A 461,373-nucleotide genomic window follows, 5' to 3' on the forward strand; every position below is an offset into this window, starting at 1 on the left:
TGGACCAGCCCTACCCGGGCACCATCCGGATGAAGATCGATGCCTCCGACACGGCCCGCAACATCTTCCGCATCCATGAAACCATTCCCGTCAAACCCGGCAAGCTGACCCTGCTGTACCCGCAATGGGTCACGGCCCAGCACGGCCCGACGGGCGCGCTGCACCAGCTGGCCGGGCTGAAGGTATCGGCCAACGGCAAGCCGGTGGCATGGAAACGCGATCCGCTCAACGTGTATGCATTCCAGGTCGAGGTGCCGAAGGATGCGCAGGCGCTCGAAGTGGAATACCAGCACCTGTCGCCTACCGAGAGCAGCCAGGGCCGCATCGCCGTAACGCCGGACATTCTCGGCATCCAGTGGCAGTCGATGACGATGTACCCGGCCGGCTACCACACGCGCCGCATCCCGATCCAGACCACGCTGACCCTGCCGGCCGGCTGGCAGTACGGCACGGCGCTGGAAACGGCGCAGCGCACGGGCGACGAGATCCAGTTCAAGACGACCGACCTGGAAACCTTCATCGACTCGCCCCTGTTTGCGGGGCGCTACTTCAAGCGGTTCGACCTCGACCCTGGCGCGAAAGTTCCCGTCCGCCTGAACATCGTGGCCGACACCGCCGAGGCGCTGGAAGCGAAGCCGGAACAGATCGAGCTGCACCGCGCGCTGGTGAAGCAGGCCTACAAGCTGTTCGACTCGCAGCACTACACGCACTACGATTTCCTGTTCGCGCTGTCGGAGGAGTTCGGTGGCGTGGGCCGCGAGCACCACCAGTCCAGCGAGAACGGCGTCAAGAGCAATTACTTCACCGAGTGGAGCAAGACCGAGGCCGTGCGCACCCTGCTGCCGCACGAGTTCACGCACTCGTGGAACGGCAAGTTCCGCCGGCCCAAAGGCCAGGACGTGCCTAATTTCAACACACCGCTGGAAAACAGCCTGCTGTGGGTGTACGAGGGCCAGACCCAGTATTGGGGCCAGGTGCTGGCGGCCCGCTCCGGGCTGGTCAAGGCGTCCAGCGTGCGCGACATGATCGCCGCGACCGCCGCCACCTATGCCAACGTGCAGGGCCGCACGTGGCGCCCTGTCGTCGACACGACCAACGACCCCATCATCAGCCAGCGCCGCCCGCAGGTCTGGCCGAACTGGCAGCGCAGCGAGGATTATTACTCGGAAGGCGCGTTGATCTGGCTGGACGTGGATACGAAGATCCGCGAGCTGTCCGGCGACAAGCGCTCGCTGGACGACTTCGCGCGCGGCTTCTTCGGCGTCGACAACGGCGTCAACGTGGCCAAGCACTACACGTTCGACGATGTCGTCAAGGCGCTGAACGCCGTGCAGGCGTTCGACTGGGCGCCGTTCCTGAAAAAGAAGGTCGAGGAAACCGGTCCGGCGCCGCTCGACGGCCTGGCGCGCGCCGGCTGGAAGCTGGTCTACACAGACACGCAGACGGAGTTCCTCAAGGGTGTCGAGGAGCAGAGCAAGGCGGCCAATTTCCAGTTCTCGCTGGGCTTCTCCGTGACCAGCGAAGGCAAGATCACCAGCATCGTGTGGGACAGCCTGGGTTTCCAGGCCGGCCTGTCCGGCAACACGACGCTGCTGGCCGTCAACGGCCGCGCCTACAAGGCCGAGGCGCTGCGCGCGGCCATCACGGCGGCGGCGAAGGACAAGAAACCGATCGACCTGCTGGTCAAGCGCGGCAACGATTACCGTACCGTCTCCCTGCCTTATTACGGCGGTCTCAAGTATCCGCGTCTGGAGCGGATCGAAGGCACGCGCGACCGGCTGGAAGCCATCCTGCAGCCGGTCAAGTAACGCCGCAAAACACGCCGCAAGTAAGGCCGGCTTCGCGGCGGGACGAACGGGCGCATGCTTCCGATGGGGCGTGCGCCCGTTTTGCGTTCCGTTCGGTAGAGTTGCTTTACGCAACCACGGAGAAGCCGATGATCACGCTGCACACCTGGACCACGCCGAACGGCCGCAAGCCCATCATCCTGCTCGAAGAACTGGGCACCCCCTACGACATCGTTCCTGTCGACCTGGGCAAGCGCCAGCAGTTCGAGCCGGCCTTCCTGGCCATTTCCCCCAACAACAAGATTCCCGCGCTGGTGGACGACGACGCGGCAGGCGGCCCGCTGACGATGTTCGAAAGCGGCGCCATCCTGACCTATCTGGCGGAGAAGCACGGCCAATTCCTGCCGGCGGCCGGCTTGGCCCGCTACCGCGTGCTGACGTGGCTGCACTGGCAGATCGGCGGCGTGGGACCGATGTTCGGCCAGCTGGGCTTTTTCTCGCGCCAGGACAATGCCGACGCCACCGGGCATTTCGTCGAGGAGGCCGAACGCCTGCTGGGCGTGCTGGACAAGCAGCTGTCCAAGGGTGCATACCTGGCCGGCGACGAGTATTCGATTGCCGACATCGCCGTCTACCCGTGGATCATGGCCGCGACGGAGCGGCTTGGATCGCAGCTGGGCGCGACACTGGAAAGCAAGGCCTCGCTGCAGCGCTGGCTGGGGCTGGTCGGCGGTCGGCCGGCGGTGCGCAAGGCAATGGCTTGGGCACCGGGCTGACGTGCGCTACGCTGCCCGCGCTGGCGGCGCCGCGCCAAGGCCGCCGGCGCACGGGCGCTCCAATACGTACTCCAGGTCACGCCCGCCCGTGCACTCGCTGCGCCGCCAGCCCTGCGCGGCATAAAAGCGGTCGGCGCGGGTACCGGCCCCGGTCGACAGGCAGATGCGCTCGTGGCCTTGGGCGAACAGCCAATCCGTTGCCAGCCCCAGCAAGTGCGTAGCCAGCCCCCTGCCCTCGCAGCCGGGCTGGACGAACAGCGCCCAGATCGAGCCGTCGCGGTCGGCGTAGCAGAATGCGGCGACCGTGCCGTCCAGCTCGGCCACCCAGCCACGTCCGGTTCGGTCCAGGTAATCCTCGTACATCGCCAACGTCACCCGGCTGGGGTCGGACAGCACGTTTTCCGTTACCGCCAGGCGGATCGCCGACATGGCCGGGATGTCGGCCGCCGTCGCCCGCCGGTACAGCGCCGCAGGGGTCGTCATGCGCTCTCCGCCGTGGCGGGCAGGTAGCGCGCGCTCCAGGCGGCGATCAGGTCGGCCACGTAGATGGCGTCCTCACGCCGCGTCAGCAAGTGGTCGGCACTGTCCAGGCTGATGTAGCTTTTCGGGTGTTTCGCGGCCGCGAAAATGTGCAGCGCATTGTCGATGCCGACCGTCGTGTCGCCCGGTGCGTGCATCACCAGCAGGGCCTTGCGCAGGGCCGCGATCTTCGGCTGCAGCGCGTGTTGTGCCACGTCGTCCAGGAACTGCTTCGTGATGCGGAAGGGCCGCCCGGCCAGTTGCACCTGGGCTTCGCCGTCGGCGGTGATCGCGTCCAGCTGGCTGGCGAACAGGTGGGTGACGTGCGACGGATCGCTGGGCGCGGCGATCGTGACGACGGCACGCGCTTCCGGAATGCTGGCGGCCACGGCCAAGGTGGCCGCGCCGCCCAGGCTGTGGCCGATCAGCAGTTGCGGTGCCGCGCGCGTGCTGCGCAGGTAGTCGGCGGCGGCGGCCAGGTCGGCGATATTCGAGGAAAAATTCGTGTTGGCGAAATCGCCCTCGCTGGCGCCCAGGCCCGTGAAGTCGAAGCGCAGCACGGCGATGCCGTGCGCCGTCAGCGCCTGGGCGATGCGGCTGGCCGCGAACACGTCCTTGCCGCACGTGAAGCAGTGGGCGAACAGCGCATAGGCCCGGATGGGACCGTCCGGTGCGTCCAGGCGCGCCGCCAGCATGGTGCCCCCGGCACCGGGAAAGTCGAGTCGTTGCGCTTGCATCGCTGGTCGTTGGCTCGTTGAGATAGCCGTACTGTGCACGGGAATCGCCCCGGCGGCAAGGGCTCCGCCCCATCAGCCGAACAGCCCGTGCAGGTACCAGCGCGGCTCCGCATCCTCGTCGGTGCCCGTCAGCCGTTCCCGGTAGACCCAGTAGTGGGCGTTGTCCTCGCCCTGCGCGATGAAGTAGTCGCGCGTCTGCGTTTCGCCCCACCAGCCTGCCTCGATCCGTTCTGCCGACGACACCATGCGCAGCGGCGAGCAATAGAACGGCCGGTGGTCGCGCACCAGCAACGGGATCGGCTTCGCCAGCAGCCAGGCGGGCCGGGGCAGGCTGCCGGGCGGCAGCGCCGCCGCCACGTTGGCCGGTTTGTCCTGCACCGGCGCCCAGCCGTTCGCATATTCGGGACGATGGTCGGCCCGCGGCGCCGCCTGCAGCACGTTGTCCGCCCCCAGCCGGGCCACCAGCAGTTCGAACAGGCGCAGGCGGTCGGCCTTGCTGCCGCCCGGCTCGGGAAACAGCGAGTCGCTGAGCGGTGCCATCGGCTTGACCTGCGGCGCTTCCAGGCACAGGCCGATGACGGGCGCTTCCAGCGCCAGCTTGGCCAGCCGTTCCTTCAGCAGGCGCACCAGGTGCTCGTCGCGCCAGACCGCTTCGGCCAGCAAAATGTCGATCGCCGTGGGCGGCCGCGCCACCCTGCCCCGTTCGTGTTCCAGCAGCAGGCTGATGCGCTCGACGGCGAACTGGCGCGCGCACAGCCAGCCCGTCAGCTGTTGCAGCAGGCGGCGCGCGCCGGCCAGCAACAGGTCGGTATTCTCGATGCGGTCGAACAGTTCCAGCTTGGCGCGAAAGGTGGGCGGCGCCTCGATCCAGCGGAACATCTCGGCCGTGTGCCCGCGCGCGGCATCGAGCACGTCCAGCAGCGCTCGGCCGCAGCGCCGTTGCAGGCCGGGCCGGGGCAGGCGCATCAGCTCCCCTACCGTCAGGCAGCCGATGCCCTCCAGCCAGGCCAGGTACGGCCGCGCCGGCGGCAGCAGGCTGACCGGCAAGGCCTGCAACCGGCGCTCCATTCGCTCGATTGTTAAAGAACGTCCCGCGCCGCTGCGTGCCAGCAGCCAGGCGCCACGCGCCGTGGGCGCCACGCCCAGCACCGCCGTGAATCCCAATGCATCGAGGCTGTCGCGCACCAGCGCGCACAGCCGGCGGATGCCGCCGAACAGGCGCAGGCTGGCGCCCACGTCCAGCAGCAGCGTCGCCTCTTCCCCTTCCGTCACCTGCGGCGTATAGCGCAGCAGGGCCAGCGCCACCGCGTGCAGGGCCTCGGCCTCCTGCGCGGGTGCGCGTTCGTGCAGCGCGATCTCCGGTGCCAGCATCAACGCGCCGCCACGGCGCATGCCCGGACGCACGCCGGCCTGGTGCGCCAGCCTTGATACGGCCAGCACCACCTCGTGTTCCAGCACGGCCGCGCCCGTGTCAGCCGACCAGCGCGGGCTGAACACTTCGAGCGGGAGCCGGGGCAGGTGCAGGCCGATCCAGAGTCGCATGTCGTTGCAGTAAAGACGGGGTCAACGGAAGGAACAGCGGCGCCTCCCGCTGCGGCCCGCGCCGCTTGATAAAACCGATTTCCATGCCGCCCGCGGCCGGCCGCAGCGACAGGCGCAACGGCGCGGGTGACGCATCCTGCGCGGCCGCCAGCGGCCGCAGCAGGCAGAACAGGGTATCGCCGCTTTGCGCCGCCAGATGCAGCCGACGCAATGCCTCGCCCCGCACATGCTGCTGCCACAGCAGCAGCGCGCCGCAGCAGCCGCTGCGCAGGATCTGCTCGGCCGCCCATAGCGCGTCCGTGCTCTTGCCCGTGTTGCGGATCCAGATCAGCTGCGACGGCGCGATGCCCAATGCCGCCAGCGCCAGGGCCTGCGGCGCATGGGGCGGCTGCAACAACACGATGGAACGCTGCGCCGCCGCCAGCGCCGCCAGCGCCGGCCGCAGCAGGCGGATTTCGCCCACGCCCGGCTGCGGCAACAGCAGTTCGAACAAGGTGCCCGTCGGCCAGCCACCGCCCGGCAACTGGGCCGACAGGGCCGGATGGCCGGTGTCGACACAGCGCTCGGTCGATTGCGCCAGTTGCGATGCAAGCCACAGCGAAGGATGCACGGCTTCCGGCGCGGTGATCGCATCCGGGCGTGCATCCCGGCGCACATCAATGCGCGCGTCAGGACGCGGTTGCAGGCAGGCAATTGACATGGCAAATATTCATATACTGTATATGCATACAGTACTCGCTGAACCGGGGTTTGACAAGGACTTTCTTGTCAGAGTGTCTAAACCATCGCTTTAAAATGAACGAGTTAAGCTATTGAATAAAAAGCGAAAACGGCCAAATCAAAAAAGTCTGAAATGAGACAGTTGCCCAACGGTATCGTGCGCGGGGTCGGCCCGGCGGGTCAGCGCCTGTGCTTGGCAAAGAACGCCAGCATCATCCGGCTCGAATCCGGCCCCGCCTTGGCATGGAATGCCAAACGCGGGTCGCCGCCGCTCCAGGCATGCTCCAGCAGATCGATATGGGCGGCGCGCACCACCAGCTTGCGCCCCTGGTGGTAATCGCGCACCTCGTGGCCGTTGCGCGCGCCGCGCCGGGCCGCCGGTTCGATCTTGATGCGCGGCGGCGTGTCGGCCGGCAAGCCGTTGAGCAACAGCGCCTGGCGCACCAGCTGATCCTGGTTGACCGAGCGCACCACCGTGTCGCCCGCGCCCTGGATGACGATCGTCGGCATGCCGGGGAAATCGGGCCGGCGCGCCAGCACCTCCGTCACTGCCGCGTCCGCGCGGTTGCCGCCGCCATGGCGCATGATGCCCAGGGCACCGAGCGCGCCATTGCCGGCCCCGAACACAGGACCGGAATGCAGGCCCACGGCGGCGAACAGGTCGGGAAAATTGAGCGCCAGGATGTGCGCCATGCCGGCACCGGCCGAAATGCCGCAGGCGTAGATGCGGCGCCGATCGATCCGGTAGCGCTCCAGTACCCGTGCCAGCACGGCCGCGACCGGTTGCACGTCGCCGCCGCCCTGCTGGGTGGCCCGGTCGAACCAGCGCCAGCAGCGCTGCGCGTGCACGCTGGTCGACTGCTGCGGATACAGCACCGCGTAGCCTTGCTTTTCCGCCAGCAGGTTCATGCGCGTGCCCTGGGCAAACTCGGTGGCGCTCTGGTGGCAGCCGTGCAGCATCAGCACCAGCGGCAGGCCCTCGTCGAGCGCCTGCTGCGGCACCACGTGCGGCAGGTACAGCCAGTAGCGCATCCGCCGGGGCGGCAGCCCCGGCACGGCCACCACTTCCTGGCTGGCCAGCCATTTCCCCGGCGCCACCGCCGGCGCCCGGGGCGCGGCCCGCTTGCGCGCCACCTTGCGGACCGGTGGCGCGGTAACCACTGGTAACGACAACAGCCCCGCCATGACCTTCCCGGCCGCCCTCTGCTGGGTTCGTCCAAGTTTTGCCAGGCTGCGCAACAATGCCGCACCGCCACCTGTCCTGCCGCCTCGTCTTGCCATGCCGACGCTCCCGTGTGGGCTCACACTATTGACTATTGGTAAGGGCACAAAAAATCCGCTTGCGCTATTCTGGCATGCACACCGCCGGGCTATGCGGCGGCTTTTTCACCACTGGATTCACAGGAGACCATAATGAGCTATCTCGACCGAGACCCGTTTGGCATTTACCGTGACCGTACCAACGACGGCCCTGGCCCGCGCCTGATGGGCGCCGACACGCTGATGGGCGAGGACGTCTACAACCGCCAAGAAGAAGACCTGGGCGACATCAAGGAAATCATGATCGACATGCAGAGCGGCCAGATCGCCTACGCCGTGCTGTCCTTCGGCGGCATCCTGGGCATGGGCGACAAGCTGTTCGCCGTGCCATGGCAGGCCCTGCAACTCGACACCGTCAACAAGCGCTTCATCCTGGACGTGTCGAAGGAGCGCCTGGAAAGCGCCCCGGGCTTCGACAAGGACCGCTGGCCCGACATGGCCAGCGCCGAGTTCGGCAGCCAGATCCACGGCTTCTACGGCACCCAGCAGGCGATGCCGGGGCAGATGACGTCGACCGGCAGCGTGATGGGCAGCGGCACCAGCACGATGCAGAGCGGCAGCAGCTATGGCCAGAGCGGCAGCCTGTCCGGCTCGTCGGGCAGCCTGTCCGGCAGCCAGAGCGGCAACCTGGGCAGCGGCAGCGGCCTGTCCAGCCAGAGCGGCAGCCTGGGCAGCGCCAGCGGCTCGAACCTGGGCAGCAGCAGCCTGGACCTGGGCAATGAATCGGACCTGACCGACCGCAACGTCAACCAGGTGGGCGGACTGTCGAACCAGAACAGCAGCCTCGATCCGAACAAGAAGTATTGATGTAACGGCCCGGCATGGGGTCGGTCCCTGCAAGGGACCGACCCCGAAGTTACTCCACCGGGACAGGCACCTGTCTCAGGGCCGTCAAGGCCCTGAGACAGGTGCCTGTCCCCATGGGTCCTGGCTGCACCGCCTTTACCGCTGCATCGACTCCCACACCTTGAACAGCCGCTTGACCGACACCGGCATCGGCGTGCGCAACTCCTGCGCGAACAGCGACACGCGCAATTCCTCCAGCAGCCAGCGATACTCCACCAGCTTCGGATCGGTGTTCTTGCCGGCCGACTTGTCACGCGCCACGCGCAGGTAGGGCTGGGCGGCCTGGTGCCACTCGGCCATCGCCTTGGCGTCGCGGGCCGGGTCGGCGCGCAGCTTCTCCAGGCGCACGTTCATCGCCTTGAGGTAGCGCGGGAAGTGCGCCAGCTGGGCAAATTCCGTATCGAGCAGGAAGCGCTTGTGCACCAGGCCCTTCAACTGCTCCTGCATGTCGGCGGCGGCCTGCGGGTTGATGCCCTGCAGGCGCTTGGGCAGGCCGTGGAACTCCGTCAGCACCTGCGACACCAGGCGCGCGATCTCGTTCACCAGCAGCACCAGGCGCGACTTGCCTTCGTCCTTGCGCTTGTTGAACGAGGCCGCGTCCGTCGGCAGCGGATCCTGCAGGCAGGCGATGTCGATCGCCTTGGCGATGATCTGGTCGCGCAGCTCTTCCTGCGTGCCCATGCTCATGAACTGCATGCCCATCTGCTGCAGGTTCGGGATGCTCTTCTCGACGAACTTGATCTGGTCCTTCATCTGCAGCGCGAACAGGCGGCGCAGGCCGATGCGGTGCGTGCGCGCCGCCACGTTCGGGTCGTCGAACACCTCCAGATCACAGTGCGTGCCTTTGTCCACCAGGGCCGGGAAGCCGATCAGGGTCAGCTTGCCCTGCACGATCTCCAGCAGCTCCGGCAGCTCGCCGAAGGTCCACGCCGTGATGTTGGTGTGCGCGGCGGCCGGTGCCGGCGGCGCGGCCGGCGTGGGCGGCGGCGCGCTGCCCGGCTTGCCGCCTGCTTTCACCTCGCCGGCGATGCCGCCGTGCGCGGCGCCTTTCGCCGCGCCTTTCGTCGATTCTGCGCCACCGTTCAGGCGCGCCAGCGAACTGGCGGACGCCGGCGGCGCGCTCTCCGCCATCTTCTGGAAGCTCTGGCGCGCCTGCGCGCCGTATTCCGCCTGCAAGGTGGCCAGGTTGCGGCCCATGTCCAGCTGGCGCCCGTGCTCGTCGATCACCTTGAAGTTCATGAAGTGGTGCGCGGGCAGCTGCTCCGGCTTGAAGTCCGACGTCAGCACGGTGATCGTCACCTGCTCGCGGATGTCGGCGATGATGGCGTCGATCAGATCGCCGCGCCCGAACGCGTTACTGGCCGCGATGCGTTCGCAGAACCTGGCCGCGTACTCCGGCAGCGGCACCATGTGGCGGCGCTGCTTCTGCGGCAGGGATTTCAGCAGCAGGTGCACCTTCTCCTTCAGCATGCCCGGCACCAGCCATTCGCAGCGCTCGCGCGAGAGCTGGTTGAGCGCATACAGCGGCACGTGCAGGGTGACGCCGTCGCGCACCGTGCCCGGCTCGAAGTGATACGTCAGGCTCATCTCGACGCCCGCCGCCAGCATCTTCTTCGGGAACAGCTCCGTCGTCACGCCCGCCGCCTCGTGCCGCATCAGGTCTTCCTTGACGAGGTACAAGAGCTTCGGGTCGGCCTGCGTGGCCTTCTTGTGCCAGGCCTCGAAGCCGGCGCCGTTGACGACGTCGTGCGGAATCAGCTTGTCGTAGAACGCCTCGATCAGCTGCTCGTCCACCAGCACGTCCTGGCGGCGCGATTTATGTTCCAGCGTCTCGATTTCCTTCACCAGCTTGTGATTGTGGATGAAGAACGGCGCGCGCGTGTCGTAGTCGCCCGCCACCAGCGCGTCGCGAATGAAGATCTCGCGTGCCTCGGCCGGGTTGTGCAGCGCGTAATTGATGCGGCGCTGGCTGTACACGGTCAGGCCATACAAGGTCGCCTTCTCGGCCGCCGTCACCTGGGCGGGGCGCTTTTCCCAGCGCGGCTCGCCCCAGGATTTCTTCAGCAGGTGCGCGCCGACCTTCTCCAGCCATTCCGGCTCGATCTTCGCGATGGTGCGCGCGTACAGCCGCGTGGTCTCGACCAGTTCGGCCGCCATCACCCACTTGCCGGCCTTCTTGCCCAGCGCGGAGCCGGGCCAGATGTGGAACTTGATGCCGCGCGCGCCCAGGTAGCCCGGGTCGTCCTCCATCTTGAAGCCGACGTTACCCAGGAGGCCCGTCAGCAGCGCCATGTGCAGCTGCTCGTACGTGGCAGGCGCCTCGTTCAGGCGCCAGCCCTGCTCCTTCACGAGCGTCAGCAGCTGCGAGTGGACGTCGCGCCACTCGCGCAGGCGCAGCTGCGACAGGAAGTTGCTGCGGCAGTTGTCCTGCAGCTGGCGGTTGGTTTTCTTGTGCTCGATCGCATCCGCGAACCAGTGCCAGATCTTCAGGTAGGACAGGAACTCGGACTTGTCGTCGTTGAACTTGGCGTGCGCCTGGTCGGCCGCCTGCTGGTGCTCGATCGGACGGTCGCGCGGGTCCTGCACCGACAGCGCGGAGGCAACGATGAGCACCTCGGTCAGGCAGGCGCTTTCCTGGCCGGCCAGGATCATGCGACCTACGCGCGGGTCCAGCGGCAGCTTGGCCAGCTTGCGGCCCAGGCTCGTCAGGCGATTGTCCTCGTCCACCGCGCCCAGTTCCTGCAGCAGCTGGTAGCCGTCCGCGATCGCGCGCGCCAGCGGCGGCTCGATGAAGGGGAAGGTCTCCACGTCCGTCAGGTGCAGGGACTTCATGCGCAGGATGACGGCCGCCAGCGACGAGCGCAGGATCTCCGGATCGGTGAACTTGGGTCGCTGGTTGAAGTCTTCCTCGTCGTACAGGCGGATGCAGACGCCGTCGGCCACGCGGCCGCAGCGGCCGGCGCGCTGGTTGGCGGCCGACTGCGCGACCGGTTCAATCTGCAGCTGTTCGACCTTGTTGCGGTAGCTGTAGCGTTTTACGCGCGCGGTACCGGCATCGACGACGTAGCGGATGCCCGGCACCGTCAGCGACGTTTCCGCCACGTTGGTGGCCAGCACGATGCGACGCGCATTGGTCGTGCGGAACACGCGGTCCTGCTCCTCGACGGACAGGCGCGCGAACAGCGGCAGGATCTCCACGTGCGGCGGATGGTGCTTGCGCAGTGCCTCGGCGGCGTCGCGGATCTCGCGCTCGCCCGGCAGGAACACCAGCACGTCGCCGGGGCCGATGCGACAGACCTCGTCGACGCCGTCGACGATGGCGTCCATCAGGTCGCGCTTGTCCTTCGCGGCGGCGGACGTGCGCAGCTGCGGCTTGGCCGCGTTGGCGCCCGGCGGCAGCGCGATGGCTTCGCGCTCGACGGGGCGGTAGCGGATCTCCACCGCATACAGGCGGCCGGATACCTCGATGACCGGCACCGCCGGCTTGCCTTCCTGCGAGAAGTGCCGGGCGAAGCGCTCGGCGTCGATCGTCGCGGACGTGATGATGATCTTCAGGTCCGGCCGGCGCGGCAGCAGCTGCTTCAGGTAGCCCAGCAGGAAGTCGATGTTCAGGCTGCGCTCGTGCGCCTCGTCGATGATGATCGTGTCGTAGGCCTTGAGCAGCGGGTCCGTTTGCGTTTCGGCCAGCAGGATACCGTCCGTCATCAGTTTGACCCAGGCGCCCTTGTGCAGGGTGTCGTTGAAGCGCACCTTGTAGCCCACGTGTTCGCCCAGCGGCGTGCCCAGTTCCTGGGCGATGCGCTTGGCGGTCGACGAAGCGGCGATACGGCGCGGCTGGGTGTGGCCGATCAGGCCATTCTGGCCGCGACCCAGCTCCAGGCAGATCTTCGGCAGCTGGGTGGTCTTGCCCGAACCGGTCTCGCCGGAGACGATCACCACCTGGTGCTGGCGCAGCGCCGCGGCGATCTCCTCGCGCCGGCCCGAAACGGGCAGGTCTTCCGGGAAGCGGATCGGGGGCAGCGGGTTGCGGAAGGCCCGCTCCGCCTCGCGCTCGGCGCGCTGGGCTTCACGGGCCGCACGCGCGGCCGCCTGCTCCGGCGTTTCGGGACGGCGCTGGGCCGGCTCGCCACGGCGGCCGTCGCCGCGCGGGCGGCGCGGTTGGCCGGACGTCTCCGCGGGAGTTGCAAAAGAGGGGGAACGAGACTGCTTGCTGGCTTCTGACATTGTTTTTTTACATGGATTTGCGGCGCAAACCGCGCAGCGAATTATAATGCGGCCAATGGAAAACCCTACCGAATTCGTCCACTGGCTGCGCTCTGTCGCGCCGTATATCCACGCCTTTCGCGGCAAGACCTTCGTGATCGCCTTCCCGGGCGAACTGGTGGCGGCCGGCGCCCTGCCCGTGCTGGCCCACGACCTGTCGCTGCTGCACGCGCTGGGCATCAAGGTCGTCGTCGTGTACGGCTCGCGCCCGCAGGTCGCCGAACAACTGGCACTGCGTAACGTCGAAGGCCGTTTCCACAACGGCATCCGCATCACCGACACCGCCGCGATGGAATGCGCCAAGGAAGCGGCCGGCGAACTGCGCCTCGATATCGAAGCCGCGTTCAGCCAGGGCCTGCCGAACACGCCGATGTCGAACGCGGCGATACGCATCATCTCCGGCAACTTCGTCACGGCGCGCCCGCTGGGCGTGATCGACGGCGTCGACCTGGAACTGACCGGCGTCACCAGGAAGGTCGATGCCGAGACGATCCACTCGATCCTCGGCACCGGTGGCCTGATCCTGTTGTCGCCGCTGGGCTTCTCGCCCACCGGCGAGGCGTTCAACCTGACGATGGAAGACGTGGCCGTCTCCGCCGCCGTGGCGCTGCACGCCGATAAGCTCATCTTCATCACGGAGACCGAGATGATGCGCGACGCGGCCGGCACCGATATCCGCGAGCTGTCCTCGCACCAGGCCGAAGCCGTGCTGCAGGCCGGCTTCCTGGCGCCCGAGACGGCGTTCTACCTGCAGCATGCGGTGAAAGCCTGCAACAGCGGCGTGGAGCGCTCGCACATCGTGCCGTTCGCGATGGACGGTTCGGCCATGCTGGAACTGTTCACCCACGACGGCGTGGGCACGATGATCAGCCACGAGAACCTGGAAAGCCTGCGACCTGCCACAATTGAGGACGTCGGCGGGATTATCAAGCTGATCGAGCCGCTGGAAGCGGACGGCACCCTGGTCAAGCGCGGCCGCGAGCTGATCGAACGGGAAATCAATTACTTCTCCGTCATCGAGCACGACGGCGTGATCTTCGGCTGCGCCGCGCTGTATCCGTTCCCGGAAGAGAAAATGGCGGAAATGGCATGCCTGACCGTCAACCCCGAAGTGCAGGCCCAGGGCGACGGCGAACGCATCCTGAAGCACCTGGAGAACCGCGCGCGCGCCTCCGGCATCACCAAGCTGTTCGTGCTGACGACGCGCACGGCGCACTGGTTCATCAAGCGCGGCTTCGTGCCCGCCACCGTGGACGCGCTGCCGAAGGACCGCCAGCGCATGTACAACTGGCAGCGCAAGTCCCAGGTGCTGGTGAAAACCTTATAATTCCCTTTTTGCGACAATCACAGGAGCACCCGCGATGGCCCGTACCGTCCACTGCATCAAACTGAACAAGGAAGCCGAAGGCCTGGACTTCCCACCGTACCCGGGTGAGCTGGGCAAGAAGATCTACGAATCCGTGTCCAAGGAAGCCTGGGCCGCGTGGCTCAAGCACCAGACGATGCTGGTCAACGAGAACCGCCTGAACCTGGCGGACGTGCGCGCCCGCAAATACCTGGCCGCGCAGATGGAAAAGCATTTCTTCGGCGAAGGCGCCGACCAGGCGATGGGCTACGTGCCGCCACCGGCCTGAGCTTGACTGCTTTGCAATAAAAAAACGGCGCCGCGGCGCCGTTTTTTATTGCCTGAAAAATGGGGTCTGTCCCCAATTTATTTGGCGGCGTTGACGATGGCGTTGCTGACGTCCGGATAGACCAGCGCGCCGGTGGCGCGGTTGAACAGGCCTGACTGGTGGTTCTCCAGCGAGCCGTTGTCCCAGTACATCGGCACCAGGCCGTGCGTGAAGGCGGAGCGGGTGATGTACTGGTCCCAGTACTTGCGGTAGGTGCCGGCCGCGTCGTATTCGGTGCGCAGCATCGCCGCGTATTCGCCCAGCAGTACGGGAATGCCCTTATCGATGAAGCGCTGCTTCATCTTCTGGAACTGGGCGTCCGTGTACGACTCGTTGGCCCAGCCGCCCGGATTGGCGGCCTGGCCCCACTTCCAGCTGCCCGAGTTGGCGTCCAGGGTGAAGTCGTACGGATCGTAGTAATGCACTTCCATCATCAGGCGGCCCGCCACCGGATCGGTCGGCGGCGTGGCGTTGCAGTTGTTGGCGTAGTCGATATTGGTGTTGAAGCCCTGGACCACCAGGTGGCGCCTGGCGTTGTTGCCGCCGCTGGCCCGCACCGTGTCGACGAAGAGCTGATTGAAGCCGCGCTGCACGTCGCAATATTCGACCGTCGGCGCGTTGTAGTCGCCGTCCACCATCACCTCGTTGGTGCCGGCGAACAGCAGCGTGTCGTCGTGGTTGCGGAAGTTGTTGGCGATCTGCGTCCAGAACTTCGCCAGGCGCGCGTTGGCTTCCCTCTGGCGGGCATAGGTCGGCTGCAGCCAGCCGCCGTCCCAGTGCACGTTGATCATGGCGACCAGCCCGGCGGCATGGGCGTAGTTGACGACCTCCGTCACCCGCGTCATCCACTGCGGGCTGATATTGTCGTTGGCGTCGGCATACTGCTTCCACGAGACCGGAATGCGCACGCTCTTGTAGCCCGCCGCCTTGATGCCGTTGAACAGTGCCTGCGTGGCCGGCGCGTTGCCCCAGGCCGCCTCGTTGAAATTCGTGCTGCCCCACACGTAGGTACCGCCGATCGCCTCCAGCGCATTGCCCAGGTTCCAGCCGGGCGCCATCGTCGCCGCCAGCTGCGGGCTGGCGAGGTTGCGCATGACGCCCACCCGCACGGCCCTGGCGACGCCGGAATTGAAGCTGCCGCCGCCTGTCGTGAACTTGATCCAGTACCAGTAGGCCCGGCCGGGGACGGCGCCGCTGTCCGTGTAGCCGCTGGCGCTGCCGGCCAGCTGGGCGATGCGGGTGCGGCCAGCCACGTCGCTGTCGGTGTCGCGGTAGACCTGGACGGCGCTGACCGTGCCGTTGGTGGTCCAGCTGAGCTGGACGGCGCTGCCGCTGCCGCTGGCGGACAGGCACACGGTGGCGCCGCCGCCGCTGCCGCAGCTCTGGGCAAAAGCCGCTGGCGTGGCGCCGACCGCCAGCGCCATCAAGGTCCTGGATAGCAATGCACTCATCTTGTTTTGCCTTTCATGAAGGGCCCGGCACGGTGTCTCCTGGCGCACTCGGGCGTTGGGGAAGCGCTGCGGCTATTCTGGAAGGGCGTGCCGGGGCCGGCAATTGCGAAAATCGCTGATGGGGGGTATCAAATTGCGGGGTTGGGGTCGCAGGTGAAAACCGGGGACAGTCCCCTTTGGGGACAGTCCCCAACTTCCAGGGCTAACGGGGCATCGGCACGCACTGCCGCAACTCGCAGCGCGCCAGGAACGTGCGCCCGTCGTCGCAGCGCAGCCGGTAGACCTCGACCGGGCCCGGCTCGGAGACGAGCCCGGCACCCTGGCTGCCCGTGCAGCCGGCCTGGCGCGCCAGGCGCTCGACGGTGGCGGACGAGACGCCCGAGCGGAACGGCACCGTCTCGATCGGCGTGCCGTCGTGCGTGGGACCGACCACGACCGGCGTGGCCGGCGCCATCACCACCGGCGCCGGCGCCTTGCCGGCGCAGGCGGCCAGCAGCAGCACCAGAGAGCACGCCAGGCGCCGCATGATCAGTACTGCAGCTTGCGCACGCCGTCCGCCGTGCCGAGCAGGCAGACGTCGGCGCCACGCGCGGCGAACAGGCCGACGGCGACGACGCCGACGATCTGGTTGATCTGCGTTTCCAGCGCCACCGGATCGGTGATCGACAGGCCGGCCACGTCGATGATGTTGCCGCCGTTGTCCGTGACGAACGCTTCGTCCGAGCCGGCCTTGGTGCGCACCTTCGGCTGGCCGCCCAGCGCGGCCAGGCGGCGCATGACCGCGTTGCGCGCCATCGGCAGCACTTCCACCGGCAGCGCGAACTTGCCCAGCGTCTCGACCAGCTTGGAGCCGTCGGCGATGCAGACGAACTGCTTCGACACGGAAGCGACGATCTTCTCGCGCGTCAGCGCGGCGCCGCCGCCCTTGATCATCGCGCCCTGGGCGTTGATCTCGTCGGCGCCGTCGATATAGACGGCGATCGATTCGACCTCGTTCAGGTCGAACACGGGGATGCCGTGGCCGGCCAGGCGCGCGGCCGTCGCTTCCGACGACGCCACGGTGCCCTTGATGCGGTCCTTGATCCTGGCCAGCTCGTCGATGAAGAAGTTGGCGGTCGAGCCGGTGCCGACACCGATGATCTCGCCGTCGACGACGTAGTCGATGGCGGCGCGGGCGGTGGCTTGTTTCAGTTCGTCTTGAGTCATAATTGCAATAAAAGGTAGGGGAGACAGGGATTGCCGCCATTTTACCAGCGCCTCCCCTGCCCTTCCCCGTGCGCCGAGGCGCCGGACGGGCGACCGTTGTGCGAAAATGGCGCCAGACCAGCCATTCGAAGAAGCTTATGCCGAACACCACCGTATTGATCGTCGACGACAGCCGTGTTTCCCGCCTGGTCACGCGGCAGCATATCCTGGCGCGCCACGCCGACTGGACTATTGCCGAGGCCGCCAATGGCGAGGATGCCCTGGCGCAGGCGCCGGCGCTGCAGCCGCAACTGGTGCTGCTGGACGTGAACATGCCGGGCATGGGCGGCGTGGCGGCGGCCGAGCAGCTGCGCAAGCTGCTGCCGCAGGCGCACATCTCGCTGCTGACGGCCAACGTGCAGGATGCCACCCGCCAGCGCGCCCAGGACCTGGGCATCGGCTTCATGGAAAAGCCCATCACCGAAGAGCGCATCGCCCGCCTGATCGCGCCGCTGGAAGCCTGACATGGTCGAACTGTCCGAACTGGAACACGACGCCCTCGTCGAGATCTTCAATATCGGCGTCGGCCAGGCCGCGGCCGCGATGAGCGGCATCGTCGGCGAGGAAGTGACGATGTCGGTGCCCTCGATCACCTTCCTGTCGCGCAGCGAGGCGGCCCAGCTGCTGGAGCAGGCGCACCGCAGGAACGGCACGGCCGAGGCGCGCGACGACGCGCGCATCTGCGGCGTCAGCCAGCACTACGAGGGCGCCTTCCAGACCGAAGCCATCCTGATGTTCCCGGAAGATAAAAGCCTGGAGATCGTGCGCCTGATGGTGGGCGAGAGCGTGCCGCTGGACGAGCTGACGGAGATGGAACAGGAGGCGATGAGCGAGATCGGCAACATCATCCTGAATTCCTGCGTCGGCACGCTGGCCAACCTGTTCCAGCACGAGCTGCACGGTTCCCTGCCCGTCTACCAGGTGGGCAGCGGCGACGAGATCCTGGATGCCACCGGCGCCCGCGCCGAAACGGTGGTCATGATGCTGCACATCGACTTCATCCTGGAAAAGCACCAGATCCATGGCTACGTGGCGTTCATCCTCGACGTGACCGCGCTGCACGACCTGAAGGAACAGATCGACCGCTACCTGGCCCGCGCGATGGGGCAGCACTGACAGCATGGCCGATTCCGTTCGTCTCGAGTTGCTGGAAAGCGTGCTGGAAGCGGTCAGCGTCGGCGCGATCGTGCTCGATGCCGGCCGCCGCGTCGTCTTGTGGAACAAGTGGATGAGCCGGCATTCCGGCTGCGCCGCGCACGAAGCCCTGGGCAGCGACCTGTTCGAGCTGCTGCCGGAACTGCGCGGCACCCGCGTGCAGGCTGCCGTCACGCAGGCACTGCAGAACAATTTCTCGTCGCTGCTGTCGCAGACCTTGAACCGCTCGCCCTTCCCCCTGTATTCGAATCCGGCCGCGCAGGCGCGCGGCGAACGGATGCAGCAGGCTGTCGCCGTCACGCCGCTGACCGTCGCCGGCGCGCGCCATTGCCTGATCCAGCTGTCCGACGTCAGCCTCGCGGCGGGGCGCGAGAAACTGCTGCGCGAACAGACCGAGCTGCTGCGCATGCAGACATTCTCGGACGGCCTGACCGGCATCGCCAACCGGCGCGCCTTCGACGTGGCGATCGACCGCGAAGTGCGCCGCGCCAAGCGCGGCGGCGGCAAGGTGTCGCTCCTGATGATCGACATCGACTACTTCAAGCCCTACAACGACCATTACGGCCATCAGCAGGGCGACCAGTGCCTGATCCAGGTTTCCAGCGCACTGCAGGCGCTGCTGCAGCGCTCCGTCGACATGCTGGCGCGCTACGGCGGCGAGGAATTCGCCGTGATCCTGCCGGACAACGACGCCCAGCAGGCCATGCAGATGGCGCGCACCCTGCACCAGCGCGTACTGAGCCTGGCGCTGCCGCACGAGTACGCGGGCGGTCCGGACAAGCAGGTCACCGTCAGCATCGGCATCGCCACCCTGGCGGCGGACCGCCAGGCCGAGGTGCCGGCCCTGATCGGCGCGGCCGACCATGCGCTGTACGACGCCAAGCGCCAGGGCCGCAACCGCATCGTGGCGGCACCGCCGGAGCTGCTGTAACCCTCAGCTGGGCGCCGGTCATTTCCGGTAAGTGCTAGGCTGTCGTCAACACGAAGCGCGCCATGCGCTGTCCGGCCGCGCCGCCTGCGCGCGGCTTCAGTCCAATCCCATGCAACGATCATGGCGGCGCAGCTGCCGACAGCCGCGCGCCGCCGACCGGAAAGGAACCGACGATGCTGACCAAGACCGATTTGCCCGTGAAAGCCGAACCCGTGCGCCTGCGACGGGACATGACCCTGGAAGACGCCTACCGCCGCATCGGCCTGAACTGCCTGCGCCAGATCCGTGCCAACCAGGCCGGCGCGCAACGCCGTTCGATCGAAAGCCTGCACCAGATGCGCGTGGGGCTGCGGCGCCTGCGCGCCGCGCTCGACCTGTTCGACAACCTGGTCGCGCTGCCCGCGCGCCAGCGCGAAGGCCTGGACGCGCTGGCGCAGCAGCTGGGCGCCACGCGCGACTGGGACGTGCTGGCCACCAGCACGCTGGCCGGTTTCGATGCCGAGGGCGCCGCCGCCGCGCAGATCGCGCCGCTGCAGGCGGCCGCGCAGGAACGCTCGGCACGCAGCCACACGGCGCTGGGCGCCGCGCTGGAAGCCCCGGTGCATGACCAGTTGCTGGCGGAAGTGGAGGACTGGTTCGAGCAGCGCCGCTGGCGCGACGAGCCCGATTTCGAGGCCGGGGCGCTGGAACAGAAGGCCAAACGGGGCGCCGTGCCGTTGCTGGCCCATGCGCAGCGCCGCTTGCGCAAGCGTGCCAGGGGATTGGGGCTGGAGCGCGCGCCGCACGCGCAAGCACCGACCGGCGACTCGGAACATGTCGATGCGACCAATGCGGATGCGGCCCATGCGCGCCATCGCGTGCGCATCGCGGCCAAGAAGGCACGCTATGCGGCGGAATTCTTCCAGTCGGTGCTGCCGGGCCGGCAGACGAAACGCTACATCGCCAGCCTGTCGTCACTGCAGGACCGGCTGGGGGAGCTGAACGACCTGGCGGTGGCGGAGGGCCTGCTGGCGCAGCTGGGCGAGCACCCGGGCCGCAACGGCATCGCGCGCGAGCACATCATGTTCGCCCGCGGCTTCGCCGCCGCGCGCACCGCCGCCGGGGTGCAGGCGCTGCGCAAGCCGCTCAAGCGGCTGGTCAGGCAGAAGCCGGTGAAGTAAGCAAAGTTGCCGGCCGTATGAAACCCACAGGTGTCAGGCACCGATCTTCGAGTCTGCGACTCGAAGATCGGTGCCTGACACCTAGGGTGTGTGATGACCTCGGGTCGGCGCTCAGCGCCCCAGTTGCGCCAGGATCTCCCGGTCGATCGCCTTCAACGCCACCGTCTTCTCCACCCCGCCGCGCTTGACCGCCTCCTTCGGCATGCCATACACGACGCAGCTCTCTTCATCCTGCGCGATGGTGCGCGCGCCGGCCTTGCGCATCTCCAGCAGGCCGGCGGCGCCATCGTCGCCCATGCCCGTCATGATGACGCCCAGCGCGTTGGCGCCGGCGTTGCGGGCCACGGAGCGGAACAGCACGTCCACCGACGGCCGGTGCCGGTTCACCAGCGGGCCGTCGATCACCTCGACGAAATACTGCGCGCCGTCACGGCGCAGCAGCATGTGCCGCCCGCCTGGCGCGATCAAGGCGTGGCCCGGCAGCACGCGGTCGTTGTGGCGCGCTTCCGCCACCCGGATCTGGCATACCTGGTCGAGCCGCTCGGCGAACGCCGCCGTGAATTTTTCCGGCATGTGCTGCACGATGACGATGCCGGGCGTGACGCGCGGCAGCGCCGTCAGCACCTCTTCCAGCGCCTGCGTGCCGCCGGTCGAGGTGCCGATGGCCACGATGCGCTCGGTCGTCTGCAACGGCGCGCGCGAGTCGCTCGCGGCCGGCAGGATCGCGTCCGCCGTCAGCTTGACGGGTGCGTGCGGCGCCGCCACGGCCACGGAGGCGCGCGCGGCCAGGCGCTTGACGTTGGCCTGCGCGGCGGCGCGCACCGCGGCCACCAGCTCGTCGCCGCTGTCGACCAGGAATTCCTTCAGGCCCAGGCGCGGCTTGGCGATGACGGACACCGCCCCGGCGGCCATCGCCGCCACGGTCGTCTCGGCGCCGCGCTCGGTCTGGGTCGAGCAGATCACCACGGGTGTCGGCCGCTCGGCCATGATCTTGCGCAGGAAGGTGATGCCGTCCATGCGCGGCATTTCCACGTCCAGCACGATGACGTCCGGCCAGTGGTGCTTCATGCGTTCGATCGCCAGCAGCGGATCGGCGACCGCGTGCAGCAGGTGGATGCCGGGCGCCGCCTGCAGCAGCGCGCCGACCACCTTGCGCACCACCGCCGAATCGTCCACCACCAGCACGCCGATACTGTTCTGCATCGCCGTCACGCCGCCTTGCGATACACGGACGGGATCACGGGACGCACCGCGTCGCTGATTTCGTTCAGCGTTTCGGAATGGCCGATGATGAAATGGCCGCCCGGCTTCAACTGCGACGTCACGCGTGCGACAACCTGGCGCTTGGTGTCGCCATTAAAGTAGATCATCACGTTGCGCAGGAAGATCACGTCGAACTGGCCCAGGTCGGGCAGGCTCGTGTTCAGGTTGACGTGGCGGTACTGCACCCGGCTGCGCAGCGCGCGTTCGACCAGCATCGTGCCCTGCTGCTCGGCGATGCCCTTCAGGCAGAAGCGGCGCAGGTAATCCGGCGGCACGTGCGACGCGCGCTCCATCGGATAGTGGCCCGTGCGGGCCCGGTCCAGCACGCGCGTGCTGATGTCCGATCCCAGCACTTCCCACGGCGCATTGCCCAGCGTGTCGGCCAGCACCATCGCGATGCTGTACGGCTCCTCGCCGGACGAGCAGGCGGCGCTCCACACGCGGAACGGCGCGTTGGCGCGCAGGTTCGGCCGGGCCGCCTCGGCGGCCGACTTGAGCAGCTCGAAGTGACGCGCCTCGCGGAAGAAATAGGTCTCGTTCGTCGTCAGGAGGTCGACGGCGATCTGCACCTCTTCCTTGTGGCGGCCACTCGACAGCATGCCGAAGTAGGCTTCATAGCTGGCCATGCCGTGATGCGCCAGCCGCTTGGCCAGGCGGCCACTGACCAGCGCCTTCTTCGCGTCGGACATCGTAATGCCGGCGATGTCGAAGATGAAGCGCTGGAACTGGGCGAACTCGCGTTCGCTGATCGGGTAGGCGCTCATGGCGTATCAGGCGGCCGGTGCTTCCGCGCTCGCCAGTTCGGGCAGCGTGGCCAGCGCGTCCAGCGCCAGCACCTGGTCGACGTTGAGCAGGATGACGAACTTGCCGTTCAACTTGCCCATGCCGGCGATGAAATCGCCGCGGATGCGGGTGCCGAAGCTGGGCGCCGGCTCGATCTCGCTGGCCGCGATGTCCAGCACCGCGCTGACGGCATCGACGACGACACCCGTCACCTGCCGTTCGCCGTCGGTCTCCGTTTCGACGATGACGATGCAGGTGCGCTTGCCCGGCACGGCCAGCGGCCGGCCGAAGCGCGCCGCCAGGTCCATCACGGGCACGACGGCGCCGCGCAGGTTGATGACGCCGCGGATACAGTCCGGCATCATCGGCACTTCGGTGATGCCGGCGAACTCGATGATTTCCTTGACGGCCATGATGCCGATGGCGAAGGCTTCGCCGCCCAGCATGAACGTCAGGTATTGGGCGCTCTCGGCCAGCGCCGGGGCTTGCGTTTGCGTGTGCTTCATGTGCGTGAATCCGCTCAGAATTTCGTGAAGTTTGCTTCGTCCGGCTCGCCGTGCAGCGCGAAGCCGTCGGCCAGCTTCAGCGCGGTGCGGCGCGGCGCGCCACGGCCCGGCTGCATGCGGCGGGCCGCCACGGCCAGGCCGGTACGCGGGCCATCGAGGTGGAAGAAGCCGATCGCCTGCTGCAGTTGCTCGGCCTGGCTGCTCATCTCTTCCGCCGTCGCCGCCAGTTCTTCCGAGCTGGAGGCGTTCTGCTGCGTGCCCTGGCTCATCTGGCCGACGGCCGCGTTGATCTGGCCGACGCCGGCCGACTGCTCTTCCGACGCGGCCGTGATTTCCTGCACCAGGTCGGAGGTCCTGCGGATGTTCGGCACCATCTCGTCCAGCAGCGCGCCGGCCCGTTCGGCCAGTTGCACGCTGTTGCTGGCGACTTCGCCGATCTCTTGCGCCGCCACCTGGCTGCGTTCGGCCAGCTTGCGCACTTCCGCCGCCACCACCGCAAAGCCCTTGCCGTGTTCGCCGGCACGGGCCGCCTCGATGGCCGCGTTCAGCGCCAACAGGTTGGTCTGGTAGGCGATGTCGTCGATGATGCCGATCTGCTTGGCGATCTGCTTCATCGCCGTCACGGTGGCCTTGACCGCTTCGCCGCCCTCGGCCGCTTCCCTGGCCGCCTTGGACGCCATGCCGTCGGTGACGCGGGCGTTCTCGGTGTTCTGCGAGATCGAGGCCGTCATCTGTTCCAGCGACGCGCTGGTTTCCTCGACGCTGGCGGCCTGCTCGGAAGCGGCCTGCGACAGCGCCTGCGCCGTGGCGCTGACCTCTTCCGACGCCGATGCGAGCGAGACGGCGCTGGCGTTGACGTCGCCAACGACCGCGGCCAGCTTGTCCATCGTGCCGTTCGAGTAATCCTTGAGCTGGCCGAACGCGCCGTCGTAGTGCTTGTCGATGCGCTTGGTCAGGTCGCCCTCGGCCAGCGCCGCCATCACGCGCACCACGTCGGCGATGCTGGCGCCAGTGGTGGCGACCAGCTGGTTCAGGCCATCGCCCATCTCCTTCTGGAAGCCCTGCATGCCCGCCGTGTCGACGCGCTGCTCGAAGTTGCCGTGGTTGGCGGCATCGACGACGGCGCGCTGGCCGGCGATCACGGTGCGCAGCTTGCCCACCATTTCGTTGACCGCGTACAGCATGCTGGAACGGTCGCCACGGCGCAGGTGCGCCTCGGCCGACAGGTCGCCCGCCGAGATGCGCTTGACCAGTTGGGCCGCATAGGCCGGTTCGCCGCCGATCAGGCGCGTGACGGCATACATGATCCACGTGCCCATCGCGATGCCCATCAGGACGGCGATCGTGCCCAAGGTGATCTGCTGGGTGCGCGCGGTGGCATAGGCCTCCTCGGCCTCCTTGCCGGACTGCGCCATCGCCTGGTCCTGGTGCACGATCATCTTGGCGATCGCCTCCATGTACGCGGACTGCATGCCTTCCATCTGGTTGACGAGCAGCGCGCGCGCTTCATCGCGCTTGCCTTCGCCGACCAGGCGCAGGAACTGCTCCTGCACGACCTTGTAGCGTTCGCGATGTTCCTGCGCCACGCGCAGCGCCTCGCGGCCCTTGGCCGAAGCGACCAGCTGCTCGAGCCGGTTGAAGTTGGCGCGCAGCTCGACGCGATTGGCCTCGATGGTGGCCAGCTCGCGGCGCGTCTTCTCGGCGTCCTCGAAGATGACGAGGTTGCGCATGGCAATCGCCACCTCGTGGATATTGCCGATCAGTGCGTAGCTGTGGACCACTTTCGGGTATTTGTCGGTGACCAGCTCTTCCACGTTCTGGCTGACGCTGCCGATACTGCGCAGCCCCAGCAGGACCATCCCGATCAGCAGCAGGCTCACGGTGCCGAAGGCGATCGCCAGGCGCACGCTTAGTTTGAGGTTACGGAACATCACATTCTCCAGGCGGCTCGGCCGCCATTGGGTTGGTCAAATCAGAAGCGCGTGAAGCTGGCTTCGTCGGGCGCCCCTTCGGCGGCGAATACGGGCTTGCTCAATGCCAGGCCAGGACGCTTCTTCGACGCCGCGGCACGGGCCGGAGCGGCCGGCGTGGCGCTCTTGCGCGGTGCGCTGCCGTCGCCGTGCAGGCGGAAGAACGCCATGGCCTGCTGCAGTTGCTCGGCCTGGCTGCTCATCTCTTCCGCCGTCGCCGCCAGCTCTTCCGAGCTGGAAGCGTTCTGCTGCGTGGTCTGGCTCATCTGGCCGACGGCCGCGTTGATCTGGCCGACGCCGGCCGACTGCTCTTCCGACGCGGCCGTGATTTCCTGCACCAGGTCGGAGGTCTTGCGGATGTTCGGCACCATCTCGTCCAGCAGCGCGCCGGCCCGTTCGGCCAGTTCCACGCTGGACGTGGCCACTTCGCCGATTTCCTGTGCCGCCACCTGGCTGCGCTCGGCCAGCTTGCGCACTTCCGCCGCCACCACGGCAAAGCCCTTGCCATGCTCGCCGGCCCGTGCCGCTTCGATAGCCGCGTTCAGCGCCAACAGGTTGGTCTGGTAGGCGATGTCGTCGATGATGCCGATCTGCTTGGCGATCTGCTTCATCGCCGTCACGGTGGCCTTGACGGCCTCGCCGCCCTCGGCCGCCTCGTTGGCGGCCTTGCCGGCCATGCCGTCGGTGACGCGGGCGTTCTCGGTGTTCTGCGAGATCGAGGCCGTCATCTGCTCCAGCGAGGCGCTGGTCTCTTCGACACCGGCGGCCTGCTCGGACGCGGCTTGCGACAGCGCCTGCGCGGTGGCGCTGACCTCTTCGGAAGCCGAGGCCAGCGACTGCGCGCTGCCGTTGACTTCACCGACCACCTGCGTCAGGCGGCCGATCATGTTGCGCATCGCGTCCAGCAGCTGGCCAGCCTCGTCGCGCGACTGGCCGGTGACGGCGACCGTCAGGTCGCCGGCGGCCAGGCTGTCGGCCACCTGCACGGCCTGGCGCAGCGGCCGCGTGATCGACAGCGTGATGGACACCGCCACCAGCGTGGCCAGCAGCAGCGCGCCAGCCGTGATCGACAGCACCAGCGTGCGCGTTTCGTGGTACGTGGTGCTGGCATGTTCCGCCGCATCCTTCATGCGGTCGGCCTGGAACTGGGTCAGGTCGTCGAACGCCTTGATCAGCTCGCGGTTGGCCGGCGCGTAGTCGGCCACGATGAACGCGGCGGCGGCCTGGCGGTCGCTGCGCGCCAACGCATAGAACTTGTCGTACTTCGATTCCAGTACCGCGCGCTTGTCGTGGATGACCTTCAGCAGTTGGACGCCGCGTTCCAGCACGATCACCTTGTCCAGCTGGGCGATGTTGCGCGCGCTCTCCGCGCGCAGGTCCTCGACGGCCTTGCGGAAGCGCTCCACTTCCGTTTCGTTATTGGACAGCAGCATGCTGCGCATCTGGCGGCCGATGTCGATCGAATCGCGCACGGTCTCCTGCACGAGCACCACTTTCGGATAGGCGTTGGCGGTAATCGTGGTCGTCAACTCGTCCATGGTTGCCATGCGCGTCACGGCCAGCAAGGCCACGCCCAGCAACAGCAGCAATACGGCACCGAAGGCAAGTGCCAGCCTGATACCAATTTTCAGATTCTTAAGCACGATGGCTCCCTGCGTAAATAAAGATAGAAAAGATGACTAAACCAGCACTACACCGCCACGCCGGTCTCGTGCTCGACGCCGCTCATCAGCGCCGCCATGTCGAGAATCAGCGCCACGTCGCCGTTACCGAGGATCGACGAGCCGCTCAGGAAGCGCACGCCGCTAAATACTTTGCCCAGCGGCTTGATCACCGTCTGGAATTCGCCCAGCAGGCTGTCCACCACCAGCCCTGCCTTGCGCCCGCCGTAGCGCACCACGACGATGCTCTGACGCCGCGCCGGTGCGCCGTCCACGGCGAATCTCTCGCGCAGCCGCACGAACGGCAGCGCCTGGCCGCGCAGGTCGATGTAGTCGCGCGTCGGATCGTCGCGGAACTCGACGCACTCCTCGACCATGTCCATCGGGATGACGAACACGGACTTGCCGAGGCCCACCTGGAAGCCATTGATGATCGCCAGGGTCAGCGGCAGGCGCACCGTCACCGTGGTGCCGACGCCTTCCGTGCTGGCGATTTCCACGCTGCCGCGCAGCGCCACGATGTTGCGCTTGACGACATCCATGCCGACGCCGCGGCCGGACAGGTTGGTCACCTGTTCCGCCGTGGAGAAGCCCGGCTCGAAGATCAGGCCGAAGATTTCCTTGTCCGACAGCACCCGGCCCGGCTCCACCAGGCCGCGCTCGATGGCCTTGGCCAGGATGCGGTCCTTTTTCAGGCCGCCGCCATCGTCGCTCACTTCGATGACGATGCTGCCCGAGTCGTGATAGGCGTTCAGCGCCACGCAGCCCTGGGCCGGCTTGCCGCGCGCGGCACGCACGTCGGCCGGCTCGATGCCGTGGTCCATCGCGTTGCGCACCAGGTGCGTCAGCGGGTCGCCGATCTTCTCGACCACCGTCTTGTCCAGCTCCGCGTCCTCGCCGGACAGTTCCAGCCGAATGTCCTTGCCGATCTCGCGCGACAGGTCGTGCACGACGCGCTGGAAGCGGTTGAAGGTGGCGCCGATCTTCACCATGCGCAACTGCAGGGCGCTGTCGCGTACTTCCTCGACCAGGCCGGACAGCGTGGAGGTGCATTCCAGGAGTTCCGGAATCTGGGTACGCCGTGCGATCAGGTTGGCGCCGGCGCCGGCGATGATCAGCTCACCCACCAGGTTGATCAGGCGATCAAGCTTGTCCGCGTCCACGCGCACCGAGCGGTTTTCCTGGCGCGGTTCATTGGCCTGCTTCTGCTTCGACAGCGCCGCCTCCAGCACCGGGGCGCGCACGGCGCCCTGCTCCACCAGGATCTTGCCCAGCGGCGCCGCCTGCGCGCCGCCGGCGCTCTGCACCGCCAGTGCCTGTTCCAGTTCGTGCGCGGTGATGCTGCCGCTGCGCACCAGCATCTCGCCCAAGAGGCTGCGCTGCTCGGGCAGGTCGTCGATCAGCTGCACGTATTCCGACACCTTGGTGCGCGGCGGCAGGATGCGGATCTGGCAGTCGTCGCGCACGAAGTCGAACACCTCGTCGATGGCCGCCTTGTCGGCGGTCGTCAACAGGCCGATCTCGAAGCCCAGGTAGCAGGACTCGGCATCGAATTCCTCCACGGCCGGCAAGCCCTCGTCCAGCAGCACGATGTCCGTGATCTCGCCCATCTGGCCCAGGTAGCGCACGAACGACAGCGGGTCCATGCCGTTGCGCAGCACGTCGCGGCCGAAGCGCAGCGAGATGTGCCACTGCTCCGCCGCGGCGGGCAGCGCGCTGGCGCTGTCCTGGCGCTCCTTGCGCGCGGCGCTGGCGCCGTCGCCCAGGTAGGCCTGCAACCGGGCCGACAGCGGCGCCCCCTGCTGCTGCAATTCCTCGTTGCCTTCCAGGGCGCCCGCCTCGACCGCGTCCACCAGCGCGCCGATATGGTCGCAGCAGGCCAGCAGCAGCGCGACCAGGTCATCCGTCACCGGCACCGTGCCGGCGCGCACCTTATCGAGCACGCTCTCGGCCACGTGGGTGAAATCGACCACGGCGTCCAGGCCGAACATGCCGGCCGAGCCCTTGATCGTGTGCGCCGCGCGGAACACGGCGTTGACCGCTTCGTCGCCTTCGTCCGCAACGTGCAGCAGGCCATGTTCCATCGCCTCCAGCAGGTCGCGGCTCTCGGCGATGAAGGTCTGGATCAATTGGTCGAGGTTCATGCGTTGACTCCTTCCTGCGTACGGCCGATGCGCGACGCCAGTCCCGTCAGGTCCAGCACTTCGCGCACGGCCGGGCTGTAGGCCACGAGGCGCAGGGCCTGCCCTTGGCGCTCGGCCTCGCGCCGCGCCAGCAACAGCAGCTGCACGCCCGCGCTGTCGAACTCCGTCACCAGCGACAGGTCGAGCGCCAGCGCGCGCGCCTCGCTTGCGGCCTGCCGCAGCGCATCGGACAGCACGTCCTTCAGCTCCGCGGCGCGGTAAATCGTCATCTCGCCTTCGATGCGCAGGGCAGCAGCGGTCCCTTGGCTTGGCGCGCCAATATCGCCTGTCGTCATGGTTACTCCCCGGCCCAAGGCCGGTCAATGAATGGGATTGTGCGGTGGCCGCGTTACGGCATCACCAGTTTCTGCACGGCCGCCAGCAGGGTCTCTGGCTTGAACGGCTTGACCATCCAGGCGCGCGCGCCGGCGGCCTGGCCCTGGGCCTTCTTCTCTTCCTGCGACTCGGTGGTCAGCATCAGCACCGGCGTGAACTTGTAGGCCGGGCGCGTCTTGAGCTCCTTGACGAACGTGATGCCGTCCATGTTCGGCATGTTGACGTCGCTGATGATCAGGTTGACCTTCTGCCCGGTCAGCTTCTTCAGCGCGTCGGCGCCGTCGACGCCTTCGATGACGTCATAGCCGGCCTGCTTCAATGCGATGCCGACGACCTGGCGGATCGACAGCGAGTCGTCCACGACCATGATGGTTTTTGCCATGTGAGTTCCTAGAAAAATGTGAGTTCTTCGGCCTGCTGGGGAGCAGGCTGCGCCTTGACCTGGTGCATGGCGCGTTCTTCGGCCATGGCGTAGGTGCTTTCCAGTTCGGCCAGCAGCGCGCGCGCATCGAGCGCCGGGACCGTGTCGCCCGCCACCCGGGCGCGATGCTCGGCCAGGTGGTCCGGCAGCCGCGCGACGTTCTGCTGCACGTGGGCCAGGATCTGGCTGACGCGGTCCTGGAACTGCAGCTGCACCAGGGCCTCGGACACTTCGCCCTGGATGCCGGCGCTTTCCCGCGCCAGCAGCTCGGACGAGTGCACCAGCGCATCGGTCACGCCGCGCAGGTCCGCCAGTACCTTGTTGATCGTCTGGCCCGAGGCCTGCACCGCGCGCTCTTCCTCGCGCATCGACTCGCCCGCGGCCTGGCAGGTAGCGGCGATCGCGCTGCTGATCTGGCCCACCTGCTGGGCGATGTGCCTGCCCGCATCCGCGGAGCGGTTCGACAGCATGCGCACCTCGTTGGCGACGACGGCAAAGCCGCGCCCCGCCTCGCCGGCGCGGGCCGCCTCGATGGCCGCGTTCAGCGCCAGCAGGTTGGTCTGCCAGGCGATGCTGGCCACGTCGCCGGCCATCTTTTGCAATTGCGCAGTGATCTCCTGCAGGCCCTGGATCTTCTCCAGCATGGCGGACTTGCTGGCCGCGGCGCCCGACAGCATGTCGAGCAGCGAGCGCAGCTCCCGTTCGCTGTCGGCAAAGACTTCGACGATGCCGCCGCCGTTACCGTGGTTGCGCGCCTCGCCGGAAGCCGACAGGGCTTGCTCGAGCTTCGTGACGATGCCGGAAAAACGTTCGACCAGGGCCACGATGGCCGTTTCCATCTGCTCGCGCGAAGCGCCGATGTGCGAGGCCCAGACGCTGGACACTTCGTCGCCGAAGCGCTGGCGGCTGGCCAGGTAGGCGTCCAGGGCATCCCCACCTTGAGCCTGGGCGACGCCGCCATGCAGGCTGGCGCCAATGCCGGCGGCCAGGAGCAGCACGGCGATCAGCCAGCCATGCCACTGCCAGCCGGCCAGCGGCACGATCGCCAGCGCCGCCGCGACGGCGATGACGGCGGGATAAAACATCGACAATTTGCGTGATTGCATCGAACGCACTGCTGAAACTCCACGGCGGTATAAGAATAGTTATCACGAACGGTTATCTGCGCACGGATATTCGAAAAATTCCTGGCGATAACGTCGCGGCACGGGTCGGATGCGTGATCGCGTGGCGCGTGCTGCATGGAATGATTGCAGAGGACATTGCCGCAGCGCAAGCATTGGCGCGGCTTTTCGACAGGAAGGTAGCGCAAAACAGACAGCGCTTATTTGAATGAAAAGAGAATATGGGTGGAGCGTACTGGAATGCTATTCGTTTTCGACAAGTAAATATCAGCGCGACTTGGTTTAAATGAATGTATTAAATGTATCGCGGCTGGCAATAAGATCGGCACAGCGCATAAAAAGGCGCTGTTCGCGTTAGCTGGTGGTTCCCACGGGTCACGGAACTATCCGAGCACGCCCATGTCACTAACGGCCTGTGCCGTACCGGGCCGCCGCCACCCCGATGCGCAGCCAGTCCGATGGCGTTGCCGGTGCTCCGGCATCGAGCACCCGTCGCCAGCCGGTGTAGTTGGCCAGGTAGCGGCTGGCGACACCGTGGAACCGCTGCAGCCATCCCTTGAACCGGCTGTGCCAGCCGTTCACGTTCTGGAGATGAATGGCGCCCCGTGCCCTGATCCCGGCCCGCACGTTGACAGCCTCGTGCGTGATGCCCGCTTCCCGCGCGAACGCCTGATAGGCCTTGGCCGCGTCGCTGATCAACAAGATGTCTGGCCGCAGCACCGGCAGCAGATGCGCTGCCAATTGCGCGGCACTGACCGGTCCACGCCCGGTGACGAAGTCATGCGTGAGCCGGTTGCGGTCGCGGGCGACAAGGATGCAATCGAATTCCCGACTCAAGCCGCGCCGGCTGGCCTTACCGCCGCGCCGTCGGGCCGGCCGTACAGCGATAGCGCTGAAGACCATTGGCCGCGCCGCTGCGATGACAGCGGCTACCTGCGCAACGGGGACAAGGCGGCCTGCCGGCAGCCGCCGCGATCAAGGCGAAGCATTCGCCGCCGGGCGTGACGGTTGCCAACAGGGCCTGTAAGGCGGCCACCTCGTCGCACGTCAGCCGACACTGGCCCAGCGCCTGCAAGATTGCCTGGAACTCCCTCGCACCCATTGCCGGCCTCCTGATCTGCATGAGATATCTCAACAGATGATCAGACAGCCCGGCTGGACGCAAGTTCCACTACCTAACGCGAACAGCGCCAAAAAAAAAGCCGGCATGAGCCGGCTTTTCAAGGCGCAATGCTTATCAGGCGCGACGGCGGCGGGCGGCGAAGCCCAGGATGCCCAGGCCGGCGGCCAGCATGCCGTACGTCGCCGGCTCCGGTACCGCCGACACGGTCAGTGCCGTCTGCGTGACCGTGGCGTTGCCGACGCTGTCGAACCACAGGCCCGTGGAGAACGCGATCGGGCTGGCCGGGTTGATGCCCGCATCCACCTCGATGCCGGTGACGCGGAACTTGTCGACCGACTTGCCGAACTCGAAGTGCTCGCCACCGGCCACATTGGCCGCGAACAGTTTCCACTGGCCGTCTTCCATCAGCCAGATGTCGTAGCGGCCGTCGCCGACGCCCGGCAGCAGCGTGACGCCGTTGACCCGTGGGCCATTGCTGATCGTGTAATCGTAACCGGTGGCGACGACCGGGTCGATCCAGATCGGCGTGCCGGTGCCGACTGGCATGTTCTCGAACACCCAGCCGGCGCTGCCGTCGTCGATGTTGCCCGGCAGGACCGGGTTGTAGGGCGCGCTGCCCGGCAGTTCCTCGCTGCGCACGTGGAAGCGCCACACACCGTCGGCGCCAACGTTGCTGTCGCTCGCCAGGCCCAGCACGTTTTGCGTGCCCGAGCCCACCAGGGAGTAGGAATTGGTCTCGGCACCGGCGTTCCAGCCAGCGACGGCGGCACGGCCGCCCAGGCCGCCAGCGCCGCCGCTGGCATCGCCCGTCGTCCACTGCAGCTGGCCGTAGCGGAATTCCATGTCGAAGTCACCCGCGTGGCCCGTGGCCGACGACTGGTCCTTCAGCACCAGCTGGAAAGTGTTCTGCTTGTCGTTGTGCTGGTTGTAGTAGCCGACCGTATCCCAGGTGACGACCAGCGTCTGGCTGTCCGGATTGGCCAGGTATACGTTGTTGGCGAACGGGCTGGGCATGTTGCTAGTCTGGTTGCGCGTGTCGACGTCGGCCCAGAACGGCGCGATCATCGCCGCGCTCGAGATCGGGAACAGCGACGGCGAATAGGTCGACATCGCGCCGGAGAACGAGATATTGCCGTTGTTGTTGACCCAGTAGTTCGAATAGGCGTTGCCGAAGAAGTTGATTCGGAACGGCAGCGTCAGCTGTGCGGAAGAGCCGTCGTCGTTTGGCGCCATGATGCGGTCGCCGAAGCCGCGGTCGCCGCCGAAGCCGGTCAGCAGCGGGTCGGCGCCGGCCGAAGCGCTGGCAAAGGCAGCCAGCAGGGAAAGAGCGATACAGGAACGTTTCATGATTACCCTGGTGTGATGTTGGACTAGAAAACGCGCCAGGCCAGCGCGCAGCCCATCATTGTCGCGGAGCGGCAATGCGGTGTGTATCACATACAAGGAGGGTTGTACTTATCTAAAAGTTATGTTAATTTCATATGTTCTTTTTCCCAAATGACACGGTTTTCCACCGTACAGAGAACAGGCGCGGGCAGATGCAACTGGAAATTTTCGAGGCAGCACTGTTCGGCACCGAGGCCGAGTTCCTCGAGCGCGCGCTGGCGTGGCTTGGGCGCGATATCCCGTTCGACGGGCTGCTGTGGGCCACCGGCGCGCCACGCAGCTGGAATGACATGCGCGTTCACGGCCGGCCAGCCGAGATGGCGCGCGACTACCTGGGCATCGCGGCCATCGATCCGGTGTGCGGCCGGGCGGAGGCGCTGCCGGAGCGGGTGCACACGCTGACTACCGCCAGGATCTGCGCGGCGCAGCCACCCGCGCTTGCGTTCTGGCAGGGCTACGACGGGCGTCACGTGATGATCTATGCGAAGCGGGACGGCGCGGGCCAGCCCGTAGCCTGGCTGAACCTGCTGCGCGCCGACGGCACGCCGTTCAGCGCGCGCGAGCAGCAGGCGATGGGCTACGTGGCCCCGGCCGTACTGACGGCGCAGCAGGTACGCAGCGCCAAGGCCGCGCGCGCGCAGGCGACGCAGGCGGCCGCCCCGGCACCGGCCGTGCCGCTGACATGCCGCGAGCTGGCAGTAGCCCATGCGTACGCGGACGGCCGCCCTGTCAAGGAAGTGGCGCGGCTGATGGGCGTTTCGACGTCGACCGTGCAATGCCACCTGGCGCGCATCTACCGCAAGCTGGGCGTGCACAGCAAGATCGCGCTGCGCAAGGCGCTGCAGGACCGGCGCGCCCGGCCGCGGCACGGCTGACCAATGAAAACGGCGCCCGCGGGCGCCGTTTCATCAACAGGCCAAACCTCAGCCGCGCAGTGCGCTGGCCGCCTTCGCCAACGCGGTGATGTGCTCCCAGTCACCTGCCTTCATCGCGTCCTTCGGCGTCAGCCACGAACCGCCCACGCAGGCCACGTTCTTCAGCGCCAGGAACGCCGGCGCGGTTTCCTGCGAGATGCCGCCGGTGGGGCAGAACGTGATGTCCGACAGGGGACCGGCAATCGCATTGAGCATGCCGACGCCGCCGGCAGGCACGGCCGGGAACAGCTTGAGCTGCTTGAAGCCCTGTTCGCGCGCCTTCATTACTTCCGATGGCGTCATCACGCCCGGCAGCAGCGGCAGGCCGGACGACTTCTGCGCCGCGATCAGCGCGTCGGTCAGGCCCGGCGAGACGCCGAACACGGCGCCCGCATCGCGCGCGGCGGCGAATTCCTCCGGCTGCGTCAGCGTGCCCACGCCGACGATGGCGCCTTCGACTGCGCTCATGGCGCGGATCGCGCCCACGCCGTGCGGCGTGCGCAGCGTGACTTCCAGCACGCGGATGCCGCCGGCGACCAGGGCCTTGGCCAGTGGGACGGCATGATCGGGATCGTCGATCGCGATCACGGGGATCACGGCCGAGGTACGCATAATGTCGAGCAGGTTCATGTTTTACGCTTTCTTGGCAAGGAAATCTTCATCGGAACCGGGCACCGTGTTGCCCACGTTGTCGCCACCGTGCAGTTCGACGGTGGTGTCGCGCGCGGACGGCAGGCCGAACGTCGTCGCGCCCTGCTCCGCCGCCGAGACGCTGTGGCGGAACATGCCGAACAGTTCGCGCCCCATGCCGACATGGCTCGGCGTCAGGTCCGCCTGCGCCTGGGCGCGGGCATGCCACACCTTCGACTCGACCTTCGCCTCCAGCACGCCGGTGGCGGCGTCCAGGTGGATGATGTCACCGTCGCGCACCAGGCCCAGCGGACCGCCGGCCAGGATTTCCGGCGACACGTGGATCGCGGCAGGCACCTTGCCCGAAGCGCCCGACATGCGGCCGTCCGTGACCAGCGCCACCTTGCGGCCGGCATCCTGCAGGTTGGCCAGCGCCGGCGTCAGCGCATGCAGCTCCGGCATGCCGTTGGCGCGCGGGCCCTGGAAGCGGATCACGGCGACGAAGTCGCGGTCCAGCTGGCCGGCTTTATACGCGGCCATGAAATCCTCCTGCGAATTGAACACCAGCGCAGGTGCCTCGACCGCGCGGTGTTCCGGCTTGACGGCCGAGACCTTCATGATGGCGCGGCCCAGGTTGCCGTCCACCAGCACCATGCCGCCATCCTTCGAGAACGGCTCGGCCGCGGTGCGCACCACGTTGGTGTCGCCCGACACGGGCGGCGAATCCTTGAAGACCACGCCCTTGTCGCCTTCGCCCAGGAACGGCTCCTTGCAGTGGTTGCGCAGGCCCTTGCCCAGCACCGTCGTGACGTCGTCGTGCAGCAGGCCCGCGTCCAGCAGTTCGCGGATCACGAAACCGGTACCGCCGGCGGCGTGGAAGTGGTTCACGTCCGCATCGCCGTTCGGGTAGATGCGCGCCAGCAGCGGCACCACGGCCGACAGGTCGTTGAAGTCGTCCCAGTCGATCACGATGCCGGCCGCCTTGGCGATGGCCGGCAGGTGCAGCGTGTGGTTGGTGGAACCGCCCGTCGCCAGCAGCGCGACGATGGCGTTGACGATCGATTTCTCGTCGACCACGTGGCCGACCGGGATGTATTCGTTGCCCTGCTCCGTGATCAGCGCGGCGCGGCGGGCCGCGGCGGCCGTCAGCTCGTCGCGCAGCGCCGTGCCCGGCGTGATGAAGGCGGCGCCCGGCAGGTGCAGGCCCATCACTTCCATCAACATCTGGTTGCTGTTGGCGGTGCCGTAGAACGTGCAGGTGCCGGCGCCGTGGTAGGACTGCGCCTCGCCTTCCAGCAGTTCCTCACGGGTGGCCTTGCCCTGCGCGTAGCGCTGGCGGATCGCGGCCTTTTCCTTGTTCGACAGGCCCGACGTCATCGGCCCGGCCGGTACGAACACGGCCGGCAGGTGGCCGAAGTGCAGCGCGCCGATCAACAGGCCCGGCACGATCTTGTCGCACACGCCCAGGTACAACACCGAGTCGAACATATTGTGCGACAGCGCGACGGCCGTGCTCATCGCGATCGTATCGCGCGAGAACAGCGACAGTTCCATGCCTGGCTGGCCCTGGGTGACGCCGTCGCACATGGCGGGCACGCCGCCGGCGAACTGCGCCACCGCGCCCACTTCGCGCACGGCTTCCTTGATCACTTTCGGGAAGTATTCGAACGGCTGGTGTGCCGACAGCATGTCGTTGTAGGCCGAGACGATGGCGACGGAAGGCTTCTTCACTTCCTTCAGCAGCAGCTTGTCGTTGGCGGGGAACGCGGCGAAGCCGTGCGCGAGGTTGGTGCAGGACAGCGTGCCGCGCTGCGGGCCCTTGACGCGGGCCGCTTCGAGATGCGCCAGGTAGGCGCCGCGCGACGGACGGCTGCGCGCAACGATGCGCGCAGTGACTTTTTCGAGGACTGGGTGCAAGGCCATTATGCTTCCTTATCGATGAATTCCCGAAATTTTACTACAATGCGCGGCGACGTGCATTTTTCGACCATTTCTGAGTGCGGTTACGGCTCAGCTGATAGCGTGAACATCGGTCGGGGATGAAATTTTTCGCGCCGTCACGGCGACTGGCGTAGTGAATTTACCCGATTTTCCTGTATAGTTAGCCAATATTCCCAACTGACTCATCATTCCATGCGCCAGCCTGCACTCACGACCACCGTCAGCTACCAAGCCCTGCAATCCCACGCCGCCGAAGCGCGCGACTGGCAGATGCGCCAGCTGTTCGCCGCCGATCCCCAGCGCTTCCCCGCGCTGACCGTCGACGCGGCCGGCCTGTTCCTGGACTATTCGAAAAACCGCCTGGACGCCCGCACCATCGAGCTGCTGGTGGACCTGGCGCGCGAACGCGGCGTCGAGGCGCAGCGCGACGCCATGTTTGCCGGCGACAAAATTAATCTTACCGAACATCGCAGCGTGCTGCACACGGCCCTGCGTATGCCGCGCGGCAAGCAGCTGGTCGTCGACGGCCAGGACGTGGGCGCCGACGTACACGCCGTGCTCGACCGCGTAAAGACCTTTACCGACAAGGTGCGCAACGGCACCTGGCTGGGCTACAGCGGCAAGCCCATCACCGACATCATCAACATCGGCATCGGCGGCTCCGACCTGGGTCCGAAGATGGCCGTGCTGGCGCTGCGCTCGTACGCCCATCCGCGCCTGAAGATGCACTTCGTCTCCAACGTGGACGGGCACGACATGGATGCCGTGCTGGCCCAGGTCAACCACGAGACGACCTTGTTCATCGTCGCGTCGAAAACCTTCACCACGGCCGAGACCATGCTGAACGCGCAGACGGCGCGGCGCTGGTTCCTGTGCGAAGGCCGCGAGGAAGACCTGGCGCGCCACTTCGTCGCGGTCTCAACCAACACGGAAGCGGTCAGCAAGTTCGGCATCGATACGGACAACATGTTCCCGTTCTGGGACTGGGTCGGCGGCCGTTACTCGGTCTGGTCGGCCATCGGCCTGTCGGTCGCGCTGGCGGTGGGCTTCGGCTACTTCCAGACGATGCTGGAAGGCGCCCATGCGATGGACGAGCACTTCCGCACGGCGCCGCTGGCGCAGAACATGCCGGTGCTGCTGGCCCTGGTCGGCTTCTGGAACCGCCAGTTCCTCGGTGCCACCTCGCTGTCGATCGCGCCCTACCACCAGGACCTGAACCGCTTCCCTGCCTACCTGCAGCAGCTCGACATGGAAAGCAACGGCAAGCGCGTCACCAAGGGAGGCCAGCCGGTCGACACGCCGACCTGCCCGATCGTCTGGGGCGAATGCGGCACCAACGCGCAGCACGCCTACTTCCAGCTGCTGCACCAGGGCACGGACGTGGTGCCGATCGACTTCATCGCCGCGCTGCGCGCCACGCACGACCTGGAAGGCCACCACGACGCGCTGCTGGCCAACTGCTTCGCCCAGTCGGAAGCGTTCATGAAGGGCAAGTCGGCCGACGAGGTGCGCGCCGAGCTGCAGGCGCAGGGGCTTACCGAAGCGAAGATCGACGAGCTGGTGCCGCACAAGACCTTCCCCGGCAACCGCCCGTCGAACACGATCCTGATGGACCAGCTGACGCCGGCCACCCTGGGCGCACTGATCGCGCTGTACGAGCACAAGACCTTCGTGCAAGGCGTGATCTGGGACATCGCCAGCTTCGACCAGTGGGGCGTGGAACTGGGCAAGGTGCTGGCCAAGAAAATCCAGGCCGAGCTGGAAGGCGACGTCGATCCTGGCGCGCACGACAGCTCCACCAATGGCCTGATCGTCATGGCGAAAGGCGCGAAAGTCCCATGAGCGAGATCACCGTCGTCTGGCAGGACCGCATGCAGGTGGGCGAGGGCCCGCTGTGGGAACCGCGCGAGCAGGCGCTGTACTGGGTCGACATCGACGGCTTCGCGGTGCATCGCCTGGCCGCCGCGACCGGCCGCCATGACGCTTGGCCGATGACGGCCGAGCCGTCGGCGCTGGCGCGCCACGCGGACGGCGGCGTGGTTGTCGCCACCCGCGCCGGCTTCGTCCATCTCGACCCGACCAGTGGCACCGTCACGCCGATCGCGCCGGCGCCCTTCGACCAGTCCAAGGCCCGCTTCAACGACGGCAAGGTGGACCCGGCCGGCCGCTTCTGGGTCGGCACCATCTACGAGCCGCGCGACCAGCCGGCCGCCGAGATGTACGTGCTGGAAAAGGGCCAGGTCCGGCTGGCCTGGGCCGGCGGCATGACCAACTCGAACGGCCTGGGCTTCAGCCCGGACGGCACGACGATGTACCACGCCGACACCACGTCGCACACCGTGCGCGCATTCGACTTCGACGCGGCCACGGGCAGCGCGAGCAAGCTGCGCACCCTGGTCGAGTTCTCGCAGGACAAGGCCAACAACTACGGCGGCCGGCCGGACGGCGCGGCTGTCGACAGCGAGGGCAACTACTGGGTCGCCATGTTCGAGGGCGGCCGCATCGTCAAGCTGGCACCCGATGGCACCCAGCTCGACGAGATCGCATTACCCGTGCGCTGCCCCACGATGGTGGCCTTCGGCGGGCCCGACCTGCGTACCTTGTACGTGACGAGCGCCGGCAAGCGGCCGCAGGCGGAACTGGAGCGGTACCCGCTGTCCGGCACGGTGCTGGCGCTGCGTGTGCCCGTTGCCGGTCTCGAACAACCGGCGTATGTTGGCTGAGGCGGCGACGGCTTAGCAAACGACGTTATCTGTAGTATATTTTCACAGGAACGCGGATTTCCGGTAGTAATTTTCCACAGCATTCAACCTCTACATACTATGGCTCTCACCGATTTTGACCTGGTTCTGTTTGGCGGCAGCGGCGACCTCGCGATGCGCAAGCTGCTCCCCGCGATGTTCTCGCGCGACGTGTGCGGCGACCTGCCGCCGACCGCGCGCATCATCTGCGTCGGCCGCCACGACAACACCACGGAAGAATTTATCGAGACGGTCAACTCGACGTCGCGGCCCCATATCAAGAACCCGAAGGTGACGCCGGAAGCGTGGGCCCGCTTCACCAGCCGTATCGTCTACGTATCCGTCGATGCCGCCGATGCCGGCTCGTACCAGGGACTGGCCCAGGCGCTGCGCGACCAGGCGGGCCTGACGCGGGTGTACTACCTGGCCACGCCGCCGGCGCTGTTCGCGCAGATCTGCGACAACCTGAAGGAAAACGGCCTGGTCACGCCGGAATCGCGCGTGGTGCTGGAAAAGCCGCTGGGCCGCGACCTGGCCTCGGCCAAGCAGATCAACCGCGAAGTGGGCGAGGTATTCGAGGAATCGCAGATCTACCGGATCGACCACTACCTGGGCAAGGAAACGGTGCAGAACCTCTTGGCTCTGCGCTTCGGCAACATCCTGTTCGAGCCGCTGTGGCGCCGCGAATGGATCTCGGACGTGCAGATCACCATCGCCGAGAAGCTCGGCGTGGGCAACCGCATCGGCTATTACGACACCTCGGGCGCGCTGCGCGACATGCTGCAGAATCACCTGCTGCAACTCTTGTGCATCGTGGCGATGGAGCCGCCCGCCTCGACCGCGCCGGACGCGGTGCGCGACGCCAAGCTGCAGGTACTGCGCTCGCTGAAGCGCTTCACGCCGACCACGCTGGCGCAGAACATCGTGCGCGGCCAGTACCGCGCCGGCCACGTCGATGGCCAGCCGGTGCCGAGCTACCGCGACGAGCCGGAAGCGCCGCAGAACTCGCGCACCGAGACTTTTGTTGCGATGAAGGCGGAGATCGACACGTGGCGCTGGGCCGGCGTGCCGTTCTACCTGCGCACCGGCAAACGGATGGCCGACGGCCTGGCCGAAATCGTGGTGCGCTTCAAGCAGATTCCGCATTCGATCTTCCAGCAGCCGACGTCGTCGTTCCAGCCGAACTCCCTCGTCATCCGCCTGCAGCCGGACGAAGGCCTGCGCATGAACCTGATGGCCAAGACGCCGGGCGAAGGCATGCGCCTGAAGCCGGCCGAGCTGGAACTGGACTTCCGTGAAACGTTCAAGACGCCGCGCATGGATGCCTACGAGCGCCTGCTGCTCGACGTGCTGCGCGGCCAGCTGACCCTGTTCATGCGTGGCGACGAGCTGGAAGCGGCCTGGGAATGGGTCGAGCCGATCCTGAACAACTGGGAGCAGGACGACACGGCACCGCTGCCCTACACGTCCGGCACGTGGGGCCCGGCCGCCGCCAGCGCGCTGATCGGCCGCGACGGCCTGCAGTGGCGCGAGGAAGCGCTGCCGGAGGACTGAGCGGCTTGACCTCACTACCCTTATCGACGTCGCCACTGACTCCGCTGATGCTACTGGACTCCATCCGCACCCAGCTCGACTCGCTGTCCAAATCGGAACGCAAGGTCGCGCTGGCCGTGCTCGACAACCCATCGCGCACGGTGAGCTCGAACATCACGGCGCTGGCCAAGAGCGCCCAGGTGTCCGAGCCGACCGTGGTGCGCTTCTGCCGCACCCTGGGCTACGACGGCTGGCACGAGTTCAAGCTGAAGCTGGCGCAGGGCCTGGCCCTGGCGCTGCCCGGCCTGAACGAGGCGCCGTCGCAGGACGACCTGGCCTCGGACCTGGTCAACAAGATCTGCAGCCGCTCGATCAACACACTGCTGGACCTGCGCAACAACCTGCACCACGAACCAGTGCAGGCGGCGCTCGACATCCTGTCGCGCGCCAAGAAGATCGAGTTCTACGGCCAGGGCACGTCCGGCATCGTGGCGGCGGACGCGCAGCACAAGTTCTTCCGCTCCGGCGTGCCGACGGTGGCCTATTCCGACCCGGCCATCCACAGCATCGCCGCGGCGCTCTTGAAGAAGGGTGACTGCGTGGTGGCGATCTCCCAGCGCGGCAACAGCCCGGCACTGGTGCGCTCGGTGCACCTGGCCAGGGACGGCGGCGCGGACGTGATCGTGCTGGCCCCTTCCGGCACGCCGCTGGCCGACCTGGCGACGGTATTGATCCCGATCGACCTGATCTTCAATACCGACCCATACACGCCGATCTCGGCGCGCCTGGCCTACCTGGTCGTCATCGACGTGCTGGCCGTCGGCCTGGCGCTGCAGCGGGGACCGGAATTCCGCCGCCAGATGCAGAACGCGCAGAAGGCATTGCAGGAATTCGAGGTGCAGTTCGATTCCTTCATCGGCTAAGCGTGCAAACGAAGACCATCGGCCTCTTGGGCGGCATTGGCTGGGCCTCCACCGCCGAGTACTACCGCATCATCAATGAATTGATCGTGGCGTGCGAGGGCGACGGGCACAGCGCCCGCATCGTCCTGCACAGCATGGACCAGCACGATTTCACATCGCGCGCCGGCGACCCGCAGGCCATCGTGCCCTTCCTGGCCGCCCAGGTCGCGCGGCTGAAGGAGGGCGGCGCCGACTTCTTTCTGTTCTGTGCCAATGGCGCGCACCGCTTCGTGCCCGCGTTGCTGCCGCTGATCGACCTGCCTTTTCTGAGCATCGTCGATGCGACGGCGGCGCGGGTGCAGGCGTCGGGCCTGCGCAAGGTCGGGTTGTTGGGTGTAAGGCAGACGATGGCGGGCAGCTTCTATCACGAGCGGCTCGCCGCGCTCGGCATCGAAACGCTCACCCCGTCGGCGGCCGAGCAGGACGAGGTGCACGACATCATTTACCGCGAGCTGGTGCACAACCGGATCACCGACGCGAGCCGCCGCCGTTTCGTCGACATCATCGGCCGGCTGGCGCGCGAGGGCGCCGGGGGATGCATCCTGGGCTGCACCGAGATCCCGCTGCTGGTCGGCCAGGCCGACGTGGCCATCCCGGTCTTCGATACCACGCGCATCCATTGCGAGGCGGCAGTGGCGCTGGCGCTGGATAAACACCGGTGACAGGCACCTTTCTGCGGCCCGGAGAGCCGCGGAAAGGTACCTGTCACCACGGCTTGCCTTTGCGTTTCCAGCCGCTCAGAACACCCACAGCTTCTCGGCCGGCATCTGCAGCCAGTAGGTGCCCTCCGCCAGCCGCGCGCGCGCATAAGCCCGCACGCTGATGTCGCCCGCCTTGAACAGGCACTCCCAGCGATCGCCCAGGTACATGCAGGTCGCCAGCGGCAGCGCCAGCGCATTCTCGACAGCGCTGCTGGAGACGCGCACCTCCTCCACCCGCACCATCGGCGTGACCTGCTCACCCGGATTGCCGCGCGCGACGCCGAGCAGCCGCGTGCCCGCCACGTCGATGACGACGCGCTCCCCGTCGCGCTGCACCAAGGTGCCGGGCAGGCGGTTGTTACTGCCCATGAACTCCGCCGTGAACAGCGTGTCCGGCGTTTCGTACATCGATTGGGGCGTGCCCTGCTGCTCGATCTTGCCGTTATTGAGCAGCAGGATGCGGTCGGAAATCGCCATCGCCTCGGCCTGGTCGTGCGTGACCATCAGTGCCGAGAGGCCCAGGCGCACGATCAGCTCGCGCAGGAAGGCGCGCGCTTCCTCGCGCAGCTTGGCGTCCAGGTTGGACAGCGGCTCGTCCAGCAGGATCACCGGCGGGTTGTACACCAGCGCACGCGCGATCGCCACGCGCTGCTGCTGGCCGCCGGAGAGCTGGTGCGGGAAGCGTTCGGCCAGGTGGCCCAGGCCCAGCTGGGCCAGCACTTCCATGACGCGAGTCCTGATCTCCGGCTTGGCCATGCGGCGCAGTGCCAGGCCGTAGCCGACGTTGTCGAACACGGTCTTGTGCGGCCACAGCGCATACGACTGGAATACCAGGCCCAGGTTGCGCTCCTCGGCGGGCATCTCGAAGCCCTTGGCGCCGTCGAACACGCGACGCGTGCCGATGTCGATGCTGCCCTGGCGCGGGCTTTCCAGCCCCGCCACCGCGCGCAGCAGCGTGGTCTTGCCGCTGCCCGAAGGCCCCAGCAAGGCCACTACTTCGCCTTTTTGCAGGTGCATCGAGACGCCCTTCAGGATCGGGTTGGCGTGGGCGCCGCTGCCATAGTCCAGGTGCAGTTCGTCGACGGTCAGTTCGTTCATGTTCAGGTCCCGTTTCATGTGATGCTCCTTAGTCGTGCAGCTTGACGCCGAAGCGCAGCGCGATGCCGAGGCCGATGGCCACCAGCGTGATGTTGATGAAGGACAGCGCGGCCACCAGCTCGGTCGAACCGCCCGCCCACAGCGAGACCAGCATGGCGCCGATCACCTCGGTGCCGGGCGACAGGAGGTAGACGCCGGTGGAATACTCGCGCTCGAAGATCAGGAAGATCATCAGCCAGCTGCCCAGCAGGCCATAGCGCACCAGCGGCAGCGTGACGTCGCGCACCACCTGGCCACGGCGGGCGCCGACGGCGCGCGCCGCTTCTTCCAGCTCCGGCCCCACCTGCAGCAGCGCGGTGGAGATCAGGCGCATGCCGTAGGCCATCCACACCACCGAATAGGCCAGCCAGACGGCGAAGATGGTGGTGCGCAGCTCGCGCAGCACGGGAATCGCGTGCGCCGACAGCCAGGCCGCGACGGCGTTGTCGCTGCGCGCCAGCAGGCCGTCCAGCCAGCTCGGCACGAACAGGAACACCCACAGGAAGGCCAGGCCAGCCAGCAGGCCGGGGATGGCGCGCGGCACCAGCACGCTGTAGTCGAGGAAGCGGGCCACGCCGTCATGGCGGCGGTGCATCGCCAGCGCGATGAAGCTGTAGCACACCATCGCCAGGCCGCCGCCGACCACGCCGATCAGCACCGTGTTGACGATGGCGCGCATCAGGGCCGGCTGCTCGAAGATGTCGCGGAAGTGCTGCAAGGTCAGCACGTTGGCCAGGCTGACGCCCTCGCCCCAGTACTCGACGAAGGAACGCAGCGCGATGCCGGTCAGCGGCATGACGATCGTCAGCAACAGCCAGGCGCCCAGCAGCGCGAAGGCCAGCCACTTCCAGCGCCCCAGCGGCAGCGCCTTGCAGCGCGCGCCCTTGCCCTTGATCGACACGTATTTGTTCGCGCTGCGCAGCAGCCAGCGCTGCAGCATCACCAGCGGCATCGTCACCATCACCAGGCAGACCGCGACAGCGGCCATCAAATGGTAGGACGGCGTACCCAGCTTGTTGGTCAGTTTATAGAGGTAGGTCGGCAGCACCAGGTGCCCTTCCGGGTCACCCAGCACGAGAACCAGGCCGAACACCTCGAAGCCGAGGAAGAACACCAGCACGCCCGCATACGCCAGCGCCGGCATGATCATCGGCAGCGACACCGTCAGCATCACCCGCAGCGGCGAGGCGCCGGCCACGCGGGCCGCTTCCTCCACGTCCGAACCGAGGCTGCGCAGCGCCGACGAGGCATACAGGTAGACGTGCGGCACGTGCGTCAGCCCGGCGATGACGACGATGCTGGTGAACGAATACACGTTCCAGGGAATGAAGCCGACCAGGTCCTTGACCCAGGTCGAGTAGAAGCCGACGGGCCCCATCGCCACGACATAGCCGAAGCCCATCACCATCGGCGAGACGAAGATCGGCACCAACAGCAGCGGCGCGATCCAGCTGCGCCCCGGCAGGTCGGTACGCACCATCAGGAACGCCAGCATGCCGCCCAGCGGCACGGCGATGGCCGCCAGCCCGGCGGCCAGCATCAGGCCGTTCTTGAAGGCCATGCCGAAATCCGGATCGTCGACGATGAAGCGGTAGGCGTCGAGGCCGAGGGCCGCGTCGGGCATGAAAAACGGCGCCGACAGGAAGCTCTGGTAGAAGATCAGGCACAGGGGCAGGAAGATCGCCAGTGCCGTCAGCACGACGACGAGGCCGCGCGGCCAATTCAGGCGCGGGCCGCGCCGGGCCGCTAGGGCCGGAACGGTGGCGCCGTTGGTACCGATTGCGCCGGTGAGGGTGGCATTGTGCATGTTGTGCCCCTTACTTCTTGCCCGCGGTCTCTTTCCAGCCCTTCAGGAACGCCATCCGCTTGGCCGGCGCCAGGTAGTCCAGCACACTGGGGTTGACGGGAATCGGCTTGACGTTGGCCTGGCCGATCGCCTTGACCAGGTCCGCGCTGGTGGTTTCCCCGGTCACGTCGGCGCGGATCGCGTACAGCTTCGACTCGTTGGCGATGATGGTCTGGCCGCGCTTGGACAGCATGTAGTCCAGCCACAGCTTGGCGGCGTTGACGTTCCTGGCCGCCTTGTTGATGAACACGACGCGCGACATGATCTGCGTGTAGTCCTTCGGCAGCACCACGCCGATGGACGGATCGGTCTTGGCGCGCACCAGCGCATACGAGCCCAGCACGTTGTAGCCGATCAGGTTCTCGCCCGACGAGATGCGTTCCATCATCGTGCCGGTGGACGATTGCACCCGCACCTTGGCCACGCCGAAGGCCTTCTGCAGCTCGGCGAATTTCGGGTAGGCGGCCGCATCGCGCGTCATGAACATGAAGCCCACGCCGGATTTCTCGATGTCGTAGGTCGTCACCTTGTCGCGGAACTTCGGCTGCTGGATCAGGCGCACGAAGTCGTCATGCGTCTGCGGCACCTCGCCCGCGGCCAGCAGGCGCTTGTTGTAGACGATGGCGGCCGGCTCGAAGGTGGTGCCGTAGGCCTTGTGTTCCCAGATCGCCCACGCCGGCAACTGCGCCGCCTCGACCGACTTGTACTGCAGCGCGCTGCCCTCGGCGGCCAGTTTCAGTTGCAGGTCCATCGACGAGGACCACATCACGTCGGCCGTGTTGCCGCCGGCAGCGCGCTCGGAGATGAAGCGGTTGTACACCTCGGTCGAGTTCATGTCGTTGTATTCGACCGTGATGCCGGGGTACAGCGCCGAGAAATCGCGGATCAGCGGCTGGGTGGCCTTGCTGTCGGTGGCACCGTACACCACCAGCTTGCCCTCCTTCTTCGCCGCGTCGACCAGCTTCTGGTAGTCGGCCGGATAGCCTTGCGGTACCTGGGCCAGTGCGCTGCCGGCCGCCAGGGCCAGCAGGATCGCCGTCGTCAGTTTCTTGATCATGTTCGTCTCCGTCTGTTGTGAGGGTTCAGCGCACCAGGCCAAGCTGGCTGGCGCGTTTGCCGTAGTCATCCACGGCTTTTTGTACGTAATCGGTCAGCGCCGGCCCGGTCAGGGTCAGCGGGTACAGCCCGGCGGCCGTGCGCAGCCGGGCAAATCCGGGGGTGGCCGCCATGCGCTCGAACGTGCGCACCCAGCGCTGGTAATCAGCATCGGACGTCTGCGGTCCCATCCACACGCCGCGGATGGTCGGCCAGACCACGTCGTAGCCCTGCTCGCGCGCGGTCGGCACCAATGCCAGTTCGCCCGGCAGGCGCTGCTCGGACAGCACCGCCAGCACGCGCACCTTGCCGTTGGCCGCCATCAGGTGCGCTTCGGATGCGTCGCCCGAGACCACCTGCACGTAGTTGGCCTGCATCGCGGTGAAGGCCTCGCCGCCGCCCTCCAGCGCGACGAAGCGCAGCACTTTCGGATCGATACCGGCCTTGCGCACCAGCAGGGCCATCTTCAGCCAGTCCTGGCTGCCGATGGTGCCGGACACGCCGATCAGCACCTTGGCCGGGTCGCGCTTGAGCGCTGCGACCAGGTCCGCCAGCGTGCGGTAGGGCGAATCGCCGCGCACGGCGATCATGCCGTAATCGGCGCCCAGCGCGGCGACCCAGCGCACGTCGGCGGGCTTGGCCTTGCCGAACTTGCCCTGTGCAAGGTTGAGCAGGGAGCCGCCGGAGAAAGCCACCAGCGTGTCGCCGTCGCCGCGCCGGCCCGACACCAGCGAGTGCCAGGCCACGGCGCCAATCCCGCCCGGGGCATAGCTCAGGCGCATCGGGGTTTGCGCCGTATCGGGCAGTTGGCGCAGGCCGTCGCGCACCAGCTTGCAGGTCAGGTCCATCGCGCCGCCCGGTTTCGACGGCACGATGCATTCGGCGGCGCCGGCGGTGCTGGCGACGCAGATTGCGACGAGGAAGGCGGCACGCATGTCAGAAGCGGTGCTGGATGCCGACCATGGCGCCACGCTGGGTGTCGCCGAAGCCGGGATCGTCGCGCGACAGGCCGACCAGCTGGTCGTGCTTCGCTTTCGCATAGGCGACGGTGGCATACAGGTCGGTGCGCTTGGACAGCGCATGGCGGTAGCGCGCCACGAACATCAGCGGGTCGGCATCCTTGCCGGCTGCGGTGTTCTTGACGTCCATGTAGTAGACCGCGCCCGTCAGCGTCACGTTCGGCACCGGCTTGTAGGCCACGCCGGTCCAGTAGGTATTGGCCTTGACGTCGGCCGCGATCGCGCCGGGCTCGAGGCGGTAGTTGCGGCCGGCGGCCCAGAACTTCAGGTCGCCGGCGGCGTAGTAGGCGCCCAGGTGCGCCACGCGGGCGGCGTCGCGCCGGCCCGTCAGCGCCACCGTGTTGCCGTTGACGCGCTCCCACGTCGCCATCAGGCCCAGGCCATCGCTCTCGTAGCTGACGGCGGCCGCGTACTTGGCGCTGTCGCCGCCATTGCTCGCCTGCTCGCCCATGCCGTACGACAGGCCATACTTGAAGTCGCCCGTGCTGCCGGAGTACTTGACCAGGTTGTCGAAGCCGGTCGTCATGCCGTATTTGCTGGGGCCCGTCGCGTTGCCGGTCGTGGCCCATGAGTAGAACGGCGCGAAGCCCATCGGGTCGAAGCGGATCACAGTGTCGTACACGCTGGTAAAGGAGCGGCCCAGCACCAGGCGGCCGTACCTGCCATCCAGGCCGACGTTGGCCTGGCGGCGGAACAGCTGGCCATCGATGCCGCCGGTGTCCATCAGGATGCCGCCTTCCAGCTGATAGACGGCTTTCAAGCCGTCGCCGAGGTCCTCGCTGCCCTTGATGCCCCAGCGCGAAGTGTTCATGCCGCCGGAGCTGACGCGGGTGACGGCATGGCCGTTGGCGGCCGCGTTGGAGGCATAATCGATGCCCGTATCGAGCAGGCCGTACAAAGTGACGGCGGACTGGGCGTGGACGCCGGCGGCGGCCAGGCAGGCCACGGCGGCCAGCGCGCCGGTGGCGATGGTGGTTCTTTTCACAGATTGTCTCCTGGGTTTATAGTGATGCTGCCTGCCCTCGTGGCGGGGCATGGTTCCACTATAAATTCGTCAACCTTTCAAAATGCTTTCAAGCTCCGCACGATGCGCATACTGCTGGTAGAAGACCACACCGAACTGCAACACTGGCTGGCGAAAGCGCTGCGCGACGCACACCTGACGGTGGAGTGCGCGAACAACGGCGCCGATGCCGATGCGCTGCTGCACACGCAGGAGTATGCACTGGTCATCCTCGACCTGACCTTGCCGAAGATGGACGGGCTGGAGGTGCTCAAGCGCCTGCGCGCCCGCGGCGCCAAGACGCCGGTACTGATCCTGACGGCGCGCGGCGGCCTGGAGGACCGCGTGCAGGGCCTGAACCTGGGCGCGGACGACTACCTGGCCAAGCCGTTCGAGCTGGTCGAACTGGAAGCGCGGGTCAAGGCGCTGCTGCGCCGCGGCCTGGGCAACGAGGCCCTGGTGTACCGCTGCGGCGCGCTGGCGTTCGATACCGTCAGCCGCATGTTCACCTACTATGACCAAAGCCTGGCGCTGACGCCGCGCGAGCACGCCGTGCTGGAAGCCTTGATCACGAAGAGCGGCCGCGCGGTGGCCAAGGAAAAGCTGTTCGACGAGGTGTTCGCGCTGGCGGACGACGCCAACCTCGATGCGATCGAACTGTACATCCATCGCGTGCGCAAGAAGCTGGAAAGCAGCCAGCCTGGCGCCGCCGCCATCACCACCTTGCGCGGTATCGGCTACGTGCTGCAGCCGCGCGATCCGGCCTGAAATGACCGCACCGGTCGAGCCCCCGATCGGGGCGGCGACGCTCGGCAGCCTGCGCGGCCAGCTGCTGCGCTGGTTGCTGCTGCCCCTGGTCGTGCTGGAGGTATTCAATACCGTTTCGGCCTACCACAACGCGCTGGACGCGGCCGACATCGCCTACGACCGCTCGCTGCTGGCCTCCACGCGGGCGCTGGCCGAGCGGGTGTCGATCAGCGGCGGCAAGGTGGTGGCCGACGTGCCCTATGTGGCGCTGGACAGCTTCGAGACCGACACGCTTGGCCGCATCTACTACAAGGTGACGGGCCTGAAGGGCGAGACGGTATCCGGCTACGACGACCTGCCGCCGGTGCCGGAGCACGTGCCGCGCTCGGAAAGCTACCCGGCGCTGGTGCGCTTCTACCACGCGCAGTACAACGGCCAGCCGATCCGCATCGCCGCCCTGCTGCAACCGGTGTACGACGACTCGATGCGCGGCATCGCGCTGATCCAGGTGGGTGAAACGCTGGACGCGCGGCGCGGCCTGACCAACAAGATCCTGCTCGACACGGTGCTGTGGCAGGCTGGCCTGGTGGCCGCGGCCGCGCTCTTGATCTGGTTTGCGGTGCGGCTCGTGCTGCAGCCGTTGATGCGCCTGAAGCGCGAGGTGGAAAGCCGCAGCGTCTCGGACCTGTCCGACCTCGATCCGGCGCTGGTGCACCGCGAGGTGCGGCCGCTGGTGGAAGCGATGAACGCGTCGATGTCGCGCATCGCTGGCCTGATCAACAGCCAGCGCCGCTTTATCGCCGACGCCTCGCACCAGCTGCGCACGCCGCTCACCGTGCTGCGCACGCAAACCGAGATGGCGCAGCGCGAGGCCGAGCGCCATGGCGCGCCGGCGGCCGTCAGCGAGGTGCTGGCCGGCATCGCCGCGACCAGCGACTCCGCCGTCCACCTGGCCAACCGCCTGCTGACCCTGGCCCGCATCGAACACAGCAAGGGCGGCCTGGCCGAGCCGGTGGCATTGCGTGCGCTGGTCCAGCAGGTCGCGCTGGAGCTGGCGCCGAACGCCGTGCGCGCGCGCATCGACCTGGCGCTGGAGGCGCCGGCTGAAGTGATGGTGACGGGACAGGAACTGCTGCTGCACGAGCTGGTGGCCAACCTGGTCGACAACGCGCTGCGCTACACGCCGGCCGGCGGCGCCGTCGTGCTGCGCGTGCGCGCGGACGGTGATCGGGCCGTGCTGGAAGTGGAGGATGGCGGGCCCGGCATCCCGGCGGCGGAGCGCGAACGGGTGTTCGCGCCGTTCTACCGGGCGGCCTCCTCGATGCAGGTCAACCCGGGTGGCGCCGGGCTGGGGCTGGCCATCGTCGGCGACATCGCCGCGCTGCATGGGGCCAGCCTGAACCTGGACGACGGCGCCGGCGGCAAGGGCCTGCTGGTGCGGGTGACGCTGCCGGGCGCCATGCGGCCCTGAGCGCTTACGCCAGCCGCAATTGCGTGCCAGCCTGGCGCGGCGTGCGCGGAGCGTGGCGTGGCGCGGCGTCACGCGGCACCAGCTGGAATACCGCCACCGCGGCGGCCAGGCTGGCGGCCTGCTCGCGCATCGTTTCGGAGGCGGCGGCCGACTGCTCCACCAGCGCGGCATTCTGCTGCGTGACCGCGTCCATCTGGCCGACCGCCTCGTTGATCTGCTCGATGCCGGCGGTCTGCTCGATCGCGGCCGTCGTGATCTCGCCCATGATGCCGGTGACGCGCTCGACGCCGGCCACGATCTGCGTCATCGTCGCCCCGGCCTGCGCCACCAGCGCGGCGCCGTCCGCGACCTTGGCGCTGGAGTCGCCGATCAGCTGCTTGATTTCCTTCGCGGCCGCGGCCGAGCGCTGCGCCAGGTTGCGCACTTCGCTGGCGACGACGGCGAAGCCGCGCCCCTGCTCGCCGGCACGCGCGGCCTCCACCGCGGCGTTGAGCGCCAGGATATTGGTCTGGAACGCGATGCTGTCGATGACGTTGGTGATGTCGCCGATCTTGTCGGCCGAGGCGCGGATGGCATCCATCGTGCCGACCACCTGGCCGATCACGTCGCCGCCCTGGCGCGCGATGCTCGAGGCGGACAGCGCCAGCTCGTTGGCCTGGCGCGCATTGTCGGCGCTCTGGCGCACGGTCGACGTCAGTTCCTCCATCGACGACGCGGTTTCCTCCAGCGAGCCGGCCTGCTGCTCGGTGCGCGACGACAGGTCCTGGCTGCCGGCGGCCACCTCGGTGGCGGCCACCATGATGGTCTCCGTGCCGGTGCGCACGGCGCCGACGGTGCGGGCCAGGCTTTCGTTCATCGTCTTCAGGGCGGCCAGCAGCTGGCCGGTTTCGTCGGCCGAGCGCACGTCGATGGTGCTGGTCAAGTCGCCGGCCGCCACCGTGCGCGCCACTTCCAGGGCGCGCCGCACCGGCACGACGATGGAGATGGTGATCAGCCAGGCCGTGGCGCCGGCCAGCAGCAGCGCGACGGCGCCGATCGACCACGCCACCAGGCGCGACTGGCTGTAGGTCGCCGTGGCCGCGTCGGAGGCCTGGCCGGTCAGCTCCTTCTGGAACGCGATCAGGTCGCGCGCCGCCTGCTTCAGGCGCTGCAGGATCGGCCGCAGTTCGCTGGTCAGCAGCGCGCTGGCACCGGCCGCGTCGCCGCTCCTGGCCAGCGCGATCAGCTTGTCCTGCCCGGCCGCATACAGCTCGCTTTCGCGCTGCATCTGGGCCAGCAGCTGGCGGCCGCGTGGCCGGTCCAGCACGCGGTCGAAATACTGCAGCGTCTTGCCCAGCGCGGCGCGGGAAGCCAGCACCTCGCCGGCTTGCCGGTCGCGGTCGGCGTCGTCGTGGGCAAGGATCACGTTGCGCAGGGCGATAGCGGTATCATTCACGTGCGACAGGACCTCCTGCGCGGCCTCGATGCGCGGCATGCGCTCGACCACCAGGGTGTCCGTATTGCGCTTCATGCGATCCAGCGCCGCACTGCTGATGACGACCAGCACCACCAGCAGCAGGCTGACCAGTCCAAAGCCCATGGCAAGGCGCTTGCCGATGGAAATATCCGTTAATTTCATTGTTGTGTACTCTCGGTTGATGGTGCGCTAGTGGCGTTCCTTGCTCGAGAGGACAGACTGGGCGCACCGGCGCAGTGGCGGTCCGCGTACGCGGCGGACTCTCTCGCAGCAGCAGGCAAGTGTAGCCAGCGGGGGCGAGGGTCCGACCTGATCTAGATCAAATTTCCGTGTGGAAATTAAAAAATGTGGCGTGCGCGTGACGGCATGCCGGCATCATGCCGCCAGCGCCGCCCGGCGCCGCCCCGTCGCCGGTTCCACCGCCTCGTACACCTCGTGCGCCACCATCTCCGCCGTCGCGGCGGCAAGCGTCCAGCCCAGGTGACCATGTCCCGTGTTATAGAACACGAACGGCGTACGCCCCCGCCCCACGCGCGGCATCGTGTCCGGCATCATCGGCCGCAGGCCGGCCCACGGCACCACGCTTTTCGTCGAGACACCGGGGAAGCAGCGCTCCACCCACTCCACCAGCGGGCGAATCCGGTCGGCGCGGATATCCTTGTCGTAGCCCGCGAATTCCGCCGTGCCCGCGACGCGCAGCCGGTCCTGGCCGAAGCGGCTGGCCACCAGCTTGGTCGCGTCGTACAACTCCGGGATCCGTACAACTCCGGGGTCAGGTCTGTCATTTGGACATTTGTGCGAATGACAGACATGGTCCCGTGTGCCTTTGTCCGAATGACAGACCTGACCCCGGTACGGACCCCGGTACGTAGCGCGAGGTGGAGCGCCACAGTGCACCGCCAGCCGTCACCGATGTCCTGGCCGGAATCGCCGCCACCACCGACTCCGCCGTGCACCTGGCCAATCGCCTGCTGACCCCGGCCCGCATCGAGCACAGCAAGGGTAGCCTGGCCGCGCCGGTGGCGCTGCGCGCGCTGGTACAGCAGGTGGCGCTGGAACTCGCGCCGAACGCCGTGCGGGCGCGCATCGACCTGGCGCTGGAGGCGCCGCAGGAAGTCACGGTGACGGGACAGGAGCTATTGCTGCATGAACTGGTGGCCAACCTGGTCGATAACGCGCTGCGCTACACGCCGGCTGGCGGGGCCGTCGTGCTGCGGGTGCGTTCGGACGGCGGCCAGGCCGTATTGGAAGTGGAAGACGGTGGCCCTGGCATCCCGGCGGCCGAGCGCGAGCGGGTTTTTGCGCCGTTCTACCGGGCGGCTTCCTCGATGCAGGTCAATCCTGGCGGGGCCGGATTGGGGTTGGCCATCGTCAGCGATATCGCCGCGCTGCATGGGGCGACCTTGGAGCTGTTGGACGGCGCCAATGGCAGTGGCTTGCTGGTGAGAGTATCGCTGCCCGCTGCGTAAAAACGATAAATTACGCTAGCCATTCCATAGTCACGAGCAGCCCATCGAGTTACAGCGCATCAGTGCTTTGCCTTCACATAGCTAAAATTAAAGGCTTTCGCGGATTCGTCAACAGGAACAATTACACCATCCTGCCTCAATCGTTGCAATGCCTTCTTCACCTTTTGCATATCTTCCTCACCGCTTAGCTGCCTCACCAGCCTATTAGTTATAATCGACTCAGGATTATCTTTGATATGTTTGATGACAACATCCTCGACAGACGCGATCTTTTGATGTTTAACTGTGACGATGAACGAATTTTCCGCCTCCTCAAATGAAGGTGGAATAAGGCCAGCCTTACGCAGTTCATTCTTCGCATGATCTAACCCTTCGCCGATATCGTGGTTAACGGGGTTCGGTAGATTATGCAGCATACGAACAATATTCGGGTTTCTTGAAAAACGATCCTCATACAAATTATCGACCGTCATGTAACCTGCCAACTTCCCAGGACTACGTATCTCTATACGATTATCGAAAATACGTACATGTATGTCATCATTCAGGCTGTAGTCGCGATGAATTACGGCGTTAACCAATATCTCCTTCAACGCTTCCGCCGGATAAGCAAGCTTCACTAACTTATCGCCATCCTTAAAGGACGCCCCATGAACGTATTCAGCAACTTTTTCAATGGTTTTTTGTATTAAAACCTCTATAGGGCCGTTAATAGTGGCAGGCATCTCAGCTAATTGCTCACGCTTATAATCCTGGTCGGAGGTCCTGAGGCGATACACTTTAACCGCACATCGAGTCTGCAAAGTCGCTTGGGGATCTTCATCGAAAAGTAGAACACATGCAACATTGGGAATTCTCTCCTCTCCACTTTTCGTCAACAGTCGTTGCTTGCGGAGAAAGCTAACGGGATCAATATTGGAATCCACACGTTCCATATAATCCTTTAAGAATGGGCTTTCGGCCATATCTTCCACTTCGACATCGTCAACAGCTTTGCGCTCGTATATCTCTGACCCTTTAGAATACGCGAGTTGAGTGATCCGCTCACCCTTGATTTTCTTCGTTGCCGCGTTTACACGGATATAACAATCTCCGGATGCCGTATAATGAACCTTCGGACTTTTTGGAATCGCAAAATGCAGCACCAGCCCTTTGGAAGAAACTTGGATAAATTCGACAAAAACGCTCTCTACAGCTGGCTTTGTTTCCTCAAGCAGCGTCGAAATAATTGCATTTGCATCTTCGGCTTCGGCGAAGCCAATTATCCGCTCAGTGGTAACTTTCCGGTCCTCGATACCAATATAAAGATCACCTCCGTCAGAATTCGCGAATGCTACGAAGGTTTCTTGGAGCTTTGCAGGCGCAATCCGCGCACTCTTTACATCGTTAAAGTGATCTTCTTTAACGGAAAGAAGGATCTTCACATCATCAGACGACGCAGAAACAGTTTTCATAAAGGCTCATTTTCTTAACGCAAATTGACGGAAACCTTCAAGTTAATCAAATCAAAAAAACTCGAACCGACCTTCTATAAGAGCAGCTCATTCGTCGAAAAATTTCAATAGCTGATGGGTCGTTCACGTTTGGCCGATCGTGACCCGTTGGAACGGCTTAGTCTACTGACTTGTTGTTTCACGCACAAGAGCAAAGGGCGGTGAGCTTATACATCACCCTATATCGAAATGCTATAGCAATTGTTTAATTCTACTGGCTTGTGGCTGACTTTTTGTTGTGCGAACTCGCCACTGTCCAGCGCCCTTTACGCCGCCAGCGCCGCCAGCCGCCGCCCCGCCGCCGGCTCCACGGCCGCATACACCTCGTGCGCCACCATCTCCGCCGTCGCGGCGGCAAGCGTCCAGCCCAGGTGACCATGTCCCGTGTTATAGAACACGAACGGCGTACGCCCCCGCCCCACGCGCGGCATCGTGTCCGGCATCATCGGCCGCAGGCCGGCCCACGGCACCACGCTTTTCGTCGAGACACCGGGGAAGCAGCGCTCCACCCACTCCACCAGCGGGCGAATCCGGTCGGCGCGGATATCCTTGTCGTAGCCCGCGAATTCCGCCGTGCCCGCGACGCGCAGGCGGTCCTGGCCGAAGCGGCTGGCCACCAGCTTGGTGGCGTCGTCGAGCAGGCTGACGGTGGGCGCCGCGGCCTGGCTGGCGCCGTCCGGCAGGTTGACGGTGATGGAATAGCCCTTGACCGGATAGACGTTGACGCGGTCGCCCACCATCGCGGCCAGCGCCCGGCTGGCGGTGCCGGCGCAGACGACGACGGCGTCGAAGTCGCAGGTGTCCTGCACATCGCCATGGCGCACCGTGATGCTGGCGCCGCGCTCGTCCACCGCCAGCGCCAGTACGTCGCGCTGGCACAGCAGCGCCACGCCGCGGCGCTCGCAGGCACGGGCCAGGCCGGTGGTGAACTTGTGGATGTCGCCGCTGCTGTCGCTTTCCGTATAAAAGCCGCCATAGTAGTCGCCCGCCAGCGTGGGTTCGATGGCGCGCATCTCCTGCGGCGTCACGCCGCGGCGCGGCAGCCCGCCCTGCGCCAGCAGCTTGGTCACCTGGGCGGCGTGGTCGAAGCCGGCCTTGTCGCGGTAGATGTGCAGGATGCCCTGGCGCCGCTGGTCGAACGCGATGCCTTCCTGCGCGGCCCAGGCGTACAGGTGCTCGCGCGCGGCCACCGCCATGCGCGCGGTGGCCACCGTGTTGTCGCGGTAGCGCGGCACGGCCGCCAGGAACTCGGCGAACCAGGACAGCTTGTGCCAGGTGGGGTGCGGGCGCACCAGCAGCGGCGCGTCGCGCCGCAGCATCCAGCCGACGCCTTTCCTGACCGTGCTCCAGTGGTTCCACACTTCCGCGTTGGACGCCGACAGCTGGCCGCCGTTGGCATACGACGTCTCCATGGCCGGATAGCGGTGCTTCTCGAACAAGGTGACGGCCAGCCCGCGCTGGGCCAGCGCATACGCGGTGGTGACACCGGTGATGCCGCCGCCGATGACTGCGATGGTTTTCATGTGATCCTGTCAGCGCAAAAGGATGGAGGCGGCGCACGCGCGCCGCGACACCCCCTCTGTTCGGGACCTGAGAGATTCACGCGGCGGGCGATCGGCCGGCCGGCGCTTGCTCCTTCGGTGCGCCGCGCGCGCCCTGCGCCGGCAACTCTTCAGAGTTCGATCGTGCGGTACCGGTCCCTTGTACCTGAGAGATTGACGGGGCGGTTGCTCCTTCGGCGCTGGCGGGGCCAGACTCTCCCGATACCGCGTTACTGTTGGCTTTTAGCCAAGTGCGGCAAGGATACCGTACCTGGGCGGCATTGCAATAGGCTGGGCAAAAAGACAACAGCACGGCACCGCCGCGAAAACCTGGCGCCCCGAGGCAGTTTCGGTACAATAGTCTTTTGCCCTCACCACTTTCGGCCCTGTCATGAATCAACTCGAACAACTGAAGAAGTACACCAAGGTCGTCGCCGACACCGGCGATTTCCAGTCGATCAAGGCCTACACGCCGCGCGACGCCACCACCAATCCGTCGCTGATCCTGAAGGCGGTGCAGAAGGACGAATACAAGCCGCTGCTGGAAAAGGCCGTGCGCGACAACCCGCACGCCTCCACCGGCGAAGTGATCGACAAGCTGCTGATCGCCTTCGGCGGCGAGATCCTGAAGGTGGTGTCGGGCCGCGTCTCGACCGAGATCGATGCGCGCCTGTCGTTCGACGTCGAGGCCAACGTGGCCAAGGGCCGCGAGCTGATCGACCTGTACGAGCGCGCCGGCTTCGACCGCGAGCGCGTGCTGATCAAGATCGCCTCGACCTGGGAAGGCATCAAGGCCGCCGAGATCCTCGAGAAGGAAATGATCCACTGTAACCTGACCTTGCTGTTCTCGCTGCCGCAGGCGATCGCCTGCGCCGAGGCGGGCGTGCAGCTGATCTCGCCGTTCGTGGGCCGCATCTACGACTGGTACAAGAAGCAGACCGGCATCGACTACGTGGGCGCGGAAGACCCGGGCGTGCAGTCGGTCAAGCGCATCTACAACTACTACCGCAAGTTCGGCTACGAGACCGAAGTGATGGGCGCTTCCTTCCGCAACACCAGCCAGATCCTGGAACTGGCCGGTTGCGACCTGCTGACGATCAGCCCCGACCTGCTGCAGAAGCTGGCCGACAGCGAAGGCCCGGTCGAGCGCAAGCTGTCGGCCGAGACGGCCACCGGTGCGGCAGCCAAGATGACGCTGGACGAGAAGACCTTCCGCTTCATGCTCAACGAGGATGCGATGGCGACCGAGAAGCTGGCCGAAGGCATCCGCGCCTTCTGCGCCGATTCCGGCAAGCTGAAACAGATCATTTCCGGCATGCGCTGATCGGCCGGATCGTCCCGCCAGGATGAGCAAAAAGGGAGCTTCGGCTCCCTTTGTTTTGTGCGCAACATGTACAAAACGTTACATTTGACAGTGATATACAATGTTTCTCTTCCCTTCCACCCTGCAAGGGAAGGCGCTGGTCTTTGTTCATCCTTCACGAGATATCCATGAGATCTGTCCCTCGCCGTATCCCCTTCGCCACCGTCGTCGCCACGCTGTCCCTGCTGGCCGCCTGCGGCAAGAAAGACACCGCCCCTCCCGCCCCGCCCCCGCCCACCGTCTCCGTCATCACCGTCGCCCCGGCCGCCGTCGCCGTCACCGACGAGCTGCCCGGCCGCGTGGAGGCGTCGCGCATCGCGCAGGTGCGGGCGCGCACGCCGGGCATCGTGTTGAAGCGGGTGTTCCAGGAGGGCGGCGACGTCAAGGCGGGCGACGTGCTGTTTCGCATCGATCCGGCCGAGTTCCAGGCCAACTATGCCAGCGCGCAGGCGGCCGTCGCCAAGGCCGAGGCCAACCTGGCGCAGGCCGACCTGAAAGTGAAGCGCTACAAGCCGCTGCTGGCCGCGCAGGCCGTCAGCCAGCAGGAATACGACGACGCCGTGACGGCGCAGAAGCAGGCCGCAGCCGACCTGGCTACCGCCCGCGCGGCGCGCCAGACCGCCAGCCTGACCCTGGGTTACGCCACCGTGACGGCGCCGATCTCGGGCCGGGTGGGCCGCGCCCTCGTCACCGAAGGCGCGCTGGTGGGCCAGGGCGAGGCGACGCCGATGGCGACCGTGCAGCAGCTCGACCCGATCTACGTAACGATCACGCAGTCCTCCACCGAGCTGGCGCAGCTGCGCCAGGCGCTGGCCAGCGGCCGCCTGAAAAGCGCGGGCCGCGACCAGGCCCGTGTCACGCTGCTGACCGAGAACGGCGACGAATACGGCCAGCCCGGCAAGCTGCTGTTCTCGGATGTGTCGGTGGACGAGACCACCGGCTCGGTCTCGATGCGGGCCGAGTTTCCCAATCCGAAACGCACGCTGCTGCCGGGGATGTACGTGCGCGCCCGCCTGGAACAAGGCGTCAACGAGGCCGCCATCACCGTGCCGCAGCAGGCCGTCGTGCGCGGCGCCGAAGGCTCGTCCGTCATGGTCGTCGGCGGCGACAACAAGGTGCTCGCCCGTCCCGTCAAGGCCGAGGCATCGAGCGGCGACAAATGGATCGTCAGCGATGGCCTGAAGGGCGGAGAGCGCATCATCGTCGAGGGCTTCCAGAAGGCCAAGCCGGGTGCATTGGTGACGCCGCAGCCCTGGCAGCCGGCCGCGCCCGCGAACGGTCCTGCCGCCCCCGCAGCCGCGAAATAAGCGGGAGCCGCGATGCCAAAATTCTTCATCGACCGCCCCGTGTTCGCATGGGTGATCGCCCTCTTCATCCTGCTGGGTGGGGCGCTGGCGATCACCGTGCTGCCGGTGGCGCAGTATCCAACTATCGCGCCGCCGTCGATCGTCGTCACGGCCAACTATCCGGGCGCCACCGCGCAGGTGCTGGACGATGCCGTCACCAGCGTCATCGAACAGGAAATGAACGGCGCCGACGGCCTGCAGTACGTCGAGTCGCAGAGCGATGCCAGCGGCGGCGTGACGATCACCGTCACCTTCCAGCCCGGCACCAATCCGGACCTGGCCGCGGTGGACGTGCAGAACCGCATCAAGCGGGTCGAATCACGCCTGCCGCAGGCCGTCACGCAGCAGGGCGTGCAGGTCAACAAGGCGCGTTCGAACATCCTGATGTTCGTCGGCTTGTATTCCACCGACGGCCGCATGGACCCGACGGCGATCGGCGACTACATGGCGCGCAACGTGGTCAACGAGATCAAGCGCATTCCCGGCGTCGGCCAGGCGCAGTTGTTCGGCACCGAGCGCGCGCTGCGCGTGTGGGTCGATCCGGACAAGCTGACGGGCCTGAAGCTGAACATGAGCGACGTCACCGCCGCGATCCGCGCCCAGAATGCGCAGGTCACGTCCGGCACCATTGGCGACCTGCCCAATCCGCGCTCGCAGGCGTACGCCGCGCCGGTCGTGGTGACGGGCCAGCTGACCTCCGTCGAACAATTCCGCAAGGTGGTCCTGCGTGCCAATCCGGATGGCTCGACGGTTCGCCTGGGCGACGTGGCGCGCCTGGAGATGGGCGGCGCCAGCTACAACATCAGCGCGCGCCTGTCCGGCCAGCCCTTCGTGGCGATCGCCGTGCAGCAGTCGCTGACCGGTAACGCGCTGGCCACGGCCAACCTGGTCAAGGACAAGATGGAGGAGCTGTCGAAGTTCTTCCCGCCCGGCCTGAAGTACACGGTGCCGTACGATACCTCCACCTTCGTCAAGATCTCGATCGAGGAAGTGGTCAAGACGCTGCTGGAAGCGGTGGTGCTGGTGTTTATCGTCATGTACGTGTTCCTGCAGAACTTGCGCTACACGATCATCCCGACCATCGTCGTGCCGATCGCGCTGATGGGCACCTTCGCGGCGATGCAGCTGTTCGGCTATTCGATCAACGTGCTGACGATGTTCGGCATGGTGCTGGCCATCGGCATCCTGGTCGACGACGCCATCGTGGTCGTGGAAAACGTCGAGCGCATCATGAGCGAGGAAGGCCTGTCGCCGCGCGAGGCGACGAAGAAGGCGATGTCGCAGATCACCGGCGCCATCGTCGGCATCACGCTGGTGCTGATCGCCGTGTTCGTGCCGATGGCGTTCTTCGGTGGCGCCGTGGGCGCGATCTACCGCCAGTTCTCGCTGTCGATGGTGGCGGCCATGGCCTTCTCGGCGCTGATGGCGCTGACCCTGACGCCGGCGCTGTGCGCGACGATGTTGAAACCCGTCGAGGCCGGCCACCACATCGAAAAGCGCGGCTTCTTCGGCTGGTTCAACCGCGGCTTCGCGAAGACGGCGACGGGCTACCAGGGCGTGATCGCGCGCATCCTGACGCGCACCGGCCGCTTCATGCTGATCTTCGTCGCGCTGCTGGCGATCGTGGCGTGGCTGTACGCGAAGCTGCCGTCGTCGTTCCTGCCCAACGAGGACCAGGGCTACATCATCACCAACGTGCAGTTGCCGCCGGGGGCTTCGCGGCCGCGCGCGGAAGCGGTGCTGGCCAAGGTGGACGCCTACTTCCGCCAGCAGCCGGAAGTGGCGCGCACCATCGCGGTGGCAGGCTTCTCGTTCTCCGGCAACGGCCAGAACGCCGGCCTGGTGTTCGTGCCGCTGAAGGACTGGGACGAGCGCGGCAAGGGCCATTCCGCCGACGACCTGGCCAAGCGGGCGATGGGCGCGCTGTCCGGCATTCCGGACGCGATCGTGTTCCCGCTGTCGCCGCCGCCGATCCGCGAGCTGGGCAACGCCACCGGCATCACGGCGCGCCTGCAGGACCGCAGCGCGCAGGGCCACGAGGCGCTGGTCGCCGCACGCAACCAGCTGCTCGGCATGGCCGCGAAAAGCGAGATCCTGCGCGGCCTGCGGCCGGAAGGCATGGAGGACGCGCCGCAGCTGCAGGTCGACATCGACCGCGAGAAGGCCAACGCGCTGGGCGTGACGTTTGCGGACATCAACAGCACCCTGTCGGCCGGCCTGGGCTCGTCCTACGTGAACGACTTCAACGCGGCCAACCGCCAGCAGCGCGTGATCGTGCAGGCCGACCAGCGCCACCGCATGCAGCCGGCGGACATCCTGCGCCTGAACGTGCGCAGCAGTGGCGGCGGCATGGTGCCGTTCGCGTCGTTCGCCACCACCAAATGGATCAACGGTCCCGTGCAGCTGGTGCGCTACAACGGCTACCCCGCCATCAAGCTGACCGGCGACGCGGCACCGGGCCGCAGCACCGGCGAGGCGATGGAGGAACTGGAACGGCTGGCCGCCCAGCTGCCGCCGGGGTTCGGCATCGAGTGGACCGGCCAGTCGCTAGAGGAGCGCACGTCCGGCTCGCAGGCCCCGGCCCTGTTCGCGCTGTCGCTGCTGGCCGCCTTCCTGGTGCTGGCGGCGCTGTACGAAAGCGAATCGATTCCGATCGCGGTACTGCTGGTGGTGCCGCTGGGCGTATTGGGCGCGCTGCTGGGCGCGCACCTGCGCGACCTGCCGAACGACGTCTATTTCAAGGTGGGCCTGATCGCCATCATCGGCCTGTCGGCCAAGAACGCGATCCTGATCATCGAGTTCGCCAAGGACCTGCAGGCGCAGGGCATGGGTCTGATCGAGGCGACGCTGGAGGCGGTGCACCTGCGCTTCCGCCCCATCATCATGACATCGCTGGCGTTCATCCTGGGCGTGCTGCCGCTGGTGATCGCGACCGGTGCCGGCTCGGCCAGCCAGCGCGCCATCGGCACGGGCGTGATGGGCGGGATGATCACGGCCACCGTGCTGGCGGTATTCCTGGTGCCCGTGTTCTTCGTCGTGATCCGCCGGATCTTCAAGGGCAGCGAGCGCCAGCGTCGCCTGGCCGCACATCAACTGGATATGCCGGAGACCAAAGCATGAAGACACCTCTGTTGACCGTACTGGCCGCCGCGCTGCTGTCGGCCTGCTCGCTGGCGCCAAGCTACCAGCGCCCCGCCGCGCCGATGGCCGAGGCCTTCCCGGACAACGCGCCCGGCGCCGGCGCGACCGCGCCCCCGGCCGCGGACGGCAAGGCGGCCATCGATACCGGCTGGCGCGACTTCTTCGCCGACGAGCGCCTGCGCCAGCTGATCGCCAGCGCGCTGGACAACAACCGCGACCTGCGCACGGCCGCTCTGCGCATCGAGGAAGCGCGCGCCGCCTACAACATCACCCGCGCCGACCGGCTGCCGAACCTGAACGGCGCGCTGACGGGCACGCGGGCGCGCACGCCGGCGTGGCAGGATCCGGCCGGCGGTGCCGGCGTGGGCGAGCGCTACGACGTCGGCATCTCCAGCGCGTTCGAACTGGACTTCTTCGGCCGCGTGCGCAGCCTGTCCGACGCGGCCCTGGCCTCGTACCTCGCAACCGACGAAGCGCGGCGCGCGGCGCAGATCAGCCTCGTGGCGGAAGTGGCGAAAGCCTACTTCACCGAACGGGCCTATGCCGAGCAGCTGGCGCTGGCGCAAAGCACCTATGACGCGCGCCGGCGCACCTATGAGCTGACGCGCCAGCGCATGGACGTGGGCGCCTCCTCCTTGCTGGACCTGCGCCTGAACGAGACGCTGATGGAAACGGCGCGCGCGCAGGCGCTGGCGACGGCGCGGCAGCGTGCCCAGGCCGAGAACGCGTTGACCCTGCTGGTGGGCGCGCCGCCGGCGCAGGCGGCTACCGGCGCGATGGCGGACGACCGCCAGATCGACGCGATGAGTGCCGTGCCGGCCGGGCTGCCGTCCGACCTCCTGACGCGCCGTCCGGATATCCGCGCGGCCGAGCAGCGCCTGCGCGCCGCCAACGCCAACATCGGCGCGGCGCGCGCCGCCTTCTTCCCGCGCATCTCGCTGACGGCGGCGCTGGGCAGCAGCAGCCCGGAGTTCTCCGGGCTGTTCGACAGCGGCACCAGGACGTGGTCGTTCGTGCCGCAGCTGACGGTGCCGATCTTCGACGCCGGCCGCAACCGCGCCAACCTGGGCCTGGCCGAGGTACGCAAGGACATCGCCGTGGCCGACTACGAAAAGACGATCCAGGTGGCGTTCCGCGAAGTGGCGGACGCGCTGGCGGCGCGCACGTATCTGGCCGACCAGGTGGCGGCGCAACGCGCGATCCAGGAAGCGCAGGCCGAGCGCCTGCGCCTCTTGCAACTGCGCTTCGAGAACGGCGTGGCCAGCACCCTGGACGTGCTCGATGCGCAGCGCGAGCTGTTCGACGCCCAGCAGCAGCTGGTGCAGGCCCGCCTGCTGCGCACCACCAGCGCGATCGACCTGTACCGGGCCTTGGGAGGCGGGCTGCAATAATGGATGCACCGATCACCATCCGCCTGGGCGCACGGGCGCGCCAGCGCATCGCCCGCGAGGGCCTGCAGGCGGCCGACGTTGCCATCGTCCCCGCCGCGGCGGGCGGGCCGAAAGGCCTGATCCTGCACGGCATCGACACGTGGCTGTTCGGCGAATGGCTGGCCAACGCGCCGCGCGAACGCCGGCTGATCGGCGCGTCGATCGGTGCCTGGCGCATGGCTGCCAGCGCGCTGGCCGATCCGGTCGCCGCGCACCGGCGCCTGGCCCATCACTACACGCACCAGACCTATCCGGCCAAGGTCGACGCGGCCTACGTGACCCGCAACGTACGCGGGATACTGGACGAGGCGCTCGGCGGGCATGGCGGGGAGGCGCTGAGTAATCCCTGGTACCGGCTGTCCGTCATCACGGCGCGCGGTATCGGCCCGCTGGCACAGACGCGCGGCGTGCGCTGGCGCGAGATGGCCGGCTTCCTGCTGGCGGCGGCCGGCAATGCCGTCGCGCGCGCGCGGCTGGCGCGGGCGATGGAGCGGGTGGTGTTTCATGACGCGCGCGACGACAGCGCCTGGCTGCGCGAACGCTTCGATCCCTTCGGCACGCAGTTCGCCGCGCTGTCCGAAGAGAACCTGCGCGTGGCGCTGCTGGCATCGGGCTCGATCCCGCTGCTGCTGGAAGCGGTGACGGACATTCCCGGCGCGCCGGCCGGCACCTACTGGGACGGCGGCCTGATCGACTACCACCTGCACCTGCCCTACCAGCGCGACGCCGGCCTGGTGCTGTATCCGCACTTCAGCGACCACATCGTGCCGGGTTGGCTGGACAAGTCGATGCCATGGCGCCGGGCGCGCGACGCGGCGCTGGACAACGTGGTGCTGGTGGCGCCGTCGCCATCGTTCCTGGCGCGGCTGCCGAATCGCAAGATGCCGGACCGGGGCGACTTCAAGCATTACGGTCAGGACCACGCCAGCCGCATCCGCGACTGGTCGTTTGCCATCGGCGAAAGCGAGCGGCTGGCGGAGGCGTTGGCGCAGTGGGTGGAGAAGCCGGATTTGAAGCAAGCCGGCGACTTTTAAGGCGTATGCGAGCCTGAGAGATTTTGCACCCAAAGGCAGAGAGCCGGGGTCGGACCCGGCGGGTCTGACCCCGGTTTTTGGTCTCGGGGTGGAACGCCGCCGCGCCCCGATCAGAGCAGGAACATCTCCTGCAAGTCGTTGAGGAAGCGCTGGCCCAGTTCCGTCGGCCGGATCACGGTATGGTCGCGGTACAGCAGGCCCTTGGCCTCGGCCGCGTTGAGCTGCTTCTCGATGCCGTTCAAAGCCAGCCCGGTGCGCTCGGCGTACAGGTTGGGCGCGAAGCCTTCCTGCAGGCGCAGCGCGTTCAGCATGAACTCGAAGCCCATCTCGTCGCGCCCGATCTCGCGCTCTTCCTGCACCGGCGTGCCGGCCGCGACCTGCTCCATGTACGACTTCGGCTGCTTGTAGCGGGCCTGGCGCAGCACGCGGTGCGGGAACGACAGCTTCGAGTGCGCGCCGGCGCCGATGCCCAGGTAGTCGCCGAACTGCCAGTAGTTCAGGTTGTGGCGGGCGCGGTGGCCCGGCTTCGCGTACGCCGAGACTTCGTAGTGGCCGTAGCCCGCGTTTGCCGTCATCTGGGCGATCAGGTCCTGCATGTCGGCGCTGGTATCGTCGTCCGGCAGCTGCGGCGGGTACTTGGCGAAGACCGTGTTCGGCTCCATCGTCAGGTGGTACAGCGACAGGTGCGGCGGCTGGTACGACAGCGCCGTCTCCAGGTCCGCGCGCGCCTCGGCCAGGGTCTGGCCCGGCAGCGCGTACATCAGGTCGAGGTTGAAGTTGTCGAAGTTGGCCTGCGCGATCTCGACGGCACGACGTGCCTCGCCCGCATCGTGGATGCGGCCCAGCGCCTGCAGGTGGTGCGAATTGAAGCTCTGGATGCCGATCGACAGGCGGTTGATGCCGCTGGCGCGGTAGCTGCGGAACTTCTCCGCTTCGAAGGTGCCGGGATTGGCTTCCATCGTGATCTCGGCCGCACCGTCCAGCGGCAGCAAGGTGCGCAGGTCCGACATCAGGCGGTCCAGCCCCGCCGCCGACATCAGGCTGGGCGTGCCGCCACCGATGAACACCGTGTAGATCTTCCTGCCCCAGATCAACGGCAGCGCCATCTCCAGGTCGGCGCGCAGCGCGTCCAGGTACTGCCGCTCGGGCACCTCGCCCTTCGCCTCGTGCGAATTGAAGTCGCAGTAAGGGCATTTGCGCACGCACCACGGCCAGTGGATGTACAACGACAGCGGCGGCAGCGCGGCCAGGTTCAGCGCGCCCGGCTGCAGGTATTGGGCGGCGACGCCGGCAGCGGCATCGATGGTGCGGGTCGGCGCCGTCTTCACGCCGACCGGTTTGATGGGGATCATTTCAGTTTCTCTACCAGGGCCCGCAGGGCCTGGCCGCGATGGGACAGGCGATTCTTCTGTTCCGGCGCCAGTTCGGCCGTGCACTTGCCCAGTTCCGGGATGTAGAAGTGCGGGTCGTAGCCGAAGCCGCCCTCGCCGCGCGCTTCCGGCACGATGATGCCGTTCCAACGGCCGTCGGCGATGACCGGTTGCGGGTCGTCCGCGTGGCGCACGAACACCAGCACGCAGTAGTAGTACGCGGACATGTCGTCATGCGCGGCCAGGTCGGCGATCAGCTTGGCGCTGTTGCGCGCGTCCGACTTTGGCTCGCCCGCATAGCGTGCCGAGAACACGCCGGGCGCACCGCCCAGTGCATTGACGCAGACGCCGGAGTCATCCGCCAGCGCCGGCAGGCCGGTCAGGCGCGACGCGTGACGCGCCTTGGCGAGCGCGTTTTCGACGAAGGTGAAGAACGGCTCTTCCGCCTCCGGCACGCCGTACTCGCCCTGGGCGCGCACGTCGAAACCGACGGTGGCCAGCAGTTCGTTGAATTCCTTCAGTTTGCCCGCGTTGTTCGAGGCGAGGATCAGTTTTTGGGTCATGGTTGCTTCAGAAATGGGGACAGACCCCATTTTTAGGGAAATATTGCTCAGAAAATGGGGTCTGTCCCCATTTTTTGGGCAAGTATTTTACCTCGCCAGCCCCAGCGCCTGCTTCTGCAGCGCGATCAGGTCGCGGATGCCGCCCTCGGCCAGGTCGAGCAGGCGGTTCATCGCGGCGCGGTCGAACGCGGCGCCTTCGGCCGTGCCCTGCACTTCCACGAAGTGGCCCGCTTCCGTCATGATCACGTTCATGTCCGTGTCGCAGGCCGAGTCCTCGACGTAGTCCAGGTCCAGCACCGGCATGCCCTGGTAGACGCCGACGGAGATCGCGGCGACGAAATGGCGCACCGGCACGGCCGGCAGCAGGCCGCGCTCGACCAGCTTGGAGAACGCGTCGTATGCCGCCACCATGGCGCCGGTGATCGAGGCGGTGCGGGTACCGCCGTCGGCCTGGATCACGTCGCAGTCCAGGTGCAGGGTGCGCTCGCCGAAGGCCTGCAGGTCGAAGGCGGCGCGCAGCGAGCGGCCGATCAGGCGCTGGATCTCCTGGGTGCGGCCGCTCTGCTTGCCCTTGGCGGCTTCACGGTCCATGCGCGAGTGGGTCGAGCGGGGCAGCATGCCGTATTCGGCCGTCATCCAGCCCTGCCCCTTCCCCTTCAGGAAGCCCGGCACTTTCTCTTCGATGCTGGCGGTGCAGATCACTTTCGTGTCGCCGCATTCGATCAGCACGGAGCCTTCCGCGTGCTTGGTGTAGTGACGGGTCAGGCGCAGCGCGCGCAGTTGGTCGACGGCGCGGCCGCTGGGGCGGGTTTCAAATGTCATGTGATTCCTGTCTATTTCAGTAGCTGGGATGATTTTTCGATGGCCCCGCGGATCTCGGCGATGGCCTTCTCGATCTGTTCCTCGTCGAACGGATCGATGCCTGGATCGGGCGAGCGGCCCGCGATCGTCGAGCCGTGCAGGTCCTGCGGCAGCGCCTCGGTCGTGATCGTCGTCGACATCACTTCCGTCGGCACGTCGTCGAGGCCCGGCCCGCCCTGCCACGTGATGGCCAGGCCTGTCACGTTGTCGCTGCTGGCGCCACCCTGGCGCAGCGCGGCCTGCAACAGCTCGGGCACGGCGCGCACGACCGGGCGGGTGGACAGCGTGTCGAGCAGCTCCGCCTCGTCCAGCACGGCCCACAGGCCGTCCGAGCATAATAGCATCGTGTCGCCGGCCTGCAGGCTGGCGCGGCGCGACAGCTCCACCTTCGGCGCGCTGGCCGCGCCCAGGCAGTTGTACAATTTGTTACGGTCAGGGTGCGTGGCCCGTGCCGACGGCGGCACCTTGCCCTTCTCGATCAGGCTTTCGATGTGCGAGTGGTCGCGCGTGCGCGCCAGCAGGCGGCCGTCACGCAGCCAGTACAGGCGCGAATCGCCGCAGTGCGCCCAGGTGGCCGTGTTGTGCTGGATCAGGCAGACGACGACGGTGGTGCGCGGCGTCTCGGGCATCCGGTGCAGCGCCGCGTAGCGGTGGATCTCGCGGTGCGCCGCCATGCAGGCCTCCTCCAGGAAGCGTTCCGCTCCCTTTACGTAAGGCGTGGCCTGCTGCTGGAACACGGCGGAAATCGTCTGCAACGCCACGGTGGCCGCGGCCTCGCCGCGCAGGTGGCCGCCCATGCCGTCGGCCAGCACCAGCAGCAGCGCATCGCGCGTGAAGCTGTAGCCCATGCGGTCCTGGTTGACCTTGCGCGCGCCGACGTGGCTTTCCTGGTACACGGAAAATTGCATGGTGTCTCCTACGATTGCAGCGTGTCCGGTGCGGACGCGGGACGGCCGAAGCGGGCCGCCAGCCGGCGCGCGAACCCGGCCAGTCCACCTGCCGGCGGCGCGGCGGGCGTTTGGGCGGGCACGGCTTCCTGCAGCGCCTTCTGCAGCGCGAACACGCTTTGCGGCCGCGCCAGCGGGTCGACCTGCAACGCCCAGCGCACCAGGCGCACCAGCTGCGGCGAGCAGCTTGCGTCGAGCCGGGCGAAATGCGCTTCCATGCGGTCGTCCTTCCTGCGCTGGTCGGCCGGCTGCGGCGGCGCCCCGGCCATGCAGGCGAACATCGACGCGCCGATGCTGTAGATGTCGGTCCACGGCCCCAGCGTTTCGCCGCGCACGTACAGTTCGGGCGCGGCGAAGCCGGGCGTGTACATGGGCTGCAGGGTGGGCACGTCGGTATTGACGGTCTGGCGCGCGGCACCGAAGTCGAGCAGCATCGGCGTGCCGTCGGTGCGCAGGTAGATGTTGGCCGGTTTCAGGTCCAGGTGCAGCAGCTGGTTGGCATGCACCTCGCGCAGCCCTTTCAGTACCTGGGTAAAGATCTGGCGGATGAAGGCCTCGCCGATCGGGCGGCCCCTGGCGCGCTGGCGACCGATGTGTTCCTGCAACGAATGACCCGATTCGTAGGCCATGACCATGTAAACCGTGTCATTGGCGCGGAAGAAATTCAACACTCTTACAACATTCGGATGGGCGATGCGGGCCAGTGCGCGGCCCTCTTCGAAGAAGCATTTCAGGCCGATGCGGAACACCGGCAGGTTCGATTTCGACACGGCCGGCGCCAGTTCCCCCTCTTGACGCAGCGCGAGGGCGCTTGGTAAATACTCCTTGATGGCGACCGCATTGCCGTCCCCGTCATAGGCGAGATAAACAATACTGAACCCGCCTGACGCAATTTTCTTTACAATGCGGTATCCAGCTAAAGCCATCCCATCCGGCAATGGGGCGTTGTTTTGTGCAGCCATAGGTTTCCTCGCCTCAACACCCGGATTGTGTGGACAAAACCAACTAATGTAAAGCTAAAATCGGGGATATCCATTGAGCATTTCCAGCATGACGGGCTACGCGGTTGCCACCAGCGAAAGCGCGGCGGGAACTCTGACAATCGAGATCAAGAGTGTCAATTCCCGTTTTCTTGACCTCCAGTTTCGCATCAACGACGACCTGCGTGCCCTCGAACCCGACCTGCGTTCCGCCATCATGGCGGCCATCACCCGTGGCAAGGTCGAGATTCGTCTGAGTTTCGGCCGCAAGGCTGCCGGTGCCGGCACCCAGGCGCTCAATGTCCCCCTGCTTAATGAACTGGCGCGCCTGCAGGGCGAGGTCAGCAAGCACTTCGCCGGCGCCCAGGCGATGTCGGTGGCCGAATTGCTGCGCTGGCCCGGTGTCGTCGAGGAAGCGCAGATCGGCCAGGAGTCGCTGCAGGCCGACGTGGCCGCGCTGATGAACCGCACCGTGCAGGCCTTCGTCACCAGCCGCCAGCGCGAAGGGGCGGCACTGGAAGCCATGCTGATCTCCCGTATCGAGGCGATGGAAGGCATCGTCAAGCGCATCACCCCGCTGATCCCGCAGGTGGTGGCGGCGTTCCAGCAGAAGGCGATCGAGCGCATGCAGGAAGCGCTGGGGCTGGCGTCGCAGGGCTCGAACAGCAGCCTGTCGCGCCAGGACGCGATGGAGCGCATCCGCCAGGAAGTCATCCTGTACGGCATCCGCATCGACGTGGCCGAGGAGCTGGGCCGGCTGTCGGCGCACCTGTCGGAAACCCGTCACATCCTCAAGAAGGGCGGCCAGGTCGGCAAGCGGCTGGACTTCATGATGCAGGAACTGAACCGCGAAGCGAACACGCTGGGCGCCAAGGCCTCCGTCAAGGAACTGGCGGACGCGTCGATGGAGCTGAAGCTCTTGATCGAGCAGATGCGCGAGCAGGTGCAGAACCTGGAATAACGTTTCCTCAAAACCCGGGTCTGTCCCGGGTTTTTTGTTGCCTGAAAAATGGGGTCTGTCCCCATTTTTCAGGCAACTTTCCCCTGCAGGCTGTCGAACCAGGCCAGCGCGCCATCCCACAGCGGCTGGGCTTGCTGGCGGAAGTAGCCCATGTGTCCTACCTTGCCGAGGCTGGCGGCGTCGACGTCGACAGCGCGCCAGGGGGCGTTGCGGTAGCCCGCCATGAAGGCGTCGCGCGAGGCCGGCGGGGCCCAGGTGTCGTCGCTGGCGTTGACGGCCACGATCGGCGCGCGCACCTGGGCGAAGCCGTCGGCCACGGCGGCCATTTTCGGATCGTCGAAGAAGTAGCGCGGGAAGCGGCACCAGTGGCGCCACTGTTCGTACACGCCCAGCGGGATGTCCTCGCCCATGCCCAGCCGGCTCCAGGCCAGGTAGCCGTGTTTCCTCGTCAGCAGCGGCCCGGCGATGCGCCACATGAACAGCACCTTCATCCGTTCGACGAACGGCATCCAGCCATGCCAGCCGGCGCCGGTGCCAAAGACGTACATGCCGTCCACCTTGGCGTGGTTGGGCAGCAGGCCGAAGGCGTGGCCGCCGTACGAGTGCCCGACCAGCAGCAGCGGCACACCGGGCTGGGCGGTTGCGTCCACGACGGCGGCCAGGTCCAGGCGCGACCAGTCGAGGAAGTCGCCGGCGAAGCCGTCCAGCGTGGCCGGTTTCGAAAGGCCAATGCCGCGGTAGTCGAACGTCGTCACCGTGTAGCCGTGCGCGGCCGCGTATTCGGCGAAGCGGCGGTAGAAGCCCTGCGGCACACCGGTGGCGGCGGCGACGATCAGGCGCGCCTTTTCCACGCCCTGGGCTGGATAGCGCAGCGCGCCCAGCGGGTAGCCGTCGCGGGCCGGGATCGTCAGCGGTACGGATGTAACGGTCGTCATCGGGTCTCCTTTATCGTTATGCGTCGTACTCTAGCGGCCGCGGGAGAGCGCCTCAAGCGATCGATTCGAGGGGTTCCTCAAGAAGTTCGCCGCAAGTTCGGTTGCTCTTGGTAAAATAGATCTTTGGGCGAGGCCCACCAGATTCGAGATTGCAAATGAGCCAACACTTCTCCGGCAGCCTGTTCATGGTTGCGGCGCCGTCCGGCGCGGGCAAGTCCACTTTGGTCAATGCCCTGCTGGCGCAGGAACCCACCATCAAGCTGTCGATTTCGACGACCACCCGTCCACCCCGTCCGGGCGAGGAGCATGGCCGCGAATACTTCTTCACGACCACCGAGGACTTCGTCAAGCGCGCCGCCGCGGGCGAGTTCCTGGAGTGGGCCGAAGTGCACGGCAATTACTATGGCACGTCGCGCATCTTCGTCGAAGAACAGATGAAGGCCGGCACCGACATCCTGCTGGAGATCGACTGGCAGGGCGCGCGCCAGGTCAAGAAGCAGTTCCCGCAGGCGGCCGGCATCTTCATCCTGCCGCCGTCGATCGCGGCGCTGGAGGAGCGGCTGCACAAGCGCGGCCAGGACGAGCCGCACGTGATCACGCGGCGCCTGCTGGCGGCCGGGGGCGAAATCGCACACGCCCCGGAGTTCGAATATGCTATTATCAATGAAGAGTTTCCGGTCGCCTTGTCCGAGTTGAGCGCGATCGTCCGGTCGGCCCGTTGCCGGTTTGCGCAACAGGCGGCCCGCAATGCATCGCTGTTTGCCCAGCTGGGCATCCACGCCGAGCACGCCGAGTAGACCGTCCGCGCTGTTCCGCGCATTGTTCAGATTCCGTCATTTAGTTCAGATAACAAGTTTAGGAGTTACACCATGGCCCGTATCACCATCGAAGATTGCCTGCAGAATGTGCCGAACCGCTTCCAGCTGACCCTGGCAGCCACGTATCGCGCCCGCCAGCTGCTGCAAGGCCATACGCCGAAGGTCGAAGCCAAGGACAAGCCGACCGTGCTGGCCCTGCGTGAGATCGCCGCCGGCAAGGTCGGCCTGGAAATGCTGAAAAAGGTCCCAATGTAATTTTGGAACCTGCGTTCCTCCCGTACTACCCAGGTTCTCCCAGTTGAATTGACCGCACGTCGAGCACCTATGAACCTGACCTCCGCCGAGTCCGGCACCAGCACTGCCACGGAACGGCCCGCCACGCGGGCCCGGCGTCCGGCCCGGTCGCGGCCGGACGGCGACCAGCCTCCCGTCATCTCCACGTCTCCCCTCGCCGCTCCGCTGACGCCCGCCGGCGTGGCCACCATCAGCCACCTGACGGAAAAGCTGGCCGAGTACATGAACGAGGCCGACCTGAAGAAGGTCAAGGAAGCCTACCGCTTCTCCGACGAGATGCACCTGGGCCAGGTGCGCAAGTCCGGCGAGCCGTACATCTCGCATCCGATCGCGGTGGCCGAGATCTGCGCCGACTGGAAGCTCGATGCACAGGCGATCATGGCCGCGCTGCTGCACGACGTGATGGAAGACCAGGACGTCAAGAAGGAAGAGCTGATCGAGCGCTTCGGCGCGCCCGTCGCGCACTTGGTCGATGGCCTGTCCAAGCTGGAGAAGATCGAATTCCAGAGCCAGATCGAGGCGCAGGCGGAGAACTTCCGCAAGATGCTGCTGGCGATGGCGTCGGACGTGCGCGTCATCCTGATCAAGCTGGCCGACCGGCTGCACAATATGCGCACGCTGGACGTGATGGCGCCGGCCAAGAAGCAGCGCATCGCCGGCGAGACGATGGAAGTGTACGTGCCGATCGCGCACCGCCTCGGCCTGAACAACATCTACCGCGAGCTGCAGGACCTGGCGTTCTCGCACCTGCATCCGATGCGCTACACCGTGCTGGCCAAGGCCGTGCGGGCCGCGCGCGGCAACCGGCGCGAGGTCGTCGGCAAGATCCTCGATTCCGTCAAGAATACGCTGGCGATGGCCGGCATCGAGGCCGAGGTGTATGGCCGCGAAAAAACGCTGTACGGCATCTACAAGAAGATGCGCTCGAAGCACCTGACGTTCTCGCAAGTGCTGGACGTGTACGGCTTCCGCGTCGTCGTCGACAGCTTCCCCAACTGCTACGTGGCGCTGGGCACCCTGCACTCGCTGTACAAGCCGATGCCGGGCAAGTTCAAGGACTACATCGCCATCCGCAAGCTGAACGGCTATCAGTCGCTGCACACCACGCTGATCGGCCCGTACGGCACGCCGGTGGAGTTCCAGATCCGCACGCAGGAGATGCACCGCACGGCCGAATCGGGCGTGGCGGCACACTGGCTGTACAAGAACAGCGACGCCAACATGACGGACATGCAGCAGCGCACCCACGCGTGGCTGCAATCGCTGCTGGACATCCAGCAGCAGACCGGCGACTCGGCCGAGTTCCTGGAGCATGTCAAGGTCGACCTGTTCCCGGATTCCGTCTACGTGTTCACGCCGAAGTCGAAGATCATCGCGATGCCGCGCGGCGCCACGCCGATCGATTTCGCCTACGCCATCCATACGGGCATCGGCGACCATACGGTATCCGTCACCATCAACGGCGAGCCGGCGCCGCTGCGCACGGAGCTGCGCAACGGCGACATCGTCGAGGTGGTGACCGATCCGGATTCGCGCCCGAGCCCGAGCTGGCTGAGCTTTGTCCGCACGGGCAAGGCGCGCTCGGCGATCCGCCATCACCTGCGCACGATCAACCTGCCGGAGTCGATCAACCTGGGTCGCCAGCTGCTGCGCCAGGCGTTGGCGGCGATCAGCCTGGCGCCGGACCTGCCGGAGCCATTGATCGAGCGCCTGCTGAACGAGTCGTCGGCCAAGTCGCTGGACGAGCTGTATGCCGACATCGGCATCGGCAAGCGCATGGCCGCGCTGGTGGCGCGCCACATCTTTGGCCTCTTGGGCGGCGAATCGGCCAGCGTGCCGGTCGACCACAACAGCGCATCGGACCTCGACCCGGTGACGATCTACGGCAGCGAAGGCGTCTCCGTCCAGCTTGCCCCCTGCTGCCTGCCGATCCCGGGCGACCAGATCGTCGGCCAGCTGCGCCGCGACCAGGGCCTGCAGGTGCACACAGGCGACTGCACGGTGGCCAAGCGCCAGCGCCAGAAGGAGCCGGACCGCTGGATCGCAGTGAAATGGGGCACGGAGCTGAACCGCCGCTTCGACAGCCGCATCCGCCTGCTGATCAACAATGAAAAAGGCATCCTGGCGCGCGTGGCGGCCGAGATCGGCGAATCGGACGGCAACATCACGTTCGTCGGCATGGACGAGGACAAGGAACACGTGCTGCACCAGCTGCGCTTCACGATCCAGGTCAAGGACCGCGTCCACCTGGCCGGCCTGCTGCGCAATGTGCGCAAGGTGGCTGGGGTCAACCGGGTGGCGCGCGAGCGGGCTTGACCTCTCAAGTCCGCGCTCTAGTCACCTTTTTGTAACCCAACAGCAAACTCTGGGGTCAGACCCGGCGGGTCTGACCCCAGCCTTCCGTCTTGGGTTGGATTGTGTCAGCGGCCCCTCGGCACTAAACCTAAGCGGCATGACGTATTGCGCTCGAGTGCTGACGGCCCAACAGAAATCCAGAACCAGACACTGGGGTCAGACCCGGCGGGTCTGACCCCGGCCTTCGGTCTTGGGTTGAATTCAACTCAGCGGCCCTTTGATACCGAGCGCAAGAATTCCTGATCGCCTACTGCAAAATTATTATTTGTGGCTATGCGGATATGCTGCAGCTGCCTCTCGGCGAGCGGCTCGTCAAATAAACGCCGGTATGCCGTCTGACGGACGGTCGGATCCGTGCCAAGCTCTAGGTAGGTCGAGTGGGCCACGACAATCGCATTGGCCCGGCCTTCGGCATTGCATCGATAACTTGACCAAGGATACTGGCCAGGGTACTGAACCATTCTGGCGCGTACAGGGTTGAGCTCAACGTAGCGCTGGCACACCAGCAAATGCGTATCGTTTTGTATCAGTGCAGCCCGATAGCGGCCCTCCCATAGCGTCCCAGTGCGCCGATATCGCCAGTTGATGTACTGGGCGTGCTTCTGCGCTACCGATCTCATCATTGCCGGCACTGCGGCTGCATGCGCTGGACTGAGCAATAGATGCACGTGATTCGTCATCAGTACATACGCGTGGACCGCACAATCTGCCTGACACGCCGCTGTCCTCAGGCAACTCAGATAGTGACCGTAGTCTTCCGTCGCCAGGAAACACGCGTTCCGATTGTTCCCGCGTTGGATGATGTGTAGGACCACACTATCAAGAAAAATTCTGGAAGACCGTGGCATGAGAGGCTCCTGGGATGCGAGCCACATAGCATGCCATTTGGGTCAAACACGCCGACTGACCGACCTCAACCTTCCGCCTTTGGATAACTCACTTCCAGAATCTCCAACTCCTCCACCCCAGTCGGCGTATGCAAGGTCACCACATCCCCCTCGCGCGCCTTGGTGATGGTGCGGGCGATCGGGGAGATCCAGCTGACCTTGCCCTTCAGCGGGTCGAATTCGTCGATGCCGACGATCGTGATCGTGTTTTCCTCGCCGTGCTGGTTGGCGTAGGTGACGGTAGCGCCGAAGAAGATCTGGTCGCTGCCATGATGGACGCTCGGGTCCACCACCTCGGCCAGGTCCAGCCGCTTCGTCAGGAAACGGATGCGGCGGTCGATCTCGCGCAGGCGCCGCTTGCCGTAGATATAGTCGCCGTTTTCCGAGCGGTCGCCGTTCGATGCGGCCCAGTGCACCACCTTCACCACTTCCGGCCGCTCGACGTCGATCAGCTGCAGCAGCTCGTCCTTGATGCGCTGGTAGCCCGCCGGCGTCATGTAATTCTTCGAGCCCGCCGGAATCGCCGGTGCCTGGACGACGTCGTCATCGTCGTCCTGCTCGGTTTCTTTCACAAATGCTTTGTTCATGAGAAGTGCGTTTCACGTATCATCCTGCTAATGCGGAACGATTGTACACATTTATGAGCACAGCCCCTTCCTGCCACGACGCCGTCTGGCAAACCACCCGCTCCGAGTTGTACGTGTTCGATCCCGCCACCCTGCGCATCCGCGACGCCAATCCCGCCGCCTGCCGCAACACCCAGCACGACGCCGCCGACATCACGACGCTGACCCTGGCCGACCTGGCCCCGCAACTGCCCAGGAGCGAGCTCGACAAGAGTGTCGCCATCCACACCCAGTTCGTCCGCGCCGACGGCCAGCGCTACCCCGTCACCCTGCACGTGACACCGATCCGCCACGACGACGCCCCTGCCCTCCTCGCCATCGCCGACGACGACAGCGCCACCGCCGCCCTGCAGCGCGCCCAGGCCCGCTTCGAGGCGATGGTGTCGAATACGCCCGGCCTCGTGTACCAGTTCCGGCTGGACGCCGACGGCCAGGCCAGCTTCCCCTACGTCAGCGAAGGCTGCCAGGCGCTGCTGGGCTTGTCGGCCGCCGAGCTGATGGCGCAGCCGGAACGCTTCCTGGAACTGGTGCTGCCGGACGACCGCCAGTCCTACCTGGACGCCATGCTGTCCTCGGCCGGTACGCTGTGGGGCTGGAACTGGGAAGGGCGCATCTGGGTCGATGCGTGGAAGGACGTCAAGTGGATCAACCTGCGCGCCACCCCGCACAGCCTGCCCGACGGCGCCGTGCAGTGGGAAGGCATCATGACCAATATCACGGAAAGCAAGCAGGAGCAGCTGGAGGTGCGCGCCAGCCGCGCCCGCCTGGCGGAGCTGACCGCCCACATCGAAAAGGTCAAGGAGCAGGAGCGCACCCGCATCGCGCGCGAGATCCATGACGACCTGGGCGGCAACCTGACCGCCATCAAGATGGCCATCGCCATGCTGGCGGCCCGCCTGCCGGAGGACGACCAGGCGCTGCACGACAAGGCTGCCTACGTGGACCAGCTGGCCGACCGCACCATCGATGCGGTGCACCGCATCACGCTCGACTTGCGCCCGTCGATCCTGGACTTCGGCCTGGTCGCCGCGCTGGAGTGGCAGGTCAAGGAATTCGCTGCCCAGGCCGGCATCGCCTGCGAGTTCCACACCAGCGCGAAGGAAGTCGACCTCGATCCGGACCAGGCCACCGCCCTGTTCCGCATCGTGCAGGAAGCGCTGACGAATATCGCCAAGCACGCCGCCGCCACGCGCGTGACGGTGCGCCTGCAATGCGGCCGCGAGCACCTCGGCGTGAAGATCGGCGACAACGGCCGCGGCATCGCGCCGGCCGACCGCAGCAAGCCGGCCTCGTTCGGCCTGCGCGGCATGGCCGAGCGCGCCCGGGCGCTGGGCGGCACGCTGACCGTCACGGCGGCGGAAGGTGGGGGCACCGTTGTCGCCATCAAAATCCGCCGCCAAGGCTACAATAGCGCCCCATGATGTTGCAATAACGAAACAGCCCGAGACCAGCATGAACCAGAAAGGTGTGATCAAGGTATTCATCGCGGACGACCACGCGATCGTGCGCGAAGGCCTGAAGATGATCCTGGCCGATACCAAGGACATCGTCGTCTCCGGCGAGGCGGAAAACGGCAGCGACGCCCTGCGGCTGTTCCGCAAATCCGGCTGCCACGTCGTGCTGCTGGACATCTCCATGCCCGACCGCAGCGGCATCGAAGTGCTCAAGCAGATCAAGAAGGAAAAGCCGGAGCTGGCGGTGCTCATGCTGTCGATGCACCGCGAGGACCAGTACGCCATCCGCTCCCTCAAGGCCGGCGCGGCCGGGTATCTGACGAAACAAAGTGCACCAAAAGAGTTGGTAAATGCCATACGGCAAGTCGCAAGCGGGTTAAAATATATCAGCCCTGCGCTGGCGCAAGAACTGGCCAACCACGTGGGGGACGAGCACCAGGTTGCACCTCATGAAACCTTGTCCGATCGCGAATACCAGACCTTGCTGATGATCGCCTCCGGCAAGACCGTCGGCGCGATCGCCGAGGAGCTGTCGCTGTCCGTGAAGACCGTCAGCGAGTACCGCGCCCGCCTGCTCGTCAAGATGAAGCTGAAGAACAGCGCCGAGCTGACGCACTACGCCATCAAGAACGGCCTGCTGGATCAGTGACGTCCGGACAAGCTCTAATGCTCAGAAGTAAGCCACCTTCCGCCCTTTCCTCGGTGCTTCAGGTAGCTCAGCAGTAACCTATGATTCAGTCAACAAGTATGAATCAAGCAATCAGTTATCACATGTAAAGGCGGCAGGCGACGATGTCCAGCAAATCCACCACCCAGGCCAGCGCGGAGCAGAATCCCGCAGACATTGCCCGCGAAGCGTTCCGGCGCCTCGCGATCCGCCGCATCGCGCCCACGCCGGAAGCCTACCGCGACATCTACAACGAAATCGCCGGCATCCCGACGCCGCCGCCGGTCGGTCCCACCGCCGCCCCGGCTGTCGACAACGGTCCGGAAAACGTGCTGACGCGCTTTGCCGCGCGCATGACCGAACAGCCGGGCGAGCTGGCCGACTTCGGCCGCCGCTTCAACCGCGCCGTCAAGGCGCGCGACTGGGAAGCCTATGCCGCCACGCTGTCGCAACTGGCCGAGCGACCGCTGCGCAAGGCCGGCAGCATCGAACTGGCACCGATGCCGGAAGGCGAACAGACCCGCCTGCTGCGCGACCTGCTGAGCCGCACCCTCACGCTGGCCGTCGCCTCCCTGCTGACGGGCACGCCGGCGCTCGCCGCCGAGGCCGAATCGCTGGGCAGCGCCACCAAGGAAGCGCACACGGAAGCGGACTTGTCGGAAATCGCCGTGCGCCTGAAGCAGCTGTGCTATCAGATCGAACTGAAGAGCGGCGACACGGCCGAGCAGCAGGAACTGCTGCTGCGCCTGTTCCGCCTGCTGCTGGAAAACGTCAGCGAACTGCTGGACGACGATTCCTGGCTGCGCGGCCAGGTCGACGCCGTGCAGTCGCTGATCGAAGGCCCGCTGGACGCGCGCGCGCTGGAAGCGGCCACGCGCAGCCTGAAGGACGTCATCTATAAACAGAGCCAGCTGAAGCACAGCATGGCCGACGTCAAGGTCACCGTGAAGAACATGATGATGACCTTCATCGACCGCCTGGGCCAGGTGGCCGCCTCGACAGGCGACTTCCACGAAAAGATCGGCAACTACTCGGCCAAGATCAGCCAGGCGCAGGACATCAACGAGCTCAACTCCATCCTCGACGAAGTACTGCAGGAAACCCGCATCGTCCAGGGCGAGGCGCTGAAGGCACGCGACAATATGGTGACCGCGCGCCAGGAAGTGCAGGACGCCGAAGCGCGCATCCACGCACTGGAAACGCAGCTGCAGCACATGAGCGAGCTGGTGCGCGAAGACCAGTTGACGGGCAGCCTGAACCGTCGCGGCCTGGACGACGTGTTCGAGCGCGAAACGGCCCGGGCCGACCGCCGCGGCACGCCGCTGTGCATCGCCGTGCTGGACCTGGACGACTTCAAGAAGCTGAACGACACCTACGGCCACATCGCCGGCGACGGCGCGCTGAAGCACCTGGTCAAGATCGTCAAGGAAACGCTGCGCTCGATGGACGTGATCGCCCGCTTCGGCGGCGAGGAATTCCTGATCATGCTGCCGGAAACCACGGTGGACGCGGCCGTCGCCACCATGACGCGCCTGCAGCGTGAACTGACGCGCCACTTCTTCATGCACGAGAACGAGAAGGTGCTGATCACGTTCTCGGCCGGCGTCGCGCTGCGCCGCCCGCATGAGGACCAGACCGAACTCGTCAAGCGGGCCGACGCCGCCATGTATACCGCCAAGAAGACCGGCAAGAACCGCGTGGTTGTAGCGGACTGAACAACTCCGTGACCCCTTCTGGAGAAGCCCGCCGCGTGCGGGCTTTTTTACGCCCGCCATCAACCACTTCCTCGAAGTCCCTCGTGGGCCAACTGCGCAACCCTGCACCCAGGACCAAAACCGGGGTCAGACCCGACGGGTCTGACCCCGGCTCTTCGCTTTAGGGTGCAAGCACGCAAACCAAGCGCATCAACGGCGAATGATGATGACTTGGCCACGAAAGAAGCCTGCAGGGCCAGGCTACTCAAAGATTTCCGCAAAAAAATAATTTTTTTCGCCCTCAAGTTCCAGCAAACCCCGTCGTCTAAGCGCGCCCACGCCCCATGTCCGACTTGCAACGGCGAAAAATTCTCTCAAAAAACCCCTAAAGCTTCCCGTGGGGCAACCGTTACCAGTTACAACAGCGGCTTGAACGTCACGGAACAGCGAGACGGGCCAAAGTGAAAGAGCAAATCGCCACATTGAGCAGTACAAGTTTTGGAGAAATACCATGGCATCCGTAATCAATACCAACGTCGCATCCCTGAACTCGCAGCGCAACCTGAGCTCGTCCGCATCCGCCCTGTCCACCTCGCTGCAGCGTCTGTCCTCCGGTCTGCGTATCAACAGCGCCAAGGACGACGCGGCTGGCCTGGCGATCTCCGATCGTATGAATTCGCAGATCCGCGGCATGACGCAAGCTACCCGTAACGCCAACGACGGCGTGTCGATGGCGCAAACGGCTGAAGGCGCACTGGCTTCGTCCGGCGACATCCTGCAGCGTATCCGTGAACTGGCCGTGCAGTCGTCGAACGCGTCGAACTCGGCTTCCGACCGCCAAGCCCTGCAGACCGAAGTTACCCAGCTGGGCTCGGAACTGAACCGTATCGCACAAACCACCACGTTCAACGGCCAGGCGCTGCTGGACGGCTCGATGGGTACGGCGAACTTCCAGGTTGGCGCCGACGCCAACCAGCTGATCTCCGCCAACGGCGCGAACTTCCTGACCAACACCTACGGCAACAACCGTGTGGAAAACAGCCAGGCAGCCACCGCCGCGACGAACACCTCCGTCAGCGCCAACGTGACGGTCTCCGGTGCACGTGGCACGAAGACGATCACGACGGCCAACAACGACTCGGCCAAGACCATCGCGGCCAACGTCAACAAGCAGACCGCCGAAACCGGCGTGACGGCATCGGCCAAGACCGAAGTCAACCTGAAGATGACGGGCGGCGAAGCGGTCAGCTTCGAACTGAAGGGCGACAACGCCAATGCGGTCAGCATCAACTTCACCGTGGGTGGCAGCGGCGGCAACGCCAGCGACTATGCATCGGGCATCAACGCCATCAATGCACAGTCCGCCAAGACCGGCGTTACGGCTGAATACGACCAGAAGAACGGCGGCATCAAGCTGAGCCATGCTTCCGGCGAAACGATCTCGGTCGATAACAAGAACACGGCTGCAACGCAGTTCGATGTGGCTTCGTACGACAAGTCGACCGGTGGCCTGACGGCCGCAACGGGCGTCGCAGCCGGTGGCCCGGCTATCGCCCTCGGCAGCGTAACGTTCGACTCGGAAAGCAGCTTCTCCGTGACCGACGCCGGTACCGGTCTGGGCGTTGGCGCCGCGGCTGGCGCCACCACGGCACGGTCGTCGACCCTGAACTCGGTCGCCGAACTGGACGTGACGAACTTCGACAACGCCCAGAAGGCCATCAAGATCGCCGATGCCGCCCTGGCCAGCGTGAACACCCAGCGCGCCGCCTACGGTGCACTGCAATCGCGCTTCTCGTCGGCTATCTCGAACCTGTCGGCAACGACCGAGAACCTGTCCGCATCGAAGAGCCGTATCGTCGACACCGACTTCGCCGCAGAAACCGCCAGCATGACCCGCGGTCAGATCCTGCAGCAGGCCGGTACCGCGATGCTGGCCCAGGCCAACTCGCTGCCGAACGGCGTGCTGAGCCTGCTGCGCGGTTAATCGCCAAGGTTGTAAGGCAGTAACGCGGTTCCCCGCCTGGTTTTCCAGACGGGGAACTTTTTCCGTTTATAGGAGCCCACCATGACTATCGATTCGCTAGGTTCGCTGGCCGGCGTCAGGGGCAATTTCGTGGCCAGCGACAACGGCCCGACGACCGCGCCGGCCGCCGGCACGCGGGCGCCGGCCACGCCGACGGCAACCGCCAATCCCGTCACGGCCAAGGACGCGCCCGCGTCCATGGACGAGCTGCAGGACGCGGTCGGCAAGCTGAACGCTTCGATCCAGGCCAGCTCGCAAAGCCTGGAGTTCTCGATCGACGAGGACAGCAAGCGCACCGTCGTCAAGCTGGTCGACGTCACGACCAAGGAAGTCGTGCGGCAGTATCCCACCGAGGAAGCGCTGCGCATTTCCAAATCATTGGACGGCTTCAAGGGCCTGCTGGTCCGCCACACCGTCTGATCGTAATGCCCTGCGCCGCCCTGCCCGGGCGGCGCACCTTCTCCTTGCCAATCCGGCATTCGCCGAAACTGGCACCTGTTTTCCCCTCTCAAGTTGCGTTTGATTCTGCCGATAAAGACTTATATTATCGCTTTCTCAGGAGCAAGCCGTGGCAACTTCAGGAGTCTCAGCGTCCGGCGGCATGTTGGACGTCAACAGCATCGTATCCCAGCTGATGCAGGTGGAATCGGCACCGCTGGCGAAGTATGACCAGAAGACGGCCTCGTACCAGGCCAAGCTGAGCGCCTACGGGCAGCTCAGCGGCGCCGTGGGCGTGTTCCAGTCCTCGCTCGGCGGCCTGACCAAGGCGGCCGACTTCAAGACCCTGTCTGCCACCGCCAGCAATGCGGACGTGCTGTCCGCCTCCGCCAGCGCGAAGGCCGTGGCCGGCAACTACAAGATTAACGTCACCCAGCTGGCGCAGAGCCAGACCCTGACCACGCCGGGCGTGGCCAACAGCAAGTCGACGATCGGCACCGGCGCCAAGACCACCATTTCGTTCCAGTTCGGCAGCGTCTCCGGCGGCTTCGGCCTGGCCGGCAGCACGCTCGGCGCCAACGTGGCGCGCGACGGCATCAGCAACGGCGCGCTGACGATCAACGGCACCGCGATCGCCACCAGCAGCAGCACCAACAGCGCGCGCGCCCTTGCCGAAGCCATCAATGCGAAAAGCACCACGACGGGCGTCACCGCGACGGCCACGCCGGCCTCGTCTTCCGCCACCCTGTTCGCCGGCTTCGGCGACGTGGCGACGGGCGCCGACGGGGGCTACACGCTGTCCGTGGGCGGCGTGCAGCTGGCCGCGCAAGGCGCCGACGTGGCAGCCGGCGCCGGCATCACCGCCGCCTCGATCGACACGGCGCTGACCGATCCGTCCAGCGTGCTGACCGCGCTGACCAATGCCGGCATCACCGTCAGCGGCACGGCCGCCGGCGGCGACCTGAAATTCACCCGCGCCGACGGCGCCAACCTGGTGGTCGAGGAAACGGTCACCGGCAGCCCGGCGGCCGTGAACGGCGGCATCGGCAAGGGTGGCGGCGAAGTGAACGGTGGCTCGACCACGACGGCCGTCAGCGGCATCTCGCTGAGCTCGACGGACGCCAGCCCGATCACGATCGCCGGCAGCAATCCGGCCCTGGCCGGCCTGACGGCGGGCACGGGCGGCAGCTACCTGGGCGGCGCGTTCACGCAGGATGCGAACATCGCCTCCGGCATCGTCACGATCGATTCGACCAACAACACGCTGGAAGGCATCCGCGACGCCGTCAACAAGGCCGGCCTGGGCGTGACCGCCACCATCGTGTCGGACGGCAGCGCCAATCCCTACCACCTGGTGTTCACGTCGAACGCCACCGGCGCCAACGCGTCGATGAAGATGACCCTGACCGGCGACGACCCCGCGCCGGCCGACAGCGCCCTGGTCGACATGCTGACCTACGACCCGGCCGGCACGCAGAAGATGACGCAGACCTCGGCGGCGCAGGACACGAAATTGTCCGTCAACGGCATCGCCGTGACGAGCCACTCGAACAATGTGGGCGAAGCCATCCAGGGCGTGACCCTGACGGTGACGCAGACCGGCTCCAGCACGCTGAACGTCAGCAAGAACACAGGCACCGTGAAGAGCAACGTGGAAGCGTTCGTCAAGGCGTACAACGACCTGAACGGCACGCTGAAGAAGCTGACCGGCTATAACGCCGAGACGAAAACGGGCGGCGCCCTGCAGGGCGACTCGACGGCGCAATCGGTGCAGTCGCAGATCCGCCGCATGATGACGACCAGCATCAGCGGCCTGACCGGCGACATCACCACCCTGGGCCAGGTCGGCATCAGCTTCGACAAGGACGGCACGCTGTCGCTCGATGCGTCCAAGTTCCAGAAGGCCATGGACAAGTCGTTCGACGACATCGGCGCGCTGTTCGGCGCCGTCGGCCGCTCGACCGATTCGCTGGTGTCGTTCTCCAGCTCGACCTCGGCCACCAAGCCGGGCACGTACGACCTGTCGATCACCCAGCTTGCCACGCAGGGCGCGCTGACGGGCGCCAGCGCCCTGCCCGCCAGCACGACGATCGCGGCCAACACGACCTGGGCCGTCACGCTGAACGACGGCACGCCCAGCAGCGCGAAGAACACGACCAACGTCACGATCCCGGCCGGCACCTACACCGCGGCCGAACTGGCCAAGGTGCTGCAGTCGTCGATCAACGGCGCCTCGGCGTTCTCGTCGGCCGGCAGCGCCGTCACCGCGTCGGTCGATGCGGATGGCAAGCTGGTGCTGTCGTCGGCCAAGTACGGCTCGGCCTCGAACATCAAGCTGGCCGACGTCAGCGGCAGCACCGTGGACAGCCTGTTCGGCGGCGCCACGCCGACAGCCGGCCTGGACGTGGCCGGTACGCTGGGCGGCCACCCCGTCACGGGCAGCGGCCAGACACTGACCGGCCTGGCCGGCACCGACGTGGAAGGCCTGAAGGTCGAGGTGACGGGCGGTGCGATCGGCGATCGCGGCACCGTCAGCTTCTCGCAAGGTTACGCCTACCAGTTGAACAACCTGGCCACGACGATGCTCAGCAAGGCGGGCCAGATCACCAGCCGCACCGATGGCATCAACCAGTCGATCAAGGACGTGGCCAAGCAGCGCGACGCGTTCTCCGACAAGCTGACCTCGGTCGAGGCCCGTTACCGCAAACAGTACAGCGCGCTGGACGTGATGCTGACCAATATGCAAGCCACGTCCAGCTACCTTACCCAGCAGCTGGCGGCCATTGCCGCCAACCGCTAAGCAATACGAAATCAGGAGAACCCCATGTTCGGAAGCCCACAACGCGGCGTCAACGCCTACGCCAAAGTCGGTCTCGAGACCGGTATCGCGGCCGCCTCGCCGCACAAGCTGATCGTGATGCTGTACGACGGTGCCATCGTCGCGATCCTGAACGGCATCACGCAGATGAAGGCTGGCAATATCGAAGAGAAAGGCAAGGCCATCTCGAAAGCGATCCAGATCATCGACAACGGCCTGCGTGCCAGCCTCGACCGTGAAGTGGGCGGCGAGATCGCCCGCAACCTGGACGCGCTGTACGAATACATGAGCGGCCGCCTGCTGACGGCCAACCTGCAGAACGACCCGGCCATGCTGGAAGAAGTGCGCGGCCTGCTGGCCGACCTGCGCGACACGTGGAAGCAGATCGGCGACGAGCCGGCCGGTTCCGCCCCGGTGCGCACCCCTGCGATGGCCCACGGTTAAGCTGAAAGGACGATGATGACGAACCAAGACGTGCTGACCGTGTACGCGGCCATGGGTGAACTGACCAGCCAGATGGTGACGGCTGCCAACGAATCGGACTGGGATCGGCTGGAAGCGCTGGAACAGCGCGTGTCGGCCCACGTCGCCCTGCTGAAGACGAGCGAAGGCAGCGTCAAGCTCGAAGGCGAACAGCGCCAGCGCAAGGTCAGCCTGATCAAGCAGATGCTGGCCGACGACCGCAAGGTGCGCGACATGATCGAACCCTGGATGGCGCAGCTGTCCAAGCTGATCAGCAGCACCGGTACCGAGCGACGCGTCGTCAACGCGTACGGTGCCGTCTGAACTGACGCACTGAACGGCGCGTCGTGCAGCGGCTCGACTCTCCCGGGCTGCGGCCCCTGACCCCGGCCGGCGCCACGCAAGGCGCCGCCGATCCGCGCCAGGCCGCGTTCCAGCGCGCGCTGGCGCCGCTGGTCGGCCAGGCGGTGCAGGGGCAGGTGCTGGCCAAGATGACGGACGGCAGTTTCCTCGTCCGCGTCGCCGACACCAATGCGCGCATGCTGCTGCCGGCCGGCGTGGACGTGGGCGCCGAGGTGCCGATGACGGTCGTCGCGGCCCAGCCGCGCGCCATGCTGCAAGTGGGCAACGAGGCGGCCCAGACGCCCATCGTGCACACCCAGGCCGGCGCCCTCCCCGGCCAAGCGACGGCCGGCCGCCCGTTGAGCGCGGCCGCCGCGCTGCTGGGCAAGGCGCCGCTGACGCCTGCCGAACACCTCCCCGAACTCGACCGCAACACGGCCCAGGCCACGCTGAGCCCGGCCGCACGCGCCATCGCCAGCGCGCTGACGCAGGCCTATTCCGCGCCCGGAGCACCCGTCATCATCCACGGCAAGACACCGCTGGCAGGTGCCGCCGGGCCGCAGCCGGAAGCCATGACCAAACAACTGCAGAACGCGCTGGGCGAGTCCGGCCTGTTCTACGAATCGCACGTGGCCGAGTGGGCCGAAGGCAAGCGGCCGTTGCAGGACCTGCAGCGCGAGCCGCAGATGCTGCGCGCGCAGGCACACGCCATGCAGTCGCCGGCGGAAGCGGCCGCGCGCGCTTTGGCGGGTCCGGACTTGTCGGCCGCCCAGATGATCAACCAGCAATTGCACACGCAGGAACAGGGCAAGGTGCAGTGGCACGGCGAAGCCTGGCCCGGCCAGCCCATGCAGTGGGAAGTGCAGCGCGAGGAAAACGATGGCCGCTCGCGGGGCGGCCGCGATGGCCATGAAGAAGCGCCGGTCTGGCGCAGCGGCGTCAAGTTCCGCTTCCCGCTGCTGGGCAAGGTGGCCGCCAACGTGACGATGGTCGGCGACCAGGTGCACGTGAGCGTGCAGTCCGACAGCGACGACACGGCCGACACCCTGCGCGCCTGGGCCAGCGTATTGCAAGGCGCGCTGGACGCGGCCGGCGCGCCGCTGGCGTCGCTCAGCATCGGCACGGAAACGCCGCCGGCGGGGGCAGCCGATGCAGCGTGATCGACCCGACAACAGCTTGCCGCGCCGGCCTTTGCAAAGCGCCGTGGCGCTGGCCTATCGGGATGGGCAAGGCGCGCCGAAGGTCGTCGCCAAGGGGCGTGGGCTGGTGGCCGAGCAGATCATCGCGGTGGCCGCGGAGGCCGGCGTGTTCGTGCACGAATCGAAGGAACTGGTGTCGCTGCTGATGGACATCGACCTCGACCGGCAGATTCCGCCCACGCTCTACCGCGTGATTGCGGAACTATTGGCCTGGCTTTATCATATTGAATCAGCGCAAAAGTCGGGCTTGCCACCGCCCGCGGCACCGGCTCTCAGCGTACCCCCCACCACCTCAAGCGACGAACCCTGATGTACCCTTTTCTTTCTGACGCGGACGCGGACAACTGGCACGATTTCGAGGTGGGATCGCGTCGGGAAATTCTGGCCCTGCTGCGTGGCATTTCCGAAAAAAAGCAGATGATCCGCATGTTGCCGGTCGGCGACACGGACATGTGCGTGACGACCATCCTGCACATCGATGCCGACAACGACGCGGTCCTGCTGGACCGCCCCTCCGATCCGGAGGAGACGGCGCGGCTGATGTCGGGCCGCCCGGTGTCGTTCGAGACCACGCTGGACAATATTCGCATCATCTTCGGCACCGAAGTCATGCAGCTGGGCATGCATGAGGCCGTGCCGGCCTTGAAGATCCCCCTGCCCCCCAGCCTGATCCGGCTGCAGCGGCGCGAGTTCTACCGCATGGCGACGCCGGTCGGCAATCCCGTCAAGGTCTTCATTCCGATGCCGGAAGAGCAAGGCGGCGGCGACGCGGCGTTCCAGCTGTCCGACATCAGCTGCGGCGGCATCGCCATCCTGGACAACCGTTTCGTGCTGGGGGATTCGATCGGCCACGAATACGGCGGCTGCCGCATCGACCTGCCGGAGATCGGCCCGATCGTGACGGGCCTGCAGATTCGCAACTCGCAGGAAATGACGCTGATGAACAACAAGGCCAACCGCCGGCTGGGCTGCCAGTTCATCGACATCAGCCCTGGCGCGATGAGCGCCGTGCAGCGCTACATCACCAAGCTCGAGCGCGAGCGCAATGCCCGCATGGCGGGCTTAAAATAATTGCCAAGAAAATGGGGACAGACCCCATTTTTCAGGCAACTTACACCTGCATGTTCATGATGTCGTGGTAGGCCGACACCAGCTTGTTGCGCACCTGGATCGTCGCCTGCATATTGATGCTGGCTTTCTGCATCGAGATCATCACGTCCGACAGGTTGACGGAGTCGTCGCCCATCTGGAAGCGCTTGGTCAGGTCTTCGGCCTTGTTCTGGCTGACGGCCACCGTGTCCAGCGCGCCCTTCAGCGCGGCCGAGAAGTCGACCTTGGCGGCCGGCTGCTCCGTCTGGATGACGGGCGGCGTGGCCTGGGGCCGCGTCGCCGCCGCCTTCAGCTGCGCGATCATCGATTGGATCTGGCTGCTGTCGATACCGCCTGTCTTCATGTTCACTCTCCAAAAATCGCTGTTGCTTCAGAACAACCGGCTGAGCAGCCTCCAATCGGACGCGCCGTTTTGCCTTGCTACAATAGGTGCTTACCTTCGGGAACGATGTTCCCTCGCACTGTCAGGCTTCCAGAATAGCAGCGCCAAGGCAAGCCACTGCGTCGAGCAAGCCGGGAAACCAGCCTCTTTTCCCGGGATTAGATTGCCGCACAGCAGCAGATAATGTGCATCAGGCCCGGTCCCATGGATGCGTGGCCCCGATCAACAGATGACCTTAACGCCCCTGGAACGCACACATGGCAGCAGCCGCCGAAGCACTTGATCTCGACGCATCCGCCGACACCGAAGCGCGGGTTCCGTTCTATAAGACGCCGATGGGCAAGAACATCATCCGCGGCGGTGCCGTCGCGGCCGTTCTCATCGCGATCCTGATGGTGTGGTTGTGGAACAAGGAGCCTGAATACAAGGTCCTGTTCAGCAACTTCTCGGACCGCGACGGCGGCGCCATCACGGCCGCGCTGGACCAGATGCAGATCAAGTACAAGTTCAGCGAAGGCGGCAACGCCATCCTGATCCCGGCCGAGAACGTCCACGATACCCGCCTGCGCCTGGCGTCCCAGGGCCTGCCGAAAGGCGGCAACGTGGGCTTCGAGCTGATGGAAAACCAGAAGCTGGGCGTGTCGCAGTTCCTGGAACAGGTCAATTACCAGCGCGCGCTGGAAGGCGAGATGGCGAAATCCATCGAATCGCTGGGCGCCGTGCAATCGGCCCGCGTGCACCTGGCGATGCCGAAGCCTTCCGTGTTCGTGCGTGAACAGCAGAAGCCGACCGCTTCCGTCATCCTGACCCTGCACCCGAACCGCTCGATCGATCCGGGCCAGGTCAGCGCCGTGGTGCACCTGGTCGCCTCGTCGGTACCCGAACTGCAGCCGGCCAACGTGACGGTGGTCGACCAGCAGGGCAACCTGCTGTCGGACCAGAACAAGGACAGCAAGACCGCGCTCAAGGGCCTGGACGCCACCCAGCTGAAGTACGTGCAGGAACTGCAGAACCAGGTCATCAAGCAAGTCGAGAACATCGTCAAGCCGATCGTCGGCGAAGGCAACGTGCGCGCCGAGGCGGTTGCCGACGTGGACTTCTCCGCCGTCGAGCAGGCCGCCGAGTCGTACAAGCCGAACTCGTCGCCGGCGCCGTCGGCGATCCGCAGCCAGCAGAGCAGCGAAACCAACGGCAATACCAACGCCAACCCGAACGGCGTGCCGGGCGCGCTGTCGAACCAGCCGCCGGGCGTGGTCACGGCACCGCTGACGACCACGCCGCCGGGCGAGGCGCCGGCGCCAGGCACGGTACCGGGCGGCACGGCCGCAACGGGCACGGGCCCGATGCACAAGGAATCGACCACCAACTACGAAGTCGACAAGACCGTGCGCTACGAGCAGAAGGCGATTGCCGGCCTGAAGCGCATGACGGTGGGTGTGGTGGTGAACTACCGCCGTATCGTCGGCGCGGACGGCAAGGTCAGCGTGCGCCCGCTGACGACCGAGGAAATGAACAAGATCAACAGCCTGGTGCGCGAAGCGATGGGCTACAACCAGGACCGCGGCGACTCCGTCAGCGTGGCCAACGCCCCGTTCGACGGCGTCGACAAGGCCGCCGAGCCGGCGCTGGACTGGTGGCGCGACCCGGCCAACCTGCCGATGGCCAAGGAGCTGGCGAAGTTCCTGATCACGGCCCTGATCCTGCTGTACATCCTGATGCGGGTGGTGCGTCCGATGATGCGTCCCGTGTTCAAGAAGATCGACGAGATCAATGCACCGGAGCCGGAACCGGAAGAGGAAATCATCGAGGAGCCGGCCGGCCCGACGGAAGAGGAAATCTTCGCGCAGCAAATGGCCGAAATGGAAGAAAACACCGCGCGTACCTATCGCGACAACCTGGCCCTGGCCAAGAAGCTCGCCGCAGAAGATCCGCGCATCGTCGCTAACGTAATCAAGGCATGGATAGGCGCAAATGACTGATAGTACCGGACTGCAAAAGGCAGCGATTCTGATGCTGGCAATGGGTGAATCCGAGGCCGCGGAAGTGATGAAGTTCCTGGGCCCCCGCGAAGTGCTGAAGCTGGGCGCCGCCATGGCCACGATGAAGGGCGTGCCGCATGAGCAGGTCGTCGACGTGCTGGACGGCTTCCGCGACGAAGTCGCCGCCGCCTCCACCGTGGGCCTGGATTCGGACGAATACATCCGCCAGGTGCTGACCAAGGCGCTGGGCGACGACAAGGCCTCCGTGCTGCTGTCGCGCATCCTGGGCGGCAAGGACGCGTCCGGCATCGAGAGCCTGAAGTGGATGGACTCGCCGTCGGTCGCGGAACTGATCCGCAACGAACACCCGCAGATCATCGCGACCATCCTCGTCCACCTGGAGCGCGACCAGGCTTGCGAAATTCTGGGACACTTCACGGACCGCCTGCGCAACGACGTGGTGCTGCGTATCGCCACCCTGGACGGCGTGCAGCCGGCCGCGCTGCGCGAGCTGAACGACGTGCTGACCAAGCTGCTGTCGGGTAACGAGAACATCAAGAAGTCCACCCTGGGCGGCGTGCGCGCGGCGGCCGAGATCCTGAACTTCATGAGCGGCGAGCAGGAAAGCTCGGTGATGGACAACATCAAGAACTACGACAACGACATGGCGCAGCAGATCATGGACGAGATGTTCGTGTTCGACAACCTGATCGACATCGACGACCGCGGCATCCAGCTGCTGCTGCGCGAAGTGCAGTCGGAAATGCTGATCATCGCGCTCAAGGGCGCGTCGCAGGAGCTGCGCGAGAAGATCTTCAAGAACATGTCGGCCCGCGCCAGCGAGATGATGCGGGAAGACCTGGAATCGAAGGGTCCGGTGCGCCTGTCGGAGGTGGAAACGCAGCAGAAAGGCATCCTGCAGATCGTCCGGCGTCTGGCCGACGAGGGCCAGATCGTCCTGGGCGGCAAGGGAGAAGACTCCTTCGTATAAACTATCGGCATCGTATTCTTAGAGGTAAAGCTTGGCGCATATTCCGAAAGAGCAGCAGACGGCGTTCCAGCGCTGGGAGTTCCAGTCCTTCGGCGACGCACGGCCCAGCACGCTGGCGCAGCGCGAACGGGAGGAAGCGGCCGCGCGCGCCGCCGCCGAAGCGGCAGCGGCCGAGGCCGCAGCACGCCAGGCCGAGTACGAAGCCTACCTGAACACCCCGCCGCCGCCGGACCATCCGACCGAGGAAGAGCTGGCGGCGATCCGCGAGGAAGCGCGCCTGCAGGGCTACCAGGACGGCTACGCCGAGGGCCACCGGGCCGGCGAGGACGAAGCCATCCGCGAAGGCCAGGAAGCGACGGCCGCCGCGCTGGCGCCGCTGGCCGGCCTGGCCGAAGGCTTCGCCCAGGCGTTGCGCCAGGCCGACCAGCTGGTCGCCAACGATGTGATGGAACTGGCCATGCACCTGGCCAAGAACATGCTCAAGCAGGCGCTGCCCGTGAAGCCGGAGTTGATCCTGCCGATCGTGCGCGACGCCATCGACGTGCTGCCCAGCGTGCAGCAGCCGGCCGTGCTGATGTTGAATCCGGCGGATGCGGCCGTGGTCCGCGCGGCCATCGGCGACGACCTGGCCAAGGAGGGCTGGCGCATCGCCGAGGACGAGGCGATCGCGCGCGGCGGCTGCCGCCTCGACACGGCCAGCAACCAGGTCGATGCCCAGGTCGAAGCGCGCTGGGCCCGGTTGACGCACGCGCTCGGCAAGAACGTGGAGTGGCTGGACTGAGGGAGGCACGATGGACACGAAAGTGACGGAACAGGCCGGCGCGGAACTGCACGCCGGCCGTTGGCGTTCCTGGCTGAACGATTGCGGCGCCGTGCTCGATTTCGTCGAGCCCGTGCAGGTGTCCGGCCGCGTCACCCGCGTGGCCGGCCTCGTCATGGAGGCCGTCGGCCTGCGCCTCGCCGTCGGTGCCGCGTGTACCGTGCCGCTGCCGGGCGGCGGCCGCGTCGAAGCGGAAGTGGTCGGCTTCGAGGGCAGCCGGCTGTTCCTGATGCCGCAAAGCGATGTCGAAGGCATCGTGCCCGGCACCCATGTCTATCCCGCCGAGCCGCTGATCCCGAAACCCGGTTCCGTTGCCAACGCCACGCCGCGGCGGCGCACCAGCGACCGCGCGCGCCAGCTGCCCGTCGGCCCCGAACTGCTGGGCCGCGTGATCGACGGCGCCGGCCGCCCCCTCGACGGACTCGGCCCCATCGAGGCCTCCGACAGCGCCCCCATCAACGTACGGCCCGCCAATCCGCTGGGCCGGGCGCCGATCGTCGAGACCCTGGACGTGGGCGTGCGTTGCATCAACGCGATGCTGACCGTGGGCCGGGGCCAACGGATGGGCTTGTTTGCGGGGTCCGGCGTCGGCAAATCGGTGCTGCTGGGCATGATGGCACGCTATACGGCGGCCGACATCATCGTCGTCGGCCTGATCGGCGAACGGGGCCGCGAGGTCAAGGAATTCATCGACCACATCCTGGGCGAGGAAGGCCGGGCCCGCTCGGTCGTCATCGCGGCGCCGGCCGATACGCCGCCGCTGATGCGGATGCAGGCCACCGCCTATTCCACCGCCATCGCCGAGCACTTCCGCGACAAGGGCCAGAACGTGCTGCTGATCGTCGACTCGCTGACCCGTTACGCGATGGCGCAGCGCGAGATCGCGCTGGCGATCGGCGAACCGCCGGCGACCAAGGGCTACCCGCCGTCGGTGTTCGCCAAGCTGCCCGTGCTGGTGGAACGGGCCGGCAACGGCGAGGAAGGCGGCGGCTCGATCACGGCGTTCTACACCGTGCTGACGGAAGGCGACGACCAGCAGGACCCGATCGCCGACTCGGCGCGCGCGATCCTGGACGGCCACATCGTGCTGAACCGGCGCCTGGCCGAGGCGGGCCACTACCCCGCCATCGACATCGAGCAGTCGATCTCGCGTGCCGCCCACTCGATCACGACCCAGGAACACCAGACCCAGGCACGCCGCCTGAAGCAGCTGTTCTCGCGCTACGAGCGCAGCCGCGACCTGATCGCCGTCGGCGCCTACACCCCGGGCACCGATCCCGTGCTGGACCAGGCCATCAAGCTGCACGACCGCATCGAGCACTTCCTGCAGCAGAAGATCACGGAACGGGTCGACATGCTGGAGAGTTTGGGGCAATTAGCCACGCTGTTCGACTGATTGAAGTCTCCCCTCGTTGCCTATAATCACGATTATGGCCTCGACATCCCAACTTGAAACCCTGATCGACATGGCGCGCCGCGAGACGGACGACAGCGCCAAGCGGCTCGGTGCGGCCTTGAAAGCCGTCACCGATGCGGAGGAAAAGCTGAAGATGCTGGTCGGCTACCGCGACGAGTATGGCCGCCGCTTCGATGCATCCCAGCAGGCCGGCATTACCCCGATGGCGTACCGCAATTTCCAGGCCTTCATGGAAAAGCTCGACACGGCCGTGCGCGGCCAGGAAGAGATGGTGCGCCACGCGCAGAAGCGCAGCGAGAACGAGAAGGCGAAATGGCAGGAAGCGGAGCGCAAGCGGATGTCGTATTCCACGCTGCGCGACCGCGAGGCGGCGCGGCTGCAGAAGATCGAAGCCAAGCGCGACCAGAAGGCCATGGACGAGCACGCCGCACGGCAGGCATTTTACAAACGCTGATCCCGGCGTCAACGAATCAACGGAACAAGGCCGCGACCCATGCAGACCCAGTCCATCCAGAACACCTTATTGAACACCACGGCACCGTCGGCGCCCAAAGCCACGCCGTCCGGCGACCTCGACTTCAAGCAGGCGCTGGCGCGCCAGGTGGAGCGGCAGCCGGTCAATCAGCTCAAGCCGATCGACAAGCAGGCCATCAAGCAGCCGCAGGCTGCGGTCAACAAGCAGGCCGAGCCCGTCAAGGCACCGCCGCCGCGGCAGGCCCCTGCGCCAGGCCCGCAGAACAAGACCGCTGCGCCGCCGCCCAAGGCGCCCACGACGGCTAAACCGGCCCAGGCCGCCAGCGACGCCAACGCCACCGAAGCGGCGGACAAGGCCGCCAGCACCGCACCGGCCGACCGCGCCGATGACACGGCTGCCGACACCGCTGTTGCCGAAACCGCCGTGCCGGTGGACGCGGCCGCCGCCGAGGCCGCTGCGCAAGCCGCCGCGGCAAGCGAAGCCGCCGCCGCCGTCGATCCGATGGCCAACATGCTGGCGATGATCGCCGCGTACAACCAGCAGACCAAGTCCGCGCCCGGTCCGTCCGAGGAAATCTCGACGACCGGCGACACTGCCGGCGGCCAGGCCGAAACCGGCGATCCGCTGGCCGCCCTGCAGGGCAACGGCAGCGGCGCCAAGGCTGGCGCACCGCTGGGCGCTCAGACCAACGGCAAGGACGGCGCCATTGCGCTGCCGCAGGGCGACAGTGAAGCGGGCGACGCCGGCAAGCTGAAGCTCGAGGCCGGCGCCGCGAAGACGGAACTGAAGGCCGAGGCGTTCGCCGCCAAGCTGGCGGACGCCAGCGCGGCGGCCCAGCCCGTGCTGCCGCAAGCCACGCAGGCAGTGCTGGCCACGGCCCAGGCCGCCGAGGCAGCCGCGTCGAACCAGTTGCAGGCCCGCGTCGGCACCAATGCCTGGGAACAGCAGCTGGGCCAGAAGGTCGTGTGGATGGTGGCCGGCGGTGACCAGAGCGCGTCGCTGACCCTGAACCCGCCCGACCTGGGTCCGCTGCAGATCGTGCTGAACGTGTCGAACGACCAGGCCAGCGTCAGCTTCATGGCCGCCGAGGCGGAAACCCGCCAGGCCATCGAGGACGCCATGCCGAAGCTGCGCGAAACGATGAGCGAGGCCGGCATCGAGCTGGGCAACACCAGCGTCTCGACCGGCACGCAGGACCAGCGCCAGGCGTTTGCCGAACAGGCCGAGGCACGCGCGGCGGCCGGCATGCGCCGCTCGGGCAACGAGACGGGCGGCGGCGCCGAGCAGGCCAAGCCGGAACCCGTGGTCCGGCGCACGGTATTGGGCGCCGTCGATACGTTCGCCTGACGTGTGGCCCAGGGCGTATGATGCGCCATGGAAACATCAAAATAACGGCGGTTCCGGCCTCTGTTCGGCCGATACCGGACCGTGCGCTGGTCCGATAATGACATAATCGAGCCGTGCTGCACGGCCCCTGCCCCGCTGCCTCGCAGCACCGGGGCGTAACGAGAGAAAGCGAATCCACACATGAAGGCTGAGGCAAAAGCTGAAGCGGCACCGGCCGGCGGCGGGTCCAAGAAAAAACTGATCATCATCATCGTGGCCGTGCTGATCCTGGCCATCGGCGGCGGCGCGGGCGCATTCTTCATGCTCAAGGGCCAGGACGCCTCGGCGGAGCATGAGGAAGAGCCGGTCAAGAAGAAGTCGAAGAAGAAAAAGAAGGAGGCGGGTCCGCCCGTCTATGTGCCGGTCGAGCCGTTTACCGTGAACCTGCAACCCGAGGAAGGCGAGCAGTACCTGCAACTGGCCTTCACGCTGCAGGTAGGCGACGCGGAGCAATCCGAGGTCATCAAGAACAACATGCCAAAGGTGCGCAGCCGTATCCTGCTCCTGCTATCCTCGAAAAAAGCGTCCGAGATCAATACGCCGGAAGGCAAGCAGGCGCTCAGCAAGGAAATCCTGGAACAGGTCAACCAGCCGTTCGAGGACCATGGCGACGAGCAGGAAGTGACCGAAGTATTGTTTACCTCGTTTATCATTCAATAAGCATCCAATCATCAAAGCGAAAACCGTAGTTCACCACAGTCATGGCTGATAATTTTCTCTCCCAGGAAGAAGTCGATGCCCTCCTGAAAGGCGTTAATGGCGATCAGGACGACGTCGCCGCGCCCGAGGAAGTCGCGGGAGTCAGAACCTACAACCTGGCAACCCAGGAGCGCATCGTGCGCGGCCGGATGCCAACGTTGGAGATTATCAACGAGCGTTTCGCCCGGCTGCTCCGCGTTGGCCTGTTCAACTTCCTGCGCCGCAGCGCCGAGGTGTCGGTGGGTTCGGTGCGCGTGTCGAAGTACAGCGAGTTCATCCGTAACCTGGTCGTGCCGACCAACCTGAACCTGGTGCACATGAAGCCGCTGCGCGGCACCGCGCTGATGGTGTTCGACCCGGGCCTGGTGTTCCTGCTGGTCGACAACCTGTTCGGCGGCGACGGCCGCTTCCATACCCGCGTCGAGGGCCGCGATTTCACGGCCACCGAGCAGCGCATCATCCTGCGCATCCTCGATATCGTGTTCGAGGCATACACGAAGTCATGGGAACCGGTGTTCCCCGTCGAATTCGAGTACATTCGTTCCGAAATGAACACCCAGTTCGCCAATATCGCGACGCCGAACGAGGTGGTGGTGGCGTCCACGTTCACGGTCGAGCTCGGTTCCGTGTCGGGCCAGATCCACTTCTGCATGCCCTACTCGATGATCGAGCCGATCCGCGACGCGCTGACCTCGTCGCTGCAGGGCGAGGCGCTGGAGGTGGACAAGCGCTGGATCCGCCTGATGACGCAGCAGATCCAGATCGCCGAGGTGGAGCTGGTGGCACGGCTGGGCACGGCCAAGGTCAGCTTCGACGAGATCCTCAACATGCGCGTGGGTGACATCATTCCGCTGAACATTCCGGAAACGATCGAGGCCACCGTGGACGGCGTACCGGTGCTCGATTGCACCTATGGCGTCATGAACGGACAATATGCGTTGAAGGTCGAGAAGTTGCTCGCCAATAGCGATACGCTGAGTAAATAGTAATCCGATGAATTCATGCCGGCGGGGCCGGCAACGCAGGAGCAAATCATGTCTGACAACCAGGACGATCAAACGGCGGACGACGATCTGTGGGGTGCCGCGATCGCCGAGCAGGCCAAGGCCGAAGCCGAAGCCCTTGAAAAGCAGGCCGCCACGGCCGCCGTCTTCAAGGATTTCTCGAACACGGCGCCGAAAACGGAAACCCATAACGACATCGACTTCATCCTGGACATCCCCGTCCAGCTGACGGTCGAGCTGGGCCGCACCAAGATCGCCATCAAGAACCTGCTGCAGCTGGCGCAGGGCTCGGTGGTCGAGCTGGACGGCCTGGCCGGCGAGCCGATGGACGTACTGGTCAATGGCTGCCTGATCGCCCAGGGCGAGGTGGTGGTGGTGAACGACAAGTTCGGTATCCGTTTGACGGACATCATCACGCCGTCCGAACGTATCCGAAAACTGAATAAATGAGGCGCGCGTCCAGGAACGCGCTGTCGACGACGCTGCTGGCCGGCTTTTTGCTGTCCAGCAGCTTTGTCGTTTCTGCGCAGAACGTCGTTACCGCGCCCACCAACCGCACCGTCGCGCCCGTGAAGGCGGGCGAGCCTGCCACCGTGCCGGTGGACGCCGCTGTCGCCGGTGCGCCCGCTGTCGCGCCCGTCAGCGAAACGCCGGACCCGGCCGCGCCGCCTGCGCCGCGTGCCGTCACGCCGGAACAGCAGGCCGCCCTGGCCGGTGCCCGGCCCGTGACGCCGACGCCGATGCCGGCGGCACCGTCCGCCGCCGGCAGCCTGTTGCAGACGGTGGCCGCGCTGGCCGCCGTGCTGGCCATCGTCATGGGCCTGGCCTGGCTGCTCAAGCGCTTCGGTCCGAAGCACATCACGGGCGGCTCCACCGTCAAGCTGGTGGGCGCCCTGTCGGTGGGCGCACGCGAGCGCATCCTGGTGGTGGAAGTGGGCGACCAGTGGATCGTCGTGGGCGCCTCGCCCGGGCGGATGAACGCGCTGGCGACGCTGCCGCGCCAGGAGGCCGATCCGGCCGGGCTGGCGCCGCACCCGAACCTGCCGGCCACCAATTTCTCCGAGTGGTTCAAACAGACGATTGAAAAGCGCAATGGCAAGTAAAACCGTTCCGCCTGTCGCGCCCTGCTCTTCTCGGCTTGCTGCTGTTGCCGCTGCTGGCGGCCGCCGAGCCCACGATCCCCGCCTTTACCACCAGCGCCGCCCCGGGCGGCGGCACGCAATACGGCCTGACGCTGCAGACGCTCATCCTGATGACGTCGCTGACGTTCCTGCCGGCCGTGCTGCTGATGATGACGGGCTTCACCCGCATCGTCATCGTGCTGTCGCTGCTGCGCCAGGCGCTGGGCACGCAGACGGCGCCGCCGAACCAGGTGATGATCGGGCTGGCGCTGTTCCTGACGTTCTTCGTGATGGGCCCCACGTTCGACCGCATCTACACGGAGGCCTACCAGCCGCTGCAGGCCAACCAGATCACGATGCAGCAGGCGATGGAACGGGGTTCGGCGCCCTTGAAGCAGTTCATGCTGAAGCAGACGCGCCAGGCCGACCTGGCGCTGTTCGTCAAGATCTCGCGCAGCCCCGCGCTGCAGGGCCCGGAGGACGTGCCGCTGCGCATCCTGATCCCGGCCTTCATCACGAGCGAGCTGAAGACGGCGTTCCAGATCGGCTTTGCCATCTTCATCCCGTTCCTGATCATCGACATGGTGGTGGCCTCGGTCCTGATGTCGATGGGTATGATGATGATGTCGCCCGCCGTCATCTCGCTGCCGTTCAAGATGATGCTGTTCGTGCTGGTGGACGGCTGGCAGCTGCTGCTGGGCTCCTTGTCCCAGAGCTTCTATTAGGAGGAGCGCGATGACACCGGAAACCGTGATGTCGATGGGCCGCCACGCGATGGAGATCACCCTGATGGTGGCCGCGCCGCTGCTGCTGGTGGCGCTGGTGATCGGCCTGATCGTGTCGATCTTCCAGGCCGCCACGCAGATCAACGAGCAGACGCTGTCGTTCATCCCCAAGCTGGTCGGCGTGTTTGTCGCGCTGGTCGTGGCCGGCCCGTGGATGATTTCGGTGATGACGGACTATATGCGCGAGATCTTCAGCGGCATCCCCGGCATGGTCGGCTGATCCCCGTCCATGCTGGTCCTGACCGCCGCGGAAATCAATACGTGGATCGCCGGCCTGATCTGGCCGCTGACGCGCATCCTCGGCCTGATCACGGCCTCGCCCGTGTTCGGCAACGCCCGCATCCCCCAGACCGTCCAGCTGAGCCTGGGCGTGATGATCGCCATCGGCATCGCCCCGCTCGTCCCCGCCGTGCCGGCCGCCGATCCCGCTTCGTGGGCCGGCCTGTTGATCCTGGCAAAAGAGTTGATCACGGGTGTCGCGATGGGCCTGGCGATGCGCATCGTGTTCGCCGCCGTCGAGATGGCGGGCGAGATCAGCAGCCTGACGATGGGCCTGGGCTTTGCCAGCTTCTTCGATCCGATGTCGCAGGGCCGCAGCTCCGGCATCGCCCAGTTCCTGACGTGGATCGCCACGATGTCGCTGCTGGTCGCCAACGTCCACTTGCTGCTGCTGGAGGCCCTGGCGGAAAGCTTCTTCACCTTGCCGATCGCCAGCACGACCTTCCACGGTGGCGGCTTCTGGGACCTGGCAACCTGGGGCGCGAAGATCTTCAGCGCCGGGCTGCAGCTGTCGCTGCCGCTGGTGGCGGCCCTGCTGATCACCAACGTCGCGCTGGGCATCCTGACGCGCGCGGCGCCGCAGCTGAACCTGTTCGGCATCGGTTTTCCGATCACCTTGGGGGCCGGCTTCCTGGTGCTGATGATCTCGCTGCCCTATCTCACCACGCCGCTGATGAACTTGCTGGGCCAGGGGACCGAGAAGGCAAGGCATCTGCCGCGGGCGTTTGCTGGCAAGGGGGATTTGCCGGCGTCGCCGCAAGCGCAGCGCGCGCCTGGGTCGGCACCTGGTCAGTAAAAAGGGGCTGTTCGCGGTAGCTGGTGGTTGCTCCTCGTTACGGAACTTTTTCAGCGCGTCGAGGTTCTTGGCAACCTGGACTGTCCTTGAACAGCGCCGTGAAAAATGGTGGCAGTCACCGTTTTTACTGCCGCTTATTTCAAGGACCAGCTGGCCCGGACGATGCGCGATTCCCAACTGGGTCAGCCTGGCAGAAGCATCTCGATTGCCTGGCGCTTGGCGCGATGCAGAGAGTTCGGAGGCTGTCCCCGATTTGCTGTGGCAGCTTTGCGAAACCCATGGTGACAGGCACCGATTCCAGGGCATACCTGCCCTGAAATCGGTGCCTGTCACCTGCGGGCTTATTTGCCGATCTGGCTTAGTTCAGATAATTAAACAGCGACAACCCAGTCGCCATCTTGAACGTCTGCTGCGCCGCCTGCAAGCTGCTGGTCTGCTGCGCAAAGCGCGACGCGGCTTCGATGGGATCGACTTCGATCAGGTCGGAAACCTGGCTCTTGTACTGGATCGACATCTCCGAGCCGGAGTTGTCCAGGTAGTCCAGCTCCTTCCCACGCGCGCCGACCGAGGCGCGCACCGACAGCACGTTGTCGGAGGCCTGCTGGATGTTCTGGTTGGCTTCATTCAGCGCGTTGGTCAGCTTGGCGCCCGCCGTCGGGCCCGTGCCCGCCGTGCGCAATGCGTTGATGACGTTCTGGATCGTCTCGAACACCGACTGGTTCTTGCTGGGCTCGAGGGTGAACTTGTCGGTGTCGGCCGGCTCGCCCTTGATGTCGAACGTGACGCCGTCGAAGGCGATCGGCTGGCCCGCCTTGTAATCCGTCAGCGGTACCACTTCCGTGCCCAGCGTGTCGTCCGTCACGCTGTACTGCATCGTGCCCGTCGTCGCGTCCTTGGCGAACGTGATCGAATAGTTGTGGCCCGTCAGCTGGGCGGCGTTCGACACGGTGCCCGGCGAGATGATGCCCGTGCCGGCATTGGGTACGTCGGTCGGGTCGGCCGGGTCCGGCACGTGCGGCTTGGTCAGGAAGGTGCCGTTGCCCGTCAGGTTGCTCTCGAAGATCTGGCTGCCGGAGGCGCTGATCGACATCTTGCGCCCCGACCCCACCTGCAGTTCGCGCTCGCCCTGGTCGCCGTAGTAGGTGGCGCCAGTGGACGTGCGGGCGAACGGCAGCGTGTTGGTCTTGTAGCCGGCAAAAACGTAGCCGCCGGTGCCGTCGGCCGTGTTGGCCTGGCCCAGCAGGTCCGCCATGCGCGCTTCCAGGTCCACGGCCAGCGCTTCGCGGTCGGCGATCGACAGGGCCGGGTTACCGGCGTACAGCACGGTGTCCTTGACGTCGTCCAGCAGGTCGCCCACCGTGTCCAGCACCGTATCCACCTGCGCCAGCGACGACTGCGCCGTCTGGCGATTGGTCTTGTACTGCTCGTTCAGTTCCAGCGACTGCGTCACTTCCAGCGCGCGCGCCGAGGCGACCGGATCGTCCGACGGCGTCAGCACGCGGCGGCCCGTGGAGAGCTGCATCTGGGTCTTCAGCATGTTCGATTGCAGCGTGCCCAGCTGGCTGGTGCCGCGGTCGTACATCATGCTGGTGCTGATACGCAGGGTCATAACGTTATTCCTTCAATCGATTCTCGGACACTTAGCGGATCTGCAGCAGCGTGTCGAACAGCTGCCCGGCGATCTGCATTACCTTGCCGGCGGCCTGGTAGGCCTGCTGGTAGCGCAGCAGGTCCGCTGCTTCCTCGTCCAGGTTGACGCCCGACACGCTCTGTTGCGATGCCATCGCCTGGTTGACGGTCGTCTCGGCGGCGTCGCTGCCGACCTTCATCTCGCGCGTCTTGTTGCCCACGTAGTTGACGGTGCCCGCATAGCTGCCCTGGAACGTGGCGCTGTTGCCGTTCAGGATGTTCTTCGTTTGCAGGCCGGCCAGCAGCACGCCATTGCGGCCGTCGCCGACGCCGCTCGTGTTCTTCGCGACCGTGAACGTGTCGCCATCCTTCGGCTGGCCGTTCAGCACGAAGGAGAGGCCATTGCTGCTGTAGGTGGCGCCTTCCGCGTACGGAATCGTGTCGCCCGGCGCATAGTCGTTGAAGGCGCCACTCGCCAGCGTGACGCGCACGGAGGCGCCTGCGGCGAAACCGTCCACGCTGCGGCTGGCCGGGTCGAGCGGGTCGGCCTGGTGGAAGGCGATCGTCAGCGGCGTCGAGTCCGTCAGTGCGTTGCCCGGTTCCAGGTAGGTCGCGTCCACGGTGCCGGCGCTGATCGTGCCACTGCCCTTGTTGCTGGTTGGGAAAGACGTGGCGATCGGCGCGGCCAGCGCGATCTTCTTGAAGTCCGTGATACCCACTTCGATGTCCGCGGCCGCCGTGTAGGTGGGACGGATCTGGAAGCGGTCGCCCTGCGTTGCCGTGCCGCCGAAGTTGTACGTCACGCCGTCGATTTCCGTGTCCACGCCGGGCGGGATGGCGATCGCGCCACCGGTGCCGTCGGACCGCGTCATCTGGAAATCGGTGCCGTCGAACACGACGTCGTAGTCGACACCCTTCAGCGCCGCGGCGTCCGTGATCGTGGCCTGCACGTCCGTCGTGCTGGCCGCCGAGTTGCGGGTGTCGTAGCCGACATAGGCCTTGATAGGCTTGAAATAATCGCCGCCCAGGGCGCCGCCCAGGTCCTGGCCCAGCTTGTGCTGCTCGTTGAAGGCCGTGGCCAGGCCGGCCGCCACCTGGCCGATCTGGTTCTGCACCTTGTCCAGCGTCTCGCTGCGGAATTTCATGAAGCCGCCCAGCGCGCCACCGGCAAAGGTCTCGTCCGGCAGCGGCGAGGTGCGGCCCGACGTCGTCTGGTAGCCGACGATCGTGCGGTTCGGGTCGGTCGGCGACGCCATCGTCGTCAGGTCCATATTGGTGACGCCGACCACCAGCGGCTGGCCCGAGCCGATCGACACATTGAGCATATTGTTATCGGTCGGCAGCACGGTGACCTTGACCTGCTGGTTCAGTTCGCGGATCAGCTGGTCGCGCTGGTCCAGCAGGTCGTTGGGGGGATTCAGCGGGTCCAGCGTGGCGGCCGCGATCTTCTTGTTCAGGTCGGCGATCTGCGTCGAGTACGCATTGATCGAGTTGACGGTGGAGGTGACGGAGTTGTTGACGCCGTCCTGCAGCTCGCGCAGGCGGCCGGACACCTCGTGGAAGCGCGCCGTCAGCGTCTGCGACGACGACAGCATCGATTCGCGCGCGGCCTGCAGCGACGGGGTCGAGTTGGCGGTCTGCACGCCCTTGAAGAAGTCCTGCAGCGCCGGCGACAGGCCGATCGTGCTGTCGGACAGCATATTGTCGATCTGGCTGATCTGGCCCAGGTAGGCGTCCACCGAGCCCTGGTTGGCCTGCGCGTTCATCAGCTGGGTGTTCAGGAAGTTGTCGTAGTAGCGCTTGATCTGCGCCACTTCGGTGCCCGTGCCGATGTAGCCGACGCCCTGGTTCACCGGCGGCAAGGTGCCCTGCACGATGCCCTGGCGGCTGTAACCTGCCACGCTCGCATTCGTGATGTTGTGACCGGTCGTGGCGATGCCCGTCTGGGCCGCCAGCAAGCCGGTCTTACCGATGCTGAGGAGGTTGCTCATGGGTGGTTTCTTTCCTGTCCTGATCTCGTATACGGCGCGGGCGGACGAAACTTAAGGGCCGCCGTCACCTTATTTCGATGTGCTTATGCCAAAGTTTTCTTGATGACAGCGGCCAGCTTGGCGGCGTAGTTCGGGTCGGTGGCGTAACCGGCCTTCTGCAGGCCGCGCGCGAATGCCGTGGCGTCGCCGCCGCTGGCCAGCACTTTCTCGTAGCGCGGATTGTTCGTGATCAGCTTGGCGTAATCCTTGAAGCTGTCGGCATAGCTGTCGTAGGCGCGGAAGCGTTCGATCTTGCGGGTGGCGCGGCCGTTCACGTATTCGGTCGTGGCGACGTCGACGGTCTTGCCGGTCCAGTTGCTGCCGGCCTTGATGCCGAACAGGTTGTGGCTGTTGCTGCCGTCCGCGCCCTTGATCTCGCGGCGGCCCCAGCCGCTTTCCAGCGCGGCCTGGCCCAGCATGAACTTGGCCGGCACGCCGGTGGCGCGGCTGGCCTCTTCGGCATGGGCGCTGAGCTTGTCGGAGAATGCACGCACGTGCGCGTGGCGCGACGTGCTTGCCGCCGCCGTCGTGGCGGCAGGTGCCGCCGCGGCACTGGCCGCCGCGTTGCCGCCCGCGGCGGCGATCGAGCGCTGCAGCTTGGCCGCGTCGATCATCGAGCGGGTCAGGCCGCCCTCGGGCATGGCCGCGTCCGCATTCAATTCGGCATTCGCACCGTTCACTCCGGCTGTTTTCGACAACTGGCGCACCAGCACGTCCGCCAGGCCGATGCCTTTCTTGGCGATGGTCTGGCTGGTCTGCTGGTCCAGCATCGTCGTAAACATCTTGGTCTGCTGGTTGTCGAGCATGCCTTCCTGCGGCGTCGCGTCGCGCATGCTCTTCAACATCATGTTGACGAACATGGCTTCGAACTGCGTTGCCGCGGCCCGGGTAGCCTCCGCCGAACCCGCCTTGGCGCCCTGGCGCAACTGCGACAGGCCCTTGCTGTCGATCGCGAGGTTGGCGGAAAGGTCGTTGGGTGTGCTCGTCTGGCGGATCATGATGGCCTCTTTGTATTAGATGATTTCCAGTTCGGCGCGCAGGGCACCGGATGCTTTCATTGCTTGCAGGATCGCGAGCAGATCCTGCGGCGAGGCGCCGATGGCGTTCAGCGCCTTGACGACGTCGGCCAGCGAGGCGCCGCCCTGCACCATCAGCACCTTGCCGGGCGCCTTCTGGATGTCGACGGAGCCGGGGTTCGTGACCACGGTCTGGCCGCCGGACAGCGCGTTCGGCTGACTGACCTGCGGGTCGGCCGACACGGCCACCGACAGGTTGCCGTGCGAGATCGCGCAGGTCTGCAACGTCACCGCCTGGTTCATAACGACGGAACCGGTGCGGGCATTCATGATGACCTTGGCGGCCAGCGCGGCCGGGCGCACGTCGATTTCTTCCAGCTGGCCGATGAACGTCACACGCTGGTCGGAGGCGGACGGTGCCTGCACGCGAATGACGCGGCCGTCCAGGGCATAGGCGATGCCCGCGCCGTACTTGTTGTTGATCGCTTCGACCACGCGGCTGGCGGTGGCGAAGTCGCTGCTGTTCAGCTCCAGGCGGATCTGGCCGTTCTCGCCCAGGTTGGTCGGCACCGCGCGCTCGACCGTGGCGCCGCCGGAAATGCGGCCCACCGACAGGTGGTTGACGGCGACCGAGGCGCCGCCGCCGGGCGACTGCGCACCGACGCCACCGACCAGGATATTGCCCTGTGCCATGCCGTAGATGGCGCCGTCGGCACCCTTCAGCGGGGTCATCAGGAGCGTGCCGCCGCGCAGGCTCTTGGCATTGCCCATCGACGATACCGTCACGTCCAGCATCTGGCCCGGCTGGGCGAACGCCGGCAGCGAGGTGGTGACCATCACGGCCGCCACGTTCTTCAGCTGCAGGTTGGTGCCCGGCGGCAGGGAGACGCCCATCTGCTGCAGCATCGAGGCGATGCTTTGCACCGTGAACGGGGTTTGCGTGGTCTGGTCGCCGGTGCCGTCCAGGCCCACGACGATGCCGTAGCCCATCAGCTGGTTCTGGCGCACGCCGGCGATGCTGGCGAGGTCCTTCAGGCGCTCGGCATGGGCGGCCGGGGCAAGCAGGGCAATCGAAACGCCGATCGCAGCGAGGGTCTTGGCAAACATGGTCATATCAGAACGGCAGCAGGCTCATGAAGAAACGCGACGCCATCGACGACAGCTCGGCGCGGTCCAGGTGGGTATTGGTGCGGTATTCGACGCGGGCATCGGCGATCGCGGTGGACGACACCGTGTTGCCGGCGCCGATCGTGTCCGGATTGACGACGCCGGAGATGCGGATGAATTCCGTGCCCTTGTCCATCGCCACCTGCTTTTCGCCGGCGACGACGAGGTTGCCGTTGGCCAGCACTTCCACCACCGTCACGCCCATCGTGCCCGTGAACGTGTTGCTGGCGGTCTGGCTGGCGGCATCGGCCGACTTGCTTTCCGAGCTGGTGCCGATATTGGCGCCCAGCTTGCCCTGCAGCAGGCCCGGCACGTTCAGGTTCGCGCTGCCGCTGCGGCTGTTCGAGCTGGCGCCGTTCTTGACGGCCGAGGTGCGCTCGGTGATGACGACATTGATGATGTCGCCCACGTGGCGGCCGCGGCGGTCTTCGAACGCGGGACGGTAGCTGGCGGTCTGGAAGATCGCACCGTTGTTGCTGGCGGCGCTCTGCGCCGGCGGCAGCGGACGCGCGGTGGTCGGGCCGGCGACGATGGTCGTCGGGGTGCTGGCGCAACCGGCCAGCGCGGCCAGGATGAAGGCGGTCAGAGAGAGCTTTTTCATGATTACATCTGCGACAGTTTTTGCAGCATCTGGTCGGAAGTGGTGATGGCCTTGCTGTTGATCTCGTAGGCGCGCTGCGTCTGGATCATGTTCACCATCTCTTCGACCACGTTGACGTTGGACGTCTCGACATAGCCCTGCAGGATCTGGCCGGTGCCGTTCTGGCCCGGCTGGTTCTGCTGGGCGGCGCCGGATGCGCCCGTCTCGACGTACAGGTTCTCGCCCATCGACTGCAGGCCGGTGGGGTTGATGAACGTGGCCAGCTGCAAGGAGCCGATCTGCTGCGCGGCGGCCTGGCCGGGCAGCTTCACGGACACGGTGCCGTCCTTGCCGACGGTGATGTTGTCGGCATTGATGGGAATGGTGATCGGGGGTTGCAGCACGTAGCCGCTGGACGTGACCATCTGGCCGTTGTTGTCGCGCTGGAACGAGCCGTCGCGCGTGTAGGCGGTGGTGCCGTCGGGCATCAGCACGGTAAAGAAGCCGTTGCCGTTGACCATCAGGTCCTTGTCGTTGCCGGAGGCTTGGGGATTACCCTGGGTGTGGATGCGCTCGATCGTGACGGGACGCACACCCGTACCGACCTGCATGCCCGATGGCAGCTGGGTCTGCTGCGAGGAATTGGCGCCGGGCTGGCGCACGTTTTGGTACAGCAAGTCCTCGAACACGGCGCGCGACTTCTTGAAGCCGTTGGTGCTGACGTTGGCGAGGTTGTTCGACACAGTGTCCATCTGTGTCTGCTGCGCTTCCATGCCGGTCTTGGCAATCCAGAGCGAACGAATCATGTGCTTTCTCCCGTAATGCCGGACTGGGGAGGATTCCCCCGCCCGGACAACTGGAAGCTCTGGAACTATGCCGCCTGTAGAGCTTCCTCCGATGAAAGCATTATGCGCGGCAACGAATCAATTCAAAGCGAGGATCTGGGTGGCTTTCGCCGCGTTATTCTCGGCGTTCTTTATCAGGCTCATCTGTGTGTCGAACGACCTTGCCAGGGCGATCATATTGACCATCGCATCGACCGGGTTGACGTTGCTGCCTTCCAGGCAACCGTCGGCCAGGCGCACGTTCGGATCGGCCTGGGCCGGCTGGCCCGATTCCTGGCGGAACAGGCCGTCGTCGCCGCGCAGCAGGCCGGTCGTGGGCGGATTGACCAGCTTGATCCGGCCCAGCACGTTGGCCGGACCGGGCTGGCCCTGGCTGGTATCGATGCCGCTGACGGTGCCGTCGGCCGAGATCGACACGTTCATGTTCGGCGGCACGGCGATCGGACCGTTCTCGCCTTGCAGGGTCAGGCCGCCGCTGGTCTGCAGTAGGCCGTTCTCGCTGATCTTCAGGCTGCCGTTGCGGGTGTACGCCTCGGAACCGTCGTTCGACTGCACCGCCAGCCAGCCCTCGCCGCGCACGGCCACGTCCAGCGAGCGGCCGGTCGTTTCGATGGGGCCGGAACGGAAGTCGGAGCCGACGGTCGAGTCGACCACGAACGTACGCGTGGGCAGGCCTTCGGAGACGACCGGCACGGCGCGGAACGCATCGAGCTGGGCACGGAAGCCCGTCGTGGTCGCGTTGGCAAGGTTGTTCGACGTGGTGGCCTGCTGGTCCAGGATGTGCCTGGCGCCGGTCATTGCGGTGTAGACGAGTTTGTCCATGGTGTGATCTCGCTTGGGGTCTGTCCCCGCAGGGGACTGACCCCGGTTTTAATCCGGGTTCTTGACGATATCGATAAAAACCGGGGTCAGTCCCAAAGGGACAGACCCCAACCATCATTAACGCAGGTTCACCAGCGTCTGCAGCACCGAGTCTTCGGTCTTGATCGTCTGCGCATTGGCCTGGTACACGCGCTGCGCGGTGATCATGTCGACCAGCGCTTCGGTCAGGTCCACGTTCGATGCCTCGACCGACGACGAGCGCAGCGCGCCCATGCCGCCCTCGCCCGGCACGCCGATCTGCGGCACGCCCGAACCCGAGCTTTCCGCCCACGCATTGTTGCCCAGCGGGGTCAGGTTCTCGACGCTGGTGAAGTCCGCCAGCACGATCTGCGCCAGCGGGCGCGACTTGCCGTTGCTGTACTGGCCCAGGATGACGCCGTTGTCGTCGGCGGCGAAGCGCTGCAGGCTGCCGGACGAGTAACCGTCCTGGGTCGACATCTTCTCGCTGGTCGGCGTGCCGTACTGCGTGGTGCCTTCGAACGTGGTCGAGATCGGAATCGTCAGCACGGCGCCGTTGTCCGGGAAGATCGGCAGGTTGATCGTCAGCGGCAAGGTGGTGGCCGGAACGGCAGCAGCCATCGCGGCCGCGTCCAAGGTGCCGGTCTTGTTGAATATCAGCGTACCGACCTTGACGGACGGCACGTTGACGGCGGCCTGCAGCTTGGCGTCGATGATGGCCGGGCCGTTGCCCAGCGTGGCGGCGACGCTGGTGGCGCCGGTGTAGACGGCCGTGATCTGGTCCTGCTGCACCTGGTTGGCACCGGCCGCGATGGCGGCGGCGAGCACGGCGCCGCCGGCCGCGTCGGCATAGGCCTGCTGTGCGGCGGTGATGTCGCCGGACGTCGAGGCCGGGTTGTTGATGACGGTCTGGTAAGCGTCGCGCGCGCTCTGCGCGGCCGACGAGCTGATGGCCGCCTGCAGCACGGCTTTCGCGTCGATCGTCAGGCCGTCGTTGGCCGCGTAGGCGTCCCACTTGCCGGCGCCCAGGTTGACGTAGTACATGCCCATCGTGTGCTCGTTGCCCAGCGAGTCATACACCGGCAGCACGGTCTGCTTGGTGTACGAGGTCGGATCGGAAGCGTCGAACGGCACGGTCTTCGGCACGGTCGAGTTGGACGACAGGTTGATCTGGAAGTTGGCCTTGGTGGTCTGCACCGGCGCCAGGTCGGACGAGTCGATCGTTATCGGCACCGGCGCGCCCTGCAGGATGACGCCGTCGCGGTTGGCCACGTAGCCCGTCAGCGAGGCGCCCTGGGCGTTGACGATCGTGCCGTTCTTGTCCATCGAGAACTGGCCGTTACGGGTGTACTGGATGGCGCCATCCACCGTGGTGCGGAAGAAGCCGCCGCCGTTGATCGACAGGTCCAGCGGGTTGTTGGTCGTTTCGATATTACCTTGGGTGAACTGCTGGGCCAGGCGCGCCACCTGCACGCCGATGCCGGGATTGTTGCCGCTGATGCCGTTCAGGGAATTGGCGTACATGTCGGCGAACTGCGCCTCCGTGCTCTTGAAGCCGACCGTGCTGGCGTTGGCGATGTTGTTGCCGATGACGTCGAGCGACTTGGCTGCGCCGTTGAGACCGCTGAGACCTTGTTGGAACATGATTTTCCCCTGTCAGAAATTGGGCTGATGCTTGAATTCGAAATGTGCCGGCTGACCGGCGCTTACATGACCTGCTTGATGTCGTCCATGGTCAGCTGACCCAGGCCCGGCACGTTGATCTTGGCGCCCGTGGGCCCCGTGGACACGCTGGCGACACTGCCGAACGACAGCGTCTTGGCGTCCGTCACCGGCTGGCCGCCCGTGCTGGCGGTCACGCTCAGCGTGTAGTTGCCGTTCGGTGCGGTATTGCCGTCGGCCATCTTGCCGTCCCAGACCAGCGGCTGCACGCCGGCCTCGACGGCGGACATCGAGATCGTCTGCACCACCTTGCCGCTGGCGTTCTTGATGTCGACGTCGACCTTGTCGGCATACGAGCCCAGCTCGACGCCGAAGATGCCCTTGCCGTCCGCCACCTGCATGTGCTTGCCGGCGGCCAGCACGCCATGGTTGATCAGGTTGACGGCCTGGCCCGAGGTGGTGGCCGCGTAGTCGGTCTTGAGCGACTCCAGCGTATCGTTCAGCTTGTTGATGCCGGTCACGGTGTTCAGCTGGGCCAGCTGGCTGGTGACCTGGGCGTTGTCCAGCGGGTTGAGCGGGTCCTGGTTCTTCAGCTGCGTGATCAGCAGCGTCATGAACTTGTCCTGCTCGGCCGAGATCTGGCCGCTCTTGGACGTTTCCTTGGGATTGACGTTGTTCAGCAGTGCGGCGGATGGCCCGGCGGCGGCGGCGGTGTTGGTGATCGACATGATTGGCTATCTGGTTATTGACCGATGGTCAGGGTCTTCATCAGCAGGCTCTTGGCCGCGTTCATCGTTTCGACGTTGTTCTGGTAAGAGCGCGAGGCCGACAGCATGTTGACCATCTCGTCCACCACGTTCACGTTCGGCATCTCCACATAGCCCTTCTCGTCGGCCAGCGGATTCTTCGGGTCGTACACCATCTTCATCGGCGACGGGTCTTCGATGACCTGCTGCACCTTGACGCTGGTGGCCGTGTTGTCGGCGCTCGGGGTCGCCTCGAACACGACCTGCTTGGCGCGGTAGGCCTGGCCGCTGGCGCTGGTGGCGCTGTCGGCGTTGGCCAGGTTGCTGGCCACGACGTTCAGGCGCTGCGACTGCGCGCTCATCGCCGAGCCCGACACATTGAAGATATTAAATAGCGACATGCTTACTGGCCTCCCTGGATCACGGACAGCAGGCCCTTGATCTGGCTGTTGATGAAGTTGACGCCGGCCTCGTAGCGCAGCGCGTTGTCGGCGAACTGATTGCGCTCGACGTCCATGTCGACCGTGTTGCCGTCCACCGCGCCCTGTACGACGCCGCGGTATTGCAGCGGCGTGCCGTCGGCCAGGGTGCCGGCGCCCAGCGGCGGCATCGGATAGTGCTTCGGCGCCGTTGTCTTCAGTGGCCCCTGCTTGTTGACGTCCAGCGCGGATTTGAGCGCGCTGGAAAAATCGATATCGCGGGCCTTGTAGTTAGGGGTGTCCGCATTGGCGATATTGGAAGCGAGCACGCTCTGGCGCGTCGAGCGCAGGCTCAGTGCCGTTTCATTGAATCGCAGATGTTGGTCGAGTTTGCCTAGCATGTCGCTTCCTTCCATCGGTAACAGGATCGATGATACGGATGCCCCACGGCAATTAAAGCGACGATAAGCATGGGCTTTCCGGTCCTGTTCGCCCCTTTCGCCGCGCCGGCAATGTCTATCATGGCAGCACTCAACGGGAATATTGCACCATGAAAACTCTCTCTACTGCTGTTGCCGCCCTGCTGCTGGCCTCCAGCGCCCAGGCGGCGGACACGATGGATTCCGCCAAGCTGCGCCAGACCGTGGACCAGTTCCTGCAGGTACAAAGCGCAGGCCTGCCGGGCAAGGTGACGGTCACCGTCGGTAATGTCGACCAGCGCATGAAGCTGGCGAATTGTCCGGCGCCGGAAGCATTCCTGATGCCGGGCACCAAGCCGTGGGGCAAGACGACGGTGGGTGTGCGCTGCACGGCGCCGTCACCCTGGACGGTTTATATTCCCGCCAATGTGTCGGTTTTGGGCAACTATATTGCCGCCGCGGCGCCCGTGGCGCAGGGCCAGCCCATCGTCGACAGCCAGCTGGTGACGATGCAGGGCGACCTGACGACGATGCCGGCCAGCATCGCGACGGACAAGGCACAAGTGCTGGGCCGGACCAGCAATATCGCGATTTCGGCCGGCATGCCGCTGCGCCTGGACAGCCTGCGCAAGCAGAGTGTCGTGCAGACCGGTCAGCTGGTGCGGCTGGTTTCCAGCGGCCCCGGCTTCAAGGTATCGGCGGAAGCGAAGGCGGTTGCCAACGCGGCCGAAGGCCAGGTCGTGCAGGTACGCACGACCGGCGGACAGAACATCAGCGGTATCGCCCGGGCGGGCGGGATGGTTGAAGTGGCATTCTAAAAATTCCGGCGGGCGCTAAAGTTTGCGGCGCCGCTGCCGTTATAAGACTCGTACACCGGAGTAAAAGCTCCCACCAGACGAGGAAGATGCTGTGAAAATCAACGATCCATTGAAGAGCAACGGCTTGCCGGGCAACACCCCGGCAAACAATGCCCGCACGAACGCAGCCACGACGGCCAACACGGCCGGCACGGCAGCGAGCACGGCGGCAAATACGGCCGCCACGACGGCGGCCCAGGCTGGCTCGGACAATGTACGCCTGTCCTCCCAAGGGCAGGCGCTGGCGGCAAGCAGCAGCAACGGCGTGTTCGACACGAAGAAAGTCGAACGCATCAAGCTGGCGATTGCCGACGGTCAGTTCCAGGTTAATTCTGAAAAAGTGGCGGATGGCTTGCTCGATACAGTCAAGGATCTGCTGCACTCTCGAAAGCGATAGGACATCATGAACGGTGCCACCACGACTCCCATGCACAGCCTGAAGGCTGAACATAAGCTGATTATTTCCCTACGCGAAGTGCTGCTGCAGGAACAGAATCTCCTGGTGGCCGCCGACATCGACAAGCTGGACCCGCTGACGTCCCGCAAGGGCGAACTGATCAACGAAATGGCCCTGACGGCGAACCAGCGCCATCGCAGCCTGGCCGCCGCCGGCTTTGCCCGCGGAGAGGCCGGCATGGAAGCCTGGCTGGCCCAGCACGGCAGCGATGCCGACAAGCTGCTGTGGCACGACGTGCTGGACCAGACTCGCGAGGCGAAGGAACTGAACCGCCTGAACGGCATGCTGATCAACCGCCAGCTGAACCATACGCAAGGCGCGCTGCAGGCCCTGCGGCCGCAGGCCCAGACCGGCGTGTACGGCCCCAGCGGCCGGACGGCGACCAGCACGTTCTCGCGCGGGTTTGTGGCAGGTTGAGTCAGTCCCGCATCGATGGAAAACCGGGCCCTGCCCGGTTTTTTCGTTTTGGAAAGGCATTGCAATGCTGAACCACGCTGCTGCACCCGGCATATGTGCGGTATGCTGTATGCAAGGCCCCACCGGGCATCGACACGCAGGCGTAACGTGGTAGAGCAGCTAACCGAACAACGCCGGGCCCATATCCGCCGGCTGTTGCAGATCGAAGCATCCGTCTTCGCCGAAGGCGGCCAGCCCGTCTGGCCGGCCCAGGTGATCGATATCGCGCGCATGGGCGTGGGCTTCATCCTGGCCGAGAAACTGCCGGAGCGGCCGCGCTACTGGATCCGCTTCCGCTTTCCCGACAGCCCCATCGTGGACGAGGCCGAGATGATCATCGTCTACAGCCGCCCCGTCGGCAGCAAGGGCCGCTATCACTACGGCGGCCGCATCCTCGCCGTGTCGCAGGAATGCCGCGAGCGCATCGTCGAATACGTTACCCGCGGCAACCGCTACATGACGTAACGGTTACAAACATTAACAACCGAACGACAGAACATGGCGATCCCGGCCGTAGAATAAGGCCATGAACCGGCGCGCCGACACCCTCACCGCTGAAAAACTCCATATTGCCCTGCTGACCAAGGAAGCGTTCGGGCTGGAGGCGGCGCAGCGCTACATGACGTTCGCCGGCCTCGACCCGCGCCAGCTGAACGACGTGCTGGAACGGGCCGCCGAACGGCGCCGTGCCGCCACCGCCTTCGGCAATTCCCATCCCGACCGTCGCGCCCGCCCGCGCTGACCGCGCCACTCTTTCCGATTTACAATAATGGTCTGAAAACAACGTCGGAGCAGACATGGCCCTCGGCCGCCTTGCGGTTTTATTGATGTGGTGGTGGACCGCATGCAGCAGCTGGGCCGCGCCCCCCGCGCCCGATGGCGTGACGCACGAGCGGCGGCGCTGGACGCAAGCCGACGGCGCGCCGCAGCAGTCATTCCGCATGACGCAGACGGGCGACGGGCTGCTGTGGTTCAGCTCCCCGGCAGGGCTGACCAGCTTCGACGGCGTGCGTTTTCGCCAGGAAAACAAGGTGTACGGCCACGCCCTGCTGTCGTCCAGCATCGCATCCGTGCTGGCGCTGCCGGGCGGCCGTCTGGCTGTCGGCTACCACTTCGGCGGTCTCAGCATTTTCAGCCGGAACGGCGTGCACCATTACGACGCCAGCAATGGCTTTCCACCCGGCTCGGTGACATCGATGGCGCTCGATGGCGCCGGCGTGCTGCATGTGGCCGTCAGCAGCGCGTTGGTGCGCCTGCATGACGGTCAGTGGCAGGAAATCGGCCGGGACTCGCTGCCGCGCGACATGCGCACCGCCATCGTGTTCGACCGCGACGGCACGCTGTGGGTCAGCGTGAATGCCCACTACTACGCCCGCGCCCGCGGCACTGACCGCTTTGTCGACGTGCTCGATGCGGACGACCTGTGGCTGACGACCGTCGGCGGCATCGTCCACACGGTACTGCGCGACAAGGGCCTGGTGCGGGTGCGCCTGGGCCATCCGGTCGAGGTCGTAAAAATGGCACAGCCGCCGGCACAGGGGCCGCTGCTGTATGCAGGCGGCATGTTCGACGGCCCCGGCGGCAGCCTGTGGTATCAGCGCCAGGATGGCGTCGCACGCATGGTGGCGGACGGCGCTGGCGTGCTGCACCCGATGGAAGTGTTTGCCAACAACAACGGCAACGGCGACGCGCCCCACTCCGGCATGGTGGACCGCGAAGGCAATTTGTGGCTGTTGTCGTTCGAGGGCGTGGAACGCTACCGGCCGCACCGCTTCCGCCGCCTCCCCACCAGCAAGGAAAGCTTCTACTGGCTGGCCCAACGCGGCATCGGCGACGAACTGTGGCTGGGCTCGATGGAAAGCCCGGTGCTGCGGCTGGGCGCCGACGGCAGCCGGCGCCAGACCGCCATCGTCGCCCCGCAGGCCCTGGTGCGGGCGGCACCCGACCACGTGTGGGTCGGCTCGGCCACCGACTTGTGGGAAATCCACGGCGACCGCGAGCGGCGCTGGGGCATGCCCGAGCAGCTGGGCAAGACCTACGAGATCCAGGCGATGGCGCTGGAGCGGGGCGGCGCGCTGCTGGTGTCGATCATTCGCCAGGGCCTGTGGCGTTTCCAGGACGGCCGCTGGCAGCGCGACACGCGTCTGCGCGGGGTGCCGGAACCAACACCGATGAGCATGCTGACGGACAGCGGCGGACGCACCTGGATCAGCCTGGTCAACAACCGCTTCGGCGAGCTGACGGCCACTGGTTTCCGTCCCGTCAGCACGAGCCTGGGCATGGTGCTGGCCATGTTCGATTGCGGCGGCCGGCTGCTGATCGGCAGCGAACAAGGGGTGACGTGGCGCGATGGCGAAACCTTGCGCCCGCTGCGGCTGCGCGGCGGCGCGCCGATCCGCCGGGTTACGGGCCTGGTGACCGACGGCGGCGGCAGCCTGTGGATCCACAGCGACGACGGCCTGTACCGCATCGCCCCGGCCGCGCTGCGGCGCTTCTGGCAGGCGCCCGGCGAACCCGTCGAAGCTGAGCTGTTCAATTTCGAGGACGGCGTGCGCGGTCTGGCCTCCCAGGTGCGGCCGCTGCCGTCGCTGGGCGTGGCGCATGGCGGGCGGCTGTACTACGCGACGGTGTCGCAGGTCGGCTGGATCGATCCCGCCACCATCGGCCGCAATCCGCGTGCACCGGACGTGCTGATCCAGTCGCTGCACAGCGGCGGGCGCGACTACGACGCGGTCGATGGCCTCGCCCTGCCGGCGCGGACGACCAGCGTCGATGTCGCCTTTACCGCCACGGCCCTGTCGATGCCGGAGCGGGTGCGGCTGAAGTACCGGCTGGATGGCGTCGACGACGACTGGCGCGAGGTGCGGCGCGAGCGCGGCGCCCAGTACACCAACCTGGGGCCGGGCAGCTACCGCCTGCACGTGATCGCCGCCAATGAGGATGGCGTGTGGAATCGTACCGGTGCCGGGCTGCACTTCGTCATCGCCCCCGCGTTCTGGCAGACCTGGTGGTTCCGCCTGGCCTGCGCGCTGGCAGCGCTGCTGGCGCTGGCGCTGCTGTACCGCTGGCGCATGGCTGTGGTGCGCCGCCGCGCCGAGGAGCGCATCGCGGCGCGGCTGGAGGCGACCATGCTGGAACGCAACCGCATCGCCCGCGCGCTGCACGACAACCTGCTGCAAGCGGTGCAGGCGCTGATCCTGCGCTTCCATGCGGTGCAGGCGCGCCTGCCGCGCGAACCGGAGCTGCAGGCCATGCTGGACAAGGTGCTGGGCTACGCCGAGAAACTGGTCGAGAACGCGCGCGACGAGGTGCTGGCGCTGCGCCAGCCGCCCCCGTGCGACGAGCTGGTGGAGGAGCTGCGCGACGCCCTGCTGAAAGCCACGCCGGAGGCGGCCGCGCTGCTCGACTTTGCCACCGAGGGGACGGCCCGGCCCTTGCGCAGCGAGACGGCCGTCGAGGTGCTGTACGTCTTGCGCGAGGCCGTTGCCAACAGCGCACGCCATGCCGGCGCGACGCGCGTGACCGTGCGGCTGCGCTTCACGGACGAGGCATTGCAAGGCGAAGTCGGCGACGACGGCAAGGGCATCGATCCCGTCGTGGCGCGCGACGGCCGGGCCGGCCACTGGGGACTGGTCGGGATGCGCGAGCGCATCGCGCGCGTGGGTGGCGCGCTGGCCGTCGAGGCGGGCGCGGCCGGCGGTACGGTGGTAGGCTTCAGCGTGCCGGCCGCATCCGCCTATGCCTGACGATTACGCAACGCCGGCAGCCTTCAACCAGTCGCGCCCGCGCGCATCGAGCGCCCTGGCGATCACCTCCGGCGGCAGGCTGTAGACGGTGGCCCAGGTGGCCCGGCCATCGGGCGCATTCGACGGAAAACTGGTCGTCTCGATCGGCCAGTGGTATTTGCGCTTCAGTGCGCGCACGATGGCGGCCAGCGTCACGCGGCCGCGCAGCGGCTCGGCGCCGGCCTGGTCGGCATTGGACAACAGCACGGCAAGGACGGCACCGCGCGCGGTGCGCGGGCCGGGAAAAATGGGGAGCTTGGTTGGCATGGCCGCATTGTAGCGGTGGCCATTCTTCGCTGTCGTTCCGGTAACCAATTGTGATAACTTGGCGCTGCCCCATCTTCAATAAAAAAGGAGACGCCACGCCATGAATGCCGCCCTGCTCCAGCTCTTGCAAGCCCGTTTCGAGAAGAACATGCAGCGCCACCGCGACATCGCCTGGTCCGACGTGCTGGCCCGGCTGGACGCCAATCCGTCCGCCTGGCCCGCGCTGCAGGCGATGGAGGACAGCGGCGGCGAGCCGGACGTGATCGGCCTCGATCCGGCCACCGGCCGCGTCGCCTTCTGCGACTGCTCGGCAGAGACGCCAGCGGGCCGGCGCAGCCTGTGCTACGACGCCGCCGCCCTCGACGCCCGCAAGGAGCAGAAGCCGGCCGGCAGCGCCGCCGGCATGGCGGCGCAATTCGGCATCGAACTGCTAACGGAAGAGCAGTACCGCGCCTTGCAGGCGCTGGGCGAGTTCGACCTGAAGACGTCCAGCTGGATCGCCACCCCGCCCGAGCTGCGCAAGCAGGGCGGCGCCCTGTTCTGCGACCGCCGCTACGGCCGCGTGTTCACCTACCACAACGGCGCGCAGTCGTATTACGCCGCGCGCGGCTGGCGCGGCAGCCTGACCGTATGAGCGAGAACGCGCAGCGCCTGCGTGAGCTCGTCAAGCTGCGCCAGGTACGCGACCGCATGGACCGAGAATATGCGCAGCCGCTCGACGTGGAAGCGCTGGCGCGCGGCGTGCAGATGTCGGCCGGGCACCTGAGCCGGCAGTTCAAGCTGGCCTACGGCGAGTCACCCTACTCCTACCTGATGACGCGCCGCATCGAACGGGCCATGGCGCTGCTGCGCCGGGGCGACATGAGCGTCACCGACATCTGTTTCGAGGTCGGGTGTTCGTCGCTGGGCACGTTCAGCACGCGCTTTACGGAACTGGTCGGCGTGCCGCCGTCGACCTACAAGGCGCAATGCGCGGACGCCACGGCCGGCATGCCGCCGTGCGTCGCGAAAAACGTCACGCGGCCGATCAGGAATCAAGAAGCAATGCCGGACAAGCCCGGCTACTCTGGCATCTCCACTTCGCAAGGAGACACACCATGAACCTGACCATCCACTCGACCTTCATCAACCACCTCGACCCGGAGGCGTCGCTGGCGTTCTACCGCGACAAGCTGGGCTTTGAAGTACGCAAGGACGTGGCCTACGGCGGCCTGCGCTGGATCACGGTCGGCCCTGCCGGCCAGCCGGAAACGTCCATCGTACTGGCGCCGCCGGGCGTGGGCCCGGGCGTGACGGACGAGGAACGCCGCGTCATCACGGAAATGATGGCCAAGGGCACCTACGGCATGCTGCTGCTGGCAACGAGGAACCTGGACGAAGCGTTCGACCGGCTGCAGGGGCGCGACGTAGAGATCGTGCAGGAGCCGACCATGCAGCCGTATGGGGTGCGCGATTTCGCGGTGCGCGATCCGGCGGGGAATATGGTGCGGATTCAGCAGGCGGCTTGAGCGGCGGCGCTGCTGCAAGCGACTGGTGGTCGTTGAGGGGGCCGCAGGCGGATGAGCCGCCCAGGGTCTGTCCCCTTGGGGACTGACCCTGAAGTTGTCGTAAGCGCTCGCGCGCCTCAGCCAAACTTCGGGGTCAGTCCCTGTGCAGGGACAGACCCCAACGCGCCGCTTATTTCACCGGCGCGACCACCGGCGCCGGGGCCGCCTCGGCGCCTTCCGCCGCCGTCGGAATCTCCGTCTCCGGATCGGGCACGCCCGACAGGATGGTAATGGCCACGCGCCGGTTGCGCGCCCGGCCGATCGGGTCGTTGTTGTCCGCCACCGGATGGTTCGACGCGTGGCCCACGGCCGTCAGCCGCTGCGGTGCCACGCCCGATTCGATGAACAGCCGCACCACCGTGGCGGCGCGAATCGACGACAGTTCCCAGTTCGACGAATACATATTGCGGATCGGCTGGTTGTCCGTGTGCCCTTCCACCTGCACCGCGTGCGGATCGTCCTTCAGCAGCACGGCGACGGCCTGCAGCGCCTCGCGCGATTCCTCCGTCAGCCTGGCCTCGCCCGGGTCGAACAGCACCGAGGCATTGATCTCGACGGAGACGCCGCGGCTGTCCTGCGTCACCCGTACCTTGCCTTCCTTGACCAGCGGCGCCATCGTGGCCAGCAGGTCCTGCGCCAGCTTGGTCATCCGTACTTTTTCCTGCGCGATCATCACGCGCCGGCGCACCGCCTGCGGCGTGGCTTGGGGTGTGGTCTGCACTTCCGTGTTCTGCGTCAACGCGGCGCCGGCGCCGCCGAAGGCATCGCCCAGCGCGTCCGAGAACACCTTGTACTTGCCTGTGTTGACCACCGAGATGGCATACATCACGACAAAGAACGCGAACAGCAAGGTGATGAAGTCGGCGTACGAGATCAGCCAGCGCTCGTGGTTTTCCGGCTCTTCGTCGTACGGGCGGCGGGCGCGGCGGTACTGGGTCATGGCTGCGCGCTCAAGTGTGCTCGCGCATCAAGGTGGCGATGCGTTCGTCCATGATGCGGCTGAAGTCGCCCGTGGCGATGTCGTGGAACACGGCGGCGGCGATTTCCTGCTGGTGCACCTGGGCCGTGACGATATTCTTCAGCTTGTTGGCGATCGGATAGAAGAACAGGTTGGCCAGGCCGACACCGTAAATCGTGGAGACGAACGCCACCGCAATCCCTGGGCCCAGCTTGGCCGGATCGGACAGGTTTTCCATCACGTGGATCAGGCCCAGCACGGCGCCCAGGATGCCGATCGTGGGCGAGTAGCCGGCGGCCGATTCCCACACGCGCACGGCCTGCCGTTCGGCCGTCTCGAAAGCGGTGATTTCCGTGTCCAGCAGCTGGCGCAATTTATCGGGCTGGATGCCGTCGATGATCATACGCAAGCCCTTGGCCATGAAGGGGTCGGTGGCGGCCGCCATATGGCGCTCCAGCGCCAGCGGGCCGGCACGGCGCACCGTCTGGTTCCACTGCTGGATGTCCTTTTTCAGCGCGGCGCGGCTGTCTTCCGGCGGGCGGATGATCCAGCGCAGCATCAGGATGCCGCGGCGCAGGGTCGCGGGGCGCGTCTGCAGCAGCACGGCGCCAAAGGTACCGATGACCACAATGGCGAACGCGGCCGGCTGGACCAGGGATGAGAGCTTGCCGCCTTCCAGCGATTGTCCAACGACCAGGCCGGCCAGTGCCAGCAGTATGCCGGCTACGCTGGACCAGTCCATGCCTGCTCCCGGAGAGTGGCGCGCAAGCGCGCGACGGCTTGCGTATGCAATTGCGATACGCGCGATTCGGAGACGCCCATGACGGCGCCGATTTCTTTCAGGTTCAACTCTTCCTCATAGTACAGGCCCATCAGTAATTTCTCGCGGGGCGGCAAGGCATCGATCGCGTCGATGACGGCCTGGCGGAAGTCGGTGTCCATCAGCGCGCGCAGCGGATCGGCATCTTCGTCGTGCGCGTAGCGGTCCAGGAAGCTGTCGTTGCCGTCGTCGTCCTTGAAGTCCTCGTAATAGACGAGCTGGTGGCCGCCGCCTTCGGACAGCATTTCCTGGTAGTCGGACAGCGACAGTTTCAAGGACTTCGCAACCTCGGATTCGCTGGGCGGCCGCCCCAGCTTCTGCTGCAGGGTGGCCATCGCGTTCTCGATCTTGCGCATGTCCTGGCGCATCGTGCGCGGCATCCAGTCGCTGCTGCGCAGCTCGTCCAGCATGGCGCCGCGGATGCGCATCACCGCATAGGTCTCGAACTGCGCGCCGTGCGTTTCCTCGTAGCGACTGATCGCGTCGAGCAGGCCGATCATGCCTGCTTGTACCAGGTCATCGACTTCCACGCTGGGCGGCAATTTTGCCTTCATGTGGTGGGCAAGGCGCTTGACGAGCGGCATGTGCTCCGTCAGCAGCGAATCCTTGTTCACCTTCCCTTTGACCGTGTACATAAAATAGTTTTACTTGTTATAGGCGCTAATCAGTTGCCGCTCCCCGCAAACCCGGTTGGCGCAGTACCCAGCGCGAAACGCCCGGCCATCTGGCGAAATGCGACGGAAGCGCCCGCCAGCGGGAACGCGTCCACCACGGCGCGGCCCAGCCGCGCGGCGCGGTGCAGGTACTCGTCGGCAGGCACGGAACCCATCGAGACCAGATTGACCGCCAGGTAACGGCTTGCCGCCTGCGCCATATTATCGTAAACCACCCGTGCCTCTGCTTCGGACGCGCCCGTGACGACGATGCCGAACGGGCGACGGCCCAGCTCATGGTTCAGCCGCTTGATCATCATGTAGGCGTTCTTGATCGACGTGGCGCTGTTCGACACCTGCACCACGATCTCGGAACTGGCCATCACCGGCACCGGGAACGCTTCGCCGTCGAACTCGCCGTCGACCAGCACAATGCCAGCCTGGGCCGCCATGACGTCGAAGGCCTTGGCCAGCCGGCGGCTTTCCTGCGGGCCATTGCGCGCTTCGCCGCGCGTCATGGACACCACGTTGAAGCCCTGCGGCACCTGGTGCACCACCTGGTTCAGGCCGCATTCCTGGCGCGCCACGTTGAGCAGGCTGGCGCCATTGTCCACGCCGAGGCGCGAGGCGACACCGTGCGCGCTGGCGCAGGCATCCACCAGCAGCACGTCGTTGCCGGCGCGGGCCAGCGAGGCGCCCAGGTTGACGAGCATCGCGCCCTTGTCGTCCTGCGGCGTGGCCGACAGGAACGTGACGATACGGGGCCGCGGCGGGCCCGCCAGCATCCGGCGCAGGCCCTCCGCCTGGTCGAAATTGAAATTAGCCAAGGTGCACCTCGCGCAGGCCATCGTTACCGGCAGCCGCCATCAGCATCGGCAGGTCGCTGTCGGCGAACTGGTTGACGTCTTTCTTGGAACGGAAGGCGCGCTCGACCAGCTCGGCCGGCTTGGCCAGGTGCAGGTCTTCCGGCACGCGCTGGCCGTTCGACACGTAGAACAGGTTCAGTTTCTGGCGGATCACCACGTCCAGCACGTTGCCGATCGATGCGGCTTCGTCCAGCTTGGTCATGATGGCGCCGGCCAGGCCCGTGCCTTGGTAGGCGCGCACCACTTCCGTCAGCGTTTCTTGGGTGGAGGTGCTGTTCAGGCACAAGAGGCGCTTCACGTCGGCGTCGGCGCCCTGCAGCATGGCGACCTGTTCCGTGACCATCTGGTCGCGCTGGCTGACACCGACGGTGTCGATCAGCACGGTATGCTTGTTGCGCAGTTCCTTCAGGGCGATGCGCAGGTCCGCTTCGTCCTTCACCGAGTGCACCATCACGCCCAGGATCTTGCCGTAGATGCGCAGCTGTTCGTGCGCGCCGATACGGTAGGCGTCGGTGGTGATCAGGGCCAGCTTTTCCGGACCGTGGCGCATCACGCAGCGCGCGGCCAGCTTGGCGGTGGACGTGGTCTTGCCGACACCGGTCGGGCCGACCAGCGCGAACACGCCGCCGTTTTCGATCAGTGCGTCTTCGTTCGAGATGGCGCTGATGTTGCGTGCCAGCACGGTGCGCACCCAGCGCAGGCTTTCCTCGGCGGAGCGGCCGGCCGGCATTTTTTCGATCAGCATCTTGGCCAAGGTGGCCGAGAAGCCGGCGGCCAGCATCTCGCGCAGCACGGCGGCCTTGTGCGGCTCGCGCTGCTGCGACGAGCCCCAGGACAACTCGGCCAGTTGCGTTTCCATCATGCCGCGCATGGCGCGCAGTTCCGTCATCATCGTGCTCATCTCCGCGGCCGCGTTGGCCTTGGCGGAGTTGACGGCATCGGCCACCATCGCCGAGATACGGTCCATGTCCAGCGCCGGTGCGGCAGGCGCGGCGGCGGGACGGCTGGCCGGCGCGGCCGGGGCGAAACCTGGCGCAGGACGAGCCGGCGCCTGGGCCCGCGCCTGCATGCGCGCTTCCATATTGGCTTGCGCTTCCGCTTCACGCTGCGCTTCCATCTGGGCCTGCATGCGTGCCTTGATGGCGTCCTGCATCTGTTGCGGGCTCGGCTGGCGCGGTGCCGGGGCGCGCGGAGCGGGCGCGGCCATCATCGGCGACGGCGTGTAGGTGTCTTCGATTTCCAGGTCGGGCATGCCCAGCGGCGCATCCGCGGCCGGCTGCGCCAGCGAGGCGGCATCGCCGTTGGCCAAGGCCAGGATCTCGACCACGCCGTCCATCGGACGGTTGGACAGGATCACCGCGTCCGGGCCCAGGGCTTCGCGGACCTTGCGCAGTGCCTCACGCGACGTGGGCGCGGTAAATTTTTTGACGTTCATGCTGCGGCTCCTGCAAACGAGATTTTTCTCTGATGGGGTAGATTATTGACGATGCACTGAGGAAATCATTCGAGGAAAAGGACGGGATTTACCCTGCAATTCGGCGCGGCAACGGACGGGGGCAGTGACTTGCATGTTGCACATCATCATGAGAAGATGCGAATAATAATAATTCGCATTCGCGATGCATGTTCAGCGTTTGCGCCACCTGAGAGAGAGAGCATCATGTCCTGCCACAAAAAGCCGATCGCCGCCGCCGCGGCCGCCCTGGTCACGTTGATCCAATGCCATGCCGCCCTGGCCGCGCCCGCCGACGAGGCGGAGGCGCCCATCAGCGTCGTGACCGTCAACGGCACCCGTGCCGAACCCTACAACCCCGTCTCGGCAATGACGGCCACCAAGGTGGACGCCCCGCTGCGCGACATCCCGCAAACCGTCAACGTGATTCCGGAACAACTGCTGCGCGACCAGTCGGTCGGCTCGATGGAAGAGGCGATGAAGTTCGTGCCGGGCGTGGGCCTGTCGCATGGCGACGGCCAGCGTGACCAGGTCACCCTGCGCGGCTTCTCGGCCATTGCCGACCAGTTCGTCGACGGCCTGCGCGACGATGCGCTGTACTTCCGCGACCTGTCCAATATCGAGCGCATCGAGGTGCTGAAGGGCCCGGCCGCCGTGCTGTACGGGCGCGGTTCCTCGGGCGGCCTGATCAACCGGATCAGCAAGAAGCCGGGCGCCAACCGCCGCGAGGTGATGGCCAAGGTGGGCAGCGACAACCGCCGCCGCGGCGAGATGGACCTGGCCGCGACCGAAGGCAATATGGCGTTCCGCGTGACGGGTGCCGTCGAGCGCGCGGACGGCTACCGCGACCAGCAGTTCGTCGAACGCGACGCCGTCGCGCCGTCGCTGCAGTTCCAGCTTGGTGCCGCCACGACCCTGCTGTTGCAGGCCGAGCACCTGTCCGACCGCCGCGTGACGGACTTCGGCGTGCCGTCGTACCAGGGCCGCCCGGTCGACGTGCCGGCCAGCACCTACTACGGCGCCGCCAACGCGCGCGACGTGGACTACTCGCACGCCGAGGTGACGGCGCTGGGCTTCACCTTGGAGCACCGCTTCAGCGACCGGCTGAGCCTGCGCAACGCCTACCGTCACTACGACTACACCCTGGCGCGCTACAACACCCTGGTCGGCGCCGTCAACGAGACGTTGCTGACGGCCTCGCTGAACCGCACCAACCTGCGCCGCGAGGAAAGCGGCTGGTTCAACCAGACCGAGCTGACGCAAACGGCCAGCCTGGGCGGCATGACGCACAAGCTGCTGTACGGCATCGAAGTGGGCAAGCAGAACAAGGACCAGGTCACCCGCTCGCAGAACGGCATCGCCACCGTGGCGCTGTTCAATCCGGTGCTGCCGGTGCTGGACAAGACGCTGACGGTGGCGCCTTCGACCGACAACGTCGGCATCATGAAGACGGCCAGCGCCTACGTGCAGGACCTGGTGGCGCTGACCGAGCAGTGGAAGGCGCTGGTCGGTGTGCGCTATGACCACTTCGAGCAGGAAACGCTCGAGCGCCGCGCCGGCCAGAGCAACCTGGGCCGCACGGACGTGGCCTGGAGCCCCAGAGCCGGCCTGGTCTGGCAGCCGTCGGCGGCGCAGTCGTATTACGTGTCGTTCAGCAAATCGTTCCAGCCGTCGGCCGAGAACTTCGCGCTGGCCGCCAACAACGCCCAGATCGAGCCGGAGGAAACGACCAACAAGGAAGTGGGCGGCAAGTTCGATTTCCTCGGCGGCGCCCTGTCCGCCACGGCCTCGCTGTTCCGCCTGGAGCGCACCAATATCAAGGCCACCGACCCGGTCACGAACCGCCTGGTGCCGATCGGCACGCAGCGCACGGATGGCCTGGAGCTGACCCTGACGGGCCAGCTGCCGCAGGGCTGGCAGGTGTGGGCCGGCTACGGCTACCTGGATGCGAAGGTGACGTCGTCGCCGGCGCTGGACAGCAGCGACAATGTGTTCAAGCGCGTGCCGGTGCAGGGTAAACGCGCCACGCTGACGCCGCGCCACAGCGCCAACCTGTGGCTGGCCAAATCCTTCGGCAACGGCCTGCGCGCGGGCGCCGGGATCAACGCTGTCGACCAGCGCTTCGCCAACCCGGGCAACACGGTCGCCCTGCCCGGCTTCGCCACCATCGACGCGATGGCCGGCTGGAAGCTGGGCCGCGTCGACCTGCAGCTGAACGTGTACAACCTGCTGGACCGCTCGTACATCGTGTCCGGCCATGGCAGCTCGCCGAACCTGAACATGCCGGGTGCGCCACGCTCGGCGGCGTTGACGGCGCGCTATCAGTTCTAAACAAAAACCCGGGACAGACCCGGGTTTTGAGGGGTTGGGGTCTGTCCCCGGTAAGTGTCTGCCTTCGATGCACCTGGCGGCGTATCGAGGGGACTGACCCCGGTTTTTATCGGCGTCCGCGATGCCTTCGCTCGTTTTTACCTTGGTCCGCCACCGGATCGATAAAAACCGGGGTCAGTCCCCTGAAGATGCCAACGACACATCGCAAATTCACACTTACCGGGGACAGACCCCAAGCGGCGACCTTCCCCGGTGCTTCAACCGTCAGGTATTGCCCACCAGCGCCGTCACGCGGATCGTCTTCGATTCCGGGATCTCGGCGTGCGACAGCACCTTCAGCTGCGGCAGCGCGCGGCGCAGGAAGCGCGACAGCAGTGGACGCAGCGGGCCCGGCACCAGCAGCACCGGCGTCACGCCCAGCGCTTCCTGCTGCTGCGATGCCTGCGCGGCCTGCTGGGCGATCGTGTCCGCGAGGCCCGGCTCGATGCCGCCGCCGTCGGCGCCGCCCGTCGCCAGCGCCTGCATCAGCAGGCGTTCCAGGCGATTGTCCAAGGTCATCACGGACAGTTCGCCATTGCCCGGGAACAGTTGCTGGACGATGGCGCGGCCCAGCGCGATACGGACCAGTGCGGTCAGCTCGTTCGGGTCCTGCGTGTGCGCGGTGTGCTCGGCCAGCGCCTCGATGATCGTGCGCATGTCGCGGATGTGCACGCCTTCGCCCAGCAGGTTCTGCAGCACTTTCTGCAAGGCCGACAGCGAAATCATCTTCGGCACCAGGTCTTCCAGCAGCTTCGGCGCTTCCTTGCCCAGGTGATCCAGCAGCGCCTGCACTTCGGTGCGGCCCAGGAGTTCCGACGCGTGCGTCGTGATCAGGTGGTTCAGGTGCGTCGCCACCACGGTGCCGGCATCGACCACCGTGTAGCCCATGCCCTGCGCCTGGTCGCGCAGGCTGGCGTCGATCCACGTGGCCGGCAGGCCGAACGCGGGGTCCGTCGTGGCCAGGCCCGGCAGGTTGCCGCTGGCCATGCCCGGATTGATCGCCAGGAACTGGCCGTTGAATGCTTCGCCCGCGCCCACTTCCACGCCTTTCAAGGTGATGCGGTAGGCCGACGGCTTCAGCTCCAGGTTGTCGCGGATGTGCACCGGCGGCGCCAGGAAGCCCACTTCCTGGGCGAATTTCTTGCGGATGCCCTTGATGCGCTTCAGCAGCTCGCCGCTTTGCGCCTTGTCCACCAGCGGGATCAGGCGGTAGCCCACTTCCAGGCCCAGCGTGTCGACGGCCTGCACGTCGGCCCAGGTCGCTTCCTCGTTTTCCGCCGGCGCCGCCGCGCCACCGGCCGCCGCCGCACCGCCGGCCGCCGTGTTGCCGCCGCCACCGCCGCCGGCCGGACGCCCTGCCGTGCCGTTTGCCGCGGCCTCCTTCAGCTTCTTGTCCATCAGGTAACCGGTGCCGCCCAGCGCAGCGCCCAGCGACAGGAACATGAAGTTCGGCATGCCCGGGATCAGGCCCATGCCGCCGATGATGCCGCCGGTGATGTACATGACCTGCGGCTTGGCGAACAGCTGGCCCACCATCTGGGTGCCGACGTCCGTATCGCTGGCCACGCGCGAGACGATGATACCGGCCGCGACGGAGATCACCAGCGACGGGATCTGGGCCACCAGGCCGTCGCCGATCGCCAGCAGCGTGTACACCTTGGCCGCCTCGCCGACGGCCATGCCGTGCGACAGGATACCGATCAGCAGGCCGCCGACGACGTTGATGACGGTCACCATGATGCCGGCCACGGCGTCGCCGCGCACGTATTTCGAGGCACCGTCCATCGCGCCGTAGAATTCGGCTTCCTGCGAGACCTCGTTGCGACGCTTGCGCGCGTCCGCTTCGCCGATCAGGCCGGCGTTCAGGTCGGCGTCGATCGCCATCTGCTTGCCGGGCAATGCGTCCAGCGCGAAGCGGGCACCCACCTCGGCGATACGGCCCGCACCCTTCGTCACGACGACGAAGTTAATGATGGTCAGGATGATGAAGACGACGATACCGATCGTGTAGTTGCCGCCGATCAGGAAGTGACCGAAGGCCTCGATGACCTTGCCGGCCGCCGCGCCGCCGGTGTGGCCTTCCGTCAGCACGATACGGGTCGAGGCCACGTTCAGCGACAGGCGCAGCATGGTGGACACCAGCAGCACGGCGGGGAAGGCCATGAAGTCGAGCGGCTTGACCGTGTACAGGCTGGTCAGCAGCACGATGATGGACAGGGCGATATTGAAACTGAAGAACAGGTCGAGGACGATGGCCGGCAACGGCAGGATCATCATTGCCAGCAGCATGATGATCAGGATCGGCGCGGCCAGGCTCATCGCATTGCCACCACCCATGCCACTCATCCATGCCGGCAGTTTCAAGCTGTTCATCAGTACGTTCCTTCGCAAGCGAGAAGTTCTCGGATGCTGAGATTATTGATGATGCAGTGGGGAAACGATGCGGGGAAAAGGCGGGAAAACACCCGGTAATTCAAAACGCCGGAGAGCTGTTTTAACCCAACAGCAAGGGCCGGGGTCAGAAAGGAGTGCAGGCAATGCATGCCTGCACCGCTGCGCAGGGCGAGAAGCGGTGCTCCTCGAAACCCCTGCTCTGCCCCGGCGGGTCTGACCCCAGGTTCTGCTCCGGGGGTAAGACTTACTGCGGCTTCTTCTGCGACGCCGGATTGTTCGGGTCCATATCGGCCGGCACATCCAGCTGGGTCGGACGATCCGGATAACGGCCGCCCGGGCGGTAGGCCCGCAGCTGGTAGACGTAGGCCAGCACTTCGGCCACGGCGGCGTACAGCCGGGCCGGGATCTCGTCGCCGATTTCCGTATGCTTGAACAGCGCACGGGCAAGCGGCGGGGCTTCCAGGATCGCCACCTTGTGCTCCTTGGCCAGCTCGCGGATCTTGGCCGCCACCTCGTCGGTACCCTTGGCCACCACCTTCGGCGCGCCCTTCGAGCCGTCGGCGTACTTCAGCGCCACCGCGTAGTGCGTCGGGTTGGTGACGACCACGTCGGCGGTCGGCACGTCCTGCATCATGCGGCCCTTGGCCATCTCGCGCTGCATCTGGCGGATCTTGCCCTTGATCTGCGGGTTGCCGTCGTTTTCCTTCGATTCCTGGATCATCTCCTGGCGCGTCATCTTCAGCTTGTTAGCGTAATGCCAGATCTGGTACGGCGCGTCGATCACGGCGATGAAGCCCAGCGCGCCGACCAGGTACAGGAAGCTCATGGCCATCATGTCGAGCATGTGCACGATGGCATGGTCGAGCGACTCGTTGGCAAGGCCGAACATCGCATCCTTCTGCTTCATGATGACCATGTACGCGACCGAGCCGACCACGATCGTCTTGACGATTGCCTTGAGCAGCTCGACCAGGGCGTTTTTCGACACCATGTTGCTGATGCCGTTGATCGGATTGAGCTTGCTGAACTTCGGCATGAACGCCTTGGCGCTGAACAGCCAGCCGCCGACGAAGATCGGTGAAATGAGCGCCACCAGCATCACGGCCACGCCGATGGGCAGGAACGTGATCAGCACGTTGACGATGTCGGTCAGGATGCGGGTGATCAGGATGTCGGGGTTGTAGACCTGTTCGCGCGTCAGGGACAGCCCTGATTTCAGGGCCGTGCCGAGCTTGGCCGCCATGGACGAGCCCATGACGTACAGCGCCACGCCCGATACCATCAGGACGGTAAACGTGCCGACTTCGCGGGACCGGGGAACGTCGCCTTCTTCACGCGCCTGCTGGAGGCGCCTCTCTGACGCTGCTTCTGTCTTCTCGGCTTCGCTGTCTTCTGCCACGCGCTGCTCCGGTCACGATAGGGATGGGAAACGTCATTATCACGGCCCCCGGTACGGCGCCATCGGTCAAGCAAAGGGACTTTGCCGGCCCTATTCTGGTTTCTCGGCAGAAACTTGCGGCGCGGGCGGTACATAGCCCGTCGGCCGCACCGTCTGCTCGATGGCGCCGAAGATGGACTTGCCGTCGCCGTCCAGCATCTCGATGCGGATGGTATCGCCATAGGACATGAACGACGTGGCAGGCTTGCCGTCGGCGATCGTCTCCAGGCTGCGCTTCTCGGCAATGCAGGAATAGCCTTTTTTCACGTCCTTGTTCGACACCGTGCCGGAGCCGACGATCGTGCCGGCGCGCAGCCGGCGGGTCCTGGCCGCGTGCGCCAGCAGCTGGGCGAAATTGAACACCATGTCCACGCCCGCGTTCGGCTGGCCCACCAGGCGGCCGTTCCACGTCGAGCGCAGCGGCAGGTGCAGCTTGGCATCGCGCCAGGCGTCGCCCAGTTCGTCCGGCGTGACGGCCACGGGGCTGAAGCTGGTGCTGGGCTTCGCCTGGAAGAAGCCGAAGCCCTTGGCCAGCTCGTCGGGAATCAGGTGGCGCAGGGAGACGTCGTTGACCAGCATCAACAGGCGGATCTGGCCGAAGGCCTCGTCCGGCGTCGCGCCCAGCGGCACGTCGTCCGTGATCACGGCCACTTCGGCCTCGAAGTCGATGCCCCAGGCCTCGTCGGCGACGACGATGTCGTCAAGCGGTCCCAGCAGGTCGTCGCTGCCGCCCTGGTACAGCAGCGGTTCCTGCCAGAACGATCCCGGCAGCTCGGCATTGCGCGCCTTGCGCACGAGCTCGACGTGGTCGACGTAGGCGGAGCCGTCCGCCCACTGGAATGCGCGCGGCAGCGGCGCCATGCAGCGGCGCGGGTCGAACTCGAACGTGCGCCGGGCCTTGCCGTCGTTCAGCTGGCGCGACAGCTGGTCCAGCTGGGGCGCGATGAAGGCCCAGTCGTCCAGCGCCCGTTGCAGGGTGGGCGCGATGCCGTCCGCCACGACCGCCGTCTTCAGGTCGCGCGCGACAACGACCAGCTGGCCATCGCGGGTGCCGTCGTTCAGGGTGGCCAGCTTCATCGGTCAACCCGCCAGCAGCGCCAGCTGTGCTTCGTCCAGGTAGCACCACTCCCCCTCCTGCAGGCCGAGCGATGCCAGCTGCAGGCCGCCGATGGCCGAACGGTGCAAGGCGCTGCAATGATTGCCGGCCGCGGCCAGCATGCGCTTGACCTGGTGATACTTGCCCTGCTCCAGCACGATCTCCAGCTGGTGCTCGCCTTTTTTCTCGCAGACCAGCGCGGCCAAAGGGGCGGGCTCATCGTGCAGCTGGACACCGCCCAGCAGCTGGGCCACCAGCGCGTCCGTCACCGGTTCGGCCGTCGTGGCCTGGTAGACCTTCGGCACGTGCCGCTTGGGCGACGATTGCGCGTGGATGAACGGACCGTCGTCCGACATCAGCAGCATGCCCGTGGTGTCATGGTCCAGGCGGCCCACCGGCTGCACTTCGCGCCAGGTAAATTGCTCAGGAAGCAAGGTCAGCACGCCGGGATGGTGGCTGGGCTTGCGCGAACATTCGTAGTTGGCCGGCTTGTACAACGCGATATAGACGTGCTCGCGGTAGCGCCATTCTTCCTCGAATACGGTCAGCACCAAACTTTCCGTGTCGACGACGGTCTTATAGTTGTCCTGCACAACGCCGTTGACGGCGACTTCGCCGTCTTCGATCAGCGTGCGACAATACTTGCGCGTGCCGAAGCCTTGCGATTGCAGGATGCGGTCCAGGGATAATTTGCTCATGGGCCGGCATTCTACCGGATTTACCCCGGGAGCCTGCCCAGCACTTGATACATATCAAGCTGCACGGAAGGCCCATTGTTAGACTGAAATTGTCGTAGGAATTTACTGAACAGCTCGGCAGGATTCCTAGCCCAGCCATTGCCCCCGGGCGGCGGCTGCGGCATGAGTGGCCGCTGTTCTCGTGGCTCATCTTTGGCGGTGTATCGCCAGCGTGATGACCAGAGCGCTGTCCAGCACAAAGGGCGTGCCAGCAGTAGCGCTCATCGCACCGCCCTGTGCGCTGTTCCTTGTCCGCTGTTCCTGTCCGCTGTTTTTTTGCAACCGAACCGAATGCTCTTGATGAACAAGCTCAATGTATGTCCCGGCAGCGCATCGCGACCTGAGCCCGCCTCGGCGCCGCTGCCACGCCACGCGCCCCGGCAACACCCGATAACGACCACTTGTCCGAACTGCAGGAGGATGCCATGACCAATGAATCGCCCCGCGCGTCGCACGAGAAAACGATCCTCGCCACGCGCATCGCCGTGGCGCGCGGCGCCGCCGCGCAGCTCACGACCAATGCCGCGCTCAACCGGATCCGCTTGCGCAGCCTGCGCACTTGGGAAAGCTGCACCGTGCCGGCAATGCCGCAAACGGACTGGCTGGCCAACTCGGAAAACGACCTGACGGCCTGGCTGAACGCGGGTGGCTTTGCGGGCGGCAATGAACTGCCACCATCCGGTGTGGGCTGCCCAACGAAAACAGCGGCCTGAGCCGCCGTTTTCTTGTCCCATCACAGGACATGAACGAGGAATTTAATTCTCTCTGATACGCATCAATGATGCGGCTGGTAGTTCAGCTTCAGCATGGTCCGCACGGGTCGGGCAGCATGTCCACGAGGTCGTCCAGTAAAACTTTGACACCCTGGCGACTCATGAATCCCTGCCTGCACCGCTGCGGCCAAATGCTCCGCTGGTCACTCGGATGGACAGACTGATGTGCTCTCCCTTGAAATGAACTACACGCTTACTATAGTCCAAGCGCGAGATTTATCAAGCGGAGCGCGCGAAACACGCAAGAAGCCGTCCTGTTCCTACTTGACGGAAATACGCGCCGCCTCGCCGGCGGCCGCCTTGAACGCGCCGCTGCCGACGGCGGCACCGAATTTCTTCAGCACCCGCTCCGGCAGGCCTTCATGCTGGGTGTAGTCGACGATGTCTTCGGCCTTGACGACGTCGCGTGCCACGCTGTCCACGCTGCCCAGGTCGTCCGCCAGGCCCATCTTGATGGCCCGCGTGCCCGTCCAGAACAGGCCCGAGAACATTTCCGGCGTCTCGTGCAGGCGCGTGCCGCGACCGGCCCGCACCACGTCGATGAACTGCTCGTGGATCTCGTTCAGCATCTCCTGGGCGTGTTCCTTGTGCTTTGGCGACTGCGGACTGAACGGGTCCATGAAGCCCTTGTTTTCCCCCGCCGTCAGCAGGCGGCGCTCGACGCCCAGCTTCTCCATCGCGCCGGTGAAGCCGAAGCCGTCCATGAGCACGCCAATGGAACCGATGATGCTGGCCTTGTTGACGTAGATGCGGTCGGCGGAGGCGGCGATGTAGTAACCGCCCGAGGCGCAGATCTCGTCGACGACGGCATACAGCGGCTTGTCCGGATAGCCCTTGCGCAGGCGCATGATCTCGTCGACGATCATGCCGGCCTGGACAGGGCTGCCGCCCGGGCTATTGATATGCAGCACGACGGCAACGGAGCTGTCGTCCCCGAACGCCTTGTTCAGCGCGGGGATGACGACGGCCGCGGAACCGCTGCCCTCCGATTCGATATTGCCTTCGATCTCGATCAGCGCGGTATGGCGCCCGATTTCCGTGTCGCCCCCGAGGATGCTCAGATTGAAATAACTGGCGATGCCCAGGAAGATCAGCAGCAGCAGGAAAATCTTGAAGAAGATGCTCCAGCGGCGGTTGGCGCGCTGTTCCTTGATCGTTGCGAAGACCAGCTTTTCCAGCACTTCGCGTTCCCAGTTGATCGGCGGCTGGCCAGGGCCAGGCGTGACGGGAGGAACGGGCGCTTGCGAGGGGGGCGTCGGGGATTGGTTGTCGCTCATGGAAAGTCGTTGCTGAAACGGATAGGCGTCATGCACGCGCCGGCCGGACGAACTCGTCCGGCTGCCAGTACAGGGCATCGTCGCGTTCGGTCACGCCGATGGGGCGCAGCTTGCCGCCACGGCAGGGACCGCCAGCGCACTGCCCCGTGCTGGGGATGTAGACGGCGCCATGCGTGCTGCACATCAGATACATCTTGCTGGATTCGAAGAACTCGCCCGGCGCCCAGTCCAGTTCGATGGGCACGTGGGCACAACGGTTCAGGTAGGCATAGGCCTTGCCGCCATGGCGGATGACGAAGGCGGTGGCATCCTCGCCGCCCGCCGTGACGGGAAAGCGCACGCCGATGCCGCCATCGACGACCGCGTCGGCCGCGCAGATCAGGATCTCCTCGCTCACGATATTACGCCTTCTTCATGCATGTTCGCCCAGCCACTGGTGCAGCTCCGGCACGTTCTTCGCCGAGAACACGGGGCTGCAGGCTGCCAACTGGTCCAGCGGATGGGCGCCGTACTCGACGGCAATGCCGGCCGCGCCCGCGTTCTGCGCCATCATCAGGTCGTGCGTGGTATCGCCAATCATCACGGTGCGCTTCAGGTCCTGGCCCAGCTCGCGCGTCAGCTCCTGCAACATGGCAGGGTGCGGTTTCGAAAAAGTTTCGTCGGCGCAACGGGTGGCGTCGAACGTCGCCAGCAGTCCGGCCGCGTTCAGGGCACGGTTCAGCCCCACGCGGCTCTTGCCGGTGGCGACCGCGAGGAAATAGCCCTGCTGCGACAGGTCCTGCAGCATCTCCCGCACGCCGTCGAACAGGGTCAGCTCGTGATCCTTGGTCAGGTAATGATAACGGTAGCGCTCCACCATGCGCGGGTGGTATTTCGGATCGACCTCCGGCCCGAGCACGACTTGCATCGCCTCCGCCAGGCCCAGGCCGATGACGTGCGCCGCCGCTTCGCGGCTGGGAATCGGCAGGCCGAGGTCGCGCGCCGCCGCCTGGATCGACTTGACGATCGTGGCGGTGCTGTCCATCAAGGTGCCATCCCAATCGAACACGATCAGGTCAAATTGCTTTCTTGCCATGTAATCCGGCCGGGCCGGCTCCTGTTGAGATCGGGACGCGCGGTCCCGGTGAAATCGATGCTTGCTGCTCAGCTGCGCGGTTGCCCCAAGCTTACCAAGAATTTTTCGCATTCGGGCGCGAGGGGTGCGTTCAGCGTCATGATTTTGCCCGTCTCCGGGTGCTTGAACGTGATCTGGTGCGCGTGCAGGAACATCCGCTTCAGGGCGCCGCGCGTGCCGTCATTTTTCTGTAATGCTTTGTTGAGCGCGAAATCGCCGTACTTGTCGTCGCCTGCGATCGGAAAGCCCGACGATGCAAGGTGAACCCGGATCTGGTGCGTGCGTCCGGTCTTCAGCTCGGCTTCCAGCAACGCGAAGTTGTCATATTTGCGTAACAAGGTAAACACCGTGTGCGACGGCATGCCATCGGCCTGCACGGAGACGCGGCGCTCGCCGTCGGCCGTCGTGTATTTGTGCAGCGGCAGCTTGACGTGCTGACGCTGGTTCTTCCAGTCGCCCACGGCCAGGGCCAGGTAGCGCTTGTCCGTCACGCCGTCGCGCATCTGTTCGTGCAGCGACGTCAGGGCCGAGCGCTTCTTGGCCAGCAGCAACAAACCGGACGTCTCGCGGTCCAGCCGGTGCACCAGCTCGAGGAACTTCGCGTCCGGCCGGGCCGCACGCAACTGCTCGATGACGCCGAACGACACGCCCGAGCCGCCGTGCACGGCCACGCCGGCCGGCTTGTCGACCACCAGCATATGCGCATCCTCGAACACGATGGGAAACTCGGCCGCGGGAACGTTGTTCTCCGCCTTCTCCGCCACCCGTACCGGTGGAATTCGCACCACGTCGCCCGCGACCAGGCGGTACAGCTGGTCGATGCGGCCCTTGTTGACCCGCACCTCGCCCGAACGCAGGATGCGGTAGATGTGGCTTTTCGGTACACCTTTGCAAACACGCAACAGGTAGTTATCTATCCGCTGACCGGCCTCTTCTTCGCCGATCGTGACGAATTGCGCTTGCGGCAGGACTGTGTTGGGGGAAGCCGCGGCAGGTTTCTGCCCGCCCCTGACGGGGCCGTTTTGCGTTGTCTTCCCAGAAAATCTCTCTAAGTCCTTCATTTTGAATATATAATCGTTTTGCCGTAGCGAAGCTGTACTCGAAGTAGTACTTCAAGCTGCTGCAGTGTAAGAAGAAAACCACAATTCTACACAGGGGCGCATCCGCTGGCCTCGCCTGATTGCAAATTCAGCGGAAATAAATGTATACGCACATTCGGGCGCGGGTCAGGGTTACGACCTCTGTCGTCATCGGATTATGGCGGCTTGAAAAGCCAGCCGCGCGTTGCATTTGCCGCCCGCGAGGCCTGCCTTACCGTAGTACGGCTGTGTTTCGCGGCGACAACTGCCTGCGATCGCGACGGTATTGGACGGCTGCCTCATGCGCCCGGATGCTGGATTAGATTGGCTGGAATTTAGGATAAGTCCGGCGAGCAAGCACTACAGTCGTTGCTCGCTGGTTGATGGAACCGATAACGCTGCCGTTTCGCCAGGCGCCATACAAGATGTCCTGGCTCGACGATTTGCGCACGCCCGCATGCGCCCGTCCCGACACGCTCGGTATGACAGGATGAGTTGCAGGTGGTGCGAACTCGGCAGGACGATCGGCACCATGCGCCCTGCTGCGGCAGCCGCGCCACCGCGCGCTGCCGCACGACGAGGCATTTCTCCACGGCCTCCTTAATTCTCGCGTATATCCTTGTATGGTTGCCGTTTCCACGGAAGCGGCATTACATGGCCCAAGGGTCGCGGAGTCAAATAAAAATGAAACGCATGTTGTTCAACGCCACGCAGCAGGAAGAGCTGCGCGTGGCGATTGTCGATGGTCAGAAACTGATCGATATCGACATCGAAACCGCCGGACGCGAACAGCGCAAGTCCAATATCTACAAAGGCGTCATCACCCGCATCGAGCCGTCGCTGGAAGCCTGCTTCGTCAGTTACGGCGAAGACCGCCACGGTTTCCTCCCGTTTAAAGAAGTTGCCCGCAGTTATTTCCGCGAAGGCGTCGACGTGCGCAATGCCACCGTCAAGGAAGCGCTGCGCGAAGGCCAGGAAATCATGGTCCAGGTCGAAAAGGAAGAGCGCGGCAACAAGGGTGCGGCCCTGACCTCGTTCATTTCGCTGGCCGGCCGTTACCTGGTATTGATGCCGAACAACCCGCGCGGCGGCGGCGTGTCGCGCCGCGTCGAGGGCGAGGAACGCCAGGAACTGCGCGAGACCATGGACAAGCTGGACCTGCCGCAAGGCATGTCCGTGATCGCCCGCACCGCCGGCATCGGCCGCACGGTCGAGGAACTGCAGTGGGACTTGAATTACCTGATGCAACTGTGGCGTGCGATCGAAGGCGCGTCCAAGGCCGCCTCCGGCGCCTTCCTGATCTACCAGGAAAGCTCGCTCGTCATCCGCGCCATCCGCGACTATTTCCAGCCTGACATCGGCGAGATCCTGATCGACACCGACGAGATCTACGAACAGGCGCACCAGTTCATGAGCCACGTGATGCCCGACATGGTGCATCGCGTCAAGCGCTACAGCGACGACGTGCCGCTGTTCTCGCGCTTCCAGATCGAACACCAGATCGAGACGGCCTACAGCCGCACCGTGCCGCTGCCATCCGGTGGCGCCATCGTCATCGACCACACCGAAGCGCTGGTTTCCGTCGACGTCAACTCGGCCCGCGCCACGCGCGGCTCGGACATCGAGACGACCGCCTTCCACACCAACTGCGAAGCGGCCGAGGAAGTGGCCCGCCAGCTGCGCCTGCGCGACCTGGGCGGCCTGATCGTGATCGACTTCATCGACATGGAAGTGGCCAAGAACCAGCGCGAGGTGGAACAGCGCCTGAAGGACGCGCTGCACCATGACCGTGCGCGTGTGCAGATGGGCAAGATTTCCCGCTTCGGCCTGATGGAACTGTCGCGCCAGCGCCTGCGCCCTTCCCTGTCGGAAGGCTCGCACGTGACGTGCCCGCGCTGCTCCGGCACCGGCCACATCCGCGATACCGAATCGTCCGCCCTGCAGGTGCTGCGCATCATCCAGGAAGAGGCGATGAAGGAAAACAGCGCCGCCATCCACGTGCAGGTACCGGTCGACGTGGCCGCCTTCCTGCTGAACGAAAAGCGTGGCGAGGTGCTGAAGATCGAAAACCGCCACCGCATCACCGTGATCCTGGTGCCGAACAAGCACCTGGACACGCCGCATTACAAGCTGGAACGCATCAAGCACGACGATCCGCGCCTGGAAGACACGGCCGCCAGCTACACGATGGCCGAGCAGGCCGAGACCGACATGGCCTTCGCCAAGCGCCAGAAGGAAGAAGCCAAGCCGCGCCAGGAAGCCGTCGTCAAGACGATCACCCCGAGCCAGCCGGCCCCGATGGTGGACCGCAAGCCGGCCGAGCCTGTGGCGCCCGTCGCGCCACCGCCGGCACCGGTCGCGGCCCCGCCGGCCGAGCAGGGTTTCTTTGCCAAGCTGGTGTCGTTCTTTACCGGCAAGCAGCCGGAACCGGTGGCACCGCCGACCCCGGCGATCGTCGCCAAGCCGGTGGCCCCGAGCGCCGATCGTACCGACAAGAACGCCCGCGGTCCGCGTGCCCGTGGCCGTAACGGCAAGGGTCCGCGCGAGGAACGCGAGCCGGGCAGCCGCGAGGAAGGCCTGAAGCCGACCGCCGAGGGCCGTCCAGCCCGTCCGCCGCGCCCGCCGCGCGAGCCGCGTGAGCCACGCGAAGTGCGCGAGCCGCGCGAGGCAGTCGAGGGCCAGGCCGCGCCCGCCGCCCGTGCGGAACGGCCGGAGCGCGCCGAGCGTCCGGAACGTGCCGAGCGTCCCGAGCGCGCGCCGCGTCCACCGCGCGAGCCACGTGAAGCGCGCGAGCCGCGTGAACCGAAAGCCCAGCCGGCCGAGGCGAAAGCCGAGGAACTGGCGCTGGCAGCGGCCGGTGTCGGCCCGGTCGGTACGGGCAGCGCCCCGGCCACCGATACGCCGGGCCTGGTGAAGTCGGCCGGTACCGCCAACGCGGGTCCGGAAGGTGAAGAGTTCGAGGGTGGCGAAGGCGGCGACGAGCCGCGCCGCCGCCGCCGTCGTGGCGGCCGCAATCGCAACCGCCGCGAGCGCGAAGGCGCCGAGGGCGTCGAGGGTGTCGAAGGCGAAACCGCCTTTGCCGCCGAGGGCGAAGGCGCCGACAAGGCGGCCATCGTGGCCGTCGCCGTGGCCGAGAACGCCGAGACGACCGCGCCCGTCATCGTGACGCAAGCGCCGGCCGAACCGGCTGTCTCCGCGGCCGAGCCTGCGGTACAGCCGGCCCCGCAGCCGGCCGAAGCCAAGCCTGAGCAGGCGCCAGCCGTGGCCCAGGCCGCTGATGACGTCATCGTGACGCCGGTTACGCCGCCCGTTACGCCGCCGGTACTCGCGCCCGTCGCCGCCGAGACGGCCGCACCAGCCCAGGCTGCTGCCCCGGCAGTCGAGCCGGCCGAAGCGGAAATCGTCGAGGCACCGGCCGCCGAGCCGCTGCCGCCAGTGGTCGAGACGGCGGCGCACGCGCCGATCATCATCCCGGCGCCGGTCGAGGCCGCGCCCGTCGTGGCCGAGGTACCGGTCGCGCCGCCAGCCGAAACCAAGGTCGAGGCACCGGCAGTGGCCGAAGTGCGGGAACCTGCGCCGGTACCGGCCGTGGCGGAGGCCAAGGCCGAGGCCGTGGCCGAGGCCGCAGTGCCGGCACCTGCGCCAGCACCGGTCCCGATGCAGGCAGCCGCTCCGGCGCCAGCACCCGCGGCCGACCTGGACGCCCTGCTGGCCTCGGCCGGCCTGACGATGGCATCGACCGACCCGGCCAAGCTGCGCGCCGCGCAGGAAGCGGCCGCCCAGGAAGCGCCACCGGCACCGGTACGGCGCCAGCGCAAGCCGGCCGCGGTCGTTCCGGACGAGCCGCTGGTACAAGTGTCGACCCGGCAATGATGTCTTGATGCCGTAACAGAAAGGGAAGCCTCGCGCTTCCCTTTTTTTCGCCAACCCATGACCGACCAACCGACCCTTCCCGCCCCCGTCTCGCTGGCCACCGCCTTCCGCTACTGGCTGAAGCTCGGCTTTATCAGCTTTGGCGGCCCCGCCGGCCAGATCGCCATGATGCATGCCGAGCTGGTCGAGCGCCGGCGCTGGATTTCCGAGCAACGCTTCCTGCACGCGCTGAACTACTGCATGCTGCTGCCGGGACCGGAGGCGACCCAGCTGGCGATCTATATCGGCTGGCTGCTGCACCGTACCTGGGGCGGCATCGTGGCCGGCGTGCTGTTCGTGCTGCCGTCGCTGCTGTTGTTGACGGGGCTGGGCTGGGTTTATATGGCGTACGGCCACCTGCCCGTGATTGCCGGCCTGCTGTATGGCCTGAAGCCGGCCGTGGTGGCGCTCGTGCTGGCGGCCGCCTGGCGCATCGGCCGGCGCACCTTGCGCAACGGCGTGTTGGTCGCCATTGCGGCGGCCGGCTTTGTCGCGTTGCTGCTGCGCTTGCCCTTTCCGCTGGTGGTGCTGGGGGCGGCCGCGATCGGCTGGCTGGGCGGGCGGCTGTGGCCCGCGAAATTTACGCTGGGCGCGCCACATTCGGCCGCCGCCTCGCACGGCTACGGTCCGGCGCTGATTGACGACGACATGCCGACGCCGGCCCACGCCCGCTTCGGCTGGGGCCGGCTCATCGCCACAGTTGCCGTTGGCATCGCCCTGGTCGCGCTGAGCTGGCTGCTGCTGGTGGCCGTCGGCGGCCGCCAGGGCCCGCTGGCGCAGATGGGCTGGTTCTTCACCAAGGCCGCCTTGCTGACGTTCGGCGGGGCCTATGCCGTGCTGCCCTACGTCTACCAGGGCGCCGTCTACCAATATTACTGGCTGACACCGGCGCAGATGATCGACGGCCTGGCGCTGGGCGAAACCACGCCCGGCCCCTTGATCATGATCGTCGCGTTCATCGGCTTCGTCGGTGGCTGGACGCACCAGCCGCTGGGCCCGCTCGGGCTGTCCGGCATCGCCGGCGCCTTTGTCGCCGCCTGGTTCACCTTCGTGCCGTCCTTCATTTTCATCCTGGCCGGCGGCCCGCTGGTGGAGGCCACACGCGACAATATCCGCATGACGGCCCCGCTGACGGCGATTTCCGCGGCCGTGGTCGGCGTCATCGCCAGCCTGGCCGTGTTTTTCGGGCTGCACGTGTTTGTCGTGGCCGGCGCCGTGCAATGGGGCGCCGTCGGCATCGCGGCTGTTGCCGCCGTGGCATTGCTGCGTTACCAGATGGGAACAGTCAAGCTGCTGTTCGCCTGTGCAATCGCGGGGCTCGTGCTATCTTACCCGGGTGGACCGTTCCATTAATTGTAGTAAGAGCAATGACTGAGAAGATTATCATCCTGGCGGACGGGCGCGCCCGGGCGCCAGCCATTCCCGCCGCGCTTGAGCCCGCCACGGGAGACCTGCGCGACCGCCTGGCCCGGCCGTTGCACGACCTGCGCATTTCCATCACGGACCGTTGCAACTTCCGCTGCGTGTACTGCATGCCGAAGGAAGTATTCGACAAGGATTACCAGTACCTGCCGCATGCGTCGTTGCTGACATTCGAGGAAATCACGCGGCTGGCGCGCCAGTTCGTGGCCCACGGCGTGGAAAAGATCCGCCTGACCGGCGGCGAACCGCTGCTGCGCAAGAATATCGAGAAGCTGATCGGCATGCTGGCCGGGCTGCGCACGGTGCACGGCAAACCGCTCGACCTGACCTTGACGACGAACGGCTCGCTGCTGGCGCGCAAGGCGCAGGCGCTGAAGGATGCCGGACTGAACCGGGTAACGGTATCGCTGGACGCCATGGACGACGCCGTATTCCGCGCCATGAACGACGTCGACTTCGCCGTCGCGGACGTGCTGCGCGGCATCGACGCCGCCCATGCGGCGGGCCTGGGGCCCATCAAGGTCAACATGGTGGTCAAGGCCGGCAGCAACGAGCAGGAAATCCTGCCGATGGCGCGCTACTTCAAGGGCAGCCCGCACATCCTGCGCTTCATCGAGTACATGGACGTGGGCGCGTCGAACGGCTGGAACATGCGTGACGTGATTCCGTCCGCCGAGATCGTGCGCCGCATTGGCGCCGAGATGCCGCTCGTGCCCGTCGACCCGAACTACACGGGCGAGACGGCCGCGCGCTGGCGCTATGCCGACGGCGGCGGCGAGATCGGCGTGATCTCCTCCGTCACGCAGGCCTTCTGCAAGGATTGCACGCGGGCACGGCTGTCAACCGAGGGCAAGCTGTATACTTGCCTGTTCGCCACGCGCGGCCACGACCTGCGCGCGCTGCTGCGCGAGGGCCGCAGCGACGCCGAGCTGTCGGCCGCCATCGGCGCCGTGTGGCAGGGCCGCACCGACCGCTATTCCGAACTGAGAACGACCAACACCGAAGGCCTGTCGCGCACGGGCGAGCGCAAGGTCGAGATGTCCTATATTGGGGGATGATTTGACGAGCAGCACCAACAGTACCGTCGCCTACGACGATGTCACGGGCCTGATCCTGGCCGGCGGCCGCGGCACCCGCATGGGGCGCGTGGACAAGGGCCTGCAGCCGTTCCGCGGCGCCACCCTGGCGGGCCATGTGCTGCGCCGGCTGGCGCCGCAGGTGCGCACGGTCGCCATCAATGCCAACCGCAACCAGGAAGCATACGCGGCGCTGGGCGCGCCCGTGCTGCCGGACGAGCTGACCGGCTTCGAAGGTCCGCTGGCCGGCCTGCAGACGGGCCTGCGCCATTGCGCCACCGACCTGCTCGTCACCGCGCCGTGCGACTCGCCGTTCCTGCCGTCCGACCTGGTGCAGCGCCTGCGCGACGCGCTGGTGACGCAGGAAGCCGACCTGGCGCTGGCCGTGACGATGGAAGCGGACGAGGCCGGCGCCGCCCACAAGCAGCCGCACCCCGTGTTCAGCCTGGTGCGCAAGAGCGCGCTGCCGCGGCTGGACGCCTATCTGGCCGAGGGCGGCCGCCGCATGGACGGCTGGCACAAGTCGATCAAGGTGGCCGAGGTGCTGTTCAACGACGCCAGCGCATTCCGCAACATCAATACGCTGGCCGAGCTGCAACAGGAAGAACAGGCGCGCGACGCGGCGCCGACCTTGCAGGACGTGGTCGGCTGCCTGTCCGGCTACGATCCGCACGCGGTGCCCGTCAGCCAGGCCCAGCACATCATCCGCGAGTTCATCCAGCCGGTAAAAGCCGTCGAGAAGGTGGCGCTGCGCGCGTCCCTCGGCCGGGTGCTGGCGGCGGACATCGTCTCGCCGATCAGCGTGCCGGCACACGACAATTCCGCCATGGACGGCTTCGCCTTCGCGGGCGACCAGCTCGATGGCGAACACCCGACCACCTTGCAGGTGATCGGCGCCGTGTATGCCGGACGGCCATCGGACCTGCGGCCGCAGGCCGGCGAATGCGTGCGCATCATGACGGGCGGTGTCATGCCGCCCGGCTGCGACACCGTGCTGCCGCAGGAACTGGCCGCCGGCATCACGGACGACCGCGTGACGATCGCGCCGCGCACCGTGAAAACGGGCGACAACCGCCGCTTCAAGGGCGAGGACCTGATGGCGGGCAGCCCGGCGCTGAAGGCGGGCAAGATCGTGCGTCCGGCCGACCTGGGCCTGATCGCGTCGCTGGGGATCGCCGAGGTGCCCGTGCGCCGGAAACTGCGCGTGGCCTTCTTCTCGACCGGCGACGAGCTGCGCTCGATCGGCGAACCGCTCGAGCCCGGCTGCGTGTACGACAGCAACCGCTACACCCTGCACGGCATGCTGACGCGCCTGGGTGTCGAGCTGGTCGACATGGGCATCGTCAAGGACGACCCGGCGTCGCTGGAAGCTGCCCTGCGCGACGCCTGCGAGAGCGCGGACGCCGTCATCACGTCCGGCGGCGTCTCGGTGGGCGCGGCCGACTACACCAAGCAGATCATGGCCACGCTGGGCGACGTGACGTTCTGGACGATCGGCATGCGCCCGGGCCGCCCGATGGCCTTCGGCAAGATCGGTTCGAACGGCCACAGCGCGTTCCTGTTCGGTCTGCCAGGCAACCCGGTCGCCGTGATGGTCACGTTCTACTTCTTTGCCCGCCACGCGCTGCTGCGCATGATGGGCGCCACCGCCAACGACGACCTGCTGGTGCAGGCCCGTTCGTTCGGCCCGATCCGCAAGAAGCCGGGCCGCACCGAATACCAGCGCGGCATCCTGAGCGTCACTGCGGACGGCGCGCGCGAAGTGCGCATCACCGGCTCGCAAGGCTCGGGCATCCTGCGCTCGATGGCGGAAGCGAACTGCATGGTGGTGCTGCCGGACCACCAGGGCAATGTGGCGGCGGGCGACCTGGTCGACGTGCTGCTGTTCGAAGGGCTGATCTAGCCACGGCCCAGCCCGTGTCCCACCACGGTGTCAGTCACCAAATTAAGACACGGGCTCGGCCATATAAGACGTGGCATACGGATGGGCCCGTGTCCCACCGCGGGGTCAGTCACCAAAGTGGGACACGAACTCAGCTGTCCCCTTCCGGCAGTTCCAGCTCGCGGCCCAGCAGCATCTGCGCCGCCTCGGCCGGCAGCGCCTCCACCGATTTGAGCTTGCGCGCCATCTGGCGGCTGCGCACCTCGGCCGACTCGATGTTCTTGGCCGCGCGCTCCAGCGTGGTCTTGGTTGCGGCCAGCACGTCGCCGAACTTGCCGAATTCCGTCTTCACCGCGCCCAGTACCTGCCACACCTCCGACGAGCGTTTCTCCAGCGCCAGCGTGCGGAAGCCCATCTGCAGGCTGTTCAGCAGCGCCGTCAGCGTGGACGGCCCGGCGATGCTGATGCGGTTGACGCGCTGCAGCTCGTCGGCCAGCCCGGGGCGGCGCATCACTTCCGCGTACAAGCCTTCGGTCGGCAGGAACAGGATCGCGAAATCCGTCGTCTGCGGCGGGCAGACGTATTTTTCCGCGATGGTCTTCGCTTCGTTGCGCACCGCCCGTTCCAGCTCGCGGCCGGCCGCCGCCACGCCGTCCGCGTCGGCGCGCTCGGCCGCTTCCAGCAGGCGCTCGTACTGCTCTTTCGGGAACTTGGCGTCGATCGGCATCCACACGGGCGCGCCGCCCTCCTTCATGCCGGGCAGCTTCAAGGCGAACTCGACGCGGGCATTGGTGCCGGCCACCGTCTCGACGTTCTTGGCGTACTGGTCAGGCGTCAGCACCTGCTCCAGCAGCATTTCCAGCTGCACCTCGCCCCAGGTGCCGCGCGTCTTGACGTTGGTGAGCACGCGCTTCAGGTCGCCCACGCCCAGCGCCAGCTGCTGCATCTCGCCCAGGCCCTGGTGCACCCGCTCCAGGCGGTCGGAGACCTGCTTGAACGATTCCGTCAGGCGCGATTCCAGCGTGGCATGCAGTTTCTCGTCGACGGTCTGGCGCATTTCCTCCAGGCGCGCGCCGTTATCGGTCTGCAGGTCGCGGATGCGGGTTTCGAGAGTCATGCGCACTTCGGCCAGGCGGCGCGCATTCGATTCCGTCAGCACTTCGATCTGGCGGCGCATGCCGTCCAGTTGCTGCACGGTGGCCGCATGGCTTTGGGCCAGCGTGTGCGTCATTTCCTGACGCTGCGCCTGGGCGGTGGCCTGCAGCTGCAGCCGCACCTCGCGCTCGACGCGGTCGAGCCGCTCGCCGATGTCGCCGCCGGCGCGCGGGCGCAGCAGCTGTGCCACTTGCAGCAGCAGGATCAGCAGGGTCAGGCCCAGCAGCAAATAGAGTTCCATCGTCATTTCCACAGTCATAAGTACTGTGGAAATATACAGCATCCACGAAAATGGGGACAGACCCCATTTTTCCGGCAATTTTTTCTCAAAGCAGGGGTCTGTCCCGGGTATTCAACCCGGCGTGTTGCGCATCCAGTCGGCCGTCTGGTAGAACGACTGCATCAGGCGCAGCCGCAGGTCCTCGGCGATGCCGACGTCTTCCATGGCCCAGGCCATCGCCCGCAGCCACTGGTCGCGCTCGCTCGTGCCGACAGCGAACGGCAGGTGCCGCGCACGCAGGCGCGGGTGGCCGAATTGTTCCTGATACAGGTCGGGCCCACCCATCCAGCCGGACAGGAACCAGAACAGCTTGTCGCGCGACCCATCCGTCGCCGGCGGATGCATGGCGCGGATGCCGGCGAATTCCGGCTCCAGCTCCATCAGATCGTAAAAGCGGTCCACCATTTCGCGCAGCTTGGTCGCGCCGCCGATGATGTCGTAAAGCGTGCGTGTTTCGTTCATGAACGCCATGATACCTTACTGCACAGTGCGATTGATGTAGATCAAGCGGATTTCCGATACCGCTCAAGACAGACGAGTTTGGGTGGAAGATGAACGCTTGTCAGGAGTTAATACCGCCATGCGCGACGATCGCCTCGAACGCAAAGCCGGCACGTTTTTCGCCGCCCAGTTGCGCCGCCACCGCAACGGCGAGCGCTCTGCCGTGCAGGCGCTCGTGCTGGGTTGGGCTGCCCTGCTGGTCCATTCCCTCCAGTTCGCACTGAACACGTGGGTCTTCCCGCAGCCGTTCGAAAGCCCCGCGCTGCGCGCGCTGGGCGCGGCCGTCGGTGCCGCCGGCATCGCGGCCGAACGGATGGGGCCGCGCTATTGCGAACTGTACGTGCCGATCGCCGTCGCCTTCCAGCTGCCGTTCTTCAGCACCTATATGTTCCTGATGAACGACGCGGCGGCGGCATGGGCCCAGTGGCTGACGGTCGCGACAGTGGCCCTGTTTCATTTTCCCACCCAGCTGGCCCTGCGCGCCTACGCCATCGGCACGCTGCTGGCATGCGCCTGCGTCGTGCTGCACGGCCGCGGCAATACGATTCTGACCGCGGCTGCGCTGCAGCAACTGCCCGTGCACGCGTTCGTGATCGGCCTGTTGTACGCCGCCCGCGTCGGGCGTTCCGCGCTGGAACAGGAAAAGCTGGCCGGCATGGGCGAAGGGCTGGGCGCGGTGGCGCACGAGATGCGCACGCCGCTGGCCAGCATGGACGCCAACGTGCGCGGCCTGACACGCATGCTGCAGGCGGACACGGCGGGCAGTGGCGCCCAGGACGACGTGCGCCAGGCCATGACGCGCATCCAGTACGAGGTGCGCCACATGAACCACCTGATCGACCTGTTCCTGCTGAGCGCGAACGCGGTGCGGCGCCGGCTCGACCCGTCCGAATCCGTCTCGATGGCCGACGCCGTGCAATCGGTGCTGCGGCGCTATCCCTTCACCAGCCCGGCACAACGCAGCACGGTGGCGGTGGACGTGCGGGCCAATTTCAGTTTTGCTGGGCAATACGAATTGACGGTTGTTATTCTGCTCAACCTGCTGCGCAACGCCTTGAAGGCGATCCACCGGGCGGGCAAGGGCCGCGTGCGCATCGTCGTGGACGGCAATCGCAAGCCGCCCCGGCTGTTGTTTATCGATACCGCGTGCGGCATTGCCGCACGTCGACAGCCGTTTATTTTTCATCGCTTCTACGCGTATCCGGCGCACAACGGGACCGGCGTCGGGCTGGCCTTGTGCCGCCAGATCATGCATGCTTGGAATGCCCGCATCCGCTGCGTGTCACGCGAAAGCGCTTATGCCATCTTCGTGCTCGAATTCCCCGTCCAGCGCGCCAATGTGCCATCAGGTGAACCATGAGACTTCCGATTTTCGCCCACCCCACCACCACCGTCCTGGTCGATGACAGCGACTCGTTTCTGAAGAGCCTGTCATTCCAGCTCGATCCCTTATTGCCCAGCAAGACGTTTCACGACACCACGATGGCACTGGACTGGTTCACTGCGAGCACACGGCGCGCCGACCTGCCGCTGCACGTCAATTTCGACATCCTGAACCAGACGGCCGACCAGCCCAATGTGGCGGTGGACGTGCGCCGCATCCACGATTTATGCGCCAGCCATCACCGTTTCACGATCCCGTCCGTGCTGGTGGTCGATTATTCGATGCCGCAGATGAACGGCGTGGAGTTCTGCCGCCAGATCGAGTACCTGCCGTGCAAGAAGATCCTGTTCACGGGCGCGGCCGACGAGAAAATCGCCGTCAACGCCTTCAACGAAGGGCTGATCGACCGTTTCATCCGCAAGAGCGACGACGACGCGCTGGACCGGCTCGAGCAGGAGATCCTGGCCATGCAGCGGGCCTTCTTCGTGGACCAGGCGGAAACGCTGCGCGACCTGCTGTCGCTGCACGACTACTCTTTCCTGCGCTGCAATACGATGGCGGGCCTGGTGCGTGAGCTGTACACCAAGCACGGCTTCGTCGAGCATTACCTGCACTCGAGCCCGACCGGCATCCTGTTCCTGGACCAGCATGGCCGCGCCACGTTGATGGTGATCGAAACGGAGCAAGGCATGCATGCACAATACGAGGTAGCGCGCGACAACGACGCACCGCAATCGCTGCTGACGGCACTGCAGGAACGCCGCGTGCTGCCGTTCTTCCCGCCCGAAGCGGGCGCCGGCATGTATTCGACGGCCGCCGGCGAGCAGTGGCATCGTTACTGCTGCGCGCCGCAAGTGCTGCAAGGGCGCGAACGCTACTACTGGGCCCTGTTCGAGTTCCCGGGCCACTACCTGGACAGCCCGGTCTACCCGTTCAGCGAGTTTCTCAACTCACGGCACCCGCCGTGCGACCTGGCAGCATGAACAAAGTTGCCGGAAAAATGGGGTCTGTCCCCATTTTTCCGGCAATTGTTTCGGTCAGGCTTCGCGCAACGTCTGCAGCGGCGGCTGGTTCAGGACGTTGCGCAGGCCCAGCCAGCCGCCCGCGATCGCGCACAGCGCCCCCGCCGCCAGGCCGGCGGCCCACACGGCCGGGTTGAACGTCCAGTCGAACTTGAACACGTATTTCGCCAGCCCCCAGCCCATGGCGGCAGCGCCGCTGGCGGCCAGCAGGCCCGACAGGGAACCCACCAGCAGGAACTCGATCAGCTGCGCCTGCGACAGCTGGCGCCGCGTCGCGCCCAGCGCGCGCAGCAAGCCCGCCTCGCGGGTGCGCTCGTCCTGCGAGCCCATCAGCGCCGCGTACAGCACCAGCAGGCCGGAAGCCAGGGTGAACGCGAACAGGAACTCGACGGCGCGGATGACCTGTTCCAGCACGGCCGTGATCTGGCGCAGCACGCCACCCACGTCCACCACGGTCAGGTTGGGAAAGTCGCGCGACAGCGCGCTCGCCAACCGCGCCGCCTGCTTCGGCAGGTGGAACGCGGTGATCCAGGTCCGCGGCGCGTCCGCCATCGCGGCCGGGTTGACGATGACGAAGAAGTTGACCCGCATCGAGCTCCACTTCAGCTTGCGCAGGCTGGTGATCTTCGCCTCGACGGGCGAGCCGGCCACGTCGAAGCGCATCGTGTCGCCCAGCTTCAGGTTCAAGGTCTCCGCCATGCCCGCCTCGACCGACGCCTCGGCCACGCCGGGGCCGTCGGCAAACCACTTGCCCTGGACGATGTCGTTCTGCGCCGGCACCGCCGTCATGGTGGACAGGTTGAACTCGCGCTCGGCAATACCACGTGCGCGCTCATCCGTGTAGGTGTCGCCAGTGACCGGTTTGCCGTTCACGGCCGTCAGCCGTCCCCGGATCATTGGGTACAAAGGCGCCGGCAGCGCGCCACCCTGGCGCAGCTTGGTAGCGATCTCGTCCTTCTGGTCGGGCTGGATATTGATGACGAAATGGTTCGGCGCATCGGGCGGTGTGGCATTGCGCCACGCGCCCATCAGGTCGCCGCGCACGACGGTCAACAGCAGCAGCGCCATCAGCCCCAGCGCCAGCGACACCACCTGCACGACGGTGGCGCCCGGCCGGCGCCGCAGGGACGTGACGGCAAATCGCCAGGCCTGGTGATTCACGCTGCCGCGCACGTGCCGCAGCGCCACGAGGCCCAGCCAGCCGGCCAGTGCGAACAGCCCGAACGCGGCCAGGAAACCCAGCGCCGTCAGCAGGGCCAGCTTGACGTCGCCGGCCTGCCACAGCAGCAACACGACAAAGGTGCCCAGGCCGAGGCCGTAGGTTGCCAGGGCCATCGGTTGCGGCGCCGCCTGCTCGCGGCGGATCACGCGGTTGTGCGGTACATTGCGCAGTTGCAGGATCGGCGGCAGCGCGAACCCGGCCAGCAGCAGCATGCCGACGGCCAGCCCCTGCAAGGCGGGGGCGAACGTGGCCGGCGGCAGGTCGGCCGATACCAGCCGTCCCAGCATTTCCAGCAACACGTAATGGCCGGCAAAGCCCACCAGTACACCGACCAGGCTGCCGGCCAGCCCCACCAGCAGGAATTCGAGCAGATACATGACTGTCACCTCGCGCTGGGTCAGGCCCAGGCAGCGCAGCATCGCGCAGGCGTCCAGGTGGCGCTGCATGAAGCGGCGCGCGGCCATCGCCACAGCCACGGCCGCCAGCAACGCCGACAGCAGGCCCACCAGCGAGAGGAACTGGTCGGCCCGCTCCAGCGTCTCGCGCATTTCCGGACGCCCATCCTGCAAGGTATCGATACGCACGCCGCGCACATTGCCCGCCTTGACCTGCGCCCGCAACCAGTCGGCATAGGCCGCTACCGCCTGCGCGCCCTCGGCGCCCTGGGCACCGTTCGCCGCCAGCAGCAGCCGGTACGTGATGCGCGCGCCGGGCTGTTCCAGGCCAGTCGAGGCCAGCTCGTCCAGCCGCATCATCGCGCGCGGTGCGAACGTGGCGAAGCCGCTGCCACGGTCCGGCTCGGAAGCGATCAACTGGGCGATACGGAAGGTGCGGTCGCCCAGCCGCAGCGAGGCGCCGACTTGCGTCTGCAGCTTCTCCAGCACGGCCGCGTCCAGCCATACCGTGCCGGGTGCGGGGATGTCGGCAGCGGGCATGCCGACGCTGTCGAGCGCCTGGTCGACGCTCGTCGTCACCTTCACACGGCCGCGCAGCGGGTAGCCCGCCCCGACGGCCTTCAGCGACACCAGGGTCGACTGCACGGCCTCGCCCTCGCCCGCCTGCGCCATGCTCTGGAACACGGTGGTGCCGGTCTGCACCAGGCCGCGCCTGGTCGCCTCGTCGCGCCACGCCCGCGGCGTGGGCTGGTCGGTGGCGACGACCAGGTCGGCACCCAGCAGCTGATAGGCGTCGCGGTTCAGGCCGGCACGCAGGCGGTCGATGAAGAAGCCGGCGGCCGACAGCGCCGCGACGGCCACGACCAGCGCGACCAGCAGGAAGCGCAACTGGCCGGCGCGCCAGTCGCGCGCCGTCATGTTCAGGGCAAGGCGCAGCATTGCTTAGACGACGTTGAACGCCGCGAAGTAGGCGTCCACCTCATCGAGGAATTGCTGCTTTTTCGCCGGTTCCAGGAACGACGCCGCAAAGCTGTTCTTCGCCAGCTCGTGCGCATGCTGCAGTCCCAGCGGGAGCGACTCGAACGCGGCGACGAAGTTGTCGTTCAGGTAGCCGCCGAAATAAGCCGGGTCGTCGGAGTTGACGGTGGCGACCAGGCCGGCGTCCAGCAGTTGCAGCAGATTGTGTTCCTTCATCGTGTCGAACACGCGCAGCTTGATGTTCGACAGCGGGCACACGGTGAGCGCCATCTTCTCGGCGGCGATGCGGCGGGTCAGCGCCGCGTCCTCCAGGCAGCGTACCCCGTGGTCGATGCGCTCCACATGCAGCACGTCCAGCGCCGTCTCGATATAGGCCGGTGGGCCTTCCTCGCCGGCGTGCGCCACCAGGTGCAGGCCCAGCTCGCGGCAGCGCGCGAACACGCGCGCGAATTTCTCGGGCGGGTGGCCGACCTCGGAAGAGTCCAGGCCTACGCCGATGAACTTGTCGCGGTACGGCAGCGCCGCTTCCAGCGTGGCCAGCGCGTCCTCTTCCGACAGGTGGCGCAGGAAGCACAGGATCAAGGTCGCGCTGATCGGGCCTTCCTGGCAGGCGCGGTGGATGCCGTCGATGACGTCGCCGATCGGCACGCCGCGCGCCGTGTGCGTCTGCGGGTCGAAGAAGATCTCGGCATGGCGCACGTGGTCGGCCTTGGCCTTGGCCAGGTAGGCCGCCGTCATGTCGTAGAAATCCTGTTCCTTCAGCAGCACGCTGGCGCCGGCGTAATAGATGTCGAGGAAGGACTGCAGGTCCTTGAAGTCGTAGGCGGCGCGCAGCGCGTCCACCGACGGATAGGCGAGCTGGACGCCGTTGCGTTCGGCCAGCGCGAAAATCAGTTCCGGCTCGAGCGAACCCTCGATATGGATATGCAGTTCCGCCTTTGGCATGTTGCGCACGATGTGCAGCAGTTGGGTGTTCATGGAGTTTCCTTTTTCTGAGCGAAGGTGCGGACAAAATCGCAACGCTTTCCCGGCATCTTAGCGCAAGACGGCCGCCTTGAGCCGGCCATGCCACGGCGCACGGTTTGTGCGGTGTTCAGCACGGCTTTAGCAACCATGCTACTGTGGCGGCAAGCGTGAAGAAATTGGCAACAGTACTGTGAGCGGTGTGGGTGGGCAGGCTTTTTCTTTCGTAATCAATCGCTTGGGACGGGTTTTGACGATGCCGGATAATGTTTTGACTTCCTGCACCATTGGAGCAATAATTAATTTCACAAGCGTAAGATGCGTTTATACGTACACACACGCACGCCGCGCCATCTCCCACGGCACGGCCAATAAAAAATCCGGCCGGTACGCGCAAGCCGTACCCGAACCAAGCCGCGACAAGAACAAACAACAAAAGGAGTTTGCACCCAGGATCAGGCCAGCAGCCAGCCGCGACGACTGCCGACCACAGTAGGGCTCTTCGAGACATGGCGCCAGGCGGGACCGGTTCCGGCTCCGGCCAACAGCGCAGTCATGTGGCTTACCGGCCGCATGACGGGCACCGCAGGCCGGCAGCCGCCGCCCCGGCAGTTTGATCGAAGGCCCGTGACGAGTAGGTTTACATCAGAGGACATGCACATGACCATCTTTGACAACTACGCAGCACGGTACGAGCGCACCCGGGAAGAGGAAATGTCCCTTTCCGAATATCTTCAGCTTTGCAAGAAAGATCGGCTGACCTACGCGACGGCGGCGGAACGCATGCTGGCCGCGATCGGCGAACCCACCCTCGTCGACACGCGCAACGACACCCGGCTGTCCCGCATCTTCGCCAACAAGGTCATCAAGATCTATCCCGCGTTCCGCGAGTTCTACGGCATGGAGGAAGTGATCGAGCAGGTCGTTTCCTACTTCCGCCATGCGGCGCAGGGGCTGGAGGAGCGCAAGCAGATCCTGTACCTGCTGGGTCCCGTCGGCGGCGGCAAATCGTCGATCGCCGAGAAGCTCAAGTCGCTGATGGAACAGGTGCCGTTCTATTGCATCAAGGGCTCGCCCGTCAACGAGTCGCCGCTGGGCCTGTTCAACGAGGCCGAAGACGGCGTCATCCTCGAAGAGGACTACGGCATCCCGCGCCGCTACCTGCGCAACATCCCCAGCCCGTGGGCGGTCAAGCGCCTGCACGAGTTCAATGGCGACATCAACCAGTTCCGCGTGGTCAAGCGCTACCCGTCGATCCTGAAGCAGGTCGCCATCTCGAAAACGGAGCCGGGCGACGAGAACAACCAGGACATCTCCTCCCTGGTCGGCAAGGTCGACATCCGCAAGCTCGAGGACTATGCCCAGGACGATCCGGATGCCTACAGCTACTCCGGCGGCCTGTGCCTGGCCAACCAGGGCCTGATGGAATTCGTCGAGATGTTCAAGGCCCCGATCAAGGTGCTGCACCCGCTGCTGACGGCCACGCAGGAAGGCAACTACAAGGGCACCGAGGGCTTCGGCGCGATCCCGTTCGACGGCATCGTGCTGGCGCACTCGAACGAGTCGGAGTGGAAGAGCTTCCGCAACAACCGCAACAACGAGGCGTTCCTGGATCGTATCTACATCGTCAAGGTACCGTACTGCCTGCGCGTGTCCGACGAGGTCAAGATCTACGAGAAGCTGCTGCGCAACTCCTCGCTGGCCGAGGCCCCATGCGCGCCGGGCACGCTGCGCATGATGTCGCAGTTTGCCGTGCTGTCGCGGCTGAAGGAGCCGGAAAACTCGTCGATCTTCTCGAAGATGCTGGTGTACGACGGTGAAAACCTGAAGGACACCGATCCGAAGGCCAAGTCGATCCACGAATACGTCGACTACGCCGGCGTGGACGAAGGCATGAATGGCCTGTCGACCCGCTTCGCGTTCAAGATCCTGTCGAAAGTGTTCAACTTCGACTCGACGGAAGTGGCGGCCAATCCGGTGCACCTGCTGTACGTGCTGGAACAGCAGGTCGAGCGCGAGCAGTTCCCGCCGGAGACGGAACAGAAGTACTTCTCCTATATCAAGGAGCACCTGGCGCAGCGCTATGTCGACTTCATCGGCAAGGAAATCCAGACCGCCTACCTGGAGAGCTACTCGGAATACGGCCAGAACATCTTCGACCGTTACGTGACGTTCGCCGACTTCTGGATCCAGGACCAGGAATACCGCGATCCGGACACCGGCGAAAGCTTCGACCGCGAATCGCTGAACGCCGAACTGGAGAAGATCGAGAAGCCGGCCGGCATCAGCAATCCGAAGGACTTCCGCAACGAGATCGTCAACTTCGGCCTGCGCGCCCGCGCCAACAACGGCGGCAAGAATCCGGCCTGGACCAGCTACGAGAAGTTCCGTACCGTGATCGAGAAGAAGATGTTCTCCAACACGGAGGAGCTGCTGCCGGTGATCTCGTTCAACGCCAAGGCCAGCGCGGAGGACGCGAACAAGCACGCCGACTTCGTCGCGCGCATGGTGGAAAAAGGCTACACCGCGAAGCAGGTGCGCCTGCTGTGCGAGTGGTATCTGCGTGTGCGGAAGTCGTCGTAACGCCGGCGGTGCGATAATAAGTTCAGGCCAGCGCCGCGCGCGACAATGGCGCCGCGCTGGCCGCGCCACCGGATTCTCAGCTGTGCAGGAGGTTTCATTTGACTTACCTCATCGACCGTCGTTTGCAAGGCAAGAACAAATCCGCGGTCAATCGCGAGCGTTTCTTGCGGCGCTACAAGAGCCAGATCAAGGACGCCGTCGGGCGCGCCATCAAGGGTCGTTCGATTACCGACATCGAAAATGGCGAGAAAGTCTCCATTCCCGTCAAAGACGTGAACGAGCCCAGCTTTGGCCACGCCCATGGCGGCGTCTGGGAAGTGGTCAATCCCGGCAACCAGGAATACCAGAAGGGTGACCAGATCGCCCGGCCCAAGGGCGGTGGCGGCGCCGGCCGCGGCAAGGCCGGCAACAGCGACCAGACCACGGAAGACGACTTCATCTTCGAGCTGTCGCGCGAAGAATTCATGAACTACTTCTTCGAGGACCTGGAGCTGCCCAACCTCGTCAAGACCCAGCTGACGGCCACCACCGATTTCAAGACCCAGCGCGCCGGCTATACCGTGTCCGGCACGCCTTCCAACATCCACGTGCTGCGCTCGCTGCGCGGCGCACTGGGCCGGCGCATCGCCGTCGGCGGGCCGTCGCGCCGGCAACTGGCCGAGGCCGAACAGGAACTGGAAACATTGCTGCTGGACGGTGCGCCGCTGGACGCGCCCCGCGTCGTCGAGCTGAAGAAGCTGATCCACCACTTGCATACGCGCCTCTTGGCGATCCCGTTCATCGACCCGTTCGACCTGCGCTACAGCAACCGCATCAAGGTACCGAAGCCGATGACGCAGGCCGTGATGTTCTGCATCATGGACGTGTCCGGCTCGATGGACGAGCAGCGCAAGGACACCGCCAAGCGCTTCTTCATCCTGCTGTACCTGTTCCTCAAGCGCGTGTACGACAAGATCGAGGTCGTCTTCATCCGCCACCACACGGCGGCGGCCGAGGTGGACGAGCACGAGTTCTTCCATTCGCGCGAGTCGGGCGGCACCGTGGTGTCGTCGGCGCTGAACCTGCTCAACAAGATCATCGACGAGCGCTACGGCGCCGGCTCGTGGAACAGCTACGTGGCGCAGGCCTCGGACGGCGACAACTGGGACAACGACTCGGTGCTGTGCCGCCAGTTGCTCGTCAATACGATCATGCCGAAGGTGCAGTACTACACGTATGTGGAGATCACGGACGGGCCGCCGCAGAACCTGTGGGAGCAGTACGCCCAGGTGCCCGACCACCACCCGCACTTCGCGATGCAGAAAATTGTCACGCCGGCCGATATCTACCCGGTGTTCCGTGAACTGTTCAAGAAGCAGCCAAAATGAACCAGATGATGAAACGACCGCCCCACCCGCGCGCCTTGCCGGAGCAGTCGGAATGGACGTTCGAGCTGATCGAACAGGCGCACGAGGAGATCAAGCGGGTGGCGCAGGGCTTCGGCCTGGACACCTACCCCAACCAGCTGGAGATCATCACGGCCGAGCAGATGATGGACGCTTACACGTCCGTCGGCATGCCCGTCTCGTACAATCACTGGTCGTTCGGCAAGCACTTCCTGGCCACCGAGAAAGGCTACAAGCGCGGCCAGATGGGCCTGGCGTACGAGATCGTCATCAACTCCAATCCCTGCATCGCCTACCTGATGGAGGAAAACAGCCTGACGATGCAGGCGCTCGTCATCGCCCACGCGGCGTATGGCCACAATTCCTTCTTCAAGGGCAACTACCTGTTCCGCACCTGGACGGATGCCGAGGCGATCGTCGACTATATGGTGTTCGCCAAGAACTACATCGCCGAGTGCGAGCAGCGCCATGGCATCGACGCCGTGGAGCTGCTGCTGGACTCCTGCCACGCGATCCAGAACTATGGCGTCGACCGCTACAAGCGGCCGGCCAAGCTCTCGCTGGCGCAGGAGCAGCAGCGGCAGAAGGAACGCGAGGCCTACCTGCAGTCGCAGGTGAACGAGCTGTGGCGCACCCTGCCGCGCCGCGAGGAAGAGGAAGCGGTGGCGCAGGCGCCGACCCGCTTCCCGCCGGAACCGGAAGAGAACCTGCTGTATTTCATCGAGAAGTACGCGCCGCTGCTGGAACCGTGGCAGCGCGAGCTGGTGCGTATCGTGCGCAAGATTTCGCAGTACTTCTACCCGCAGCGCCAGACCCAGGTGATGAACGAGGGCTGGGCCACTTTCTGGCACTACACGATCCTGAACCAGCTGTACGACGAGGGCGTCGTCGGCGACGGCTTCATGATGGAGTTCCTGAAGAGCCATACCAACGTCGTCTACCAGCCGCCGGTGCACAGCCAGTATTACAACGGCATCAACCCGTATGCGCTGGGCTTCGCGATGATGACGGACATCCGCCGCATCTGCGAAAACCCGACGGCGGAAGACCGCGAATGGTTCCCGGACATCGCCGGCAGCGACTGGAAGAAGACACTGGACTTCGCCATGCGCAACTTCAAGGACGAGAGCTTCATCGCCCAGTACCTGTCGCCCAAGCTGATCCGCGAGTTTCACTTCTTCGCCGTGCTGGACGATGACAAGAACGAGAAGCTCAACGTTTCGGCCATCCACGACGAGATGGGCTACCGCTACGTGCGCCAGCAGCTGGCCGACCAGTACAACCTGGGCAACCGCGAGCCGAACATCCAGGTCTGGTCCGTCAACACCCGCGACGACCGTGCGCTGACCTTGCGCCACACGCAGTTCAACCGGCGCCCGCTGAACCAGCAGGCGCACGAGGTACTGAAGCACGTGGCGCGGCTGTGGGGCTTCGACGTCCACCTCGACACCGTCTCGCCCGAGGGCAAGCTGATCAGCACACTGGAGTGCAAGCGCGAGAAGCGCGGGCGCATCATCTGACGTCGGCATCACCGGGAATAGTCACCTGTTTCCCTGGATCGCAAAGGCCGGGGCCGCCGCCAGCATTCAACCCGACAGTAAAATGCCTGGGTCGGACCCGACGGGTCCGACCCAGGACTCGTGCTGGGGTTCGCACTCGAACCTGCACGGGGCCGATCCAGTCTCAAATCTTGGACATCGCCCACTCAGCCGTCTCGGATTCATTACTTTTTCATCCAGGGGACTTTGCGCCGCTGCACCATTGTGGCGCAGCGCCTGCCAGATATAAGTGCGCCTCGTGCCACTATGACAAGCATTGACCTGCCGAGCCAGGCGGCCTGACCAAAAATGCAAGATTGCCCCGCCCGGTCAGGCCACTACCTATGCCAAAAGATGTAGTAGATTTTCAAAGTTGATCAAAAACCATCTGCGGAACGCGCATGTGCACGCTTTTTGCATATACTTATTCGGCCTTCAAAGCTGCTGAGCCGCTTACTGGAGGGAAACACAGTTGACCGAATTTTACGTTATTGAATTGCAATGGTAGGCTCAGAATATTCTGTTTTTTGGCCCATCCGAAAACTATTCGGTGCCCGTCGCCGATCGCTTCGGGAACCGTGCCGGACGGGCCTGGAAGCTGCGCCAGAACGGTGCGCCGAAGCTTCGCGGAAGTGCGCTAAAGGCATGAAATTTAACCGGATTTTGGAGATCAAAATTCTATGTAAAATGAAGAATTCGTATGTATAATTCGCCGACGTCCCGGATGCGGCTGTAGCTTTGTGTCGCCATTTTGGGGGTTCAAGTAGAGTAGGATTGGAGAAAGCAGGCATGAATTTTAGTGATAACGGGAAGGTCAAGAAGAACTATACCGGCATCGTCATAGTGGTAGCCCTGCACATTGTGGCTGCGTACGGGATCGTGTCAGGCTTGGGCAAACGGATGATCAATAAAATGGTCGAGCCGGTTGAAACCAAGATCATCGAGGAGGTCGCTCCTCCTCCACCGAAAGAGTTGCCGCCGCCACCTCCACCGCCAGAAATGAAGGCTCCACCGCCACCATTCATTCCTCCGGTCGAAGTGAACGTACAGCAACCGCCGCCACCGCAGAACGTGATCGCCAACGCGACCAACGTGAAGCCGGCAACGAACCAGTTGACCCCGCCAGCACCGCCAGCACCACCGGCGCCGCCGGCACCTCCGGCACAGGCAGTACGCACGCCGGCAGTGGTCGACTTCAGCACTTGCGCGAAACCGGAATGGCCGAAGTCTTCCCTGCGTAACGAAGAAACGGGTACGGTAACGCTGAAGTTCCTGATTGGCGTCGATGGCCGCGTCGCCGGCTCCGAGGTCGTGAAGTCCAGTGGCTTCCGTGACCTGGACAAGGCCGCGGTAGCAGGTATCAGTAAATGCAAATTCAAGCCCGCCACCGTTGACGGCAAGCCGCAAGAGGGCTGGCAGAGTATGCAGTACGTCTGGACGCTGGAATAAACCAACCGAGACAGTGTCTCAACTAGCAATTTCGTTGGCGTTACGTTCAGCGAACTGATCTTTTATCATTTTGGAGGAAGCATGTTTAAGAATACCCGTTTGTCCGCTGTACTGGCCGCTGTGCTGTTCTCGGTGACCGCAGCAACCGCCCTGGTGAGCGCACCGGCCCTGGCCGACGCGCCAGCCCCGGCAGCCGCTGACGCACCTGCGGCAGCTCCGGCAGCGGATGCGGCAGCAGCACCGGCAGCACCTGCAACGGACGCGGCCGCTCCGGCAGCCGACGCGGCAGCCGGTCACGGCGACGCCGCCGGCAAGGAAGAAGTCGAGAACCCATTCGGCATCAAGGCCGTGTGGCACTCCGGCTGGGTCGCAAAAGGCACGATCGTCATCATGTCGATCATGTCGATCGGTTCCTGGTACATCATTATCGCCAAGCTGCTGGACCAGATGAAGATCATGCGTCAAGCCAAGGACGTCCACGCCAAGTTCTGGAAAGCATCGTCGGTTGCCGCTGGCACCTCGACGCTGGCTGAAGGCTCGCCATTCCGCTTCATCGCCGAAACCGGCCTGAAGGCCTCCGCCCACCACGACGGCGCCCTGCTGGAGCAGATCGACCTGTCGACCTGGGTGACGATGTCGATCCAGCGCGCCGTGGACAAAGTCCAGTCGCGTCTGCAAGACGGCCTGTCGTTCCTGGCAACCGTTGGTTCGACCGCACCGTTCATCGGTCTGTTCGGTACCGTGTGGGGTATTTACGGCGCGCTGACCAACATCGGTATGACCGGTAACGCATCGATCGACAAGGTTGCAGGTCCAGTCGGTGAAGCACTGATCATGACGGCATTCGGTCTGGCAGTCGCAGTTCCTGCCGTTCTGGGCTACAACTGGCTGGTGCGTCGCAACAAGTCGGCCATGGAAGAAATCCGCTCGTTCTCCGCCGACGTGCACTCCGTGCTGATCTCCGGCGCGATGTCCACCGCTGACTCCGCTGCTCGCGCAGCCAAAAAAGTAGGCTAATACCATGTCGATGTCCGTAGGCTCCGATAACGGAGGCGAAGACCAGGTAATGTCAGAGATCAACACGACGCCCCTCGTGGACATCATGTTGGTTCTGCTGATCATCTTCCTGATCACCAGCCCGGTGGTCCTCAAGCTGCAGAAGATTTCGCTGCCGGAAGAGGTCAACCAGGCGATCCAGACGAAGCCGGAAAATGTCAACATCGTTGTCAACAAGGATGGCGACATCTACTGGAATCAGAAGAAAATGCGGGACACGAATGAGTTGTTCGATTTTCTGAAGGTCGAGGCTGTGAAGATGCCGCAACCGGAAGTGCACGTACGTGGCGACAAGGAAGCCAAGTACGAGTCCATCGGCCGCGTGATCTTCACGACTCAGCGCGCTGGCATCCAGAAGGTCGGTTTCATCACCGAACCGCCTGACAAGATGTAAGGCTCCTGCCCGGCCGCCTGCTCCAATCGGCTGGCCGGGCAGTCTTTCAAAAGGAACACACCCATGAGTATGAATGTCGGTTCGGGCAGCGCCGCTCCCAATGCGGATCCGGAACCAATGATGGAAATGAACATGACACCGCTCATCGACGTGATGCTGGTGCTGATCATTATGTTGATTATCACGATTCCAAAGGCGAACCACTCGGTGAACCTGAACATGCCGGTGGGTACCCCACCGCCGCCGACGAAAGAACCGGTGGTCGTTCAGATCGACGTGGACTTCGACGGCACGATCCTGTGGGATGGCGCCGTGGTTCCGGATCGTGCTCAACTGGAACAAAAGCTGATGAACGTGGCGGCACAGGCTGATCAGCCGGAAGTGCACCTGCGTCCCAACAAGCTGGTCAACTACGAGTCCGTGGCAGGCGTGATGGCCGCGGCCCAGCGCCTGGGTGTCACCAAGATCGGTCTGGTCGGCAACGAACAGTTCCAGTAATGGGATCAAGGAAGTTCGCTGTCCGCACCGAAGTGACCGCCTGAACCGCACGCTGTATGCCGTATCCGCAGCGTGCAACCCAGCCTGGCACGGATCGTGCGTCACCCCGCGGAGCTTCCTGGAGTGCGTCTCTTTATTTTCCCCGATAGGCAGGTTATCCTGCCTATTCGTTTTTTTGATGAAAGAAATCTCGCCTATGTCCAAGTTCCGTCTCGCTCATCTCGGCCTTGCAATGGCCGCCCTCGGTTTCTCCGCAGCAGCGCCTATGGTTGGCCTGGTGCCCGCGGCCTACGCCGCCGACACCGTGCGCGCCGAAGTGGGCAAACCGCTGCAGGAAGCGCAGCGCCTCGTCAGCTCCGGCAAGAACCGCGAAGCGCTGGCCAAACTGAAGGAAGCCGACGCTGTCGGCGGCAAGAGCGACTTCGAGAAATACCAGATCGAGCGCGTGCGCGCCGCCGCCGCTGCCGGTGCTGGTGACAACGATACCGCCATCCGCGCCTTCGAGACGCTGATCAACTCCGGCCGCCTGTCCGCCGCCGAGAAGCCGAAGTTCACGGAAGGCCTGGCCGGCATGTACTACCGCGCCAAGGATTACCCGAAGGCGATCACCTGGATCCAGAAGTCGCTGCAGGACAACCCGAACAATGCCACGATGAAGCAACTGCTGACGCAGACCTACTTCATCAGCGGCCGCTATGCCGAAGCGGCGAAGGAGCTGTCGCAAGGCCGCCAGAGCGAGGAAAACCTGCAGATGCTGGCCAATATCCAGCTGAAGCAGAACGACAAGGCAGGCTATGTGCAGACCCTGGAAAAGCTGGCTGGCCAGTATCCGAAGGCATCGTACTGGGCCGACCTGCTGAACCGCGTGCAGGGCAAGCCGGGCTTCTCGTCGACCCTGAACCTGGACGTGATGCGCCTGAAGCTGGCCCTGGGCCAACTGTCCAAGCCATCCGAGTTCATGGAAATGGCCCAGCTGGCACTGCAGGCCGGCAACGCGCCTGAAGCCATCAAGATCATCGACACCGGCTACAAGAAAGGCGCCCTGGGCACCGGCACCGACGCCGCCCGCCACCAGCGCCTGAAGGATCTGGCCAACAAGACCCTGGCCGACCAGACGGCGAATCAGGCGACCCAGGAAGCCAACCTGATCAAGGAAAAGGATTCCGACGGCCTGTTCAACATGGGCTACGCGCTGACTTCCGGCGGCAAGGCCGACAAGGGCATTCCGCTGATGGAACAGGCGATGAAGCTGGGTACGGCCCGTCGTCCGGAAGAGCAGAAGCTGCACTACGGTATCGGCCTTTACAATGCGGGCAAGAAGGCTCCTGCGCTGGCTGCCCTGAAGAACGTCAAGGGTACGGCTGGCGAGGCCGAACTGGCCCGTTACTGGACGCTGTACATCAACAACCCGATGTAAAAACGGCTCTCGTCATCGCGAAAGCGCTGCCTGCCTTGCAGGTGGCGCTTTTTTTTTGGAATCAGAAACCAACCGCGCGCCACAGGCTATTTTCCACCCAAATGCCAAAAGCTGGGGTCAGACCCGGCGGGTCTAACCCCGGTCGTTGATCTTGGATGAGAGACAGGCATGCGCCGCCGGCTGGTGCGCTGCGGCATTTCCATATGTGAAATGGTCAAACGTTCCGTATAATCGCTGGTTCAGGCAACAGAAATCGAGCTCGATATCCTCATGAAGGTTTTTCGCGGATTACCCAACGCAGCGGCGCGTGCGCCCTGCGCACTCACCATCGGCAATTTCGACGGTGTCCATCGCGGCCACCAGGCGCTGCTGGCGCGGGTGCGCGCGGCGGCCGACGGCCTGGGCCTGGAGGCTGCCGTGATGACGTTCGAGCCCCATCCACGTGAATTCTTTGCCCACAAGGCGGGCGATATGTCGAAAGCGCCACCGCGCATCGCCAACTTGCGCGACAAGCTCGGCTCGCTGGCCGCCAATGGCATCGACCGCGTCATCGTCGAGCACTTCAGCGATTCGTTCGCCTCGCTGTCGCCGCAGGATTTCACCGAGCGCGTGCTGGTGGACGGCCTGCACGTCAAATGGCTGATGGTGGGCGACGACTTCTGCTATGGCGCCCGGCGCGCCGGCAATGTCGCCATGCTGATGGAAGCGGGCCGGCGTCACGGCTTTCACGTCGAGGCACTGCCAACGGTGATGAACGGCGATATCCGCATCTCGTCCTCGGCCGTGCGCACCGCGCTGTCGCAGGGCGACTTTGCCCACGCCGAGCAGCTGCTGGGCCACCCTTACTCGATTTCCGGCCACGTGATCCATGGCGCCAAGCTGGGCCGCACGATCGGCTATCCGACCCTGAACCTGCGCGTGCCGCACCGGCCCGCGCTGGGCGGCATCTTCATCGTCCAGGTGCACGGCCTGGCGGATGCGCCGCTGCCGGCCGTCGCCAGCCTGGGCGTGCGTCCGACCGTCGAGGACGCCGGCCGCGTGCTGCTGGAAGTGCACATCTTCGACTTCGCCGCCCATTGCTACGGAAAGCAGGTCAAGGTGGAGTTCCTGCACAAGATCCGCGACGAGGAAAAGTTCGTCGACCTGCCGACCTTGACGAGCGCCATCGACCGCGACGCGGCCGCCGCGCGCGCCTATTTCGCCACCCGTGGCGCCCAGCCCGAAGAGCGCAGCGGCGCCATCACGGCCACCGACCGAATTTGAGTGGCGCCAAGCCCCCTGCCGCCCGTCACTCCCTATATATGTATCAGAGAATCCAAGCACATGTCCGATAACAAACCGAACAAGGCCGACGCCAAGCCGGCCAGCAAGTACCCGGTCAACATGACCGAAACGCCCTTCCCGATGCGCGGCGACCTCGCCAAGCGCGAGCCGAACTGGGTCAAGCAATGGCAGGACAAGAAGATCTACCAGCGCATCCGCAAGGCGGCGGCCGGCCGGCCGAAATTCGTGCTGCACGACGGCCCGCCCTACGCCAACGGCGACATCCACCTGGGCCACGCCGTCAACAAGATCCTGAAGGACATCGTCATCAAGTCGCGCACCCTGGCCGGTTTCGACGCGCCCTATGTTCCAGGGTGGGACTGCCACGGCATGCCGATCGAGATCCAGATCGAGAAACTGTATGGCAAGAACCTGCCGACGGCCGAAGTGCTGACCAAGGCGCGCGCCTACGCGCTGGAGCAGATCGACAAGCAGCGTGCCGGCTTCATCCGCCTGGGCGTGCTAGGCGAGTGGGACAACCCGTATATGACGATGGCCTACCGCAACGAAGCCGACGAGCTGCGCGCGCTGGGCAAGCTGCTGGAAAAGGGCTATGTCTACCGCGGCCTGAAGCCCGTCAACTGGTGCTTCGACTGCGGCTCGGCGCTGGCCGAGGCGGAAGTGGAATACCAGGACAAGCGCGATCCGGCCATCGACGTCGGCTTCCCGTTCGCCGAACATGACAAACTGGCCGCGGCCTTCGGCCTGGACAAGCTGCCGGGCGAGCGCGGCTTCATCGTCATCTGGACCACGACGCCCTGGACGATCCCGTCCAACCAGGCGCTGAACGTGCACCCGGAAGTGACGTACGCGCTGGTGCAGACCAACCGCGGCGGCGACATGCTGATCGTGGCCGCCGACCTGGTCGAGTCCTGCCTGCAGCGCTACAAGCTGGAAGGCAGCGTCGTCGCCACGACCACGGGCGCCAAGCTGGAAAACATCCGCTTCAAGCATCCGCTGCATGCGCGCGACGCCTTCTTCGACCGTTATTCGCCGGTCTACCTGGCCGACTACGTGACCACCGACAGCGGTACGGGCGTGGTCCACTCCGCACCGGCCTACGGCCTGGACGACTTCATCTCCTGCCGCAAGCACGGCATGAAGGACGACGAGATCCTGACGCCGGTGATGGGCGACGGCAAGTACGTCTCCACCCTGCCGCTGTTCGGCGGCATGACGATCTGGGAAGCTTCCAAGCCGATCTGCGAAGCGTTGCGCGAGGCGGACGCCCTGTTCGAGCTGAAGATGTTCGACCACAGCTACATGCATTGCTGGCGCCACAAGACACCGATCGTCTACCGCGCCACCTCGCAGTGGTTCGCCGGCATGGACCTGCAGCCGATCGACGGCGGCCCGACCCTGCGCGAAACGGCGCTCGAAGGCATCGCCGCCACCAAGTTCTTCCCGGACTGGGGCCAGGCGCGCCTGCAGGGCATGATCGCCAACCGTCCGGATTGGACGCTGTCGCGCCAGCGCCAGTGGGGCGTGCCGATGGCCTTCTTCATCCACAAGGAAACCGGCGAGCTGCACCCGCGCACCCCTGAGTTGCTGGAGGAAGTGGCCAAGCGCATCGAGGCGGGCGGCATCGATGCCTGGCTGGCGCTGGACCCGGCCGAGCTGCTGGGCGCGGACGCCGCCATGTACGTGAAGAACAAGGACACGCTGGACGTGTGGTTCGATTCCGGCACCACGCACCAGACCGTGCTGCGCGGCTCGCACCTGGAGCAATCGCACTTCCCGGCCGACCTGTACCTGGAAGGCTCGGACCAGCATCGCGGCTGGTTCCACTCGTCGCTCTTGACCTCGTCGATGCTGAACGGCCAGCCGCCCTACAAGGCGCTGCTGACGCACGGCTTCACGGTGGACGGCGAAGGCAAGAAGATGTCGAAGTCGCTGGGCAACACGCTGGCACCGGACAAGATCTCGAACTCGCTGGGCGCCGACATCCTGCGCCTGTGGATCGCCTCGACCGACTACACGGGCGAGCTGTCGATCTCGGAAGAGATCCTGAAGCGCGTGACGGAATCGTACCGCCGCCTGCGCAACACGCTGCGCTTCCTGCTGGCCAACACGTCCGACTTCGATCCGAAGACGAACGCCGTCGCCATCGACGAGCTGCTGGAAACGGACCGCTACGCGCTGGCCAACCTGGCCGTGCTGCAGCGCGCCGTCGAGCAGCACTACGAGAACTACGAGTTCCACCCGGTCGTCTCGAAACTGCAGAACTACTGCTCGGAAGACCTGGGCGGCTTCTACCTGGACATCCTGAAAGACCGCCTGTACACGACGGCCGTCGACTCGAAGGCGCGCCGCTCGGCGCAGACGGCGCTGTGGCACATCACGCAAAGCCTGCTGCGCATGCTGGCCCCGGTGCTGGCCTTCACGGCCGAGGAAGCATGGTCCCACTTCGCCGGCGCCGAAGCCTACGCGGCGTCGGACGAGACGATCTATACGCAGACGTGGTGGCAACTGCCGGCGATCGCCGACGGCGAAGCGCTGCTGGCGAAGTATGCCGTCATCCTCGCGGTGCGTGCCGACGTGACGAAGCGCCTGGAAGAGCTGCGCGCGTCCGGCGCGATCGGCTCCTCGCTGCAGGCGGAGCTGGAGATCAAGGCGTCCGGTGACAAGTACGCGCTGCTGGCCAGCCTGGAAGACGAGCTGAAATACGTGTTCATCACGTCGCTGGCCTCCGCTGTCGAAGCGGCGGCCGGTGAAGCCGAAGCGGTCAGCGTCGTGGCGTCCGATGCCACCAAGTGCGAGCGCTGCTGGCACTACCGCGCCGACGTGGGCAGCCACGCCGACCACCCGACGCTGTGCGGGCGCTGCCACAGCAACCTGTTCGGCGCCGGCGAGCCGCGCCAGTACGCGTAACAAGAAACATTGCTTCAAAAATGGGGACAGACCCCATTTTTGAAGCAACAAACAAAGTCATCCCATGGCCAAAAGCAAAAAAACGTTTTCCAGCAAACCTTCCGGCAGCCTGACGCCATGGCTGGGCATTGCCGCCGTCGTCATCCTGCTCGACCAGCTGTCGAAAATCACGATCACCAAGCTGTTCAAATACGGCGAGGAACTGGTCGTTACCAACTTCTTCAACCTGGTGCTGGCGTACAACCGCGGCGCCGCGTTCAGCTTCCTGTCCAACGAGTCCGGCTGGCAGCGCTATTTCTTCACGGCGATCGGTATCGGCGCGGCGTTGTACATCATTTATCTGCTGCGCAAGCATGCCGGCCAGCGCATGTTCTGCTGGGCCCTCGCCCTGATCCTGGGCGGTGCCATCGGCAACGTCATCGACCGTATCGCCTACGGCCACGTGATCGACTTCCTCGACTTCCACTGGCGCGGCCTGGGTCATTTCCCGGCATTTAACATCGCCGACAGCGCCATCTGCATCGGTGCCGCCCTGTTCATCCTGGACGAGCTGCGCCGCGTTAACAAGTGAAATACAAATAACCTGACCTGCTGGAGCAGCCATGGAACTGACTGGTAAGAAGATCGTCCTCGGCTTGTCCGGGGGCGTGGCCTGCTATAAGGCCGCCGAACTGTGCCGCGCCCTGAGCAAGGAAGGCGCCTCCGTCCAGGTCGTGATGACGGATGCCGCGTTGCATTTCATCACCGCCGTGACGATGCAGGCCCTGTCCGGCAAGCCCGTGTATTCGAGCCAGTGGGACCCGCGAGTGGGCAACAATATGGCGCACATCGACGTGACGCGTGACGCCGATGCCATCGTCATCGCGCCCTGCTCCGCCGACTTCATGTTCAAGCTGGCGCACGGCGTCTGCGACGACCTGCTGTCGACGATGTGCCTGGCCCGCCCGCGCCACGTGCCCCTGCTGGTCGCGCCGGCCATGAACGTGGAGATGTGGACCAACCCGGCCACCCAGCGCAATGCGCAGCAATTGCGCGAGGACGGCATCTGCATCGTCGGCCCGGCCGCCGGCGAGCAGGCCTGCGGCGAGACCGGCATGGGCCGCATGCTCGAGCCCGAGCAGTTGCTCGAGGAAATCGTGGCCGCGTTCCAGCCGAAAGTCATGGCAGGCAAGCGCATCCTGATCACGGCCGGCCCGACCTTCGAGGCCATCGACCCCGTGCGCGGCATTACCAATTTATCGTCCGGCAAGATGGGTTATGCCGTGGCCCGCGCCGCGCGCGAGGCCGGCGCCGAGGTCACGCTGATCTCCGGCCCGACGGCACTGCCGACGCCGTTCGGCGTGCAGCGCATCGACGTGCAAAGCGCGCGCCAGATGATGGAAGCCGTCAACGCGGCCATCGACGGCCAGCACGTCTTCATCGCCGTCGCGGCCGTGGCCGACTGGCGCGTGAAGAACCCCAGCGCGCAAAAGGTCAAGAAGAACGGCGATGCCGCGCCGACGCTCGAGTTCGAAGAAAACCCCGACATCCTCGCCACGATCGCCGCCCGCACCACGCTGGCCGGCCATCCCTACTGCGTGGGCTTTGCCGCCGAGTCGGAAAACCTGGTGGAGTTCGGCGCGGCCAAGCGCGAGCGCAAGGGCATCCCTCTGCTGGTCGGCAATATCGGCCACCACACCTTCGGCGCCGACGACAACACGATCATCCTGTTCGACGAGCACGGCCATACGATCCTGCCGCGCGCCGACAAACTGACCCTGGCTCGCCAGCTGATCTCCGAAATTTCCAAACGTACCAATAAGCATTCGCTTTTCCAATAAATGAAATCCATCGACGTCAAGATCCTCGACCCGCGCATGCAGGACCAGCTGCCGGCCTATGCAACACCCGGTAGTGCCGGTCTCGACCTGCGCGCCTGCCTGGACGCGCCCATCACGATCGAGCCGGGCCAGACGGTCCTGGTGCCGACCGGCCTGGCGATCCACATTGGCGACCCCGGCTATGCGGCGATGATCTTGCCGCGCAGCGGCATGGGTCACAAGAACGGCATTGTTCTTGGGAATCTGGTAGGCTTGATCGATTCCGACTACCAGGGCCAGCTGATGGTGTCGACGTGGAACCGGGGGCAGAGCAGCTTCACGCTGAACCCGATGGAGCGTCTTGCCCAGCTGATCGTCGTCCCTGTCATGCAGGTGGGCTTCAACGTGGTGGAGGAATTCGGTGACAGTGCGCGGGGCGAAGGCGGCTTCGGCAGCACCGGCAAACACTAATAACAGAGACGAAGGAAGGATTCATGGCAGGAACCGTCGCACCACGCATCATTTCAACCACGCGGCCCACGCTGGCCGCCCTGACGGTGGCCCTGCTGCTTTCGGCTTGCGCAACAACACCCCCTGCCTGCCTGCCGCCCGTGGTGGAGCAGGCCCCGGCGGCCCCCGAGGCACCGCTCGTGACGCCGCGCATGGTCGCGGCGCGCGATGCCGTGCGCTCGATGGTGACGCTGCAGGACCGTCTGTACCGTGTGGCGGCCCCCATCCTGATCAATAACGCAGAGCTGTGCCGTACGCAGGCGCGCAGCCTGCTGGGCTTCACCGCCAAGAACAAATGGTCTTACCCGGGCGAGTACGCCGATGCGGCCGAGGCCGTGCTGGGCTATGGCGACACGCTGCAGGTATCCGGCGTGCTGGCCGGCAGCGGCGCCGCGCGCGCCGGCCTGCGCAAGGGCGACGAACTGGTCGCGGCGGATGGCCGCCCGCTGCCCACGGGACCCGGCGCGGAGACCAAGGCAGCAGCCGTGTTCGGTCCCCTGGTCTCGAAACGGGCACAGCTGTCGATGACGATCGCGCGCGACGGCAACAACCAGGTCCTGCGCGTGCCGGTCACGCGCGCCTGCGCCATCCGTGTCGACCTGGGCAATGCGGACAACGTCAATTCCTACGCCGACGGTTCGCGCGTGGCCGTCACCCGCGGCATGATCAACTTCGCCCAGACCGACGAGGCCATCGCCTACGTCCTGGCGAAGGACATCGCCCACAACGTGCTGGGCCATGCCGCCAGCCTGCGCAACACGGCCACGATCGGCAGCATGATCGACAACCTGACGTCAGTCCGGCCCGATTTGACCTTGCTGATCGGCACCTCCGGCATCCGGCCGCTGCCGGCCGACATGGAAGCGGCGGCGGACAAGCTGGCGCTGTACATGCTGGCCCGCGCCGGCTACCCGATCGAACAATACAACAGCTTCTGGCAGCGTCTGGCCTCGCAATATCCGTCCTCCGTGCTGAACGGCTACACGGCGATCCATCCCAACCTGGGCCAGCGCGTGGTGTTCAACGACAAGATCGTGGCCGAGATCCGCGCCAAGCAGGCGGCCAAGAAGCGGCTGGTGCCGTGATGCGCCGCCTGGCCGCGCTCTTGCTGTCCTTGCTGTGCCTGCCGCTGGCGGCCCAGGCCGCGCCATGGACCAAGGTGCGCACGGACAAGGACGGCACCTTGTACGTGGACAAGGCGTCGATCCGCAAAGTGGACGGCGGGCGCAAGGCCTGGACCCTGGAATCGTTCCGCAAGCCGCAGTCGGCGCCGGACGGCAAGCAATACCTGTCCGTGCGGGCCCAGCAGCTGTACGACTGCGAGGCCCGCACCGTCACCCTGCAATCGCAGCTGTTCTACCCCGAGCCGATGGCCAAGGGCGAGATCGTCGGCACGTACAAATTCGAGGCCTTCGACGCCGAAGCTGTCGAGCCCGGCAGCCGCTACGATGGCGCCATGAAACTGATCTGCGGCCGCGTTCGTTAGCAGCCCGACATGCTTTCGGCGGCCATAGTATAGTTTGCCGATGGACAGCATCGACCTCGAAGTACTCAAGACCAGCGCCGCCTGGATCGCCGCGGGACACCGCTGCGAACTCGTCACCGTCATCAAGACCTGGGGCTCCAGCCCCCGCCCGATCGGCGCCACCCTGGCCATCTGCGACGACGGCCGCGTGGTCGGTTCCGTCTCGGGCGGCTGCATCGAAGACGACCTGATCGCGCGCGTGCGCAGCGAAGGCATCACCCGCACGCTGCCGGAAATCGTCAGTTATGGCATCACGGCCGACGAAGCGCACCGCTTCGGCCTGCCCTGCGGCGGCACCATCGAGCTGGCCATCGAACCGCTGGGTCCCGACAGCCGGATCGCCGAACTGCTGGGCCGGCTCGAGCAGCACCAGCTGGTCGAGCGCCGCGTCGACCTGCGCACCGGCGCGGTCACCCTCGACAAGGCCGCGGCCAGCGCCGTGCTGACACTGACGGACGAGGCGCTCGTCACCCAACACGGCCCGCGCTGGCGCCTGCTGATCATCGGCGCCGGCCAGCTGTCGCGCTTTGTCGCCCAGATCGCCAGCGCGATGGACTACCACGTCACCGTGTGCGACCCACGCGAGGAATACCGCAGCGGCTGGACCTTGCCGGAGGTGCGCCTGGTGCATGCGATGCCGGACGACCTGGTGCTGGAAATGAAGCTCGACAGGCGCAGCGCCGTCGTCGCGCTGACGCACGACCCGAAGCTGGACGACCTGGCGCTGATGGAAGCGCTGAAGTCGGACGCATTCTACGTCGGCGCGATCGGTTCGCGCGCCAACAACGCCAAGCGGCGCGAGCGCCTGCTGCAGTTCGACCTGACACCGGCCCAGCTGGACCGCCTGCACGGCCCCGTCGGCCTCTACATCGGCAGCAAGACCCCGGCCGAGATCGCCATCTCGATCCTGGCCGAAATGACGGCGGTCAAGAACGGCGTCCCTCGCGAGCTTCAGGTCAACCATGCCGCCGCCCTGGAAGCGCCCGGCACTTCCGCCTGCGCCATCACGCTGCAAACATAATTCAAAAGCAGGAACCAGCTGGCAAGACGGCCGAGCCCGTGTCAACATCTGGGTCCGACCAAAGCCGAGCTTGTGTCCCACCGCGGGGTCAGTCACCATTTCGAGACACGGGCTGAGCCGTACTACAGCCGAGCTTGTGTCTCACTTTGGTGACTGACCCCGTGGTGGGACACGGGCGCGGCCATAACAATATTCTATGTCCACTACCAACCTGCTCCGTCTGTTTCTCTTGGCCGCCATCTGGGGCGGCTCTTTCCTCTTCATGCGCATCGCCGCACCCGTGTTGGGGCCCGGCTGGCTGATCGAGTTGCGCGTCGTGTTTGCCGCGCTGTTCCTGGCCGCGATCGCGCTGGTGCTGAAGAAGTCGCTGCACTTGCGCAAGTACTGGCAGCACTACCTGATTCTCGGCCTTTTCAATGCCGCGATTCCGTTCGTGCTGTTCGCCTATGCGGCGAAGACGCTGTCAGCCTCGCTGCTGTCCGTGTTGAATGCCACCGCGCCAATGTGGGCGGCCATGATTGCCGCCGTCTGGCAGCGCCATATGGTCGGCCCGCGTGTGCTGCTGGGCCTGGTGCTGGGTACGCTGGGCGTTGCGCTGCTCGTGGGCATGGACCGGCTCAGCACGCAAGATGGCGCCTTGCTGGCCATCGGCGCCGCCCTGCTGGCACCGTTCAACTATGGCATCGCCACCGTGTATGCGAAATCGGCCCCGGCCGTCGAGCCGTTCTCCAATGCGCACGGCAGCATGTGGGCGGGTGCCCTGCTGACGTTGCCATCCCTTTTCATGTTTCCCCAGCCGGCGCTGCCCGCGCCCGGCATCCTGGCCGCCGCGGTGGCGCTGGGCGTACTGTGCAGTGGCGTTGCCTACTTGCTGTACTACGGCCTCGTGCAGGACGTCGGTGCCACGTCCGCGCTGACGGTAACGTTCCTGAGCCCGCTGTTCGGCATCCTGTGGGGCGTGCTGTTCCTGCAGGAAGTCGTCGGCTGGTACACGCTGGCTGGTGCCGCGATGGTGATCGCCGGCGTGGTACTCGTGACGGGATACCGCCCGGCCTGGGCGCGCACGCGGGCAGCCGTATGACGGAACCGTTCGATCTCGTCCTGCCGCCCGGCTACCGCGTCGAGGACGTGCTGCGATTCCACCGCCGCGACACGGAAAGCGTGGCCGAACAGGTCACGCCCGAGCTGATCCGCAAGGGTGTCATGCTGGATGGCGTGCCTGTCGTGCTGCGGGCGCCGTTGGCCGGCGCCAGCGGCCCGATCCGGTGCACGGCCGAACTGGACGGCGCACTGACGCCGGCACTGCGCCAGCGCGTCCATGACGCCCTGCTCAACATCCTGGGCCTGCGCATCGACCCGGCCCCCTTCCTGGCCGCGATGCAAGCGGATCAACTGCTGGGCCCGCAAGTGCGGCGCCGGCCCGGCTTGCGCATCGTGCAATCCGCTACCGTGTTCGAGGCGTTGACATGGGCCATCATCGGCCAGCAGATCAACCTGGCGTTTGCCATCGCGCTGCGCCGCACCCTCATCCTGCAGGCGGGACGCCAGCACAGCAGCGGCTTGTGGTGTTACCCGGAAGCGCCCGACGCTGCCCGGCTGACGGTCGAAGACCTCACCAGCCGCAAGTTTTCGCGCGCGAAAGCGGAAACCCTGCTGCGCTTTGCCACGCTGGTCGCCAGCGGCGAACTGGACCTGACGCCAGGGCCGGACAATCCTGTCGACCAGATCGGCCAGCGCCTGCTGGCCGTCAAGGGCATCGGCCCCTGGACCGTCAACTACGGCCTGCTGCGCGGCTACGGCCACGCCGACTGCTCGCTGCACGGCGACGTGGCCGTGCGCGCCGCGCTGCAGCGTCTGCTGGGCGAGGAACCCAAGCCATCCATCGCCCGCGCCGAACAATTGTTGCAGCAATACCAACCACACCGTACGATGGCGGCGGCCCATCTGTGGGCCAGCCTGGCCACCGATGACGACTGACGGCGCTTGACCCTGACGCAACGTCAGCCTTCATGATGGCAACGAAGCTGACGAAGGGAGCCACCGATGCTGAAGATTGGACAACTCGCAAGCCACGCCGGCCTGACCGTGCGCACCTTGCACCATTACGACGACATCGGTCTGCTGTCGCCATCGGCCCGTTCCGATGCCGGGTACCGGCTGTACAGCCGCGACGACGTCGCTCGCCTGCACCAGATCCAGGCGCTGCGCCAGTTCGGCATGCCGCTGGCCGACATCGGTTCCTTATTGGCCGGGGCCGGTATTTCTTCCGCCGCCATTATCGACCGCCAGCTTTCCGCCCTGGACCGGCAGATCAGCGAGGCGGCGCGCATGCGCGAGCAATTACTGTTCATGCGCGGTTTGTTGGCGACGGGAGAAACACCGGACCTGGCTGCCTGGCTGACCACACTGGAGCAGATGACGATGTACGAAAAATACTTCTCGAAAGACGAGCTGGCAAACCTGGCGCTGTATAGCGACAACAATGCCAAGGCCGAATGGCGGCAATTGGTGGACGCTGTGTCCGCGCTGATGCAATCGGGCGGCGCACCGGATAATCCGGAGACGAAAACGCTCGCGCTGCGCTGGATGACGATGCTGGACCGCGATACCAGGGCCGATCCGTCGATCATGGCGCGGCTCAATATCATGCACGAGCGTGAGCCAGCCATCCAGCAGAGCAGCGGTATTACCCCGGCAATGCGCAATTTCATGGCGCAGGCAATGGGCGAGGTAAAACTGGACACGTGGGCGAAGTACCTGACACCCGAGGAACTGAATCAAATGCGCCGCCATTACGCGACCCGCGCCCACGAATGGCCGCCGCTGATCGAAGCCATCAGCCAACAAATGAAAGCAACGCCATCGCCGGATAATGTCGAGGCCAAGCTGCTGGCCGGACAATGGATGGAACTGTTCCACGATATGGTCGGGAATCATCCGGATACGCTGCCGCGATTTCGTCGTGCCATCGAAACCGAGCCGCTCCTGCGTGTCGGCCGCGGCATGACCGACGGCATGCTGGCCTGGCTGCGCGCCGCGCTGCACAGGCAGTGATGACCTCATCCATGGTCCACTACAGCCCGCACATGCCGGAAACTTGCTTGTTCACGCCAGCTTCTGGCACAAGACCGTGACGTTTCGCTCAAAAGCGCTTCGGACAGGCCGACATGCGCGGCTGACTCGGCGCGTCCGGGTTCTTCAGGCGATCGGCATAGAACAGGCAATAGGTACCGAAAGCCGTGCGGACCTGGTAAATCTTCGCCGGGTCGTTTTCCGCGCTCCACAATTCGACGCGGGCCGCTTCGTACCATTTCAGCGGGACGGCCAGGTGCGCGGCGCGGAACGCCTCGTCCATTTTCTCGCGCAGCGATTTACCCTGCGCACCTGAGAGCAGGTTTTCGTCCGGCTTGCGTAATTGTTTGTCGAGCTGGCCGGCCATGCTGATTAACGCGGCAGTATCGATGACTCTTGCTTCGGTCTTCTCTTCGGCAGATGTCTCGGGTGGCGCATCTGCTTGTGCAGGAATCGCAGCCGACTGCCGCGGGATGTCGGGTTTGGCAGGCAAAGGCCGAGGCGGCTTTACCGCATGTTCGCTCGGCGGCGCCATGAGCGATTTCCGGGGAACGGCTGGCTGGGGCAGCACATAAAACACGTCCAGCCGCGCGCTTATCGGTGCCTCATCGCGAATAACCACCGCGCGCCACCATACGATTCCAATGCACAGATGAAGAAACAGGACTGCGAACAGCGCGCCGGAGCGGCGTGGCCGTGTCGTGGAAAATACCGCGGTCATCGTATTCCCTGTTCCGTTCATTTCAGCGGCCCAGTATAGCGCGCTGAACATTAAGAAAACATGAATACATTTTAGCAATATTGCAAAGACAAAAAAGCCGTCATCGCTTGCGCTGATGACGGCTTCCGGAATCTGGTTGCGGGGACAGGATTTGAACCTGTGACCTTCGGGTTATGAGCCCGACGAGCTGCCAGACTGCTCCACCCCGCGTCTGTTGAACGTATTATAGGGCAACGCCAGCCATTAGGCAATATCAATCCTCGCTTGGCGCATGATAGAACGGATTTATTTGTGGCCGGGGTCGCCGATGGCCCGCGCACCAGTACGCGATGGCCGCCAATCGGTGTAAAGTAAGCATCAGACAAACCGGGACACGCCTTCGCCACGGGGCCGCGCGATCATGCCGGCCCCGTCCGTTTGCTGGCGTCCCTACAGCCAACACACGAGATCTATGAAATTCTGTTCCGAATGCGCCCACCCCGTCGAGCTGATGGTGCCCCCCGGCGATAACCGGCCCCGCTATGTGTGCCCCCAGTGCGCGACGATCCATTACCAGAACCCCAAGATGGTCATCGGCTCCATTCCGGTCTGGGAACGGGATGGCGAGCTGCAGGTACTGCTGTGCAAGCGTGCCATCGAACCGCGCTACGGCTACTGGACCCTGCCGGCCGGGTTCATGGAAAACAACGAGACGACGGCCGCCGCCGCCCAGCGCGAAACGGAAGAGGAAGCGGGCGCCAACATCGAGCTGGGCCAGCTGTTCGCCCTGATCAATGTGTCGCACGTGCACCAGGTCCATATGTTCTACCTGGCCACCTTGCGCGACCTGGACTTCGCGCCCGGCGAGGAAAGCCTGGACGTGCGCATGTTCACGCAAAGCGAGATCCCATGGGACGACCTGGCATTCCCCACGATCCGCCAGACGCTGGAATTGTTCTTTGCCGACCGCGCCCGCATGCGCGAGCAGGGCCAGGCCAGCAGTGGCTACGGCTTCCACACCCAGGACATCACGCGCCCAATGCGCGTCGCCGACGCACCATGATCCCCTGGCTCGGCACGCATACGCCGTTTCCCGACGTATCCGAGGCGCTGACAACGGAGGCCCCGGGCCTGCTGGCGGCCGGCGCCGACCTGTCGCCGGAGCGGCTGCTGATGGCTTATCGCAACGGCATTTTTCCCTGGTTCTCGGAGGGCCAGCCGATCCTGTGGTGGAGCACCGATCCGCGCATGGTGCTGATGACGGCCGACTTCAAGGTGTCCGACAGCTTGAAGAAGACGCTGAAGAAGGTCGAGAAAAGCGGCCGCACGGACGGGCGCTGGCAGGTCCGTTTCGACAGCGCCTTCGAGCAGGTGATGCGGGCGTGCGCGGCGCCGCGACGCGACGGCCCCGGCACCTGGATCTCCGAGGACATCGTCAAGGGCTATACCGGCCTGCACGCGCTCGGCTTCGCGCACTCCTCCGAGGTATGGCTCGATGGCGAGCTGGTGGGTGGCGCCTATGGGGTCTCGATCGGGCAGATGTTCTATGGCGAGTCGATGTTCGCGCGCGTCACGGACGCGTCGAAGGTGGCGCTCGCTTACCTCGTGCACTTTTTAAGGCTGCAAGGCGTGCAGATGATCGACTGCCAGCAGGAGACGGGCCACCTGGCCTCGCTGGGCGCCGCGCCCATTCCCCGCGCCGCCTTCCTGGCCCACCTGCGCCAGGCGATCGCCAAGCCGCGCATCCGCAACTGGCAGCCGGTACCGCCGTTCGTCGCGGCGTCGTAGAGGCTTCCCGGCCGCTTCGTGTGCGGCCGCACACATGCCCGTGGCGGAACGCGCTATGATACGTCCAACGTTATCGCGCGCTGGCACCGGGTCCCGGTGCCAGAGTCACAACAAACGCCCACGCTGATCACAGGTTCTGCATGACGCAGCTAAACGACCTTCCCTTCGCGGCCCTCCAGTTCTACACGACGGCGCCCTACCCTTGCAGTTACCTGGACGCCCGGCAGGCCCGCTCGCAGGTCGCGACCCCGTCGCACCTGATCAACGCGGACGTCTACTCCGAGCTGGTGCGCAACGGCTTCCGCCGCAGCGGCATCTTCACCTACCGCCCGTATTGCGACGGTTGCCAGGCCTGCATTCCGGTGCGCGTGGTGGCCGAGGCGTTCGCGCCCACGCGCGGGCAGCGCCGGGCCTGGGCCCGTCACAACAACCTGCTGACGGGTGTGGCCACGCTGTCGTTCTCGGACGAGCATTACGCGCTCTACCTGCGCTACCAGAGCACCCGCCACGCGGGCGGCGGCATGGACCAGGACAGCCGCGACCAGTATGCCCAGTTCCTGCTGCAAAGCCGCGTGAACACGCGCCTGGTCGAATTCCGCGAACCGGACGGCACCCTGCGCATGGTCAGCATCATCGACGTGCTGTCGGACGGCCTGTCGTCGGTCTACACCTTCTTCGATCCGGACGTGCCGGGCGCGTCGTTCGGGACGTACAACGTGATGTGGCAGATCGCCCAGGCGTGCGAGCTGGGCCTGCCCTATGTCTACCTGGGCTACTGGATCGAGGAAAGCCCGAAGATGAGCTACAAGATCAAGTTCCAGCCGCTGGAGGCGCGTCGCAAGGGCGTGTGGGGCCTGCTGCAGGCGTAGGCCGGCCCGGCGGTGCGGGTAGAATGGCGGGACTTCACCTGCAGATCGCCTTATGTCCGACAAATTCCTGTATTCCCTGCTGCGTCCCGCGCTGTTCTCGATGGACGCCGAGCGCGCCCACCATTTCACCCTCAACAACCTGAAGCGCCTGTCCAAGACGGGCCTGCTGCGCGCCATCGTGCAGCCGCCGAAGCCGGACCCGCGCACCGTCATGGGCCTGCTGTTCAAGAACCCCGTCGGCCTGGCCGCGGGCCTGGACAAGGACGGCGCCTACATCGACGCGCTGGCCGACCTGGGCTTCGGCTCGATCGAGGTGGGCACGGTCACGCCGCGCGCGCAGCCGGGCAATCCGCTGCCGCGCATGTTCCGCCTGCCGGCGGCGCACGGCATCATCAACCGGATGGGCTTCAACAACGGCGGCGTCGACGCGTTCGTCGCCAACGTGCAGGCCTCGCGCTTCTACCAGAGCAAGGCCGGCGTGCTGGGCCTGAACATCGGCAAGAACGCCGACACGCCGATCGAGCGCGCGGCCGACGACTACCTGTACTGCCTGCAGAAGGTCTACCCGTACGCCAGCTACGTCACGGTCAATATCTCTTCGCCCAACACCAAGAACCTGCGCCAGCTGCAGGGCGGCTCGGAGCTCGATGGCCTGCTGGCCCAGCTGAAGGACGCCCAGCAGCGTCTGGCCGACCAGCACAAGCGCTACGTGCCGATCGCGCTGAAGATCGCGCCGGACATGGACGGCGACCAGGTCAAGAACATCGCCGACGCGCTGGTGCGCCACCGCATCGACGGCGTCATCGCCACCAACACCACGCTGTCGCGCAGCGCCGTGCAGGGCATGCTGCATGGCGCCGAGGCGGGCGGCCTGTCGGGCGCGCCCGTGTTCGAGCTGTCCAACCAGGTCATCCGCCTGTTGAAGGCGGAACTGGGCGATGCGCTGCCGATCATCGGCGTGGGCGGCATCATGCGCGGCGTGGACGCGCAGGCCAAGATCGCCGCCGGCGCCCAACTGGTGCAACTGTACAGCGGCCTGATTTACGCCGGCCCGGCCCTCGTGCGCGACTGCGCCGAGGCGCTGCGCGGCGCCTGACGGAGCAAGCATGGACAAGATCAAACTGGGGCGCACCGACCTGGCGGTGAGCCGCATCTGCCTGGGCACGATGACGTTCGGCGAACAGAACACCGAGAGCGACGCGCACAGCCAGCTGGACCTGGCTTTGGCGCGTGGCATCAATTTCATCGACACGGCGGAGATGTATCCCGTGATGCCGAGTGCCGCCACGCAGGGCTCGACCGAGCGCTTCATCGGCACGTGGCTGAAGAAGACCGGCCGGCGCAGCGAGGTCGTGCTGGCCACCAAGGCGGCCGGGCCGAACCCGAACGCCTACTGGATCCGCGACGGCAAGCAGAACTTCGACGAAGCCAACCTGCGCGCGGCGGTGGAAGCGAGCCTGCGGCGGCTGCAGACCGACTACATCGACCTGTACCAGCTGCACTGGCCAAGCCGCAACGTGCCGATCTTCGGCGCCACCGCGTTCGAGCCGGCCAAGGAGCGCGAAGCCGTCGCCATCGAGGACACACTGGCCGCGCTGGGCAAGCTGGTCGACGAGGGCAAGATCCGCCACATCGGCGTGTCCAACGAGTCGTGCTGGGGCGTGTGTGAATTCGTCAAGCAGGCCGAAATGAAGGGCCTGCCGCGCATCGCCACGATCCAGAACCTGTACAACCTGACGGCGCGCCATTTCGAAACGAGCCTGCTGGACGAGACCTGCTACCGCACGGACGTCAGCCTGCTGGCCTACAGCCCGCTCGCCTTCGGCCAGCTGACCGCGAAGTACCACGACGACCCGCAGGCGCACGGCCGCCTGACGATCTTCCCGCCGACGTGGAGCCCGCGCTACCTGCGGCCAGGCGTGCTGGCCGCCGTCGCCCAGTACACGCAACTGGCGCGCGACAATGGGCTGACGCCGACGCAGCTGGCGCTGGCGTGGTGCTACTCGCGCTGGTTCGTCGCCTCCACCATCATCGGCGCCACCACCCTGGCGCAGCTGGAAGAGAACATCGACGCCTACTCCGTCAAGCTGCCGCAACACGTGCTGGAGGCGGTGGACGCGATCCATGCCAGCCTGCCGAATCCGGGGCAGTGACAGTTGCCTGAAAAATGGGGACAGACCCCATTTTCCAGGCAATGTTTCCAAAAATCGGGGACTGTCCCCGATTTTCGGAAACTCATCTATATACGAAATATTCATAAGCAAAGCGCTTTGCAATCGTTCGTGCGCGCGTGATCGGCCATTAAGATAGCGTGGTCGATAACCATTCACGCTAATGATGAGCACACGCCACCAGAATTCCCTCCTCGTCTTTTCCCTGATCGCCGCCGCTGCGGCCCCTGCCCTGGCGCAGGAAGCACCGGTCGCCAGCGACATGCAGACCGTCGTCGTGACGGGCACCTACGCCAAGAACCGCCGCAGCACGGACTCCGAGTCGCCCGTGGACATCATCGGCGCCAAGGAGCTGCAGGCCACCGGCTCCACCGAGCTGGCCTCCGTGCTGGCCCGCGTGCTGCCGTCGATGAACTTCCCGCGCCCATCCGGCGCCGATGCGTCCGACGCCGTGCGTCCCGCGCAGCTGCGCGGCCTGGCGCCGGACCAGGTGCTGGTGCTGGTCAACGGCAAGCGCCGCCACACGTCGGCTGTCATCAACGTCAACGGCACCTCCGGCCGCGGCTCCGCGCCGGTGGACCTGAACGCGATCCCTCTGGCCGCCATCGACCACATCGAGGTGCTGCGCGACGGCGCCTCGGCGCAGTATGGCTCGGACGCCATCGCCGGCGTCGTCAACATCATCCTGAAGAAGGGTCCGCGCGGCGGCGACGTCGAAGTGGGCTCTGGCGAATACCAGGAAGGCGACGGCACGCAAAAGACCGTCAAGGCGTCCGGCGGCTTCGCGCTGGGCGACAAGGGCTGGCTGCGCCTGGCCGCCGAGGCGGCCGATCGTGATCCGACCAACCGGGCCGGCGCCGATTTCCGCGATCCGAAAGAGCCGCTGTACGGCCAGGTGACACAGCGCTACGGCGACTCCGATACCAGGCCGCGCAATGTGCTGTTCAACGCCCAGTACCAGGTGGGCGAGAACACCGACCTGTACGCGTTCGGCCAGTTCGGCAAGCGCAAGACGGAAGCCGCGGCCACGTGGCGCACGTCCACGCGTTCGCCCCTGTTCCCGCAAGGTTTCCTGCCGCTGCAGAACAGCGAATCGACCGATGCGTCGCTGGTGGCCGGCCTGCGCGGCGACGTCGCCGGCTGGCGCTGGGACGCCAGCGTGGACTACGGCCGCAACAGCTTCTGGCTCGACATCGACAACACGGCCAACCTGGACCTGAAGGCCGAGAGCCCCACTCACTTCCACCTCGGCAAGCTGACCAACACGCAATCGGTGGCGAACCTGGACCTGGCGCGCGAAATTCCTGTCGCGGCCTTCAGCGGCCCGCTGACGCTGGCGACCGGCATCGAGGTGCGGCATGAGCAATACGAGATCGGCGCCGGCGACGTGGCGTCGTACACGGGCAGCGGCGCGCAGGGCTTCGCCGGCTTCCGCCCCGTCAACGCGGGCAAGAACAGCCGCAGCAACCAGTCCGCCTACGTCAACCTGGAAGCGCAGGTGACGCCGAAGCTGTCCGGCGCGCTGGCGACCCGCTACGAGCACTACACGGACTTCGGCAGCACCACGTCCGCCAAGGCTTCGGCACGCTACGCCTTCAACGACGCCATCTCGCTGCGCGGCACCGCCTCCTCGGGCTTCCGCGCACCGTCGCTGGCGCAGCAGTTCTACACCATCACGACAACCAACTTCTCCGTCATCAACGGCGTCAATACGCCGATCGAGACCGGCACGTTTGCCGTCAACAGCGCGGCCGCGGGCGCGATCGGTTCGCAGCCGCTGAAGGCGGAAAAAGCGCGCAATTACAGCATCGGCCTGCAGCTCGCGCCGACACGCAACTTCAACACCAGCATCGATGTCTACCGCATTTTCGTCGACGACCGCATCGCGCTGTCGGCCAACATGACCTTGCCGCCAGCGCTGCGCAATGCGCTGGCGCTGCAGGGCGTGCAGGTGGGCGCGGGCCGCTACTTCACCAACGCCAGCGACACCAAGACGACCGGCGTTGACGTGGTCAGCACGTATCGTCTGGACCTGTCGAACCGCGACCGCGTGGACTTCACGCTGGCGTACAACCACAACAAGAACGAAGTGGAGCACGTCGCCGACAACCCGGCCCTGCTGACGCAGAATGGCCTGCTGCTGATCGACCGCCAGACGGTACTGCGCACGACGGTGGGTTCGCCGAAGGACAAGCTCAGTCTCGGCATCGACTACACGGCACCGCGCTGGGGCGCGCACGCGCAGGCCACGCAGTACGGCAAGTTCACGGTCCCGCAGAACAACCCGGCGTTCGACCAGACCTACGGCCGCCAGTGGGTGCTGGACGTGTCGGCCAGCCTGAAGCTGGGCCAGAACTGGCGCGTGACGGCCGGCATCGACAACCTGACGGACAGCTATCCGGACAAGACCACGTCGGCCAACAACCTGAACGTGGGCGGCATCTACCCGTACAGCATCTGGTCGCCGGCGGGGTTCAATGGACGCTACTACTACGCCAAGGTGGGCTACAGCTGGTAAGCCAGCCATAAAAAAAACCGGTGACTGTCACCGGTTTTTTTTACTTTGCCTCGGCCACGAACCCCGAAGAGCCGGGGTCAGACCCGCCGGGACTCGGCGTCCCCGTCTGACCCCAGTTTTCGGTATTGGGTTCTGTATGCCAACCTGCGCCTTGAAGCCTCAAGCCGCCTCGGCCCCCAACAACGCCTGCTCGATATCCCCGCGCTTCAACTCCGGCGCGAACTGTGCGATGAACTCGTACGCGTAGGCGCGCAGGTAGGCGCCGCGGCGCACGGCCAGCCGGGTCGTGTTGGCGGCGAACAGGTGCGAGGCCTCGATCGCGCGCAGGCCCTGGTCGCGGCCATGGTCGAACGCCATCGACGCCACCAGGCCCACGCCCAGGCCCAGCGCCACGTACTGCTTGATGACGTCCGAGTCCATCGCCGTCAGTACGATGTCCGGCCGCACGCCCGCCTTGTCGAACGCGTCGTCGATGTGGCCGCGGCCCGTGAAGCCCACGTCGTAGGTAATCAGCGGGAACTCGGCCAGGTCTTCCAGCCGCACTGGCGTCCGTTGCAGCAACGGGTGCCCTTCCGGCACCACGATCAGGTGAGTCCAGCGGTAGCACGGGAACGACACCAGGTCCGGAAACTGCGACAGGCCTTCGGTGGCGATGCCGATATCGGCCTTGCCCGACAGGACCCACTCGGCGATGTGCTCCGGCGCGCTTTGCTGCAGCGCGATGCGCACGTCCGGAAAGGCGTTGCGGAAGTGCTGCACGGCGCGCGGCAGCGCGTAGCGCGCCTGCGTGTGCGTGGCCGCCACCGTCAGGGTGCCGGTGCTCTGGCCCTTGTATTCGAGGCTGGCCTGCTGCAGGTTTTCCGCCTCGATCAGCAGGCGGTCGATGATCTTCAGGATGCCCTTGCCGGGCTCCGTCAGGCCCGTCAGGCGCTTGCCGTTGCGTTCGAAGATGACGACGCCCAGCTCGTCCTCCAGCTCGCGGATCTGGCGGCTCACGCCCGGCTGCGACGTGAACAGCGCGTTGGCCACTTCGGTCAGGTTGTAGTTGCGGCGCGCGGCCTCGCGGATGGAACGCAGTTGTTGGAAGTTCATATCGCGGCTCCTTCGTCGACGAACACGTGCAGGCGCTTCGGCCGCACGACCAGCGTCTCGCCCTCCTTCAGTTCGAGGTGGCGGAAGCGTTCGTTCGAGATGGTCGCTTCGATCAGCTGGGCGTTGTCGGTGCGCTCCAGGTCCAGCTGGGCCAGCGGGCCGATCGCATGCGCACGGCGCAGCTTGACGACGATGCCCTCGGCGCCCTGCTCGTAGCGGTCGATCTCCAGGTCGTGCGGGCGCACGTAGGCGGTGCCCTTGCCGTCCTGGACGGCGCGGTGCTGGTCCGGCACGTCGAAGTGCACGCCTTCGCTGGCCAGCACGCCGTCGTGCACGCGGCCATGGAACACGTTCACGTTACCCAGGAAGCCGTACACGAACGGCGAGGCCGGATGGTTGTACACCTCGTCCGGGGCGCCCAGCTGCTCGACCCGGCCCTTGTTCATCAGCACCACCTGGTCGGCCACTTCCAGCGCCTCTTCCTGGTCGTGCGTGACGAAGATCGACGTCACGTGCAGGTCGTCGTGCAGGCGGCGCAGCCAGCGGCGCAGCTCCTTGCGCACCTTCGCGTCGAGCGCGCCGAACGGTTCGTCCAGCAGCAGCACGCGCGGCTCCACCGCCAGCGCGCGCGCCAGCGCGATGCGCTGGCGCTGGCCGCCGGAGAGTTGGGGCGGATAGCGGTCGGCCAGCCAGTCCAGCTGCACCAGCTCCAGCAGGTCCTTCACTTTCCGACGGATCTGTTCTTCCGAGGGCCGCTCGGCGCGCGGCTTGACGCGCAGGCCGAAGGCCACGTTCTCGAACACCGTCATGTGCTTGAACAGCGCGTAGTGCTGGAACACGAAGCCCACCTGGCGCTCGCGCACGTGGCGTGCCGAGGCGTCCTCGCCATCGAGCAGCACCTGGCCCGAGTCCGGGTGCTCCAGGCCGGCGATGCAGCGCAGCAGCGTGGTCTTGCCGCAGCCCGAAGGGCCCAGCAGCGCCGTCAGCTCGCCCGCCGGGAAGTCCAGCGACACGTTGTTCAGCGCGATGAAGTCGCCGAAACGCTTGTTGATGTTCTTGACTGCGATCGTCATGTCAGAGCTCCGGTGTTCAGTGTTCGTTCGTGTCGTCGGCACGGCTCTCGTGCAGGCGCCATTCGATAAAGGTCTTCAGGGCCAGGGTGACCAGCGCCAGCAGCGCCAGCAGCGAAGCGACGGCAAACGCGGCCACGAAGTTGTATTCGTTGTAGAGGATCTCGACCTGCAGCGGCATCGTGTTGGTCTCGCCGCGGATATGGCCCGACACCACCGAGACGGCGCCGAACTCGCCCATCGCGCGGGCGTTACACAGGATCACGCCATACAGCAGGCCCCATTTGATGTTCGGCAGCGTCACGCGGAAGAAGGTCTGCCAGCCGGATGCGCCCAGCACCACGGCCGCCTCCTCTTCCTCGCTGCCCTGCGCCTGCATCAGCGGGATCAATTCGCGCGCGACGAACGGGAAGGTGATGAAGATCGTCGCCAGCACGATGCCTGGCACCGCGAACAGGATCTTGATGTCGTGCGCGGCCAGCCACTCGCCGAACCAGCCCTGGGCACCGAACAGCAGCACGTAGATCAGGCCCGAGATCACCGGCGAGACGGAGAACGGCAGGTCGATCAAGGTCAGCAGCAAGCTCTTGCCGCGGAACTCGAACTTGGCCACGGCCCACGACGCGGCCACGCCGAACACGAGGTTCAGCGGCACGGCGATGCCGGCGGCGATCAGGGTCAGCTTGATGGCGGAGATCGCGTCCTCGTCGACGATCGCTTCCACGTACGTTTGCCAGCCCTTGCGCAGCGCCTCGGTGAAGACGGCCACCAGCGGCACGAACAGGAACAGGGTCAGGAACGCCAGCGCGACGGCCAGCAGCGCCCAGCGCACCCAGGCGGGTTCGAGGACGTCGGATACGGTCGGCAGTTCGCCGCGGCGGGTGGAGGCACTCATCTTATTTCCCCGATTTGCCGCGCGCCCAGGCCTGCAGCAGGTTGATGGTCAACAGCATGATGAACGAGACGATCAGCATGACGACGGCGATCGCCGTGGCGCCCGTGTAGTCGTACTGTTCCAGCTTGGTGATGATGAACAGCGGCGTGATCTCCGAGACCATCGGCATGTTCCCGGCGATGAAGATGACGGAGCCGTACTCGCCCGTGGCGCGGGCGAACGCCAGCGCGAAGCCCGTCATCAGCGACGGCAGGATGGTGGGGAACACGACCTTCACGAAGGTCTGCAGCGACGAGGCGCCCAGCGAGGCGGCTGCCTCTTCCAGTTCGCGCTCGGCGTCCTCCAGCACCGGCTGCACGGTGCGCACGACGAACGGCAGGCCGATGAAGGTCAGCGCCAGCACGACGCCCAGCGGCGTGAACGCCACCTTGATGCCCAGCGTGCCCTCGATGTACTGGCCCAGCCAGCCGTTCGACGAGTACAGCGCCGTCAGCGTGATGCCGGCGACGGCGGTGGGCAGCGCGAACGGCAGGTCCACCAGGGCGTCGACCAGGCGCTTGCCGGGGAAGCGGTAACGCACCAGCACCCAGGCCACGATGCCGCCGAAGATCACGTTGAGGAAGGCGGCGATCAGGGATGCGCCGAAGGTCAGGCGGTAGGAGGCCAGCACGCGCTCGGACGTGACGGCGCTCCAGAACGCCTCCCACGTCATCGTGAACGTCTTCAGGAACACGGCCGACAGCGGGATCAGGACGATCAGCGTCAGATAGAAGATGGTAAAGCCCAGCGAAAGCTTAAAGCCGGGCATGACGCGGTACGGCGCGCGGCGCTTCCCCTTGGCTTCGAACGGCACCGGCTGTGCGACCGGCAGGACTGCGGACATGGTGGCCCCTCTTATTACATTTTCGGATAATGAGGCCGAATAATCGCAGAGAGGCGATATAAACCAAACTATGCTTTTGTCATTTGCTTAGATGCCGGATGGGATATAAAAAAGTTGCCTGGAAAATGGGGACAGACCCCATTTTCCAGGCAACGTTTCCCGAAAAATGGGGTCTGTCCCCATTTTTGGAGCAATTATTTGTTTGGCTGCGGCGTCAGGCGCAGGTATGGCCGTGGCGCGTTGTAGCCTTTCGGGTACTTCTGCTTGATCACTTCAGGGTCCTGCACCGTCAGCGGGATGATGACGTCGTCGCCATCTTTCCAGTTGCCCGGCGTGGCCACGGTGTGCTTGTCCGTCAGCTGCAGCGCGTCGATCACGCGCAATACTTCGTCGAAGTTGCGGCCCGTGCTCATCGGGTAGGTGATCTGCAGGCGGATCTTCTTGGCCGGGTCGATCACGAACAGCGAACGCACCGTCGCCGTGGCCGATTGCTCCGGGTGGATCATGTCGTACAGGGTGGCGACCTTGCGGTCGGCATCGGCGATGATCGGGAAGCCCACCACCGTCTGCTGGGTTTCCTCGATGTCACGGATCCAGTCCTTGTGCGCGTCGGCCGGGTCCACCGACAGCGCGATTGCCTTGACGTTGCGCTTGTCGAACTCGGGCTTGAGCTTGGCGGTCAGGCCCAGCTCCGTCGTGCAGACGGGCGTGAAGTCGGCCGGGTGGGAGAACAGGACCACCCAGGAATCGCCGGCCCACTCGTGGAACTTCAGGCGGCCAATGGTGGAATCCTGCTCGAAATCGGGTGCGGTGTCGCCGAGGCGTAAGGTCATGTGGGTCTCCAGGTAAAAGTTACGTTGTGCAATCGTCAATAGGCGGACAGCGCATTGTGCGCCCGTTCGGCCAGCGATTGCAACTGCTGCTGGCCGAACAGCCAGTCGCCCAGGCCGGACTCGGCGTTGATATGGCCCAGCTCGCCGACTTCGACGAAGGTGGCGCCCCAGCGCCCGGCCCAGGCACGGGCGCGCTCCAGTGGCATCCAGGGGTCGTTGCTGCTGGCGATGACGATCGACGGGCACGGCAGTTCGCCGTGGGGCAGCAGGTCGGCCACGCCGAACTTGTCGGGGTCGGCCGGCGCCACCAGCAGCAGGCCGGCGACGTGTTCCGGGTCCTGCGCCACGCTGCGTACCGAGGCCAGGCAGCCGAAGCTGTGCGCGACGATCAGGGTGGGTTTGCGCTCGACCTGGCGCGCCGCGTCGACGCGGCCGCTCCAGGCCGGCAGGTCGGGCACGCTCCAGTCGCGCTGTTCGATGCGCTGGAACGCGGGATACAGGCGCTGCCAGCGACTCTGCCAATGGTCCGGCCCGCTGTTGTCCAGGCCGGGCGCGACCAGCACGCGGTATGGCGAGAGTTGCGCTGGCATGCATGCCTCCTTATTTCTGGTAGATCTGGTCGAACACGCCGCCGTCGGCGAAGTGCGTCTTCTGGGCGCGGGTCCAGTCGCCGGCCACGTCGCCCAGCGTGAACAGCTTCACGTTGGGGAACTGCGCCGCGTACTTCTTCGCTTCCTTCTCCACCGTCGGGCGGTAGTAGTTCTTGGCAATCAGTTCCTGCGCCGCGTCGGTGTACAGGAAGTTCAGGTAGGCCTCGGCCACCTTGCGGGTGCCGCGCTTGTCGACCACCTTGTCGACGATGGCGACGGGCGGCTCGGCCAGGATCGACACCGACGGCGCCACGATCTGCACCTTGTCCGGACCCAGTTCCTTGATCGCCAGCAGCGCTTCGTTCTCCCAGGCGATCAACACGTCGCCGATGCCGCGCTCGACGAAGGTCGTCGTGGCGCCGCGCGCGCCGGAATCGAGCACGGGCACGTTCTTGTACAGCTTTTTCAGGTATTCGCGCGCGGTGGCGTCGTTGCCGCCCGGCTGGCGCAGCGCGTAGCCGTAGGCCGCCAGGTGGTTCCAGCGCGCGCCGCCCGAGGTTTTCGGGTTCGGCGTGATGACCTGGATGCCCGGTTTGACCAGGTCGCCCCAGTCCTTGATGCCCTTCGGATTGCCCTTGCGGACGAGGAACACGATGGTCGAGCTGTACGGCGTGGAATTCTTGGCCAGGCGCTTCTGCCAGTCCTTGTTGACGAGGCCACGCTCGGCGATGGCGTCGATGTCGTACGCCAGCGCCAGGGTGACGACGTCCGCTTCCAGGCCGTCGATGACGGCGCGGCCCTGCTTGCCGGAGCCGCCGTGCGATTGCTTGATCTTGACGTTGTCGCCCGTCTTCGCCTTCCACTCCTTGGCGAACGCCTCGTTGACGTCCTGGTACAGCTCGCGGGTCGGGTCGTAGGAAACGTTGAGCAGGCTGATGTCCGCGGCCTGGGCAGTCAGGGACAGTGCCAGGGCGGCGGCAAGCGCGGTAAGTTTTTTGGACAGCATCGAAATCCCCTTATGTTCGGAGATTGCAGAGTATCCGCCCTGCTTATAAAAGAGAACTAATGTTTAGTTGAATCCATATGCCAAACAAGCATAAGGAATCAGTAAAACCGATTGAAGAGCACGACGACCCAGGTGGCCAGCGCCAGCCCGCAGCTCAACAATACAGCTGCGCTGCCGAAATCCTTGGCGTTTTTCGACAGCGGATGGCGCTCCAGCGAGATGCGGTCCACCACCGCCTCGATGGCCGAATTGATCAGTTCGACGATCAGCACGATGACCAGCACGCCGACCAGCGCCAGCTTCTGGAACGCCGAGATCGGCAGCAGCGTGGCGACGATGCCGCCAACGATGAACAAGGTGAGCTCCTGGCGGAACGCGTGCTCATGGCGCCACGCCGACTTCAGGCCGTCCACCGAATAGAAAAACGCGGACAGGATGCGTTTCAGGCCGCTTTTGCTCTTGAATTCACTGACGGGTTCTGACATGACGATAACGTAAAGAAATGGTGCGCCATTATAGCGATCCGGCCCGGAATTCCCATTTTTTTCACATCATGGTATAAAGGGACAGGAAGATACCGCACTGCACAACATGAAAATCGAACCCGTCCCGGAACAGAAGACCACCATCCAGGTCATCGAGCGCATGGTCGCGCTGCTGGATGCGCTGGCCAAATACCCCGATCCCGTCAGCCTGAAGGAATTGTCGAAGGTCTCCGGCCTGCACCCGTCGACGGCGCACCGCATCCTGAACGACATGGTGCTGACGCGCTTCGTCGACCGCATCGAGCCCGGCACGTATCGCCTGGGCATGCGCCTCCTGGAGCTGGGCAACGTCGTCAAGAGCCGCCTGTCGGTCCGCGAGGCGGCCCTGGACTTCATGCGCTCGCTGCACAAGAAGACCCAGCAGACCATCAATCTTTCCGTGCGCCAGGGCGACGAGATCGTCTACATCGATCGTGCCTTTTCCGAGCGCTCGGGCATGCAGGTCGTGCGCGCCATCGGCGGGCGCGGTCCGCTGCACCTGACCTCCACCGGCAAGCTGTTCCTGTCGGTGGACGAGCCGAAGGCCATCCGCGCCTACGCCACCCGCACGGGGCTGGCGGGCCACAACAAGAATTCCATTACGGACCTGGGCAAGCTCGAGCGCGAGCTGTCGCTGGTGCGGGCACGCGGCTACGCGCGCGACAACGAGGAACTGGAACTGGGCGTGCGCTGCATGGCGGCCGGCATCCGCGACGACAGCGGCAAGCTGGTGGCGGGGCTGTCGATCTCGGCGCCGGCGGACCGGCTGCAGGAGGAGTGGTTGGAAGACCTCGTCAATACGGCCAACCAGATTTCGGCGACGTTGGGGTATCGGCCGGTGGCTGAGTAGAGTGAACCCCTGGGGTCAGGCACCTATTTTCGGGTCGAAGACCCAAAAATAGGTGCCTGACCCCGGTGTTTCCTTTTACATGCCGCCTGCTCTCGGCGCGACCATGCTGGTGCTGTAGATGCCAGCGCCGCCGGAGCCGCCCGTTACCGTGGCGCCGGAAGCATCCGAGAAGCCCGGCGGCTTCAACGCCGCCAGCCATTTGCGCATGCGCATCGCGTCCGCCACGCGGGCCGCCGTGCCCTTTGCGTCCAGCAGCACCATGATGACTGCGCGGCCCTCGATCACCGCCTGCATCATGACGCAGCGCCCTGCTTCGTTGATGAAACCGGTTTTCTGCAGCCCGATCTCCCAGCCCGAGTTCGGCGTCACCAGGCCATTCGTCGTGCCGAACTGCACGGGACGGCCGTTGCGCTCGACAATCGCTTTCGGGTCGGTCGAGAACTCGCGCAGGATCGGGTGCTGGTAGGCCGCCAGCGCCAGCTTGGCCAGGTCGCGCGCGCTGGCCACGTTCCGCTTGGACAATCCGCTCGAGTCCACGTAATGCGTGTCGTGCATGCCCAGCGCCTGCGCCTTGGCGTTCATCGCCTCGACAAACGCGGGCAGCCCGCCCGGATAATTGCGGCCCAGCGCGGAAGCAGCGCGGTTTTCCGAGCTCATCAGCGCGATATGCAGCATATTGCGGCGCGTCAGCTGGTCGCCCACCTTCAGGCGCGAGCTGGAGAACTTGGCGCGGTCGACGTCCTCGTCGGTCACCGTCAGCACCTCGTCCATGTCCTGGTTGGCTTCGACGACGACCAGGCCCGTCATCATCTTGGTGATGGACGCGATCGGCAGCGCCACATTGGCGTTCTTCTCGAACAGCACCTCGGAATTGCTCTGGTCGAGCACCAGGGCCACATTCGATTTCAGGTCGAGCGGGTCGCGCGTCAGGTTCAGGCCGGCCAGGTCGCCCATCGTCGGACGCGCCACGGCCGCAGCCAGCACCGGCGCCGCCGTCGTGATGCGCTGGTAGACCACCTTGCGCTTGCCGCGCTCAGTCACGATGCGGCGCACGATGCGCTCGCGCGGCTCGGCCGAGAACTTGGCGGCGCGGCGCACGCCGGCCTTGGCCACCTTGCCCTGCTTCTTGACGACGACCTTCTTGACACTCTTCTTGACCGGCGCGGCGTACACGGCCGGGGCCGGTACCGACAGGCACAGCGCGGAAACCAGAGCACCCACGATCAGCTTATACATAATCTTCCCCGCAAAACTCGGCAGCCGCGTTCCTCGAAAACCCGCCTGCGCTGGATGAGAGTCCCGCCGCACCCGCCGCGCCGCCGTTGCTGCTGCACAGGTCGGTCGCCGAACGGGGCCCGGCACGTCCGCGGCGGCGCCTGGCGCCGGGCCGCGGTGGTCGAGGTCCCATAACATTCGTTGCAGTGTAGCAAAACGCGGAGCGACAGCAAACGGAATTCACATTGTCGCGTCCAATGTCTGATCAAGCATAAAACACTTTCGCCTGTCCTGATGCAGACGTACAACGGAAACACAACAGATTGTCAAGCCTCGAGAAACTTGACGAAACCGTCCAGTGGCTCGCGCTCCGTCACCAGGCCGTTCTCGACCCTGGAAGGATCGGCAACGCCCAGCGCCATGCCGCACACCACCATTTCATTGTCGGGTAATGCCAGCCGCTCTGCAATGATGCGATGGAATTGTGTCCATGCCGCCTGAGGGCAGGTGTCCAGGCCCCGGCCCCGCGCCGCCACCATGATGTTCTGCAGGAACATGCCATAGTCCAGCCAGGAACCCTGCTCCATGATGCGGTCGATCGTGAAGATCAGGCCGACGGGCGCGTCGAAGAAGCGGAAGTTGCGGGCGTGCTGGGCCGCCATGCCTTCCTTGTTCTCGCGCGTCAGGCCCAGCAGCGCATACAGGTCCCAGCCGACCTTGCGGCGGCGGTCGATGAACGGCGATTTCCATTCGCGCGGGTAGTAAGCGTACTCTTCCTTGTGCTGCGCGTTCTGGTCCGGATCGAGGTAGGCGGCCGTGACGGCGTCGCACAGGCCGTCACGCGCGGCGCCCGTCAGCACATACACCTTCCACGGCTGCGTATTGGTACCGGAGGGCGCGCGGCGCGCCACGTCCAGGATCGCGGCGACGTCTTCCAGCGCGACCGGCGTGGGCAGGAAGGCGCGAATCGAACGGCGCGATGCGATGGCGGCGTCCACCGCCTGTTGTTCCGGAGTCGAAATCATCGGGTCCTCTATCTCTATATAAGTTCAGGTTTTCCTGCCGACGACCAGCATCACGCCCAGTACGGCCAGCACCATGCCGGCGATGCCCAGCGGGCTGAACGCCTCGCCGAACATCAGCCAGGCCATGACGGCGGTCGTCGGCGGCGTCAGGTACATCAGGCTCGTCACCTGAGTGGCGTCGGAGCGGCGAATCAGCGCAAACAGCAGGAAAATGGCACCGATCGACAATGCCAGCACCGACCACAGCAGCGCTCCGACGAAGCGCGGCGTCCAGTCCACGCTGGCCAGCGCCGGCGTCAGGTCCTCGAACGCGACGGCAAACGGCAGCACGACGATAGCCGAGGCGGCAAACTGGATGACGGTGCCAACCCGCAGGTCGAATTGCGGGCAATAGTGTTTCTGGTACAAGGTGCCGGCCGTGATCGACAGCAGCGCGCCCGTGCACAGCGCCAGGGCTGGCCAGCTCAGGCCGACCAAGGACATCTTGGCGGCCACGACCAGCGCAACGCCACCGATGCCGCACAATAGGCCCAGCCATTGACGCGGGCGCACGCGCTCGCCCACCAGCGGTGCCGCGATGGCCGTCAGGATGGGTTGCATGCCGACGATCAGGGCCGACAAGCCGGCCGGCATGCCGGCCTTGATGGCGCACCAGACGCCAGCCAGGTAGCCTGCCTGCAGCAGGATGCCGGCGACGGCGATATGGCCGACCTTGCCGCGCGGCCAGGGCGCCCGCATCAGCGCGATCAGCGGCCCCAGAATGACCAGCACGCCGGCAAAGCGCAGCAGCAGGAACGTCAACGGTGGCGCGTACGGCAGGCCGAACTTGGCCACGATGAATCCCGTACTCCAAAGGAACACGAAAAACAGCGGAACAGGCGACAGGAAGGCATGGCGCGGCGTTGTCTGCGCGGCAATTGACGAATGAGTCATCGGGCCAGTCTACCATGGCCGCCCGAGCCCGGCAGATGGCTCAAAAAATTCCGTTGTGCAATGCGGTAGTGACGCCGAGAAAAATGATTGCGCTCTCTTTGCATTGCCACGGTAGAGATGCCTTTGTGCAACGCACAAAATACGCTTGACTTAAATTTCAGCACCCGTAGAATGGGCGATGTTGCGTTGCACAATAGCTGTTCGGACCAAGAACGTCGGTAGCAAAAAATAAGTAGGCAACAGGAGCGACAGCTCAGGCAGCACCAGTAGTACAGCTGGCAATCACAGCAAGTAGTCTGCAGGAACTTCAACCACAGGAACCTGAGAGCCCCCAACAGGGGTCATTCACGTCCACTACTATATTTGGAGAGTCTAATGTTTTCGATCCCAGAACAATTTTCCAATGCGACCAAGGCCAATCTCGAAAGCCAGTTCGCCATCTTTTCCGCGCTGACCAACAAGGCGTTCGAAAGCGTCGAGAAGATCGTCGAGCTGAACCTGTCCACCGCCAAGGCATCGCTGGAGGACTCCTCCGCGGCCGCCAAGCAGCTGCTGTCCGCCAAGGACCCACAGGAATTCTTCTCGCTGACCGCCGCCCGCGCCCAGCCGAACGCTGAAAAAGCCATCGCCTACAGCCGCAGCCTGGCGACGATCGCCACCGGCACGACCGCTGAGTTCTCGCGCGCCGCCGAAACGCAGATCCTGGAAACCAATCGCAAGGTCATCTCCCTGGTCGACGAAGTGTCCAAGAACGCACCGGCCGGCACCGAAAACGCCGTGGCCCTGTTCAAGTCCGCCCTGGGCAGCGCCAATGCCGGCTACGAGCAGTTCACCCGCACGGCCAAGCAAGCCAGCGACGCCATCGAAGCCAACGTCAACGCTGCCGTGAACCAGTTCACCGCCGCCGTCAAATCGGCCCCGACGGCCACTGCCAACGCGGCTTAACGACTGCGTTAACGTCTACGAAGTCATCGCCGGGCGCGTGCCCGGCCATCGCTGTATCAGGTCTCCTCGGCATCCGTGGATCCTCTCAGCGGATGTCCTTCCAGGCCCCGGCACTGCCGGGGCTTCTTTTTTGCCCAGGGAGTATACAGAAAATCCAAAAGAAGATAATCTGTATACCCATGACCTCACGTACACCCGAACAGCAGCACCTGCTGAACCAGCTGACCTGCATCGCCGAAGGCCTGGGCCGCGCGCTGGCGCCCTTCTGCGAAGTCATCGTCAATGATTTGCTGGCCCCGGACCAGGCCGTGGTGGCGATCCACAACAACCAGTCCGGCCGCGCCGTTGGCGATCCCGCCACCGAACTGGGGCTGGCGCGCATTGCCGATCCGGCCCTGCCCCAGGTGCTGGCCAACTACCCCAACCGCTTTCCCGACGGCCGGCCCTGCAAGGGCACGTCGATCGGCATCCGCGACAGCGCCGGCAACTACGTCGCCGCCCTGTGCCTGAACGTGGACCTGACGCCCGTGCTGAACGTGCAGGCGCTGCTGGCCCAGTTCGCCAGCACGGAGGGCACGGCGCCGGTCAGCGAATCCCTGGCCCCGGCCGGCGCGGCGGCGCTGCGCCAGCATATCGACGGTTTCGCCGCCCGCCATGGCACCACGGCACGCGCGTTGAAGGCGGACGAGCGCCGGGCACTGCTGCGCGAACTGAAGGAGGTTGGCCTGACCGAAATGCGGCGGGCGATGGAAACCATCGCGGGCCACCTCGGCGTGTCGCGCGCCACCGTTTACAAGGATTTCAACTCTCAAGGAAAACCATGACCGAACTGAAGCTTCCTACATATGACGACGTCGTCGCGGCTGCAGGCCGCATCGCCGGCCTGGCCAACCGCACACCGGTGCTGACATCGCGCACGGCCGACGAGGAACTGGGCGCGCAGGTGTTCTTCAAGGCCGAAAACCTGCAGCGCACCGGCGCGTTCAAATTCCGCGGCGCCACCAATGCGCTGGCGCGGCTGGACGCGGCGCAGCGCCAGGCCGGCGTGGTCGCCTTCTCGTCCGGCAACCATGCGCAAGGCATGGCGCTGGCAGCGAAGCTGTTGGGGATTCCGGTCACCATCGTCATGCCGCATGATGCGCCGGCGCTGAAGGTGGCTGCAACGCGCGGCTATGGCGCCACCGTCGTCATCTATGATCGCTACAAGGAAGACCGCGAGCAGATCGGCCGCGAGCTGGCGCAGAAACACGGTCTGGCGCTGATTCCGCCGTACGACCACTTCGACGTGATCGCCGGCCAGGGCACGGCCGCGAAGGAGCTGTTCGAGGAGGTCGGCGAGCTGGATTACTTCTTTGTCTGCATGGGCGGCGGCGGGCTGCTGTCCGGCTCGGCGCTGGCGACGCGGGCCCTGTCGCCCCGCTGCAAGCTGTACGGCGTGGAGCCGGAAGCGGGCAACGATGGCCAGCAGTCGTTCCGCAAGGGAGAAATCGTGCACATCGACACGCCGCAAACGATCGCCGACGGCGCCCAGACCCAGCACATGGGACAGCTGACGTTCCCCATCGTGCGGCGCGACGTGGACGACATCCTGACGGCCACCGACGCCCAGCTGGTCGACGTCATGCGCTTCTATGCATCGCGCATGAAGATCATCGTCGAACCGACCGGTTGCCTGAGCTACGCGGCCGCGCGCGAGATGAAGGACCAGCTGCGCGGCAAGAAGGTGGGCATCCTGATCAGCGGCGGCAACGTCGACCTGGCCCGCTTCGCCCAGCTGGTCGCGCAATAGCCAGGGAAAATGGGGACAGACCCCATTTTCTCGGAAACATTTCTCAAAAAATGGGGTCTGTCCCCATTTTCCAGGCAACTTACTCGCCGAGGTAGGCCGCCTTCACCCGCGGGTCGTCCAGCATGTCGCTGGCATTGCCCGTCATCGTGATGACGCCCGAGTCCATCACGTAGCCGCGGTGCGCGGCCTGCAACGCCAGCTTGGCGTTCTGCTCGACCAGCAGGATCGTGATGCCTTCCTTCGACACGTTGCGGATCACCTCGAAGATCTTGTCCACCATGATCGGCGACAGGCCCATCGACGGCTCGTCCAGCAGCAGCAGGTGCGGATGGCACATCAGCGCGCGCGCCATCGCCAGCATCTGCTGCTCGCCGCCGGACAGGGTGCCGGCCAGCTGGCCCGCGCGTTCCTTCAGGCGCGGGAAGATGTCGAACCACTTGGCGATGTCGGCCTCGACGCCCGCCTTGTCGTTGCGGGTGTAGGCGCCCATCATCAGGTTTTCCTGGATCGTCATGCGCGTGAAGACGCCGCGCCCTTCCGGCACCATCGCCAGCTTGCGCTCGACCAGGTGGAAGCTCTGCGTGCCCTTCAGCGACTGGCCCAGGTAGGAAATCGTGCCCTCGACCTTGCAGGCCGGCAAGGTGCCGGTAATGGCTTTCAACGTTGTCGTCTTGCCGGCGCCGTTGGCGCCGATCAGCGTGACCAGCTCGCCTTCGTTCACTTCCAGGTCGATGCCCTTGACGGCCTTGATGCCGCCGTACGCGACCTTCAAGCCGGAGATCTTCAGGACATTGTTCGTGGCACCCATCAGTGCGATCCTCCCAGATAGGCGTCGATGACGGCCTGGTTGCTTTGAATTTCGTGTGGCAGGCCTTCGGCGATGCGCTTGCCGTATTCCAGCACCGTGATGCGGTCGCACAGGCCCATCATCAGCTTGACGTCGTGCTCGATCAGCAGCACCGTCTTGCCCTCGGCCTTGATCTTGACCAGCAGCTCGCGCAGCGCCAGCTTCTCGGTGGCGTTCATGCCGGCGGCCGGCTCGTCCAGTGCCAGCAGTTGCGGATCGGTCGCCAGCGCGCGGGCGATCTCGAGCCGGCGCTGGTCGCCGTAGGACAGGTATTTCGACGTGCGGCTGGCGAACTGGCCGATGCCGACGAAGTCCAGCAGCTCCTGCGCGCGGCGGCGGATCGACGCTTCTTCTTCACGCGCCGCCTTGTGGCGGAAGATGGCGCCCAGCACGCCCTGGTGCGAGCGCACGTGGCGGCCCACCATGACGTTCTCCAGCGCCGTCATCTCGCCGAACAGGCGGATGTTCTGGAAGGTGCGGGCAATGCCGGCCTTGGCCACGGTATGCGGCGCGGATGGCGAATAGGGCTTGCCGGCCAGCTCGAAGGTGCCGGTGTCCGGCTGGTACAGCCCGGTGATGACGTTGAAGAACGTCGTCTTGCCGGCCCCGTTCGGGCCGATCAGGCCGTAGATCTGGCCCCGTTCGATCTTGATGCCGACGTCGGTCAGCGCTTGCAGGCCGCCGAAACGCTTGTTGACGCCCTGGATATTCAGAATGACTTCGCTCATGGACTTCCTCAGGCAGGCACGACGCCGGACGATTGATCTTTGGTATCGGAATCGGCATCGGGCCGGTCCTCGTGCTTCGGCGACGGCCACAGGCCGGCCGGACGCGTCAGCATGATCAGCACCATCGCCAGGCCGTACAGCAACTGGCGCAGCACTTCCGCCTCGATCAGGATCTGGCCGAACAGCTGCTGCTGCAGCGGCTCGACGACATGGCGCAGCACTTCCGGCAGCGCCGCCAGCAGCGCGCCGCCCAGCACGACGCCAGGAATGTGGCCGATACCGCCCAGCACCACCATCGCCAGCACGGCGATCGATTCGGTCAGCGAGAACGATTCCGGCGACACGAAGCCCTGGAACGCGGCGAACATGGCACCGGCCACGCCGCCGAACGACGCGCCCATCGAGAATGCCAGCAGCTTGACGTTGCGGGTATTGATGCCCATCGCCTTGGCGGCGATCTCGTCCTCGCGGATCGCGACCCAGGCACGGCCCAGGCGCGAGTGCTGCAGGCGCGACGTCATGAAGATCGTGACGATCGTCAGCAGCAGGAACAGGAAGTAATACGCGTTGACCGACGGGATCGACAGCGAACCCACCTGCACCATCGCGCCGGAACCGGCGGCACCGGCCAGGTCGACGCCGAACACCTTGATCGGATCGATCAGGTTGATGCCCTGCGGACCGTTGGTGATGTTGATCGGGTCGTTCAGGTTGTTCATGAAGATGCGGATGATCTCGCCGAAGCCCAGGGTGACGATGGCCAGGTAGTCGCCGCGCAGCTTCAGGGTCGGCGCGCCGAGGATCGCGCCGAACAACGCGGCCAGCAGCGCGGCCAGCGGCACGATGAACCATACCGACAGGTGGATGCCGTTGGTGCGGATGTCGTCGCCCAGCACCGCGGCCAGCGCCTCGCCGGTGCCCGGATGCAGGTTGATCAGCGACTCCAGCAGCACGGCGAACTGGGGCGAGGCCAACAGGCCGGTCAGGTAGGCGCCCAGCGCGTAGAAGGCGATATAGCCCAGGTCCAAGAGGCCGGCAAAGCCGACCACCACGTTCAGGCCCAGCGCCAGCATGATGTACAGCAGCGCCAGGTCGGCGATGCGCACCCACGAGTTGCCGAAGTTCTGCGCGAAGAACGGGAACGCGAGCATGACGACCAGCAGCAGCGCCAGGCTCGTGTAGGCCTTGCGCGGGTTCTTGGCGGTATCGAAATTGAGCAGTGCCATGGTCTCTCCTTAAGCCCGGTCCGCCACGCGCTCGCCCATGATGCCGGACGGCCGCACGGTCAGCACGAGGATCAGCACGATGAACGCGAAAATGTCCTGGTAGTGGCTGCCCAGGAAGCCGCCGGTGAAGTCGCCGATGTAGCCGGCGCCCAGGCTCTCGATAATGCCCAGCACGATGCCGCCGATCATGGCGCCATAGATGTTGCCGATACCGCCCAGCACCGCCGCGCAGAAGGCCTTCAGGCCGGGAATCGTGCCCATCGCGAACTGGATCGACGCATAGTTGGCGCCCCACATCACGCCGGCCACGGCGGCCAGCGCGGCGCCGATGGCGAAGGTGTAGACGATGACGCGGTTCGAATCGACGCCCATCAGGCCGGCAACCCGCGGGTTCTCCGCGACGGCGCGCATGGCACGGCCCATCTTGGTTTTCTCGACCAGCAGCACCAGGCCGCCCATCGACAGCGCGGCCAGCGCCAGCAGCAGAACCTGCGTGATGCTGATGACGGCACCACCCACGGCGATCGGCTCGGTGGACAGCAGTTGCGGGAACGGCAGCGGGTTGCGGCCCCAGATCATCATCGCGAACGTCTGCAGCAGGATCGACATGCCGATCGCGGTGATCAGCGGCGCCAGCCGGGGCGCGTTGCGCAGCCGTCGGTAGGCGATGCGTTCGATCAGCACATTGACGATCATGCAGCAGGGAATGGCACCCAGGATGGCGATCAGCAGCTGCAGGCCGCCGGACATTTCAGGGAAGTGGGCGCCGAGGATGTTCAGGATCGTCAGGCCGACCATGGCGCCGATCATCAGCACGTCGCCATGGGCAAAGTTGATGAGGTTCAAAACGCCGTACACCATCGTGTAGCCCAGCGCGACCAGTGCGTACATGCTGCCCAGCACCAGCCCGTTGATGATTTGTTGGATGAAAGTATCCATCGTGAGATTGCCCCTTCAGTGCGCGGCGACGGTGGATGGTGTCCCGTCCTGCTGCCGCTGCGTAATAAAAACGGCACCCGGGAAGCTTCCCGCGTGCCGCCGTGTTCCGCCCTGTTCCGCTGTGCCGGTCAACCGGCTGACAGTGCTTCCAAGCGATCCTGGTCCGGCCGCTTCGCAGAAAGCAGTCGGAATGGCAATTTTTCCAAGCGTTCGCAATCATAGCGATTCCGCGCAAAAACTAAACGTGGAAAAATCGGAGCAATTCTAAATTAAATTCAGCTCTGGTGTGGCTTTCTCATCAACAGACGTTGCAAAAATGTTGTATGGATGACTTGACTTGCTCGTCAGGTCAGTCCTTTCGGCAGCGGGAAGGTCACGTTTTCCTCGACGCCTTCCAGCGGCCGCACGCTTTTCACGCCCAGCTCCTTGAGCCGGTCGATGACGGCCTGGACCAGCACCTCGGGCGCCGACGCGCCGGCCGTCACGCCCACGCGGCGGAAACCTTCCAGCCAGGCTGGATCGATCTGCTCGGCGCGGTCGACCATATAGGCCGGCGTACCCATCTTCTGCGCCACCTCGCGCAGACGGTTCGAGTTGGAGCTGTTCGGGCTGCCGACGACGATGACGACTTCCACCTGCGGTGCCATGAACTTCACGGCTTCCTGGCGGTTCGTGGTGGCGTAGCAGATGTCGCCCTTCTTCGGCTCCTGGATGTTCGGGAAGCGCGCCTTCAAGGCGGCGATGATCTCGGCCGTGTCGTCCACCGACAATGTGGTCTGCGACACGTAGGCCAGGTGGTCGGGATTGGCCACCTGCAGCGCGGCGACGTCCTCGACCGTCTCGACGAGATGCATGCCCTCTTCCGCCTGGCCCATCGTGCCTTCGACTTCCGGGTGGCCGTCATGGCCGATCATGACGATCTCGTAGCCGGTCTTGCGCATCTTGGCCACTTCCACGTGCACTTTCGTCACCAGCGGGCAGGTGGCGTCGAAGATCGACAGGCCGCGCGCTTCCGCCTCGGCCCGTACTGCCTTCGAGACGCCATGCGCCGAGAACACCAGCGTGTTGCCGGCCGGGACATCGTCCAGCTCCTCGATGAAGATGGCGCCCTTGGCGCGCAGGTCGGCCACCACGTAGGCGTTGTGGACGATCTCGTGGCGCACGTAGATCGGCGAGCCGAACTGCTTCAGCGCGCGCTCGACGATTTCGATGGCACGGTCGACGCCGGCGCAAAAGCCGCGCGGCTGGGCCAGCAGGATTTCTTTGTCCATGGAGATTCGATTACAGAACGGAGATAAGGTTCACTTCGAAGCGCACCGGCTGGCCAGCCAACGGGTGATTGAAGTCGAAAATGGCGGCATCGTCGCGCAACTCGCGCAAGATGCCCGCAAAGCGGCCGCCGCCCGGCGCCGCGAAGTCGACCAGGTCGCCGACCTTGTAGTCGGCGCCCGGCACGGAATTCTCGTCCAAGGTCGCGCGCGACACCGGCTGGATCAGGTCGGGATTGCGCGGACCGAAGCCGACGCCCGGTTCCAGGTCGAACGTCTTGTGCGTGCCTTCCGGCAGGCCGATCAGCAGTTCCTCCAGCACGGGCGCCAGCTGCCCTTGGCCCAGCATCAGCGTGGCCGGGTTGCCGTTGAAGGTGGTGACGATATCGGTGCCGTCCAGCGTGGCGAGACGGTAGTGCAGCGTAAGGTAGGCAGAGGGTGTGACGACGTTGGACATGGCGGTTCGGTGAGCTTGCAAACCGTTATTGTATGCCATGGGGTCTGTCCCCGCACGGGGACTGACCCCGAAGTTTGGCTGAGGGACTGCTCCCGAAGTTTTCCAATGCCGCCTGCGCCAGAATCAGAACGCCACGATCCCAGCCGTCGATAATGTAAGCCGATCCCCGGCGGAGGCCCCCATGACGATCACCGACTGGCCCGAACAGCAACGCCCGCGCGAGCGGCTGATCCGCGACGGCGCCCAGGCATTGTCGGATGCCGAGCTGCTGGCGGTGTTCCTGCGGGTGGGCGTACCCGGCAAGAACGCCGTCGAACTGGCGCGCGAACTGCTGCGCGAATTCGGCTCACTGCAGGCCCTGTTCGGCGCCAATCTGGCAGAATTCACCCGCATCCCGGGCCTGGGCAATGCCAAGTTCGCGCAACTGAAAGCCGTGATGGAGCTGGCCCGCCGCGCCATCAACGAGCAGCTGCGCCGCGGCGAAACGCTGAACTCGCCGCAAGCCGTGAAGGAATACCTGCGCCTGGCGCTGATCGGCCAGCCCTACGAATCGTTCCACGTGCTGTTCCTGGACGTGCGCAACCGCCTGATCGAGGCGCGCGAGATGTTTCGCGGCACGTTGACGCACACCAGCGTCTACCCGCGCGAGATCGTGCGCGAGGCGCTGGCCTACAACGCGGCCAGCGTGCTGCTGGCCCACAACCACCCCTCCGGCGTGCCCGACCCCAGCGAATCGGATCTCGCGCTGACGCGCACGCTGGTGCAGGCGCTGGCGCTGATCGACGTGCGCATCCTCGACCATTTCGTGGTGGCCGGGCACCGCGTGCATTCGTTCGCGGAGAACGGCCAGATCTGATTACCTTGCCAGCTTGTAGCGCTGCTCGCGGTACAGCATCGACGGCAGCAGCACGTGCGCCATGGCCTTGTCGACCGTGTCCTTCTGCGGCGCTGTGCCCAACAGTTCGAGATGGCTGGTGGCCGGATCGTATTTCGCCGCCAGCGCCGCGCCGCCCGGGCGCAGGATGGTGGCGCCGCTGTCGTCCAGCCACGTGAAGTAATTGTCGAACTGCAGCAGCGCGCGGCCCGGCGTCGTGCTGTCGCGCACGAAGTCGCGGCCGATCATCGGGTGCTCGCTGGAGACGCCCAGCAGCGACAGCAGGGTCGGTCCCAGGTCGATCTGGCTGGCGAAGGGCTTGATGCGCTTGGGTTCGATGTCCGCGCCCAGGATCAGGCCAGGGATATGGAACTTGTGGACCGGCACCAGGCTGTCGCCGTAGACACGGTTGTCGTGGTCGGCCACGATCAGGAACACCGTGTCCTTCCAGTAGTCCTGCTGCTTGGCGGCGCGGATGAACTTGCCCAGCGCGAAATCGGCGTACTTGACGGCGTTGTTGACGGTCTGCTTGGGCTGCTCGTGCAGGTCGATCTTTCCGTCCGGGAATTCGAACGGCTCGTGGTTGGACGAACTGAAGATCAGCGTGAAGAACGGCTTGCCGGCCTTGTGCAGCTGGTCCAGGCGTTCCAGCGACTTGTCGAACAGGTCTTCGTCGGAGGCGCCCCAGCTGCCTTCGAACTTCGGTTTCATGTCGCCGCGGTCGGTGACCTTCTGGAAGCCGTTGCCGGTAAAGAATTGGCGCATATTGTCGAAGTGCGCCTCGCCGCCGTAGACGAATTCCGTGTGGTAGCCCTGCTGGCCCAGGCCCAGCGCCAGCGTGTAGAAATTCTGCTGCGCCAGCGACAGCTTGACGACGCTGCGCGCCGGCGTCGGTGCATAGCCGGCCACGACGGCCTCGATGCCGCGCACGGAGCGCGTGCCCGTCGCGTACAGCTGCTCGAACCACCAGCCCTCGCCCTTCAGCTTTTCCAGTTCCGGCGTGACCGGCAGGCCGCCCAGCGACTGCACGAAGGTCGCGCCCAGGCTTTCCTCCAGCACGATGACGAGGTTTTTCGGCCGCTCGCGCGTGAGCGCGGCTTGCTGGCGGTGCAGGGTCGGCAGCTCCGGCGACGTGAACTGGTAGCCGGCCAGCCATGGCGCGGCGCGCACCTGGGCCAGCACCTGCTCGCGCGGCATCTCGCCATAGATTTCGGACGAGCGCGCTTCCTTGCGCATCGAGGCCAGCGCGTCCAGCACGGACCAGGGCGAATTGATGATGACGGAGTTGACCATCGAATCGCCCGTCAGCGCGAACAGGGCCGGGTTGGCGGGACGGTGGTCCGTCGTCGAGCGGATCAGGCAGGCGGCCAGCAACGCGGCCAGCGGCCAGCTCAGCAGCACCTTCCACGTCGACCAGCCCGGCGCGGCGGCCGCGCCCTTCAGCAGGTGCCAGATGGCCAGGCCCAGCAGGATGGTCAGGCCGAAGCCCAGCAGTACCGTCGTGCGGTAGCCGTTCCACAAGGTCGCGGCAACTTCGCGCGGGTAGACCAGGTATTCGATGAACAGGCGGTTCGGGCGCACGTCGTATTGCAGGATGAAGCGCGGCGTGGCCAGCTCCAGGAATACGATGAGGATCAGCGCCAGCGTGGCCCACCCGACCGTGGCGACCCGCCAGGCGTGGGCCGGCAGGCGGCGCGCCAGGAACGGTGCCACCAGCGGCAGCAACAGCAGCGGCACGGCAATGAAGTAACCCAGCAGGATCAGGTCGGCTCGCACGCCCTGCACGAGGATATCGCCAACGATGCCGGTGGCGGCCACGCGCGGCCACTGCCAGGCCACCAGGCCGAGACGCGACAGCGACAACAGAACCAGGCCCAGCAGCAGCATCTGCAGGAGGGTCGCATAAGGTCCGGCCCAGCCGGTCAGGCGGGCCAGGCGGCTTGAGCCGGCGGTCAGGAACTGCTTGGGTGCTGCGTAAATCGTCATCGGGATTGTCTCTTGCACGGGGATCGGGACGGGCTTCCTTGCGAACCGGAAAGCTCTCTTTATGCGGAGTGCTTTATACAGCATGCAGTTGTAACCCGGCGTTACGCCTGCGTAAAGATTTCGTTAAGCAACTTTAGTTGTGCGAGGCCGGGCTGACAAGTTTCCGTAGGCAACGTGCAACAAGAGCCGGTTTTGCTGCGTCTCGATGCGTGGAATGTGACGTCGGCGGGAAGGAATGGTCTCGCGCCGGTCTTCCCGCCGGCGCGTCGTGGTGACGGTTTACCGTTAGATATCAAGGACTTCGCGCTCGTGCCCGGAGCGCGGCAGCAAATGTTAAATTTCTTCGTATTTGCGAGACACAATTGTTTTTCGCAAGTGATTGAAAAAGCTCAGTTTTTTCGGTATAGTCTTGTTTTTTCCAATTTCGGAAGTTACTAAGGAGTGCACCATGGCACGTGTTTGCCAAGTCACTGGGAAGAAGCCGATGGTCGGCAACAATGTTTCCCATGCAAACAACAAAACCAAGCGCCGTTTCCTGCCAAACCTGCAGAATCGTCGTATCTTTGTTGAATCTGAAAACCGCTGGGTCTCCCTGCGTCTGTCCAACGCCGGTCTGCGCGTAATCGACAAGGTCGGCATCGACGCCGTCCTGGCCGACATGCGCGCTCGTGGCGAAAAAGTCTAATAGGGAGCTATCATGGCAAAAACTGGCCGCGACAAAATCAAGCTGGAATCGACCGCCGGTACCGGTCACTTCTACACCACCACCAAGAACAAGCGCACGATGCCTGGCAAGATGGAGATCATGAAGTTCGATCCGAAAGCCCGCAAGCACGTGACGTACAAGGAAACCAAGATCAAGTAATCGATCTGGTGCCCATGAAAAAGCCGCTCTTCGAGCGGCTTTTTTTATGGGGACTGGCCCCGGTTTGTATCTGCGGCTGAAATGCTGCCGCTGACTGGCAAGTTCGGGGTCGTTGGGTCTGTCCCCGCAGGGGGACTGACCCTGAAGTTTACGGTGAGTCGTGGCGACGCAGGCAAACTTCGGGGTCAGTCCCCTGGGGGACAGACCCCAACGACAACCCCTGCTGCGTCTCGACGGATTTTCGGCCGCGGATGAAAACCGGGGACAGTCCCGCAGGGACAGTCCCCAAGAGACCCCATAAAAAACGGCCCCGCAGGGCCGTTTTCGATCAAGCGAACAGGTAGTTACGCGTAGCTGCGCAGCCGCAGCGAGAAGTCCTGCAGCGCCTTGATGCCGGACGCTTCGGCACGCTGGCACCAGTCCTGCAGCTTGTGCACCAGCTCGTCGCGGGTGAAGTGCGAACGCTCCCAGATCACGCCCAGCTCGACGCGCATATTGTGCATCGTCTCCAGCGCCTTGCTGTGCTGGAACAGCTCGACCAGCTGCTGCTGCTGCGGCGCTTCCAGCTTGGCCGGCTCGCGCTGCATCAGCTTGCGGGCCGACTTCAGGAAGCCCGATTCCAGCTGCGCCTTGTGCTTCAGGTGTTCCACTTCTTCCTTCCACGCGTGCTTGACGGACGCGGCATACTTCGCCATCACGTCGTAGCGGTTGGCGATCACGGCCTGCAGCGTCTCGAAATCGGCATGCGGCTTGTTCTTGGCGAACTTCGGCTTCGGCGGCATCTTCTTGACCTTGGCCAGGCCGACCATCTCCATGGCGCGGATGTAGCCCCAGCCGATGTCGAACTCGTACCACTTGGACGACAGCTTGGCCGACGTCGCATACGTGTGGTGGTTGTTGTGCAGCTCTTCGCCGCCGATCAGGATGCCCCACGGGAAGATGTTGGTGGCGGCGTCCGAGCAGTCGAAGTTGCGGTAGCCCCAGTAGTGGCCGATGCCGTTGATGATGCCGGCGGCGGTGACGGGAATCCACAGCATCTGCACGGCCCACACGGTGATGCCCTTGGCGCCGAACAGCATGACGTTAATGATGAACAGTGCGGCCACGCCCTGCCAGCTGTACTTGGTGTACAGATTGCGTTCGATCCAGTCGTCCGGCGTGCCGTGGCCGTACTTGGCCAGCGTTTCCTTGTTCTTCGACTCGGCGCGGTACAGCTCGGCGCCTTCCCAGAACACCTTCTTGATGCCGCGGGTAACCGGGCTGTGCGGATCTTCTTCCGTGTCGCATTTGGCGTGGTGCTTGCGGTGGATCGCGGCCCACTCCTTCGTCACCTGGCCCGTGGTCAGCCACAGCCAGAAGCGGAAGAAGTGCGATGGGATCGCGTGCAGCTCCAGCGCGCGGTGCGCCTGGTGGCGGTGCAGGTAGATCGTGACGGATGCAATCGTGATGTGCGTAACGATCAGCGTGTACACGACCGTCTCCCAGGCGGACAGGCCGGTAATGCCGTCGTTCAGAAATTGCAAAACAGCGTTCAAGCTAAATTCCATTCAAGCTCCAAGAGTGATTCCCTGATTCCGATCCCTTGGGCGCGGAAATCGGGCGCCGTCGGTTGTACGACGTGTTCTGTCCGTCATTGTACGCCCAATTGGCGGTGACACGCGGAACGATAGCTTACCTTTCGTCCCCGCTCTGTCGCATTTCCGGCAGAGGTACCGCGGGCGGTATCGAACCGATAATGCGCATTTCGCGCTGCGGGAACGGCACCGATATCTGATTGTCTTTCAAGGCTTTCCAGATGGCCCGGTTGACATCGGACGTGACGCCGCCGCGGCCGTTTTCCGGGTCGCTGATCCAGAACCCCAGCTGCAGCTCCAGGCCGTCGGCGCCGAAGGCCAGCAAGGTGGCCGCCGGCGGGCGTTCGGTCAGCACGCGCGGCACCGTCGCGGCGGCCTCCTCCAGCAGCTTGAGCGCGAAGTCGAGGTCGGTGTCGTACGCCACCGAGACCTTCGTGCCCAGCCAGACGTACTTGCTCGTCAAGGAAGAGTTCTGCACCACGCCGGACACCAGCATCTCGTTCGGCACGATCGACTCGACCCCGTCCAGGCCGGCCAGGACCGTGTAGCGGGTGTTGATGCGGGCGACGCGGCCGCTGAACTTGTCGACGGTGATCATGTCGCCGATCGCCAGGCTGCGGTCCAGCAGGATGATGAAGCCGGACACATAGTTGCTGGCGATCTTCTGCAGGCCGAAACCGAGGCCCACACCCAGCGCGCCGCCGAACACGGACAGCACGGTCAGGTCGATCCCCACCATGTTCAGGCTGAACAGCACGGCGATGACGATCAGCACGGCACGGCCCACCCGCGCCATGACGACGCGCAGGTTCGAATGCAGCGTCTCCACGTGCATCAGGCGCTCTTCCAGCGCCGCGCCGGCCCACATCGCCAGCACCAGCAGCACGACCACCGACACGGCGGCCTGCAGGATTTCCGCCACCGTCACCTTGTTCTTGCCGAGATGAAGAACGATGTCGTCGAGATAGCGGTAGATGTCGTCCCAATAGCCCGTGATGTACAGCGCGAAGGCGACCCACACGACCAGCTGGAAGATCTTCTCGAACGTGAGCACGGCCGCGCCGATCTCGCCATGGCGCGCGAACACGCGCCGCAGCAGGTAGAACACGAAGCGGATCACGGCCAGCGAGCCGAAGATCGGCAGCGCCAGCTTGATCAGGTTGATATGGTGCCAGCGCGCCAGCACGACCTGCGACAGCGCCAGCAGGCAGACGATGGCCAGCGGCCCGACGACGCGGCCGAAGCTTTCCATGCCGAAGCGGCGCACGCCCGTGTGCGTATCGTCACCGCGCACCCAGCTGCGCAGCAGGCGCGACAGGCCCCAGCCGAGCAGGATCGACAAAGCGATGGCCCCGACCTGCCACATCAGGCCGGGATCGCTCAGGTCGCCCAGCAGGTCGTCGATGAGTCGGTTCAGGCGCAGTTGCGTCATGCCTCGTCGCCGGCCTCGTCAGCTTGCTTGGCCTTGGCCGCCATCGGCTTGCGCTCGAACACGGCGGCAAAGAAGCCGTCGGTCTGGTGCTTGTGCGGCAGGAGCTTCAGGTAGTCGCCCATCTCCAGCTCGATCTTCTGCTCGGCCAGCACCTTGCTCATCGGTACCAGCTGGAAGTCCGGGTGCGTCGCCACGAATTCCTGCGCGACGGCGTCGTTTTCCTCGTCCAGCAGGCTGCACGTCGCATACACGAGGCGGCCGCCGGCTTTCACCAGCCGCGCCGCGCCGTCCAGGATCGATACCTGCTTGTCGTGCATCTCGGCAATGGCGCTTTGCGGCTGGCGCCACTTGACGTCCGGATTGCGGCGCAGCGTGCCCATGCCCGAGCATGGCGCATCGACCAGCACGCGGTCGATCTTGCCGGCCAGGCGCTTGATCTTCGCATCCTTTTCATGGGCGATCGCGACCGGATGCACGTTCGACAGGCCGGAACGGGCCAGGCGCGGCTTCAGCTTGGCCAGGCGCTTCTCGGACACGTCGAAGGCGTACAGGCGGCCGGTGTTGCGCATCTGCGCGCCCAGCGCCAGGGTCTTGCCGCCGGCGCCGGCGCAGAAGTCGACCACCATCTCGCCACGCTTGGCGCCCAGCACCTGGGCCAGGATCTGGCTGCCCTCGTCCTGCACCTCGACGGCGCCTTCCTTGAACAGCGGCAGGTTCTGGATCTGCGGCTTCTTCAGCACGCGCAGGCCCAGCGGCGCGTACGGCGTGGGCACGGCCGCGATCGGGGCCTCGGCCAGTTGCGCGATGACCTTGTCGCGGTCCGCCTTCAGCGCGTTGACGCGCAGGTCCAGCGGGGCCGGCGTGTTCAGCGCGTCGGCCAGCGCCAGCGCTTCCTCTTCGCCGTATTGCGCCACCAGCTTCTCGTACAGCCACAGCGGCAGGTTGCTGCGCAGCGACTTGTGCAGCAGCTTGCGGTCGATGGCCTTCATGCGCTGCAGCCATTCCACCTCTTCCGGCGACAGGCCCGGCAGCGCATCGACGCCGACCGCATCGGCCATGCCCAGCAACATCAGGCGCCGCATCGTCGAGCCACCGCCCGCTTCCGAGAAATCGGTAAAGAAGTTCTTGTTGCGCAGCACGGCGTAGATGCACTCGGCGATGGCACCGCGCTCTCGGCCGCCCAGGCGGGGATGGTCCTTGAAGTAGCGCGACAAGGTGGTATCGGCCGGGGCCGTAAAGCGCAGGATCTCGCGCAGCACCTCTTCGGCGCCGGCAAGAACAGCTGGTGGCAATCTCATGTGAATCCTGGTGATGAATACAGATTAATAGGGTACAGAACAAAGCGGTGAAGCGCGGACCGCAGGCGGCGGTCCCATGGCGGATCAGTGCGCCGGGCGGGGATTGTGGGGACCGTACACCCGGCCGTCCTCGACCGTCAGTTTATCTTCGATGAACCAGCGGATGGCGCGCGGGTACAGCACGTGTTCCTGTTCCAGCACGCGCGCGGCCAGCGTCTGCGCCGTGTCGCCGGGCAGCACCGGCACCGCCACCTGGTCCACCATCGGACCGTGGTCCAGCTCGGCCGTGACGAAGTGCACGGTGGCGCCATGCTCGGCGTGGCCGGCGGCCAGCGCCGCCTCGTGCGTGTGCAGGCCGGGGAAATGCGGCAGCAGCGACGGGTGGATGTTCAGCATGCGGCCGGCGTAGTGCTCAACGAAGCCCGGCGTCAGGATGCGCATGAAGCCGGCCAGCACGACCAGGTCCGGCGCGTAGGCGTCGATGACTTCGGCCAGCGCTGCGTCGAATGCCTCGCGCGTGGGGTAATCCTTGTTCGGCACGACAGCGGTGGCGATGCCGTGCGCGGCGGCAAATTCGAGGCCCTTGGCATCGGCACGGTTGCTGATCACGGCGGCAATGCGGGCTGGCCACTGTTCGGCCTGCGCCGCGCGGACCACCGCTTCCATATTGCTGCCCCGTCCGGAAATCAGGATGACGATATTTTTCATGGCCGACATTGTACCCTCTGCTTGCAGAGCGGGCCAGAAAAGCGGGCGGGCCGGCAAGGGCATGGTATGCGGCGTTGCAGGGTGCGGAGCCGCGGCAAGGTGGCTACTCGAAGGAGTAGAATACCCGGAACGGCACCTTCTTTTCGGCCCAGTAGTCGGCGGCGTCGCGGAACACGTCCAGCAGCGTTTCACGCGCTTCGCGGTCGAATTTCTGGGTGTTCGGCAATTGTTCCAGCACGATCAGGAAGCCCGTCTGGGGGCCGGCCTGGAACATGGTGTCGGTCAGCGTCTGGCGCAGCGCATCGAAGTTCTTGCCGCATGGCTTGGGGAACAGGAACGCCTCCGCAATGATCCCCAGGACCTGCTGCTTCGTCAGGCCAGCGTTGCAGTGCGCATATAGAAAATGCTGGCCCAGGCGGCCGGCTTCCTCTTGCAGCTCAGGGACCCGGAAGGCCCGGATCGACTGGACAAGATTGGGCGGCACGGTTAAGAACAAACTCATTTTTCCCTCAAAATCGACCTGTTATGTAAGGTTGTGTTTTTTGCTATAGTGAAGGCACCTATACATTGACACTTATCATTGACACTGAGGACAGGCGACGGCACGGTTTCCCGTCAAATGTTTCCCTCCGTCAATTCAATCCTTTAAGGTATAAGGGTAACGTGTTGTACAGCATGAATCAACTTGAATGTGGTTCCGCACGCAAGATTTGTTAAAAGCCGGTCATTTTCAGGCCAAATTAAGGCTTGTTGCGCAAAATTTGCGTTCTGATCGAACTGAACCCTTTCCACCCCTTCACTGCCCCGGGTTACAAATTGTTGCCATGAGCTCAGTTGGAACGGGGCTGGCGGCGGTACCATTTCAATGCGCGGTCCCCGATGCGCGGGACCGGCACCCGACCCAAACAAGTCGTTCACCCATATCGAGGTATCTCAAATGAAGCTGCAAGCAAAATTGTTGTCGGCGGCGTTGCTCATCGGTGCTCTGCCGGTCGCCCACGCGACCGATTTCGAAGATTACGGCCGCGTCGTGCGCGTGACCCCGCAGGTGGAGCGCTACAACCAGCCCCGCGAGGAATGCCGCACGGAATACGTGCAGGTACAGCAGCCGCAGCAGCGCAGCGCGGGCGGCTCCATCATCGGCGGTATCGCCGGTGCCGTCCTGGGCAGTAATATCGGCAGCGGCAACGGGCGCACCGCCGCCACCGCGGCCGGCGCCATTGCCGGCGCCATCGCGGGCGACCGCATCGGCAACGCCAACGCCGCGCCCGGCGGCGTGCAGGAACAGGCCGTGCGCCAGTGCCGCATGGTCGACAGCTGGGAATCGCGCACCAACGGCTACGAAGTCGTGTACGACTACCGCGGCCGCAACTACACCAGCATCATGTCGTACGACCCGGGCGAGCGCGTGCGCCTGCGCGTGTCGGTCGAGCCGATGTCGCGCTGAGGCACCCTCCTTTCGTAAAACTGCCGGCCGCGTGCCGGCAGTTTTTATTTTTGGGTTTGCCAACTGGCATAATGGGGCATCGTTATTCCTGCCTTTCCCATGCTGATCAAACGCAAATCCATCGAAAAAGAAGAATCGTCGCGCCCTGCGTCCAAACCCGCGCCCGCCAAGGCGGTAGCCAAGGCGGCAGCCAAGGCGCCGCGCAAGCCGCGCTTCGCGCCCGTCACGCTGTCGGAACAGGAAGGCGTGCGCTACCTGCACTTCGGCACGGAATGGGTGCAGGGTGCGATGCGCATCCGCAAGCCCGACTGGCCGGAGCTGGAGTACGCGCAGCAGATGATGGCCTGGATGCTGTGGCAGGACGCGCCACGCGCCATCGCCCAGCTGGGCCTGGGCACGGCCGCGCTGACCAAGTTCTGCTACAAGACCTTCCCGGCCGCGCAGGTCACCGCCGTCGAACTCAATCCGCACGTGATCGCGATCTGCCAGTCGATGTTCAAGCTGCCGGACAACGACGAGCGCCTGCACGTGCTGGAGATGGACGCGCTCGACTACGTCGACGACCCGGCCAACCACGGAACGCTGGACGCGCTGCAGGTCGACCTGTACGACGCCACCGCGCGTGGCCCCGTGCTGGACACGCCCGAGTTCTACCAGGGCTGCGCGGCCTGCCTGAAGGAAGACGGCATCATGACCGTCAACCTGTTCGGCGACCATCCCAGCTATGCGAAGAACCTGAAGGCGATGAAGTTCGCGTTCGCGCAAGTGATCGCGCTGCCGCAGGTCCATGATGGCAACGTCGTCGCGATCGCGTTCCGCACGCCGCGCGCCATCGACGCCGCGGCGCTGGCCGAACGGGCCGCGCAGATCGTCGCGCAGACCAAACTGCCGGCCAAGTCCTGGGTCAAGGGCGTGCTGGCCAGCCAGAGCTGACGGAAACCATCCATGCCGAAACACCTCGACCTGCAACAGATCTTCACCTGGCTGCTGGCCGACGGCATGGTCGACCAGGCCCACGTCAAGGCCCACTACAAGGAGGCGCAGAGCATCCTGCGCAATACGGCCGGCGCGATGCACCCGCTGTCGGCCGTCGCCCACTGCAAGCTGGTCTCGACGAAACCACCGCACCGCCAGTTGACGCTCGACTTGCTGACGGAATGGCTGGCGCAGCGCGTCAACCTGCCGCTGTTTCGCATCGACCCGCTGAAGGTGGATTTCACGCGCGTGGCGGACGTGATGTCGGCCAGCTACGCGGCGCGCTTCAACATCCTGCCGGTGGAGATCACGGCCGACGTGTTGACGGTAGCCACCGCCGACCCGTTCGCGCGCGAATGGGAAGCGGAGATCGCCAAGGTGTCGCGCCGCGCCATCCGCCGCGTGATCGCCAACCCGCTCGACATCGCCCAGTACACCTCGCAGTTCTTCGCGCTGGCCAAGTCGATCAAGGACGCCAACAAGTCCACCGGGCAGGACCTGGCGCTGCGCAACAACTTCGAGCAGCTGGTCGAGATGGGCAAGTCGAACCGCCAGGTGGACGCGAACGACCAGCACGTCATCAACATCGTCGACTGGCTGTGGCAGTACGCGTTCGAGCAGCGCGCCTCGGACATCCACCTGGAACCGAAGCGCGACATCGGCAACATCCGCTTCCGCATCGATGGCGTGCTGCACCAGGTCTACCAGGTACCGGCCGTCGTGATGATCGCGATGACCGCGCGCATCAAGCTGCTGGGCCGGATGGACGTCATCGAAAAGCGCCGCCCGCAGGACGGCCGAATCAAGACGCGCACGGCGGGCGGCCAGGAGATCGAGCTGCGCCTGTCCACGCTGCCGACCGCGTTCGGCGAAAAGCTGGTGATGCGTATCTTCGATCCGGATGTCGTCGTAAAGACCCTGCCCGAACTGGGCTTCCCGCCGGAGGATGCGGCGCGCTGGGACGCGCTGACGCAGCGCCCGCACGGCATCATCCTCGTCACCGGGCCCACCGGGTCAGGCAAGACGACGACCTTGTACACCACGCTGAAGGCGCTGGCGACGTCGGAGGTGAATGTCTGCACGGTGGAAGACCCGATCGAGATGGTGGAGGCGTCGTTCAACCAGATGCAGGTGCAGCCGGGCATCGACCTGTCGTTCGCGGATGGCGTGAAAGCGCTGATGCGGCAGGACCCGGACATCATCATGGTGGGCGAGATCCGCGACCTGGCCACGGCGGAGATGGCGATCCAGGCCGCGCTGACGGGTCACCTGGTGCTGTCCACGCTGCACACCAACGACGCGCCCTCGGCCATCATGCGCCTCTTGGAATTGGGCGTGCCGCACTACCTGCTGGAAGCCACGGTGATCGGCATCATGGCGCAGCGCCTGGTGCGCACCCTGTGCCCGGAATGCAAGACGCCGGACGGCGAAATCCCCGACGACATCTGGGCCGGCATCGGCGGCCCGTGGGACATCCCGAAGCCGGCACCGGTGTACCGCCCGGCCGGCTGCCCGGATTGCCGCCAGACCGGCTACAAGGGCCGCACCGGCATCTACGAGCTGCTGACGGCGTCGCCCGCGTTCAACGAATTGATCGAGGAAGAAACGGACATCGCCGCGCTGCGCCGCCAGGCGGTGGCGGACGGCATGAAGCCGCTGCGCATCGCCGGCGCCTACAAGATCGCGGAAGGCGCGACGACGGTCGAGGAGGTGCTAAAGGCCACGGCCGCGCTGGCGCCTTGAAAATTTGTCGCGCCCGCCCTTGCACAGCGCTCATCGCGTGGCTATAATACGGCCTCTTTCGGGTCGTTAGCTCAGCTGGTAGAGCAGCGGACTTTTAATCCGTTGGTCGCAGGTTCGAATCCCGCACGGCCTACCACGAATTCGCAGCAGCAAATGAAGGCGTCATGAGCAATCGTGACGCCTTTTTTGTTTTCGCTGTCAAGCGCCCTTGCGCTCCCTCATGGGCCCACCAAAATTTCCTGATTAAAGTCGAGCAGTTTGGCGCAAGCGCAGCCGTCCGTCGATGCGATGCGCGACACCAACCGTGGCAAAAATAGCAATTTTTTGCTAGAATGTTCGGCTGCCTGATCGATTGGCACCGCCGCGCCGCGTGCCGGGAGAGTAGTACCCCGGCACCGGTGGCGGGCACATCCACAACACCACTGCCCAGTTCAACCAACGAGCAATGACGATGACCGACCTGCAAGCACTGCTGGAAGCCCACCAGAGTACCCGCCTGTTGCGCCTGTCGTTCCCACGGGACGACGGACCGCAATCGACATTGATGGTCAACCGCTTCGAAGGCATGGAATACCTGTCGCGCGACTTCGAGTTCAAGGTGGAACTCCTGAGCGACGACGCCAGGATCGAACTGGAAGCGATGCATGGCAAGCTGCTGTGCGTGTCGCTGGTGCAGGCCGATGGCAGCCTGCGTCCGTTCACGGGTTACATCACCTCGTTCAAGCTGGTCAAGACGGATGGCGGCGTCGCCTTCTACGAAGCCGTGCTGAGGCCATGGCTGGCCTACCTGCGCCTGCGCAAGAACAACCGCCTGTTCCATGAGCAGGGCTTGCGCGAGCAGGCCGAGGCGATCCTCGCCGGCTATGGCGGCTTGCCCGTGTGGGAATGGGAAGTGGCCGGCGAGCAGCCGCAGTTCACCATGGCCACGCAGTGGGACGAGACCGACCACAACTACCTGTGCCGACGCTGGGAAGCGGCGGGCTACAGCTATTGGTACGAACACAGCAGCGAGGGCCACACGCTCAAGGTCTGCGACGACACCCGCCTGGCGCCGCCGATCGATGGCCCGTCACCCGGCATCCGCTTCCAGCGCGCCGGCGGCGTGGCCGAAGAGGACGCGATCGGCGACTGGAGCCCCGTACGCCAGTGGGCGTCGACCCAGACGGCCGTCAGTGGCTTCGACTTCAAGAATCCGCGCCCGGTCCATGCCGACAGCGTCACCGTCGACCAGCCGGGCGACGTGCCGCAGCTGGAGGTGCACAGCTATGAGGGCCATTACGGCTTCAAGCACCAGTCCGGCGCCTTTGACCTGTCGCGCCTGCGCATGGAAGAAATCGAAGCGCGCGGCAGGCTGGTCGAAGCACAAGGCAACAACCGGCGCGTCGCCCCGGGCCGGTCGTTCACGCTGCTCGAGCATTTCGGCGAAAGCAAGGAGAGCGAATTCCTGATCCTGCAGGTGCATCACGAAGCCAGCAACAACTACCTGCAAGGCAAGGGTGCGATCTCCGAATACAAGAACCGCCTGCTGTGCCAGAGCAAGGCTGTGCCCTGGCGCCCGGGACGCGGCTACAACAGCACGGAGACCAAGCTGCTGGCCGTGCAAACCGCCATCGTCGTCGGTGCGCAAGGCCAGGGCAGCCTGAACGTGGACGAGTACGGTCGCGTCAAGGTCAAGTTCCACTGGGACCGCGACGAAAGCGGCAGCTGCTGGGTGCGGGTCGGCAGCAACTGGGCCGGCGCCGAGAAGGGCCTGGCCAGTCACCCGCGGGTCGGCTCGGAAGTGATCGTGCAATGGCTCGACGGCAATCCCGACCACCCCATCGTCACCGGCGCCGTCTACAACCAGGACTATATGCCGCCATGGAAGCTGCCCGAGCAGCGCGCGCTGACGGGTCTGCGCAGCCGCGAGCTGACGGCCGACGGCGGCAACACGCCGGGCGGGCGCAGCAATCACCTGGTGCTGGACGACACCCAAGGCCAGATCCAGGCCCAGCTCAAGAGCGACCATCTGGCCAGCCAGCTGAGCCTCGGCCATATCAGCCGCATCGAAGACAATGCCGGCCGCAAGGACGCGCGCGGCCAGGGCTTCGAGCTGCGTACCGACGGCCATGGCGCGGTACGCGCGCAGCAGGGCCTGCTGCTCAGCACCGAAGCACGGCCGAACGCGCGCGCCCACATCACGGATATGCCCGAGACGCTGGAGCGGATGACGCAGGGCCAGGACCTGCACGACAGCCTGTCGCAGGCCGCGCAGCAGGCGCAGGCGCACCAGCCGGGCGACCAGGACCAGGTGATCGCCGCGCTGCGGGCGCAGGTCGAGGCCCTGAAAGGCCAAGGCGGCACGCCGGCGCAAGGCGAGTTCCCGGAATTCCAGGCGCCGCACCTGACCTTGGCCAGCCCCGCCGGCATCGAAACGACTACGCAGGGTTCCACCCACGTGATGAGCGTGGAGCACAGCGCGGTGACCAGCGGCGGCCACATCAGCCTGAGCGCGGGCAAGAGCCTGCTCGCCAGCGTCAAGGAAGCGGTGCGCCTGTTTGCCTACAAGGCCGGCATGAAGCTGGTGGCGGCCAGTGCCGACATCGACATCACGGCCTTGAAGGACAGCGTCAACATCCTGGCCAAGCTCAACATCACCCATACCGCCAACAAGATCACGATCACGGCCAAGGAAGAGGTGGTGATCAACGGCGGCTCCAGCTTCAGCCGCTGGAACGCTTCGGGGATCGTCCACGGCACCAGCGGCAACTGGACGCAACATGCGGCGCACCACAGTTTCGTCCCCGCCAAGAGCGAGGGCACGCCCACCTTGCCGCAGCCCATGCAGCTGGAGCCGGGTAAGCTCGACCTCTATCACCAGTACGTGAATCCGGCAGGCGGCAAGAAGCAAGGCATCCGGCAAGGCGACTACACGGTCGTCGATGCCGAAGGCGGCACGCACCAGGGCACGCTCGATGGCGAGGGCTTTAAGAGCGTGGCCGGCCTGCCGATGGGCACGGCCATGGTCACCTACGGCAAGGACCCGCGCGATCCGTGGGACGATGGCAGCGTGCTTGGCCAGGATGCCGAGTGGCCGGCAACGCCGCTGCCCGAGGGCGACGCCCCTGCTGCGCCTTCGGCCGAATGGCAGGCGTCCGCGCCCGGGGCCGGGCTGCTGGCTGCCGCCGGTGCCGCGGCAGGCAAGATGAAGGGCGCGGCGGGCCAACTCGGCCCGGTGGCGCAGGCCGCGCAGAAGGCTGCTGGAGCCGTGCAGGCGCTGAAACAAGGCGGCGCGCAAGGCTTGCTGGCGTCGGCCGGACAGGCGGCCTTGGCGGACGCGGCGGGCAAACTTCCGGGCGGCGCGGCGGCCTTGAGCGCTTTTGGTGCGCTGGGCAACAAGCCGGCCGCTGCCATGCCGCCGGGCGTGCGTGGTTCGCTGCCGCACGCCGGCTCCGATGCAGCACCGGCGTCTTTGAAAAAGCTCACCGTCTAACATTCCATGACCGAACCCACGCATAAACCTGCCGAGCGCGCGCCCGAGGTCGCCGTCGCACCACTGAACACGATCGACCAGCAAGACGTCGGCGCGGCGGCGGCTGCCTTCGACAAATGGCTGCGCAAGATCAGCCACGATTACGTCACGCTCGAGCGCCTCAGCACCGTGGCTGGCAGCCTGCCGGTCATCGGCAACATTATGGCGCTGATCGACGTCATCATGGACGTGGTTGGAATCATCCAGAAATACATCGACAAAGGGAAAGACAAAGTCGATTTCCTGGCATGGGTCAGCCTGGGCATCAACCTGATCGGCGTGATCCCCCTGCCGGCAACGGCTGCGGCGCGCATGAGCCTGCGCCCTGCCTTGCACCTGGCTCGGCAAAAGCTGGCCATGGGTTTCAAGGATGTCGGCGCCACGCTGGTCGAGGTGCTGGCCGTGAACCTCAACGCGAAACTGGCCGGCGAGCTCGACACCTTTATCGACGGCGCGATGGCCAGGCTCTCCGGCATCCTGGACGATTGCGCCAGGATGGCCGACGGCATTGCCGACGACCTGATCAAGATCCTCAGGCGCTGCATCGGCAAGGAACCGCTATTCGAGATCGCCTCGCCGGCGGAGGTGGAACACAAGCTGCACGACCACAAGGTGCAGAGCAGCTGGCGCCGCATGCTGGGTGCGCTGGACCGGCATTACAAGAAGGCCGCAAACTATGCCGCAGCCACCGCGGCGCGCCAGCTGCCGCAGAGCGCGGTCGCTGGCGTGACAGTCATCATCACGCACCTGACCAACTTCAAGCCCGCGTTCCGCGCCCAGCTCACGGCCCTGGCCGACGAAAAGGCGCAGATGAGCATCAAGTGGATCCTGCTGCGCCTGCGCGACGCCGTCGTCAAGCACAAGAAGCGCCATGCGGTGCTGGTGCCGTCCGCCAAGGGCGCGCAGCACAAGAAGGACAACCCCGGCCACGAGCTGGAGGTCGTCAACAAGCAACACCCGGCCACGGGCGACGCCAATCAATGCAAGCTGTGCCCCGCCAAGGCCGCCACCGCCCACTCCATCAGCTTCGCCACCGGCGCCGAAACGTTCACGCATACCGACTTCGTGTTGGATGCGCCGCTGCCAATCGAGTGGAGCCGCACCTATCGCAGCCAGCTGATCGCCTACGACAGCGGCAACCTGGGCGCGCGCTGGCTGACGCCGTACAGCACCCGCATCGACGTCATCGGCCAAGGCAAGCCCACTGGCCTGCTTTACCACGCCGCCGATGGCCGCAGCCACCGCTATCCCTGGCTGGCGGTCGGCGAAAAGCATCACGATCCGGTCGAGCAGATCACGTTGACGCGCATGAGTGTCACGCTGCTCACGCTTGATTTCGGCAAGCCGCTGCCCGAAGGCCAACCAAGCCCGTGGCGAGAGACCTATGAATTGACCGACACGGTACGCAGCAAGGCGGCCGAAATAGGCAAGCAGCACTTCCGCCTGATCGCCATTCACGCCAAGGACGGCGCAGCCCTGGGCCTGCGCTACGACCACGTGGCCAATGGCGAGGCGGTGCTCAGCGACATCATCAGCAAGCAAGGCGACGCCATCGTCGCCCATGCCGGCACCCAAGTCGACGCCAATGGCCACATCGTCGCGCTGTGGGAAATCAAGGAAGGCCAGCTGGTGCGCCAACTGTCCGCCTACGACTACAACGAGCACGGCGACCTGATCTACGCCCAGGAAGAAAACGCGGCCGCCTGGCACTACCAGTACGACCGCCACCTCGTCACCCGCTACACCGACCGCACGGGTCGCGGCATCAACCTGGCCTACGACACCAGTATCGACAGCGGCGCCAATGCGAAAGCGATCCGCGAGTGGGCCGACGACGGCAGCCACGACACGCGGTTAGAGTGGGACAAGAACATCCGCCTGACCTACGTCACCGACGCGTTGGGCAACGAAACCCGCTACTACTACGACATCGCCGGCTACACCTACCGCACCATCTACGCGGACGGCCTGGAAGAATGGTTCTACCGCGACAATGCGAAAAACGTCATCCGCCATATCCACACCGACGGCAACAGCGAGCATTTCCGTTACGACGACCACGGCAACCTGCTGACGCACACCCGAGCAGACGGCAGCCAGGTCCATTTCGAATACGACGCCCAACACCGCATTACCGGCATCCTCGACCCCGAAGGCGGCACGTGGAAGCGCGACTACGATGCCAAAGGCCACTTGGTCGAGGAAATCGACCCGCTCGGCAACAAGACCCAATACGCCTACGACAAGGCTGGCCGCCCCGTCGAAGTCACCGATGCCAAGGGCGGCGTCAAGAAGCTCGCTTACACCCCGGACGGCCAGCTCGCCAGCTACACCGATTGCTCCGGCCACAGCACCCAGTGGCAATACGACGAGCGCAAGCGCCTCATCAAAAGCTTCGACGCCGCCGGCAACATCACGCGCTACCGCTACACGCCAGTCAGCGCCGAAGCGCTGACCTTGGCGCTCAGCGAAGAAACCGGCAATCACCCAGGCCAGCTCGAAGCCGTCATCCACCCCGACGGCAGCGAAGAGCAGTTGCGCCACGACGCCGAAGGCCGTCTGCTGGCGCACATCGACGCCCTGCAACGCACCACCAGGTACCGCTACACGGCGGCCGGCCTGATCGCGCAGCGCACCGACGCGCTGGGACACAGCCTGCGCTACCGCTGGGACGCGCTGGGCCGTCTGTCCGCGCTGGAAAACGAAAACGGCAGCGTCTACCGATTCCAATACGACCCGGTGGGCCGCCTGCTGCAGGAGCAGGGCTTCGATGGCAAAGCGACCGAGTACCGCTACCACGAAGGAACTGGCGTGCTGGCGGAAACGGTCGAAGCCGGCGTGACCACACGTCTCGAGTTCGACGCCATGGGCAGGCTCATGCAGCGGCGCGCCGCCGCGCCAGGCCAGTCCGAGCAAATCGAAACCTTCGCCTACTACGCCAGCGGCCAACTGGCCGACGCAAAAAACGAACACGCCCGGCTGCAATGGTTCTACGACCCCGCCGGCAACCTGGTACGCGAGCACCAGCACTATCACGGCCCATTCCACCCCGACAAACGCACGGCGGTCTGGCACCACCGCTACGACGAACTGAACCAACGTATCGGCACCACCCGCCCGGACGGCCACCGCATCGACTGGCTGACCTATGGCGCCGGCCACGTGCACGGCTTGCTGCTCGATGGGCAAGAAGTCGTGTCCTTCGAGCGCAACGCGCTGTATCAGGAAACCGCCCGTATCCAGGCCAACGGCTTGCTGCAAACGATGAAGTACGACCCGGCCGGCCGGCTGATCGAACAGCAGCTGGGCCGGAAGAACATGGAGTTCCACCCTGACCCATATCGTCCCGATGCGCAAGTCGGCATGCAAGCGGCAATCCAGCGGCGCTACCGCTACGACCGCTCCGGCCAGCTGACGAGTATCGACGACACCCGGCGCGGGCATATCGAATATCGCTACGACCCGATTGGCCGGCTGCTGGCGGCAAACAGCGCGATGGGGCATGAGACCTTTGCGTTCGACCCTGCTGGCAATATCCAGGTGCCCGACACTACGCAGCAACACCAGAGCATTGCCACCCGCGTCTCGCTTCCTAAGGTGCTGGACAACCTGCTCAAGGAATACGCTGGCACCAGCTACCGCTACGACGATCGCGGTAACCTCATTGAACGGATGCACAATGGACAGCGCGATACGTTCGAGTGGGATGCTTTCAACCGGATGGCACGCGCCGCTACTAGGTCCGGCGTCATCTCCTTTGCCTACGATCCGTTGGGGCGGCGCATCGCTAAGCACAGCCAGGGGCTGAATGGAACTGGCCTGCGGCAAGCGACCCGGACCATGTACGGCTGGGATGGCAATACGTTGGCGTTGGAGAGCAGGGTCCACTACGGCCATATAAACGACGAGCGGACGGTCCACTATGTGTACGAACGCGATAGCTTCGTGCCGCTGGTACATGTCACGCGAAACCGAACTCTGCAACTGGCACCTACAACCGATGTCAAAGCGCTGATGGCGCGAAACGATGGCAAATACGACATTGCGCTCGATCCGCTATGGAACGGCGAATATGAGCAGGAAGCCGAGCCGTTTGGCAAAGATGAGATCGCGTTCTATCAATGCGACCATCTCGGCACGCCTCAGGAATTGACGGATTGCGCAGGCAACGTCGCGTGGTCGGCACAGTACGAGGCATGGGGACGAGCAAAAGAAGCAATCAGCAAAGCAGCCTACAAGGCCGGGATGTTTAACCCAATCCGCTTCCAGGGACAATATCTCGATGAAGAAACAGGGTTGCACTACAACCGGTATAGATACTACGATCCCAATGGAAGTAGGTTCGTTAGCCAAGATCCAATTCGACTAAGTGGCGGCAATAACCTCCAGCAATACGCTCCAAACCCTACCGAATGGGTTGACACACTTGGGCTCCATCGCTCCAGCTCAAGGGTCGGTAGTGAGAGCGGCTCGGGAGCAGCCTCACCTTGCTATGAAACTCTTTATCGAGGTGACAGTCGAGGCGGCGTCGCCTGGATGAAATCCCATGGAGCCAGGAACAGCGGCTATATGTCAGCCGTGAATCAGACGCATCTTTCAGATCAAGACGTTTTGATGAAACAGCATGCCCGAGATAGCGTGACTCCGCCATCCCCGTATATTTCTGTAACGTCAGACCCACGTGTCGCCGAATACTTCGCCACGAATGGGGGTACGACGCCGGGCGTGGTCTACACGCTGAAAGTGAAGTGCGGCAGAGGCATACAGAACAAATTTAACAATTTGGCTGTGCCAGCTGGTCCGGGTGGTAAGCTCATCTCTGAGGCAGAGTGGCTGATACCTGGCTATATTCGCCCAAGCGAAGTCGTAGGAAGGAGAAAAGTGCCATGACAATTATTTCAACCCACGATTTGCACCCAAGTGACGTACCTCCAGCAAATTGCAACTGGTCTACGTTTTCGGAGTTCGCCTTGACTTTTGACCCCATGGCCGAGGCTAAAGACGAGTCCGATCAATTGCCAGCAAGTGCGACACCATCTGATATTTCGACTGCTGTGGCATTGAGATACTTTCTCTACTGTTGGCAACGCATCGGCAACAATCAAGGGGGCTTAACCCCCGAGGCATTAGAGAAGGTTCAAACAGCTCTACATATTCTTCGCACAAAAGTCTGACCTGCAAATTCAGATTCCCTATTAGTACCCTAGGAACTCAGTTCGACTACGGCAGTGCGGGTCGCTGACCCGCTACAGCGCTTCCGCGCAACCCAGCAGCCATTGGGGAATTTGACGGCACTAGTCGAAGAAAGCGTCGATAAAGATTTCATGCTGAATTCAATTTTCGCAAAACTAGGGCCTAGCAAAAAGGGATGGCAGCACTACCAACATAGAATGTGGCATGACGCCTATAATCCCAAGAGATAATGGTCAAGTGTTGGGCGAACCCTTTCACCGATAGTGCTTACACTAAGAGGTGCAACTCAGGCCGAAATGGCCTGTGCGACCCCAGGGGGATACGATGCACTTGTCTCCGATGTGGCTGACAACAATTTGAGATTGAGTGCGAAAGTATGGCGAGGACGGCCAAAAAATCGAGTCCTCCACGATGCCTTTGTTTTCAACTATTAAATCGGCATGGCAGATGTGAATACCAGGGTACACTGACCGAACATGGCTTCGTCTACAGCATGTGCCGCAAAGGTACTGCTGGGATAACGTCGTCGCTGGATTCAATCGAGCTGGCGAATCGTTGCCGACCACTGCGGGAATAAATATGTCGAAAAATAATTTGATCATTGTAGATTTGCACCATGTTGCTGGTACAACGCTACTAGTTTCGGCAACGATGAGATTGTCGTGATGATGAAACTAGAACTCATCCGAACGGCGATGAGGAATTTCATGGCCACGTTCGCTGCTGGGATGACCTACACAATGACCAGCAGTCTGCGCTAAAAAAAGCACGAATGATAACCAACAAGGGAAAGATAAAAAGGAAATCTATATGACAGCACAATACCGCAAGGATGAAATCGAAACACTTTTGAAGTCGAGCGATAGCAATGTAGTTATTGATGCACTTATGTATTTGTGCTTCAACATAAACGATCCGGATTGGGCCCAAGAGAAATGTCTTGATGCCATTGAAAATGGTATGAACGAGGATATCAGGGGTTTAGGAATTACATGCATCGGGCACATAGCAAGAATGCATGGCAAGATTGATAGACAAAAAGTAATGCCGGCGCTGGAGAGGAAACTCAAGGATAGCGCGCTATCTGGAAGAGCTCAAGATGCCATGGATGACATAGAGACATTCGTGAAGTGATTGAATAAATCTTTTTGCCGAGTATGCATACGGTTCTGCATCATACGAACGAGTACGCCACTGACGTATTTTTACCCGCGCTTATGATTCCAATAGGGGCGAACGATACCTCGGACGAAGGGCCGGAATCATATAGATGGACGGAGCGAACGGGAGATGCCGATGAATATGAGCAGGGTCGAGGCAGGTCGAGCTTCAGCGTGTCCTGTACCATCTAGGCGTCGCCTAGGAAAGCTAGGATTGGATGAACAATCAAGGTATTTGACACAAAATTGATATGCATATCGTTAAAGTGGACGCGAGACAAGGCTGGGCTTCGATTGACTCGACACGGATTGAACTTGATGAGGCGGGAAAGCTGGTTGCGGCGATCGCAACGCTATGCTCTCGCCCAATTCTTACAAGTCAAGAGCCAACGCGCTATCGTATCGTCAGGAAGGTTAGCGTATGCGGATACTCCGCCGACGCCGAGATCGGAACAAGGGACGGAAGAGCATTCTCGCTACATTTTCTATTTGATTTGGTGTATTTTTTCACGTTGAGCATTCTAGAGTCAAAGGTACTCAAGGCGTGTGAAAAATCTTGGAAGGTAAAATTCAGGAGTGATTCTCCGAGTACGGCGTTTCTCGACTCTTGCGAATGGGGAAGCGCTAGATTCAGGTATGATCCGAAACAAGGCGATCTAAGTCTGGAACTTATATTCGCGTACAGCGAAAGCCCGGTTGATCACGTGTAGCTTCAAGGCTGTAACTAGACATCGCCCTTGCGTTTACATTGCCACGAATCAATTAGTACTCCCTAGCGATTAGTCTCGTCAACGACCTCACTGGAGAACAAATGTCCCTGAAAATCATTACAGTCGGCGACATGACCGACCACGGCGGCACGGTAATAAGCGGCTCACCCAATCACGACATCCGCGGCAAGGCGATCGCCCGCGTGGGTGACAAAGTCGCCTGCCCGCTGGTCTACCCTGGCGGCAAGCCGCATGGGGTCAACAAGATCACTTCCGGCCACGATACGCTGACCGTTGACGGCATCGCTGTTGCGGTCGAGGGATGTACGACGGAATGTGGTTGCAAGCTGATCGGCAGCATGCCTGCAACGATTGGTTGAGCGCACGGCGTACTGGTGCAGTTACCACTCGACCTTGCTAGACCGAGCATTCTTGTTTCTAACACCGCAGCGCCACTAACATTGCCCAACGCGCGCCCGAAGTCGCCGTCGCCCCACTGAACACGATCGACCAGCACGACGTTGGCGCGGGAGCCGCGGCCTTCGACAAATGGCTGCGCAAGATCAGCCACGATTACGTCACGCTCGAGCGCCTGAGTACAGTGGCCGGCAGCTTGCCGGTCATCGGCAACATCATGGCGCTGATCGACGCCGTCATGGATGTCGTCAACGTTGTCCAGAAATATATCGCCAAGAAGGAAATCGAGTTCCTGGCATGGGTCAGCCTGGGCATCAACCTGATCGGCGTGATACCCCTGCCCGCATCAAGCGCGGCGCGCATGAGCCTGCGCCCTACCCTGCACCTGGCCCGGCAGAAGCTGGCGATAAGCGCCAAGGATGTCGGCACCACGCTGGTCGAGGTGCTGGTCTTGCACCTCAACGCGAAGCTGGCCGGCGAGCTCGACACCTTTATCGACGGCGCGATGGCCAGGCTCTCCGGCATCCTGGACGATTGCGCCAAGCTGGCCGACGGCATCGCCGACGACCTGATCAATATCCTTAATCGCTGCATCGGCAACAAGCCGCTGTTCGACATCGCCGCACCGGCGGAGGTGGAAAGCAAGCTGCACGACCACAAGGTGCAGAGCAGCTGGCGCCGTATGCTGGGCGCCCTGGACCGGCAATATAAACGGGCCGCGAACTACGCCGCGATGCAAAAGGGCGATTTGCCAAAGACCCAGGATGGCCGTCAAATTATGGGTTTGCGCCGGGGAAAGACTCTACAATTACACTGACGCCCGGCACTCAGATCGACCGCTTTGGACGGCCGACAGGTGGATTCGTCGCTCCCGCAGGAACACCCTTCGGTGATCGCGCGCTGCCTGCAGCGTCGTACAACGCGGAATATCACGTATATGAAGTGAAGAAGCCTATTGATGGCGTTCGAGCCGGACCAGCAGAACCTTGGTTCAATCAGCCCGGCAATGGAATTCAATATCAGCTTCCGCGAAGCGTTCAATCGCACCTAAACGCGGGGGAGCTAATCGAACTGCCGAATCGTTGTCCACCACCGCGGAAATAAATTATGTCAAAAAACAAGCTTGTCATCATAGATTTGAAGCACGTCAACGGAACTCCTCTACCAGTTTCGGACCGGACGTTTTATCAGTGCATTAACTGCTGGAGCATTCTCAAGTCCCCCCCTTAGATAACGAGTACTGCGCCTGCGGAAATGTTTCCGTGGACGTTGATGCCGGGAGGGCGGGGGCGAAGAATGAGCAGTGGCTTCGAGTATTGCAGATCACCAATGGCGACTGAAAGCCGCCCAAGATGAGGCTTCGATAGAGGTGTGAAAAAAAAATTTCTACAGCTTTATTTCAACGCCCTTCCAAAGACGTAGATGCTTCCGTGAGACAAAAGATGGGCGCAAATAGAAAACTCCGCTCGCAATTTTTCGAGACCAATTGCATATGTGGACGATGACGTTGTTTGGGTAGCAAAGCGAAATTTTCTTAACAGGACGGATGAGTAGTCATGACTAACATCGTCGATATTGTTGAAGGATGCGATTCTTTTCCCAGCGAATCCTGGGCGCTGCTTTTTGCCAGACTAGCAGTAGAGCAATCCCTATACCCGAAACGCACATACACCTCACCTGCGGAAAGGTTTGCGGCAACTGTTCGCGTACAAGATAGGACCACATCCGAAGCTGGTATTGAAAAATGGGGGTTTTCGGAATTACTGTCTCGACTGAGCGCGTTACCAGCAAGTACGACCTTACGCGTGGAAGAGTTTGGTTCAAAAGAATTTGCAGCCCGTTGCGTATTTACTAGCGATACCTCAAAGCTCTTAGGATGCACTATCGTTAGGAAAAGCCAAAACGTGATGCAGACGCCGCCTGCTTGGGACGGATCGCTCGAAGCTCTGCGACGTTTCAACACGCCTCCTAAATAAGGGGACGCCGAGGAAAAATTCCTGAAGATCAAGGATGAGTGTACACTCTCGAAGCGAAATCGCAGGAAGGGGAAGGCATCATGGCCACTATTTCAACTCAAAATCTGCGCAGAAGCGATGTACCTTTAGAAAAATGCAACTGGTATACATTTTCGGAATTCGCCTTGACCTTCGATCCCATGGTCGAGACTAAAGATGAATCGGATCAATTGCCAGCAAGTGCGACACCATGTGATATTTCGACTGCTGTGGCATTGAGATACTTTCTCTACTGTTGGCAACGCATTGGCAACAATCAAGGCGGCTTAACCCCCGAGGCATTCGAGAAGGTTCAAACAGCTCTACATATTCTTCGTACAAAGGTTTGACGTGCAAATTCAGATGCCCGATCAGTACACCTTGGAACTCAGTTCGACTACGGCAATCGGGATCGCGGACACACTACAGCGCTTCCGCGCAACCCAGCAGCCACTGGAAAATTTCACGGTCGTAATCGAAGAAGGCGACGATAAAGATATCCTTCTGATTTCGTTTATCTCGAAACTAAAGCTTGGCAAAAAGGGGCATGGCAGTATTAACAGCATGGGGCTTGGGATAACGTATCGCATCCGCAGAGATAATGGTCAAGTGTTGGGCGAATCCTTTCACCGATAGTTACCACGCCAAGCTGCAACTTAGGCCGGTAAACCGAGCACTAGCGGCCGACGGTAGTGACGCCCCTGCAGCCGCAGCAATACGTGGTGCCGGACGACACGCATGCGCAGATAAGAGGCTAGCTCAAGAGCTATGATCTTACCAGCCAGATCAGCCTCGGGCATATCAGATTATCGCCTCAAAGGGACATGCGGCTGAGGGTCGTTTTCCAATCTAGCCTTTGTTAATAATATTAATTAACTCGCGCACTTTTCCTTGACAACCTTTAGCAAATCACCAGGCTCGGCAGATAATGATTAATTTTTCGGAAGGAAAACTAAGTCTCGGCGCGCAGGAGCTTTTCTTTACGTCCGATTGTGGTCGCTTGACTTCATTCTGTGCACAGGGTTTGATAGAGAAACGCCAAGACCCCGGCGGCGGCGAGCCTTATTTCTACGGCGTGACCATAGTAGCGGGGATGAAGTTTGGACTAGTTATCACGCCAAAAGAAGATAAAATCGCTTCGCTAGCATTGCATTGGCTGGACGGTCCCTGTACAGGGCAAGGCTGGGACGGCGTAAGTGATGAGTTATTATGGAGTGAATACCGCCTACTGTTGAAGTTTGTGCAGAAGAATGGCGGAGGCCAACCGGATCGCAAGCAGGAACGGCAGCACACGTGGTATTTCAAATGGGGGCAGGTTGTGGTCAGCTACCAACAGCGTGATTTCGTTACGGGCATATTCATTCAGTGCCGCTGATGGCACACCGTCGAAAATTTCGCCATGCCATATTCAATGCGTGGCTGGATCGACAGAAGCACAACAGCCAGTTTGCTCACGCTTACCGCACCACGATAGCTAAGCAGGGTCTGTTACCAGCCCAGCTCCAGCCGCAGATCCCTCGTATTTACCGGCGTTACCGATTCACAGGAGTATAAATGTCACTGAAAATCATTACCGTGGGCGACATGACCGACCACGGCGGCACCGTCATCAGCGGCTCGCCCAACCACGACATCCGCGGCAAGGCGATCGCCCGCGTGGGTGACAAAGTCGCTTGCCCGCTGGTCTACCCCGGCGGCAAACCGCACGGTATCAACAAGATCACTTCCGGCCACGATACGCTCACTGTGGACGGCATCGCTGTTGCGGTCGAGGGATGTACGACGGAATGTGGCTGCAAGCTGATCGGCAGCATGCCTGCAACGGTCGGTTAAAGGCCAGGTATAGTCGGAATAACGGCTGATGGTCGGCTTTTTGTTTCCTGCCACCGCAGGCCACTAACATTGTCGAGATAATTTCACGACAATTCTGTTGACGAAAATACCACCGGACGGCGCTACGATATCGGTCTCTTCAATCTCGTGGAGCCGATATGAAATTGCTAGCCCTCGCAGCCGCCCTGTCCATCCCCCTTGCCGCCCAGGCCGAAGCCACCGCCACCGCGCAGCTCAGCAACTTCCGCTATGAAGTCATCGACCTGGACCTGTCCGACGGCATCGATGCCAAGCTGACTCTGGACGACACGGGTGCCATCGTCATGGCCGGCTATTACGCCAGCCTGGAAGGCACCCCGCTGCCCGATCCGCTCGACTACCACCCGGGCGAAGGCACGGCGACCGTGGCGCACGCAACCGGCAACGCGAGTGCCACCTTGACGGCGACCGGCGCCAGCGCAACGACGACCTTCCACGGTCCGCAGGGCGAGCTGTTCGGTCAGGCGCTGTATGGCCACAACTTTACGTTGACCGCCAATACGCGTCTCGTGCTGTATGCGGACGCGGCGGTCAGCGGCACGGTCAACGCGGACCATTACGGCTACAGCAATGCGATCACGTTCATCACGTACCGGCTGCCGGGTGACGCGGAGGATACTATCGTCGAAGACGGTATCGTCAGCTACATGGGATTGCCGGACACGCGCGCGCTGACGGTCGGCTTCTCTACCGGTGCCGCCAGCGTCAGCGGCACCTATGGCTTCACGGCAGGTACTTACGGCACCGTCGCTGCCGTGCCGGAACCGTCGACCTACGCAATGCTGGGCCTGGGCCTGGCCGCGATCGGCTGGTGCGCGCGGCGCCGGCGGCACCAATAAGGCCTTACGTGCGAAACGCCGGCGCCACGCGGCCGACACCGCCCAGCCGGCGCGCCAGCAACTGCACCACCAGCGCGCAGCCGAACGCCATGGTAAACGCCAGGCCGACCGGCTGCGCGCGCAGCGCAACCGACAGCACCGTGCAGAACACGGCAAATGCGTAATAACCGGTGACCATGCCGCGCAGCAGGTTGACGGCAAACGCAGGGCCGGATTGCACGTGCGAGAATCCCACCAACACCGTGCTCATCACGGGGAACATGGCGAAGAAGCCGGACAGGCGCGGGCCCATCGCGGCGGCGCCGAACGTTACCGCCAGCACCAGCATGGCGCCTGCCAGCATGCGCCACGCCAGATCCGAGCCCGTGGCCTTGGCCGGCGCGTCCTGCGCCATGCGCGGGAACAGCCTGGGTGACACGGCCAGGGCAACAATGACCAGGACGAAGCTGGCTGCCAGCGGCAGTACCAGCAGCCGCAGCAACGCGACCGCCAGCGCATACGCGGCGAGTGCGCGCGCCATCGCGCCCCACATGCCATGGCGCACGGCAGACCACGCATAGGCAATACTGAACACCAGGATCGCCAGCACTGCCATCAGCGTGCCTTCCGCCGCCGTGGCGGCGAACGGCGCGCCCTGCTCCAGGGTCAAGGTCAGCAGGATCGGGCCGGCAACGATGGGAAAGGCGGACATCCAGCCAGCCACGGCCGGTCCCCAGCGGCGGCCCGCCATCGTCACCGCAAAGATCAACAAGGGAACGAGCGTGAGTTTGAGCAGCAGGATGGCGGTCATGAAGGTCGCGGCGATCAAACGAGCGATAGTAACATAGCAACACGACCGCGCTGTGGGTGTGCAGTACAACGCACTGCCACTTTTTATCTTCAGTGGAGCGTGGCTATCCTGCAAGCTTGCCGATGGGGCGTATCGCCTGCTGACCAATTCACTGCCTGATCGCCATCAGCCCCGAGTGCCAATGATGTCGAACAGGCGCTTCGTTTCATCGTTGAGCCGCCGCTCGACGACCGCAGGCTGAAATCGATAGTTCACGTGCAATACGCCGGCATTTCTGCCTTTGCCTGCAACCGTCATTTTCAAGCAAGCTGCCCCTCCATCAATCCGCGTGCCCTTATTGGTGCCATCCACGCGAACTGTTTCCGGCGCGGCGAAATGATCAGGGCTGGGGCTCGCTGTGCATTTCCATCCACAATTTTTCACCCCGCCGCTGCTTTTGCTGGTGCACGAATGTTCCACGATTCTCTCAGGGTTTACCGCTTTATACTCGGCAAGACGAGCAACCCGGAAGTCATCGCGCAACTTGCCGATCCGCCGGTCATATTCCGCCATTCGTGCATCGATATCGGGCGGCATCGCCTCGATCGCTTCAAGGATGACGCGGCGCTTGTCGCGGTACTCGCCAACATAGTTCGACAACGGTGGAACTTCATAATCCGGGGTCGGTCCAGGTGCTTGTGCTTTCGCTGGTACGACGAGCGAAGACAGCAGAACGCCAACGGCGCAACCAATTTTATGCAGCATGACATACCTCCTTTTGAACTGTGGAGAAGTCTGATCGAAAGGGAAAAGACACGGGTCGATGAGACCCGACAAGGCACGCGTCGATGTAGTTACACTGGCCGTGGGTCGGAGCCAGCTACAATTCCAGATGAAGCTGTTATTCCCCAGCGCGTGATTCACTGCGCGTGCCGTTCCATATTCCGTCACCACCTGTTTGCCTGCTACCCTCCCGAAGTAGGCGTCCCATTGGAGATGCCGACGGCTGCCGCAGTAATTGATGAGACTGCGATGCGTCAGTTGGCACGGTCGCGGTTGAGCGAAATGCGCTTCGACAGCGTAACCCTGAAGATTAAAAGGCAGAGTCGTTCACCGCAGGCATGCCAAGGCGAGAAGTGATACCGCCCTCTCGCGGATGTCGGACATTCGAAGATGACTGCAATAGTGGCAATCATCCCGCCAGTCAGGTTAACAGTCTAATGTGCAGTCCGGTCGCGTTGACCGGACTGATCGGACAGTCGTGATGGCGACGTAGAAGGGCTGCCATCAGTCAGCGCACAGATACGAAATTTCCGCCCTGCCCCGCCAGCGGTCGCGAGACGAGCCGTGTGACGAAGCGGGTCGCCGCCCCCAGCGGCACCTCGACCCAGCGGTGGAACGCGGCGCCGGCCAGCAGGCTGGCGCCCCACGCCACGGCCATGCCGAAGGCCTGCGGCTCCGCCTCCGGCGAGACGAAGCGGGTGAACGCCGCGTTCACCAGCAAGCAGACGGCGAAGTGCACCAGGAACACCGAGTAGGAAATCCGGCCCAGCGTGTTGACGGCGCTCCAGAAGCGGCCCGTCGAGTCGATTGTGCTGCGACCGAACAGCACCAGCAGCCCGGCCGTCAGCACGGCCAGCGCGATCCGGCTGCGGAAGTCCAATGCCAGCGCGACGATAGCCGGGATCAGGATCATCGCCAGCAGCGCCAGTACGAAGCCGGGCCGGCGCGCGCGGTCGCCGGCCCACCAGGCCAGCACGCCCAAGCCGTAGCTGCCGAAGAAATACAGGGCCCACACGTCCCAGCCGGCATCGAGGTTGAAATGCAGCAGCGACACGGCTACGCCCAGCGTGACAGCGGCCGGCATCAGCCAGCGCGCAGGCCGGCCGCCGGCGATCGCGCCGCCCAGCCACAGCATCGCTACCAGCAGCGCGTACAGCTGGAAGTCGATCGCGACATACCAGGCGCCGGCGGCGACGGAATCGAAGCCCAGCACGCCATGCAGCAGCAGGGCATGCGCGCCCAATTGATCCAGCGTAGGCGGCGGGGAAATCGAATCGTGTGTCATCCAGCCAGATGCCCAGTCGGAGGCGACCACCGCCAGCAGGGTGGCGGCGATGAACGGCGGTGCCAGCTTGCCGTAGCGATGGCCGATCGCGGCCAGCGGATGGGACACGCCCGGCTGCCCGGTTGGCGCCAGCGACTTCGCGGCCAGGAAGCCGCCGATCACAAGGAAGACCTGGACGGCAATGCGGGCTGTGTCGCCCAGCCAGTCGATCAGGTCGGGCAGCAAGGGCCGTGCGCGATCCGCCATCGGTCCGTAGAACGCCAGGTGATGCAGGACGATCAGCTGTGCCGCGACAGCTTTCAACAGGTTGATCAGGCCAAATTGCGGCTGGCTTCTCAAATCTCGCGTTGCAGTCATCCACATCCCTTACTCATCAGCAATTATTACAGCTTGATGAAATATCAACAGGGCGTGATGATAGCCGAGTTAGCCGGGCGGTGGCGTCTATTACATTCGCTTACACCCGGCTGAGATCAAGGCAAATATGGCGCAACTCGCGATACTGGTGGTCCCCGCACTTTGTCCGCAACATCAGGAGGCAATCATGCACACCCGCACCCCGACGCTGAACGACTGGCTCATCGCCGCGCTATTCTCCACGGGCGTCTATATCGGCTGGACCTTCGCCAAGTCGCTCACTGTCGTGGCGGCAGCCTGCAGCTAGGCCTATTTCCCCTCGCGCAGCCGCCACAGCGACGTCGGCAACGCAATCGGCGCCCCCGGCTTGAAGAACGCCGAGTCCTGGATGCGCGATGTCGTCACGTAGATGCTGCCGTCCGGGCCTTCGCTGAACGTATCGGGCCAGCGCAGGCGCGGGTCCTGCACCAGGATCAGCGGCTGCGCGCCGACGCCCGCGCCGAGCTTGCGCAACTTGATCGAGTCATCCTCCGGCGACGTGATGTACATGCGTTCGCTGCCCGCGGCGATCCACAATCCGTCCGCCACGCCGTTCCTGCCGTAGTCCTGCACCTGGTCGCCGATGTCCTCACCGCGCCAGCCCGCCTCCGTCAGCGCGCTGGTGGCGATGCGGTACAGGGTGTCGCCCTTGATCGCCTGCCAGTACAGGTATCTGCCGTCCTGCGACAAGGCGATGCCGTCGGCCGAGAACTCCACGCCCTTGCCGTCCGGCCGGCGCAGTGGCTTGCCGTCCGCCTTCACGACCAGGCCTTTCTTGGCCTGCGTGGACGGGTGGCCATCGAGCAGGCGCTTCGCCTCGCCCGTCGCCAGGTCGACGACGACGATGGCGCCGCGCACGCCCGAATCCGTGATGTAGGCCCATTTACCGTCCGGCGAGAAGCGCACGTCGTTCAGGTAGGAACCCTGCAGCGCGACGCTCTCGTCGAAGCGGATGTTCTGCAGCACGGCGCCCGTGGCCAGGCTCACGCGCACCAGCTTGGCCCCGCCCGGCACCACCGTTGCCTGCGCCGGCGCGGCCGGGTCGAGCACCCAGACGTTGCCCTTGCCATCCGCGACCACGCTCTGCACGCAGACCCAGTGCTCGGCCGGCGACAGTTCGTCCTTGCGGGCGTTGCGCCAGGCGTTCCAGGCCTCGTCCGGGAACGGCCGCAGCGTGCCGTCCGGTTTCAGCTCGGCCACCGAAATGGGCGAGTCCTCCGTCCAGCGTGGGAAGTTGACGAAGATGCGGTTGTCTTCCGACACCGTGACGCCGGTGACCTGGTGGCCGAAGTCGGCGACTTTTTCGATGCCGAAGTACTTGGTGGTGGGCTGCGCGGCCACCGCGCTGCCGAAAATGCCGGCGGCCAGGACGACCGCGGACCATGCGTGAGACGCCATCCGAATTCCTTTCAATGCCGTTGAAGGGAGCGCCGCGCGGCGGCGGCGAGCTGGACAATCGGGGCGATGATGCCACAGCAGGCCGATGTTTCGGCAAGGTAGCGAATCGGGGTGTCAGGCGCCCGCCGGCGCCACTCCCCTGGATCCGGACCAGCCGGCAAACAGCACGGCGCCCAACACGCACGCGACGCCCGCCCACTGCAGCGGGCCCACGTGCTCTCCCAGCACGGGCGCGGCCAGCAGCAGCGCGGCGACGGGCGCGATGGCAGTCGTCAACGAGGCTTCGGCCGCGCTGACGCGGGCGCAGCCGGCATACCACAGCAAGAAGCCGCCCACCGTGGGCACCAGCGCGTAATAGGCGACGGCCCACAGCGCGGCCGCATCGGGCCGCAGGCGCCACGGCGCCTCGAAGAGCGCGGCCAGCAGCGACAATGCCAGCCCCAATCCCGTCATCAGCACGGACAGCCACAATGCCGGCACGGCCACGCGCATGCGCCGGTTCAGCAGGATGAAGATGGCCTCGCACACCAGCGCCCCCAGCACGAGCAGGTTGCCTTGCCAGGAACCGCCGCCGGTGCCGTTGCCGGTGGCGAGCAGTACGCCGGCCAGCGCGACGGCGATGGCCGCCCACAGGCGCCAGGACGGCCGCTCGCGCAGCGCCAGCATCGAGAACAGTGCCGCCACCAGGGGCAGCAGGCCCAGGATGACGCCGGCCTCGGTGGCGGACGTGCGGCGCAGGCCCGCCATCATCAGGGCCGTGTAGCCGATCGCGCCCGCGCAGGCCTGCACGAACAGCAGTACCCAGTCGCCACGGCCCAGCCGCGGCAGCCGGGCTTTCATCAACGGCACCAGCACCACGAGGAACGGCAGCGCGAGGGCAAAACGCAGTGCCGTTGCGGTGAACGGCGGCAAGGACGCCGCCGCGATCTTGCTGGCCACGACGGTGCTGCCCACCGTGACCATGGCAAGCACCAGGTACAGGTAGCCCAGGGTTCTGCTGTTCATGTGCTCCTCCGAGTGATGAAACCCCGGTACTTCATTCGCTGCGGGGACAGACCCTAGCGGATCAACCGCGCGCTGCCCGACACCCGCACCGGGCTGCCGCGCTCGGGGCCGATGTCGACGTGCAGGTGGCATGGCACGCCCATGTCCTCGCCCTGCACGATGTCGATGGCGCCGCCGTGCGGCCAGCCGATGTCGCGCAGGTAGCCTGCCAGCGCGGCCGCGCCGGCGCCGGTGGCCGGATCTTCGTAGACGCCGCCGGAAGCGAACGGATTACGCGCATGGAAGCGTTGCGCGGTCTCGGCATGGACGATGACGATGGTGGCGTAGCCTTCGCGCCGCATCAGGGCGCGGCCGGCATCGAGCTCGTAACGCATCGCGGCCAGTGCCGCGCGCGAGTCGAGGGCCAGGATCAGGTGGCCGGCGCCGCCGTTGGCGAGCGCGGGCGGCAAGCGCGGATCGAGGTCCGCAAGCGTGTAGCCGAACAGCGCCAGCACCTCGTCGATCAAGGCGGCTGGCGCGGGCACGCTGCTGGTCGGCGGCGACAGCAAGGTGGCCGAGACGGTATCGCCGTCGCGCCGGCCCTGCACGGAAATCGACGCGTGGTTGGTCGTCAGTGGAAAGGTGCCGTCGCCGTTGCGGCGCGCCAGCACGGCGCCCAGCGCGATCGTCGCGTGGCCGCAGAACGGCACTTCCGACTCGGGCGAAAAATAGCGCACGCGCCAGCCGCCGTCTTGCGGCGCGGCGAACGCGGTTTCGGAATAGCCCACCTGTGCGGCCAGCGCCTGCATTTGTTCCGGCGCCGGCAGGGCGGTGCCGATCCATACTCCGGCGGGATTGCCGCCGGCTAGTCCCCCGCTTCCGTCGCCGACGCAAAACGCGGCGAGCCGTTCCACTGCTTCGATCATAGTCTTCCTCCTTTGACCGACGAGTATAGCGCGGCCATCCGAAGGAAAAGACCAGCCAGATTTAGCTTTAGCACTTGCCAGGCGGCGATCTCAAGCAAAGGCTGACCGGGCTATCTGGGTGCCGAGGATATGGCCGGTGTTGCCGCGTCGCTGTTCAAGATCGGGAATGCCGGTGCCCATGACCGGTTTTCCTGCAGCCAATTCAACCTTTGCTGCATCGCGCTGCGCAGGAATTCGACATCGATCCCACTGATCTCATCGCTCGCCTTTCGATACAGCTCGCGCGCCCGCTGTTCGGAACGCGCCAGATGCTGCTCGTTCCACGCCCAGCTTTGATACGTCACTGCATCGTTTTGCCGACTCAGGTTGTCGCGGCCGAGCGGCTGCCGCAATGCCAGGGCAAATTGCTCCCGAGCCTCCATGAAGCGATGCTGGGCAAACAAGAACATAGCGTATGCCCGTATGGCTTGGGACCGATACAGCGGTGAGTAAGCCACCTCCACGGCCTTGCGATAGTACTTTTCGGCAGCCAGGACATTGCCAGCGTTGGCGCCCGCCACCGCCATCGTGTTGTACTCGTAAGTCGTTACCAGGTGAGGTACTTGGTCGGCCAGGTAGAAGGCCTGATCCAGCAGGAAGCCGTTCTGCTGGCCCAAGGCCGCGCTGCCGGTGGTCTGGTACATGGCGTCGTCTTTCGACTCGTGCATCAGCTTGGCGTGTTCCATTTGCACCGACATCAGTCCACGCAGCACTTCCGTCAGCTGCGAACGCACCGTTCTTTGCTTGTCGTCATCTGCCCGCAGTTCTCCCAGTACCGTCGCGAACAGCGATAGCGCGAACGCCAGGATGCTGACCGCCAGCGCAATGTCATCCTTGTGCTTCTCCATGATTCACCCCGGGCAGTCATGGCGTGTTGTAACAGTTAGCCATCATCGTCACGCGCCATGGACCGGGTGCGTGCGTCCAGTCACCAGGGCTGTTGATGAAGGCTTGCCCGATCACATTCGCGAATGCCGGCGGCAGCCAGCCCTGGTCGCGGCCGAGGCGAATGGCCCAGCAATCCGCCATCGGTTCGTTGCGCCCCACGTGCTGGTGCGCGCACTCGTGGTAGTACACGAAAAGCTGCACGAATGCCGGGTATCGAAACAAGATTGGGTTGAGGATTATCTGGCCGGGCAATGCCATTCCGATGTCGTTGATGGGAGCCACCAGGGTGATCGCCCCATTGCAGCTAACCGGAACGCCACCAATGATCGGGCTCGGCCCGAGATTGTAGGGCTGTCCCCGAACGGGATGTGCCGCAGCTAGCAGCATCGAAGCGAGCAGCACGGTTGCTGCGTAGGTGGTCTTGCTGGCTTGGCTGTGCATATCGCCTCCCTTGGCTGTGGTAGAGCCTACGAACGATGGGCTCCCGATATGCAAGTTAGACCGGTCTACGACTGGATATTTGAGGTAGATCAATGCCCTGAGAAGGTGCCGCTGCGAACAGGATGCGCCAGCCATGTCCCGTTGTAAATTCGCAAAAAAAGACCCGCCGCAGCGGGTCTCATCGTACCGATCCCTTTTAAAGCTTACTTCTTGACCTGGATCGAGCTCTTCACGTCCGTCACGCCCTTCACGCCACGGGCCAGTTCGACGGCGCGGTCGGCTTCCGCCTTCGATGCCACGAAGCCGCTCAGCATGACGACGCCCTTCTGCGTTTCCACATGGACGTCCATCGCCTTGGCGGTCTTGTCGGCGGCCATGTCGGCTTTCACCTTGGCGGTGATCATCGTGTCGGACATCGCGACCGAGGCGTCAGCAGTCTTGTCCTGGGCCGTGCCGGCCAGGTTCGAGGTCTTTTCCTTGGCGGTGGCGGCGGCGGCGGCGGTCTTGTCGCCCAGGCGGTCGGCGGCAGCGGCCGTGCGGTCGCCCATGCGATCGGCGGCGGCAGCGGTGCGGTCGCGCACGTCGGCGGCATTGTTCGCTACCGTGTTGCGGTCGGCATTCGGGACCAGAACGGCGGTGCGGCCGTCACCCGTGGTGCCCGCAACGCTGGTGCCAGCGGTCGTGCCCATCGTGGTGCCCGCGCCCAGCGAAGCCAGTGCATTGGCTTTCGCCGTGCGTGCCTGGTTTTCGCAGGAATCCTTGGAGTCACCGCTCAGCTCGTCGCAACGCTCGTCGGCCAGTTCATACTCGGCGTCGGCCAGCTTGCGGTTGGCCTTCTCCAGTTCGCGCGGCGTATTCTTGTACTGCGCGACGGCATCGCGTTCGGCCTTGGCGCGTGCGACTTTCGCCTCTTCCTCGCAGATGTCCTGGGCGTTATCCTTCAACGATTTGCATGCCTTCTTGGCGGCCTTGTAGTCGGACTCGGCCTTGTTGTGCGCCTGCTTGTAGCCGGCGGTATCCATGTTTTGGGCGAATGCAAAACTTGCGCTGGCTGCAGTAGCCAGGGTCAGCAATACGATCTTCTTCATGTTGGTCCCCTTTAGGATGGTTGGCATGCACATTAAACGCTGCAAGAGCGCTTCGTTCTGTGCGCCGCCGTACACACCGGGGGAAGTGTTGCGTTTTGGTCGCGAGGTCGGCGTTTACTCGTCCTGCAACAAGCCGGCACGCCACAAGGCAACCACCTGCTCGAACGGGCTGCCCTCGGTGCCGAACACGCCGCCGCCGGGAGCCAGCTTGAGCCAGGCACGGGTATCGTGCGAACCGTGGCTGTGCGGCTGCGCGTCGCGCACCGTGCGCAGCCAGCCATACACGTGAGCGTACTCGGCCGGGCGGTTGCGCTGGATCCAGGCCAGCGCGACCAGGTCGGAAAAGCCTTCCTCGCGCCGGGTCTGGCGCTGCTGTTTCGACAGTTCCAGCAGCGTGGGGTCGTCGGCGTGCTCGCTGCCCATTTCCGTGAAGCCGGCCGGCAGCGCATGCCAGCTGCCCTGCACGATGCGCCAGCAATGGCCCATCTCGTGCGCGGCCATCGCCTCGATCAGCACGTCGCGCTTGCCTTCCGGTACGTCTTGCAGAATCGTTTCGGCGTTCGGGTTGCCGCGCATCGACAGCACCAGCTTGCAGCGGCCGTCGGCAAAACCCATCGCCAGCGGCACGTCGTTCGGGCCGGCCTGCGGCTGGACAATGATATCGACTGGCAATTGCAGCGATTTGGCGTAACCGATGACTGGCGCCGCCGCGTTCAGCCAGCGCGTCTCCAGCGCGGTCAACTGGGCCGCCTGAGAGACGGAAGCAGCAAGTGACAGGACAGCTATCGGCAGGAACTTGAACATGGCGAACTCCGGTTACGTGAATTCACTATACATGCCTTACGGCAATTTGTTACACCGAAAGGTCGCCTGTTACAAAATATTTCTTTGTGGAAAACGCCAGTTTGCGCGAAAAATAAGGCCGGGCGACCTGGGAGCCGGCCCGGCCTTCAAGCGCTGCTGCGGGGTAAAACGAGGAGATCCGGCTTAGAACTCTTCCCAGGAGTCGTCCGGCTGGGTGCGGGCGTTGACGGTCTTGCGGACGGCCGGGTGTGCCGGCGCGGCAACAGGCGCCGCCACGGCTTTTGGCACTGCCGCCAGGTGCGGCCCGGCCTCACGCCGCCCGGCCTGGCGCGGCTTGCGTGCCTTGGCTGCCCGGTCGGCGGATGGTGCCGCTTCCTCTTTCAGCCGGAACACGGCGACAACCTCGGCCAGGTGCCCGGCCTCGTCCTGCAGCGACGAGGCGGCGGCGGCGGCCTGTTCGACCAGCGCGGCGTTCTGCTGCACCACCTGATCCATGCCGACGACGGCCGCGTTGACCTGCTCGATCCCGGCCGTCTGCTCGATGCTGGCGGTGGATATCTCGCCCATGATGTCGGTGACGCGGCGCACGCTGTCGACGATCTCGGCCATCGTGGCGCCGGCCTGGTCCACCAAGCGCGCGCCGACGTCGACCCGCTCGACCGAGTCGTCGATCAACGCCTTGATTTCGCGCGCGGCCCCGGCCGAACGCTGCGCCAGGCTGCGCACCTCGGTGGCGACGACGGCGAAGCCGCGCCCCTGCTCGCCCGCCCGGGCCGCCTCGACGGCCGCGTTCAGCGCCAGGATATTGGTCTGGAAGGCGATGCTGTCGATCACGCCGATGATGTCGACGATCTTCTTCGACGACTCGTTGATCGACGCCATCGTCTGCACCACCTGCGCCACCACGGCGCCGCCCTTGGTGGCCACTTCCGAGGCCGACAGCGCCAGCTGGTTGGCCTGGCGCGCATGGTCGGAATTCTGCTTGACGGTGCCGGTGAGCTGTTCCATCGACGACGCGGTCTGTTCGATATTGCCGGCTTGCAGCTCGGTGCGCTGTGACAGGTCGTGGTTGCCCGCGGCGATCTCGCGTGACGCGGTGGCGATCGTGTCCGTGCCATGGCGCACCTGGGTGACGATATTGACCAGGCTGTCGCGCATGCCACGCATCGCATGCAGCAGGCTGGAAGTGTCACCCGGCCGTGTGTCGATGCGCACGGCCAGGTTGCCGGCCGCGATGGCCGCCACGATCGACGATGCATAGGCCGGCTCGCCGCCCAGCTGGCGCGTCAGGCCGCGGCCGATGAGCCAGGCCGCAGCCAGGCCGAGGGCGATCGCCGCCAGGCCCAGGGCGACCATGAAGACGGTGAAGTCGTGCGCCACCGTGCGTGCCTGGGCGGCCTGCGCCACACTGGCCTTTTCCTCCAGGTCGATCAGGCGGTTGACGGCGGCCAGCCAGGCGTCGAAGGCCGGCGCGGCCTGCTGCTGCAGCAGCGCGATGGCCTCGGCCGTCTTGCCGGCCTGGCGCAGCGCGACCACGGCGGCGATCAGCGGCTGCGCCTTGGCCTCGGCCGCCTTGATGCCGGCAACAAAGGCCAGCTCGGCCGGCGTCGAGTCGGCGCGCCCGGCCAGCAGGGCGTCCAGCGGACCGGCCGAGGCCGCGTACTTGTCGGCCAGCGCGAACAGCTGGCCCAGGTGCACCTTGATGGCGGCGGCATCGGCCGCCAGTACCACGTCGCGGAGGGCAATGGCGCGGTCGTGCACGCTGCCGCGGAAATTGATCGCGTGGCGCTGCTTGACCTGGTTGACGTCGGAAATATTGCTGAGGATGCTGTCGATCTGGCCGACCCGGACGATGCCGAGCGCCGTGACGATCGTCAGCAGCAGGAAGACAAGGCCGAAGCCGAAGGATAAACGCGTGCGGATGCTGCCGTTGACGAGTGTGCCGATGCCCATTTGCGATCCCCTGAAACTGTTGAATAACAGCAATAGGTTCACGGTAGCATGGGCTCCGGCGTCTTTCCATGAGGCAGCAAGGGAAAGCGCCGGAGATTTGCGGCAGGCCAAACCTGCCGCGAGTTGGCGTGTTGCCTGGCGTGGTTATTTCGCCAGCAGCGCCTGCGCGGTCGGGAACGAAGGCCGGATGTCGTTCGGCACCGCCTTCATCTTGTTCAGCGCCTTTTGCACGTCCGGGCGGATCACGACGTACTTCGTCATCATCGTCTTGGCGCGGGCGTAGTCGCCGGTGGCCTCGATCGTCAGCAGCTCACGGTCCAGGTCCGTGACGGCCTGCTTGATCTTCTTGAAGTTGACGGAGAACGTGCCGTCGCCATGCGAGACGAACGCGCCCTTGTCGAGCAGGTAGTTGACCTGGATCGCCATGCCGCGCGCGTGCGAGTCGGTCAGGCCGAAGTGCAGCGTGCGGAAGGCCGATGCCAGGAAGGTCGTGTGCAGCTTGCGCTCCGCCTCCTCGCCCTGGCCCAGCGAATCCTTCAGCTGGCCCTTCTCCATCATGTACATCAGCGCGTACAGGCCCGTCACGTCGGCCTTGGCTTCCTCGATGGTGGCGTAGGCATCCTTCAGGTCCTGGCGCGGCGTCGATTCGGCGCCGTTCTTCCTGGTCTTGTGCGGACCCAGGCCGTGCGTGATCTCGTGCGCCAGGATGTGCGTGAAGAAGGAATCGAAGTGCACGTCCTTGCGGTCCTGCGGGCGCAGTACCAGCTGGGCGATCGGCGTCAGGGTGGCCTTGAACTTGGCTTCCTGCACATTCTTCAGCATCACGCGCTTGGAGCCGCGCTGGCTGATGATGCGCTCGTCGTTGGGCAGGTTGTAGGCGGCCGTCTGCACGCCCATATTGCCGTCGCCGGCGCCGAACACCTGGTTGACGACGACCATCGGCGCCACCGCGCCCACCTTCGGGTTGCGGTACTGCGGGTCGAGCGGCAGGTTGTCTTCCAACTCCTGCATGTGCTTGGCGAAGAAGTTCAGCTTGTCCGTTTCCTGCTGGTCGCGCAGGCTGACATAGGCCTCGAACGCGGCCTTGTAGCCGAACAGCTCGTCGTTATAGGTCTCGTACGGGCCGATCGTCACGTCCACCGGCGAATCCAGGTCCATCCAGGCGAAGTCGGAAGCCAGGTAATCGTTGGTCAGGAAGGCCTCGGCGCGCAGGGTCAGGAATTTCTTCAGCGACGCGTTGTCGGTGGCATCCGCCGCTTCCTTCAGCAGGATCGACAGCTGCTGCAGCTCGGTCTTGTACTCCTCGGAATACTTGACGATCTGGAACTTGCCATCCTTGTCCTGGCGGATCGTCGTGAAGAACCACTGGGCCTGCTTCTTCTCTTCCGCCGGCAGGCCATTCATCCACTTTTCCAGCGCGGCCTTCCTGGCCGTCTCGGGATAGAAATTGCCGCCCTCGATCTTGCGCGCCGGGATCTTGATCTTGCCGATCTGCGCGGGCAGGAACGATTTGTGGCCGTCCAGGATCGACCAGGGGCCCTTGTTCAGCCAAAAATAATCGAGGCGGGCACGGCCCAGCGCCGAGTTGTCGCTTTGCAGCGCCGCCAGCAGCGCTTCGTTGCCGGACCAGCGCTGGCGCAGTTGCAGGATGTCGACGATCTTGGCCGCTTCGATCAGCTTGGAGATGGCGCGCCGGTCGCCGGCGGACAGCCCGCCAGCGTTGACCACCAGCTCGACCGGGGCATAACGCTGCGTCATCTTGTTCAGCTCAGCAACACCGGCAGGCGCGGCGCCGACATTGCCGACAAAGGCGCTGGCAACCGTGGCGGACACCAGCAGCGAAAGGAGAGGTTTTTTCATGGAGACCTGCTATCGGGTGAAAAAAGGCCCACATTGTAAACCCAGCCGGGCTGTGTCGGCGTTGCGCACGACACATTGGCAAGCAGATGGCATCCAGGCTTATCGATATGCCAACGGTAGCTTAACCGGGAATTAAGTATTGCTCGACAATAATGCTTGCCGTCCTCCTAACCCTTGCCGACCTGTCCTCCGGACCATGGCCCTGACCTCATGACACCCGTCGCTGCCCCTGGCCTGACCCTGTACCGCTGGCGCATGGCGTATTTCGTGCGTGCGTCGGCAACGCTGTACCGACGCTGGAGCCATGTGCTGGCGGTCGCGCTCGCGCTGGGCGGGCTGGCGCTGCTGGAGCGGCCCGAGCTGCTGGCCGGGCCGCTGCCGCATTTCCGCGTCGCACCGGCCGACTGGGCACTGGGCGCGGCAGCCGCCGTCGGCTGGCTGGGCGTGGTACTGGCCTGGGCCAGCATGCATCGCGACGCGGTGCGCGGCGGCCTGCTGGCGCAGTATGCCGCCTCGCTACCCGTGGCGGCACGCAGCCGTCTCCTGGTGGACCTGGCCCTGCTGGCCGCCGCCCTGGCCGTGTTTGCGGTGCCATTCGGCGCAGCGCTGCTGTTTGCCGCGCGCGCCCATGATCTGGGCGGCACGGATGGCCGGTTCCCGGTCTATCTGACCGTACTGGCCGTGCTGACAGTGCTCGCTGCCAGGGCGGCCGTGTTCGGCTGGACAAACGGCGCGCGCATCCTGTTGACGGCCGGTATTGCCGTGCTGGCGGGCGCACCCTTGCTGGCGAGCCCCTGGATCGCGAACGCGTTGCTGGCCGGGAGCGCGACCGGTGCCTGCATCCTGCTTGCCCGGCCCTTGCCTGCCATGCCGTTGTGCGACGGCGACGACCAGGGCCGCGCCACCGGGTGGCTCCTGCTGCTGCGCCTGCAGGGCCAGCTGTTGGGGCAGCATGCGCATGCCGTCCTGGTCCGGCTGGCCGCAGCCGCCGTGCCCCTATGCGGCGCGCTGTGGCTGATCGTGGACGTCGGCAACGTCGCCGATGCGCCCGTGCTGCTGCACATTGCCGCGGCGCTGGGGGCCGGCATCATGAGCGGCTTCTTCAACCAGTTCGTGACGGGGCGCGCGCCGCTGGCGGCCTGGCTGCGCGCCCTGCCCTGGGCGCTGCCCCGCCTTGTGCTGGCCGAACACCTGCTGGTATGGGCCGGCACGGCGCTGCTGTTCGGCGCCGCCTGGGCCGTGCTGGCCGCCGCATTCGGCGCAGCGACAGCCGTGCCCACCACGATGCTGCATGCCGGTGCTTACTGGCTGGCCTGGCTGCCGCTGTTCGGCCTCCCCGTCATCGTGCGGCACCGCGATGGCATCCTGTTCAAGATCGCGCTGGCCGTGGCCGCGCTGACCGTGGCGCTTTACGCATGACCGCAATCCCGCTCCTGGCCGTCGACGGCCTCGCCATGCGCTTCGGCGCCCAACACCTGTTCAACGGCCTGGATTTCACGGCCGGCCCCGGCGCCGTCGCCCTTGTCGGTCCCAACGGCACCGGCAAATCCACCTTGCTGACACTGCTGGCCGGCATCACCACGCCGCAGGCGGGCACGATCCGCATCGCCGGCCATGCGCTGACGCAGGCGCCGCGCGAGGCCAAGCAGCGCCTGGCCTATGTACCGGACGAGTCGGTGGCGTACGACTTCATGACAGGCGCGCAGTTCCTGGGCATGGTCGATGCGCTGCGCGGCACGCGCGATCTCGCGCATGCCGCGCCGCTGATCGCCGGCCTTGGGCTGACGGCACACATGGGCAAGCGCTTCGCCGCGATGTCGCTGGGGACGCGCAAGAAGTTCATGCTGGCGGCCGGCCTGATGGGCGACGCACCCGTCGTGCTGATGGACGAGCCCACCAACGGTATCGACGCCGCCGCCAAGGCCTGGCTGGCCGAGCTGATCCGGCAGCAGGGCGCCAGCCGCCTGCTGCTGTTTTCCACGCACGACAACGAACTGATCGAAGCCACCGGCGCGCGCCTGCTCCATCTCGGCTGATCACCAGACCCGGTACACCTGCCCCGTTTGCGCGCCCTCCACGCTGCGGCTGTAGGCCAGCGCCACGCGCCGGGCATCCGCCGGTTCGAAGCCATGGAAATACTCGCCATACTGCGGCAGCGACTCCGTCAGCACGGTCGGATCGACCAGGTTGATGCGCAGCGCGCGCGGCAGCTCGATGGCGGCGCCGACGACAAAACCTTCCAGCGCGCGGTTGACGGTACTGGCGTTGGCGCCTTGGCGGATCGGCTGGTGGCCGACGATGCCGCCCGTCAGCGTGATGCTGCCGCCGTCGTTCAGGCGGTGCTGCGCCGCCAGCGCCACGTGGACCTGGCCCATCAGCTTGCTGTCCAGGCCGATACGGAACTGTTCCGGCGTCATATCCGCGAGCGGGCCGAAGTGCAGGTCGCCCGCCGCGACGACCACGCCGTCCACCGGCCCCGTGCGCGCGAACAGCGCGGCCACGCTGGCCGGGTCCTCGATGCGGACCTGGTATTGCCCGCTGTTGCGCCCGGCCGTGACGATGTCATGGCGTGTGCCCAGCTGTTCGACGACCGCCTTGCCGATGGTGCCAGTGGCACCGATGACGATGATTTTCATTGCCTGTCCTCCCGAGGTTGATGTGCATTCAGTATGATCCGGAACGAAACATCGATAAATGCGCTATGGTGACGGTCATTCCAAACCCAGGATTTCGAATGGACAAGCTGAGAAGCATGGAAGTGTTTGTCGCCGCCGTGGACGCCGGCAGCTTCGCCGGCGCGGCCGAGCGCTGCGGTATGTCGGCCGTGATGGTCGGCAAGCACATCCGCCAACTGGAGGCACTGCTGGGCGCCTCGCTGCTGACGCGCACGACCCGGCGCCACGCGCTGACGGAGATTGGCCGCCAGTACGCGGCGCAGTGCCGCCAGATCCTGGCGCAGATCGACGCGGCCGAGTCGGTGGCGGAGAGCATGCGGGCGGCGCCGCGCGGCCTGTTGCGGGTGACGGCGCCGGTATCGTTCGGGGCGCAGTGGCTCAGTCCCGCCGTGGCGGACTACCTGGCGCGCTGGCCGGACGTGGCGGTGGAGCTCAGCCTGAACGACCGCATGGTGGACATGGTGGAGGAAGGCTTCGACGTGGCGGTGCGGGTGGGGCCGCTGCCCGACTCCGGCCTGGTGGCGCGGCCGCTGCGGCCCTACGGCATGACGATCTGCGCGGCGCCGTCGTATCTCGCGCGCCACGGCACGCCGCGCACGCCGGCCGACCTGGCCGGCCACGAATGCCTGGAATTCACGGGGTGGGACCAGCAGACGCGCTGGCAACTGAAGGGGCAGAAGGATGGCCGGCACGTGCGACCCGGGCGCATCCGCGCCAACAATACGCAAGCGCTGCGGATGGCGGCGCTGGCCGGCTTCGGCATCGTGATGCAGGCCGAATCGATCCTGCGGCCCGATATCGCGGCGGGCCTCCTGGTGCCGCTGCTGCAGGACTACCTGCCGCCGCCGCGGCCGATGCACGTGTTGTACTCGCGCGACCGGCAGGCGACGCCGAAGCTGACGACGTTTGTCGCGTTCCTGCTGGAGCGCTTCGGCCAGGGTCTGTCCCTAGGGTCTGTCCCTAGGGTCTGTCCCTAGGGTCTGTCCCCTTGGGGACTGACCCTGAAGTTTGCCAAAGCTCGCGGGAACGCAGCCAAACTTCGGGGTCAGTCCCTTGCAGGGACAGACCCCAGGCTGACTTACGCGACTTCGGTAACGAACTGCGCGCGCGGGCGGCGCACTTTCGGCAGGTTGACCAGCCAGTCGTTCTCGGCCTTGCGGTAGCCCAGCGGCAGCATGACGACGCTCTTCAGGCCACGGGCGCGCAGGCCCAGGATTTCGTCGACGGCGGCCGGATCGAAGCCCTCCATCGGCGTGCAGTCCACTTCCTCGAACGCGGCGGCGATAACGGCCGCGCCGAAGCCGATGTAGGCCTGGCGCGCGGCGTGCTCGAAGTTGATTTGCGAGCCGCGGCCCGGGTAGGTGGCCAGCAGCTGCCGGCGATAGGCTTCCCAGCCTTCGTTCTTGAAGCCGCGCACGTCGTTGGTGTAATCGAACATGGCGTTGATGCGCTCGGGGGTGTAGTCGTCCCATGCCGCGAACACCAGCAGGTGCGAGCCGTCCGTCACCTGGGCCTGGTTCCACGCGACCGCCTTGATCTTCTCGCGCAGCTCGGCATTGGTCACGACCAGGATCTCGAACGGCTGCAGGCCGCTCGACGTCGGTGCCAGGCGGGCCGCCTCGAGGATGCGCTCGACCTTGTCGGCCGGCACGGCACGTTCGGCATCCATGGCCTTGGTGGCGTAGCGCCACTGCAGTTTGTCCAGTAATTGCATGCTGCTTCCTTTCGTTGATCGATAAGTCATTGTATTCTTGCCGCGCGCGTAAGCAAATAACGCGCAGAGCAAAACATTTGTTCCACAGGAGACAAGATGCCCCGCAAATTCGATCATCTGTCCGATGTCGAGGTGCTGCTGAACGTCGTCGAGCATGGCTCGCTGACGGCGGCCGCCGTCGTGCTGGCGACCACGCCTTCCGTGCTGTCGCGCGCGGTGGCCCGGCTGGAAGCGCGCCTGGGCACGCAACTGCTGCGCCGCACGACCCGCAGCATGGGCCTGACCGAAGCGGGCCGCCAGTACGTGGACGAGGCCCGCGCCGCGTTCGCGCTGCTGGACGAGGCCGAGCATGCGATCCGCGGCAGCGCCGGCCAACTGACCGGCCGGGTGCGCCTGAGCGCGCCCACCAGCTACGGGCACCAGCGCCTGCCCGCCCTGCTGGCCATCTTCGCGCGCCAGTACCCGCTGGTGCAGCTGGAACTGAACATCACCAACCGCAACGTCGACCTGGCCGCCGAAGGCTTCGACCTGGCCATCCGCTCCGGTCCCCTGCCGGACAGCAGCATGGTCGCACACCGGCTGGAGGACGCGCGCGTGGTGCTGTCGGCCTCGCCCGCCTATGTCGCTCAGGCCGGGCCGCTGGCCTCCTTCGAAGACCTGCAGCGCCAGCGCTGCATCGCGTTCCTGCGTCCCAGCACGGGGCGGGTATCGCCCTGGCACCTGCAGGTCGACGGCCGCGAGATCGACTGGATTCCGCCATCGGCGCTGGCGGTGTCGGACGACGTGATGGGCGTCGTCAGCCTGGCCGAACAGGGCCTGGGCATCACGATGTGCCCGCAATTCATGATCGAGCGCAGCGTGGAGAGCGGCCGGCTGGTCGAAGTGCTGCCGCAACTGCCGTGCCGCAACCGGCCGTTCTCCGTGGTGTTCGCGCCGCACCGCAACCTGTCGCCGGCGGCGCGGGCGCTGATCGACACGCTGGTGGCCAACACGCGCCCTGCTGCCTGAGCGCCGGCTGCTAAACAAAACCCAACGTAAAAATGGGGACAGACCCCATTTTTCGAGAAACATTGCCTCAAAAATGGGGTCTGTCCCCATTTTCTTGGCAATGTTTCCGTCAGTGCGCCTGCGCCAGCGTCGTCAGGCGGCCTTCCGGCTGCCAGCCGGCGCCCAGCGCGCGGGCGACCGAGACGGCGGCCAGCAGGCGCTGCGTGCCGATCTGCACGCCGGCGCGGTCGGCCGCCAGCGCGCTGCGCTGGGCATCCGTCACGTCCAGGTAGGTCGACAGGCCGCGCTCGTAGCGGGCCCGCGCCACCTGGTAGGCGCGCTGCGCCGCTTCGCGCGACACGCCCTGCACCTTGTCCTGCTGCTGCTTCTGGCGCACGTCCGACAGCGCGTCCTCCACCTCGCGCAGCGCCGTCAGCAGGCGTTGCTGGTGATTCGCGACGGCTTCCTCGTAGCGCGCCTTGGCCGCGGCCAGGTTGGCCTGGTTGCGGCCGCCGTCCAGGATCGGCAGCGATACGGCCAGCGGCCCGAAACTGAACTGGCGCGAGCCGCCCTTGGCGAGCTCGGACAGGCTCTCGGACGCGAAGCCGAAATTCCCCGTCAGCGACACCGACGGATAGAACGCGCCTTCGGCCACGCCCACCTGCGCATTGGCCGCCTTCAGGCTGGCCACGCTGGCCGCCAGGTCGGGCCGCTGGCCCAGCAGGCTGGCCGGCAGGCCGACGGGAATGGCGGGCGGCAGCGGCAGACGGGTGCCCTGCGCGGCCGGCAGCACCGGCGTCGTCGGCGAGGCGCCCAGCAGCACGGCCAGGCCGTGTTCCAGCGCGTTGCGCTGGCGCTGCACTTCCTCCAGGTCCGCTTCCGCGTTGGCGCGCTCGATGCGGGCCCGTGCCGTATCCAGCTCGTTCGACAGGCCCGCTTCGAAGCGCGCCGTCACCAGCTGCTCGGTCTCGCGGCGCGTATCGAGCGCGCCGCGCAGGATCGCCATCTCGGCATCCAGGCCGCGCAGCTGGAAATAGGTGGTCGCCACCTGCGTCGTCAGCATCGTCATCACGCCGTCGCGATCGGCCTGCGCCGCCAGCGCCTGGGCGTCGGCCGCTTCCACGGCGCGGCGCACGCGGCCCAGCAGGTCGATCTCGTACGAGAAGCCGGTGCCGACCGAATAGTTGTTGCCGCTGATGGAGCGCCGGCCCAGCGCGATCCCCTGCGACGTATTGGCCGACGTGCGCGCATTCGACACGCCCGCGTTGACGTTCAGCTGTGGACCTTCGTTGGCGCGCACCACGCCCAATTGCGCCTCGGCCTGCAGCAGCCGCTGCGCCGCGGCCTGCACGGTCGGGCTGTCGCGCAGCGCGCGCTGTTCCAGGTCCGCCAGCGTGGCGTCGCCGAACACGTTCCACCACTCGCGTGGCAGGTGCGCCGCGGCGGCGTCGCCGGCGGCATTGCTGAAGTTCGCGGCGGCCACGTTGGCCGGGGCCTTGAAGTCGTTGCCGACGGTGGCGCAGCCGGACAGCAGCAGGGCGGCCGAGGCGACAGCCAGCGAGATTTTTTTCATACCGATAAACATAACGAATCCTCTTGTTGTTTAGTGCGCGCCGCCACCGCCGCCGCCGGGCGACTTGACCTTGTCCGACAGCCACAGGATCACGATGCAGGACAGCAGGATGACGCCGACCAGGAAGAAGCCGTCGTTGTAGGCCATCACGTAGCTCTCGCGCCGCACGATCCCGTCGATCGCCTTCAGCGCCTTGTCGGCCGCGTTGACCGGATCGAAGCCCTGCGCCACGAAGCCCTGTGTGAGCTGGTCCAGGCGCTGCTGCGTGGCCAGCGAGAAGCCGGTGATCGATTCGCCCAGGCGCTGGGAGTGGAAGTGCTCGCGCTGCGTCAGCGACGTGGCCAACAGCGCGATGCCGATCGAGCCGCCCAGGTTGCGCGTCATGTTCGACAGGCTCGAAGCCGACGGCACGTCCTTCGGCGCGATGCCGTTCATGGCGAAGTTCGACAGGGTCAGCATGACGAACGGCTGGCCGAGCGCGCGGATGATCTGCGACAGCATCAGCTGGTCGTAGCCCGTGCTCGCGTCCATGTAGGCGTTCATCAGGCACGAGCCGCCGAACAGCAACAGGCCGATCGAGCACAGGATGCGGTTGTCGACCTTGCCCGACAGCTTGGCCGCGAACGGCATGATGAACAGCTGCGGCAGGCCGACCCACATGATCACTTCGCCGATCTGCATCGGCGAGTAGCCGGCGATCTGGCCGAGGAACAGCGGCAGCAGGAACGACGAGCCATACAGGCCCATGCCCATCACGGCCGACAGCACCGAGGCCACCAGGAAGTTGCGCTGGCCGTACAGGCGCAGGTCGACGAATGGATGCTCGCGCGTGGTGCTGGTGACGATCCAGCCCAGCAGGCCGACGATGGCCAGGCCGGCAAACGTGACGATGAAGGACGAGTCGAACCAGTCCTTGCTGTTGCCCTCTTCCAGGAAGATCGTCAGGCAGCCCAGTCCCAGCGCCATGAAGCCGATGCCCAGCCAGTCGGCGTTCCACAGCTGGTCCAGCCGCATCTTTTCCTTGTCCAGGCCATACGCGACGCCGGCCATCAGCAACAGACCGGGAATCCAGTTGATGTAGAAGATCGACGGCCAGCCGTACAGCTCCGACAGGTAGCCGCCCAGGGTCGGCCCCATGGCCGGCGCCAAGGTCGCCGTCAGGCCGAACAGCGCCATGCCGGTCGCGCGCTTGGACGCGGGCAGCTTGACCATCACCAGGGTCATTGCCATCGGGATCAGCGCGCCGCCGGTAAAGCCCTGCATCATGCGGAACACGATCATGCTCTCCAGGTTCCAGGCGAAGCCGCACAAGGTGGAGAACACGAGGAACAGCGCGGTGGTGCCCATCATGTAGCCGCGCAGCGAGAACACGCGCGTCAGCAGCGCGGTCAGCGGGATGACGATGATCTCGGCCACCAGGTAGGCGGTGGAGATCCACGAACCCTCTTCCTGCGTGGCCGACAGCGAGCCGAGGATATCCTTCAGCGAGGAGTTGGTGATCTGGATGTCGAGGACGGCCATGAAGGCGCCCAGCATGCCGGCGGCCACGGCCACCCAGGTGCGGGACGAAACCGCCCCCGTCACCGGCACGAAGGCCGGTGGTGCTTGTGTCGAGCTCATGACGAGCGCTCCTGCTGTTTAGTGTGCCGCGGCGGTGTTGCCGGCCTGTGCGTGGCGCGCGTCGGCGGCTTTGTCGTCGCCCAGTTCCACCTCGGCGATGACGGACATGCCCGGCACCAGGCGGCCCGCCAGGGCCTTCAGGTCGGCCGGCTGCAGCGTGATCTTGACCGGCACGCGCTGCACGATCTTGGTGAAGTTGCCGGTAGCGTTATCGGCCGGCAGCAGTGCGAACTGGGCGCCGGAGGCCGGCGCGAAGCTGTCGACGCGGCCGACCAGCTCCTTGCCCGGCAGCGCGTCGACGCTGATGTGCACCGGCTGGCCCACGTGCATCTCGGCCAGTTGCGTTTCCTTGAAGTTGGCGGTGACCCAGACGTTGTCCTGCACCAGCGCCGTCAGTTGCTGGCCCGGCTGCACGCGCTGGCCCACCTCGACACTGCGCTTGCCGACGCGGCCCGAGACCGGCGCCAGCACCTTGTTGTAGGCCAGTTGCTGCTCGGCGTCCTTCAGCTGCACCTTCAGCACGTCGATCTGCGCCTTCAGCACGTCGCGCGCGGAGGTCGCGGCGGCGATCTGCGCCTTGGCGGCGGCGGCGCTGTCCTTGCGCGCGGCCACGTCGGCCACGGCGCTGGCGCGGGTCGCGGTGGCGGCGTCCAGTTCCGCTTTCGAGACGGCTTTCATCTGGCTGGTGAACAGCTGGCTGTAGCGCTGCGCATCCTGGTTGGCGCGCACCAGCAGGGCCTCGGCCTGCTTGACCTGGGCCTGGGCCGCGCTGGCCTGCGCGTTGACCTGGGCGATCTGCGCCTCGGCCTGGATCACCTGCGTCTGCGCGCTGGCGATCTGGGCCTGGATCTGCTCGACCTTGACGCGCTGGTCGAACGGGTCCAGCTCGGCGATGACGTCGCCTTCCTTGACCATCTGGTTATCCTCGATCAGCACCTTGGTGACGATGCCCGCGATACGGGACGAGACCGGATGCACGTGACCGGCGACGTAGGCGTTTTCCGTCTCGACAAAGTGGGTGCTGCGGTACCACATGCGGCCACCGGCGGCGAGCGCCGCGATGGCGATCAGGCCGGCCACGACGACGACCTTGCGGTTCGGCTGCTTCTTGACCGGCGCGGCGGCCGGCGCGGGCGCGCCAGGCGGCACGGCGCTGAGCACTTTGGGATCGGCGTGGTTGGGCTGGTTGGACATGGTAACGCTCCGAAAAATGAAATGGTGTCTGTGCATTATTCGATAAAGATTGGCCGAAGTCAAGAAATGAAACGGTTGCATTTCATTTCTAAGTGGCATAAAGTATCTCCCTTCTGTTAGCCTTCGGTTTTCCCTTCATGTCGAGAGAAATGTCTGACGAGCAAGCCATCGAATCCGCGCATCGCTGTCCCCTGGACCTGGGAACGCGTGGCGCTGGCCGCCCGCGGGCCTGCGATGCGGAGGCACGCACGCAGGAACTGATCAATTCGGCTGGCGAACTGTTTCTCGAAAAGGGTTATGCCAAGGTCAGCCTGGAGATGATCGCCCGGCGGGCCCGCGTGGCCGTGCGCACGATCTACGTCAAGTTCGGCGGCAAGAGCGGGCTGTTCCGGGAAGTGCTGCTGTCCGGCCGGAACGCCTACTTCGCCACGATGGAAGACCTGGGCACCAACCGCCGCCCGGTCCGCGAAGTGCTGATCGACTTCGGCGTGCGCATCCACGACATGCTGTCCTCCCCTACCGCCATCCAGCTGTACCGGATGGTCATTGCCGAGGCCCATCGCGACCCCGAGCTGGCCGAGGCATTCTACGAAGCTGGCCCGCGCCAGTCGCGCGAGGCGCTGAACCGCTATTTCACCCGGCCGGACGTGCGCAGCCAGTTCCGTGCCGATATCCCACCTGAACAATTGACGATTCACTTAATCAATTGTCTAATGGGCGATCACCTCAAGCGCTACCTGTTCAATCCGCAGGCAGGTCGCGAACGCGAGGACGCGCTGCTGGTCGAGCAGCGCGTGGACCTGTTCCTGCGCGGCGCCGAGAGCTGAAGCTGCTCTGCGGTATGTGCGCTGGCGCACGGTGCAGCCTGGTACCCTGGCGGATAATGGTTTCCTCAAGAACATAATTTAGTAGGGAGGCAGTATGAGCAGGATCGATCGACTGGAATGGAGCCAGAAAGTAGCTTCGCTGAACGAATGCATCCGTGGCTTCCAGGCCAACCCCAGCAAGGAGCAACTGGACCGGGCGATCAACGAGTTGCGCGCATATGCCGACGCGGCCAAAGGCGGTGAAATGGAAATCCCGTCGCGCTTCGTCGCCAACTGATCGCGGCAAACGGATCGACACCACACGACAACCGGGCAGATGCCCGGTTTTTTATTGCCGACGAACGCCAATCCCGAAGCACTGAGCATTCGGCGCGCAACACGGCGCTGGAAGATTGACACTTCCGCAGCCATCGGGTTTAATGGTTGAAACTCTTGAAAACGATTTCAAGGCCCTTCACCCTTCTCCCGACGACAAGATGACCGATCCATTGCAATTTCCGCGCTCCTTCACCTGGGGCGTCGCCACCAGCGCTTTCCAGATCGAAGGCGCCGCCAGCGCCGACGGCAAGGGCCCGTCGATCTGGGACACCTTCAGCCATACCCCGGGCAAGATCATCGACGGCGGCACCGGCGATGTCGCCTGCGACCACTACCACCGCTATCCGGAGGACGTGGCGCTGATGGCCAGCCTGCACGTGGATGCCTACCGCTTTTCGATCGCCTGGTCGCGCGTGCAACCGGCAGGCTCGGGCGCATGGAACGAGGCCGGATTTGCCTTCTACGAACAATTGCTGGACGAGCTGGACAGCAAGAATATCGCCGCCCACGTCACCCTGTACCACTGGGACCTGCCGCAGGGCCTGCAGGACGCAGGCGGCTGGCTCAACCGTGACACGGCCTATCGCTTCGCCGACTACGCGGCTGAAGTGGCGCGTCGTTTTGGCTCACGTGTGAAAACGATTTCAACCCACAACGAGCCCTGGTGCACGGCCAACCTGGGCTATGGCAATGCCCAGTTCGCGCCCGGCGTGGCCGACCTGAAGCAGTCGATCCAGGTATCGCACCACCTGCTGCTGTCGCACGGCCTGGCGATGAAGGCGATGCGTGCCGTCGGCAGTTCCGCCCAGCTTGGCATCGTGCTGAACCAGTGGACTTCGGACCCGGCCACGGACAGCCAGGCCGACCGCGACCTGGCCGCATTCGAATACTCGCGCTCGGTGGAGTGGTTCATGGACCCGATCTTCAAGGGCCACTACCCCGAGCTGGCGCTGCGTGCCCACGGCGCCAACGCGCCGGACGTGCAGGACGGCGACTTCGACCTCATCCGCCAGCCGATCGACTTCCTTGGCGTAAACTATTACTTCCGCCACTACGCCAGCGCGGAGACGCCACCGCGCCAGCCGGAAGCCAAGCTGGGCAAGACGGACATGGGCTGGGAGATCTATCCGCAGGGCCTGACCGAGCTGCTGGTCAAGCTGCACGGCCAGTACGCGCTGCCGCCGATCTACATCACGGAAAACGGCATGGCCAATCCGGACCAGGTCGTTGACGGCCAGGTGATGGATACGCAGCGCATCGACTTCGTGCAGCGCCACCTCGCGGCCCTGCTGGACGCGATGCGCCAGGGCGTGAACGTGCAGGGTTACTTCCTGTGGAGCCTGCTGGATAATTTCGAGTGGAATTCCGGCTATGCGAAGCGCTTCGGCATCGTCCACGTGGATTACGCGACGCAGCGGCGCACACCGAAGGCCAGCGCGCTGTGGTATCGCGAGTTTATCGACGGGCAGCGCAAGGGGTGATAGAACCCATGGTGACAGGCACCTGTCTCAGGGTCGAAGACCCTAAGACAGGTGCCTGTCACCGGTGTTGCAGACATAATAAGGAGACATCATGCCCAACGAGGCACCAACCCTGACCGCCCATGACGCGGGCGTTGCCGCCGGCAGCGCCACCAGGCCGCGCACCAGTCCCCTGCTGTGGGTGCCGACCGGCTACTTCACGATGGCGCTGGCCTACGTGATGCTGACGAACGTGACGGCCATCATGTTCAAGAACCTGGGCATGGACAACGGCCGCGCGGCCGAATACGCCAGCTACCTGATCCTGGCGTACACGATCAAGCCGTTGTTCGCGCCGTTCGTCGAGATGTACCGCACCAAGAAGTTCTTCGTGCTGTGGACCCAGGTGATCCTGGCGGCCGGCTTCGGCTGCGTGGCGCTGGCGATGTCCCTGCCCGGCTACATGGCGATCATGGTGACGCTGTTCGTCCTGCTGTCCTTCATCGGCGCCACCCAGGATATCGCCGCCGACGGCGTCTACGTGACGAGCCTGGACGCCCGCTCGCAGTCGCTGTACTGCGGCATCCAGAGCCTGTCGTGGAACGTGGGGCCCATCGTCGCCTCCGGCGGCCTGGTCTACCTGTCCGGCTGGCTGCACACCAACACCTTCCACCATGACGCCGGCACCTTCGGCCCGGCCTGGATCGACAGCTGGCGCATCATCTTCTTCATCGTGGCCGGCGTCACGCTGGCCATGGCGGCCTGGCACCTGAAGACGATGCCGGACGGCGCTAAGGCCGAAAGCGCGCCCTCCTCCGTGTCCCAGGCCTGGTTCATCCTGAAGGATTCCTTCGTCACGTTCTTCCAGAAGCGCGATGTGTGGCTGATGATCGGCTTCGGCTTCCTGTTCCGCCTGTCGATCGGCCTGCTGGAAAAGATCGGCCCGTTCTTCATGGTCGACCCGGTGGCGAAAGGCGGGTTGGGCCTGTCGAACGAGCAGCTGGGCCTGTTCTACGGCACCTATGGCCTGATCGCAGTCCTGATCGGTTCGCTGCTGGGCGGCATGTTCGTCGCCAAGCGGGGCTTGAAGCCGACGCTGTTCCTGCTGTGCTGCGCCGTCAATATTCCGAACGTGACGTTCCTCTTGATGGCGATGTTCCAGCCAACGGACGTGTATGTCATCAGCGCCGGTGTCGCCATCGAAAAATTCTTCTACGGCTTCGGCTCCGTGGGCTTCATGATCTACCTGATGCAGCAGCTGGCGCCGGGCAAGTATACGACCACGCACTACGCCTTCGGCACCGGCCTGATGGGCCTGTGCATGATGGTGACGGGCCTCGTCTCGGGCCACCTGCAGCAGATGCTGGGCTACGTGAATTACTTCTGGTTCGTCATGGCCGCCACGATTCCCTCATTCCTGGTCACGTGGTTCGCCCCGTTCCACCACAAGGAAGGCTGACAACAGCCCAGCCCGTGTCAACTTCGGGGTCAGGCACGAAAGCTGACACGAGCTCGGCCATCGCAATTGATGAAACCGTGTCTCACTTCGGTGACTGACCCCGCGGTGGGACACGGGCCCGGCTGTAGCTTGAGGATCAGGCGCCCGGCTCGTTCTGGAACACCTGCCCGGTCACGTTGTCGACCACGACCGGGCTGTCGAAATACGTCACCGTCGGCTCCGTCCCGTACTTCTCCCGCACGAACTCGCGCCATGCGGGCGTGTACATCGCTTGCGCCGCCTCACGGGTCTTCCAGAAATACACGCCGCCGGCCGTGCCGCCATCCTCCGACAGCACGTAGTGCTTCTGCAGCAGGCCTTCCACGGCCTGGTAGGTGGGCGCGGTGCTCATGAAAATACGCTGCGCTTCCTCGCGGCTGATGGGCTTGGGCAATGCAAACGATGTGATGGCGATGATCATCTCGGTCTCCTCCGTGTAGCAAGAACGGTCGTTTCAATATATCACGCCACACTTTTCACTGTTGCTGGGCTCGCGCCCCGGAGAACGGCGGCGGTTACGGCGGCCCGTCCAGCCCGGCAATCTTCTCGCGTGCCGACGCCTGCGACAGTTCGCCGACATGACGCAAGCGCAGCGTGCCAGCCGCGTCGTAGAACAGCGTAGTCGGATAGCCCAGCGACCGGGTGGCGGTGCCGGCCTGCCTGGCGGGGTCGACGAAGACGTTCGCAATGTCGAGCTGATGCCCGGACAGGAACTCTCGCACCGCCTGGGCCGACTCGCCCTGGTTGACGAAGACGAACGTGACTTGGGGATGAGTGCGCTGGGCAGCCATCAGTGCCGGCATCTCGCGCCGGCATGGGCCGCACCAGGTCGCCCACAGGTTGATGACGAGCGGGCGGCCCTTGAAGCTGTCCAGCGCGACGGTAGCCCCGTCCAGCCGCTGCACGGCGATGGCCGGGATCGGTTCGCGTGCCGGCGCCAGCGCCTGGTTGAGCAAGGTCGCGCCAAGCCATACGGCGCCGCCCGCCAAGGTCGCGGCGAGCAGGGATCGCCGCAGGGGCGCGCTGTTGCGTGCCAGGAGCGCGCCCGTCGCCAGCGCGGCCAGCCAACCTGCCCATGGCACGAATCCGCCATCGCGGATATTCAAGGCCGACCAGGGCGAATCGGCAAAGAGGTCGTGGTGGCGCAAGACAAAGAACAGCCTGCCGGCGACGAAGCCTACCAAGGTCATGCGCCAAAGCGCCGGGCCGGGATCGATACCGCGACAGCGACGATACCACGCGGCGACCGCGTTGGCCGCGCCAAGCCCCAGTAGTGCCAGCAAGGCATGGACGGGCAAAACGACTGGACCCAGACGAAGGATATCCAAGCTGCGCTCCTTGAACGACAAATGCACCGATCGTCACACCGTACTATTAAGAAACTGTTAACGCGCAGGCCAGCAGGCACACCGCTTCGAATGGGTACAAAAAAACCCGGCTTCTCGCGAAGCCGGGGTCCCAGGGCACAACTGAAAGCGATTTAGAACGTGTAGCCGGCGTTGAAGCCGATCGTGCGCGGTGGCAGGTACTGCGCCTGCCACACGCCTTGCGGGTTCTGCGCGCTCGTCTTGATGTTCTTGTCCGTGGCGTTGCGCACGAACAGGTCGACGTAGTACTTCTTGTCGGCGTCGTAGCGCAGGCCCAGGTCGATCTTCGAGTACGAGCCCTGGCGGTCCGGCTCGCCCAGGTTGAATACCGACAGCCAGCTGGACGATTCCCAGTGCGCGGACAGGCGCGGCGTCAGCGTACCGGCCGGCAGCTGGAATACGTGCTGGTACATCAGCTGCGTGCTCCATTTCGGCGAGTGCGGCATCGTGTTGCCCGTCACGTCCAGGCAGTTGCTGATGCCGGGAATCGAGCAGGCCGGCAGGGTGTAGTCGTTGCTGCCGCCGATCAGCTGGCCCAGCTCCGCATGCGTGTACGAGGCGGTGAACTGCAGGCGGTCGGACTTGGTCAGCTTGGCGGCGATCTCCGTCTCCAGGCCGTAGACCTTGGCGCCTTCGGCATTGTAGGTCGACAGGCTGTGGCTGCCGTCCGGATTCGTCACCGGCGCGCTGAATTGGAAGCCCTTGAACTTCTCGTAGTACAGCGCGTTGTTCATGCGGATCATGCCGTTCAGGAACGTGCTCTTGCTGCCCAGCTCGTAGTTCGTCAGCGTCTCCTGGCCATAGGGGATGCCACCGTCCTGCAAGCCGCCCGACTTGTAGCCGGTCGATACGCTGGCGTACAGCATCGACGTCTTCGTGATGTCGTAGCTGACGCGGCCCAACCACGTGGCCTTGCTGCCGCTGAACGAGCCGCTGTTGCGCGAGCTGATCGCGAAGCCCGAACCGGGATCGGCCGGGTTCGTGCTCGGGGCGATCGGCAGTTGCGGCACGTCGGCCTTGCTGTCCCAGCCCCAGCCGATGCCGCCGATGTTCTGGCGCTTGTCCTTGGTGTAGCGGGCGCCGGCGGTCAGGTGCCACTGGTCCGTGACGTTCCAGGTGGTCTGGCCGAACACCGCTTTCGAATCCACCGTCTGCTTCGGCTGGATGAACGAACCCTGCCAGTTGACGGTGCCGCTCTGGGTGCCGTTCATGATCGGGATGTCGAAGCGCATCGCATTGTTCTCGCGGCCGTAGTACAGGCCCAGCAGCCAATCGACCTGTTTCTTGCCGGTCGACTGCAGCTCGACCTCATGGCTGTAGCTCTTGTACTTCGACAGCAGCGTGTTGTTGGCTTGCGACTTGCCGCCCGTCGTGAAGCTGGTCGGAACGTAGGAGCCGCCGTCCTGGTCGTACGTGGACGAGCCGTGGAACGACGACCAGCCGGCGATGTAGGCCAGCGCCATGTCCGGGTTGATGGCCCAGTCCACGCGGCTGCGCACCGAATTCGAATCGCGCTTCAGCGACGGTGCCGTATCGATCAGGGCGGACCACAGGTCCTGGCCCGCACGCGGCGTCTGCATCAGGTTCATGCTGGGCGTGCCGCGGTCCTGGTAACGCTCGTAGGCCAGGTTCCAGTGCAGCGAAGGCATGATCTCCCACAGCAGCGACAGGCGCAGCGCGGTCTGGTCCTGGGCGTTGTACTTCTTGCCGCCCTGGACGAAGCTGGCGGCGTTCAGCGGCTGGAACGCGATCGGGTTGTTCGGGTGCGCGGCATTTGCCGCGGCAATCTCCGCCGCGGCGGCGGCCTGCTGCTGCGCCAAGGGGATGTTCGGCAGCGTCTGATAATCGACGTAACCGTCGTGCTGCTCGTGCACGAACGCGACGCGCATGGCGGCGGTATCGGACAGCGGGATGTTGAACGCGCCACGGCCGCCCACGCGCGCGTAGTCGCCCATGCCCGCCTCCACGTAGCCGGAACTGCTGCCCAGTGTCGGCTTGGCCGTCTGCATATTGACGGCGCCGACGGTGGAGTTACGGCCCCACAGCGTGCCTTGCGGACCGCGCAGCACCTCGATGCCTTCCAGGTCGAACAGCAGCGTGGTCGCGCCTTCCGGCCGCGGCGAATAGATGCCGTCCACGAACACGGCCACTTCCGGGTCCGCGTATTCGGTCTTGGCGCTGTCGTTGCCGATGCCGCGCATCGTCATCGTGATGACGCCGTGGTCGCCCTGGCTGGTGGCCGAGAAGCCCGGCACCAGGTTGACGACGTCCTGGATCGTCTGCACGTGGTTGTCGTCCAGCGCGGCGGCGCTGATGGCCGTCACCGCGACCGGGGTGCGCTGCAGCGACGTGCTGCGCTTGGTGGCCGTCACATACACTTCAGGGATGACGGTGGAGCTGGCTTCTGCGGCTTTTTGCGCCTGTTGCTGCTCTTTCGGTACTTCCGGCGTGGCGTTGACGCCAGCCGTTTGGCCGTAAGCGCTGTTCAGGCCGGCCAGCAGGGTCAGCACGGCGAGTTGGATCGGCGAGCCCAGCTTGCGGGCCCGTGGGGTTGCGGTGTTCATCTAGTCTCCTTTGTTGCTGCGTATTGTTTGCATCTGAAAACGTTTTCAAATACAGTGAAAACGTTTTCCGAATTCATGAAACCGTTTTCATGGTAGCCAAGTTAGAATGTTGATGTCAATTTAAAAATGTCGCGAAACCACTTTGTTTGCAACACAGGTGTGGGCCGGCGGCAACAGCCGAGCTCGTGTCGAAGTTCGGGGTCAGGCACGCAAGCTGACACGGGCCCGACCGTGAGGCGGCATGCTACAGCCGTGTCCGTGTCCCACCGCGGGGTCAGTCACCGAACCGGGACACGAGCCCGGCAATAACAACGAAAGGAGACGCATGCAACCCATCCGCAACATCCTCATCGTCGGCGGCGGCACGGCCGGCTGGCTGGCCGCAGGCTTCCTGGCCAGGACGCTGGGCACCCAAGGTGGCGGCACCGCCATCACGCTGGTCGAGTCGAAGGACATCGGCATCATCGGCGTGGGCGAAGGCACCTTCCCGTCGATCCGCGGCACGCTGTCGGTGCTGGGCATCGACGAGGGCCGCTTCATCCGCGAGTGCAGCGCCACGTTCAAGCAGGGCGTGCGCTTCAACCACTGGGTGCGCGCGCCCGGCGCGCGCGGCCCGGACCACTACTTCCATCCGTTCAGCCAGCCCAGTCAGCGCCCCGGCGGGCCCGAGCTGCTGCCCTACTGGCTCCAAGGCGCGGCCGGCGCGGACGTGCCGTTCGCCGCCGCCGTGACGATGCAAAAGCACGTGGCGGACATGAGCCACGCTCCGAAGCGCAGCGGCGACGCGGACTTCGTGGGTCCACTGAATTACGCCTATCACTTCGACGCCGGCGCGTTCGCCACGCTGCTGGCCAGCCATGCGCAGAGCCTGGGCGTGCGCCGCGTCGAGGCCACCGTCGACCAGGTCAAACTGGACGACACGGGCGCCATCGCCGCCGTCGTGACACGCGAGGCGGGCGAGCTGGCGGCGGACTTGTACGTGGATTGCACCGGTTTCCGGGCACGCCTGATCGGCGAGGCGCTGGGCTCCCCTTTCAGGAACATCAACGACACGCTGTTCGTCGACCGGGCGCTGGCGATGCAGGTGCCGTACGAGCGCCCGGATTCTCCGATCCCGTCGTACACGATCTCCACCGCCCACGAAGCGGGATGGACGTGGGACATCGGCCTGCACGAACGGCGCGGGATCGGCTACGTCTACTCCAGCCGCCATACCAGCGACGACCGCGCCGACCAGCTGCTGCGCCAGTACATCGGCCCCGCCAGCGACGGCCGCGAGCCGCGCCTGTTGAAGCTCAACGTGGGTTACCGCGAGACACAGTGGGTCAAGAACTGCGTGGCCATCGGCCTCTCCGGCGGCTTCCTGGAGCCGCTGGAGTCCTCCGGCATCGGCCTGATCGAGGCGGCGACCTACCTGGTCAGCTACCTGTTCCCGTACGACGGCAACCTGGCCCCGGCCGCGAAGCTGTTCAATGCGCAGATGAAGGCGCGCTATGAGCGCATCGTCGATTTCGTCAAGTTGCACTACTGCCTGACGCAGCGCACCGACAACGCCTTCTGGATCGAGAACGCGCATGCGTCGACGATTCCCGAGTCGCTGCGCGAGCAGCTGGCGATGTGGCGTGCCCGTCCGCCGCACCGGCTGGACTTCGTCACCGACATCGAGATGTACCCACCCTCGAGCTGGCAGTACGTGCTGTACGGGATGGAGTTCCCGACCCGCCAGATGGCGCATCCGGCCGCGCTGCCGGACATGACGGCTGCCCGGCGCGAGTTCCAGACCATCGCGCAGCTGTCGCACCACGCGCTGGCCGACCTGCCCACGCACCGGGCCCTGGTGGAGCACTACCGGCGGGGCGGCACCATGGCGGCCGCGCCGGCGCGGCGCCTGTACGTCTGAGGGTGGCGAAGCGCGCATATGCTAACCTTCGCCGGACAATATTCCAGACTACGTAGACGAACTTGAGCTCAGACGACCACACCAACCCGACCACGCTGCTCGACGTCGCCCGCGCCGCGGGCGTCTCGGCCAGCACCGTGTCGCGCATCCTGAACGGGACCGCCCGCGTGGCGGACGACAAACGCAAGGCCGTGCTGGCGGCCATCGAGCAGATGAACTTCGCGCCGAACCAGATGGCGCGCAGCCTGAAGAAAGGCAGCACGATGACGATCGGGATCGTCGTGCAGGACATCAGCTCGCCGTTCTTCGACGAGACCCTGCGCGGCGTGGACGATGCCCTGAAGGGCACCGGCTACACCAGCGTCATCGTCAGCGGCCACTGGAACGCGGACGAGGAATCGGACCGCATCCGCCTGCTGCTGGCGCGCAAGGTGGACGGCATCATCCTGCTGACGGGCCGCATCTCCGACGAGACGGTACTGCAATTCTCCAATCACCGCCCCATCGTCGCCACGGGCCGGGCGCTGCGCACCGCGAACGCCATCGGCTTCAAGGTGGACAACGAACACGGCGCCTGGCTGGCCACGCGCCACCTGCTGGACCTGGGCCACCGCCGCATCGTCTTCATCACCGGCCCGGCCAGCAGCAGCGACGCCAACGAGCGCCTGGCCGGCTACCGCCGCGCGATGGCCGAAGCCGACGTGGCCGTCGATCCGCAACTGGTGGTGGAAGGCGATTTCCACGAACCGAGCGGGCTGGCCGCCATCAACCGCCTGCTGGAACGCGACGTGCCGTTCACGGCGGTGTTCGCGGCCAACGACCTGTCGGCCTACGGCGCCCGGCTGGCACTGTACCGCAAGGGCATCCGCGTGCCGGAAGATGTGTCGCTGGTCGGCTTCGACGATTTGCCGGGATCGTCTTACACGGCGCCGCCGATGACGACCGTGCGCCAGCCGCTGTACGACCTGGGCAAGGCCGCCACCAACGCGCTGCTGTCGCTGATGGGGCGCGAGGCGTTCGACGAAGGCGTGGCACCGGTGGAGCTGATCGTGCGGGAGACCACCTTGCCGGTGGCACGCCAGGATAAGAGGGGGCACGCGGGCGCAGGGCCCTGAGCATCCAGCTCCAGCGCTGCCATTCCACAGTTGACATCCTGGCGATCCCGTCTAGACTAAACCAGCACAACGACTTGCTGGAGAGCGACCATGGCAACCAGGATATTTGGCCCCCTGATTTTCGCGCTGGCCCTCAGCCCGGGCCTCGCGCTGGCGATGACGCCCACTATTACTACCCCCTCCTTCACACTGCGGGGTACCCCCATGTGGGACGATGGCGATGGATACGCCACCCTGCTGTCCTATGCCGACAACGTTGCGTCAATCGCTCTGATCGATATCCAGGCTGCCGTCAGCCTCGGCATGGCCGATTCGACCGGCATGCTGGAAGGGGGTCGGTGGGTTACGTACACCACGACCTATGGCCTGGATGTGGCCCCTGGTTACCGCGTGACGTCGATATCGATAACGGGTATTGCTGAAGGCTATTTCAACCAGCCGCCCGGGGGCTACGTGGATCAGGCGCAGTACACCTACCTCAGCGGTTATCGGGGGTTCGAGCCGTTATATGGTGGCGCGTCGCATTTGGGTATGTTCAATGGCGAGCGGGAGATCTCGATCTATGCCGGTGGACTTGCCTTGACCGGTTTCTCCACCATGCATTTCAATGCGCAGGCGGGCAACCAGGTGATCAGCGCCGTCGTTCCCGATCCCGAAGGTGGCCCGCCCAGTTACGCCGGTGCACAGGCCAGCATGCTCGTTCGCGACCTGACTCTTCGGATAGAAGTGCAGCCTGTACCGGAACCCTCCACCTGGCTGATGTTCTCCGGTGGGGTCGCCGCCCTGGCGCTGGCGCGAACGCTCAAGAAGCGGCGATAGGCGAGTATGGCCTGCGGCAGCCGTCCTCATTCCGGCCATGGGTATCACGACGACTGGCAGGCACGGACGGGGTTGACGGGCCAGGAAGACCATATCTGCCGACACAGGGTTTCATGCGAATAGCGCGCAGTAAGCGGAGGGCTCCTCTGGACGTGGGCGGCTGGTGCCCCCCCAGGCCAAATACAGGGCAACCAGTCCCCATCACGATGATGGGAGGCCTGCCCCAACCCCGTGGGTGGCTGCCGCGGGTCGTTCTTAGCGCGCAGCCGGGGCGATATCCTTGATGGGTGCCGCGAACCTGGCATGCGCAGCCGGGTCCAGCGGCCGGTGCTTCGGCTCCGTGCGGGCCGGGTCGTGGCCCAGGTAGTTGTCGTTCTTCCAGTTGCGTGACGGCCGCACCGGGCGCGGCACGAAACCGCCGCCGCAGTTGGGGCAGACGTTTTGTAGAAAGCCGTCGACGCAATCGGCGCAGAACGTGCATTCGTACGAGCAGATGCGCGCGTCGGTCGCGGCAGGCGGCAGCGCCTTGTTGCAGTGTTCGCAGGTGGGTCGCAGTTCGAGCATGGTTTCTCCTGTCAGATGCGCTCATTCTGGGCCAGCAGCGATTGACAGGAATGACAGCGATGGATGAATATCTGCCACCATGCCCTCCCCCATCGATATCTGGCTGCTCGTGTTCCCCGGCTTCGTGCTGCTGGACGCCACCGGTCCGCTGCAGGTGTTCGCCAGCGCCAACGACGAGGCGCGCGACGCCGGCCTGCCGCCGCCCTACCGCATCCACGTGATCGCCGCTGGCGGCGGCGCCGTCACGTCGTCGGCTGGCGTCGCGCTGGTCGCGGCGCCACTGCCGCGCCGCGGCGTGTCAGGTGGCACGCTGATCGTCTCCGGTGCCGGCACCGCCGACCTGCCGTCGGACGCCAGCACCGAAGGACGCGCCCTGCTGCGCTGGGTCGCGCGTGCCGCCGGCCCGGCCGCGCGCTGCTGTTCCGTGTGCACGGGCGCGTTCGTGCTGGCGCGCGCCGGCCTGCTGGATGGACGCCGCGCCGTCACGCACTGGCAGGACTTGGCGGCATTGCGGGCCGAGCATCCAGCCATCGCCGTGCAGGACGACGCGATCCACGTCAAGGACGGCAAGTTCCACACGTCCGCCGGCATCAGCGCCGGCATGGACCTGGCGTTGGACCTGGTGGAAGAAGACCTCGGCCGTGCCGCCGCGCTGGCCGTGGCCCGGCGCATGGTGCTGTTTCTCAAGCGCCACGGCGGCCAGCGCCAGTTCAGCACCGAGCTGCTGGCGCAGTCGGAAACGGATGGCGTTGGTACAAAGCTGATCGCATGGCTGCGCCCACGCTTGCAGTTGGCGATCGACGTGGAACAGATGGCCGCAGCGTGTGCGCTGTCGATGCGCACCTTACACCGGCGCTTGCGCGAGGAGCTGGACGTGACGCCGGCGCAGTTGCTGGCGCAATTGAGGATGGAACTGGCGTGCCAGTTGCTGGAACGGCCGGGGATGACGGTAAAGCAGGCGGCGCGCCGCAGCGGGCATGGTAGCGAGTACAACCTGCGGCGGGCGTTTGTGTTGAAGCTGGGTGTGCTGCCCAGTGAGTACCAGGCGCGGTTTGGCTGAGGGTCTGTCCCGAGGGGACTGACCCTGAAGTTTGCTTGCGTTGACATGGCGCTTGCAACTTCGGGGTCAGTCCCCGATGGGGACAGACCCCAACCTCAACGCTTGCGCGGCGGCGGCAAGTCCGTGCAGACGCCTTCGTACACCTCGGCGGCCATGCCGATCGACTCGCCCAGGGTCGGGTGCGGGTGGATCGTCTTGCCGATGTCGGTGCCGTCGCAGCCCATCTCGATCGCCAGGGCGATCTCGCCGATCATGTCGCCCGCATGGGTGCCGACGATGGTGCCGCCGACGATGCGGTGCGTCTCGGCGTCGAACAGCAGCTTGGTGAAGCCCTCTTCGCGGCCGTTCGCCACGGCGCGGCCGGAGGCGGCCCACGGGAAGTGACCCTTCTCGACCTTGATGCCCTTGGCTTTCGCCTCGTCTTCGGTCAGGCCGACCCATGCCACTTCCGGATCGGTGTAGGCGACCGACGGGATCACCTTGACGTCGAAGTGCGACTTCTGGCCGGCAGCCGCTTCGGCGGCCACGTGGCCCTCGTGCACGGCCTTGTGCGCCAGCATCGGCTGGCCCACCAGATCGCCGATGGCGAAGATGTGCGGCACGTTGGTGCGCATCTGGCTGTCCACTTCGATGAAGCCACGGTCGGTGACGCGCACGCCGGCCTTGTCGGCGGCGATCTTCTTGCCGTTCGGGCTGCGGCCCACGGCCACCAGCACCATGTCGTACAGCTGCGGTTCCGGTGCCGTGGCTCCGGCTTCGGCCGCCTCAAACGTAACCTTGATCCCTTCCGGCAGCGCTTCCACGCCGACCGTCTTGGTCTTGGTCATGACGTTGTCGAAGCGGTGCGCGTTGTACTTCTGCCAGATCTTGACGGCGTCGCGGTCGGCGCCCTGCATCAGGCCATCCATCATCTCGACCACGTCGATGCGCGCGCCGAAGGTGGAGTAGACCGTCGCCATTTCCAGGCCGATGATGCCGCCGCCGATGACCAGCATCCGCTTCGGCATGAAGCGCAGCTCCAGCGCACCGGTCGAATCGACGATGCGCGGGTCTTCCGGCACGAACGGCAGCTTGACGACCGAGGAACCGGCCGCAATGATGGCCTGCTTGAACTGCACGACTTTTTTCGTGCCGTCGCCGGCGGTGACTTCGATGTGGTTCGGGCTGAGGAACTGGCCCACGCCCTGCACCACCTGCACCTTGCGCGCCTTCGCCATGCCGGTCAGGCCGCCCGTCATCTTGTTGATGACGCCTTCCTTGTAGGCGCGCACTTCGTCGATGTCGATCTCGGGACGCGCGAACTTGACGCCGTGCTTGCCCAGGTGCGCCGTTTCATCGACGACCGAGGCCAGGTGCAGCAGCGCCTTGGACGGAATACAGCCCACGTTCAGGCACACGCCGCCAAGCGTCGCGTAGCGCTCGACGATGACGGTGTTCATGCCCAGATCGGCCGCGCGGAACGCGGCGGAATAGCCGCCCGGACCGCCGCCCAGCACCATCATGTCGCAGATGACGTCGGCCTGGCCGGAGAACGAACCGGCGCCAGGGGCCGGCGCGGACGCTGGTGCCGAAGCCGGTGCCGGCACGGCGGGACCGCCGTACACCGGCGCGGCCTGGCCTGGCGCGGCACCCTTCTCTTCCGGCTTGGCCACCGGCGCAGCCGGCGCGCCCGCAGGGGCGGCAGCGGCGCCAGCGGCTTCTTCCACCATCAGCAGCAGGCTGCCTTCGGAGACCTTGTCGCCCACCTTGATTTTCAGTTCCTTGACGACGCCGGCGTGGGTGGACGGAATCTCCATCGACGCCTTGTCCGATTCGACGGTGACGAGCGACTGGTCGACCTTGATCGTGTCGCCCGGCTTGATCATCACCTCGATGACTTCCACTTCCTTGAAGTCGCCGATGTTCGGTACCTTCACTTCTACGATGCTCATCGATTCGGTCTCCTTACAGCAGGATCTTGCGCATATCGGCCAGCACTTCGGCCAGGTACACGGCGAAGCGGGCACCGGAGGCACCGTCCACCACGCGGTGGTCGTACGACAGCGACAGCGTCATCATCAGGCGCGGCGCGAACTGCTTGCCGTCCCAGACCGGCTTCATCTGGGCCTTGGACAGGCCCAGGATGGCCACTTCCGGCGCATTGACGATCGGCGTGAAGTGCGTGCCGCCGATGCCGCCCAGCGACGAGATCGTGAAGGTTGCGCCCTGCATGTCGGTCGGTTTCAGCTTGCCTTCGCGCGCCTGCAGCGACAGGTCCGTCATCTCCTTGGCGATCTGCGTCACGCTCTTCTGGTCCGCGTTCTTGATGACGGGGACCACCAGGCCGTTCGGCGTGTCGGCCGCGAAGCCGATGTTGTAATACTTCTTCAGGATCAGGTTCTCGCCCTTCTCGTCCAGCGACGAGTTGAACGACGGGTACTTCTTCAGCGCCGCGACGGAAGCCTTGATGACGAAGGCCAGCATCGTCAGCTTGGTGGCGTCCTTGTTCTTCGCGTTGGCGGCGTTCGATTCGACGCGGAACGCTTCCAGGTCCGTGATGTCGGCATCCTCGAACTGCGTCACGTGCGGGATCATGACCCAGTTGCGGTGCAGGTTCGGGCCGGAGATCTTCTTGATGCGCGGCAGCGGCTGCAGCTCCGTCTCGCCGAACTTGGAGAAGTCCAGCGACGGCCATGGCAGCAGGTTCAGGCCCGCGCCACCACCGGCCGGCGCGGCCGTCGGCGCGTTTGGCGCGGCGGTGGTGCCGGCCATCACGCCCTTGACGAAGTTCTGCACGTCCTGCTGGGTGATGCGGCCTTTCGGGCCGGAGCCCGGCACGCGGCCGACGTCCACGCCCAGTTCGCGGGCGAACTTGCGGACCGACGGCGATGCGTGCGCCAGCTTGCCGGACACGCCCTGGGCGGCCGGCGCGGCCGCGGCAGATGCCGGGGCCGGGGCAGCAGCGGCAGGCGCCGGAGCCGGTGCGGCGGCCGCGGGTGCCGGCGCGGCGGCTGGAGCAGCCGCGGGAGCGGCAGCGGGAGCAGCAGAACCGCCGCTCGATTCGACCACCAGCACCAGCGAACCCTCGGCGACCTTGTCGCCGACCTTGATCTTGATTTCCTTGACCACGCCGTCATGCGACGAAGGGATCTCCATCGATGCCTTGTCCGATTCCACGGTGATCAGTGACTGGTCCTTCTTGATGGTGTCGCCCACCTTGACCATCACTTCGATGACTTCGACTTCCTTGAAGTCGCCGATGTCCGGCACCTTCACGTCCACCGGACCGCTGGACGCGGCCGGCGCAGCGGCCGGTGCGGCAGGCGCCGGCGCAGCGGCCGGTGCGGCAGGCGCCGGCGCAGCGGCCGCAGGTGCCGGAGCAGCGGCTGCCGGAGCAGCGGCCGCCGGGGCAGCGGCTGGCGCCGGCGCGGCGGCGGCACCGTCGGCCTCCACCATCAACAGCAGCGAACCCTCGGCAACCTTGTCGCCGACCTTGACCTTGATTTCCTTGATGACGCCAGCCTGCGACGACGGAATCTCCATCGACGCCTTGTCCGATTCCACGGTGACCAGCGACTGATCGACCTTGATCGTGTCGCCCACCTTGACCATCAGCTCGATGACTTCGACTTCCTTGAAATCACCGATATCCGGGACTTTGACTTCCACAATGCTCATAGCGTTTGCTCCGTATTCTCGTTATTGGGTCACCGGATTGGGCTTGTTCGGGTTCAGGCCATACTTCGCCACGGCCTGTTCGACCACGGCCAGGTCGATCTTGCCTTCGTCGGCCAGCGAGCGCAGTGCCGCCACCGTGATGTAGTAGCGGTTCACCTCGAAGAACTCGCGCAGCTTGGCGCGGCTGTCCGAGCGGCCGAAGCCGTCCGTGCCCAGCACCTTGTACGAGCGGCCTTTCGGCATGTATGGGCGGATCTGCTCGGCGAACAGGCGCATGTAGTCGGTCGTCGCGACGATCGGACCTTGCGTGTTCTGCAGCAGGCCGGTCACGTACGGCACGCGCTGTTCCTTGGTCGGGTTGACCAGGTTCCAGCGCTCGGCATCCTGGCCTTCGCGGGCGACCAGGGTCAGCGACGGCGCGGACCAGATGTCGGCGGCGATGCCCCAGTCCTTCTCCAGCAGCTCGGCGGCGAAAATGGACTCGCGCAGGATGGTGCCGGAGCCGATCAGCTGCACGCGTTGTTTCGCGTCCTTGGAACCTTCCTGCAGCAGGTACATGCCCTTCAGGATGCCCTCTTCCTGGCCGGCTTTCAGGCCCGGATGCGCGTAGTTCTCGTTCATGATGGTGATGTAGTAGAACACGTCTTCCTGTTCCGTCACCATGCGGCGCAGGCCGTCATGAATGATGACCGCCAGCTCGTGGCCGAAGGTCGGGTCGTACGGCACGCAGTTCGGGATCGCGGCGGCGAACAGGTGGCTGTGGCCGTCCTCGTGCTGCAGGCCTTCGCCGTTCAGCGTGGTGCGGCCGGCGGTACCGCCCATCATGAAGCCACGGGCGCGCATGTCGCCGGCGGCCCAGGCCAGGTCGCCGATACGCTGCATGCCGAACATCGAGTAGTACGTGAAGAACGGGATCATCACACGGTTATTCGTCGAGTACGACGTCGCCGCGGCGATCCACGAGCTCATGCCGCCCGCCTCGTTGATACCTTCCTGCAGGATCTGGCCGGCCTTGTCCTCGCGGTAGTACATGACCTGGTCTTTATCGACCGGCTCGTACAACTGGCCTTGCTGGTTGAAGATGCCGATCTGGCGGAACAGGCCTTCCATGCCGAAGGTACGCGATTCGTCGACCAGGATCGGCACGATGCGCTGGCCCAGGCTCTGGTCGCGCAGCAGCGCGGTGATGATGCGCACGAAGGATTGCGTGGTCGAGATCTCGCGGCCTTCCGCGGTCGGCTCCAGCACCGCCTTGAACGCTTCCAGCGGCGGCACCACCAGGGTCTCGTCGGCCTTCATGCGGCGCTGCGGCAGGTAGCCGCCCAGGGCCTTGCGGCGCTCGTGCAGGTACTTGATTTCCGGCGCGTCGTCGGATGGCTTGAAGAATGGGATCTCGGCCAGCTTGTCGTCCGGGATCGGGATGTTGAAGCGGTCGCGCATCTCGCGGATCGCCTCGTCGTCCAGCTTCTTGGTCTGGTGCGCCGTGTTGCGCGCCTCGCCGGACTTGCCCATGCCGAAGCCCTTGACGGTCTTCACCAGCAGCACGGTCGGGCGGCCCTGGGCTTCCTGCGCCACCTTGAACGCAGCGTAGATCTTGTGCGGGTCATGGCCGCCGCGGGTCAGGCGCCAGATGTCGTCGTCGCTCATGTTGGCGACCATTTCCAGGAGCTTCGGATGCTTGCCGAAGAAGTGCTTGCGCACGTAGGCGCCGTCCTTGGCCTTGTAGTTCTGGTATTCGCCGTCCACGGTTTCCATCATCACGCGCTGCAGGATGCCGTCCTTGTCCTTGGCCAGCAGCTCGTCCCAGCCCGGACCCCAGATGACTTTCACCACGTTCCAGCCGGCGCCGCGGAAGTCCGCTTCCAGTTCCTGGATGATCTTGCCGTTGCCGCGCACCGGACCGTCCAGGCGCTGCAGGTTGCAGTTGACGACGATGACGAGGTTGTCCAGCTGCTCGCGCGCGGCCATACCGATCGCGCCCATCGATTCCGGCTCGTCCATCTCGCCGTCGCCGCAGAAGGCCCACACCTTGCGGCCGTCGGTGTTGGCGATGCCGCGCGCGTGCAGGTACTTCAGGAAACGCGCCTGGTAGATCGCCATCAGCGGGCCCAGGCCCATCGACACGGTCGGGAACTGCCAGAAGTCCGGCATCAGTTTCGGGTGGGGGTACGACGACAGGCCCTTGCCGTCCACTTCGCGGCGGAAGTTCAGCAGCTGCTCTTCGGTCAGGCGGCCTTCCAGGAAGGCGCGCGCGTAGATGCCGGGCGACGAGTGGCCCTGCAGGTACAGCAGGTCGCCGCCGTGTTCTTCGGAAGGTGCGCGCCAGAAGTGGTTGAAGCCGATGCCCAGCATGTTCGCCAGCGAAGCGAACGAGGACAGGTGGCCACCCAGGTCGCCATCGGCGCGGTTGGCCTTAACGACCATGGCCATGGCGTTCCAGCGCATCCAGGAGCGCAGGCGCTCCTCATATTCCAGGTTGCCCGGGCAGTGCGCGCCCACGTGGGCGGGAATCGTGTTGACGTAGGCGGTGTTGGCGGAGAACGGGATCAGCGCGCCGCGGCGGCGCGCCAGGTCGACCATGCGCTCCATCAGGTAATGCGCCCGCTCCGGTCCCTCGTTTTCCAGGACGGCTTCGAGCGCCTCCAGCCATTCCTTGGTTTCCTGTGCGTCCGGATCGTTGGCGGTTTGGGCCGTGACCTGGTCAAGTTGAGCTGACATGTATCTAGTCTCCTAAGTTTGAGTGAGCCCGGGCCGATCGCGGCGATCGTGCGGACGCATGGGGTGCTTGATCAGAATTAGCTAAGTCGAAAGATTATTTACCAAGACTTTGGCGAAGTGTAGGAATTCTACAATCATTTCGGGCGTTTTCAAAATGCGCAATGACTTTTCATATTGTGGGATTTCGCTATGGTGAAATGGTGCGGTGCCGCATAAATGCTGGGTTTGGGCGGCACCCCCAAGCGCACCCCTGGGGTCAGACCCCCGTGGGGTCTGACCCCGGCTCCTTGCCGTTGGGTGGTTCTAACCTTCCTGGCGCGCCGCCACTGACCGCCAACCGCCGCCGTTTTATAATGTCGGTCTTTCATCCCACCTCAGCTCACCACCATGCCAGCACAACTGATCGACGGAATCGCCCTCTCCCAACAACTGCGCGCCGAAATCGCTTCCCGCGCCGCCGCATTGACCGCCCGCGGCAAGCAGCCCGGCCTGGCCGTGATCCTGGTGGGCGAGGACCCGGCCAGCCAGGTCTATGTGCGCAACAAGGTCAAGGCGTGCGGCGACGTGGGCATCCACTCGGTGCTGGAAAAATACGACGCCGACCTGACGGAAGCGGCCCTGCTCGAGCGCATCGCGGCGCTGAACGCCGATCCGGCCATCCACGGTATCCTGGTGCAGATGCCGCTGCCCAAGCACATCAACCCGCACAAGGTGATCGAGGCGATCAGCACCTCGAAGGACGTCGACGGCTACTCCGTGCTGTCGGCCGGCGAACTGATGACGGGCCTGGACGGTTTCCGTCCCTGCACGCCGTACGGCTGCATGAAGCTGATCGAAACGACCGGCATCGACCTGCGCGGCAAGCACGCCGTCGTGATCGGTCGCAGCAACACCGTGGGCAAGCCGATGGCGCTGCTGCTCTTGCAAGCCAATGCCACCGTCACCATCTGTCATAGTGCGACGCCGGATCTGGGCCTGTACACGCGCCAGGCCGACGTGATCGTGGCGGCGGTGGGCCGCCGCAACACGCTGACGGCCGACATGGTGAAGCCGGGTGCAATCGTGATCGATGTGGGCATGAATCGCGACGATAATGGCAAGCTGTGTGGTGACGTGGATTTTGCCGCCATCCGCGAAGTGGCCGCGCACATTACGCCGGTGCCTGGCGGTGTCGGTCCGATGACGATCACGATGTTGCTGATGAATACCATCGAATCGGCGGAGCGTTGATTCGACCAACTACTGGATAAACTATGACGACTGACAATCCCCTGCTGGACTTTAGCGGCCTGCCCCGTTTCGACGCATTCAGGCCCGAACACGTGACGCCAGCCATCGACGAGCTGCTGGCCAGGAATCGCGCCGTGGTAACGCAGCTGGAGGCGCCGGCCGACCAGGTGACGTGGCAGAGCTTCGTCACGCCGCTGGAGGACGCGACCGAGCAGCTGGGCCGCGCCTGGGGGATCGTCAGCCACCTGAACAACGTGGTCGACACGCCCGAGCTGCGCGCCGTCTACAACGAGAACCTGCCGAAGGTGACGGAGTTCTGGACCGAGCTGTCGCAGAACGAGGCGCTGTTCGCCAAATACAAGGCCCTGAAGGACAGCCCGGAATTCGCCACGCTGTCGCCGGCCAGGAAGCGCATCGTCGAGAACGCGATCCGCGACTTCCGCATGGGCGGCGCCGAGCTGCCGCCGGCGCAGAAGGAACGTTTCGCCGAGATCCAGGAACAGCACGCGGCCGTGTCCACGCGCTTCTCGGAAAACGTGCTGGACGCCACCAACGACTGGTCCATGCTGGTCGAGAACGAGTCCGAGCTGGCCGGCCTGCCGGAGGACGTCAAGCACGCGGCCAGGACGCTGGCCGAGAAGAACGGCAAACAGGGCTGGCAGTTCACGCTGCACTTCCCGTCGTGCTACCCGATCCTGCAGTTCGCCGACAACCGCGCGCTGCGCGAGAAGGTCTACCGCGCCAATGCCACCAAGGCTTCCGAGCTGGGCGAGGTGTTCAGCGAGCGCGAAAAATGGGACAACGGCGCCAACATCGTCACGCTCTTGAAGCTGCGCGCGGAAGAGGCCCAGCTCCTGGGCTACAAGAATTTCGCCGAGGTCTCGCTGGTGCCGAAGATGGCGCAAAGCCCGGAGCACGTGATCGAGTTCCTGGAAGACCTGGCGCGCCGTGCCCGCCCGTATGCGGAGAAGGACCTGCAGGAGCTGACCCAGTTCGCGCGCGACCGCCTGGGACTGGACCAGCTGGAGGCATGGGACCTGCCGTACGCCTCGGAGAAACTGCAGCAGCACCGCTATTCGTTCTCGGCGCACGAAGTGAAGCAGTACTTCCCCGAGCACAAGGTGATCGACGGCCTGTTCAAGCTGGTGCAGAACCTGTTCTCCGTGACGATCACGCCGGACGAGGCGCCGGTCTGGCACCAGGACGTGCGCTTCTTCCGCATCGAGCGCGATGGCCAGCTGGTGGGCCAGTTCTACCTGGACCTGTACGCCCGCCCCGGCAAGAACAGCGGCGCATGGATGGACGATGCGCGCAGCCGCCGCGTCGAAGCAGGCCGGCTGCAGACGCCGGTGGCCTACCTGACCTGCAATTTCACCGAGCCGGCCGTCGTCAACGGCAAGGCGCAGCCTTCGCTGTTCACGCACGACGAAGTGATCACGCTGTTCCATGAATTCGGCCATGGCCTGCATCACATGCTGACGACCGTCGAGGAGCTGGGCGTGTCCGGTATCTCGGGCGTCGAGTGGGACGCGGTGGAGCTGCCGTCGCAGTTCATGGAAAACTTCTGCTGGGAGTGGGACGTGCTGTCGGACATGACGGCGCACGTGCAGACCGGCCAGCCGCTGCCGCGCGCGCTGTACGACAAGATGCTGGCGGCGAAGAACTTCCAGTCCGGCCTGCAGACCTTGCGCCAGGTCGAGTTCTCGCTGCTGGACATGCATCTGCATTACGACTACGACCCTGCCAGCGGCAAATCCGTGCAGGACGTGATCGACGAGGTGCGGCGCAAGTTCGCCGTCATCATCCCGCCGTCGTTCAACCGCTTCCAGAACTCGTTCGGCCACATCTTCGCCGGCGGCTACGCGGCCGGCTACTACAGCTACAAGTGGGCCGAGGTGCTGTCCGCCGACGCCTACGCGGCGTTCGAGGAGGCGGCCGCGCTGGACGGCGGCAAGCTGCCGGTGCGAACGGGCGAGAAGTTCCTGCGCGAGATCCTGTCGGTGGGCGGCTCGCGCCCGGCGCTGGAATCGTTCACGGCCTTCCGCGGCCGCGAGCCGTCGATCGACGCCCTGCTGCGCCACAGCGGCATGGCGGCCTGACGGCCACCCCAAGGACGGCGCCATCCCGGTCCACGGCCGGCATGGCGCCGTTTTTGTGTCAGCCGAGTGTTGCATTTGGAAAATTACTGCCGTCAATCAACTCACGGCGGGGGAAGGAATCTAGAATAGCGCCATGACCCGTATCGATTTCCACACCAATGTGCCCGACAAGATCGCCTATGCCTGCCGCCTGATCCGCAAGGCCTACGGCGCGCGCAACCGCATCGTCGTGATGACGGAGGACGCGGCCCAGCAGGCGGCGCTGGACACGGCGCTGTGGACGTTTTCCGGCCCCGACTTCCTGCCGCACGTGGCGGTGGACGATCCGCTGGCGCCGGATACGCCGATCGTGCTGACGCACAGCGATGAACAGGAACTGCCCCAGGCCGACCTGTTGGTGAACCTGGCGCGGCGCGCGCCGGCGCAGTTCGAAAGCTTCCCGCGCCTGATCGAGGTCGTGTCGCTCGACGAAACCGACGCCGCCGCCGGCCGCTTGCGCTTCGTCGCCTACAAACGGCAGGATTACCAGCCCACTCACCTCAGCATAGGAAAATCATGAACCAGGCCGCTCCGTTCGATGCCAGCATTCCCGTGCTGACGGAAGTCGTCAGCACGCCCGCCACCCTGCCCGCGGCCGCTCCCGCGCCGGCGCCACTGCCCGACACGGGCGGCCTCGGTGCCGCCGAGTGGGAACAGCTGGAGCGCCGCCTGAACGAGAAGATCCTGCAGCAGTTGACCTCGCGCGTCGACTTCGTGTTGGAGCAGCGCATCAAGGACAGCATGGCCGAGGTGCTGACCCATGCGCTGCACGACTTGACGACGGAAATCCGCCACGGCCTGCACGAAACCATCGGCAAGATCGTCGCGCGCGCGGTACAGCAGGAAATCGTCCATTTGCAGGCAAAAAAGGGCTGAACGGCGCCCCCACGCGGTGCGCCCTGCCCTCTACTTGTGCGCAAGTGAAAAAAGCGCAAGCTGCGTCTTTGCCAATTGAAAATTTTGCTGTACCTTCTCGCTATGAAACGGCGTTCACGAGGCGCCGCCGACCCTAAATCATTGGAGAACGAGACATGCAAACGAAGTACGTCGTTGTTGCAGCCGCCGTGATGGCCGCTTTCGCCGGCACGGCATCCGCCCAGGAAGTGATCAAGATCGGCCACGTGGGCCCCGTCTCGGGCGCGCAGGCACACCTCGGCAAGGACAACGAGAACGGCGCCAACATGGCCATCGCCGACCTGAACGCCAAGGGCATCAAGATCGGCGGCAAGCCCGTCAAGTTCGTGCTGGTGCTGGAAGACGACGGCGCCGACCCCAAGCAGGGCACGACGGTGGCGCAGAAGCTGGTGGATGCCAAGGTCAACGGCGTGATCGGCCACCTGAATTCGGGCACCACGGTGCCGGCGTCGCGCATCTACTATAATGCCGGCATTCCGCAGATTTCGCCGGCCTCGACGATCCCCACGTATACCAAGCAGAAGTTCAACACGGCCTTCCGCATCGTCGCCAACGACAACAAGCTCGGTGGCACGCTGGGCAAGTACGCCGTGACGAAGCTGGGCGCCAAGAAGATCGCCGTCATCGACGACCGCACGGCCTACGGCCAGGGTGTCGCGACGGAGTTCATCAAAGGCGCCAAGGGACCGGGCGTGCAGATCGTCGACAAGCAGTTCACCAACGACAAGGCGACCGACTTCAACGCGATCCTCACCAGCATCAAGGCGAAGAACCCGGACCTGGTCTTCTTCGGCGGCATGGACGCCGTGGGTGGCCCGCTGCTGCGCCAGATGAAGGCGCTGGGCATCAACGCGAAGTTCATGGGCGGCGATGGCGTCTGCACGGATGCGCTGCCGCGCCTGGCGGGTACCGCGGCGGCGGACGGTGTCGTCACCTGTGCCGAAGCCGGTGGCGTGCCGCCGGAACTGCAGAAGAACATGGACGACTTCCGCGCCCGCTACAAGAAGCAGTACAACCAGGAAGTGCAGCTGTACGCGCCATACGTGTATGACTCCGTGATGACGATGGCGCAGGCGATGCAGGATGCAGGTTCGGCCGATCCGAAGAAGTACCTGCCGTTCCTGGCGAAAGTGAAGTACCAGGGCGTGACGGGCCTGATCACGTTCGATGAATTCGGCGACATCCGCGACGGCGCGCTGACCCTGTTCACCTACCAGGGCGGCAAGAAGACGAAGATGGAAGTCGTCAAGTAAGGATAACAACGCGGGAGACAAACGCGAGCGGGCCGTCCGGTGAGGACGGCCCTTGTTTTTTCTGCGGCACCTTATGCGGTGGCCGCATACCGAATGGAGTAAAACGCATATGCAAACCAAGCTGATTCCCCTGGCCGCACTCGTTGCCGCGATTGCCGGCGGCGCGCACGCGCAGGAAGTCGTCAAGATCGGCTACGTCGGCCCGATGTCGGGCCAGTCCGCCCACCTGGGCAAGGATACGCAAAACGGCACGCGCCTGGCCATCGAGGACCTGAACGCGAAAGGCTTCAAGATCGACGGCAAACCCGTCAAGTTCGAGCTGCTGGCGGAAGATGACGCGGCCGATCCGAAGCAGGCCACGTCGGCCGCGCAGAAGCTGGCCGATTCCAAGGTCAATGGCGTGATCGGGCACCAGACCTCCGGCACGTCGATCCCCGCCTCGCGCATCTACTTCAACGCGGGCATCCCGCAGATCTCGGCATCGGCCACCAGCCCGGTCTACACGCACCAGAAGTTCAACACGACGTTCCGCCTGGTCGCCAACGACAACAAGCTGGGCGCCACCCTGGGCCAGTACGCGGTGCAGAAGCTGGGCGCGAAGAAGATCGCCGTGATCGACGACCGCACGGCCTACGGCCAGGGCGTGGCCGACGAATTCGGCAAGGGCGCGCGCAAGGCGGGCGGTGTGCAGATCGTCGCGCGCGAGTTCACCAACGACAAGGCGACGGATTTCAACGCCATCCTGACCAATATCCGCTCGAAGAATCCGGACCTGGTCTTCTTCGGCGGCATGGACTCGGTCGGCGGCCCGCTGCTGCGCCAGATGAAGGCGCTGGGCATCAAGGCCAAGCTGATGGGCGGCGACGGCATCTGCACGGAAGCGATGCCACGCCTGGCCGGTCCGACCGCCGGCGACGAATCGATCGTCTGCGCGGAAGCGGGCGGCGTGACGCCGGGCCAGCAGAAGAAGATGGAGGAGTTCGCGGCACGCTACAAGAAGCGCTACAACGAAAGCCTGCAGATCTACGCGCCATATGCGTACGACGCCGTGATGACGATGGCGCAGGCGATGGCGGACGCGAAATCGGCCGATCCGAAGAAATACCTGCCCTACCTGGCCAAGGTGAAGTATGCCGGCATCACGGGCGACGTCTCGTTCGACGCCTTCGGCGACATCCGCGACGGCGCGCTGACCTTGTACACGTTCAAGGGCGGCAAGCGCACCCTGATCGAAGTGGTCAAGTAAACAAAAAAGCCGGGCATCGCCCGGCTCGTTCAGGTGGTGACGGGCATCGGATGCCGGTCACCACGGCCTGTCTCATTTCTGGGCCAGGATCCATTTCACCAGCGTCCGCGCCTCGGCATCGCTGACCTGCGGGTTGGCGGGCATCGGAATCGCGCCCCACACGCCGGAGCCGCCCTTCATCACCTTCGCCACCAGCTTGTTCTCGGCATCCTTCTGGCCGGCGTATTTCGCCGCCACGTCCTTGTAGGCCGGGCCGACCAGCTTGTTCGCGACTGCGTGGCAGGCCATGCAGTTCTTCGCCTTGGCCAGGTCGGCATTCGCCATTGCCGCCTGCGACACGAACGCCGAAGCCAGCACCGTTGCAATCATCATGGAACGTTTCATCGATTTCTCCAAAGTAATCTGCCGGTGATTCTACTCTTTCTGTACACCAGAGCAACCGCGAGCAGCTGATCCTACAACGGCCACGGTTTCATGCGGGTTGACGGGTAAAATGTTACTGCATGTAAAGCTAGAATTCCGTAAGATGGCCGCAAAGGAGTCCGCCATGCCCATCATTCTTGTCATCGTTGCACTGTGCATCCTGCGCTGGTTCGAGGTCTGGCGTTTCGCCGACGTCTCGTGGTGGTGGATTGCCGGCTTGATGGTATTTGCGTTTGTCTGGTTCGAATTCATCGAACCGCTGCTGGGCCTGGACAAGCGCAAGGCGCACAACGAGGACGAGCAGCGGCGCAAGGAGCGCGTGAAGAAAGACTTCGGCATCGGCAAGAAGAAATAACAACGGCCGAGCCCGTGTCCCACCGCGGGGTCAGTCACCAGAGTGAGACACGGGCTCAGCCTTCTAAGCTGACGAGCTCGTGTCCCGTTTTGGTGACTGACACCGCGGTGGGACACAAGCTCGGCCGTTGGGCCGTTTTGCTTGGGCGGACGATCAGCGCTTCAGCTGCGACAGGTCGCGTACCGCGCCGCGGTCGGCGGACGTGGTCAGCGCGGCGTAGGCTTGCAGCGCCTGCGAGACGTAGCGCTCGCGGTTGACGGGCTTCCATGCATCGGCACCACGCTCCTCCATCGCCGCGCGACGGTGCGCCAGCTCCTCGGCCGTGATGCGCAGGTTGATCGTGCGGTTCGGGATGTCGATCTCGATCGTGTCGCCCTCTTCCACCAGGCCGATCGCGCCACCCTCGGCCGCCTCCGGCGAGGCGTGGCCGATCACCAGGCCGGACGAGCCGCCCGAGAAGCGCCCGTCCGTGAACAGCGCGCAGGCCTTGCCCAGGCCTTTCGACTTGATGTACGAGGTCGGGTACAGCATCTCCTGCATGCCAGGACCGCCCTTCGGGCCTTCGTAGCGGATGATGACGACGTCGCCTTCGTGCACGGTGTCGCCGAGGATGCCGGCCACCGCGTCGTCCTGGCTTTCGAACACGCGCGCGCGGCCCGTGAACTTCAGGATGCTCTCGTCCACGCCGGCCGTCTTGACGATGCAGCCCTTCTCCGCGATGTTCCCGTACAGGACGGCGAGGCCACCATCCTGCGAGTAGGCGTGGGCGCGGTCACGGATGCAGCCGACGCTGCGATCCAGGTCGTTCTCGTCATAGCGCTCCGACTGCGAGAACGCCACCTGGGTCGGCACGCCGCCCGGGGCGGCGCGGAACAGCTGGTGCACGGCCGGGTCGTCGCTGCGGCGGATGTCGTATTTCTCGATTGCCTCGGCGATGCTCTTGCTGTGCACCGTCGGCAGCGACGTGTCCAGCAGGCCCGCGCGCGCCAGTTCGCCCAGGATCGAGATGATGCCGCCGGCGCGGTGCACGTCCTCGATGTGGTACTTGTCCGTCATCGGCGCGACCTTGCACAGGCAAGGCACATTGCGCGAAATACGGTCGATGTCGGCCATCGTGAAATGCACTTCCGCTTCATGCGCGGCCGCCAGCAGGTGCAGCACCGTGTTGGTCGAACCGCCCATCGACACGTCCAGCGCCATGGCGTTCTCGAATGCGGCCTTGCTGGCGATGGAACGCGGCAGGATCGAGTAGTCGTCCTGCTCGTAATGGCGCTTGGCCAGGTCGACGATCAGGCGGCCGGCGCGCAGGAACAGCTCCTTGCGGTCGGCGTGCGTGGCGACAATCGTGCCGTTCCCCGGCAGCGACAGGCCCAGCGCCTCCGTGAGGCAGTTCATCGAGTTGGCCGTGAACATGCCGGAGCACGAGCCGCAGGTGGGGCAGGCCGAACGTTCGACTTCCGCGACGTCCGCATCCGAGATGCGCGCGTCGCCGGCCTGGATCATCGCGTCCACCAGGTCCAGCTTGATGATCTTCCTGTCGTTGTTGACGACCTTGACGACCTTGCCCGCCTCCATCGGCCCGCCCGACACGAACACCACCGGGATGTTCAGCCGCATCGCGGCCATCAGCATGCCCGGCGTGATCTTGTCGCAGTTGGAGATGCACACCATTGCGTCCGCGCAGTGGGCATTGACCATGTACTCGACCGAGTCGGCGATCAGGTCGCGCGACGGCAGCGAGTACAGCATGCCGCCATGGCCCATCGCGATGCCGTCGTCGACGGCGATGGTGTTGAACTCCTTGGCGACGCCGCCAGCGGCCTCGATCTCGCGCGCCACCAGCTGGCCCAGGTCTTTCAGGTGCACGTGGCCCGGCACGAATTGCGTGAACGAATTGACGACGGCGATGATCGGCTTCTCGAAGTCGCCGTCCTTCATGCCCGTGGCGCGCCACAGGGCGCGTGCTCCGGCCATGTTGCGGCCCTGGGTGGTGGTACGGGAACGGTAAGTGGGCATGGGTGTCTCCTCAGAACGGCCGATCGCGGCGAATAAGGCAAACAGAGTGCGCTTTCCCCCATCAGTTGTCAAATATATGATTTAATCCTCTGTGATTCATTTCATATATCGGAGGACGACAACCGGATGGCAACCAATATCGAACTGCGGCAGCTGCGTTACTTCGTCACCGTGGCCGAGGAGCTGCACTTCGGCCGTGCCGCCCGGCGGCTGCACATGACGCAGCCGCCCCTGTCGCAAACCATCCTGGCGCTGGAGGACATGCTGGGCGCACCGCTGTTCGACCGCAACCGCCGCGGCGTGGCGCTGACGCCGGCCGGCGAGGCGCTGCTGCCGGAAGCGCGCCGGCTGCTGGCGCAGGCCGGCGAACTGCCCGGTCTTGTGAAGCGCGCCGCCGCCGGCGAGATGGGCAAGCTGTCGCTGGCCTTTGTCTCGTCGGCCGACTACAGCGTGCTGCCGCCATCGCTGCGCGCGTACCGGGCCGCCTTCCCCCATGTGCAGATCACGCTGCAGGAAGCCACGTCGGACCGGCAGATGGACGAGCTGCTGCACGGCCGCATCGACGCCGGCCTGCTGATCCCACCGCTGACCGACAAGGCCAAGGCCGAACTGGATTACCTGCCGGTGCTGTCCGAGCCGCTGATCCTGGCCTCGCCGGCCAACCTGCCGGAGCTGCGCGGCAAGCACGACGCCAGCCTGCGTACCCTGCCGCCGCTGCCGCTGATCATCTTCCCGCGCGCGATCGCGCCCGGCTTGTACGATGCCATCCTGGCCGTGTTCCGCGCGGCCGGCATGACGCCCGTGATCGGCCAGGAAGCCATCCAGATGCAGACGATCGTCAGCCTGGTGTCGGCCGGCATGGGGATCGCACTTGTGCCACAATCGGTCTCCAACCTGCGCCGCCCGGGAGTAGAATACCGGCCGCTGGCGCAGACGACGCCCCTCGTGGAGACGGGCCTGGCGTGGCGCCGCGACAGTATCTCGCCCGTGTTGAAGGGCTTCCTGGACCTGATGAGAAAGAGACTCTGAATGCTGATACATCCGATGCCCGACCCGGTCGCGTTCCACGTGGGCCCGGTGTCCGTTCACTGGTATGGCCTGATGTACGTGCTGGCGTTCGCGCAGTTCATCGCGCTGGGCCGCCTGCGCATCCGCCAGCCGCACATCGCGGCACTGGGCTGGAAGGCGTCCGACCTGGACGACATGCTGTTCTATGGGATGTTGGGCGTCGTTCTCGGTGGCCGCCTGGGCGAGCTGTTCTTCTATCGCCCGGACTGGTGGAGCAACCCGGTCGAGATCTTCATGATCTGGCATGGCGGCATGAGCTTCCACGGCGGCTTCCTGGGCGTGCTGATCGCGATGGCGTTCTGGGCGCGCAAGGCGGGCCGCAACCTGCTGGACGTGTACGACTTCATCGCGCCGATGGTCCCGCTGGGCTATGCGTGCGGACGCCTGGGCAATTTCATCAACGCCGAGCTGCCGGGCCGCGTCGTGGCCGATCCCTCGCTGCCCTGGGCCATGCAGTGGCCGGACATCCGCTATCCGCTGTTCCCGGATCCGGTATTCCTGGAAGGCCTGCGCCATCCGTCGCCGATCTACCAGTTGCTGGTGGACGGCATCCTGGTGTTCCTGATCCTGTGGCCGTTCGCCCGCCATGCCCGTCCGCGCCTGGCGGTGGGCGCGATGTACACCTTGCTGTACGGCTGCGCGCGTTTCTTTACCGAATACTTCCGCACGCCGGATTGGGAAACCACCGTTCTGGGCCTGCCGATCACGTCGGGCCAGGTACTGTCCCTGCCGATGATCGTGGCGGCCATTGCGATGCTGGTGTGGTCGTACCGGCGCAAGGTGTATGGGGCGGCGCCGGTGACGGCTTGAACCCGAGGAGACAGGCCGCGCTGCGTACCAGCCTGTCCCCGGTGTTTCACACTACCCGATCAGCTTCACGATAAAGCGCCACTCGGCCGGCTCCACCGGCATCACGGACAGCCTGCTGCCCTTGGCCAGCAGGCGCATGTGCTCCAGCTCCGGGTGGCTGCGCAATTCCTTCAGGTCGACGTAGCGCCCCTGGTGCACCGCCTTGACGTCGATGCCCATCCAGCGCGGCTGCTCCGGCGTGGCCTTCGGGTCGTAGTACGGACTCTTGGGATCGAACTGGGTGGCATCGGGATACGGCGCGCTGACGATTTCGGCCAGCCCGGCGACGCCGGGCACGGCGCAGCTGGAGTGGTAGAACAGCACGCCGTCGCCCACCTTCATGCCGTCGCGGATGAAATTGCGAGCCTGGTAGTTGCGCACGCCGTACCACGACGTCACCTGGCCGGGCGACGCCAGCACGTCGTCGAAACTGACGTCGTCGGGTTCGGACTTCATCAACCAGTACTGCCTGGCCATCGGCGCTCCCTCGCGAAAAGACGGACGAAAAAAAACGGTGGCGCATCCTTCGATGCCGCCAACCGCTTCGGTACTACAAATAAGGCCCCGCCTGTGCCGCTATGCCGGCATCCCGAACCTTACGGTTCAAGGTGGTCACAGTCAGTTCAACTTCGGGTTCATCGGACTAGCGACGCTCACGCCCGTCGAACTATGTTCCGCAACCGATGCATGTAAATGGTTCAAGGAATATATGACAATCGCGAACACTGCAGGGTGACACGGAGTTTACTCCTCAATCCGTGTGATTGAAAGCCCTAATTCGAATTGATTCGCAATCCAATCAGGTGCTTAGAACAGCGCTTCCTGCGGCGTCAGGGCACTGTCGAGCACCCTCTGCATCGCGGCGATCTTCTGCTGCACTTCCAGCAGCGACATGTCCGACAGGGGTCCCGCAGGCGCTTTCGCCGTCAGGAATTCCGCCGCCATCGACAGCGCCGCCATCACGGCGATGCGGTCGTTGCCCTTGACCTTGCCGGCGTCGCGGATGGTCGTCATTTTCTTGTCGAGCAGGCTGGCCGCTTCGCGCAGGGCACGTTCCTCGCCTTCCTTGCACATGAGGCGGTAGGCCTGGCCCATGATGTTCACGTCCACGGGCGTCATTGCGCTTCCTCTTTCACGGCTTCCTGGGCTTCCTCGGCGGGTGCCGGCGGGGTGATCTTGTCGAGCAACGCCGAGACGCGCTGGTGCGCCTCGCCCAGCCGGTGCTGGTAGCTGATGTTCTCGGCGACGAGCGCGGCGTTGGCCTGGCGCAGTTGTGCATTCTCGCGACGCAGGCTGTGCGTCAGCTCCGCCAACTGTTCGATCTTGTCAGCGAGTTCTTGGAAGTCGGAAATCATCCCGCCACTATAGGGCCGCACGAAAGCGTGGTCAACCGAATACACCCGGTTCTACACTTAATTACATCTTAATGACAATGATCGTGCTGGCAACCTTGCGGTACGTGGACAGGTCAGCTTGCCGCGCCCAGCGCCAGCAGCAGCATGGCGCCCGCCAGCACGCCCAGCGCCGCACCGGCGGCCACGTTGATGGCGACACGCACCCAGTTGGGCGCGTGCAGGTCCCTTGGGAATTTGGGGTGGTACATCACAGCCTCCGCTATAGGTCACTACAACATCGGACAAGAAAGTACAGTGTGCACCCCATTGTCCCTTTTGTCAAAACACAAACGCTGGGCTTGTTGACAGGTGCCGAAAGGCTGGCGCGGGCCAGTCGATACGAAAATGCAAGCACTTTGCAAGCAGTTGGAAGATGTGCAAGCGCGGGCCTTGAAATAGGTGGTAGCCATCCCTATAATTGTTGGCACTCGTTAGTCGAGAGTGCTAACAAAGATTTTGAACCTCACTGTACATAAGGAGTTTTGTATGAACCTTCGCCCTTTGCACGATCGCGTCATCGTCAAACGTCTGGACCAGGAAACCAAGACTGCTTCCGGCCTGATCATTCCTGATGCCGCCGCCGAAAAGCCGGATCAGGGTGAAGTGCTGGCAGTTGGCAATGGCAAGGTGTCCGACAGCGGTCAGCTGCGCGCACTGGAAGTCAAAGTCGGCGATCGCGTACTGTTCGGCAAGTACTCCGGCCAGGCTGTCAAGGTTGACGGCGAAGAGCTGCTGGTGATGCGCGAAGAAGACATCATGGCCATCGTCCAGAAGTAATCCGGCCACCGCACTGGCCCCCCTTAGAATTCAGGAGAACACAAACATGGCAGCTAAAGAAGTAATTTTCGGCGACGCAGCGCGCGCCAAGATGGTTGAAGGCGTCAACATCCTGGCCAACGCGGTCAAGGTCACCTTGGGCCCGAAAGGCCGCAACGTCGTGCTGGAGCGCTCGTTCGGCTCGCCGACCGTGACCAAGGACGGTGTCTCGGTCGCCAAGGAAATCGAACTGAAAGACAAGCTCATGAACATGGGCGCGCAGATGGTCAAGGAAGTCGCTTCGAAGACGTCCGACAACGCCGGTGACGGCACCACCACCGCGACCGTGCTGGCACAAGCCATCGTGCGCGAAGGCATGAAGTTCGTGGCCGCCGGCATGAACCCGATGGACCTGAAGCGCGGCATCGACAAGGCCGTCGCCGCCACCGTCGAAGAACTGAAGAAGATCGCCAAGCCATGCACGACGTCGAAGGAAATCGCCCAGGTTGGCGCGATCTCGGCGAACTCGGACGCATCGATCGGCGAGCGCATCGCTGAAGCGATGGAAAAAGTGGGCAAGGAAGGCGTCATCACCGTCGAAGACGGCAAGTCGCTGAACGACGAGCTGGACATCGTCGAAGGCATGCAGTTCGACCGCGGCTACCTGTCGCCGTACTTCATCAACAACCAAGAGAAGCAAGTTGCCGTGCTGGAGAATCCGTTCGTCCTGCTGTGCGACAAGAAGATCTCGAACATCCGCGACCTGCTGCCGGTACTGGAGCAAGTGGCGAAAGCCGGCCGTCCGCTGCTGATCATCGCCGAAGACATCGAAGGCGAAGCCCTGGCGACGCTGGTGGTCAACAACATCCGCGGCATCCTGAAGACCTGCGCAGTGAAAGCTCCTGGCTTCGGCGACCGTCGCAAGGCCATGCTGGAAGACATCGCGATCCTGACCGGCGGCCAGGTGGTGGCGGAAGAAGTCGGCCTGACCCTGGAAAAAATCTCGCTGGCCGAACTGGGCCAGGCGAAGCGTATCGAAGTGGGCAAGGAAAACACCATCGTCATCGACGGCGCTGGCGAAGCCAATGCGATCGAAGGCCGCGTCAAGCAGATCCGCGTGCAGATCGAAGAAGCGACCTCCGACTACGACCGCGAGAAGCTGCAAGAGCGCGTGGCCAAGCTGGCCGGCGGCGTTGCCGTGATCAAGGTTGGCGCTGCCACCGAAGTCGAGATGAAAGAGAAGAAGGCCCGCGTGGAAGACGCGCTGCACGCGACCCGTGCCGCCGTTGAAGAAGGCATCGTGCCAGGCGGCGGCGTCGCCCTGCTGCGTGCCCGCGCTGCCCTGAACCTGAAAGGCGACAACCCGGACCAGGACGCCGGCATAAAGATCGTGCTGCGCGCGATGGAAGAGCCGCTGCGCATGATCGTGCAGAACGCCGGCGAAGAGTCGTCGGTCGTCGTCAACGCTGTGCTGTCGGGCAACGGCAACTACGGCTACAACGCCGCCAACGGCACCTACGGCGACATGGTCGAAATGGGCGTGCTGGACCCAGCCAAGGTCACCCGTTCGGCACTGCAGAACGCTGCTTCGATCGCCGGCCTGATGCTGACGACCGACTGCATGGTCGCGGAAGTGGTGGAAGACAAGCCAGCCGGCGGTATGGGTGGCATGGGCGGTATGGGTGGCATGGGCGGCATGGACGGCATGATGTAATCATCCGGCCGGCTCCCAGCCAGCAAGAAAGCCGCTTCTTCGGAAGCGGCTTTTTTTTTGCCCATGAAAAAAGGCTGCCGCGGCAGCCTTCAGTGACATCTCCACATTGTTATCGCCTGCGTGCGAGGCCGGCGCCAACGGCGCTGCCCACTCCCACGCCCAGGCCGATGCCCATGGCGAAATTGCCCATGGCAACACCGATTGCGCAGCCGATCGCGGCGCCGAGGCTGATACCGAAGCCAACATAGCGGCCCGTGCGGTCGTCCGGTTCCATATCCATACTGAGTCTCCGTTGTGAGTTGTTGTGCAACCAATATACGCCGAATTTTCGCCAACATTGCCTTTTTTTTCAGCGAGTGTCCCACGCTGGCAACGCTTCCAATACGGCTGAGCAGGCGCTGCGTCGCAGCAGAAGTTGCCGGAAAAATGGGGTCTGTCCCCATTTTTCCGGCAACATCAGACGCGCGCTTCGCGTGCGCCGGCACTGCGGTGCCCGCCTTATCATGTCCTTTTTGTAACTGAGGGACAGTCATGGCAGATACGGTAGGCGACTTCCTGTTGCAGCGCATGACCGCGTGGGGCGTGCGGCGCGTGTTCGGGTATCCCGGCGACGGCATCAACGGCATCATGGGCGCGTTCGGGCGCCAGGATGCGATCGACTTCATCCAGGTGCGGCACGAGGAAATGGCCGCCTTCATGGCCACGGCGCACGCCAAATTCACCGGTGAGGTCGGCGTGTGCGTGGCCACCTCCGGCCCCGGCGCCATCCACCTGTTGAACGGCCTGTACGACGCCAAGCTCGATCACCAGCCCGTTGTCGCCATCGTCGGCCAGCAGAAGCGCGCGTCGATCGGCGGCGACTACCAGCAGGAAGTGGACCTGGTCTCGCTGTTCAAGGACGTGGCGCACGAGTACGTGCACATGGCCACCGATGCGGCCCAGGTGCGCCACCTGGTCGATCGTGCCTTCCGCATCGCCAAGGAGCAGCGCACCGTCACGTGCATCATCTTCCCCAACGACGTGCAGGAACTGGACGCCGTGCCGAAGCCGCCGCGCGAGCACGGCACCGTCCATTCCGGCATCGGTGAGCTGACCCGCAGCCACGTGCCGCCGGCCGAGGCGTTGCAGCAGGCCGCGCGCATCCTCAACGAAGGGAAAAAGGTGGCGATCCTGGCCGGCGCCGGCGCGCTGCACGCGACGGACGAACTGATCGAGGTGGCCGAGCTGCTGGGCGCGGGCATTGCCAAGGCGCTCCTGGGCAAGGCGGCGGTGCCCGACGACCTGCCCTTCGTCACGGGTTCGATCGGCCTGTTGGGCACGAAGCCCAGCCACGACATGATGAACGACTGCGACACCTTGCTGATGGTGGGCTCGAACTTCCCGTACAGCGAATTCCTGCCGAAGGAAGGCCAGGCGCGCGGCGTGCAGATCGACATCGACGCGCGCCGCGCCAGCGTGCGCTATCCGATGGAATTCAACCTGATCGGCGACGCCAAGGCGACCTTGCGCGCGCTGATTCCCCTGCTGGAGCGCAAGGCCGAGCGCGCCTGGCAGGACGAGATCCGCGCAGGCGTCGAGCGCTGGTGGCGTGTGCTGGAGGGCCGCGCGATGAACGACGCCCATCCGATCAACCCGCAGCGCGTGTTCTGGGAGCTGTCGCCGCGGCTGCCGGACAACGCCGTGGTGGCCGTCGATTCCGGCTCCGTCGCCAACTGGTACGCGCGCGACGTCAAGATGCGGCGCGGGATGATGACCAGCGTGTCGGGCGGCCTGTCGACGATGGGCTGCGCGGTGCCATATGCGATCGCCGCCAAGTTCGCCCTGCCCGACCGGCCCGTCGTCGCGCTGGTGGGCGATGGCGCGATGCAGATGAACGGCATCAATGGCCTGATCACGGTGGCGAAGTACTGGCGCCAGTGGGGCAACGGCAAGCTGGTGATCATGGTGCTGAACAACCAGGACCTGAACCTCGTCACATGGGAGGAGCGCGCGATGGGTGGCAACCCGAAGTACGAGGCATCGCAAACGATGCCGGACTTCCCATACGCGGCCTATGCCGAGCTGCTCGGCCTGAAGGGCATCCGTGTCGACAAGCCCGAAGAGGTGGCGGCCGGCTGGGAGGCCGCGCTGGCGTCGGACCGGCCCTGCGTGCTGGAGATGGTCACGGACCCGGACGTGCCGCCGCTGCCGCCGGACGTCTCGCCCAAGCAGGCCAAGGCCTATTTCGCCGCGCTGCTGAAGGGCGACCCGGACGCGCTGGCCATCGTCAAGGCCAGCATCAAGGAGACCTGGGAGGCCTGGTTCCCGCCGAAGAAGTAAGGGGCGCCGTAATTGCTGGCGGCAGGCCTTTGGTTTAGTATGAGGCACCCCAACCACGCAGAAAGTATCGCCCCGATGAGCAAGCCCTCCCGCCTTCCCGCCGTCGCCGGCACGCTTGCCGGCTTGCTGGCAGCCGGACTGGGAGTGCTGTACTTCGCCCCGCATGGCGACAAGGCGCCCGCCCCTGCGGCGACGAACCAGGCGCCGGCGCAGCGCCTGAGCCGCGAGCAGGCGATGGAGCACCTGCTGGCGCTGCCGGAGCTGAAGGCCTGGTCGGCCGCCATCGAGAAGAACTCGGGCGGCAGCCATCACGGCGCCGTCATCGAATACGATCCGGCGCCGCGCCTGGTCGATGGCAAGCCGTACTACCAGCTCAACTTCGTCGAGAACACGCCGCAGGCGGCGGTCGCCTGGCAGGGTTTCCTCGTCGGCACCAACGGCGACATCCTGGTGGAGGACGAGGCGAACGATCAGTTGCTGACGCTGGCGCGCTGGCGCAGCGAACAGCAGCCGATGCAGCGCGCGGCACCGCGGCCGGCGACACCCTGAGGCCAGTACCGTATCATTGCACCATGTTTAAAAAATTATTCGCCTCCTTCGGCGCGCGCAAGGCTTTGCCGGGTGCTGCCGCCCGCCCGTACAAATCGGAAGAACTGGACCTCGTCTACCAGCTGCTGTTCTGCGACGACCCCGACCTCGTCAAGGCCACGCCGGTGCAGGCTTCGCTGTTCGGCGCCACGCCGGACCCGCGCGTGGTGCAGACGATCGGCGAGGACGCCGGCGAGGAAAGCCGCGTGCGCCTGCTGGCCTGGCACTGGCTGCGCTCTTCCGGCCAGCCGTTCGCCTCGCGCGAAGTACTGGGCATCGTGGTCGAGGTACCGCTGGAGGAAGGCCTGGACGCGCTGGCGGCCTATGCCGACGGCAGCGTACGCTACATCAACCATACCGGCCGCGTGGCCGTGTTCGAGGGCGCGCCGGCCGAGGTGGCCGAACAGGGCAAGCGCCTCGTCCACACGGCCATTGCGCTGGCGGTGCGCGCACCGGTCAAGCAGCGCATGGCGCCGCCAGCCCTGGGCGCCGTGCGCTTCTCGCTGCTGGCCGCGGACGGCCTGCACGTGCGCGAAGGGACGTTTGCCGAGATCGCGCGCGACAAGCTGACCGGCCCCGTGCTGCAGGAAGCCCAGCGCCTGCTGGACACCGTCGTCAAGCAGGGGACGTGACGGCCGGCCGCGCTGCCGCGGCAGGCACCCGCCCCACCCACCAGAACGCGAACAGCACCAGCGCTGTCGCCACCCAGCCATTGATGCCGTAGCCGGCGATATGGCCGGCGGCGTCCGTGTGCAACCACGAGCCGCCCAGCAGCGCGCCGAGGCCGGTGCCGATCTGCGCCACCGCCGCGTTCGCGCTGAGGAAGGCGCCGCGCCGCTGCGGTTCCGGCACCGTCGTCATCAGGGCCTGCAGCGGCACGTTACGGCCGGACATGGCGACCATGAAGAACGGGAACAGCGCGATCAGCACGGCCAGCGACAGCTGCGGCAGGTGCGTCATGCCCAGGATCGGCACGATCGAGGCCAGTGCCATCCAGCGGTACACGCGGTGCTTGCCGGCGCGGTCGGACCAGCTGCCGATCAGGCGCGACGTGAAGAATGTCGCCAGGCCGCCGCCCAGGTAGATCCACATGATGTCGCCCGGCCGCACGCCCAGGTTCCCCACCAGTACCGGCGAGATGAATGGAATGATCAGCATCCCGGACAGCATCGTCACGAACGTCAGCAGGAAGGCGCGCAGGTGCGCCGGCACGCGCAGCAGGCCGGCCAGGTCCGGCAGCACCCGTGCCAGCGGCACGGGCTGGCCCAGGTGCGCCCGCAGGGCCGGCAGCACGAACGCGGCCAGCAGCCAGATCGCCAGCGAGAACACCACCAGCAGGTAGAACGGCGACTGCCAGCCGTAGCGCGCGGCCAGGCCGACGCCCAGCGGCACGCCGGCGATGGCGGCCATGCTGAACGACGTCATCACGACGCCGGTGGCGGCGCCGCGCCGCTGCGCTGGAATCAGGTCGCCGATGATGGCCATGCCGATGGCGCCCAGCACGCCGCCCGTCAGGCCGGCGAAGGCGCGCGACAGCACCAGCACGTGGAAGCTGGGCGCCAGCGCGCAGGCCAGGTTGGACAGGTTGAACAGCATGAACACCGTCAGCAGCAGGCGCTTGCGGTCGAAGCGGTCGATATAGGCGGCGGCCAGCAGGCCGGACAAGCCGGCGCACCAGGCATAGGCCGAAACGGCGCCGGAAAACTGCGCCGCGCTGATGGAAAAGGCCTGCATCAGCTGGGGCGACAGCGGCATCATGACCATGAAGTCCATGATGACGGTGAACTGGATCAGGGCGAGCAGCCACAGGACGAGACGCTCGCGGGCGGGGGTCAAAGGTAGGGTTGTCGTCATTTCTTGTTCTTTCATTTGGCGGTGCTCAGGGCTGGGGTCGGACCCGCGGGCCCGCCCCCCGAAACCGCGCCACTCAGTCGAGCTTGGCGATCTCGTCGTGGGCTCGCCGCAGGATGGCGGCGATCTGTTCGCGGCGCGCCTGCGGCGCATGGGGATCGCGCGCGCGCACGATCACGGTCTCCTTCAACTGGTGCATCACGGCGCGCAGGTCGTCGTGGCGGCCGTCGCCGCGACCGGGGCCGCGCCCGCCTTCCACCAGCCGTGCCATCAGGGCATCGACCATCGCCCGGTTCTCGTCCAGGAACTGCTGCCCTTCCGGCGTAATGGAATGCAGCTTCTTGTTGCCCTCCTGGCTGATCGACACGTGGCCCATGTCGTACAACATGGCCATCAGCGGATAGATGGCGCCCGGGCTGGGCGCATAGCCGCCGCCGATGCGCGTCTCCAATTCCTTGATGATCTCATAGCCGTGGCGCGGCTTCTCGGCGATCAGTTGCAGCACGACGTAGCGCATCGCGCCCGAATCGAACATGCGCGGGCCACGGCCGCCGCCACCCATGCCGCGATGATGGTGGTGATGGTGGTCGTGCATGTGGAAGCCGTGCTTGCGGAACATGTGGAACATGGGTTTCTCCTTACGATATATCTTACGTACGATATATCGTAAACGTTTTTCGGCGGAGCGCAAGGGGATTTTTCAGGGTGCCTGTCCGCAAACCGGTGGCGTCCTGGGGTTGGGGTCTGTCCCCAACGGGGACTGACCCCGGTTTTTATCGGGCTGCAAACGGTAACGACTAAAACCGGGGTCAGTCCCTTGCAGGGACAGACCCCAAGCCTGAAGCATTTCGACGGAGCCAGCAAAACTTCGGGACAGACCCCAACGTGGTCCCGCGCACAGTCACCGGCTCCGGGCACCGGCACAATGAGCCATCGACCAAAGGAGGAAAACCATGCGCAAAATGATCATGATGGCCATCGCCGGCTTTATCTGGAAAAAAGTGCAGGCACGGCTGCACCGGACCCCGGCCCGGCCGATGCCGCGCCGTTACTGAGGCGGAACGACAAAAAAGCCGGGGCGCTCGCGCGGCCCGGCTTTTTTCATGGAGCGGTGAATCAGCTGTCCAGGTGCGAAATCAGCAGCCGCGGGCTTTCCTGCGCCGCGCCCTTGCGCTCCAGCACCAGCGCCTTGTTCGATTCGTCCAGCGAGATGCCGACGGTCAGGATGTCGATCAGCAGCAGCTGCAGGATGCGCGAGATCATCGACAGGAACGTCGTGCTGTCCTCGCTGTGATCGACCGCCAGGCACACGGTCGCCTTCTTCGCCAGCGGCGACTGGCTGGTCGTGATGGCGATGACGTCCGCGCCGCCGGCGCGCGCCGTGTCCACCGCCTCCAGCAGCTCCGGCAGCTTGCCGGAATTGGAAATGGCGATCACCACGTCGCCCGGCTGCAGCAACTCGGCCGCCAGCGACAGCAGGTGCGAGTCGCCATACGACGCGGTCGGGATGCGGAAGCGGAAGAACTTGTGCTGGCCGTCCAGGCCGACCACGCGCGAATTCCCCATCGCGTAGAACTCCACCTTCTTCGCTTTCGAGACCAGCGCGATGGCGCGGTCGAGCGAGCGCACGTCCAGCTGGTCGCGGAACTTCAGGATCGCCGACACCGTGTTGTCGATCACCTTGGCCGACAGGTCGTGCGTGCTGTCGCTGACGCGCACCTGGCTGTGGCGCACGGGGATCGCGCCGGTCAGGCTGCTGGCGAACTTCAGCTTGAAGTCGGCCAGGCCGGTGAAGCCGAGCGAGCGGCAGAAGCGGATCACGGTCGGCTGCGACACTTCGGCCAGGCGCGCGATGTCCGCGATCGGTTCGTTCAGCACCAGGCGCGGCTGCTCCAGCACCAGTTGCGCCACGCGCTGCTCGGCCGGCGTCAGCTCATGGTGCAGGTGCTGCACGCGCTCCATCAGCGTGTTGGCGCCACTGCGCCCGCGCAGGTGCTCGGACAGGATCGTCGCCACGCCGTAGAACGCCGGGTTCGGCGTCGTGATCACGTAGGTCGGGATCTCGGCCAGGTAGGACGAGAAACGTCCCTTGGCCTCGAAGCGGGTGCGGAACGGCGACTCCTTGAACCACTCGCCCATGCGCGGCACGATGCCGCCGCCGATGAAGATGCCGCCGAAGGAGCCCAGTGTGACGGCCAGGTTGGCCGCGGCGCCACCCAGCATCGCGCAGAAGCACTCCAGCACTTCCAGGCACAGCGCGTCCTTGTCCTTCAGCGCGCCGGCGATGATCTGCTGCGAGGTCAGGTCGCGCACCTGGCGACCGTTGCGGCGCGCGATGGCGCGGTAGATGATCTCCATGCCGGGGCCGGAGATCAGGCGCTCGTTCGACACGTGCGACCAGGTCTGCCAGGCGTACTGCAGGATCGCGTATTCGCGTTCGTCGGCCGGGGCGAAGTTGTTGTGGCCACCTTCGGAGCCCAGCGTGACGAAGCCGTCCACGGTGGGAATGACGCCCGAGCAGCCCAGGCCCGTGCCCGGACCCAGCACGCCGATGACGGAGTTGGCGGCCGGCGCGCCACCACCCACCTGCATCAGGTCGGACGGCGTGAACGTGGGGATCGCCATCGCCAGCGCCGTGAAGTCGTTCACCACCAGCAGCGTGTGCAGGCCCAGCTCGCGCCGCACTTCGTCGGTGGAGAACTGCCAGTCCCGGTTGGTCATGCGGATGTAGTCGCCGTGGACGGGATTGGCCAGCGCCAGCGCGCCGTGGTTCAGGTTGATGTCCGGATGGTCGGCCAGGTAGCTGCGCAGCAGGGGCACGATGCCGGTGTAGTCGTCGCACTGCAGCACGCGCACCGACTGGTATTCGCCGGGCGCCGTCTGCAGGGCGAAGCGCGCATGCGTGGCGCCGATGTCGGCCAGCAGGCGGGGACCGTCGGCAAACGCGGTGCGGCTCAGTTTTTGGTCTACATCCAGTTGTTTCATCGTCTGCCCTGCCCTAGTGAAGATTTGCTAATGCCACAGAGGCCGCAGCATACCGTAAATAACGCCCACAAAAAAGACAGGCCCGGTCGGGACCGGGCCTGCGGCCTTATGCGGCGTAGCCGTACCACGCGCCGCAAGGCGGCAACGTGACTTCCTCGCCGCGCACTTCGCCCGGCAGCCCGGGCTGCGCCAGCGCCTCGGCGCCGCGCAGCTGCGGCAACGTGAAGCGCACCGTGTCGCCACCCAGGTTGAACAGGCACAGCACGCTGCGCTCGCCCGGCAGGTCGCGGCGGAACGCCAGCACCGGCTCCGGCGCCGGCAGGAACTCGATGTCGCCGCGCGTCAGCTGCGGCATCGTGCGGCGCCATGCGATCAGGCGACGCGCGAAGTTCAGCGGCGAATCTTCATCCACTTCCTGTTTCGACGCGGCGGCGGCGAGATGTTCGGGCGCCACCGGCAGCCAGGGCTTGCCGCTGGTGAAGCCGCCGTTCGGAGCGTCGGTCCAGGCGATCGGCGTGCGGCAACCGTCGCGGCCCTTGAACTCCGGCCAGAACGTGATGCCGTACGGGTCCTGGATCAGTTCATACGGCACGTCCGCCTCGGTGAACGCCAGCTCGTCGCCCTGGTACAGCGTGGGCGTGCCTTTCAACGACAGCTGCAGCGCCAGCGCCAGCTTGCCGAACGCCACCGGGTCCTTGCCCTTGCCCCAACGCGTGGCCACGCGCGGTACGTCATGGTTGCCGATCGACCAGGAGGCCCAGCCGTCCTTGACGCGGCGGTTGAATTCCTCGACCTGGGTGCGGATATGCTTGGCCGAGTGGTCTTCCGTCAGCAGGTTGAAGCTGTAGGCCATGTGCAGGCGGTTGCCGCCGGCCGTGTATTCGGCCATGTAGGCCAGCGCATCGTCCGCGCCCACCTCGCCGATCGAAACGGCGCCGAATTCGTTCAGCACCTGGCGCACGCGCTCGAGGAACGGCACGTTCTCGGGACGGCACTTGTCGTAGATGTGGGCCTGGTAGCCATATGGATTGACGTCGGTGACGGTGGACGTGTCGCGCACCGTGGCCGGCGGATTGCTGCGCAGCTGCTGGTCGTGGAAGTGGAACGTGACGGCATCCAGGCGCACGCCGTCGACGCCGCGGGCCAACCAGAAGCGCAGCCCGTCCAGCATGGCCTGCTGCACTTCCGGATTGTGGAAGTTCAGGTCCGGCTGGCTGGTGAGGAAGTTGTGCATGTAGTACTGCTTGCGCCGCGCGTCCCACTGCCACGCCGAGCCGCCGAACACGGACAGCCAGTTGTTGGGCGGGTTCCCGTCCGGCAGCGGGTCGGCCCAGACGAACCAGTCGGCCTTCGGGTTGTCGCGGCTGCCACGGCTCTCCACGAACCAGGGGTGCTGGTCGGAGCAGTGGCTCATCACCTGGTCGATCATGATCTTCACGCCCACGCTGTGCGCCTTGGCGATCAGGCGGTCGAAGTCGGCCAGCGTGCCGAACATCGGGTCGACGTCGCAGTAGTCGGCGATGTCGTAGCCGAAGTCCTTCATTGGCGACTTGAAGAAGGGCGAGATCCAGACGATGTCCACGCCCAGCTTGGCGATGTAGTCGAGACGCTCGGTAATGCCGTTCAGATCGCCGATACCGTCGCCGTTCGTGTCGAGGTAGCTGCGCGGGTACACCTGATAGATGATGGCTTCCTGCCACCAGGTCGGGGACGATGTCTGGCTCATGTCGATTCCGGTTGTTGAGGGAGAATTGTAGAGAATATACATCAAGCATAATGAATTCTCAACGCTTCCCGGCGACAGCGTAGTTACGCTCAGCCTTTAATAATCAATAGCTTAGCCCCTTTGCGCAAAAAATCTCGCGCTGCCAGTAGTAGTCAAACTACAGTTTTATGCTTGAAACGGTCTGGAATCGGCGATATTTCGCTGTTGCCAGAGCGCTGCCGTTCCCATAGCATCCGTGCCACACAATATTGACGTCCGTCGCGCCTGTCGGCCATCCCGCCAGGCGCCGGACCTTTTTCGGGGACATCGATGGCTACAGACCAAACCCAGGGGAACGGACCGCTACCGCGGCAGATCCCGTTCATCATCGTCAACGAGGCGGCGGAACGCTTCTCCTTCTACGGCATGCGCAACATCCTGACGCCGTTCCTGATCAGCACCCTGCTGCTGTTCGTGCCGCTGGAGGACCGCACCGGCGAGGCCAAGCACGTGTTCCACACGTTCGTCATCGGCGCCTACTTCACGCCCCTGCTGGGCGGCTTCCTGGCCGACCGCCTGTTCGGCAAGTACAAGACGATCCTCTGGCTCAGCCTTTTCTACGTGGCGGGCCACGCCTGCCTGGCGATCTTCGAGGACAACCTGAAGGGCTTCTATTTCGGCCTGTTCCTGATCGCGCTGGGCGCGGGCGGGATCAAGCCGCTGGTGTCGGCGTTCGTGGGCGACCAGTTCGACCAGACCAACAAGAAGCGCGCCAAGGTGGTGTACGACGCTTTCTATTGGTGCATCAACTTCGGCTCCTTCTTCGCGTCGCTCCTGATGCCGCTGCTGCTGAAGGATTACGGCCCCTCGGTCGCCTTCGGCGTGCCGGGCCTGTTGATGGCGTTTGCCGTGCTCGTGTTCTGGCTCGGCCGGAACAAGTACGTCAACGTGCCGCCGGCACCGCCCAACCCCGATTCGCTGACCCGCGTGGCGCGCACCGCCCTGCTGGCGAAACGCCCCGGCGAGGGCCGTCCCGGGCTGGTGGTGGCAGTCATCGGCGTGGCCGGCGCCATCGTCTCGCTGCTGATGTCGTATTCGTGGGGCTTCGTCATCGGCGCCTGCACGGCGCTGGTGCTGCTGCTGGCGTTCGGCGGCATCGGCACCGGCATGCAGCTCGAGCGCGCGCGCGGCCACCATCCGGACGAAGCGGTGGAAGGCGTGCGCGCCGTGCTGCGCATCCTGATCGTGTTCGCGCTGGTGACGCCGTTCTGGTCGCTGTTCGACCAGAAGGCCTCGACCTGGATCGTGCAGGCCAATTCGATGACGAGCCCCGTGCTGGACATCCTCGGCTGGCAGTTCCAGGTGCTGCCGGCGCAGATGCAGGCCTTGAATCCTCTGCTGGTCATGCTGCTGATCCCGTTCAACAACCTGGCGTTGTTCCCGCTGCTGCGGGCGATCGGCATCGAACCGACGGCATTGCGCCGCATGACGGCCGGTATCGCGTTTTCGGGCCTGGCCTGGCTGGTGATCGGCTGGATCCAGCTGTCGATGGACGGCGGCACGCCGATGTCGATCCTTTGGCAGCTGGCGCCATACGCGCTGCTGACCATGGGCGAGGTGCTGGTTTCCGCCACCGGCCTGGAATTCGCCTACAGCCAGGCGCCTGCGTCGATGAAGGGCGTCATCATGAGCTTCTGGACCCTGGCCGTCACCGTCGGCAACCTGTGGGTGCTGATCGTCAACGCCAGCGTCAAGAACGACTACGTGTTGGGGCACATCGGCGACACCGGCTTGTCCGTCATCGCATTCCAGATGTTCTTCTTTGCCGGCTTCGCGCTGTTGACGGCGCTGGTGTTCGGCCTGTACGCGCTGCGCTACAAGATGGTGGACAACTACCGCGGCGGCACTGCGCCGGCATAAGCTTACGCCCGAGTCCGTGTCTCGAATCGGTGACTGACCCCGAGGTGGGACACGGGCTCGGCCGTCGCGTGACGGTCGTACAAGGCTTCTCTTGGCATTGCGTCAAAAAATGGGCCCGGCCGTAAAATTTTTGTGAAATTCCTGCGGCGTCTGTGCAACAGAGAAACATTTTAGCCGGCGCATCTCTCCTATAATCATGCTTCGTGACGGCGCCCAATCCACGCGCCGCCGCGCAATGTCCGCCCTATCGCGGTTGTCCGCATGTCCCAGCCAGCCGTGCCTGCGCACGCTGAGCCATAACCACATACCACTATGAAAAACATGAAAGTCGGCACGCGGCTGGCCATCGGCTATGCGCTCGTGCTTTGCCTGATGATCGCCATCGTCGGCACCGGCCTGCTGAAGATGCGCGAGATGAACGAACGCACCCGCAGCATCACGGAAGTCAACAACGTCCAGATCGCGCTGATCGCATCGATGCAGGATACCGTCATGGACCGCATGGTCGCGCTGCGTAACCTGATCATGTTCACGACGCAGGAACAGATGCAGCCGGAAGTCAAGCGCATGGAAACCCAGGCCGCGCTGTACCAGGAAGCGTTCGGCAAGCTGCAGAAGACATTCGAGGACCCCGGCACGAAGCCCGAGGAAAAGGCCTTCGCGGCCAAGCTGCAGGAAGAGGCGGCCAAGGCCGCGCCGCTGATGGCCAAGTCGATCGAACTCGGTTTGGCCAACAAGGCCGAGGAAGGCACCGACTTCCTGATCAACCAGGTGCGGCCCGTGCAGCGCGAGTGGCTGGCCGTGCTGAACGACCTGATCGCCTTCGAGAACAAGCTCAATGCCGCCGCCGCCGCCGATGCACAGCAGGCGTACGACGGCGCCGTAACCCTGATGCTGGTCCTGAACGCCATTGCCCTCCTCGTCGGCATCGGCTCGGCCGTCATGATCACGCGCGGGCTGCTGCGCCAGTTGGGCGGCGAACCGGACGAGGCTGCCGCCATCGCCGCGCGCATCGCCGACGGCGACCTGACCGTGCACGTGCCTGTCAAGCCGGGCGACCAATCGAGCATGCTGTACGCGATGCGCAATATGCGCGACAAGCTGGCGGCCATCGTCACCGAAGTACGCACCGGCACCGACACGATCGCCACCGCGTCCGGCCAGATCTCGGCCGGCAATGCCGACCTGTCGTCGCGCACGGAAGAACAGGCCAGCTCGCTGGAGGAAACCGCGTCGTCGATGGAAGAACTCACGTCCACCGTGCGCCAGAACGCCGACAACGCCCAGCAAGCCAGCGCCATGGCCGCCGCCGCGTCGAGCGTGGCGGCGCAAGGCGGGCAGGTGGTGGCCCAGGTGGTCGACACGATGGGTGCGATCAACGAATCGGCGCGCAAGATCGTCGACATCATCACCGTCATCGATGGCATCGCCTTCCAGACCAATATCCTGGCGCTGAATGCGGCCGTCGAGGCGGCCCGTGCCGGCGAACAAGGCCGCGGCTTTGCCGTGGTGGCGGGCGAGGTGCGCAACCTGGCGCATCGCGCCGGCGCCGCCGCCAAGGAAATCAAGGGGCTGATCGACGACTCCGTGGAAAAGGTCGGCGTCGGCTCGCAGCTGGTCGGCCAGGCCGGCGCCACGATGGACGAGATCGTCGGCAGCGTGCAGCGCGTGACCGACATCATGAGCGAGATCTCGGCCGCCAGCCGCGAGCAGAGCAGCGGCATCGACCAGGTCAACCAGGCCATCGCCCAGATGGACCAGGTCACGCAGCAGAACGCCGCACTGGTGGAGGAAGCCAGCGCCGCGTCCGAATCGATGCAGGACCAGGCCGCCAAGCTGGCGCAACTGGTGGGCACGTTCACCGTGGCGCAGGCGGCCAGTGCGCCGGCCAAACGCCCGGCGGCGGCGCCACGCGTCGCGGCCGCCAAGCCGGCCAAGCAGCTGGCGCAGGCGTCGCGCCCAGCGGCGCCGACCGCCAAGCCTGCCAAGGCCGCGGCAGCGCCGCAACCTGCCCGCAAGGTCGCGGCGACGGCCGAGTCGGAGTGGGAAGAGTTCTAAGCCTGCCGGCGCGGCCGCCCGGTCGCGCCACCCTATTGCTCAAGTAGTAAAACTACACCGCTTCGATTACCATACGTGCCAACTCAACCAGGGGGCACGTATGGTCATTTGCAAGTCCACCGGGGCGGCACTCGCCGCCCTCATCCTTGTCGGCGCTTCGCCCGCCCACGCGGCGGCCGATCTCAGCACTTGTAATGAGGACGGCTTCCAGGCCGTGCTGTCGCCCGCCGCCGCCACGCTCGACGCGCGTGCGGCCTGGCTGGACCGCCGCACCCTGCTTTGGCCCGCCGCCCCCGAGGGCTTCTACCGCCTATACCACAGCGCCAGCGCCGCCATCGTCGCGCGACCGGGCGCGCCGGTGCGCGGCGCCGATGGTGCGCTGGCGCTGGCCGCCGGCCAGGCCGAGATTTCGCCCGCCTTCGCATGGCTGGGCAACGGTGCGGTGCTGGCGCTGGCGGCAGCGGACGAAGCACGCATGGCCGTGCTGCACCAGGGCCAGCTGGTGCTGGTGCGCGAAGACGCGCAGGGCAAGGTGCTGGACGCCACCACCGTGCAGGTGGCCGGCGCGCTGGACGACCTGTACGCCGGCGCGCAACAGGTGCCCGACCTGGGCGTCACGCCGACAGCGAAAAGCACCACGTTCAAGCTGTGGGCACCGACCGCGCGCAATGTCGCGGTCTGCACCTACGACAGCGGCGACGGCCCGGCGCGCGCCATCACGCCACTGCGCTTCGACGCCGCCACCGGCGTGTGGTCGGCCACCCTGCCCGCCAACCTGGACGGCAAGTACTACCGCTACGCCGTCGACGTGCATGCCAATGGCAGCGGCATCGTGCGCAACCTCGTGACCGATCCGTATGCGGTCAGCCTGACGACCGATTCGCGCCGCGCCTACATCGCCGACCTGGCGGCGCCCCGGCTGAAGCCGAAGGGTTGGGACAGTACGCCGGCGCCAGCCCGGGTCCAGGCGCAGACCGACATGTCGATCTACGAGCTGCACGTGCGCGACTTTTCCATCAACGACGCCAGCGTCAGCCAGGCCAATCGCGGCAAATACACCGCGTTCACGGAAACCGGCTCGCACGGCATGCGCCACCTGGCGGCGCTGGCCCGCGCCGGCCTGACGGACGTGCACCTGCTGCCCGTGTACGACATCGGCAGCGTGCCGGAACGCCACTGCGACGTGCCGGACACGGCGCGCCTGCGCGGCCTGCCGCCGGACAGCGACGTGCAGCAGCAGCTGGTCGGCCTGACGCGCCAGACCGACTGCTACAACTGGGGCTACGACCCGTATCACTACAGCGCGCCGGAAGGCAGCTACAGCACCAAGCCGGCCGACGGCGCCCGCCGCATCGTCGAGCTGCGCCAGATGGTGATGGCGCTGCACGACATCGGCCTCAGGGTCGGCATGGACGTGGTCTACAACCACACCTTCCTGGGCGGCCAGGCCGAGAAATCGGTACTGGACCGCATCGTTCCGGGCTACTACCACCGGCTGGACGCGCGCGGCGCGATCGAGCGCTCCACCTGCTGCGACAACACCGCGACGGAACACGGCATGATGGGCAAGCTGATGACGGACTCCGTGGCGCTGTGGGCGAAACACTACCGGATCGACTCGTTCCGTTTCGACCTGATGGGCCACCAGCCGCGCGCGGTGATGGAGGCGCTGCAGCGCCGCGTCGACGCGGCCGCCGGCCGTCATATCAACCTGATCGGCGAAGGCTGGAACTTCGGTGAAGTGGCCGACGGCAAGCGCTTCGTGCAGGCGTCGCAGCTGGCGCTGAACGGCAGCGGCATCGGCACGTTCAGCGACCGTGGCCGCGACGCGGTGCGCGGCGGCGGCGCGGGCGATGCGGGGCGCGACATGCTGGCACGCCAGGGTTACGTCAACGGCCTGTTCTACGATCCGAACGGCAGCGCCGCCCAGACGAAAGAGGAGCTGTTGAAGGCGGCCGACCTGGTGCGGGTGGGCCTGGCCGGCAGCGTGCGCACGTATCCGCTGACGACTTACGACGGCAGCGTGCGCAAGCTGGCGGACCTGGATTACGCCGGCCAGCCGGCCGGCTATGCCAGCGCGCCGGGCGAGACCGTCAACTACGTCGAGAACCACGACAACCAGACGCTGTACGACCTGAATGCGTTCCGCCTGCCGCTGGCGACCGGCAGCGCGGACCGTGCCCGCGTGCAGATGCTGGCGGCCGCGATCAACACCTTCAGCCAGGGCGTGGCCTACTTCCATGCCGGCTTCGACATCCTGCGCTCGAAATCGCTGGACCGCAACAGCTTCGAATCGGGCGACTGGTTCAACCGGCTGGACTGGACCTACCGCGACAACTACTTCGGCACCGGCCTGCCGCCGGCGGCCGACAACGGCAAGGACTACGCGCTGATGCGCCCCGTGCTGGCCAACCCGGCGCTGAAAGCCACCCCGGCCGACATCGCGTTCGCGCGCGACACGTTCCGCGACCTGCTGGCGATCCGCGCCAGCAGCACGCTGTTCCGGCTGCGCACGGCGGACGAGATCGGACAGCGGCTGCGCTTCTACAATACCGGACCCCAGCAGGTGCCGACGGTCATCGTGGGCCGGCTGGATGGTGCGGGTTACGCGGGGGCGGCTTATCGCTCGATCGCCTACCTGATCAATGTCGACAAGGTGGCGCAGCGGATCGCGGTGCCGGAAGAAGCGGAGCGCGGATACCGGTTGCATCCGGTGCAGGACCGGGTCGAGGCGGGCGACCAGCGCGTGCGCGAAGCGAAGTATGACAAGGCGACGGGGACATTTACCGTGCCGGCGCGGACGGCGGTGGTGTTCGTGGAGTAGTCGGGAACCCAAGGTGTCAGGCTCTCATCTGCGGGTCTCCGACCCGCGGATGCGTTACGGGGGTCTGTCCCTTCGGGACTGACCCCGAAGTTTTGCCCGATGCCCACCAACTTCGGGGTCAATCCCTTGCAGGGACAGCCCCCCGGTACTCGCTCGGTTCTAGCGGGCCGCTTCCAGCAGCACCACACCCGCCTTGCCAGCGGTGCGCACCGCGCCCTGGCGCACGGTGTACGTCGCGCCCGAGTAGGCATCCTTCACCTTCGCCCCATCGGCAAACACGCCGCCGACCTTGATTGCGACCGGCCGCCCGACCGGCACGTCCAGCGCCACCACGACCTTGTCCGCGCCATGCGTGCGCGCGAACGTGTAGGGCTGGTCGGCCAGCTTGCGGTGTTCGCCCGCGCCGATCGCCGGGTGGGCGCGGCGGAACAGTCCCAGCTTGCTCCAGTGCGCGCGCACGTCGGCGATGCGGTAGCCGTCGCGTGCGGTGTTGTTGGCCAGCTCCTCCCAGTTCATGAACGAACGCAGCTTGGCGTCGCCGGTCGCCTCGGCGATATCGAGCCGGCGCGCCGTCTCGTCGCCGTAGTAGATCTGCGCCGCGCCCGGTGCCAGCAGCAGCTTGTTGGCCGTCTCGAACGGCTTCTTGCGCGACGGGTCGAACGGGTTGCCGTCGTCGTGCGAATCCATGTAGTTCAGCACGACCTGCCCCTTCAGCGGGCCATGCAGGGCCTGGGCGTACTTGCTGAAGATGCTGTCATAGCCGCCCTTCGCGTCGCCCGGCAGCGCGAAGTTGATCAGGCCGTCGAAGCCGTTGGCATAGAAGTCCACCTTCGCATTGTCTCCCGCATCGCCCATGTCGAACTGGCGGCCCGAGCCGATGCCGTAGCCATACACCTCGGCCAGCGTGAAGAACTTCTCGCCCAGCGCCTTGCCGGGATTGGCCTTGCGGTAGTCCTGGTAGGCCGCATCGGCCACGCTGCGCAGCTCCTTCCACACGCCCGGTTCCGTGTGCTTGACGGTATCGCCGCGGAAGCCGTCGATGCCGTACTTGCGCACCCAGTCCGCATGCCACTTCATCAGGTAGTAGCGCGGCGCGCGCGGGTAGCCGGTGCGGGCGAAGAACTCGTCCAGCTCCTTTACCTCGCGCTCGTAGCGTCCTTCCTTCTTCCACTTTTCCACCAGCGCCGGCGGCAGCGCCACGTTGGCGTCGCTGTCGGTGCGCACGTCCGGCAGGTTCGGCACCAGCGCGCACGGCACCGTGGTCGGCGTGTCCTTGTACTTGCAGACCGGGTCGAGCCGTACCCAGTCGGCCGGCCATACCGGGTCCTGCTCCGTGACCGGGCCGATATGGTTCATCACCACGTCGAACAGCACGCGGATGCCGCGCGCGTGGGCCGCCTGTACGAAGTCGGCGAAGTCCTGCTCCGTGCCCAGGTTGGCGTCGATGGCCGTGAAGTCGCGCCCCCAGTAGCCGTGGAAGCCGTACGACTTGCCGGTGCCCTCGTCGGTGCCGGCATGGATCTGCTCCACCGGTGGCGTCAGCCAGATCGCATCCACGCCCAGGCTGTCGAAGTAGCCTTCCTTGACCTTGGCCGTCAGGCCCTTCAGGTCGCCGCCCAGGTAGCCGCGCAGCGGCGCGGCGTCGGCCTTGCGGCCGTACGCCAGGTCGTTCGACCGGTCGCCATTGCTGAAGCGGTCCGTGACGACGAAATACACGGTCGCGTTCTCCCAGGTGAACGGCCGGGGCGCCGCCTGGACAGCGGCGCTTGCCGCCAGCAGCGCGGCCAATGCGAGGGAGCGGAGTTTATGGCGACCAGTATTCATGCGACCTTTCCTTTGGGGTTGTACAGCAGGGTTATACGTCAGGTGATCACGGTCGGGTTGCTCCGTCCCGTGTTGTGGGCAATGCTCGCCACGCTGTCGGCGATGGCGATCAGCGGCGCGAGCGCCTGCTGGGTGGGAATGTTGTGCAGTGCCGGGTCGGCTTCGTAGCGCTCCAGGTAGATGCGCAAGGTGGCGCCTTCCGTGCCGGTGCCGGACAGGCGATAGACGATGCGCGAGCCGTCCGTCATGACGATGCGGATGCCCTGCTGCGTCGACTGCGAGCCGTCCACCGGGTCGGTGTACGAGAAATCGTCGGCGAAATCGACCGTGTAATGGTTCATCTGCTGGCCGGGCAGGTTGGTCAGCTTGATGCGCAGGTCGTCCATCAGCACCTGCGCCGCGTGGCTCTCGATGGCCTCGTAGTCGTGCCGCGAATAGTAGTTGCGGCCGAAGCGGGCCCAGTGCTCGGTAACGATCTGCTGCACGCTCTTGCCCGTGACGGCCAGCAGGTTGAGCCAGAACAGCACGGCCCACACCCCGTCCTTCTCGCGGATGTGGTTGGAGCCGGTGCCGTAGCTCTCCTCGCCGCACAGCGTCGCCAGGCCAGCGTCCAGCAGGTTGCCGAAGTACTTCCAGCCGGTCGGCGTTTCGTACAGCTTGACGCCCAGCGCCTCGGCCACGCGGTCGGCCGCGCGCGAAGTCGGCATCGAGCGCGCGATGCCGGCGATGCCGCCGCGGTAGCCTGGCGCCACCTGGGCGTTGGCGGCCAGGATGGCCAGGCTGTCCGACGGCGTGACGGCGAAGTTGCGGCCCACGATCATGTTGCGGTCGGCGTCGCCGTCCGAGGCGGCGCCGAAGTCCGGCGCGTCGGGACCGGCCATCAGTTCGATCAGCTGGGCCGCGTTGACGGGATTCGGGTCCGGATGGTGGCCGCCGAAGTCCTCCAGCGGCACGGCGTTGATGACGGTGCCGGCCGGCGCGCCCAGGCGCCCTTCCAGGATCGCCTGCGCATATGGCCCGGAGATCGCGCTCATCGCGTCGAAGCACATGCGAAAGCCACCGGTGAACAGCTTGCGGATCGCGTCGAAGTCGAACAGGCCTTCCAGCATGTCCGCGTAATCCTCGACCGGGTCGATGACTTCGACCTGCATCTGCTCCATGTAGCCACGGCCGATGTGGTCGATGTCCACGTCCGGATCGTCGCTGACGCGGTACTGCGTGATCGTGGTGGTGCGCTGGTAGATCGCCTCGGTCACGCCCTCCGGCGCCGGGCCGCCGTTGCCGATGTTGTACTTGATGCCGAAGTCGCCGTCCGGGCCACCCGGGTTGTGGCTGGCCGACAGGATGATGCCGCCCAGCGCCTCGTGCTTGCGGATGACGCAGGACACGGCCGGGGTGGACAGCAGGCCGCCACGGCCGACCAGCACGCGCGCCACGCCGTTGGCGGCCGCCATGCGCAGGATCGTGTGCACGGCCGCGCGGTTGTGGAAGCGGCCGTCGCCGCCCAGCACGAGCGTCTTGCCGGACAGGTCGCCCAGCGTGTCGAACACGCTCTGGACGAAGTTCTCGAGATAGTGCTGCTGGCGGAAGACCGCCACTTTCTTGCGCAGGCCGGAAGTTCCCGGCTTCTGGCCGGGAATCGGTTGGGTGGGGACCGTCAGGATTGCCATGTTCTTGCTCCGCTGTGGGCTACTGGTTGAAAGTTGCCAGTATATTAATGCGAACGGGCGCGCCGTGGCGCGCGCAAGAGCGGCCGGGAGACCTCGTCAGGCCGCGGCCTTGGCGTCGTCGCGCACCCACAGGGTCAGGATGCCGGCCAGCGCCATCGAGGCGCCGCCCAGCGCGAGCGTATTGCCGGTATGGCCGCCGAAGAAGTGGGTGGTCACGAAGCCCAGCAGCAGGCCGCTGACGATCTGCGGAATCACGACGAAGAAATTGAACACGCCCATGTAGTAGCCCATGCGGCTGGCCGGCAGCGCGCCGGCCAGGATCGCGTACGGCATCGTCAGGATGCTGGCCCAGGCGATGCCGATGCCGATCATCGGCACCACCAGCATCTGTTTGTCGTGGATGGTAAACACGCTGGCCAGGCTGATGCCGCCGATGATCAGGCACAGCATGTGCACCGCCTTGCGGCTGGTCAGGCGCGCCAGCACCGGCAGGATGAACGCGGCCAGGGCCGAGACCCCCGAGTACACGGCGAACATGATGCCGACGTAGTTGCCGGCATCCTGGTACACGGCCGACTGCGCGTCGGTAGTGCCGAACACGTTTTCCGCCACGGCCGAGGTGGTGTAAATCCACATCGCGAACAGGCCGATCCAGGTGAAGAACTGGACGAAGGCCAGCTGCACCATCGTCTTGGGCATGTGGAAGAAGCCGTCCAGGATCTCGCCGATGGCGTGGGCGAAGCCCTTGCCGCGCTGCTGGCGGAAGGCCGCCAGGTCCTCGGGCGGACGCTCGTCGCTGGTAAACATCGTATACAGCACGGCCAGCATGAAGACCGAGCCGCCGGCATAGAACGCGTAACGCACCGTATCGGGCACGCCGCCGTTGACAGGCGTGTTGCTGACGCCCAGGTAGTCGGCGAAGATCGTCGGCAGCAGCGAGGCGATGACGGCGCCGCAGCCGATGAAGAAGGTCTGCATCGCGAAGCCGGCGGTCTGCTGCGAGGCATCGAGCTTGTCGCCGACGAAGGCGCGGAACGGCTCCATGGAGACGTTGATGCCGGCGTCCATCATCCACAGCACGGCCACGGCCATCCACAGCATGTGCGAGTTCGGCATCAGGAACAGCGCGACCGACGCCAGCAACGCGCCCAGGAAGAAGAACGGGCGGCGGCGGCCCCAGGTCGGATGCCAGGTATTGTCGGACAGGTAGCCGATGACGGGTTGCACCAGCAGGCCCGTGACCGGAGCGGCAAGCCAGAACAGCGCGAGTTCATCGGGATTGGCGCCCAGCGTGGAGAAGATCCGGCTGGTATTGGCGTTCTGCAGCGCGAAGCCGAACTGGATGCCGAAAAAGCCGAAGCTCATGTTCCACAGCTGCCAGAACGACAGCCGGGGCTTGGGGGTGGAAGGGTGCATCTGCCTGTCTCCGTATTATGGCTAGGCGGGGCCGGGGCGCCGACTTAATTTGTAGCAAAATAACATGACAATTTTGGTGTGTCAATCGACGTTGCTAGGCGATTTGGCCGCTTATGTAGTCAAACAACAATACAACCGAGGGTACAGGCACCTATCTGCAGGTCGTGGACCGGCAGATGGGTGCCTGTACCCGGCGTGTCAGAGTGTGACGAGGATTTCAGCCGCCAGCGCCGCGCGGGCCGGCAAAGCCGCCGTCAGCACCTGCGCCTTGGCGTCCCAGCGGAACGTCAGCGGCTTGCCGTCCAGCGTCATGGCGCGCGGCTTCTTCGTCACGTGATGGATGTGCAGCGTGTAGGCACGCGGCGTGGGCTGGTAGTGCTTGCCCACTTCGGTCGCGATGCCGATGCGCAGCTGGCCGTTCGCTGCCGCGCTGCTGAAGCGTGCCAGCTCGTAGCGCCCCTGCTCGAAGGCCTCGGCGGTCTTGCCATCGTCGTCGTACAGCTTGCCGCTGGACGCGCGTACCGTGTCGTCGTGCCAGTAATGCAGGTCGATCCGTTTCGTCGTGTAGTCCTTGGTGGACTGCACGACCGGCGCCAGCGGCACGAACGCGCCGGCACGCACGTAGACCGGAATGTGCTCGGGCACCACGCCGACCGTCTCCAGGATGCCGCCGCGATGGCGCTCGCCCGTGTGGAAATCGAACCAGGCGCTGTCCTTGCCGGGGAAGTAGACGTCCTTGCGCACCGCGCCCGGTTCCGTGACGGGCGCCACCAGGAAGCTGTCGCCCCACTGGTAGGTCGCGGCGATGGTGCCGGTGTCGATGGTGGACGCGCTGCCGTCGTCCGCGAACAGCACGGGGCGCATCAGCGGCATGCCGGTCTGGTTGTTGTCGAACGCGGTCGTGTAGTTATAGGGCAGCATGCGGTAGCGCAGGCGCACCGCCTCGGCCGCCAGCGCCTTGGCGCGCGCGGCGCGGAATACCGGCTCGGCCGGCACCGCTTCCTGCGCGTGCGGCCGGAACACGGGCTGGAACACGCCGTACTGCAGCCAGCGCACGTACAACTCGTCGTCCAGCACGGGACCGGCGAAGCCGCCCAGGTCCGAGTGCATATAACCCAGGCCCTGCATGCCCATCTGCAGCGCGATCTCGGTTTGCGACTGCAGTCCGCCCCAGCTGCGGCCCACGTCGCCGGACCACGGGATCATGCCGAAGCGCTGCGATCCGGAGTAGCCGGCACGCATCAGGATGAACGGGCGCTGGCCCGGGAAGTCCTTCTTGTAGCCTTCCGCGATGAGGCGCGCCCACTCGTGGCCGTAGACATTGTGGACAGCCGCCGCGCTGCCGCCGGCATGGCGCAGCGCGTCCGGATGCACTTCCGGCTCGCCCAGGTCGCCCCACCAGCCGCCCACGCCCTCCTCCTTCAGGCCCTTGTAGATGCGCCAGAACCAGTCGCGCCCCGCGCCGCTGGTCAGGTCCACCAGGCCCGTGTTCCCGAAATAGAAGTCGTACGTGAACGGTTTGCCATCCGCCGTGGTCGCCAGCGCGCCGCTTTGCACCGCATCCTGCCAGCGGCTGGAGGTGGTCAGCACGAACGGCTCCGTGATCAGGATCGTCTGCACCCCCTGGGCGTCGAAGTCCTGCATCATCTTCTTCGGCTGCGGGAAGCTGTCGCGATCCCAGGCCAGGTTGCCCATCGTGCCTTGCACGGTCTTGCCGAACCAGTACAGGTCCAGCACGATCGCATCCAGCGGGATCTTCTCGGCGGCGAAGCGCGCGACCGTGGCGCGCGCCTCGGCCTCGCTGCGGTAGCCGAAGCGGCTGGCGAAATTGCCGAAGGCCCAGCGCGGCGGCAGCGGCTGGCGGCCCGTCAGGCTGGTGTAGTTCGCCATCACGTCGTTCCACGCGTCGCCCGCGATCACCTGGTAGGTCTTGCGCCCGCCCGTCGTCTCGTAGCTCAGGGTGCCATCCTTGCGGCTGTCGAAATCGAGCCAGCCGGTGTAGGGATTATCGAAGTGCAGCGCATAGCGTTTCGAGGACAGCGCCACCGGCAACGTGAAGTTCAGCAACTGCGAGCGGCTGCCGTAGCCGTAGTCGGCCTTGTTATACAGCTGGAAGCGGTGGCCGCGGCGGTTCATGCCGACCGCGCGGGCCCCGGCGCCGTACAGTGCCTCGCCGTCGGCCAGCGCGAATTCGATGGCTTCCAGCTTGTCCTTGCCGGCCTGCTTCAGGTAGCCGGCCTTCTCCGCCACCAGCGGCTGGCCCTTGTACGTGTAGCTGATGCGGAACGGGCGCTTGTCGACATTGACGGCGATGCCCGGCGTGGCGAATTCGATGCGCGCCGGCGTGTCCTTGACCGTCGTCGGCACGGCCGCCGGCGCCAGCACAACCGCGTGCGAGCGAGGGTCGGCCTGCTCGCCGTTCGGGATGAACATCGTCTCGACGATGGCGGCGGAGTAAGGCTTGATCAGGTAGCGGCCATCGCTGGTGACGATTTCCAGCGTGTTGCCATGGCTGGCGAAGCGTTGGAATTGACGCTCGGCGTTCTGCGCCCAGGCACCTGGCGCGGCCAGCGTGACGAACAGCGCGACGGGAAGGATTTTCGCGGTCATGTTGGGTATGTAGTTTAAGTACAGACCATTAGCATGACAGAAAGTGGCGCCGGAATACAGTGGCGCATGCGTTATATTAGCGCTCGGCCCACCAGGCCACAGCAAACCACAAGGGAGATCTCGAAAGTGCAGACCAAGACGAAGTACCAGCCGCTGGCACTGGCCGTGCTGCTCGCGCTGACCGCGGGCGCAGCGCAGGCGCAGGCAAAACCGAAGGCGACCGGCAAACCCACCGTCGCCGAAGCCCGGCGCTTCCTGGCGGAGACGGAACAGAAGTTCGACAAGCTCAATCTGGAAGGTGCCCGCGCCGAATGGGTGGGCTCCAATTTCATCACGGACGACACGGAAGCCATCGCGGCCTACTTCGGCGAACTGCAGCTGGACGCCACCGGCCAGGCCGCCCTGCAGGCGCGCCGCTACAACGGCCTGAAACTGAACGAGGACGAGGCGCGCAAGCTGAAACTGCTGCAGCTGACGCTGATGCTGTCCGATCCGAAGGAGCGTGCCCAGTATGCCGCCGCGCGCGCGGCGCTGAACGGCGCCTACGGCAAGGCCAAGTACTGCCCGCCGCAGGGCAGCCCGCTCGCCGCGCCCGGCAAGGACTGCCTGGCGCTGGGCGAGCTGGAAAAAGTCCTGGCCAACAGCCGCGAGCCGGCCAAGCTATTGGAAGCGTGGTCGGGCTGGCACAGCCAGGCACCATCGTACAAGCAGCGCTATGTGGACTTCGTCGCATTGTCCAACAAGGGTGCGCGCGAGATGGGCTTCGCCGACACCGGCGCGCTGTGGCGCTCGCAGTACGACATGGCGCCCGACGCCTTCGCCGCCGAAATGGAACGCCTGTGGCAGCAAGTGAAACCGTTGTACGACTCGCTGCACACCTACACCCGCTACAAGCTGCGCGCCGCCTACGGCCCGGACGTGGTGCCGGCCACCGGCCCGATCCCGGCCCACCTGTTCGGCAATATGTGGAGCCAGACCTGGGACAATATCTACCCGCTGCTGAAACCCGCCGGCGACACGGTCGGCTTCGACCTGACCAAGGTACTGGAAGAGCGCAAGACCACGGCCAAGGAAATGACGCAGTATGCCGAAGGCTTCTACACGTCGCTGGGCATGCAGAAGCTGCCTGCGTCGTTCTGGGAACGCTCGCTGCTGACCAAGCCGCGCGACCGCGACGTGGTGTGCCACGCGTCGGCCTGGCCGATCGACGGCAAGGACGACGTGCGCATCAAGATGTGCATCACGCCGACGGCGGAAGACTTCACCGTGATCCACCATGAGCTGGGCCACATCTATTACTTCCTCGAGTACAAGGACCAGCCGGTGCTGTTCCGCCAGGGCGCCAACGACGGCTTCCACGAGGCGATCGGCGATACGGTGGCGCTGTCCATCACGCCGGGCTACCTGAAGAAGATCGGCCTGATGAACCAGGAGCCGGACCCGAAGGGCGACATTCCCGAGCTGCTCAAGCGCGCGCTGTCGAAAGTGGCAATCCTGCCGTTCGCTTACTCCGTCGACAAGTGGCGCTGGGACGTCTACGGCGGCAAGACCAAGCCGGCCGACTACGACAAGAGCTGGTGGCAGCTGCGCGAGCAGTACATGGGCGTGAAGCGGCCGGCACCGATGCTGGCGGACGGCTTCGACGCCGGCGCCAAGTACCACGTGGCCGCCGACGTGCCGTACGCGCGCTACTTCCTGGCCGACCTGCTGCAATTCCAGTTCCACCGCGCGCTGTGCCGCGAGGCCGGCTACACGGGCCCGCTGCACCAGTGCTCCATCTACGGCAACGAAAAGGCCGGCAAGAAGCTGCGCGCCATGCTGCAGATGGGCACCAGCAAGCCGTGGCCGGAAGAGCTGAAGGCGATCAGCGGCGAGGACCGCATCGACGGCAACGCGCTGCTGGAGTACTTCGCGCCGCTGAAGACCTGGCTGGACGAGCAGAATCGCTTGCTGGCCGCGCAGCAGAAGTAATCACGCCACTGCCCCTGCCCGCCGCAAACGTCTTTGCACCCAAAGGCAAGTGCCGGGGTCAGACCCGACGGGTCTGACCCCGGTCTTCGGTCTTGGGGTGGGTGGCGTTCAAACCCTAGGAGACAGGTGCCTGTCCCTGCGGCTTCACGCGTCGGCGCGGGTCAGTCGCACCGTATGCTCCTGCTCCCGCCCGTCCGCGTTCCAGCGCTGCGTGGCTTCCAGGGTGGCCTCGTCCACCAGCCGCCAGATGAACGTGCTGGGCGCGTTGACCGGCGTGAAGGTGGCGCCGTCCGGATGAATCTCGGCGGCCCGCCACGTCTGCTCGCCCCAGCGCGAGTAAATCTCCCCATCCTCCAGCGTGATCCGCGCGCCCGCCGTGGCTTCGGCCGTTTGCGCGCCTTCGCGCCGGTGCGACTGCAGCACATGCGGTTCGGGGCGCTGATACTCCTCGGTAAACTCCTTGCCGTCCGGGTTCGTCCCCTTCCAGCGGCCCTGCAGGAACTGCAGCTTGGCGAAATCGTCGATGCTGAACATGGTCGGTGCTCCTTGCTGTGATCGGAAAGCGACTGTACCTCGCCAGGCCAGGCCCCGGCGCGACGCTGGCAATGGTGCGGGGCCGATGCCGTGTCGATCGCGGGTCAGGCCGTGCCGGCGCGAAGCGCTGCGTCCGCACGAAATTCCGCCAAGAATCGGACGGCAACAAAAAAGCCCCGCCGCGGCTGCGGACGGGGCTTTCGGAGCCGGAGCGCCGGGACTTAGAACTTGTAGTTCACGCCCAGCAGCACGGTACGGCCGTATTTCTGGTATTCCAGCTGCTGGTTCTTCGAGCCGTTGTAGGTCTCGTAGGCCGCGTTGCGCAGGTTGTTCGCCTGCAGCACCACGCCCACATTCTTCAGCGGGCCGTCCTGGAACGTGTAGCCGACCTGGAAGTCCAGGATGTTCTCGCCCACGACGTAGCGCAGCGAACGCTCGGCCGCGAAGTTGCCGATCTCGCCCACGAAGTCGGAGCGCTTGCGCTGCGACAGGCGCGTCTCGAAGCCGTTCTTCTCGTAGTACACGGTCAGGTTCGTCACGCGCTTGGACAGGCCAGGCAGCGGGATGTTCTGGCCGATCGAGCCGTCCGGTTCCTGGATGGCGATATTGCTGTCGGTGTAGGTGCCGCTGGCAACGATGCCGAAGCCGTCCAGCACCGGCGTCAGCATGTTCAACGGCAGGGAGCCGGACAGCTCGACGCCGCGCATCGTGCCGCCATTGCCGTTGTACGGCGCCTTGTAGTCGCCGAATTGCGTGTTGGCCTTGGTGCCCGGCGTGTACAGCGAGAAGTCATACGTGCGGGTCTGCGTGAAGATGTACGTGTCGAGCTTCTTGAAGAAGAACGCACCGGCCAGGTAGGCCTTCTTGCCGAAGTACTTCTCGTACGAGATGTCGAACGCCTTGGCGCGCCATGGGTCGAGCTGCGCGTTGCCGCCCGAAGCGCCCGGCTTGAACGTCGTGTCGGACACGCCGAAGTCCAGCGCGGAGCGCAGCTGGTCCACGCGCGGACGGGCGATCTGCTTGGCCAGCGCGACGCGCACGGTCTGGTCGTTCGGCAGGCCGAAGTTCAGGTTCATGCTCGGCAGGTAATCGGTGTACGACTTGCCGTCGTGGACCGGCTTGACCTGCTGACCCACCGGCGCTGTGCCGTCGAAGTAGCGCGAGTCGGAGAACTGCTTGGTGTGCTGGACCTGCACGCCCACGTTACCGCGCAGCGAGATGTCGCCGAATTCGTGCTCGATATTGGCCTTCGCGAACGCCGTGCTGATCTTCTCCGAGACCGACCAGGTCTTGGCGATCAGGTAGCCTTCCGTGGTGGACGGCTTGAAGGTCATGTACTTGCCGACGACGCCCGGCACGTTCCACGCTGGGACGCTGCCGATGCCGGCGAAGCCCAGGTCGACGGTACCGTACAGCAGCGACGGATCGATCGTGGTCGGGCTGCCGGCCAGGTTGATGTTGCCTTCCGGCTGGGTCTTGTCCTTCGAACGGTCGCTGTAGTTCACGCCGATGTCGAAGCCGGAGAACCAGTTTTCCAGCGCGCCGGTGGCGGCGAAGTTGGCGGTCAGCTTGGCGCTCTTCAGCTCGTCCTCGACGTACGGCGTCTTGCCGTAGCCGGAGCCGTAGATCGTGTTCTTGACGTACAGGTTGGCCGGGTTGCTGTAGTCCAGGCCTGGCGTCATCGTCGGGAAGGTACCCGTGTTGAAGCCCAGGCGCACGTTGTCCAGGTATTGCGAGCTGTTGACGGCGCCCAGCTGCAGGTTGTTTTCCAGGCTCAGTTCATCGCGCTTGGCTTTCGACCAGCTCAGGTCCGCCACCAGCTTGACGCCGCTCAGGCGCAGTTCATTGTTCCAGCCCAGCGCGCGGATGTCGTCGCGGCGGTCGGTGTACATGCCACGCACCAGCGGATAGACATTGTTGGCGGTGGCGCTGCCGATCGCGTTGCCGTTCTTCGTCACGTTGGTGAACAGCAGGCCCGGTTGCAGGTTGCCGTTCCAGCCGCCCAGCGGAATCTCGAACTGGTTGGCCGTGTCTTCGTGCTTGAAGATCGACGCGTAGAAGTCCACGGTGCTGGTGAACTGCTTGCTCGGACGGTATTCGACCACGCCCATCAGGCCGTCGCGGCGGTTGTAGCCGGTGCGCGAGAGCGCCTTGATGCCGTCGGTCGTCGTGGTGCCGGCCGGCAGGCCAGGACGCGATTCCGTCTTCCACGGTTCGTAGATACCGGTCTCCTGTGCCAGCACTGGCGACTCCAGGTGCGCGTAGCCGATGGCGAAGCCCAGCGTGCGATTCAGGAACTGGTCGATGTAGCTGACGGAGAAGCGGTTGCCCACCGATTTCGTGTTGGCGATGCTGCCCAGCGAGTTGGCCTCGCCGCGCGCGTTCAGCGCCACGGTGCGCTTGCCGAAGTTCAGCGGGCGCACGGTCTGCAGGTCGACCGTGCCGGACAGGCCCTGGCCGATCAGGCCCGCATCGGGCGTCTTGTAGATGGTCACGCCGGACAGCAGCTCGGACGGATACTGGTCGAATTCGACGCTGCGGTTGTCGCCGGTGGAGACCTGCTCGCGGCCATTCAGCAGGGTCGTGGCGAAGTCGGGCGACAGGCCGCGCACCGAGATCACCTGGGCACGGCCGGCGACGCGCTGGGCGGCCAGGCCTGGCAGGCGGGCGATCGACTCGGCGATCGACACGTCCGGCAGCTTGCCGATGTCTTCGGCCGAGATGGCCTCGACGATGGACGTGGAGTCCTTCTTGACGGAGATCGCATCCTCGATACCGCGGCGGATACCGGTCACGGTCACCGTGGTCATCGGCGCCGGCGCGGCGTCGGCCTGGGTATTCTGTGCTTGCTGTGCAAAAGCCGGATTGGCCAGCGCAGCGACGAAGAGCGCGCAGCCGGCCGCCACTGGGCTCAGTTGCAGGGCTGTGCGCGTGCTGCGCTCAGGCGCGAAGAATTTCATCAAAGTCCCCTCACTAAACTAACGAATTTTTCCCGCACCAGCCGCGCATGGGCTCGAAGGCGATGGCCTAACTGAACTACACGGGAATCCAAGGTATGCGGCCGCTCTTTTAGACGTCCTGCAAGAATTTTGTACTAAAACTAGATTGTGTGTCAATTAAAGTTCTGTCGGGACACGTGCATTCTGCCTTGCTCCCAGGGCATTCAGAGGCGATAACGAGCGCTTCGTTGTATTTCGGGTACAGCCTGCGCGATCGAGCTATGTAGGGCAACTACAAATTTATACGCAGGAACGGGGTTTTTTGCAGGCTTTTGTAGGAAATATTAAAAAGATCAGGACTGACTGTATTTCGACTACCTACTTTTGCCCACTGTCATTACATCGTTTGATCGTCATTCGGAAGCATAGTATGCTTGCCGAAAAAACAGCCTGAACAAGGCGACAACAAATTGTAGTCCTGCTACTTCTTTGGAGGAGACGTCCCATGAAGCGCATCGCCGCCCTGGCCTTGCTGGCCGGCGCCTGCACGCTGGCACCCGCCGCGGCCTACCGCATCGATCATGTCGAACCGGCGTTCTGGTGGACCGGCATGCAGCACAAGACGCTGCAATTGCTGGTGCACGGCCCCGCGCTTGCCGACCTGCGGCCTACGCTGGACTACCCGGGCGTGCGCATCGCGGCCGTGACCCGGCTGGCCAATCCGAACTACCTGTTCATCGACCTTGCCATCGACGACAGCGCCCGCGCCGGCGGCTTTGACATTGCCTTTACCGCGGCCGGCACGGCACGCCCCGTGCTCCGGCAGCGCTATGAACTGCGGGCGCGGGCGCCGGGTTCGGCCCAGCGCCAGGGCTTCGGCCCGGCCGACGCCATCTACCAGGTCATGCCCGACCGCTTCGCCAATGGCGACCCGGCCAACGACAGCGTGGCCGGCATGGCCGACAAGGTGGACCGCGCCAACGGCGGCGGGCGCCATGGCGGTGACCTGGCCGGCATGACGGCCCATCTGGATTACGTGGCGGCGCTGGGCTTCACGCAAATCTGGCCGACGCCGCTGGTCGAAAACGACATGCCGGCCTTTACCTACCACGGCTACGCGGCGACGGACTTCTACCGCATCGACCGCCGCTACGGCAGCAACGAGGACTACCGCCGCTTCGTGCAGGCGGCGCGCGAGCGCGGCATCGGCGTGATCCAGGACGTGGTGCTGAACCATATTGGCAGCCGGCACTGGTGGATGCAGGACTTGCCCGCCCCGGACTGGATCGGCTACCAAGGCAAGCCGGTGCTGACGGCGCACCACCGCACCGCCACGATGGACCCGTACGGCAGCCGCGCCGACGCGCGCAACTTCACCCAAGGCTGGTTCGCCACCGCGATGCCGGACCTGAACCAGGCCAATCCACTGCTCGCCAACTACCTGATCCAGAATGCGATCTGGTGGATCGAGTACGCCGGGCTGTCCGGCCTGCGCGTCGACACGTACGGCTACTCCAACCCGCAATTCCTGACCGAGTGGTCGCGCCGCCTCACGGCCGAATACCCGCGCATCAACCTGGTGGGAGAAGAGTGGAGCACGCGCGTGCCCGTCGTGGCGCGCTGGCAGCGCGGCAAGCAGAACTTCGACGGCTACGTGTCGCACATGCCGTCGATGATGGATTTCCCCCTCAACGACGCGCTGCGCAAGGGCCTGGCCAGCACGGCGGAGAACAACCATGACGGCGGCTTCAGCCTGACCGACCTGTACGAGACACTGTCGCTCGATTACCTGTATCCGGACGCCGGCAACCTGGTGCTGTTCGAAGGGAACCACGACCTGCCGCGCACCTTCAGTGTGCTGCGCCAGGACGTGGCGCTGTGGCGCATGGCGATGGCGTATGTGCTGACGGCACCGCGTATCCCGCAGCTGTACTACGGCAGCGAGATCCTGATGACCAGCACGACCGAGGGGCGCGACGACGCCTCCTACCGCCGCGATTTCCCGGGCGGCTGGCCGGGTGACAGCGTGAACGCCTTTACCGGCGCGGGCTTGACGCCAGCCCAGCGCGAGGCCCAGGGCTGGCTGAAAAGGCTGCTCAACTGGCGCAAGGGCGCGACCGTCATCCACCACGGCCGCACGCTGCATTTCGGCCCCGAGCGAAACACGTATATCTACTTCCGCCACGACGACCAGGCCAGGGTCATGGTCGCCCTGAACAAGAACGCCAGCGCCACCGTGCTGCCGCTGGCACGCTTCGGCGAGGGGCTGGCCGGAATGAAACGGGGCCGCGACGTCGCCAGCGGCGCCGTGTTCGACCTGACACAGGACACCGTCACGCTGCCGGCACGCAGCGCATTGATACTGGAGCTCGAATGATGCGACGTACCCCGATCGCCGCCTTGCTGGCGCTGGCGGCCATCAGCACCGCGCAGGCGGCGGAACAGACGATCGCCTGGGGCGCCCTGGGCAAGCAGGTCAATGTGCGTTTCACCAGCGCCGGCGACGATGCCCAGCGCAGCTATACGCAAACGACGGACCTGCCGCTGCGTCCGGGCGATCCGCGGGAAGTACGCTACGCGGAGCAGGCCGACCTGCCGCGCGTGCGCAGCGGCAACCTGGCCTTCGACGCGCTGTTCGCGCTGGCCGGTGCGGAGATGAAGCAGAACGCCGTGTCGGCCATCCGCGACGACAGCTACAACGGCGGCCAGCCGGTGTCCTGCGCGTGCTTCGAGACGGGCGAGAAATGGCATTATGTGTGGACGCGCGACCTGTCGTATGCGGCCGACCTGGGCCTGGCCCTGCTGGACCCGGAGCGGGTACGCGATTCGCTGCTGTTCAAGCTGTCGGGCTACCGGCCCGGCGTGAGCAAGGCGGCGCCGGCTGCCGGCACGACCGACGGCCTGCAGATCGTGCAGGACACGGGCAGCGGCGGCAGCTGGCCGGTCAGCACCGACCGCGTCACCTGGGCCTTCGGCGCCGATGCGGCCTTGAAGACGCTGCCACCTGCGCAGCGCGCCGCCTTTGCCGCCACCGCCCTGAAGGCGCTGGCCAACACGATCGAGAACGACCGCATCGCCGCGTTCGATCCGGCCGCGGGCCTGTACAACGGCGAGCAGTCCTTCCTCGACTGGCGCGAGCAGACCTATGCGGCCTGGGTGCCCGGGAACCTGCCGTATATGGCGACGGCCAAGGCGCTGTCCACCAACGTGGCGCATTACCAGGCGCTGAACCTGGCGGCGCGGCTGGCCCGCGAAGCCGGCGACGCGGCGAATGCGCAACGCTGGGAAGGCTGGGCGGCGCAGCTGAAGGACGCCATCAACGCGCGCTTCTGGCTGGCGGGTGCCGGCATGTACAGCAGCCTGACGGCCGGCCATTTCGACGGCGCAGCGCTGCACAAGTTCGACTGGCTGGGCCAGGCGCTGGCCATCGTCACCGGCATCGCCGATCCGGAACAGGCGCGCAGCATCCTGGCGCACTACCCGCACGGCCCAATGGGCGCGCCCGTGATCTGGCCGCAGCAGCCGGACCAGCCGATCTACCACAACCGCGCGATCTGGCCGTTCGTGACGGCCTACGGCCTGCATGCCGCGATCGCCGGCACCAACGTTGCGGTCGCCGACGCGGCCTACGAGACGCTGTTCCGCGCCGCGGCCATCAGCGGCTCCAATATGGAAAACCTGGAATGGCTGTCCGGCCAGCCGCTGCTGAATGACCCGGCCCGGCCGCAGCTGGACGGACCGGTGGTCAACTCGCGCCGCCAGCTGTGGTCCGTCGGCGGCTACCTGGGCGCGGTCATCTCGGGCGTGTTCGGCATCGATGCCACGCACGAGGGCCTGGTCGTGCGCCCCTTCATCACGGCCCGGCTGCGCGGCGACACGTTCCAGGGCAGCGACAGCGTGAGCCTGTCGAATCTGGTCGTGCGCGGCAAGCGCCTGAACGTGCGCATCGCGCTGCCGCCGCCGGCCCAGGTGGACGGCTACTACCCGGTGGCCGCCATCGCGATCAACGGCAAGCCGGCCAGCTCCCCCATCAAATGGGACGCGCTGCCGGACGACGCCAGCATCGCCGTGACGCTGGGCGAACTGCAGCCGGGCCGGCAGGAGATCACGCGCGTCGCGGCCGCGCCCCTCGCCGCGGACAGCCGGGTGACGGCACCTTCCGAGCCCGCGATCGCTGCATTGCGCCGCGCCGGCGGCAATGCGGTGCTGGCGTTTGGCGGCAAGCCGCCGGCCGGTGTCGCGTACGACGTGTGGCGCGACGGCAAGGCGGTCGCCACCGGCATCGCGGCGGGCACCTGGACCGACCGCAAGCCGGCTGGCGCGTCGTGCTACGCCGTCGAGGCGGTCCACCTGGCCACGGGCCTGCGCAGTCACCACAGCATGCCGGCCTGCCTGGGCGAAGCGGACGCGATCGTCATCGACCGCGCCGCGCCCGACTGGGGCAGGCCGGACGAAGAGCTGTCGGTGGACGACATCGCCATCGCCAAGACCGGCACCTACCAGGTGCAGGTACGCTACCGCAACAATGCCAACCGCATCAACCTGGGCATCAGCGGCGGCGTGAAATGGCTGCGCGTCAGCGACGCGGCTGGCAAGGTGGTGGCCGAAGGCGTCGTGCAACTGCCGCACACGCCGGCCGGCCAGGCGCTGTATTCGACACCGCTGGCGGCGCGGCTGCCAGCGGGCCGCTACCGCGCGCGGCTGTCCGACTTCCACAACATGAGTTACCTGCAGTCGAATGCGACGTTCGCGGATGCCGGCGGCAAGGCCGGGCCGTCGAACCGCATCGACGTGCTGGGCCTGCGCCTGCTGCCCACCGCCACCGGCACCGCGATGCCGGTGGCGCGCGGCACGCTGGAGCTGATCGAGAAGGTGCGCTCGCCGCAACTGGGCAACGAGCGCTCGCTGCGCGTGTGGCTGCCGCCAGGCTACGCGGCCAACCCGGCCAGGCGCTATCCGGTGCTGTACATGCACGACGGCCAGAACCTGTTCGACCCGAAGACGGCCTACAGCACGGAATGGCATATGGACGAAGTGGCGGACCGGCTCGCGGCCAGTGGCGCGATGCGCGAGATCATCGTCGTCGGCATCGACAACACCCCCGACCGCATGGCGGAGTATGCCGAATGCTGCGACGCGCGCTGGGGCGGCGGCAAGGGCGGCGAGTACGCCGCCTTCGTCGCCGACACGGTCAAGCCGCTGATCGACGCGCGCTACCGCACCCTGCCCGGCCGGGAGCACACGGCCGTCATGGGATCGTCGATGGGCGGCATCATCTCCGTCGCCATCGCCCAGCGCTATCCAAGCGTGTTCGGCATGGCCGGCACGATGTCCGGCTCGTTCTGGTGGAATAACGGCACGCTGATCGACAGCACCCCGGCCGGCCTGCCGGTACGCTTCTACATCGATGCCGGCACGGCGATGGACGGCGTCGAGCTCACGCGTTCGTTCCACAACGCGCTGCTGGCGCGCGGCTACCGCGACGGCAAGGAGCTGCTGTATCACGAGGATGCCGGTGGCGTGCACAACGAGCGCGATTGGTCGAGCCGGGTGCATCGGGCGTTGACCTGGTTCTTCCCGGCCAACTAGAGACCCGTGGTGTCAGGCACCTATCTTCAGGTCTCCGACCTGAAGATAGGTGCCTGACACCGGTGGGTTTATGTCACCTGTGGATTAGACAAACCCGATGCGGTAGACGTTGGTCAACCGCGTCTCCCCCGCCAGCCGCGTCTCCTCCACGAAGCGCAAGCCCAACTTCTTCAGCATCGCGTTCGACGGCCCGTTCCCGGGCGACGTGATGCCGTACAGTTGCGGCAGGCGCAGCGTATCGCGCGCGTGCGCCAGCACCGCGGCGGCGGCCTCGTAGGCGTAACCCTGGCCCCAGTAGGCGGGCCGCAGCGCATAGCCGATGTCCGTGTCCGGCAGCGTGTCGCGCCGGATCAGGCCGCACAGTCCCATCGGCACGCCGTCCGCGCGGCGCGTTACCAGGTACAGCGAGTAGCCCAGGCGACGCTGCAGTTGCATCGGGCCGGCCAGGATGTGGGCCCGCGCATCCTCGATCGTACGCACGCCCTTGTCGCCGATGTGCTCCAGCCACGACGGCTCGTTGACCAGCTCCAGATAGAACTGCGCATCGTCCGTGTCGAGCGTGCGCAGCACCAGGCGTGGGGTCTCCAGCACGATCATCGCGGCACCTGCGGGCGCGAGGCCAGGCGGAAGTCGGCCTGGGCGGGCCGCCCCGGCAGGTGCAGGCTGGCGACGGGGCGCGGCGTCTCGGCCACCACCTGGCCGCGCCGCATGACCAGCCGGCGCGCCGCGCGCAGCCGGATCGCCTCGACCGGGTCGGCCGCGTCCAGCAGCACCAGGTCGGCGTGGCAGCCGGGCGCGATGCCGTAGCCTTCCAGGCCGAGAATACGCGCCGGTGTGGCGGTGACGGCGTCGAAGCACGCGCGCATGGCTTGCTGGCCCGTCATCTGCGCCACGTGCAGTCCCATGTGCGCCACCTCCAGCATGTCGCCGGAGCCCATGCCGTACCAGGGGTCGAGCACGCAGTCGTGGCCGAACGCCACCTCCACCCCGGCCGCCATCAGTTCCGGCACGCGGGTCATGCCGCGCCGCTTCGGATAGGTGTCGTGGCGGCCTTGCAGGGTGATGTTGATCAGCGGGTTGGCGATGGCGGCCACGCCGCTTTCTGCGATCAGCGGCAGCAGCTTGCTGACGTAGTAGTTGTCCATCGAGTGCATCGACGTCAGGTGCGAGCCGGCCACGCGACCGTGCAGGCCCAGGCGGTGCGTCTCGGCCGCCAGTGTCTCGATGTGGCGCGACAGCGGATCGTCCGATTCGTCGCAGTGCATGTCCACGCGCAGGCCCTGCTGCGCGGCGAACTCGCACAGGATGCGGATCGACTCGGCGCCATCGGCCATCGTGCGCTCGAAGTGGGGAATGCCGCCGACCACGTCGACGCCCTGCGCGATCGCCCGCTTCAGGTTCGCCAGCGCGGTCGGGCTGCGCAGCAGGCCGTCCTGCGGGAACGCGACCAGTTGCAGGTCCAGGTACGGCGCCACGCGTCGCTTCACGTCGAGCAGCGCCTCCACCGCCAGCAGGCGGTCGTCGCAGACGTCCACGTGACTGCGGATCGCCAGCAGGCCGCGCGCCACGGCCCAGTCGCAGTAATGCAGGGCGCGTTCCACCAGCGCCTGCTGCGTCAAGTCCGGCTTCAGCTCGCCCCACAGCGCGATCCCTTCCAGCAGGGTGCCGCTGGCGTTTACGCGCGGCAGGCCATAGCTCAGCGTCGCGTCCATGTGGAAATGGGCGTCGACGAACGGCGGGGTGACGAGGTCGCCGCCCGCGTCGATTTCGCGCGCGCCGCGCGCCGCCAGCTTGGGCTCGACGGCGGCGATCCGCCCCGCCTCGATGGCGATATCGATGCCGGTACGACCGTCCGGCAATGTGGCGTTACGGATCACTACGTCCATCGGTGCGCTCCATCAGTTGGCTTGTCCGATTGTAGGCAGAGCGGCTGGGTTCGTGCAAACAAATCGACGACAACGCTTTGTGCTCATCCGCAATGTTGCGGTGCATAAATTCCGCCTGCCAAACCCAGGCGGTCCCGGGCGGAAATTGCTTTGCAATGCGGGCAATCATGGCTAGAATGCCTTTATTGCATCGCACCATCGTCACCGTTTTCCCTGCATCATTCCCCCATTCCAGGAGTGCTTATGACTTCGATTACCGAGCAATTGTCCGCAACCGGCAAGTCGCAACTTGAAACGCAACTGAATCTGATGGACACGGTGCTGCGCAAGTCCGTGGAAGGCATGCAGCAGGTCGCCGCGCTGAACCTGCACACGGCGCGCAACGTGTTCGAGCGCAGCACCACTTCGGCGCGCGAACTGCTGGCCGCGAAGGATGCGCGCGAGATCCTGACCCTGGCCACGAAACCGCTGCCGACCGTCGAAGGCCTGCTGGCCTATGGCCGCGAGCTGTTCAGCATCGCCAGCCGCGCCCAGGCCGAGCTGCTGCAGTCGGCCAGCGCGCAGTTCGGCGCCTCGGGCAAGGCACTGGTGCTGGGCGCGCCCACGCCGGCCGTCGCCGAGACGCCGGCCCACGTGGCGGCCCATGCCGGTGAAGCGGCCAATGCGGCCGTGCACCAGGTGGCCGACAACGTCGAGGCCGCAACCCAGGCCATCGCCCGCAGCGCCCAGGAAGCGACCCACGTGGCCACCCAGGCCACCACCCAGGCCGCCCAGGAAGCGGCCGCCGCGGCACGCGAGGCCGCCCGCGCCGCCGCCGAAGCGGCACCGCCCGTGGTGCAAGCCACGGAGCACGTGGTGGAAGCCGCCACCGACAACGTCGAACAGGCCACCGAGGCCATTGCCGCCGCCGTGGCGGAAGCCGCGCCGGTGACGCCGGCCGCGCAGGTGGACGACGGGGCCGGCGCCCCGAAAACAGCGCGCGGCCGCCCGGCCGCCAAGCCGGTGGCGCAGGCGCTGGCCGATATCGCCGACAAGCCGGCCACCAGCTTGAAGTCGGTGCCTGGCAAGGCGCAGCCGCGCAAGTAGTCGGAACGCTGGCAAGACCCTTGGGGACAGGCACCTGTCTCAGGGCGTTACCGCCCTGAGACAGGTGCCTGTCCCCGGTGCTTCCGGCGCCGCACGGCGCAGTCCGGCACGATCGATAGTCCTGAGGTATCCTGACGGCCTTCGTCAAGGATATGTCATGAGTTTATCGAGACTGATCGGCGGCTTCGTGCGCTCGCATTGGCGGGCGTACGCCGGTGCCGCGGTCATGCTGGTCGGCGTGGCCCTGATCGCCATCTGGATTCCGCGCAAGGTCGGCGCCATGATCGACGCGCTGGCGGCCCATCAACTCACACGCGATGGACTGCTGGCCGACGTCGGCCTGCTGCTGCTGGTCGGCGTGGCGAACTACGCGCTGCGGGTGGCCTGGCGCATCCGCCTGTATTCGGCCGCCTACCGCCTCGGCGTGGAACTGCGCACCCGCTTCTACCGGCGCCTGGCGCTGCAGGGTCCGGCCTTCTACCAGAAGCAGCGCACCGGCGACCTGATGGCGCTGGCCACCAACGACATCGACGCCATCGAGATGGCCGCCGGCGAAGCCATGCTGGCCGGCTTCGACGGCACGCTGACGCTCGTCATGGTGCTGGGTGTGATGACACTCGGCGTCGACTGGCGCCTGGCCCTGGTCGCCCTGCTGCCCTTCCCCTTCATGGCGTATGCGTTCTGGCGCATCTCGTCGCACATCCACACGGCGTCGGCCGACTCGCTCAAACGCTTTTCGGCGCTCAACGACCACGTGCAGGAAACGCTGACCGGCGTCCGCACCCTGCGCACCCTGGGCCTGGAAGCGCGCAGCGCCGCCACGTTCGGCGAGCTGGCCGGCAAGGCGGCCGATGCCAGCCTGACGGCGCAGCGCTGGGAGGCGGCCTACGAACCGGCCGTGGGCCTGGCGCTGACGGCCGCCACCGGCCTGACCCTGGGCGTGGGTGGCTACCTGGTGTGGCAGGACCAGTTGACGATCGGCGCACTGACCAGCTTCTCGATGTACCTGGGCCAGCTGATCTGGCCGATGTTCGCGGCCGGCTGGGTGCTGTCGCTGATCGAACGGGGCCGCGCCGCCTGGGCGCGGCTGCACCCGATGCTCGATGCGCCGCTGTCGATCGACGACCGCGGCAACGTGGCCGCGCTGGCGCCAGGCGAGCTGGTGCTGGACGACGTCACGGTCTGCTATCCGGGCCAGACCGAACCCGCGCTGGCCGGGGTTTCGCTGCGGCTGCGCCCGGGCCAGACGCTGGGCCTGGTCGGCCCCACCGGCGCCGGCAAGTCGACGCTGTTGCGCGTGCTGCTGCGCCAGCTGACGCCGCGCTCGGGCAGCGTGCGCTGGGGCACGCATGCGCTGGACGACTATACGCTCAAGGCGCTGCGCGACGCGATCAGCTGGGTGCCGCAGGAGTCCTTCCTGTTCTCCGCCTCGATCGCCGAAAACATCGCGCTGGCGCGGCCGGACGCGACGCGCCAGCAAGTGGAGCATGCGGCCGACCTGGCCGCCATCCACGACGACATCCGCCTGTTCCCGCACGGGTACGAGACGGAAGTGGGCGAACGCGGCATCACGCTTTCCGGCGGCCAGCGTCAGCGCGTGGCGATCGCCCGCGCGCTGCTGTCCGATAACGACCTGCTGCTGCTGGACGACGCGCTGTCGGCCGTCGATACCGGCACCGAGACGCGCATCCTCGAACACCTGGAGGAGCTGCGGCGCGAACGCCCGCAGCGCAGCGCCATCATCGCCAGCCACCGGCTGTCGGCCGTGGTCAACGCCGACCATATCGTCGTGCTGAAGGCCGGCCGCATCGTGGAAGCGGGCACGCACGACGAACTGCTGGCACTGGACGGCTGGTATGCCAGCCAGTGGCGCTACCAACAACTGGAGGCCAGCCTCGATGCACTCTGACCGCACCGCCGAAGAAAAACGCGACCAGAAGGCGCAGATGCGGCGCGCCTTCGGCCTGCTGCGGCGCGCCGCGCTGCCGGACCGCCACCACCTGGGCTGGGCCGTGCTTTGGCTGGCCTGTGCCGCCGGGCTGGAGGTGATCGGCCCGCTGCTGGGCAAACGCCTGATCGACGAACACCTGCTGCCGCGCGCGCTGGACTGGACCACGATGTCCTTGCTGCTGGGCGGCGTCGTGCTGACCGGCTGGGCCGCCAGCTGGCTGCGCTACCTGCAGCTGACGCGCCTGTCCGGCCTGGCCATGCGCTCCGTGCAGCGCCTGCGCGAGCAGGTCTACGGCCACGTGCTGCGCCTGCCGATGGCGTTCTTCGACCGCGCCATCACGGGCCAGCTGGTCTCGCGCGTGACCAACGACACGGAAGCCGTCAAGGGTCTGTATATCCAGGTGCTGTTCGTGATCCTGGACAGCACCATCGTCCTGGTCGGCACGATCGCGGCGATGGCGTGGCTGGACTGGCGCCTGATGCTGATCGTCGTGGCACTGATGCCGTTCGTGCTCCTGATCGTGTGGTTGTACCAGCGCCTGTCCGCGCCGGCGGTGACGCGCGCGCGCCAGCTGCGCAGCGACATCAACGCGCAAATGGCCGAGTCGATCGGCGGCATGACGGTGCTGCAGGCGAACAACGCCGAGCAGCGCTTCGCGGAACGCTTCGCCCGCACCAATGCCGACCACTACACGCAACGTGTGGCCGAGATCCGCGCCAATGCCTGGCTGCTGCGCCCGGCGCTGGACATGCTGAACGTGGTGCTGCTGGCGGCCGTGATCTGGTTCTTCGGCCAGCGCGGCGGCAGCGGGGCGCTGAACGCCGCCGAGGTGGGTGTGCTGTACGCCTTCATCAACTACATCGCCCGCGTGATCGAGCCGCTGATCCAGATCACCATGCAGTTCAGCCAGTTGCAGCAGTCCGTCGTCGCCAGCGCCCGCGTCGCCGGGCTGCTGGACGAAGCGGGCGCCCCGGAGCATGGCAAGGGCGCGGGCGTGCGCAAGGCTGCCGCCAACGCTGGCGACGGCCCGGCGATCGCGATCCGCCACCTGGACTTCGCCTACATCGACGATCAGCGCGTACTGCACGACCTGTCGCTGGAGATTCCGCAAGGCGCTTTCTTCGGCATCGTCGGTCACACCGGCAGCGGCAAGTCGACCTTGCTGTCGCTGCTGCTGCGCTATTACCCGGCGCGCCACGGCAGCATCCTGATGAACGGCGTGCCGCTGGACGACATCGACATCGAGCAGTTCCGCGCCGACGTCGGCCTGGTGCCGCAGGACCCGTTCCTGCTGGCCGCTTCCGCTTACGAAAATATCGACATGGGCCGCGGCCTGCCGCGCGCGCGCATCGAAGCGGCGGCGCGTGCCGCCCATGCGCACGACTTCATCGCGGCGCTGGAGAACGGCTACGACACGCTGCTGGGCGAAGGCGGCTCGCGCCTGTCGTCCGGCCAGAAGCAGCTGATCGCGATCGCCCGTGCGCTGGCCGGCGAACCGCGCATCCTGCTGCTGGACGAAGCGACGTCGCGCATCGACAGCCAGACCGAGCAGATCGTGCAGGAAGCGCTGAACGAGCTGCGCGGCCGGGTGACGATCGTCGCCATCGCGCACCGTTTGTCGACGATCCGCGAGGCTGACCGGATCATCGTGCTCAATCACGGCCGTATCGAAGAGGCGGGTTCGCATGACACGCTGATGCAGATCGAGGGCGGACTGTACCAGCGCTTATATCTGTTGCAACAGTTAGCGGCCTGATATCGCGGTTCTTGGTACCGGCAAGCAACAATAACAGCCCTGCAATGCTGTTAATTCAAGTGTGTTGCGTAAAAGCTTAACCGAAGACACGAATACGCCAAATTACCGTTGTGTGAATCGTTCTTTGGTGCAACAGGCATATAATGCACCGACACGTGGCGCCCAGCTCCAGCGCCGTGCAGCTCAAGGACCGCAAAGTTGGCAGGCATCCCACATTCACCGCGACAGAGATCGTTACCCCGCAAGCTGCGTCAGCTTGCGGCGGCCGCATTGCTGGCGCCCGCGCTGGCATTCGGCCAGGCCGACCTGCCCGCGCAGCTGCAGCAGATCCGTGAGGCGATGCGCTACGTGCCGGACGATGCGTTGCGGCGCCTGCAGACGCTGGAACCGCAGGCGCGCGCCAGCGGCGTCCCCACGCGGGCCGAATTTCTCATGCTCTACAGTAATAGCCTGCAGGCGACCGGCGACGTCCAGCGCGGCCTCGCCGTCGCCGACGAGCTGATCGCCTTTGGCCGTCAGCTGCGTGACGACGTGGCCCTGGCCAAGGGATTGCTGGCGCGTTCGTACGCGCTGTACCAGTTGGCCGACCTGAAGGGTGCCCACGCGGCGGCGTTCGAGGCCGAGCGCGTCGGCCTGCGCACCAGGGACATGCCGCTGCACGTCCACGTGCTGATTACCGCCGGCCAGTCGTACCAGGAAGACGGCAACTATCCCGGTGCCTTGACCAAGCTGCAGGAAGCGGTCGAAGTGGCCCGTCGCATCGAGGGCAACCGCCTGCCGCTGGCCAGCGCGCTGAACGCGCTGGTGTTCCTGTACGTGAACATGCGCCAGTTCGACAAGGGCTGGGAGCTGCAGCAGGAATCGGTGGCCGTGGCCAAGTCGATCAACTCGCCCGGCCGCGTGGCCGATGCGCTCAGCATGGAATACGCGCTGGGGATCGAATCGAACCAGCCGGAGCGCGCCCGCCGCGCCCTGCTGGAGGGCCTGGCGGTCGAGCGCAAGCTGGGCGCGCGCCAGATGATCGCCACCACGCTGGTCAACCTGGCCGACAGCTACCTGAAGGAACACGACTACGCACGCGCTCTGGATTACTCCAACCAGTCGCTGAAGGCCGCGATCGAGGTGCGCAGCACCGCCGACATCGCCACCTCGCGCATCAACATGGGCCAGGCCTACCTGGGCCTGGGCCGCATCGCCGAGGGCAAGCGCCAGTTCGAAGCCGGCCTGGCGGAATACGACAAGGCCGGCGACAAGCCCGAACTGCAGGCCGTGCTGCTGGAATATGGCGGCGCGCTGGAGCGCGCGGGCGACTACAAGGGCGCCGTCGAGGCCTACCACCGCGAGCGCACACTCACCAACGAGATGTTCGCCAAGCAGCGCCAGAAGGACGTGCTGGAGCTGCAGCAGAAATACGACACCGAGAAAAAGCAGCGCCAGATCGAGGCACTGCGCCAGGAAAACCGCGTCAAGGGCGCGGAGCTGGACAACCGCCGCCTGCAGCAGCGCGTCTGGTGGCTGCTGGCCGTGGTCTCGGCGCTGGTGGCCGCCATCGTCGGCCTGCTGTACCGCAAAGTGCGCACGGCCAATGCCCAGCTGGAGGAAAAGAACGAGGAATTGAAGCAGCAGAGTTCGCTGGACCCGCTGACCTCGCTGTACAACCGCCGCCACTTCCAGGAATTCATGCGCGGCCACGCCACGGTCGAGCGCCGCGTGATCGGCGACGATACCGTGGGCGCGCTGTTCCTGATGGACGTCGACCACTTCAAGCACGTCAACGACACCTACGGCCACGCCGCCGGCGACGCGGTGCTGCGCATGATCGCGGAAAACCTGCGGGTGGCGCTGCGCGAGACCGACATGATCGTGCGCTGGGGCGGCGAGGAATTCCTGGCGTTCCTGCCGGCCGTGTCGCGCCAGAGCGTGGATGACGTGGCGCGCCGCATCCTCTACACGATCTCGTCGCAATCGTTGCAGTACCAGGGCATCACGATCCCGGTCAACGTCTCGGTCGGCTTCGCGCCGTTCCCGCTGGTGCCGGGCGACACGCCGCTGTCGTGGGAGCGCGCCGTCAACCTGGTGGACATGGCGCTGTACCTGGCCAAGGCGCACGGCCGCAACCGCGCCTACGGCGTGCGCGGCTTCGCCAATTTCGGCCAGACGACGATGGAATCGATCGAGCAGGACCTGGAACGCGCCTGGCGCAACGGCTTCGTCGACCTGTCGGTGGTGCTGGGCGGGCCGCACGGCGCACCGCCGCCGGCCGAGACGCGCAACAGCAATGTGGTGCAGTTGAAGGCTGGGCGCAAGAGCAAGTCGCGCTAGGCCAGGGGCCGTCCCCGCCGTGTTCAGGGCTTGGGGTCTGTCCCTCTGGGACTGACCCCGGTTTTCATCCACGGCGGTCGCAACTTCGTACAGACAACGCTCACGTCGCTGAGTAAAACCGGGGTCGGTCCCGAAGGGACAGACCCCAAACCCAGGGCCAAGCTACTTGCCCGTTGGCTTGGCCGGCTCCTCGTCCTCCCGCGCCGCCTTGGCATTGGCCTGGATCTTCTCGCCGGCCCGCTCCAGCTTGCGGCCCACCGCGTCGGCCGCCTTGTCCAGATGCTCGCCCGCCTTGTCGGCGAATTCGTCCAGTTCGCGGCCCGTCTTCGCGGCCGCCACCTTCAATTCCTGGTTGGCCTTCTTCAGCTCGGCCGCAGCCTTCTTGCTGGCTTGATCCAGCTCGCGGCCGGCCCGCTCGGCCGGTCCTTCGACCCGCCGGTCCTCGTCTTTTTGGCAACCCGCCAGCACCGTCAACAACACGGCCACGGGCAGCAAGCGTGATGTAACTAGCATGGTACCTCCTGCGCGCACGTTGCCAGAAGTCTAGCAAACTTTGCGAGGCCACCGCGCCGCGCTGGCAGCCGCTATTGACAGGTCGCGTTGACCCAGCGGTTGCCCGCGGCCAGGCAGCGCTGGTAATCCCGGTCCAGCGCGGCTGCCCGGGTGCGCAGCGCTTCGCAGCCGGCGCCGCCCAGCGTGGCGCACTGGGCCGCCTTGCCCATTGCGCCACGGTAGTTGGCCTGCGCGATGTCGCGCTCGGCCTCGATGCGCAGGCGCTGCGCCTCGCCTTTGTCGGGCGCCGCGAAGGTCGCGGTATTGATGGCGCGCGCCGGCGGCGGCGCATCCGTCGCGGTCACGCCAGCGCCACCTTCGAGCATGGTCGATTCGAGCAAGCGCGACAGCTCCTCGCGCAGGGCCTCGATGCGCGGCTGCGCCTCCGGCCGTTTCAGCTTGTCGGCGGCGTCCAGCTTGTTCTGCACGCAGGCGCGGTCCTTGCGCTTCAGGCAGGCGTTGGCCTCGTCCAGCAGCTTCTCGGCGCGCCGCGCATCGATGCGCTCGCGCCATTCGCGCGTGTCGTCGTCCTCGCCATATTTGCGGGTAAAGGCGTTCAGCCGGGTCGAGGCCTTGTCCAGCGAGCCGGCGGCCATGGCGGCCTCCACGCCCTTGCGCGCTTCCGTCCAGGCCTTGGGCCGCTGCTGCTTGCGCTCGCACGCCGGCGCCGCGGCCGAGATCGCGGCCTGCAGCCGGCGCAGCTGGTCGCCCGTGGCCTTGTCCTGGCGCAGCGCCGCCAGCTCGGTGCGGGCGTCGACGATCTTGCACTGCTCGGCCAGCGCGGCGGCATCCTTGACGCGCCGCTCCAGCTTGGCCGTCGGGTCGCCCGGCTTGACGAGGAACCAGACCGCCAGCAGGAACAGCGCGACCAGCAGCCAGGTGCCCTTGCCGACCGGCTTGCGCAGCGGCGGCGCGGCCGGGCTGGGTGCCGCCGCTGCGGGCCGCGTTGGCTCGACAGGCGGCACCGCTGCCTGCACCGGCGGCGCGGCGACCGGTGGCGCGGCTGGCCGTGGCGGCGGGACGGGCTGCACGGGAGGCTGCACCGGAGGCTGTACTGGGGGGTGCATTGCAGGTGGCGCGACTGGCGGCGCCACCGGCGGCGCCGTCCGCGCCGCCGCCGACTGCGCGGTGCCGCAATATGGGCAGAACCCGACCTGGCGGGGGAACGTCCTGCCGCAGCCCCCGTTCACACAACGATATTCCACGCTCGTTTTTCCTTACTCGGGGTCCGGGATCTCGTCCGTCGGGTCGGGGATCGCGGGCGCGAACAACACGGCCAGTTGCGGCAGCTCGCGCGCCGGCTTCCACTGGTCCACGTGCGGCACCCAGCGCATGTCCCATACCTTGGTGGCGCCGTCGATCTCGCCGCGCGCCACGCGCTCGGCCAGCTCCTGCACCGTGTATGGCCCCTGCTGCATGCGGTTGACGAACACCTTGTACAGCGACGTCTGCGCCGCAGGGCTCGCGACCGGTAGCACGGCGCTGGCCGCGGCGGCTGGCGCGGCGCCGGCCAGCAGGTGCGCGGCCGTCGCTTCGCTGGCCAGGAACTCCGGCCGCGGCACGCGCTTGTCGACCGCATGCTGCACCTCCCACGGATAGGCGTCGTGCGCGGAACCCGGCACCACGTCGCTCCATTGCGCCAGCAGGTCCAGCGCCTTGTCCTCCAGCGCCGGCAGGCCAGGATCGGTGGCACTGGCCGTGGCGGCGGCGCGGCGCAGCCATTCGTCGTGCAGGCGGCGCGCCGTGATGTTCGGCAGCGACGGCGACGGCAACTCGGCGCCGGTCTCGTCCATCTCCAGCTTGGGCTGGTAGACGCGCTGCTGGTAATGGCGCATCAGCGCCGCCAGCAGCAGCAACTGGTGCGGTCCCATGCGCGCCAGGCGCTGCTGCACCGCCGTGACGATCTGCTCGCGGTAGAACGGGGGCAGGCCGTTGGAGCGGATGGCGAACTCGTTCCCCACCTGCAGCCATTCGCCCGAGCCGTGCTCCACCTCGAACAGGTACTGGCCGCGTGGCTGGAACGTCGCTTCGCGGTCGGCCAGGTCGGCCTTGCGCTTCAGGACGCCCGTCGCCACCGCCTGCAGGAACCACTCGTAGTCGTCGGCCAGCCGGTTCAGTTCATCCATGTTCGGCGCGATCGGATGGCGGAAGCGGGTCGCGTCGAAATGCAGGTGGGTCGGGATCTTCGGGTTCTCGATCTGGTACGAGGTGCGCCACGTGGGCAGGCCGCGCAGCACCGTCATCGGGAAGCCGGACAGCTCGATGTAGCACACCGCCCGCCCGGCGATGCCCGTGTTGACGATGTTGACCAGGTCGCCGTGGAAGAAGCCCGTCGGCACCGCGGCACGGATCTCCGCCTCGAGCCGGCGCCATGCGTTGGCGTCGCCCACGCCGATGAAGCACTTGAACTGGTCGGCGTTCGGCGTGAACTCGGCCGAGAAGCGCGCGTTCACCCACGGCATGGCGCTCCTCAGCCACTCGTTGAAAATGCGCTGGCGCTCTTGCGCCGACAGCGCCAGCAGGCGCTCCAGCAGCGGATCGGCCGGCGCCTCGCCGCTGGCCGCGATCTCGTCGGCCGTCAGCTGCGTTTGCGCGCGGCGGAACAGCTTCAGCAGCAGCGCGGCGCGCAGCTTCTCGTCGCCCAGCTGCGGGAACAGCCGCGCCGAGCCGCCGAATTCGGCCAATACTTCCTCGCTCCAGGCGCTGACGTCGCCCGTCAGCTGCACCGGCTCCGGCAGCACGTCCGCCGCCAGCTTCATATAGGTCGCGTGTTCATGCTGCGCGTCCGCGCGCAATTGCGCGATGCGCTGGTCCACCGCGCCCAGCATCGCCTCGACGCAGCGCCGTCCTTCCTGGAACTCGCCGGCGATGCCGGACCAGACGGCGCGGCCCCGCTCGTCGACGGACTGGATGTCGCCCAGCCAGGCCGACAGGGAGCGCAGCACTTCGGTCGCCTGCCCGGCCGCCACGGCCAGCAGGTGGAAGCGCAGGTAGTCCGAGATGTCGCGCTTCAGGTGCACGATCACCTCGCGCGCCTGGGCGCCAGCGTTGATCCACTTGTTGGCGGCCTGCGCCAGGTTGTTCAGCGATTCCTCCACCTGGCGCGTGCGCAGCGCGTCGCGCAGCTCGCGGTAGCGGCGCGCATTGTGCTCCATGTGCGGCAGGTCGCGCTGGGCGATGCGGGCCTTGATCTGTTCCAGCAGGGTCAGCACGAATTCCAGGCCACCCTGCTTGCGGTCGTCCAGCAGCGCGTACAGGCGCTCGCGGATGCGGCCCTTCATGCGCACCAGCAGCTCCTGGGTGTGGCGCTTCAGGCGGTCCTCGCTGGTCTCGGCGATGGCGCCGGCCTCGCGGATGGCGTCGCGCTCCAGGTGCGGCAGCAGCTCGGCCACCTTCTCGCGCCAGATCTTGAGGTCGTAGCCGCCCGTGATGCGGTCGATCTCCATCTGCACCTTCGATTCCACCCGCTCCAGCAGCGAGCGCTGGTCCTTGTCCATCAGCAGGTGGTCCGACAGCGCGTACTCCTGGAACGGCGTGACGTCCACCGTGCCCTTGCGGAAGTCCGGGAACTCGTCGAACGGCCGCTCGGCCATCAGCATCTGCTCGCGCATGAAGACGTCGCGTTCCTGGTCACCGGCACGGCGGCCTTGCGCACCGTCGCTGCCCGCGATGCCGAAGAAGGCCTTCACCATCAGCGCCGCCAGTTCATAGGCGCGGATGTCCTCGCGCAGGCTTTGCTGGGTGTCCAGCACGGCCTGGCCGAAAGCGGAATACACTTTCGAGTACGACAGGCGCATGTCGCCGAAGCGCTGCTCCGGCACGCGCGGGTTGAACGGTCCCAGTTTGTGCTGCTGCTGGTTGACGGCCACCGAGCGCTTGCGGTTGGCGAAATCGGCCGAGGCGAAATCCTCGAACAGCGAGTCGGCCACCATCTGGTAGACGTCGCGCACGTCCTGCGTGGCCTTGTTGGACAGGTTGGCGGTGTCGACGAAATACACGTCGTCGAACGGCGCGCCGCGCCCGGTCAGGCTGTCCGGATCGGCCCAGCGCACCTGCGCGTTCATGTCGCGCATCGCCGTTTCCATCTCCATCAACGTCGCATAGGCGTTCGCTTCGGTGCGCTCCTTGTTCGCCTTGGCGTACCCGCCCGGCATGAACATGACGAGATCGACCTGGCTGTCCGCCACTTCCTGGCGCGCGATGGCCTTGGCAATCCAGCCCAGGTCCAATGCCGTGCCGGCGCCGGTGCCACCCGCGTTCGACGCGATGACGACGATGCGGAACTTCGACGTGTCGACCTGCAGGCCCAGGCGCTGGTAATTGTCCTTGCGCTCCTGGCCGGCGTTACTGGCCAGGAAATTCAGCGCGCCCTTGATGCGGCCGCGCAGCTTCGGGTACTTGTCGAACAGGTACAGCCGCGCCACGGCGCGGATCTGGCCCGCGCCCTTGGACGGATCGATGCCCAGCGAGCGCAGCTTCTTGGGCCGCAGCGGCATCCAGTTCTCGATCAGCGGGAAGCGCGCCAGGCTGTCGTCCGACTCGTGGTACTGCTGCAGGTCGATGGATTCGACCAGGCGTTCCTCGTCGCCCAGCTTGACCAGCTCGTACCAGGGGTCGGTGCGCTGCGACTTGCCGTCGTCGATGACGGCGCCGCTGTCCAGGTCCACATGCAGGAAGCGCGCGACCGGGAACTCGCCGATCGACTCGACCCGCGCGGGGTGGTGGCGGTTCCACACCGCCGACAGGATGCGGCGCCGGATGCGCATCATGACTTCCATGCCGGTGCCGCCCGCGCCGATGAACAGCGTGGGGCGCAGGTCGATCTTCAGTTCCGCCTTTTTTTCGATGCCGGGAATCTCCGCCATGCCGTCCTCCTAGCGCCGGCCGGTGAACAGGGCACCGGCGATGGCGGCGATGCCGAACACCAGCAGGGTGCCCGTGATCGCCACGTTGAGGAACTTGGTCGAGTTGACGAAGCCCAGCACGACGGCGGCGCTCAGGAACGCCAGGCCGAAGAACAGCAGCCAGCCGGCCGTGTCGGCCGACGACGGCGCCACGCGGCGGCGCACCAGGTGGTTGGCGAAGGCGTTGCGGGCAAAGAAGAACACGACCAGCAGCACGACGAAGACGGCGCCGCCGATGGCGATGTCGCGTGTCGAGGTGTCGGTCGCCGGCGCGCCAGCGACGGGCGCCACTTCCATGCCGCTGGCCGTCTCGCCGGCGGGCGGCGTGGTGCTCAACGTGCCGTCGCCGGACGGCGCGGCCGGCGACGTCGCCTTGTCCTCGTTCCCCGGCACCTTGAAGCCTGGATCCGTATTGGCTTGCGCCAGCAAGATTGCGTTGGTAGTCATCAAATCCTCTGAGTGTTTTTTTACCGGCCGAGCCGGACCTGGGCGCCCTCGCGCACGTCCGCCAGCCGATTGCCAAATAAGGTGGTGTGCAGCTCCGCGACCTTGTTGCCGGCGCGGTCGTACAGCGGCGTCTTCGCGCCGGCCTTGGTGTGCACGGTGCGCGGCTCGCCCTCGACGGTCACCAGCACCTTGCGCCCGCGCGTGGCGGCGACCAGCGCGGCGCCAGCGGCGGCCAGCAGCGCGAACAGGCCGCCCAGGGCGGCCAGCAACGGAGCGGCGCCGTGCTGCAGCCGCACTTCGACCGGCAGGGTGGCGCGCGAGCCCTGGATGCGTTCGGGCGGCGTGAAGATGTCCGGCAGCGGGTCGCCGGGGAACAGCGTGGCCATGCGCTGGCGGAAGGCCTGCGACAGCTCCAGGCGCTGCCCGGCCAGTTGCACGTCGATCCGGCCCGGCAGCACCTGGGCCGAGCCGGCCGACTGCAGCGCGGCCAGCGACCACTTGCCCGGCAGGTTCGCCACCGGCAGTGCCATCGTCGAGGCCAGCGGCTGCGCTTTACCGGGGGCCAGTGCCGTGACCTCTTCCTGCGCCAGCCCGATCGGCTGGACGGCGCCGGCCAGCGCCGACTGTGCGGCGATGCGCGCGTGCGCGATGGTGTACGGGTAGATGGCGTTCTCCAGCCGCCACGTGATGCGGGCGGCCGGTGCCGGGCCGTTGGCGGTGGCCTGCGCATCGACGTCGGCGCGCAAGCGGCCGTCCGGCAAGGTGGCGAACGTCACGCCGGGCACGTTCTCGACGCGGGTCGGCACCAGGCGCACCGTGTCCTGGTCGAGCGGCTTCAGGCGCGCCGGCGGTTCGGTGATGACCTGCGCCAGGCGGCCGCTGCGCAGCAGCGCATCGAGTTCGCGCCGGCCCTGCTCCTGCACGGCGAACACATACACCATCAGGCCGTTGGCGCTGTAGCGTTCACCCTTGACGGGCATGTGCAGCGGGAAGGCAACGGCCTTGGTGATCGCGGTGCCGGCGTGAATCAGCTGGTAGAACTCGCGGTTGCGCTGGGCCGTGGCCTGGTCGTTGTTCGGACTGTTCTTGTTGTTCGTGAACAGCCACACCAGGCCTGGCTTGCCGCCCAGCGCCTGCGTCATCGCCGTGCCGACAGCTTCGCCCAGGTCGGTGTCCGCCAGCGCGTTGCTGTTCGGCTTGCGCGCCACGGCCAGCGGCGCCAATGCCGCGTGCACGGCGGCGGTGGACGGCTTGTTGTCCACCGTGCGCGCCAGCAGCGCGCGCGGCGACGGTGCGCCGGGCAGGCCCTGGTTGAACGAGGCCAGCACCAGCGCGTCGCCCGGCTGCGTGGCGGCGCCGATCACCGCTTCCACCAGCGGCTTGTACTGCGAGGCGGGGTCGGTATAGAACGGTTCCATCCAGCCGGAATTCTGCACCAGGAATACGTGCGAGGTGGCCCAGGCAGAAGGATAGGCAACAGCGCACAGCGAGGCCGCGGCCAGGACGAGCGGGCGCATCACGCCACGCTCTCCAGGTGCCAGCCACGGATCGCGTTCCAACTGGGGTGGTGCAGCCACAGCTTGCCGTCGTAGACGAAGGGCACGCAATCGGCCGGGTTCTTCAGGCGCGCCACGTCGTCCAGCATCACGTTGCGCTGGCCCACCCATTCGATCACGGTGCGCGGCAGCACCTCGCCGGACAATGCCGCCTCGGCCCGCCCCGTGAAACCTTCGATGCGCAGCACCAGGCCGGAGGGCTGGCTGCGCGCGGCGCCCACCGTTTCCAGCAGCGGCAGCACGTAGGCATCCTCGCGGTTCTGGTCCTCCACGTCCGGCGCGGCCCAGGGGTCGTCCTTGACCTGGTGGCCGCGGCGGAACAGCAAGGTGCCGAAGCCCAGGCGCACGCTGTCGATCGGCTCGACCTGGCCGGGGCCTTCCGTGCCCAGCTCGCGCAAGGAGTAGGCGGCGCCGTCGTGCCCCAGCAGCCACAGGCGGCCGTCGCGGCTGCGCGTGGGACCACCGCACTGCAGGCGCGGCTGCCAGGGGAAGGGCCAGGGCTGCCAGCGCGGCGCGCTGCCGGGGCGCCACAGCAGCTGGCCTTCCTCGTGCAGCCAGCACAGCTGGTTGTCGTAGCTGTACGGGCGCGCCCAGCCGGCCGTCGGGATGGCCGCGTCGCCGTCGCCGGCGAGGATGTCCAGCGCTTCCGGATCGGCGCCGTCGGGACCGGCCGTCCACAGCCTTACGGTGCGGGCGTAGTGCGCGCCGCTGACGACCAGGCAGGCGATGCGCCGGCCCACCGCGCCAGGGCTGGCGACCAGCGGCACTTCCAGTACGGGTTCGGTGCGGAAGGTGGCGCCGATCGGGTCGATCACCAGGCGGTACAGGCCCTGCTCGGACGGCACCAGCGCCACCTCGCCGCGCCGGGCCGGCTGCACGATCGGCAGCCAAGCATATTGCGAGCCATCGAAGCGCAGGTCGGCCGTGCCCTCTTCCGGCGCGAGTACGTCCCAATGCTGCGCCTCCGGGTCCCAGTACTGCAGCACGTTGCGGGTGTAGGCCAGCGCCAGCAGCCGCTGCGCGGCATAGCCGAATGTGGCGGCGGCAAACACGCAGACGGCGTTCGGTGGCGCGGGAATCTTCAGTTCGGCCTGGCCGCGGGCGGGTTCCGGCGGCCGGGTTTCCAGCGCGGCCGCCAGCGGCTGCGCCGTCTGCGGCAGGCCATGCGGCACGTGGCGCGGCAGCGGATGGTCTTCCGGTCCCAGGTTGGCGGTGGTCGCGCCCCACCAGGACGGCAGGTGCGACGCGGGGCCGGTGCGCAGCGGCGCGCCGCATTCGGGGCAGTAGGCAAAGCCTTCTGGATAGATGGGGGCATGGGCGCAGCCGGCCGGCAGCGCCGCACCGAGCAGTTGCGCCACATCCGGCAGGCGGTGGCGCGCCGCCGGCCAGTCGATCCGAGGCAAATCCCTGCCCGCCTCCAGTTCGAAGCGGTTGTGCTCCTCCTCCAGCCAGACGCTGTTTGCCGTCACCCACCTGTACGCCATATTCCTCCGCCAATCGACATTCGCGCGCGTGCGCGCGCAGTTGTGTCAATCATAACGCATCAGGGGCGTCGGACGGCGCCTAGAGCTGCTCCAGGTAGCCGTGGCCGCGCAGCAGTTCGACCAGCGCCACGTCTTCGATGGCATACACGCCGCGCGAAGCCTTCCATACCAGGCTTTTCTCCTGCAATGCGGACAGCGCCTGCTGTACGGCGGGGGTTTCGATGGCGACCTCGTCGCCGCTGACACGGCGAGCGGCCGCGCGGTATTTTTCCAACGTGGCTGACTCGAACGGCGCGTATTTTTCGCCGGCCGCGGCCAGCACGCACAGCACGGCGAACTGGATCGGAGTGAGCGAATGGACGACGCGCATCGTGTCGTCGTTGGCGGCGGCGATCTGGGACTCGACGGCGGCAACGAAACGTTCGCTCAGGCCCTCCGCCTCCAGGGCGAAGTCGAAGCGCAGCTCGTCGGCGGCGGCACCCAGGATTTCCGGCCGGTTGCCCGAGCGCAGGAACAGCGGCGCGACGAGGGCCGGGTCGAGCCGGGCCGGCAGGTCGTCGGTATGGTCGCAGAACCACTTGACGTAGGCCTCGCCCAGCGGCGGGAAGTTGATCAGCGGCGCGCCGAAGAAGGCCTGGTCCTTGCTGTTCTTCAGCATCGCCAGCTTGTCGCGGTTCGAGCCGGTGCAGACCACCCGCAGCCCGAACTGGTTGCTGTTCAGTTCATCGCGGGCGGATTTGAGCGCGAACATGGCGTCGTTGCCGGCCGGCGTGGTGATCGCATGCTGGGCTTCGTCGATGATCAGCACGATGATGGTCTGCGACGTTTCCGACAGCGCCGACAGGGCCTGCACCAGCGAGACGTCCTTGCCCAGGCCGACGCGGTCCAGCGAGAACTCGACGCCACCCACCTTGGCGCCGCCAAGGCCCAGGCTCTTGGCCAGGCGCAGCAGCGCCGGCTCGTGGTTCGACAGCGCGGCGCGGATGGCGGCCACGATCACGTCGCTGGGATCGGCCTTGGGGTCTTCCCACAGGTCGACATAGATCACCATCGCGCCCTGCTCGCGCAGCGCCGGCGTCAGGTCGTGGCGCATGAACGTGGTCTTGCCGGTACGGCGCGGCGCGGCCAGGAACACGCCGGACGACGACGCGGAGGTGGGCGAGACGTGCAGGATCTGCTGCGCCAGCTTGCGGGCCAGCTCAGGGCGGTGAAAGATGTTCGGACTTGCGTGGGTTGCCAAGGTGCAATTCCTGCAGAAACGCGGATTGCGCCAATTATAGGCGTTTATAGCGCTTTATAGTGCTCAGTGACTTTCAGTGGCTGTCAGTGGCTGGTGACCTGCCGCATCCAGCGGCGGTAGCGCCGATTGCGCACCGTCGTATCGATCTGTTGCTGAAGCAAGGCGTACACCGGTGCCACACCGGGGTTCGGCAGTTGTCCCCGGCTCAGCTTGCGCAACTGGTGCTTCACCATGGCCATGTAGGCCAGCGACGCCAGCACCTTGTTCTTCAACGTGACGGGGCGCAGGGCCGGTGCGCTGGCGCTGCCCGCGCGCCAGGCGTGCGGCAGCGCGGGATCGAGGGCCAGTGCCGTGGCGATGCCGACCATGGCAACGCCGCTGTCCAGCACCTGCTGCGCGACCGCGAGGCGCCGCACGCCGCCAGTGACCATTACCGGCATGCGCGCCACGGCGCCGATGTCCCTGGCGAATTCAAGGAAATAGGCTTCGCGCGCCAGGGTCCGCCCGTCCCGCGTCTGGCCGTGCATGGCGGGTGCCTCGTAACTGCCGCCAGACAGCTCGAGCAGGTCCACACCCAGTGGATTGAGCATGCCGACCACGGCCTTGGCATCCTCGGGGCTGAAACCGCCGCGCTGGAAATCGGCCGAATTGAGCTTGACCGACACGGCGAAGCCCGGCTTGACGGCGGCCCGCACCGCGGCAACCACCTCCAGCAGCAGGCGGGCCCGGTTTTCGACCGGACCGCCCCACCGGTCCGTGCGGCGGTTGGCGATGGGCGACAGGAATTGGCTGAACAGGTAGCCGTGGGCCGCGTGGATCTGCACACCGTCGAAGCCGAACGACTGCGCCAGCACTGCCGCTTCGACAAAGCGGCGCTTGACGTCGACGATGTCGGCCTCGGACATCTCGCGCGGCGCCGCGAATTGTTTCGAGAAGTTGCCCAGGTCGAGCGGCACCGCCGAGGGCGCGATGGTTGGCTGCCCCAGGGCCGCCGGCATCTGGCGCCCCGGGTGATTGAGCTGCATGAAGATGCGGCCGCCGTCGGCCTGCGCTGCCTGCGCCCAGCGCTCGAAACGCTCGCGATGGCGCGCCGATTCGATCACGACGCCGCCTGGGCCCGTCATCGCACGCCGATCCACCATCACGTTGCCGGTGATGAGCAGGCCGACGCCGCCGGCGGCCCAGGTCCGGTACAAGCGGATCAGCTCATCGGATGGCGCGTGCTCGGCATCGGCAAGATTTTCTTCCATCGCCGCCTTGGCGAGGCGGTTGGGCAGCTGGGTGCCATTGGGCAAGGTGAGGGGAACGAACGGGTTCATCGGGGGCTCCATGATCAGATGGGTCCGATCATAAGATTCAAGTGAACTTTAAGGTCAAGCGGTATTTTCGCCTTGTTCGTCGATGCTACGGATGCTAAAGTGCTCCGATGACTTTGGGAGAGGACCATGAAGATCGGCGAACTGGCGAAACGCACCGGACTGGCGCCCTCGGCAATCCGCTTCTACGAGTCGAAGGGATTGCTCAACGCCGTCAGCCGCGGCGCGAACGGCTACCGGGACTATCCGCTGGAAGCGATCGCGGTACTGTCAATCATCACGAACGCCCAGCGTACCGGCTTCACGCTCGACGAGATAGGCCAGTTGCTGCCGCAGGACTTTGCCAGCTGGCGTCATGACGAGCTGGTGGCGGCCCTGCGCGACAAGGTGCGCCATATCGAGGCGATGGAAGTGCAGCTGGCCCAGAACAAAGCCCATCTGCTTACCTTGCTGCACCTGGTCGACACCAAGCCGGAAGGCATGGACTGCGAGGAGAACGCGGTACGCGTGATGGACCGGCTGGGCATCCCTGCCGTGCCGCGCAAGGCGTGAACCGAACGCGGCAAAATCCCGCTTGACCTTGAAGTGAAGTTGAAAGTTAGGATGGTTTCGCGGCACTCACGTGCCCGTGCAGCCGTACCCATGCCATTCAACCCAACGCAAGGTGCCAACACATGAAACGTCGAAATCTCGCCGCCGTGACCGGCGCGCTGTTGCAGGCCGTCGCCCTGCCCTCCCTGGCGGCCGCGCCGCCGGCGCTGGACCGGTCCCTGACCGTCATCGATGTCGCGGGCCACGCCGTGCCGGTCGTCCAGGGCGGACTGTACGACCGCTTCCGTTCCAACCCGCCGCTGGTCGTCATCGAACAGGAAGCGCCCGATGTCGACTTATCCTGGTTGCGCACGCTGCGCAAGGAAAAGGTGGATATCGGCTTCGACACTTATTCGCCCAATTTCTACTACCGCAACAGCAGCCTGACCGCGGTGTTCACCGCCAACCTGGCGCGGCTGCGCGAGTTGATCCCGCCCGCCCTGGCACAAACCGTGCAACCGGTGCAGGTGTGGCCCGGGCGCGGCCTGGTCGCGATCACGGGCTACCGCTACCGGCTGTGCGATAACGACAGCTACAACGAAGTCTCGATTTCGATCGTCACCAACGAACCGGGCAGCACCAGCCTGGGACCGCTGACGTTGATCGGCCAGTCGCTGTCGAAGGGATTCTGGGGATATGTGCTGAAGCTGCCCGTCAATACGGAACTGGCCCGGGTGCGCGGGGTGGTCGGTTACAACCTGCCGAAGTGGCTGACCGGGATCGACTTCCGCGAAGACGGGCCGCAGGTCGGGTTCGCAGTCATGGACAGTGCCACTGGCCAGGTCGACTTTGCGCTCGAGGCGGACAAGCTCGACGAGCTTTCCACGGAGGCGGAACTGGTCACCAACAACTTCACGAACGTGGACCGGACGGGCCAGCCGACCTACGCCTATGCGGTATCGCGCCTGGTGCGGCACGGTTCAAGTACGAATGGCAAGGCGGTCAGGCTGACGGCAGGGAACGGCGCGCTGGGCACCTTCGTCGCCACGCTGAAGCTCGGGAAGATGATCAGGTATCAATACGTTCCGGAGTTCCAGAGCGCGCTGTATGCACCGCGCCCGTTGGCCGCGCGCGACGGTTCGCGCTGAACCACGCAGGCGCGCTGCGGCGGGTCAATCGCCGCCGAGGTTGATCTTCTTCGGCGGCGGCGGTGGCGTCCAGGGCACCGAATCGCTGTCCGGCGCGGACTCCATTGCGTCGGACAATTCCAGCCAGCGCTTCAGGCTGTCCATGCGCCGGATATTGATGCCCTTGCCGTTGATGTAGCCGACCTGCTCAAAATACTCCATCTTGACGATCATTTTCGACGTGGTGGGCAGGTTGTCGACCAGGCGGTCATAGGCCTTGCGCGCTTTCTGCTCCCATTTGGACAGCGTTGCCTCGTTGAAGCGGTTGCTCTCGTAGTAGATCGTCAGGGTGCGGTCGTGATTGCCGAAACCGACGACGGCGGCGCCGTTGCGCAGCAATTGCATGACGTCGTCCTTGATGGCCGCGGTGGGCACGAACAGGGCCGCGCGGCTGTCCGCATCGGGCCGCTCCAGCGGCAAGTCCTGGCCAAACGTCACTGTCATCCTGATTCCCCACCTGAATTCGTTGCGCCGGACAAAAAATGTTGCCGCTCGGCTATATATGGACCGATTCTAACCCGCGCTCCTGGCTGCTACAAGCCGGCCGGCGTTTGCGACCGGTATGGAACCGTATAATGCGCATGCCCGCAACACTTTCCGGCAAAAACCGCCCATTTTTCTTGTACTGCCTGCAAATATGACGTCTTTTCCAACGGCTGTCCTGGACACGGCCGCCCGCAACGTGGCCGACCTGCTGGCATACGCCATCGAATACACGCCCGCGCAGGCGGCGCTGGTGGTGTACGACTGCCGCAGCGAACTGAACGCCGCGTTGACGCAGGCCTACCGCCGTGCGCTGCCGGACGCCACCTTCCTCGACTTCGACAGCACGGGCCCGGAACAGGTCCTGGCGGCGTTCGAGCGGCTGGGTCCCGGTGGCCTGACGGTGCTGATCCAGACCACCAGCTTCCGCCTGAACGACTACCGCATCCGCATGGAGCTGTTCAAGCGCGGGCTGAAGGTGATCGAGCACATGCACCTGTCGCGCATGCCGGGCGAGCAGGGCCTGGTCTACATCGACGCGCTGGCCTATGATCCCGCCTACTTCCGCGGCGTGGGCCATGCGCTGAAAGCGCGGCTCGATGCGGCCGGCGGCGGTGTCGTCGACAGCGGCGCCGGCAACACGCTGGTGTTCGCGTCGCCGTTCGAGGAAGCCAAGCTCAATATCGGCGACTACAGCGCGATGAAGAACGTGGGCGGCTTGTTCCCCATCGGCGAGGTGTTCACGGAAGCGCGCGACCTCGAAGCCGTCAACGGGCGGGTGCGCGTGTTCGTCTTCGGCGACACGTCGTTCCGCGTCAACCGCCCCGCCACGCCGATCACGATGATCGTCGAGAAAGGCCGCGTGACCGGCGCGGAAAACAGCACGCCCGAATTCGACGCGATGCTGGAGATTATTCGCGCACACGAGGGCGAGGTGTGGGTGCGCGAGCTGGGCTTCGGCATGAACCGCGCATTCTCGTTCACGCGCACGGTGGACGATATCGGCACGTATGAACGCATGTGCGGCGTGCACCTGTCGCTGGGCGCCAAGCATGGCCAGTACCAGAAGCCGCAATTCAAGCGCAAGGACGCGCGCTACCACGTCGACGTGTTTGCCGTGACGGAGGGCGTCTACCTGGACGATGAACGGATCTACGCCGACGGCGCCTGGACGGTCGCCAGTGCCGCGTCCCAGGGCGGCACCGGCTGATATTCGGCCACCAGGAAATCGATCAGCTGGCGCACCTTGGGCGACGGCTGCCGGCTGGCCGGATACAGCGCCGACAGATAGTTGAGCGGCAGCTCCCAGGCCGCCAGCACCGGCACCAGGCTGCCATCGAGCAGGTGGCGCATGGCCAGGAAGGTGGTGCTGTAGACGATCCCCATTCCCTGCAGGGCCGCCTGCTGCAGCACTATCCCGTTATTCGACGTGAACGCCGCATCGACGCGCACCACGCGCTGCTCGCCGGCACGGGCGAAGCGCCACGCGGTGCCGTCGGTCAGGTGCGAGAAGTGCAGGCAGCGGTGCGCGCGCAGCGCTTCCGGCGCTTCCGGCATGCCGAAGCGCTCCAGGTAGGCCGGCGCCGCGCACAGGATGCCGCGGCACGGCGCCAGCGGACGGATCGCCAGCGCGCGGCTGTCCGGAATGCCGCCCACGCGGATGGTCAGGTCGAAGCCATGTTCGATCGGATCGAGCAGCGCGTCGTCCACGTGCAGCAGCGGTTGCAGTTGCGGGTGCGGCAGGCAGAAGCGGGCCAATGCGTCGGCCAGCCAGGTGCTGCCGAAGCTGGACGGCGCCTGGATGCGCAGCGGCCCGGCCAGCCCGGCGCCGGATTGGGTGGCGATGCGCGTCGCTTCCTGTGCCTGCGCCACCGCCGCGTTGCACGGTTCCAGGTAAGCCTGGCCGGCGTCCGTCAGGCTGACCTCGCGGGTGGAGCGGTGCAGCAGCCGGACGCCCAGCGTTTCCTCCAGCTGCAGGATATGCTTGCTGACCAGCGCGCGCGACAGCCCGAGCCGGCGCCCTGCCGCGCTGAAGCTTTTCAGGCGCGCCACCTCGACGAAGATTTCCATGGCTTTCAGTTGATCCATGAGCGATTGTCGTCAGTTTGGCGACAATGTGTCAACCATACGACGCTATCCGGGCACAGTGCGGGTCCGTACAATGGCCATCTCACCCTAGCCGGAGTTCCACCATGCTGAGCGCAGCCCAGAAAGAGCAGTACCAACGCGACGGATACGTCGTCGTCCCCGACTTCAAGTCGCCCCAGGAGATCGCCGCGCTGCGCGCGCGCGCCGCCCAGATCGTCGACGAGTTCGACCCACGAGTCGCGCAAGGCATCTTCACCACCAAGGACCAGGAAAAGAAGGCGGACGAGTACTTCCTCCGCTCGGACAACACGATCCGCTGCTTCTTCGAGGAAGAAGCGTTTGGTCCGGACGGCCAGCTGAAGCAGGCCAAGTCGCTGTCGATCAACAAGATCGGCCACGCGATGCACGACCTCGATCCGGTGTTCCGCGCCTTCTCCGCTGACCCGCGCCTGGCCGCCGTCGCGCGCGACCTGGGACTGGCGAACGCGCAGGTCTGGCAGTCGATGTACATCTTCAAGCAACCCGGCATCGGCGGCGAAGTACGCTGGCACCAGGACGCGACGTACTTCGAGACGGACCCGATCAGCGTGACGACGTTCTGGTTCGCGCTGGAGGACGCCACCCTGGACAACGGCTGCCTGTGGGCCGAGCCGGGCGGCCACCGCACGCCGCTGCGCGAGCGCTTCGTGCGCAATGGCGACGACATCAAGGTGGAAAAGCTGGACAGCACGCCATGGCCGGACGACAGCACCGCCGTGCCGCTGGAATGCAAGGCCGGCGCCCTGGTCTGCTTCCATGGCCTCTTGCCGCACTACAGCGCGCCGAACCGCTCGCCGGTGTCGCGCCATGCGTACACGCTGCACGCGACGGACGCCAGCACCGTCTACTCGCCGCGCAACTGGATCCAGCGCGACGCTTCGTTCCCGGTGCGAGGCTTCATCTAAATGCAGATCCGTATCCTGGCCCCGCATTGGGGCAGCAACGACCTGCCCGCGCAGGTCTTCATCGACAAGGTGGTGGCGGCCGGTTTCGACGGCATCGAGATGGCGCTGCCGCTGGACGCCGCCCAGCGCGGCGACTGGCTGCGCCGCATCGCCGATGCGAAGCTGGACCTCGTCGCCGCGCAATGGGAAACGGTGTTCCACCCGCAGTTCCACGAGCACCGTGCCGCGCTGCAGGCACTGCTGCATAACGCCTGCGCAGCGCGCCCGCTGCTGGTCAATTCGCACACCGGCAAGGATTACTACAGCCGCGAGCAGAACGAGGAGCTGCTGGCACTGGCCGACGCGATCGGTCGCGAGCACGGCGTGACGATCGTCCATGAGATCCACCGCAGCCGTTTCTCCGGTCACCCGATGCTGCTCAAGCCCTACCTCGAGACCTTGCCGCAGTTGGTGCTGACGGCCGACCTGTCGCACTGGTGCGTGGCCTGCGAATCGCTGCTGGAAGACCAGCCGCAGCCGCTCGACCTGACCCTGCCGCGCGTACGCCACATCCACGCTCGCGTCGGCCATGCGCAGGGACCGCAGGTGCCGGACTTCCGCGCGCCCGAGTATGCCGCCGAGCTGGCGGCGCACCTGGGCTGGTGGGACCGCATCGTCACACTGCGCCGCGCCGCCGGCGCCCCTGCTCTTGACGATCACGCCGGAGTTCGGGCCGGCGCCGTACACGTTCAACCTGCCCTACACGCGCCAGCCGGTGGCCGATGCCTGGGAGCTGAACGTCGCCATGCTGCAACTGCTGCGCGAGCGCTACGTTGCCTGAAAAATGGGGTCTGTCCCCATTTTTCAGGAAATTTCTTCAAAACAGGGGTCTGTCCCGGGTTTCACGGGTTGCGGCACGCGCAGCGGCAGGGTCATGATGACCGTCGTGCCCTGCCCCGGCGTGGACTCGACGCGGATCGTGCCCTTCAGCACGCCTGTGACGATGTTGTAGACGATGTTCATGCCCAGCCCCGAGCCGCCCTGTCCCATCTTGGTCGTGAAGAACGGGTCGTAGACCTGGTTCAGCGTGCGGCTGCTCATGCCGACGCCGTTGTCGGCAAAGCGCAGTTCGGCCGTGTCGTCGTCCAGCGCCGTGGCCGTGATCGTGATGACGCCATGCTCGCGCCCTTCGAACGCGTGCAGAATGGCGTTGTTGATCAGGTTGCTGAGCACCTGGCTGACGCTGCCCGGATAGGAATCGAATTCCAGCGTGGCCGGCACGTCCACGTGCACCCGGCAGTTGGCGCGACGCAGCTGGGCCGCGTAGGTGGCCAGCGTGTCGTGCAGCACGCCGGCCAGCGCGAAGCGGCGGCGCTGGTCCGAGGTCTGGTCCACCGCCACCTGCTTGAACGACGTGATCAGGTCGGCCGCCTTGCCCAGCGAGGCGGCAATGATGTTACAGGCCTTTTTCGCGTCCGCCAGGTGCGCGTCCAGCACCGAGCGGCGCACGCCGCCGCTGGCCAGGTGGCGCTCGAATTCCGTCACCATGTCCGCCAGCGCCGTGGCCGTCAGCAGGCTGTTGCCGATCGGCGTATTCAGCTCGTGCGCGATGCCGGCCACCAGGGCGCCCAGCGCCGCCATCTTTTCCGACGTGATCAGGCTGGCCTGGGCCTGCTGCAAGGTCTGCACCATGCCCGACATCTCGCGGTGCGCCTGCTCCGCGTGCGCCTTCTGCTGCGCCAGCTCGCGCAGGCTGTGCTCCAGGCCATGACGGCTCTCGACCAGCGCCGCCTCCGTCTTGCGGCGATCGCTGATGTCGGCCAGCACCCAGACGCTGCCCTTGCCCGGTTCACGCGGGTCGAGCATGCGGCCGTTGACCATGCACCACAGGCTGGCGCCATCACGCCGCCTCAGCTCCAGCTCCGCATACGCGCGCTGGCCGCCGGCGCCGCACTGGAACGGATCGCCCGGACCGCTGGGCACCAGTGTCGTCACGGGCCGGTCGACCAGGGCGCCGTGCGGATAGCCCAGCATGTCCTCCAGCCCGCGGTTGCAACGGACGATGCGCCCGTCCGAGAACAGGCCGATGCCGACGACAGCGCTGTCCTGCAGCGCCCGCAGCTCTTCCAGCGTGGCGCGCAGGCGGCTTGCCATCTCGCGCCGGCGCTGCAGCGTGACGACCAGCGCCGCGAACAGGCTGCTGATCAGGAAGCCGCAGCCACCGATCAGCAGGATGGTCTCGTACTCGCGGCCGTAGCGCCCGCCCGGATAGCCCTTGAACTGCACCAGCCAGTGGCGCTGGCCGACGTTCAAGGTCGTGTGCGTCGACAGGCCCGGCACGATGGCCGGCCTGGGCCGGTCCGCGCTGAGGCGGCCCGCGCTGTCGAACATCAGGTTCTCGATGCTCGGGGCGGTGCCGCCGCCGTCGCTGAGGTAGCCGGCGTCGTTGATCTGGACGTGCATGTCGCGCAGCAGGCGCGCGTCGATCACCTCGCGCATCAGGTCGGAGACGCGGAACACGATGGCGACGAACGCCGTCAGCGCGGCGCGGCGCTGCTCGACGGTCGCCAGGGGCGCGCCACGCCGGTACAGCGGCAGGCGCGCGATGAAGCCCGGCTCGCCGCTGGTGTCCTGCACCAGCGTGATGCGCTCGGTGGCCACCAGCTCGCCCGAGTCCCGGCCCATCTCCAGCGCCTGCAGGTGGGCAGGGAACGCAACGAGGTCGAGCCCGAACGCGTTCTCGTTGCCGCGCATGGGCTCCGTGTATTCGATCAGGTAGTGCTCGTCGCGGCGGGTGGCCGGATGGGGCTTGTAGTGCGGATAGCCGCCCGGCTCCAGGCTGGTGTCGGCGCGCACGGCGGCCACGTGGCGGGCCAGCTCGGCTTCCGGCACGCGGCGCACCAGCTGGATGGCCTGGAAGCCGGGGTAGCGCTGCTGCAGCCGCAGCTCGCGCACATAGTCATGGAATTCGGCGCGGCCGATACGCTCGTCCACGACCATCAGCGCGCGGATGCTGAGCAGCGTGTCGAAATAGGTCTTCAGGCGCGCTTCCGTGTCCTGCGCCACCTTGTCCGCGTCGCGCGCGAAGCGGTCGGCGATGCGGGCATCCTGGGCATCGAGGGCGAACAGGCAGGCCCAGGTCGTCAGGCAGATTCCGACAGTAAAGGCCAGATAACCGTGTGCGCGCATCGTTTTCTTGCTGCTGGATGGATGCGACGACTATAGCATGCGGTAACGGCACATTCACTGAAGCAATGCCTTATTGGCACGAGGTTGTCTCGTCCACGAAACGCTTCGTCACAGTGGACGCACCCGTCCACCGGCACCCGGCGGTACCGCCCGGGATGCAATGGACGGCTACTCGATCAGTGCCGGCGTGCCGTCCTCGAGAAAGGCGCCGAAGCAGCGCGTGCATTCCAGGCAGAACAGGTGCGGAATGCGGACGTTCTTCTGGCGCAGGACCAGTTGCAGATGGCCGTCGCCGCAGACCGGGCAGGTCTCGCGCATCGTGCCACAGGTGCGGATCTCGTCCGCCAGGTAGGTGTCGTCGTAGCGCACGCCGTCGACCACGCTTTGCGGATCGAGTTGCACGAGGTACAAGGCCGACGGATGGAAACGCTGGTCGGCCGGCGTTGTTGTTCTTGGGTCGGTCTGGTTCATGTGATTCATCATCTTTCCCCTTTTCCTTTCCCGCTGCCCGCGCGGTTGGCAGGCTTCAAAACGATAAGCCAAATCGCCGCCATCAGGCAAGCACATTCGGAAAATGGAAATCGCTTGCAACTAGATCGCACGCTATCTATACTGCGGACATGGATACGAAAGCCTTCCCCGATGCCCTGACCGCCGTCCCGCAGCTGGACCAGCAGCTGTGCTTTGCCTTGTACTCGACTTCGCTGGCGATGAACAAGCTGTACCGCAAGCTGCTGCGCCAGCTCGACCTGACCTACTCGCAGTATCTGGTGATGATGGTGCTGTGGGAGCGCGACGAGCAGACCGTCTCCGACCTGGGCGAGCGCCTGTTCCTCGATTCGGCCACGCTGACCCCGCTGCTCAAGCGCATGGAGCAGGCCGAGCTGGTCACGCGCACGCGCAGTGCCAGCGACGAGCGCCAGGTCATCATCGCGCTGACGGAACGGGGCAGCGCCTTGCGTGAAAAAGCCCGCGCCATCCCACCCTGCGTGTTCAATGCCAGCCAGTGCAGCCTGGATCAGATCGTGCAGCTGAAAGGCCAGCTCGACACGTTGCGCGACCAGCTGATGAAAAGCGACGTGTGAGCGCCGTCGCGTGTGCGCCACGGCTCCTGAGCGGGCCGGACAGGCGGACGTCCGCCCGGACAGCGCACGACGCCCGGCAGTAAAACGGGCCCGCCGCCGCCGCCCGCGGCGGACGTCCGCTTCCGGCAATGTTTCAAAATATTTACAAAACGACTTGCCGCACGACATGTAACGTCCGCTTAGAATACCCCGGATATTTCCTGAAAACCAATAAGCCAGGGGTCCGATGAAGCGCTCGCCAACCAGTCTCGCCACCTTCCTGCTGTGCACGTCGCTGTGCGCCGCGTCCTTCGCCGCCCCGGCGGAAAAATTCGACGACAAGTTCCGCCAGCTCGACGAACTGCTGCCGACCGCGACGCCCTACCGCACGGCCTCGGGCGCGCCCGGCCACCAGTACTGGCAGCAGCGCGCCGACTACACGATCCGCGCCACCCTGGACGAAGCGAACCGCGCCGTCAGCGGCAGCGAACAGGTCACCTACCACAACAACTCGCCCGACACGCTGACCTACCTGTGGCTGCAGCTGGACCAGAACATCTACAAGAGCGACTCGGACGCGCGCCGCGTGCAGACCGCGCCGTCGCGCGAGGCCTGGATGAAGCCGCGCGGCGAGGAAGGCGCGAAATACGAAGGGCTGCGCAATACCCTGGTGGGACGCGATTTCGACGGCGGGTTCAAGATCGCCAACGTCAGGTCGGCCAATGGCGCGCCACTGAAACACGTCATCAACGGCACGATGATGCGCATCGACCTGCCCACGCCGTTGAAACCGGGCGAGCGCGTCTCGTTCGGCATGGAGTGGACCTACAAGATCAATGAGCAGAAGGTGCTGGGCGGCCGCTCCGGCTACGAGTACTTCGAGGAAGACAAGAACACCCTGTTCGAGATCGCCCAATGGCACCCGCGCATGGCCGCCTACTACGACGTGGCGGGCTGGCAGCACAAGCAGTTCCTCGGCTCGGGCGAGTTCACGCTGGAATTCGGCGACTACGACGTCAAGATCACGGTGCCGGCCGATCACATCGTCGCCTCCACGGGGGAGCTGCAGAACCCGGGCGACGTGCTGACGGCAACGCAGCGCCAGCGCCTGGAGCAGGCGAAAACGGCGAAGAAGCCCGTCATCATCGTCACGCAGGCGGAAGCGGAAGCGGCCGAAAAATCCGTCAGCAAGGCCACCAAGACCTGGCACTTCAAGGCGAAGAACGTGCGCGACTTCGCCTGGGCCTCCAGCCGCAAGTTCATCTGGGACGCGCAGGGCTATAAAAAAGACGGCACCAACGTGCTGGCCATGTCGTACTACCCGAAGGAAGGCAACCCGCTGTGGGAGAAGTACTCCACCGCGTCGATCATCCATACCATCGAGCAGTACAACAAGTACAGCTTCGACTACCCTTACCCAACGGCGATTTCCGTCAACGGCCCGGTGGGCGGCATGGAATACCCAATGATCTCCTTTAACGGCCCGCGCCCGACCAAGGACAAGAAGACCGGTGAGCTGACCTATTCGAAGCGCACCAAGTACGGCCTGATCGCCGTCATCGTGCACGAGGTGGGCCACAACTACTTCCCGATGATCGTCAATTCGGACGAGCGCCAGTGGACCTGGATGGACGAGGGCCTGAATTCCTTCGTCGAATACCTGGCCGTGCAGGCGTGGGAGAAGGACTTCCCGATCGGCCGCGGCGACCCGCGCGACATCGTCGGCTACATGCGCTCGGCCAGCCAGGTGCCCATCATGACGAACTCCGAATCGCTGCTCCAGTTCGGCAACAACGCGTATGCCAAGCCGGCGACGGCGCTGAACATCCTGCGCGAGACGATCCTGGGCCGCGAGCTGTTCGACCACGCCTTCCGCGAATACGCGCGGCGCTGGAAATTCAAGCGCCCCACCCCGGCGGACTTCTTCCGCACGATGGAGGACGCGTCCGGCACGGACCTCGACTGGTTCTGGCGCGGCTGGTTCTATACGACCGATGCTGTCGACATCAGCCTGGACAACATCAGCGAATTCACCGTCGACACCAGGAACCCGGAGGTGGAAAAGGCCTGGGCCAAGGCGCGCAAGGCCGAGGAACCGGTCTCGATCACGGACCAGCGCAACGCGTCGATGCCGCGCCGTATCGACACCCAGCCGGAACTGCGCGACTTCTACAACGAGCACGACGAATTCACCGTCACCAACGCGGACCGCAACAAGTACAAGGAAGCGATGGCGGAACTGGAGCCATGGCAGAAGGAGCTGCTGGCGCAGGGCAAATACCTGTACCTGGTCGACTTCACCAACAAGGGTGGCCTGGTGATGCCGCTGATCCTGGAGATCACGCTGAAGTCCGGCAAAAAAACCATCGAGCGCGTGCCGGCCGAGGTATGGCGCTACTCGCCGCAGAAGATCACCAAGCTGCTGGTGACGGACGAGCCGATGACGGCGCTGACCCAGGACCCGTACTGGGAAACGGCCGATATCGACACCAGCAACAACAGCTGGCCGCGCAAGGCGGTGCCGTCGCGCCTGGAGCTGTTCAAGGCCGAACGCAAGGCGCCGGACATGATGAAGGACTTCAACACCAAGTTGAAGACCGACGAGAAGGAAGGCAAGGAAGACGCAAAGCCCGACGGCAAGCCTGAGGCCAAGCCCGCCGTACCGCCGGCGAATGGCGCGGCCGCCAAGCAGGAGGCCGAGCAGCAGCCGCAAAAGCCGGCGGGCAAGCAGTAGATGCGCTCCCTGCGACACCTGGCCGCCAGTGCGGCACTGGCGCTGTGCTGCACCGGTGCCGCGCAGGCCCACAACTACCACATGGGCATGGCGGACATCGGCTACAACGCCGCCACCGGCAACACCGAAGTGATCCACACGTACACGGCGCACGACATCGAGGCGCTGCTGGCCAACCTGTACGGCCGTTCGTTCGACCTGGAGCTGGAAGAAGACCAGGACGCGCTGCGCCAGTACATCGAGCGGCAGTTCACGATCAGTGCCGGCGGCAAGCGCTTGCCGCTGCAGTGGGTGGGCGTCAAGGCCAGTGCCGATACGATCACCCTGTTCCAGCAGATCGACAAAACGGCGCTGCCGGCCGGCGCCGTCATCGTCGATGGCGTGCTGACGGACTTTATCGCTACCCAGGTCAATACCGTCAACGTGGGCGCGAACGCCGGCCGGGCCGCGGTGACGCTGACCTTTACCGCCGCGCAGCGCGAACAAGCCATCCCTTGATGCATGGATGATAATGGGCTGCCGGGTCGCCGTACCGCCCCGCAGGGGACTGCCCCTGAAGTCAGCCAGATCCGCCGCAATGCCAACAAACTTCGGGGTCAGTCCCTTGCAGGGACAGACCCCAACCGCTTCCCATGCCACGTACTCCTCTTTTCAGCCTCGCCCTGCTCGCCCTCCCCGCCCACGCCGACGACATCGTCCTCCAGCGCGTGCTGGTCGACGCCTCGCGCACCTCGCAACTGGGCATCGCCGACTCCGCCGCCGACGGCACCGTCACCCAGCGCCAGCTGCAGGCGCGCACCAGCTACCGCCCCGGCGAGCTGCTGGAAGCGACTCCGGGGCTGGTCGTCAGCCAGCACAGCGGCGAGGGCAAGGCCAACCAGTTCTACCTGCGCGGCTTCAACCTCGACCACGGTACCGACCTGCGCACGACGGTGGACGACATGCCCGTCAACCAGCGCAGCCATGGCCACGGCCAGGGCTGGACGGACCTGAACTTCGTCATCCCCGAACTGGCCGCCCGACTCGATTACAGCAAGGGGCCGTACAGCGCCGCCAATGGCGATTTCTCCTCGGCCGGCGCGACCGAGATCACGTATGCCAACCGCCTGCCGCGCAGCCAGGCCGCCGTCACGCTGGGCCAGGACGGCTACCGGCGCGCGCTGCTGGCCGGCTCGCCCGCGCTGGGCCGCGGCAGCCTGCTGTATGCGCTGGAAGCCCTGCACAACGACGGGCCCTTCACGCGCGGCGACGGCTACCGCAAGCTGAACGCCGTGCTGCGCTACAGCGAGGGCTATGCCAACAACGGCTGGCACGTGGCGGCGATGGCGTACCGCGCGCACTGGAACGCCACCGACCAGATCCCGCAGCGCGCCGTGGCCAGCGGCACGCTTGGCCGCTTCGACACCATCGACACGACGGACGGCGGCAGCGCGCACCGTTACAGCCTGTCCGGCGCGTGGCGCCGCACGGCCGACGACCGCGCCTCGAAGATCTCGGCCTACGTGATCGCCAACCGCCTCGACTTGTACTCGAACTTCACCTATTTTCTCGACGATCCCGTCAACGGCGACCAGTTCGCCCAGCCGGACCGGCGCGTCACTGCCGGACTGGACGCACGGCACGGCTGGCACGTGCACATGGGCGACGTGCTGAGCTCCACCACCGTCGGCCTGCAGCTCCAGAACGACAATATCCACAACGGGCTGCTGCGCACGGCGGCGCGCCAAACCCTGGGCGCGATCCGGCAGGACCATATCGTCGAATCCTCGGCTGCGCTGTTCATCGAGAACCACACGCGCTGGACGCCGGCCTTGCGCACGGTGGCGGGGCTGCGCGCGGACCGCTACCGCTTCGACGTGACGAGCGACCGGCTTGAGAACTCGGGCCGGGCCGACGAAAATTTGTTCAGTCCCAGCCTCGGCCTCGTGCTGGGCCCCTGGGCCCAGACGGAGGTGTACGTCAATGCCGGCCGCGGCTTCCACAGCAACGACGCGCGCGGCACCGTCATCGCCACCGATCCGAAGACCGGCGAGCCGGCCGACAGGGTAACGCCACTGGCCCGCTCGCGCGGACTCGACCTGGGCCTGCGCAGCGAGTGGCTGCCCGGCCTGCAGACGACGCTGTCGGTCTACCGTCTCGACTTCGATTCCGAGCTGGTATTCGTCGGCGACGCCGGCACCACCGAGGCGGGCCGGCCCAGCCGCCGCCACGGCATCGAGTTCTCGAATTATTACAGGCCGTTCAAATGGCTCAGCCTCGATGCCGACCTGGCCTATGCGCGCGGCCGCTATCGCGATGCGGACAGCGCCGGCAAGCACATTCCGGGCGCCGTCGAAGGCGTGGCGCAACTGGCCGCGACGTTCACGCCAGGCGGTCCCTGGTCGGGCGCATTGCGCCTGCGCTGGTTCGGCCCGCGCCCGCTCATCGAAGACAACAGCGTGCGCTCGCGCGCCAGCGCCACCGTCAACGGCCGCATCGGCTACCGGCTCGATCGCGCCACGCGGCTGGAGCTGGAAGCGTTCAACCTGGCCAACCGGCGCGCCGCCGCCATCGAGTATTACTATGCATCGCGGCTGCGCGACGAGGCGCAGGCCGTCGACGATGTCCACTTCCATCCAATCGAGGCGCGGTCGCTGCGGCTGACCCTGACCCACAGCTTCTAGCGAAGTCGTACAATAGGGAATCTACTATTTCCCGAGTCCTGCCATGTCCGCCGCCGCACCCGCCTTCACGCCCCTCGAACAAGTCAGCACGGCCCTGCGCACGCAAGGTTATGCGCTGCTGGCGCCCGCCGATGTCGCGGCGCTCGCGGGCACGCCGCTGGCGCAGCTGGAAGCACTGGCGTCCACGTGGGACACGCTGGAACTGGACAATTACCTGAAGGACGGCGGCCGCTACCGGCGCCGCCGCCACTCCTGCTTCGTGCAGGAAGGCGACGTGCTGGCGCAGACCGCGCATCGGGCGCACTGGCAGCCGGTCGAATACAATGCCCTGCACGGCGGCATGCACCGCATGTTCGCGCCGGTGCAGCCGGCCACCATCGAACAGCCGGGCTGGCAGGGCCTCCTGACAGCGCTGGGGCGGGTCTGCTCCGCCGTGCGCGGCGAGCGCACCTGGTACGTGGAAGCCCATCAGTTCCGCATCGACACGGCCGACGGCATCGGCCGGCCCACGCCGGAAGGCGCGCACCGCGACGGCGTCGACTACGTGGCCGTGCTGCTGGTGGGCCGGCACGGCATCAAGGGCGGCGAGACGCGCGTGTTCGAGGCCGATGGGCCGAACGGCAAGCGCTTCACGATGACCGAGCCATGGACCCTGCTGCTGCTGGACGACGCCGCCGTCATCCACGAATCGACGCCGATCCAGCCGCTGGGCGAGCACGGTTACCGCGACACCCTCGTGCTGACCTACCGCGCCGGCGCGTTCCAGGGCGAGCAGTAAGGCGCGACATGCACCGTGCAAGCTGCGCGTGCACAAGCGCGGGCGCCGCTGGCGCGGCAAATCCGATATAGTCAAACGCAACCAGCCAGTAGGAGCAGCGGAGTGGACTCCAGCTATGAAATCGAACCGGGCGAGATCGAGATCCTCATCGTCGAGGACAGCCCGACGCAGGCCGAGCGCCTGCGCCGCCTGATCCAGTCCGTCAAATACCGCGCCCGCGTGGCGGGCAATGGCCGCCTGGCGCTGGAAGCGATCCACGAGCGCAAGCCGCACCTGGTGCTGTCCGATATCGTCATGCCGGAAATGGACGGCTATGACCTGTGCCGCGCCATCAAGTCCGATGCCGGGCTGCGCGACATCCCGGTCATCCTCGTCACGTCGCTGAACGACCCGAAGGACATCATCCGCGGCATCGAGTGCGGCGCCGACAATTTCATCCGCAAGCCGTACGCGGAAGACTACCTGCTCAACCGGATCGGCCACATGCTGGTCAACCAGAAGCTGCGCAAGAACCAGAACATGGAGGTCGGCATCGCCCTCTACCTGGGCGAGCAGAAGCACTTCATCAACGCCGAGCGCCAGCAGATCCTCGACCTGTTGATCTCGACCTACGAACAGGCAGTGCAGGTCAACAGCGAGCTGCAGGCGCGCGAGCGCCAGGTGATCGAACTGAACATGCGCCTGGCCCACCATGCCGGCCAGCTGGAAACGATCAACCGCGAGATCGCACTGAAGAACCTGGAGCTGGCCGAGGCGAGCCGGATGAAGTCCGCCTTCATTGCCAATATGTCGCATGAGCTGCGCACGCCGCTGAACGCCATCATCGGCTTCACGGGCGCGCTGCTGATGAAGCTCCCCGGCCCGCTGACGCCGGAGCAGGACAAGCAGCTCAACACGATACGTTCCAGCGCACGCCACCTGCTCTCGCTGATCAACGATATCCTCGACGTTGCCAAGATCGAGGCCGGGAAGGTTACGCTGTCGATCGAGCCGGTGCAGTGCCAGGACCTGGTGCGCGAGGTGGCCGAGACCTTGCGGCCGCTCGCCACGCAGAAGGGACTGGCACTGGAAGTGGTGCTGGACGAGCAGCCGATCACGCTGGACACGGACCGCCGCGCGCTGACCCAGGTGCTGATCAACCTGGCCAACAACGCCATCAAGTTCACCGAAAAAGGTCACGTGAAGATCAGCCTGGGATTGCGCACGGCGGACGACGGCAAGCGTACTGTCGAGTTTTCCGTGGCCGACAGCGGCGCCGGCATCCGCGAGGAGGACCAGGCCAAGCTGTTCCAGGCGTTCTCGCAACTGGACTCCACCTCCACCCGCCATGCCGAGGGCGCCGGGCTGGGGCTGTACCTGTGCCAGAACCTGTCGAACCTCCTGGGCGGGTCGCTGTACTTCACCAGCGAATTCGGCAAGGGCAGTGTATTTACGCTCGCGATGGCGGCCAAACCGGCATGACTTTGTTGCAAGTGCACATTTGACAATGTGGCGCCGGGGCTGCGGAAACGCGAAAAAAAGTGGCGCACGGTAGAACTACGGTATTGCAGCGCAACATAATCGGCGCTATAGTTGAACCGTCTCCTCCAAGCGTTCTCCGAACAATTGGAATTTGCCCGCAGCCAATGGCTTGCGGGCATTTTTTTTGCCCCTTGCGCATCCCCGCCGCCCGTATAATGCCGGTCGATTACAATCTGATAACAGATCGGACCATTATGCTCCTGCGCACGACGTTGTCGCTTGCCGCCCTCTGCTGCGCCACCGGCGCCTCGGCCGCCTGGAAGACCGCGGCCCAACAAGGCCTTGACCCGGTCCGCCTGCTGGTCGAACCGGCACTGCCGGCGGGCGAAATCGCATTCGACTACCGGGCCGCGCGGCCGGGCGACAAGGGTGTGCCGCTGCGCGAGTTCTGCCGCGGCGCGCCGAAAATTCCCGTGTGGGGCGGAAGCGACTGCAGGAAAAGCGCGGACAGTATTTCCGAAAAGCTGCACGCGGCTGGCCCGGCCGTGACCATGCACAAGCGCCTTGCCGGCCCGGGCGACTACCGCCTCGCCACGATCTGGCTGGGCGATGCCCAGTTCGGCGTAACGGAGCGCCGTCCGGGCAACGGCGTCGCCGCCTACCGGCGCCCGGGCTCCGATGTCATCCATACGGTACGCGTGGACGATCCGGCGCTGGGGCTGCAATCGTCCGCCACGCTGGCCTACGAGGACACGCCGGCCACGGCGGTGCACGAGCTCGGCATTTTGCGCATCGAGGACGCCCCGCTGGCCTACACCGGCGCGACGAACGATATCGTCGTGGACCGCTCGCGGCTGGGTCTCGACATGAGCGCCTGGGACCTGTGCGAAGCCGGCTATTCGGAAACGCTCAAGGCCACGGCGGCGGCGGCCTGGCCAACCCTGCGCGATCATTACGGCAAGCTGACCCATGGCACGCGCGCCCGCTGCGTCGGCATCCGCGCCCAGGACAGCGCACTGCACGAGCGCGCGGCCCGCATCCTCGTCGATCGCGACGGCATGCTGATCCAGCTGAGGTGGCGGCAACCGCATGACGACCTGTCGGAAACGATCGTCATCGACAGCCGCGGCCAGGCGCTGTACTACCACCTGAACCGCTGGACCAGCCGCAACGGCGAGGACACGACGCGGTTCCAGCATTGGGTGCCCGGCCTTGAAAACATCTATCCCGCCATCGCCATCGCGCCTGAGCCGGCGCGCGTGCGCCAGTTGCAGGACGAATACCTGTGGCTGTTCAACGACATGGCGCGGGCAAAGGCCGCGCCCGTCACATACCGATAAGCAAAACACATCTTTAAACAATCGCTTTACTTATATCAATTGTTTGATTTCTGTGATGTAATCTCGCAATGATTGAGAAACCGATACGCAAATCCCGCGCGGATGGCGAGCAGTCGCGCGAGCGCCTGCTGCTGGCCGCCATGAAGCTGTTCGCCGAACAGGGCTTCGCCCGCACCTCCACCCGCGAGATCGCACTGGCCGCCGGTGCCAACGTGGCCGCCATCAGCTACTACTTCGGCGACAAGGCCGGCCTATACAAGGCCGCCCTGACCGACTTCCTGCCGCCGCCGCAGAAGAACATCGAGATGTTCGACCGGCCCGACTTCACCCTGCGCCAGGCGTTGGAAGGCTATTACGCCCAGTTGCTCGGTCCCCTGCTCGAAGGCGAAGAGGCCGAGCTGTGCATGCGCCTGTGGCTGCGCGAGGTGCTCGAACCGCGCGGCGTGTGGGCCCAGGAGATCAACACCGGCATCCGCGCCGAGCACATGGCGTTTGCCGCCGTGCTGGCGCGCCACCTGGGCGTGCCCGTCGACGACGAGGTACACCGACTGGTGCACGCGTGCGCCAGCCTGGGCGTGCATCTCATGATCGGGGCGGACGTGATCGAGGCGCTGACGCCGCAGTTGCTGGCGGCGCCCGATGCGCTGCGCGAATGGATCCCGAAACTGGCCGGCTACGCGGAAGCGATCGTGCTGGCGGAACAAGAAAAACGACAGAAAGGAGCAGCATGAGGAAGAGATTGTGTGCGGTGGCCGTTGCCATGGCCCTCGCACTGACGGGGTGCGGCCTGACGGGTCCCGCGCGGCAGGTGCCGGACCAGGCGCCCGCGCAGTGGCAGGCGCCGCTGCCGCACGGCGGCAGCACGGCCGCCTTGTCCGACTGGTGGCGCGGACAGGGCGATCCGGTGCTGGCGCAGTTGATCGAAGCGGCGCAGCAGGTCAGCCCGACCGTGGCCACGGCGCGCTCGCGCATCGGCCAGGCCCGTGCCGAACGCACGGCGGCCGGCGCCGCGCTGGTGCCAGCCATCGATGGCGTGGCCACCTCGAGCCGCACCAGCCAGCAACAGGCTTCGGTGCCATCGAGCACCACGTCGCAGGTGTACGCGCAAGCCACCTGGGAGATCGACCTGTTCGGCGCCAACCGCGCCGCGCGCGATGCCGCCCAGGCCCGCCTGGACAGCGCGCAAGCGGGTTGGCATGACGCCCGCGTGTCGGTGGCGGCCGAAACGGCCAACGAATACTACGGCCTGCGCGCCTGCGAACAGCTGCTGGCGGTGGCACAGCAGGATGCGCGCTCGCGCGCCGACACGGCCCGGCTGACCGAGCTGACCGCGAAGGCCGGCTTCCAGGCGCCCGCCACGTCGGCGCAGGCGCGCGCCAGCGCGGCCGAAGCGAACAGCCGTGCCATCGCCCAGCGGGCCCAGTGCGACGTCAACGTCAAGGCGCTGGTGGCCTTGACCGCCATCGACGAGCCGCAGCTGCGCAGCCGCCTGGCCGGCGCCGCGCAAGGCGACTCGTTGACCGATTCCCTGGCCGCGCTGTCGCCAGCCCAGGGCATCGCGCTGGCCGAACTGCCGGCGCAGACGCTGGCGCAGCGGCCGGACGTGTTCACGGCCGAACGCGAAGTGGCCGCCGCCAGCTTCGAAGTGGCCGGCGCCCGCGCCCAGCGCTTCCCGCGCCTGACCCTGGCCGGCGCCGTCGGCCGCGGCCGCGTGCATGCGGGCGGCGAGAACGTCACGGCCAACACCTGGAACATCGGCCCGGTGCAAATGACGCTGCCCCTGTTCGATGCCGGCACCCGCCGCGCCAACGTGGCGGCCGCGCAGGAACGCTACGAAGCGGCTGTCAGCAGCTATCGGGGCACCGTGCGCCAGGCCGTGCGCGAGGTGGAGGAAGCCCTGGTCAACCTGCAAAGCACGGACGAACGCGCGGGCGACGCGCGCACGGCGCTGGAAGGCTACCGCAGCGCCTTCGTGGCGACGGAAGAGCGCTACAAGAACGGCATGGCGAGCCTCCTGGAGCTGGAAGATGCGCGCCGCACCCGCCTGGCGGCCGAGAACGCGATGGTCAGCCTGCAGCGCGAGCGCAGCGCCGCCTGGATCGCCCTGTACCGCGCGGCCGGCGGCGGCTGGAGCCGCCCCGCCCAACCATAATGGACAAGCATATGAAGAAGATGAAGACCAAATCGATTGCCCTGGCCGTGGCGGCCGTCTGCACGTTCGGCGGCGTCGGCATGACGCTGATGCACAACGCCTCGGCGGCCAAGGAAGAAAAGAAGCCGGCCCAGACCCCGGCGCTGACCGTCACCACGATCCGCCCCGCCACCGCCTCGCTGCCGCTGCAGCTGGCGGCCAACGGCAACGTCGCCGCCTGGCAGGAAGCGGTGATCGGCAACGAATCGAACGGCCTGCGCCTGACCGAGGTGCGCGTCAACGTGGGCGACGTCGTCAAGAAAGGCGAAGTGCTGGCCGTGTTCTCGGCCGATACCGTCAACGCCGAAGTGGCGCAGGCCAAGGCTGCGCTGGCCGAGGCCCAGGCCAATGCGGCCGAGGCGCAGGCGGATGCGCGCCGCGCCCGTGCGGTGCAGGCCAGCGGCGCGCTGTCGGAACAGCAGATCAGCCAGTACCTGACGGCCGAGCAGACCGCCAAGGCCCGCATCGAATCGGCCCGCGCCGTGCTGGCGGCGCAGCAGTTGCGCCTGAAGTATACCCAGGTGGTGGCCCCAGACGCCGGCGTGATTTCGGCGCGCAGCGCCACCGTCGGCTCCGTCGTCGGCGCCGGCACGGAGCTGTTCAAGATGATCCGCCAGGGCCGCCTGGAATGGCGCGCCGAGGTCACGGCGGCGGACCTGAAGAACATCCGCATCGGCGGCCCGGTGCGCGTCAAGGCCGCCAACGGCAGCGAGCTGACGGGCAAGGTGCGCATGATCGCGCCGACCGTCGATCCGCAGACCCGTTCCGCCCTGGTCTACGTGGACCTGCCGCCGGACCTGAACCGCGACGCGCCGTTCAAGGCCGGCATGTTCGCCACCGGCCAGTTCGAACTGGGCAAGTCGGACGCCCTGACCTTGCCGCAGCCGGCCGTGGTCGTGCGCGACGGCTTCCCGTACGTGTTCCGCCTGAATCCCGACTCGCGCGTCAGCCAGGTCAAGGTCCGCACCGGCCGGCGCCTGGGCGACCGCATCGAGGTGGTCGGCATCGATGCGAACACCCAGGTGGTGCTGAGCGGCGCGGGCTTCCTCAACGACGGCGACCTGGTGCGGCACGTGGCCGCACCGGCCGGCGCGGTGGCGGCGAACGCTCCCGCCACCGCCCCCAAATAAGGAGTCGTGATGAATTTCTCCGCCCTGTCGATCAGGAATCCCATCCCCGCGATCATGCTGTTCGTGCTGCTGACGCTCGCGGGTCTGCTGGCCTACCAAGCCAACCCGGTGCAGGACTTCCCCGATATCGAGCTGCCCATCGTGAACGTCACGGCCTCGCTGCCGGGCGCCGCGCCGGCCCAGCTGGAAACGGAAGTCGCACGCAAGATCGAGGACTCGGTCGCCACGCTGCAAGGCGTGAAGAACATCTACACCAAGGTGCTCGATGGCGACGCCAATATCACCGTCGAGTTCATCCTCGAGAAAAACCTGTCGGACGCCGTGAACGAGGTGCGCGACGCCGTCACGCGGGTCAAGGCCGACATGCCGGCCGAGCTGCGCGACCCGATCGTCAGCAAGGTCTCCACCGCCGGCCGCGTGGTGCTGACCTTCGTCGCCACCGCGCGTGCGACGGGCGGCACCAAGATGGACGACGCCGACCTGTCCTGGTTCGTCGACAACACGGTACAGAAACGCCTGCTGGCGGTGCCCGGCATCGGTTCGGTCAGCCGCGTGGGCGGCGTCAACCGCGAGATCCGCGTGGAGCTGGACGACGCGCGCATGGCCGCGCTGCGCGTTTCCGCACTGGACGTGTCGCGCCAGTTGCGCCAGGTGCAGCGCGAGGCCCCGGGTGGCCGCGGTGACGTCAGCGGCGCCGAGCAGTCGGTGCGCACGATCGCCACCGTCAAATCGGCGCAGGAACTGGCCGCGCTCGACATCCCGCTGGGCGACGGCCGCCACGTGCGGCTGGACCAGGTGGCCACCGTCACCGACACCGTTGCCGAGTCGCGCGCCATCGCCACGCAGGACGGCAAGCCGGTCGTGGCGTTCGAGGTGTTCCGCACCAAGGGCGCCAGCGAGACCGCGGTGGCCGACGGTGCGCGCGCGGCGGTCGCCAAGCTGCGTGCCGAGTACCCGAACATCGAACTGAAGGAATCGATCGACAACGCTTCGCCAGTGCATGAAAACTTCGAAGGCTCGATGGAGCTGCTGTATGAAGGCGCCATCCTGGCCGTGCTGGTGGTGTGGTGGTTTCTGCGCGACTGGCGCGCCACGCTGGTCGCCGCCGCCGCGCTGCCGCTGTCCGTGATGCCGGCCTTCCTCGGCATCTACTGGTTCGGCTACACGCTCAACACGGTGACCCTGCTGTCGCTGGCGCTGGTCGTCGGCGTGCTGGTGGACGATGCCATCGTCGAGATCGAGAACATCGAGCGCCACCTGCGCATGGGCAAGACGCCGATGCAGGCGGCGCTGGAAGCGGCCGACGAAATCGGCATGGCCGTCATTGCCACCACCTTTGCGCTGGTGGCCGTGTTCCTGCCGACCGCCTTCATGGGCGGCATCCCCGGCAAGTTCTTCAAGCAGTTCGGCTGGACCGCCGTGCTGGCCGTGCTGGCCTCGCTGGTGGTGGCGCGGCTGCTGACGCCGATGATGGCGGCCTACCTGCTCAAACCGAAGCCGCACAAGGAAGAGCAGGACGGCTGGATCATGTCGCGCTACATGCGCACGATGAAGTGGTGCCTGCACCATCGCGGCATCACGGCCATCGCCTCGGCCGTGTTCTTCGTCTGCTCCATCATGCTGGTGGGCCTGTTGCCGACGGGCTTCGTGCCGCCGGCCGACCGCGACCAGACCCAGGTCAACCTGGAACTGCCGCCGGGCAGCACGCTGGCGCAGACCAAGGTGGTGGCCGAGCAGGCCCGTGCCGCGGCGATGCAGGTGCCGGGCATCGTCGGCGTGTTCAGCTCCGTCGGCGGCGGTTCTTCCGGCGACGCGTTCGCGCCCGGCGCGGAAGCGGAAGCGCGCCGCGCCGTGCTGACGATCACCACGGTGCACCGCACCGACCGCGACGAATCGATGCCGGAGATCGACAGCCTGCTGCGCGCCAAGCTGGCGAACATCCCGGGTGCCCGCTTTACCGTGGGGCCGCCCGATACGGGCGTCAAGATGCAGCTGGTGCTGCAATCGGAAGACCCGATCGCGCTGATGGGCGCGGCGCAGCGCGTGGAACGCGAGCTGCGCACCTTGCAGGGCATTGGCAATGTCACCTCGAGCGCCTCGCTGGTGCGCCCGGAAATCATCGTGCGGCCCGACTTCGCCCGCGCGGCCGACCTGGGTGTGACGGCGGCGGCGATCGGCGAGACGGTGCGCGTGGCCACGGCGGGCGACTACGACTTCGACCTGACCAAGATGAACCTGCCGGAGCGCCAGGTACCGATCCGCGTCAAGCTGCCGGACGCGGTGCGCGCCGACCTCGATGCCATCGGCCGCCTGACGGTGCCCGGCACGAACGGCCCCGTCATGCTGGCCAACGTGGCGTCGATCACGATGGAAAGCGGCCCGGCCCAGATCGACCGTCTGAACCGCAGCCGCAACGTGACGTTGGACGTGGAACTGGGCAACCGCTCGCTGGGTGAGCTGAACGCGGAAGCGCGCGCGCTGCCGTCGATGAAGAGCCTGCCCCCATCGGTGCACATCGCCGAGCTGGGCGACGCGCAGGAGATGGCGTCGCTGTTCGCCAGCTTCGGCATCGCGATGGCCATCGGCGTGCTGTGCATCTACGGCGTGCTGGTACTGCTGTTCAAGGACTTCATGCAGCCGGTGACGATCCTGGCGGCGCTGCCGCTGTCGATCGGCGGCGCCATCGTGGCGCTGCTGATCACGGGCCGCGCGCTGTCGATGCCGTCGATGATCGGCCTGATCATGCTGATGGGGATCGTGACGAAGAACTCGATCCTGCTGGTGGACTACGCGATCCTGGCGCGCCAGGCCGGCATGAGCCGCTTCGACGCGCTGGTCGACGCCTGCCACAAGCGCAGCCGCCCGATCCTGATGACGACCATCGCGATGGGCGCCGGCATGATGCCGCTGGCCCTGGGCCTGGGCGCCGACCCCAGCTTCCGCTCGCCGATGGCGATCACGGTGATCGGCGGCCTGATCACGTCGACCTTATTGAGCCTGCTGGTGGTGCCGGCGGTATTTACCTACATCGACGACACCGAGCACCTGCTGGGCCGCCTGGTGCGCAAGCTGCGCCGCCATCCGCCGCATGACCACGATGGCGCGCACGACGGCAGCCATGGCGCTGCCGCCAACAACGGCAAGGCCGTCGATGCGGTGGGCAATCCGGTGCCGCATCTGGGCAGCACGCATCATTAAAACAAAACGCCCGGCACCATGTGCCGGGCGTTTTTTTTCTTCCTTCGATCAGCCGAACAGCTTGTTGGCCGTCTTGGCGATCAATTCCCCCTGATGCCGCGCACCCGCCAGATCCAGTTCGCTGGGCTGGCGCTGGCCCTGGCCGCCGGCGATCGTGGTGGCGCCGTACGGGCTGCCGCCCACCACCTCGTCGAGCGTCATCTGGCCCTGGAAGCTGTACGGCAGGCCGACGATCGTCATGCCGAAGTGCAGCAGGTTGGTGATCAGCGAGAACAGCGTCTGCTCCTGGCCGCCGTGCTGGGTGGCGGTGGACGTGAAGGCACCGCCGACCTTGCCGTTGAGGGCACCGCGCGCCCACAGGCCGCCGGTCTGGTCCAGGAACGCGGCCATCTGCGACGGCATGCGGCCATAGCGCGTGGGCGCGCCCAGAATGATGGCGTCGTAGTGTTCGAGGTCGGCCACCGTGGCCACCGGCGCATCCTGGCCCAGCTTGAAGTGCGCGTTTTTCGCCACTTCTTCCGGCACCGTCTCCGGTACGCGCTTGATATCGACGGTCGCACCGGCGGCGCGGGCGCCTTCGGCCACGGCCGCCGCCATGGTTTCGATATGACCGTAGGACGAGTAATACAGAACCAGAACTTTCGACATGAGACTTCTCCTTTGATGGGTACCGCGAAGGCGGGCACTCCAGCATAGGAGCTCGGCGGCCGGAATGCCAGCCGCCAGAAGGCAGAGATGGCGCCTGCGGCGTCAGCTTGCCGGTGGCTCCGGCAACTCCTCCATTGCGATCTCGGCCAGGTCCAGCAAGCCTTGCAGTTCGGTCGCGCGCAGCTTGCGCGGCTCGCGGTCGATCACGCACAACGTGCCCAGCGCATTGCCGGCCTTGTCGCGCAGCGGTACGCCGGCATAGAAGCGGATGTGCGGATCGCCCTGCACCAGCGGATTGTCGCGGAAGCGCGCGTCGGCCGACGTGTCTTCGACCACGAACGTTTCGTCCTGCATGATGGCGTGCGAACAGAAGGCCCATTCGCGCGGCGTCTCCTGGGCCGCCAGCCCCACCCGCGCCTTGAACCACTGGCGCTGGGCCGTCAGCAGAGAGATCAGCGCGATCGGCGAGCCCGTCACGGCGGAGGCCAGGCGGACGATGCGGTCGAAGCGCGCCTCCGGCGGGCTGTCCACCAGGCCGGAAGCGGCCAGGGCCACCAGCCGGGTCGCCTCGCTGTCGGCCACCGGATAGGAAGGCGCCTCCTGCGGCCGGAACTCCGCCGGCGACACCGCCGACAACGCCGCTTCCACGGCCTGTCCTACCGTCGCGGTGCGCGGCGCCGCGGCCGGTTCCATCAGCCGCGCGATGCGGCTCAGGCGGGTGCGGCGGTGCCCGCCCGGCGTCTTCCAGGATTCGATGGCGCCGCTTTCCATCCACAACTGCACGGTGCTCGTGGCCACGCCCAGCAGGCGCGCGGCCGCGCTGGTGGTCAGGATGGGATCGTCGTCGCTGGGCTTGCTTGCAGGGTTGCTGTCCATGGTGGCCTTTCGTGTCCCGGCAGTATAGACAATTGCCGACCTGCAGCCAAGATTTGATTTATTTGACGAAGTAACGCAACAACGTCCAGATTTCGTCAAATTATGTTGCGCTATCGCAATTTTATCGGCATCATACCGCTCAGATTCATCAAATTCACTGTGTCGAGACCGATATGAACTTTTTCCGCACTGCGAGCATCGCCACCAAGCTGTACGCTGCTTTCGCGCTGGCCCTGCTGTTCACCCTGGCGCTCGCCGTCACCGCGATCTCGCAGGTACGCATGATCGATGGCGCCCTGATCAACGCCGAGACGCTGCGCCGCGACCAGCTGGACGTCCTGTTCGATGCCCGCGAAGCGCTCGACCAGACCGGCATGGCCGCCCGCAACGCGTACATCTTCACCGATCCAGCCGCCGCAGGGCGCGAGCTCGACATCGTCGACCAGCAGAAGGCGCTGTACCTGGCGGCCCTGCGCAAGCTGGAGCCGGCCCTGCACGACAGCGCGGCCTTCCAGAAAGTGCGTACCGGCCTCACGCAGATGGCGCGCGAGCTGGAACGCCCGCGTCAATACCGCACGGCCGACGACATGGCACGCTTCGGTACCTTCCTGGTGGAGGAATGCAGCCCGCTGCGGCGCCAGATCGTCGCCGACATCGGCGTACTGCTGGCCGAACTGCAGCAACGCAGCGCCGCCGCCAACGCGGCCACCAACGCGCAGGCCGCCCGTGCCCAGACGTGGATCGTCACGCTGGGCATCCTGGCGGCGCTGGTCAGCGCCGCCACGGGGGTCGCCATCGTGCGCGGCCTGCTGCGCCAACTGGGCGGCGAGCCGCGCTACGCGGCCAGCGTGGCACGCGGCATCGCCCGCGGCGAGCTGCATCGGGCGGTGGACACGACCCAGGCGGCGCCCGCCAGCCTGCTGCAGGCCATGAGCACGATGCGCGACAGCCTGTCCGGCATCGTCAGCCGCGTGCGCGGCGGTACCAACGCCATCGCGACGACCTCGGCCGAAATCGCCTCGGGCAACCAGGACCTGTCGCGCCGCACCGAGACGCAGGCCAGCGCGCTGGCCCAGGTGGCTTCGTCGATGAAGCAGCTGATCGCTTCGGTGCGCCGCAACGCCGACTACGCCGCCGAGGCGCGCAAGGTGGCCGAAAGCGCGGCGCAGGTGTCGCAGCAGGGCGGCATGGCCGTCGAGGGCATCGTCAGCACGATGAACCTGATCAACGAGTCGTCGAAGAAGATCGTCGACATCATCGGCGTCATCGACGGCATCGCCTTCCAGACCAACATCCTGGCGCTGAACGCGGCGGTCGAGGCAGCGCGCGCCGGCGACCAGGGCCGCGGCTTTGCGGTCGTCGCAGCGGAGGTGCGCAACCTGGCGCACCGCTCGGCCGCCGCGGCCAAGGAGGTCAAGGTGCTGATCGAGGATTCCGTCAGCAAGGTCGGCGCCGGCACCGAACTGGTGGGCGAGGCCGGCCACACGATGCAGGGCGTGGTCGCCAGCATCGACCGCGTGACGCAGCTGATGGCCGACATCTCGCACGCCAGCCGCACCCAGAGCGACGACATCGAATACGTCGACGCGGCCATCGTGCAGCTGGACGACATGACGTCGCAGAACGCGGCGCTGGTCGAACAGGCCGCCGCGGCGGCGCAGGCGCTGCGGACGCAGGCGGCCGAACTGGCGGAGGTGGTCAATACGTTCCAATTGGAGGACGCCGCCGCGCCAGCGCGGCTGGCGCTGGCCGCGTGAGCGGCGACGGGATTGCATAAAATTTAACTCTTATGATAGGGTGCTGGCTTTCAAACGGAGCCACGCATGCACTGCCGCATCACCCTACCGCTCTTGCTGCTGCACGGCGCCCTGCCCGCCGCCGTGCCGGCCGCGGCTCCCGCCGCGCCCGGCCCCTGGTCCGTCATCGCGCCGCTGGTCGCAGGTACCTATGCCGGCACCTGCGGCGAGCGCCCTGGCGCTGCCGATGCCCCTGGCGCGATCGCGGTAGGCGCCGATGGCATGGTGCGCTCGACCGGTATCGAATTCGACCCGCGCGACAGCGAGTTGGTGGAGCTCTGGCGTGGGCCCGAGGGCAAGGCCGTGCGGACCAAGGTGGTGCTGCGCACCATGTACGAGGAAGCCTATTTCCTGTTGCTGCCGGAGGGCGACAGCTACAACGCGGCACTCAAGTCGGGCGAGCGCACCCTGGGCTGCAAGGGTGTGACAACAGTGCCGAAGCTGAACGAACGAGCGCTCGCCATCGCGCTGGCGCCCTTGCTGGAGGCTTCCGGCAGCTTCGAATGCCGCAACGGCGCGGGCGAACCGCCGCGCACCGGCACCTTCCGCCTGGCCCAAGGGCACGTCCAGCTGGACCGGCGTAAATTCGACCTTACCCAGCCTGGCACGGAAACCCTGGCGATCTCCAGGGGCCGCGGCATGCAGTACAGCTTCCTGTTGAACGACGGCCGCGGGGTCACCGCGTTGTACGACGCACGAGGCAAGCTCAAAGGCGCTGCAGCCTACGAGCGGGGCGTGCCGGTACTCGGCTGCGGCGCGGAAGACTGACGGCGACGCCCCCCTCCGTAGGGAGGGTTACCGGAACGACCTGGCCCATGCTAGCGTACGGGCCTCACCGATCTGGAGGTTCCATGCTACGTCGCACCGCCCTGCTCTCCGCCCTGACACTGTCCCTGCTGCTGGCCGCCTGCGGCAAGAAGCATGAGCAAGCAGTGGACGACAGCGTCGCCGCCGAGAACGCGGAGGCGCAGGCCACGGAAGCGCCGGTGGAAGAGCCCAAGCCGGAGCCGAAGGCGGACTACTGGCAGTTCGTCGGCCCGCTGGTCGCCGGCACCTACGAAGGCGAGTGCGTGCGCCTGCCGGATGCGCGCAAGATGGACGCCACCATCAAGGTCGGTGCGGACGGCAAGGTTTCCTCTTCCGGCCTCGAGGTCGATCTCCACACCGCCAAGACGATCATGATGATGCGTTCGCGCGACGACAAGGGCCAGTACAGCACCGTCGCCACCCTCGCGGTGGACGAAGGCCAGGGCGGCACGCTGTCACTGCAGTCGGGCAAGGAGAACGGCGCGAGCCTGGGCAAAGGCGAAACCGGCATCGCGTGCACCACGGTGACCGCCAACCGCAACTTGAACGCCCGCCCGCTCTACCAGTCGGTGGCCAAATTGCTGGAAGGCCGCAAGCAGACCATCGGCTGCCTCGATACGAAGAACCTGCTGGTGCGCCGCAAGCTCGATTTCGCCTTCGACAATGGTGTCGTCAAGATCGGCGACGCGTCGTTCGACCTGAAGGACGCCGTGGGCGAAGGCTTCACGGTCAACGACGATGGCAAGAACGTGGGACTGATCGTCGAAATGCCCGCCAAGCGCACGCTCAACGTGCTGTTCGATGGCGCCGGCAACGTCACGCTGCTGCAGGCGCATAACGACCAGGAGAGCACGCATCACTGCATGGTCGAGAGCTGACCGTTGTAACCCCTGGGGTCAGGTTCCTCACTTCGGGTCATAGACCCGAAGTGAGGAACCTGACCCCGGTACTTATTGGGCTTGCCACCCTCCCCCCATCGCGCGGTACAGGTCCACCGACGCCGTCAGCAAGCGCGTGCGCAGCTGCAGGCGCGCGACATCGGCGGCGTACAGGTTGCGTTGGGCGTCCAGCTCTTCCAGGTAGGGCGCATAGCCGTTGCGATAGCGGTTGCGGGCGATGCGCAGCGTTTCGGCCGCCGTGGCGCGGCGCGCGTCGTTCTGCACGACCTGTTCGCGCAGGCGCGCGAACGCATTCAACCCATTCTCCGTTTCCGCGAAGGCCTGCCGCACCGTGTTTTCGTACGCGGCGATGGCCTGGTCGCGCAAGGCGGCGGCGGAATCGGTTTGCGCCTGCACGCGGCCACCGTCGAACAACGGCGCCACCAGCGCGCCGCCCAGGCGCCACAGCCGCGTCGGTGCGTGCAGCAGGTCGCTGAATTCGGTCGACTGGATGCCGCCGGTGGCCGTCAACCGGAACGACGGCAGCAATTGGTCGCGCGTGGCGGCCAGCTGCGCGACCGATGCGGCGATGGTCTGCTCGGCACGGGCGATGTCCGGACGGCGGCGCAGCAGGTCCGACGGCAATCCCGCCGGCACTGGCGGCGGCGCCAGGTCCGCCAGCGGCGTGCCGCGCGCGATCGGTCCCGGCACGCCACCGGCCAACAGCGCCAGCGCATTTTCCTGTTCGAAGATCTGGCGCTGCAGTTGCGGCACCTGCTCGGCCGCCGCATCGTACTCGGCCTGCGCCTGCAGCCACTCCAGGCGCGAGCTGTAGCCCACCTCGAACTGGCGCCGCGCCAGGTCGCGCGACTGCTCGCGCAGTCTCAATGTCGCCTGCGCCAGCTCCAGCTGCGCGTCCAGGCCGCGCAGGGCCAGGTAGCCGCTGGCGACGTTGGCCGCCACCGACAGCGCCGCCGCATCGGCATTGGCCTGCTCCGCGCGCAGGGTCGCCGCCGCCGCTTCCGTGGCATTCGCCAACCGGCCCCACACGTCGATCTCGTAGGCCGCCTGGAACTCGGCCTGGTAGGCATTGCCCACGTGCGGCTGGCCGTTGTACAGCAAGGTGCGGGCGCGCCCGGCGCTGGTGTCGAACGACAGCGTGGGGGCTTGCGCCGCCGCCGTCGCGCGCACGCGGGCCCGGTAATCCTCCAGCCGCAGCCGGGCCACGCGCAGGTCGCCATTGTTGGCCAGCGCTTGCGTCACCAGCGCCGTCAGCGCGCGATCGTTGAAGCCTTGCCACCAGGCCCGGTCCACCGGACGGCTGGCCACGTCCGCCAGCGGCGGCGCGCGCCAGCCGGCGGGCACCTGCAGCGTGGACGCCGGCGGTGGCGCGACCTTGGCCGCGCAGCCGGCCAACAGCGCGGCCAACAGCGCGGCCAGCAGGGCCGCCCTGGCCGGCCGCCTCATCGCCGCACTCCGGCCGGCGTCGCCGGCGCATCGTCCAGCTGCGATGACGTATCGATGCTGACGATGACGGACATGCCGGGCCGCAGCCGCTGTGCCATCTTCTGGCCCGGATCGATGCGGATGCGCACCGGAATGCGCTGGGCGATCTTGACGTAGTTGCCCGTCGCGTTATCGGCCGGCAGCACCGAGAATTCCGAGCCGGTGGCCGGCGAGATGCGTTCGACCTGCCCCGTCAAGGTAGCGCCATCAAGGGCGTCGACCTTGAAGGTGGCGCTCTGGCCCACGTGCACGCCGTTCATCTGGGTTTCCTTCAGGTTGGCGATGACCCACATCTGCTGTGGCACGAGGCCCATCAACTGGGCGCCGGAGTTGACGAAGGCGCCGCGCCGCACCGTTACCTGGCCCAGTTGGCCATCGGACGGCGCGACGATGCGCGTGTTGTCCAGGTCCACCTGCGCCGCCTTCAGCGCCGCTTCCGCATTGGCCACTGCCGCCTCCAACGCGGCGCGGTTGACGGTGACCGATTGCGATTGCTGGCGCGAGATCTCGACGTTCGCCTGCGCCTGCGCCACCGCGGCCTGCGCCTGCGCGCGCGCGGCGCGCTGGGCATCGCGTTCGCGCTGCGACAGCGAGCCGTCGCGCACCAGCTCCTCGACGCGGCGCAGGTCGGCTTCGGCGCGCGTGGCCTGGGCGCGGGCATTGGTCAGCGCCGCTTCCTGCAGCGCGATGGTGGCCGCCGCGCTGCGGCGCGACTGTTCCCAGTTCGCCAGCGCGGCCTTTTGCGCCGCCACTTGTGCCTGCGCCTGCTGCAGGCGCTGCTCATAGACGCGGCGGTCGATCTCGACCAGCAGGTCGCCCTTGCGCACGAACTGGAAGTCCTGCACGTGCACGTCCGTCACGTAGCCGGACAGCTGCGTGCCGATCACCGTGACCTGGCCGCGCACCAGCGCGTTTTCGGTCGACACGATGGGACTGGTGAAGGGCGGCAGGCGCCAGGCGTACAGCACGATCAATACACCGATCAGCGCGACCAGTGCGAAGCCGATGCCGGCCAGCCATTGCTGGCGGCGGTCGGGCTGGGCCGGCGCCGCGGGCGGAGCCGCGGCGGCGGGAGCAGAAGCAGGAGTCGTATCGTTTGCGCTCATTGCGATCCGGAGTTGTTGAGTGAGACCTTGGCCATGCCGGTGGCGGCGTTCTGCGCCGGCACCGGCGGCACGTGCGCCGTCAGGTGCTGCCACAGCCAGTGCGCCACCATCCACAGCAGCGTGGCGACGGCCACGAGGGAAATCAGCAGGAAGACATCGTTATAAGCCAGGATATTGGCCTCGCGCGTGGCGGCCGCGCCCAGCGCTGCCACGCCCTGGGCATTGCGCAGCGCCGGGTCCATCAGCGTGGCGCCCAGCGCGGCACCGCTGCCCTGGATGCGCGCGGCTACCTGCGGGTCCAGCAGGGTCAGGTGCTCGACCAGCTGGCTCGAATGGTATTTTTCGCGCAGCACCTGCACGGTGCCCACGATGGCGGAGCCCAGCAGACCGCCCAGGTTCTGCGTCATCGAGAACATGACGGAAAAGCTGATCAGGTTTTTCGGCTGGGCGATGATGGCGCCGAAGCCGGACACGAACACGGGCCCGATGAAGAACGTGCCGGCAAACGCCAGCAGGAACTGGCTGACGTACATCTGCGCGGGCCGGGTCAGGTTGGTGGCGTGCGAATCGAGCCACGCTCCCACGGCCATCAGCGCCAGCGAGAGCATCAGCGAGGCCTGGATGCGGGCCGGGGTGATCGTCAGCGCGCTCACCGCCATGCCGGCGATGCTGGCCACCAGGGTGACCAGCCACAAGTCGCGCATCTGGTCGTTCTGCAGGCCCAGCGCGTTCAGGAAGCCCACCGTGCCGGTGGCCTCGGACTGGACGATGCGGATCAGCAGCACCGACAGCGCCAGCCGCAGCATATTGGCCGTCGTCAGCCAGCGGATGTTCAGCAGCGGGTTCTTGCGGTTGTGCTCGATCGTGACGGCCGCCGTGACGAGGACGATGGAGCCGACCAGGCACCAGCCGATCCACGGCGCCTCGAACCACCACACGGTGCGGCCCAGCGCCAGCGCGGCGCACAGCAGCGCCACGCCCGGTGCGAACAGGGCGAACGTAAGAAAGTCCAGTTTTTCGAAAGCGCGAATGCGGTCGCCCGGCGGGAGTTTCAGCAGCAGCACGCAGCCCAGCGACAGGAGCGTCATGCCCAGTTCGAACGAATACAGGCCGCGCCACTCGGCGATCTCCAGCAGCTCGCTGGAAAACAGCCGCGCGATGGGCAGCGCCAGCTGGGCAAAGCCGATGCCCAGCACCACGCCCTTCAACCGGTGTGCGGCGGGGAAGCCTTGCAGCGTGTAGTACAGGCCCAGCGTGGTCAATGCGCCGGCGCAGATGCCGCTGGCGGCGCGCACGGCGATCGCCGAGGCCAGGCCGTGCACGAACAGGTGCGCCAGGGTGGTAAGCGCATACAGCACCAGGAACAGCTCGGTGAACAGGCGCAGGCCGTACTGCTGGCGGAACTTCACCAGCAGCAGGTTCATCGACACATTGGCCATCACGTAGGCGGCCGGCAGCCACTGGATCTCCGACGCGTACACGCCCAGCGAACCCTGCGCGTACGTGAGGTTGACGGTGACGAGCGCATTGCCCAGGCCACCCGTCAGCGCGACGATGAAGCCGACCAGCAGGTAGGCGAAGCGGCGCCGCGTCGAGTGCAGCGGCGTCGAGGGCGAACCTGGCAGCATCGGCCGCTCGTGCGGCTTCCAGGTCTGGGGAGCGTAGACATCCATGCGGTGCCTGATCTGTTCTTGTTCTCACGTGAACGAGCATAGCACCGGGCCGCCGTCGCCGGCGGCCCGGTTGCGCGACTCATGGCAGAGCCGCGTCTATTGCCGATGACAGACGATCGTCAGACCATCGGCGGGTCGGTCTCGCGCTGCCACACGCGGTGGCCGGCCAAGACGGTCTTGAACGCGGCCAGCGCCGCGCTCACGTCCGCCGGTTCGGCGCCGATGATGCCCGGGTCGGGCGAGCCGTCCGGCAGGTTGGCCGGGATGTCGGCCTTGGCCAGCAGCTGGGCGCCCGCGTCCACCACCATGATCGGCTTGCAGTGGCGGTATTGCAGGCGCACGAATTCCAGCGCGTTGGCATCCATCGACAGCGCCTGCGCGGCCTGCTCGCCGGCCGGCACGATCATCGCGTCGTAGATGACCGACGGACCGGCTTCCAGCGTGATCTCCACGTCCAGCGTGCCGCCGTGGCAGCCGGCCACCTTGCCCAGCCGGCTGCCGACGATGCGCGGCACCGCGCCGTCGGCCAGCAGCGAGGCGTAGATGGCACGGGCGCCTTCGACGTCGCTGCCGTTGGCGACCAGGATCGCCACGCGGCGCGTGTGGATGCCGGTCTGGCCCGGACGCGCCAGCAGCGACAGCGCGGGCGACGGCGGATACTCCGGCAGTGGCCGCGTGGTGGCCAGTGGCTGCGGCGGCGGCACATCCATGCCCAGACCCTCGGCCACGGCGGCGGCCAGCGTTTCATCCACGTTGACCAGCATCGACAGCATGCGCTCGCGGATCGCCGGCACCTGCACCCGCGTCAGCTCGAAACGGAAGCCGCCGATGATGTGGGTCTTCTCCACCGGCGTCTGGCTTTGCCAGAACAGGCGCGCCTGCGAATAGTGGTCGGCGAACAGCTCCGGCTTGCCGCGCACTTTATCTTCCGTGATCGGCTGCGGGAAGCTGGTGAAGCCCTTCATGCGGCCGGCCTGGAACGGGCAGCCGCCGCCCAGCGAGTTCGGCTCGTAGGCCACGCGGCCGCGGTTGATGGTCTGGCGGTGCATGCCGTCGCGCTGGTTGTTGTGGACCTGCGCGACCGGCGCGTTGATCGGGATTTCGTGGAAGTTCGGCCCGCCCAGGCGGCTGATCTGCGTGTCCAGGTAGGAGTGGATGCGGCCCTGCAGCAGCGGATCGTTGGTGAAGTCGATGCCGGGCACGATGTGCGCCGTGCAGAACGCCACCTGCTCGGTTTCGGCAAAGAAGTTGTCCGGATTGCGGTTCAGGACCATCTTGCCGATCGGCTGCAGCGGCACCAGTTCTTCCGGCACGATCTTGGTGGCGTCCAGCACGTCGAACGGGAAGCTTTCGGCCTGCTGCTCCGTGAACACCTGGATGGCCAGCTCGTATTCCGGGAACTCGCCCGCCTCGATGGCTTCCCACAGGTCACGCCGGTGGAAGTCCGGATCGGCGCCGCTGATCTTGACCGCCTCGTCCCACACCAGCGAATGGGTACCCTGCAGCGGCGTCCAGTGGAACTTGACGAAGACGGAGTCGCCGGCCGCGTTCACCAGGCGGAACGTGTGTACGCCGAAGCCCTGCATCGTGCGGTAGCTGCGCGGGATCGCGCGGTCCGACATGGCCCACATCAGCATGTGCATCGATTCCGGCATCAGCGAGGCGAAGTCCCAGAACGTGTCGTGCGCGCTGGCCGCCTGCGGGATGCCGTTGTGCGGCTCCGGCTTGACGGCATGGATCAGGTCCGGGAACTTCATCGCGTCCTGGATGAAGAACACGGGGATGTTGTTGCCGACCAGGTCCCAATTGCCCTCGTCGGTATAAAACTTGACGGCGAAGCCGCGCACGTCGCGCGCCGTGTCGGTCGAGCCGCGCTCGCCGGCCACCGTCGAGAAGCGCACGAACACGGGTGTCTTCTTGCCCGGTGCCGAGAACAGGCTGGCGCGGGTCAGGGCCGACAGGTCCTGGTAGCTCTCGAAATAGCCGTGCGCCGCCGAGCCGCGCGCGTGCACGACCCGCTCGGGAATGCGTTCATGGTCGAAGTGCGTGATCTTCTCGCGCAGGATGAAGTCTTCCATCAGGGTCGGGCCGCGCAGCCCCGCCTTCAGCGAATTCTGGTTGTCCGCCACCGGCACGCCCTGGTTGGTGGTCAGCTCGCGGTCCGACGAGTCGGCGCGCACGCGGTCCAGCGGGCCATTGGTGTTGTTCACGCCGATCGGTGGCTGGCCGGAACCCGTCTTGGGCGACGCGATGTTCTCGGCGGCCGTGCTGGCGGTGACGATGTCGCTGTCCGGCTGGGCGGTCTGGCCGGGCTGCGGATCACGCGCCGCGTCACCGTACTCGCCCGGCTTGTTGACGTTGTAGTCGATCTTGTCCGACAGCGCCATGCCGCCGGCCTGCTTCTCGAGCAGCACGTCGCCCTGCGGATTGTTGTTGCCCAGCGAGCCCGGTGGCGCCGCATTGGACGGGCCGGACACGGTGCTGAGAATGGAACCGGCACCATCGACGCCGGACTTGTTCTTGTTGTTGGCCATGAATTTTCCCTTTGGATGAAGAACCACGCGCGACGCGCGGACATGCCGATGCCCGGCCACGTTCCGGACGAACGGTGGCCGGGCGGTGCGCCCGTCAATGCGGGCACGTGCTGCGCGCGCGGATCAGTGGCGGCGCGAGCCCAGCAGCTTGGAGACGGCGTAGCCGGCAGCCATCGCCACCAGCACGGAAACGCCCGGGCTGTTGCGCACGTAGCTGCGGCCCGTCTCGGCCAGGCGCTGGTAGGCGACGTTCAGGTCGGCCGCCTTCTGGCCCAGCGTGTCGGACAGGTTGTTGACGTTGTCGGACACCTTGTCGACGGTGTCATGCGCCTTGCCCACCAGGCGGTCGGCGGTCGCCGGCACTTTGTCGGCCAGCTTGTCGACGGTGCTGTGCACGGTCGTTGCGGCTTTCTCGACGGCCGGCTGGGCCTTGTCCGCCAGCTTGTCGACGGTGCTGTGCACGGAGGATGCGGCCTTGTCGGCGGCCGGCTGGGCCTTGTCGGCCAGCTTGTCGATCGTGTTGTGGGCGTCGTTGCGGGTGCTGTTGCCGATCGGCGTCACAGAGCCGGTTGCGGTAGTGTTTTTATCCTGGTTGTCCATGATCGGTTTCCTTTGTTGGTGTTTGCGAGCTTGCGGATACAACGATAGGCCGCTTGACAATGTGTCACCGTGCGGGAACTAACAAAGAAGCCAGCGTCGGGTCAATGTGGGCCATGGCACGGAGGCCCTGGCGCGGCTGTGGCATGCTGTGCGTGTTTTCAGGAGGTCGTCATGCTGCCCATCCCGCCCATCGGCGAACGCGACCGCGTCGCCCCCGTCCACGTCCCCACCGCCAGGGCGGTGACGGCGCCACCACCGCCCGGCGTCGCGGTCGACGTTTCACCGCTGGGCCAACTGCTGGGCACCTTCGCGCAGGCGCAGAAGCGGCTGGGCGACCTGGCCGGTGCGGCGGTCGCGGATACGGGTGGCGACGTCGCCCAGTTGGGCGTCGCCGCCGGCGAGCTGGTGGAGGCGTTCAACCTGGCGCGCACCTTGCCGCTGCCGGACCAGGCCGCCCTGCGCGAGCGCCTCGCGCAGGCTTATGCCAGGCAGCGAGACCTGCTGGCGCAGGCCGGCATCGCCCTGGACCAGGAACGGCTGGGCGTCGACAGCTCCCGCCTGCTGGCCGCGTTCGGGGCCGGCCGCCAGCGCACCCTGGCATTGCTGGCGCAGGCGGCGGCCAGCTTCGCGGAGGCCCTGCCGGCCGCCCGGCCCGATGCCCCGCCCGAGCGGCCGGATGCGCGGTCGGACAATGCCGGGACAGTGCCGGAAACGCGGCTGCCAGAGGATTCCGGGACAGTCGCGGAGTTGGCGGCGGACCAGCTGGCGCAGCAGAGACAGGACAGCGCGGCGGATGCCGCTGCCCGGCGTGCCGAGGAAGCCGCGCAGGCGGCTGCCCGCGCCGCGGAGGCCGCCGCGCTGGCACAACGGCAGGCCGCGCGCCTGGCCGGCCCGCCTCGCCCGGAGGAGCAGCCGATGCCGCTGGAGCCCGACGACGACGCGCGAGCCGGCGCCCGCCGGCTCGCCGACTTGCAAACCAGCGCCGATCTCGAGTCGGCCAGCCAGGCCGCGCTGACGCGGGAGGCCCGGCAGGCCGCCTACCGGCTCGAAGTGGCACGCGAGGTGGCCAATGCCGAGATGGCGCGACAGGAGGATATCGCCACGCAGGACCAGCGCCTGATGGAAGCCCGGGGGGCGGCGCTGCGCCAGCTGGACAGCAGCCGGGAGGAAGACCTGGCAGCACAGGCGCTGGCCGACCGGCTGGCACGGCAACGCGCCGCGACCACGGCAAGCGAGGCGGACGCCGAGCGTCTGTTGCAGGAGCGGCTGGACGCCGTGCGGCGCGCAGCCGCCCATGTGCCGGATGAACCAGCCGATGCACCAGCCGATGCGCCAGCCGATGCGCCGGTCCCGATGGACGCCGGGGCGCTGCCAGCAGGGATCGCCCCCGATGACGTGCCGCGCGCTCGCGCCGACGCTGGCACCGCCAGGCCAGCGCCCGCCCCGAACGCGGCCGATCCCGCCGTGGCGGCGGCCATCGCCGCGCAGCGCCTGGCCGGTGGCGTGGCCGGCGGCGCGGCGGGCCCGGCCCCCGCCCCGCCACCGCGCACCGAGCTGGTGCCGCCGGTGCGACCCGTCACGCGGGTGGCTGCGGCCACGCCGATGCAGGGTGGCCGCACCGGTCCGCGCGGCACGGGATGACACGCAGCAATTTGGGCTTGCCGTCTTGTAAAGATCGTGGATAATCCCGCTGATCAACAATAACGACGGAGATCCAATGAAGCACAAGAAAGTGGCAGGCGCCGTGGCGCTGGCAGGCATGGTCGCCGCAATGGGTGCGGCAGCGCAGGACACGGTCGTCAAGATCGGCCACAGCGGCCCGCTGTCGGGCGCCCAGGCGTTTTCCGGCAAGGACAACGAGAATGGTGCGCGCCTCGCGATCGAGGAGCTGAACGCCAAGGGCGTCACGGTCGGCGGCAAGAAGATCAAGTTCGAGCTGGTCTCCGAGGACGACCAGGGCGATCCGAAAGCCGGCGTGTCGGTGGCGCAGAAGCTGGCGGACGGCGGCGTCAAGTACGTGGTCGGTCCCTACAACTCGGGCGTGGCCATTCCGGCCGCGCGCGTCTACAGCAATGCCGGCATGGTCGTGGCCAGCGTGGCATCCAATCCGAAATTGACCCAGCAGGGCTACAAGAACCTGTTCCGCGTGAACGCCAGCGATACCCAGCTGGGCTCGAAGATGGCGCTGTATGCCGCCAAGGAGCTGAAGGTGAAGAACGTGGCGGTGATCGACGACCGTACCGCGTTCGGCCAGGGCCTGGCCGAGGAATTCAAGAAGCAGGCGCGCGCCTCCGGCATGACGGTGGCGGGCCACGAATACACGACGGATAAATCGGTCGACTTCACGCCGATCCTGACGCGCCTGAAGTCGAAGAAGGTCGAAGCCATCTTCTTCGGTGGCTACGCGCCGCAGGGCGGCCCGATGGCGCGCCAGATCCGTCAGCTGGGGCTGAACGCCAAGCTGCTGGGCGGTGACACGATCTGCACGGCCGAGATGGGCAAGCTGGGCGGCGACGCCGTGGGTCCCAACGTGCTGTGCTCGCAGGGCGGCGCCCTGCTCGACAAGGCCGCCAGCGGCCCGGCCTTCAAGGCCAAGTTCAAGAAGCGCTTCAACGCCGAGCCGGACGTCTACGCCGCTTCGTACTACGACGCCGTCAACCTGTACGCCCAGGCCATGCAGCAGGCCAATACCGTCGACCCGGTCAAGGTGGGCGCCGCGATCGCCGCCGGCAGTTACCAGGGCGTGGCCGGCAGCTATGCGTTCGACGCCAAGGGCGACATGAAGTCCTCGCCGGTGACGATCTTCACCTTCAAGGGCGGCCAGCCTTCGGCCATCACCAGCTACTGACAGGCGTCAGGCAGCGGGGACAGGCACCTGTCCCTGATGCCGCTGAGTTAAAGACGTGAGACATGTCTGGCCGCAGGCGCATTCTTCCACCCCGACCGGAAACTGGGTCAGACCCGCCGGGTCTGACCCCGGCTCTGCGCTTCCGGGTGCAAAGACGTTGCGGCAGGCTGAGAAACTTCCTTAACCTGGCGGCATCGGCATCGGCACCTGTCCCTGGCGTTTGCTGCGCTACGCAGCCACCTTGTGCGTCTCGAACGCGCCGCTCTCGCGGCCGAAGAATTCCAGCGCCTTGACGTTGTTGCGGCCACTGCTCTTGGCGGAATACAGCAGACGGTCGGCCGTGTCGACCAGCAGCTCCTGGGCGAAGCGCTGCTCGACCAGGGCGAAATTGACGGCGGTGACGCCGAAGCTGGCGGTCACGCCAACGACGCGTCCTGGCGTTACCTCGGTGCCGGAGCCGATCAGCGCGCCGCGCATGCGTTCGGCCAGCTGCACGGCGCCGCCCAGGTCCGTTTCCGGCAGTACGATCAGGAATTCCTCGCCGCCGTAGCGGATCACGCTGTCGATGTTCTCGCGCGTCATGGAGCGAAGCAGGTTGGCGAACGTGATCAGCACCGCGTCGCCCGCCGCGTGGCCGTAGGTGTCGTTGATGGCCTTGAAGTGGTCGATGTCGCAGATGACCACGGCCAGCGGCTGCCGGAAGCGGCGCGCCCGCGACAATTCCATGTTCAGCAGTTCCTGCTGCAGGTAGCGGCGGTTGTGGCAGCCCGTCAGCGGGTCGCGCTCGGACAGGTTCTTCAGGAACGACTGCACCCGGAACTCCTCGCGCCGGATCAGCGCGTAGCGGTGCGCCGCCATGCAGCCGAAGCCGTTCGCCAGCACGAGCAGCATGATCATCGTCACCAGTTCGGTATCCGTCAGGCGATCCAGGTAGATCACCAGGCCGACGAAGACCGTCGTCGCGACGATCCCGATCGGCAGCGCATAGGCGATCCGGTTCGGAATGTACAGGTAAACCACCAGGGCCATGATGGAGATCGCCATCGCGTGCCAGGGCGTCTCGTCGGGGCGGTACAGCACCACCAGCATGAAGGTGCTCATGCCGATGATTTCCGTGACGCTGGCGCCCAGCCAGATGCGGCGCACCGAATGGGGATACCAGTACGTCATCGCGCAGCTCAGCAGCGCACTGACCGCGACCGAGATGCGGCCCAGCAGCAGGATCAGGGCGTCGTTGCCGGGACCCAGCGCCAGCACGTCCGTCAGCGCGAAGGCGACGTAGAAGGTGGCGCAGAACAGCAGCGCCAGGCGCACCTGCGACTGGGTACGCGGCAGCTGGTGGCGGTTGAAGTGGGACTCGATGGTCCGGTCCCGGAATTCGGCGCGCAAGCGCGAAATATTGAATGCCGCATCGTTGACGAGTGGTGGCAAACGCGCCTCCTTGTGTTCCAACATGCCCGCGACAGCGCGGGCAAACGGCTGATATTGTAATACTAGTTTGTTGCTTTAAGTTCACTAAAAATCACGCTCGGTACAAATATTTTGCTGCGATGCGACAAGCTCGGCCATTGGTCCTGACCACTTCCCGAGGCGGTGCGCTTGCGGTATCGTCATCGCGACATGCGCATGACGTCCAGGCGAAGGTTTGAACGCCTGAGCGCGGGGTGCATGGCAGCGTTGCCAGGCCAACGGTTCGCGCCGATAATCGCCGTCACTTCACGACATCGACTCGCATGGATAACCTCACCGCTGTCCGCACCTTCCTGCGCGTGGTGGAAACGGGCAGTTTCGCCCGCGCCGCCGATACGCTGCAACTGCCGCGCAATACCGTCACCAAGCTGGTGCAGCAACTCGAGGCGCACCTGCGCATCAAGCTGTTGAACCGCACCACGCGACGCGTATCGCCCACCAGCGACGGCACCGCCTATTACGAGCGGATGGCGCGGCTGGTGGAGGAATGGGACGAGGTGGAAGACGAGCTGGCGCGCGCCCGCAGCCATCCGCGCGGCCGCCTGCGGGTGGACATGGGCACCACCGTCGCCTCGCTGCTGCTGATGCCGTCGCTGGCGGCGTTCCACGCGCGCTATCCGGACGTGCAGATCGATATCGGTGCCAGCGACCGCCCGGTGGACCTGGTGGGCGAGCGGGTCGATTGCGTGATCCGTGCCGGCACGGTGACAGACCCTTCGCTGATCGCGCGCCCGCTGGGCAGACTGCCGCAGGCCGTCTGCGCCAGCCCGGCCTACCTGGCGGCGCATGGGGTGCCCGCTCACCCGTCCGAGCTCGAGGATGGCCACACGCTGATCCGCTATGTCTTCGCCGGATCGAACCGCTTCCAGCCGCTCGCGCTGGCGCGCGGCGACGAAACCGTGCAGGTGAAAGGCCGGCACTTCGTCTCCGTCAACGAGAGCGGGGCGCTGTTGTCGGCCGCGCTGGCCGGGTTGGGCATCATGCACGCGCCGGCGTTCATTTCGGGACGCCACATCGACAGCGGCGCGCTGGTACCGCTGCTGGCCGGCTGGCGCGGTCCGGATGTACCGCTGCACATCATCTACCCGGCCAACCGGCACTTGAGCGCGCGGGTACGCGTCTTCGTCGACTGGATGATCGAGTTGTTCCGCGCCAGCCCCTACACGCTGCCGCCCGGTCCGCCGCGCGCCTGACTTTCCTGGAGCCGGGATGGCTGCAGCCGGGCGACGAACCAGCGGCCCGCCGGTCCGGGCGGCTGGTCCTTGCGGTGGATCGCGTGCATCGAGAAGCCCGGTCCGCGCGTGGGGCTGGTCTCCAGTTCGATGCGTACCAGCGCACCGTCACGCAGGTCGCCTTCGACCATGTGCAGCGGCATGTGGCCCCAGCCGAGACCCGCGCGCAGGAACGAATGCTTGGCGCCCAGGTCGGCCAGCCGCCAGGTCTTGTCCGATACCACCCCGAAGTTGCGGCCCTGCGTCAGCGACGAGCGGTCCGTCAGCACCAGCTGCACATGCTGCTCGGCGACCTTGCGCAGCACCACGCCCTGGACCTGCGCCAGCGGGTGGCCCGGCGCCACCACGGTCACGGCGCCGACGTCGAGCAGGTATTGCGACACGCAACCGGCCGGCACGTCCGGCAGCGAACCGATGATCGCGATCCGGCACTGGCCCGCCAGCAGCGGCTGCACGACGGCCCCCAGCGCTTCGACGTACAGCCGCAATGGCGTGGACGGGAACTCGCGCTGGAACGCCTGCACCGCCGCCGTCAGCGTGGCGATCGGGAACATCACGTCCACCGCCACGGCCAGTTCCGGCTCCAGCCCTTCGGCCAGGGTGCGGGCACGCGCCTTGAATGCGTCCATGCTGCCCACTGTCGCGCGGGCTTCGTCCAGCAGCGCCCGGCCCTGCTCCGTCAGCACGGGATAGCGGCCGGTGCGCTCGAACAGGGAAAAGCCCACTTGTAGTTCGAGGTTGGCCAGCGTATGGCTGACGACCGATTGCGCGCGGCGCAGGCGCCGCCCGGCGGCCGAGAAGCTGCCCTCCTCCGCGGCGGCGATAAAGGTGCGTAACTGGTCCAACGACAGCGCGTCCAGCATCCATCTACTCCTTGGATTCAACGTATCGAATTATATCGGCTACCTGGATCGACCGGCGAGGCCCAGGATGACTGCATACCACTTGGAGAAACCCCATGAATGCTCGTCCCGATTCTGCCGCCACGCGTCCCATCAGCTACCGCACCAGCGGCCGGACTGGCGGCGGGGTCACCCGCCTCGTCAGCCCTGGCGACCTGGGCCAACACATCAAGCCGTTCGTCTTCGTCGACCTGTTCGAGCTGGCATCGAGCCGCCACAAGATGGGCATGCATCCGCACTCGGGCATCGCCACCGTGACCGTCATCCTCGACGGCGCGCTGGAGTACCGCGAAAGCACCGGGAGCCACGGCATGCTGCCGGCCGGCGGCATCGAGTGGATGCGCGCCGGCGGCGGTGTCTGGCACGAGGGTGGACCTGCCGCCGGCGGCGCCGTGACCGGCTTCCAGCTGTGGCTCGCGCTGCCGCCGGAAGACGAGAACGGCCCTGCGCAAAGCATCTACCTGGCGCCGGAACAGGTGCCGTCGGAAGGTCCGGCCCGGGTGGTGATCGGCCGGCACGGGACAGCCGCCAGCCCGATTGCCCCACGCGCTCCGATCAACTACCTGCACGTGACGCTGCGGGATGGCGAGATCTGGCGCTACCAGCCGCCGGCGGGCCACGACGTCGCCTGGGTGGCGGTGGGCCGCGGCGCCGTCGACACGGCCGGCACCACACTCGAACGGGAAGTGGCCGTGTTCGAGCAAGGCAGCGGAGAACTCGTCTTCACGGCGCGCGGCAAGACCGAGTTCGTGCTCGGCTCGGCGCCGCGCCATCCGCACGACCTGGTCACCGGATACTACTCGGTGCACACCAGCCAGGCCGCGCTGGAACGTGGCGAACGGGAAATCGCGCGTATCGGCGCGCGGTTGCGCGCCGGCGGCTTGCTGTAACGCGCAAAAAAGCCGCGCGGCCAATAACCGTGCCCTGCCAGCGCAAGACCGCGACAGCCGCGGCACGGTCCGGACGATTATCCTCGCGTAGGGAACAGTGGAGTACCAAATGGCGCGTTTATCACGCCTACCGATCGCTCTACACTGATCCCATCAGCGCAGGAAACGCGCTCCAACGTCAACCAGGAGAACATCATGACCACCACAACAGCCACCACCAGCACCACCGCCACCATCAAGACCGTCGGCATCATCGGCGCGGGCGCCATCGGCCAGGCTTTCGCCAGGCAGCTGGTCAACGCCGGCATCGACGTCATCCTCAGCAACAGCCGCGGCCCGGACTCGCTGGCCGCCGTGGTCGACGGCCTCGGCCCGCATGCCAGCGCCGGCACGCCGCGCCAGGCCGCCGAAGCCGATCTGGTATTCGTCAGCGTCAACTGGTCGCGGCTGGAGGAAGCGCTGGCCGGCATCGACTGGAATGGCCGCATCGTCATCGACGCCAATAACCCGGTACTGCTGCCGGGCTACCGGCTGGCCGAACTGGGTGGCCGCAATTCCAGCCAGGTCTTCGCCGGCCTGGTGCCCGGCGCGCGCGTGGTGAAAGCGTTCAACACGCTGCTGGCGAGCGTGCTGGCGAGCGATCCGCGGCAGGGCGGCGGGCGCCGTGTGGTGTTCCAGTCCGGCGACGACGGCGCAGCGAAAGCCGTCGTGGCGGGCCTGATCGAGCGCCTCGGCTTTGCCGGCATCGACCTGGGCAGCCTGGCAGTGGGCGGCGCCCTGCAGCAGTTCCCCGGCGGCGTGCTGCCGGCCGTGAACCTCGTCAGACTGGGCTAACGAACTGTTTGCAAACGACTTCGTCGATTACACGGCGCCGCCTGGGGTAAGGCTTGCTGGCGGTGATCTGACGGACAGCGCCGGCACGGGACAGCAAGGTCCCGACAGCCGGCGCAAGGGCGTGGCAGACGGCCTGGCCGCGCCGCGCGATGATGCCGCCATCGACAACGATGAGGAGCATCATGAAACACATCGCCATTGCCATTGCCGCGCTCTCGCTCGCGCCCCAGGCCTGGGGCGCGCCCGCCCGCCAAGCCGCCAGTCAACTGCGCCGCATCCGGCCCGGCCAGTCCGGCCGAACCGCACCGCGACTGGATCATGACGGGCTGGGAGCGCGACGCGGGCGACCTGGACTTCAACTTCCGCATCGACCTGGCGCGCTGGTATGACTTCAGCGCGACGGACCTGAGCCTTTCCGACGATTTCGACCTCGACCTCGACCTGCGCGTGCGCGCCACCGCCGGCGATTACGGCAAGGTCTGGCACGCCCTGGTCCCGAAGTTCAAGAGCGTCCACCACACTGCCAGCCAGTCCCCGCCCAGCGGGCGCTCCTCGACGACCGCCTCGTCCGACACGATCCACACCAGCATCGGCTCCGCCACGGCCGGCACCACCACGGGCTCCTGCACGGGGCATGTGGGTGAATCTCGCCATGGATATCGTCCAACCCACGCGCCTTGCGCTCGCGCAGCAGCTCGCCGGGAACATAGTCCTTCAGCGCTGCGACCGAAGCCGGGCATCCGACGCCTCCGATTGGGTATAAGGCGATGACAAGCGAATACCGCTGCCTTCTAGATCCATACTAAAGATAGATACATCGCATCTATTTATATAGGCTATCCAGATGGCTCGTGACGACCTAAGATGGCTTCAACGCTGCAGACAAACCAAGGTGTGCGGCAAAACCCAACCACGCTGAAAAGAACCATCATGACTACCTTCTTCTCCAACAACGCCGGCACCAACTCCTTCGTTCCCGCCATCGGCCGCGCGCTGCTCGCGACCATCTTCGTCATCAGCGCGATCGGCAAGATCGCCGCGCCAGAAGCGACGATCGGCTACATCCAGTCGGTGGGCTTGCCGTTCGCCACGCTGGGTCTTGCGATCGCCATCGCGGTCGAACTGGGCGGCGGCCTGCTGCTCGTCCTGGGCGTCAAGGCGCGCGCCGTCGCCGCCGTGCTGGCAGCGTTCTCGATCGTGACGGGCCTGGCGTTCCACCACGCCATCGGCGACCAGAACCAGCTGATCCATCTGCTGAAGAACTTTGCGATGGCCGGCGGCCTGCTGCAAGTCGTGGCCTTCGGCGCCGGCGCCTTCAGCGTCGATCAGCTGCTGGCCCGTCCGGCCGCCCGCCAGCTTGCTTGAATGACCTCTCCAGCGAAAGCCGCGCGGTTCTCCGCGCGGCTTTTCACTAACTTGAAGCAAGACGGCACCGAGGACCGTTGTTAGATGGATGCGTTGAACTTTTAAAAGCGCAACTGGGAATCACGCAAACCAATTTGTACTCCCAAGTTCATTGCGTTCGAAAAATCGACAAGATCTTCGTTCCCGCTCGCGAGAGTATCACGCAACTTGCTCTGAACTGACGAACTCAGCCTCGTATAGTACGAACGGCGTCGCTGCCGCCAGGAAGATAGCCAGATCGAAACCGGCGGTACACGCATGCCGACAACGTACCGCAGTCACAATGCAAAAAGGGCCACCCGCTTGGGTGGCCCTTCTCGCTTTTTTGGTGCCGCTGACCGGAATCGAACTGGTGACCTTCGCATTACGAATGCGCTGCTCTACCGACTGAGCTACAGCGGCTAAACCTGGAAACCTGTTTAACCTTGTTTCGTTTCGATCAGTGCTGCATCGAAAGAGGCCACATTTTAGCAACTGATCTTGCCGTTGACTAGGGTCTGATGCGAAATTTTTTCAAATTTCCCACAGGCCCAGCGCCAAGCCGCATGAATCCTCGTGCTCAGGCGTGGTGGTAGCCGGTGACTACCGCCACCTCGTCACGCGAGCCCAAGAAGACCGGCACGCGCTGGTGCAGCTTCTCCGGCTGGATGTCGAGGATGCGGTGCTTGCCGTCCGTCGCCATGCCGCCGGCCTGTTCGACGATGAACGCCATCGGATTCGCTTCGTACATCAGGCGCAGCTTGCCCGGCTTGCTCGGGTCGCGGATGTCGGCCGGATACATGAAGATGCCGCCGCGGTTCAGGATGCGGTGCACGTCCGCCACCATCGAGGCGATCCAGCGCATGTTGAAGTCGGTGCCGCGCGGGCCCGTGCTGCCGGCCAGCAGTTCGTTGATGTAGCGCTGCACCGGCGGGTGCCAGTGACGCTGGTTCGACATGTTGATGGCGAATTCCTTGGTTTTCGCCGGGATCTGCATATTGCGCTGCGTGAGCACCCACGAGCCCATTTCGCGGTCCAGGGTGAAGCAGTTGACGCCATTGCCGGTGGTGAGCACCAGCATCGTCTGCGGGCCGTACACGGCATAGCCGGCGGCGACCTGCTTGCTGCCGGCCTGCATGAAGTCCTGCTCGGTCGGCGTCGTCATGCCTTCCGGCGCCTTCAGCACGGAGAAGATCGTGCCGATCGAGACGTTGACGTCGATGTTCGACGAGCCGTCCAGCGGATCGAACAGCAGCATGTATTCGCCCTTCGGATAGCGGTTCGGGATCGGATGGATCGACTCCATCTCTTCCGATGCCATCGCGGCGAGGTGGCCGCCCCATTCGTTCGCTTCCAGCAGGATCTCGTTCGAGATCACGTCCAGCTTCTTCTGCACTTCGCCCTGCACGTTTTCCGATTCCAGCGCGCCCAGCACGTCGCCCAGCGCGCCCTTGCCGACGGAGTGGCTGATCGTCTTGCACGCGCGGGCCACCACCTCGATCAGCAGGCGCAGTTCGGCCGGGATCGTGTTGTGCTGGCGTTGTTCCTCAACGAGGTGTTGAGTAAGACTGATTCGTTTCATGAAGTCCCTTGGGTTGGAAAATAAAAAACCGTGCGCGCGGCGCCACCGGCGGTGGCGCGCGCGTCTATGTTCGTGTCGATGTCAGTTGGAGAGCGCCTTGCTGACCACTTCCAGCACGTCGTTGGACAGCTTCTGCGCGCCCGCCACCTTCTCCAGCGCCGTGCGCATGTGCGCCTGCAGCGCCGGGTCGTACCGGCGCCAGCGGTCCATCGTGCGGGCGAAGCGCGCCGCCACCTGCGGATTCAGGGCATTGAGCTTGATGACGTGCTCGGCCCAGAACTCGTAGCCGCTGCCGTCCGGCGCATGGAACTGCGCAGGGTTGCCGTTGCAGAAGCTGAACAGCAGGCTGCGGGCCCGGTTCGGCGTCTTCAGCGTGAAGGCGGGATGCTGCATCAGTTCGCGCACGCGCGCCACGTCGGTAGCCGGCGCGTGGGCCTGGATGGCGAACCATTTGTCCACCACCAGCGCCTCGTGCTCGAACTGCTCGTAGAAGCTGCGCAGCGCCTGTTCGGCGTCCGCGCCGCTGTGGATCAGCGCGACCAGCGCCGCCGCGCGGTCGGTCATGTTGGTCGCATTCTCGAACTGGCGGCGGGCCAGGTCGATGACGTGCGCGTCGGGCGCGGCGCACAGGTAGGCCAGCGCCAGGTTCTTCAGGCCGCGCTTGCCGGCCGAGACGGCATCCGGACTGTATGGCCCCGGCGTCTCGTTGGCCGCGTAGGCGTTCAGCAGCTCGGCGCGCAGCACGGTGGCGATGGTCTTGCGCATGAACTGGCGTGCCGTGTGGATGGCGCGCGGATCGACCACGTCCATCTGGTCGGCCACCACCGATTCGGACGGCAGGATCAGCGCCTGCTCGCGGAAGGCGGCGTCCAGGCCGTCGTCCAGCAGCAGCGCGCGCTGCGCCGCGATGAAGCCGTAGTCCAGCTCCAGCTCGGCGCCCTGCTGGACGGCCGCGGTCAGCTTCAACAGGCGCGTCATCGCCAGGCGCTGCCCTGCTTCCCAGCGGTTAACCGGGTCGCTGTCGTGGCGGAACAGGTGCACCAGTTCGTCGTCCGTGTACGGATATTCCAGGATCACCGGTGCCGAGAAGTCGCGCAGCAGCGACGGCGTGGGCGCTTCCCGGATGGCCTCGAAGCGGAAGGTCTGCTGCGCTTGCGTCAGCTCCAGCACGACGGTGGTATCGCCGTTCTCGTTCAGCGCCAGGTCGAAGCCGTCCGCGCCCAGCAGGCCGACGGCGACGGGGATATGGAACGGCAGCTTGCTCGGCTGGCCCGGCGTGGGCGGGCAGCGCTGCGCCAGAGTCAGTTCGTACACCTGGCTTTGCGCATCGTAGCTGGTGCTGGCCGTGACCACCGGCGTGCCGGCCTGGCTATACCAGCGCTCGAACTGGTCCAGGTTGCGGCCGCTGGCCGACGCCATGGCGGCGCGGAAGTCGTCGCACGTGACGGCCTGCTCGTCGTGCCGCGCGAAGTACAGGTCCATGCCCTTGCGGAAGGCGTCGCGGCCCAGCAGGGTCTGGTACATGCGCACCACTTCGGCGCCCTTCTCGTACACGGTCACCGTGTAGAAATTGTTGATCTCGACGAACGAGTCGGGCCGCACCGGGTGCGCCATCGGGCCGGCATCCTCGGGGAACTGGGCCTGGCGCAGGGTGCGTACCTGGTCGATGCGGGTCACGGCGCGGCCGCTGGCGGTGCCGATCATGTCGGCCGAGAATTCCTGGTCGCGGAATACCGTCAGGCCTTCCTTCAGCGACAGCTGGAACCAGTCGCGGCAGGTGACGCGGTTGCCGGTCCAGTTGTGGAAGTACTCGTGGCCGACGACGGCCTCGATGCCGGCATAGTCGACGTCGGTTGCCGTGGCCGGATTGGCCAGCACGAACTTGGTGTTGAAGATGTTCAGGCCCTTGTTTTCCATCGCCCCCATGTTGAAGTCGCCCACGGCGACGATCATGAAGCGGTCCAGGTCCAGCTCCAGGCCCCAGCGCTCCTCGTCCCAGCGGATCGAGTTCTTCAGCGACTGCATCGCATAGTCGGTCTTGTCCAGGTTGCCATCCTCGACCCACACCTGCAGCAGCACTTCCCGGCCGGACTGCAGCGTGTACGTCTCTTCCTGGCAGACCAGGCGCGCCGCGACCAGCGCGAACAGGTAGGAGGGCTTCCTGAACGGGTCTTCCCACTTGGCGTAATGACGCCCGTCGGGCAGGTCGCCCTCCTCGATCAGGTTGCCGTTCGACAGCAGCACGGGATATTTTTCCTTGTCCGCACGCAGCATCACCGTGTACTTCGCCATCACGTCGGGGCGGTCCGGGAAGTAGGTGATGCGACGGAAGCCTTCGGCCTCGCACTGGGTGTAGAAGCTGCCGTTCGAGACATACAGGCCGGACAGGGTCGTGTTGTCCTGCGGCACGCACGTCGTCTCGATTTCCAGCACGGCATTGAGCGGCGCGGCCTTGATGGTCAGCGTGTTCGCCCCCAGTATGTATTGACCCGGGTTCAGTTCGGTGCCATTCAGGCGCAGCGCCACCAGTTCGATATCCTCTCCATGCAGGACGAGGTCGCGACTGTTGCTGTCCGGATTGTGGCGCAGGGTGACGCGGTTGGCCACGATGGTGCGGGCGGGATCGAGATCGAAGCCCAACTCCACGGTTTCCACCAGGTAGCTGGGCGGGGTGTAGTCTTTACGATAGATCGTCTGCGGGCTGTCGGTTCTCATGGGGTCGCCGGAGGGAAGGACAAAAGGATATTTTACCAACACCGGCAAGGGGCGACGTCCGATTCTTTTCAGCTTTCCCGGCGCCCGTAACATTCTGTAATAATCGAGCGCTGGCAAGGCAATGGAATTACACTGAATTCTGTAAAAAACCGTTTATACAAAGCATCACAACAGCGTATTTGGGGGAAGATCATGAAATGCTTGGCCATCCTTGCCGCAGCGGGCGCCCTGCTGCTGACCGGGTGCGCGTCGACGATCCGCAGCGATGTCACCGTGTTCCACCAGTGGCCCGCGCAGCTGCAGGAGAAATCGTATGTCTTCGGCACGCCGGCACCGGCCGAGGACACGCTGGAATACCGCAGCTACCAGGAGCTGGTCGCCGCGCAACTGGACCGGCTGGGCTTCAGCCGCGCGGGCTCGCCGGGTAGCGCGAAGCTGCGCGTCGACATGTCGTTTTCCACCACCGACCGGCCCACGCGCCAGTTGCAGGTGATCGATCCCTACTGGTCGATGTCGCCCTACTGGGGCCCGTACGGCTGGCCGTACCGCGGCTACTACCCGTCGCGCTACCGCTACCGCTACTTCGGCTTCCGGCCCTATTACGACCCGTGGATGTTCGGCCCGACCGAGTACCGCGAAGTCATCGTGCACAACTACGAGCGCAAGCTGAACGTGCAGATCGCCGACATGGCCGGCAGCAAGCTGTATGACGTGACGGTGCAGAACACCAGCCGCCGGCAATCCACGCCGCAGGTGATGCCGCTCTTGGTGCAGAGCGCGTTCAAGGAGTTCCCGGGCGAGAGCGGCAAGGCCAAGCGGGTCGAGCTCGAGTTGCAATGACCACCGGTGACAGGCACTAATGCCGCTGATATGTATTGGACCTGTCAACGCTTTTCGTAAAAAATCGTTTTAGCACAGCGTGCTGGTAGCAGAACGGGCGGCATTCCGACGGTTGATCAGTCTGATATGCGCGGGTTGGGTACCGCATGACAACCGATTCGTCGGGGAGCTGCCTCGCTCTAAGTTGGAGGATCAGTCCATTGCTGGCTGCCTCATAGCGGCACCGAGGGTTCTCCCACCGTTGCCCATTCTGCTACCACCACGCTGTACGTTCACGATCGGCTCCGTTACGTCGTTGGCATGACGCGCGGCGTCACTTGGCCGATGGCCCAGATGAAGCCTGCCAGCTCGCGCGCCACCGCCGTGCATGCCTGTACTTTGAGTTTGCCCCTCTCGCCCATCGCGCGATAGCGCGCACAGAGCCGCTTTTGGGCGTTCCAGGCGATCTCCTGGACCTCGTCTGACGTCTTCTCGGCACGGCGCTGCAAGTGAGCTGTCTTACGGGCTGGGTACCGGTAGGTCCATGCCGACTCGATGAGCACCTTACGTACGTGCCCGTTCCCGGTCTTGGTGATGCTGCCTCGCGATTTGCTTGCCCCACTTGAGTGCTCGCTCGGCACCAGTCCCAAATAGGCCATAAATTGCGGTGCGGTGGCAAAGCGATGCAGGTCGCCGATTTCCGCCATCACGGTGGCGGCGGTGAGCAGATTGACACCCCGTAGCGCCATCAACGCTTCGATCATTGGCCAGAGTGCCGATGCCGTGGCTTCTGCTTCCAGTTGCTGATCTAGTCCGTCAACGCGCTTAGTCAGCGCCTTGACCGTATCGACGTATTCCTGGAAGACGATTTGCTGCGTCCGACTCGCAAACTTCATTTGCTCCAGCCAGCGGAAATGCGCCTGCGTCCAGTTGCTCTTGCCATCGTAGCTTTTCCCATGACGCAACAGGAAAGCGGATAACCGCTGCTTAGCCTTCAACTGCAGCGCCTTCATATCCTCGCGTGCCCGTGTCAAGTCGCGTAATCCCTCCTGCGCATCATCGGGTACCCACACTGGAGTGAGTTCACCGGCACGAAGCAGGCGAGCCAACATCATGCTGTCACGGCGATCGGTCTTGACGCGGTCACCAGCTTTCTTCGGAATCAGCGACGGTGCCACCACCAAGCACTCCAGACCCAGTCCCCTAAGCTGGCGGAAAATCACAGAGCCACAAGGGCCAGCTTCGTAACAGAACACCAGTTTCGCGCCATCCTTGCCGAGCTGCTTTACCAGCTTAGCAATCGCCTCGGATGTGTTCGGGATTTCACCCATGTAACGCAGCTCGCCTTCTGAATCGGCAACCGAAACGGCGATCGTCGCCTTGTGGGTATCGAGTCCGACATTCTTGATAAACTGTTCCATGACCTGCCTCCTCAATTTCGGCTCTGCGCCCATGGTTCTTCGGAACCTAAAGCTTAACCCGCGTTGTTTGAGGTCGGCAGGTCCAATACATGATGTCTAAGTTAAGGATGTAAGACTCATTGGGCCGCAGGCGTATCGCTCAACCCCAAGCCCAAAACCGGGGTCAGACCCGCCGGGTCTGACCCCAGCTCTCCGCTTTTGGGTGCAAAGACGTCTGCGGCTAGCTGATAATTTTCCTTAACTTGGCGGCATTAGTGACAGGCACCCGCGCGTCCTGGAACCGGTATCAGGTTCGTGCACGACGACGTCGCGCCGCCATTCCCAGCACACCCAGTCCAGCAATCAACAATGCGCCAGCTGCCGGCTCAGGTACCGCACTGACATGGCGGGTCGTGATGTCCAGCGAAGCCATCAGTTCCGCCATGGCGGCTGGCGAGGATAACGCCAGCGCAGCGAGCAAGAGCAGCTTCCGTTGCATCTTCATAATTTCTCCATGGTCATTGTCCAAGAAAGTAACTGGGAGAAATACAGAATCTTTTAAAAAATGCAACATGGTTGCAATCAGCAAGCAAAGCCGTGCAGATCTCGCAACTATGGCGGCCTCGGTTTTACTTTGCCTGAGATTCGATCAGCTTCAGCAATTCCGCAGACCCCCATCCCACCGTCCGCAACGCAATATCCGGCTGGTAGAACCGGCCATTGCCGCGCGGCCGGCCGACGTACAGCTTCATCGGCACGATCACTCGCGCCAGTCCGCGGGGGGCGCGGGCAGTTGCGCGTACGCGGCGGCACTGGCGACGGCCAGTGCCAGTGCCAGCAGGCGCCTCATGCGAACCACCGTTCGCTGGCATAGGCGATCAAGCCGACCAGCGCCACCGCCAGCAGCAGCACGATCAGCAGGCGGCCGAATTTCGGCACGCCGTTATCTTCGACGGGTTCGGCCATGCGAGCCTCAGTGGGGCAACAGGATCGAGGAGCCGGTGGTGCGGCGCGCTTCGAGATCGACATGCGCCTTGGCCGCATCCTGCAGGTGGTAGCGCTGGTTGATGGCGACCTTCACCTCGCCGCTGGAGAGCACGCCGAACAGCGAACGCGCCGTCGCCTCCAGGTCCTCGCGCGTGGCGGTGTAGTGCACCAAGGTGGGCCGGGTGAAGAACAGCGAGCCGCGCGACTGCAGCTCGGCCGGCGCGAACGCCGGCACCGGGCCGGAGGCGTTGCCGAAGCTGACCATCAGGCCGAGGGGCTTGAGGCAGTCGAGCGAGCCGGCAAACGTGTCCTTGCCGATCGAGTCGTACACCACCGCGACCCCTTCGCCGTCGGTCAGCTCGCGCACGCGCTCGGTGAAGTTCTCCTTGGTGTAGTCGATGACGTGGGTGGCGCCGTGCTCGATCGCCAGCGCCGCCTTTTCCGCCGAGCTGACGGTGCCGATCAGGTTCACGCCCAGCACCTTGGCCCACTGGCAGGCGATCAGGCCGACGCCGCCGGCCGCCGCATGCCACAGCACCGTGTCGCCCGGCTTCAGGTGCGCGGTGCGATGCAGCAGGTACTGCACCGTCATCCCCTGCAGCATCGCGGCGGCGGCCGTCTCGAAGCCGATCTGCTCGGGCAGCACGACCAGGTGCGTGGCCGGCATGTTGCGCACCTGCGCGTAGGCGCCGTTCGGCCGCGCCGCGTAGGCCACGCGATCGCCCACCTTGACGTGCGTGACGCCCTCGCCCACCGCCTCCACGGTGCCGGCGCCTTCCTGGCCCAGGCCGTTCGGCAGCGGCTGCGGGTACAGGCCGGTGCGGAAGTAGATGTCGATGAAGTTGATGCCGATGGCCTCGTGGCGCACGGTGACTTCGCCGGGACCGGGCGGACCGACGGCGACGTCCACGTACTCCAGCACTTCCGGGCCGCCCGTGCGGGCCATGCGGATCGCCTTGCTCATGCTTGCCTCCGTTTTCAAGGATGGGGGTGGATCACGCGGCCGCCATCGCCGCTTCCAGCTGCGACAGCACCAGGTGCGCCGTCGCCACGTTGGTGGCGCAAGCCACGTTGTGCACGTCGCAGGCGCGCACCAGCGCGTTGATGTCCGGTTCGTGCGGCTGCGGCGTCATCGGGTCGCGCAGGAAGATGACGGCATCGATCTGGCCCTCCACCAGCAGCGCGCCGATCTGCAGGTCGCCGCCGAACGGGCCGCTGTGCTTGCGATCGACCGGCAGGCCCAGTTCGGCGACGAGCCGCCCGCCCGTGGTACCGGTGGCCGTCAGCGTGCAGCGGCGCAGGAAATCGGCGTATTCGCCGGCCAGCGCGATCATGTCGTCTTTTTTCTTGTCGTGGGCGATCAGGGCAATGCGCGGAATCATCGTGGTCTCTTTCGTCAAGGGGTCAGGCGGACTTCTTTACTTTCGACAGCAGCCAGATCCCGGCCAGTACCAGCGCCGTGCCGCCCAGCTGCCAGGCCGTTACCGGCTCGGCCAGGATCACGGCGCCCAGGAACAAGGTGGAGACGGGGCCGACCATGCCGGCCTGCGACGCGATGCCGGCGCCGACGCGCTGCACCGCGATCATCGTCATGAACACGGGCGCCACGGTACACAGCAGGCCATTGACCAGCGACAGCCAGTACACCGGCGCCGGCTGCACCAGCATGGACGCCGGCCGCAGCAGGAAGAACTGCAGCAGGCAGGCGGCGCTCGACACGCACATCGCGTATGCCACCAGGCGCAGCGCGCCGATGCGGCGCACCATCTCGCCGGAGGCCAGCAGGTAGATCGCGTACGCGGCGGCGGAGCCCAGCACCAGCAGCGAACCCAGGACGACGTTGCCGCCGCCCTGCAGGTCGTGCAGGAACACCAGCACGATGCCGGCATAGGCCAGCGCCAGCGCCAGCCATTGCAGCCGGCCGATGTGCTGCTTCAGCACCGTGGCGGAGATCAGCAGCACGAAGGTGGGCGTCAGGAACAGGATCAGCCGTTCCAGGCCGACCGTGATGTATTGCAGGCCGAGGAAGTCGAGGAAGCTGGAGAGGTAGTAGCCGATCAGGCCCATGCCGATCAGGCGCCAGCGGTCGGCCCAGGACAGCGGCGGTCCGATGCGCATCTGCCAGATCGCGACCGCCGCGAACACCGGCAGCGAAAACAGCATGCGGAACGCGATCAGGGTGACCGCGTCGATGTGATAGCGGTACAGCAGCTTGGCCACGACGGCCTTTGTGGAAAACAGCACGGCGCCGACGATGGCCAGCGTCAGGCCGCCTGCCATGCCGGCTGACGCGGCCGCCGCGGGAGAGTCCGTTATGCTTTTGGTCATCCGGCCATTGTACGGCCAAATATGCAACGGCGCCGGCGGCCGCCCGCATTATCCGACCGTCACGGCCACGCTGCCCGACGTCACCGTCACCACGGTCTCGCGCGCGATCGTGCCCGCTGGCGCCACGCTGCCGGCCAGGCGGTTGACCTGGCGGAAGCGCGCGGTCAGGCTGGCTGGCGTCACGGTGACGAGCGTGTAGCCCTGCGCGTCCGTGTTCACATGGCGCAGCCACGGGTTGCTGTTCAGCGCCGACAACTGGCCCGCCAGGTTCAGCAGGGTGACGCCGAAATCGGTGCTGCCGGCCAGGCTGTCCAGCACCGCCTGCGTGGTCGCGTCCAGCCGCGCCTCCGGCACGCCCTTCGCCGCGAGCGCGCCGCGCAATCGCACGCGGATCTGCTCCAGCAGCGCGGCTGTGGTGGGCGCCGCCTTGCCCAGCGTGTAGTCCAGCAGGTTGACGCTGACGCTCACGCTGCCCACGTCCGGCACGGGAATCGTGACCGGATACGAGACGATGGTGGCCAGGTCGCCCAGGCCCGCCGCGGCGTCACGCAGGTAGGAGAAGAACGACTCCGAGCTGGCGCCAGCCGTCACCAGGTCCACCATCACGGGCGTGCCACCGCCGGCCGCGTCGAAATCGTCGCTGACGGTGCCGGCGAAGAAGGCGTGGATGTCGCCCGTCAGCGCGACCACGTTGCCGATGCGGTTATCCTTCAGGTGGCGCATCAGGGCCTTGCGCTCGGCGTTGTAGCCGTCCCACTGGTCGCAGTTGAGCAGGAAGCGGCGGAAGTACGGCGCCAGCGCGGCGGCCTTGCCGCTGGCCGTGACGAAGGGCGACTCGACTTTTTTCGCCTGCACGTCCGGCTTGACGTAGCCGAACGCGATGGCATGCGCGGCCACCGCGGCCGAAGCGGTGGGACCGCCGCTGGCCGACAGCGCGCCCATGTAGGCCGTCGCGGCCAGCGTCGCCTGTGGCGTCGTCAGTCCGGCCGCGACACCGGCAGCGACCTGCTGCGCGCTGCCGCCATCGGCCGCCACGACGGCGGCGATGGCCTGCGCGCCGGCCTGCGCGACAATGGCACTGGCGCCGGCCGTGCTGGCGGCCACGATGGCGGCGGCCAGAGGCACGTTGCCGGCGGTGGCCTGCGCGGTGCTGCCGATCGACGCCGCCAGTACCGGCACGGCCTGCAGCGCCAGCAACGTGGCGATGGCGTCGGTGCCGGACAGGCCCATGCGCAGCAGCGATACCTCGTTGCCCCACAGCTTCCAGGTCGTGCGCGCTTCCGTCATCGCCTGCTGCCACCAGCCGCGCTGGGTCGCGCCGAGCATGCTGACGGGCGCCAGCGGATCGTTGCCGCCGGCGGCCAGCTTCTGCGCCTCGGCGCGCTCGTACAGGTCCTGCGGCACCAGGTAACGGCTGCCGATACGGCCCACCTGCGCCGACTCGGGAATCACGTGGTCGGCGCGATACAGGCGCTGGTCCGTCATCACCAGGCGCGCCAGCGTGCCGAAATCGAACTGGCGGTAGATGCGGATATTGTCGAAGCCCGCCTGCGCCGCGTCGAACGTGACGTCGGCCGGCATGAACTCGAACCAGGCCTGGCTGGCGTCGCGCCGGCGCTGGGTCTGGCGCAGTCCGCTGCCGCCGGCCAGGCTGGCGTCGTAGGTCTGGGCATCCTGCCAGCAGTCGTCCGAGAACTCATGGTCGTCCCAGATCGCGACGAAGGCGTAGCGCTCGTGCACGGCCTGCAGGCGGCGGTCGCTGCGATATTTCTTGTACAGGTAGCGGTAGTCGGCCAGCGTGGTGGCGTAGCGCGCCGTGCCGCCAGCGCCGGTCGGCGTGCCGTCCGGCAGGCGCAGCGCATCGTGGCGCGTCTCGGCCTGGCCTTGCTGGAAATCCTCGCCCACCGTCTCGTACACGTAGTCGCCCAGATGCAGGATGAAATCGAGGTTGTCCTCGGTCGCCACGTGCTCCAGCGCGCCCCAGTGGTTGACGCTCCAGTCCTGGCACGTCAGGGTGGCGAAACGCAGCTGGTCCACGCTGGCACCGCTGGCCGGCGCCGTGCGGAAGCGGCCCACGTTCGAGCGTACGTCGCCGGCCACGAACTGGTAGTAGTAGGTCTGCCCCGGCTGCAGGCCGGTCAGCTTGTGTCGCACCGTGTTGTCGTACTGGGCCCGCAGCGGCAGGCGCTGGTCCGCCACCGGCGTGCCCGCCAGCGCCGCGTTGCTGCCCAGCAGGCGCGCATTGTCGCCGCTGGTCACGAGCAAGCGCAGCGTGACGTCGCTGCCGTTCGGCGCAGGCGCCGCCGGGTCGGCGGCGGGCGGTACCGCACGTGTCCACAGCACGATGCTGTCCGGACGAGGATCGCCCGAGGCCACGCTTTGCGGGAAGCTCCAGGCGGCGCCGCTGGCCGGCGGCAGGCCGCCGCTGTCCGGATCGTCGTAATCGTTGCTCCCGCAGCCGGCCAGACCACCCGTGGCCACCGATACCGTAAGGAAACCACCCAGCCTTAAAAATTGCCGCCTGTCCATATTTGTGTCTCCGCCGTTGTAATTTTACAAAAATTTACAAAATCATAGCAGCCCACTTTGGGCCTGGAAACGTCTATGAAACAAGCTGTTGTGTGAAATACACCACCGACGCACGATTGAAAAGAGGTTCGACAACTCAGCCTTTTAAGCGTACGCTTTTCATTACAAAAATGCTATTCAACTTATAAGGATGACATCATGGCAGCGATTCCAAACCAGATCGGCGGAACCCAGAACAACGATATCCTGCCGGGCACTGACGGCATGGACTACATTTACGGCCAGGGCGGCGCCGACACCCTGCTCGGCAACGGCGGTGACGATCAGCTGTTCAGCGGCGTCATCTACAACCCCAACGGCAACCTGCCGGACACGGTCGGCGACCGCCTGGAAGGCGGCAGCGGCAACGATACGCTGACGGGTGCCGACGGTATCGACACGCTGCTGGGCGGTGAAGGCAACGACAGCCTGCTGGGCGGCATCGGCAACGACGAGTTGGCAGGCGGAGTCGGCAGCAATACCGTGGATGGCGGCGCTGGCGTCGATCTGGCCGTTTTGTCTGGCAAGTGGAGCGACTACACATTCGCCCGTACCGCGACCAATATCGGCTTCAAGAACACGACGACGGGCTCGACGGAAACGCTGAGCAATGTCGAGCGCGTCCACTTCGACGACATGTACCGCGCTTATGACATCGACGGCACGGCCGGCCAGGTCTTCCGCCTATATCAGGCGACCTTCAAGCGCCCGGCCGATATCGCGGGCCAGGGATTCTGGATGGGGCTGATCGAAAACGGTCGCTTCGATATCTACGAAGTGGCGCAGCGTTTCATCGAAAGCGAGGAATTCCAGCGCACGTATGGCAGCGCGCCCAGCGATACGGATTTCCTGACCAATCTGTACCGCAATGCGTTGCACCGCGAACCCGACCAGCCTGGTCTCGACTCCTGGTTGCACTCCATCAGCCTGGGCGTTTCGCGCGCCGAGATCCTGTACGGTTTCGCCGAAAGCGCCGAGAACCAGGCCCAGGTCATCGGCAGCATCCAGTCCGGCATCGAGTACGTGCCGCTGGCCTGACGCCAGCCCGGTCATGTAGGCCTTTCGACGGGCATTCGGCAGGGGGCGGTATGGTAGAATACCGCCCTCGATTGCACACCGTCTAAGGAAGAGTCAACATGGCTGGACACAGCAAATGGGCCAACATCAAGCATAAAAAGGCTGCAACGGACGCGAAACGCGGCAAGATCTGGACGCGCCTGATCAAGGAAATCACGGTTGCCGCGCGCATGGGCGGCGGCGACATCAACACCAATCCGCGCCTGCGCCTGGCGGTCGACAAGGCGGCGGATGCCAACATGCCCAAGGATAACGTCCAGCGCGCGATCACGCGCGGCACGGGCGGCGACGAGGGCACCAACTACGAGGAAGTGCGTTACGAAGGCTACGGCATCGGCGGTGCGGCGATCATCGTCGACTGCATGACCGACAACCGCGTGCGCACGGTCGCCGAGGTGCGTCACGCCTTCAACAAATACGGTGGCAATATGGGCACGGAGAACTCCGTGTCGTTCATGTTCAAGCACTGCGGCCAGTTCCTGTTCGCTCCCGGCACGGACGAAGCGAAGCTGATGGATGCCGCGCTGGAAGCGGGCGCCGAGGACGTGGTGGCCGACGAGGAAGGCGGCTTCGAGGTGCTGTGCGCGCCGAACGACTTCGCCGCCGTCAAGGACGCGCTGGAGAAGGCGGGCTTCAAGGCCGAGGTGGCCGAGATCATCATGAAGCCGGCCACCGAGACGGTCTTCACGGGCGAGGACGCGCTGAAGATGCAGAAGCTGCTGGACGCGCTGGAAAACCTGGACGATACGCAGGAGGTCTACACCAACGCCGTGATCGAAGAGTAATCCGGCACGACCTGGTGACACGGCGGCCCACGGGCCGCCTTTTCCGCTCCTGGAGCCTGCGCCCTTCGGCCAGCCCAGAAGCCTTTTCAAGATGGCATGACCGGGCTGCCTTGCCGCGCTGCTCTGGCCATCTTGAAGAAGCTTCCCCCGCAATCCTCAAACTTGAACGAACGGTCCCTATGAAAATCCTGGTAGTCGGCTCCGGCGGCCGCGAGCACGCGCTGGCTTGGAAATTGGCGCAATCGGAACGAGTGCAGATGGTCTTCGTCGCCCCCGGCAACGGCGGCACGGCGCGCGACCAGCGCTTGCAGAACGTGGCGATCAGCGACCTGCACGAGCTGGCCGACTTCGTCGTGCGCGAGCACGTCGCGTTCACGGTGGTGGGACCGGAAGTGCCGCTGGCGGCCGGTATCGTCAACCTGTTCCGCGCGCGTGGCCTGAAGATCTTCGGCCCGACCAGGGAAGCGGCCCAGCTGGAGTCCTCCAAGGACTTCGCCAAGGCGTTCATGAAGCGTCACGGCATCCCCACGGCCGAGTACGAGACGTTCGGCGACGCGGCCCAGGCCCACGCCTACGTGGACGCGAAGGGCGCGCCGATCGTCATCAAGGCCGACGGCCTGGCCGCCGGCAAGGGCGTGGTCGTGGCGACGACCCTGGAGGAGGCGCATGCGGCGGTCGACCACATGCTGTCCGATAACGCCTTCGGCGACGCCGGCGCGCGCATCGTCATCGAGGAATTCCTGGCCGGCGAGGAAGCGTCGTTCATCGTCATGTGCGACGGCAAGAACGTCTTGCCACTGGCGACGAGCCAGGACCACAAGCGCCTGCTGGACCAGGACCAGGGCCCGAACACGGGCGGCATGGGCGCCTACTCCCCGGCCGCCATCGTGACGCCGGCGATGCACGCGCGCGTGATGCGCGAGATTATCAACCCGACGATCCAGGGCATGGCGCGGGACGGCATTCCCTTCTCCGGCTTCCTGTACGCCGGCCTGATGATCGACGCGGCCGGCAATCCGAAGACCCTGGAATTCAACTGCCGCATGGGCGACCCGGAAACGCAGCCGATCATGGCGCGCCTGAAGACCGATCTGGTGCACGTGATGGAGCACGCGGTCAACGGCACGCTCGACACCGTGGGCCTGGAGTGGGACCGCCGCACCGCCGTGGGCGTGGTGCTGGCCGCCGCCGGCTATCCGGACAACCCGGCCAAGGGCGCCGTGATCGACGGCATCCCGGCCGAGACGCCGGAAGCGGTGACGTTCCACGCCGGCACCACCGAGGCAGGCGGCCAGCTGGTCACCAATGGCGGCCGTGTATTGTGCGTCGTCGGCCTGGGCGATTCGGTCAAGATGGCGCAGAAGCAGGCCTACGAGACGGTCGAGAAGATCCACTTCGACGGCATGCAGTACCGCCGCGATATCGGCTGGCGCGGCCTGAAGCACTAGCAATACCGGGGACAGGCAGCTAGCTTGGGGTCTGTCCCCGCAGGGGAGCGGAGCAGGGGTTTCAAGGAGCCTGCTCCTCGCCCGAGTAGCGGTGCTGGCATGTAGGCCAGCACCATGCCCCCGGTTTTCACCACTGCCATCCACGACAACGCACATCCATGTCCCAACCCGATCCAGTCCAAGTCAAAGCCTACCTGCTCGGTCTGCAGGAACGCATCGTCGCCGCCCTCGAACAGGCGGACGGCAACGCGTTCCTGCGCGACGCGTGGGAGCGGCCGGAAGGCGGTGGCGGCATCTCGCGGCTGATCGAGGAAGGCGCCGTGCTGGAACGGGGCGGCTGCAATTTCTCGCATGTCACGGGCGCGCAGCTGCCGCCATCCGCCGCCGCGCACCGGCCCGGCATCGGCGGGCGCGCCTGGGAGGCGATGGGCGTGTCGCTGGTGCTGCACCCGCGTAATCCTTACGTGCCGACGGTGCACATGAATGTGCGCTTCTTCTCCACCAGCACGGCCGACGGCACGCCGGTCTGGTGGTTCGGCGGCGGCATGGACCTGACGCCCTACTACGGCAACGCGGACGATGCGCGCCACTTCCACCGCACCTGCCGCGACGCGCTGGCGCCATTCGGCGCCGACCTGCACCCACGGTTCAAGAAGTGGTGCGACGAATACTTTTATCTGAAGCACCGCAGGGAAGCGCGCGGCGTCGGCGGGATCTTCTTCGACGACTTCAACGAGCTGCCGTTCGACGACAGCTTCGCGATGATGAAAAGCGTGGGCGACGCGTTCCTGGCCGCCTATGTGCCGATCCTGCGGGCGCGCAAGGACATGCCGTACGGCGAACGGGAGCGCGACTTCCAGGCTTACCGGCGCGGCCGCTACGTGGAATTCAACCTGGTGTTCGACCGCGGCACCCTGTTCGGACTGCAGTCGGGCGGCCGCACCGAGGCGATCCTGATGTCGATGCCGCCGGTGGTCAAATGGCGCTACGACTGGCATCCGGAAGACGGCACGCCGGAGGCGGCGCTGTATTCGGACTTCCTGCCGCACCGCGACTGGCTGGCCGAGTGAGCGGCTGCATCGCGCTGCTGGGCGGCAGCTTCGATCCCGTCCATAATGGCCACGTGGCCCTGGGCCGCCGTTTCGTCGAGCTGCTGGGCGCCAGCGAGCTGCGCGTGATCCCGACCGTGCCGTGGCAGAAGGCGGCGCTGGTGGCGTCGCCCCAGCAGCGTGCGGACATGGCGCAGCTGGCCTTCACGGGCCTGCCCTGCCGCGTCGTGATCGACCGCCAGGAGATCGAACGGGGCAAGGCGACGTATACGGTCGAGACGCTGCGCGCGCTGCGCGCGGCGCTGGGACCGGAGGTGTCGCTGTGCTTCCTGATGGGCGCCGACCAGCTGCAGCGGCTGGACACGTGGCATGCCTGGCGTGACCTGTTTTCCCTGGCTCATCTGTGTGTGGCGGCCCGCCCCGGCTTCGCACTGGACGGGCCGGATATTCCACCCGAGGTGGCCAACGAATTCACGGCGCGCCTGTGCGCGCCGCAACAACTGTGCTCGCACCCGGCCGGACGCACCTGCGTGGCGCCCGACCTGGCCGTGGACATCTCGTCCACCCGCATCCGCGCTGCGCTGCAGGGCGGACCTGAGGCAAACTCGCTGATTCCGCGGGTAGTGCTAGACTATATCGAACAACATCATCTCTATAAGAAGTAAGAACTGAATGGATATCAAAAAACTGCAAACCCTCGTCGTGGACGCCCTGGAAGACGTGAAGGGTCAGGACATCGTCGTGTTCGACACGACGGGCCTCACGAGCCTGTTCGACCGCATCGCGATCGCCTCCGGCACGTCGAACCGCCAGACCCGCGCGCTGGCCGCGTCGGTGCGTGACAAGGTCAAGGAAGCGGGCGGCGACGTCGTCGGCCTGGAAGGCGAAGACACCGGCGAATGGGTGCTGGTCGACCTGGGCGACATGATCGTCCACATCATGCAGCAGCCGATCCGCGCCTACTATCGCCTGGAAGAGATCTGGGGCGAGAAGCCGGTCAAGCTGGGCGCGGCCAAGCGCAAGTCCACCGCCGAGGGCAAGGCGGCCGAAGCGCTCGAGGCGGCACCGAAGAAGAAGTCCGGCCACCTGGCCGCCGGCAAGGCCGAGAAGGCCGCCGAGCCGGTCGTCGAGAAGAAGGCCCCCGCACGCAAGCCCGGCACCGTGAAGGCCGCCGCCGCCGCCGGCGCCGTCGCCAAGAAAGCCGCCGCCAAGAAGGCCGCGCCGGCGATCGAAGCGCCGGAAGGCAAGAAGGTCAAGGTCGCCGCGTCGAAGACGGCCACGGCATCGGCCAAGGCCGCCAAGGAAGCGAAGGCGAAGGAAGCGGCCAAGGCGCCGGCGAAAACCGTCATCAAGCGCATCAAGAAGCCGGCCGCGGAAGAGTAATCTCCCATGCAGCTGATCATCGCTGCGGTCGGCCACAAGATGCCGGCCTGGATCGAGACCGGTTTCGCCGAGTACGTCAAGCGCATGCCGCCGGAGCTGCGCATCGTGCTGAAGGAGATCAAGCCCGTCGAGCGCTCCGGCAGCAAGACCGCCGCCACGGCGATGGCGCTGGAACGCGAGCGCATCGAGGCGGCCCTGCCGAAGTCGGTGCGCATCATCGCGCTGGACGAGCGCGGCAAGGATCTCACCAGCGTCGGCCTGTCGCAGCAGCTGGAGCAATGGCAGCAGGATGGCCGCGACACGGCGTTCCTGATCGGCGGCGCGGACGGCCTCGATCCGGGCTTGAAGGCGAAAGCCGAAGGCCTGATCCGCATCTCCAGCATGACGCTGCCGCACGGCATGGTGCGGGTCATGCTGGCCGAGCAGCTCTACCGTGCCTACACGATCACGCAGAATCATCCGTATCACCGGGTATAGCAAGCGAACCCCTGGGGACAGCCACCGGATTGCGGGTCGCAGACCCGCAATCCGGTGCCTGTCCCCTTTTGGTTTGGGCGCCGTCCTTTTAAGTTTGCATAGCTGGTATCGTTTCGATATCCTGCGATTAACCAAAATAACGACACAACAAGAACGATGAAACCGGTCGAACGAAAAATCTACCTGGCCTCGAAGAGCCCGCGCCGACGCGAACTGTTGCGCCAGATCGGCGTCGATTTCGAACTGCTGCTGCTGCGCAGCGACGGCCCGCGCGGCGCGGACGTGACCGAAGAGGTCAATGCGGACGAGCAGGCCTACGACTACGTCACGCGGGTGGCCAACGAGAAGGCCGGCTTCGCGTTCGACCTGGTGCGCCGGCGCCACCTGAAACCCCGTCCGATCCTGTCGGCCGACACCACCGTCGCCATCGACGGCGTCATCCTCGGCAAGCCGGCCGGCAAGGAGGAAGCGGAGGCCATGCTGAACCGGCTGTCCGGGCGCACCCACCAGGTGCTGACCTCCGTTGCGGTGCGCACCTACGATTTCGAAGCCAGCGTCACCCAGGTCTCGGACGTGCGCTTCGCCAAGCTGTCGCCGGCCGCGATCCAGGCCTACTGCGCGACGACGGAACCGTACGACAAGGCCGGTGGCTACGGCATCCAGGGCCTGGCCTCGATCTTCATCGAGCATATCGAAGGCAGCCATTCGGGCATCATGGGCCTGCCCCTGTTCGAAACCGCCGACCTGCTGCGCCAGGCCGGCCTGAAGCTGCCATGAACGAAGACATCCTGATCAACATCACGCCGCAGGAAACGCGCGTCGCGCTCGTGCTGCAAGGCGCCGTGCAGGAGCTGCACATCGAGCGCACCCTGACGCGCGGCCTGGCCGGCAACGTCTACTCCGGCAAGGTGGTGCGCGTGCTGCCCGGCATGCAGTCGGCCTTCATCGACATCGGTCTGGAACGGGCCGCCTTCCTGCACGTGGCGGATATCTGGGAAGCGCGCCCGCACGACGGCCAGAACGCCGTGCCGACGCCGATCGAAAAGCTGCTGTTCGACGGCCAGGTGCTGACGGTGCAGGTCATCAAGGACCCGATCGGCACCAAGGGCGCGCGCCTGTCCACGCAGATCTCGATCGCCGGGCGCATGCTGGTCTACCTGCCGCAGGATTCGCACATCGGCATCTCGCAGAAGATCGAGAAGGAGTCCGAGCGCGAGGCGCTGCGCGCGCGTATGCAGGGCCTGCTGCCGAAGGAAGAGAAAGGCGGCTACATCGTGCGCACGCAGGCGGAGGATGCCAGCGACGCCGACCTGCAGGCCGACATCGAATACCTGCGCAAGACCTGGGGCGCGATCACGCACGGCGCCCGCACGCGCCCGCCCACCAGCCTGCTGCATCAGGACCTGAGCCTGGCGCAGCGCGTGCTGCGCGACTTCGTGCACGACGAGACGGCCACGATCCAGGTCGACTCGCGCGAGAACTTCCTCAGCCTGACGGAATTCGGCAAGGTCTACACGCCCAGCGTGCTGCCACGGCTGCAGCACTACACGGGCGAGCGCCCGCTGTTCGACCTGTACGGTGTGGAGGAAGAAATCCAGCGCGCGCTGGGCCGGCGCGTCGAACTGAAGTCGGGCGGCTACCTGATCGTCGACCAGACCGAGGCGATGACCACGATCGACGTCAACACGGGCGGCTACGTAGGCGGGCGCAACTTCGCCGACACGATCTTCAAGACCAACCTGGAAGCGGCGCACGCGATCGCGCGCCAGCTGCGCCTGCGCAACCTGGGCGGCATCATCATCCTGGACTTCATCGACATGGAGAACGCCGAGCACCGCAACGCCGTGCTGGCGGAGCTGAAGAAGGCGCTGGCGCGCGACCGCACCAAGGTGTCCGTCAGCGGCTTCTCCGCGCTCGGCCTGGTCGAAATGACGAGGAAACGCACGCGCGAATCGCTGGCGCACATCCTGTGCGAGCCCTGTCCCGCCTGCGCCGGCAAGGGCCAGGTGAAGACGTCGCGCACGGTGTGCTACGAAATCCTGCGCGAGCTGCTGCGCGAAGCGAAGCAATTCAACCCGCGCGAATTCCGCATCCTGGCGTCGCAGGAGGTAGTGGACCTGTTCCTGGAAGAGGAATCGCAGCACCTGGCGATGCTGGGCGACTTCATCGGCAAGAAGATTTCGCTGCAGGTGGAGAGTTCCTATCACCAGGAGCACTACGACGTCATCCTGATGTGACGCGCCGCCCGGGCCGCGAACGCTGCGCCCATCCTTACGCGCTGCCGGTCGCCAGCCGGCAGCGCCAGCTCATCAGCGGCCCAGCTCCTTCAGCAGCGCATCCGCATGGTAGACGCTTTTCAGCGCCGTCAGGATCGCGCCGCCGTCCACGGCGATCGCCCGGTTATTGCGCTCGTCATACCAGTAGCCACTGCCGATCGCATGGATGTTCGCGTCGAACGCCAGGCCGACGATCTCGCCGCGCCGGTTGATCACCGGGCTGCCGGAATTGCCGCCCACGATATCGTTGGTCGTGACGAAGTTGAACGGCTGCGTCAACGGCAGCCCGTCGCGTGACGTGAGCCAGGAGGCCGGCAGCGCGAACGGCGCAGCCCCGGTGTGGCGCGCAAAGATACCTGCGAAATCGGTGAACGGCTTCTGTTCCATGCCGTCGGCATTCCAACCCTTCACCTGGCCATACGACAGCCGCAGCGAGAACGTCCCGTCGGGATAGACCTTGGTACCCTGATGCGCAAAGCGGGCATGGGCGATCAGCTCGTTGTTTTTCTGCGTGACCGCTTCGACCTCGCGTTCATAGCGGGCACGCAACTGCCGCGATTCCAGATCGACGCTGCGCGCCAACTGGATGAACGGATCGTCGGACGCGGCGACCGCCTCCTGGCCGCCCTTCCACAACGCGGCGCGCACGCTGGCGTCGCCCATCTTCGTGCGCGCCACCATGTCCGCCACAAGCTGCTCGGGCGATTTGCTGCCCAGCACGCGCCGCACCAGCGGATCGTCGGTGCCCAGCATGTCGCGCATGCGCGTCAACGATGCGATCATGCGCACCTGTTCGAGCTCGGCGTAGACCGGTCCCGTCGAATGAATCTCGCGTTCGATATCGGCGATGCGCCCGGTGCTGTACTGCGCCAGGCGCTCGGTGTTCGGCTTGACGCGCTCGTCCGCGCCGCGCACCAGGAAGCGGGCAAAGCGGAAATACAGGCCGTTGAACGCGGTGGCACGCTCGAGCAGCCAATAGCGCTTGCCGATTTCCCGGTAGGTCTGCTGTGCCGCCGCAATCGCGTCCCATGCCCCGCCCACCTTGTCGCGCAGTGCCGGATCGGCGGCGACGAACGCGCGCAGCGCGTCTTCCTCTTTCTGCTTGCGAGCCAGGAACGCCGGGTCCATCAGCGTTTCCAGTTCGCCGTGCATTTGCTTGTAGGCGTTTTCCAGGTCGAACAGCAGCGTTTCGCTGGTACGCGCCGCTTCCGCGCTCGTGCTGCCATATTGCTGGATGATGCCGGCCAGGCGGGCGGTGCGCAGCAATTCGCTCATCAGATAGACGTCGCGCTCGGCGGCGACCTGCGCCACGCTCATCTGGCGCCGCGTGCGCGCCGGCATACCCGGTACGAACACCGGATCGTTCTCCGCCAGCGCGTCCTTGCTGAAGGTGAAGTAGTTGTCCAGCTTGGCCGGCTTGCCGTCCTCGTAGGCCCGCAGCATCGTCACGTCCAGGTTATAGCGCGGGAACTGGAAATTGTCCGGATCGCCGCCAAAGAAGGCCACGCTTTTCTCCGGCGCCCAGACCAGGCGCACGTCCGGATAGCGATGGTAACGGTACAGCTGGTACATGCCGCCTTGGTACAGGTTGATGACCTCGCAGTGCACCTTGTCCTTGCGCTCGCCGATGCAGGCGGAGGCCAGCTCGGCGCGCGCGGCGTTTTCCGCCTTCTTGTAAGCCGGTCCGTCCAGACCTGCCGTGGCCTGCTGCATCCGCGCCGTGACATCGGTGATTTCCTCCAGCCGCGTCAGCGCGATATCGGGGCACACCAGTTCCTCGCTGCGGCGGCGCGCCAGGAAGCCGTCGGTCAGATAGTTTTTCTGCGCAGTGGACAACTGCTCGATGCACTCGGATGCGCAGTGATGATTCGTCATCACCAGGCCATCCTTGGACACGAACGACGCCGAGCACGTGCCTTCGATCCGGGCGGAGCTGAGCATGACCTTGCGCACCCAGGCAGGATCGAGCGTGACGTTGTATTCCGATTTGATGCGGTCGAGAGGGAGGTTATTGAACGTCCACATCCCTTCGGCGCCATATGACAACTGTGTGTAGAGGCCCAGGCAGGCCAGCCATTCCTTACGCAATCCAGAACTCCCTAATGTGATTATAGTATTTGCAGCCGGGTCGCCCCGCACCGCGCGTCATGCCGGCTGCGCGTACGCCGCCAGTGCCTTCTCGATATCGCCCGTCGTTGCCTGCGGTCCGGCCAGGTCGGCCAGGAAGAAGCGCATCACGTCGATCTCGCTGTCGTCCGGGTGGCGGCGCAGATGCTCGCGTAATCGCTCCACCCCGCTCGCATGCAGGAAGTTCCACGTTACCGAAATCGAATCCTGCAACGACTCGACGTGGTGCAGCCAGCCGGACGGGATGAACAGGATCTCCCCGGGCTGCAGCTCGTCCTCGTACTGGATCCGCGCCTCGCCGAAGCGCGGGAAGCGCGCCGGATCGGGATCGCGAATGTCGACGAACTGCTCGCCCGCCATCAGGCAGGGCGCCTGGTCGGGCGCATACATCGTCACGTGCTTGCTGCCGTAGAACTGGCACAGCATGGCCGAAGTCGTCCACGGGTCGCGGTGCAGGCGCGTGCGTGCGCCCCGGCCGGAGATGAACAGGCCGCGGTAAGGGAACAGGGAAACGGGCGGCGTCACCGGTTCGCCCAGCCCTGGCACGAGGTAACCGGTCGTCGGCAGGAAGTATGGCGTGTCCCAATCCGGCGCCAGCCGGGCGAACGCTTCATCGGACCAGAAGAAATCGACGTCCTTGAGCTGGCTGTACCAGCGCACGTAGTCGTGCGATGCATCGCCATCGGGCCGGTCGAAATGGTTGTCGAAGTAATCGTCCAGCGTGGTGACGTTCGTGAGGTCGAACAGATCGTTGTAGACCTGTACCTGCAGGCCCGCGAGCCTGGCGCTGAAATAGTCGGGATTCCACAGGGTGCGGGCCGGCCAGTGCTGCATCGCGTCCGTGACGATGACGGGTTGGTTGGGCAGGATATGGTGCTCGACGAACTGCTGCCGGGTGATACCGGCGATACGGGGAATTTGCATGATGTGTCCTTACGCGCTGATACCGCCGAAACGGCGCAGGGTGTCGCGCCACTCGCCGGCGGCGGCGGCGGGGCAGTCGTTGTGATCGCCGCCCGGGATGACCAGCCGGGATTTCGGTTCACCGGCCTGTTCATACAGCCGGTCACCGAACCGCAGCGGAATGACTTCGTCGCGGGCGCAGTGAATGAACAGCTTCGGCGTCTTCAGTGCGGCCACCTTCTCGTCGGACGCGAACCGCTGGCTGACCACCAGCGACAGCGGCATCCAGTCGAACTCGGTGCTCTTGGCCACGTCGACCACGGAAGTGAACGAGCCTTCCACGACCACGCCGTCGACCCGTGGCGTGGTGGCCGCCAGCTCGACGGCAATGGCACCGCCCAGCGAATGGCCGTACGCCAGCCGCTTGACGGCGCGCGGCGCCAGTTGCTCGAGACGCTGCCAGGCCGCCCGGGCGTCCGCATAGGCCGAGCGTTCCTCCGGCAGCAGCGCGGCGCTGGCACCGAAGCCGCGATAGTCGATCGCCAGCACCGCGAAGCCGGCCTGGCGCAACCGGTCGATCGCCGCCACATTGGTCGACAGCGTGTCCGCATTGCCGTGCAGGTACAGCAGCGCCGGCGCCTCCGGCGACGCGGCCGGCAACCACCACGCGTGCACCTTGCCGCCCTCGACGCCACCAGCGGCCGGCGCATCGATCCACTGGTCGCTGAAGGAGCCATTGGGTGGGGTATGGCCCACCGCGCGCGATGGCATGAAGATCATCTCGCGCTGCCAGTGGTTGAAGGCCACGTAGCCCCAGGCCAGCAGCGCAACCATGACGCCAAGGCCGATATAACGAAGTCGTTTCATGTTTTTCAAAGAGTGAGTGAACAAGTCGTGGGAAGTGGCTGGCCGCTCAGCGGTCGACGTCGTAGACGATGGCCTCCTGGGCTCCCTTGGCGGAGTTGATGACACCGTTGCCGCTGTCCTTCTCCATCAGCCGCAGCCAGCAGCCGCCATAGGAATCGCCGAAGCCGAAGATGCCCCATACCACGTCGTAGATACCGTAGCCCTGCTCGCCGTGCTGGCCGTAGAACGGCAGCGAGACGCAGAACTCCTGCACCAGCCAGCCCGGTTCGCGCAGGCCGCGCTCGACGACTTCGGCCCACTCCGCGGCGTCCGTGAACTTGCCGATGAAGACGTCATCGCCCTGCTGGCCCACCGCCGTCTTGATGACGAAGCGGTGGCGTTGCTCGCGCAGCAGCGCCGGCAGCGCCATGCGGGTCCCTTCGAACTCGACCTCGGTATCGGTCAGTGCCACGCTCCAGGGAACGAACTCCTCGATCAGTGCGCGTTCGGCGGCGTCGAACAGGCCGGTATCCTTGTGCTGATAGAGGATGGACAGCGAGCGCTTGTCACCCAGCACGGCATCGAAAGGATTGTCCGGCCACAGGATCTGGCCGCGCACCGCGGCACGCGCCAGCACCTGGTTGTCCGGCCGAGAGTTCATCACCGCACCCAGCCGGCTGCCGTCCAGGTAGACACCGTCGGCACGCCCTTCCAGGCCATCGGCGGTGCGGGCAAACAGGATCTCGCCCGCACCACCGCAGCGCGCCAGGGTGCGCTCGAAGATTTCGCGCAACGCCACGTGTCCCTGCAGCCGCTCGAATTCCTCCGTGATGAGGAACAGCACGCGGGTATCGAAGCCCTTGTCGCGCATGGCACCGATCAGGTAGCCCATGAAGGCATCCGGGATGTCCACCGTGCGGCATTCGTGCCGGGCGAGGAAAGGCACGAGTCCTTCCTGCTGGCGGTAGTGGCGGTCCATCCAGTGAATCTGCCAGCCGCCGATGCTGGAGCCGACATTGAGTTCGACGATCTTCATGCCGGTGGCGGTCAGCACGGCGTCGGTACGCTGCAGCATGTACGGCGTTTCGGACCCCAGTTCCACGAACAGATGCGCGACCGGGCCGGGCACACCGTAATAGTCGGCCAGCTCGTCCGGCGCGCCGTCGAACTCGGCCAGGATGGCACGGTTCAGCAGCGCGGGTATCCGTTCGACCGAGCCGCGCAGCCGCTCGCGCATGGCCGGCCCCAGGAACCATGGCCACGCATGCAGCGCGTAGGGATAGTCGCGAAACATCGGGTGGACGTCCTGTCCCAGCTCGCTCAGCCGGCCCAGGCTGTTGCCGGACACGGCGTAGTCAATGAAGTCGGCCGCCGTCTGCGACATGCGCCGGTGATGTTCGATAATCGTTGCGTCGATCATGGCTGTTTACAAGGTTTGTTCATAGACGAAGCGGATCCCGGTACGGGTCGGCGTGGTGGTGTCGCGCGCGTTGTACTCGCTGGCATCGAGGTACAGCCGGTTGGCCAGCAGGTCCTGGTGCAGGATGTTGGTGAAGGTCAGGCGCAACTGGCGCTTCTTGTCCAGCTTCCACAGGCCATAGGCATCGAACAGCCGCTGCACGCCCGCGTAGGTACGCAGCGTGCGCGTGACCTGGGCCGGCCCGCCGGTCTGCACGCTGTAGTTGCCGCCGACCGTCAACGCTTCTCCCACCTTGTAGTCGAGCCCCAGGTTCGCGGTCAGCGGTGTCTGGTCGCCCAGGCGGTTGTCCGGCCCCGGTACCGCGTCGAGGCGCGAGCGGTTCCATGCCGCGTTGGCGCGCAGGTCGATCGCCGGTCCTTCCGGCAGCCAGGTGCGCAGGGGCGCTTTCACTTCCAGCGCCACCCCGTACACGCGGGCACGGCCCTCGTTGACGGGCGTACTGATCCAGATGCCCTGCTGCTCGTACAGGCGCTGCAACGTGACGTTGCTGATGCGCCGCACGAATGGCGCGACGCTGAACATGCCTTCCTTGCCGAAGTAGCTCTCGTAGGCCAGGTCCAGGCCCCAGGCCAGTTCCGGGCGCAGGTCCGGATTGCCCTGCGTGTCCGGATTGGTGGGACCGTTATCGTTGTTCATCGTATAGCGGCGCGGCACCAGGTTGCGTGTCAGCGGTGCCTTGTATGTCCTGGCCAGCGCCACCCGCACCTGGTCCTTCTCGCTGCCGGGCAGTTTCCACAGCAACTGCCCCACCGGGCTGAAGACACTCGACCGGTTATGGACGCTGGCCAGCTGGCGGCCGCGCGTGTCGGTATTCAGGCCTTCCCAGCGCACGCCCAGATACACCTGCGCGCGCGGCGTGACGTCCCACTCGTCCTGCACGTACAGCGCCAGGCGGCGCACGTCGGCCGTGTAATCCTCGTCGATATCCGGCGGCGGCGGGCTGTCGGCAGGCCGGTCGTGCTGCAGTCGCATCTCGCTGCGCCGGGTCCAGGTGCCGTCCCAGCCCACCGCCAGATTGTGCCCGGCGAACAGGCTGGACACGTACTTGCCGCTGGTGAGGTAGTTATCGTCGGTCGCCTCCGAGTGCACGTCGCGGTCCATCGTCAACCGGCGTGCCGCGTCGCTGCCGAGGAACACAAAATCCGTCTCGCGCTTGTTGCGGTTCAGCCCCAGCTTGGCGCTGATCTTGCCTTGCGCGAGTTCATGCGACCACGTCACGTCGCTGCGCAGCGCGGTCGTGCGCGATTCGGACGTCCAGCGATTGTGCGGATACGTCGTCGATTCGCCGCGCAGCAGCGTCTGGTCCTGCGTGCCGTTGCTGGATATCCGATACTGCTCGATCAGCGACTGCCAGTTGACGGTGTCGCCGTTCGCCAGCTTCCAGTTCAGCCGCGGCGCCAGGTTGGCCGTGCGCACGTCGGCCACGTCGCGCTCGGCCAGCAGCCGCTCCGTGCTGGGCGCGAAGCCGGTACGCCCTTCCGTCTCCCGCACCAGCGGGCGCACGTCGTATTTGAGCTGGTTCAGATTGGCCGACAGCGAATAGGAGAAGTCGTCACTGCGGTCGGCCAGCTGGGCCGACGCGGTCGGGGTCCAGCGGCCCTGGTTGCGCTGCGCCCCCAGCTTGAAGTCCTGCTGGCTGCGCCGTACCGTCTTGCGCAGCACGACATTGATCGTTCCCGCGATCGCCTGCGTGCTGTACTCGGCCGATGCGCTGCGCAGGATCTCGACCCGCTCGACCATCTCCGGCGACAGCGATTCGATGCTGAACCCCGGCGGCGCCGGATCGCCGTTGACGAGGATTTGCGTGTAGCCGGCACCCAGGCCGCGCATGCGCAGTTCGCCGCCCGTCACCGACACGCCCACCTGGCGTTTGAGCGCATCCTGCAGCGAGCTGTCGCCGTAGCGCAGCAGCTCTTCGCGGCCCACCACGACGCGCGTGGCGGTATCGGTCTGGCGCTGGTTGACGACCTCGCCCTTGATCTGCACCTGCTGAATCGGCGCCTCGGGCGCAGCTTCCTGCGGGTCGGCCGCCAGTGCGGGCGTGGCCACGCACCAGCACAGCGCCACCGACCGGGGCAGCCGCGCGAGACCGGCACGATGCAGTGCGTGGCTGATTTCCTTTAATTTCATAGTTGTTCCTGTTTCGTTGTACGACAAAAGCCAACATCAGAGCCCATCGAAAACCAGCTCGAGCATAGCAGGCGAACGCACTGGCGCGGCAGGTTTTCGATGGCTCTTCAAAGCATGCTCGGCACCTGGCCCAGGATGCGGCTGGCCACCGCGTCCACGTGCGGCGACGCCAGCAGCGTCAGGTGATTGCCAGGCGCCTCGGCCTCGACCAGCGCCGGCGCGTGGCTGCGCCAGGCCGCCACCCGCGCGGCATTGTCGCCGCGCCCTTCCTGCTCGCTGGCGTTGACCAGCAACAGGGCACCTTCATACACCCTGGCTGGCCGGTACACCGTCGACAGGTTCGCCTGCAGCACGTTCACCACGCCCTCCAGCATGCCCGGTTGGGCCCGCGGCGACACCAGGCCGGCGCGCACCAGGTGCTCGTGCAGCAGGGCCAGTTGCGCCGCCGGGTTGAGCGGCCGGAAGTCGGCCGCCGTCAGGGCCAGCTTGTCGGCCAGGCGCAGGTTGTACAGAGCCACCAGTTCCAGCAGCGTCTCGATCCGGGTGTAGTGCCGCACCGCCGTGCCTTCCGGCGCCGGGCTGCGGCTGTCGATGACGACCAGCTGCTCCACCGTCTCACCGGCCGCCGTCAGTTGCTGCGCCATCTCGAAAGCGATCCAGCCGCCGAACGAGTGGCCCAGCAGCCGGTATGGCCCGGCCGGCTGCACGTCGCGCACGGCGGCCAGATAGGCCCGCGCGGCCGACTGCACGTCGGCATGCGGCAGCATGGTGCCGTCCAGGCCGCGCGCCTGCAGGCCATGGACCGGCACGTTCTCGCCCAGCGCCTGGGCCAGTTCGTGCAGTGACGAGACGCTGGCGCCCGCGCCCGGCACGCAGAACAGCGGTGCCTCGCCGGCCATGCCGCTCTGGATGACGACGCGCGGCGCGTACGGTGCCGGACCGTTCGGCTGGCTGCGGGCCAGCTCCGCGCTGATGGCCTTGCCCAGCTCGATGACGTTCGGCTCCTCGACGATCGTATAGTGCGTGCCGCTGACCGGGATCAGGTGCAGCAGGTCGGCCGCGTGGTGCGCGCGCCAGCCGATCGTCGGGTCGACGCGGCTTTCGCCGCTGGCCGAGAACAGCGTCACGCCGATCGGCAGGCGCTGCGGCTGATAGCGATACAGCGCCACGGCCAGGGCATGGCGCAGGGCGAGGTGGCGCTGCAGGATGCCGCCATCGACGCCTTTCGGGATGAAATCGTGCGCATGCATGCGCGCCAGCAGCGCATCGAAGTCGCGGCTCTGCGCCAGCAGGCGCACTTCCCCGCTGACCTCGGCCGGCAGCCGCGGTGGCAGGTAACCGAGCAGCGAGTTGATCTCGTCGAACGCCAGGTCCTCCTCGCCATCGGTCCGGGCAAACAGGTGGTCGTAGCTGAAGTCGGTGTCGAGCAGGCCGATGAACCCGACCTGCTGGTCCACGCCGAGCAACTGACGGGCCATCTCGTAGGCGATCGTGCCGCCGGCCGACCAGCCGGCGATGCGGTACGGACCTTCCGGCTGGACCGAGCGCATGGCGCGCACGTAGCGGCTGGCGATCTCCTCGATCGACGTCAACGGCGCTTCGCCGCTCAGGAGGCCGGTGGCGGCGAAACCGTACAGCGGCACGTCGCTGGCGATATGGGGTGCCAGATTGCGCGCGTAGCCGATCTCGCCTTCGCCGGGGTGCACCAGGAACAGCGGCGCCTTGCTGCCGCGCTTGCGCAACGTGACCAGGTTCGGATGCTTCGCATTGCTCGACTGTTCGCGAATCGCGGCGGCGAATTTGGCGACGGTCGGATTGGCGAACAGCTGCCGCAGCGGCACCTCCGTGGCGAACAGCTTGCCCACGGCGGCGATCATCTGCACGGCCAGCAGGGAGTGGCCGCCCAACTCGAAGAAGTTGCCGTTGCGGTCGATCGGCGGAACGTTCAGCATGTCCTGCCACAGGCGTGCCACGGAGGTCTCCTCGACGCCCTGCGGCGCATCGAAGGCCGTCTGTTCCGTACTTTGCTGCTCGGGCGCCGGCAGGGCCAGGCGGTTGACCTTGCCGCTGGCGGTCAGCGGCATCCGCTCCAAGTAGCTGAACGTCGAGGGCACCATGTAATCGGGCAGCGCGGCCAACAGGTGGCGGCGCAGCTGGCGCACGCCCGGGGCATCGCTGCGCGCCAGGTCCTGCAGCCGGCGCAACTGCGGCAGTCCGGCCAGCGCTTCTTCCGGCGCCATCCAGTCGAACAGGCAGGCGAATTCGTCGACGCCCGCCTCGCGCAACTGCCGATAGATCGGCAGGCACGACTCGGGCGAGCCGATGAAGGCCGCGCTGCTCGCATAACGCTGGAACGCGTGCTCGGCCAGGCTGTCGAGGTTTTCCTGTTCGACGTTGTCGACCGCGTGCGTCAGCGTGGCCGACAGCGATTTGAGCAGCCCCACGTGCGCCTTCATGTAACGCTTGAACGGCTCGCGTGCCTGCGCCAGGGCAGCCGCCTGGTCCGCCCCGACGTAGGTGTGGATCATCAACGTGACCTTGCGGCTGTCCGGATCGAAGCCGTGCCGCTGCAGCGATTCGCGGTACAGGGCGATCTTGCCGGCCACTTCCTGGATGGTCTGGCCCAGCAGGTGGGTCAGCAGGTTCAGTCCCAGCCGGCCAGCCTCGATGAAGGTCTCGTTGGCGCCGGCCGACGTCAGCCACATCGGCAGCTCGGCCTGCACCGGGCGTGGATAGACCTGGATTTCGCTCTGCAGGCCGGCGCCGTCGCGGAACGAACGCGCAGTGCCGCGCCACAGGTCGCGCACGGTCTCGATGCCTTCGTACATGATGCGGTGGCGCTGCGCGTGATGCTCGGGCGCCAGCACGAAGTCGCGCATGTGCCAGCCGGAGGCGATCGCGACGCCGACCCGCCCGCCGGTCAGGTTGTCCAGCACCGACCAGTCCTCGACCACCCGGATCGGCTGCTGCAGCGGCAGCACCACGCTGCCGGCGCGCAGGTGCACGCGGCGCGTGCTGGTCGCCAGCGCGGCGCTCAGCAACGCAGGGTTGGGATACAGGCCAGCCACATCGTCGAAGTGGCGTTCGGGTGTCCAGATGGCTTCGAAGCCGTTGTCGTCGGCGAAGCGGGCCGCTTCCAGGTACAGCCGGTATTTGTCGGCCCCCGCTCCGGAGGTCGTGGCACCGAAATAGAACAGGCTGAACCCGGCCTCGTCGGCCGCCGCGGCGCGCTCGCGGCGCGGCAGCACGTACGCGGCCAGGCGCGGGTCGCCGGCCCGCTCCGTGCGCGCGACCACGACGGCATCGCTGACGCCAGGGTGGGTGCGCAGCCGCGCTTCGATTTCGCCCAGTTCGATGCGGAAGCCGCGCATCTTGACCTGGAAGTCGTTGCGGCCCAGGTATTCCAGGCTGCCGTCGGCGCGCAGGCGCCCCAGGTCGCCCGTCTTGTACAGCAGGCCCGCACCGTAGGGGTTCGGCACGAAGCGCTCGGCCGTCAATTCCGGACGATTGAGGTAGCCGCCCGCCACGCCCACGCCGCCGAGGTAGATCTCGCCGGTAGCGCCCAGCGGTACCAGCTGGCGCGCACCATCGAGCACCAGCGCCTGCACGCCCGCGATCGGACGGCCGATCACGGAGGTTGCCGTCGCTTCCGTGCCGTCGCAATCGCAGGCGGTGGCGTCACCGTTCACTTCGGAGCAGCCGTACGTGTTCACCAGCCGGATGGCCGGGAAGGCGGCCTTCAGGCGCTGCGCCAGTTCCGGCGGCAGCCGCTCGCCGCTGGTGATCACGGTGCGCACGCGTGCCAGCGCGGACGGCGCGACCTCCAGCACGTGATGCAGCAGCGCCGGCACCACCATCAGATGGGAGATGCCATAGCGCGCCGTGCCTTCCGCGAAGGTCGCCGGGTCGAGCGTGGCGGCCTTGTCGAAGACGACCAGCGTGCCGCCCGCCAGCAGCGTATCGAGGACTTCGGTGACGGAGTCGACGAAGCTGATACTGGTGCGCATCGCCGTGACCGGCACGTGATCCAGCACTTCGGTGGCGAACCAGTCCAGGCGGTTCACCAGGCCGGCGCCCGAATTGGCAACGCCTTTCGGCAGCCCGGTGGAACCGGAAGTGTAGATGACGTACGCCGCGTCGGCCGGCGTTACGCCCAGCGCGCGCAGGTCGGGCGCACTTTCCGGGGCCGCCGGCAGTCCGCGCGCGATGCCATCGGCATCGAGCACGATGGCGGTCGCCGGGTGCCGCGGCAGCGCCGTCTCCAGCCCTGCCTGCAGGATCACGGCGGCAGGGGCGCTGTCGTTCAGGATGTGGCCGAGGCGGTCGGCCGGGTGCGCGGTGTCGAGCGGCAGATAGGTGGCGCCCGCCTTGACGACCGCGAGCAGCGCCACGACCATCGCCAGTCCGCGCTCGGCGAAGACGCCCACGCGGGTGCCGGGTCCGGCGCCGGCCGCCAGCATCTGCTGCGCCAGGCGGTTGCTCAATGCGGCCAGCTCCGCATAGCTCGTGTGGCGCTCGCCATCGATGACGGCGATCGCGGCGGCATCCTGCGGCCAGCGCGCCGCCAGCAGTTCGGCCGGCAGCAGCCCCGCGCCATAAGCCGGGCCGCCTTGGCTCAGCTCCAGCAGGCGGGTCCGTTCGGCGTCCGGCAACACCGCCATCTCGGTGGCGGCCTTGCCGCCCGCCAGGCCATCGGCCAGGCCGGCCAAGGCGGTCGCCAGGTAGTCCACGATGCGCGCGGGATCGATCCCGGTCACGCACTGCGCCTCCAGTTCAAAGCCATCGCCGGTGTCGTCGATGGAAACGGTGATCGGATAGTTCGTGCGTTCGCCGAAATCGAGCAGGCGCATGCCGTCCCACTGGCCGTCGGCCTGCAGTGCGCCGCCGTGGCTGTGGCGATAATTGAGCAGGCTGGTGAACAGCGGCGCCGGTGCCGCGATACCGCTGCATTGTTGTGCCAGCGTCAACGACGCCTGTTCGTGCTCCAGCAACGCGGTCAGGTCGGCGTAGGTTTCGCGCACCAGTTGTTCGGTACTGCGTCCGGCCAGCGTGAGGCGGATCGGCAGCGCGTTGATGAACAGTCCCAGCACCCGCCCGGCGGCTTCGCTGCCCTGCAGGCGGCCGGACAGCACGGTACCGAATACGACGTCGTCGCGGCCGCTGCACAGGGCAACCACGCGCGCCCATGCCACGTGGAACAGGACGGCGGTAGTGACGCCGAAGCGCGCCGCCTGCGTGCGGATCCGCTGGGCCAGCGCGCCATCGAGCCGCACGTGTCCCTCGCTGACTTCGCCGCCCTCGCCCATCACGTTCAGCACGCCGAACGGCGCGGTGGTTTCCGTCACATCGGCAAGGCGGGACTTGAAGTAGCCCTCGTGCGCGCTGGCCGGTACCGCCAGCGTCTGCGCGATGAAGTTCCGGTACGGCAGTGCCGGCGGCAGCAGCGCCTCGCGCCCGCCCAGGATCAGCGCGACCTCGCCGACGATGAATTCGAGCGTCACGTGATCGCACACCATATGGTGATGCAGCAGCGCCATCAGCCAGCCGCCGCTGGCGCCGTCCGGCACGATGCGTGTCGCCAGCAGCGGTGCGGCCTGCAGGTCCAGGCGCAGCTTGCGCGGATCGGTCGCTTCCTTCAGCACGGCCATGCCGTCGCCGCCTTCAGGCAGCTTCAGTTCGACCACCGGCAGGCGCGCCTGCCGGTGCACCACCTGCACCTGGCGCGACAGGTCCTGCCAGCGCGCGCTGCTGCGCAGGATGTCGTGGCGGTCGATGACCTTCTGCAGCGCCGCCACGAAGGCATCGAGCCTGTCCCGGCTGTCGAAGCCGATCAGCGCCCGTTCCAGGTAGACGTCGCCCTCGGCCTGCAGCAGGTGGTGGAACAGGAAGCCTTCCTGCAGCGGCGACAGCGGGTAGATGTCCTGGATCGCCGCCGCGCCACCTTCGGTAGCGGCAACGATCGTATCGATTTCGCCCTGGCTCAGCTGCACCAGCGGCAGCATCTCGGGCGTGATGCGCGGCGCCGCCGCGGTCCAGGTACAGGCGGCCGGGTCGCCGGCGAGCAGCGCCAGCAGCGCTTCCTTGTGGGCGGCGAGCTGGGTGCGCAGCTCGGCATCGACCGTGCCCTTCTCGGCACGGACCTGGAGCTTGCCCTGCTCGGCCTTCAGGTGGATGGAATGGCTGCGCAGGTGGGCGAGAAGCTGTGGGAATGTCATAGTTCAAACTCTTCAAAGTTGGCTTGATCGGTGGAGGCCGAGGCGGCAAATTCGCCCGGAATCAGGTTCGGTGGTGCGACAAAGGCGGCCGTCGCGCCGGCGCGGTCGGCCAGGGCCGCCGCCATCGCCGCCAGCGTCGGGCTGGAAAATACGGTACGCACGTCCACATGCAGGTCGTGTTGATGCAGTCGGTCGATCAAGGTCACCACCATCAGCGAGTGGCCGCCCAGTTCGAAGAAGTGATCCTGCCGGCTCACCTGCGGCAATGCCAGCAAGTCCTGCCAGATCTGCGCCAGCAGCTGCTCGCGCGCTCCCACCGGCGTTTCGATCACGCGCGCTTCCATGTCGGCGGGCCCCGGTTCCGGCAACGCCGCCGTCTCGACCTTGCCACTGGCATTGACCGGCAGGACCGGCAGCCAGACGAAGGCCGACGGCACCATATAGTCCGGCAGGCTGGCGGCCAGCATGCGACGCAGCTCCGCAGCGGACAGCTGCATGCCCTCCGCCGCCGCCAGGTAAGCCACCAGGCGCGGTGTGCCGGCCACCTCGCGCAGCATGACGCATGCCTCGCGCACGCCGTCCAGCGTGGCCAGGCGCGACTGGATTTCGCCCAGCTCGATGCGGTAGCCGCGCAATTTCACCTGGCTGTCGTTACGGCCCAGGTATTCGAGCGTACCGTCGTCCAGCCGGCGTCCCAGGTCGCCGGAGCGGTACATGCGCGCCGCGCCGCCGGCGAACGGATCGGCGACAAACGCGCGTTCGGTCAGTTCCGGCTGGTTCAGGTAGCCGCGCGCCACGCCAGCGCCGCCGAGGTAGATCTCGCCGGCGATACCGAAGGCTACCGGCTGCAGGTGTGCGTCGAGGACATACGCGACGGTATTGTCGATCGGCCGGCCGATCGGCACCTCGCCGGCTGGCGGCTCGGACAGCGCGTCATACGGCATGTAACTCGCGTTGACCGTGGTCTCGGTGGGGCCATAGGCATTGATCCAGCGTACGTGCCGCGTTGCCGGCAGGGTCAGCCAGGTGCGCAGGCGCGCCACGTCGGCCTTTTCGCCGCCGGCCAGGACGAGCCGCAACGCCGGCCCCGGCAAGCTGCGGCCGGCGGCGATCTCGTGCACCCACTGGTGCCAGAACGCCGCCGGCAGGTCGGCCACGGTAACGGCCTGCTCGCGCAGGAAGGCGGCGAACGCTTCGTCCGGCACGCGCAGCTCGTCCGGCCGCAGCACGAGCGTGGCGCCGGCCGCGAACGCGCCGAAGATCTCGCCGGCCGAGACGTCGAAGCCGTACGAGACAAACTGCAGCACGCGATCCTGGGCCTGCAGCGCGCATTGCCGCACATGCGCGCGCACCGTGTTGACGATGCTGGCATGTTCGACCATCACGCCCTTCGGCATACCCGTCGAACCGGACGTGTACATCACATACGCCAGGTCGTGCGGTTGTACGAGCACGTCCGCCAGCGGCGCGGGTGCGGCGGCGGCTGGCCCGTCCAGTAACAACACACGGCACGGGACACTTGCCAGCAGCGCGCCACCGGCCAGCCCCTGCTGGGTCAGCACGGCGGCCGGCGCACTGTCGCGCAGCATATGAGCGAGCCGTTCCTGCGGCTGTGCCGGATCGAGCGGCACGTAGGCGGCACCGGCCTTCAGCACGCCGAGCAGCGCGACCAGCAGCTCGAGCGAGCGCTGCGCGTGCACCGCCACCCGGTCGCCCGCTGCGACCCCGGCGTGGCGCAGCCGCAATGCCAGCTCGGCGGCACGCGTATTGAGCTCACCATAGGTGATGCTGGCGGCCCCGGCCTGCGCCGCGCAACGCTGCGGATGCGCCAGCGCCTGCTGTTCGAACAGCGCATGCAGCACGGTGTCGCCGACCGGGCCGGCGCGCTCGCCGGCGCTGGCCAGCAGTACGTCACGACGCTCGGCGTCGTCCAGCAACGGCAGGCGATCCAGCGCCAGCTGCGGCGTGGCCACCACCGCATCGAGCAGGTGGCTGAAGTGGCCGGCCCAGCGCTCGATGGTCGCGGCGTCGAACAGGTCGGTGTTGTACTCGAACGCCGCCAGCAGCGTGCCGCCTTCCTCCACCAGGCTGAGCGTCAGGTCGAAGCGCGCCACGGAACTGTCCAGCGTGAGCGCTTCCAGCCGCAGCGTATCGTCCACCTGCGGCAGGGCCAGCGACTCCTGCAGGGAGAGCATGACCTGGAACAGCGGCGCATGGCTGGTATGACGTTGCGGCTTGACCGCCTCCACCACGCGTTCGAAGGCGATGTCCTGGTTGGCGTAGGCGTCCAGCGCCGTCGCGCGAACGTCGCGCAGGAACTGCTGGAACGGCTGGCCGGGAGCCGGCCGGCTGCGCAGCACCAGCGTGTTGGCAAAGAAGCCCACCACCCGGTCCAGGCCGTCGTGCTGGCGGTTGGCGATCGGGGTACCGATGCACAGGTCGGCCTGGCCGCTGTGACGGTACAGCAGCACATTGAAGGCGGCGCACAGCACCATGAACAGCGTGGTCGGTTCCGCCTGCGCGGCTGCCAGCTCACGCAGCCCGGCCAGCGTCGCGGCGCCGATGGCGAAACCGTGCGTCGCGCCGCGATAGCTCTGGATGGCCGGGCGCGGCCGGTCCAGCGGCAGCGCGTGCACGGCCGGCGCGTCGGCCAGTTGAGCGTTCCAGTAGGCCAGCTGGCGCAGCGCGGCCGGCTGCTGCAGCCAGTCGCGCTGCCAGTGCGCGAAATCGCTGTAGTGCAATGGCAGCGGCGGCAGCGCCGCGGCGCCGCCGGTCGTGCCGGCGCGGTACAGCGCCGCGAGTTCGTCGGCGAGCACCGCCAGCGAACGGCCATCGCTGACGATGTGATGGACCACCAGTACCAGCACATGGTCGGCATCGTCCAGCCGCAGCAGCGCCGCACGCAGCAGATTGCCCTGTTCCAGCACGAACGGCTGCAGCGTCACGGTGGCGGCGGCGCGCCGGGCCGCCTCCTCGCGCTGCGCCGGAGCCAGTCCCGTCAGGTCCGTGAGCGCCAGCGGCACCGCTGCCGGTGCCAGGATTTCCTGTACCGGCTGGCCGTCCTGCGTGGCGAAGCGGGTGCGCAGGGACGGATGGCGCGCGGCCAGCGCATCGAGGCTTTGCTGCAGCTGCGCCGGCACCAACGTGCCGCGCAGGCGCAGCGCGAGCGGGATGTTGTAGAACGGGTTGGCGGGCTCGAAGCGGTCGAGGAACCACAGGCGCTGCTGCTGCGAGCTGAGCGGATGCCAGCCCGAGCGTTCGCGCGGCGCCGGCCCGGCGTTGTCGCCGCCGGCCCGTTCCACCAGCCGCGCCAGCGCCGCCGGCGTGGGTTCCTCGAACACGGCGCGCAGCGGCAACTGCACGCCGCAGGCTGCGCGGATGCGCGATACCAGGCGCGTCGCCAACAACGAATGGCCGCCCAGCGCGAAGAAATTCTCGGCCGGACCGACCGCGTCGCGGTTCAGCAGCTCGGCCATGAGCGCGCACAGCGAGGCTTCCAGTGCCGTCGCCGGCGCCGTGTCCGCCACCGCGGGCGTGGCCGCCGGCGCGGGCAGCGCACGACGATCGAGCTTGCCGTTGGGCGTCAGCGGCAGACGCTCGAGGACCACGTAGGCGGCCGGCCGCATATAGTCGGGCAAGGTGCCGCGCAAGGCCGCCGCGGCCGCGTCGGCATCGAAGGTGCCGCGCGGGACGACGTATGCGACCAGTCGACGCGCCTCGCCGCTGCCCAACGCCAGCACCACGGCTTCGCGCACTTGCGGCAGCCGGGCCAGCGCGGCCTCGACGTGGCCCAGCTCGATGCGGAAGCCGCGCAGCTTGACCTGCTGGTCGTTGCGGCCCAGGCCCGCCACCATGCCGTCGGGCAGATAGCGTCCCAGGTCGCCCGTGCGGTACAGGCGGTCGCCGCCACCGAACGGGTTGGCGACGAACTGGCGTGCCGTCATCGCCGCGTCGTCGCGGTAGCCGCGCGCCAGGTGCGGGCTGCGGATGCACACTTCGCCCACCTCGCCGATCCCGGCCAGCGTGCCGGCGCCGTTCAGCACCAGCAGCTGCACGCCGGGGATGCCGTGGCCCAGCGCGATGACGTCGCGCGTCAGGCCAGCCGCCGTACCCGGGGCGATCTCCACCATGCCGAACGCCCGCTGCGCCTCGGTGGCGCCGTAGTAGCTGACCACGGCGCAGCGCGGCGCCACCTGCTGCAGCAGGGCCACGTCGGCCTGCGTCAGGATATCGCCCACCAGGAAGGCATGCCGCAATGTCGGCAGAGCGCGTGCGTCCTGGCACAGCAGCTGCAGCATGGCCGGCGTCAGGTTGACGGCACTGATGTTCTCGGCCGCCATCCAGTCGGCCAGCAGGCCCGGGCCGATGGCGTCCACCGGCGGCACGTGCAGGCTGGCGCCCATCCATAAGGTATTGAAGATATCGCGCTGCAGCGGGTCGTGCGCGAGGCCCGACAACAGTGCGTAGCGATCCTGCGGCCCCATGCCGAAGTGTTGTTGCAGCCATGGGTAGAAGTGCGTCAGCGCGCCGTGGCGGCCTTCGACGGCCTTGGGCAGGCCGGTGGAGCCGGACGTGAACGTCAGCACGGCGACGTCGTCGGCCGTCCAGGCGGCCGGCACGGCACGCACGCCCGCTGCCAGCACCGGCCAGCCATCGTTCCCGCTCAGATCGAGTCGCGGCACCGGCGCGGGCAGGCAGGCAAGCAATGCGGCATCGCCGCCCTCGGCCACCGTCAGCCACGCGGCGGGCCGGGCCACGGCCAGGCAGGCGCGCACGTGCTCGGCCGGGTAAGCGGGATCGACGATGGTATAGGCGGCACCCGCCTTCAGCACGCCCAGCACGGCCGGCACCAGCGCCGCGCGGCGGGCGGCGCAGATCGCCACCACGGCGCCGGCGCCGACGCCGGCCTCCTGCAGCCAGCAGGCCACGGCCTCGCTGCGCTCGTCCAGTTCCGCGTAGGTCCACTGCAGGTGCGCCGCCGTGACGGCCAGCGCCGCCGGCTGCGCCGCCACCAGCGCGGCAAAGCGGCCGGGAATGCTGCCGTGCCAGGTCGCATCCAGGACGACCGCCGGATCGGGCAGGACCGCGCGCGCTGGCGCCGTCAGCAGCGACACGGCCTTGCAGGCGATGGCGGGCGCCTGGCTGACCTGCTCCAGCAAGCTGTGGTACTGCCGCAGCAATTCGCGCATGCGCTGCGCATCGAACAGGCCACGGTTGTACACCAGGTGCAGCAGGATGCCTTCTTCGCTGTCCTGCGCATACAGCGTCAGGTCGAACTTGGCGTCCAGCAGCGTGCTTTGCAGTCCTTCGATCGCCAGCTCCGGCGACGTATAGTTCGTCTCCGGCAGGTTGAGCATGTTGAAGAAGACCTGGAACAGCGGATTGCGGCTCAGGTCACGCTGCAGCGGCAACGCGTCGACGACCTGCTCGAACGGGATGGCGCTGTGTTCGTAAGCCTCCAGCGCGGTGCGGCGCACCTGCTCCAGCAGCGTGCCGAAACCGGCCGCGTCGTCCAGGCGCATGCGCAGGACCAGGTTACCCAGCAGCATGCCGAGCATGCCCTCCAGCTCGCGCCGGTCGCGGGTGGCCTGCGGCACGCCGACCAGCACGTCGTCCTGGCCGCTGAGACGGCCCAGCAGCAGGCCGAACGCCGTGACCAGCGTCATGAACAGGCTGGCATTGTGCGCATGCCCCAGCTGGCGCACGGCGTGCGACAGCGCCGGGTCCAGCCGCAGCTGTTCATCGCCGCCATCGAAGCGCTGCACCGCCGGCCGCACGCGGTCGGTCGGCAGGTCGAGCAGCTCCGGCGCACCGGCCAGTTGCCCGGTCCAATAGGCCAGCTGGCGCTCGCGCACGGCTTCGGTCAGTTGTTCGCGCTGCCAGTACGCATAGTCGGCGTACTGCAGCGGCAGCACCGGCAGCGCCGGCGCGCGGCCGGCGCGCAGGGCGTCGTACGCACGCAGCCATTCGTCGGCCAGGATGTTCAGCGACCAGCCGTCGCTGACGATATGGTGCACGTTCAGCAGCAGCACGTGCTGGTCGGCCGACAGCCGCAGCAGTTCGGCACGCAGCAAGGGCTCGCGCGCCAGGTCGAACGGCAGCGCCGCATGGCGCGCGGCACGCGCCTCCACCTCGTCCGGCGCGACGTCGGTAACGGCCAGCGTCACGGTACGCGACGGCGCGATGCGCAGGTGCGGCACGCCCTCCACGCTGTCGAAGTTGGTGCGCAGGACCTCGTGGCGCTCGATCAGGTATTGCAGCGCGGCCTCCAGCGCGGCGGCATCCAGCCGCCCCGTCAGGCGCAGCGCGGCCGGCATGTTGTAGGTCGGCGTGGGACCTTCGAGCTCCTGCACGAACCACAGTCGCTGCTGCGCGAACGACAGGGGCAGCACCTGGTCGGGCGTACGCGGCAACGCGCGCAGCGGTGCGGTACCGGCGCTGTCCAGGCCATCGACGACGCGGGCGAGATCGGCCAGCACCGGCTGCTCGAACAACGCCCGCAGCGCCAGCTCACGCTGCAGTACCTGGCGTACGCGCGTGGTCAGCCGCACGGCCAGCAACGAGTGGCCGCCGAGTTCGAAGAAGTGGTCGCGGCGGCCAACGTCGCGTACGGCCAGCAGGTCTTCCCAGATCGCCGCCAGCGCCGTTTCGGTGCTTCCTTGCGGCGCTTCGTACGGCTGGCGCAATTGCGCGGCGGCGTCGGGCGCCGGCAGCGCGCGCCGGTCCAGCTTGCCGTTCGGGCTGACGGGGAACGCCGTCATGCAGACAAAGGCGGCCGGCACCATGTAGTCCGGCAGCACGGTGGCCAGCCGGTCGCGCAGCGCCGCCGGTGCCAGCGTGTGGCCTGGCTGGGCCAGCAGATACGCCACCAGGCGCTTCTGTCCCGGCACGTCTTCGCGCGCCACCACGACCGCCTCGCGCACGCCGGCGCACGCGGCCAGTGCCGCCTCGACCTCGCCCGGCTCGATGCGGTAGCCGCGGATCTTGACCTGGCTGTCGTTGCGGCCCAGGTATTCGATATTGCCGTCCTCCAGCCAGCGGGCGATGTCGCCCGTCTTGTACATGCGCGTGCCTGGCCGGAAGACATTGCCGACGAAGCGCTCCGCCGTCAGGTCAGGCCGGTTCAGGTAGCCGTCGGCCAGGCAATCGCCGGCGATATACAGCTCGCCATGCGCGCCCAGGGCCACCGGCTGCAGCGCCGCGTCGAGAATGTAGATCTGGGTGTTGGCGATCGGCGCGCCGATCGGCGGCAACGCGGGCCACGCGCCCGGATCGCCGTCCAGCACATACGTCGTCACGACGTGGCTCTCGGTCGGGCCGTAGTAGTTGTGCAGGCTGCGGCCGGCGCGCATGCGGAAGAACTGCACGATGGCGGGACTGATGCGCAACTGTTCGCCTGCCGTGATCATCGTGTTCAGCGCAGGCAACGGTTCGCCCAGCTCCACCGCCGCCTCGGCGATGTTCTGCAGCGCGACGAACGGCAGGAAAATGCGTTCCACGTCGTACCGGCGCATCAGCCGCACCAGTTCGCGCGGATCGCGCCGGATGGACTCGGCCAGCAGCACCAGGCTGGCGCCATAGCACAATGCGCTGAAGATCTCCTGGAACGTGGCATCGAAGCCCAGGGCGGAGAACTGCAGCGTGCGTTCGCGCTGGGCCAGCTTCGAACGCGACGAAGCCTGCCACCGGATCAGGTTGACCAGCGGGCCCTGGGCCATCGCGACCCCTTTGGGCCGGCCGGTCGAGCCGGACGTGTACAGCACGTACATCAGGTTGGCTGCGGCCTGCGCCAGCGGCGGCGCGGGCGGGTTCGCATCCGGCAGCCCGTCCAGCACCGCCAGGCCTTCGGCCAGCAGCAGGCAAGGCAGCTCGGCCGCCAGCCGGCGCACCGGCTCCAAGGCCGCCAGCAGCGGCGCCTGGGCCAGCAGCGCCCGGGGCGCGCTGTCGTCGAGCATATAGGCGATACGCTCGACCGGATAGGCCGGGTCGAGCGGCATGTAGGCGGCGCCGGCCTTGAGCACGCCGAGGATCGCGACCACCATCTCCAGGCCACGCTCCATGCAGACGGCGACGCGGTCGTTGGCACCGATGCCATGGCCGTGCAGGAATTGCGCCACCTGGTTGGCACGGCGGTTCAGCACCTCGTACGTCATCGTGTCGCTGCCGTACAGCAGGGCCAGCGCGCCGGGATCGGCGGCGGCCTGGTCTTCGACCATCTGGTGCAACTGGCGGGTGTCGTCGAAGTGCTGGGCGCTGTCGTTGAATTGCACCAGCACGCGGTGGCGCTCCGCCGCGCCCAGCAGCGGCAGGCGCGACAGCCGCTCGCCCGGCGCGGCGGCGGCGCCTTGCAACAGCTCGGCCAGGTTGGCCGCGAGCCGGTCGGCGCCGGCGGCGTCATGGACATCGGCCGCCAGTTCGAGGCGGCAGGCGCCGTCGTCGGTCGCGACGATCGCCATGTCGGCCGGCAGCGGGCCGTCATCGGCCAGCGCGAACGCGGCCGCATGGCGTGCCGGCAGCAGGCTGGCGGGCACGCCGGCGTGTGCGGCGCAGGCCTGCAGCGCGCCAGCGGCACGCGTCAGCAGGACCGTTGCAGCCGGGTCGTCGCCGGTCTCGGCCACCAGCGGCAGCAACGGTCCGCCGGCGCGCAGGCGTACGCCGGTCAGCACGGTTTCCTGCCCGCTCAGGCGCGCCAGCAGTGCCAGCCATGCCCCCAGCAGGATGGCGCCGCGGGACAGCCCGGTGCGCGCGGTCAGGGCCGCCAGCGCCGCCGTATCGACGGCCCGCACATGCCGCTCGTCCGTGCGTTCCGCGCCCGCGGCCAGCGCCAGCGTTTGCGGCAGGTTCAGGTGCGCTGGCGCTTCGGCCAGCCGGCCCCGCCAGAACGCCATGTCGTCTTCCAGCTGGCGCAGCGGCCATGCCGCTCCCTGCGCATCGCAAGCGACGGCGACGTCGCCCGCGGGCGCACCTGTCGCCAGCACGCGTTCCATCGTTTCGGACAGCAGGGCCGGCAGGTCGGGATGCTGCGCCCACTCCGGCGCGATCCGCCACTCCAGCCGCTGGCCGTCCTGCTCCACGCTGGCGGCGATATCGAACGGCGCCTGTGCCGGCGCGCGCTCGATTGCCGCGACACGCAGGGCGCAACGGGCCAGCGCCGCCTCCAGCACCGCCGCCGGGGCGACGCCCTGCCAGCGCAACCGGGCCACTGCCGCACCGGCCTGCGCCAGCACGGGCAGCAGGCGATCGGCACGCTGCGGGATCGGCGCGTCGAACGCCTGTGCCATGCAGTCGAGGGCGAACACGAACTCGCGCTGCAGCGTTGCGACCTGCGCCGCCGTCAGCGCCAGGCGGCTTTCGAGCGTCAGCGTCAGGCCGCTCTGCAGGTTGCCGTTGACCAGCACCGCCAGCTTGAAATTGGTTTCCTCATAGCTGTTGCCCGGCTCGATCTGCAGCCACTCGGCCGCCTGCAGCGCCTCGCTGACATGGAAGTTATTGTAGGTAAACAGCGTGTCGATCTGCAGCGCCCGTTGTTCGCGCACGATGTGCGCGAACGGGAAGCGCCGGAACGGCTTGCGCGCCACCTCGTCCGCCTGCAACGCGGCGGCCAGCTGGCGCCAGCTGGCGTCCAGGTCGAAGGCCACCGGCAGCACGTTGACGAACAGGCCGACGATGTTCTGCGCGCCCGGCGTTTCGGGCCGGCCGTTGTCCGTCAGCGCCGTGCTGAGGCGCTCACTCGGCAGGAGCGCGCGCAGCATGTACGCGTGCGCCATCATCAGCAGCGTTTTCAGCATCACGCCATCGGTCGCGACACGTTGCGCCAGGCGTGCGGGCAGGTCCGCCGGCAAGGGCAGCGTGTGCAACACCGCTTCGCCCTGTTGCGGCAGCCGCGCCGACAGCGCGCCGCTGCCGGCGGCGCGGCAATACGTACGCCAGTGCGCGGCCGCGGCGTCGTCCTGCTCGGCCGCGGCCTGCTGGGCGACGTAGTCGGCGAACCGCAACCCGCCCGTGTCGAAGACGTCGGCCAGCGGCAGGCCGAAGCGCAGATGGCCGTAGTGCTCGAAGATCTGCCGCTGCAGCGTTGCCATGCTCCAGCCGTCCAGGATCGCGTGGTGCGCGTCGATCAGCAGCTGGATGCAGCCCTCGGCCTTGCGCAACACGGTGAAGCGGATCAGGCTCGGGCCGGACAGGGCGAAACCGGTGCGCTTGAGCGAAGCGATGGCCGTGGCCACCGCCGCCTCCTGCTCCGCCGCGGACAGGTGGCGCAGGTCCTGCTCCGACCACTCCGGCTCGACGCGCGCATACACCAGTTGCAGCGGCTCGGACACGGTATCGAGTTCGAAGCCGGTACGCAGCACCTGGTTGTGGGCCAGCACCAGCCCCACGGCCTGCTTCAGCAGGGCGGCATCGTAGTCGAAACGCAGCTCGTAGCTGAAGACATCGTGGTACATCGCACTGTCCGGCTCCATCCGGCAGTGGAACAGCATCCCCTGCTGCAGCGACGTGACCGGGTAGGCATCCTCCAGCCCTTCCGGCAGAGCGGCCAGGTCGGCCGGGTCGACCAGCGCGAACGGTGCGAGCGCCTCCGTGGTCGTGACGGCGACATGCGAACGACTGTCGCAGAACGCGGCCAGCTGTTCCAGTACCGGGTATTTGAAGATGTCGGCCACCGCGACCGCGTACCCCAGCTTCTGCAATTCCGCCACCAGCTGGATCGAGAAGATCGAGTCGCCGCCGACGGCGAAGAAGCTGCTGTCCGCCTCCACCGCGACCTCGCCCAGCAACTGGTGCCAGATCGCGGCGATGGCCGCTTCGGTCGCACTCAGCGCGCGCGTGGCGGACTGGCGGGTGCTGCGGTGTTCCTCGTACAGCGCCAGCAACGCCGCCGCCGCGATCTTGCCGTTGGCACTCAGCGGCATCGACGGCACGAAGACGATATCGGCCGGCACCGCGTGGCGCGGCAGGTGGCGCGCCAGTTCGGCACGCAGCTGCACGCTGTCCAGATCGGACGGCAGGCCCGCCACGAAGCCCACCAGCATCTCGACGCGGTCGCGCGCATAGCGCTGCACGCTCAGCGTGCGGCCCGGCAGCAGGCGCGCCATTTGCGCCAGCACTTCGCCCGTCTCCACCCGCTTGCCGCGGATCTTGATCTGGCCGTCGCGGCGGCCCAGGTACAGCACATTGCCGTCGGCCTCATGGCAGGCATAGTCGCCGGTGCGATAGATACGCCCCTGTGCCAGCGCGGCGTGCACGAAGCTGCGCGCATCCGCGTCCGGCAGCTGGTGATAGCCGCGCGCGACGCCGCAGCCGGCAATCACCAGTTCGCCCGGCGTGCCGGGTGGGCACAGCGCCAGCTCGTCGTTCACGATGAAAGCCTGGGTGTTGCGGATCGGCCGGCCGATCGTCACCGTGGCGCGCGCCAGCCAGGTCGCGGCATCGGCCGCGAACGCCAGCGAGATATCGGTGCACTCGGTCGGGCCATAGATATTGGCCAGCAGCGCACGGCAGTTCGGGCTGTCCAGCCACGGGCGTACCAGCCCCAGGTCCAGCGCCTCGCCGCCGACGGCGAACATGGTCAGCCCGGCCAGCGCCGCGTACTGGCGCGGCGCGTCCTGCTGCAGCAGCGCATACAGCGCGCTCGGCGCCGTGTTCACCACGGCCACGCCGCGGCTGGCGATCAGCGCCAGCAGGGCATCCGGATCGAACGGCGCCGCCGGTGCCAGCACCAGCGTCGCGCCCTGCATCAAGGGCGTGAAGATGTTCTTCAGCGAAGCGTCGAAGCCGATCGGAATCATCAACAGCACCGGGCTGTCGGGGCCGATTCGGGCGAACGAGGCATACCAGTCGCACAGATTGGCGAAGCCGGCGCGCGTGACGAGCACGCCCTTCGGCCGCCCCGTCGAGCCGGAGGTGTACAGCTGGTAGACCAGGTCGTCGCCTTGCAGCGTGTCGTATGCGGGCAGCGCCTGCGGTGCCGGCGCCGCGCTCAGCGCGCCGATGTCCAGCCACAGCCCATAGAAATCGACGATGTCGTCGGCCCGCAGGCTTTCGCTCAGCACCACGTTGGCACCGCTGTCGTGCAGCACGAACGCGATGTGCTCCGGTGGATTGTCCGTGTCGAGCGGCACCAGCACCGCGCCCACGCGGGCGATCGCCAGCACGGCGACCACCAGGTCGGCCGAACGGTCGAGATAGACCGCCACCTTGTCGCCGCGGCCGGTGCCCAGCGCCGCCAGTTGCCCGGCCACGGCCTCCATGCGGCGTACCAGTTCGGCGTACGTCAGGTCGCCTTCGGCGCTGCCGATGGCGACACGCTCCGGCGTGGCACCCGCCCAGCTGGCGATGCGGTCGCACAGCGCCAGCCCGGCCGGGCCGGTCGCCTCGCCATGGCTGAACGGTGCGACCATGGCGCGCAGGCGCGCATCGAGCAGGCCGGCAAGCGGCTGCGCCGGGTCGGCCACGACCTCCTCGGCCAGCGCCACATACAGTTCCAGCCAGCCGGCCACGCGCGCCGCGTCGAACAGGTCCGGGTTGAAATACGCTTCCACCGTGTCCGGCAGCACCTGCAGCGTCAGGTCGTACTGGGACTGTACCGCGAACATCTCCTTGTTCCAGCTGCGCAGGCCGTCGAACAGGTCCGGCGTCAGGCTGTTGCGGCGGTACAGGAACTTCACCTGGAACAGCGGCGAATAGGCCGGGTCGCGCTCCACCTGCAAAGCGTCGACCAGCTGGTCGAACGGCAGGTCCTGGAACAGCATCGCATCGTTGACGTCGCGCGCCACCTGGCGCAGGAATTCATCGGCCTGGGCGCCGGCCGGGACCTGCTGGCGCAGTGCCAGCTGATTGACGAAGAAGCCCGCCACCTCGCGGAACCGGCCGTGATCGCGGCCGAACACGTCCGTGCCGACCACGAGGTCGCGCTGCCCCGTCAGGCGGTGCAGCAGCAGTTGGTACAGGCCGAGATACAGCGCGAACTCGGAGATGCCGAGCCGGCCGGCGCACTGGCTGGCGCGTTCGCGCAAGGCCGCCGGCAACGCAAGCCGCTCGAGGCCGGTGCGGTAGGTCTGGCGTGACGGGCGCGCGCGGTCCGCCGGCAATGCCAGCACGGGCTCCGCGTCGGCCAGGTGTTCGGTCCAGTAGGACCGGGCCGCTTCGTAGCCGCGCCCCGCATGCCGGCTGTTCTGCCAGGCGACGTATTCACCGTACGCCGGCACCGGCGCGGCGGGGCCGGTGCCCCGATAGGCGTCCGACAGTTCGCGCATCAGCTGCTGGATCGACCATTCGTCGGTCGCGATATGGTGGAACACGATCAGCAGCGAATACGCCGCCTCGCCCTGGCGGAACAGGTGCATCCGCAGCGGCAGCTCGTTGGCCAGGTCGAATGGCGTGGCGGCAATACGTGCGCGCTGCAGCGCCATCCGTTCATCGGCAGCGGCGGCATCGAGGTGGCGCAGGTCGTCCAGCCCGAGGGTGGGCTGCAGGTCGCTGCGCACGCGCTGGAATGGCACGCCGTCGCGCATGCCATACGTGGTGCGGTAGATGGGATGGCGCTGCACCACGTCGAGCAGCGCGCCGCGCAGGCGCTCGCTGTCGAGGGCGCCCTCGATGCCGAGCTCCATCGGCAGGTTGAAGTGCGTCGCGGCCGGCTCGTACTGGTACAGGAAATACAGGCGGCGCTGCGCGAACGAAAGTGGCTGCTCCCGTTCCGGTGCCGCGACATCGACCGGCGCGGGCTCGGCATAGTATGCGGCCACGTCCTTCTTGTGCTTCTTCAGCGCCGCCAGCGTGGCGTCGGGCAGGTCGCCGTCGGCGCTCGTCACCTGCAGCTTGCCGTCGCGGTTCTGCACCGAGACGCCGGTGGCATGCAGATGGGAGATCAGTTCATGGAGTTTCATATCAGCTCTTCGGTTCGAGGTTCCACACGCGCTTGGCGGCGAGGCGTTCAGCAGGGACGTCGCGCTCACCGCAGAAGCGCAACAGCTGGTCCGATTCGACGATCTGGCGCGCGTCGTCGTCGTAGTCCACGCCCATGAAGTAGCGGAACCACGGCTCCATCCCCAGTGCATAGATGCCCACGTGGCGTGGGCGGAAAATGTCCACCAGCCGGCTGGCCAGCGCGAAGTCGGAGCCGTTGAAGCGGCGCGATTCGTTGACGGCACGGGGGACGGGCTTGGTGAACAGCGCGCCATACAGCCAGCTCATGGGCGCGCCGACGCACTCCATGCCGATGAACAGCATGTCGAGATCGCCCGTGATGGCGTGGATGCGCTGGTACAACCGCTCGTCCAGGCTGGCGGCGTCGGCACCGGCGAAGATGCGGCGACCGTGCAGTTCGAAGTACCAGGCCGTCTTCGAGCGGATGTTCAGGTCCGCGTGTTCGCCCAGGAACGGCACCGCCAGGATATGGCCGCCGGCACACGCGATGCGCTCCATGTCCTCCAGCTCACGTACCGGCAGGCCAAGGGCCTGCAGCATCAGCTTGATCGACGGGTCGACCAGGTTGCCGCCACTGTTCTTCGGTACCAGCACCGTGCCGATCTTGTGGCGCAGCTGCAGCAGCGTTTCGATGCAGGTGTGGTCCATGTGCGTGTGGGTGATGCAGACGTAGTCGATGAACGCCGGCAGTTCGCTGTAGCTGACGATGGCGTCGTCGTGCTTGCCGTCGCGGCTGGCGATGACGGGATCGACCAGCACGGCGACATCCGCCGTTTCCACCAGCAGCCCGGCGTGGCCGACATAGGTGACGCGCACGCCATCCCGCGGCGCGGCATGCACGCGCGACGGCGGCGTGGTGGTGAACAGGCTCTGGTAATCCAGCCCGCCCGTCAGGCGCTGCTGCGCGAACAGCGCGTCGAGCGTCGCCTGCGATGCCGGCACGGTGCGCAGCGCGAACACGCGGTCCAGCCAGGGATCGTCGAGCCGGACGTCGGCATGCAGGTGATTACCGTCCGGCAGGCGGGGGGAGCTGAGGACGAAGGGACGTTGCTCGACCCGCGACAACAGGCCGAACGACACGCTCTGCCCTGCGCGCTTGTACAGCGGGCCGGCGTACAGCAGGCCTTCGATCAGGCGGAACGAGGCATGATGGTTCATGTCGTACACCAGTTCCACGTACCCGCGCAGTACGTCCGGAACCTGGCCGTACAACTGTTCCATCGACATGCCGGTCTGCGTTTCCAGCAATGCGTTCAATGCCGTGACGCCCTGGCGCAGGTCGAAGTAGTCGCGATTGTCCTGTTCCAACTCTTCGATCAGCCGGCGCACGTCGTCGATCTGGTCGGCGCTGCAGTTGACGAAGTCGCCGCCCGCCAGGCCGCGGTTCTGGCTGGCCGCGATGTGCAGCTGGGCGTTGGCGACGAAGGACTTCATCAGGCGCAGGTTGCGGCCGGTGAGGTTCATGGCCGCCGTCACGGGCGGCAGCAGGTAGGGCCACACATACCACTTGTGCAGCAGCGGTTCGAAGTAGGCGTCGTCGCGCAGGTAATACAGGGGCTCGTGTTGGTTCATATCGTTGTCAGCGTTCATGCAGCCTGCGCCGTGGCACGGACGTGGCTGCGGATCCAGTTGGCCAGCACCGGGCTGCCGCCCTGGCTGAGAAGAAGCTCCATGTGGCGGAAGGACTCGTGCTCGTGCGCCGCGGTGTAGGTATTGGCGGGATCGTCGCGGTCGCGCAGCCATTCGCGGTACAGCATGTCGGCCGTGTACTCGGGGTGGCCCAGCATCATGACGAGCTGTTCGTCCTCGGTCGCGAGCATCAGGTCGCCGTATTCGCGATGGCGCAGCAGCGGCTTGACCGGGCGCGCGCCGGGCAGGCCGCCCGCCGGGTCCAGCAGGGCCCAGGTGCTGAGGGGCAGCTGCAATGTCCTGTTTCCGCTCCCCAGATAGCGCTCGGCGCCGGGGCAGGCTTGCACCTCGTGCACGCCGAAGACCTTCTGTGCCATCAGGCGCTTGTCGTGTCCCAGGTATCGTGCCAGCGCCAACGCACCGAAACAGATGCCCATCACGCCGATGCGGCGCCGCTCCGCTTCATGGAAGATCGCGCACAGCTCGGGGAAATAGTGAATCTGCTCGTACGGCAGGTGTTCGACCGGCGCCCCTGTCACCAGCAACAGGTCGAGCGCGACGCGTGCCGTCAGCTCCTCGAAATCCGGATAGTGGGCGACGTCGCCGCCACTGCTGCGGTACGCATGCGAGCGCAGCCGGACCGAATGCAGCTCGACGGGCACGTCGGCACATTGCAGCGCGGCCGCGACGCTGCGACCGTACGCCTGCGCGTTCGGCATGAAATTGAGCACCCCTACGTGCAGCGGGTTCATGCGGCTTCCTCCTCGTCGTCCAGGTCCAGTACCAGCACCTTCTTGCGGCTTGCCGTGGCAAGCGCCGCGGCGATATGGTCGGCCTGCTGCGCCAGCTGCTGCAGCTGGTAGAGCTGACCCAGGCTGAGCGTCACGCCGAACGCTTCCTGCACCAGGAAGCTGAGCTTCGTCAACGCCAGCGAGTGGCCGCCCAGCTCGAAGAAGTGATCGAAACGGCCCACCGCCGCGACACCGAGCACGCCTTGCCAGATGTCGGCCAGGCGCCGCTCGATGCCGTCCTGCGGCGGCACGAAAGCCTGCCGCGCCAAGGCATCGTCATCGGGCAGCGGCAGCGCATCGCGATCGAGCTTGCCGTTGGGTGTCTGCGGCAATGCCGGCAGCGCGATGAACGCTCCAGGCACCATGTAGTCCGGCAGGCGTGCCAGCAAGGCGCTGCGCAGGGCCGCCGGTTCGGGCGCCGTATCCGCGCGTGGCACCACATAGGCCAGCAGGCGCTGCTGGCCGTCCGCCCCCGCACGGGCGATCACGGCGGCATCGGCCAATGCCGGCTGGGCGCGCAGCACGGCTTCGATTTCGCCCAGCTCGATGCGGAAGCCCCGTACCTTGACCTGGAAATCGTTGCGGCCCGCATAGTGCAGCATGCCGGCCGCATCCCATCGCCCCAGGTCGCCGGTGCGGTACAAGCGGGTATCGGGGTGCCCCGGTTCGGCCAGGAAGCGCTGTGCGGTCAGGTCCGGCCGGTTCAGGTAACCGCGCGCCACGCCGACGCCGCCGATATGGATCTCGCCGACCGCGCCGACCGGTACCGGCTGGCCCGCCTCGTCCAGGATATGGATGCGGGTACCCGCCAGTGGCCGCCCGATCGGAATGGCGCCGCCGGCGCGGCCGTCGTAATGCCAGGTCGTGGCGCAGACCGTGATCTCGCTCGGACCATAGGCGTTGACGAAACGGTGGCGCCGGCCCCAGTGGGCGGCGACGGACGGCGGGCAGGCTTCGCCGCCCACCAGCAACGTCATCGGCGCCAGCCGCTCGTCGTCAGCCATGATCGCCAGCACCGAAGGTGGCAGCAGCGCGTGGCTGATGTTCTGCTCGCCCAGGAACGCGAGCAGCGGCGCGCCCGGCATCAGCGCGGCGCGCGGTGCGGAAACCAGCGCCGCGCCGCTGGCCAGCGCCATGACGATTTCCCAGATGCTGGCATCGAAGCTGATCGACGCGAATTGCAGCACGCGGCTGCCGGGACCGATCGCCAGCGCCCGGTTCTGGTCCGCCGCCAGGCTGGCCAGGCCGCCATGTTCCACCTGCACGCCTTTCGGCTGTCCCGTCGAGCCGGAGGTATAGATCATGTAAGCGAGATGGCCGGGGCCAACGGCGGCGCCCGATGCCGGCGCCGGCGCAGCGCCGGGCTGCGCGCCGCCCGCTTCGATCAGGCAGCAGGGCACGGCCGCCAGGGCCGGTCCCAGCGCCTGTGCCTCGGCCAGCAGCGCCGGTTCCGTGACGAGCGCCGCCGGCATGCAGTCCTGTGCCATGTATGCCAGCCGTTCGCGCGGATACGCCGGATCGAATGGCACGTAGGCGCCGCCAGCTTTCAGGATCGCCAGCACACCGGTGATCAATCCGATGCCGCGTTCGGCATACAGGACCACCCGGCTGTCCGGTCCCACCCCGGCGGCCGTAAGCGCGCGTGCCAGCGTGTCGGCCCGCGCGTTCAATTCGGCGTACGTCAGGGTGGTACCTTCGTGCGTCAATGCCACGGCGTCCGGGTTGCGTGCCGCGTGGGACTCGAATGCGCGATGCACCAGCGGCGCGGCGCCGGCGGGCGTGCCGGCGCCCAGCCGTGCCAGCAAGGCCTGCTCGGCTGGCGCCAGCAATGCCAGCGTTTGCAACGGTGCCTGCGGCGCGGCGACGATGCTGGCCAGCAGTGTGAGCAGGTTATCGGCCAAGCGCGCCACCGTGGCGCGTTCGAACAGCGCGCAATCGTATTCAAAGCGGCAGTCCAGGCGGTCGCCGCGCGGCGTGATGTCGAGCGTCAGGTCGAATTTGGCGCCACCGTTGTGCACGTCGAGCACGCGGCCGGACAGGGCCTCCAGCGCCACCTCGTCCTGCGGCGCGTTCTGCAGCGCGAGCATGGCCTGGAACAGCGGCGTCTGGCCGGCCTGGCGCGCACCGGCGCTGGCCGCCACGACCTGTTCGAACGGGAGGTCCTGGTTGGCGAATGCCTGCAGCACCGTTTCGCGCACCTGCGCCAGCAGCGCCTCGAAGCCGTGCGCCGGCTCGAGCGTCAGGCGCAGCACGAGCGTGTTGACGAAGAAGCCGACCAATCCTTCCAGCTCGCCATGATGGCGGTTGGCGATCGGCGTGCCGATGCACAGGTCGCGCTGGCCGGAGTAGCGGCCCAGCAGCACACCGAAGGCGGCGCTCAGTACCATGAACAGGCTCGCCTGCCCTTCGCGCGCCAGGCGCCGCAGGCCTGCCAGCAGGCCCGGTTCGACGGTGAAAGCCAGCACGTCGCCGCGCAGGGCCGGCAGGGCCGGACGCGGATGGTCCAGCGGCAAGGCCAGCATGGCGGGCGCGTGCGCCAGGCGGTCGCGCCAGTAAGCCAGCTGATTGTCGAACGCGCCCTCTTCCGCGCGGCTGCGCTGCCAGCGGGCATAATCGCTGTACTGGAGCGGCAAGGCCGGCAGTGCCGCCGGCACACCACGGCGGGCGGCGTTGTACAGCACCGACAGTTCGCGGCTCAGGACACCGATCGACCAGCCGTCGGCAATGATGTGGTGCATGACCAGCAGCAGCACGTGCCGGGCCGGCGCGACGTGCAACAGGGTCGCACGCGCCAGTGGCGCGCACTCCAGGTCGAACGGCACCTGCGCCGCGGCGACCAGCCAGTCGTGCACCGCCTGCGGCGCCGCGTCGGCCAGGCTGGCGGTCTGCAGCGGCAACGCGGCATGGGCGGCCACCGCGCACAGCGGCTCGCCGTCGACGGTGACGAAGGCGGTACGCAACGCCGCGTGCCGCCGCGCCAGCAGGTCCAGCGCGTGCTGCAACGCGGGCACGTCGACCGCCCCCTCGAGCTCGACGGCGAACGGCAGGTTGTAGACGGCCGGATTCTCGCCCAGCTTCTGCAGCACCCACAGGCGCTGCTGCGCATACGACAGCGGCGCCAACGCGCCCGCCGCGGCGCCGTCGCCGGCGGCCAGGGCCAGCGGGCCGCTCGCGGCCTTGTCGGCGCGGTCGATCTGCTCGCCCAGTGCCGCCAGCGTCGGGTATTCGAACAGGGTGCGCAGCGGCAGGTCGACGCCAAGGCGCGCGCGCACATGCGACATCACCTGCGTGGCCAGCAGCGAGTGGCCGCCCAGCTGGAAGAAGTCGTCGGCGCGACCCACGTCGGCACACTTCAGCACCTCCGCCCAGATTTGCGCGAGCGCCTGCTCGGTGGCGCCGCTCGGCGCGACGAACGGTGCATGCAGGTCCTGTACGGGTCGCGGCAACGCGGCCCGGTCCACCTTGCCGTTGGGGCTCAACGGGAACGCCGGCAGCTGGACGAAATGCGACGGCAGCATGTACTGCGGCAGGGTTTGCGTCAGCGCCGCACGCAGTGCGACGGGATCGAGCGCGGCCTGCGCATCGACGCCGACCAGGTAGGCGACCAGGCGCACATCGGCGGCCAGATCGTCGCAGGCGAGCACCAGTGCCTGGTCGATGGCCGGCAGCGCCGCCAGCGCCTCTTCGATTTCCCCGAGCTCGATGCGCAGGCCACGCACCTTGACCTGGTGATCGATACGGCCCAGGTATTCCAGCACGCCGTCCGGCAGGGAGCGCACCAGGTCGCCGGTGCGGTACATGCGCGCGCCTGGCTGCCCGGCAAACGGATCGGGCAGGAACCGTTCGGCGGTCAGTTCGGGACGGTGCAGATAGCCGCGCCCGACCCCGTCGCCGCCCACATACAGCTCGCCCACGGCGCCTTGCGGCACCAGCTGGCGGCCGCCATCGAGCACATACAGGCGGGTGTTGGCGATCGCCCGGCCGATCGGCAGCGTCGTCACCGGCTCATGCGGGTGCCAGGCGTAGTGCGACACGACATCGGAGGCCTCGGTCGGGCCGTACGTGTTGTGCACCAGTGGTGGCGTGGCGACGTCGCGGTATGCCGCGCGCAGCAGGCCGACCTGGATCGGCTCGCCGCCCAGGAAGACGGCGCGCAGCGACGCCATGCGCGCCGCGCCGCCGTCGGCCAGCAGCGGATAGAACGCGCTGGGCGCGCAGTTGATCAGCGTGATCCCGGCGGTCCCCGCATAGGCGCCGATGCGTTCCGGCGCGTAGTCGTCCGCCATCAGGTGCAGCTCGCCGCCGACCAGCAGGATGCCGAAGATGTTCTTCTGCGTCAGGTCGAAGCTGAAGGACGACACCAGCAGCACGCGATCGGCCGCGCCGATGGCGTACTCGCGCACGAACCACGTCAGCAGGTTCAGCACGCCCTGGCGCTGCACCATGGCGCCCTTCGGCTTGCCGGTCGAACCGGACGTGTAGATGACGTATGCCAGGTCGTCCGGCCCGCCCACCGGAGCCGGTGCGCTGTCCGGGTGTGCCGTGTGATCGGCGTCGATCACGATGGCCGGCGCCTGCGCCGGCAGGCGCGCGGCCAGGTGCTGTTGCGTCAGCACCAGCGCCGGGGCGGCGTCTTCCAGCATGTATGCGAGGCGCGCGGCCGGATAGTTCGGGTCGAGCGGCAGGTAGGCACCGCCGGCCTTGACGACGGCCAGCACGGCCACGACCATGTCGAGCGAACGCTCGACGCAGACGCCCACCAGCACGTCCGGCCCGACGCCGCGCGCGCGCAGCAGGTGGGCCAGGCGGTTGGCCCGGCCGTGCAACTGGGCGTACGTCAGCACCGTGCCGGCGCAAGCCACCGCCGGCGCATCCGGCGTGCGCGCGGCCTGCTGCTCCAGCAGCGTGGCCAGGTTGGCCGTGCGCGGGTAATCGTGGCGGGCGGACTGCCACTGCGCCGACAGCGCCGCCAGCTCACCTTCCGACAGCAGCGCCAGCGCGGCGACACGCGCCTGGGCATCGGCGCCGACCTGTTCGAGCACGCGCACGTAGTGGCCGGCCAGCCGGGCGATCGTCGCTTGGTCGAACAGCGCCGTGCTGTACTCGAACACCAGGTCCAGCTCGGCGCCGACGCGGTTCATCTCGATCTTCAGGTCGAACGCCGCGTACTGGACGCTGGCCGCGTGGCGGCCTTCGATGTGGAGCGCGTCGCCGTCCGGTGCCAGCGCCGCCTGTTCCTGGCCTTCGAACTCGCTGTGGTAATTCAGTACCACCTGCGCATAGGGCGTGTAGGCCGGGCTGCGCTCGGACACCACGTGCTGCAGGATCAACTCGAACGGCAGCTGGCAGTCGTAGGCGGCCAGCAGGTTCGCCGCCGTATCGGCAAGCAGCGCCGCGAACGTATCGTCGCCGTGCACGCGGGCACGCAGCGGCACCACGTTGACGAAGTTGCCCGGCATGTGCTCGGTACCTGCCGGGCGGTTGGCCGACAGGGCGCCGATGGCGAAATCGGTCTGGCCGGAATAGCGGTACAGCACGGCGTTCAACGCCGCGGTCAGCACCATGAACAGCGTCGCGTTCGAGCTGGCGGCAAGCCGGTTCAGGTCGCGCACCAGTGCCGCCGGCACGCGCGTCTGCCATGCCCGGCCTTCGTGCGCCATCACATTGGCGCGCGGCCGGTCGGTCGGCAGCGCCAGCAGCGGCGAGGCGTCGGCCAGGTTGGCGCGCCAGAATGCCAGCGCCGCGGCCAGCGCCTCGCCCTGCCAGCGGCGCTGCTCCCACACGGCATAGTCGGCGTACTGCAAGGCCGGCGCAGGCAGGGCCGCGGCCTGACTGTCGCGCAGCGCCGCGTAGATGCGGCGCAGTTCGCCCAGCAGCACCGGCGTGGACCAGCCGTCGTGCACGATGTGGTGCAACGTCAGCAGCAGCACATGGCGCGTATCGGCAATCGACACCAGACTGGCTCGCAGCAATGGACCGGCCGTCAGGTCGAATGGCTGCGCGGCCTCGGCACGCACGATGCGTTCGGTGCGCGCCTCGGCCTCGGCGACCGGCAGCGCGGCCAGGTCGACGATGGTCAGCGGCAGCGCCAGCTGCGCCGCCACGTGCTGCCGCGGCACGCCGCCGTCGGCGGGGAAGCTGGTACGCAGCGTGTCATGCCGCGCGACCAGCGCGTTCAGCGCCCGTTCCAGCAGTGCGGCATCGACGGCGCCCGTCAGCGCGAGCGCCAGCGGGATGTTGTAGAACGGGTTGCCGGGCTGGTACTGGTCGAGGAACCAGAAACGCTGCTGGGCGAACGACAGCGGCGCCAGACCCGCGTGCCCGGCCGGCGCCAGCACATCGGTGGCGCCGCCCGCGGCCGCGTCACCGACCGCCGCGGCCATCGCCCGCGGGGTCGGCGCGTGGAACACGACCCGCAGCGGCAGCTGCACGCCGAATGCCGCGTTGACGGCACCGATCAGCTGGGTCGCCAGCAGCGAGTGGCCGCCCAGGCGGAAGAAATTGTCGTCCAGCGCCAGCGGCGCCTGCTCGAACAGCTCCTGCCAGATCGCCAGCATGCGCTGCTCGGCGGGTGCGACGGCACCCGCCACCGCGGCCACGCTGTCGTCTTCACGGCGCCAGCTCCAGATGGGATCGAGGGCGCCTTCCAGATACAGCTGGCGGCACGCCACGCGCTGCAGCTTGCCGCTGGAGGTGCGTGGAATGCGGCCCGCCTTGACCAGCACGACACCGGCCAGGTCGAGGATGTCGTGGCGCTCGGCCAGCGCCTCGCGCAGTCGGGCCACCAGCGTGGCCGTGTAGGCCTGCTGGCGCGCCTCGAGCTCCTGCACGACGACCAGCGCGGTCGTGGCGTCGTCCTCCACCGCGAACACGGCGCAGCCGCTGGGCCGGAAAGCGGTATCGAGCTTCTCGACCGTGATCTCGACGTCCTGCGGATAGACGTTGCGGCCGTTAAAGATCATCATTTCCTTGATGCGGCCCGTGATGTACAGGCGGCCATCGGCGACGAATCCCAGGTCGCCCGTGCGCAACCAGCGGCCGGGGCCACCGGCCAGCGCGGCGCCGAATACCGCCGCGCTGGCGTCCGGCTTGCCCCAGTAGCCATCGGCGACGGATGGGCCGCTGATCCAGACTTCGCCGACCGCGTTGTCCGGCAGCGCCACGCGGCTGTCCGGCTCGACGCAAACGATGCGGTGCGCGCCGTTGACGGCCGCGCCCGTGCAGGCAATCTCGATCTCGTCCGCCGCGCCGGCGCTGTCGGTCACGACGTTGCGCTCCAGCGCCGCCTTGCTGAGATGGCGGCTGTGCGGCAAGGCGCCCGGCCGCTTGTCCATCGCCGCGCAAGCCAGCAGCACACACTCGGCCATGCCATACGCCGGCACCATCGCTTCCGGCCTCAGGCCGCAGTCGGCGAAGGCGGCGGCGAACTCCCGTACCGTCTCCATGCGGATACGCTCGGCGCCGTTGACCGCGACCTCGAGGCAGGACAGATCGAGGCCGGCACGCTGCGCCGGCGTGACGCGCTGCGCGCACAACTGGTAGGCGAAGTTGGGCGCGCCGGTGATGCGGGCGCGGTATGCCGCGATGAGCTTGAGCCAGCGGTGCGGGCGCATCAGGAACGCGGCGGGCGGGAACTGCACGCTGTGGCAGCCGACATAGACCGGCGAGACGATCGTGCCGATCAGGCCGAAGTCGTGGTGCGGCGGCAGCCACGAGACGAACACGTCGTCGCCGCGCATGCCGTACAGCTGCTGGCTGAGGGCGACGTTGGCCAGCAGGCTGGCATGGCTCACCATGACGCCTTTGGGCGCACCGGTCGAACCCGAGGTGTACTGCAGGAACACGATGTCGCTGGCACGCACCGACGGCTCGCGCCATGGCGGCGCCGTCTCGTCCAGCGCATCGGTCGCCAGCCAGTGGCAGCGGCGCAGCGCGTCGTCGCCCGCCGCGCCATCGACGATCGTGGCGCGGATCGCGGCGCTGGTCAGGGCCGCGCTGGGCTGGGCGTCTTCCGCCTGCAGCCGCAGCCGCGGCAGGGCACGCGGATTGGCCGGCGGCAGCGCGGGCACGGCGGTGACACCGGCGTACACGCAGGCATAGAAGGCGACGATGTAGTCCAGGCTGGGCGGATACACGAGCAGCACGCGGTCGCCCGGGCTGGTGACCTGCTGCAGGTGCGCCGCCAGGCGCTGCGCCGCGGCGTCGAGCTGGGCATAACTGAGCGCACCGCTGACCGATTCACCATCGTTCAGATAGGTGAAGGCCGGCCGGTCCGCCGTGCCGGCGGCGCTGGCACGATGGCGGAGGACGTCGAACAAGGTCGCGCAGGTGTCGGGTATGGCGGAGGTATGCATACGGTGGCGAGTAAGAGAAAAAATTCAGGCGGCGGCGCGCTGGAGATCCGTCAGCTGGCCGTGCTCCAGTTTCAGCAGCCGGTCGGCGCACTGGAAATAGGCATCGTCATGGCTGATGACCACGACGGTCTTGCCGCGTGCCTTCAGGTCAGGCAGCAGCTCCGTGTAGAACACCCGCTTGAACACGGGATCCTGGTCGGCGGCCCATTCGTCGAACAGATAGATCGGCCGGTCTTCCAGGTAGGCCAGCACGAGCGCGAGACGCTTGCGCTGTCCCGTCGACAAGTTGACCGTGGAGAACTTGCCGTCCACGACCTTGACCTTGTGGCCGAGGCCGAGCGCGCTGACATAACGCTGGGTTTTCTCGCCTGCCCCGGTTTCGTTGTTGAGCAGATGCTCGAACAGGTGAAAATCCGCCAGCACCGCCGAGAAGAACTGGCGATAGTGGGCGATGTTGGCGGACGTGACAGCCGTGCCGTTCAGGTGCACCGCGCCGCCTTCCGGCTCATACAGTCCCAGCAGCACCATGGCCAGCGTCGTCTTGCCGCTGCCGTTGCCGCCGATGATGAAAACGATCTCGCCAGCATGCAGGCGCAGGTTCACCGGTCCCAGCGTGAAATGGGTGTCCTCGACGTCGCCCGGATAGCGGTGCGTGACCTGGTGCAGCTCCAGGACCACGGGCCGCGCGCGGTCGAACGGCTGCGGGCCCGCCAGCGTGGGGGGCGCCTGATTGAGCACGTTGTCCAGCTGCTGCATCTTGTTCAACGCGATGCCGGACTGGCGCAGCGACGGCAGTGCGCCCATCAGCTCGCCGATCGGGCGGATCAGGTACAGCAGCACCAGTGTCACCGTCGTCAGCGTCTGCACCGGCTGCGGGATCCAGCGCGGCACGATGAACAGCACCACGCCGATGACCAGGTAGAACAGGATCGCCCCCACGTTCAGCACCCACGTGTAGGCCGTCGTCCCCTGGACGAACGCCCGCTTGTAGAGCTGTGCGCCGGGCGCGATGACGCGGTGCACGAATGCCTCGCCCCGCTCGGCGTTGAGCTGCAGCTCGCGGCTGCCGTCGACCAGGCTGCGGAAGTTATGGAACAGCAGGTCGACGTGCTCGCGGACCTGGCGCATCAGCCGGATCGGATGCTGCTCGGCCAGGTGGAACGCCCATGCGCCGATGACGAGGCAGGCGGCCAGGATGGCAAACAGCGACCAGGACAGCCAGGCCAGGTAAGCCAGGCAGACCACGATCAGGATCAGATTGCCCAGCGCCAGCGGCACCAGGACGAACGACTGCACGAAGACGTCGATGTCCTTGGTCAGCACGACCAGCAGGCCGGGCTTGCCCAGTTCCTGCAGGCGACGCGCCGGCGTGGCCAGCAGCTTGTTGCTCAGGTTGATGCGCAGCTGCAGGATCGCCCGTTGCGTCAGGTGCAACAGCGACAGCTCGGAAGCCGTCTTGGCCAGCATGTACAGCAGGCAGTTGCCGAAGAACATCCAGGCCAGCGTATCGAGCGGCGCACTGTTGCCGATGCCTTTGCTGATCAGCGCCACCAGCGAAGCGCCGGCCAGGCCGCTGATCAGGGCGCAGGTCGTGGACAGCCACAACAGCTTCCAGGATTGCTCGTGCAGATATCGCAGCAGGTTCATTGTGCGCTCAGTACGTGACGACGGCACGCGCGTCGTGCGCTTCGATGCCGGCAGCCGCGCGCGCGGCCCCCTGCTGCACGGCCGCCGCCAGGTCGTCGAAATAGCGCTCGGCGACCTGCTCGTGCACCAGGTTGACGGTCTGCTGGATCGCTGGCGGCTCGGCGACGAGGCTCATGTACCAGCCGCGTTCGCGCATGTCGTCGGCGATGCTGAAGATGTTCGCCTGCGGCGCCGTCACGGTCACGACGGCCAGGTCCGGCGGTCCCAGCACTTCCAGGCCCAGCGCGCGGAAACCGGCGATGTAGTGGTCGCGCAGGCGCATCAGCCGGGCGGTGGTGGCCAGGTAGCCCTCCTCGCCCAGGAAGTGCATGACGGCCCAGGCCGAAGCGATCGTGCCGCCCGAGCGCGTGCCGGCCAGCGTGGGCGTGAAATAGTCGCCCTTCGGCCAAGCGTCGAAGCGGCAATATTGATAGTCCAGGTCGGCCTCGTCGCGGTACAGCACCAGCGACGCGCCTTTGGCCGAGTAGCCGAACTTGTGCAAGTCGGCCGACATCGAACGCACGCCCGGCACGGCGAAATCGAACGGCGGCACGGGATATCCCAGCTTGGCGACGAACGGCGCCAGCATGCCGCCGATGCAGCTGTCCACATGCAGCCAGGTGCCCGTGCGCAGCGCCAGCTGGCCCACTTCGGCGATGGGATCGACGAGGCCGTAGGGCAGCGATGGCGCCGAGGCGACCAGCAGGATCGTGTCTTCGTCCATGGCCGCTTCCAGTGCCGCCACGTCGCAGCGATAGCCCGGTTGCAGCGCGGTGCGCCGCACGGTCAGGCCGAGCAGATGCGCGGCCTTGTCGAACGCCGGGTGCACCGACCGCGGCAGCACGATATTGGGTTGCTTGCGCGGCCGGGTTGCCGCGGCGAAGTCACGGGCGGCCTTGACGGCCAGGATGATGCTCTCGGTGCCGCCGGACGTCATGCAGCCGGCGCTGCCCGAGGGCCCGTGCAGCAGGCCCAGGGCCATCGCCACCACCTCCTGCTCCATCTGGCGCGTGCTGGGGAATGCCACTGGCGCCAGCGCGTTGGTGCTGGCGAACATCGCATAGGCCTCGGCCGCGACCTGGCTGACGTCATCGTTGGCGTAGTAGCAGTGCAACGGCAGGCGGCCGTCCCGGTGGGACCAGTCGAGCGATTGCAATTCGGCCAGGCGTCCCTTGATGCCGGCCCAGCTGGCACCGCGTGAAGGTAGCGTGTATGTGGTCATGGAGTTCCTAACAGGAAGTGGTGAGCGGCGACGCGGACGCAGGCATCCCCGGGGCCGGCATGGCGGCCCTGAAACGACAGCGGGGAATGGCCGCGCGCGGCGCCGGCGTCAACGTGCCGGCAATATGGCGCGCAGGGGATCGAAGCTGCGGGCGGACAGGAACGCCGGACGGTCTGACAGCTTGCGCGGCGCATTGCTGACCGCGTTGACCGTGATGATCATCAGGCGCCGGTCGGACCCGGACATGTTGTTGGAGGAACAGTGCGCAAGCTGTGGGTCGAACACGATCACGTCGCCGGCCTGCGCCAACATGAACTCCGCGCCGTGATTGTCGAGCAGGCGCGAGACGACGGATTTGTCCAGCTGATAGGTCAGGTCGGCGGAGACCGCCTTTTCCCAGCCGGCGTCCACTTCGCTGCCGTAATTGATGAGGTCACCATGCTTGTGGCTGCCCGGAATGAAACACATCGGCCCCTGCAGCATCGTGATGTCACCCAGCGCGATGGCGATGTTCAGCAGGCGGGGCGCCTCGATATGGTCGAACTCGCGCCAGTAGACGAAGTCCTGGTGCCACGGCCACGCGCGGCCCTCCAGGGCTTGCTTCATATTGATCTTGTACTGGTGGATGTAGACCTCGTCCTCCAGGTAACTGGTGCACAGGTCGACCAGTTCCTCACGGCAAGCCAGGTCGAGGAAGGCGGCATCCTCCAGATGCGGACCGTGCACGCCACGCACGGCGGTGGAACCGGTTTCCCGCACCACACCGGCACTGTTGTTGGCGATCAGCGCGTCGATTTTCGCATTGATCACGCCGATCTCGTCCAACGAAAACACGCCGGGCATCCGGCAAAAACCAGCTGCAGCAAGCTCACCCAGGAATCTGTTCATCGCTTATCTAACTGTCGCTTCAGAAATCAAATCGCCGTCATGTGTTAACCGGCTCCCCATACCTTGGACTCGTTGCGGTCGGCGCCGCTTTCTTAAAATCTATATTACGACTATAGCAGTGCAGACAAATTTGTCAACGAATCGGATTTTGCTGGGGAAAAGTTACAACATGATGAAAAAAATTCCTTTTTAGTATTGATTTTTCCTCAATACATCGCTATACGCGCGTAAGTCACTGATTTCCAAGCGATTGTTATATTTGGTGAGATTGTCGCATTTTGAACATATCAGCCTTCTACGGCCGTATTTATCTGCAGACTTTGACAGTTGTGGTGAAACATTAGATGTGTTAGCTGCGATGTTGGGGCACATCGGTCGCGCATATTTATATTCGATTTTTGCATTATGTAATTCGCTTTATTTCCGTGATATATTCCGTGACGATTCAAATAGGAACCCTCCTCTTTCACCTCTGATAATCCAGGCAATTACCTCTATGCTGAATTTGTACGGACAACGCGGATATCAATCTTTCACCGTCCTGCTGGGAATGCAGGCGCTGGCGTTCGCCGGCCTGGGCCTGATGGCGCTGGGCGGGACAGCCGCGCTGAGCCTGCCGGCCGCCATCGGGTCATGGCTGCTGGTAGCGGCGACGGCACTGTTTTCGCTTCGTACCTGGACCATTGTTTCGGAAGCCGGTTTCTGCCTGGGGCTGCTGACGTGGACAACGGCACTGCGCTATCAGTTGCGGCCCCTGCTGCTGCTGGCGCCGATCGGCTGCGTGGCCGAATGGGTGCTGCGCAGTTACGGTGTTGCGCAATGGGTCGCCGCCCTGCCGCTGCTGCTGATCAGCGGGCTTGGCCTGCTGTGTTCGGCCGTGCTGCTGTTCCTGGTCGTTACGCTGGCAAAGCGCAGCCGGCTGCGCGACGAGCGCCATGCCCAGGTGCTGGCGAAAGTCCACGCCGAACATGGGCCCGATGCGACCAGGCGGCTGACCGACAGCATCGACTGCCGCCGCGGCGCACTGGATGTGAACCCGTTCCAGATGCGGCGCGGGCTGATGCTGGCCGATCTCCCGGCCACCGCCTGGCACGATCCGGACGAGTTCCCGTGGGTCGCCGCGTTCGAATCCGCCGGCGACGCGATCCAGGCCGAAGCGTTGCGTGCGTGCGGCGGCGCCAGCGGCCTGGCCGCCTACCAGTATCCCGGCGCGGTGCAGGGCAACTGGAACGTGTTCTGGCTGGTCCGCAACAACCAGCTCACGCCCGAGGCCGAGGCCATGTGCCCCGCCACGGTCGCGGCGCTGCGCCAGGTGACGGGCTTCCCGTTCATGCGTGAGGCGCACTTCTCCATCCTGCAGCCACACAGCCGCATCCGGCCTCACTGCGACGAATCCAATACCTGGGTCACCGGCCACTTCGGCATCAGCGTGCCGGCGCAGTGCGGCATCCGCGTGGGCCGTGAGCGTCGCCGCTGGGAGGAGAAGAAATTCCTGTTCTTCGACACTTCCTACGAGCACGAGGCCTGGAACGATTCCGATTCGCCCCGCATCGTGCTGCTGTTCGACTTCCTGCATCCACGACTGTCGACGGCCGAACGGGACTTCCTGATGCAACTGCGCGGCAAGGCTGCCTAGCCCAAACAATGACGAGAAGCGAACAAGCGATGAGCAACGACGCTGTATTCAATCTGCCCGGCATGGGCAAAATCAAGCTGGTCGTATGGGACCTGGACGAGACGTTCTGGCGCGGCATTCTGACCGAGGGCGGCATCGTCTACCAGCAGGCGCATCACGATCTCGTCATCGAACTGGCCAGGCGCGGCGTCGTCAGCGCGATCTGCTCCAACAATGACGAGGCGCCCGTGCGCGCCTACCTCGAGGAGCGCGGACTGTGGGACTATTTCGTGTTCCCGCAGGTGAGCTGGGCGCGCAAGGGCGGCATGGTGCGCCGGCTGATCGACAACGCCCAGCTGCGCAGCGCGAACGTGTTGTTCATCGACGACAAGCCGTCCAACCTGGACGAAGTGGCCCAGGCTTGTCCCGGCATCATGACCGCCCTGCCGGATCGCATCGATGCGCTGATCGCCAGGGTCGGCGAACTGCCCGTCAGCGATCCCGCCATGACACGCCTGCAGCAATACAAGATACTGGAACAGAAGGCCGCGGCACGGCAGCAAGTGCTCGACCTGGGCGCTTCAGGCGACGATTTCCTGCGCCAGTCGGCGATCCGCGTGCGCTTCCTGACCGGCGCCCAGGCGCCCGTCGATCGCATCGTGGAGATGATCGAACGGACCAACCAGCTCAATTTCACGCGCATGCAGCCGCCGCGCGCGGCGATCGTCGACATGCTGCGGCATGCCGACTGGGAGGCGGGATGTATCGAGGTCGCCGACAGGTACGGCGACTATGGCATCGTCGGTTTCTATGCCGTGCAAAAGGCAGGCGGGCGGCGCCTGTTGCGCCACTACCTCTTCTCGTGCCGCATCCTGAACATGGATGTGGAAGCATGGCTGTACCACCACCTGGGCCGTCCCGAGCTGGGCGACATCGCGACCAATGGCTTCGAGCGGCCGCGCGCGATCGACTGGATCACGGTCGAGCGTGCGCCGTCGGGCGCTTCGGGCGCGGGCACGGCATGCAAACGCAAGCCCAGCCTGGCCGCACGCGCCAGCTACCAGCTCTTCCTGCTGACGCAGCGCCTGCCTGCGCTGCGCTACTGCTCGCTCTGGACCAGTGCCATGGCGGCGCGGCTGCTGCCGTATCGCCCGGTCGCCAGCGCGCCGATGCTGCTGCGCGGCGGCTGCGATACGTGGGCGATCGCCGACTTCCTGCGTGCCGACGGTGTCGCTTCCGTGCGCGAGGTGGGCGAATGGCGCCAGACGCTGGAAGCGCTGCGGTATCCGGAGTCGCTCGGCCATGTCTCGCTCGCGCGGCTGAGCCAGGCACTGCTGTGGTCCGGCGACCTGACCTTGGCGCACGGCACCTCGACCAGGGATCTGTTTGCCGGCCACGACATGGCCGTGCTGTCGCTGGCCCGCGACTACAAGGCAGGCCTGTACCGCTATCGCGACACCGATGTGCTGCTGCCGATCGCGCCGTTCGACGTGGACCTGACCGACCCCGCGGTGTGGCCGGAGGTGACGTCATGGCGCACGCGGCATGGACCGGCGAGCGGCCCGTGGCTGGCGCCGTGCTACAGCCTGGCGGGCCTGCGCTGGTTGAAAGAAAATTGCACGCCGCTGAGCGCAGCCGAACGACGCCAGCGCATTCTGGACAATATCGCGTGGTGCGCCGAACGCGCCGCCATCGGCGTCAGGCTCGTGTTCGTGACGGCGGCCGAGCTGGCGCCGGACGATATTTATCCCATGTGGCGCGGCATACCCGACGAGGTCAGTCTACTCAACAAGCACGTCGCGGCACTGGTCGCGAAACTCGACAACGCGACACTCTTGCCGGTGCAGGAGGTGGTGCGCGACAAGGCGCTGCTGGCCGATCGCCATCCATATCACTATGTGCGCAGCGTCCACCAGACGCTGGCGCGCCTCTTGCAGAACATCGGCGACGATACCCGGGACGCGGTGCCGCACATGCTGCACCGCGCTACGTGATGGGGCCTGCCTGAACGGCAGGGAAAACGCTTGCGGCCCCGCTCCTCAGCGGGAAAAGTGATCTCCGGGCCGCAAGCGCGAGGGCTGCTTACTGCTTGCGGCGACGTGCGGCCACGCCGAGCAGCGCCAGGCCGCCCAGCATCATGCCGTAGGTGGCGGGTTCAGGTACGGGGGTGACGGCCAGCGAGGCGCTGTAGCTGCCGGCAGCGCGCGACAGCACGGTGCCTTCGACCTGCAGGTAATAGCCGGTGCCCGACAGGCCGGAGGTGGTCAGGTGCCACTGGTCGGTCTTGCCCGTTTCGATTTGCGTGCCGGCCAGCACCAGCGTGCCGTCGGCGCGGTACAGGCCGAAACCGGTGATGTCCAGGCCGTTCTTGGCGTTGCCGCTGTACGAATACAGGTCGGCCACGACCGAGGAGCCAGCCGTCGCGTCGAAGCTGTACTGGTCGACGAACGTGTCGTTGGCGTGGTTGCCCGTGATCAGGCGGCCGAAGAAGCCGGCGTTGTCGGTCAGTTCGATGGCTTCGATCGGGTTGCTGATGTCAGCCGCCATTGCAGCTTGGCTAACGAAGGTGGCGGCTGCCAGTGCCAGCGCGGATGCAAATTTCTTGGTCTTGATCATTCATTGCTCCTAGATTCGATTCATACGGTTGGGGCCGCTGAGGAGTGCTCAAGGTAGCAAAAATGACACGCACAACAAATGTTGCATTACAGCTTATTACAAGTTGAGGAGGAGAAAATAGCGTTTACCAAGTGAATTCTATCGAAAAATCACTTTAAAATCAGCAGCTTGCTTGTTACATCCAGATGACAGTTTCACATGTAGGAGCGATCCTACGTAAAGACAAGTCGTCCTTACACGTCGGCAAATGGCGACTATAAGGAACACATAAGGTTATGCCCTTGACGCATGCTCGGATTTGCTATCTACAAACGGTATTCGACAATAACCGGGACGTAAAAAAGGCACCTGGTTCCGGCGGAACGCAGGTGCCTTCGACGATCAAGAGGCGCGGCGCCCCGTGATTTCGTCAGGAAGCCATCAGAACTTCCAGACCAGTGCGGCGTGCGCGTTGGTGACGCCACTGACGGGCTTCTGCACTTCGACGCGGCCGGACAGCTGGTTGCTGAACGAGTAGTTCAGGCCCAGGCCGAACAGTGCGCGGTCGTCCTTGACACCCACCGTGTAGGTTTCGGTGAAGCCACGGTAGGTGTACGAATACGTTTGCTCAGCCTTGACCTGGTTGTAACCCAGGCGTGCGTACACATCGGTTTGCGGGTTCAGCGGCAGGAAACCCAGCACGGAAACGTGGGTCTGCTTGGCGCGGATGTCGTCCCACTTGCCCAGTTGGCGATAACCGACTTCGACGGCGAAGTTCTGGTTGAAGCCGTAGCCAACGAAGGCACCAACGCTGGCCTTGTTGCCATCGATGTAGTCGTCGGCATCGGTCACGCCCAGGTCCACGCCGCCGTAGAAGGCGACAGGAGCGGCAGCGAAGGAGGAGGAAGCCACGAAGGCCAGTGCTGCGGCAGCAGCGAATTTCTTCAACATAGTGTTTCCGATCAGTGGTGATTTTTTCTTATCGCAATTCGAATAAAGTCGTTACACGAATTGCTGACCGGAAATTATACTGGAACTAACGCCATTCATGCAATAGCGACAAGTATTTAATCCTTCCTGGCAGGACGGTGGTGCGCCCGCCGCCGCCCCCGGCGGCCAGGCTTCTGCGGCGGCTCCGCGGGCGCGAGGGCAAGGCTTTACTGCTTGCGGCGGCGCGCCAGCGCGCCCACCAGCGCCAGGCCGCCCAGCATCATTGCATAGGTAGCCGGTTCAGGTACCGGCGTCACGGCCAGGCTGGCCGAATACACGGCCGGGGTGCCGGATTTCAGGCTGCCGCTGACTTGCACGTAATAATTGTCGGCAGCCAGGCCGCTGGTCGTCAGTTGCCACTGCTCGATACCGTCCGACCCGATGGCGGTACCGGTGCCGACCAGCATGCCCGAGGCCGTGTACAGGTCGATCCCCGTGATGTCGACCCCGTCCGTCGGGCTGCCGCTGTACGAGAACAGGTCCGCGACGATCGAGCTGCCCGCGCCGACGCTGAAGGTGTAGTGGTCCGCGAACGTATCGCCGGCGGCATTGCCGGTGAACAGGCGGCCGAAGAAGCCAGCGCCTTCCGTCAGCTCGATGGTGCTGGCCGGATTCGAGATATCGGCAGCATGCACGCCGGGCGCGACGAGGGCCGCGCACGCCAGCGTAAGGGAAGCAACAAATTTCTTGGTATTGGTCATTCCAGACTCCTTGTTGTTCAGTACGGTTGGGGCCTCCGGGAGCGGTAAAGGTAGCAACTTAAAACTCAGCAAAAGCGCCGGCCTTACAAGTCCTTACAACTTATCCAGGCGAAACCAGTGCCGTGCTGTCGAGTAGTTCTGTTGAAAAATCAACCAGTTAGCCGATGCCTTTTTGTCCACGTGAATTAACGTAGGATCAGGCCTACGGAGGTGCGGGAAATTCGAGAAGGGGACGTTAAGGCCTGCTTAAGGCGCTGTACCTCGGTGCCAATGGACTTTCCTGCAGGACCACGGTAAGCGCAAGTACGGCAGTTCGGGACAGGGGCACAGCGCCCTGCCCGCCCTGCCTAATGTGCCGGCGGTTGGTCCGGCAATGCCGCTTGGACGCGATTGCGGCCAGCCAGCTTGGCCGCGTACAGCGCGCGGTCGGCCGCTTCCAGCAGCATGCCGACGCTGTCCTGGCCCCGGCGCGGCACCAGCGCGGCGACACCGGCGCTGATGGTGACGATGCCCAGCGGGCTGTCTTCGTGCGCGACCTGCAAGGCCTCGACCGCGTC

The 461,373-nt window shown here is 66.0% G+C and carries 371 protein-coding genes, 3 tRNA genes, 1 other RNA gene, 2 pseudogenes and 1 riboswitch (2 of these 378 cut by a window edge); of the genes and pseudogenes, 191 read left to right on the forward strand and 186 right to left on the reverse strand.

Annotation, left to right across the window (positions count from 1 at the left end; genetic code table 11):
* Together E7V67_020105 and E7V67_020110 are read left to right on the forward strand one after the other, a co-directional pair.
* Positions 1-1,808, forward strand: partial view of a M61 family metallopeptidase gene (locus tag E7V67_020105; GenBank protein WUR11985.1) — the 3' portion only. The gene continues 91 nt to the left of window position 1, outside the view; only the last 1,808 of its 1,899 coding nucleotides appear in the window; the start codon falls outside the window, past its left edge; the stop codon is at positions 1,806-1,808.
* A gap of 128 nt (positions 1,809-1,936) precedes the next feature.
* Positions 1,937-2,563, forward strand: a complete 627-nt coding sequence (locus E7V67_020110; GenBank protein ID WUR11986.1) for a glutathione S-transferase N-terminal domain-containing protein — start codon at positions 1,937-1,939, stop codon at positions 2,561-2,563.
* Between the two features lie 6 nt (positions 2,564-2,569).
* Here E7V67_020110 and E7V67_020115 read toward each other — a convergent pair whose 3' ends face one another.
* From E7V67_020115 to E7V67_020135, 5 genes are all read right to left on the reverse strand, one after another.
* The gene (locus E7V67_020115) at positions 2,570-3,046 is read right to left on the reverse strand and encodes a GNAT family N-acetyltransferase (protein WUR11987.1); all 477 of its coding nucleotides are present in this window, start codon (positions 3,044-3,046) and stop codon (positions 2,570-2,572) included.
* Positions 3,043-3,819 carry an alpha/beta fold hydrolase gene (locus E7V67_020120; GenBank protein ID WUR11988.1) on the reverse strand — a complete coding sequence of 259 codons (777 nt, stop codon included), beginning with the start codon at positions 3,817-3,819 and terminating at the stop codon, positions 3,043-3,045. The genes E7V67_020115 and E7V67_020120 overlap by 4 nt, the downstream gene beginning before the upstream one ends.
* A gap of 72 nt (positions 3,820-3,891) precedes the next feature.
* Entirely contained in the window at positions 3,892-5,361 is a 1,470-nt protein-coding gene (locus tag E7V67_020125) for a DNA polymerase Y family protein (GenBank protein ID WUR11989.1), read from the reverse strand.
* The gene (gene imuA, locus E7V67_020130) at positions 5,291-6,061 is read right to left on the reverse strand and encodes a translesion DNA synthesis-associated protein ImuA (protein WUR11990.1); all 771 of its coding nucleotides are present in this window, start codon (positions 6,059-6,061) and stop codon (positions 5,291-5,293) included. Before imuA ends, E7V67_020125 begins: the two co-directional genes overlap by 71 nt.
* Before the next feature lie 200 nt (positions 6,062-6,261).
* Positions 6,262-7,254, reverse strand: a complete 993-nt coding sequence (locus E7V67_020135) for a PHB depolymerase family esterase (protein WUR11991.1) — start codon at positions 7,252-7,254, stop codon at positions 6,262-6,264.
* 240 nt (positions 7,255-7,494) lie between these two features.
* Here E7V67_020135 and E7V67_020140 point away from each other — a divergent pair, with 240 nt between their 5' ends.
* The gene (locus E7V67_020140) at positions 7,495-8,208 is read left to right on the forward strand and encodes a PRC-barrel domain-containing protein (protein ID WUR11992.1); all 714 of its coding nucleotides are present in this window, start codon (positions 7,495-7,497) and stop codon (positions 8,206-8,208) included.
* Positions 8,209-8,343: 135 nt separating this feature from the next.
* On the opposite strand, the gene hrpA is transcribed toward E7V67_020140, so the two are convergent.
* Positions 8,344-12,471, reverse strand: coding sequence for an ATP-dependent RNA helicase HrpA (gene hrpA, locus E7V67_020145; GenBank protein WUR11993.1), 4,128 nt, complete (start codon positions 12,469-12,471; stop codon positions 8,344-8,346).
* A gap of 55 nt (positions 12,472-12,526) precedes the next feature.
* Between hrpA and argA the strand changes: the two genes are divergently transcribed.
* Positions 12,527-13,837 carry an amino-acid N-acetyltransferase gene (gene argA / locus E7V67_020150; protein WUR11994.1) on the forward strand — a complete coding sequence of 437 codons (1,311 nt, stop codon included), beginning with the start codon at positions 12,527-12,529 and terminating at the stop codon, positions 13,835-13,837.
* A gap of 34 nt (positions 13,838-13,871) precedes the next feature.
* On the forward strand, positions 13,872-14,144 hold the full coding sequence (locus E7V67_020155; GenBank protein WUR11995.1) for an oxidative damage protection protein: 273 nt from the start codon (positions 13,872-13,874) through the stop codon (positions 14,142-14,144).
* Positions 14,145-14,221: 77 nt separating this feature from the next.
* Here E7V67_020155 and E7V67_020160 read toward each other — a convergent pair whose 3' ends face one another.
* From E7V67_020160 to rpiA, 3 genes are all read right to left on the reverse strand, one after another.
* On the reverse strand, positions 14,222-15,634 hold the full coding sequence (locus E7V67_020160; protein ID WUR11996.1) for a glycoside hydrolase family 5 protein: 1,413 nt from the start codon (positions 15,632-15,634) through the stop codon (positions 14,222-14,224).
* 202 nt (positions 15,635-15,836) lie between these two features.
* On the reverse strand, positions 15,837-16,160 hold the full coding sequence (locus tag E7V67_020165) for a hypothetical protein (GenBank protein WUR11997.1): 324 nt from the start codon (positions 16,158-16,160) through the stop codon (positions 15,837-15,839).
* 2 nt (positions 16,161-16,162) lie between these two features.
* Entirely contained in the window at positions 16,163-16,840 is a 678-nt protein-coding gene (gene rpiA / locus E7V67_020170; protein WUR11998.1) for a ribose-5-phosphate isomerase RpiA, read from the reverse strand.
* Positions 16,841-16,977: 137 nt separating this feature from the next.
* Here rpiA and E7V67_020175 point away from each other — a divergent pair, with 137 nt between their 5' ends.
* The 4 genes from E7V67_020175 to E7V67_020190 all read left to right on the forward strand — a co-directional run bounded on the left by E7V67_020175 (position 16,978) and on the right by E7V67_020190 (position 20,125).
* Positions 16,978-17,343, forward strand: a complete 366-nt coding sequence (locus E7V67_020175) for a response regulator (GenBank protein ID WUR11999.1) — start codon at positions 16,978-16,980, stop codon at positions 17,341-17,343.
* A gap of 1 nt (position 17,344) precedes the next feature.
* Entirely contained in the window at positions 17,345-17,995 is a 651-nt protein-coding gene (locus E7V67_020180; GenBank protein ID WUR12000.1) for a chemotaxis protein CheC, read from the forward strand.
* A 4-nt stretch (positions 17,996-17,999) separates the two neighbouring features.
* Entirely contained in the window at positions 18,000-18,965 is a 966-nt protein-coding gene (locus E7V67_020185; protein WUR12001.1) for a diguanylate cyclase, read from the forward strand.
* A gap of 173 nt (positions 18,966-19,138) precedes the next feature.
* Positions 19,139-20,125 (forward strand): CHAD domain-containing protein, encoded by a 987-nt coding sequence (locus E7V67_020190; GenBank protein ID WUR12002.1) that lies wholly within the window; start codon positions 19,139-19,141, stop codon positions 20,123-20,125.
* Positions 20,126-20,236: 111 nt separating this feature from the next.
* Here E7V67_020190 and E7V67_020195 read toward each other — a convergent pair whose 3' ends face one another.
* Genes E7V67_020195 through E7V67_020235 form a run of 9 tightly spaced genes read right to left on the reverse strand, consistent with a single transcriptional unit; the run spans position 20,237 to position 30,354 of the window.
* Entirely contained in the window at positions 20,237-21,328 is a 1,092-nt protein-coding gene (locus tag E7V67_020195) for a chemotaxis response regulator protein-glutamate methylesterase (GenBank protein WUR12003.1), read from the reverse strand.
* 5 nt (positions 21,329-21,333) lie between these two features.
* Positions 21,334-22,152, reverse strand: coding sequence for a protein-glutamate O-methyltransferase CheR (locus E7V67_020200; GenBank protein ID WUR12004.1), 819 nt, complete (start codon positions 22,150-22,152; stop codon positions 21,334-21,336).
* A 6-nt stretch (positions 22,153-22,158) separates the two neighbouring features.
* On the reverse strand, positions 22,159-22,677 hold the full coding sequence (locus tag E7V67_020205) for a chemotaxis protein CheW (GenBank protein WUR12005.1): 519 nt from the start codon (positions 22,675-22,677) through the stop codon (positions 22,159-22,161).
* Between the two features lie 14 nt (positions 22,678-22,691).
* Complete coding sequence (locus E7V67_020210) at positions 22,692-24,608, reverse strand: methyl-accepting chemotaxis protein (GenBank protein WUR12006.1); 1,917 nt, start codon at positions 24,606-24,608, stop codon at positions 22,692-22,694.
* A gap of 41 nt (positions 24,609-24,649) precedes the next feature.
* Positions 24,650-26,290: a methyl-accepting chemotaxis protein gene (locus E7V67_020215; GenBank protein ID WUR12007.1), complete on the reverse strand. Its 1,641-nt coding sequence runs from the start codon at positions 26,288-26,290 to the stop codon at positions 24,650-24,652.
* Between the two features lie 47 nt (positions 26,291-26,337).
* Positions 26,338-28,452, reverse strand: coding sequence for a chemotaxis protein CheA (locus tag E7V67_020220; GenBank protein WUR12008.1), 2,115 nt, complete (start codon positions 28,450-28,452; stop codon positions 26,338-26,340).
* The gene (locus E7V67_020225) at positions 28,449-28,787 is read right to left on the reverse strand and encodes an STAS domain-containing protein (protein ID WUR12009.1); all 339 of its coding nucleotides are present in this window, start codon (positions 28,785-28,787) and stop codon (positions 28,449-28,451) included. The genes E7V67_020220 and E7V67_020225 overlap by 4 nt, the downstream gene beginning before the upstream one ends.
* Before the next feature lie 53 nt (positions 28,788-28,840).
* Positions 28,841-29,209 (reverse strand): response regulator, encoded by a 369-nt coding sequence (locus E7V67_020230; GenBank protein ID WUR12010.1) that lies wholly within the window; start codon positions 29,207-29,209, stop codon positions 28,841-28,843.
* 8 nt (positions 29,210-29,217) lie between these two features.
* Positions 29,218-30,354, reverse strand: a complete 1,137-nt coding sequence (locus E7V67_020235) for a methyl-accepting chemotaxis protein (GenBank protein WUR12011.1) — start codon at positions 30,352-30,354, stop codon at positions 29,218-29,220.
* On the opposite strand from E7V67_020235, the gene E7V67_020240 reads away from it, so the two are divergent.
* Positions 30,345-30,584, forward strand: coding sequence for a hypothetical protein (locus tag E7V67_020240; protein ID WUR12012.1), 240 nt, complete (start codon positions 30,345-30,347; stop codon positions 30,582-30,584). The two genes, E7V67_020235 and E7V67_020240, sit on opposite strands and share 10 nt — an antisense overlap.
* A gap of 193 nt (positions 30,585-30,777) precedes the next feature.
* Here the strand turns inward: E7V67_020240 and E7V67_020245 are convergent.
* Positions 30,778-31,474: pseudogene (locus E7V67_020245) on the reverse strand (IS1595 family transposase).
* Positions 31,475-31,609: 135 nt separating this feature from the next.
* Positions 31,610-32,842, reverse strand: coding sequence for a nidogen-like domain-containing protein (locus E7V67_020250; protein ID WUR12013.1), 1,233 nt, complete (start codon positions 32,840-32,842; stop codon positions 31,610-31,612).
* 191 nt (positions 32,843-33,033) lie between these two features.
* On the opposite strand from E7V67_020250, the gene E7V67_020255 reads away from it, so the two are divergent.
* Positions 33,034-33,756, forward strand: a complete 723-nt coding sequence (locus E7V67_020255) for a helix-turn-helix transcriptional regulator (protein WUR12014.1) — start codon at positions 33,034-33,036, stop codon at positions 33,754-33,756.
* Between the two features lie 48 nt (positions 33,757-33,804).
* Here the strand turns inward: E7V67_020255 and eda are convergent, their stop codons facing one another.
* Together eda and edd are read right to left on the reverse strand one after the other, a co-directional pair.
* Entirely contained in the window at positions 33,805-34,425 is a 621-nt protein-coding gene (eda, locus tag E7V67_020260) for a bifunctional 4-hydroxy-2-oxoglutarate aldolase/2-dehydro-3-deoxy-phosphogluconate aldolase (protein ID WUR12015.1), read from the reverse strand.
* 3 nt (positions 34,426-34,428) lie between these two features.
* Positions 34,429-36,348 (reverse strand): phosphogluconate dehydratase, encoded by a 1,920-nt coding sequence (gene edd / locus E7V67_020265; GenBank protein ID WUR12016.1) that lies wholly within the window; start codon positions 36,346-36,348, stop codon positions 34,429-34,431.
* 210 nt (positions 36,349-36,558) lie between these two features.
* Here edd and pgi point away from each other — a divergent pair, with 210 nt between their 5' ends.
* The 5 genes from pgi to E7V67_020290 all read left to right on the forward strand — a co-directional run bounded on the left by pgi (position 36,559) and on the right by E7V67_020290 (position 42,264).
* Positions 36,559-38,208, forward strand: a complete 1,650-nt coding sequence (pgi, locus tag E7V67_020270) for a glucose-6-phosphate isomerase (GenBank protein WUR12017.1) — start codon at positions 36,559-36,561, stop codon at positions 38,206-38,208.
* Complete coding sequence (locus tag E7V67_020275) at positions 38,205-39,089, forward strand: SMP-30/gluconolactonase/LRE family protein (protein ID WUR12018.1); 885 nt, start codon at positions 38,205-38,207, stop codon at positions 39,087-39,089. The genes pgi and E7V67_020275 overlap by 4 nt, the downstream gene beginning before the upstream one ends.
* Positions 39,090-39,188: 99 nt before the next feature.
* On the forward strand, positions 39,189-40,661 hold the full coding sequence (gene zwf / locus E7V67_020280; GenBank protein WUR12019.1) for a glucose-6-phosphate dehydrogenase: 1,473 nt from the start codon (positions 39,189-39,191) through the stop codon (positions 40,659-40,661).
* A 47-nt stretch (positions 40,662-40,708) separates the two neighbouring features.
* Positions 40,709-41,563, forward strand: coding sequence for an SIS domain-containing protein (locus E7V67_020285; protein WUR12020.1), 855 nt, complete (start codon positions 40,709-40,711; stop codon positions 41,561-41,563).
* A gap of 2 nt (positions 41,564-41,565) precedes the next feature.
* Positions 41,566-42,264, forward strand: a complete 699-nt coding sequence (locus E7V67_020290; protein WUR12021.1) for an amino acid racemase — start codon at positions 41,566-41,568, stop codon at positions 42,262-42,264.
* A 75-nt stretch (positions 42,265-42,339) separates the two neighbouring features.
* Here the strand turns inward: E7V67_020290 and E7V67_020295 are convergent, their stop codons facing one another.
* From E7V67_020295 to E7V67_020315, 5 genes are read right to left on the reverse strand one after another with little or no spacing between them, the layout of a single operon-like run.
* Positions 42,340-43,401: an ABC transporter ATP-binding protein gene (locus tag E7V67_020295; GenBank protein WUR16319.1), complete on the reverse strand. Its 1,062-nt coding sequence runs from the start codon at positions 43,399-43,401 to the stop codon at positions 42,340-42,342.
* Between the two features lie 28 nt (positions 43,402-43,429).
* Positions 43,430-45,247 carry an iron ABC transporter permease gene (locus tag E7V67_020300; GenBank protein ID WUR12022.1) on the reverse strand — a complete coding sequence of 606 codons (1,818 nt, stop codon included), beginning with the start codon at positions 45,245-45,247 and terminating at the stop codon, positions 43,430-43,432.
* A gap of 10 nt (positions 45,248-45,257) precedes the next feature.
* Complete coding sequence (locus tag E7V67_020305; protein WUR12023.1) at positions 45,258-46,343, reverse strand: ABC transporter substrate-binding protein; 1,086 nt, start codon at positions 46,341-46,343, stop codon at positions 45,258-45,260.
* Between the two features lie 25 nt (positions 46,344-46,368).
* Positions 46,369-47,316, reverse strand: a complete 948-nt coding sequence (locus E7V67_020310) for a tripartite tricarboxylate transporter substrate-binding protein (protein WUR12024.1) — start codon at positions 47,314-47,316, stop codon at positions 46,369-46,371.
* A 1-nt stretch (position 47,317) separates the two neighbouring features.
* Positions 47,318-48,385 (reverse strand): porin, encoded by a 1,068-nt coding sequence (locus tag E7V67_020315; GenBank protein WUR12025.1) that lies wholly within the window; start codon positions 48,383-48,385, stop codon positions 47,318-47,320.
* A 102-nt stretch (positions 48,386-48,487) separates the two neighbouring features.
* Here E7V67_020315 and E7V67_020320 point away from each other — a divergent pair, with 102 nt between their 5' ends.
* On the forward strand, positions 48,488-49,171 hold the full coding sequence (locus tag E7V67_020320) for a response regulator (GenBank protein WUR12026.1): 684 nt from the start codon (positions 48,488-48,490) through the stop codon (positions 49,169-49,171).
* Between the two features lies 1 nt (position 49,172).
* On the forward strand, positions 49,173-50,621 hold the full coding sequence (locus tag E7V67_020325; protein WUR12027.1) for a sensor histidine kinase N-terminal domain-containing protein: 1,449 nt from the start codon (positions 49,173-49,175) through the stop codon (positions 50,619-50,621).
* 4 nt (positions 50,622-50,625) lie between these two features.
* Here the strand turns inward: E7V67_020325 and E7V67_020330 are convergent, their stop codons facing one another.
* Entirely contained in the window at positions 50,626-52,239 is a 1,614-nt protein-coding gene (locus tag E7V67_020330; GenBank protein WUR12028.1) for a methyl-accepting chemotaxis protein, read from the reverse strand.
* Between the two features lie 213 nt (positions 52,240-52,452).
* Positions 52,453-52,974 (reverse strand): FAD-dependent oxidoreductase, encoded by a 522-nt coding sequence (locus tag E7V67_020335; protein WUR12029.1) that lies wholly within the window; start codon positions 52,972-52,974, stop codon positions 52,453-52,455.
* On the opposite strand from E7V67_020335, the gene E7V67_020340 reads away from it, so the two are divergent.
* Positions 52,956-53,546 carry a HAMP domain-containing sensor histidine kinase gene (locus E7V67_020340; GenBank protein WUR12030.1) on the forward strand — a complete coding sequence of 197 codons (591 nt, stop codon included), beginning with the start codon at positions 52,956-52,958 and terminating at the stop codon, positions 53,544-53,546. The two genes, E7V67_020335 and E7V67_020340, sit on opposite strands and share 19 nt — an antisense overlap.
* Before the next feature lie 59 nt (positions 53,547-53,605).
* Here the strand turns inward: E7V67_020340 and E7V67_020345 are convergent, their stop codons facing one another.
* Positions 53,606-55,000 (reverse strand): ATP-binding protein, encoded by a 1,395-nt coding sequence (locus tag E7V67_020345; protein WUR12031.1) that lies wholly within the window; start codon positions 54,998-55,000, stop codon positions 53,606-53,608.
* A gap of 305 nt (positions 55,001-55,305) precedes the next feature.
* Positions 55,306-56,562 (reverse strand): D-amino acid dehydrogenase, encoded by a 1,257-nt coding sequence (locus E7V67_020350; GenBank protein ID WUR12032.1) that lies wholly within the window; start codon positions 56,560-56,562, stop codon positions 55,306-55,308.
* A 161-nt stretch (positions 56,563-56,723) separates the two neighbouring features.
* A riboswitch (glycine riboswitch) is annotated at positions 56,724-56,812 on the reverse strand.
* Between the two features lie 159 nt (positions 56,813-56,971).
* Here E7V67_020350 and tal point away from each other — a divergent pair.
* The 5 genes from tal to E7V67_020375 all read left to right on the forward strand — a co-directional run bounded on the left by tal (position 56,972) and on the right by E7V67_020375 (position 64,894).
* Positions 56,972-57,904 carry a transaldolase gene (gene tal / locus E7V67_020355; GenBank protein WUR12033.1) on the forward strand — a complete coding sequence of 311 codons (933 nt, stop codon included), beginning with the start codon at positions 56,972-56,974 and terminating at the stop codon, positions 57,902-57,904.
* A 167-nt stretch (positions 57,905-58,071) separates the two neighbouring features.
* On the forward strand, positions 58,072-59,250 hold the full coding sequence (locus tag E7V67_020360) for an efflux RND transporter periplasmic adaptor subunit (GenBank protein ID WUR12034.1): 1,179 nt from the start codon (positions 58,072-58,074) through the stop codon (positions 59,248-59,250).
* 12 nt (positions 59,251-59,262) lie between these two features.
* Entirely contained in the window at positions 59,263-62,409 is a 3,147-nt protein-coding gene (locus E7V67_020365) for an efflux RND transporter permease subunit (GenBank protein ID WUR12035.1), read from the forward strand.
* Complete coding sequence (locus E7V67_020370; GenBank protein WUR12036.1) at positions 62,406-63,821, forward strand: efflux transporter outer membrane subunit; 1,416 nt, start codon at positions 62,406-62,408, stop codon at positions 63,819-63,821. Before E7V67_020365 ends, E7V67_020370 begins: the two co-directional genes overlap by 4 nt.
* On the forward strand, positions 63,821-64,894 hold the full coding sequence (locus E7V67_020375; GenBank protein ID WUR12037.1) for a patatin-like phospholipase family protein: 1,074 nt from the start codon (positions 63,821-63,823) through the stop codon (positions 64,892-64,894). Before E7V67_020370 ends, E7V67_020375 begins: the two co-directional genes overlap by 1 nt.
* Before the next feature lie 110 nt (positions 64,895-65,004).
* Here E7V67_020375 and hemW read toward each other — a convergent pair whose 3' ends face one another.
* The 5 genes from hemW to E7V67_020400 form a co-directional block, all read right to left on the reverse strand.
* The gene (gene hemW / locus E7V67_020380; protein ID WUR12038.1) at positions 65,005-66,246 is read right to left on the reverse strand and encodes a radical SAM family heme chaperone HemW; all 1,242 of its coding nucleotides are present in this window, start codon (positions 66,244-66,246) and stop codon (positions 65,005-65,007) included.
* Complete coding sequence (rdgB, locus tag E7V67_020385; GenBank protein WUR12039.1) at positions 66,243-66,827, reverse strand: RdgB/HAM1 family non-canonical purine NTP pyrophosphatase; 585 nt, start codon at positions 66,825-66,827, stop codon at positions 66,243-66,245. Before rdgB ends, hemW begins: the two co-directional genes overlap by 4 nt.
* 87 nt (positions 66,828-66,914) lie before the next feature.
* Positions 66,915-67,649, reverse strand: coding sequence for a ribonuclease PH (gene rph, locus E7V67_020390; GenBank protein WUR12040.1), 735 nt, complete (start codon positions 67,647-67,649; stop codon positions 66,915-66,917).
* 11 nt (positions 67,650-67,660) lie between these two features.
* Positions 67,661-68,596, reverse strand: a complete 936-nt coding sequence (locus tag E7V67_020395; protein WUR12041.1) for a protein phosphatase 2C domain-containing protein — start codon at positions 68,594-68,596, stop codon at positions 67,661-67,663.
* Positions 68,597-68,604: 8 nt separating this feature from the next.
* The gene (locus tag E7V67_020400; protein WUR12042.1) at positions 68,605-69,597 is read right to left on the reverse strand and encodes a serine/threonine-protein kinase; all 993 of its coding nucleotides are present in this window, start codon (positions 69,595-69,597) and stop codon (positions 68,605-68,607) included.
* 88 nt (positions 69,598-69,685) lie between these two features.
* On the opposite strand from E7V67_020400, the gene E7V67_020405 reads away from it, so the two are divergent.
* Positions 69,686-70,576 carry a YicC/YloC family endoribonuclease gene (locus E7V67_020405; protein WUR16320.1) on the forward strand — a complete coding sequence of 297 codons (891 nt, stop codon included), beginning with the start codon at positions 69,686-69,688 and terminating at the stop codon, positions 70,574-70,576.
* 68 nt (positions 70,577-70,644) lie between these two features.
* Here E7V67_020405 and E7V67_020410 read toward each other — a convergent pair whose 3' ends face one another.
* A complete protein-coding gene (locus E7V67_020410) occupies positions 70,645-71,511 on the reverse strand; it encodes an alpha/beta fold hydrolase (protein WUR12043.1) in 867 nt (288 codons plus the stop codon).
* A gap of 155 nt (positions 71,512-71,666) precedes the next feature.
* Here E7V67_020410 and gmk point away from each other — a divergent pair, with 155 nt between their 5' ends.
* The 3 genes from gmk to E7V67_020425 all read left to right on the forward strand — a co-directional run bounded on the left by gmk (position 71,667) and on the right by E7V67_020425 (position 74,939).
* Complete coding sequence (gene gmk, locus E7V67_020415; GenBank protein ID WUR12044.1) at positions 71,667-72,308, forward strand: guanylate kinase; 642 nt, start codon at positions 71,667-71,669, stop codon at positions 72,306-72,308.
* Positions 72,309-72,380: 72 nt separating this feature from the next.
* Positions 72,381-72,584, forward strand: coding sequence for a DNA-directed RNA polymerase subunit omega (gene rpoZ / locus E7V67_020420; GenBank protein ID WUR12045.1), 204 nt, complete (start codon positions 72,381-72,383; stop codon positions 72,582-72,584).
* 69 nt (positions 72,585-72,653) lie between these two features.
* On the forward strand, positions 72,654-74,939 hold the full coding sequence (locus tag E7V67_020425; GenBank protein ID WUR12046.1) for a bifunctional (p)ppGpp synthetase/guanosine-3',5'-bis(diphosphate) 3'-pyrophosphohydrolase: 2,286 nt from the start codon (positions 72,654-72,656) through the stop codon (positions 74,937-74,939).
* Positions 74,940-75,184: 245 nt separating this feature from the next.
* On the opposite strand, the gene E7V67_020430 is transcribed toward E7V67_020425, so the two are convergent.
* Entirely contained in the window at positions 75,185-75,853 is a 669-nt protein-coding gene (locus E7V67_020430; GenBank protein WUR12047.1) for a transposase, read from the reverse strand.
* A gap of 38 nt (positions 75,854-75,891) precedes the next feature.
* Entirely contained in the window at positions 75,892-76,452 is a 561-nt protein-coding gene (gene greB / locus E7V67_020435) for a transcription elongation factor GreB (GenBank protein ID WUR12048.1), read from the reverse strand.
* A 53-nt stretch (positions 76,453-76,505) separates the two neighbouring features.
* On the opposite strand from greB, the gene E7V67_020440 reads away from it, so the two are divergent.
* The 11 genes from E7V67_020440 (at position 76,506) to E7V67_020490 (ending at position 88,659) form a co-directional block, all read left to right on the forward strand.
* Positions 76,506-77,912, forward strand: a complete 1,407-nt coding sequence (locus E7V67_020440; protein ID WUR12049.1) for a histidine kinase — start codon at positions 76,506-76,508, stop codon at positions 77,910-77,912.
* A 31-nt stretch (positions 77,913-77,943) separates the two neighbouring features.
* A complete protein-coding gene (locus E7V67_020445) occupies positions 77,944-78,594 on the forward strand; it encodes a response regulator transcription factor (protein WUR12050.1) in 651 nt (216 codons plus the stop codon).
* Positions 78,595-78,737: 143 nt separating this feature from the next.
* Positions 78,738-80,327 (forward strand): diguanylate cyclase, encoded by a 1,590-nt coding sequence (locus tag E7V67_020450; protein ID WUR12051.1) that lies wholly within the window; start codon positions 78,738-78,740, stop codon positions 80,325-80,327.
* Positions 80,328-80,817: 490 nt separating this feature from the next.
* Entirely contained in the window at positions 80,818-82,290 is a 1,473-nt protein-coding gene (locus tag E7V67_020455) for a flagellin (protein WUR12052.1), read from the forward strand.
* Positions 82,291-82,371: 81 nt separating this feature from the next.
* Positions 82,372-82,749 (forward strand): flagellar protein FlaG, encoded by a 378-nt coding sequence (locus E7V67_020460; GenBank protein ID WUR12053.1) that lies wholly within the window; start codon positions 82,372-82,374, stop codon positions 82,747-82,749.
* A 148-nt stretch (positions 82,750-82,897) separates the two neighbouring features.
* Positions 82,898-85,567, forward strand: a complete 2,670-nt coding sequence (gene fliD / locus E7V67_020465) for a flagellar filament capping protein FliD (protein WUR12054.1) — start codon at positions 82,898-82,900, stop codon at positions 85,565-85,567.
* Between the two features lie 24 nt (positions 85,568-85,591).
* The gene (fliS, locus tag E7V67_020470) at positions 85,592-86,029 is read left to right on the forward strand and encodes a flagellar export chaperone FliS (GenBank protein ID WUR12055.1); all 438 of its coding nucleotides are present in this window, start codon (positions 85,592-85,594) and stop codon (positions 86,027-86,029) included.
* 12 nt (positions 86,030-86,041) lie between these two features.
* Positions 86,042-86,371 carry a flagellar protein FliT gene (locus tag E7V67_020475; GenBank protein WUR12056.1) on the forward strand — a complete coding sequence of 110 codons (330 nt, stop codon included), beginning with the start codon at positions 86,042-86,044 and terminating at the stop codon, positions 86,369-86,371.
* 23 nt (positions 86,372-86,394) lie between these two features.
* The gene (locus E7V67_020480; protein WUR12057.1) at positions 86,395-87,549 is read left to right on the forward strand and encodes a flagellar hook-length control protein FliK; all 1,155 of its coding nucleotides are present in this window, start codon (positions 86,395-86,397) and stop codon (positions 87,547-87,549) included.
* Positions 87,539-87,898 (forward strand): EscU/YscU/HrcU family type III secretion system export apparatus switch protein, encoded by a 360-nt coding sequence (locus E7V67_020485; GenBank protein ID WUR12058.1) that lies wholly within the window; start codon positions 87,539-87,541, stop codon positions 87,896-87,898. The genes E7V67_020480 and E7V67_020485 overlap by 11 nt, the downstream gene beginning before the upstream one ends.
* A complete protein-coding gene (locus tag E7V67_020490) occupies positions 87,898-88,659 on the forward strand; it encodes a flagellar brake protein (protein WUR12059.1) in 762 nt (253 codons plus the stop codon). The genes E7V67_020485 and E7V67_020490 overlap by 1 nt, the downstream gene beginning before the upstream one ends.
* A 40-nt stretch (positions 88,660-88,699) precedes the next feature.
* Here the strand turns inward: E7V67_020490 and fliE are convergent, their stop codons facing one another.
* Positions 88,700-89,041 carry a flagellar hook-basal body complex protein FliE gene (gene fliE, locus E7V67_020495; protein WUR12060.1) on the reverse strand — a complete coding sequence of 114 codons (342 nt, stop codon included), beginning with the start codon at positions 89,039-89,041 and terminating at the stop codon, positions 88,700-88,702.
* A 296-nt stretch (positions 89,042-89,337) separates the two neighbouring features.
* Here fliE and fliF point away from each other — a divergent pair, with 296 nt between their 5' ends.
* From fliF to fliR, 13 genes are all read left to right on the forward strand, one after another.
* Complete coding sequence (gene fliF, locus E7V67_020500) at positions 89,338-91,059, forward strand: flagellar basal-body MS-ring/collar protein FliF (GenBank protein WUR12061.1); 1,722 nt, start codon at positions 89,338-89,340, stop codon at positions 91,057-91,059.
* Positions 91,052-92,050 carry a flagellar motor switch protein FliG gene (gene fliG / locus E7V67_020505; GenBank protein WUR12062.1) on the forward strand — a complete coding sequence of 333 codons (999 nt, stop codon included), beginning with the start codon at positions 91,052-91,054 and terminating at the stop codon, positions 92,048-92,050. Before fliF ends, fliG begins: the two co-directional genes overlap by 8 nt.
* A 31-nt stretch (positions 92,051-92,081) precedes the next feature.
* Positions 92,082-92,831 carry a flagellar assembly protein FliH gene (locus E7V67_020510; GenBank protein ID WUR12063.1) on the forward strand — a complete coding sequence of 250 codons (750 nt, stop codon included), beginning with the start codon at positions 92,082-92,084 and terminating at the stop codon, positions 92,829-92,831.
* Between the two features lie 10 nt (positions 92,832-92,841).
* Complete coding sequence (gene fliI, locus E7V67_020515; protein ID WUR12064.1) at positions 92,842-94,266, forward strand: flagellar protein export ATPase FliI; 1,425 nt, start codon at positions 92,842-92,844, stop codon at positions 94,264-94,266.
* Positions 94,267-94,300: 34 nt separating this feature from the next.
* Positions 94,301-94,741 carry a flagellar export protein FliJ gene (fliJ, locus tag E7V67_020520; GenBank protein WUR12065.1) on the forward strand — a complete coding sequence of 147 codons (441 nt, stop codon included), beginning with the start codon at positions 94,301-94,303 and terminating at the stop codon, positions 94,739-94,741.
* A 39-nt stretch (positions 94,742-94,780) separates the two neighbouring features.
* Positions 94,781-96,109 carry a flagellar hook-length control protein FliK gene (locus E7V67_020525; protein ID WUR12066.1) on the forward strand — a complete coding sequence of 443 codons (1,329 nt, stop codon included), beginning with the start codon at positions 94,781-94,783 and terminating at the stop codon, positions 96,107-96,109.
* A gap of 180 nt (positions 96,110-96,289) precedes the next feature.
* Complete coding sequence (fliL, locus tag E7V67_020530; GenBank protein WUR12067.1) at positions 96,290-96,808, forward strand: flagellar basal body-associated protein FliL; 519 nt, start codon at positions 96,290-96,292, stop codon at positions 96,806-96,808.
* A 41-nt stretch (positions 96,809-96,849) separates the two neighbouring features.
* The gene (gene fliM, locus E7V67_020535) at positions 96,850-97,833 is read left to right on the forward strand and encodes a flagellar motor switch protein FliM (protein WUR12068.1); all 984 of its coding nucleotides are present in this window, start codon (positions 96,850-96,852) and stop codon (positions 97,831-97,833) included.
* A 48-nt stretch (positions 97,834-97,881) separates the two neighbouring features.
* Positions 97,882-98,301 (forward strand): flagellar motor switch protein FliN, encoded by a 420-nt coding sequence (gene fliN, locus E7V67_020540; GenBank protein ID WUR12069.1) that lies wholly within the window; start codon positions 97,882-97,884, stop codon positions 98,299-98,301.
* Positions 98,298-98,954 carry a flagellar biosynthetic protein FliO gene (fliO, locus tag E7V67_020545; GenBank protein ID WUR12070.1) on the forward strand — a complete coding sequence of 219 codons (657 nt, stop codon included), beginning with the start codon at positions 98,298-98,300 and terminating at the stop codon, positions 98,952-98,954. The genes fliN and fliO overlap by 4 nt, the downstream gene beginning before the upstream one ends.
* An 11-nt stretch (positions 98,955-98,965) precedes the next feature.
* Complete coding sequence (gene fliP / locus E7V67_020550; protein WUR16321.1) at positions 98,966-99,697, forward strand: flagellar type III secretion system pore protein FliP; 732 nt, start codon at positions 98,966-98,968, stop codon at positions 99,695-99,697.
* 10 nt (positions 99,698-99,707) lie between these two features.
* Positions 99,708-99,977 carry a flagellar biosynthesis protein FliQ gene (gene fliQ, locus E7V67_020555; GenBank protein WUR12071.1) on the forward strand — a complete coding sequence of 90 codons (270 nt, stop codon included), beginning with the start codon at positions 99,708-99,710 and terminating at the stop codon, positions 99,975-99,977.
* Positions 99,978-99,986: 9 nt separating this feature from the next.
* Positions 99,987-100,832 carry a flagellar biosynthetic protein FliR gene (gene fliR, locus E7V67_020560; protein WUR12072.1) on the forward strand — a complete coding sequence of 282 codons (846 nt, stop codon included), beginning with the start codon at positions 99,987-99,989 and terminating at the stop codon, positions 100,830-100,832.
* Positions 100,833-101,190: 358 nt separating this feature from the next.
* On the opposite strand, the gene flgL is transcribed toward fliR, so the two are convergent.
* The 11 genes from flgL to flgB all read right to left on the reverse strand — a co-directional run bounded on the left by flgL (position 101,191) and on the right by flgB (position 112,167).
* Entirely contained in the window at positions 101,191-102,441 is a 1,251-nt protein-coding gene (gene flgL, locus E7V67_020565; GenBank protein WUR12073.1) for a flagellar hook-associated protein FlgL, read from the reverse strand.
* Positions 102,442-102,472: 31 nt separating this feature from the next.
* Positions 102,473-104,452, reverse strand: coding sequence for a flagellar hook-associated protein FlgK (flgK, locus tag E7V67_020570; protein WUR12074.1), 1,980 nt, complete (start codon positions 104,450-104,452; stop codon positions 102,473-102,475).
* Between the two features lie 83 nt (positions 104,453-104,535).
* Complete coding sequence (gene flgJ, locus E7V67_020575; protein ID WUR12075.1) at positions 104,536-105,489, reverse strand: flagellar assembly peptidoglycan hydrolase FlgJ; 954 nt, start codon at positions 105,487-105,489, stop codon at positions 104,536-104,538.
* 15 nt (positions 105,490-105,504) lie between these two features.
* On the reverse strand, positions 105,505-106,614 hold the full coding sequence (locus E7V67_020580) for a flagellar basal body P-ring protein FlgI (protein WUR12076.1): 1,110 nt from the start codon (positions 106,612-106,614) through the stop codon (positions 105,505-105,507).
* A gap of 7 nt (positions 106,615-106,621) precedes the next feature.
* On the reverse strand, positions 106,622-107,275 hold the full coding sequence (locus E7V67_020585; GenBank protein ID WUR12077.1) for a flagellar basal body L-ring protein FlgH: 654 nt from the start codon (positions 107,273-107,275) through the stop codon (positions 106,622-106,624).
* 2 nt (positions 107,276-107,277) lie between these two features.
* The gene (flgG, locus tag E7V67_020590; GenBank protein ID WUR12078.1) at positions 107,278-108,060 is read right to left on the reverse strand and encodes a flagellar basal-body rod protein FlgG; all 783 of its coding nucleotides are present in this window, start codon (positions 108,058-108,060) and stop codon (positions 107,278-107,280) included.
* Between the two features lie 117 nt (positions 108,061-108,177).
* Positions 108,178-108,921, reverse strand: coding sequence for a flagellar basal-body rod protein FlgF (flgF, locus tag E7V67_020595; GenBank protein ID WUR12079.1), 744 nt, complete (start codon positions 108,919-108,921; stop codon positions 108,178-108,180).
* 117 nt (positions 108,922-109,038) lie between these two features.
* On the reverse strand, positions 109,039-110,583 hold the full coding sequence (locus tag E7V67_020600) for a flagellar hook protein FlgE (protein WUR12080.1): 1,545 nt from the start codon (positions 110,581-110,583) through the stop codon (positions 109,039-109,041).
* Positions 110,584-110,645: 62 nt separating this feature from the next.
* Positions 110,646-111,329, reverse strand: a complete 684-nt coding sequence (locus tag E7V67_020605; GenBank protein ID WUR12081.1) for a flagellar hook assembly protein FlgD — start codon at positions 111,327-111,329, stop codon at positions 110,646-110,648.
* 14 nt (positions 111,330-111,343) lie between these two features.
* Positions 111,344-111,748: a flagellar basal body rod protein FlgC gene (flgC, locus tag E7V67_020610; GenBank protein WUR12082.1), complete on the reverse strand. Its 405-nt coding sequence runs from the start codon at positions 111,746-111,748 to the stop codon at positions 111,344-111,346.
* A 2-nt stretch (positions 111,749-111,750) separates the two neighbouring features.
* A complete protein-coding gene (gene flgB, locus E7V67_020615; protein ID WUR12083.1) occupies positions 111,751-112,167 on the reverse strand; it encodes a flagellar basal body rod protein FlgB in 417 nt (138 codons plus the stop codon).
* Positions 112,168-112,316: 149 nt separating this feature from the next.
* Here flgB and flgA point away from each other — a divergent pair, with 149 nt between their 5' ends.
* From flgA to E7V67_020645, 6 genes are all read left to right on the forward strand, one after another.
* Positions 112,317-113,003, forward strand: a complete 687-nt coding sequence (gene flgA, locus E7V67_020620; GenBank protein ID WUR12084.1) for a flagellar basal body P-ring formation chaperone FlgA — start codon at positions 112,317-112,319, stop codon at positions 113,001-113,003.
* Positions 113,004-113,094: 91 nt separating this feature from the next.
* Positions 113,095-113,439: a flagellar biosynthesis anti-sigma factor FlgM gene (gene flgM / locus E7V67_020625; GenBank protein WUR12085.1), complete on the forward strand. Its 345-nt coding sequence runs from the start codon at positions 113,095-113,097 to the stop codon at positions 113,437-113,439.
* A 6-nt stretch (positions 113,440-113,445) separates the two neighbouring features.
* A complete protein-coding gene (locus tag E7V67_020630; GenBank protein ID WUR12086.1) occupies positions 113,446-113,916 on the forward strand; it encodes a flagellar protein FlgN in 471 nt (156 codons plus the stop codon).
* A 147-nt stretch (positions 113,917-114,063) separates the two neighbouring features.
* Positions 114,064-114,420: a PilZ domain-containing protein gene (locus E7V67_020635; GenBank protein WUR12087.1), complete on the forward strand. Its 357-nt coding sequence runs from the start codon at positions 114,064-114,066 to the stop codon at positions 114,418-114,420.
* Between the two features lie 61 nt (positions 114,421-114,481).
* Positions 114,482-114,697, forward strand: coding sequence for a hypothetical protein (locus E7V67_020640; GenBank protein WUR12088.1), 216 nt, complete (start codon positions 114,482-114,484; stop codon positions 114,695-114,697).
* Positions 114,698-114,752: 55 nt separating this feature from the next.
* Positions 114,753-117,701 (forward strand): triple tyrosine motif-containing protein, encoded by a 2,949-nt coding sequence (locus E7V67_020645; GenBank protein WUR12089.1) that lies wholly within the window; start codon positions 114,753-114,755, stop codon positions 117,699-117,701.
* A 3-nt stretch (positions 117,702-117,704) separates the two neighbouring features.
* Here E7V67_020645 and E7V67_020650 read toward each other — a convergent pair whose 3' ends face one another.
* Entirely contained in the window at positions 117,705-118,007 is a 303-nt protein-coding gene (locus tag E7V67_020650; GenBank protein ID WUR12090.1) for a hypothetical protein, read from the reverse strand.
* A 100-nt stretch (positions 118,008-118,107) separates the two neighbouring features.
* Here E7V67_020650 and E7V67_020655 point away from each other — a divergent pair, with 100 nt between their 5' ends.
* From E7V67_020655 to E7V67_020665, 3 genes are read left to right on the forward strand one after another with little or no spacing between them, the layout of a single operon-like run.
* Positions 118,108-118,641, forward strand: coding sequence for a DUF4256 domain-containing protein (locus E7V67_020655; GenBank protein WUR12091.1), 534 nt, complete (start codon positions 118,108-118,110; stop codon positions 118,639-118,641).
* Entirely contained in the window at positions 118,638-119,108 is a 471-nt protein-coding gene (locus tag E7V67_020660; GenBank protein ID WUR12092.1) for a helix-turn-helix transcriptional regulator, read from the forward strand. The genes E7V67_020655 and E7V67_020660 overlap by 4 nt, the downstream gene beginning before the upstream one ends.
* Entirely contained in the window at positions 119,105-119,515 is a 411-nt protein-coding gene (locus tag E7V67_020665; GenBank protein WUR12093.1) for a VOC family protein, read from the forward strand. The genes E7V67_020660 and E7V67_020665 overlap by 4 nt, the downstream gene beginning before the upstream one ends.
* Positions 119,516-119,684: 169 nt before the next feature.
* Here the strand turns inward: E7V67_020665 and motD are convergent, their stop codons facing one another.
* From motD to flhF, 5 genes are read right to left on the reverse strand one after another with little or no spacing between them, the layout of a single operon-like run.
* Positions 119,685-120,494, reverse strand: coding sequence for a flagellar motor protein MotD (gene motD / locus E7V67_020670; GenBank protein WUR12094.1), 810 nt, complete (start codon positions 120,492-120,494; stop codon positions 119,685-119,687).
* A gap of 10 nt (positions 120,495-120,504) precedes the next feature.
* Positions 120,505-121,254 (reverse strand): flagellar motor protein, encoded by a 750-nt coding sequence (locus tag E7V67_020675; GenBank protein WUR12095.1) that lies wholly within the window; start codon positions 121,252-121,254, stop codon positions 120,505-120,507.
* Entirely contained in the window at positions 121,236-121,967 is a 732-nt protein-coding gene (locus tag E7V67_020680; protein ID WUR12096.1) for an RNA polymerase sigma factor FliA, read from the reverse strand. Before E7V67_020680 ends, E7V67_020675 begins: the two co-directional genes overlap by 19 nt.
* Positions 121,968-121,996: 29 nt before the next feature.
* Positions 121,997-122,812, reverse strand: a complete 816-nt coding sequence (locus E7V67_020685) for an antiactivator of flagellar biosynthesis FleN protein (protein WUR12097.1) — start codon at positions 122,810-122,812, stop codon at positions 121,997-121,999.
* Complete coding sequence (flhF, locus tag E7V67_020690) at positions 122,805-124,286, reverse strand: flagellar biosynthesis protein FlhF (GenBank protein WUR12098.1); 1,482 nt, start codon at positions 124,284-124,286, stop codon at positions 122,805-122,807. Before flhF ends, E7V67_020685 begins: the two co-directional genes overlap by 8 nt.
* Positions 124,287-124,511: 225 nt before the next feature.
* On the opposite strand from flhF, the gene E7V67_020695 reads away from it, so the two are divergent.
* Complete coding sequence (locus E7V67_020695; GenBank protein WUR12099.1) at positions 124,512-126,635, forward strand: TonB-dependent siderophore receptor; 2,124 nt, start codon at positions 124,512-124,514, stop codon at positions 126,633-126,635.
* A gap of 264 nt (positions 126,636-126,899) precedes the next feature.
* Here E7V67_020695 and flhA read toward each other — a convergent pair whose 3' ends face one another.
* From flhA to E7V67_020715, 4 genes are all read right to left on the reverse strand, one after another.
* On the reverse strand, positions 126,900-129,047 hold the full coding sequence (flhA, locus tag E7V67_020700) for a flagellar biosynthesis protein FlhA (protein ID WUR12100.1): 2,148 nt from the start codon (positions 129,045-129,047) through the stop codon (positions 126,900-126,902).
* Positions 129,048-129,312: 265 nt separating this feature from the next.
* Complete coding sequence (gene flhB, locus E7V67_020705) at positions 129,313-130,467, reverse strand: flagellar biosynthesis protein FlhB (GenBank protein ID WUR12101.1); 1,155 nt, start codon at positions 130,465-130,467, stop codon at positions 129,313-129,315.
* A gap of 90 nt (positions 130,468-130,557) precedes the next feature.
* Entirely contained in the window at positions 130,558-131,583 is a 1,026-nt protein-coding gene (locus tag E7V67_020710; GenBank protein WUR12102.1) for a fumarylacetoacetate hydrolase family protein, read from the reverse strand.
* Positions 131,584-131,586: 3 nt separating this feature from the next.
* The gene (locus E7V67_020715; protein WUR12103.1) at positions 131,587-132,300 is read right to left on the reverse strand and encodes a pseudouridine synthase; all 714 of its coding nucleotides are present in this window, start codon (positions 132,298-132,300) and stop codon (positions 131,587-131,589) included.
* A 464-nt stretch (positions 132,301-132,764) separates the two neighbouring features.
* Here E7V67_020715 and E7V67_020720 point away from each other — a divergent pair, with 464 nt between their 5' ends.
* The gene (locus E7V67_020720) at positions 132,765-133,052 is read left to right on the forward strand and encodes a hypothetical protein (protein WUR12104.1); all 288 of its coding nucleotides are present in this window, start codon (positions 132,765-132,767) and stop codon (positions 133,050-133,052) included.
* 320 nt (positions 133,053-133,372) lie between these two features.
* Here the strand turns inward: E7V67_020720 and E7V67_020725 are convergent, their stop codons facing one another.
* From E7V67_020725 to rluC, 4 genes are all read right to left on the reverse strand, one after another.
* Entirely contained in the window at positions 133,373-134,389 is a 1,017-nt protein-coding gene (locus tag E7V67_020725) for a S49 family peptidase (protein ID WUR12105.1), read from the reverse strand.
* A 28-nt stretch (positions 134,390-134,417) separates the two neighbouring features.
* Positions 134,418-134,789 (reverse strand): Rieske 2Fe-2S domain-containing protein, encoded by a 372-nt coding sequence (locus tag E7V67_020730; protein ID WUR16322.1) that lies wholly within the window; start codon positions 134,787-134,789, stop codon positions 134,418-134,420.
* Positions 134,790-134,801: 12 nt separating this feature from the next.
* Positions 134,802-135,464 (reverse strand): HAD-IIIA family hydrolase, encoded by a 663-nt coding sequence (locus E7V67_020735; protein WUR12106.1) that lies wholly within the window; start codon positions 135,462-135,464, stop codon positions 134,802-134,804.
* A gap of 68 nt (positions 135,465-135,532) precedes the next feature.
* Complete coding sequence (rluC, locus tag E7V67_020740; GenBank protein WUR12107.1) at positions 135,533-136,564, reverse strand: 23S rRNA pseudouridine(955/2504/2580) synthase RluC; 1,032 nt, start codon at positions 136,562-136,564, stop codon at positions 135,533-135,535.
* A gap of 702 nt (positions 136,565-137,266) precedes the next feature.
* Between rluC and E7V67_020745 the strand changes: the two genes are divergently transcribed.
* Genes E7V67_020745 through mobA form a run of 4 tightly spaced genes read left to right on the forward strand, consistent with a single transcriptional unit; the run spans position 137,267 to position 144,895 of the window.
* Positions 137,267-140,455 carry an Rne/Rng family ribonuclease gene (locus E7V67_020745; GenBank protein WUR12108.1) on the forward strand — a complete coding sequence of 1,063 codons (3,189 nt, stop codon included), beginning with the start codon at positions 137,267-137,269 and terminating at the stop codon, positions 140,453-140,455.
* Between the two features lie 57 nt (positions 140,456-140,512).
* Positions 140,513-141,847: a chromate efflux transporter gene (gene chrA, locus E7V67_020750; GenBank protein WUR12109.1), complete on the forward strand. Its 1,335-nt coding sequence runs from the start codon at positions 140,513-140,515 to the stop codon at positions 141,845-141,847.
* A 14-nt stretch (positions 141,848-141,861) separates the two neighbouring features.
* Positions 141,862-142,974 carry a GTP 3',8-cyclase MoaA gene (gene moaA / locus E7V67_020755; GenBank protein WUR12110.1) on the forward strand — a complete coding sequence of 371 codons (1,113 nt, stop codon included), beginning with the start codon at positions 141,862-141,864 and terminating at the stop codon, positions 142,972-142,974.
* Between the two features lies 1 nt (position 142,975).
* Positions 142,976-144,895, forward strand: a complete 1,920-nt coding sequence (gene mobA, locus E7V67_020760; protein ID WUR12111.1) for a molybdenum cofactor guanylyltransferase MobA — start codon at positions 142,976-142,978, stop codon at positions 144,893-144,895.
* A 130-nt stretch (positions 144,896-145,025) separates the two neighbouring features.
* On the opposite strand, the gene rmuC is transcribed toward mobA, so the two are convergent.
* Positions 145,026-146,276 (reverse strand): DNA recombination protein RmuC, encoded by a 1,251-nt coding sequence (gene rmuC / locus E7V67_020765; protein ID WUR12112.1) that lies wholly within the window; start codon positions 146,274-146,276, stop codon positions 145,026-145,028.
* A gap of 105 nt (positions 146,277-146,381) precedes the next feature.
* Positions 146,382-146,780, reverse strand: a complete 399-nt coding sequence (locus tag E7V67_020770) for a group II truncated hemoglobin (protein WUR12113.1) — start codon at positions 146,778-146,780, stop codon at positions 146,382-146,384.
* A 109-nt stretch (positions 146,781-146,889) separates the two neighbouring features.
* On the opposite strand from E7V67_020770, the gene E7V67_020775 reads away from it, so the two are divergent.
* Positions 146,890-148,170, forward strand: a complete 1,281-nt coding sequence (locus E7V67_020775; protein ID WUR12114.1) for a HAMP domain-containing sensor histidine kinase — start codon at positions 146,890-146,892, stop codon at positions 148,168-148,170.
* A complete protein-coding gene (locus tag E7V67_020780; protein ID WUR12115.1) occupies positions 148,167-149,177 on the forward strand; it encodes a response regulator in 1,011 nt (336 codons plus the stop codon). Before E7V67_020775 ends, E7V67_020780 begins: the two co-directional genes overlap by 4 nt.
* Before the next feature lie 54 nt (positions 149,178-149,231).
* Here E7V67_020780 and E7V67_020785 read toward each other — a convergent pair whose 3' ends face one another.
* Both E7V67_020785 and E7V67_020790 read right to left on the reverse strand, forming a co-directional pair.
* Positions 149,232-151,772, reverse strand: coding sequence for an FtsX-like permease family protein (locus E7V67_020785; GenBank protein ID WUR12116.1), 2,541 nt, complete (start codon positions 151,770-151,772; stop codon positions 149,232-149,234).
* Between the two features lie 3 nt (positions 151,773-151,775).
* Positions 151,776-152,789: an adenosine deaminase gene (locus E7V67_020790; GenBank protein ID WUR12117.1), complete on the reverse strand. Its 1,014-nt coding sequence runs from the start codon at positions 152,787-152,789 to the stop codon at positions 151,776-151,778.
* 645 nt (positions 152,790-153,434) lie between these two features.
* Between E7V67_020790 and E7V67_020795 the strand changes: the two genes are divergently transcribed.
* The 19 genes from E7V67_020795 to E7V67_020885 all read left to right on the forward strand — a co-directional run bounded on the left by E7V67_020795 (position 153,435) and on the right by E7V67_020885 (position 175,197).
* Positions 153,435-155,357, forward strand: a complete 1,923-nt coding sequence (locus tag E7V67_020795) for a PrkA family serine protein kinase (GenBank protein ID WUR12118.1) — start codon at positions 153,435-153,437, stop codon at positions 155,355-155,357.
* A 98-nt stretch (positions 155,358-155,455) separates the two neighbouring features.
* Positions 155,456-156,724 carry a YeaH/YhbH family protein gene (locus E7V67_020800; GenBank protein WUR12119.1) on the forward strand — a complete coding sequence of 423 codons (1,269 nt, stop codon included), beginning with the start codon at positions 155,456-155,458 and terminating at the stop codon, positions 156,722-156,724.
* 5 nt (positions 156,725-156,729) lie between these two features.
* Positions 156,730-158,262, forward strand: a complete 1,533-nt coding sequence (locus tag E7V67_020805; protein ID WUR16323.1) for a SpoVR family protein — start codon at positions 156,730-156,732, stop codon at positions 158,260-158,262.
* Positions 158,263-159,069: 807 nt separating this feature from the next.
* Positions 159,070-159,729 carry an energy transducer TonB gene (locus E7V67_020810; protein WUR12120.1) on the forward strand — a complete coding sequence of 220 codons (660 nt, stop codon included), beginning with the start codon at positions 159,070-159,072 and terminating at the stop codon, positions 159,727-159,729.
* Positions 159,730-159,810: 81 nt separating this feature from the next.
* Positions 159,811-160,746, forward strand: a complete 936-nt coding sequence (locus E7V67_020815; GenBank protein WUR12121.1) for a MotA/TolQ/ExbB proton channel family protein — start codon at positions 159,811-159,813, stop codon at positions 160,744-160,746.
* Between the two features lie 4 nt (positions 160,747-160,750).
* Positions 160,751-161,179: a biopolymer transporter ExbD gene (locus tag E7V67_020820; protein WUR12122.1), complete on the forward strand. Its 429-nt coding sequence runs from the start codon at positions 160,751-160,753 to the stop codon at positions 161,177-161,179.
* Between the two features lie 63 nt (positions 161,180-161,242).
* On the forward strand, positions 161,243-161,677 hold the full coding sequence (locus E7V67_020825) for a biopolymer transporter ExbD (protein WUR12123.1): 435 nt from the start codon (positions 161,243-161,245) through the stop codon (positions 161,675-161,677).
* A gap of 196 nt (positions 161,678-161,873) precedes the next feature.
* Positions 161,874-163,094 carry a hypothetical protein gene (locus E7V67_020830; protein ID WUR12124.1) on the forward strand — a complete coding sequence of 407 codons (1,221 nt, stop codon included), beginning with the start codon at positions 161,874-161,876 and terminating at the stop codon, positions 163,092-163,094.
* A 270-nt stretch (positions 163,095-163,364) separates the two neighbouring features.
* Positions 163,365-164,357 (forward strand): bifunctional riboflavin kinase/FAD synthetase, encoded by a 993-nt coding sequence (locus tag E7V67_020835; GenBank protein ID WUR12125.1) that lies wholly within the window; start codon positions 163,365-163,367, stop codon positions 164,355-164,357.
* Positions 164,358-164,417: 60 nt separating this feature from the next.
* Positions 164,418-167,288: an isoleucine--tRNA ligase gene (gene ileS, locus E7V67_020840; protein ID WUR12126.1), complete on the forward strand. Its 2,871-nt coding sequence runs from the start codon at positions 164,418-164,420 to the stop codon at positions 167,286-167,288.
* Positions 167,289-167,352: 64 nt separating this feature from the next.
* Positions 167,353-167,859 (forward strand): signal peptidase II, encoded by a 507-nt coding sequence (lspA, locus tag E7V67_020845; GenBank protein ID WUR12127.1) that lies wholly within the window; start codon positions 167,353-167,355, stop codon positions 167,857-167,859.
* 31 nt (positions 167,860-167,890) lie between these two features.
* Positions 167,891-169,108 carry a bifunctional phosphopantothenoylcysteine decarboxylase/phosphopantothenate--cysteine ligase CoaBC gene (gene coaBC, locus E7V67_020850; protein ID WUR12128.1) on the forward strand — a complete coding sequence of 406 codons (1,218 nt, stop codon included), beginning with the start codon at positions 167,891-167,893 and terminating at the stop codon, positions 169,106-169,108.
* Positions 169,109-169,558, forward strand: a complete 450-nt coding sequence (gene dut / locus E7V67_020855; GenBank protein ID WUR12129.1) for a dUTP diphosphatase — start codon at positions 169,109-169,111, stop codon at positions 169,556-169,558.
* Positions 169,559-169,581: 23 nt separating this feature from the next.
* Positions 169,582-170,682: a M48 family metallopeptidase gene (locus E7V67_020860; protein WUR12130.1), complete on the forward strand. Its 1,101-nt coding sequence runs from the start codon at positions 169,582-169,584 to the stop codon at positions 170,680-170,682.
* The gene (locus E7V67_020865) at positions 170,682-171,083 is read left to right on the forward strand and encodes a hypothetical protein (GenBank protein ID WUR12131.1); all 402 of its coding nucleotides are present in this window, start codon (positions 170,682-170,684) and stop codon (positions 171,081-171,083) included. Before E7V67_020860 ends, E7V67_020865 begins: the two co-directional genes overlap by 1 nt.
* Before the next feature lie 40 nt (positions 171,084-171,123).
* The gene (locus tag E7V67_020870) at positions 171,124-172,143 is read left to right on the forward strand and encodes an XdhC family protein (GenBank protein WUR12132.1); all 1,020 of its coding nucleotides are present in this window, start codon (positions 171,124-171,126) and stop codon (positions 172,141-172,143) included.
* 196 nt (positions 172,144-172,339) lie between these two features.
* The gene (locus tag E7V67_020875) at positions 172,340-173,224 is read left to right on the forward strand and encodes a DMT family transporter (GenBank protein ID WUR12133.1); all 885 of its coding nucleotides are present in this window, start codon (positions 172,340-172,342) and stop codon (positions 173,222-173,224) included.
* On the forward strand, positions 173,221-174,120 hold the full coding sequence (locus tag E7V67_020880; GenBank protein WUR12134.1) for a DNA-3-methyladenine glycosylase: 900 nt from the start codon (positions 173,221-173,223) through the stop codon (positions 174,118-174,120). The genes E7V67_020875 and E7V67_020880 overlap by 4 nt, the downstream gene beginning before the upstream one ends.
* Positions 174,121-174,186: 66 nt before the next feature.
* Positions 174,187-175,197: a MerR family transcriptional regulator gene (locus tag E7V67_020885; GenBank protein ID WUR12135.1), complete on the forward strand. Its 1,011-nt coding sequence runs from the start codon at positions 174,187-174,189 to the stop codon at positions 175,195-175,197.
* An 88-nt stretch (positions 175,198-175,285) separates the two neighbouring features.
* On the opposite strand, the gene E7V67_020890 is transcribed toward E7V67_020885, so the two are convergent.
* Both E7V67_020890 and E7V67_020895 read right to left on the reverse strand, forming a co-directional pair.
* Positions 175,286-175,936, reverse strand: coding sequence for a hypothetical protein (locus E7V67_020890; GenBank protein ID WUR12136.1), 651 nt, complete (start codon positions 175,934-175,936; stop codon positions 175,286-175,288).
* Between the two features lie 133 nt (positions 175,937-176,069).
* Positions 176,070-176,146 (reverse strand) — tRNA-Met (locus E7V67_020895).
* Positions 176,147-176,387: 241 nt separating this feature from the next.
* Here E7V67_020895 and E7V67_020900 point away from each other — a divergent pair.
* From E7V67_020900 to E7V67_020925, 6 genes are all read left to right on the forward strand, one after another.
* The gene (locus tag E7V67_020900; protein ID WUR12137.1) at positions 176,388-176,978 is read left to right on the forward strand and encodes an NUDIX hydrolase; all 591 of its coding nucleotides are present in this window, start codon (positions 176,388-176,390) and stop codon (positions 176,976-176,978) included.
* Complete coding sequence (gene aat, locus E7V67_020905) at positions 176,975-177,703, forward strand: leucyl/phenylalanyl-tRNA--protein transferase (GenBank protein WUR12138.1); 729 nt, start codon at positions 176,975-176,977, stop codon at positions 177,701-177,703. The genes E7V67_020900 and aat overlap by 4 nt, the downstream gene beginning before the upstream one ends.
* Before the next feature lie 140 nt (positions 177,704-177,843).
* Positions 177,844-178,572, forward strand: coding sequence for an arginyltransferase (locus E7V67_020910; GenBank protein WUR12139.1), 729 nt, complete (start codon positions 177,844-177,846; stop codon positions 178,570-178,572).
* Between the two features lie 52 nt (positions 178,573-178,624).
* On the forward strand, positions 178,625-179,668 hold the full coding sequence (locus tag E7V67_020915) for a quinone-dependent dihydroorotate dehydrogenase (GenBank protein WUR12140.1): 1,044 nt from the start codon (positions 178,625-178,627) through the stop codon (positions 179,666-179,668).
* Between the two features lie 10 nt (positions 179,669-179,678).
* Complete coding sequence (locus tag E7V67_020920) at positions 179,679-180,725, forward strand: aldo/keto reductase (GenBank protein WUR12141.1); 1,047 nt, start codon at positions 179,679-179,681, stop codon at positions 180,723-180,725.
* Positions 180,726-180,906: 181 nt separating this feature from the next.
* Positions 180,907-183,261, forward strand: a complete 2,355-nt coding sequence (locus E7V67_020925; protein ID WUR12142.1) for a TonB-dependent receptor — start codon at positions 180,907-180,909, stop codon at positions 183,259-183,261.
* 159 nt (positions 183,262-183,420) lie between these two features.
* Here the strand turns inward: E7V67_020925 and E7V67_020930 are convergent, their stop codons facing one another.
* The 8 genes from E7V67_020930 to E7V67_020965 all read right to left on the reverse strand — a co-directional run bounded on the left by E7V67_020930 (position 183,421) and on the right by E7V67_020965 (position 190,115).
* Complete coding sequence (locus E7V67_020930; protein WUR12143.1) at positions 183,421-184,353, reverse strand: CysB family HTH-type transcriptional regulator; 933 nt, start codon at positions 184,351-184,353, stop codon at positions 183,421-183,423.
* The gene (locus E7V67_020935; protein WUR12144.1) at positions 184,350-185,426 is read right to left on the reverse strand and encodes a sulfate ABC transporter ATP-binding protein; all 1,077 of its coding nucleotides are present in this window, start codon (positions 185,424-185,426) and stop codon (positions 184,350-184,352) included. The genes E7V67_020930 and E7V67_020935 overlap by 4 nt, the downstream gene beginning before the upstream one ends.
* Before the next feature lie 16 nt (positions 185,427-185,442).
* A complete protein-coding gene (cysW, locus tag E7V67_020940) occupies positions 185,443-186,318 on the reverse strand; it encodes a sulfate ABC transporter permease subunit CysW (GenBank protein ID WUR12145.1) in 876 nt (291 codons plus the stop codon).
* A 1-nt stretch (position 186,319) separates the two neighbouring features.
* Entirely contained in the window at positions 186,320-187,201 is an 882-nt protein-coding gene (cysT, locus tag E7V67_020945) for a sulfate ABC transporter permease subunit CysT (protein ID WUR12146.1), read from the reverse strand.
* A 194-nt stretch (positions 187,202-187,395) separates the two neighbouring features.
* Complete coding sequence (locus tag E7V67_020950) at positions 187,396-188,034, reverse strand: peroxiredoxin (protein ID WUR12147.1); 639 nt, start codon at positions 188,032-188,034, stop codon at positions 187,396-187,398.
* A 35-nt stretch (positions 188,035-188,069) separates the two neighbouring features.
* The gene (locus E7V67_020955) at positions 188,070-188,624 is read right to left on the reverse strand and encodes an alpha/beta hydrolase (GenBank protein WUR12148.1); all 555 of its coding nucleotides are present in this window, start codon (positions 188,622-188,624) and stop codon (positions 188,070-188,072) included.
* A 10-nt stretch (positions 188,625-188,634) separates the two neighbouring features.
* On the reverse strand, positions 188,635-189,630 hold the full coding sequence (locus tag E7V67_020960) for a sulfate ABC transporter substrate-binding protein (protein ID WUR12149.1): 996 nt from the start codon (positions 189,628-189,630) through the stop codon (positions 188,635-188,637).
* Positions 189,631-189,728: 98 nt separating this feature from the next.
* Positions 189,729-190,115, reverse strand: a complete 387-nt coding sequence (locus tag E7V67_020965) for a diacylglycerol kinase (GenBank protein WUR12150.1) — start codon at positions 190,113-190,115, stop codon at positions 189,729-189,731.
* 106 nt (positions 190,116-190,221) lie between these two features.
* On the opposite strand from E7V67_020965, the gene E7V67_020970 reads away from it, so the two are divergent.
* Positions 190,222-191,004 carry an IclR family transcriptional regulator gene (locus E7V67_020970; protein ID WUR12151.1) on the forward strand — a complete coding sequence of 261 codons (783 nt, stop codon included), beginning with the start codon at positions 190,222-190,224 and terminating at the stop codon, positions 191,002-191,004.
* Positions 191,005-191,079: 75 nt separating this feature from the next.
* Here E7V67_020970 and E7V67_020975 read toward each other — a convergent pair whose 3' ends face one another.
* The 3 genes from E7V67_020975 to E7V67_020985 all read right to left on the reverse strand — a co-directional run bounded on the left by E7V67_020975 (position 191,080) and on the right by E7V67_020985 (position 194,177).
* Positions 191,080-192,240, reverse strand: coding sequence for a serine hydrolase (locus tag E7V67_020975; protein WUR12152.1), 1,161 nt, complete (start codon positions 192,238-192,240; stop codon positions 191,080-191,082).
* A 305-nt stretch (positions 192,241-192,545) separates the two neighbouring features.
* Positions 192,546-193,244 (reverse strand): nitroreductase, encoded by a 699-nt coding sequence (locus E7V67_020980; protein ID WUR12153.1) that lies wholly within the window; start codon positions 193,242-193,244, stop codon positions 192,546-192,548.
* 24 nt (positions 193,245-193,268) lie between these two features.
* Entirely contained in the window at positions 193,269-194,177 is a 909-nt protein-coding gene (locus tag E7V67_020985) for a DMT family transporter (GenBank protein WUR12154.1), read from the reverse strand.
* Between the two features lie 375 nt (positions 194,178-194,552).
* Here E7V67_020985 and E7V67_020990 point away from each other — a divergent pair, with 375 nt between their 5' ends.
* From E7V67_020990 to E7V67_021000, 3 genes are all read left to right on the forward strand, one after another.
* A complete protein-coding gene (locus E7V67_020990; GenBank protein ID WUR12155.1) occupies positions 194,553-195,122 on the forward strand; it encodes a phasin family protein in 570 nt (189 codons plus the stop codon).
* Positions 195,123-195,301: 179 nt separating this feature from the next.
* Positions 195,302-195,946, forward strand: a complete 645-nt coding sequence (locus E7V67_020995) for a PAS domain-containing protein (protein ID WUR12156.1) — start codon at positions 195,302-195,304, stop codon at positions 195,944-195,946.
* Positions 195,943-196,911, forward strand: a complete 969-nt coding sequence (locus E7V67_021000) for a threo-3-hydroxy-L-aspartate ammonia-lyase (protein WUR12157.1) — start codon at positions 195,943-195,945, stop codon at positions 196,909-196,911. The genes E7V67_020995 and E7V67_021000 overlap by 4 nt, the downstream gene beginning before the upstream one ends.
* 79 nt (positions 196,912-196,990) lie before the next feature.
* On the opposite strand, the gene E7V67_021005 is transcribed toward E7V67_021000, so the two are convergent.
* The 6 genes from E7V67_021005 to E7V67_021030 form a co-directional block, all read right to left on the reverse strand.
* Positions 196,991-197,719, reverse strand: a complete 729-nt coding sequence (locus E7V67_021005; GenBank protein WUR12158.1) for an ABC transporter ATP-binding protein — start codon at positions 197,717-197,719, stop codon at positions 196,991-196,993.
* Positions 197,719-198,486 carry an ABC transporter ATP-binding protein gene (locus E7V67_021010; protein ID WUR12159.1) on the reverse strand — a complete coding sequence of 256 codons (768 nt, stop codon included), beginning with the start codon at positions 198,484-198,486 and terminating at the stop codon, positions 197,719-197,721. The genes E7V67_021005 and E7V67_021010 overlap by 1 nt, the downstream gene beginning before the upstream one ends.
* An 8-nt stretch (positions 198,487-198,494) precedes the next feature.
* Positions 198,495-199,712 (reverse strand): ABC transporter ATP-binding protein, encoded by a 1,218-nt coding sequence (locus E7V67_021015; GenBank protein ID WUR12160.1) that lies wholly within the window; start codon positions 199,710-199,712, stop codon positions 198,495-198,497.
* A 9-nt stretch (positions 199,713-199,721) separates the two neighbouring features.
* Entirely contained in the window at positions 199,722-200,651 is a 930-nt protein-coding gene (locus E7V67_021020) for a branched-chain amino acid ABC transporter permease (protein ID WUR12161.1), read from the reverse strand.
* Positions 200,652-200,995: 344 nt separating this feature from the next.
* Positions 200,996-201,922 carry a 4-hydroxy-3-methylbut-2-enyl diphosphate reductase gene (ispH, locus tag E7V67_021025; protein WUR12162.1) on the reverse strand — a complete coding sequence of 309 codons (927 nt, stop codon included), beginning with the start codon at positions 201,920-201,922 and terminating at the stop codon, positions 200,996-200,998.
* Between the two features lie 10 nt (positions 201,923-201,932).
* The gene (locus E7V67_021030; protein WUR12163.1) at positions 201,933-202,376 is read right to left on the reverse strand and encodes an FKBP-type peptidyl-prolyl cis-trans isomerase; all 444 of its coding nucleotides are present in this window, start codon (positions 202,374-202,376) and stop codon (positions 201,933-201,935) included.
* A 181-nt stretch (positions 202,377-202,557) separates the two neighbouring features.
* Between E7V67_021030 and radC the strand changes: the two genes are divergently transcribed.
* Positions 202,558-203,232, forward strand: coding sequence for a DNA repair protein RadC (gene radC / locus E7V67_021035; GenBank protein WUR12164.1), 675 nt, complete (start codon positions 202,558-202,560; stop codon positions 203,230-203,232).
* Here the strand turns inward: radC and E7V67_021040 are convergent, their stop codons facing one another.
* On the reverse strand, positions 203,233-205,236 hold the full coding sequence (locus tag E7V67_021040) for an LTA synthase family protein (GenBank protein ID WUR12165.1): 2,004 nt from the start codon (positions 205,234-205,236) through the stop codon (positions 203,233-203,235).
* A 448-nt stretch (positions 205,237-205,684) separates the two neighbouring features.
* On the opposite strand from E7V67_021040, the gene rpmB reads away from it, so the two are divergent.
* Entirely contained in the window at positions 205,685-205,921 is a 237-nt protein-coding gene (gene rpmB, locus E7V67_021045; protein WUR12166.1) for a 50S ribosomal protein L28, read from the forward strand.
* 12 nt (positions 205,922-205,933) lie between these two features.
* On the forward strand, positions 205,934-206,101 hold the full coding sequence (gene rpmG / locus E7V67_021050; GenBank protein ID WUR12167.1) for a 50S ribosomal protein L33: 168 nt from the start codon (positions 205,934-205,936) through the stop codon (positions 206,099-206,101).
* Between the two features lie 344 nt (positions 206,102-206,445).
* On the opposite strand, the gene E7V67_021055 is transcribed toward rpmG, so the two are convergent.
* The 5 genes from E7V67_021055 to E7V67_021075 all read right to left on the reverse strand — a co-directional run bounded on the left by E7V67_021055 (position 206,446) and on the right by E7V67_021075 (position 211,615).
* On the reverse strand, positions 206,446-207,648 hold the full coding sequence (locus tag E7V67_021055) for a fatty acid desaturase (protein ID WUR12168.1): 1,203 nt from the start codon (positions 207,646-207,648) through the stop codon (positions 206,446-206,448).
* Positions 207,649-207,772: 124 nt separating this feature from the next.
* Positions 207,773-209,107: a mechanosensitive ion channel gene (locus E7V67_021060; GenBank protein WUR12169.1), complete on the reverse strand. Its 1,335-nt coding sequence runs from the start codon at positions 209,105-209,107 to the stop codon at positions 207,773-207,775.
* Positions 209,104-210,405 (reverse strand): RsmB/NOP family class I SAM-dependent RNA methyltransferase, encoded by a 1,302-nt coding sequence (locus E7V67_021065; GenBank protein ID WUR12170.1) that lies wholly within the window; start codon positions 210,403-210,405, stop codon positions 209,104-209,106. Before E7V67_021065 ends, E7V67_021060 begins: the two co-directional genes overlap by 4 nt.
* Positions 210,406-210,489: 84 nt before the next feature.
* On the reverse strand, positions 210,490-211,113 hold the full coding sequence (purN, locus tag E7V67_021070; protein WUR16324.1) for a phosphoribosylglycinamide formyltransferase: 624 nt from the start codon (positions 211,111-211,113) through the stop codon (positions 210,490-210,492).
* Between the two features lie 103 nt (positions 211,114-211,216).
* Complete coding sequence (locus E7V67_021075) at positions 211,217-211,615, reverse strand: barstar family protein (protein WUR12171.1); 399 nt, start codon at positions 211,613-211,615, stop codon at positions 211,217-211,219.
* Between the two features lie 435 nt (positions 211,616-212,050).
* Between E7V67_021075 and E7V67_021080 the strand changes: the two genes are divergently transcribed.
* The 16 genes from E7V67_021080 (at position 212,051) to E7V67_021155 (ending at position 230,974) form a co-directional block, all read left to right on the forward strand.
* Entirely contained in the window at positions 212,051-212,560 is a 510-nt protein-coding gene (locus E7V67_021080) for a glycine zipper 2TM domain-containing protein (GenBank protein WUR12172.1), read from the forward strand.
* Positions 212,561-212,659: 99 nt separating this feature from the next.
* Positions 212,660-213,493, forward strand: a complete 834-nt coding sequence (locus E7V67_021085; protein WUR12173.1) for a spermidine synthase — start codon at positions 212,660-212,662, stop codon at positions 213,491-213,493.
* A 12-nt stretch (positions 213,494-213,505) separates the two neighbouring features.
* Positions 213,506-215,278 carry a GspE/PulE family protein gene (locus tag E7V67_021090; protein WUR12174.1) on the forward strand — a complete coding sequence of 591 codons (1,773 nt, stop codon included), beginning with the start codon at positions 213,506-213,508 and terminating at the stop codon, positions 215,276-215,278.
* A 60-nt stretch (positions 215,279-215,338) separates the two neighbouring features.
* Positions 215,339-215,414, forward strand: a tRNA-Lys gene (locus E7V67_021095).
* Positions 215,415-215,729: 315 nt separating this feature from the next.
* Positions 215,730-218,750 carry a type VI secretion system Vgr family protein gene (locus E7V67_021100; protein ID WUR12175.1) on the forward strand — a complete coding sequence of 1,007 codons (3,021 nt, stop codon included), beginning with the start codon at positions 215,730-215,732 and terminating at the stop codon, positions 218,748-218,750.
* A gap of 6 nt (positions 218,751-218,756) precedes the next feature.
* The gene (locus E7V67_021105; protein ID WUR12176.1) at positions 218,757-223,679 is read left to right on the forward strand and encodes an RHS repeat-associated core domain-containing protein; all 4,923 of its coding nucleotides are present in this window, start codon (positions 218,757-218,759) and stop codon (positions 223,677-223,679) included.
* Positions 223,676-223,963 carry a hypothetical protein gene (locus tag E7V67_021110; GenBank protein WUR12177.1) on the forward strand — a complete coding sequence of 96 codons (288 nt, stop codon included), beginning with the start codon at positions 223,676-223,678 and terminating at the stop codon, positions 223,961-223,963. Before E7V67_021105 ends, E7V67_021110 begins: the two co-directional genes overlap by 4 nt.
* An 829-nt stretch (positions 223,964-224,792) precedes the next feature.
* Positions 224,793-225,116: a hypothetical protein gene (locus tag E7V67_021115; protein WUR12178.1), complete on the forward strand. Its 324-nt coding sequence runs from the start codon at positions 224,793-224,795 to the stop codon at positions 225,114-225,116.
* Between the two features lie 837 nt (positions 225,117-225,953).
* Positions 225,954-226,232 (forward strand): PAAR domain-containing protein, encoded by a 279-nt coding sequence (locus E7V67_021120; protein ID WUR12179.1) that lies wholly within the window; start codon positions 225,954-225,956, stop codon positions 226,230-226,232.
* Between the two features lie 254 nt (positions 226,233-226,486).
* A complete protein-coding gene (locus tag E7V67_021125; protein WUR12180.1) occupies positions 226,487-227,086 on the forward strand; it encodes a hypothetical protein in 600 nt (199 codons plus the stop codon).
* 739 nt (positions 227,087-227,825) lie between these two features.
* A complete protein-coding gene (locus E7V67_021130) occupies positions 227,826-228,245 on the forward strand; it encodes a hypothetical protein (protein ID WUR12181.1) in 420 nt (139 codons plus the stop codon).
* A 38-nt stretch (positions 228,246-228,283) separates the two neighbouring features.
* Positions 228,284-228,613, forward strand: coding sequence for a hypothetical protein (locus tag E7V67_021135; protein WUR12182.1), 330 nt, complete (start codon positions 228,284-228,286; stop codon positions 228,611-228,613).
* A 13-nt stretch (positions 228,614-228,626) separates the two neighbouring features.
* Positions 228,627-228,899, forward strand: coding sequence for a hypothetical protein (locus E7V67_021140; protein WUR12183.1), 273 nt, complete (start codon positions 228,627-228,629; stop codon positions 228,897-228,899).
* A gap of 292 nt (positions 228,900-229,191) precedes the next feature.
* Positions 229,192-229,638, forward strand: a complete 447-nt coding sequence (locus E7V67_021145; GenBank protein WUR12184.1) for a hypothetical protein — start codon at positions 229,192-229,194, stop codon at positions 229,636-229,638.
* A gap of 179 nt (positions 229,639-229,817) precedes the next feature.
* Positions 229,818-230,096 (forward strand): PAAR domain-containing protein, encoded by a 279-nt coding sequence (locus tag E7V67_021150; GenBank protein WUR12185.1) that lies wholly within the window; start codon positions 229,818-229,820, stop codon positions 230,094-230,096.
* Positions 230,097-230,254: 158 nt separating this feature from the next.
* Positions 230,255-230,974 (forward strand): PEP-CTERM sorting domain-containing protein, encoded by a 720-nt coding sequence (locus E7V67_021155; GenBank protein WUR12186.1) that lies wholly within the window; start codon positions 230,255-230,257, stop codon positions 230,972-230,974.
* Between the two features lie 4 nt (positions 230,975-230,978).
* Here the strand turns inward: E7V67_021155 and E7V67_021160 are convergent, their stop codons facing one another.
* From E7V67_021160 to E7V67_021215, 12 genes are all read right to left on the reverse strand, one after another.
* Complete coding sequence (locus E7V67_021160) at positions 230,979-231,764, reverse strand: hypothetical protein (protein ID WUR12187.1); 786 nt, start codon at positions 231,762-231,764, stop codon at positions 230,979-230,981.
* 165 nt (positions 231,765-231,929) lie between these two features.
* Positions 231,930-232,508: a hypothetical protein gene (locus E7V67_021165; GenBank protein WUR12188.1), complete on the reverse strand. Its 579-nt coding sequence runs from the start codon at positions 232,506-232,508 to the stop codon at positions 231,930-231,932.
* Positions 232,509-233,034: 526 nt separating this feature from the next.
* A complete protein-coding gene (locus E7V67_021170; protein WUR12189.1) occupies positions 233,035-234,168 on the reverse strand; it encodes an acyltransferase in 1,134 nt (377 codons plus the stop codon).
* Between the two features lie 309 nt (positions 234,169-234,477).
* Complete coding sequence (locus E7V67_021175; protein WUR12190.1) at positions 234,478-235,605, reverse strand: L-dopachrome tautomerase-related protein; 1,128 nt, start codon at positions 235,603-235,605, stop codon at positions 234,478-234,480.
* A 114-nt stretch (positions 235,606-235,719) separates the two neighbouring features.
* Positions 235,720-236,610, reverse strand: coding sequence for a DMT family transporter (locus tag E7V67_021180; protein ID WUR12191.1), 891 nt, complete (start codon positions 236,608-236,610; stop codon positions 235,720-235,722).
* 53 nt (positions 236,611-236,663) lie between these two features.
* On the reverse strand, positions 236,664-237,515 hold the full coding sequence (locus tag E7V67_021185; protein ID WUR12192.1) for a PhzF family phenazine biosynthesis protein: 852 nt from the start codon (positions 237,513-237,515) through the stop codon (positions 236,664-236,666).
* Between the two features lie 110 nt (positions 237,516-237,625).
* Positions 237,626-238,402, reverse strand: coding sequence for a hypothetical protein (locus E7V67_021190; protein WUR12193.1), 777 nt, complete (start codon positions 238,400-238,402; stop codon positions 237,626-237,628).
* Positions 238,403-238,418: 16 nt separating this feature from the next.
* Positions 238,419-238,883 (reverse strand): hypothetical protein, encoded by a 465-nt coding sequence (locus E7V67_021195; protein WUR12194.1) that lies wholly within the window; start codon positions 238,881-238,883, stop codon positions 238,419-238,421.
* A 203-nt stretch (positions 238,884-239,086) separates the two neighbouring features.
* The gene (locus E7V67_021200) at positions 239,087-239,971 is read right to left on the reverse strand and encodes a BON domain-containing protein (protein ID WUR12195.1); all 885 of its coding nucleotides are present in this window, start codon (positions 239,969-239,971) and stop codon (positions 239,087-239,089) included.
* A gap of 114 nt (positions 239,972-240,085) precedes the next feature.
* A complete protein-coding gene (locus E7V67_021205) occupies positions 240,086-240,775 on the reverse strand; it encodes a hypothetical protein (GenBank protein WUR12196.1) in 690 nt (229 codons plus the stop codon).
* Between the two features lie 183 nt (positions 240,776-240,958).
* Positions 240,959-242,728: a methyl-accepting chemotaxis protein gene (locus E7V67_021210; protein ID WUR12197.1), complete on the reverse strand. Its 1,770-nt coding sequence runs from the start codon at positions 242,726-242,728 to the stop codon at positions 240,959-240,961.
* Positions 242,729-242,872: 144 nt separating this feature from the next.
* Complete coding sequence (locus E7V67_021215) at positions 242,873-244,588, reverse strand: hypothetical protein (protein WUR12198.1); 1,716 nt, start codon at positions 244,586-244,588, stop codon at positions 242,873-242,875.
* 210 nt (positions 244,589-244,798) lie between these two features.
* Here E7V67_021215 and E7V67_021220 point away from each other — a divergent pair, with 210 nt between their 5' ends.
* On the forward strand, positions 244,799-246,007 hold the full coding sequence (locus E7V67_021220; protein ID WUR12199.1) for a hypothetical protein: 1,209 nt from the start codon (positions 244,799-244,801) through the stop codon (positions 246,005-246,007).
* Positions 246,004-246,624 carry an ABC transporter ATP-binding protein gene (locus E7V67_021225; GenBank protein ID WUR12200.1) on the forward strand — a complete coding sequence of 207 codons (621 nt, stop codon included), beginning with the start codon at positions 246,004-246,006 and terminating at the stop codon, positions 246,622-246,624. Before E7V67_021220 ends, E7V67_021225 begins: the two co-directional genes overlap by 4 nt.
* Here E7V67_021225 and E7V67_021230 read toward each other — a convergent pair whose 3' ends face one another.
* Positions 246,625-247,224, reverse strand: coding sequence for a short chain dehydrogenase (locus E7V67_021230; GenBank protein ID WUR12201.1), 600 nt, complete (start codon positions 247,222-247,224; stop codon positions 246,625-246,627).
* A 98-nt stretch (positions 247,225-247,322) separates the two neighbouring features.
* Between E7V67_021230 and E7V67_021235 the strand changes: the two genes are divergently transcribed.
* Positions 247,323-248,240, forward strand: a complete 918-nt coding sequence (locus E7V67_021235) for a LysR family transcriptional regulator (GenBank protein ID WUR12202.1) — start codon at positions 247,323-247,325, stop codon at positions 248,238-248,240.
* 101 nt (positions 248,241-248,341) lie between these two features.
* On the opposite strand, the gene E7V67_021240 is transcribed toward E7V67_021235, so the two are convergent.
* On the reverse strand, positions 248,342-248,977 hold the full coding sequence (locus tag E7V67_021240; protein WUR12203.1) for an NAD(P)H-dependent oxidoreductase: 636 nt from the start codon (positions 248,975-248,977) through the stop codon (positions 248,342-248,344).
* A gap of 96 nt (positions 248,978-249,073) precedes the next feature.
* Between E7V67_021240 and E7V67_021245 the strand changes: the two genes are divergently transcribed.
* A complete protein-coding gene (locus E7V67_021245) occupies positions 249,074-249,985 on the forward strand; it encodes a LysR family transcriptional regulator (protein ID WUR12204.1) in 912 nt (303 codons plus the stop codon).
* Between the two features lie 109 nt (positions 249,986-250,094).
* Here the strand turns inward: E7V67_021245 and E7V67_021250 are convergent, their stop codons facing one another.
* The 3 genes from E7V67_021250 to E7V67_021260 are packed head-to-tail and all read right to left on the reverse strand — an operon-like array spanning position 250,095 to position 254,351.
* Complete coding sequence (locus E7V67_021250; GenBank protein WUR12205.1) at positions 250,095-251,537, reverse strand: efflux transporter outer membrane subunit; 1,443 nt, start codon at positions 251,535-251,537, stop codon at positions 250,095-250,097.
* A gap of 30 nt (positions 251,538-251,567) precedes the next feature.
* Positions 251,568-253,157: a DHA2 family efflux MFS transporter permease subunit gene (locus E7V67_021255; GenBank protein WUR12206.1), complete on the reverse strand. Its 1,590-nt coding sequence runs from the start codon at positions 253,155-253,157 to the stop codon at positions 251,568-251,570.
* An 18-nt stretch (positions 253,158-253,175) separates the two neighbouring features.
* Positions 253,176-254,351: an HlyD family secretion protein gene (locus E7V67_021260; GenBank protein ID WUR12207.1), complete on the reverse strand. Its 1,176-nt coding sequence runs from the start codon at positions 254,349-254,351 to the stop codon at positions 253,176-253,178.
* Positions 254,352-254,500: 149 nt separating this feature from the next.
* Here E7V67_021260 and E7V67_021265 point away from each other — a divergent pair, with 149 nt between their 5' ends.
* From E7V67_021265 to E7V67_021280, 4 genes are all read left to right on the forward strand, one after another.
* Entirely contained in the window at positions 254,501-255,178 is a 678-nt protein-coding gene (locus E7V67_021265) for a TetR/AcrR family transcriptional regulator (protein WUR12208.1), read from the forward strand.
* Between the two features lie 94 nt (positions 255,179-255,272).
* Complete coding sequence (locus E7V67_021270) at positions 255,273-255,455, forward strand: hypothetical protein (GenBank protein ID WUR12209.1); 183 nt, start codon at positions 255,273-255,275, stop codon at positions 255,453-255,455.
* Between the two features lie 199 nt (positions 255,456-255,654).
* Positions 255,655-256,977, forward strand: coding sequence for a GH1 family beta-glucosidase (locus E7V67_021275; GenBank protein ID WUR12210.1), 1,323 nt, complete (start codon positions 255,655-255,657; stop codon positions 256,975-256,977).
* Between the two features lie 202 nt (positions 256,978-257,179).
* Positions 257,180-258,415, forward strand: coding sequence for an MFS transporter (locus tag E7V67_021280; protein ID WUR16325.1), 1,236 nt, complete (start codon positions 257,180-257,182; stop codon positions 258,413-258,415).
* A 136-nt stretch (positions 258,416-258,551) separates the two neighbouring features.
* On the opposite strand, the gene E7V67_021285 is transcribed toward E7V67_021280, so the two are convergent.
* The 3 genes from E7V67_021285 to E7V67_021295 form a co-directional block, all read right to left on the reverse strand.
* A complete protein-coding gene (locus E7V67_021285) occupies positions 258,552-258,875 on the reverse strand; it encodes a YdhR family protein (GenBank protein ID WUR12211.1) in 324 nt (107 codons plus the stop codon).
* A gap of 94 nt (positions 258,876-258,969) precedes the next feature.
* The gene (locus E7V67_021290; protein ID WUR12212.1) at positions 258,970-259,809 is read right to left on the reverse strand and encodes a TlpA disulfide reductase family protein; all 840 of its coding nucleotides are present in this window, start codon (positions 259,807-259,809) and stop codon (positions 258,970-258,972) included.
* Between the two features lie 125 nt (positions 259,810-259,934).
* Complete coding sequence (locus tag E7V67_021295; GenBank protein ID WUR12213.1) at positions 259,935-262,385, reverse strand: TonB-dependent receptor; 2,451 nt, start codon at positions 262,383-262,385, stop codon at positions 259,935-259,937.
* 325 nt (positions 262,386-262,710) lie between these two features.
* On the opposite strand from E7V67_021295, the gene E7V67_021300 reads away from it, so the two are divergent.
* The 3 genes from E7V67_021300 to E7V67_021310 all read left to right on the forward strand — a co-directional run bounded on the left by E7V67_021300 (position 262,711) and on the right by E7V67_021310 (position 266,219).
* Positions 262,711-264,285 carry a tryptophan halogenase family protein gene (locus E7V67_021300; GenBank protein ID WUR12214.1) on the forward strand — a complete coding sequence of 525 codons (1,575 nt, stop codon included), beginning with the start codon at positions 262,711-262,713 and terminating at the stop codon, positions 264,283-264,285.
* Positions 264,286-264,347: 62 nt separating this feature from the next.
* On the forward strand, positions 264,348-265,400 hold the full coding sequence (locus E7V67_021305; protein WUR12215.1) for a substrate-binding domain-containing protein: 1,053 nt from the start codon (positions 264,348-264,350) through the stop codon (positions 265,398-265,400).
* Positions 265,401-265,490: 90 nt separating this feature from the next.
* Entirely contained in the window at positions 265,491-266,219 is a 729-nt protein-coding gene (locus E7V67_021310) for a PEP-CTERM sorting domain-containing protein (GenBank protein WUR12216.1), read from the forward strand.
* A gap of 255 nt (positions 266,220-266,474) precedes the next feature.
* On the opposite strand, the gene E7V67_021315 is transcribed toward E7V67_021310, so the two are convergent.
* The gene (locus E7V67_021315; protein WUR12217.1) at positions 266,475-266,783 is read right to left on the reverse strand and encodes a DUF1272 domain-containing protein; all 309 of its coding nucleotides are present in this window, start codon (positions 266,781-266,783) and stop codon (positions 266,475-266,477) included.
* Between the two features lie 79 nt (positions 266,784-266,862).
* On the opposite strand from E7V67_021315, the gene E7V67_021320 reads away from it, so the two are divergent.
* Positions 266,863-267,843, forward strand: coding sequence for a helix-turn-helix domain-containing protein (locus E7V67_021320; GenBank protein ID WUR12218.1), 981 nt, complete (start codon positions 266,863-266,865; stop codon positions 267,841-267,843).
* Between the two features lie 95 nt (positions 267,844-267,938).
* On the opposite strand, the gene lpdA is transcribed toward E7V67_021320, so the two are convergent.
* The 3 genes from lpdA to aceE are packed head-to-tail and all read right to left on the reverse strand — an operon-like array spanning position 267,939 to position 274,218.
* On the reverse strand, positions 267,939-269,774 hold the full coding sequence (gene lpdA, locus E7V67_021325) for a dihydrolipoyl dehydrogenase (GenBank protein ID WUR12219.1): 1,836 nt from the start codon (positions 269,772-269,774) through the stop codon (positions 267,939-267,941).
* A gap of 13 nt (positions 269,775-269,787) precedes the next feature.
* On the reverse strand, positions 269,788-271,500 hold the full coding sequence (aceF, locus tag E7V67_021330; GenBank protein WUR12220.1) for a dihydrolipoyllysine-residue acetyltransferase: 1,713 nt from the start codon (positions 271,498-271,500) through the stop codon (positions 269,788-269,790).
* 21 nt (positions 271,501-271,521) lie between these two features.
* Positions 271,522-274,218: a pyruvate dehydrogenase (acetyl-transferring), homodimeric type gene (gene aceE / locus E7V67_021335; GenBank protein WUR12221.1), complete on the reverse strand. Its 2,697-nt coding sequence runs from the start codon at positions 274,216-274,218 to the stop codon at positions 271,522-271,524.
* A 387-nt stretch (positions 274,219-274,605) separates the two neighbouring features.
* Between aceE and folD the strand changes: the two genes are divergently transcribed.
* From folD to E7V67_021365, 6 genes are all read left to right on the forward strand, one after another.
* Positions 274,606-275,448 carry a bifunctional methylenetetrahydrofolate dehydrogenase/methenyltetrahydrofolate cyclohydrolase FolD gene (gene folD / locus E7V67_021340; protein WUR12222.1) on the forward strand — a complete coding sequence of 281 codons (843 nt, stop codon included), beginning with the start codon at positions 274,606-274,608 and terminating at the stop codon, positions 275,446-275,448.
* A 23-nt stretch (positions 275,449-275,471) separates the two neighbouring features.
* Positions 275,472-277,547 (forward strand): M3 family metallopeptidase, encoded by a 2,076-nt coding sequence (locus tag E7V67_021345; protein ID WUR12223.1) that lies wholly within the window; start codon positions 275,472-275,474, stop codon positions 277,545-277,547.
* Between the two features lie 133 nt (positions 277,548-277,680).
* Positions 277,681-278,106, forward strand: coding sequence for a DNA polymerase III subunit chi (locus E7V67_021350; protein WUR12224.1), 426 nt, complete (start codon positions 277,681-277,683; stop codon positions 278,104-278,106).
* Complete coding sequence (locus E7V67_021355) at positions 278,103-278,462, forward strand: hypothetical protein (protein WUR12225.1); 360 nt, start codon at positions 278,103-278,105, stop codon at positions 278,460-278,462. Before E7V67_021350 ends, E7V67_021355 begins: the two co-directional genes overlap by 4 nt.
* A gap of 155 nt (positions 278,463-278,617) precedes the next feature.
* On the forward strand, positions 278,618-279,754 hold the full coding sequence (locus E7V67_021360; protein WUR12226.1) for a branched-chain amino acid ABC transporter substrate-binding protein: 1,137 nt from the start codon (positions 278,618-278,620) through the stop codon (positions 279,752-279,754).
* 109 nt (positions 279,755-279,863) lie between these two features.
* Positions 279,864-281,000: a branched-chain amino acid ABC transporter substrate-binding protein gene (locus E7V67_021365; protein WUR12227.1), complete on the forward strand. Its 1,137-nt coding sequence runs from the start codon at positions 279,864-279,866 to the stop codon at positions 280,998-281,000.
* Between the two features lie 72 nt (positions 281,001-281,072).
* Here E7V67_021365 and E7V67_021370 read toward each other — a convergent pair whose 3' ends face one another.
* On the reverse strand, positions 281,073-281,384 hold the full coding sequence (locus E7V67_021370; protein ID WUR12228.1) for a c-type cytochrome: 312 nt from the start codon (positions 281,382-281,384) through the stop codon (positions 281,073-281,075).
* Between the two features lie 163 nt (positions 281,385-281,547).
* Here E7V67_021370 and E7V67_021375 point away from each other — a divergent pair, with 163 nt between their 5' ends.
* The gene (locus E7V67_021375; protein ID WUR12229.1) at positions 281,548-281,778 is read left to right on the forward strand and encodes a TIGR04438 family Trp-rich protein; all 231 of its coding nucleotides are present in this window, start codon (positions 281,548-281,550) and stop codon (positions 281,776-281,778) included.
* Positions 281,779-281,931: 153 nt separating this feature from the next.
* On the opposite strand, the gene ilvD is transcribed toward E7V67_021375, so the two are convergent.
* Entirely contained in the window at positions 281,932-283,794 is a 1,863-nt protein-coding gene (gene ilvD, locus E7V67_021380) for a dihydroxy-acid dehydratase (GenBank protein WUR12230.1), read from the reverse strand.
* A 126-nt stretch (positions 283,795-283,920) separates the two neighbouring features.
* On the opposite strand from ilvD, the gene E7V67_021385 reads away from it, so the two are divergent.
* Positions 283,921-284,823, forward strand: a complete 903-nt coding sequence (locus E7V67_021385) for a LysR family transcriptional regulator (protein WUR12231.1) — start codon at positions 283,921-283,923, stop codon at positions 284,821-284,823.
* Entirely contained in the window at positions 284,824-285,672 is an 849-nt protein-coding gene (lgt, locus tag E7V67_021390; protein ID WUR12232.1) for a prolipoprotein diacylglyceryl transferase, read from the forward strand.
* A gap of 51 nt (positions 285,673-285,723) precedes the next feature.
* Here lgt and E7V67_021395 read toward each other — a convergent pair whose 3' ends face one another.
* From E7V67_021395 to E7V67_021415, 5 genes are all read right to left on the reverse strand, one after another.
* A complete protein-coding gene (locus tag E7V67_021395; protein WUR12233.1) occupies positions 285,724-286,167 on the reverse strand; it encodes an EVE domain-containing protein in 444 nt (147 codons plus the stop codon).
* Between the two features lie 101 nt (positions 286,168-286,268).
* A non-coding RNA gene (ssrS, locus tag E7V67_021400) (6S RNA) lies at positions 286,269-286,448 on the reverse strand.
* 70 nt (positions 286,449-286,518) lie between these two features.
* Positions 286,519-286,830, reverse strand: a complete 312-nt coding sequence (locus E7V67_021405; GenBank protein WUR12234.1) for a cell division protein ZapA — start codon at positions 286,828-286,830, stop codon at positions 286,519-286,521.
* Positions 286,827-287,066: a hypothetical protein gene (locus tag E7V67_021410; protein WUR12235.1), complete on the reverse strand. Its 240-nt coding sequence runs from the start codon at positions 287,064-287,066 to the stop codon at positions 286,827-286,829. The genes E7V67_021405 and E7V67_021410 overlap by 4 nt, the downstream gene beginning before the upstream one ends.
* A 113-nt stretch (positions 287,067-287,179) precedes the next feature.
* The gene (locus tag E7V67_021415) at positions 287,180-287,314 is read right to left on the reverse strand and encodes a hypothetical protein (protein WUR12236.1); all 135 of its coding nucleotides are present in this window, start codon (positions 287,312-287,314) and stop codon (positions 287,180-287,182) included.
* Between the two features lie 277 nt (positions 287,315-287,591).
* Between E7V67_021415 and groES the strand changes: the two genes are divergently transcribed.
* Together groES and groL are read left to right on the forward strand one after the other, a co-directional pair.
* On the forward strand, positions 287,592-287,882 hold the full coding sequence (gene groES / locus E7V67_021420) for a co-chaperone GroES (GenBank protein WUR12237.1): 291 nt from the start codon (positions 287,592-287,594) through the stop codon (positions 287,880-287,882).
* Between the two features lie 46 nt (positions 287,883-287,928).
* The gene (groL, locus tag E7V67_021425; protein WUR12238.1) at positions 287,929-289,575 is read left to right on the forward strand and encodes a chaperonin GroEL; all 1,647 of its coding nucleotides are present in this window, start codon (positions 287,929-287,931) and stop codon (positions 289,573-289,575) included.
* 109 nt (positions 289,576-289,684) lie between these two features.
* On the opposite strand, the gene E7V67_021430 is transcribed toward groL, so the two are convergent.
* On the reverse strand, positions 289,685-289,855 hold the full coding sequence (locus E7V67_021430) for a hypothetical protein (protein ID WUR12239.1): 171 nt from the start codon (positions 289,853-289,855) through the stop codon (positions 289,685-289,687).
* A 251-nt stretch (positions 289,856-290,106) separates the two neighbouring features.
* Here E7V67_021430 and E7V67_021435 point away from each other — a divergent pair, with 251 nt between their 5' ends.
* The 3 genes from E7V67_021435 to E7V67_021445 all read left to right on the forward strand — a co-directional run bounded on the left by E7V67_021435 (position 290,107) and on the right by E7V67_021445 (position 293,114).
* Positions 290,107-291,894 carry a thiamine pyrophosphate-requiring protein gene (locus E7V67_021435; GenBank protein ID WUR12240.1) on the forward strand — a complete coding sequence of 596 codons (1,788 nt, stop codon included), beginning with the start codon at positions 290,107-290,109 and terminating at the stop codon, positions 291,892-291,894.
* A 75-nt stretch (positions 291,895-291,969) separates the two neighbouring features.
* Positions 291,970-292,443 (forward strand): hypothetical protein, encoded by a 474-nt coding sequence (locus E7V67_021440; GenBank protein WUR12241.1) that lies wholly within the window; start codon positions 291,970-291,972, stop codon positions 292,441-292,443.
* 23 nt (positions 292,444-292,466) lie between these two features.
* Positions 292,467-293,114 (forward strand): hypothetical protein, encoded by a 648-nt coding sequence (locus E7V67_021445; protein ID WUR12242.1) that lies wholly within the window; start codon positions 292,467-292,469, stop codon positions 293,112-293,114.
* On the opposite strand, the gene E7V67_021450 is transcribed toward E7V67_021445, so the two are convergent.
* From E7V67_021450 to E7V67_021465, 4 genes are all read right to left on the reverse strand, one after another.
* Complete coding sequence (locus E7V67_021450) at positions 293,098-294,336, reverse strand: MFS transporter (GenBank protein WUR12243.1); 1,239 nt, start codon at positions 294,334-294,336, stop codon at positions 293,098-293,100. The two genes, E7V67_021445 and E7V67_021450, sit on opposite strands and share 17 nt — an antisense overlap.
* Positions 294,337-294,409: 73 nt before the next feature.
* A complete protein-coding gene (locus E7V67_021455; protein WUR12244.1) occupies positions 294,410-294,961 on the reverse strand; it encodes a PadR family transcriptional regulator in 552 nt (183 codons plus the stop codon).
* Positions 294,962-295,449: 488 nt separating this feature from the next.
* Complete coding sequence (locus tag E7V67_021460; GenBank protein WUR12245.1) at positions 295,450-297,318, reverse strand: glucokinase; 1,869 nt, start codon at positions 297,316-297,318, stop codon at positions 295,450-295,452.
* A gap of 106 nt (positions 297,319-297,424) precedes the next feature.
* The gene (locus E7V67_021465; protein ID WUR12246.1) at positions 297,425-299,044 is read right to left on the reverse strand and encodes an alpha-glucosidase family protein; all 1,620 of its coding nucleotides are present in this window, start codon (positions 299,042-299,044) and stop codon (positions 297,425-297,427) included.
* A gap of 309 nt (positions 299,045-299,353) precedes the next feature.
* Here E7V67_021465 and E7V67_021470 point away from each other — a divergent pair, with 309 nt between their 5' ends.
* From E7V67_021470 to pulA, 3 genes are all read left to right on the forward strand, one after another.
* Complete coding sequence (locus E7V67_021470; GenBank protein ID WUR12247.1) at positions 299,354-300,943, forward strand: oligopeptide:H+ symporter; 1,590 nt, start codon at positions 299,354-299,356, stop codon at positions 300,941-300,943.
* A gap of 312 nt (positions 300,944-301,255) precedes the next feature.
* Positions 301,256-303,001 carry a methyl-accepting chemotaxis protein gene (locus tag E7V67_021475; GenBank protein ID WUR12248.1) on the forward strand — a complete coding sequence of 582 codons (1,746 nt, stop codon included), beginning with the start codon at positions 301,256-301,258 and terminating at the stop codon, positions 302,999-303,001.
* Positions 303,002-303,101: 100 nt separating this feature from the next.
* Positions 303,102-305,825: a pullulanase-type alpha-1,6-glucosidase gene (gene pulA / locus E7V67_021480; GenBank protein ID WUR12249.1), complete on the forward strand. Its 2,724-nt coding sequence runs from the start codon at positions 303,102-303,104 to the stop codon at positions 305,823-305,825.
* A 159-nt stretch (positions 305,826-305,984) separates the two neighbouring features.
* On the opposite strand, the gene E7V67_021485 is transcribed toward pulA, so the two are convergent.
* The 4 genes from E7V67_021485 to E7V67_021500 all read right to left on the reverse strand — a co-directional run bounded on the left by E7V67_021485 (position 305,985) and on the right by E7V67_021500 (position 313,345).
* The gene (locus tag E7V67_021485) at positions 305,985-307,649 is read right to left on the reverse strand and encodes an alpha-amylase family glycosyl hydrolase (GenBank protein ID WUR12250.1); all 1,665 of its coding nucleotides are present in this window, start codon (positions 307,647-307,649) and stop codon (positions 305,985-305,987) included.
* A 38-nt stretch (positions 307,650-307,687) separates the two neighbouring features.
* A complete protein-coding gene (locus E7V67_021490) occupies positions 307,688-309,319 on the reverse strand; it encodes an alpha-D-glucose phosphate-specific phosphoglucomutase (protein WUR12251.1) in 1,632 nt (543 codons plus the stop codon).
* 96 nt (positions 309,320-309,415) lie between these two features.
* Positions 309,416-310,735 (reverse strand): MFS transporter, encoded by a 1,320-nt coding sequence (locus E7V67_021495; protein WUR12252.1) that lies wholly within the window; start codon positions 310,733-310,735, stop codon positions 309,416-309,418.
* Positions 310,736-310,933: 198 nt separating this feature from the next.
* Positions 310,934-313,345, reverse strand: a complete 2,412-nt coding sequence (locus E7V67_021500) for a glycoside hydrolase family 31 protein (GenBank protein ID WUR12253.1) — start codon at positions 313,343-313,345, stop codon at positions 310,934-310,936.
* 126 nt (positions 313,346-313,471) lie between these two features.
* Here E7V67_021500 and E7V67_021505 point away from each other — a divergent pair, with 126 nt between their 5' ends.
* Positions 313,472-315,316: a M2 family metallopeptidase gene (locus E7V67_021505; protein WUR12254.1), complete on the forward strand. Its 1,845-nt coding sequence runs from the start codon at positions 313,472-313,474 to the stop codon at positions 315,314-315,316.
* A 144-nt stretch (positions 315,317-315,460) separates the two neighbouring features.
* Here the strand turns inward: E7V67_021505 and E7V67_021510 are convergent, their stop codons facing one another.
* Together E7V67_021510 and E7V67_021515 are read right to left on the reverse strand one after the other, a co-directional pair.
* A complete protein-coding gene (locus E7V67_021510; protein WUR12255.1) occupies positions 315,461-315,850 on the reverse strand; it encodes a hypothetical protein in 390 nt (129 codons plus the stop codon).
* A 221-nt stretch (positions 315,851-316,071) separates the two neighbouring features.
* Positions 316,072-318,810 (reverse strand): TonB-dependent receptor, encoded by a 2,739-nt coding sequence (locus tag E7V67_021515; GenBank protein ID WUR12256.1) that lies wholly within the window; start codon positions 318,808-318,810, stop codon positions 316,072-316,074.
* 484 nt (positions 318,811-319,294) lie between these two features.
* On the opposite strand from E7V67_021515, the gene E7V67_021520 reads away from it, so the two are divergent.
* Complete coding sequence (locus E7V67_021520; GenBank protein ID WUR12257.1) at positions 319,295-321,166, forward strand: glycoside hydrolase family 13 protein; 1,872 nt, start codon at positions 319,295-319,297, stop codon at positions 321,164-321,166.
* Positions 321,163-324,378, forward strand: coding sequence for an alpha/beta hydrolase-fold protein (locus tag E7V67_021525; protein ID WUR12258.1), 3,216 nt, complete (start codon positions 321,163-321,165; stop codon positions 324,376-324,378). Before E7V67_021520 ends, E7V67_021525 begins: the two co-directional genes overlap by 4 nt.
* A gap of 84 nt (positions 324,379-324,462) precedes the next feature.
* Here the strand turns inward: E7V67_021525 and E7V67_021530 are convergent, their stop codons facing one another.
* Positions 324,463-324,975, reverse strand: a complete 513-nt coding sequence (locus E7V67_021530) for a GNAT family N-acetyltransferase (GenBank protein ID WUR12259.1) — start codon at positions 324,973-324,975, stop codon at positions 324,463-324,465.
* Positions 324,972-326,264: an amidohydrolase family protein gene (locus E7V67_021535; protein WUR12260.1), complete on the reverse strand. Its 1,293-nt coding sequence runs from the start codon at positions 326,262-326,264 to the stop codon at positions 324,972-324,974. Before E7V67_021535 ends, E7V67_021530 begins: the two co-directional genes overlap by 4 nt.
* A 243-nt stretch (positions 326,265-326,507) precedes the next feature.
* Between E7V67_021535 and E7V67_021540 the strand changes: the two genes are divergently transcribed.
* The 4 genes from E7V67_021540 to E7V67_021555 all read left to right on the forward strand — a co-directional run bounded on the left by E7V67_021540 (position 326,508) and on the right by E7V67_021555 (position 333,379).
* Positions 326,508-327,350, forward strand: coding sequence for a phasin family protein (locus E7V67_021540; GenBank protein ID WUR12261.1), 843 nt, complete (start codon positions 326,508-326,510; stop codon positions 327,348-327,350).
* A gap of 157 nt (positions 327,351-327,507) precedes the next feature.
* Positions 327,508-329,259 (forward strand): ATP-binding cassette domain-containing protein, encoded by a 1,752-nt coding sequence (locus E7V67_021545; protein ID WUR12262.1) that lies wholly within the window; start codon positions 327,508-327,510, stop codon positions 329,257-329,259.
* Positions 329,249-331,057: an ABC transporter transmembrane domain-containing protein gene (locus E7V67_021550; GenBank protein ID WUR12263.1), complete on the forward strand. Its 1,809-nt coding sequence runs from the start codon at positions 329,249-329,251 to the stop codon at positions 331,055-331,057. Before E7V67_021545 ends, E7V67_021550 begins: the two co-directional genes overlap by 11 nt.
* A gap of 270 nt (positions 331,058-331,327) precedes the next feature.
* A complete protein-coding gene (locus tag E7V67_021555) occupies positions 331,328-333,379 on the forward strand; it encodes a diguanylate cyclase (protein WUR12264.1) in 2,052 nt (683 codons plus the stop codon).
* A gap of 162 nt (positions 333,380-333,541) precedes the next feature.
* On the opposite strand, the gene E7V67_021560 is transcribed toward E7V67_021555, so the two are convergent.
* The 8 genes from E7V67_021560 to E7V67_021595 form a co-directional block, all read right to left on the reverse strand.
* Positions 333,542-333,892: an apolipophorin gene (locus E7V67_021560; protein ID WUR12265.1), complete on the reverse strand. Its 351-nt coding sequence runs from the start codon at positions 333,890-333,892 to the stop codon at positions 333,542-333,544.
* A gap of 71 nt (positions 333,893-333,963) precedes the next feature.
* Positions 333,964-334,962 (reverse strand): hypothetical protein, encoded by a 999-nt coding sequence (locus E7V67_021565; protein WUR12266.1) that lies wholly within the window; start codon positions 334,960-334,962, stop codon positions 333,964-333,966.
* Between the two features lie 186 nt (positions 334,963-335,148).
* Positions 335,149-338,796 carry a tubulin-like doman-containing protein gene (locus E7V67_021570; protein ID WUR12267.1) on the reverse strand — a complete coding sequence of 1,216 codons (3,648 nt, stop codon included), beginning with the start codon at positions 338,794-338,796 and terminating at the stop codon, positions 335,149-335,151.
* A 9-nt stretch (positions 338,797-338,805) separates the two neighbouring features.
* The gene (locus tag E7V67_021575; protein ID WUR12268.1) at positions 338,806-339,282 is read right to left on the reverse strand and encodes a hypothetical protein; all 477 of its coding nucleotides are present in this window, start codon (positions 339,280-339,282) and stop codon (positions 338,806-338,808) included.
* 20 nt (positions 339,283-339,302) lie between these two features.
* On the reverse strand, positions 339,303-340,799 hold the full coding sequence (locus tag E7V67_021580) for a hypothetical protein (protein WUR16326.1): 1,497 nt from the start codon (positions 340,797-340,799) through the stop codon (positions 339,303-339,305).
* On the reverse strand, positions 340,799-342,322 hold the full coding sequence (locus E7V67_021585; protein ID WUR12269.1) for a hypothetical protein: 1,524 nt from the start codon (positions 342,320-342,322) through the stop codon (positions 340,799-340,801). Before E7V67_021585 ends, E7V67_021580 begins: the two co-directional genes overlap by 1 nt.
* A 79-nt stretch (positions 342,323-342,401) precedes the next feature.
* Positions 342,402-343,562, reverse strand: coding sequence for an ATP-binding protein (locus E7V67_021590; protein WUR12270.1), 1,161 nt, complete (start codon positions 343,560-343,562; stop codon positions 342,402-342,404).
* 83 nt (positions 343,563-343,645) lie between these two features.
* Entirely contained in the window at positions 343,646-344,881 is a 1,236-nt protein-coding gene (locus E7V67_021595) for an NADH:flavin oxidoreductase/NADH oxidase family protein (GenBank protein ID WUR12271.1), read from the reverse strand.
* A gap of 126 nt (positions 344,882-345,007) precedes the next feature.
* On the opposite strand from E7V67_021595, the gene E7V67_021600 reads away from it, so the two are divergent.
* Together E7V67_021600 and E7V67_021605 are read left to right on the forward strand one after the other, a co-directional pair.
* The gene (locus tag E7V67_021600) at positions 345,008-345,430 is read left to right on the forward strand and encodes a MerR family DNA-binding transcriptional regulator (GenBank protein ID WUR12272.1); all 423 of its coding nucleotides are present in this window, start codon (positions 345,008-345,010) and stop codon (positions 345,428-345,430) included.
* A gap of 122 nt (positions 345,431-345,552) precedes the next feature.
* Positions 345,553-346,557 carry an acetoacetate decarboxylase (ADC) gene (locus tag E7V67_021605; protein ID WUR12273.1) on the forward strand — a complete coding sequence of 335 codons (1,005 nt, stop codon included), beginning with the start codon at positions 345,553-345,555 and terminating at the stop codon, positions 346,555-346,557.
* Positions 346,558-346,581: 24 nt separating this feature from the next.
* Here E7V67_021605 and E7V67_021610 read toward each other — a convergent pair whose 3' ends face one another.
* Positions 346,582-347,040, reverse strand: a complete 459-nt coding sequence (locus tag E7V67_021610; GenBank protein WUR12274.1) for a hypothetical protein — start codon at positions 347,038-347,040, stop codon at positions 346,582-346,584.
* Between the two features lie 193 nt (positions 347,041-347,233).
* Between E7V67_021610 and E7V67_021615 the strand changes: the two genes are divergently transcribed.
* Positions 347,234-348,289: a hypothetical protein gene (locus E7V67_021615; GenBank protein WUR12275.1), complete on the forward strand. Its 1,056-nt coding sequence runs from the start codon at positions 347,234-347,236 to the stop codon at positions 348,287-348,289.
* Here E7V67_021615 and E7V67_021620 read toward each other — a convergent pair.
* On the reverse strand, positions 348,232-349,167 hold the full coding sequence (locus E7V67_021620) for a LysR family transcriptional regulator (protein ID WUR12276.1): 936 nt from the start codon (positions 349,165-349,167) through the stop codon (positions 348,232-348,234). The two genes, E7V67_021615 and E7V67_021620, sit on opposite strands and share 58 nt — an antisense overlap.
* Positions 349,168-349,271: 104 nt before the next feature.
* Here E7V67_021620 and E7V67_021625 point away from each other — a divergent pair, with 104 nt between their 5' ends.
* Positions 349,272-350,111, forward strand: a complete 840-nt coding sequence (locus E7V67_021625) for a phytanoyl-CoA dioxygenase family protein (protein ID WUR12277.1) — start codon at positions 349,272-349,274, stop codon at positions 350,109-350,111.
* Positions 350,112-350,799: 688 nt separating this feature from the next.
* On the forward strand, positions 350,800-350,931 hold the full coding sequence (locus E7V67_021630) for a hypothetical protein (protein WUR12278.1): 132 nt from the start codon (positions 350,800-350,802) through the stop codon (positions 350,929-350,931).
* A 23-nt stretch (positions 350,932-350,954) separates the two neighbouring features.
* Here E7V67_021630 and E7V67_021635 read toward each other — a convergent pair whose 3' ends face one another.
* The gene (locus E7V67_021635) at positions 350,955-353,279 is read right to left on the reverse strand and encodes a CHASE domain-containing protein (protein ID WUR12279.1); all 2,325 of its coding nucleotides are present in this window, start codon (positions 353,277-353,279) and stop codon (positions 350,955-350,957) included.
* A gap of 168 nt (positions 353,280-353,447) precedes the next feature.
* Positions 353,448-353,762 (reverse strand): hypothetical protein, encoded by a 315-nt coding sequence (locus E7V67_021640; protein ID WUR12280.1) that lies wholly within the window; start codon positions 353,760-353,762, stop codon positions 353,448-353,450.
* Positions 353,763-353,899: 137 nt separating this feature from the next.
* On the opposite strand from E7V67_021640, the gene E7V67_021645 reads away from it, so the two are divergent.
* The 11 genes from E7V67_021645 (at position 353,900) to E7V67_021695 (ending at position 369,838) form a co-directional block, all read left to right on the forward strand.
* Complete coding sequence (locus E7V67_021645; protein WUR12281.1) at positions 353,900-354,364, forward strand: MarR family transcriptional regulator; 465 nt, start codon at positions 353,900-353,902, stop codon at positions 354,362-354,364.
* A 226-nt stretch (positions 354,365-354,590) separates the two neighbouring features.
* On the forward strand, positions 354,591-357,077 hold the full coding sequence (locus tag E7V67_021650) for a M1 family metallopeptidase (GenBank protein WUR12282.1): 2,487 nt from the start codon (positions 354,591-354,593) through the stop codon (positions 357,075-357,077).
* Positions 357,078-357,575: a DUF6702 family protein gene (locus tag E7V67_021655; GenBank protein WUR12283.1), complete on the forward strand. Its 498-nt coding sequence runs from the start codon at positions 357,078-357,080 to the stop codon at positions 357,573-357,575.
* 134 nt (positions 357,576-357,709) lie between these two features.
* Positions 357,710-359,740 carry a TonB-dependent receptor gene (locus tag E7V67_021660; GenBank protein ID WUR12284.1) on the forward strand — a complete coding sequence of 677 codons (2,031 nt, stop codon included), beginning with the start codon at positions 357,710-357,712 and terminating at the stop codon, positions 359,738-359,740.
* A 43-nt stretch (positions 359,741-359,783) separates the two neighbouring features.
* Complete coding sequence (locus tag E7V67_021665; protein WUR12285.1) at positions 359,784-360,518, forward strand: 2OG-Fe dioxygenase family protein; 735 nt, start codon at positions 359,784-359,786, stop codon at positions 360,516-360,518.
* A 102-nt stretch (positions 360,519-360,620) separates the two neighbouring features.
* Positions 360,621-361,979: a response regulator gene (locus tag E7V67_021670; protein WUR12286.1), complete on the forward strand. Its 1,359-nt coding sequence runs from the start codon at positions 360,621-360,623 to the stop codon at positions 361,977-361,979.
* Between the two features lie 254 nt (positions 361,980-362,233).
* Positions 362,234-363,319 carry a hypothetical protein gene (locus E7V67_021675; GenBank protein ID WUR12287.1) on the forward strand — a complete coding sequence of 362 codons (1,086 nt, stop codon included), beginning with the start codon at positions 362,234-362,236 and terminating at the stop codon, positions 363,317-363,319.
* Between the two features lie 68 nt (positions 363,320-363,387).
* On the forward strand, positions 363,388-364,050 hold the full coding sequence (locus E7V67_021680; protein ID WUR12288.1) for a CerR family C-terminal domain-containing protein: 663 nt from the start codon (positions 363,388-363,390) through the stop codon (positions 364,048-364,050).
* Positions 364,047-365,471 carry an efflux transporter outer membrane subunit gene (locus tag E7V67_021685; GenBank protein WUR12289.1) on the forward strand — a complete coding sequence of 475 codons (1,425 nt, stop codon included), beginning with the start codon at positions 364,047-364,049 and terminating at the stop codon, positions 365,469-365,471. The genes E7V67_021680 and E7V67_021685 overlap by 4 nt, the downstream gene beginning before the upstream one ends.
* 11 nt (positions 365,472-365,482) lie before the next feature.
* Entirely contained in the window at positions 365,483-366,640 is a 1,158-nt protein-coding gene (locus E7V67_021690) for an efflux RND transporter periplasmic adaptor subunit (GenBank protein ID WUR12290.1), read from the forward strand.
* Positions 366,641-366,649: 9 nt separating this feature from the next.
* Positions 366,650-369,838: an efflux RND transporter permease subunit gene (locus tag E7V67_021695; GenBank protein ID WUR12291.1), complete on the forward strand. Its 3,189-nt coding sequence runs from the start codon at positions 366,650-366,652 to the stop codon at positions 369,836-369,838.
* A 48-nt stretch (positions 369,839-369,886) separates the two neighbouring features.
* Here E7V67_021695 and wrbA read toward each other — a convergent pair whose 3' ends face one another.
* Positions 369,887-370,486 (reverse strand): NAD(P)H:quinone oxidoreductase, encoded by a 600-nt coding sequence (gene wrbA / locus E7V67_021700; GenBank protein ID WUR12292.1) that lies wholly within the window; start codon positions 370,484-370,486, stop codon positions 369,887-369,889.
* 102 nt (positions 370,487-370,588) lie between these two features.
* A complete protein-coding gene (locus E7V67_021705) occupies positions 370,589-371,362 on the reverse strand; it encodes a GAF domain-containing protein (protein WUR12293.1) in 774 nt (257 codons plus the stop codon).
* A 173-nt stretch (positions 371,363-371,535) separates the two neighbouring features.
* Between E7V67_021705 and E7V67_021710 the strand changes: the two genes are divergently transcribed.
* The 3 genes from E7V67_021710 to E7V67_021720 all read left to right on the forward strand — a co-directional run bounded on the left by E7V67_021710 (position 371,536) and on the right by E7V67_021720 (position 374,843).
* Positions 371,536-373,119, forward strand: coding sequence for a methyl-accepting chemotaxis protein (locus E7V67_021710; GenBank protein ID WUR12294.1), 1,584 nt, complete (start codon positions 371,536-371,538; stop codon positions 373,117-373,119).
* Between the two features lie 66 nt (positions 373,120-373,185).
* Positions 373,186-373,926 (forward strand): hypothetical protein, encoded by a 741-nt coding sequence (locus E7V67_021715; protein WUR12295.1) that lies wholly within the window; start codon positions 373,186-373,188, stop codon positions 373,924-373,926.
* 83 nt (positions 373,927-374,009) lie between these two features.
* Positions 374,010-374,843: a hypothetical protein gene (locus E7V67_021720; protein WUR12296.1), complete on the forward strand. Its 834-nt coding sequence runs from the start codon at positions 374,010-374,012 to the stop codon at positions 374,841-374,843.
* A gap of 72 nt (positions 374,844-374,915) precedes the next feature.
* On the opposite strand, the gene E7V67_021725 is transcribed toward E7V67_021720, so the two are convergent.
* The 5 genes from E7V67_021725 to E7V67_021745 form a co-directional block, all read right to left on the reverse strand.
* The gene (locus tag E7V67_021725; protein ID WUR12297.1) at positions 374,916-376,310 is read right to left on the reverse strand and encodes an efflux transporter outer membrane subunit; all 1,395 of its coding nucleotides are present in this window, start codon (positions 376,308-376,310) and stop codon (positions 374,916-374,918) included.
* Entirely contained in the window at positions 376,307-377,455 is a 1,149-nt protein-coding gene (locus tag E7V67_021730; GenBank protein WUR12298.1) for an HlyD family secretion protein, read from the reverse strand. Before E7V67_021730 ends, E7V67_021725 begins: the two co-directional genes overlap by 4 nt.
* Entirely contained in the window at positions 377,452-379,128 is a 1,677-nt protein-coding gene (locus tag E7V67_021735; protein ID WUR12299.1) for an MFS transporter, read from the reverse strand. Before E7V67_021735 ends, E7V67_021730 begins: the two co-directional genes overlap by 4 nt.
* Positions 379,129-379,247: 119 nt before the next feature.
* Positions 379,248-381,662 carry a catalase gene (locus E7V67_021740; protein WUR12300.1) on the reverse strand — a complete coding sequence of 805 codons (2,415 nt, stop codon included), beginning with the start codon at positions 381,660-381,662 and terminating at the stop codon, positions 379,248-379,250.
* Between the two features lie 123 nt (positions 381,663-381,785).
* Positions 381,786-382,262, reverse strand: a complete 477-nt coding sequence (locus tag E7V67_021745) for a hypothetical protein (GenBank protein ID WUR12301.1) — start codon at positions 382,260-382,262, stop codon at positions 381,786-381,788.
* Between the two features lie 171 nt (positions 382,263-382,433).
* Here E7V67_021745 and E7V67_021750 point away from each other — a divergent pair, with 171 nt between their 5' ends.
* Positions 382,434-383,903, forward strand: coding sequence for a hypothetical protein (locus E7V67_021750; GenBank protein WUR12302.1), 1,470 nt, complete (start codon positions 382,434-382,436; stop codon positions 383,901-383,903).
* Positions 383,904-383,979: 76 nt separating this feature from the next.
* A complete protein-coding gene (locus E7V67_021755; protein WUR12303.1) occupies positions 383,980-385,110 on the forward strand; it encodes a branched-chain amino acid ABC transporter substrate-binding protein in 1,131 nt (376 codons plus the stop codon).
* Between the two features lie 228 nt (positions 385,111-385,338).
* Here the strand turns inward: E7V67_021755 and E7V67_021760 are convergent, their stop codons facing one another.
* Positions 385,339-386,541 carry a GGDEF domain-containing protein gene (locus tag E7V67_021760; protein ID WUR12304.1) on the reverse strand — a complete coding sequence of 401 codons (1,203 nt, stop codon included), beginning with the start codon at positions 386,539-386,541 and terminating at the stop codon, positions 385,339-385,341.
* Between the two features lie 302 nt (positions 386,542-386,843).
* Between E7V67_021760 and E7V67_021765 the strand changes: the two genes are divergently transcribed.
* Positions 386,844-387,773 carry a LysR family transcriptional regulator gene (locus E7V67_021765; GenBank protein ID WUR12305.1) on the forward strand — a complete coding sequence of 310 codons (930 nt, stop codon included), beginning with the start codon at positions 386,844-386,846 and terminating at the stop codon, positions 387,771-387,773.
* Here the strand turns inward: E7V67_021765 and E7V67_021770 are convergent.
* A complete protein-coding gene (locus tag E7V67_021770) occupies positions 387,740-388,675 on the reverse strand; it encodes a LysR family transcriptional regulator (GenBank protein WUR12306.1) in 936 nt (311 codons plus the stop codon). The genes E7V67_021765 and E7V67_021770 overlap by 34 nt on opposite strands.
* A 95-nt stretch (positions 388,676-388,770) precedes the next feature.
* On the opposite strand from E7V67_021770, the gene E7V67_021775 reads away from it, so the two are divergent.
* From E7V67_021775 to E7V67_021790, 4 genes are all read left to right on the forward strand, one after another.
* Positions 388,771-389,604, forward strand: a complete 834-nt coding sequence (locus tag E7V67_021775; GenBank protein WUR12307.1) for a pirin family protein — start codon at positions 388,771-388,773, stop codon at positions 389,602-389,604.
* A gap of 147 nt (positions 389,605-389,751) precedes the next feature.
* Positions 389,752-390,438: an NADPH-dependent F420 reductase gene (locus E7V67_021780; GenBank protein ID WUR16327.1), complete on the forward strand. Its 687-nt coding sequence runs from the start codon at positions 389,752-389,754 to the stop codon at positions 390,436-390,438.
* 318 nt (positions 390,439-390,756) lie between these two features.
* Positions 390,757-391,209: a hypothetical protein gene (locus E7V67_021785; protein ID WUR12308.1), complete on the forward strand. Its 453-nt coding sequence runs from the start codon at positions 390,757-390,759 to the stop codon at positions 391,207-391,209.
* A gap of 159 nt (positions 391,210-391,368) precedes the next feature.
* Positions 391,369-391,803: a DoxX family protein gene (locus E7V67_021790; protein ID WUR12309.1), complete on the forward strand. Its 435-nt coding sequence runs from the start codon at positions 391,369-391,371 to the stop codon at positions 391,801-391,803.
* 365 nt (positions 391,804-392,168) lie between these two features.
* On the opposite strand, the gene E7V67_021795 is transcribed toward E7V67_021790, so the two are convergent.
* The 3 genes from E7V67_021795 to pepN all read right to left on the reverse strand — a co-directional run bounded on the left by E7V67_021795 (position 392,169) and on the right by pepN (position 396,118).
* Positions 392,169-392,244 (reverse strand) — tRNA-Thr (locus E7V67_021795).
* Positions 392,245-392,401: 157 nt separating this feature from the next.
* A complete protein-coding gene (locus E7V67_021800) occupies positions 392,402-393,403 on the reverse strand; it encodes a class 1 fructose-bisphosphatase (protein ID WUR12310.1) in 1,002 nt (333 codons plus the stop codon).
* Positions 393,404-393,484: 81 nt separating this feature from the next.
* Positions 393,485-396,118, reverse strand: coding sequence for an aminopeptidase N (gene pepN, locus E7V67_021805; protein WUR12311.1), 2,634 nt, complete (start codon positions 396,116-396,118; stop codon positions 393,485-393,487).
* A gap of 192 nt (positions 396,119-396,310) precedes the next feature.
* Between pepN and E7V67_021810 the strand changes: the two genes are divergently transcribed.
* Positions 396,311-396,958: a DUF4136 domain-containing protein gene (locus E7V67_021810; protein ID WUR12312.1), complete on the forward strand. Its 648-nt coding sequence runs from the start codon at positions 396,311-396,313 to the stop codon at positions 396,956-396,958.
* Positions 396,959-397,245: 287 nt separating this feature from the next.
* On the opposite strand, the gene E7V67_021815 is transcribed toward E7V67_021810, so the two are convergent.
* The 7 genes from E7V67_021815 to E7V67_021845 all read right to left on the reverse strand — a co-directional run bounded on the left by E7V67_021815 (position 397,246) and on the right by E7V67_021845 (position 404,181).
* Complete coding sequence (locus E7V67_021815) at positions 397,246-398,358, reverse strand: IS110 family transposase (GenBank protein WUR12313.1); 1,113 nt, start codon at positions 398,356-398,358, stop codon at positions 397,246-397,248.
* A gap of 286 nt (positions 398,359-398,644) precedes the next feature.
* Positions 398,645-398,926 carry a PEP-CTERM sorting domain-containing protein gene (locus E7V67_021820; GenBank protein WUR12314.1) on the reverse strand — a complete coding sequence of 94 codons (282 nt, stop codon included), beginning with the start codon at positions 398,924-398,926 and terminating at the stop codon, positions 398,645-398,647.
* 40 nt (positions 398,927-398,966) lie between these two features.
* Positions 398,967-399,089, reverse strand: a complete 123-nt coding sequence (locus E7V67_021825) for a hypothetical protein (protein ID WUR12315.1) — start codon at positions 399,087-399,089, stop codon at positions 398,967-398,969.
* A gap of 221 nt (positions 399,090-399,310) precedes the next feature.
* Positions 399,311-400,288 (reverse strand): quinone oxidoreductase, encoded by a 978-nt coding sequence (locus tag E7V67_021830; protein WUR12316.1) that lies wholly within the window; start codon positions 400,286-400,288, stop codon positions 399,311-399,313.
* A gap of 31 nt (positions 400,289-400,319) precedes the next feature.
* Positions 400,320-400,706, reverse strand: coding sequence for a methylglyoxal synthase (locus E7V67_021835; protein ID WUR12317.1), 387 nt, complete (start codon positions 400,704-400,706; stop codon positions 400,320-400,322).
* 22 nt (positions 400,707-400,728) lie between these two features.
* Positions 400,729-401,652, reverse strand: coding sequence for a DMT family transporter (locus tag E7V67_021840; GenBank protein ID WUR12318.1), 924 nt, complete (start codon positions 401,650-401,652; stop codon positions 400,729-400,731).
* A gap of 48 nt (positions 401,653-401,700) precedes the next feature.
* Positions 401,701-404,181 carry an alkaline phosphatase D family protein gene (locus E7V67_021845; GenBank protein ID WUR12319.1) on the reverse strand — a complete coding sequence of 827 codons (2,481 nt, stop codon included), beginning with the start codon at positions 404,179-404,181 and terminating at the stop codon, positions 401,701-401,703.
* Positions 404,182-404,379: 198 nt separating this feature from the next.
* Between E7V67_021845 and E7V67_021850 the strand changes: the two genes are divergently transcribed.
* The 9 genes from E7V67_021850 (at position 404,380) to rng (ending at position 412,676) form a co-directional block, all read left to right on the forward strand.
* On the forward strand, positions 404,380-405,258 hold the full coding sequence (locus tag E7V67_021850) for a DUF4214 domain-containing protein (protein WUR12320.1): 879 nt from the start codon (positions 404,380-404,382) through the stop codon (positions 405,256-405,258).
* 98 nt (positions 405,259-405,356) lie between these two features.
* Positions 405,357-406,082: a YebC/PmpR family DNA-binding transcriptional regulator gene (locus E7V67_021855; protein WUR12321.1), complete on the forward strand. Its 726-nt coding sequence runs from the start codon at positions 405,357-405,359 to the stop codon at positions 406,080-406,082.
* Positions 406,083-406,261: 179 nt separating this feature from the next.
* Positions 406,262-407,530, forward strand: coding sequence for a phosphoribosylamine--glycine ligase (gene purD / locus E7V67_021860; protein ID WUR12322.1), 1,269 nt, complete (start codon positions 406,262-406,264; stop codon positions 407,528-407,530).
* Positions 407,531-407,688: 158 nt separating this feature from the next.
* Positions 407,689-408,600, forward strand: a complete 912-nt coding sequence (gene hemF, locus E7V67_021865; GenBank protein WUR12323.1) for an oxygen-dependent coproporphyrinogen oxidase — start codon at positions 407,689-407,691, stop codon at positions 408,598-408,600.
* Positions 408,597-409,244, forward strand: a complete 648-nt coding sequence (gene nadD, locus E7V67_021870; GenBank protein WUR12324.1) for a nicotinate (nicotinamide) nucleotide adenylyltransferase — start codon at positions 408,597-408,599, stop codon at positions 409,242-409,244. Before hemF ends, nadD begins: the two co-directional genes overlap by 4 nt.
* Before the next feature lie 7 nt (positions 409,245-409,251).
* Complete coding sequence (rsfS, locus tag E7V67_021875; protein ID WUR12325.1) at positions 409,252-409,962, forward strand: ribosome silencing factor; 711 nt, start codon at positions 409,252-409,254, stop codon at positions 409,960-409,962.
* A 6-nt stretch (positions 409,963-409,968) separates the two neighbouring features.
* The gene (rlmH, locus tag E7V67_021880) at positions 409,969-410,439 is read left to right on the forward strand and encodes a 23S rRNA (pseudouridine(1915)-N(3))-methyltransferase RlmH (protein ID WUR12326.1); all 471 of its coding nucleotides are present in this window, start codon (positions 409,969-409,971) and stop codon (positions 410,437-410,439) included.
* A gap of 156 nt (positions 410,440-410,595) precedes the next feature.
* Positions 410,596-411,216, forward strand: a complete 621-nt coding sequence (locus tag E7V67_021885) for a Maf family protein (GenBank protein WUR12327.1) — start codon at positions 410,596-410,598, stop codon at positions 411,214-411,216.
* Positions 411,213-412,676 carry a ribonuclease G gene (rng, locus tag E7V67_021890; protein ID WUR12328.1) on the forward strand — a complete coding sequence of 488 codons (1,464 nt, stop codon included), beginning with the start codon at positions 411,213-411,215 and terminating at the stop codon, positions 412,674-412,676. Before E7V67_021885 ends, rng begins: the two co-directional genes overlap by 4 nt.
* A 72-nt stretch (positions 412,677-412,748) precedes the next feature.
* Here the strand turns inward: rng and E7V67_021895 are convergent, their stop codons facing one another.
* From E7V67_021895 to E7V67_021955, 13 genes are all read right to left on the reverse strand, one after another.
* Positions 412,749-414,803, reverse strand: coding sequence for a S46 family peptidase (locus tag E7V67_021895; protein WUR12329.1), 2,055 nt, complete (start codon positions 414,801-414,803; stop codon positions 412,749-412,751).
* Positions 414,804-414,860: 57 nt separating this feature from the next.
* Positions 414,861-415,766, reverse strand: coding sequence for a cupin-like domain-containing protein (locus tag E7V67_021900; GenBank protein WUR12330.1), 906 nt, complete (start codon positions 415,764-415,766; stop codon positions 414,861-414,863).
* 9 nt (positions 415,767-415,775) lie between these two features.
* Positions 415,776-416,612 carry an alpha/beta hydrolase gene (locus E7V67_021905; GenBank protein ID WUR12331.1) on the reverse strand — a complete coding sequence of 279 codons (837 nt, stop codon included), beginning with the start codon at positions 416,610-416,612 and terminating at the stop codon, positions 415,776-415,778.
* A gap of 46 nt (positions 416,613-416,658) precedes the next feature.
* Complete coding sequence (locus E7V67_021910; protein WUR12332.1) at positions 416,659-418,011, reverse strand: hypothetical protein; 1,353 nt, start codon at positions 418,009-418,011, stop codon at positions 416,659-416,661.
* A gap of 6 nt (positions 418,012-418,017) precedes the next feature.
* On the reverse strand, positions 418,018-420,201 hold the full coding sequence (locus tag E7V67_021915) for a TonB-dependent receptor (protein ID WUR12333.1): 2,184 nt from the start codon (positions 420,199-420,201) through the stop codon (positions 418,018-418,020).
* A gap of 107 nt (positions 420,202-420,308) precedes the next feature.
* The gene (locus E7V67_021920) at positions 420,309-426,416 is read right to left on the reverse strand and encodes a non-ribosomal peptide synthetase (protein WUR12334.1); all 6,108 of its coding nucleotides are present in this window, start codon (positions 426,414-426,416) and stop codon (positions 420,309-420,311) included.
* A complete protein-coding gene (locus tag E7V67_021925) occupies positions 426,413-440,305 on the reverse strand; it encodes an amino acid adenylation domain-containing protein (protein WUR12335.1) in 13,893 nt (4,630 codons plus the stop codon). Before E7V67_021925 ends, E7V67_021920 begins: the two co-directional genes overlap by 4 nt.
* Position 440,306: 1 nt before the next feature.
* Positions 440,307-441,917 carry an MBL fold metallo-hydrolase gene (locus E7V67_021930; protein WUR12336.1) on the reverse strand — a complete coding sequence of 537 codons (1,611 nt, stop codon included), beginning with the start codon at positions 441,915-441,917 and terminating at the stop codon, positions 440,307-440,309.
* A gap of 14 nt (positions 441,918-441,931) precedes the next feature.
* Entirely contained in the window at positions 441,932-442,726 is a 795-nt protein-coding gene (locus tag E7V67_021935; GenBank protein WUR12337.1) for a homoserine O-succinyltransferase, read from the reverse strand.
* Positions 442,723-451,083, reverse strand: coding sequence for a non-ribosomal peptide synthetase (locus tag E7V67_021940; GenBank protein ID WUR12338.1), 8,361 nt, complete (start codon positions 451,081-451,083; stop codon positions 442,723-442,725). The genes E7V67_021935 and E7V67_021940 overlap by 4 nt, the downstream gene beginning before the upstream one ends.
* Positions 451,084-451,143: 60 nt before the next feature.
* The gene (locus E7V67_021945) at positions 451,144-452,766 is read right to left on the reverse strand and encodes a cyclic peptide export ABC transporter (protein ID WUR12339.1); all 1,623 of its coding nucleotides are present in this window, start codon (positions 452,764-452,766) and stop codon (positions 451,144-451,146) included.
* 7 nt (positions 452,767-452,773) lie between these two features.
* Positions 452,774-454,027, reverse strand: coding sequence for an aspartate aminotransferase family protein (locus E7V67_021950; GenBank protein ID WUR12340.1), 1,254 nt, complete (start codon positions 454,025-454,027; stop codon positions 452,774-452,776).
* A gap of 108 nt (positions 454,028-454,135) precedes the next feature.
* Complete coding sequence (locus tag E7V67_021955; GenBank protein ID WUR12341.1) at positions 454,136-454,915, reverse strand: phytanoyl-CoA dioxygenase family protein; 780 nt, start codon at positions 454,913-454,915, stop codon at positions 454,136-454,138.
* Between the two features lie 496 nt (positions 454,916-455,411).
* Here E7V67_021955 and E7V67_021960 point away from each other — a divergent pair, with 496 nt between their 5' ends.
* Positions 455,412-456,551, forward strand: coding sequence for an aspartyl/asparaginyl beta-hydroxylase domain-containing protein (locus E7V67_021960; GenBank protein WUR12342.1), 1,140 nt, complete (start codon positions 455,412-455,414; stop codon positions 456,549-456,551).
* Between the two features lie 29 nt (positions 456,552-456,580).
* On the forward strand, positions 456,581-458,524 hold the full coding sequence (locus tag E7V67_021965; protein ID WUR12343.1) for a hypothetical protein: 1,944 nt from the start codon (positions 456,581-456,583) through the stop codon (positions 458,522-458,524).
* Positions 458,525-458,612: 88 nt separating this feature from the next.
* On the opposite strand, the gene E7V67_021970 is transcribed toward E7V67_021965, so the two are convergent.
* The 4 genes and pseudogenes from E7V67_021970 to E7V67_021985 form a co-directional block, all read right to left on the reverse strand.
* Positions 458,613-459,146 (reverse strand): FxDxF family PEP-CTERM protein, encoded by a 534-nt coding sequence (locus E7V67_021970; protein WUR12344.1) that lies wholly within the window; start codon positions 459,144-459,146, stop codon positions 458,613-458,615.
* A gap of 420 nt (positions 459,147-459,566) precedes the next feature.
* Complete coding sequence (locus E7V67_021975; protein WUR12345.1) at positions 459,567-460,076, reverse strand: outer membrane beta-barrel protein; 510 nt, start codon at positions 460,074-460,076, stop codon at positions 459,567-459,569.
* Between the two features lie 206 nt (positions 460,077-460,282).
* On the reverse strand, positions 460,283-460,816 hold the full coding sequence (locus E7V67_021980) for an FxDxF family PEP-CTERM protein (protein WUR12346.1): 534 nt from the start codon (positions 460,814-460,816) through the stop codon (positions 460,283-460,285).
* Between the two features lie 347 nt (positions 460,817-461,163).
* Positions 461,164-461,373 (reverse strand): annotated as a pseudogene (locus tag E7V67_021985) (sensor domain-containing diguanylate cyclase) (it continues 1,452 nt past the right edge of the window).

The organism is [Empedobacter] haloabium (genome assembly GCA_008011715.2).
Taxonomy (GTDB): domain Bacteria; phylum Pseudomonadota; class Gammaproteobacteria; order Burkholderiales; family Burkholderiaceae_D; genus Rugamonas; species Rugamonas haloabia.

Bases quoted from the DNA above. Each gene is read 5' to 3' on its own strand.
- E7V67_020110 (WUR11986.1), top strand. From the start codon at position 1,937: ATGATCACGCTGCACACCTGGACCACGCCGAACGGCCGCAAGCCCATC.
- E7V67_020115 (WUR11987.1), bottom strand. From the start codon at position 3,046: ATGACGACCCCTGCGGCGCTGTACCGGCGGGCGACGGCGGCCGACATC.
- E7V67_020120 (WUR11988.1), bottom strand. From the start codon at position 3,819: ATGCAAGCGCAACGACTCGACTTTCCCGGTGCCGGGGGCACCATGCTG.
- E7V67_020125 (WUR11989.1), bottom strand. From the start codon at position 5,361: ATGCGACTCTGGATCGGCCTGCACCTGCCCCGGCTCCCGCTCGAAGTG.
- imuA (WUR11990.1), bottom strand. From the start codon at position 6,061: ATGTCAATTGCCTGCCTGCAACCGCGTCCTGACGCGCGCATTGATGTG.
- E7V67_020140 (WUR11992.1), top strand. From the start codon at position 7,495: ATGAGCTATCTCGACCGAGACCCGTTTGGCATTTACCGTGACCGTACC.
- hrpA (WUR11993.1), bottom strand. From the start codon at position 12,471: ATGTCAGAAGCCAGCAAGCAGTCTCGTTCCCCCTCTTTTGCAACTCCC.
- argA (WUR11994.1), top strand. From the start codon at position 12,527: ATGGAAAACCCTACCGAATTCGTCCACTGGCTGCGCTCTGTCGCGCCG.
- E7V67_020155 (WUR11995.1), top strand. From the start codon at position 13,872: ATGGCCCGTACCGTCCACTGCATCAAACTGAACAAGGAAGCCGAAGGC.
- E7V67_020160 (WUR11996.1), bottom strand. From the start codon at position 15,634: ATGAGTGCATTGCTATCCAGGACCTTGATGGCGCTGGCGGTCGGCGCC.
- E7V67_020165 (WUR11997.1), bottom strand. From the start codon at position 16,160: ATGCGGCGCCTGGCGTGCTCTCTGGTGCTGCTGCTGGCCGCCTGCGCC.
- rpiA (WUR11998.1), bottom strand. From the start codon at position 16,840: ATGACTCAAGACGAACTGAAACAAGCCACCGCCCGCGCCGCCATCGAC.
- E7V67_020175 (WUR11999.1), top strand. From the start codon at position 16,978: ATGCCGAACACCACCGTATTGATCGTCGACGACAGCCGTGTTTCCCGC.
- E7V67_020180 (WUR12000.1), top strand. From the start codon at position 17,345: ATGGTCGAACTGTCCGAACTGGAACACGACGCCCTCGTCGAGATCTTC.
- E7V67_020185 (WUR12001.1), top strand. From the start codon at position 18,000: ATGGCCGATTCCGTTCGTCTCGAGTTGCTGGAAAGCGTGCTGGAAGCG.
- E7V67_020190 (WUR12002.1), top strand. From the start codon at position 19,139: ATGCTGACCAAGACCGATTTGCCCGTGAAAGCCGAACCCGTGCGCCTG.
- E7V67_020195 (WUR12003.1), bottom strand. From the start codon at position 21,328: ATGCAGAACAGTATCGGCGTGCTGGTGGTGGACGATTCGGCGGTGGTG.
- E7V67_020200 (WUR12004.1), bottom strand. From the start codon at position 22,152: ATGAGCGCCTACCCGATCAGCGAACGCGAGTTCGCCCAGTTCCAGCGC.
- E7V67_020205 (WUR12005.1), bottom strand. From the start codon at position 22,677: ATGAAGCACACGCAAACGCAAGCCCCGGCGCTGGCCGAGAGCGCCCAA.
- E7V67_020210 (WUR12006.1), bottom strand. From the start codon at position 24,608: ATGTTCCGTAACCTCAAACTAAGCGTGCGCCTGGCGATCGCCTTCGGC.
- E7V67_020220 (WUR12008.1), bottom strand. From the start codon at position 28,452: ATGAACCTCGACCAATTGATCCAGACCTTCATCGCCGAGAGCCGCGAC.
- E7V67_020225 (WUR12009.1), bottom strand. From the start codon at position 28,787: ATGACGACAGGCGATATTGGCGCGCCAAGCCAAGGGACCGCTGCTGCC.
- E7V67_020230 (WUR12010.1), bottom strand. From the start codon at position 29,209: ATGGCAAAAACCATCATGGTCGTGGACGACTCGCTGTCGATCCGCCAG.
- E7V67_020235 (WUR12011.1), bottom strand. From the start codon at position 30,354: ATGCAATCACGCAAATTGTCGATGTTTTATCCCGCCGTCATCGCCGTC.
- E7V67_020250 (WUR12013.1), bottom strand. From the start codon at position 32,842: ATGAAACGTTCCTGTATCGCTCTTTCCCTGCTGGCTGCCTTTGCCAGC.
- E7V67_020255 (WUR12014.1), top strand. From the start codon at position 33,034: ATGCAACTGGAAATTTTCGAGGCAGCACTGTTCGGCACCGAGGCCGAG.
- eda (WUR12015.1), bottom strand. From the start codon at position 34,425: ATGAACCTGCTCGACATTATGCGTACCTCGGCCGTGATCCCCGTGATC.
- edd (WUR12016.1), bottom strand. From the start codon at position 36,348: ATGGCCTTGCACCCAGTCCTCGAAAAAGTCACTGCGCGCATCGTTGCG.
- pgi (WUR12017.1), top strand. From the start codon at position 36,559: ATGCGCCAGCCTGCACTCACGACCACCGTCAGCTACCAAGCCCTGCAA.
- E7V67_020275 (WUR12018.1), top strand. From the start codon at position 38,205: ATGAGCGAGATCACCGTCGTCTGGCAGGACCGCATGCAGGTGGGCGAG.
- zwf (WUR12019.1), top strand. From the start codon at position 39,189: ATGGCTCTCACCGATTTTGACCTGGTTCTGTTTGGCGGCAGCGGCGAC.
- E7V67_020285 (WUR12020.1), top strand. From the start codon at position 40,709: ATGCTACTGGACTCCATCCGCACCCAGCTCGACTCGCTGTCCAAATCG.
- E7V67_020295 (WUR16319.1), bottom strand. From the start codon at position 43,401: ATGAACGAACTGACCGTCGACGAACTGCACCTGGACTATGGCAGCGGC.
- E7V67_020300 (WUR12022.1), bottom strand. From the start codon at position 45,247: ATGCACAATGCCACCCTCACCGGCGCAATCGGTACCAACGGCGCCACC.
- E7V67_020305 (WUR12023.1), bottom strand. From the start codon at position 46,343: ATGATCAAGAAACTGACGACGGCGATCCTGCTGGCCCTGGCGGCCGGC.
- E7V67_020310 (WUR12024.1), bottom strand. From the start codon at position 47,316: ATGCGTGCCGCCTTCCTCGTCGCAATCTGCGTCGCCAGCACCGCCGGC.
- E7V67_020320 (WUR12026.1), top strand. From the start codon at position 48,488: ATGCGCATACTGCTGGTAGAAGACCACACCGAACTGCAACACTGGCTG.
- E7V67_020325 (WUR12027.1), top strand. From the start codon at position 49,173: ATGACCGCACCGGTCGAGCCCCCGATCGGGGCGGCGACGCTCGGCAGC.
- E7V67_020330 (WUR12028.1), bottom strand. From the start codon at position 52,239: ATGAAATTAACGGATATTTCCATCGGCAAGCGCCTTGCCATGGGCTTT.
- E7V67_020345 (WUR12031.1), bottom strand. From the start codon at position 55,000: ATGAAAACTGTTTCTGCGTCGTCTGATGATGTGAAGATCCTTCTTTCC.
- E7V67_020350 (WUR12032.1), bottom strand. From the start codon at position 56,562: ATGAAAACCATCGCAGTCATCGGCGGCGGCATCACCGGTGTCACCACC.
- tal (WUR12033.1), top strand. From the start codon at position 56,972: ATGAATCAACTCGAACAACTGAAGAAGTACACCAAGGTCGTCGCCGAC.
- E7V67_020360 (WUR12034.1), top strand. From the start codon at position 58,072: ATGAGATCTGTCCCTCGCCGTATCCCCTTCGCCACCGTCGTCGCCACG.
- E7V67_020365 (WUR12035.1), top strand. From the start codon at position 59,263: ATGCCAAAATTCTTCATCGACCGCCCCGTGTTCGCATGGGTGATCGCC.
- E7V67_020370 (WUR12036.1), top strand. From the start codon at position 62,406: ATGAAGACACCTCTGTTGACCGTACTGGCCGCCGCGCTGCTGTCGGCC.
- E7V67_020375 (WUR12037.1), top strand. From the start codon at position 63,821: ATGGATGCACCGATCACCATCCGCCTGGGCGCACGGGCGCGCCAGCGC.
- hemW (WUR12038.1), bottom strand. From the start codon at position 66,246: ATGATCCCCATCAAACCGGTCGGCGTGAAGACGGCGCCGACCCGCACC.
- rdgB (WUR12039.1), bottom strand. From the start codon at position 66,827: ATGACCCAAAAACTGATCCTCGCCTCGAACAACGCGGGCAAACTGAAG.
- rph (WUR12040.1), bottom strand. From the start codon at position 67,649: ATGACATTTGAAACCCGCCCCAGCGGCCGCGCCGTCGACCAACTGCGC.
- E7V67_020395 (WUR12041.1), bottom strand. From the start codon at position 68,596: ATGCAATTTTCCGTGTACCAGGAAAGCCACGTCGGCGCGCGCAAGGTC.
- E7V67_020400 (WUR12042.1), bottom strand. From the start codon at position 69,597: ATGGCTGCACAAAACAACGCCCCATTGCCGGATGGGATGGCTTTAGCT.
- E7V67_020405 (WUR16320.1), top strand. From the start codon at position 69,686: ATGACGGGCTACGCGGTTGCCACCAGCGAAAGCGCGGCGGGAACTCTG.
- E7V67_020410 (WUR12043.1), bottom strand. From the start codon at position 71,511: ATGACGACCGTTACATCCGTACCGCTGACGATCCCGGCCCGCGACGGC.
- gmk (WUR12044.1), top strand. From the start codon at position 71,667: ATGAGCCAACACTTCTCCGGCAGCCTGTTCATGGTTGCGGCGCCGTCC.
- rpoZ (WUR12045.1), top strand. From the start codon at position 72,381: ATGGCCCGTATCACCATCGAAGATTGCCTGCAGAATGTGCCGAACCGC.
- E7V67_020425 (WUR12046.1), top strand. From the start codon at position 72,654: ATGAACCTGACCTCCGCCGAGTCCGGCACCAGCACTGCCACGGAACGG.
- E7V67_020430 (WUR12047.1), bottom strand. From the start codon at position 75,853: ATGTGGCTCGCATCCCAGGAGCCTCTCATGCCACGGTCTTCCAGAATT.
- greB (WUR12048.1), bottom strand. From the start codon at position 76,452: ATGAACAAAGCATTTGTGAAAGAAACCGAGCAGGACGACGATGACGAC.
- E7V67_020440 (WUR12049.1), top strand. From the start codon at position 76,506: ATGAGCACAGCCCCTTCCTGCCACGACGCCGTCTGGCAAACCACCCGC.
- E7V67_020445 (WUR12050.1), top strand. From the start codon at position 77,944: ATGAACCAGAAAGGTGTGATCAAGGTATTCATCGCGGACGACCACGCG.
- E7V67_020450 (WUR12051.1), top strand. From the start codon at position 78,738: ATGTCCAGCAAATCCACCACCCAGGCCAGCGCGGAGCAGAATCCCGCA.
- E7V67_020455 (WUR12052.1), top strand. From the start codon at position 80,818: ATGGCATCCGTAATCAATACCAACGTCGCATCCCTGAACTCGCAGCGC.
- E7V67_020460 (WUR12053.1), top strand. From the start codon at position 82,372: ATGACTATCGATTCGCTAGGTTCGCTGGCCGGCGTCAGGGGCAATTTC.
- fliS (WUR12055.1), top strand. From the start codon at position 85,592: ATGTTCGGAAGCCCACAACGCGGCGTCAACGCCTACGCCAAAGTCGGT.
- E7V67_020475 (WUR12056.1), top strand. From the start codon at position 86,042: ATGATGACGAACCAAGACGTGCTGACCGTGTACGCGGCCATGGGTGAA.
- E7V67_020485 (WUR12058.1), top strand. From the start codon at position 87,539: ATGCAGCGTGATCGACCCGACAACAGCTTGCCGCGCCGGCCTTTGCAA.
- E7V67_020490 (WUR12059.1), top strand. From the start codon at position 87,898: ATGTACCCTTTTCTTTCTGACGCGGACGCGGACAACTGGCACGATTTC.
- fliE (WUR12060.1), bottom strand. From the start codon at position 89,041: ATGAAGACAGGCGGTATCGACAGCAGCCAGATCCAATCGATGATCGCG.
- fliF (WUR12061.1), top strand. From the start codon at position 89,338: ATGGCAGCAGCCGCCGAAGCACTTGATCTCGACGCATCCGCCGACACC.
- fliG (WUR12062.1), top strand. From the start codon at position 91,052: ATGACTGATAGTACCGGACTGCAAAAGGCAGCGATTCTGATGCTGGCA.
- fliI (WUR12064.1), top strand. From the start codon at position 92,842: ATGGACACGAAAGTGACGGAACAGGCCGGCGCGGAACTGCACGCCGGC.
- fliJ (WUR12065.1), top strand. From the start codon at position 94,301: ATGGCCTCGACATCCCAACTTGAAACCCTGATCGACATGGCGCGCCGC.
- E7V67_020525 (WUR12066.1), top strand. From the start codon at position 94,781: ATGCAGACCCAGTCCATCCAGAACACCTTATTGAACACCACGGCACCG.
- fliL (WUR12067.1), top strand. From the start codon at position 96,290: ATGAAGGCTGAGGCAAAAGCTGAAGCGGCACCGGCCGGCGGCGGGTCC.
- fliM (WUR12068.1), top strand. From the start codon at position 96,850: ATGGCTGATAATTTTCTCTCCCAGGAAGAAGTCGATGCCCTCCTGAAA.
- fliN (WUR12069.1), top strand. From the start codon at position 97,882: ATGTCTGACAACCAGGACGATCAAACGGCGGACGACGATCTGTGGGGT.
- fliO (WUR12070.1), top strand. From the start codon at position 98,298: ATGAGGCGCGCGTCCAGGAACGCGCTGTCGACGACGCTGCTGGCCGGC.
- fliQ (WUR12071.1), top strand. From the start codon at position 99,708: ATGACACCGGAAACCGTGATGTCGATGGGCCGCCACGCGATGGAGATC.
- fliR (WUR12072.1), top strand. From the start codon at position 99,987: ATGCTGGTCCTGACCGCCGCGGAAATCAATACGTGGATCGCCGGCCTG.
- flgL (WUR12073.1), bottom strand. From the start codon at position 102,441: ATGACCCTGCGTATCAGCACCAGCATGATGTACGACCGCGGCACCAGC.
- flgK (WUR12074.1), bottom strand. From the start codon at position 104,452: ATGAGCAACCTCCTCAGCATCGGTAAGACCGGCTTGCTGGCGGCCCAG.
- flgJ (WUR12075.1), bottom strand. From the start codon at position 105,489: ATGATCCGCCAGACGAGCACACCCAACGACCTTTCCGCCAACCTCGCG.
- E7V67_020580 (WUR12076.1), bottom strand. From the start codon at position 106,614: ATGTTTGCCAAGACCCTCGCTGCGATCGGCGTTTCGATTGCCCTGCTT.
- E7V67_020585 (WUR12077.1), bottom strand. From the start codon at position 107,275: ATGAAAAAGCTCTCTCTGACCGCCTTCATCCTGGCCGCGCTGGCCGGT.
- flgG (WUR12078.1), bottom strand. From the start codon at position 108,060: ATGATTCGTTCGCTCTGGATTGCCAAGACCGGCATGGAAGCGCAGCAG.
- flgF (WUR12079.1), bottom strand. From the start codon at position 108,921: ATGGACAAACTCGTCTACACCGCAATGACCGGCGCCAGGCACATCCTG.
- E7V67_020600 (WUR12080.1), bottom strand. From the start codon at position 110,583: ATGTTCCAACAAGGTCTCAGCGGTCTCAACGGCGCAGCCAAGTCGCTC.
- E7V67_020605 (WUR12081.1), bottom strand. From the start codon at position 111,329: ATGTCGATCACCAACACCGCCGCCGCCGCCGGGCCATCCGCCGCACTG.
- flgC (WUR12082.1), bottom strand. From the start codon at position 111,748: ATGTCGCTATTTAATATCTTCAATGTGTCGGGCTCGGCGATGAGCGCG.
- flgB (WUR12083.1), bottom strand. From the start codon at position 112,167: ATGCTAGGCAAACTCGACCAACATCTGCGATTCAATGAAACGGCACTG.
- flgA (WUR12084.1), top strand. From the start codon at position 112,317: ATGAAAACTCTCTCTACTGCTGTTGCCGCCCTGCTGCTGGCCTCCAGC.
- E7V67_020630 (WUR12086.1), top strand. From the start codon at position 113,446: ATGAACGGTGCCACCACGACTCCCATGCACAGCCTGAAGGCTGAACAT.
- E7V67_020640 (WUR12088.1), top strand. From the start codon at position 114,482: ATGAACCGGCGCGCCGACACCCTCACCGCTGAAAAACTCCATATTGCC.
- E7V67_020645 (WUR12089.1), top strand. From the start codon at position 114,753: ATGGCCCTCGGCCGCCTTGCGGTTTTATTGATGTGGTGGTGGACCGCA.
- E7V67_020650 (WUR12090.1), bottom strand. From the start codon at position 118,007: ATGCCAACCAAGCTCCCCATTTTTCCCGGCCCGCGCACCGCGCGCGGT.
- E7V67_020655 (WUR12091.1), top strand. From the start codon at position 118,108: ATGAATGCCGCCCTGCTCCAGCTCTTGCAAGCCCGTTTCGAGAAGAAC.
- E7V67_020660 (WUR12092.1), top strand. From the start codon at position 118,638: ATGAGCGAGAACGCGCAGCGCCTGCGTGAGCTCGTCAAGCTGCGCCAG.
- E7V67_020665 (WUR12093.1), top strand. From the start codon at position 119,105: ATGAACCTGACCATCCACTCGACCTTCATCAACCACCTCGACCCGGAG.
- motD (WUR12094.1), bottom strand. From the start codon at position 120,494: ATGACCCAGTACCGCCGCGCCCGCCGCCCGTACGACGAAGAGCCGGAA.
- E7V67_020675 (WUR12095.1), bottom strand. From the start codon at position 121,254: ATGGACTGGTCCAGCGTAGCCGGCATACTGCTGGCACTGGCCGGCCTG.
- E7V67_020680 (WUR12096.1), bottom strand. From the start codon at position 121,967: ATGTACACGGTCAAAGGGAAGGTGAACAAGGATTCGCTGCTGACGGAG.
- flhF (WUR12098.1), bottom strand. From the start codon at position 124,286: ATGAACGTCAAAAAATTTACCGCGCCCACGTCGCGTGAGGCACTGCGC.
- E7V67_020695 (WUR12099.1), top strand. From the start codon at position 124,512: ATGTCCTGCCACAAAAAGCCGATCGCCGCCGCCGCGGCCGCCCTGGTC.
- flhA (WUR12100.1), bottom strand. From the start codon at position 129,047: ATGAACAGCTTGAAACTGCCGGCATGGATGAGTGGCATGGGTGGTGGC.
- E7V67_020710 (WUR12102.1), bottom strand. From the start codon at position 131,583: ATGAAGCTGGCCACCCTGAACGACGGCACCCGCGATGGCCAGCTGGTC.
- E7V67_020715 (WUR12103.1), bottom strand. From the start codon at position 132,300: ATGAGCAAATTATCCCTGGACCGCATCCTGCAATCGCAAGGCTTCGGC.
- E7V67_020720 (WUR12104.1), top strand. From the start codon at position 132,765: ATGACCAATGAATCGCCCCGCGCGTCGCACGAGAAAACGATCCTCGCC.
- E7V67_020725 (WUR12105.1), bottom strand. From the start codon at position 134,389: ATGAGCGACAACCAATCCCCGACGCCCCCCTCGCAAGCGCCCGTTCCT.
- E7V67_020735 (WUR12106.1), bottom strand. From the start codon at position 135,464: ATGGCAAGAAAGCAATTTGACCTGATCGTGTTCGATTGGGATGGCACC.
- rluC (WUR12107.1), bottom strand. From the start codon at position 136,564: ATGAAGGACTTAGAGAGATTTTCTGGGAAGACAACGCAAAACGGCCCC.
- E7V67_020745 (WUR12108.1), top strand. From the start codon at position 137,267: ATGAAACGCATGTTGTTCAACGCCACGCAGCAGGAAGAGCTGCGCGTG.
- chrA (WUR12109.1), top strand. From the start codon at position 140,513: ATGACCGACCAACCGACCCTTCCCGCCCCCGTCTCGCTGGCCACCGCC.
- moaA (WUR12110.1), top strand. From the start codon at position 141,862: ATGACTGAGAAGATTATCATCCTGGCGGACGGGCGCGCCCGGGCGCCA.
- rmuC (WUR12112.1), bottom strand. From the start codon at position 146,276: ATGACGATGGAACTCTATTTGCTGCTGGGCCTGACCCTGCTGATCCTG.
- E7V67_020770 (WUR12113.1), bottom strand. From the start codon at position 146,780: ATGGCGTTCATGAACGAAACACGCACGCTTTACGACATCATCGGCGGC.
- E7V67_020775 (WUR12114.1), top strand. From the start codon at position 146,890: ATGCGCGACGATCGCCTCGAACGCAAAGCCGGCACGTTTTTCGCCGCC.
- E7V67_020780 (WUR12115.1), top strand. From the start codon at position 148,167: ATGAGACTTCCGATTTTCGCCCACCCCACCACCACCGTCCTGGTCGAT.
- E7V67_020785 (WUR12116.1), bottom strand. From the start codon at position 151,772: ATGCTGCGCCTTGCCCTGAACATGACGGCGCGCGACTGGCGCGCCGGC.
- E7V67_020790 (WUR12117.1), bottom strand. From the start codon at position 152,789: ATGAACACCCAACTGCTGCACATCGTGCGCAACATGCCAAAGGCGGAA.
- E7V67_020795 (WUR12118.1), top strand. From the start codon at position 153,435: ATGACCATCTTTGACAACTACGCAGCACGGTACGAGCGCACCCGGGAA.
- E7V67_020805 (WUR16323.1), top strand. From the start codon at position 156,730: ATGATGAAACGACCGCCCCACCCGCGCGCCTTGCCGGAGCAGTCGGAA.
- E7V67_020810 (WUR12120.1), top strand. From the start codon at position 159,070: ATGAATTTTAGTGATAACGGGAAGGTCAAGAAGAACTATACCGGCATC.
- E7V67_020815 (WUR12121.1), top strand. From the start codon at position 159,811: ATGTTTAAGAATACCCGTTTGTCCGCTGTACTGGCCGCTGTGCTGTTC.
- E7V67_020820 (WUR12122.1), top strand. From the start codon at position 160,751: ATGTCGATGTCCGTAGGCTCCGATAACGGAGGCGAAGACCAGGTAATG.
- E7V67_020825 (WUR12123.1), top strand. From the start codon at position 161,243: ATGAGTATGAATGTCGGTTCGGGCAGCGCCGCTCCCAATGCGGATCCG.
- E7V67_020830 (WUR12124.1), top strand. From the start codon at position 161,874: ATGTCCAAGTTCCGTCTCGCTCATCTCGGCCTTGCAATGGCCGCCCTC.
- E7V67_020835 (WUR12125.1), top strand. From the start codon at position 163,365: ATGAAGGTTTTTCGCGGATTACCCAACGCAGCGGCGCGTGCGCCCTGC.
- ileS (WUR12126.1), top strand. From the start codon at position 164,418: ATGTCCGATAACAAACCGAACAAGGCCGACGCCAAGCCGGCCAGCAAG.
- lspA (WUR12127.1), top strand. From the start codon at position 167,353: ATGGCCAAAAGCAAAAAAACGTTTTCCAGCAAACCTTCCGGCAGCCTG.
- coaBC (WUR12128.1), top strand. From the start codon at position 167,891: ATGGAACTGACTGGTAAGAAGATCGTCCTCGGCTTGTCCGGGGGCGTG.
- dut (WUR12129.1), top strand. From the start codon at position 169,109: ATGAAATCCATCGACGTCAAGATCCTCGACCCGCGCATGCAGGACCAG.
- E7V67_020860 (WUR12130.1), top strand. From the start codon at position 169,582: ATGGCAGGAACCGTCGCACCACGCATCATTTCAACCACGCGGCCCACG.
- E7V67_020865 (WUR12131.1), top strand. From the start codon at position 170,682: ATGCGCCGCCTGGCCGCGCTCTTGCTGTCCTTGCTGTGCCTGCCGCTG.
- E7V67_020870 (WUR12132.1), top strand. From the start codon at position 171,124: ATGGACAGCATCGACCTCGAAGTACTCAAGACCAGCGCCGCCTGGATC.
- E7V67_020875 (WUR12133.1), top strand. From the start codon at position 172,340: ATGTCCACTACCAACCTGCTCCGTCTGTTTCTCTTGGCCGCCATCTGG.
- E7V67_020880 (WUR12134.1), top strand. From the start codon at position 173,221: ATGACGGAACCGTTCGATCTCGTCCTGCCGCCCGGCTACCGCGTCGAG.
- E7V67_020885 (WUR12135.1), top strand. From the start codon at position 174,187: ATGCTGAAGATTGGACAACTCGCAAGCCACGCCGGCCTGACCGTGCGC.
- E7V67_020890 (WUR12136.1), bottom strand. From the start codon at position 175,936: ATGACCGCGGTATTTTCCACGACACGGCCACGCCGCTCCGGCGCGCTG.
- E7V67_020900 (WUR12137.1), top strand. From the start codon at position 176,388: ATGAAATTCTGTTCCGAATGCGCCCACCCCGTCGAGCTGATGGTGCCC.
- aat (WUR12138.1), top strand. From the start codon at position 176,975: ATGATCCCCTGGCTCGGCACGCATACGCCGTTTCCCGACGTATCCGAG.
- E7V67_020910 (WUR12139.1), top strand. From the start codon at position 177,844: ATGACGCAGCTAAACGACCTTCCCTTCGCGGCCCTCCAGTTCTACACG.
- E7V67_020915 (WUR12140.1), top strand. From the start codon at position 178,625: ATGTCCGACAAATTCCTGTATTCCCTGCTGCGTCCCGCGCTGTTCTCG.
- E7V67_020920 (WUR12141.1), top strand. From the start codon at position 179,679: ATGGACAAGATCAAACTGGGGCGCACCGACCTGGCGGTGAGCCGCATC.
- E7V67_020925 (WUR12142.1), top strand. From the start codon at position 180,907: ATGATGAGCACACGCCACCAGAATTCCCTCCTCGTCTTTTCCCTGATC.
- E7V67_020930 (WUR12143.1), bottom strand. From the start codon at position 184,353: ATGAACTTCCAACAACTGCGTTCCATCCGCGAGGCCGCGCGCCGCAAC.
- E7V67_020935 (WUR12144.1), bottom strand. From the start codon at position 185,426: ATGACGATCGCAGTCAAGAACATCAACAAGCGTTTCGGCGACTTCATC.
- cysW (WUR12145.1), bottom strand. From the start codon at position 186,318: ATGAGTGCCTCCACCCGCCGCGGCGAACTGCCGACCGTATCCGACGTC.
- cysT (WUR12146.1), bottom strand. From the start codon at position 187,201: ATGTCCGCAGTCCTGCCGGTCGCACAGCCGGTGCCGTTCGAAGCCAAG.
- E7V67_020950 (WUR12147.1), bottom strand. From the start codon at position 188,034: ATGACCTTACGCCTCGGCGACACCGCACCCGATTTCGAGCAGGATTCC.
- E7V67_020955 (WUR12148.1), bottom strand. From the start codon at position 188,624: ATGCCAGCGCAACTCTCGCCATACCGCGTGCTGGTCGCGCCCGGCCTG.
- E7V67_020960 (WUR12149.1), bottom strand. From the start codon at position 189,630: ATGCTGTCCAAAAAACTTACCGCGCTTGCCGCCGCCCTGGCACTGTCC.
- E7V67_020965 (WUR12150.1), bottom strand. From the start codon at position 190,115: ATGTCAGAACCCGTCAGTGAATTCAAGAGCAAAAGCGGCCTGAAACGC.
- E7V67_020970 (WUR12151.1), top strand. From the start codon at position 190,222: ATGAAAATCGAACCCGTCCCGGAACAGAAGACCACCATCCAGGTCATC.
- E7V67_020975 (WUR12152.1), bottom strand. From the start codon at position 192,240: ATGTATAAGCTGATCGTGGGTGCTCTGGTTTCCGCGCTGTGCCTGTCG.
- E7V67_020980 (WUR12153.1), bottom strand. From the start codon at position 193,244: ATGATTTCGACTCCGGAACAACAGGCGGTGGACGCCGCCATCGCATCG.
- E7V67_020985 (WUR12154.1), bottom strand. From the start codon at position 194,177: ATGACTCATTCGTCAATTGCCGCGCAGACAACGCCGCGCCATGCCTTC.
- E7V67_020990 (WUR12155.1), top strand. From the start codon at position 194,553: ATGTTTTCGATCCCAGAACAATTTTCCAATGCGACCAAGGCCAATCTC.
- E7V67_020995 (WUR12156.1), top strand. From the start codon at position 195,302: ATGACCTCACGTACACCCGAACAGCAGCACCTGCTGAACCAGCTGACC.
- E7V67_021000 (WUR12157.1), top strand. From the start codon at position 195,943: ATGACCGAACTGAAGCTTCCTACATATGACGACGTCGTCGCGGCTGCA.
- E7V67_021005 (WUR12158.1), bottom strand. From the start codon at position 197,719: ATGGGTGCCACGAACAATGTCCTGAAGATCTCCGGCTTGAAGGTCGCG.
- E7V67_021010 (WUR12159.1), bottom strand. From the start codon at position 198,486: ATGAGCGAAGTCATTCTGAATATCCAGGGCGTCAACAAGCGTTTCGGC.
- E7V67_021015 (WUR12160.1), bottom strand. From the start codon at position 199,712: ATGGCACTGCTCAATTTCGATACCGCCAAGAACCCGCGCAAGGCCTAC.
- E7V67_021020 (WUR12161.1), bottom strand. From the start codon at position 200,651: ATGGATACTTTCATCCAACAAATCATCAACGGGCTGGTGCTGGGCAGC.
- ispH (WUR12162.1), bottom strand. From the start codon at position 201,922: ATGGACAAAGAAATCCTGCTGGCCCAGCCGCGCGGCTTTTGCGCCGGC.
- E7V67_021030 (WUR12163.1), bottom strand. From the start codon at position 202,376: ATGTCCAACGTCGTCACACCCTCTGCCTACCTTACGCTGCACTACCGT.
- radC (WUR12164.1), top strand. From the start codon at position 202,558: ATGACGATCACCGACTGGCCCGAACAGCAACGCCCGCGCGAGCGGCTG.
- E7V67_021040 (WUR12165.1), bottom strand. From the start codon at position 205,236: ATGACGATTTACGCAGCACCCAAGCAGTTCCTGACCGCCGGCTCAAGC.
- rpmB (WUR12166.1), top strand. From the start codon at position 205,685: ATGGCACGTGTTTGCCAAGTCACTGGGAAGAAGCCGATGGTCGGCAAC.
- rpmG (WUR12167.1), top strand. From the start codon at position 205,934: ATGGCAAAAACTGGCCGCGACAAAATCAAGCTGGAATCGACCGCCGGT.
- E7V67_021055 (WUR12168.1), bottom strand. From the start codon at position 207,648: ATGGAATTTAGCTTGAACGCTGTTTTGCAATTTCTGAACGACGGCATT.
- E7V67_021060 (WUR12169.1), bottom strand. From the start codon at position 209,107: ATGACGCAACTGCGCCTGAACCGACTCATCGACGACCTGCTGGGCGAC.
- E7V67_021065 (WUR12170.1), bottom strand. From the start codon at position 210,405: ATGAGATTGCCACCAGCTGTTCTTGCCGGCGCCGAAGAGGTGCTGCGC.
- purN (WUR16324.1), bottom strand. From the start codon at position 211,113: ATGAAAAATATCGTCATCCTGATTTCCGGACGGGGCAGCAATATGGAA.
- E7V67_021075 (WUR12171.1), bottom strand. From the start codon at position 211,615: ATGAGTTTGTTCTTAACCGTGCCGCCCAATCTTGTCCAGTCGATCCGG.
- E7V67_021080 (WUR12172.1), top strand. From the start codon at position 212,051: ATGAAGCTGCAAGCAAAATTGTTGTCGGCGGCGTTGCTCATCGGTGCT.
- E7V67_021085 (WUR12173.1), top strand. From the start codon at position 212,660: ATGCTGATCAAACGCAAATCCATCGAAAAAGAAGAATCGTCGCGCCCT.
- E7V67_021090 (WUR12174.1), top strand. From the start codon at position 213,506: ATGCCGAAACACCTCGACCTGCAACAGATCTTCACCTGGCTGCTGGCC.
- E7V67_021100 (WUR12175.1), top strand. From the start codon at position 215,730: ATGACCGACCTGCAAGCACTGCTGGAAGCCCACCAGAGTACCCGCCTG.
- E7V67_021105 (WUR12176.1), top strand. From the start codon at position 218,757: ATGACCGAACCCACGCATAAACCTGCCGAGCGCGCGCCCGAGGTCGCC.
- E7V67_021110 (WUR12177.1), top strand. From the start codon at position 223,676: ATGACAATTATTTCAACCCACGATTTGCACCCAAGTGACGTACCTCCA.
- E7V67_021115 (WUR12178.1), top strand. From the start codon at position 224,793: ATGACAGCACAATACCGCAAGGATGAAATCGAAACACTTTTGAAGTCG.
- E7V67_021120 (WUR12179.1), top strand. From the start codon at position 225,954: ATGTCCCTGAAAATCATTACAGTCGGCGACATGACCGACCACGGCGGC.
- E7V67_021125 (WUR12180.1), top strand. From the start codon at position 226,487: ATGGCGCTGATCGACGCCGTCATGGATGTCGTCAACGTTGTCCAGAAA.
- E7V67_021130 (WUR12181.1), top strand. From the start codon at position 227,826: ATGACTAACATCGTCGATATTGTTGAAGGATGCGATTCTTTTCCCAGC.
- E7V67_021140 (WUR12183.1), top strand. From the start codon at position 228,627: ATGCCCGATCAGTACACCTTGGAACTCAGTTCGACTACGGCAATCGGG.
- E7V67_021145 (WUR12184.1), top strand. From the start codon at position 229,192: ATGATTAATTTTTCGGAAGGAAAACTAAGTCTCGGCGCGCAGGAGCTT.
- E7V67_021150 (WUR12185.1), top strand. From the start codon at position 229,818: ATGTCACTGAAAATCATTACCGTGGGCGACATGACCGACCACGGCGGC.
- E7V67_021155 (WUR12186.1), top strand. From the start codon at position 230,255: ATGAAATTGCTAGCCCTCGCAGCCGCCCTGTCCATCCCCCTTGCCGCC.
- E7V67_021160 (WUR12187.1), bottom strand. From the start codon at position 231,764: ATGACCGCCATCCTGCTGCTCAAACTCACGCTCGTTCCCTTGTTGATC.
- E7V67_021165 (WUR12188.1), bottom strand. From the start codon at position 232,508: ATGCTGCATAAAATTGGTTGCGCCGTTGGCGTTCTGCTGTCTTCGCTC.
- E7V67_021170 (WUR12189.1), bottom strand. From the start codon at position 234,168: ATGACTGCAACGCGAGATTTGAGAAGCCAGCCGCAATTTGGCCTGATC.
- E7V67_021175 (WUR12190.1), bottom strand. From the start codon at position 235,605: ATGGCGTCTCACGCATGGTCCGCGGTCGTCCTGGCCGCCGGCATTTTC.
- E7V67_021180 (WUR12191.1), bottom strand. From the start codon at position 236,610: ATGAACAGCAGAACCCTGGGCTACCTGTACCTGGTGCTTGCCATGGTC.
- E7V67_021185 (WUR12192.1), bottom strand. From the start codon at position 237,515: ATGATCGAAGCAGTGGAACGGCTCGCCGCGTTTTGCGTCGGCGACGGA.
- E7V67_021190 (WUR12193.1), bottom strand. From the start codon at position 238,402: ATGGAGAAGCACAAGGATGACATTGCGCTGGCGGTCAGCATCCTGGCG.
- E7V67_021195 (WUR12194.1), bottom strand. From the start codon at position 238,883: ATGCACAGCCAAGCCAGCAAGACCACCTACGCAGCAACCGTGCTGCTC.
- E7V67_021200 (WUR12195.1), bottom strand. From the start codon at position 239,971: ATGAAGAAGATCGTATTGCTGACCCTGGCTACTGCAGCCAGCGCAAGT.
- E7V67_021205 (WUR12196.1), bottom strand. From the start codon at position 240,775: ATGTTCAAGTTCCTGCCGATAGCTGTCCTGTCACTTGCTGCTTCCGTC.
- E7V67_021210 (WUR12197.1), bottom strand. From the start codon at position 242,728: ATGGGCATCGGCACACTCGTCAACGGCAGCATCCGCACGCGTTTATCC.
- E7V67_021215 (WUR12198.1), bottom strand. From the start codon at position 244,588: ATGAAAAAACCTCTCCTTTCGCTGCTGGTGTCCGCCACGGTTGCCAGC.
- E7V67_021220 (WUR12199.1), top strand. From the start codon at position 244,799: ATGACACCCGTCGCTGCCCCTGGCCTGACCCTGTACCGCTGGCGCATG.
- E7V67_021225 (WUR12200.1), top strand. From the start codon at position 246,004: ATGACCGCAATCCCGCTCCTGGCCGTCGACGGCCTCGCCATGCGCTTC.
- E7V67_021230 (WUR12201.1), bottom strand. From the start codon at position 247,224: ATGAAAATCATCGTCATCGGTGCCACTGGCACCATCGGCAAGGCGGTC.
- E7V67_021235 (WUR12202.1), top strand. From the start codon at position 247,323: ATGGACAAGCTGAGAAGCATGGAAGTGTTTGTCGCCGCCGTGGACGCC.
- E7V67_021240 (WUR12203.1), bottom strand. From the start codon at position 248,977: ATGCAATTACTGGACAAACTGCAGTGGCGCTACGCCACCAAGGCCATG.
- E7V67_021245 (WUR12204.1), top strand. From the start codon at position 249,074: ATGCCCCGCAAATTCGATCATCTGTCCGATGTCGAGGTGCTGCTGAAC.
- E7V67_021250 (WUR12205.1), bottom strand. From the start codon at position 251,537: ATGAAAAAAATCTCGCTGGCTGTCGCCTCGGCCGCCCTGCTGCTGTCC.
- E7V67_021255 (WUR12206.1), bottom strand. From the start codon at position 253,157: ATGAGCTCGACACAAGCACCACCGGCCTTCGTGCCGGTGACGGGGGCG.
- E7V67_021260 (WUR12207.1), bottom strand. From the start codon at position 254,351: ATGTCCAACCAGCCCAACCACGCCGATCCCAAAGTGCTCAGCGCCGTG.
- E7V67_021265 (WUR12208.1), top strand. From the start codon at position 254,501: ATGTCTGACGAGCAAGCCATCGAATCCGCGCATCGCTGTCCCCTGGAC.
- E7V67_021270 (WUR12209.1), top strand. From the start codon at position 255,273: ATGAGCAGGATCGATCGACTGGAATGGAGCCAGAAAGTAGCTTCGCTG.
- E7V67_021275 (WUR12210.1), top strand. From the start codon at position 255,655: ATGACCGATCCATTGCAATTTCCGCGCTCCTTCACCTGGGGCGTCGCC.
- E7V67_021280 (WUR16325.1), top strand. From the start codon at position 257,180: ATGGCGCTGGCCTACGTGATGCTGACGAACGTGACGGCCATCATGTTC.
- E7V67_021285 (WUR12211.1), bottom strand. From the start codon at position 258,875: ATGATCATCGCCATCACATCGTTTGCATTGCCCAAGCCCATCAGCCGC.
- E7V67_021295 (WUR12213.1), bottom strand. From the start codon at position 262,385: ATGAACACCGCAACCCCACGGGCCCGCAAGCTGGGCTCGCCGATCCAA.
- E7V67_021300 (WUR12214.1), top strand. From the start codon at position 262,711: ATGCAACCCATCCGCAACATCCTCATCGTCGGCGGCGGCACGGCCGGC.
- E7V67_021310 (WUR12216.1), top strand. From the start codon at position 265,491: ATGGCAACCAGGATATTTGGCCCCCTGATTTTCGCGCTGGCCCTCAGC.
- E7V67_021315 (WUR12217.1), bottom strand. From the start codon at position 266,783: ATGCTCGAACTGCGACCCACCTGCGAACACTGCAACAAGGCGCTGCCG.
- E7V67_021320 (WUR12218.1), top strand. From the start codon at position 266,863: ATGCCCTCCCCCATCGATATCTGGCTGCTCGTGTTCCCCGGCTTCGTG.
- lpdA (WUR12219.1), bottom strand. From the start codon at position 269,774: ATGAGCATCGTAGAAGTGAAGGTACCGAACATCGGCGACTTCAAGGAA.
- aceF (WUR12220.1), bottom strand. From the start codon at position 271,500: ATGAGCATTGTGGAAGTCAAAGTCCCGGATATCGGTGATTTCAAGGAA.
- aceE (WUR12221.1), bottom strand. From the start codon at position 274,218: ATGTCAGCTCAACTTGACCAGGTCACGGCCCAAACCGCCAACGATCCG.
- folD (WUR12222.1), top strand. From the start codon at position 274,606: ATGCCAGCACAACTGATCGACGGAATCGCCCTCTCCCAACAACTGCGC.
- E7V67_021345 (WUR12223.1), top strand. From the start codon at position 275,472: ATGACGACTGACAATCCCCTGCTGGACTTTAGCGGCCTGCCCCGTTTC.
- E7V67_021350 (WUR12224.1), top strand. From the start codon at position 277,681: ATGACCCGTATCGATTTCCACACCAATGTGCCCGACAAGATCGCCTAT.
- E7V67_021355 (WUR12225.1), top strand. From the start codon at position 278,103: ATGAACCAGGCCGCTCCGTTCGATGCCAGCATTCCCGTGCTGACGGAA.
- E7V67_021360 (WUR12226.1), top strand. From the start codon at position 278,618: ATGCAAACGAAGTACGTCGTTGTTGCAGCCGCCGTGATGGCCGCTTTC.
- E7V67_021365 (WUR12227.1), top strand. From the start codon at position 279,864: ATGCAAACCAAGCTGATTCCCCTGGCCGCACTCGTTGCCGCGATTGCC.
- E7V67_021370 (WUR12228.1), bottom strand. From the start codon at position 281,384: ATGAAACGTTCCATGATGATTGCAACGGTGCTGGCTTCGGCGTTCGTG.
- E7V67_021375 (WUR12229.1), top strand. From the start codon at position 281,548: ATGCCCATCATTCTTGTCATCGTTGCACTGTGCATCCTGCGCTGGTTC.
- ilvD (WUR12230.1), bottom strand. From the start codon at position 283,794: ATGCCCACTTACCGTTCCCGTACCACCACCCAGGGCCGCAACATGGCC.
- E7V67_021385 (WUR12231.1), top strand. From the start codon at position 283,921: ATGGCAACCAATATCGAACTGCGGCAGCTGCGTTACTTCGTCACCGTG.
- lgt (WUR12232.1), top strand. From the start codon at position 284,824: ATGCTGATACATCCGATGCCCGACCCGGTCGCGTTCCACGTGGGCCCG.
- E7V67_021395 (WUR12233.1), bottom strand. From the start codon at position 286,167: ATGAAGTCCGAACCCGACGACGTCAGTTTCGACGACGTGCTGGCGTCG.
- E7V67_021405 (WUR12234.1), bottom strand. From the start codon at position 286,830: ATGACGCCCGTGGACGTGAACATCATGGGCCAGGCCTACCGCCTCATG.
- E7V67_021410 (WUR12235.1), bottom strand. From the start codon at position 287,066: ATGATTTCCGACTTCCAAGAACTCGCTGACAAGATCGAACAGTTGGCG.
- E7V67_021415 (WUR12236.1), bottom strand. From the start codon at position 287,314: ATGTACCACCCCAAATTCCCAAGGGACCTGCACGCGCCCAACTGGGTG.
- groES (WUR12237.1), top strand. From the start codon at position 287,592: ATGAACCTTCGCCCTTTGCACGATCGCGTCATCGTCAAACGTCTGGAC.
- groL (WUR12238.1), top strand. From the start codon at position 287,929: ATGGCAGCTAAAGAAGTAATTTTCGGCGACGCAGCGCGCGCCAAGATG.
- E7V67_021430 (WUR12239.1), bottom strand. From the start codon at position 289,855: ATGGATATGGAACCGGACGACCGCACGGGCCGCTATGTTGGCTTCGGT.
- E7V67_021435 (WUR12240.1), top strand. From the start codon at position 290,107: ATGGCAGATACGGTAGGCGACTTCCTGTTGCAGCGCATGACCGCGTGG.
- E7V67_021440 (WUR12241.1), top strand. From the start codon at position 291,970: ATGAGCAAGCCCTCCCGCCTTCCCGCCGTCGCCGGCACGCTTGCCGGC.
- E7V67_021445 (WUR12242.1), top strand. From the start codon at position 292,467: ATGTTTAAAAAATTATTCGCCTCCTTCGGCGCGCGCAAGGCTTTGCCG.
- E7V67_021450 (WUR12243.1), bottom strand. From the start codon at position 294,336: ATGACGACAACCCTACCTTTGACCCCCGCCCGCGAGCGTCTCGTCCTG.
- E7V67_021455 (WUR12244.1), bottom strand. From the start codon at position 294,961: ATGTTCCACATGTTCCGCAAGCACGGCTTCCACATGCACGACCACCAT.
- E7V67_021460 (WUR12245.1), bottom strand. From the start codon at position 297,318: ATGAAACAACTGGATGTAGACCAAAAACTGAGCCGCACCGCGTTTGCC.
- E7V67_021465 (WUR12246.1), bottom strand. From the start codon at position 299,044: ATGAGCCAGACATCGTCCCCGACCTGGTGGCAGGAAGCCATCATCTAT.
- E7V67_021470 (WUR12247.1), top strand. From the start codon at position 299,354: ATGGCTACAGACCAAACCCAGGGGAACGGACCGCTACCGCGGCAGATC.
- E7V67_021475 (WUR12248.1), top strand. From the start codon at position 301,256: ATGAAAAACATGAAAGTCGGCACGCGGCTGGCCATCGGCTATGCGCTC.
- pulA (WUR12249.1), top strand. From the start codon at position 303,102: ATGGTCATTTGCAAGTCCACCGGGGCGGCACTCGCCGCCCTCATCCTT.
- E7V67_021485 (WUR12250.1), bottom strand. From the start codon at position 307,649: ATGAATACTGGTCGCCATAAACTCCGCTCCCTCGCATTGGCCGCGCTG.
- E7V67_021490 (WUR12251.1), bottom strand. From the start codon at position 309,319: ATGGCAATCCTGACGGTCCCCACCCAACCGATTCCCGGCCAGAAGCCG.
- E7V67_021495 (WUR12252.1), bottom strand. From the start codon at position 310,735: ATGCACCCTTCCACCCCCAAGCCCCGGCTGTCGTTCTGGCAGCTGTGG.
- E7V67_021500 (WUR12253.1), bottom strand. From the start codon at position 313,345: ATGACCGCGAAAATCCTTCCCGTCGCGCTGTTCGTCACGCTGGCCGCG.
- E7V67_021510 (WUR12255.1), bottom strand. From the start codon at position 315,850: ATGTTCAGCATCGACGATTTCGCCAAGCTGCAGTTCCTGCAGGGCCGC.
- E7V67_021515 (WUR12256.1), bottom strand. From the start codon at position 318,810: ATGAAATTCTTCGCGCCTGAGCGCAGCACGCGCACAGCCCTGCAACTG.
- E7V67_021520 (WUR12257.1), top strand. From the start codon at position 319,295: ATGAAGCGCATCGCCGCCCTGGCCTTGCTGGCCGGCGCCTGCACGCTG.
- E7V67_021525 (WUR12258.1), top strand. From the start codon at position 321,163: ATGATGCGACGTACCCCGATCGCCGCCTTGCTGGCGCTGGCGGCCATC.
- E7V67_021530 (WUR12259.1), bottom strand. From the start codon at position 324,975: ATGATCGTGCTGGAGACCCCACGCCTGGTGCTGCGCACGCTCGACACG.
- E7V67_021535 (WUR12260.1), bottom strand. From the start codon at position 326,264: ATGGACGTAGTGATCCGTAACGCCACATTGCCGGACGGTCGTACCGGC.
- E7V67_021540 (WUR12261.1), top strand. From the start codon at position 326,508: ATGACTTCGATTACCGAGCAATTGTCCGCAACCGGCAAGTCGCAACTT.
- E7V67_021545 (WUR12262.1), top strand. From the start codon at position 327,508: ATGAGTTTATCGAGACTGATCGGCGGCTTCGTGCGCTCGCATTGGCGG.
- E7V67_021550 (WUR12263.1), top strand. From the start codon at position 329,249: ATGCACTCTGACCGCACCGCCGAAGAAAAACGCGACCAGAAGGCGCAG.
- E7V67_021560 (WUR12265.1), bottom strand. From the start codon at position 333,892: ATGCTAGTTACATCACGCTTGCTGCCCGTGGCCGTGTTGTTGACGGTG.
- E7V67_021570 (WUR12267.1), bottom strand. From the start codon at position 338,796: ATGGCGGAGATTCCCGGCATCGAAAAAAAGGCGGAACTGAAGATCGAC.
- E7V67_021575 (WUR12268.1), bottom strand. From the start codon at position 339,282: ATGACTACCAACGCAATCTTGCTGGCGCAAGCCAATACGGATCCAGGC.
- E7V67_021580 (WUR16326.1), bottom strand. From the start codon at position 340,799: ATGCGCCCGCTCGTCCTGGCCGCGGCCTCGCTGTGCGCTGTTGCCTAT.
- E7V67_021585 (WUR12269.1), bottom strand. From the start codon at position 342,322: ATGGCGTACAGGTGGGTGACGGCAAACAGCGTCTGGCTGGAGGAGGAG.
- E7V67_021595 (WUR12271.1), bottom strand. From the start codon at position 344,881: ATGAACCCGTTCGTTCCCCTCACCTTGCCCAATGGCACCCAGCTGCCC.
- E7V67_021600 (WUR12272.1), top strand. From the start codon at position 345,008: ATGAAGATCGGCGAACTGGCGAAACGCACCGGACTGGCGCCCTCGGCA.
- E7V67_021605 (WUR12273.1), top strand. From the start codon at position 345,553: ATGAAACGTCGAAATCTCGCCGCCGTGACCGGCGCGCTGTTGCAGGCC.
- E7V67_021610 (WUR12274.1), bottom strand. From the start codon at position 347,040: ATGACAGTGACGTTTGGCCAGGACTTGCCGCTGGAGCGGCCCGATGCG.
- E7V67_021615 (WUR12275.1), top strand. From the start codon at position 347,234: ATGACGTCTTTTCCAACGGCTGTCCTGGACACGGCCGCCCGCAACGTG.
- E7V67_021620 (WUR12276.1), bottom strand. From the start codon at position 349,167: ATGGATCAACTGAAAGCCATGGAAATCTTCGTCGAGGTGGCGCGCCTG.
- E7V67_021625 (WUR12277.1), top strand. From the start codon at position 349,272: ATGCTGAGCGCAGCCCAGAAAGAGCAGTACCAACGCGACGGATACGTC.
- E7V67_021635 (WUR12279.1), bottom strand. From the start codon at position 353,279: ATGCGCGCACACGGTTATCTGGCCTTTACTGTCGGAATCTGCCTGACG.
- E7V67_021640 (WUR12280.1), bottom strand. From the start codon at position 353,762: ATGATGAATCACATGAACCAGACCGACCCAAGAACAACAACGCCGGCC.
- E7V67_021645 (WUR12281.1), top strand. From the start codon at position 353,900: ATGGATACGAAAGCCTTCCCCGATGCCCTGACCGCCGTCCCGCAGCTG.
- E7V67_021650 (WUR12282.1), top strand. From the start codon at position 354,591: ATGAAGCGCTCGCCAACCAGTCTCGCCACCTTCCTGCTGTGCACGTCG.
- E7V67_021655 (WUR12283.1), top strand. From the start codon at position 357,078: ATGCGCTCCCTGCGACACCTGGCCGCCAGTGCGGCACTGGCGCTGTGC.
- E7V67_021660 (WUR12284.1), top strand. From the start codon at position 357,710: ATGCCACGTACTCCTCTTTTCAGCCTCGCCCTGCTCGCCCTCCCCGCC.
- E7V67_021665 (WUR12285.1), top strand. From the start codon at position 359,784: ATGTCCGCCGCCGCACCCGCCTTCACGCCCCTCGAACAAGTCAGCACG.
- E7V67_021675 (WUR12287.1), top strand. From the start codon at position 362,234: ATGCTCCTGCGCACGACGTTGTCGCTTGCCGCCCTCTGCTGCGCCACC.
- E7V67_021680 (WUR12288.1), top strand. From the start codon at position 363,388: ATGATTGAGAAACCGATACGCAAATCCCGCGCGGATGGCGAGCAGTCG.
- E7V67_021685 (WUR12289.1), top strand. From the start codon at position 364,047: ATGAGGAAGAGATTGTGTGCGGTGGCCGTTGCCATGGCCCTCGCACTG.
- E7V67_021690 (WUR12290.1), top strand. From the start codon at position 365,483: ATGAAGAAGATGAAGACCAAATCGATTGCCCTGGCCGTGGCGGCCGTC.
- E7V67_021695 (WUR12291.1), top strand. From the start codon at position 366,650: ATGAATTTCTCCGCCCTGTCGATCAGGAATCCCATCCCCGCGATCATG.
- wrbA (WUR12292.1), bottom strand. From the start codon at position 370,486: ATGTCGAAAGTTCTGGTTCTGTATTACTCGTCCTACGGTCATATCGAA.
- E7V67_021705 (WUR12293.1), bottom strand. From the start codon at position 371,362: ATGGACAGCAACCCTGCAAGCAAGCCCAGCGACGACGATCCCATCCTG.
- E7V67_021710 (WUR12294.1), top strand. From the start codon at position 371,536: ATGAACTTTTTCCGCACTGCGAGCATCGCCACCAAGCTGTACGCTGCT.
- E7V67_021715 (WUR12295.1), top strand. From the start codon at position 373,186: ATGCACTGCCGCATCACCCTACCGCTCTTGCTGCTGCACGGCGCCCTG.
- E7V67_021720 (WUR12296.1), top strand. From the start codon at position 374,010: ATGCTACGTCGCACCGCCCTGCTCTCCGCCCTGACACTGTCCCTGCTG.
- E7V67_021725 (WUR12297.1), bottom strand. From the start codon at position 376,310: ATGAGGCGGCCGGCCAGGGCGGCCCTGCTGGCCGCGCTGTTGGCCGCG.
- E7V67_021730 (WUR12298.1), bottom strand. From the start codon at position 377,455: ATGAGCGCAAACGATACGACTCCTGCTTCTGCTCCCGCCGCCGCGGCT.
- E7V67_021735 (WUR12299.1), bottom strand. From the start codon at position 379,128: ATGGATGTCTACGCTCCCCAGACCTGGAAGCCGCACGAGCGGCCGATG.
- E7V67_021740 (WUR12300.1), bottom strand. From the start codon at position 381,662: ATGGCCAACAACAAGAACAAGTCCGGCGTCGATGGTGCCGGTTCCATT.
- E7V67_021745 (WUR12301.1), bottom strand. From the start codon at position 382,262: ATGGACAACCAGGATAAAAACACTACCGCAACCGGCTCTGTGACGCCG.
- E7V67_021750 (WUR12302.1), top strand. From the start codon at position 382,434: ATGCTGCCCATCCCGCCCATCGGCGAACGCGACCGCGTCGCCCCCGTC.
- E7V67_021755 (WUR12303.1), top strand. From the start codon at position 383,980: ATGAAGCACAAGAAAGTGGCAGGCGCCGTGGCGCTGGCAGGCATGGTC.
- E7V67_021765 (WUR12305.1), top strand. From the start codon at position 386,844: ATGGATAACCTCACCGCTGTCCGCACCTTCCTGCGCGTGGTGGAAACG.
- E7V67_021770 (WUR12306.1), bottom strand. From the start codon at position 388,675: ATGCTGGACGCGCTGTCGTTGGACCAGTTACGCACCTTTATCGCCGCC.
- E7V67_021775 (WUR12307.1), top strand. From the start codon at position 388,771: ATGAATGCTCGTCCCGATTCTGCCGCCACGCGTCCCATCAGCTACCGC.
- E7V67_021785 (WUR12308.1), top strand. From the start codon at position 390,757: ATGACGGGCTGGGAGCGCGACGCGGGCGACCTGGACTTCAACTTCCGC.
- E7V67_021790 (WUR12309.1), top strand. From the start codon at position 391,369: ATGACTACCTTCTTCTCCAACAACGCCGGCACCAACTCCTTCGTTCCC.
- E7V67_021800 (WUR12310.1), bottom strand. From the start codon at position 393,403: ATGAAACGAATCAGTCTTACTCAACACCTCGTTGAGGAACAACGCCAG.
- pepN (WUR12311.1), bottom strand. From the start codon at position 396,118: ATGAGAACCGACAGCCCGCAGACGATCTATCGTAAAGACTACACCCCG.
- E7V67_021810 (WUR12312.1), top strand. From the start codon at position 396,311: ATGAAATGCTTGGCCATCCTTGCCGCAGCGGGCGCCCTGCTGCTGACC.
- E7V67_021815 (WUR12313.1), bottom strand. From the start codon at position 398,358: ATGGAACAGTTTATCAAGAATGTCGGACTCGATACCCACAAGGCGACG.
- E7V67_021825 (WUR12315.1), bottom strand. From the start codon at position 399,089: ATGAAGCTGTACGTCGGCCGGCCGCGCGGCAATGGCCGGTTCTACCAG.
- E7V67_021830 (WUR12316.1), bottom strand. From the start codon at position 400,288: ATGAGCAAGGCGATCCGCATGGCCCGCACGGGCGGCCCGGAAGTGCTG.
- E7V67_021835 (WUR12317.1), bottom strand. From the start codon at position 400,706: ATGATTCCGCGCATTGCCCTGATCGCCCACGACAAGAAAAAAGACGAC.
- E7V67_021840 (WUR12318.1), bottom strand. From the start codon at position 401,652: ATGACCAAAAGCATAACGGACTCTCCCGCGGCGGCCGCGTCAGCCGGC.
- E7V67_021845 (WUR12319.1), bottom strand. From the start codon at position 404,181: ATGGACAGGCGGCAATTTTTAAGGCTGGGTGGTTTCCTTACGGTATCG.
- E7V67_021850 (WUR12320.1), top strand. From the start codon at position 404,380: ATGGCAGCGATTCCAAACCAGATCGGCGGAACCCAGAACAACGATATC.
- E7V67_021855 (WUR12321.1), top strand. From the start codon at position 405,357: ATGGCTGGACACAGCAAATGGGCCAACATCAAGCATAAAAAGGCTGCA.
- purD (WUR12322.1), top strand. From the start codon at position 406,262: ATGAAAATCCTGGTAGTCGGCTCCGGCGGCCGCGAGCACGCGCTGGCT.
- hemF (WUR12323.1), top strand. From the start codon at position 407,689: ATGTCCCAACCCGATCCAGTCCAAGTCAAAGCCTACCTGCTCGGTCTG.
- rsfS (WUR12325.1), top strand. From the start codon at position 409,252: ATGGATATCAAAAAACTGCAAACCCTCGTCGTGGACGCCCTGGAAGAC.
- rlmH (WUR12326.1), top strand. From the start codon at position 409,969: ATGCAGCTGATCATCGCTGCGGTCGGCCACAAGATGCCGGCCTGGATC.
- E7V67_021885 (WUR12327.1), top strand. From the start codon at position 410,596: ATGAAACCGGTCGAACGAAAAATCTACCTGGCCTCGAAGAGCCCGCGC.
- rng (WUR12328.1), top strand. From the start codon at position 411,213: ATGAACGAAGACATCCTGATCAACATCACGCCGCAGGAAACGCGCGTC.
- E7V67_021900 (WUR12330.1), bottom strand. From the start codon at position 415,766: ATGCAAATTCCCCGTATCGCCGGTATCACCCGGCAGCAGTTCGTCGAG.
- E7V67_021905 (WUR12331.1), bottom strand. From the start codon at position 416,612: ATGAAACGACTTCGTTATATCGGCCTTGGCGTCATGGTTGCGCTGCTG.
- E7V67_021910 (WUR12332.1), bottom strand. From the start codon at position 418,011: ATGATCGACGCAACGATTATCGAACATCACCGGCGCATGTCGCAGACG.
- E7V67_021915 (WUR12333.1), bottom strand. From the start codon at position 420,201: ATGAAATTAAAGGAAATCAGCCACGCACTGCATCGTGCCGGTCTCGCG.
- E7V67_021920 (WUR12334.1), bottom strand. From the start codon at position 426,416: ATGACATTCCCACAGCTTCTCGCCCACCTGCGCAGCCATTCCATCCAC.
- E7V67_021925 (WUR12335.1), bottom strand. From the start codon at position 440,305: ATGAAACTCCATGAACTGATCTCCCATCTGCATGCCACCGGCGTCTCG.
- E7V67_021930 (WUR12336.1), bottom strand. From the start codon at position 441,917: ATGAACCAACACGAGCCCCTGTATTACCTGCGCGACGACGCCTACTTC.
- E7V67_021935 (WUR12337.1), bottom strand. From the start codon at position 442,726: ATGAACCCGCTGCACGTAGGGGTGCTCAATTTCATGCCGAACGCGCAG.
- E7V67_021945 (WUR12339.1), bottom strand. From the start codon at position 452,766: ATGAACCTGCTGCGATATCTGCACGAGCAATCCTGGAAGCTGTTGTGG.
- E7V67_021950 (WUR12340.1), bottom strand. From the start codon at position 454,027: ATGACCACATACACGCTACCTTCACGCGGTGCCAGCTGGGCCGGCATC.
- E7V67_021955 (WUR12341.1), bottom strand. From the start codon at position 454,915: ATGAACAGATTCCTGGGTGAGCTTGCTGCAGCTGGTTTTTGCCGGATG.
- E7V67_021960 (WUR12342.1), top strand. From the start codon at position 455,412: ATGCTGAATTTGTACGGACAACGCGGATATCAATCTTTCACCGTCCTG.
- E7V67_021965 (WUR12343.1), top strand. From the start codon at position 456,581: ATGAGCAACGACGCTGTATTCAATCTGCCCGGCATGGGCAAAATCAAG.
- E7V67_021970 (WUR12344.1), bottom strand. From the start codon at position 459,146: ATGATCAAGACCAAGAAATTTGCATCCGCGCTGGCACTGGCAGCCGCC.
- E7V67_021975 (WUR12345.1), bottom strand. From the start codon at position 460,076: ATGTTGAAGAAATTCGCTGCTGCCGCAGCACTGGCCTTCGTGGCTTCC.
- E7V67_021980 (WUR12346.1), bottom strand. From the start codon at position 460,816: ATGACCAATACCAAGAAATTTGTTGCTTCCCTTACGCTGGCGTGCGCG.